393 protein-coding genes, 2 tRNA genes, 1 other RNA gene and 1 riboswitch (2 of these 397 running past the window's edge) are annotated in these 461,373 nt (G+C 35.9%); of the genes, 244 read left to right on the forward strand and 152 right to left on the reverse strand.

Annotated elements, in window-relative coordinates:
- The 10 genes from ACFQ13_RS07740 to ACFQ13_RS07785 form a co-directional block, all read left to right on the forward strand.
- Window positions 1-1,905, forward strand: the 3' portion of a protein-coding gene (locus tag ACFQ13_RS07740; protein WP_386115920.1) for an AsmA-like C-terminal region-containing protein. The gene continues 966 nt to the left of window position 1, outside the view; 1,905 of the gene's 2,871 nt are visible here — the last part of the coding sequence; its start codon lies beyond the left edge, outside the window; it ends in the stop codon at window positions 1,903-1,905.
- A 215-nt stretch (window positions 1,906-2,120) separates the two neighbouring features.
- Window positions 2,121-4,946, forward strand: a complete 2,826-nt coding sequence (gene uvrA, locus ACFQ13_RS07745) for an excinuclease ABC subunit UvrA (protein ID WP_386115923.1) — start codon at window positions 2,121-2,123, stop codon at window positions 4,944-4,946.
- Window positions 4,947-5,127: 181 nt separating this feature from the next.
- Complete coding sequence (locus ACFQ13_RS07750) at window positions 5,128-5,295, forward strand: lmo0937 family membrane protein (RefSeq protein WP_114309053.1); 168 nt, start codon at window positions 5,128-5,130, stop codon at window positions 5,293-5,295.
- Between the two features lie 169 nt (window positions 5,296-5,464).
- Window positions 5,465-6,151 (forward strand): LOG family protein, encoded by a 687-nt coding sequence (locus tag ACFQ13_RS07755; RefSeq protein WP_114309052.1) that lies wholly within the window; start codon window positions 5,465-5,467, stop codon window positions 6,149-6,151.
- A 27-nt stretch (window positions 6,152-6,178) separates the two neighbouring features.
- The gene (locus ACFQ13_RS07760; RefSeq protein WP_386115926.1) at window positions 6,179-7,450 is read left to right on the forward strand and encodes a T9SS type A sorting domain-containing protein; all 1,272 of its coding nucleotides are present in this window, start codon (window positions 6,179-6,181) and stop codon (window positions 7,448-7,450) included.
- Window positions 7,451-10,291: a metalloprotease gene (locus ACFQ13_RS07765; RefSeq protein WP_386115929.1), complete on the forward strand. Its 2,841-nt coding sequence runs from the start codon at window positions 7,451-7,453 to the stop codon at window positions 10,289-10,291.
- Window positions 10,292-10,591: 300 nt separating this feature from the next.
- Entirely contained in the window at window positions 10,592-13,003 is a 2,412-nt protein-coding gene (locus ACFQ13_RS07770) for an alpha-ketoacid dehydrogenase subunit alpha/beta (RefSeq protein ID WP_386115930.1), read from the forward strand.
- Between the two features lie 134 nt (window positions 13,004-13,137).
- Window positions 13,138-13,992, forward strand: coding sequence for a polyphosphate kinase 2 (gene ppk2 / locus ACFQ13_RS07775; RefSeq protein ID WP_114309048.1), 855 nt, complete (start codon window positions 13,138-13,140; stop codon window positions 13,990-13,992).
- A 16-nt stretch (window positions 13,993-14,008) separates the two neighbouring features.
- Window positions 14,009-14,818, forward strand: coding sequence for a polyphosphate kinase 2 (ppk2, locus tag ACFQ13_RS07780; RefSeq protein WP_386115933.1), 810 nt, complete (start codon window positions 14,009-14,011; stop codon window positions 14,816-14,818).
- Window positions 14,819-14,890: 72 nt separating this feature from the next.
- Window positions 14,891-15,367, forward strand: a complete 477-nt coding sequence (locus tag ACFQ13_RS07785) for a hypothetical protein (protein WP_386115935.1) — start codon at window positions 14,891-14,893, stop codon at window positions 15,365-15,367.
- Between the two features lie 314 nt (window positions 15,368-15,681).
- On the opposite strand, the gene ACFQ13_RS07790 is transcribed toward ACFQ13_RS07785, so the two are convergent.
- On the reverse strand, window positions 15,682-16,839 hold the full coding sequence (locus ACFQ13_RS07790) for a THUMP domain-containing class I SAM-dependent RNA methyltransferase (protein WP_386115937.1): 1,158 nt from the start codon (window positions 16,837-16,839) through the stop codon (window positions 15,682-15,684).
- Between the two features lie 363 nt (window positions 16,840-17,202).
- On the opposite strand from ACFQ13_RS07790, the gene ACFQ13_RS07795 reads away from it, so the two are divergent.
- From ACFQ13_RS07795 to ACFQ13_RS07840, 10 genes are all read left to right on the forward strand, one after another.
- Entirely contained in the window at window positions 17,203-17,934 is a 732-nt protein-coding gene (locus ACFQ13_RS07795; protein ID WP_386115939.1) for a class I SAM-dependent methyltransferase, read from the forward strand.
- Between the two features lie 5 nt (window positions 17,935-17,939).
- Window positions 17,940-18,614: a ZIP family metal transporter gene (locus ACFQ13_RS07800; protein WP_386115941.1), complete on the forward strand. Its 675-nt coding sequence runs from the start codon at window positions 17,940-17,942 to the stop codon at window positions 18,612-18,614.
- A complete protein-coding gene (locus ACFQ13_RS07805; protein WP_386115943.1) occupies window positions 18,615-19,043 on the forward strand; it encodes a DUF4268 domain-containing protein in 429 nt (142 codons plus the stop codon).
- Between the two features lie 179 nt (window positions 19,044-19,222).
- Entirely contained in the window at window positions 19,223-19,651 is a 429-nt protein-coding gene (locus ACFQ13_RS07810; protein ID WP_386115945.1) for a hypothetical protein, read from the forward strand.
- Window positions 19,652-19,799: 148 nt separating this feature from the next.
- Window positions 19,800-20,882, forward strand: coding sequence for an efflux RND transporter periplasmic adaptor subunit (locus ACFQ13_RS07815; protein WP_386119401.1), 1,083 nt, complete (start codon window positions 19,800-19,802; stop codon window positions 20,880-20,882).
- 23 nt (window positions 20,883-20,905) lie between these two features.
- Window positions 20,906-24,154, forward strand: a complete 3,249-nt coding sequence (locus ACFQ13_RS07820; RefSeq protein WP_386115947.1) for an efflux RND transporter permease subunit — start codon at window positions 20,906-20,908, stop codon at window positions 24,152-24,154.
- A complete protein-coding gene (locus ACFQ13_RS07825) occupies window positions 24,147-25,589 on the forward strand; it encodes a TolC family protein (RefSeq protein ID WP_386115949.1) in 1,443 nt (480 codons plus the stop codon). The genes ACFQ13_RS07820 and ACFQ13_RS07825 overlap by 8 nt, the downstream gene beginning before the upstream one ends.
- Before the next feature lie 203 nt (window positions 25,590-25,792).
- Window positions 25,793-27,436 carry a glycoside hydrolase family 30 protein gene (locus ACFQ13_RS07830; protein ID WP_386115952.1) on the forward strand — a complete coding sequence of 548 codons (1,644 nt, stop codon included), beginning with the start codon at window positions 25,793-25,795 and terminating at the stop codon, window positions 27,434-27,436.
- 312 nt (window positions 27,437-27,748) lie between these two features.
- Window positions 27,749-28,420 carry a phosphoglycolate phosphatase gene (locus tag ACFQ13_RS07835; protein ID WP_386115954.1) on the forward strand — a complete coding sequence of 224 codons (672 nt, stop codon included), beginning with the start codon at window positions 27,749-27,751 and terminating at the stop codon, window positions 28,418-28,420.
- A gap of 1 nt (window position 28,421) precedes the next feature.
- On the forward strand, window positions 28,422-29,855 hold the full coding sequence (locus ACFQ13_RS07840; protein ID WP_386115957.1) for a hypothetical protein: 1,434 nt from the start codon (window positions 28,422-28,424) through the stop codon (window positions 29,853-29,855).
- Between the two features lie 416 nt (window positions 29,856-30,271).
- Here the strand turns inward: ACFQ13_RS07840 and ACFQ13_RS07845 are convergent, their stop codons facing one another.
- On the reverse strand, window positions 30,272-31,780 hold the full coding sequence (locus tag ACFQ13_RS07845) for a succinate CoA transferase (RefSeq protein WP_386115959.1): 1,509 nt from the start codon (window positions 31,778-31,780) through the stop codon (window positions 30,272-30,274).
- A gap of 178 nt (window positions 31,781-31,958) precedes the next feature.
- Between ACFQ13_RS07845 and ACFQ13_RS07850 the strand changes: the two genes are divergently transcribed.
- Complete coding sequence (locus tag ACFQ13_RS07850) at window positions 31,959-32,765, forward strand: helix-turn-helix domain-containing protein (RefSeq protein WP_386115961.1); 807 nt, start codon at window positions 31,959-31,961, stop codon at window positions 32,763-32,765.
- An 18-nt stretch (window positions 32,766-32,783) separates the two neighbouring features.
- Here ACFQ13_RS07850 and ACFQ13_RS07855 read toward each other — a convergent pair whose 3' ends face one another.
- The gene (locus ACFQ13_RS07855) at window positions 32,784-33,059 is read right to left on the reverse strand and encodes a winged helix-turn-helix transcriptional regulator (protein ID WP_386119403.1); all 276 of its coding nucleotides are present in this window, start codon (window positions 33,057-33,059) and stop codon (window positions 32,784-32,786) included.
- A 163-nt stretch (window positions 33,060-33,222) separates the two neighbouring features.
- Here ACFQ13_RS07855 and ACFQ13_RS07860 point away from each other — a divergent pair, with 163 nt between their 5' ends.
- On the forward strand, window positions 33,223-33,735 hold the full coding sequence (locus ACFQ13_RS07860) for a VOC family protein (protein ID WP_386115963.1): 513 nt from the start codon (window positions 33,223-33,225) through the stop codon (window positions 33,733-33,735).
- Between the two features lie 106 nt (window positions 33,736-33,841).
- On the opposite strand, the gene ACFQ13_RS07865 is transcribed toward ACFQ13_RS07860, so the two are convergent.
- The 5 genes from ACFQ13_RS07865 to ACFQ13_RS07885 all read right to left on the reverse strand — a co-directional run bounded on the left by ACFQ13_RS07865 (window position 33,842) and on the right by ACFQ13_RS07885 (window position 40,547).
- Window positions 33,842-34,846, reverse strand: a complete 1,005-nt coding sequence (locus ACFQ13_RS07865; RefSeq protein ID WP_114309032.1) for a sugar kinase — start codon at window positions 34,844-34,846, stop codon at window positions 33,842-33,844.
- A 272-nt stretch (window positions 34,847-35,118) separates the two neighbouring features.
- A complete protein-coding gene (locus tag ACFQ13_RS07870; protein ID WP_386115965.1) occupies window positions 35,119-35,847 on the reverse strand; it encodes an energy transducer TonB in 729 nt (242 codons plus the stop codon).
- A 90-nt stretch (window positions 35,848-35,937) separates the two neighbouring features.
- On the reverse strand, window positions 35,938-38,088 hold the full coding sequence (locus ACFQ13_RS07875; protein ID WP_386115968.1) for a TonB-dependent receptor: 2,151 nt from the start codon (window positions 38,086-38,088) through the stop codon (window positions 35,938-35,940).
- 257 nt (window positions 38,089-38,345) lie between these two features.
- Window positions 38,346-39,080 carry an energy transducer TonB gene (locus ACFQ13_RS07880; protein WP_386115971.1) on the reverse strand — a complete coding sequence of 245 codons (735 nt, stop codon included), beginning with the start codon at window positions 39,078-39,080 and terminating at the stop codon, window positions 38,346-38,348.
- Window positions 39,081-39,275: 195 nt separating this feature from the next.
- The gene (locus tag ACFQ13_RS07885; protein ID WP_386115973.1) at window positions 39,276-40,547 is read right to left on the reverse strand and encodes an NAD(P)/FAD-dependent oxidoreductase; all 1,272 of its coding nucleotides are present in this window, start codon (window positions 40,545-40,547) and stop codon (window positions 39,276-39,278) included.
- A 313-nt stretch (window positions 40,548-40,860) separates the two neighbouring features.
- Between ACFQ13_RS07885 and ACFQ13_RS07890 the strand changes: the two genes are divergently transcribed.
- Together ACFQ13_RS07890 and ACFQ13_RS07895 are read left to right on the forward strand one after the other, a co-directional pair.
- Window positions 40,861-41,355 (forward strand): RNA polymerase sigma factor, encoded by a 495-nt coding sequence (locus ACFQ13_RS07890; RefSeq protein WP_114309028.1) that lies wholly within the window; start codon window positions 40,861-40,863, stop codon window positions 41,353-41,355.
- A 4-nt stretch (window positions 41,356-41,359) separates the two neighbouring features.
- Window positions 41,360-41,992, forward strand: a complete 633-nt coding sequence (locus ACFQ13_RS07895; protein WP_386115976.1) for a hypothetical protein — start codon at window positions 41,360-41,362, stop codon at window positions 41,990-41,992.
- A 987-nt stretch (window positions 41,993-42,979) separates the two neighbouring features.
- Here the strand turns inward: ACFQ13_RS07895 and ACFQ13_RS07900 are convergent.
- Window positions 42,980-43,780, reverse strand: coding sequence for a lysophospholipid acyltransferase family protein (locus ACFQ13_RS07900; protein WP_386115978.1), 801 nt, complete (start codon window positions 43,778-43,780; stop codon window positions 42,980-42,982).
- A 44-nt stretch (window positions 43,781-43,824) separates the two neighbouring features.
- On the reverse strand, window positions 43,825-44,469 hold the full coding sequence (locus tag ACFQ13_RS07905) for an NUDIX hydrolase (RefSeq protein ID WP_114309025.1): 645 nt from the start codon (window positions 44,467-44,469) through the stop codon (window positions 43,825-43,827).
- A gap of 2 nt (window positions 44,470-44,471) precedes the next feature.
- Here ACFQ13_RS07905 and ACFQ13_RS07910 point away from each other — a divergent pair, with 2 nt between their 5' ends.
- From ACFQ13_RS07910 to ACFQ13_RS07920, 3 genes are all read left to right on the forward strand, one after another.
- Window positions 44,472-45,188, forward strand: coding sequence for a peptidylprolyl isomerase (locus ACFQ13_RS07910; protein WP_386115979.1), 717 nt, complete (start codon window positions 44,472-44,474; stop codon window positions 45,186-45,188).
- 240 nt (window positions 45,189-45,428) lie between these two features.
- Window positions 45,429-47,582, forward strand: coding sequence for a M3 family metallopeptidase (locus ACFQ13_RS07915; RefSeq protein ID WP_386115981.1), 2,154 nt, complete (start codon window positions 45,429-45,431; stop codon window positions 47,580-47,582).
- 437 nt (window positions 47,583-48,019) lie between these two features.
- Window positions 48,020-48,688, forward strand: coding sequence for an inorganic diphosphatase (locus ACFQ13_RS07920; protein WP_386115983.1), 669 nt, complete (start codon window positions 48,020-48,022; stop codon window positions 48,686-48,688).
- Window positions 48,689-48,694: 6 nt separating this feature from the next.
- Here the strand turns inward: ACFQ13_RS07920 and ACFQ13_RS07925 are convergent, their stop codons facing one another.
- Both ACFQ13_RS07925 and ACFQ13_RS07930 read right to left on the reverse strand, forming a co-directional pair.
- Window positions 48,695-49,309 (reverse strand): trimeric intracellular cation channel family protein, encoded by a 615-nt coding sequence (locus tag ACFQ13_RS07925; RefSeq protein WP_114309021.1) that lies wholly within the window; start codon window positions 49,307-49,309, stop codon window positions 48,695-48,697.
- A 174-nt stretch (window positions 49,310-49,483) separates the two neighbouring features.
- Window positions 49,484-50,200, reverse strand: a complete 717-nt coding sequence (locus tag ACFQ13_RS07930) for an RDD family protein (protein ID WP_386115985.1) — start codon at window positions 50,198-50,200, stop codon at window positions 49,484-49,486.
- A gap of 35 nt (window positions 50,201-50,235) precedes the next feature.
- Here ACFQ13_RS07930 and ACFQ13_RS07935 point away from each other — a divergent pair, with 35 nt between their 5' ends.
- The 7 genes from ACFQ13_RS07935 to ACFQ13_RS07965 all read left to right on the forward strand — a co-directional run bounded on the left by ACFQ13_RS07935 (window position 50,236) and on the right by ACFQ13_RS07965 (window position 57,125).
- The gene (locus tag ACFQ13_RS07935) at window positions 50,236-51,258 is read left to right on the forward strand and encodes a stage II sporulation protein M (RefSeq protein WP_386115987.1); all 1,023 of its coding nucleotides are present in this window, start codon (window positions 50,236-50,238) and stop codon (window positions 51,256-51,258) included.
- A complete protein-coding gene (locus ACFQ13_RS07940; RefSeq protein WP_386115989.1) occupies window positions 51,251-52,129 on the forward strand; it encodes a hypothetical protein in 879 nt (292 codons plus the stop codon). Before ACFQ13_RS07935 ends, ACFQ13_RS07940 begins: the two co-directional genes overlap by 8 nt.
- The gene (locus ACFQ13_RS07945; protein ID WP_386115992.1) at window positions 52,130-52,864 is read left to right on the forward strand and encodes a DUF4129 domain-containing protein; all 735 of its coding nucleotides are present in this window, start codon (window positions 52,130-52,132) and stop codon (window positions 52,862-52,864) included.
- The gene (locus ACFQ13_RS07950; RefSeq protein ID WP_386115995.1) at window positions 52,861-54,087 is read left to right on the forward strand and encodes a DUF4350 domain-containing protein; all 1,227 of its coding nucleotides are present in this window, start codon (window positions 52,861-52,863) and stop codon (window positions 54,085-54,087) included. The genes ACFQ13_RS07945 and ACFQ13_RS07950 overlap by 4 nt, the downstream gene beginning before the upstream one ends.
- Window positions 54,066-55,067: an AAA family ATPase gene (locus ACFQ13_RS07955; protein WP_386115997.1), complete on the forward strand. Its 1,002-nt coding sequence runs from the start codon at window positions 54,066-54,068 to the stop codon at window positions 55,065-55,067. The genes ACFQ13_RS07950 and ACFQ13_RS07955 overlap by 22 nt, the downstream gene beginning before the upstream one ends.
- Before the next feature lie 31 nt (window positions 55,068-55,098).
- On the forward strand, window positions 55,099-56,430 hold the full coding sequence (locus ACFQ13_RS07960; RefSeq protein ID WP_386116000.1) for a DUF58 domain-containing protein: 1,332 nt from the start codon (window positions 55,099-55,101) through the stop codon (window positions 56,428-56,430).
- Window positions 56,431-56,708: 278 nt separating this feature from the next.
- On the forward strand, window positions 56,709-57,125 hold the full coding sequence (locus ACFQ13_RS07965; RefSeq protein ID WP_386116003.1) for a DUF2141 domain-containing protein: 417 nt from the start codon (window positions 56,709-56,711) through the stop codon (window positions 57,123-57,125).
- A gap of 83 nt (window positions 57,126-57,208) precedes the next feature.
- Here ACFQ13_RS07965 and ACFQ13_RS07970 read toward each other — a convergent pair whose 3' ends face one another.
- Window positions 57,209-57,688, reverse strand: a complete 480-nt coding sequence (locus tag ACFQ13_RS07970; RefSeq protein WP_386116006.1) for a Dps family protein — start codon at window positions 57,686-57,688, stop codon at window positions 57,209-57,211.
- Window positions 57,689-57,789: 101 nt separating this feature from the next.
- Between ACFQ13_RS07970 and ACFQ13_RS07975 the strand changes: the two genes are divergently transcribed.
- Entirely contained in the window at window positions 57,790-58,728 is a 939-nt protein-coding gene (locus ACFQ13_RS07975; protein ID WP_114309011.1) for a LysR family transcriptional regulator, read from the forward strand.
- Between the two features lie 63 nt (window positions 58,729-58,791).
- Here the strand turns inward: ACFQ13_RS07975 and ACFQ13_RS07980 are convergent, their stop codons facing one another.
- The 3 genes from ACFQ13_RS07980 to ACFQ13_RS07990 all read right to left on the reverse strand — a co-directional run bounded on the left by ACFQ13_RS07980 (window position 58,792) and on the right by ACFQ13_RS07990 (window position 60,637).
- On the reverse strand, window positions 58,792-58,989 hold the full coding sequence (locus ACFQ13_RS07980; RefSeq protein WP_114309010.1) for a hypothetical protein: 198 nt from the start codon (window positions 58,987-58,989) through the stop codon (window positions 58,792-58,794).
- Window positions 58,990-59,219: 230 nt separating this feature from the next.
- On the reverse strand, window positions 59,220-60,017 hold the full coding sequence (locus ACFQ13_RS07985; RefSeq protein ID WP_386116009.1) for a TIGR00266 family protein: 798 nt from the start codon (window positions 60,015-60,017) through the stop codon (window positions 59,220-59,222).
- A gap of 161 nt (window positions 60,018-60,178) precedes the next feature.
- Entirely contained in the window at window positions 60,179-60,637 is a 459-nt protein-coding gene (locus tag ACFQ13_RS07990) for a DUF4442 domain-containing protein (RefSeq protein WP_386116012.1), read from the reverse strand.
- A gap of 181 nt (window positions 60,638-60,818) precedes the next feature.
- Here ACFQ13_RS07990 and ACFQ13_RS07995 point away from each other — a divergent pair, with 181 nt between their 5' ends.
- From ACFQ13_RS07995 to ACFQ13_RS08010, 4 genes are all read left to right on the forward strand, one after another.
- Complete coding sequence (locus ACFQ13_RS07995) at window positions 60,819-61,265, forward strand: DUF4870 domain-containing protein (protein WP_114309007.1); 447 nt, start codon at window positions 60,819-60,821, stop codon at window positions 61,263-61,265.
- Between the two features lie 132 nt (window positions 61,266-61,397).
- A complete protein-coding gene (locus tag ACFQ13_RS08000; RefSeq protein ID WP_114309006.1) occupies window positions 61,398-61,742 on the forward strand; it encodes a PadR family transcriptional regulator in 345 nt (114 codons plus the stop codon).
- Window positions 61,735-63,531 carry a PspC domain-containing protein gene (locus ACFQ13_RS08005; protein ID WP_386116016.1) on the forward strand — a complete coding sequence of 599 codons (1,797 nt, stop codon included), beginning with the start codon at window positions 61,735-61,737 and terminating at the stop codon, window positions 63,529-63,531. The genes ACFQ13_RS08000 and ACFQ13_RS08005 overlap by 8 nt, the downstream gene beginning before the upstream one ends.
- A 103-nt stretch (window positions 63,532-63,634) precedes the next feature.
- Window positions 63,635-64,351 carry a head GIN domain-containing protein gene (locus ACFQ13_RS08010; RefSeq protein ID WP_386116019.1) on the forward strand — a complete coding sequence of 239 codons (717 nt, stop codon included), beginning with the start codon at window positions 63,635-63,637 and terminating at the stop codon, window positions 64,349-64,351.
- A gap of 86 nt (window positions 64,352-64,437) precedes the next feature.
- Here the strand turns inward: ACFQ13_RS08010 and ACFQ13_RS08015 are convergent, their stop codons facing one another.
- Entirely contained in the window at window positions 64,438-66,648 is a 2,211-nt protein-coding gene (locus tag ACFQ13_RS08015; RefSeq protein ID WP_386116022.1) for a tetratricopeptide repeat-containing hybrid sensor histidine kinase/response regulator, read from the reverse strand.
- 376 nt (window positions 66,649-67,024) lie between these two features.
- Here ACFQ13_RS08015 and ACFQ13_RS08020 point away from each other — a divergent pair, with 376 nt between their 5' ends.
- Entirely contained in the window at window positions 67,025-67,858 is an 834-nt protein-coding gene (locus tag ACFQ13_RS08020) for a GIN domain-containing protein (protein ID WP_386116025.1), read from the forward strand.
- A gap of 9 nt (window positions 67,859-67,867) precedes the next feature.
- Here ACFQ13_RS08020 and ACFQ13_RS08025 read toward each other — a convergent pair whose 3' ends face one another.
- From ACFQ13_RS08025 to trxB, 4 genes are all read right to left on the reverse strand, one after another.
- Window positions 67,868-68,464 (reverse strand): YceI family protein, encoded by a 597-nt coding sequence (locus tag ACFQ13_RS08025; RefSeq protein WP_386116027.1) that lies wholly within the window; start codon window positions 68,462-68,464, stop codon window positions 67,868-67,870.
- 64 nt (window positions 68,465-68,528) lie between these two features.
- Window positions 68,529-69,809 carry a hypothetical protein gene (locus ACFQ13_RS08030; protein ID WP_386116030.1) on the reverse strand — a complete coding sequence of 427 codons (1,281 nt, stop codon included), beginning with the start codon at window positions 69,807-69,809 and terminating at the stop codon, window positions 68,529-68,531.
- A gap of 39 nt (window positions 69,810-69,848) precedes the next feature.
- Window positions 69,849-70,439: a YceI family protein gene (locus tag ACFQ13_RS08035; RefSeq protein WP_386116032.1), complete on the reverse strand. Its 591-nt coding sequence runs from the start codon at window positions 70,437-70,439 to the stop codon at window positions 69,849-69,851.
- 172 nt (window positions 70,440-70,611) lie between these two features.
- Window positions 70,612-71,595 carry a thioredoxin-disulfide reductase gene (trxB, locus tag ACFQ13_RS08040; protein WP_114308998.1) on the reverse strand — a complete coding sequence of 328 codons (984 nt, stop codon included), beginning with the start codon at window positions 71,593-71,595 and terminating at the stop codon, window positions 70,612-70,614.
- A 214-nt stretch (window positions 71,596-71,809) separates the two neighbouring features.
- On the opposite strand from trxB, the gene ACFQ13_RS08045 reads away from it, so the two are divergent.
- Window positions 71,810-72,289 carry a hypothetical protein gene (locus ACFQ13_RS08045; RefSeq protein ID WP_114308997.1) on the forward strand — a complete coding sequence of 160 codons (480 nt, stop codon included), beginning with the start codon at window positions 71,810-71,812 and terminating at the stop codon, window positions 72,287-72,289.
- 79 nt (window positions 72,290-72,368) lie between these two features.
- Here ACFQ13_RS08045 and ACFQ13_RS08050 read toward each other — a convergent pair whose 3' ends face one another.
- The 8 genes from ACFQ13_RS08050 to ACFQ13_RS08085 form a co-directional block, all read right to left on the reverse strand.
- A complete protein-coding gene (locus ACFQ13_RS08050) occupies window positions 72,369-72,974 on the reverse strand; it encodes a hypothetical protein (protein WP_386116035.1) in 606 nt (201 codons plus the stop codon).
- 59 nt (window positions 72,975-73,033) lie between these two features.
- On the reverse strand, window positions 73,034-73,456 hold the full coding sequence (locus ACFQ13_RS08055) for a hypothetical protein (protein ID WP_386116037.1): 423 nt from the start codon (window positions 73,454-73,456) through the stop codon (window positions 73,034-73,036).
- A 171-nt stretch (window positions 73,457-73,627) separates the two neighbouring features.
- Window positions 73,628-74,275, reverse strand: a complete 648-nt coding sequence (locus ACFQ13_RS08060) for a response regulator (RefSeq protein ID WP_386116039.1) — start codon at window positions 74,273-74,275, stop codon at window positions 73,628-73,630.
- Window positions 74,276-74,278: 3 nt separating this feature from the next.
- Entirely contained in the window at window positions 74,279-76,174 is a 1,896-nt protein-coding gene (locus ACFQ13_RS08065) for a tetratricopeptide repeat-containing sensor histidine kinase (RefSeq protein ID WP_386116042.1), read from the reverse strand.
- Window positions 76,175-76,366: 192 nt separating this feature from the next.
- The gene (locus ACFQ13_RS08070; protein WP_114308992.1) at window positions 76,367-76,528 is read right to left on the reverse strand and encodes a DUF1328 family protein; all 162 of its coding nucleotides are present in this window, start codon (window positions 76,526-76,528) and stop codon (window positions 76,367-76,369) included.
- Window positions 76,529-76,724: 196 nt separating this feature from the next.
- Complete coding sequence (locus tag ACFQ13_RS08075) at window positions 76,725-77,432, reverse strand: SOS response-associated peptidase family protein (RefSeq protein WP_386116045.1); 708 nt, start codon at window positions 77,430-77,432, stop codon at window positions 76,725-76,727.
- A gap of 234 nt (window positions 77,433-77,666) precedes the next feature.
- Complete coding sequence (locus ACFQ13_RS08080; protein ID WP_386116048.1) at window positions 77,667-78,116, reverse strand: ferritin-like domain-containing protein; 450 nt, start codon at window positions 78,114-78,116, stop codon at window positions 77,667-77,669.
- Window positions 78,117-78,496: 380 nt separating this feature from the next.
- Window positions 78,497-78,931, reverse strand: coding sequence for a hemerythrin domain-containing protein (locus ACFQ13_RS08085; RefSeq protein WP_386116050.1), 435 nt, complete (start codon window positions 78,929-78,931; stop codon window positions 78,497-78,499).
- Window positions 78,932-79,342: 411 nt separating this feature from the next.
- On the opposite strand from ACFQ13_RS08085, the gene ACFQ13_RS08090 reads away from it, so the two are divergent.
- Complete coding sequence (locus ACFQ13_RS08090; protein ID WP_386116053.1) at window positions 79,343-80,371, forward strand: helix-turn-helix domain-containing protein; 1,029 nt, start codon at window positions 79,343-79,345, stop codon at window positions 80,369-80,371.
- A gap of 5 nt (window positions 80,372-80,376) precedes the next feature.
- Here the strand turns inward: ACFQ13_RS08090 and ACFQ13_RS08095 are convergent, their stop codons facing one another.
- The 3 genes from ACFQ13_RS08095 to ACFQ13_RS08105 are packed head-to-tail and all read right to left on the reverse strand — an operon-like array spanning window position 80,377 to window position 81,295.
- Window positions 80,377-80,580: a DUF6327 family protein gene (locus tag ACFQ13_RS08095; RefSeq protein WP_114308988.1), complete on the reverse strand. Its 204-nt coding sequence runs from the start codon at window positions 80,578-80,580 to the stop codon at window positions 80,377-80,379.
- 31 nt (window positions 80,581-80,611) lie between these two features.
- On the reverse strand, window positions 80,612-80,959 hold the full coding sequence (locus tag ACFQ13_RS08100; protein WP_386116055.1) for a hypothetical protein: 348 nt from the start codon (window positions 80,957-80,959) through the stop codon (window positions 80,612-80,614).
- 3 nt (window positions 80,960-80,962) lie between these two features.
- Window positions 80,963-81,295 carry a YtxH domain-containing protein gene (locus ACFQ13_RS08105; protein ID WP_114308986.1) on the reverse strand — a complete coding sequence of 111 codons (333 nt, stop codon included), beginning with the start codon at window positions 81,293-81,295 and terminating at the stop codon, window positions 80,963-80,965.
- Between the two features lie 203 nt (window positions 81,296-81,498).
- Between ACFQ13_RS08105 and ACFQ13_RS08110 the strand changes: the two genes are divergently transcribed.
- Both ACFQ13_RS08110 and ACFQ13_RS08115 read left to right on the forward strand, forming a co-directional pair.
- Window positions 81,499-82,863 (forward strand): NAD-dependent succinate-semialdehyde dehydrogenase, encoded by a 1,365-nt coding sequence (locus tag ACFQ13_RS08110; RefSeq protein ID WP_386116057.1) that lies wholly within the window; start codon window positions 81,499-81,501, stop codon window positions 82,861-82,863.
- A 13-nt stretch (window positions 82,864-82,876) separates the two neighbouring features.
- Window positions 82,877-83,029 (forward strand): hypothetical protein, encoded by a 153-nt coding sequence (locus ACFQ13_RS08115; RefSeq protein WP_181858370.1) that lies wholly within the window; start codon window positions 82,877-82,879, stop codon window positions 83,027-83,029.
- A gap of 20 nt (window positions 83,030-83,049) precedes the next feature.
- On the opposite strand, the gene ACFQ13_RS08120 is transcribed toward ACFQ13_RS08115, so the two are convergent.
- On the reverse strand, window positions 83,050-84,024 hold the full coding sequence (locus tag ACFQ13_RS08120; RefSeq protein WP_386116059.1) for a bile acid:sodium symporter family protein: 975 nt from the start codon (window positions 84,022-84,024) through the stop codon (window positions 83,050-83,052).
- A gap of 158 nt (window positions 84,025-84,182) precedes the next feature.
- Between ACFQ13_RS08120 and ACFQ13_RS08125 the strand changes: the two genes are divergently transcribed.
- The 11 genes from ACFQ13_RS08125 (at window position 84,183) to ACFQ13_RS08175 (ending at window position 95,030) form a co-directional block, all read left to right on the forward strand.
- A complete protein-coding gene (locus tag ACFQ13_RS08125; protein WP_386116061.1) occupies window positions 84,183-84,548 on the forward strand; it encodes a hypothetical protein in 366 nt (121 codons plus the stop codon).
- A 326-nt stretch (window positions 84,549-84,874) separates the two neighbouring features.
- Window positions 84,875-85,777, forward strand: coding sequence for a hypothetical protein (locus ACFQ13_RS08130; RefSeq protein WP_386116063.1), 903 nt, complete (start codon window positions 84,875-84,877; stop codon window positions 85,775-85,777).
- On the forward strand, window positions 85,777-87,768 hold the full coding sequence (locus tag ACFQ13_RS08135) for a TonB-dependent receptor plug domain-containing protein (protein ID WP_386116065.1): 1,992 nt from the start codon (window positions 85,777-85,779) through the stop codon (window positions 87,766-87,768). Before ACFQ13_RS08130 ends, ACFQ13_RS08135 begins: the two co-directional genes overlap by 1 nt.
- Before the next feature lie 4 nt (window positions 87,769-87,772).
- On the forward strand, window positions 87,773-88,135 hold the full coding sequence (locus ACFQ13_RS08140) for a hypothetical protein (RefSeq protein WP_386116067.1): 363 nt from the start codon (window positions 87,773-87,775) through the stop codon (window positions 88,133-88,135).
- A 68-nt stretch (window positions 88,136-88,203) separates the two neighbouring features.
- Window positions 88,204-89,073 carry an MbnP family protein gene (locus ACFQ13_RS08145; protein WP_386116069.1) on the forward strand — a complete coding sequence of 290 codons (870 nt, stop codon included), beginning with the start codon at window positions 88,204-88,206 and terminating at the stop codon, window positions 89,071-89,073.
- A 65-nt stretch (window positions 89,074-89,138) separates the two neighbouring features.
- The gene (locus ACFQ13_RS08150; RefSeq protein ID WP_386116072.1) at window positions 89,139-90,161 is read left to right on the forward strand and encodes a cytochrome-c peroxidase; all 1,023 of its coding nucleotides are present in this window, start codon (window positions 89,139-89,141) and stop codon (window positions 90,159-90,161) included.
- A 198-nt stretch (window positions 90,162-90,359) separates the two neighbouring features.
- Complete coding sequence (locus ACFQ13_RS08155; protein ID WP_386116073.1) at window positions 90,360-90,749, forward strand: MerC domain-containing protein; 390 nt, start codon at window positions 90,360-90,362, stop codon at window positions 90,747-90,749.
- A gap of 56 nt (window positions 90,750-90,805) precedes the next feature.
- A complete protein-coding gene (locus ACFQ13_RS08160) occupies window positions 90,806-91,099 on the forward strand; it encodes a hypothetical protein (protein ID WP_386116076.1) in 294 nt (97 codons plus the stop codon).
- 226 nt (window positions 91,100-91,325) lie between these two features.
- Window positions 91,326-93,647, forward strand: a complete 2,322-nt coding sequence (locus tag ACFQ13_RS08165) for a TonB-dependent receptor (protein WP_386116078.1) — start codon at window positions 91,326-91,328, stop codon at window positions 93,645-93,647.
- A gap of 61 nt (window positions 93,648-93,708) precedes the next feature.
- On the forward strand, window positions 93,709-94,491 hold the full coding sequence (locus tag ACFQ13_RS08170) for a DUF4625 domain-containing protein (protein WP_386116080.1): 783 nt from the start codon (window positions 93,709-93,711) through the stop codon (window positions 94,489-94,491).
- A 56-nt stretch (window positions 94,492-94,547) separates the two neighbouring features.
- Window positions 94,548-95,030 carry a DUF4625 domain-containing protein gene (locus ACFQ13_RS08175; protein WP_386116082.1) on the forward strand — a complete coding sequence of 161 codons (483 nt, stop codon included), beginning with the start codon at window positions 94,548-94,550 and terminating at the stop codon, window positions 95,028-95,030.
- Between the two features lie 228 nt (window positions 95,031-95,258).
- On the opposite strand, the gene ACFQ13_RS08180 is transcribed toward ACFQ13_RS08175, so the two are convergent.
- A tRNA-Pro gene (locus ACFQ13_RS08180) sits at window positions 95,259-95,333 on the reverse strand.
- A gap of 104 nt (window positions 95,334-95,437) precedes the next feature.
- Between ACFQ13_RS08180 and ACFQ13_RS08185 the strand changes: the two genes are divergently transcribed.
- The 14 genes from ACFQ13_RS08185 (at window position 95,438) to ACFQ13_RS08250 (ending at window position 110,512) form a co-directional block, all read left to right on the forward strand.
- Window positions 95,438-96,538: a PQQ-dependent sugar dehydrogenase gene (locus tag ACFQ13_RS08185; RefSeq protein WP_386116085.1), complete on the forward strand. Its 1,101-nt coding sequence runs from the start codon at window positions 95,438-95,440 to the stop codon at window positions 96,536-96,538.
- Entirely contained in the window at window positions 96,535-96,978 is a 444-nt protein-coding gene (locus ACFQ13_RS08190; RefSeq protein ID WP_386116087.1) for a c-type cytochrome, read from the forward strand. The genes ACFQ13_RS08185 and ACFQ13_RS08190 overlap by 4 nt, the downstream gene beginning before the upstream one ends.
- Window positions 96,979-97,033: 55 nt before the next feature.
- Complete coding sequence (gene udk / locus ACFQ13_RS08195; protein WP_114308963.1) at window positions 97,034-97,639, forward strand: uridine kinase; 606 nt, start codon at window positions 97,034-97,036, stop codon at window positions 97,637-97,639.
- The gene (locus tag ACFQ13_RS08200) at window positions 97,639-97,965 is read left to right on the forward strand and encodes an FtsB family cell division protein (RefSeq protein WP_114308962.1); all 327 of its coding nucleotides are present in this window, start codon (window positions 97,639-97,641) and stop codon (window positions 97,963-97,965) included. Before udk ends, ACFQ13_RS08200 begins: the two co-directional genes overlap by 1 nt.
- Entirely contained in the window at window positions 97,958-99,322 is a 1,365-nt protein-coding gene (locus ACFQ13_RS08205; protein ID WP_386116091.1) for a methylmalonyl-CoA mutase subunit beta, read from the forward strand. The genes ACFQ13_RS08200 and ACFQ13_RS08205 overlap by 8 nt, the downstream gene beginning before the upstream one ends.
- A gap of 54 nt (window positions 99,323-99,376) precedes the next feature.
- Complete coding sequence (gene scpA, locus ACFQ13_RS08210) at window positions 99,377-101,500, forward strand: methylmalonyl-CoA mutase (protein ID WP_386116094.1); 2,124 nt, start codon at window positions 99,377-99,379, stop codon at window positions 101,498-101,500.
- Between the two features lie 317 nt (window positions 101,501-101,817).
- Window positions 101,818-104,661, forward strand: a complete 2,844-nt coding sequence (locus ACFQ13_RS08215) for a M16 family metallopeptidase (RefSeq protein WP_386116096.1) — start codon at window positions 101,818-101,820, stop codon at window positions 104,659-104,661.
- Window positions 104,662-104,892: 231 nt separating this feature from the next.
- A complete protein-coding gene (locus ACFQ13_RS08220) occupies window positions 104,893-105,660 on the forward strand; it encodes a ParA family protein (RefSeq protein WP_114308958.1) in 768 nt (255 codons plus the stop codon).
- A gap of 3 nt (window positions 105,661-105,663) precedes the next feature.
- Window positions 105,664-106,566 (forward strand): ParB/RepB/Spo0J family partition protein, encoded by a 903-nt coding sequence (locus ACFQ13_RS08225; RefSeq protein ID WP_386116099.1) that lies wholly within the window; start codon window positions 105,664-105,666, stop codon window positions 106,564-106,566.
- Window positions 106,556-107,143 carry a DUF5683 domain-containing protein gene (locus ACFQ13_RS08230; RefSeq protein WP_386116102.1) on the forward strand — a complete coding sequence of 196 codons (588 nt, stop codon included), beginning with the start codon at window positions 106,556-106,558 and terminating at the stop codon, window positions 107,141-107,143. The genes ACFQ13_RS08225 and ACFQ13_RS08230 overlap by 11 nt, the downstream gene beginning before the upstream one ends.
- A 1-nt stretch (window position 107,144) precedes the next feature.
- Window positions 107,145-107,846 (forward strand): 4-hydroxy-tetrahydrodipicolinate reductase, encoded by a 702-nt coding sequence (dapB, locus tag ACFQ13_RS08235; protein WP_386116105.1) that lies wholly within the window; start codon window positions 107,145-107,147, stop codon window positions 107,844-107,846.
- Window positions 107,847-107,959: 113 nt separating this feature from the next.
- On the forward strand, window positions 107,960-109,567 hold the full coding sequence (lepB, locus tag ACFQ13_RS08240; RefSeq protein WP_386116107.1) for a signal peptidase I: 1,608 nt from the start codon (window positions 107,960-107,962) through the stop codon (window positions 109,565-109,567).
- A 3-nt stretch (window positions 109,568-109,570) separates the two neighbouring features.
- The gene (locus ACFQ13_RS08245; RefSeq protein ID WP_386116109.1) at window positions 109,571-110,191 is read left to right on the forward strand and encodes a WbqC family protein; all 621 of its coding nucleotides are present in this window, start codon (window positions 109,571-109,573) and stop codon (window positions 110,189-110,191) included.
- Window positions 110,192-110,197: 6 nt separating this feature from the next.
- Window positions 110,198-110,512, forward strand: a complete 315-nt coding sequence (locus ACFQ13_RS08250) for a DUF6122 family protein (RefSeq protein ID WP_386116111.1) — start codon at window positions 110,198-110,200, stop codon at window positions 110,510-110,512.
- Here the strand turns inward: ACFQ13_RS08250 and ACFQ13_RS08255 are convergent.
- From ACFQ13_RS08255 to ACFQ13_RS08285, 7 genes are all read right to left on the reverse strand, one after another.
- Window positions 110,498-111,520 (reverse strand): endonuclease/exonuclease/phosphatase family protein, encoded by a 1,023-nt coding sequence (locus ACFQ13_RS08255; RefSeq protein ID WP_386116114.1) that lies wholly within the window; start codon window positions 111,518-111,520, stop codon window positions 110,498-110,500. The two genes, ACFQ13_RS08250 and ACFQ13_RS08255, sit on opposite strands and share 15 nt — an antisense overlap.
- Window positions 111,521-111,524: 4 nt before the next feature.
- Complete coding sequence (locus tag ACFQ13_RS08260) at window positions 111,525-112,397, reverse strand: rhomboid family intramembrane serine protease (protein ID WP_386116117.1); 873 nt, start codon at window positions 112,395-112,397, stop codon at window positions 111,525-111,527.
- A gap of 2 nt (window positions 112,398-112,399) precedes the next feature.
- Entirely contained in the window at window positions 112,400-113,152 is a 753-nt protein-coding gene (locus ACFQ13_RS08265; protein WP_386116120.1) for a rhomboid family intramembrane serine protease, read from the reverse strand.
- A gap of 3 nt (window positions 113,153-113,155) precedes the next feature.
- Complete coding sequence (mutL, locus tag ACFQ13_RS08270) at window positions 113,156-115,045, reverse strand: DNA mismatch repair endonuclease MutL (protein ID WP_386116123.1); 1,890 nt, start codon at window positions 115,043-115,045, stop codon at window positions 113,156-113,158.
- Window positions 115,045-115,353 (reverse strand): hypothetical protein, encoded by a 309-nt coding sequence (locus ACFQ13_RS08275; RefSeq protein WP_114309685.1) that lies wholly within the window; start codon window positions 115,351-115,353, stop codon window positions 115,045-115,047. The genes mutL and ACFQ13_RS08275 overlap by 1 nt, the downstream gene beginning before the upstream one ends.
- Window positions 115,354-115,771: 418 nt before the next feature.
- Window positions 115,772-116,281, reverse strand: a complete 510-nt coding sequence (gene ribH / locus ACFQ13_RS08280) for a 6,7-dimethyl-8-ribityllumazine synthase (protein ID WP_386116126.1) — start codon at window positions 116,279-116,281, stop codon at window positions 115,772-115,774.
- 3 nt (window positions 116,282-116,284) lie between these two features.
- On the reverse strand, window positions 116,285-117,058 hold the full coding sequence (locus ACFQ13_RS08285) for a tetratricopeptide repeat protein (RefSeq protein WP_386116128.1): 774 nt from the start codon (window positions 117,056-117,058) through the stop codon (window positions 116,285-116,287).
- 139 nt (window positions 117,059-117,197) lie between these two features.
- On the opposite strand from ACFQ13_RS08285, the gene recF reads away from it, so the two are divergent.
- The 12 genes from recF to ACFQ13_RS08345 all read left to right on the forward strand — a co-directional run bounded on the left by recF (window position 117,198) and on the right by ACFQ13_RS08345 (window position 126,603).
- Entirely contained in the window at window positions 117,198-118,277 is a 1,080-nt protein-coding gene (gene recF, locus ACFQ13_RS08290; protein WP_114308944.1) for a DNA replication/repair protein RecF, read from the forward strand.
- Complete coding sequence (locus tag ACFQ13_RS08295; RefSeq protein ID WP_386116131.1) at window positions 118,274-118,720, forward strand: lipocalin-like domain-containing protein; 447 nt, start codon at window positions 118,274-118,276, stop codon at window positions 118,718-118,720. The genes recF and ACFQ13_RS08295 overlap by 4 nt, the downstream gene beginning before the upstream one ends.
- Window positions 118,721-118,743: 23 nt before the next feature.
- Window positions 118,744-119,040, forward strand: a complete 297-nt coding sequence (locus ACFQ13_RS08300; protein WP_114308942.1) for a DUF721 domain-containing protein — start codon at window positions 118,744-118,746, stop codon at window positions 119,038-119,040.
- A 359-nt stretch (window positions 119,041-119,399) separates the two neighbouring features.
- Entirely contained in the window at window positions 119,400-121,811 is a 2,412-nt protein-coding gene (locus tag ACFQ13_RS08305; protein ID WP_386116133.1) for a penicillin acylase family protein, read from the forward strand.
- Entirely contained in the window at window positions 121,811-122,164 is a 354-nt protein-coding gene (locus ACFQ13_RS08310; protein WP_386116135.1) for a hypothetical protein, read from the forward strand. Before ACFQ13_RS08305 ends, ACFQ13_RS08310 begins: the two co-directional genes overlap by 1 nt.
- Before the next feature lie 426 nt (window positions 122,165-122,590).
- The gene (locus ACFQ13_RS08315) at window positions 122,591-122,776 is read left to right on the forward strand and encodes a hypothetical protein (protein ID WP_386116137.1); all 186 of its coding nucleotides are present in this window, start codon (window positions 122,591-122,593) and stop codon (window positions 122,774-122,776) included.
- Window positions 122,773-123,396, forward strand: coding sequence for a hypothetical protein (locus ACFQ13_RS08320; protein WP_386116138.1), 624 nt, complete (start codon window positions 122,773-122,775; stop codon window positions 123,394-123,396). The genes ACFQ13_RS08315 and ACFQ13_RS08320 overlap by 4 nt, the downstream gene beginning before the upstream one ends.
- A 6-nt stretch (window positions 123,397-123,402) precedes the next feature.
- Window positions 123,403-124,755 carry a histidine kinase gene (locus ACFQ13_RS08325; protein WP_386116140.1) on the forward strand — a complete coding sequence of 451 codons (1,353 nt, stop codon included), beginning with the start codon at window positions 123,403-123,405 and terminating at the stop codon, window positions 124,753-124,755.
- A 7-nt stretch (window positions 124,756-124,762) separates the two neighbouring features.
- Window positions 124,763-125,083 (forward strand): 2TM domain-containing protein, encoded by a 321-nt coding sequence (locus tag ACFQ13_RS08330; RefSeq protein WP_386116142.1) that lies wholly within the window; start codon window positions 124,763-124,765, stop codon window positions 125,081-125,083.
- An 11-nt stretch (window positions 125,084-125,094) separates the two neighbouring features.
- Window positions 125,095-125,439, forward strand: coding sequence for a 2TM domain-containing protein (locus ACFQ13_RS08335; RefSeq protein WP_386116144.1), 345 nt, complete (start codon window positions 125,095-125,097; stop codon window positions 125,437-125,439).
- Window positions 125,440-125,478: 39 nt separating this feature from the next.
- Window positions 125,479-125,799, forward strand: coding sequence for a 2TM domain-containing protein (locus ACFQ13_RS08340; protein ID WP_386116146.1), 321 nt, complete (start codon window positions 125,479-125,481; stop codon window positions 125,797-125,799).
- Between the two features lie 48 nt (window positions 125,800-125,847).
- Window positions 125,848-126,603: a LytR/AlgR family response regulator transcription factor gene (locus tag ACFQ13_RS08345; RefSeq protein ID WP_114308934.1), complete on the forward strand. Its 756-nt coding sequence runs from the start codon at window positions 125,848-125,850 to the stop codon at window positions 126,601-126,603.
- Window position 126,604: 1 nt separating this feature from the next.
- Here ACFQ13_RS08345 and ACFQ13_RS08350 read toward each other — a convergent pair whose 3' ends face one another.
- Window positions 126,605-127,780, reverse strand: a complete 1,176-nt coding sequence (locus ACFQ13_RS08350) for an LETM1-related biofilm-associated protein (protein ID WP_386116148.1) — start codon at window positions 127,778-127,780, stop codon at window positions 126,605-126,607.
- Window positions 127,781-127,930: 150 nt separating this feature from the next.
- Between ACFQ13_RS08350 and ACFQ13_RS08355 the strand changes: the two genes are divergently transcribed.
- The 4 genes from ACFQ13_RS08355 (at window position 127,931) to ACFQ13_RS08370 (ending at window position 132,869) form a co-directional block, all read left to right on the forward strand.
- Entirely contained in the window at window positions 127,931-128,584 is a 654-nt protein-coding gene (locus tag ACFQ13_RS08355; RefSeq protein ID WP_386119405.1) for a DUF4331 family protein, read from the forward strand.
- A gap of 93 nt (window positions 128,585-128,677) precedes the next feature.
- On the forward strand, window positions 128,678-129,253 hold the full coding sequence (locus tag ACFQ13_RS08360) for a DUF4331 family protein (RefSeq protein WP_386116150.1): 576 nt from the start codon (window positions 128,678-128,680) through the stop codon (window positions 129,251-129,253).
- Window positions 129,254-129,351: 98 nt separating this feature from the next.
- A complete protein-coding gene (locus tag ACFQ13_RS08365) occupies window positions 129,352-130,629 on the forward strand; it encodes a tetratricopeptide repeat protein (protein WP_386116152.1) in 1,278 nt (425 codons plus the stop codon).
- Window positions 130,630-130,649: 20 nt separating this feature from the next.
- Window positions 130,650-132,869 (forward strand): TonB-dependent receptor, encoded by a 2,220-nt coding sequence (locus ACFQ13_RS08370; RefSeq protein WP_386116155.1) that lies wholly within the window; start codon window positions 130,650-130,652, stop codon window positions 132,867-132,869.
- A gap of 257 nt (window positions 132,870-133,126) precedes the next feature.
- On the opposite strand, the gene ACFQ13_RS08375 is transcribed toward ACFQ13_RS08370, so the two are convergent.
- Window positions 133,127-133,546: a nucleoside-diphosphate kinase gene (locus ACFQ13_RS08375; RefSeq protein WP_114308928.1), complete on the reverse strand. Its 420-nt coding sequence runs from the start codon at window positions 133,544-133,546 to the stop codon at window positions 133,127-133,129.
- 297 nt (window positions 133,547-133,843) lie between these two features.
- Here ACFQ13_RS08375 and ACFQ13_RS08380 point away from each other — a divergent pair, with 297 nt between their 5' ends.
- From ACFQ13_RS08380 to ACFQ13_RS08390, 3 genes are read left to right on the forward strand one after another with little or no spacing between them, the layout of a single operon-like run.
- Complete coding sequence (locus tag ACFQ13_RS08380; protein WP_386116157.1) at window positions 133,844-134,863, forward strand: DHH family phosphoesterase; 1,020 nt, start codon at window positions 133,844-133,846, stop codon at window positions 134,861-134,863.
- Between the two features lie 35 nt (window positions 134,864-134,898).
- Window positions 134,899-135,432: a gliding motility-associated peptidyl-prolyl isomerase GldI gene (gene gldI / locus ACFQ13_RS08385; RefSeq protein WP_386116159.1), complete on the forward strand. Its 534-nt coding sequence runs from the start codon at window positions 134,899-134,901 to the stop codon at window positions 135,430-135,432.
- The gene (locus ACFQ13_RS08390; protein WP_386116161.1) at window positions 135,425-136,645 is read left to right on the forward strand and encodes a peptidylprolyl isomerase; all 1,221 of its coding nucleotides are present in this window, start codon (window positions 135,425-135,427) and stop codon (window positions 136,643-136,645) included. Before gldI ends, ACFQ13_RS08390 begins: the two co-directional genes overlap by 8 nt.
- An 85-nt stretch (window positions 136,646-136,730) precedes the next feature.
- Here the strand turns inward: ACFQ13_RS08390 and ACFQ13_RS08395 are convergent, their stop codons facing one another.
- On the reverse strand, window positions 136,731-138,194 hold the full coding sequence (locus tag ACFQ13_RS08395) for an aminoacyl-histidine dipeptidase (RefSeq protein ID WP_386116163.1): 1,464 nt from the start codon (window positions 138,192-138,194) through the stop codon (window positions 136,731-136,733).
- A 117-nt stretch (window positions 138,195-138,311) separates the two neighbouring features.
- On the opposite strand from ACFQ13_RS08395, the gene ACFQ13_RS08400 reads away from it, so the two are divergent.
- From ACFQ13_RS08400 to ACFQ13_RS08410, 3 genes are all read left to right on the forward strand, one after another.
- A complete protein-coding gene (locus ACFQ13_RS08400; RefSeq protein WP_386116165.1) occupies window positions 138,312-139,382 on the forward strand; it encodes a DUF3810 domain-containing protein in 1,071 nt (356 codons plus the stop codon).
- 168 nt (window positions 139,383-139,550) lie between these two features.
- Entirely contained in the window at window positions 139,551-142,526 is a 2,976-nt protein-coding gene (locus ACFQ13_RS08405; RefSeq protein WP_386116168.1) for an amidohydrolase family protein, read from the forward strand.
- A 14-nt stretch (window positions 142,527-142,540) separates the two neighbouring features.
- A complete protein-coding gene (locus tag ACFQ13_RS08410; RefSeq protein WP_386116170.1) occupies window positions 142,541-143,851 on the forward strand; it encodes an amidohydrolase family protein in 1,311 nt (436 codons plus the stop codon).
- Between the two features lie 138 nt (window positions 143,852-143,989).
- On the opposite strand, the gene ACFQ13_RS08415 is transcribed toward ACFQ13_RS08410, so the two are convergent.
- Window positions 143,990-144,796, reverse strand: a complete 807-nt coding sequence (locus ACFQ13_RS08415; protein WP_386116173.1) for a DUF6503 family protein — start codon at window positions 144,794-144,796, stop codon at window positions 143,990-143,992.
- Between the two features lie 197 nt (window positions 144,797-144,993).
- Here ACFQ13_RS08415 and ACFQ13_RS08420 point away from each other — a divergent pair, with 197 nt between their 5' ends.
- The 18 genes from ACFQ13_RS08420 (at window position 144,994) to ACFQ13_RS08505 (ending at window position 169,465) form a co-directional block, all read left to right on the forward strand.
- Window positions 144,994-145,791, forward strand: coding sequence for a TrmH family RNA methyltransferase (locus tag ACFQ13_RS08420; protein ID WP_386116177.1), 798 nt, complete (start codon window positions 144,994-144,996; stop codon window positions 145,789-145,791).
- Between the two features lie 142 nt (window positions 145,792-145,933).
- Window positions 145,934-147,166 (forward strand): M48 family metallopeptidase, encoded by a 1,233-nt coding sequence (locus tag ACFQ13_RS08425; RefSeq protein ID WP_386116179.1) that lies wholly within the window; start codon window positions 145,934-145,936, stop codon window positions 147,164-147,166.
- 70 nt (window positions 147,167-147,236) lie between these two features.
- On the forward strand, window positions 147,237-147,956 hold the full coding sequence (locus ACFQ13_RS08430; RefSeq protein WP_386116180.1) for a 3-ketoacyl-ACP reductase: 720 nt from the start codon (window positions 147,237-147,239) through the stop codon (window positions 147,954-147,956).
- 442 nt (window positions 147,957-148,398) lie between these two features.
- Window positions 148,399-149,001 carry a TetR/AcrR family transcriptional regulator gene (locus ACFQ13_RS08435; RefSeq protein WP_386116183.1) on the forward strand — a complete coding sequence of 201 codons (603 nt, stop codon included), beginning with the start codon at window positions 148,399-148,401 and terminating at the stop codon, window positions 148,999-149,001.
- A gap of 6 nt (window positions 149,002-149,007) precedes the next feature.
- Window positions 149,008-150,054 (forward strand): efflux RND transporter periplasmic adaptor subunit, encoded by a 1,047-nt coding sequence (locus tag ACFQ13_RS08440; protein WP_386116185.1) that lies wholly within the window; start codon window positions 149,008-149,010, stop codon window positions 150,052-150,054.
- Between the two features lie 3 nt (window positions 150,055-150,057).
- A complete protein-coding gene (locus ACFQ13_RS08445; RefSeq protein WP_386116188.1) occupies window positions 150,058-153,162 on the forward strand; it encodes an efflux RND transporter permease subunit in 3,105 nt (1,034 codons plus the stop codon).
- A 4-nt stretch (window positions 153,163-153,166) separates the two neighbouring features.
- A complete protein-coding gene (locus ACFQ13_RS08450; RefSeq protein WP_386116189.1) occupies window positions 153,167-154,495 on the forward strand; it encodes a TolC family protein in 1,329 nt (442 codons plus the stop codon).
- Between the two features lie 304 nt (window positions 154,496-154,799).
- Complete coding sequence (locus ACFQ13_RS08455) at window positions 154,800-157,007, forward strand: RelA/SpoT family protein (protein ID WP_386116191.1); 2,208 nt, start codon at window positions 154,800-154,802, stop codon at window positions 157,005-157,007.
- Between the two features lie 102 nt (window positions 157,008-157,109).
- The gene (locus ACFQ13_RS08460; protein WP_386116194.1) at window positions 157,110-157,562 is read left to right on the forward strand and encodes a Fur family transcriptional regulator; all 453 of its coding nucleotides are present in this window, start codon (window positions 157,110-157,112) and stop codon (window positions 157,560-157,562) included.
- Window positions 157,563-157,573: 11 nt separating this feature from the next.
- Entirely contained in the window at window positions 157,574-158,854 is a 1,281-nt protein-coding gene (locus ACFQ13_RS08465) for an adenylosuccinate synthase (protein WP_114308910.1), read from the forward strand.
- Between the two features lie 201 nt (window positions 158,855-159,055).
- Window positions 159,056-160,852, forward strand: coding sequence for an OstA-like protein (locus tag ACFQ13_RS08470; RefSeq protein WP_386116196.1), 1,797 nt, complete (start codon window positions 159,056-159,058; stop codon window positions 160,850-160,852).
- Window positions 160,853-162,028: an aspartate aminotransferase family protein gene (locus tag ACFQ13_RS08475; protein ID WP_386116198.1), complete on the forward strand. Its 1,176-nt coding sequence runs from the start codon at window positions 160,853-160,855 to the stop codon at window positions 162,026-162,028. It abuts the gene before it with no gap.
- A gap of 160 nt (window positions 162,029-162,188) precedes the next feature.
- Window positions 162,189-163,595, forward strand: a complete 1,407-nt coding sequence (locus ACFQ13_RS08480) for a tetratricopeptide repeat protein (protein ID WP_386116201.1) — start codon at window positions 162,189-162,191, stop codon at window positions 163,593-163,595.
- A gap of 42 nt (window positions 163,596-163,637) precedes the next feature.
- Window positions 163,638-164,606 carry a DUF368 domain-containing protein gene (locus ACFQ13_RS08485; RefSeq protein ID WP_386116203.1) on the forward strand — a complete coding sequence of 323 codons (969 nt, stop codon included), beginning with the start codon at window positions 163,638-163,640 and terminating at the stop codon, window positions 164,604-164,606.
- Window positions 164,606-165,628, forward strand: a complete 1,023-nt coding sequence (locus ACFQ13_RS08490; RefSeq protein ID WP_386116206.1) for a DUF368 domain-containing protein — start codon at window positions 164,606-164,608, stop codon at window positions 165,626-165,628. Before ACFQ13_RS08485 ends, ACFQ13_RS08490 begins: the two co-directional genes overlap by 1 nt.
- Complete coding sequence (locus tag ACFQ13_RS08495) at window positions 165,594-166,358, forward strand: shikimate dehydrogenase family protein (protein WP_386116208.1); 765 nt, start codon at window positions 165,594-165,596, stop codon at window positions 166,356-166,358. Before ACFQ13_RS08490 ends, ACFQ13_RS08495 begins: the two co-directional genes overlap by 35 nt.
- Before the next feature lie 81 nt (window positions 166,359-166,439).
- On the forward strand, window positions 166,440-168,413 hold the full coding sequence (locus tag ACFQ13_RS08500; protein WP_386116210.1) for a DUF349 domain-containing protein: 1,974 nt from the start codon (window positions 166,440-166,442) through the stop codon (window positions 168,411-168,413).
- Between the two features lie 176 nt (window positions 168,414-168,589).
- Window positions 168,590-169,465 carry a T9SS type A sorting domain-containing protein gene (locus ACFQ13_RS08505; RefSeq protein ID WP_386116212.1) on the forward strand — a complete coding sequence of 292 codons (876 nt, stop codon included), beginning with the start codon at window positions 168,590-168,592 and terminating at the stop codon, window positions 169,463-169,465.
- 402 nt (window positions 169,466-169,867) lie between these two features.
- Here the strand turns inward: ACFQ13_RS08505 and mazG are convergent, their stop codons facing one another.
- From mazG to ruvX, 4 genes are all read right to left on the reverse strand, one after another.
- Complete coding sequence (mazG, locus tag ACFQ13_RS08510; RefSeq protein WP_386116214.1) at window positions 169,868-170,641, reverse strand: nucleoside triphosphate pyrophosphohydrolase; 774 nt, start codon at window positions 170,639-170,641, stop codon at window positions 169,868-169,870.
- 2 nt (window positions 170,642-170,643) lie between these two features.
- Window positions 170,644-171,072, reverse strand: a complete 429-nt coding sequence (locus ACFQ13_RS08515; protein ID WP_114308900.1) for a DUF5606 family protein — start codon at window positions 171,070-171,072, stop codon at window positions 170,644-170,646.
- A 10-nt stretch (window positions 171,073-171,082) separates the two neighbouring features.
- On the reverse strand, window positions 171,083-171,673 hold the full coding sequence (gene def, locus ACFQ13_RS08520; protein WP_386116217.1) for a peptide deformylase: 591 nt from the start codon (window positions 171,671-171,673) through the stop codon (window positions 171,083-171,085).
- Window positions 171,674-171,819: 146 nt separating this feature from the next.
- Entirely contained in the window at window positions 171,820-172,230 is a 411-nt protein-coding gene (gene ruvX, locus ACFQ13_RS08525; protein WP_386116219.1) for a Holliday junction resolvase RuvX, read from the reverse strand.
- Window positions 172,231-172,493: 263 nt separating this feature from the next.
- On the opposite strand from ruvX, the gene ACFQ13_RS08530 reads away from it, so the two are divergent.
- Both ACFQ13_RS08530 and ACFQ13_RS08535 read left to right on the forward strand, forming a co-directional pair.
- Entirely contained in the window at window positions 172,494-173,309 is an 816-nt protein-coding gene (locus ACFQ13_RS08530; RefSeq protein ID WP_386116221.1) for a 2,3,4,5-tetrahydropyridine-2,6-dicarboxylate N-succinyltransferase, read from the forward strand.
- An 83-nt stretch (window positions 173,310-173,392) separates the two neighbouring features.
- Window positions 173,393-174,460, forward strand: coding sequence for a glycosyltransferase family 9 protein (locus ACFQ13_RS08535; protein ID WP_386116224.1), 1,068 nt, complete (start codon window positions 173,393-173,395; stop codon window positions 174,458-174,460).
- Here ACFQ13_RS08535 and ACFQ13_RS08540 read toward each other — a convergent pair.
- Window positions 174,457-175,278: a glycosyltransferase family 2 protein gene (locus tag ACFQ13_RS08540; protein ID WP_386116226.1), complete on the reverse strand. Its 822-nt coding sequence runs from the start codon at window positions 175,276-175,278 to the stop codon at window positions 174,457-174,459. The two genes, ACFQ13_RS08535 and ACFQ13_RS08540, sit on opposite strands and share 4 nt — an antisense overlap.
- A gap of 4 nt (window positions 175,279-175,282) precedes the next feature.
- Window positions 175,283-176,104, reverse strand: coding sequence for a glycosyltransferase family 2 protein (locus tag ACFQ13_RS08545; protein ID WP_386116228.1), 822 nt, complete (start codon window positions 176,102-176,104; stop codon window positions 175,283-175,285).
- 40 nt (window positions 176,105-176,144) lie between these two features.
- Between ACFQ13_RS08545 and ACFQ13_RS08550 the strand changes: the two genes are divergently transcribed.
- On the forward strand, window positions 176,145-176,903 hold the full coding sequence (locus ACFQ13_RS08550; RefSeq protein ID WP_386116230.1) for a glycosyltransferase family 2 protein: 759 nt from the start codon (window positions 176,145-176,147) through the stop codon (window positions 176,901-176,903).
- Here the strand turns inward: ACFQ13_RS08550 and ACFQ13_RS08555 are convergent.
- Window positions 176,900-177,727, reverse strand: a complete 828-nt coding sequence (locus ACFQ13_RS08555; protein ID WP_386116232.1) for a Kdo domain containing protein — start codon at window positions 177,725-177,727, stop codon at window positions 176,900-176,902. The two genes, ACFQ13_RS08550 and ACFQ13_RS08555, sit on opposite strands and share 4 nt — an antisense overlap.
- 78 nt (window positions 177,728-177,805) lie before the next feature.
- On the opposite strand from ACFQ13_RS08555, the gene ACFQ13_RS08560 reads away from it, so the two are divergent.
- The 8 genes from ACFQ13_RS08560 (at window position 177,806) to ACFQ13_RS08595 (ending at window position 186,123) form a co-directional block, all read left to right on the forward strand.
- The gene (locus tag ACFQ13_RS08560) at window positions 177,806-178,657 is read left to right on the forward strand and encodes a glycosyltransferase (RefSeq protein ID WP_386116234.1); all 852 of its coding nucleotides are present in this window, start codon (window positions 177,806-177,808) and stop codon (window positions 178,655-178,657) included.
- Window positions 178,658-178,714: 57 nt separating this feature from the next.
- Window positions 178,715-179,824, forward strand: coding sequence for a glycosyltransferase family 4 protein (locus ACFQ13_RS08565; protein ID WP_386116236.1), 1,110 nt, complete (start codon window positions 178,715-178,717; stop codon window positions 179,822-179,824).
- A gap of 2 nt (window positions 179,825-179,826) precedes the next feature.
- On the forward strand, window positions 179,827-180,801 hold the full coding sequence (locus ACFQ13_RS08570; RefSeq protein ID WP_386116239.1) for a hypothetical protein: 975 nt from the start codon (window positions 179,827-179,829) through the stop codon (window positions 180,799-180,801).
- Window positions 180,802-180,882: 81 nt separating this feature from the next.
- A complete protein-coding gene (locus ACFQ13_RS08575) occupies window positions 180,883-182,097 on the forward strand; it encodes a UDP-N-acetylglucosamine 4,6-dehydratase (RefSeq protein ID WP_386116242.1) in 1,215 nt (404 codons plus the stop codon).
- A complete protein-coding gene (locus ACFQ13_RS08580) occupies window positions 182,098-182,805 on the forward strand; it encodes a sugar phosphate nucleotidyltransferase (protein WP_386116245.1) in 708 nt (235 codons plus the stop codon).
- Between the two features lie 171 nt (window positions 182,806-182,976).
- The gene (locus ACFQ13_RS08585) at window positions 182,977-184,392 is read left to right on the forward strand and encodes a CCA tRNA nucleotidyltransferase (protein WP_386116248.1); all 1,416 of its coding nucleotides are present in this window, start codon (window positions 182,977-182,979) and stop codon (window positions 184,390-184,392) included.
- Between the two features lie 31 nt (window positions 184,393-184,423).
- Window positions 184,424-185,449 carry a COX15/CtaA family protein gene (locus tag ACFQ13_RS08590; protein WP_386116251.1) on the forward strand — a complete coding sequence of 342 codons (1,026 nt, stop codon included), beginning with the start codon at window positions 184,424-184,426 and terminating at the stop codon, window positions 185,447-185,449.
- A 155-nt stretch (window positions 185,450-185,604) separates the two neighbouring features.
- Entirely contained in the window at window positions 185,605-186,123 is a 519-nt protein-coding gene (locus ACFQ13_RS08595; RefSeq protein ID WP_386116254.1) for an IS1096 element passenger TnpR family protein, read from the forward strand.
- Between the two features lie 104 nt (window positions 186,124-186,227).
- On the opposite strand, the gene ACFQ13_RS08600 is transcribed toward ACFQ13_RS08595, so the two are convergent.
- On the reverse strand, window positions 186,228-187,292 hold the full coding sequence (locus tag ACFQ13_RS08600; RefSeq protein ID WP_386116257.1) for a hypothetical protein: 1,065 nt from the start codon (window positions 187,290-187,292) through the stop codon (window positions 186,228-186,230).
- A gap of 179 nt (window positions 187,293-187,471) precedes the next feature.
- Between ACFQ13_RS08600 and ACFQ13_RS08605 the strand changes: the two genes are divergently transcribed.
- The 8 genes from ACFQ13_RS08605 to ACFQ13_RS08640 all read left to right on the forward strand — a co-directional run bounded on the left by ACFQ13_RS08605 (window position 187,472) and on the right by ACFQ13_RS08640 (window position 213,272).
- Window positions 187,472-188,368 (forward strand): ABC transporter ATP-binding protein, encoded by an 897-nt coding sequence (locus ACFQ13_RS08605; RefSeq protein WP_386116260.1) that lies wholly within the window; start codon window positions 187,472-187,474, stop codon window positions 188,366-188,368.
- Between the two features lie 62 nt (window positions 188,369-188,430).
- Window positions 188,431-189,255, forward strand: a complete 825-nt coding sequence (locus ACFQ13_RS08610) for an ABC transporter permease (RefSeq protein WP_114308882.1) — start codon at window positions 188,431-188,433, stop codon at window positions 189,253-189,255.
- A 107-nt stretch (window positions 189,256-189,362) separates the two neighbouring features.
- Window positions 189,363-192,800 carry a T9SS type B sorting domain-containing protein gene (locus tag ACFQ13_RS08615; protein ID WP_386116263.1) on the forward strand — a complete coding sequence of 1,146 codons (3,438 nt, stop codon included), beginning with the start codon at window positions 189,363-189,365 and terminating at the stop codon, window positions 192,798-192,800.
- Entirely contained in the window at window positions 192,797-195,259 is a 2,463-nt protein-coding gene (locus ACFQ13_RS08620; RefSeq protein ID WP_386116266.1) for a T9SS type B sorting domain-containing protein, read from the forward strand. Before ACFQ13_RS08615 ends, ACFQ13_RS08620 begins: the two co-directional genes overlap by 4 nt.
- A 36-nt stretch (window positions 195,260-195,295) precedes the next feature.
- Window positions 195,296-197,077 carry a T9SS type B sorting domain-containing protein gene (locus ACFQ13_RS08625; protein ID WP_386116269.1) on the forward strand — a complete coding sequence of 594 codons (1,782 nt, stop codon included), beginning with the start codon at window positions 195,296-195,298 and terminating at the stop codon, window positions 197,075-197,077.
- 452 nt (window positions 197,078-197,529) lie between these two features.
- Window positions 197,530-202,374 carry a T9SS type B sorting domain-containing protein gene (locus ACFQ13_RS08630; protein WP_386116271.1) on the forward strand — a complete coding sequence of 1,615 codons (4,845 nt, stop codon included), beginning with the start codon at window positions 197,530-197,532 and terminating at the stop codon, window positions 202,372-202,374.
- Window positions 202,375-202,600: 226 nt separating this feature from the next.
- Entirely contained in the window at window positions 202,601-207,445 is a 4,845-nt protein-coding gene (locus tag ACFQ13_RS08635) for a T9SS type B sorting domain-containing protein (RefSeq protein ID WP_386116274.1), read from the forward strand.
- Window positions 207,446-207,587: 142 nt separating this feature from the next.
- Window positions 207,588-213,272 (forward strand): T9SS type B sorting domain-containing protein, encoded by a 5,685-nt coding sequence (locus tag ACFQ13_RS08640; protein ID WP_386116276.1) that lies wholly within the window; start codon window positions 207,588-207,590, stop codon window positions 213,270-213,272.
- Window positions 213,273-213,282: 10 nt separating this feature from the next.
- Here ACFQ13_RS08640 and ACFQ13_RS08645 read toward each other — a convergent pair whose 3' ends face one another.
- Window positions 213,283-215,637, reverse strand: coding sequence for a T9SS type B sorting domain-containing protein (locus ACFQ13_RS08645; protein WP_386116278.1), 2,355 nt, complete (start codon window positions 215,635-215,637; stop codon window positions 213,283-213,285).
- 259 nt (window positions 215,638-215,896) lie between these two features.
- On the opposite strand from ACFQ13_RS08645, the gene ACFQ13_RS08650 reads away from it, so the two are divergent.
- The 3 genes from ACFQ13_RS08650 to uvrB all read left to right on the forward strand — a co-directional run bounded on the left by ACFQ13_RS08650 (window position 215,897) and on the right by uvrB (window position 222,818).
- Window positions 215,897-217,981, forward strand: a complete 2,085-nt coding sequence (locus tag ACFQ13_RS08650; protein WP_386116281.1) for a T9SS type B sorting domain-containing protein — start codon at window positions 215,897-215,899, stop codon at window positions 217,979-217,981.
- Between the two features lie 34 nt (window positions 217,982-218,015).
- A complete protein-coding gene (locus ACFQ13_RS08655) occupies window positions 218,016-220,727 on the forward strand; it encodes a T9SS type B sorting domain-containing protein (RefSeq protein WP_386116283.1) in 2,712 nt (903 codons plus the stop codon).
- Between the two features lie 90 nt (window positions 220,728-220,817).
- Complete coding sequence (uvrB, locus tag ACFQ13_RS08660) at window positions 220,818-222,818, forward strand: excinuclease ABC subunit UvrB (protein WP_386116286.1); 2,001 nt, start codon at window positions 220,818-220,820, stop codon at window positions 222,816-222,818.
- Between the two features lie 91 nt (window positions 222,819-222,909).
- Here the strand turns inward: uvrB and ACFQ13_RS08665 are convergent, their stop codons facing one another.
- Window positions 222,910-223,311 carry a TerB family tellurite resistance protein gene (locus ACFQ13_RS08665; RefSeq protein ID WP_114308871.1) on the reverse strand — a complete coding sequence of 134 codons (402 nt, stop codon included), beginning with the start codon at window positions 223,309-223,311 and terminating at the stop codon, window positions 222,910-222,912.
- A gap of 145 nt (window positions 223,312-223,456) precedes the next feature.
- Here ACFQ13_RS08665 and ACFQ13_RS08670 point away from each other — a divergent pair, with 145 nt between their 5' ends.
- Together ACFQ13_RS08670 and ACFQ13_RS08675 are read left to right on the forward strand one after the other, a co-directional pair.
- On the forward strand, window positions 223,457-224,254 hold the full coding sequence (locus tag ACFQ13_RS08670; RefSeq protein WP_386116289.1) for an alpha/beta hydrolase: 798 nt from the start codon (window positions 223,457-223,459) through the stop codon (window positions 224,252-224,254).
- A gap of 124 nt (window positions 224,255-224,378) precedes the next feature.
- Window positions 224,379-224,627, forward strand: coding sequence for a DUF1456 family protein (locus ACFQ13_RS08675; RefSeq protein ID WP_114309682.1), 249 nt, complete (start codon window positions 224,379-224,381; stop codon window positions 224,625-224,627).
- A gap of 76 nt (window positions 224,628-224,703) precedes the next feature.
- On the opposite strand, the gene sucC is transcribed toward ACFQ13_RS08675, so the two are convergent.
- Window positions 224,704-225,894 carry an ADP-forming succinate--CoA ligase subunit beta gene (gene sucC, locus ACFQ13_RS08680; RefSeq protein WP_114308869.1) on the reverse strand — a complete coding sequence of 397 codons (1,191 nt, stop codon included), beginning with the start codon at window positions 225,892-225,894 and terminating at the stop codon, window positions 224,704-224,706.
- A 139-nt stretch (window positions 225,895-226,033) separates the two neighbouring features.
- Window positions 226,034-226,690, reverse strand: coding sequence for a hypothetical protein (locus ACFQ13_RS08685; protein ID WP_386116292.1), 657 nt, complete (start codon window positions 226,688-226,690; stop codon window positions 226,034-226,036).
- A 122-nt stretch (window positions 226,691-226,812) separates the two neighbouring features.
- Here ACFQ13_RS08685 and lysA point away from each other — a divergent pair, with 122 nt between their 5' ends.
- Window positions 226,813-228,018, forward strand: a complete 1,206-nt coding sequence (gene lysA, locus ACFQ13_RS08690; protein ID WP_386116294.1) for a diaminopimelate decarboxylase — start codon at window positions 226,813-226,815, stop codon at window positions 228,016-228,018.
- Between the two features lie 91 nt (window positions 228,019-228,109).
- Complete coding sequence (locus ACFQ13_RS08695) at window positions 228,110-229,147, forward strand: AI-2E family transporter (protein WP_386116296.1); 1,038 nt, start codon at window positions 228,110-228,112, stop codon at window positions 229,145-229,147.
- 103 nt (window positions 229,148-229,250) lie between these two features.
- On the opposite strand, the gene ACFQ13_RS08700 is transcribed toward ACFQ13_RS08695, so the two are convergent.
- The 8 genes from ACFQ13_RS08700 to ACFQ13_RS08735 form a co-directional block, all read right to left on the reverse strand.
- The gene (locus ACFQ13_RS08700; protein ID WP_386116298.1) at window positions 229,251-230,129 is read right to left on the reverse strand and encodes a PPK2 family polyphosphate kinase; all 879 of its coding nucleotides are present in this window, start codon (window positions 230,127-230,129) and stop codon (window positions 229,251-229,253) included.
- A 232-nt stretch (window positions 230,130-230,361) separates the two neighbouring features.
- Complete coding sequence (locus ACFQ13_RS08705) at window positions 230,362-231,525, reverse strand: sigma-54-dependent transcriptional regulator (protein WP_386116300.1); 1,164 nt, start codon at window positions 231,523-231,525, stop codon at window positions 230,362-230,364.
- A 1-nt stretch (window position 231,526) separates the two neighbouring features.
- The gene (locus ACFQ13_RS08710) at window positions 231,527-232,405 is read right to left on the reverse strand and encodes a DUF6268 family outer membrane beta-barrel protein (protein ID WP_386116302.1); all 879 of its coding nucleotides are present in this window, start codon (window positions 232,403-232,405) and stop codon (window positions 231,527-231,529) included.
- 20 nt (window positions 232,406-232,425) lie between these two features.
- Complete coding sequence (locus ACFQ13_RS08715) at window positions 232,426-233,313, reverse strand: mechanosensitive ion channel family protein (RefSeq protein ID WP_386116304.1); 888 nt, start codon at window positions 233,311-233,313, stop codon at window positions 232,426-232,428.
- A gap of 4 nt (window positions 233,314-233,317) precedes the next feature.
- The gene (locus tag ACFQ13_RS08720; protein WP_386116306.1) at window positions 233,318-234,631 is read right to left on the reverse strand and encodes an ABC transporter permease; all 1,314 of its coding nucleotides are present in this window, start codon (window positions 234,629-234,631) and stop codon (window positions 233,318-233,320) included.
- A gap of 2 nt (window positions 234,632-234,633) precedes the next feature.
- Window positions 234,634-235,560, reverse strand: coding sequence for an ABC transporter ATP-binding protein (locus ACFQ13_RS08725; RefSeq protein ID WP_386116309.1), 927 nt, complete (start codon window positions 235,558-235,560; stop codon window positions 234,634-234,636).
- A 308-nt stretch (window positions 235,561-235,868) separates the two neighbouring features.
- Window positions 235,869-236,996 (reverse strand): molecular chaperone DnaJ, encoded by a 1,128-nt coding sequence (gene dnaJ / locus ACFQ13_RS08730; RefSeq protein ID WP_386116311.1) that lies wholly within the window; start codon window positions 236,994-236,996, stop codon window positions 235,869-235,871.
- 55 nt (window positions 236,997-237,051) lie between these two features.
- Window positions 237,052-237,606, reverse strand: a complete 555-nt coding sequence (locus ACFQ13_RS08735) for a nucleotide exchange factor GrpE (RefSeq protein WP_386116314.1) — start codon at window positions 237,604-237,606, stop codon at window positions 237,052-237,054.
- 150 nt (window positions 237,607-237,756) lie between these two features.
- Here ACFQ13_RS08735 and ACFQ13_RS08740 point away from each other — a divergent pair, with 150 nt between their 5' ends.
- Window positions 237,757-238,416 (forward strand): YceI family protein, encoded by a 660-nt coding sequence (locus tag ACFQ13_RS08740; protein WP_386116316.1) that lies wholly within the window; start codon window positions 237,757-237,759, stop codon window positions 238,414-238,416.
- 420 nt (window positions 238,417-238,836) lie between these two features.
- Here the strand turns inward: ACFQ13_RS08740 and ACFQ13_RS08745 are convergent, their stop codons facing one another.
- The 3 genes from ACFQ13_RS08745 to ACFQ13_RS08755 form a co-directional block, all read right to left on the reverse strand.
- Window positions 238,837-240,159, reverse strand: a complete 1,323-nt coding sequence (locus ACFQ13_RS08745; protein WP_386116319.1) for a DUF5723 family protein — start codon at window positions 240,157-240,159, stop codon at window positions 238,837-238,839.
- Between the two features lie 149 nt (window positions 240,160-240,308).
- Complete coding sequence (locus ACFQ13_RS08750; protein WP_386116322.1) at window positions 240,309-240,935, reverse strand: response regulator; 627 nt, start codon at window positions 240,933-240,935, stop codon at window positions 240,309-240,311.
- The gene (locus tag ACFQ13_RS08755) at window positions 240,932-242,836 is read right to left on the reverse strand and encodes a tetratricopeptide repeat-containing sensor histidine kinase (protein WP_386116324.1); all 1,905 of its coding nucleotides are present in this window, start codon (window positions 242,834-242,836) and stop codon (window positions 240,932-240,934) included. Before ACFQ13_RS08755 ends, ACFQ13_RS08750 begins: the two co-directional genes overlap by 4 nt.
- A 198-nt stretch (window positions 242,837-243,034) precedes the next feature.
- Here ACFQ13_RS08755 and ACFQ13_RS08760 point away from each other — a divergent pair, with 198 nt between their 5' ends.
- Both ACFQ13_RS08760 and ACFQ13_RS08765 read left to right on the forward strand, forming a co-directional pair.
- Window positions 243,035-243,202, forward strand: a complete 168-nt coding sequence (locus ACFQ13_RS08760) for a hypothetical protein (protein WP_386116326.1) — start codon at window positions 243,035-243,037, stop codon at window positions 243,200-243,202.
- 85 nt (window positions 243,203-243,287) lie between these two features.
- The gene (locus tag ACFQ13_RS08765; protein ID WP_114308852.1) at window positions 243,288-243,674 is read left to right on the forward strand and encodes a pyrophosphohydrolase domain-containing protein; all 387 of its coding nucleotides are present in this window, start codon (window positions 243,288-243,290) and stop codon (window positions 243,672-243,674) included.
- A gap of 52 nt (window positions 243,675-243,726) precedes the next feature.
- On the opposite strand, the gene ACFQ13_RS08770 is transcribed toward ACFQ13_RS08765, so the two are convergent.
- Entirely contained in the window at window positions 243,727-244,794 is a 1,068-nt protein-coding gene (locus ACFQ13_RS08770; protein WP_386116329.1) for a branched-chain amino acid aminotransferase, read from the reverse strand.
- 117 nt (window positions 244,795-244,911) lie between these two features.
- On the opposite strand from ACFQ13_RS08770, the gene ACFQ13_RS08775 reads away from it, so the two are divergent.
- From ACFQ13_RS08775 to ACFQ13_RS08790, 4 genes are all read left to right on the forward strand, one after another.
- The gene (locus ACFQ13_RS08775) at window positions 244,912-245,418 is read left to right on the forward strand and encodes a DUF4920 domain-containing protein (RefSeq protein ID WP_386116330.1); all 507 of its coding nucleotides are present in this window, start codon (window positions 244,912-244,914) and stop codon (window positions 245,416-245,418) included.
- Window positions 245,396-245,854 (forward strand): hypothetical protein, encoded by a 459-nt coding sequence (locus tag ACFQ13_RS08780; RefSeq protein ID WP_386116333.1) that lies wholly within the window; start codon window positions 245,396-245,398, stop codon window positions 245,852-245,854. Before ACFQ13_RS08775 ends, ACFQ13_RS08780 begins: the two co-directional genes overlap by 23 nt.
- Before the next feature lie 3 nt (window positions 245,855-245,857).
- Window positions 245,858-246,550, forward strand: coding sequence for a tRNA (5-methylaminomethyl-2-thiouridine)(34)-methyltransferase MnmD (gene mnmD, locus ACFQ13_RS08785; protein ID WP_386116336.1), 693 nt, complete (start codon window positions 245,858-245,860; stop codon window positions 246,548-246,550).
- A gap of 156 nt (window positions 246,551-246,706) precedes the next feature.
- Window positions 246,707-247,612 carry a TIGR01777 family oxidoreductase gene (locus tag ACFQ13_RS08790; protein WP_386116339.1) on the forward strand — a complete coding sequence of 302 codons (906 nt, stop codon included), beginning with the start codon at window positions 246,707-246,709 and terminating at the stop codon, window positions 247,610-247,612.
- Between the two features lie 46 nt (window positions 247,613-247,658).
- On the opposite strand, the gene ACFQ13_RS08795 is transcribed toward ACFQ13_RS08790, so the two are convergent.
- On the reverse strand, window positions 247,659-248,543 hold the full coding sequence (locus ACFQ13_RS08795; RefSeq protein ID WP_386116341.1) for a LysR substrate-binding domain-containing protein: 885 nt from the start codon (window positions 248,541-248,543) through the stop codon (window positions 247,659-247,661).
- A 105-nt stretch (window positions 248,544-248,648) separates the two neighbouring features.
- Between ACFQ13_RS08795 and ACFQ13_RS08800 the strand changes: the two genes are divergently transcribed.
- Window positions 248,649-249,272 (forward strand): LysE family translocator, encoded by a 624-nt coding sequence (locus ACFQ13_RS08800; RefSeq protein WP_386116343.1) that lies wholly within the window; start codon window positions 248,649-248,651, stop codon window positions 249,270-249,272.
- 120 nt (window positions 249,273-249,392) lie between these two features.
- Here ACFQ13_RS08800 and ACFQ13_RS08805 read toward each other — a convergent pair whose 3' ends face one another.
- Window positions 249,393-249,791 (reverse strand): DoxX family protein, encoded by a 399-nt coding sequence (locus tag ACFQ13_RS08805; protein WP_386116345.1) that lies wholly within the window; start codon window positions 249,789-249,791, stop codon window positions 249,393-249,395.
- Between the two features lie 370 nt (window positions 249,792-250,161).
- Window positions 250,162-252,207, reverse strand: a complete 2,046-nt coding sequence (locus ACFQ13_RS08810) for a dipeptidyl-peptidase 3 family protein (protein WP_386116348.1) — start codon at window positions 252,205-252,207, stop codon at window positions 250,162-250,164.
- Window positions 252,208-252,300: 93 nt separating this feature from the next.
- Here ACFQ13_RS08810 and ACFQ13_RS08815 point away from each other — a divergent pair, with 93 nt between their 5' ends.
- Together ACFQ13_RS08815 and crcB are read left to right on the forward strand one after the other, a co-directional pair.
- On the forward strand, window positions 252,301-253,320 hold the full coding sequence (locus ACFQ13_RS08815; protein ID WP_386116350.1) for an SRPBCC family protein: 1,020 nt from the start codon (window positions 252,301-252,303) through the stop codon (window positions 253,318-253,320).
- A gap of 42 nt (window positions 253,321-253,362) precedes the next feature.
- Window positions 253,363-253,728, forward strand: a complete 366-nt coding sequence (gene crcB, locus ACFQ13_RS08820) for a fluoride efflux transporter CrcB (RefSeq protein ID WP_386116353.1) — start codon at window positions 253,363-253,365, stop codon at window positions 253,726-253,728.
- Window positions 253,729-253,835: 107 nt separating this feature from the next.
- Here crcB and ACFQ13_RS08825 read toward each other — a convergent pair whose 3' ends face one another.
- From ACFQ13_RS08825 to ACFQ13_RS08835, 3 genes are all read right to left on the reverse strand, one after another.
- Window positions 253,836-254,204, reverse strand: coding sequence for a DUF1801 domain-containing protein (locus ACFQ13_RS08825; RefSeq protein WP_386116356.1), 369 nt, complete (start codon window positions 254,202-254,204; stop codon window positions 253,836-253,838).
- Between the two features lie 128 nt (window positions 254,205-254,332).
- Entirely contained in the window at window positions 254,333-256,882 is a 2,550-nt protein-coding gene (locus ACFQ13_RS08830) for an adenosylcobalamin-dependent ribonucleoside-diphosphate reductase (RefSeq protein ID WP_386116358.1), read from the reverse strand.
- Between the two features lie 113 nt (window positions 256,883-256,995).
- Window positions 256,996-257,349: a hypothetical protein gene (locus tag ACFQ13_RS08835; RefSeq protein ID WP_386116360.1), complete on the reverse strand. Its 354-nt coding sequence runs from the start codon at window positions 257,347-257,349 to the stop codon at window positions 256,996-256,998.
- A gap of 109 nt (window positions 257,350-257,458) precedes the next feature.
- On the opposite strand from ACFQ13_RS08835, the gene ACFQ13_RS08840 reads away from it, so the two are divergent.
- The 5 genes from ACFQ13_RS08840 to ACFQ13_RS08860 all read left to right on the forward strand — a co-directional run bounded on the left by ACFQ13_RS08840 (window position 257,459) and on the right by ACFQ13_RS08860 (window position 261,141).
- The gene (locus ACFQ13_RS08840; RefSeq protein WP_386116362.1) at window positions 257,459-258,067 is read left to right on the forward strand and encodes a hypothetical protein; all 609 of its coding nucleotides are present in this window, start codon (window positions 257,459-257,461) and stop codon (window positions 258,065-258,067) included.
- Window positions 258,068-258,221: 154 nt separating this feature from the next.
- Window positions 258,222-258,515 (forward strand): winged helix-turn-helix domain-containing protein, encoded by a 294-nt coding sequence (locus ACFQ13_RS08845; RefSeq protein ID WP_386116364.1) that lies wholly within the window; start codon window positions 258,222-258,224, stop codon window positions 258,513-258,515.
- An 80-nt stretch (window positions 258,516-258,595) separates the two neighbouring features.
- Window positions 258,596-259,987, forward strand: coding sequence for a cell envelope integrity protein CreD (gene creD, locus ACFQ13_RS08850; protein WP_386116366.1), 1,392 nt, complete (start codon window positions 258,596-258,598; stop codon window positions 259,985-259,987).
- 64 nt (window positions 259,988-260,051) lie between these two features.
- A complete protein-coding gene (locus tag ACFQ13_RS08855; RefSeq protein ID WP_386116369.1) occupies window positions 260,052-260,435 on the forward strand; it encodes a ribosomal maturation YjgA family protein in 384 nt (127 codons plus the stop codon).
- A gap of 13 nt (window positions 260,436-260,448) precedes the next feature.
- Window positions 260,449-261,141, forward strand: coding sequence for a DUF1361 domain-containing protein (locus ACFQ13_RS08860; protein ID WP_386116371.1), 693 nt, complete (start codon window positions 260,449-260,451; stop codon window positions 261,139-261,141).
- A 40-nt stretch (window positions 261,142-261,181) separates the two neighbouring features.
- On the opposite strand, the gene ACFQ13_RS08865 is transcribed toward ACFQ13_RS08860, so the two are convergent.
- Together ACFQ13_RS08865 and ACFQ13_RS08870 are read right to left on the reverse strand one after the other, a co-directional pair.
- The gene (locus ACFQ13_RS08865) at window positions 261,182-262,387 is read right to left on the reverse strand and encodes an NAD(P)-dependent oxidoreductase (protein WP_386116373.1); all 1,206 of its coding nucleotides are present in this window, start codon (window positions 262,385-262,387) and stop codon (window positions 261,182-261,184) included.
- 164 nt (window positions 262,388-262,551) lie between these two features.
- Complete coding sequence (locus ACFQ13_RS08870) at window positions 262,552-266,538, reverse strand: T9SS type A sorting domain-containing protein (RefSeq protein WP_386116375.1); 3,987 nt, start codon at window positions 266,536-266,538, stop codon at window positions 262,552-262,554.
- Window positions 266,539-267,069: 531 nt separating this feature from the next.
- On the opposite strand from ACFQ13_RS08870, the gene ssrA reads away from it, so the two are divergent.
- The 3 genes from ssrA to ACFQ13_RS08885 all read left to right on the forward strand — a co-directional run bounded on the left by ssrA (window position 267,070) and on the right by ACFQ13_RS08885 (window position 271,634).
- Window positions 267,070-267,466, forward strand: a transfer-messenger RNA (tmRNA) gene (ssrA, locus tag ACFQ13_RS08875).
- Between the two features lie 324 nt (window positions 267,467-267,790).
- Complete coding sequence (locus ACFQ13_RS08880; RefSeq protein WP_386116377.1) at window positions 267,791-270,334, forward strand: T9SS type A sorting domain-containing protein; 2,544 nt, start codon at window positions 267,791-267,793, stop codon at window positions 270,332-270,334.
- Between the two features lie 199 nt (window positions 270,335-270,533).
- Entirely contained in the window at window positions 270,534-271,634 is a 1,101-nt protein-coding gene (locus tag ACFQ13_RS08885; RefSeq protein ID WP_386116380.1) for a formylglycine-generating enzyme family protein, read from the forward strand.
- A 159-nt stretch (window positions 271,635-271,793) separates the two neighbouring features.
- Here the strand turns inward: ACFQ13_RS08885 and ACFQ13_RS08890 are convergent, their stop codons facing one another.
- From ACFQ13_RS08890 to ACFQ13_RS08915, 6 genes are all read right to left on the reverse strand, one after another.
- Window positions 271,794-273,632: an arylsulfatase gene (locus ACFQ13_RS08890; RefSeq protein ID WP_386116383.1), complete on the reverse strand. Its 1,839-nt coding sequence runs from the start codon at window positions 273,630-273,632 to the stop codon at window positions 271,794-271,796.
- Between the two features lie 59 nt (window positions 273,633-273,691).
- Window positions 273,692-275,098, reverse strand: a complete 1,407-nt coding sequence (locus ACFQ13_RS08895; protein ID WP_386116386.1) for a sulfatase family protein — start codon at window positions 275,096-275,098, stop codon at window positions 273,692-273,694.
- Between the two features lie 7 nt (window positions 275,099-275,105).
- A complete protein-coding gene (locus ACFQ13_RS08900; protein ID WP_386116388.1) occupies window positions 275,106-276,650 on the reverse strand; it encodes a sulfatase family protein in 1,545 nt (514 codons plus the stop codon).
- A gap of 5 nt (window positions 276,651-276,655) precedes the next feature.
- Window positions 276,656-277,774, reverse strand: a complete 1,119-nt coding sequence (locus tag ACFQ13_RS08905) for a putative glycoside hydrolase (protein WP_386116391.1) — start codon at window positions 277,772-277,774, stop codon at window positions 276,656-276,658.
- Between the two features lie 49 nt (window positions 277,775-277,823).
- Window positions 277,824-279,587: an alpha-L-fucosidase gene (locus ACFQ13_RS08910; RefSeq protein WP_386116392.1), complete on the reverse strand. Its 1,764-nt coding sequence runs from the start codon at window positions 279,585-279,587 to the stop codon at window positions 277,824-277,826.
- 141 nt (window positions 279,588-279,728) lie between these two features.
- Window positions 279,729-282,857: a TonB-dependent receptor gene (locus ACFQ13_RS08915; RefSeq protein WP_386116394.1), complete on the reverse strand. Its 3,129-nt coding sequence runs from the start codon at window positions 282,855-282,857 to the stop codon at window positions 279,729-279,731.
- Between the two features lie 215 nt (window positions 282,858-283,072).
- On the opposite strand from ACFQ13_RS08915, the gene ACFQ13_RS08920 reads away from it, so the two are divergent.
- The 10 genes from ACFQ13_RS08920 (at window position 283,073) to ACFQ13_RS08965 (ending at window position 297,931) form a co-directional block, all read left to right on the forward strand.
- Complete coding sequence (locus ACFQ13_RS08920; RefSeq protein WP_386116397.1) at window positions 283,073-284,596, forward strand: alpha-L-fucosidase; 1,524 nt, start codon at window positions 283,073-283,075, stop codon at window positions 284,594-284,596.
- Between the two features lie 21 nt (window positions 284,597-284,617).
- Window positions 284,618-285,808, forward strand: coding sequence for a putative glycoside hydrolase (locus tag ACFQ13_RS08925; RefSeq protein WP_386116400.1), 1,191 nt, complete (start codon window positions 284,618-284,620; stop codon window positions 285,806-285,808).
- 29 nt (window positions 285,809-285,837) lie between these two features.
- Entirely contained in the window at window positions 285,838-287,709 is a 1,872-nt protein-coding gene (locus tag ACFQ13_RS08930; protein ID WP_386116402.1) for a sulfatase, read from the forward strand.
- Window positions 287,710-287,725: 16 nt separating this feature from the next.
- Window positions 287,726-289,606 carry a sulfatase gene (locus ACFQ13_RS08935; protein ID WP_386116404.1) on the forward strand — a complete coding sequence of 627 codons (1,881 nt, stop codon included), beginning with the start codon at window positions 287,726-287,728 and terminating at the stop codon, window positions 289,604-289,606.
- A 190-nt stretch (window positions 289,607-289,796) separates the two neighbouring features.
- Window positions 289,797-290,975: a DUF6786 family protein gene (locus ACFQ13_RS08940; RefSeq protein ID WP_386116406.1), complete on the forward strand. Its 1,179-nt coding sequence runs from the start codon at window positions 289,797-289,799 to the stop codon at window positions 290,973-290,975.
- Window positions 290,972-292,582: a sulfatase family protein gene (locus tag ACFQ13_RS08945; protein ID WP_386116408.1), complete on the forward strand. Its 1,611-nt coding sequence runs from the start codon at window positions 290,972-290,974 to the stop codon at window positions 292,580-292,582. Before ACFQ13_RS08940 ends, ACFQ13_RS08945 begins: the two co-directional genes overlap by 4 nt.
- A 50-nt stretch (window positions 292,583-292,632) precedes the next feature.
- Window positions 292,633-293,778, forward strand: a complete 1,146-nt coding sequence (locus ACFQ13_RS08950; protein ID WP_386116410.1) for a carboxylesterase family protein — start codon at window positions 292,633-292,635, stop codon at window positions 293,776-293,778.
- Between the two features lie 150 nt (window positions 293,779-293,928).
- On the forward strand, window positions 293,929-295,173 hold the full coding sequence (locus ACFQ13_RS08955; RefSeq protein WP_386116412.1) for a hypothetical protein: 1,245 nt from the start codon (window positions 293,929-293,931) through the stop codon (window positions 295,171-295,173).
- A 99-nt stretch (window positions 295,174-295,272) separates the two neighbouring features.
- The gene (locus tag ACFQ13_RS08960; protein ID WP_386116413.1) at window positions 295,273-296,721 is read left to right on the forward strand and encodes a sulfatase family protein; all 1,449 of its coding nucleotides are present in this window, start codon (window positions 295,273-295,275) and stop codon (window positions 296,719-296,721) included.
- A gap of 13 nt (window positions 296,722-296,734) precedes the next feature.
- Window positions 296,735-297,931, forward strand: a complete 1,197-nt coding sequence (locus ACFQ13_RS08965) for a putative glycoside hydrolase (protein WP_386116416.1) — start codon at window positions 296,735-296,737, stop codon at window positions 297,929-297,931.
- 112 nt (window positions 297,932-298,043) lie between these two features.
- Here the strand turns inward: ACFQ13_RS08965 and ACFQ13_RS08970 are convergent, their stop codons facing one another.
- Window positions 298,044-300,845 carry a chitobiase/beta-hexosaminidase C-terminal domain-containing protein gene (locus ACFQ13_RS08970; RefSeq protein ID WP_386116419.1) on the reverse strand — a complete coding sequence of 934 codons (2,802 nt, stop codon included), beginning with the start codon at window positions 300,843-300,845 and terminating at the stop codon, window positions 298,044-298,046.
- 461 nt (window positions 300,846-301,306) lie between these two features.
- Between ACFQ13_RS08970 and ACFQ13_RS08975 the strand changes: the two genes are divergently transcribed.
- Window positions 301,307-302,173 carry an alpha/beta hydrolase gene (locus ACFQ13_RS08975; RefSeq protein ID WP_386116422.1) on the forward strand — a complete coding sequence of 289 codons (867 nt, stop codon included), beginning with the start codon at window positions 301,307-301,309 and terminating at the stop codon, window positions 302,171-302,173.
- Window positions 302,174-302,193: 20 nt separating this feature from the next.
- Here ACFQ13_RS08975 and ACFQ13_RS08980 read toward each other — a convergent pair whose 3' ends face one another.
- Window positions 302,194-303,345 (reverse strand): adenylyltransferase/cytidyltransferase family protein, encoded by a 1,152-nt coding sequence (locus ACFQ13_RS08980; RefSeq protein WP_386116425.1) that lies wholly within the window; start codon window positions 303,343-303,345, stop codon window positions 302,194-302,196.
- 312 nt (window positions 303,346-303,657) lie between these two features.
- Here ACFQ13_RS08980 and ACFQ13_RS08985 point away from each other — a divergent pair, with 312 nt between their 5' ends.
- The 7 genes from ACFQ13_RS08985 to ACFQ13_RS09015 all read left to right on the forward strand — a co-directional run bounded on the left by ACFQ13_RS08985 (window position 303,658) and on the right by ACFQ13_RS09015 (window position 318,246).
- Window positions 303,658-306,042, forward strand: a complete 2,385-nt coding sequence (locus ACFQ13_RS08985; protein WP_386116428.1) for a glycosyl hydrolase family 95 catalytic domain-containing protein — start codon at window positions 303,658-303,660, stop codon at window positions 306,040-306,042.
- A 39-nt stretch (window positions 306,043-306,081) separates the two neighbouring features.
- Entirely contained in the window at window positions 306,082-307,659 is a 1,578-nt protein-coding gene (locus tag ACFQ13_RS08990; protein WP_386116430.1) for a sulfatase-like hydrolase/transferase, read from the forward strand.
- 230 nt (window positions 307,660-307,889) lie between these two features.
- Window positions 307,890-309,545: a hypothetical protein gene (locus ACFQ13_RS08995; protein ID WP_386116433.1), complete on the forward strand. Its 1,656-nt coding sequence runs from the start codon at window positions 307,890-307,892 to the stop codon at window positions 309,543-309,545.
- 387 nt (window positions 309,546-309,932) lie between these two features.
- Window positions 309,933-311,897, forward strand: coding sequence for a T9SS type A sorting domain-containing protein (locus ACFQ13_RS09000; protein WP_386116435.1), 1,965 nt, complete (start codon window positions 309,933-309,935; stop codon window positions 311,895-311,897).
- A gap of 48 nt (window positions 311,898-311,945) precedes the next feature.
- Window positions 311,946-313,514 (forward strand): sulfatase family protein, encoded by a 1,569-nt coding sequence (locus tag ACFQ13_RS09005; RefSeq protein WP_386116437.1) that lies wholly within the window; start codon window positions 311,946-311,948, stop codon window positions 313,512-313,514.
- Between the two features lie 45 nt (window positions 313,515-313,559).
- Window positions 313,560-315,419 (forward strand): sulfatase, encoded by a 1,860-nt coding sequence (locus ACFQ13_RS09010; RefSeq protein WP_386116439.1) that lies wholly within the window; start codon window positions 313,560-313,562, stop codon window positions 315,417-315,419.
- A 250-nt stretch (window positions 315,420-315,669) separates the two neighbouring features.
- On the forward strand, window positions 315,670-318,246 hold the full coding sequence (locus ACFQ13_RS09015; protein WP_386116441.1) for a sulfatase-like hydrolase/transferase: 2,577 nt from the start codon (window positions 315,670-315,672) through the stop codon (window positions 318,244-318,246).
- Window positions 318,247-318,514: 268 nt separating this feature from the next.
- Here the strand turns inward: ACFQ13_RS09015 and ACFQ13_RS09020 are convergent, their stop codons facing one another.
- From ACFQ13_RS09020 to ACFQ13_RS09035, 4 genes are all read right to left on the reverse strand, one after another.
- Entirely contained in the window at window positions 318,515-321,229 is a 2,715-nt protein-coding gene (locus ACFQ13_RS09020) for an outer membrane beta-barrel protein (protein ID WP_386116442.1), read from the reverse strand.
- A 216-nt stretch (window positions 321,230-321,445) separates the two neighbouring features.
- Window positions 321,446-322,225, reverse strand: coding sequence for a T9SS type A sorting domain-containing protein (locus ACFQ13_RS09025; RefSeq protein WP_386116445.1), 780 nt, complete (start codon window positions 322,223-322,225; stop codon window positions 321,446-321,448).
- A gap of 309 nt (window positions 322,226-322,534) precedes the next feature.
- Window positions 322,535-323,344 carry a T9SS type A sorting domain-containing protein gene (locus tag ACFQ13_RS09030; protein ID WP_386116447.1) on the reverse strand — a complete coding sequence of 270 codons (810 nt, stop codon included), beginning with the start codon at window positions 323,342-323,344 and terminating at the stop codon, window positions 322,535-322,537.
- A gap of 175 nt (window positions 323,345-323,519) precedes the next feature.
- Window positions 323,520-325,433 (reverse strand): sulfatase, encoded by a 1,914-nt coding sequence (locus ACFQ13_RS09035; protein WP_386116449.1) that lies wholly within the window; start codon window positions 325,431-325,433, stop codon window positions 323,520-323,522.
- Window positions 325,434-325,904: 471 nt separating this feature from the next.
- Between ACFQ13_RS09035 and ACFQ13_RS09040 the strand changes: the two genes are divergently transcribed.
- The gene (locus tag ACFQ13_RS09040) at window positions 325,905-327,800 is read left to right on the forward strand and encodes a hypothetical protein (protein ID WP_386116452.1); all 1,896 of its coding nucleotides are present in this window, start codon (window positions 325,905-325,907) and stop codon (window positions 327,798-327,800) included.
- Window positions 327,801-327,912: 112 nt separating this feature from the next.
- On the opposite strand, the gene ACFQ13_RS09045 is transcribed toward ACFQ13_RS09040, so the two are convergent.
- From ACFQ13_RS09045 to rhaD, 6 genes are all read right to left on the reverse strand, one after another.
- On the reverse strand, window positions 327,913-329,103 hold the full coding sequence (locus ACFQ13_RS09045; RefSeq protein WP_386116454.1) for a carboxypeptidase-like regulatory domain-containing protein: 1,191 nt from the start codon (window positions 329,101-329,103) through the stop codon (window positions 327,913-327,915).
- 331 nt (window positions 329,104-329,434) lie between these two features.
- Entirely contained in the window at window positions 329,435-329,791 is a 357-nt protein-coding gene (locus ACFQ13_RS09050) for a hypothetical protein (RefSeq protein WP_386116457.1), read from the reverse strand.
- 105 nt (window positions 329,792-329,896) lie between these two features.
- Window positions 329,897-334,027: a hybrid sensor histidine kinase/response regulator transcription factor gene (locus ACFQ13_RS09055; protein WP_386116460.1), complete on the reverse strand. Its 4,131-nt coding sequence runs from the start codon at window positions 334,025-334,027 to the stop codon at window positions 329,897-329,899.
- Window positions 334,028-334,296: 269 nt separating this feature from the next.
- A complete protein-coding gene (locus ACFQ13_RS09060; RefSeq protein ID WP_386119408.1) occupies window positions 334,297-335,607 on the reverse strand; it encodes an FGGY family carbohydrate kinase in 1,311 nt (436 codons plus the stop codon).
- Window positions 335,608-335,675: 68 nt separating this feature from the next.
- Window positions 335,676-337,463 carry an L-fucose isomerase gene (locus ACFQ13_RS09065; protein WP_386116463.1) on the reverse strand — a complete coding sequence of 596 codons (1,788 nt, stop codon included), beginning with the start codon at window positions 337,461-337,463 and terminating at the stop codon, window positions 335,676-335,678.
- 19 nt (window positions 337,464-337,482) lie between these two features.
- Window positions 337,483-338,277, reverse strand: coding sequence for a rhamnulose-1-phosphate aldolase (gene rhaD, locus ACFQ13_RS09070; protein WP_114308801.1), 795 nt, complete (start codon window positions 338,275-338,277; stop codon window positions 337,483-337,485).
- 192 nt (window positions 338,278-338,469) lie between these two features.
- On the opposite strand from rhaD, the gene ACFQ13_RS09075 reads away from it, so the two are divergent.
- The 6 genes from ACFQ13_RS09075 to ACFQ13_RS09100 all read left to right on the forward strand — a co-directional run bounded on the left by ACFQ13_RS09075 (window position 338,470) and on the right by ACFQ13_RS09100 (window position 346,032).
- Window positions 338,470-339,369: an AraC family transcriptional regulator gene (locus ACFQ13_RS09075; protein ID WP_386116466.1), complete on the forward strand. Its 900-nt coding sequence runs from the start codon at window positions 338,470-338,472 to the stop codon at window positions 339,367-339,369.
- A 394-nt stretch (window positions 339,370-339,763) separates the two neighbouring features.
- Window positions 339,764-341,203 carry an aldehyde dehydrogenase gene (gene aldA / locus ACFQ13_RS09080; RefSeq protein ID WP_386116469.1) on the forward strand — a complete coding sequence of 480 codons (1,440 nt, stop codon included), beginning with the start codon at window positions 339,764-339,766 and terminating at the stop codon, window positions 341,201-341,203.
- Between the two features lie 91 nt (window positions 341,204-341,294).
- Window positions 341,295-342,593 carry an L-fucose:H+ symporter permease gene (gene fucP, locus ACFQ13_RS09085; RefSeq protein ID WP_386116471.1) on the forward strand — a complete coding sequence of 433 codons (1,299 nt, stop codon included), beginning with the start codon at window positions 341,295-341,297 and terminating at the stop codon, window positions 342,591-342,593.
- 32 nt (window positions 342,594-342,625) lie between these two features.
- Window positions 342,626-343,777: an alpha-hydroxy acid oxidase gene (locus ACFQ13_RS09090; RefSeq protein ID WP_386116474.1), complete on the forward strand. Its 1,152-nt coding sequence runs from the start codon at window positions 342,626-342,628 to the stop codon at window positions 343,775-343,777.
- Window positions 343,778-344,296: 519 nt separating this feature from the next.
- The gene (locus tag ACFQ13_RS09095) at window positions 344,297-345,127 is read left to right on the forward strand and encodes a universal stress protein (protein ID WP_386116476.1); all 831 of its coding nucleotides are present in this window, start codon (window positions 344,297-344,299) and stop codon (window positions 345,125-345,127) included.
- Window positions 345,128-345,192: 65 nt separating this feature from the next.
- Window positions 345,193-346,032 carry a universal stress protein gene (locus ACFQ13_RS09100; RefSeq protein WP_386116479.1) on the forward strand — a complete coding sequence of 280 codons (840 nt, stop codon included), beginning with the start codon at window positions 345,193-345,195 and terminating at the stop codon, window positions 346,030-346,032.
- A gap of 85 nt (window positions 346,033-346,117) precedes the next feature.
- Here ACFQ13_RS09100 and ACFQ13_RS09105 read toward each other — a convergent pair whose 3' ends face one another.
- Entirely contained in the window at window positions 346,118-346,546 is a 429-nt protein-coding gene (locus ACFQ13_RS09105; RefSeq protein ID WP_114309673.1) for an FKBP-type peptidyl-prolyl cis-trans isomerase, read from the reverse strand.
- Window positions 346,547-346,778: 232 nt separating this feature from the next.
- On the opposite strand from ACFQ13_RS09105, the gene msrB reads away from it, so the two are divergent.
- From msrB to ACFQ13_RS09120, 3 genes are read left to right on the forward strand one after another with little or no spacing between them, the layout of a single operon-like run.
- On the forward strand, window positions 346,779-347,234 hold the full coding sequence (msrB, locus tag ACFQ13_RS09110) for a peptide-methionine (R)-S-oxide reductase MsrB (protein ID WP_386116482.1): 456 nt from the start codon (window positions 346,779-346,781) through the stop codon (window positions 347,232-347,234).
- Complete coding sequence (msrA, locus tag ACFQ13_RS09115) at window positions 347,231-347,782, forward strand: peptide-methionine (S)-S-oxide reductase MsrA (protein WP_386116484.1); 552 nt, start codon at window positions 347,231-347,233, stop codon at window positions 347,780-347,782. The genes msrB and msrA overlap by 4 nt, the downstream gene beginning before the upstream one ends.
- A gap of 60 nt (window positions 347,783-347,842) precedes the next feature.
- Window positions 347,843-348,799: an aldo/keto reductase gene (locus ACFQ13_RS09120; protein ID WP_386116487.1), complete on the forward strand. Its 957-nt coding sequence runs from the start codon at window positions 347,843-347,845 to the stop codon at window positions 348,797-348,799.
- 3 nt (window positions 348,800-348,802) lie between these two features.
- Here the strand turns inward: ACFQ13_RS09120 and ACFQ13_RS09125 are convergent, their stop codons facing one another.
- The 3 genes from ACFQ13_RS09125 to ACFQ13_RS09135 form a co-directional block, all read right to left on the reverse strand.
- Complete coding sequence (locus tag ACFQ13_RS09125) at window positions 348,803-351,202, reverse strand: protein-disulfide reductase DsbD family protein (RefSeq protein ID WP_386116489.1); 2,400 nt, start codon at window positions 351,200-351,202, stop codon at window positions 348,803-348,805.
- Window positions 351,203-351,342: 140 nt separating this feature from the next.
- Window positions 351,343-351,753: a rhodanese-like domain-containing protein gene (locus ACFQ13_RS09130; RefSeq protein ID WP_114309672.1), complete on the reverse strand. Its 411-nt coding sequence runs from the start codon at window positions 351,751-351,753 to the stop codon at window positions 351,343-351,345.
- Between the two features lie 18 nt (window positions 351,754-351,771).
- Entirely contained in the window at window positions 351,772-352,089 is a 318-nt protein-coding gene (locus ACFQ13_RS09135) for a rhodanese-like domain-containing protein (protein ID WP_114308790.1), read from the reverse strand.
- A gap of 314 nt (window positions 352,090-352,403) precedes the next feature.
- Here ACFQ13_RS09135 and ACFQ13_RS09140 point away from each other — a divergent pair, with 314 nt between their 5' ends.
- The 11 genes from ACFQ13_RS09140 to ACFQ13_RS09190 all read left to right on the forward strand — a co-directional run bounded on the left by ACFQ13_RS09140 (window position 352,404) and on the right by ACFQ13_RS09190 (window position 363,105).
- The gene (locus ACFQ13_RS09140; protein ID WP_386116491.1) at window positions 352,404-352,868 is read left to right on the forward strand and encodes a MarR family winged helix-turn-helix transcriptional regulator; all 465 of its coding nucleotides are present in this window, start codon (window positions 352,404-352,406) and stop codon (window positions 352,866-352,868) included.
- A complete protein-coding gene (locus ACFQ13_RS09145) occupies window positions 352,865-353,434 on the forward strand; it encodes a YceI family protein (RefSeq protein WP_386116493.1) in 570 nt (189 codons plus the stop codon). Before ACFQ13_RS09140 ends, ACFQ13_RS09145 begins: the two co-directional genes overlap by 4 nt.
- Before the next feature lie 274 nt (window positions 353,435-353,708).
- Window positions 353,709-355,109, forward strand: a complete 1,401-nt coding sequence (locus ACFQ13_RS09150) for an anthranilate synthase component I family protein (protein ID WP_386116495.1) — start codon at window positions 353,709-353,711, stop codon at window positions 355,107-355,109.
- Window positions 355,110-355,161: 52 nt separating this feature from the next.
- Complete coding sequence (locus ACFQ13_RS09155) at window positions 355,162-355,728, forward strand: anthranilate synthase component II (RefSeq protein ID WP_386116498.1); 567 nt, start codon at window positions 355,162-355,164, stop codon at window positions 355,726-355,728.
- A 50-nt stretch (window positions 355,729-355,778) separates the two neighbouring features.
- The gene (gene trpD, locus ACFQ13_RS09160) at window positions 355,779-356,771 is read left to right on the forward strand and encodes an anthranilate phosphoribosyltransferase (protein WP_386116501.1); all 993 of its coding nucleotides are present in this window, start codon (window positions 355,779-355,781) and stop codon (window positions 356,769-356,771) included.
- Window positions 356,768-357,556 (forward strand): indole-3-glycerol phosphate synthase TrpC, encoded by a 789-nt coding sequence (gene trpC, locus ACFQ13_RS09165; protein WP_386116503.1) that lies wholly within the window; start codon window positions 356,768-356,770, stop codon window positions 357,554-357,556. The genes trpD and trpC overlap by 4 nt, the downstream gene beginning before the upstream one ends.
- A gap of 67 nt (window positions 357,557-357,623) precedes the next feature.
- Window positions 357,624-358,271 (forward strand): phosphoribosylanthranilate isomerase, encoded by a 648-nt coding sequence (locus tag ACFQ13_RS09170; protein WP_386116506.1) that lies wholly within the window; start codon window positions 357,624-357,626, stop codon window positions 358,269-358,271.
- 231 nt (window positions 358,272-358,502) lie between these two features.
- Window positions 358,503-359,684 (forward strand): tryptophan synthase subunit beta, encoded by a 1,182-nt coding sequence (gene trpB / locus ACFQ13_RS09175; RefSeq protein ID WP_386116509.1) that lies wholly within the window; start codon window positions 358,503-358,505, stop codon window positions 359,682-359,684.
- Between the two features lie 240 nt (window positions 359,685-359,924).
- The gene (locus tag ACFQ13_RS09180) at window positions 359,925-360,608 is read left to right on the forward strand and encodes a cell division ATP-binding protein FtsE (protein WP_114308782.1); all 684 of its coding nucleotides are present in this window, start codon (window positions 359,925-359,927) and stop codon (window positions 360,606-360,608) included.
- Between the two features lie 261 nt (window positions 360,609-360,869).
- Window positions 360,870-362,165 carry a capsular polysaccharide export protein, LipB/KpsS family gene (locus ACFQ13_RS09185; RefSeq protein ID WP_386116512.1) on the forward strand — a complete coding sequence of 432 codons (1,296 nt, stop codon included), beginning with the start codon at window positions 360,870-360,872 and terminating at the stop codon, window positions 362,163-362,165.
- 1 nt (window position 362,166) lies between these two features.
- Window positions 362,167-363,105 carry a glycosyltransferase family 2 protein gene (locus tag ACFQ13_RS09190; RefSeq protein WP_386116514.1) on the forward strand — a complete coding sequence of 313 codons (939 nt, stop codon included), beginning with the start codon at window positions 362,167-362,169 and terminating at the stop codon, window positions 363,103-363,105.
- Here the strand turns inward: ACFQ13_RS09190 and ACFQ13_RS09195 are convergent.
- Together ACFQ13_RS09195 and ACFQ13_RS09200 are read right to left on the reverse strand one after the other, a co-directional pair.
- Window positions 363,085-363,495: a sugar 3,4-ketoisomerase gene (locus ACFQ13_RS09195; protein WP_114308779.1), complete on the reverse strand. Its 411-nt coding sequence runs from the start codon at window positions 363,493-363,495 to the stop codon at window positions 363,085-363,087. The genes ACFQ13_RS09190 and ACFQ13_RS09195 overlap by 21 nt on opposite strands.
- Window positions 363,495-364,589 (reverse strand): glycosyltransferase, encoded by a 1,095-nt coding sequence (locus ACFQ13_RS09200; protein WP_386116516.1) that lies wholly within the window; start codon window positions 364,587-364,589, stop codon window positions 363,495-363,497. Before ACFQ13_RS09200 ends, ACFQ13_RS09195 begins: the two co-directional genes overlap by 1 nt.
- A 44-nt stretch (window positions 364,590-364,633) precedes the next feature.
- Between ACFQ13_RS09200 and ACFQ13_RS09205 the strand changes: the two genes are divergently transcribed.
- Complete coding sequence (locus ACFQ13_RS09205) at window positions 364,634-365,779, forward strand: glycosyltransferase (RefSeq protein ID WP_386116518.1); 1,146 nt, start codon at window positions 364,634-364,636, stop codon at window positions 365,777-365,779.
- Between the two features lie 4 nt (window positions 365,780-365,783).
- Here the strand turns inward: ACFQ13_RS09205 and ACFQ13_RS09210 are convergent, their stop codons facing one another.
- From ACFQ13_RS09210 to typA, 7 genes are all read right to left on the reverse strand, one after another.
- The gene (locus tag ACFQ13_RS09210) at window positions 365,784-367,067 is read right to left on the reverse strand and encodes an O-antigen translocase (RefSeq protein WP_386116520.1); all 1,284 of its coding nucleotides are present in this window, start codon (window positions 367,065-367,067) and stop codon (window positions 365,784-365,786) included.
- Window positions 367,068-367,077: 10 nt separating this feature from the next.
- Window positions 367,078-368,388 carry an O-antigen translocase gene (locus tag ACFQ13_RS09215; RefSeq protein ID WP_386116522.1) on the reverse strand — a complete coding sequence of 437 codons (1,311 nt, stop codon included), beginning with the start codon at window positions 368,386-368,388 and terminating at the stop codon, window positions 367,078-367,080.
- Window positions 368,389-369,489, reverse strand: coding sequence for a DegT/DnrJ/EryC1/StrS family aminotransferase (locus ACFQ13_RS09220; RefSeq protein WP_386116523.1), 1,101 nt, complete (start codon window positions 369,487-369,489; stop codon window positions 368,389-368,391).
- Window positions 369,486-370,463: a GNAT family N-acetyltransferase gene (locus ACFQ13_RS09225; protein ID WP_386116524.1), complete on the reverse strand. Its 978-nt coding sequence runs from the start codon at window positions 370,461-370,463 to the stop codon at window positions 369,486-369,488. The genes ACFQ13_RS09220 and ACFQ13_RS09225 overlap by 4 nt, the downstream gene beginning before the upstream one ends.
- Before the next feature lie 15 nt (window positions 370,464-370,478).
- Entirely contained in the window at window positions 370,479-371,387 is a 909-nt protein-coding gene (locus ACFQ13_RS09230; RefSeq protein ID WP_386116526.1) for a DUF1574 family protein, read from the reverse strand.
- A gap of 2 nt (window positions 371,388-371,389) precedes the next feature.
- On the reverse strand, window positions 371,390-372,835 hold the full coding sequence (locus tag ACFQ13_RS09235) for an MBOAT family O-acyltransferase (protein ID WP_386116528.1): 1,446 nt from the start codon (window positions 372,833-372,835) through the stop codon (window positions 371,390-371,392).
- A gap of 121 nt (window positions 372,836-372,956) precedes the next feature.
- Window positions 372,957-374,753 carry a translational GTPase TypA gene (gene typA / locus ACFQ13_RS09240; protein WP_386116530.1) on the reverse strand — a complete coding sequence of 599 codons (1,797 nt, stop codon included), beginning with the start codon at window positions 374,751-374,753 and terminating at the stop codon, window positions 372,957-372,959.
- A gap of 210 nt (window positions 374,754-374,963) precedes the next feature.
- On the opposite strand from typA, the gene ACFQ13_RS09245 reads away from it, so the two are divergent.
- The 3 genes from ACFQ13_RS09245 (at window position 374,964) to ACFQ13_RS09255 (ending at window position 376,810) form a co-directional block, all read left to right on the forward strand.
- Window positions 374,964-375,323, forward strand: coding sequence for a hypothetical protein (locus ACFQ13_RS09245; protein ID WP_386116532.1), 360 nt, complete (start codon window positions 374,964-374,966; stop codon window positions 375,321-375,323).
- Window positions 375,324-375,502: 179 nt separating this feature from the next.
- Complete coding sequence (kdsA, locus tag ACFQ13_RS09250) at window positions 375,503-376,321, forward strand: 3-deoxy-8-phosphooctulonate synthase (protein ID WP_386119410.1); 819 nt, start codon at window positions 375,503-375,505, stop codon at window positions 376,319-376,321.
- 15 nt (window positions 376,322-376,336) lie between these two features.
- Window positions 376,337-376,810, forward strand: a complete 474-nt coding sequence (locus tag ACFQ13_RS09255; RefSeq protein WP_386116534.1) for a GNAT family N-acetyltransferase — start codon at window positions 376,337-376,339, stop codon at window positions 376,808-376,810.
- A gap of 5 nt (window positions 376,811-376,815) precedes the next feature.
- On the opposite strand, the gene ACFQ13_RS09260 is transcribed toward ACFQ13_RS09255, so the two are convergent.
- Window positions 376,816-377,424, reverse strand: coding sequence for a DUF1684 domain-containing protein (locus ACFQ13_RS09260; protein WP_386116536.1), 609 nt, complete (start codon window positions 377,422-377,424; stop codon window positions 376,816-376,818).
- Window positions 377,425-377,537: 113 nt separating this feature from the next.
- Here ACFQ13_RS09260 and ACFQ13_RS09265 point away from each other — a divergent pair, with 113 nt between their 5' ends.
- Complete coding sequence (locus ACFQ13_RS09265; protein WP_386116538.1) at window positions 377,538-378,509, forward strand: YpdA family putative bacillithiol disulfide reductase; 972 nt, start codon at window positions 377,538-377,540, stop codon at window positions 378,507-378,509.
- Window positions 378,510-378,515: 6 nt separating this feature from the next.
- Here the strand turns inward: ACFQ13_RS09265 and ACFQ13_RS09270 are convergent, their stop codons facing one another.
- The gene (locus ACFQ13_RS09270; RefSeq protein ID WP_386116541.1) at window positions 378,516-378,962 is read right to left on the reverse strand and encodes an Lrp/AsnC family transcriptional regulator; all 447 of its coding nucleotides are present in this window, start codon (window positions 378,960-378,962) and stop codon (window positions 378,516-378,518) included.
- A gap of 118 nt (window positions 378,963-379,080) precedes the next feature.
- Between ACFQ13_RS09270 and ACFQ13_RS09275 the strand changes: the two genes are divergently transcribed.
- Window positions 379,081-379,476: a hypothetical protein gene (locus ACFQ13_RS09275; RefSeq protein WP_386116544.1), complete on the forward strand. Its 396-nt coding sequence runs from the start codon at window positions 379,081-379,083 to the stop codon at window positions 379,474-379,476.
- A gap of 4 nt (window positions 379,477-379,480) precedes the next feature.
- Here the strand turns inward: ACFQ13_RS09275 and ACFQ13_RS09280 are convergent, their stop codons facing one another.
- The 4 genes from ACFQ13_RS09280 to ACFQ13_RS09295 form a co-directional block, all read right to left on the reverse strand.
- A complete protein-coding gene (locus ACFQ13_RS09280; protein WP_386116546.1) occupies window positions 379,481-380,095 on the reverse strand; it encodes a DEAD/DEAH box helicase in 615 nt (204 codons plus the stop codon).
- A gap of 59 nt (window positions 380,096-380,154) precedes the next feature.
- Complete coding sequence (locus ACFQ13_RS09285) at window positions 380,155-380,694, reverse strand: sigma-70 family RNA polymerase sigma factor (protein WP_386116548.1); 540 nt, start codon at window positions 380,692-380,694, stop codon at window positions 380,155-380,157.
- Window positions 380,695-380,940: 246 nt separating this feature from the next.
- Window positions 380,941-381,408: an OsmC family protein gene (locus ACFQ13_RS09290; protein ID WP_386116551.1), complete on the reverse strand. Its 468-nt coding sequence runs from the start codon at window positions 381,406-381,408 to the stop codon at window positions 380,941-380,943.
- A gap of 123 nt (window positions 381,409-381,531) precedes the next feature.
- Window positions 381,532-384,948, reverse strand: a complete 3,417-nt coding sequence (locus ACFQ13_RS09295) for a methylmalonyl-CoA mutase family protein (protein WP_386116554.1) — start codon at window positions 384,946-384,948, stop codon at window positions 381,532-381,534.
- A 145-nt stretch (window positions 384,949-385,093) separates the two neighbouring features.
- Between ACFQ13_RS09295 and purU the strand changes: the two genes are divergently transcribed.
- From purU to ACFQ13_RS09310, 3 genes are all read left to right on the forward strand, one after another.
- On the forward strand, window positions 385,094-385,948 hold the full coding sequence (purU, locus tag ACFQ13_RS09300) for a formyltetrahydrofolate deformylase (protein WP_386116557.1): 855 nt from the start codon (window positions 385,094-385,096) through the stop codon (window positions 385,946-385,948).
- A gap of 125 nt (window positions 385,949-386,073) precedes the next feature.
- Window positions 386,074-386,784 (forward strand): DUF4197 domain-containing protein, encoded by a 711-nt coding sequence (locus ACFQ13_RS09305; RefSeq protein WP_386116559.1) that lies wholly within the window; start codon window positions 386,074-386,076, stop codon window positions 386,782-386,784.
- A gap of 98 nt (window positions 386,785-386,882) precedes the next feature.
- Window positions 386,883-387,080: a Lacal_2735 family protein gene (locus ACFQ13_RS09310; RefSeq protein ID WP_386116561.1), complete on the forward strand. Its 198-nt coding sequence runs from the start codon at window positions 386,883-386,885 to the stop codon at window positions 387,078-387,080.
- Window positions 387,081-387,250: 170 nt separating this feature from the next.
- Here the strand turns inward: ACFQ13_RS09310 and ACFQ13_RS09315 are convergent, their stop codons facing one another.
- The 3 genes from ACFQ13_RS09315 to prfA are packed head-to-tail and all read right to left on the reverse strand — an operon-like array spanning window position 387,251 to window position 389,991.
- The gene (locus ACFQ13_RS09315) at window positions 387,251-388,030 is read right to left on the reverse strand and encodes an ABC transporter substrate-binding protein (protein WP_386116562.1); all 780 of its coding nucleotides are present in this window, start codon (window positions 388,028-388,030) and stop codon (window positions 387,251-387,253) included.
- A 33-nt stretch (window positions 388,031-388,063) separates the two neighbouring features.
- Window positions 388,064-388,879, reverse strand: coding sequence for an orotidine-5'-phosphate decarboxylase (gene pyrF / locus ACFQ13_RS09320; protein WP_386116565.1), 816 nt, complete (start codon window positions 388,877-388,879; stop codon window positions 388,064-388,066).
- A 35-nt stretch (window positions 388,880-388,914) separates the two neighbouring features.
- The gene (gene prfA / locus ACFQ13_RS09325; protein WP_386116567.1) at window positions 388,915-389,991 is read right to left on the reverse strand and encodes a peptide chain release factor 1; all 1,077 of its coding nucleotides are present in this window, start codon (window positions 389,989-389,991) and stop codon (window positions 388,915-388,917) included.
- A gap of 118 nt (window positions 389,992-390,109) precedes the next feature.
- Here prfA and ACFQ13_RS09330 point away from each other — a divergent pair, with 118 nt between their 5' ends.
- Together ACFQ13_RS09330 and ACFQ13_RS09335 are read left to right on the forward strand one after the other, a co-directional pair.
- Window positions 390,110-390,397: a hypothetical protein gene (locus ACFQ13_RS09330; RefSeq protein ID WP_386116570.1), complete on the forward strand. Its 288-nt coding sequence runs from the start codon at window positions 390,110-390,112 to the stop codon at window positions 390,395-390,397.
- 14 nt (window positions 390,398-390,411) lie between these two features.
- A complete protein-coding gene (locus tag ACFQ13_RS09335) occupies window positions 390,412-391,056 on the forward strand; it encodes an ATP-binding cassette domain-containing protein (RefSeq protein ID WP_386116573.1) in 645 nt (214 codons plus the stop codon).
- On the opposite strand, the gene ACFQ13_RS09340 is transcribed toward ACFQ13_RS09335, so the two are convergent.
- The 3 genes from ACFQ13_RS09340 to ACFQ13_RS09350 all read right to left on the reverse strand — a co-directional run bounded on the left by ACFQ13_RS09340 (window position 391,051) and on the right by ACFQ13_RS09350 (window position 396,047).
- A complete protein-coding gene (locus ACFQ13_RS09340) occupies window positions 391,051-392,055 on the reverse strand; it encodes a DUF3078 domain-containing protein (RefSeq protein WP_386116576.1) in 1,005 nt (334 codons plus the stop codon). The genes ACFQ13_RS09335 and ACFQ13_RS09340 overlap by 6 nt on opposite strands.
- A 10-nt stretch (window positions 392,056-392,065) precedes the next feature.
- A complete protein-coding gene (locus ACFQ13_RS09345; protein ID WP_114308751.1) occupies window positions 392,066-393,244 on the reverse strand; it encodes an AIR synthase related protein in 1,179 nt (392 codons plus the stop codon).
- A 616-nt stretch (window positions 393,245-393,860) separates the two neighbouring features.
- The gene (locus tag ACFQ13_RS09350; protein WP_386116578.1) at window positions 393,861-396,047 is read right to left on the reverse strand and encodes a glutamine synthetase III family protein; all 2,187 of its coding nucleotides are present in this window, start codon (window positions 396,045-396,047) and stop codon (window positions 393,861-393,863) included.
- Window positions 396,048-396,221: 174 nt separating this feature from the next.
- Here ACFQ13_RS09350 and ACFQ13_RS09355 point away from each other — a divergent pair, with 174 nt between their 5' ends.
- The gene (locus ACFQ13_RS09355) at window positions 396,222-397,241 is read left to right on the forward strand and encodes a glutamine synthetase beta-grasp domain-containing protein (protein ID WP_114308749.1); all 1,020 of its coding nucleotides are present in this window, start codon (window positions 396,222-396,224) and stop codon (window positions 397,239-397,241) included.
- 570 nt (window positions 397,242-397,811) lie between these two features.
- Window positions 397,812-399,644 (forward strand): T9SS type A sorting domain-containing protein, encoded by a 1,833-nt coding sequence (locus ACFQ13_RS09360; RefSeq protein WP_386116579.1) that lies wholly within the window; start codon window positions 397,812-397,814, stop codon window positions 399,642-399,644.
- Window positions 399,645-399,796: 152 nt separating this feature from the next.
- Here the strand turns inward: ACFQ13_RS09360 and ACFQ13_RS09365 are convergent, their stop codons facing one another.
- A complete protein-coding gene (locus tag ACFQ13_RS09365) occupies window positions 399,797-400,747 on the reverse strand; it encodes a calcium/sodium antiporter (RefSeq protein WP_114308747.1) in 951 nt (316 codons plus the stop codon).
- 214 nt (window positions 400,748-400,961) lie between these two features.
- Entirely contained in the window at window positions 400,962-402,923 is a 1,962-nt protein-coding gene (locus ACFQ13_RS09370) for an endonuclease (RefSeq protein ID WP_386116582.1), read from the reverse strand.
- A 590-nt stretch (window positions 402,924-403,513) separates the two neighbouring features.
- Here ACFQ13_RS09370 and ACFQ13_RS09375 point away from each other — a divergent pair.
- Entirely contained in the window at window positions 403,514-403,666 is a 153-nt protein-coding gene (locus tag ACFQ13_RS09375; protein WP_114308745.1) for an SsrA-binding protein, read from the forward strand.
- 372 nt (window positions 403,667-404,038) lie between these two features.
- Here the strand turns inward: ACFQ13_RS09375 and ACFQ13_RS09380 are convergent.
- Window positions 404,039-404,112, reverse strand: a tRNA-Arg gene (locus ACFQ13_RS09380).
- A 69-nt stretch (window positions 404,113-404,181) separates the two neighbouring features.
- On the opposite strand from ACFQ13_RS09380, the gene ACFQ13_RS09385 reads away from it, so the two are divergent.
- The 5 genes from ACFQ13_RS09385 to ACFQ13_RS09405 all read left to right on the forward strand — a co-directional run bounded on the left by ACFQ13_RS09385 (window position 404,182) and on the right by ACFQ13_RS09405 (window position 408,134).
- Window positions 404,182-404,817 carry a Crp/Fnr family transcriptional regulator gene (locus ACFQ13_RS09385; RefSeq protein WP_386116586.1) on the forward strand — a complete coding sequence of 212 codons (636 nt, stop codon included), beginning with the start codon at window positions 404,182-404,184 and terminating at the stop codon, window positions 404,815-404,817.
- A 57-nt stretch (window positions 404,818-404,874) separates the two neighbouring features.
- A complete protein-coding gene (locus ACFQ13_RS09390; protein WP_114308743.1) occupies window positions 404,875-405,432 on the forward strand; it encodes a YeeE/YedE family protein in 558 nt (185 codons plus the stop codon).
- A 2-nt stretch (window positions 405,433-405,434) separates the two neighbouring features.
- Complete coding sequence (locus ACFQ13_RS09395) at window positions 405,435-405,851, forward strand: DUF6691 family protein (RefSeq protein ID WP_114308742.1); 417 nt, start codon at window positions 405,435-405,437, stop codon at window positions 405,849-405,851.
- A complete protein-coding gene (locus ACFQ13_RS09400) occupies window positions 405,852-406,655 on the forward strand; it encodes a sulfite exporter TauE/SafE family protein (RefSeq protein ID WP_386116589.1) in 804 nt (267 codons plus the stop codon). It abuts the gene before it with no gap.
- A 72-nt stretch (window positions 406,656-406,727) separates the two neighbouring features.
- Window positions 406,728-408,134 (forward strand): MBL fold metallo-hydrolase, encoded by a 1,407-nt coding sequence (locus ACFQ13_RS09405; protein ID WP_386116591.1) that lies wholly within the window; start codon window positions 406,728-406,730, stop codon window positions 408,132-408,134.
- Window positions 408,135-408,185: 51 nt separating this feature from the next.
- Here ACFQ13_RS09405 and ACFQ13_RS09410 read toward each other — a convergent pair whose 3' ends face one another.
- The 6 genes from ACFQ13_RS09410 to ACFQ13_RS09435 form a co-directional block, all read right to left on the reverse strand.
- The gene (locus ACFQ13_RS09410) at window positions 408,186-408,458 is read right to left on the reverse strand and encodes an ATP-dependent Clp protease adaptor ClpS (protein ID WP_114308739.1); all 273 of its coding nucleotides are present in this window, start codon (window positions 408,456-408,458) and stop codon (window positions 408,186-408,188) included.
- A gap of 75 nt (window positions 408,459-408,533) precedes the next feature.
- On the reverse strand, window positions 408,534-409,367 hold the full coding sequence (gene prmA, locus ACFQ13_RS09415; protein WP_386116594.1) for a 50S ribosomal protein L11 methyltransferase: 834 nt from the start codon (window positions 409,365-409,367) through the stop codon (window positions 408,534-408,536).
- A 303-nt stretch (window positions 409,368-409,670) separates the two neighbouring features.
- On the reverse strand, window positions 409,671-410,420 hold the full coding sequence (gene tpiA, locus ACFQ13_RS09420) for a triose-phosphate isomerase (RefSeq protein ID WP_386116597.1): 750 nt from the start codon (window positions 410,418-410,420) through the stop codon (window positions 409,671-409,673).
- An 86-nt stretch (window positions 410,421-410,506) separates the two neighbouring features.
- Window positions 410,507-411,583, reverse strand: a complete 1,077-nt coding sequence (locus ACFQ13_RS09425) for an ABC transporter permease (RefSeq protein WP_386116600.1) — start codon at window positions 411,581-411,583, stop codon at window positions 410,507-410,509.
- A gap of 59 nt (window positions 411,584-411,642) precedes the next feature.
- On the reverse strand, window positions 411,643-412,737 hold the full coding sequence (locus tag ACFQ13_RS09430) for a BT_3928 family protein (protein ID WP_386116603.1): 1,095 nt from the start codon (window positions 412,735-412,737) through the stop codon (window positions 411,643-411,645).
- Window positions 412,738-412,826: 89 nt separating this feature from the next.
- Window positions 412,827-413,369, reverse strand: coding sequence for a DUF1599 domain-containing protein (locus ACFQ13_RS09435; protein ID WP_386116606.1), 543 nt, complete (start codon window positions 413,367-413,369; stop codon window positions 412,827-412,829).
- Between the two features lie 185 nt (window positions 413,370-413,554).
- Between ACFQ13_RS09435 and folP the strand changes: the two genes are divergently transcribed.
- From folP to ACFQ13_RS09455, 4 genes are all read left to right on the forward strand, one after another.
- The gene (gene folP, locus ACFQ13_RS09440; RefSeq protein WP_386116609.1) at window positions 413,555-414,382 is read left to right on the forward strand and encodes a dihydropteroate synthase; all 828 of its coding nucleotides are present in this window, start codon (window positions 413,555-413,557) and stop codon (window positions 414,380-414,382) included.
- Between the two features lie 4 nt (window positions 414,383-414,386).
- The gene (locus ACFQ13_RS09445; RefSeq protein ID WP_386116612.1) at window positions 414,387-415,076 is read left to right on the forward strand and encodes a hypothetical protein; all 690 of its coding nucleotides are present in this window, start codon (window positions 414,387-414,389) and stop codon (window positions 415,074-415,076) included.
- Between the two features lie 201 nt (window positions 415,077-415,277).
- Window positions 415,278-416,060: a diadenylate cyclase CdaA gene (gene cdaA, locus ACFQ13_RS09450; RefSeq protein WP_114308731.1), complete on the forward strand. Its 783-nt coding sequence runs from the start codon at window positions 415,278-415,280 to the stop codon at window positions 416,058-416,060.
- A complete protein-coding gene (locus ACFQ13_RS09455; protein WP_386116614.1) occupies window positions 416,060-416,845 on the forward strand; it encodes a DUF3667 domain-containing protein in 786 nt (261 codons plus the stop codon). Before cdaA ends, ACFQ13_RS09455 begins: the two co-directional genes overlap by 1 nt.
- A gap of 99 nt (window positions 416,846-416,944) precedes the next feature.
- Here the strand turns inward: ACFQ13_RS09455 and ACFQ13_RS09460 are convergent, their stop codons facing one another.
- Window positions 416,945-418,714, reverse strand: a complete 1,770-nt coding sequence (locus ACFQ13_RS09460) for an ABC transporter ATP-binding protein (RefSeq protein ID WP_386116617.1) — start codon at window positions 418,712-418,714, stop codon at window positions 416,945-416,947.
- Window positions 418,715-418,773: 59 nt separating this feature from the next.
- Entirely contained in the window at window positions 418,774-419,523 is a 750-nt protein-coding gene (gene truA, locus ACFQ13_RS09465) for a tRNA pseudouridine(38-40) synthase TruA (RefSeq protein WP_386116619.1), read from the reverse strand.
- A 148-nt stretch (window positions 419,524-419,671) separates the two neighbouring features.
- On the opposite strand from truA, the gene ACFQ13_RS09470 reads away from it, so the two are divergent.
- Window positions 419,672-420,163 carry a metallophosphoesterase family protein gene (locus tag ACFQ13_RS09470; protein ID WP_386116621.1) on the forward strand — a complete coding sequence of 164 codons (492 nt, stop codon included), beginning with the start codon at window positions 419,672-419,674 and terminating at the stop codon, window positions 420,161-420,163.
- 18 nt (window positions 420,164-420,181) lie between these two features.
- On the opposite strand, the gene ACFQ13_RS09475 is transcribed toward ACFQ13_RS09470, so the two are convergent.
- Window positions 420,182-420,337, reverse strand: a complete 156-nt coding sequence (locus tag ACFQ13_RS09475) for a hypothetical protein (protein ID WP_386116624.1) — start codon at window positions 420,335-420,337, stop codon at window positions 420,182-420,184.
- A gap of 83 nt (window positions 420,338-420,420) precedes the next feature.
- Window positions 420,421-420,831, reverse strand: coding sequence for a DUF4293 domain-containing protein (locus ACFQ13_RS09480; RefSeq protein WP_114308726.1), 411 nt, complete (start codon window positions 420,829-420,831; stop codon window positions 420,421-420,423).
- Window positions 420,832-421,048: 217 nt separating this feature from the next.
- On the opposite strand from ACFQ13_RS09480, the gene rho reads away from it, so the two are divergent.
- Window positions 421,049-422,773, forward strand: a complete 1,725-nt coding sequence (gene rho, locus ACFQ13_RS09485) for a transcription termination factor Rho (protein ID WP_386116627.1) — start codon at window positions 421,049-421,051, stop codon at window positions 422,771-422,773.
- Window positions 422,774-422,883: 110 nt separating this feature from the next.
- Here the strand turns inward: rho and ACFQ13_RS09490 are convergent, their stop codons facing one another.
- The 19 genes from ACFQ13_RS09490 to ACFQ13_RS09580 all read right to left on the reverse strand — a co-directional run bounded on the left by ACFQ13_RS09490 (window position 422,884) and on the right by ACFQ13_RS09580 (window position 438,914).
- The gene (locus tag ACFQ13_RS09490) at window positions 422,884-423,342 is read right to left on the reverse strand and encodes an RNA methyltransferase (protein ID WP_386116629.1); all 459 of its coding nucleotides are present in this window, start codon (window positions 423,340-423,342) and stop codon (window positions 422,884-422,886) included.
- Window positions 423,343-423,456: 114 nt separating this feature from the next.
- Window positions 423,457-424,473 (reverse strand): helix-turn-helix domain-containing protein, encoded by a 1,017-nt coding sequence (locus ACFQ13_RS09495; protein WP_386116631.1) that lies wholly within the window; start codon window positions 424,471-424,473, stop codon window positions 423,457-423,459.
- A gap of 68 nt (window positions 424,474-424,541) precedes the next feature.
- Entirely contained in the window at window positions 424,542-424,676 is a 135-nt protein-coding gene (locus tag ACFQ13_RS09500; RefSeq protein ID WP_386116633.1) for a hypothetical protein, read from the reverse strand.
- A 239-nt stretch (window positions 424,677-424,915) separates the two neighbouring features.
- Window positions 424,916-425,068: a lmo0937 family membrane protein gene (locus ACFQ13_RS09505; protein ID WP_114308722.1), complete on the reverse strand. Its 153-nt coding sequence runs from the start codon at window positions 425,066-425,068 to the stop codon at window positions 424,916-424,918.
- 188 nt (window positions 425,069-425,256) lie between these two features.
- Window positions 425,257-427,035 carry a CHASE3 domain-containing protein gene (locus ACFQ13_RS09510; protein WP_386116636.1) on the reverse strand — a complete coding sequence of 593 codons (1,779 nt, stop codon included), beginning with the start codon at window positions 427,033-427,035 and terminating at the stop codon, window positions 425,257-425,259.
- A 3-nt stretch (window positions 427,036-427,038) separates the two neighbouring features.
- Entirely contained in the window at window positions 427,039-427,482 is a 444-nt protein-coding gene (locus tag ACFQ13_RS09515) for a response regulator (RefSeq protein ID WP_386116637.1), read from the reverse strand.
- 24 nt (window positions 427,483-427,506) lie between these two features.
- Window positions 427,507-428,064 carry a helix-turn-helix domain-containing protein gene (locus tag ACFQ13_RS09520; protein ID WP_386116639.1) on the reverse strand — a complete coding sequence of 186 codons (558 nt, stop codon included), beginning with the start codon at window positions 428,062-428,064 and terminating at the stop codon, window positions 427,507-427,509.
- A 321-nt stretch (window positions 428,065-428,385) separates the two neighbouring features.
- Window positions 428,386-428,916, reverse strand: a complete 531-nt coding sequence (locus tag ACFQ13_RS09525; protein ID WP_386116641.1) for a lipid-binding SYLF domain-containing protein — start codon at window positions 428,914-428,916, stop codon at window positions 428,386-428,388.
- 234 nt (window positions 428,917-429,150) lie between these two features.
- On the reverse strand, window positions 429,151-430,029 hold the full coding sequence (locus ACFQ13_RS09530) for an RsiV family protein (RefSeq protein ID WP_386116643.1): 879 nt from the start codon (window positions 430,027-430,029) through the stop codon (window positions 429,151-429,153).
- A 186-nt stretch (window positions 430,030-430,215) separates the two neighbouring features.
- Window positions 430,216-432,183 (reverse strand): heavy metal translocating P-type ATPase, encoded by a 1,968-nt coding sequence (locus ACFQ13_RS09535; RefSeq protein WP_386116645.1) that lies wholly within the window; start codon window positions 432,181-432,183, stop codon window positions 430,216-430,218.
- Window positions 432,184-432,447: 264 nt separating this feature from the next.
- Window positions 432,448-432,744: a chaperone modulator CbpM gene (locus ACFQ13_RS09540; protein ID WP_386116648.1), complete on the reverse strand. Its 297-nt coding sequence runs from the start codon at window positions 432,742-432,744 to the stop codon at window positions 432,448-432,450.
- Between the two features lie 2 nt (window positions 432,745-432,746).
- Window positions 432,747-433,637: a DnaJ C-terminal domain-containing protein gene (locus tag ACFQ13_RS09545; protein WP_386116650.1), complete on the reverse strand. Its 891-nt coding sequence runs from the start codon at window positions 433,635-433,637 to the stop codon at window positions 432,747-432,749.
- Window positions 433,637-433,849 carry a hypothetical protein gene (locus ACFQ13_RS09550; protein ID WP_386116653.1) on the reverse strand — a complete coding sequence of 71 codons (213 nt, stop codon included), beginning with the start codon at window positions 433,847-433,849 and terminating at the stop codon, window positions 433,637-433,639. The genes ACFQ13_RS09545 and ACFQ13_RS09550 overlap by 1 nt, the downstream gene beginning before the upstream one ends.
- A 9-nt stretch (window positions 433,850-433,858) precedes the next feature.
- On the reverse strand, window positions 433,859-434,311 hold the full coding sequence (locus tag ACFQ13_RS09555; protein ID WP_386116656.1) for a hypothetical protein: 453 nt from the start codon (window positions 434,309-434,311) through the stop codon (window positions 433,859-433,861).
- 81 nt (window positions 434,312-434,392) lie between these two features.
- Complete coding sequence (locus tag ACFQ13_RS09560) at window positions 434,393-435,067, reverse strand: ABC transporter ATP-binding protein (RefSeq protein WP_386116659.1); 675 nt, start codon at window positions 435,065-435,067, stop codon at window positions 434,393-434,395.
- 1 nt (window position 435,068) lies between these two features.
- Entirely contained in the window at window positions 435,069-436,331 is a 1,263-nt protein-coding gene (locus ACFQ13_RS09565) for an ABC transporter permease (protein WP_386116662.1), read from the reverse strand.
- Complete coding sequence (locus ACFQ13_RS09570) at window positions 436,328-437,410, reverse strand: efflux RND transporter periplasmic adaptor subunit (protein ID WP_386116664.1); 1,083 nt, start codon at window positions 437,408-437,410, stop codon at window positions 436,328-436,330. The genes ACFQ13_RS09565 and ACFQ13_RS09570 overlap by 4 nt, the downstream gene beginning before the upstream one ends.
- The gene (locus ACFQ13_RS09575) at window positions 437,407-438,498 is read right to left on the reverse strand and encodes a site-2 protease family protein (RefSeq protein ID WP_386116669.1); all 1,092 of its coding nucleotides are present in this window, start codon (window positions 438,496-438,498) and stop codon (window positions 437,407-437,409) included. The genes ACFQ13_RS09570 and ACFQ13_RS09575 overlap by 4 nt, the downstream gene beginning before the upstream one ends.
- An 11-nt stretch (window positions 438,499-438,509) precedes the next feature.
- On the reverse strand, window positions 438,510-438,914 hold the full coding sequence (locus tag ACFQ13_RS09580) for a hypothetical protein (protein ID WP_386116673.1): 405 nt from the start codon (window positions 438,912-438,914) through the stop codon (window positions 438,510-438,512).
- A 509-nt stretch (window positions 438,915-439,423) separates the two neighbouring features.
- Between ACFQ13_RS09580 and ACFQ13_RS09585 the strand changes: the two genes are divergently transcribed.
- The 27 genes from ACFQ13_RS09585 to ACFQ13_RS09715 all read left to right on the forward strand — a co-directional run.
- Window positions 439,424-440,272: a universal stress protein gene (locus ACFQ13_RS09585; RefSeq protein ID WP_386116676.1), complete on the forward strand. Its 849-nt coding sequence runs from the start codon at window positions 439,424-439,426 to the stop codon at window positions 440,270-440,272.
- Window positions 440,273-440,290: 18 nt separating this feature from the next.
- Entirely contained in the window at window positions 440,291-441,136 is an 846-nt protein-coding gene (locus tag ACFQ13_RS09590) for a universal stress protein (RefSeq protein WP_386116678.1), read from the forward strand.
- 35 nt (window positions 441,137-441,171) lie between these two features.
- A complete protein-coding gene (locus ACFQ13_RS09595; protein ID WP_386116681.1) occupies window positions 441,172-441,972 on the forward strand; it encodes a universal stress protein in 801 nt (266 codons plus the stop codon).
- Window positions 441,973-442,039: 67 nt separating this feature from the next.
- Window positions 442,040-442,894 carry a universal stress protein gene (locus ACFQ13_RS09600; protein ID WP_386116684.1) on the forward strand — a complete coding sequence of 285 codons (855 nt, stop codon included), beginning with the start codon at window positions 442,040-442,042 and terminating at the stop codon, window positions 442,892-442,894.
- Window positions 442,895-442,995: 101 nt separating this feature from the next.
- On the forward strand, window positions 442,996-443,835 hold the full coding sequence (locus ACFQ13_RS09605) for an ATPase (RefSeq protein ID WP_386116687.1): 840 nt from the start codon (window positions 442,996-442,998) through the stop codon (window positions 443,833-443,835).
- Between the two features lie 12 nt (window positions 443,836-443,847).
- Window positions 443,848-445,221 (forward strand): MBL fold metallo-hydrolase RNA specificity domain-containing protein, encoded by a 1,374-nt coding sequence (locus tag ACFQ13_RS09610; protein ID WP_386116690.1) that lies wholly within the window; start codon window positions 443,848-443,850, stop codon window positions 445,219-445,221.
- 333 nt (window positions 445,222-445,554) lie between these two features.
- The gene (locus ACFQ13_RS09615; protein ID WP_386116692.1) at window positions 445,555-446,007 is read left to right on the forward strand and encodes a hypothetical protein; all 453 of its coding nucleotides are present in this window, start codon (window positions 445,555-445,557) and stop codon (window positions 446,005-446,007) included.
- Window positions 446,008-446,507: 500 nt separating this feature from the next.
- Window positions 446,508-446,933 carry a hypothetical protein gene (locus ACFQ13_RS09620; protein WP_386116695.1) on the forward strand — a complete coding sequence of 142 codons (426 nt, stop codon included), beginning with the start codon at window positions 446,508-446,510 and terminating at the stop codon, window positions 446,931-446,933.
- 68 nt (window positions 446,934-447,001) lie between these two features.
- Window positions 447,002-447,409: a hypothetical protein gene (locus ACFQ13_RS09625; protein WP_386116697.1), complete on the forward strand. Its 408-nt coding sequence runs from the start codon at window positions 447,002-447,004 to the stop codon at window positions 447,407-447,409.
- Between the two features lie 196 nt (window positions 447,410-447,605).
- On the forward strand, window positions 447,606-448,037 hold the full coding sequence (locus ACFQ13_RS09630) for a hypothetical protein (RefSeq protein WP_386116700.1): 432 nt from the start codon (window positions 447,606-447,608) through the stop codon (window positions 448,035-448,037).
- A gap of 330 nt (window positions 448,038-448,367) precedes the next feature.
- A complete protein-coding gene (locus tag ACFQ13_RS09635) occupies window positions 448,368-448,691 on the forward strand; it encodes a hypothetical protein (protein ID WP_386116703.1) in 324 nt (107 codons plus the stop codon).
- A 36-nt stretch (window positions 448,692-448,727) separates the two neighbouring features.
- On the forward strand, window positions 448,728-449,348 hold the full coding sequence (locus ACFQ13_RS09640; RefSeq protein ID WP_386116705.1) for a hypothetical protein: 621 nt from the start codon (window positions 448,728-448,730) through the stop codon (window positions 449,346-449,348).
- A 227-nt stretch (window positions 449,349-449,575) separates the two neighbouring features.
- Window positions 449,576-450,106 carry a hypothetical protein gene (locus ACFQ13_RS09645; protein WP_386116707.1) on the forward strand — a complete coding sequence of 177 codons (531 nt, stop codon included), beginning with the start codon at window positions 449,576-449,578 and terminating at the stop codon, window positions 450,104-450,106.
- A 255-nt stretch (window positions 450,107-450,361) separates the two neighbouring features.
- Window positions 450,362-450,496 (forward strand): hypothetical protein, encoded by a 135-nt coding sequence (locus tag ACFQ13_RS09650; RefSeq protein WP_386116709.1) that lies wholly within the window; start codon window positions 450,362-450,364, stop codon window positions 450,494-450,496.
- A gap of 158 nt (window positions 450,497-450,654) precedes the next feature.
- Window positions 450,655-451,308, forward strand: coding sequence for a peroxiredoxin-like family protein (locus ACFQ13_RS09655; protein ID WP_386116710.1), 654 nt, complete (start codon window positions 450,655-450,657; stop codon window positions 451,306-451,308).
- Between the two features lie 276 nt (window positions 451,309-451,584).
- On the forward strand, window positions 451,585-452,076 hold the full coding sequence (locus ACFQ13_RS09660; RefSeq protein ID WP_386116713.1) for a DUF1648 domain-containing protein: 492 nt from the start codon (window positions 451,585-451,587) through the stop codon (window positions 452,074-452,076).
- 313 nt (window positions 452,077-452,389) lie between these two features.
- Window positions 452,390-452,677, forward strand: a complete 288-nt coding sequence (locus ACFQ13_RS09665) for a hypothetical protein (protein WP_386116715.1) — start codon at window positions 452,390-452,392, stop codon at window positions 452,675-452,677.
- A 147-nt stretch (window positions 452,678-452,824) separates the two neighbouring features.
- The gene (locus tag ACFQ13_RS09670; protein WP_386116717.1) at window positions 452,825-453,784 is read left to right on the forward strand and encodes a hypothetical protein; all 960 of its coding nucleotides are present in this window, start codon (window positions 452,825-452,827) and stop codon (window positions 453,782-453,784) included.
- A complete protein-coding gene (locus tag ACFQ13_RS09675) occupies window positions 453,781-454,152 on the forward strand; it encodes a hypothetical protein (protein ID WP_386116720.1) in 372 nt (123 codons plus the stop codon). Before ACFQ13_RS09670 ends, ACFQ13_RS09675 begins: the two co-directional genes overlap by 4 nt.
- 18 nt (window positions 454,153-454,170) lie before the next feature.
- On the forward strand, window positions 454,171-454,839 hold the full coding sequence (locus tag ACFQ13_RS09680) for a hypothetical protein (RefSeq protein WP_386116722.1): 669 nt from the start codon (window positions 454,171-454,173) through the stop codon (window positions 454,837-454,839).
- 214 nt (window positions 454,840-455,053) lie between these two features.
- Window positions 455,054-455,149: riboswitch (SAM-I-IV-variant riboswitch) on the forward strand.
- Window positions 455,150-455,183: 34 nt separating this feature from the next.
- Window positions 455,184-455,582: a hypothetical protein gene (locus ACFQ13_RS09685; RefSeq protein ID WP_386116725.1), complete on the forward strand. Its 399-nt coding sequence runs from the start codon at window positions 455,184-455,186 to the stop codon at window positions 455,580-455,582.
- 69 nt (window positions 455,583-455,651) lie between these two features.
- The gene (locus ACFQ13_RS09690) at window positions 455,652-456,053 is read left to right on the forward strand and encodes a hypothetical protein (protein ID WP_386116728.1); all 402 of its coding nucleotides are present in this window, start codon (window positions 455,652-455,654) and stop codon (window positions 456,051-456,053) included.
- 505 nt (window positions 456,054-456,558) lie between these two features.
- On the forward strand, window positions 456,559-457,053 hold the full coding sequence (locus tag ACFQ13_RS09695) for a zinc-ribbon domain-containing protein (protein ID WP_386116731.1): 495 nt from the start codon (window positions 456,559-456,561) through the stop codon (window positions 457,051-457,053).
- A 170-nt stretch (window positions 457,054-457,223) separates the two neighbouring features.
- Window positions 457,224-458,810 (forward strand): hypothetical protein, encoded by a 1,587-nt coding sequence (locus tag ACFQ13_RS09700; protein WP_386116734.1) that lies wholly within the window; start codon window positions 457,224-457,226, stop codon window positions 458,808-458,810.
- A gap of 166 nt (window positions 458,811-458,976) precedes the next feature.
- On the forward strand, window positions 458,977-459,810 hold the full coding sequence (locus ACFQ13_RS09705) for a glycosyltransferase (protein WP_386116737.1): 834 nt from the start codon (window positions 458,977-458,979) through the stop codon (window positions 459,808-459,810).
- A complete protein-coding gene (locus ACFQ13_RS09710) occupies window positions 459,810-460,562 on the forward strand; it encodes a glycosyltransferase family 2 protein (protein ID WP_386116740.1) in 753 nt (250 codons plus the stop codon). The genes ACFQ13_RS09705 and ACFQ13_RS09710 overlap by 1 nt, the downstream gene beginning before the upstream one ends.
- Window positions 460,559-461,373, forward strand: partial view of a glycosyltransferase gene (locus ACFQ13_RS09715; protein WP_386116743.1) — the 5' end (the start) only. The gene runs 2,485 nt beyond the window's last position; only the first 815 of its 3,300 coding nucleotides appear in the window; its start codon is at window positions 460,559-460,561; its stop codon lies off the right edge, out of view. The genes ACFQ13_RS09710 and ACFQ13_RS09715 overlap by 4 nt, the downstream gene beginning before the upstream one ends.

Raw genomic sequence — 461,373 nt, forward strand, 5'->3', positions numbered from 1 at the left:
GATAAAATGGAAGTAGATGTGACTGTTGCTAACGGTACCATAAAACACGATAATGCTCCTCAAGCCTTGGAAGATTTACAACTAAAATTTAATGGCGATATCACCAATGACAATATTAATTTTAAAGTGGACCACCTAGATTTTACGTTAAATAACGAACGTACTCAAGGAGATCTCATCATCAATGGAACATCGGACTCTCTGTATGTAAAATCGGCTATTCAATCGCATCTCAACCTCGATATCCTTAATGAAACTTTAAATTTACCAGACCTTAAATTTAATGGTATCTTAGTTACAGACATTACTACTGATGGGGTTTACAAGCCATTGAGCTCAAAACTCCCAAAGACCAAAGGAGCTTTTAAATTAACCTCGGGCTTATTACAGACCTCGGGACACCCTGAACCTATTAGAGATATTGAATTAGATGCTCTTATAGAAAATACAGGTGAAACCTATGAAGCGTCTACTTTAACTATCAATACCTTAAATTTTAGTTTCCTAGGAAACCAATTTACAAGCACGGCTTTCCTCAAAAATTTTGACCAACCCGAATACGACATTACAAGTAAAGGCGCTATTGATTTTACGGCCTTAAATGATGTTATTGACTTACCCTTAGTCATTACAAACGGCCAACTTACCGCAGACATGCATTTAAAAGGACAACTTAATAACGCACAAGCCGAAAATGCAAATAGCGGAACATTAAACTTAAAAAATCTTGCGTTTACCTCAGAGATGTTACCTTATCCTGTAGTAATCAGCGAAGGTCAATTTTTATTCTTAAATGATAAAATGGCCTTTACAAACCTTGCCGTTCAGCACCAATCATCTCATGTGCTTATGGACGGGTATTTTAGAAACTATATGGATTACGCCTTGTATTCAAAAGGCATACTTACAGGAGATTTACAATTAAAAGCGCCTAAAATTGACATCACAGAATTCTTTCCAAAAGAAGCACAATTAACAGCACAAACAGACAGTATATCAAACAGCAATACTGTTGAAAACGTTGTGAGTGGCGTTATGCAAATTCCAAAAAATGTAGATCTTGCCATCAAAGTTATTATCGACACTTTAGATTACAATAAGCTTAATATCACAAAGCTTTCAGGAGATTTAGGAATAAAGGACCAAGGGCTTTTCTTAAAAAATAGCACTTTAAATATGGTAGATGGTAGCGCTAAAATTGAAGGATTTTATCAGCCTACTTCAACTCAAGAGGCTCTGTTCGCATTAAATATTGACGCGAAACAATTAAATATTGAAAAAGGTTACAATAGCATGGCGCTCTTTAAAGAATTGGCACCGGCCGCCGCCCAAGCCTCTGGAATTGTTTCTGTAACCTATGAACTCACTGGGGTGTTAGACGACACTATGCTCCCCGTGATGCCTTCATTAAAAGGAGAAGGTATCCTTAAAGTACACGATGTAAAGTTTGACGGTTATAAACTTCTCGGGAAAGTTTCTGAAAAATCAGGATTTGACGCTTTAAATGACCCTAAAGTCTCTGAAATCACCATCAACTCTACCGTAAGTAATAATGTGTTAGCTATAGAACAGTTTAAATTTAAAGTGAGCCCATTCCGATTAAGAGCTGAAGGACAAACCTCTTTTGATGGCGACCTAAGTCTTAAAATGCGTATTGGCTTGCCCCCTTTAGGCCTTATAGGTATTCCTGTGGTTATTGAAGGGACCAGTGATGATTTTGAGGTAAAACTCGGTAAAAAATCTAAAGATTTAAGTTCAGAGGAACCAGATGACACGAGTGCCGTTGACGCCCAATTAGAAGACATTTCTAAACGTAAAGATTCCCTGAGAGATAGTCAATCGGTAAACAAAATAAATACCTTGCAGAACGACATCAACGAGATAAAATCAGATAGCATAAACTAAAAGCGCCTCTCATATCAATTGTAGCAATATGTCTTGAGTTTTGGCATTTAGCTTTTCAAAGTACTGTACGGAACAGTTAACCGATCTGTCTTCAATCCGACTTAAAACACGACAGTATCACAATCAAATCAAATGATTTTGGTCGGAAACTAAGTTAGATTGATAATTTGTACCTTTGCAACTTTCTTAAAAACAATAGGAGGATAAAACCATATATGAGCCAATTCAACGATTCAATTGAAGTAAAAGGAGCACGCGTTCACAACCTTAAAGACATTGATGTCACCATTCCACGAGAAAAACTAGTGGTGATAACAGGCTTGTCTGGAAGTGGTAAGTCGTCATTGGCTTTCGATACGATTTATGCGGAAGGACAACGGCGTTATATTGAAACCTTTTCAGCTTATGCGCGTCAATTTTTAGGAAATTTAGAACGACCAGATGTTGATAAAATTGACGGCCTATCTCCTGTTATTGCCATTGAGCAAAAAACCACGAGTAAATCGCCACGCTCTACTGTAGGAACTATTACGGAGATTTATGACTTTTTGCGTTTACTTTACGCACGAGCTTCTGATGCCTACAGCTACGAAACTGGAGAACAAATGGTAAGCTATAACGATGAGCAAATTAAAGACCTTATCTTAGACGCTTATAAAGGCAAACGCATTAATATCTTATCGCCAGTGATCCGCTCTCGTAAAGGGCATTATCGCGAATTATTTGAGCAAATAGCCAAACAAGGTTTCGTTAAAGTTAGAACTGATGGAGCTATTGTAGATATCAAAAAAGGAATGAAACTCGATCGCTACAAAACCCACGATATCGAAATTGTTATTGATCGTTTAAAGATTGATACCACCGAGAACGATGAAAAACGTCTTATGGAAAGTATCAATACCGCCATGTATCACGGTGAGGATGTATTGATGGTAATTGATCAAGACACTAACGAACCACGATTTTTTAGTCGTAATCTAATGTGCCCTTCCTCTGGAATTTCATATCCAAATCCAGAGCCTAATAATTTCTCTTTTAACTCGCCTAAAGGCGCATGTTCTAATTGTAATGGTATTGGAGAATTGTTTGTGGTTAATCCTAATAAACTCGTTCCTGACGAGTCGTTATCCATAAAAAATGGAGCGCTAGCCCCTCATGGCCCACAAAAGAAAAGTTGGATTTTTAAGCAATTTGAAACCATTGCACAACGTTTTGAGTTTTCGTTAAACGATGCTTGGAAGGATATTCCTGAAGCTGCCAAACAAATTATTCTCTATGGCGGAAAAGATAAATTTACCGTAGAAAGTAAACTTCTTGGAGTAACTCGCGATTATAAAATTGATTTTGAAGGGGTTGCCAATTTTATTGAAAGCCAATACAATTCGGACTCGACCTCCCTAACGCGTTGGGCTAAAGAATATATGGACAAAGTAGAATGTCCGATTTGTGAAGGGTCTCGCTTACGCAAGGAATCCTTATATTTTAAAGTAGACGGAAAAAGCATTGCAGAGTTAGCCCATATGGACGTGGTAGAACTCGGACTTTGGTTAGAAGGCTTATTAGAGCGCTTATCACCAAAACAACAACAAATTTCTGCTGAAATCATTAAGGAAATTAGAAATAGAGTTCAGTTTTTACTCGATGTCGGTCTTACCTATTTATCCTTAAACCGAAGTTCTAAATCCTTATCGGGTGGAGAAGCACAACGTATTCGATTGGCCACACAGATAGGTTCGCAATTGGTAGGTGTTCTTTATATTTTAGATGAACCTAGTATCGGACTTCACCAACGCGATAACGAGAAGCTTATTAATTCTTTAATTTCACTGCGCGATGTAGGAAATTCGGTCATTGTTGTAGAACACGATAAAGACATGATAGAGCGTGCTGATCACGTTATTGATATTGGGCCATTTGCTGGAAAATTTGGAGGTGAAATTATCAGCGAAGGCACCCCAAAAGAATTATTATCGCAAAATACACTCACGGCAGCCTATCTTAATGGCGAACGTGAAATCGAAATCCCGAAAGAACGCCGAAAAGGAAACGGTAAAAAATTAGTTTTAAAAGGCTGTACTGGGAACAACTTAAAAAATATTGATGTCGAGTTTCCGTTAGGAAAAATGATTGGTGTTACTGGCGTCTCAGGAAGTGGGAAATCGACCTTAATCAACGAAACCCTCTACCCGATTCTTAATGCCCATTACTTTAATGGTGTTAAAGTTCCTATGCCTTATAAAAGTATAAAGGGCTTAGAGCACTTAGATAAAGTCATAGACATTAACCAATCTCCAATTGGGCGTACCCCGAGAAGTAATCCTGCGACCTACACCAAAACGTTTGACGAAATACGAAGCCTGTTTGCCAAAATTCCAGAAGCGATGATTCGTGGGTATAAACCAGGACGCTTCAGTTTTAATGTGAAAGGCGGACGTTGCGAAACTTGTCAAGGCGCCGGTTTACGTGTTATTGAGATGAACTTTTTACCCGATGTCTATGTAGAATGTGAAACCTGCCAAGGGAAACGTTTCAATAGAGAAACCTTAGAGATTCGATATAAAGGGAAATCAATTAGTGATGTCTTAAATATGACTATTGAAGAAGCTGTTGGTTTCTTTGAGCATATCCCTAAAATCCATAGAAAACTTAAAACCATTAAAGACGTTGGTTTAGGCTACATTACCTTGGGCCAACAGAGTACAACACTTTCTGGAGGTGAAGCCCAACGTATTAAGCTGGCCACAGAACTAAGTAAACGCGACACAGGGAATACCTTCTATATCTTAGATGAACCCACTACCGGACTGCATTTTGAAGACATTAGGGTTTTAATGAAAGTCCTCAATAAACTCGCTGATAAAGGGAATACCGTTTTAATTATTGAACACAACCTCGATGTTATAAAAACCGTAGACTATATTATAGATATTGGTTACGAAGGCGGAAAAGGTGGCGGACAATTGGTCGCAAAAGGCACTCCAGAACAGATTATTAAAGACAAAAAGAGTTACACGGCTAAATTTTTGAAAAAAGAGATGTAAACCACATCCTAAAACACTAGAGGTTTTCGGAATAAAAACTGCAAAAAACTAACGTCTAACCATCTATAGAAGCCATTTGTAACTGAAAAGAGGCTAATCTTAACGCATTAGATGTTAACATTTTGTAGCGCAAGACTAATTTTATAATTTCAAGATATTAACAACAAAAATCTTAAAAATTATGAAAAGTATTCTTTGGTTAGTCGCCGTGATCTGTATAGTCGTTTGGTTACTTGGTTTATTAAACATTATACCTGGTATGAGTAGCAGTAGCCTTATTCATATCTTATTAGTTATTGCAGTCATCGTTATTTTATATAACATCATTTCGGGCAGAAAACCATTATAGGCCCAAAACTCATATAAATCTTAAGCGTATCCATAGCATTTGGTACGCTTATTTTTTTTTACATTACCTCCTTATTTAAATCAATTTAACTTAACTTTGAGCAACTATCGAAGTTAAAAGTGAGCCATATTAAGTTATGGCTTTTATATGTTATAATTAGAATAAACTTATGCGCAAAGAAAGTAATAGCAAACGCTGGAATGAAGTAAAAACAAATGACTCTTGGGCGATTTTTAAAATCATGGGAGAATTTGTTAACGGTTACGAAAAACTAAGTAAAATAGGACCTTGTGTCTCTATTTTTGGATCTGCTCGAACAAAACCCGATCATAAATATTATAAATTAGCTGAAGAAGTTGCCACACAAATCGTAGAACATGGTTATGGGGTAATCACCGGAGGTGGACCAGGAATTATGGAAGCCGGTAACAAAGGAGCTCATATTGCAGGAGGAACTTCTGTAGGTTTAAACATTGAACTTCCTTTTGAACAACACGATAATCCTTATATTGACTCTGATAAAAGTCTAGATTTTGATTACTTCTTCGTAAGAAAAGTAATGTTTGTAAAATACTCACAAGGTTTCGTAGTTATGCCAGGAGGTTTTGGAACTTTAGATGAATTATTTGAAGCCATCACCTTAATTCAAACTCATAAAATTGAAAGCTTCCCAATAATTCTTGTCGGTACAGATTTCTGGGGCGGACTCATGGATTGGGTAAAGAAAACACTTGTAGAAGCTAAAAATATTAGCGCTACAGATTTAGACTTAATTCACTTGGTAGACACCCCAGCAGAGGTGATTGCTATTTTAGATGATTTCTATAAAGAATACGATTTAAGTCCAAATTTCTAAATCCCTCTATTTTTTCCATTCAATGCTATGAAAAAGAAAATATTAGGGACACTCCTTATCTTTTTATGGAGCATCACTTTAGTTTCGGCTCAAGAGACGGTTAAAGTGATGTTCTATAATTTATTAAATTTTCCTTCGGAAGACGCGGTTTCTAATCGGATTACAGATTTAGAATATATCCTTTCAGATTACCAACCCGACCTCTTCTTAGTTTGTGAGCTCAATACTTTTGATGGTGCGACCGCAATTTTAGGGGCAACACAAACCAGTATTGACGCTAATTTTCAAATGGCCACCTTTGTCACTAACACTTCAGACGACAATAGCGGCGACCAAAATGATTTACAAAACCTTCTGTACTATAACAGTTCTAAATTCAGCATTGAAGAAGAAATTATAGTGCCTACAGATCTACGCGATTTTAATATTTACCGTCTACAATTAAATACCGTAAACCAAGAGAGTAACCCTATAGAGCTTTATGTTGTTATTGGTCACCTTAAGGCCTCAAGCGGAACTGAAAACTCTCAGCGACGGGCCACCATGGTTAACAATTTAGAAAACTACCTGGACAACTTACCTCCCGATGCTAACGTTATCCTAGGTGGGGATTTAAATATTTATACCGCAAACGAATCGGCTTTTCAAGATCTTATAAGCCCTAGTAACACAATTACTTTTATAGACCCAGCGAACCGCATTGGTAGCTGGCACAACAATACAGATTACGCCGATGTTTTTACCCAATCTACACGGACACAAACCGGTTTTGGTGGAGCTACCGGAGGTTTTGATGATCGTTTCGACTTCATTCTTACCTCTAAATACATGGCTTCTTCTGCCGCGATTACTTACGTTCCTAACTCTTATCAAGCTTATGGGAATAACGGTTTAGAATCTTGTTGGAATCACGATATTAACGCACCTGAATGCGAAACTGTTGGGTCACCTTTTTCGTATGAATTAAGAACCCACTTGTACAATTTTAGCGATCATCTTCCCGTTACATTAGCGCTAACAACGAACGAAACGTTTTTAAGTGTTGAAGATTTTACCGCATCATTGGGTTTAACACTAGAAAACACCATGACCCCTGATGAATTAAGGTTAAAGGTAAATAACACGGCCTTATATGAAAAAACTATTGTAATTTACAATCACTTAGGGCAACGTATAAAATCGATACAACTAAACAGCAATCCTTTGCAGTACCTTAATGTGTCTGACTTAAGGGACGGCTTATATTTTATAAAATCATCAACTAATGCATTTCAACCCTTAAAATTCATCCACATTTAATTGAATAAATTCTTTTTCATATCGGTCCTTTTTATGTTGTTCTGTAGTGGTTTAACCGCACAAAATAGTATTGAGATTAATGCAGAGGTAGACATTAACCATAAAACTATCATTGTAGATCAAACCTTGGTTTATCAAAATACTTCGGATGACACTTTAGAAACCATTTACCTCAGTGATTGGAACAACAGTTATTCAACCAAATCTACACCCTTAGCAAAACGTTTTGAAGAAGAATTTAGCACTAAATTTCACCTTGCTAAAAACGAGCAACGTGGTTTTACCGTAGTTACGGCCATTGAAAATCCAGAAGGTGTAGCTTTAACGCACCAACGTTTAGAAGCGCACCCAGACGTTATACAAGTCAATCTTGCACAACCTTTAGCGCCTCAAGCCTCGTATGCCTTAAGACTTCGCTATAAGCTTATCCTTCCAGATGCTACTTTCACCGATTATGGCATCACCAAAGATCAAAATTTAGACCTAAAATACTGGTACATGACTCCGGTGGTCTACGACGGAACCTGGCACTACTACAGCAATAAAAACCTTAACGATTTATATGTTCCTAAGGCCGATATAAACCTACGGATCACCTATCCTCGGAATTATAAAATCACCTCAGAGTTAGATTTTAACGCCACAACGATTAACAAAGACAAAGGCATACAAACCACCATTCTTAGTGGTAAAAACCGAGTAGACACCTATCTGTCCTTACATAAATTTCCGACCTTTAATTTTGTACAAACCGACAATTTCACCATCATCTCTAATATTGAAGAGAAAGGTTTAAGCGGCACCAAAAAAGCACTACTTACAGATAAAATTACCCGCTATTTAACGGACAACTTAGGCGAATACCCACACAACCAATTACTCGTGTCTTCTATAGATTACCGGAAAGACCCGCTTTACGGACTCAACCAATTGCCTTCTTTTTTCAGACCCTTTCCAAGTGATTTTCAGTACGAATTAAAACTGCTGAAAACTGCTTTAAAAAAATATTTAGACAACGTCTTATTACTAAACCCTAGAAAAGAACATTGGTTAAGTGAAGGGCTTCAGGTCTATTATTTAATGAAATATGTTGAAACCTATTACCCAGACGTCAAACTTTTAGGAACTTTAGCCGATGTTTGGGGCATTAGAGCGTTCCATGCTGCCGATGTCGATTTTAATTTTCAGTATTTCCTTTATTCTATGGAAATAGCTCGGAAAAACCGCGATCAGCCCATAACCACCTCTAAAGATTCGCTAACTAAATTTAACGCCAATATTGCTGGTAAATATAAAGCTGGGGTTGGCTTAAATTATTTAGATGAATTTACAGACGATGTTAGTTTGCCTGAACTCTTCACAGCGTTCTTAAAAACCTATCAACTTAAAACGGTTACGGCAAACGACTTTGACCAGTACATTAGTTCTAAAACCTCTAAGGATATTCGTTGGTTTTTTACAGACTATTTAAACACCCGTAAAAAAATAGATTTTAAAATTTCGTCTGTCGTTGAGTTAGAAGATTCTCTAGAAGTTACCATTAAAAATAAGCGCGATAATACGATGCCTATTTCGGTATTTAAGTTGAAAAACGATTCTGTGATAGGACGATTATGGGTCGAAAATATAAAAGGTACAAAAACCATTCATGTAGAAAAAGATAGCACGAATAAATTTGTTTTAGACTATGACAATGTCATTCCAGAATACAACCAACGCGATAATTACAAAGCTGTTAACGGTTCGTTCTTAAACAACAAACCTTTTCAATTCCGCTTGTTTAAAGACATTGAAGACCCTAATTACAATCAAATTTTCTTTATGCCCTTGGTAGAGTTCAACAATATCTACGATGGGCTTACTTTGGGAACCAAAATGTATAATAAAACCATTTTAAGAAAACGTCTTAATTACCGTTTTTCACCCCAATACGCCACAAAATCAAAGGCACTTACCGGGTCCACGTCTATCTTTTACACGCATAATTTTGAAGACCAAAATCTTTACGATATCACCTACGGACTATCTGCAGGCTACCAATCGTTTGCGAATGATGCCTTTTTTACACGTATTCGTCCTTCGGTATCATTTACCTTCAGAAATGACGCCTATATAAGATCTAATCAGACCGATCAAATTTCAGCGCGTTACGTCAGTATTGAAAGAGAAATAGGTCCCGATGCCACCGTAATTTTAGACGAACCCGATTATGGCGTTTTCAATCTAAGATACACCCATTCTAATCCTGGAGTTATTAATTATTCTAAGTTATTTACAGACATTCAAATAGCCGATAAGTTTAGTAAAATAGCCTTTAACTACGAATTTAGAAAACTCACCAAAAGCAACAGAAACATCAATTTTAGATTTTTTGCAGGCTTATTTTTAGAGAATAACTCAGACCCGAGCTCCAATTATTTTAGCTTTGCCTTAGACCGACCAACCGATTACTTATTCGATTTTAATTATTTAGGGCGTTCAGAAGCGGCCGGTATATTTAGTCAGCAAATTATCATTGCCGAGGGTGGTTTTAAATCGAAATTAGAAACACCCTTTGCCAACCAATGGATGACCACAGCGAATTTTAGCACTTCCATTTGGCGTTATATCCAAGCTTATGGCGATGTGGGCTTATTAAAAAATAAATATCAAAATCCTAAGTTTGTTTATGATTCTGGAATTCGCTTAAACCTGGTTGAAGATTATTTTGAAATTTACCTTCCGGTGTATTCCAATTTGGGTTGGGAAATTGCACAACCCAATTACGATCAGAGCATTCGATTTATGTTTACCGTTGACCCTCAAGTGCTTCTCGGTCTCTTCCGCAGAAAGTGGTATTAATAAATTCTTATTGAAGCGTTAAAATTTATCCTTTTATTGAATTATTTTCAGCAAAAACAACAATTAACTAAGAATTCTACAACACCTTTAGCTTTTTCAAGGTTGTATAAAATTTATAATTTTTGTAGTTTTGCAAGACCATCTAAATTCGTAATTAGAGAGTGCATCCTCAAAGGAAATTAGTTTATTACGAAATAAAAATAAGCTATAGCTTTTTGAGTTTTGCCAATCTTGAATTAGAAATGAGCAGTGTTGTCACTGAAGTTTTATTTGGTATCATCTAAAAAAACAGTTCCTATAATGAATACAAATTCTAACACCAAAACAGAGATTACTTTTGACGATTTTAAAACAGAAGTTTTAAACGACTACAAACTCGCTGTCACAAGCCGAGAATGTAGCTTACTAGGTCGTCGAGAGGTCCTCACTGGTAAGGCTAAATTCGGCATATTTGGTGATGGAAAGGAGATTCCGCAAATTGCTTGGGCTAAGGCCTTTAAAAATGGCGATTTTAGATCGGGATATTATAGAGATCAAACCTTTATGATGGCTATTGGTGAGCTTACCATAGAACAATTCTTTGCCGGCCTCTATGCAGATACAGATTTAAATAACGAGCCAATGTCTGCCGGACGTCAAATGGGAGGTCACTTTACAACGCACAGTTTAGATGAAAATGGACAGTGGAAAAATTTAACAGAACAAAAAAATTCTAGTGCCGATATCTCTCCTACTGCAGGGCAAATGCCACGATTATTAGGATTAGCACAAGCGTCTAAAATTTATAGAGAAGTTGATGGTATCGATACAACTAAATTCTCCAAAGAAGGTAATGAAATCGCTTGGGGTACCATTGGTAACGCCAGTACAAGTGAAGGTTTGTTTTTTGAAACCATAAACGCTGCCGGTGTATTACAAGTACCTATGGTTATTAGTATTTGGGACGACCAGTACGGTATTTCAGTACACGCCAGACACCAAACAACAAAAGAAAACATTTCTGAAATTTTAAAAGGATTTCAGCGCAATGAAAAAGATAAAGGTTACGAAATTTTTAGAGTCGATGGTTGGAACTATCCTGAATTGATTGACACTTACCAACGTGCTGCTAAAATTTCTAGAACCGAACATATTCCGGTGATGATTCACGTACAAGAATTAACCCAACCTCAGGGGCATTCTACCTCAGGATCTCATGAACGTTACAAGAATCAAGATCGTTTAAAATGGGAGGCAGAATACGATTGTAATGTACAAATGCGTCATTGGATTATTGAAAACAATATTTCTACCGACGAAGAACTAACCGCTTTAGAGCGTAGTATTAAAAAAACCGTTAGAGAAGGTAAAAAAGCGGCCTGGTCTGCCATCATCAATCCTATTATTGAAGAACGCAAAGAGGCCTTAGCACTATTAAGCAACTTAGCGAACTCTAGCCCAAACGCTGCCTTTATTACCAAATTAAAAAATGAATTAGCTGGTTTTGACGAGCCTTTAAGAAAGAATATTTTATCGGCAACGCGTAAAGCTTTACGTTATGTGGTTTCAGAGCAAACTCCTGAAAAAGTAGCGCTTCAGAATTGGGTGAATAATTATTTAAACAATGTTCAACCTAAATACAGTTCGCACTTACATAGCCAATCGGAACAAAGCCCTTTAAATCAAGCTGAAATTCTTCCGACGTATAACACTGAAGCTGAAGAAGTAGATGGACGTGTGGTACTTCGTGAAAATTTTGATGCCATCTTTACTAAATATCCTGAAGCCTTAATTTTTGGTGAGGATGCCGGTTATATTGGAGATGTGAACCAAGGTTTAGAAGGTCTTCAAGAAAAACACGGTGAACTTCGTGTTTCAGATACCGGAATTAGAGAAGCAACGATTATAGGACAAGGTATTGGTATGGCCATGCGAGGGCTTAGACCTATTGCAGAGATTCAGTATCTCGATTATATTATGTACGCGCTACAGATTATGAGTGATGATTTAGCGACTGTGCAATACCGAACTAAAGGCCGCCAAAAAGCACCTTTAATTGTACGAACGCGAGGACACCGTTTAGAAGGTATTTGGCATTCTGGTTCTCAAATGGGTGGAATTTTAAACCTTATTAGAGGTATTCATGTTTTAGTTCCTAGAAACATGACCAAAGCCGCAGGATTTTATAACACCTTACTAGAAAGTGACGATCCAGCTTTAGTCGTAGAATGTTTAAATGGTTACCGTTTAAAAGAAAAATTACCGAATAATATTGGCGAATTTAAAACCCCAATCGGTGTAGTAGAAACCATCCGAGAAGGGGAAGATATCACTTTAGTGTCTTACGGTTCTACCTTAAGACTTGTGGAGAAAGCAGCCAAAGAACTGGTGCAAGTTGGTATTGATGTAGAAATTATTGATGTACAATCTTTACTTCCTTTTGATATTAATCACGACATCGTTAAGAGTATTGCTAAAACCAATCGTGTTATGGTCATTGACGAAGATGTTTCTGGAGGTGCTTCAGCTTATATTTTAGATGAAATTTTAAATACTCAAAACGCATTTCAGTATTTAGATAGTGCTCCAAAAACTTTAGCCGCAAAACAACACCGTCCGGCTTACGGAACAGATGGAGATTATTTTTCTAAACCGTCTACCGAAGATATTTTTGAAGCTGTTTACGATGTGATGCATGAAGTAAATCCTACAGCACATCCAAAATTACGCTAATCACAATTTCATTATAAGTTTAAAGACCTTCTTTTTATACAAAGGAAGGTTTTTTTATGCAGAATGGTTTTGTAGTATGAAAATGTCAATAGAATTATTTAACTTTCAACACATCTATAACCAACACTGATTATATGCTTACAAAAGAAATTCTTAGTTCCTTCAAATCTAAAGCCGATCTGGTCAATTTTATTAAAGATCATCAAACCGATCATCCCACGTTCAAGGCGGCCTTAGAAAAATATTATTACGAACAAGAATTACTTCCTTTACAAGCCGAACTTGTAGACTTTCAGCATTGGGTACAGAAAGAGAATAAAAAAATTGCTATTATTTTTGAAGGGCGTGATGCTGCCGGAAAAGGTGGGGCAATAAAACGTTTTACTGAACATTTAAATCCGAGAGCGCGTCGTATTGTGGCACTTAACAAACCTACTGAAATTGAAAAAAATCAGTGGTACTTTAACCGCTACATCAAGGAACTTCCTAACGCTGGGGAGATTGTATTTTTTGACCGAAGTTGGTATAACCGTGCTGTTGTAGAACCCGTGATGGGCTTTTGCAGCCAAGCCCAATATAAGCGATTTATGATTCAGGTGCCTGAGTTTGAACACATGCTGTATGAATCTGATACCATTATTATTAAATTTTGGTTTTCGGTATCGAAGGACGAGCAACAACGCCGATTTGAAAAACGTTTAAAGAATCCGCTTAAAAAATGGAAGTTTAGCCCTGTAGATGAAAAAGGTCAAGAATTATGGGATGAATTTACCACCTACAAAAACCAAATGTTCTCCAGAACACACAACGCCTTTAGTCCTTGGGTGGTTATAAAATCTAACGATAAAAAACGAGCCCGCTTAGAAAGCATAAAATATGTATTAAGTCTGTTTGATTATGATAATAAAGGAAGCAATTGCGACTCCATATTACCCGATCCTAACATTGTACAGCGTTATTTTAGAAACACCGTTCAACTAGACCGTTAACCAATCCCGCTTTAAGATGACTGATAAAAACATACAACTTCTCAATACTAAGAAAGGCATTGAAGCTTTATTAAGACAAAAGCAATTTAATATTTCCAAAACTTTAAATACTATAAAGTACGAGAAACGCTTGGAAAAACTTCAGGAAGAAATGCTCATTTTACAACAATGGGTAGCCAAAAACAACAAGAAAGTTATTATCCTTTTTGAAGGTCGAGATGCCGCAGGAAAAGGTGGGGCCATAAGACGTGTTATACAACACTTACCCCCTAGAGCCATCCGTGTGGTAGCCTTGCCAAAACCTAATGAAACAGAAATGGGACAATGGTATTTTCAACGTTATATTAAGCGTTTACCTAATGAGGGAGAGATTGTTTTTTTTGACCGTAGTTGGTACAACCGTGCTGTGGTAGAACCTGTAAATGGATTTTGTACGCCAGCCGAGTATGAAACTTTTATGAATCAGGTTAACGACTTTGAAAAAATGATTCAGGACTCCGGAATTTATTTGCTCAAACTATATTTTTCAATTACAAAAAGCGAACAAGAACGCCGTTTTAAAGATATTGTTAGTACCCCAACTAAAAAATGGAAATATAGCGATGTAGACCGCCGTGCCATTTCGTTGTGGGATGAATACACCAAATACAAAGAAGTGATGTTTGAAAAAACACAGGTCGCCGCACCGTGGAAAATTATAAAGGCCAACAGAAAAACCAACGCTCGCATTAATGCTTTTGAGTACATCTTAAAAAGTATTCCTTACGAAACTAAAAACGTTAAGAACATAAAACATCAAACTATAAAAATAGTCTTAAAAGATTAAAAAGCCCTTCGCACTAAAATAAAGGTTTACCCACACGCCTTATGCCCTATTTTTAAGTTTGACTATTATATTATGAAGATTGAATCTATTGTTACCATAAAAAAAGAATTAAAACACCGCTCTCAAGACGAACTGCTAGAATTGTGTTTGCGCTTAGGAAAATTTAAAAAAGAAAATAAAGCCCTACTCACCTATTTATTGTTTGAATCGCATGATGAAGACGGTTATATTGCAAGTGTTAAGTTAAGTTTAGACGCCTTATTTGAAGGCATGAACACGGACAGTTATTTTTATATGAAGAAAACAATTCGAAAAATATTACGCGAAATCCGTGTGTACAGTCGGTATTCCTTAAAGAAAACGACCGAAGTAGAATTGCTCCTTTATTTTTGTGAACAAATGAATATGTTAAGACCATCCATTCATAAAAACACCACATTGAGTAATATTTACGAGCGCCAAATCCTTTCCATAAAAAAGAAAATTTCCGTGTTGCATGAAGACCTACAATACGATTATAATGTTCAATTAGATGCTTTATCTCATTAGGTGTACTCTCCACAAAGTATCCGTAAAAGCGTTGCGCTACTTCAACCTATAACCGCTCTATTAGATTGCCTTTTAAGGTAATTTAAAGGCTAAAATTTAAGCACAATCATATAACTGCAATAGAAACCCTGTATGTTAATTTTGATAACACAGTCTGGGAAGCTAACAAAAAAGCACTGCTTAACTTTATTGAAAAGAAGCATCCTGACTGGCATGGCGTAGGCTACGACCAAACACAATCAGGAGCTAAAAAACTTTTAAAAGCAATCACCTTAGTCCAAACAGAAGCTAAGACTAAAACCGAATAAACAGAATTATTGTTTATGCACTTTCTTGCTTCCTTTATACATTTCGTATTTTACTAATCGGGCTTCGAGTTTTGCATTAAAGACTTTAATTTTACGTGAAGGTCTTAGGCCTACAAATTTTAAAGCTTCAAGATTAGATGTAATTAACCAAGCATTGGTATTAGGATAACCATGTTTTAGTGTAGTACCGATATTACCATAAAACTCTTCAACATTTAAATTATCTAAACGCTCCCCATAAGGCGGGTTAAACACCATGTGTAACTTCTCTTCACCGGCTTTCTGAGTTTTAAAGAAATCTTCATGCTGAATTTGCACAAATTCATCTAAATGTGCATTTTTCATATTTTCTTTAGCCTTAGCCACTGCAGAAGGCGACTTATCATAACCGTAAATTTTATGATGAAAATCGCGGGTCTTTTTAAGTAACGATTCTTCAATTTTTTCAAATAAATCAACATCCCAGTCTTCCCAACGTTCAAAAGCAAATTCTTTTCGCATTAAGTTTGGCGGAATGTTACAGGCAATCATAGCGGCCTCTGCCAACATCGTTCCACTACCACACATCGGATCCATAAAATCGGTTTGACCATCCCAACCGCTCATCATTATTAATCCGGCAGCTAAAACTTCATTAATGGGAGCAATATTTGTTGCCGATTTATAACCACGTCTATGTAAGGATTCTCCAGAAGTATCTAAAGAAATCGTACAACGCTGACGGTCTATGTGAACATTAATCTTTAAATCTGGAAAGCGTAAATCAACATTAGGACGTGTCCCACCATTCTCTCTAAAACGGTCTACAATAGCATCTTTAGTTTTTAAAGCGGTATACTGAGAATGCGTAAATACACTATTATGAACGGTAGCATCTACAGCTAAAGTTCCGGTAGCTTTTAAATGGTTTTCCCACTTTATATTTTTTACATGCTTATAAAGATCCTCTTCTCGTGCCACCCTAAAGGAATGGATAGGTTTTAAAATCTTTATGGCCGTTCTAATTCCTAAATTAGCCTTATACATAAAGCCTTTATCCCCAACAAAACTAACATTACGCACGCCTTTCTGCACCTCCATAGCGCCCAGTTGCGTTAATTCCTTTGCTAATATATCTTCAAAGCCAAATAAAGTTTTGGCTAACATTTTGTAATTACTATCCATAAATTTCGTCAAATTGTTCGCACTCATTCTAAGCCTTTATAAGCTCTAAAATCTGTGCTTTTTTAAGTCGTGTTTTCTATGATTTTTAACTCTTATACCGCTATGGCACAAAAAAATCATGAACATTTCCTCTAAAAGCCAAACTTTTTGATCTAAAACTAAAAGTCCCTATGAGTTCGTTGCAAAAATACAGTATTTTTGCAGGATGGCATCCTAAATTTTAAACTAGGCTGCGAGGTTACCATATAGGGTTAAAGTATAGTTATTAATTTTACACTTACAACCTAAATGTTAGGGCTATAAAACAAGACTTAACAACCTAATTTTTAATAAAAAAACCTCTCTATTTAACGAGAGATGAATATGACAAAATCAACAGAACATTGGTATGCATCGTGGTTTGACACCCCTTACTACCATATTTTATATAAAGACAGAGATTATACGGAAGCGCAAACTTTTATGGATAACCTCACGGATTACCTTAACCTTCCCGAAGGCGCTAAAATTTTAGATTTAGCCTGTGGAAAAGGGCGGCATTCTGTGTATTTAAACTCTTTAGGTTACCAAGTTACTGGCGTAGATTTATCAGAACAAAGTATTACACATGCCAAACAGTTTGCTAACGAGACCTTAGACTTCAAAGTTCATGATATGAGCCAGCCCTATCCAGAGACTTTTGATGCTGTTTTTAATCTTTTTACCAGTTTTGGTTATTTTGATGATGAAAAGTGTAACCTTGAAACCATTAAAGCTATAAAATCAGAGTTAAATACGTATGGCTTTGGGGTTATCGATTTTATGAACACCAATTTTATTATCGAACAATTAATACCTGAAGACACCAAAACCGTAGATGGGATTACGTTCCACCAAAAACGCTCGGTGAAAGAGGGTTATATTATAAAAGATATTAGTTTTGAAGCTGATGGGCAACACTTTGAATTTCAAGAACGTGTTAAAGCCTTTACTCTAAAGGATTTTGAATTGTTATTTGAAAAAGCAGGCGTGCATTTGTTAGATGTATTTGGTGATTACAAATTAAACAAATACCACTCGCAAACATCAGAACGTATGATTATGATATTTAAATAGATGACATGAATAGTTATTTATTACCCTTATTTGCGGTTGGTATCGGTGTTGTGATTGCTTTACTTACTAAAAAGCAAAAATCAATCTACACCAAACTGCTCTTATCCTTTAGTGGGGCTTTTTTATTGGCTTTAACTTTTTTTGACTTACTTCCTGAAGTTTACGAAAACATAGACGCTAAACTTACAGGCCTCTATATTATGTGTGGTATTTTGCTTCAAATAATCTTAGAATTCTTTTCTAAGGGAGCAGAACATGGGCACGTGCATATTCATAAAAAAGATAAAACCTTTCCGTGGATGCTGTTTGTAAGCTTAAGTATTCATAGTTTTTTAGAAGGATTTCCTATCCATCAACATAACGATATGGTCTATGGGGTTTTAATTCATAAAATACCCATTGCAATATTAATTACCACCTTCTTACTACAGTCGCATTATAGCAAATTACAAATAACCTTATTTTTAGTTATTTTTTCAGCTATGACCCCAATAGGAACGTTAATTTCTAATACCTCTAGTTTTATGACAACTTATGTAGATATGATTAACGCTTTTGTTATTGGAATCTTTTTACACATCTCTACCACCATTTTATTTGAAACTGGTGAAGGTCATAAATTTAATTTATCTAAATTAATTGCCATTAGTTTAGGTATAGTAATCGCTTATTTTATTTAAATGTTTTCAAAAGAAGAATCAAGATTATTACGACAAGAATTCTGGATCAGTTTCGGGAAATCATTTCCGAGAAAATGGTTATTGTATGATACTAAAATAAAAGGATTTTCGTTTAAATTTCATTTCGATACCAAAAGCGCTCTTATTGCTTTAGATATAGAAGATGATTTAGAAAACCGTATTAACTATTGGGAAAAACTAACCGCTTTAAAAGGCATTTTAAAAAATGATTATCTCCCTGGAGCAATTTTTGAAGAAGCTTATATTTTAGAGAATGGTAAAGAAATCTCTCGGATCTATCTGCCTTTAGAACAGAAGGTCTCCATCCACAATAAAAATACTTGGCAAGAGGTAATGCTGTTCTTTAACGAAAACATGGACCTGTTTGAAAGCTTTTTTCACGAGTATAGCGAAATCATAAAAGGCTAAACACTTAGGACTTAAAGCATATTTCAACTTCTGAAATTATTTTCACATCACTTTGATAATAAGGCGTTTGACGCTCATTTTTACAAGCCGCATATAAAATAGAACGCTTTAGCTTTGTTAAATTTAAATTAAAAGATTTTGTTTATATGAGACCTATACCCTAGTTTTGCTCACTGAAAATGAAAAACGCGCTTAGAAAATATACAGCATTAATTGTTTTTTTATTACTCAGTGCGATAGCGAATTTAAACGCTACTCCCCATTTTAGTAATACATTAAACAAAGCGGCACTCCAAACCTTAGGAGTCGCTTCGCATACATCTTCGTGTGTTTATGAAGGGCGTTCAAATTCAGCAATAGTCACCCCTTATAATCAAGAAAAAGATCATAGCAAGGCTGTTGAAGTTGTAGAAAGCAACTCTGCTGAAGACGAAGAAACCTCTTCAAGAAAACCCGATTATAAAGCGTTTTTTGAAATTGCGCTTATCAACGCTATTTTACTTGAGCAATCAACGCATCAACGTAAAAAGAATGCCTACCGGCCACAAGGTGCTTTTACAGAGCACAGTCTCCCTCTACACGTACAATTCCAGGTTTTTATAATTTGATTAAGGACAGACAGATCACCACACTACCCTTGGTCTGTTGTCAATTTTTAGGTTTAGAGTTTTAAAAATCAAACTCTTAAAGCACAACCCTTTTCTGGGTTTGCCAACTTATTATATCATTTTATAAAAAAATTATCACGTGAATATCATAAAAAAAATCTCCATTTTCACAGGAGTCGCTATGCTTTTAGGATTAGCAAGCTGTGAAGAACACAAAACAGAACAACATGAAGTAGCCTCTTTCTTGGTTACTAATCCCATAAAAAAAGACACCTCCATTACTAAGGATTACGTCAGCCAAATTCATGCCATGAGGCATATTGAATTAAGAGCTTTAGAAAAAGGCTACCTTAAACAAATCTTTGTAGATGAAGGCCAGTCAGTAAAAAAAGGGCAGCCCATGTTTCAGATTATGCCCAACATCTATCAAGCCGAATTACAAAAGGCTAAAGCCGAATCTAATGTTGCTGAAATAGAACTCACTAACACGCAATTATTAGCCGATGGCGATGTCGTATCTCCAAATGAGCTTGCCATGGCAAAAGCCAATTTAGAAAAAGCAAAAGCCGATGTGGCTTTAGCCCAAACGCACTTAGGGTTTACAAGTATAAAAGCCCCTTTTAATGGGATAATGGACCATTTAGAAGCTAGAGAAGGAAGTCTTTTAGATGAAGGAGAATTATTGACGACACTATCAGACAACCATAAGATGTGGGTGTATTTCAATGTTCCTGAAGCCGAATATCTCGATTATATTATGAGCGACGCCAAAAAGAACAATACCAGTGTTGAACTTTTAATGGCGAATAATAAACGGTTCAATCAAAAAGGAATTGTTGAAACTATTGAAGGGGAATTTGATAGCGAAACCGGAAATATAGCCTTTAGAGCGACCTTCCCTAATCCGGATGGTATTTTAAGACATGGCGAAACCGGAAGTATTCTTATGCGTGTTCCTTACGAAGAGGTTATTATTATTCCACAAAAAGCCACGTTTGAAATCTTAGATAAAACTTATGTATTTGTCGTAGATAAGGACAACGTTGTACACCAAAGATCCATTACTATTGGTGCAGAATTACCACATTTATTTATTGTAGACAAAGGTCTTAGTGAAACCGATACCATACTTCTAGAAGGTATTAAAATGGTAAGAGACCAAGAAAAGATCCATACTGAAAACGTAGATCCAGAAACAGTACTATCTAACCTAGCGCTTTACGCTGAGTAAAACGCTATTAAGCTACAAAAATCATGTTTAAAAGATTTATAAAAAGACCCGTCTTGGCTATTGTCATTTCGGTGATCATCGTATTTATAGGGGCGCTTTCCATAAAGCAGCTACCTATATCGCAATTACCACAAATCGCACCAACCACAGTTAATATCTTTATCGCTTACCCGGGTTCTAGTGCCGATGTTTTAGTAAATTCTACCCTTATACCCCTAGAAACTGCTATAAACGGCGTGCAAGATATGCGCTATATCGCTTCAGATGCCACAAGTGCGGGTGAAGCCACTATTAGAGTTATTTTTGAACCGGGTACCGACCCTAATGAAGCTGTGGTTAGAGTTAAAACTCGTGTAGACCAAGTGATGCCCTTACTCCCAGAACTTGTACAGCGAGAAGGGGTTATTATCACTCCAATACAACCGAGTATGTTGATGTATGTCAACTTGTCCAGTACAGATAAAAATAACGACGAGAAGTTTCTATACAACTATGCTTACACTAAAATTATTCCTGAAATACAACGTATTAAAGGGATTGCCAGTGCCAAAATTTTAGGAAGTCGTAAATACGCCATGCGTGTATGGCTAAAACCCGACCGTATGCGGGCTTACAATATTTCTGCGGAAGAAGTATTAGAAGCCATGGAAGAGCAAAGTATCTTAGCAAGACCTGGACGACTAGGGCGAAGTTCTGGTATTACCTCCCAATCGTTAGAGTACGTTTTAACCTATCAAAACCGTTATAACGAGCCCGAACAATATGAAGACATTATTATTAAAGCCAATAAAGAAGGTGAAATAGTAATGTTAAAAGATATTGCCGATGTTAAATTAGGGAGTGAATTCTTCGATATTTACTCCAACTTAGATGGTAATCCTTCTGCATCTATCGTTTTAAAACAAACTTTTGGAAGTAATGGTAGTGATGTCATTGATGCTGTTAAAGAAAAACTTGATGAACTTGAGGTGGACTTACCTCCTAATGTTGATTTTCAAATTAGTTATGACGTCTCCAACTTCTTAGATGCCTCTATAGAACAAGTTATACATACTTTAAGAGATGCCTTTTTCTTAGTAGCCATTGTGGTCTTTATATTCTTAGGTGATCTCCGTTCTACGCTGATCCCTATTATTGCGGTTCCGGTATCCTTAATTGGTGCCTTTTTTATCATGCAAATGTTTGGTTTATCCATCAATTTAATCACCCTTTTTGCATTAGTACTTGCTATTGGTATTGTGGTCGATGATGCTATTGTGGTGGTAGAAGCCGTCCATGTTAAGATGGAAGAAGAGCACCTAAGTCCTTACCAAGCGTCTAAAGAAGTTTTAGGTGAAATTGGAGGTGCTATTATCGCCATTACTTTAGTGATGATTTCGGTGTTTATTCCTATTTCATTTATGACGGGTCCTGTTGGGGTATTCTACCGTCAATTCTCTATTACAATGGCAGGTTCAATTTTTATTTCCGCCCTTGTTGCTTTGACATTGACCCCTGTTTTATGTGCCATGTTACTAAAAAACAACCACGGAAAACGTAAAAAATCCTTGATGGATCGTTTTATCGATTGGTTTAATAATGGTTTTGAAAAATTAACTGGAAAATACGTGCTTATCCTCAATAAAATTGTGGCGCGACGCATTTTAACTTTTGGGGTGTTAGCCGCATTCTGCGCCGGAATTTATTTTACCAATCAGGTCTTACCTTCGGGCTTTATTCCTAATGAAGATCAAGGAATGATTTATGCCATTATTCAAACCCCTCCTGGCGCAACTTTAGAACGTACCAATGCTGTCGCTAAAAAACTTCAAGCAATTTGTGAGGAAACTGAAGGTGTAAAATCTGTAACCTCTTTAGCGGGTTACGAAATTATGACGGAAGGTCGTGGTTCTAATGCGGGAACTTGTTTAATTAATTTAGAGTCCTGGTCAGATCGTCATCATTCTGTTCATGAAATCATGGAAGAACTCGAAGAAAAAACCAAAGACTTAGGAGCCGTTATAGAATACTTTGAACCTCCTGCAGTACCTGGTTTTGGGTCTTCTGGTGGATTTGCCTTACGTCTTTTAGACAAAACCAACTCTACAGATTATCACCATTTTGAGAATATTAATAAAAAATTCATGGAGGCTTTATCAGAAAGAGAAGAGCTAAGTGGTTTGTTTACCTTTTACTCGGCAAACTACCCACAGTATGAATTGAAAATTAATAACAAAATTGCCATGCAAAAAGGGGTTACCATCGGTAAAGCTATGGAAAACCTCAACATTTTAATTGGTAGTACTTATGAGCAAGGATTTATCCGTTTTGGACGCTTCTTTAAAGTATATACCCAAGCCGCTCCAGAATATAGACGCTTGCCTACGGATCTCGACAAGCTTTTTGTTAAGAACGAAGAAGGAGAAATGGTCCCTTATTCGGCATTTATGAGTATTGAAAAGAAATTAGGTCCTAACGAGATTACCCGTTACAACCTCTACAATTCAGCCTCAATCCGTGGGTTACCTGCGAGTGGTTTTACCAGTGACGATGCTATTAATGCCATAAAAGAAGTAGCCGCTAAAGAATTACCTAGAGGCTATGATATTGCTTGGGAAGGCCTATCTTTTGATGAAGCCAGTAGAGGAAACGAATCCATTTACATCTTCATTGTGGTTTTAGTTTTTGTATACTTTGTCTTAGCGGCACAGTACGAAAGTTTCTTACTTCCTTTAGCCGTAATTCTATCGTTGCCAATCGGAGTCTTTGGATCTTTCATTTTATTAAAAACCATGGGACTTGCCAATGATGTCTACGCCCAAATTGGTGTGATTATGTTAGTGGGCTTACTCAGTAAAAACGCCGTATTAATTGTGGAGTTTGCCGTCCAGAAGCGACAGCAAGGCGCTAGTATTTTAGAAGCTGCTATTGAAGGTTCTAAGGCCAGATTTAGACCTATTTTAATGACCTCTTTTGCCTTTATCGCAGGTTTAATTCCTTTAATTATTGCTTCAGGTGCTGGAGCTATAGGAAATAGAACTATAGGGGGCTCTGCTTTAGGAGGAATGCTTATTGGTACCCTAGGTGGTGTATTAATCATTCCAGGACTTTACTACATTTTTGCGACAATGGCAGACGGAAAAAGCCTTATTAAAGATGAAGCTCAAGAGCCTATTTCAGAAGAAATGATGCGTGTTAGTGAAACGAAAAACCAAAGTGATGCCAATGCTGAAGAAATCAGTAAGCTCCGAAAACTATTGAAAAAACTTCGTAAAAATAAAAACGATGAATAATATATTAAACCTAAGAAAATCACAGCTTATTGGTGTGTTGGCCTTACTAGTCTTCTTTTCTTGCGTGCCTACACAAGAGGCCGTAAGACAAGAAAATAAGACCGTACCTCAACATTACCAAAACGACGCTAAGGATTCTGTTAATACCGCAGCCCTACCTTGGAAATCCTTTTTTAAGGACCCTAAATTAATCGCCTTAATTGATACGGCTCTGGCAAACAACCAAGAACTTCAAATTATGCTACAGCAGATTGCTATTGCTAATAATGAAGTTAGTGTAAGAAAAGGAGAATATTTACCTTTTGTTAATGCTTATGCAGGTGCCGAAGTTGAAAAAGTAGGCGAATACACTAGAGCTGGAGCTGTAGAGCAAAACCTAGACATTAGAGATGGAGAAGAATTCCCTGAGCCTTTAACCGATTTTTCGGTGGGCTTAGCGGTATCTTGGGAATTGGATGTTTGGAAAAAACTCCGAAACGGAAAAAAAGCTGCGGTCTTAGAATACCTAAGTACTATTGAAGGTAAGAATTTCATGATTACCAATATTGTTTCTGAAATTGCCAATTCTTATTACGAACTCTTGGCTTTAGATAATCAGCTGAGCATTATAGAGCAGAATTTAAAAATTCAGAATAATGCTTTAAAAATGGTGAAATTGCAAAAGCAAGCCGCTAGAGCCACCCAATTGGCCGTAAGACGTTTTGAAGCGGAAGTGTTCAAAAATCAAAGTAATAAATTTGAAATTCAACAGCACATCACAGAAGTTGAAAATAAAATTAATTTTCTCCTAGGACGCTATCCGCAGCCTATAGACAGAAATTCTAATGATTTTATAGAGCGCCCTATCGCTGCTATTGCAACGGGAATTCCTTCTCAACTTTTAGAAAATCGTCCTGATATTAAACAAGCGGAGTACGAATTAGAAGCTTCAAAACTCAATGTTAAAATCGCAAAAGCCAACTTCTACCCTTCTATAGGCATACAAGCTGGCGTGGGTTTACAGGCTTTTAAAACCAAATATCTAACTCATACTCCTGAGTCACTTTTATATTCTTTAGCGGGTGATATTGTAAGTCCCTTAATTAACAGAAATGCCATTAAGGCCGAATACCGAAACGCGAATAAAAAGCAGTTACAAGCCGTTTTTGAATATGAAAAAGCCATATTAAACGGGTATTTAGAAGTGTCTAACACCTTATCTAATATTCAGAATTTAAAAGCGAATTATGATTTAAAAGCGAAGCAGGTTGAAGCTATGACAGATGCCATAGACCTGTCTATTCAGCTGTTTAAATCGGCAAGAGCGGAATACACAGAAGTCCTTCTTACACAACGTGAAGCTTTAGATTCAAAATTAGAAATTATTGAAACTAAAAAAGATCAATTTTTAGCGCATATAAAAATGTATCAAGCTTTAGGTGGCGGTTGGAAATAAATTAAGTTTTCAGCCTTTAAAAAAGCCATTTTGCTCTATAGCAGAATGGCTTTTTTTTTGGATCAAAAGCAACATCAAAAATCCCTTAAGACATTGTATTATTCAACATAAAAATGCAACTTATTCTAAGTACAGCCCTAGATAAAGCGTATATTTATACCCACTAAATTTATAACTGAACTAAAAAATAATTTAAACAACCAATGGACGTATTTAGTATCAAAGCACTACGGCAAATTTCTCAAGGTCACGCTCGGCCTTTCGTTACAAATTCTAGAATAAAAGGAGTTCAACTTCTTATCATTTCGGCAGTTTTTGCAAGTTGCACACCAAAAAGTGCTTACCATGATTATGTTTCTGATGTTTACCAAACTTCACAACAGGGCGACAATCTTAAATTAATTTCGGAAAACGAAACCCCTACTGCGGCTTCAGATCTTAAAAAGGTAACAATAGAACTTCTTCCAAATGAAGAATTTCAAAAGTATTATGGCTTCGGAGCTTCGTTTACAGAATCTTCGGCTTGGAATTTAGCCACTATTCCTGTAGAAAAACGTAAAGATGTCCTCACCAAACTTTTCAGTCCAACGGAAGGTGCCGGATTTACGCTAACACGAACTCATATTAACAGTAGTGATTACTCTAACACGCACTACTCATATGTAGAAGCAGGAGATGAAGACCTTTCAACATTTAGCGTTCATGAAGACATGAAAGGCTTTAGTGGCGATGAAAACGACCAAGTACGCGGTATCGAATTAGTCGATGCGAGCTACGATTTAATTCCTATGATTTTAGAAGCTTCTAAAATTCCAGGTGCCGATTTTAATATTATAGCTTCACCGTGGAGTCCGCCATCATGGATGAAAACTGGAGAAACTGCTGAAATGACAAACGGAACTTTACGTCCTGAATATTATGGATTATGGGCTGAATACCTTTCTAAATATATTACGGCTTATAAAGAACAGGGTATCACCTTATGGGGTTTAACGCCACAAAATGAGCCCTTACATGCCATTGATGCGATGTGGGATAGTAATGGATTTACACCAGAACAAGGAAGAGATTTCTTAAGAGATCATCTTGGACCACAGCTAGTAAAAGACGGTCACCTGAAACTTGATGACTTAGAAGCTGGACTTCGCGTTTTAATTTATGACCATAACAAATCGACCATGAACGATTATGTCGCGCCAACCTACGAAGATCCTGAAGCGTCTAAATATGCTTGGGGAACAGCGTTTCATTGGTACACCAACTCGGAACTAAAAGCAAATAACTGGTATGCTGATGAGTTAGCTGAATTGCAAAAAAAATGGCCTAATAAAGCCATGATTCATTCTGAATCTAGTATTGATATTGATGCCAATGAACCTATCGGACAGTATTGGAGAGCGAGCACGGATTATGCCGGAACCTTTGTTCCTTTTGAAACCTATGCCTATGATATTATCACCGATTTAAATCACGGAACCCAAGGTTATGTAGAATGGTGTAGTATTTTAAGTCATAAAGGACAACCAAATCCTTATAATAATTATAATAGTGCTCCTGTTCTTATCAATCCTGAAACGGATGAAGTTATTTATACACCACTATACTATTTATTGAGTCACTTTAGTAAATTTATTCGTCCTGATGCTCATAGAATTGCCTTAAAAGGAGATTCGATTGATGGCCTAATTTATACGGCTGCTAAAAACACGGATGGCTCTATCGTTGTTGTCGCTTTTAACAGAAATGATGAAGCACATAAATTAGAGATTACTCTAGGGGATAAAACTTTTACAAGTCCAATTGCAGCTAGAGCAATGCAAACCATTCATTTAAAAGCAAACAAATAGCATAAGCTATTGGTTTTAAGCAGATTTAAAAGCTCCATCATTTAAAAAATGAATTAGCTTCTATAAGTCGCAAGGAAACACATACTACTTCTATACTTGAACTATTCGCGACGCACAAGTCGTGAATAGTTCTTTTTCTTTCTAAAAAGATGTCATCTTCATAAGCGCCACAACATTTAAGCCCTAAGCGGCTTTAAAACCACATCTTTATCCCGTAGTGCGGACTTATACTTCTTTTTAATCTTCCCAATATTACCATAAATACTTACGATTTTATTAAAACTTCCGCATCTTTGCCTTAAAAGAAGACTTGTGGATTTTACAGAAAAAAAACTTATCATATTCGATTTTGATGGCACCTTAATCAACAGCATTCCAGATCTTACAGCTGCCGTTAATATCATGTTATCTCATTTTAAAGCTGAACCGCTAAGCATTGCTCAGGTTACCCCATTTATTGGTAACGGGGCGCAACCTCTAGTAAGACGTGCGCTTGAAGCTTCCTTTCCTAAAGACGATCTCACGGAGTCGCTTTTTGAAGATGCTTTTACCCGATATTTAGAAGCGTACAAAAGTATTACCTGTAAAGATACTTTTGTGTATCCTGGGGTTTTAGATACCTTAAATTATTTAGACCAAAAGGGCTATTCGATGGTTATTTGCACCAATAAACCTTACGCATATATTGCTCCTATTTTAGAGGCGTTAGAAATTAAAAGTTTCTTTAAACTTTGGGTTGGTGAAGATTCCTTGCCAGAAAAAAAACCAAGTGCTATGCCACTTTTACATCTTACAGAAGCTATGGGAACAAGCATTGCCCATAGTGTGATGGTCGGAGACTCTAAAAATGATATTCTTGCGGCTCAAAATGCAGGCATACAAAGTATCGGTGTGAGCTATGGCTATAATTACAACGAAAACATTTCAGACTATAATCCTACGGTCGTGGCAGATCAGTTTACGGAGCTTCAAGACTTATTTTAAGATGAATAAAATTTATAATGTTGGCATCATTGGAGGTGGTGTTTCTGGTGTGGTAACGGCTTTAGAAATGGCAAAACACAATATTGATAGTATTTTGTTTGAACAAGCCAATAGCGTTGTTAACGGCCCTCCTTTTTGTCACTTACATGCAGGTGGAAATTTATACCCGGATATTTCGGATGAGCAATGCCGAATCTTGATGAAGCAATCTATTGCCATGGCCCGTTTATTTCCGGAATCTATAGACCAACGCCCAACCTTTATTAGTGTTCCTAAATCTGAAAAATACGATATTCATACTCTATTAAATCGCTTGGATATGCTAGTAGGGTATTACCAAAGTTTAATTGATGAAGATCCTTCAAATGAAATTTTAGGCGCTCCGCAGGATTATTACAACCTTTATACCGAAGCTGATTTAATCGCTTTAAGCGAGAAACCTGCTTATAAACGACCTTCGACTCCCGATCAGTGGATGGCCAATTCCGTAAAACTCATTGATTACAAAAAATTAAAAACACCGGTAATTTTAGTTCAAGAATATGGTTGGAATCTCTTTAGATTAGGCGCACAGGCACAATTAGCCTTAGAACAGTCTTCAAACTGTAGTCTTAAAACCAACACCAACGTAAACCACATTAAAGATGTTAGAGCTGAGAGTTTGGATTATAATTGGGAAATACAGACTAAAGACGAAGTTTATAAAGTAAAATATCTTGTAAACTCATCGGGTTATAAAACCGGACAAATTGAGGCATCCTTACAGTTAAAAACGGAACGTCTTATAGAATTCAAAGCGGCCTATGTTTCTAAATGGGAACCGCAACCCGGCTTACTTCCTGAACTTATTTTTCATGGAGAACGGGGTACACCCAATGGTATGGTGCAATTAACGCCTTACGCTGAAGATTTTTACCAAATACATGGTATGACGGAGGAGATCACCTTGTTTAAAGATGGTCTTATAAAGTCTAAAGCTAACGAGGCACAACCGCAGTTTAATGAAGACATTAACCTAAAGCTTTATAAAGGTTGGGCCACTAAAGATGTAGAAAGCAGAACTGAAAACGCTATTGCCTCGGTTGGTCAGTTTGTACCTTCTTTTAAAACCGCTACAGTTGGAGGTCCTCCCCTTTTTGGAGCACAGCAAATACGTGGTAACGACCCTAATTTAAGAGTCGGTGAAGTGAGTTTTCCAAGTCCGTTTTATGCCCGAAGCGAAATTATAAAAGCCTCTTCAGCATTAACCGTAGCCCATCAAATTATGGCTAAACTTCAGGACGAAAACATTATTCCTGCCTTAGCAAATACCTCCTTAGAAAATGAGATTTTAGAGGCTATTGATACGGAGGCAATTAACCGCTTTGCATCGCAACTTGCTAAAGAACGTGGATATCCCGAAGCCTTATCGCGATTAGTTATTGAACGTCAATAAAAAGCCTTTAGTAAAATTAATTATCCCCATCGCGCCACAAGGCGTCTTTGGGGATCTACCATCTGCGTCCAGGTCATGTTCTAATTATTAGATCAGATAGAATTCGAAAAAAATTCAAAAACTACGACCGAAAAAAATGTTTAACATACCTCATGAAATAAGTTGCAATTCTAGGACATTGAAAAGGATTAAGGCGTCTTTTCGGCCTTCATACAATAACCTATTTTCAACGTCATCATTCACATTTTGAATCTTGAATTACAAACCGCAATGTTATTGTTTTAAAAGACTTAAAAGGAAGTTTTAAATTAATAGCACATATAATACCAAAGCTTGATAACGCAAAAAACGCTATGATAAAGAAGTATTTCCTTTCTCATAGCGTTTAATTTTTTTAGACACTCAAAATAATGGTTTTACACCAATTCATCAACTAAGGCATTCACCTTCATTGTGCCTGCTGTTTTTAACTGCGTATGCCAATTGAATGCTTTTTCTAAAAGATGCGGAGTTTGTCCTCCTGCTTTATTAGCTTCTTCAAAATAAGCTAACATTTGCGCTTTATATTCAGGATGCACACAGTTTTCAATAATACGTTGAGCACGTTCTACAGGCGCTAATCCTCTTAAGTCTGCCAAACCTTGTTCCGTAACCAAAACATCCACATCGTGTTCCGTATGGTCTGTATGAGACACCATTGGGACCACATGAGAAATACGTCCTTCTTTAGACATTGACGGACAGGCAAAAATACTCAGGTAACCATTTCTTGCAAAATCACCAGAGCCTCCAATTCCATTCATCATTTTAGTCCCTCCAATATGGGTAGAGTTTACGTTACCATAAATATCAACTTCAATAGCTGTATTTATACCAATAACGCCAAGTCGGCTAATAACTTCAGCAGCATTACTAATATTTTGTGGTCTTAATAAGAGTTTATCCTTATACTGTTCAAAATTACTAAACACCTTATCAGAACAAGCTTCCGTGATGGTAATTGAGGATGCAGATGCAAAGGTCAGTTTTCCAGAATCAAACAATTCAAAAGTACTATCCTGAAGTACTTCAGAATACATTGTAAGATTTTTAAATTTAGAATCTTTAAACCCCGATAGAATAGCATTGGCCGTCTTTCCTATCCCGGCTTGTAAAGGCAACAAAGATTCCGTTAAGCGACCAGCTTCCACTTCTTTCTCTAAGAACTCAAGAATATGCTTAGAGATGGCTGATGTTTTTTCATCTGGATCTGCAATCACGGCAGGACTGTCTGGAACTTCGGTATAAACTATAGCCAAGACTTTACTTGGATCTATTTTAATAAACGGATCGCCAATTCTGGTGTCCGATTCGGTAACCGGTATAATCTCTCGATGCGGTTGTTTCTTTAAAACCTTAACATCATGGATTCCCGCTAGAGACTCTGGGAATGTGGTGTTAATTTCAATAATAATTTTATCTGCATTTTCTGCAAATACAGGCGAATTCCCTACAGAAGTCGTCGGTACAATATGGCCCTCTTCAGTAATAGAAACCGCTTCAATTATAGCGATATCAATTTTATAGGTATCAATTTTCTGAAGCATATCTGCCGTTTGCCCTAAATGCTGATCTACATAAAGCACTTCATGGCCATTAATACTTTTTCGTAATGTGGGATCGGCCTGAAAAGGTAATCTTTTATAAAGCGCTCCGTTTTTTGCTAGATCGGCATCCGTATCATAACCTAAAGAAGCACCACTTAATACAGTTACTTTAATATCTTCTACCAAAGCTCGTTTTGCAACTTGAGGTAAAACTGTTTTACTATCGCCTGCTTTTGTAAAACCACTAACCCCCAAGACATGACGGTTTTTTATATGTAAAGCAGCCTGTTCTGCCGTCTGTATTTTATCTAAATAAGCGGGGTATTTAATTCGTTGCATAATATTAAGTATTTAGTAATTTTTAGGCGTAATAATTACCTATTTGATTGTTATTTTTAGTTTAATTAAGTTTTTCTCAAAACTATACTGCAATTTATATAAGATATTTAATGTCTATTTATTCACATAAGACAATCTTTTATTAATTTCGTACAATCAACGTCCCATTTTCACTATTATGAATACAAAGTATTATTTAACCGAAGTTGACAAGAACCCTTTAAGCATTTATTGCTACCATAATCTTATGGGGGAAACCTTTATAGAATCGCACCACCATGATAAGGGGCAATTTTTATATACGGAAGGTGGTGTGGTCCATGTAAAAACCAAGAATAGAATTTACTTTTTACCAGCACGGCATTATATGTGGATCCCTCCAGGACTACAACATGCTATTTATCCGAGTTCGCCTAAAGTTATAATGAGAAATCTTTATTTTCCGGTTCCTACAAACGCGGGGCGCTTTTATTATAAAGAAGGAATTTACCCGATTAATAATTTATTAATGGAACTCTTATTGCACACCAAACAATGGAATGGCGATATTGTAAAATCGCAACGAAATAAATTTACAATAGCCCTTGCGTTTAAAGCCTTATTAGAGCAAACCGTATCGCGATCTTTACATATAGAACTCCCGCAAGCCACAGACCATCGCTTAATAAGCATTATAAAATATCTTACAGACCATATTCATCAAGAACACCTTTTACCAGAATTAGCGTCTCGTTTTAGCATGACGGACAAATCGCTCTACCGTTTATTTAAAAAGGATGTCGGGATGTCTTTTATTAAATACTATACGCAATTACGGATATTTAAATCCTTAGAATATTTAATGAATTCCGACTATACCATTTCTGAAATTGCGAACATGATTGGCTATACAAGTTTACCTACCTTTAGTAACACCTTTAGTAAAGTAATGGGAAAGCGCCCTTCTGAATACCGAAAATCCAATGAGATTTATTTAGAGGATTAAAGGTTTGCTCACTTCAATTTACGATTTACAATCCTCCAAACCCCATTGATCTAAAGCCCTAAGAATAGCTTCTAAAGATTGTCCGCGGGCACTTAATTGATATTCGACTTTAGGGGGCACCACCGGATAGACTTTTCTAGTAATCAGGCCATCGTCTTCTAATTGTCTTACGGTTTGGGTAAACATCTTATTGGAGATGCCTGGAATTTTCTTTTGAAGTACTCCAGAACGCAGCCCTCCTTCCAATAAATGAAATAATATTAATGGTTTCCACTTGGTCCCAATAAGGTTCATGGTATAATTTAAGGGACAATGATGTGCTTTATTCAAAATTAAAATCCTTTTAAAATCCTGATATTCTATAATTTACTCGTTTAGGTAACTATACTACTTTTTAGTAAGTTATTGCCCAAGAAGCAAATATAGACTAATTTTGTCATCTAAAAAACAAGTACTTATGAAAGACAAGAAGCATTATCCAAAATCATTTTCACATATAGGAATTACAGTTCCAGATCTGAAAGCTGCAGTAGAATTTTATTCTGAAGTTATGGGTTGGTATGTTATTATGGAACCTTCAACCATAAAGAAAGAAACCGATACGGCCATAGGCCAAATGTGTATTGATGTTTTTGGTGACGATTGGACCGAGTTTGAAATTGCGCATTTAGCAACTTCTGATGGTATTGGTGTAGAATTATTTTCTTTTCCACATGGCGTTAAGGAAGCTCCAGAATTCAACCCTTTTAACACAGGTCTTTTTCACTTTTGTGTGCAAGACCCCAATATTGAAGACCTAATTGAGAAAATTAAGGCGTATGGCGGAAAACAAAGAATGCCAATTAGATCATATTATCCGGAAGATAAACCTTTTAAAATGTGTTATGTAGAAGATCCTTTTGGGATTGTATTTGAAATCTACACTCATAGTTACGAGTTAACCTATTCTTCAGGTGCTTACACCAAATAAGCCTATATAAAACAACAACTTGCTTTTAGGTGACGCTAGAAAATTTCTCAGCAGATCACTCTAAAAACAAGTTGTTGTTATTTTTAATTCTGTAACTAAGGCCAGCTTAGCGGACAAAACGCCCTGAAACATTTCCTTCAATGATGGAAATAACTTCTTCTGCATTGGCGTAATTCACATCCCCTTCATAGGTATGCTTTAAGGCACAGGCTGCACTAGCAAATTGCATGGCTTTAAAATCGTCATATTTCTGCAACCCATGAATAAGTCCGGCAGCAAACGCATCTCCGGTCCCAATACGATCTACGACATGCGTAATATCTAAATCTTCAGATTCTCTAAATTCTACGCCATTCCACATACGCGCTCTAATTTTATGCCATGAGGAATTTAAGGAGGTTCTTATTTTATCGAAAACTTTTTCTATGGACGGAAACGTCTCCATTAGTTGCTGACTTGCTTTTAAGAAATCATCGTTAGAATAGCTGTAGTCCGTACCGAGCACTTCATTGATTTCGTTAATACCACCAATAAATATATTAGAGTATTGCAATAATTCTTTTAAAGCCTCTTTAGGATCCTTACCGTATTTCCATAAACCACTTCTATAAGTAGGATCGGCAGAGACAGTAATGCCTTTTTCTTTCGCTAAGACCAAACCTTCTTTTAAGGTATCAAAAGCACCTTGTGTTAAGGCTGGCGTAATCCCTGTCCAATGAAACCAACTTCCTTTTCTAAGCGCCTTATCCCAATCTACCATAGAAGGCTCTACATCTGAAAAAGACGAATGCGAACGATTATAAGATATTTTACTCGGACGCATCACCGCACCAACTTCTAAGAAATAAACCCCTAAAGGTCTTGAAGAAAATTCTATGGAAGACGTACTCACGCCAAATTTACGGATATAAGCTAAGGCGGTTTCCCCAATAAAATCATTAGAGACCACACTAATGTGCTTCACTTTACCTCCAAAATTTGCGATAGAGATGCCCACATTTAATTCTGTGCCTCCAAAATAAAACTCTGCAATATTAGATTGCATAAATTTCTTATTTCCGCGTGGTGAAATACGCATTAAAACTTCTCCGAATGTAATAATTTGCTCCATGTAACTGTTTTTAAATTCTCCAAAAAAATTATTTTGGGTACTATAAAGAATGGCACTTTTAACAATACGGTGTATTGAACATTAAAAGATAAGCCCTTCACTTTTACTGTTATAAATATATGAAATTATGACGCAATATGTTTCAAAATTAATTTTAATCATCACCATAATAGTTATAAAAAGTCCACTAAAAAATACTTAATCCTCTGATACAACAAAATCCCATTTCTGGGATTTTGTCTTGAAAAAAATTAAATAAAAATTAGGAATCATTATTGGTTCATCAACTTAAAATTAATAGGAACACTGTACGGCATACTTACAGCCATATCACGTTGTTGTCCTGGAATCATTTTAGGCAATAAACTAATAATACGTTCTGCTTCCGTTTCTAACAATTGATCAGGACCTCTAGACTTAATTTTAGTCACTCTACCGGTTTTATCAATAATAAAGAACACATAAACCTTACCTTGAATATCTAAGTCTGCCGCAGCATCAGGATATCTGAAGTTTTTCTGTAAATGGGCTTGCATTTTTCGTTCAAAACAAGCTTTTAGCTCGGCATTATTTCCTGTACAACCAGGGAATTGAGGGACTTTCTCAATTAAGGCAAAAGGGACTTCTATATCTTCTTCGACTTCTTCAACTACAACATCTTCGACAGCAACCTCAGCTTCTTCAATAATATCATCCTGACCAATCTCGGTACTTTCAATAACCGTTTCTTCAATTTCCTCAGTATCTTCCACTAAGGTAATAACTTCTGAAACCACTTGTTTTGGTGGTGGAGGTGGCGGTGGAATATTAATTGTAGTGATCGGTATATCTTCATCATATTGATCATCCAACATTAACAAATCAATCTTTATTTCTTCTTTCTCGTAAGTCTTGTGCTCAAGCCCTAAATAGGTTAAGAGCAACATTACATTTAAGCCAACAGCAAAGTATAAACTACTGTTTCGACCTACATTGGCATTGGGATTTTTTTTGAGTTCCATGACGTTTAATTTAATAGTGTAAAGTTACTTCTTAGCTTACGTTTAAATTATGACATTAGTCAGTTTTAAAATCCCATTTAAAATGAATCCTTAAAGACTATTTAACTGATTGTCATTAGGGTCTGAACTGAGCGTCCAAAAGAAGCCTACAAAAAAGAACTGATCTGAAGCTGGGGTTAATGCCCTACTTGTATACACCCCATTTTGGTTAGGAACATCGGCATACTGATACCCATAAACGTTCTTAAAATTTAATACATTATTTACGGAGCAATACAAGATTTTCTGTTGGTCTAATAAGTAAGACCAATTAAGACTTAAACTATGAAATCCTTTAGTTCTTTGGTCTAAGATCCCTGAGGTATTAGGATTGGTATAAGGGCGCCCTGACGCCATACTATAAGCTGCTCCTATTTGACTTTTCCACGATGCAATCCAATATTTCCCCACCACAGATAAATTGTGCGTAGTGGCAAAACTGGGCTGCACTTTAGTGTTGTAATTATTAAACTCGCGCTTGGTATCTAAATAGGAATAACTGAGCCAATAATCTAATCGAGGAACACTAGTATTATCTCTCCAAAACAGATCGAGTCCTTGGGCATAGCCCTCACCGCTGCTCTCAAAAGCACTAAAATACTCAGGACTCTCAGTATTGTATTTTACCAAGTGGTCATACGTTTTGTTGTAAACTTCAGCTCTAAAAATCCGTCCTTGGTTCGTGTATTGGTAGTTTAGAATATAATGAGAAGCTTTTTGTGCTTTTAAGTCCTGTTCAAACTTTAAGATGTTACGACTCGGATTCTGGTAGAAATGGCCATACGCTAATGAAACCTGACCGTTTTTAGAGGTTTTATAAGCAATAGCTGCTCTGGGCGCGACCTCTATCGTTTTAAAAATACCACTATAATCTGAACGCAAGCCTACCTTTAAAGCTAAGTCTTTAGAATAGATAAGATCGAATTCTGCAAAGCCAGCGGTAATAGGGTTACGATAGCCATAGTTGACAAGTGTAGATTCCGCCTGAAAACGTTCTTTAAAATCTGTAATAAAATGTTCCACACCAAAATTTAGCTTTACACGATTATTAAAACGTTTTTTCAGCTTCAATTTTAAATGCACGGCGTGTTCTGTGCCCTCTATATGTTGGGCATCTATCCAAATTTTATCTTTAGCATAGGTATAACTTAAACCTGTGGTTATCCCCCATTGCTTTCCTAATACTCCTTTATAAGAGGTATTCAGATAAACATTCTGATTATTTAATTTAAAATCGATCCCCTCCTCTGCATTGATATCGTCTTGTTGTAATTGAAACTTAGACGTATCAAATGCTGCATAGATCTTTAATAAACCCTGATCTAACTGTTGTCTAAACACTGTTTCGCCTTGAGCACTGACATAAGGCGTTTCCCAGTCATTTTTATCTTTAAAAACCTTTAAATATGGGGCTAAATTGACATAAGAGGTATTAAAACTTAAGGACGACTTTTCCCATTTTTCAGTATGCCCTATTCCAAAACCGATACTCATTAGACTGATGTCCGTTTTTTTGTAGGTAGGTTCATTAATGGTATTCAGCAGTAAGACGCTAGATAAGGCCTGACCATATTCAGAAGCATAACCACCCGTTGAAAACGTGATGCCATCAAATAAAAATGGTGAATATCGCCCACGTGTTGGCGTATTATTAGCACTTGGCGAATAGGGTGTAAATACACGAATGCCGTCAATAAAAACCTGAGTTTCATCTGCCGTACCGCCACGTACAAATAAACGTCCATCTTCCGCGACATTAGAGGTTCCTGGTAAGGTTTGTAAGGCTCCAACAAAGTCGCCCAACGCGCTTGCCGTAGTCACCACATCTAAAGGTTTTAATACCGATACCTTACTATTATCATTGGCCTCAAAGGTTCCTGCACTTACCACTACAGTATCTAATGACTGCACATCTTCTCTAAGTATTATTTTTAGATTTTGAAATTGGGAGGGTTTTAAAGTGATGTTTTTTGTTTCGTAGGACAAAAAAGAAATCACTAAAACTGGAGCTTTTTGAACTGAAGTTGTAAAGCTAAATTCGCCTTTAGCATTTGTGGTAGCTCCATCGTAGGTTCCTAAGATATAAACATTAGCCCCAACAATAGCTTGTTTTTTAACATCTATAACTTTTCCTGAAACGGTAGATTGAGCGTGAACTTGACCCACTAAAAAGCATATACAGTAAAATATAAATTTCCTCATAATCGTTTTATTTTAGGATGGAATTCTAAGTTTCCAAACTATTAACAAGGCAAATATGAGGATGACCTTAAGGCGGTCAAATAGATATAAACTGAACTGTTAAAAATGAATGATGAATTGAGAATCTATCAGTAAAACTATTTAAACCTGATAGGACAAGGGTATTATAATCTTAGTTTTTAAAACAAAAAAAATCCCTTAAATGGGATTTTATAAATTGCGTTAAGTCTATGAGCAGTAACAACGACTCATAGGTCCTACTCCTGAAGCTTAAAGGTTATAGGAATACTATAAGGTACTCTAACAGGCACGTTACGTTGTTTACCGGGTATCATTGTGGGTAGTAATTTAATAATCCGCTCAGCCTCCTCCTCTAAAATTCGGTCTGGGCCACGACTTTTAATTTTAGTCACCTCACCTTGTTCATCAATTAAGAAGGTTACAAACACTCGACCTTGCATGTTAAGCTCTGAGGCAATTTCTGGATATCTAAAATTCTTAAGAATATGGGCTTGCATTTTACTTTGAAAACAAGCCTTTAATGCTTCATTTGTACCGGTACACCCCGGAAACTGAGGTACTTTTTCAATGACAGCAAAAGGGACTTCAACCTCTTCTTCCACCTCTATAACTTCCACCTCTTCTACACTGACCTCTATGGGATCTCCTATTACATCATCTTGTCCTATTTCTGTACTTTCAATAAGCGTTTCTTCAACCTCAGCAGCATCTTCAACCAGCGTAATGACTTCAGAAATGGTCTGTTGTAGTGGCGGTGGCGGCGGAGGTGGTGGAATTTCAATCCGTGTAATAGGAATATCTTCTTCAATTTGCGCCTCTACCATTAAGGTCTCCACTTTAGTTGTGGTCTTATTATAGGTCTTATGCTCAAGCCCTAGGTAAGTTAGGGCGAGCATCACATTTAAACCCACCGCGAAATACAAGCTACTATTTCGCCCTACATTGGCCTTTATGTTTTTTTTGATTTGCATGATGATTCCATTTCAAATAGGAAACTGAAAGTGCTTATGTTATTTCCTTATCGTTATTCGTCCTAAAACACACTATAAGATACAACAAATACGCAACAATTCCTACTTAAAATTTATAATTCAGCAACAAAATCACATAAAAATAAAGGATTCGCAAAACGAATCCTTTATTTACTAGCCTTTAACGTAAATCAATTACTTTTTATACGGTCGTATAATTAAACGCGCTGCTTTATCAAAATTAATATAGTTATAACTCCAGTTAAAAAGAACAATAACCCTATTTCTAAATCCAACGAGAGACATTAAGTGAACAAACATCCATATAAACCAAGCGAAGAATCCGCCAAATTTATAGTGTTTTAAATCTACAACAGCCTTATTTCTTCCAATGGTTGCCATAGACCCCTTATCTCTATATTTAAAAGGTTTCATAGGCTTGTTCTCTAACAAACGTACCAAATTTTTACCTAATAATTTCCCTTGTTGAATAGCAGGCTGTGCCACCTGAGGGTGTCCTTTAGGATAGGCTTCTGTAGGCATTAAGGCAATATCACCCAAGGCAAAAATATTAGTATAGCCTTCCACCTGATTAAATCTATTCACATTATAACGGTTAATTCTATCCATTACAGCTTCGGCTTTTAAACCTTGCACAGGCGCACCCGTGACGCCAGCCGCCCAAATTAGGGTTTCGGATTTCATCACCACGCCAGAATCGGTAGTTACTGTTAAGCCATCGTAATGTTTTACAATGGTATTACACTGTACATTAACCCCTAAACGCTCTAAAAATTTCTGTGCTTTTTTAGAAGCATTTTCACTCATTGGTGGTAAAACTCGAGGCGAACCTTCTAGCAAATGAATGTGCATATCATCCGGATTTAAATCGTGATAATCCCGAGGTAAAATATTATTTTTAAGTTCGGCAATGGCACCCGCAAGTTCTACACCGGTAGGTCCGGCCCCTACAATCACAAAATTTAAATAAGCTTCGCGTTCTTCTTTAGAATCTGCAATAGCTGCTTTTTCAAAATTCTGTAAAATAAGACTTCTTATGTTTAAGGCTTGAGGTACGGTCTTCATTGGCATACTTGAAGACTCAATGGCCTTATTACCAAAATAATTTGTACGCGTTCCAGTAGCCACCACGAGGTAGTCATAAGACAGATTCCCTATAGAGGTAATAATTTCATTTTTTTCAGGTAAAATTTGCTCCACCTGAGCCAAACGAAAAAACATGGTATCGTACTTTTTTATAATCTTTCGTAAAGGATAAGCAATGGAATCGGGCTCTAAACCAGAACTGGACACTTGATATAATAACGGTTGAAATGTATGGTAGTTGCGTTTATCGATAAGCACAACCTGAACATTTTTCTTTGCGAGACTTTTTACTAAATTAATACCAGCAAAGCCACCACCTATGATGACAACTCTTGTTAGATTAGACTGAGGAATATTCATAAAATAGGACTTGTAATTAGGGATATAAAAGTACAAATTAACTCTGCGAAATCCGCGTAAAGCCTGAGCAAATGATAGAAATGAACAAAAAATAACAAAGACCTTTAAAATTAACGACGAATATTAAAAATTCAATAATTTTTATGATTTAAAATCACAATAGGACAATAAAAAATAAGGGGACGATGCTACAAATAAGCCTTGAAATGGAGTCCTACTTTCTAAAAAATAATTTTAAAAGAGAAAATTTTTATTTTTTTGTAACAAAGCTTGAACTTCTTCTACTAATGAGTTAACCAACCGACTATAACAATTGAACAAAGAACTAGAACATAGTTTTGTAGAACAATTGCAAAAACATCAAAACATTGTCCATAAAGTGTGCCGATTGTACACCAACAATGTTGATGCGCATAACGATTTGTTCCAAGAAATTACCATACAATTATGGCGTGCTTACCCTAAATTTAGAGGTGAGGCGAAATTTAGTACATGGATGTACCGTGTTGGCCTAAATACAGCCATTACATTATATAGAAAATCCAAACGTCGAATTAATACGCAAGAATTTGATAGTGTAGAATTTAAAATTAAGGCTGAAGAGTACGATGACACAGAAGAACAACAGTTAAAATTATTATATCAAGCTGTACATCAACTCAATGATATTGAAAAAGCCTTGGTCTTTTTGTATTTAGAAGACAAAGATTACAAGGAAATTAGCGCGACATTAGGTATTACGGAAGTCAATGCAAGAGTGAAAATGAATCGTGTGAAAAAGAAATTAAGAACCATACTAAATCCGTAAGATTATGGATGAATTAGAATTATTAAAAAAGGATTGGAAAAAATCCAACGACAACTATAAGACCTTCTCTGATCATGATATCTATGAAATGAGTCATAAGAAGTCCTCAAATATTGTAAAAACGCTTTTCTACATCAGTATGGCAGAATTGGTGTTTTGGATTTTAATTAATTTTCTACCTCTGGTCCTTTCCGATCAGATGAAGGCACAACTTGAAGAGATGAGTCATAGCTGGGTTTACATTGGCTTAAACATCTTAAGTTATGCGGTTATCATTTTATTTGTATACCTATTATGGAGCGCTCATAAAGCCATCTCGGTGACGGATAATGCGAAAAAGTTAATGGAAAGTATTTTGAAGACTCGGAAAATAATTAAATACTACGTGCTCTATAATCTTCTTATTGCCTTTATTAGTATTCCAGTGTCACTAGCCTTTTCTATTAGCAACCACCCAGAGCTTTACGAAAAACTTAGTGCGGCCTCTACATCTCAAATAGCAGTAATCCTTTTAATTACTTTAGGGATTACAGGTTTGTTTTTAGGATTTATATGGTTGTTCTATAAGTTAATCTACGGTATTCTTATTAAGCGTTTAAATAGAAATTACAACGAGTTAAAAAAGCTTGAAGTATAACCGCTTAGACATTTTATAACCGTTATATAACATGCGGTAAACTGAATGGCTTTAGGTTGAAGCTATAAGCTGTTTACGTATTACACCGTTGAGACTAGTGGTATATTATTCCATTCGCTAAATACGGTTGCGTCTTGAAATGCACCTAAGAATTCAAATACTTCGTTTTGGTTTTGGGTTTATGGCTCCCTATTTTGGATAACTGTGTTCTTACTTGCGCTTCTGTCATTATCTAGTACTGGCAACAGTTAGTGTAAATTAGTCTCGTAGTTAGGGAACTAACTTATCAAAAAAGAATCGAAGGAGAACAAATTCCGAAGAAATTTTCACACAAGCACAACACGAGTTATTTGTTGTGTATGTTACGGCAGGTAATAGTATTTATAATACTTGATTGGTAAGGGACTTGTTTTTTTTGAAATATAAAGATCAGCACACTTTCAATTGCAGAAATGACTGCTAGATTTAAGCATAGTGCTCCAAATCCATGTGTAGAATTCAAGATAAGTTCCGATAAATACAGAACTACACTTGTTAGCCACAGATAACCTAAAATTGTTTTAGTCACATAAAGTCTTCTATACCTAAAATAGGATAAAAGGAGAATCGAAATTTTAATAAGAAAAATAATAATTAATGGAGACCAAAACATGAGGCTTACGTGCCTTATGTAAATCACAAATCCTGAAATCAAAATCCAAGACAAGTAATAGATTAAAACAGATTTAGTGGTTCTAATGCGACTATATCTTAGGATATCGAATATCAATATCGTTAAAATAATAATCGTCGCCAGAACATCAGCAAGTATTAAATACTTAAAAACCAAAATGATCATTGCAAATAATAGACTTAACCCTATTCTGATGTTATCGTTCACGCTGTGTTTTTTTTATGAATTCACAAGACAACTCATTAGAGGCTTAGCCTTAAATTATCATCAAAAAACACAGGTTTCATTTCAGCCACACACCTTTAAGAGGTCTTTTACATATCTCTTAATTCGCGATTTAAACGCTCATTTTCTTCTAAAACATCTTGTGGAATCACCTTCAAGAAAGAAGGGTGTTGCTCAATAGCGTATTCTATTTTCTCTACAATACTGTCAATAGACTCGTTATCGTAATCGATTTCTAATGGTGCTTTAATTTCAAAAGTTTGAAAAATATTCTTTTTCTTCACACGTAATCCTTTTTTATCAAAAGAACGTCTAAAACCATCAATAACAATAGGGACTACTACAGGTTTGTAGCGTTTTATAATATGTGCCGTTCCTTTTCTAATCGGTTTAAAAGGGGTTGTTGTACCTTGAGGAAAGGTAATAACCCAACCGTCGTTAAGCGCTTTTCCAATACTAGAAATATCACTCATCTTTACTTGTCGGTTAACATCTTTACCTTGAGATCGCCATGTACGCTCTATACTAATAGACCCTACATAAGCCAAAATTTTAGGTAAAAGTCCAGACCTCATGGTTTCCTTAGCGGCCACATAATACACATTAAGCTTAGGGTTCCATAAATAGCCTATATTTTTAATAGAATCTTCACGGTTACTTAAACTCGCGTTAAATACATGAAACATCGCAATAACATCTGCGAAATAAGTCTGATGATTGGAAATAAATAGAACGTTAGTTTCAGGTAAATGTTTGATAATTTCAGAACCTTCAATCTGTAGTTCATTAAAACCTCTAAATCTACGATGCGTTAAAGCCCCTAAGACTCTAATTAACCATTTCTTTACCCACAATATATGTCCGAAAGGATTTCTTTTAAATAATCCCATAATATGATTTACATTTTAAACACAAATGTAAACATAATGTTAAATTATAGGACGGTTTTTAACAAGTCTTTAATCTCACCAAGCATCATCGCTGTGGCGCCCCACACAATATGCCCATTAAAATTAAATGCAGGCACATCAACCTCCACATTAAAAGACGTTGGTACTCTTGCGGTTAAGACACTATCATCGCTTAAAAAATCACTGAGCTTGACTTCAATTATGGCCTCGACCTCTTCGTCTTGTTTTGTAAAAATTAAATATTCCTTAGAAATTCCAACATAAGGATAAACCATAAAATTACTCGGCGGGATATAAATTGAAGACATCGCTTTTAAAACCTCAATATGAGTTCTAGAGACACCAATTTCTTCTTCGGTCTCTCGGATAGCGGTTTCTTGTAAATCCCCCTGATCAGCATCTTCATATTTCCCTCCCGGAAATCCTACTTGTGCAGAATGCACCCCTTTATAGGTTTTTCGTAAAATAAGAACCAAATACGTTTCATCATCTGGTTTAGGATAAAACAACGCCATAACTGCTGCTTTTCTAGCGGTCTTAGACTTTGATTTCATTTTTTCAGATAAATCTAAGCGGTATGGCGGAGACATTTTGGCGTGAGAGTCTTCGCCAAAAAGCTCAAGATGTTTTATTTTTACTACAGATTCTAAAAACCGACTAAATAACATTTATGAGAGTTAAATTATTATTTCCACTATGTGTTGGAATGGGATTATTACTTATGAATTGTGAAGATAAGCAAACTTCAAAACATACAAAAGAGGCTCCAATAGTAAACGATTCATCAGCTTCTAAACGTAAAACCATAACGAAAGAAGTTAAAGAACCCGAATTTCCTCTTTTAACCGATGCGAATGCAATGGAATTCTTCTTAGATTACGAGAAAGCGCATTCTGAAAACAAAGTTAAAATCACTACCGATTTTGGGGTTATTGAAATTCAACTCTACGATAAGACCAAATTTCACAGGGCCAATTTTGTCTACCTAACCAAACGCAACTATTTTGACGGCACACAATTTTACCGCGTGGTGAAAAACTTTGTGATTCAAGGCGGAAGTAGTGATGATTACAATATTGCAAAACGAAGACAAAAAATTGGACACTACCTTCTTCCTCCAGATACAAAACGCGGATATACCCACAAACGAGGCGCCGTTTCCATGCCAAGTAGCGAAATTGAAAATGCTTATAAACTAGCCTCTCCTTTTCAATTTTTTATTATCCAGCGTGAAGGTGGCGCTAAATATTTAGATGGCGACTATACCGTTTTTGGTGAAGTAACTTCCGGAATGGATGTTGTAGATGCCATTGCGAATGTAAAAACTGATGAAGGCGATTGGCCTCTAAGCAATGTATATATTAGAAAAGTAGAGCTGATAGATTAGCCCCTTAAATACCAATGCTTTTTAGGGCTGTAATTTTTAATTTAATTCACAGTTTGAAAAGCCCTTCTCCCCGCTTTGTTTCCGTTGTTAAATTTATAATGAGACTTCTTCAAGGTAGACTTTCTAGACGAAGGCATAGCCAAGAAATTATTATAATATATGATGAAAAAACACGGTAATTTCAGTATCTTGTTTGCTCATTTATATCCCTAACCCTATAAAAAAAATAAAACCATTTTTATGACCTCTAAATCCATAACCACAACGCTTTTTTGCAGTCTTATCCTTTTAGTAAGCTGTAAAGAAGATGGTGCTAAACCCTCAGAAAAAGCCATGAGCGATAATGTACTTACCCAAGAATGGACAGGCCCTTACAAGGGAGTTCCTGCATTTGACAAACTCTCTGTAGATGCCATAAAACCTGCTATGGAAACCGCTATGGCGGAACAACTTGAAGAGATTGAAGCGATTGCAAATAACGAAGCCGAACCGACTTTTGAAAATACAATCGTCGCTATGGAACGCGCTGGTAAAACCTTAGACCGAGTATCCACCTATTACGGCGTTATGGGAAGTAACGTATCATCGCCAGAGTTTAGAACCGTGCAAGCAGAATTAGCACCAAAACTTTCTGAATTCAGATCTAAAATTTCACAAAATAAAGCCTTATTTCAACGTATAAAAACCGTATATGAAGCGTCATTGAAATCACCTTTAGAGCCAGAAGCGCAACGTGTAGTAGAATTAACCTACAAGCAGTTTGAAATGAACGGCGCTAATCTTAATGCCGCAAAGAAAAAACGTTACGCAGCAATCAATAAAGAATTGGCCTCTTTATATACCGATTTTTCTAACCATGTATTGCATGATGAAGAACATTATATCACCTATTTAAACGACCAACAATTAGGTGGTTTATCGGAAGGGTTTATAAAATCAGCAGCAAAAATTGCTACCGACAAAGGTAAAGAAGGGCTTTATGCGATTACAAATACGCGTTCTTCTATGGATCCTTTTTTAACTTATTCTACTGAACGTGCCTTAAGAAAGCAAGTTTGGGAAAACTACTATTCGCGTGGAGATAATGGCGATGAAAATGATAATAACGCCATTATTGCTAAAATTTTAAAACTACGTAAAGAACGTGTCGGCCTTATGGGCTATGATAATTATGCCGAATGGCGTTTACAAGACCGTATGGCAAAAACGCCAGAAAATGCTATGGACTTAATGATGGCTGTTTGGCCTGCAGCAACAGCACGTGTTAAAGAAGAAGTTGCAGACATGCAAGCCGTTGCAGACGAACGTGGAGACGACATTACCATTGCGCCTTGGGATTACCGTTTTTATGCTGAAAAAGTACGTCAGAAAAAATACGATCTTGATAGTGATGAAGTGAAGCAGTACCTTCAATTAGACAAATTAACCGAAGCTATGTTTTTTGTTGCCGGCGAACTTTTTAATTACAACTTCACCCCTATTACGGATGGTTCTGTACCGGTATTTCATGAAGATGTAAAAGTTTGGGAGGTTACAGATAAGACAACCGAAAAATCTATAGGCTTATGGTATTTAGACCCTTATGCACGCCAAGGCAAACGTTCTGGTGCTTGGGCAACAACCTATAGAAGTGCCGCTTCTTTTGATGGCGAAATGAATGTTTTAGCCTCTAACAATTCAAACTTTGTAAAACCAGCGCCAGGAGAAGCAGTTTTAGTCTCTTGGGATGACGCAACTACCTTTTTTCACGAATTTGGTCATGCTCTACACTTCTTTTCTGCCGATGTAAAGTACCCAACCCTTAACGGTGGTGTAAGAGATTATACTGAATTTCAATCGCAATTATTAGAACGTTGGTTATCTACAGACAAGGTCATTAACAACTATTTAGTTCACTATAAGACAGGAGAACCAATTCCGCAGGCTTTAGTTGAAAAAATAAAAAAAGCAGCCACTTTTAATCAAGGCTTCGGAACCACGGAATATTTAGCCTCTGCTTTAATCGATATGAAACTGCACTTGGCAGACCCAACAAATATAGATATAGACAAATTTGAACGTGAAACTTTAGATGAATTAGGCATGCCAAAAGAATTACCAATGCGTCATAGAACGCCACATTTTGGTCATGTGTTTTCAGGCGAAGGCTATGCTACTGCGTATTACGGTTATATGTGGGCTGATGTTTTAACGAGTGATGCTTCTGAAGCTTTTAGAGAAGCTGAAGGTGGCTTTTACGATAAGGAAGTGGCAGAGAAACTTGTTAAATATTTATTTGCACCACGTAATGCTATGGATCCGGCAGAAGCTTACCGAAAATTTAGAGGACGCGATGCTAAAATTGAAGCCTTAATGAGAGATCGTGGCTTCCCTGTTCCAGAATCCGCATTATAGCATGCTATTATGTGAGCGTTAAAACCACGTTATCCCAACGCTTTAGCCGCTTACAAAAACAGATTATTTTATTAAAGAATCCTTAAGACATTTAAGACGGGGAGCTTTTATTCATTCAGAAATAAAGCAATCCCAACATTAAACCTTAAGGATTCTTTTTTATTCTAAAGAACTCGAAATTTTTCAGAATACAACCTCAGAGCAACAGAATTCTAAAAACTTCAAAAGGTATAAAAACATGCTCTACCCTATTGGTTTAAGACGACTCCACTTTGCTCTAATCCCAAATTCAGATTAGAATTCTTAATTTATTTGAATTTTAAAAAATACAAGACGCCAATTTTACGTTATATAGGATATTAGCTACAAATTGCTTAAATTAGACAAAGCCTTTTTGTACGAGGCCATGCTTAACACAATCCCCAAAACCTACGATTATGAACAAAGCCACACGCTATTCTATTATAATTTCTCTTATGGCCTTAGTCACGAGCTGTAATTTTTCTAATACGAATACAACCTCAGAACAAATTATTAAATCCTTTCACGAGACGGACCATCTTAATTTATTAACAGATATTAACCCGCAATTTGAAGACGCCCAAGTTAATGCCGTTATAGAAATTCCGGCAGGAACAATAGATAAATGGGAACTGAATAAAAATACAGGACAAATTGAATGGGAACGGATTGAAGACACCCCACGAAAAATTAATTATTTAGGCTATCCAGGAAATTATGGTATGATTCCGAAAACCCTAATACCAAAACATGGCGGTGGCGACGGAGACCCTTTAGATATTCTTGTTCTTGGTCCACCGGCGGAACGTGGCGACATCCTAAGATGTAAAATTATAGGCCTCTTATATTTAACCGACAGCGGGGAACAAGACCATAAACTCATCGCCGTATCTGACACCTCGGTGATGTACACTATGAATTCCATTTCAGAATTAGACAAAAATTACCAAGGCATTTCAGAAATCATAGCGCTATGGTTCACCAATTACAAGGCTTCAGGCCTCTTAAAATCTAAGGGCTATGGAAGTCAAAAAGAAGCGCTTCAAATCTTAGATAAAGCATTAAAAGATTATGCGGCCAATTAACCTTAGCTATTCATCTTCGCTTTTATACAAACTAGGGAGACTAATTTTAAAACGCACTGCTACTAAGCGAATAATAATCACCACAAGACCAGCGATTATAAATAGGTAATTGCGGTCTTCAAAAAATTGGAGAAGTAAAAAGTAAGTCATGCCCCCTAAAATACAGGCCGTCGCATAGATTTCCTCTCTAAAGATCACAGGAATTTCATTACATAGCGTATCTCTTACCACACCTCCAAAACAAGCTGTCATGGTACCCATAGCAATACAAATTACGGGGTGCAATCCTGCAACAAGTCCGGTTTCAATACCTACCACAGTATAAAGACCTATACCAATGGTATCAAATAAAAATAGTGATTTTAAAAGGTAACTTATGCGTTTTCTTATAATAACGGCAAAGGTTGCAGACCCTATAATAACGTAAACAAAAGTCATGTTTCGCATCCACGAAACCGGTTCAATTCCAATCATAACATCACGCAATGTACCACCACCAACAGCAGTAACAAACGATATAATTAAGACTCCGAAAGGGTCCATCCGCTTATTCATAGCAATTAATGCCCCCGAAATAGCAAAGGCGATGGTTCCTAGTAAATCTACGATCTGAATAAACATAAGCTTCTATTTAAAAATTTAAACCAGTCTTTCTGTTTGCAAAACTAGGATTATAATTGGATTGCGCCTGAAGAGAATGTTAAAGGTTTCTTAGGGTGAAAATCGAGCCCCCAAAAACCGATATAACACAAACAATCAAGCGCGTAAAAAAACAGGAGACAAATTCCTCTAGATTTACATATTTTGCGTGTAGTAGTTGTAATCTTTAATGACCTTAGCAACGAAATCTACCGGTTTTTCATCGGTTTCAATAGCCAAAACTTTTATTAAACGATGATGCAAGTTTAAAATAATATTATGTTGCCCCTTTCGTAGCGCCTCATTATATAAGAGTTTTATACTCTGCATATCCTTATCGCTAAACACAGTCACCTGACTATAGGTTGGCACATAGTTATCAGGAAGTTCTTTAATTAAAGTATCGTCAATAGTAAGGTTTTGTTTTTCACTAATTACGGTAGTTCCGGCGGCCATATCTCCTAAGCGCTGACCATTCCCTTTTATTAAGATTGTAAACGCTGCAATACCTCCAGAGGTTAAGGCCACATCAATAATACGTAATATCCATCGCACAAAATAATTCGCAAAGCTAGCCGGAGAGCCATCTATTTTAACCACTCTTGTTTTTAATAAGGATTTACCGACGGTTTGACCATTAAAAAATGTTTCGAGTAAAACATAATAAAGAAACGCTGGTAGAGAGACTAACAAATACAGCGGCCAAAGCTCTGCCATATCTAAATCTAAAATCATTAATAACCATATCACCCCAATGGTATAGATTAAAATAATCGCGCTATCAATAAGATAACCGAGCATTCTATCCCCGATACTTGCGACATTTTGATTGATCCCTACATTTTGGGCTGTTTCTATTTGAAATTCATCCATATTTTCTTTACTTTGAACGTCTAAATGGGAATATAATGCGCGAAGCGGCTTTTGTAAAGCAAAATAAAGATAAATGGTTAGAATTTGAAAACATTCTCAAAAATAAAAAGCATTTAGATCCTAATTTACTTTCCGACTTATATATTGAGGTGACCGATCATTTGAGTTATGCTAAAACCTTTTACGCCCAGAGCAATACGGAACGCTACCTTAACCAATTGGCGTCACAAGCGCATCAAATTATTTATAAAACTAAAAAGGAACCTAAAAACAGGATCATTTCCTTTTTTAAAACCGAATTTCCAACACTCTTTTATCAGCACCATCGCGAGCTTTTAATTACCTTTCTCACTTTTGCTTTTTTTGTTTTTATTGGCGCTTACTCCACGGCTACAGATGCCGATTTTGTAAGGTCCTTTGGTCTTAACGATGCCTACGTCAATACGACCTTAGAAAATATTGAAAAAGGAGACCCCATGGCCATTTATAAAGAACAAGGGGAATTCCATATGTTTTTAGGTATTACCTTAAATAATATAAAAGTCGCCCTTTTCGCTTTCGGCTATGGTATTTTATTAGGGATAGGCTCCCTCTATTTTATGATGCAAAACGGTATTATGTTAGGTGGTTTTCAATACTTTTTTTACGATCAAGGCCTGTTATGGGAATCGGCCCGAACAATCTGGATTCACGGGACAATTGAAATCTCTGTCATTATTATTGCAGGAGCCGCCGGATTGGTCATGGGAAATGGAATGTTATTCACTGGAACACTACCCCGACTTGAAGCTTTTAAACGCGGCGTAATTAATGGCTTAAAAATATTAATCAGCACCATTCCATTTTTTATAATTGCGGGGTTTTTAGAAGGATTTGTTACGCGACATACCGAAATGCCTGATTGGCTTGCCATTTTAATTATTACAAGTTCTTTAGGATTAATCCTATTTTACTACGTATTTTACCCTATTAAATTAAACCGAGAATTACAACAAAACGCATTACTCAAAACCAACATAGAACTCAACCTTAAACCAACTCTAAAAAACGATGAATAAAGCCTATATTGAATTTAGAAAACAACGCGATTTTAATGCTATTTTAAGTGACACCTTCGGATTCCTTAGAAATGAATTTAAGCCCTTTATAAAAACGCTGTTTAATATTGCAGGGCCTGCTATTCTTATTTTTATGATATCGCTTGCGGCTTATAACTATACGGTTGGCGATATTGTTAATTTAACTTCTGTTGGAAATGCTTCTAGTGGTATTTTTATTACCATTGCAGTGGCTTTAATTTATATTATTTCAGCCATAGCGGCCTATATCCTCACTGCAGCGACCACCCTATTCTATATAAAATCTTATGTAGATCATAAAGGTGCTGTAGATCCTGCTGAAGTAAAAACCAATGTTCACCAATCTTTTTGGTCGTTTTTTGGGCTTAGTTTCTTAAAAGGGGTCACGCTATTTTTTGCCACCATGCTTTGTGTTCTCCCGGTATTTTATGCCATGATTCCAATGGCTATTGTTTTTAGTATTTATGTTTTTGAACCACGTCGTTCTACTACAGAAGCCTTTAGTCAGAGTTTTACTTTAGCCCATGCTGATTTTTGGACGGCTTTCGGATCCTTCATCGTGATAGGTATTATTTATTATGTCCTTGGTTTAGTGTTTTCCGTACCCTCAATTATTTATGCTTTGGTAAGTACAGGTCTTTTTTCAGGTGAAATAGATCCGGCTAATCTTAATACGTTTTCCGCAGATCCCGTTCTTATAGTGCTTAATGTTCTCAACACCTTTTTTCAGTTTTTATTGAATACTATTCTTATGATTGCTGGGGCTGTTATCTATTTCCACCTCCATGAAAAAGTAAATTTCACAGGGACTTATGATCGTATCAGTGACATTGGTAAAATAGACGAATAAATGCGTTTTATTATCGGCTTCCTTATATGTTTTTGTTTTGGGCAATTTTCAGCGGCCCAACAAGCCATGCAATCCGTAAAATACGATGATGCGCCTATAGAAAAACAAACCATTAGTGAAGCCGATCTCGAGACTTACAAAGCTGATAAAGACTTTAACTACACCGAAGTTGAAGTGGAAGAAAACATTTTTAAAAAAGCTTACCGTTGGGCTCAAAATGCGTTGAGGAAATTTTGGGAATCTATATTTGGAGTGGGTACAGCTACAGGATTTCTGTATGTGGTATTCAGAATTCTTCCGTACCTTCTTTTAGCTTTCTTGGTATATTTACTGATTCGGTTTTTCTTAAAAGTAAATTCAAACAAACTCATTAATAAAGCCAAAGCACAGGCTTCTGTGGCCTTTACTGAAGAAGAACAAATTATAAAAAATGAAGATATTCCAACGTTAATACAAGAGGCGATAGGGCAAAATAATTACAGACTCGCCATTCGCTATTATTATTTATGGGTTTTAAAACAGCTTTCGGAAAACGAACATATTGCATGGCAACCTCAAAAAACCAATGAAGATTATATTCTTGAAATTGGTAAAGAACAGCTTAAATCTGAATTTAAAAATATCACGAGAATCTATGACTATGTTTGGTATGGCGAATTTTATATCGATGCTTTAAAATTTGAAAACTTAAAACGTCCTTTTGAACATCTTAATAACAGTATAGCCAAAAAATGAGCAAAAAAACGAAGCTCTATATCATCTTAATTACAGTCACTATTCTAGGGATTGTTGCGCTCGAAATGAGTAAACCCAAGGCTATAAATTGGTTTCCTTCGTATGCCTTACATCATAAAATTCCCTTAGGGTCTTATGTTTTTAATGAACAACTAAGTGAGATAAATAATAAGGTAGTACCCCTAGATCGTCCTCCTTTTGAATACCTAAAACAACATGATATCGAAGGGACTTACCTTTTTTATAATGGAGGAATTTCCTTTGGTAAAGACGAGTTAAACAGCTTACTCAGTTGGGTAGAGAAAGGCAATACGCTTATGGTAGCTGCTGAAGATTTTGAGGCTCCGTTATTAGATACGTTAAATTTAAAAACGGAACGCCTAAATCCTCTTGATAATTTCAATAATGAATATCAAGTACAACTCGTGCATCCCGATCTAAACCCTGAAAAAACTTATCGTTACGACCGCCCAAGCGAGTTTTATTATTTTAGTGAAATCGACACCCTAAAGACTACTGTTATCGGGCTAATTGACACCTATAGAGAAGACCAAAAGCCCCTTAAAGATGCGCTGATTAGCGGTATAAAACAACCTTTTGGTAAAGGTGAAATTATCTTAAGTACTTTTCCTCAAGGCTTTACTAATTATTTTATACTGCAATCTCCTAATGCAAGCTATACCGCTGGACTCTTATCGTATATTGACCAGAATCGGCCTGTTTATATAGACACTTATTATAAAAATGGGAAAACATTTTACACCTCACCGATGTATCTGTTTTTAAATACGCCTTCCTTAAAATGGGCCTATTACCTTGTTTTAATAGGAGCACTGATCTATATTATTTTTGAAGGAAAACGCAAGCAACGCGCCATCCCTATTATAACGCCCTTAAAAAATCAGACCCTAAGTTTTACCCGTACCATTGCTAATATGTATTATGAAAGTGAAAAGCATAAAACGCTATCTGAGCATCAAATTCAGCACTTTTTAGAATATATAAGAACCACACTTCATTTGCCAACTTCAGAAATAAATTCAACCTTCATAAAGCATTTAGCGGCACGAAGCAACAATAGTATAGAAGACACTAAAACCTTATTTGCGTGGATTGAAACCTTAACTCATAAACCACAAATTAGCGCTACCGAGTTAAAACGTTTACATACATTGATCGCACAATTTAAATCTCATAACCAATGGAAGAAGAAAAGAACATAGAACAAGACACCGCAAGTTTTGACAACAGAATACCTTTAGAAGACTTAAAAAATGCTGTAGAAGCGATTAAGGCCGAATTAAGAAAGGTGATTATTGGGCAAGATCAATTTGTAGAACTGCTCATTGTTGCCCTACTTGCAGATGGTCATGTTTTAATTGAAGGAGTACCTGGGATTGCTAAAACGGTAACCGCTAAACTTTTTGCTAAAGTGCTACAGACGGATTTTAGTCGTATTCAATTTACACCAGATTTAATGCCTAGTGATGTTTTAGGAACGTCTATTTTAAATATGAAATCATCTGAATTCGAATTTAAAAAAGGGCCAATTTTTTCTAATATTGTCCTCATTGATGAGATCAATAGAGCGCCTGCAAAAACCCAAGCGGCCTTATTTGAAACCATGGAAGAGCGCCAAGCGACTATTGATGGGCATACCTATAATTTTGCTGCGCCCTTTATGGTATTGGCCACACAAAATCCTATTGAGCAAGAAGGGACCTATGCCCTTCCCGAAGCGCAATTAGATCGTTTTATCTTTAAAATTAAGGTCGGCTATCCAAGCTTGGAAGACGAAATTAAAATTATAGCTTCGCATCACGAACGTAAAGGCGAAAAGCCACAAACACGCATCGATGCTATTTTAGATACCACAGCGCTTGAAGATTACAAACAAAAAACACAGGCCGTTTTAGTGGAAGAAAAAATTATAAGCTATATCGCCCAATTGGTCTCTAAAACAAGAAATCATCCTCATTTATATTTAGGCGGTTCCCCACGTGCATCAATTGCAATTTTAAATACGGCTAAAGCTTTTGCAGCGATAAATGGACGTGACTTTGTAATTCCTGAAGATGTAAAAAAAGCCCTTAATCCGGTATTAAACCACCGTATTATTTTAACGCCAGAACGCGAAATGGAAGGCATGACCACGGAGAATGTTATTGAAATGATTGTACAATCTGTAGAGGTTCCGAGATAATTGCCTTACGCCCATTAGTTCTAAGTAACCCATGACGTTTTTTAAGTCCTTATACATCCATAAACAATTCTATATTTATATAGCATTAGCTTCCGCTTGCTTTCTTTTGTCTTATTGGTTTCCGATTTTTTATCCGATTGCTTGGATCTTATGTTGTATTCTTTTGGTGTTGCTCTTTATTGATCTAGGCTTACTATACCAACCAAAGCAAGCCATTAAGGCTAGACGCCTTTTACCCGACAAGTTTTCTAATAGCGATCAAAATTTGGTTCCTATTACCATTCAAAACTCCTACGGATTTAAAACCTATATCACGGTTATCGATGAGCTTCCTGTGCAGTTTCAAAAACGTGATTTTTTATACCAAACTACATTATTGCCAAATGAAAATGATGATCTTGATTATCTTGTAAGACCTGTAGATCGTGGGGAATATTATTTTGGACATCTTAATATTTTCGCATCATCGCTACTGAAAATTGTAAAAAGACGTTATCAATTTCAAGATCAGCAAATGGTAATGGTCTACCCTTCTATCATTCAGATGCAGCAGTATGACTTTTTAGCCATCAGTAATGCTTTAACTGAATTTGGACTAAAAAAGATTAGGAGAATAGGCCACACTTCAGAATTTGAACAAATTAAAGACTATACCCAAGGGGATGATTTTAGAACCGTGAACTGGAAAGCAACAGCCAAACGCGGACAGTTAATGGTCAACCAATTTCAAGATGAAAAATCGCAACCCATCTATTCTATAATAGACACAGGTCGGGTGATGAAAATGCCTTTTAATGGACTGAAATTATTAGATTACGCTATAAATTCTAGCTTAGCCTTTAGTAATGTGGCGTTGAAAAAGCACGATAAAATTGGACTTATTTCATTTTCTAAAAAAATTGAAACGTTTTTACCTGCCGTACAAAAACTCACTCATCTTAATCTAATTTTAGACCGCTTATATAATATTAATACCCAGTATACAGATAGTGATTTTGGACTGCTTTATGCGCAATTAAAACGTAAAGTCACGCATCGTAGTTTGCTCTTATTGTATACTAATTTTGAACATATGAGTGCTTTAAAACGGCAACTCCCTTACCTACAAGCCATTTCTAAAAAACACATGTTGGTGGTGGTTTTGTTTGAAAACACCGAGCTCGATACGCTTATTAATACAAATCCTGAAGATTTACAGGGCATTTACCATAAAACCATTGCTGAAAAATTTGCAGTTGAAAAACGCCTAATGGTAAAAGAACTTCAAAAATATGGCATTCAAACTATTTTAACAGCGCCGGAGCAACTTACCATAAAAACCATCAACAAATATTTAGAAATTAAAGCGCGCGGTTTATTGTAAATTAAACCCACACCAACGAGTATCCCTTATAATTTGAAGAATACCCTTTTTAAAATAGAGGTTTGACCTTCGTTTGGTAATCTTTATCTGAGTAACTTCTTTGTCAAAATAAAGGCTTTTTATTTTATTCTTGAGGATCTAAATTTCTTTCCTATACACTTCATCCTGAAGATTCAACAGTTCAGAAAATGAAATAATGCTCCACCACAGCATTTTCATGATATTTGAAATAGAAATAACAACAGCATTTATCTTCTAACCTTTAAAACTGTATGATTATGAAAACCACACTCCTTACCTTCGCCTTTATTTTTATGTTTGCTACGGGTCACGCACAAGACCAAGGCATCACCATTACCGTCACTATAGACAATGTCCCAAACAATAATGGAAACGTCACCATGGCGTTACATACCGAAGACACTGTTATGAAAGCTAATGGTATTATGAACGCCAAAAGTGTGATTAGTGACAGAAAAGTTAGCCTCACCTTTAACAATGTTAAACCCGGAACCTATGCGATTATGGCACTTCATGATGAAAACTTAAATAATCGTATGGATTTTAGCGCCAACGGAATGCCCTTAGAAGCTTATGGAATGTCGAATAATGATATGTCTATGGGACCGCCACAATACGACAGCGCAAAATTTGAAGTTAAAGAAGACGACCTTAGTTTTAATATCCGTTTTTAGAAAAGACTTTACATCATAACCCCATAAAAAAAGACTGCCTTAGAGCAGTCTTTTTTTATTTTCGAATAATGATGAGAGCAAGCTTATACGGTTTCTCCTAACCAAGCTTTCATCATCCAAACTGTTTTTTCTTGTTCCGTGATAAAATCACTCATCATTGAGTTGGTTCCTTCATCATTAGCATCACCAGCCGTTTCTAATATAGAACGCTCCATTTTTAAAAGCTCACTTAAAGATTCTACAATAAGTTCTACCGCCTTTTCATCCTTAGAAATATCTTTTCCTACCGGAACTTTCGCTGCTTTTGTATAATCTTCAAAAGTGTGTAATGGTGTTGCCCCCAAAGTTAAAATACGCTCTGCAATTTCATCAACTTTAACGTTGGCATCCGTGTATAATTCTTCAAACTTAACATGTAAGTCAAAAAATCCACGTCCTTTAATATTCCAGTGGATTCCTCTTAAATTTTGGTAATACAACTGAAAGTTTGCTAGAAGTTGATTTAAATCGTCTGCTAATACTTTTGTTTTTTTGGTATCTAAACCTATGCTATTTAGTGTCATAATATCTGTTTTTTGTTACTTCAAATTTACAGATTTTTAGACGGAATTTATCATAGCTACAATGAATACTTTTTATACTTTTATAGTCTAAATTAATAGCCATGACCATTACGCAACTTAAATATGCTTTAGCCATAGCCGAACATAAAAATTTTACCAAAGCTGCAGAAAAATGCTTTGTAACACAACCTACGTTAAGTACTCAAATTCAGAAGTTAGAAGATGAACTTGACGTTATTATTTTTGATAGAGGAAAAAAACCTATTGAATTAACCGATGTAGGACGCAAAATAGTTTATCAAGCTAGAAATATTGTCAATGAAGCGGACCGCATACAAGATATTGTAGACCAACAAAAGGGATTTATTGGTGGCGAATTTAGATTAGGAATTATTCCTACAATTATGCCCACCCTACTCCCGATGTTTTTAAAGAGCTTTATAAAAAAATATCCCAAAGTAAAACTTAAAATAGAAGAGCTTACCACGGAAGAAATCTTAACGCGTATTAGCGATGGCCATTTAGATGCCGCTATTGCCGCAACGCCTTTAGAAAGTGATAACATTAAAGAACGTGTGCTTTACTACGAACCGTTTGTGGCGTATATCCCAGATAATCATCGCTTAGTAGAAAAGAAGACCATTGAAACTTCTGATCTGGATATTGATGACATGCTACTCTTAGAAGACGGCCATTGTTTTAGAGATGGGGTCATTAACCTATGTAAAACATTTAAGGACCAAATTGATGAGACCTTTCAATTAGAAAGTGGCAGTATTGAAACCCTAATAAAACTTTCTAACGAAGGAATGGGAATGACGCTTCTCCCTTATCTACACACCTTAGATATGCGCGAAACCTTAAGCACACATTTAAGACACTTTTCAGAACCTTCTCCTGCAAGAGAGGTAAGTATTATTTACCACAAAAGTGAATTAAAAATGCAGATTATTGATGCTATGCACAATATTATTTCTGGAATTATTCGTGGAGCTATTGCGTTCCAAAATGTAGAAATTATTAGCCCAAAGGCGAAGTAAGCTTTCTTGCTCAAATAGCAATAATACATATAAAAAAAAGCGACTCTTATAGAGCCGCTTTTTTTATGCTTTTAAATAAATCAAACACTGATTTAATTCCGGATTTTGGTTGATGAGTGAATCAATAAAGATTCGTAATTCCTCTAATTCATGTGGTAATAAGCGTCTTGCCGCCTTTTGCACTTCCCTGCAAAATAATCTCGCATCAAAACTTACTTTATTGAGTACAGTTTTAGTATACTCGAACATTGCTCGCGCCATAAGTAATTTAAGTTTTTAAGTTAATAAAAAAAGTAATTTTCGACTATAAGCTATTATTTCTCTTTTCTGATTTAAAGATAGCAATTTTTTCTAATTTCAATTTACCTACAAATAAGTTTAACAGCTTATTATGTTAAAGCTTTCAGTTTCTCCGCTGAACCCCTAAGAAAAATCAGACAATTCACACAATGTAAATAACTGATTCAAAGCTTTTTACAAAACAAACCTGTTTAAAACTGATTATCACCATCTAAGAGATTTCCTATCCCACCAAGGATGCTACCTTCTCCTTTAGATTTCCCACCATTAGGAATTGATGCCAACACACGTCCTGCAAGACGACTAAACGGCAAGGATTGAACGTAAACTTTTCCTGGGCCTTGTAATTTGGCAAAAAATAAACCTTCACCTCCAAAAATAGAATTCTTAATTCCTCCTATAAATTCAACATCGTAATCAATCCCTTGAGTAAACCCGATAATACACCCTGTATCTACGCGTAAGGTTTCCCCTGGCGCTAAGGTTTTTACAGCTGTAGTTCCGCCTGCATGGACAAAAGCCATACCGTCACCTTCTAGTTTTTGCATAATAAACCCTTCTCCTCCAAAGAGTCCTCGACCTAGTTTTTTAGAAAACTCTATCCCAACGCTTACGCCTTTAGCAGCGCATAGAAAAGCATCTTTCTGACAAATAAATTTCCCGCCATATTCGGTTAAATCTATAGGAATAATTTTACCAGGATACGGTGACGCAAAGGATACGTTTCGTTTTCCGGTAAGATTGTTATAAAAAGCGGTCATAAACAAACTTTCTCCGGTAAGAATGCGCTTTCCTGCGCCTAAAATTTTGCCTAAAAATCCTGAATCTTTCTGTGAGCCATCTCCAAAAATGGTGTCCATTTTAATACCGTCATCCATCATCATAAAACTTCCAGATTCGGCAATAACACCTTCTTGAGGGTCCAGTTCTATTTCAACATATTGCATTTCTTCTCCGTAAATTCGGTAATCTATTTCGTGTGAGGTCATGATTTAATTGTTTTAATGATTCCTTATATAGGTGAGTCAAATACTTAGATTGTTACAATTTAAGCCTAAAAAAATAAAATTGATCAAGGTGTTGGCTAAAGCTATAGTTTAGACGCTTTTTTCTAGAAGACTATGTAAATCGCTAAAATAATCGGTCTTAATTATTTTGTTTTCAGCTTAAGTGTCCATTCAAAATTAAAATCGGAAACCTCTACCCCTTCCTTATTAACCCCTTTTGCATTGAGCCATACGGTTTGTCCTTCGCCAGAAGCAATCGTCTTTTCTATAGCCGCATCAATAAGATGGCCTTCCTTGCAGGTAAAGGTGATGACCCCCGTGGCTTTTTTAGAAAATGTAGCATTATTACTTGCCACTAACATAGAGATTGGACGTCCGCTGGCTTTGATCTTAGTCATCACTAAAGCGCCAGTAGATAATTCTGCCGCCATCCCTTGAACCGCCCAAAACATAGACCGAAAAGGATTTTGGTTAACCCAACGATGTTTCACCTGAACCACACAAGAATTCTCATTTAAGGCTTTTGTACGCACCCCAGTAAAAAAGGCAGCAGGAAGCTTAAACATTAAATAGGTATTGAGTTTTGATGGAGAAATGACCATAAGTGTTAGTTTGCTTGTTTTGACAACAAGTTACTGACTTTTATACGGCTATCCCACTTATTTAAATGAAAAAATTCGCCTACACAAATGTTAATAAAATGTTAATATTAGGTACTATGCGTAACATACTACCTTTTTAAAGACATATATTTGTATAAGAAACTATTATATCCTTTTTAAAATGATTGAGAACCACCATAGAAACGTCGCCACGCTAATTCACCTTTCCACCTTTTCAAGGTTTTTTATTCCCTTCGGAAATTTTATTGGTCCCCTTGTTTTATGGGCAGCGAATAAGAACAAATCGGTATTTATAGACTTCCACGGGAAACAAGCCATCAATTTTCAGATGAGCGTTTTTCTATACGCCATTATCTTAGGTACCTTAAGTGTTCCCTTTTTTATTTTTGAAGTCTTTAGTGGTCTCGATGTGATCCATTATAATGGTTTAAACAATTTTAATATCGATTTAGGCGAACCTTCAGCCTTATTATATATAGGAGGTGGCTTAGGGGTTTTAGCCGTAATCGCTTTTATCATTGAATTGGCTTTAATTGTTAAGGCCAGTTTAACCGCAAGAGACGGCAAGTCTTTTCAATATCCCTTAACTATCAATTTTTTAAAATAATACAAGTTTAGAATTCAATAGAATTCATTTCATCAATAATCAAATCCATCAAAAAATGAACAGTTTAATCTCAAATAAGCCTTCTGCACGACTCGATGCTGCTGAGACGCTTAAAAAAATTAGAAGACAAGTATGAAAATAGAAAACACAAAAGCACAAATGCGAAAAGGTGTTTTAGAATATTGCATTTTATCTATTCTCGCGAATGAAGATGCTTATGTTGCCGAAATATTAGGCACTCTAAAAGACGCTAAAATGCTTGTGGTTGAAGGCACAATTTATCCGCTTTTAACCCGACTTAAAAATGCAGGATTACTTAATTATCGTTGGGAAGAATCGACCTCGGGGCCACCAAGAAAATATTATGGTCTCACCGAAACAGGGCAACTTTTTCTTACCGAATTAGACAGCACCTGGAATGAATTACAAAATGCTGTAAACCTAGTTACCAACACAAAAAAACAAAACAATGAATAAAACAGTCAATATAAATTTAGCAGGGATATTCTTCCACATTGATGAAGATGCATACCTCAAATTATCGCGCTATCTTGAGGCTATAAAACGTTCATTTACAGATTCTCAAGGGCGCTCAGAAATCATTGCCGATATTGAAGCTAGAATTGCCGAATTATTTTCAGAACGCATACAAAATGAAAAGCAAGTTGTAAGTCTTTCCCTAGTAGACGAGGTTATTGCCATAATGGGGCAACCTGAAGATTATTTGGTAGACGACGAAATTTTTGACGATGAACCTCAGCAACAGGACTACCGAAAATCACGAGCTGTACGTCGTTTATACAGAGATACTGACAACTCTTATATTGGTGGTGTTGCCGCAGGATTGGGTCATTATTTTGGCTTGGATGCCTTATGGATTAGACTCATTTGGGTTATTCTATTTTTTAGTGCAGGTACTGGGGTTTTACTCTATATTTTACTGTGGGCCCTTATTCCTGAAGCCAAAACGACCGCTGAAAAATTAACCATGACCGGCGATCCTGTAAATATCAGTAACATCGAAAAAAAAATTAAAGATGGGATTGATACGGTTTCTGAAAACTTAAAAAATGTCGATTTAAAAAAACATGGCGACAAATTAAAAGAAGGTTTTGATCATGTTTCAGACAACATTTCAGAATCGGTTAAAAATGTCGATTTTCAGAAGCAAAGCAGTAAATTAAAATCGAGCTCACAATCGTTTTTTGGCACTATTGGAACCCTTATTTTATTCGTGCTAAAAACCATTGCAAAATTTATCGGTATCCTTTTAATATTTATCGGAATAAGTACCATTATTGCATTAATCGTAGCCTTTTTCACTATAGGAATCACCAATGCTATTCATTTCCCCGGCTTAGATTTTATTAATGCCTCTAATGCGGCGAACCTCCCAATTTGGTTAATGTCTTTACTCTTGTTCTTGGCTATCGGAATTCCATTCTTCTTTATATTCTATATTGGGTTAAAGATTTTAGTCAACAATTTAAAATCTATAGGAAACATTGCCAAATTCACCTTATTAGGGTTATGGATTATGGCCATAATAGGCCTTATCATCACTGGTATAAGGCAAGCCACAGAACAAGCTTATGATGCCAACATTACTCAAATAGAAGAACCTTTAAATATTACCTCTGGTGATACGTTGAAGATAAAAATGATGAGTCATGACACTTATAACAAGCACCTGTATCAAAACTACTATGATTATAAAATTAGTCCAACCGACAACAACCAAAGTCTAATTTCAACAACAGATATTAGGGTAATAATCAAATCGACCACAGATTCTTTGGCCTCTATAAAAATTAATGCTTATGCTGAAGGGAGTAGTTATGATTTAGCAGCCACAAGAGCTAAAAACATCACTTATAATTACAAAGTCATAGGTAATGAATTGCGTTTAGATGCCTTTTTGGTAACGGATGCTGAAAATAAATTTAGCGACCAGCACATTGACCTATACATCTATCTACCTGAAGGCAGCGTATTTTCTTTAGATGATTATGTGTCTCGATTTTCTAGATATAACGTCTCCGTAAAAAACATTTTAAAACAAGATATGGAAGACAACTATTTTAAAGTTTTAGAAGACGAGGCGGAATGTTTGGATTGCGCAAAACCTTATAAAGCAGATGCCGATGAGGAGACTATAGAACAAGAAGCTGAAGAGGATAATGCGGTAAACACGACTTTGGAAGTGGAGCCGCCAGCAACACCAAATACGCCCAAAACCACTACAGAACCAACTGGCACACCCTAAAATCACAGTTGAGGCTTAAAATTCAACAATTCATCCGGTTCATTTTTAAGCTAACTCATTAATAATTAAATTTATAACATCAATCAAAAAACAAACAGAAATTATGACCACACTTACTAAAATTATCGCCATAGGCCTTATTAGTTGCTTATTTCTATCTTGCAATTTAGGAAAAGGAATAGATGGCGATGGGCACGTTGTTATATCTGAACGTACCATTAACGAACCCTTTGATGCCATTAAAATCAGCAATGGTTTAGATTTACAGTTGACACAATCAGAAGCGGTTTCTTTAACGGTAGAAGCCGACACCAACCTTCAAGACCTCATTGAAACGTCTGTTGAAAATGGCGTATTAAACATTTACACCACGGAAAATATAAGACGTTCTACATTAAAAAAAGTACGGTTGAGTTTCAATTCTCTTAAAACGATAAAAGCCACTAGCGGTAGTGATGTATGGGGAAAAAACCTGATTCAAACTTCACAATTAACCTTAGAAAGTACGAGTGGTGCCGATATTAAATTAGAAGTTAAGACCGATAGCCTTACCTGTACAACCACCAGTAGTAGTGATATTGAGCTAAGCGGAAGCACTAAACATTTTGCTGCTAAAGCTACGAGCGGAAGTGATATTGAAGCGGCTCAGTTAATTTCAGAAACAGCAGCAGTTAGCGTTACTAGTGGGGCTGATATTGAAGTGTACGCCTCCAAAACATTAACGGCTAATGCTACAAGCGGTGGAGACATCACCTATTACGGGAATCCAGAAACTGTAAGTGCCTCTGATAATTCTGCTGGAAGTATCAAAAAACACTAAATCAATTTTAGAACCATGGCGATACTCTTAACGGAACTTGTTAGAGTTTTTCCATGGTTTTTTAATATCAGTTCAGAAGAACAGCGTTAGGCATTTTCAAAATTAGATTTCTTGGCTAGGGCCACATAGAGTTTCTTTATCTCTAAAGGTTTCCATAAAATAGCATCAAATAAGGCTCTATTTTCTTCATGTTCGTTGGTTTGCACATCTGCAGTGACCGCAAAAATAGGCGTATTGGTATTTTTATTCATATGAGATTTAATAAGCTTTGTAGCCTCAATACCATTCATATTAGGCATATGAATATCCATTAATATAAAATCGTAAGCCTTTATATTTGCAGCTTCCACTGCCTCTTTCCCATCTTTTACCAAATCCGAACTGACCTTCCATTTTTTTAATACTTTCTTCATAAGTAAAGCATTAATTAAAGTATCATCTGCAATAAGAGCGGTTTTTCCTTCGAGTTGACTGTAATCGATATGTTCTTCTTCCACGACATTTTTAACCCTTTTCAGTTGTAGGGTAAAATGAAATTCTGACCCTTCATTAAGGGTACTTTCTACAACAATTTCTCCCTGATGAAGCTCTACTAATTTTTTAACAATGGCTAAACCCAGACCTGTTCCGCCTTGTTCTCGCGTGGTCACTGGTTTTATTTGAGAAAAACTATCAAAAATAACATCAATATTAGCTTTAGAAATGCCTTCTCCGGTATCTGAAACACTGAACTTAACCGTATCGTAAACTTTGTCTTCGGCGACTAATGTGGTGGCTAAAACAACTTTACCACGATGCGTGAATTTTATAGCATTACTAATTAAATTTCCTAAAATTTGACCAATCTTAGGCTGATCTAAAGAATAATAGCGATCCTCAGGAATACCACTTTCTAACACCAAATCTAAATCTTTAAGCTTGGCGTTATTATTATGCAAAGCAATAATATTAGAACATAAGGTCTTCAAATTTACGTTCTGAACTTCTAAAACCGACTTGTTAGAATCTAGTTTGGTAAAATCTAAAGTATCATTTACGGTATTAATTAAATTTCTAGAGGCAAACTGAAGACTCTTAAACAACTCTTTATCGGCATTAACAATATTGTCCTTTAAAATTGAAATTATGGTGGTAATGGCATTTAACGGCGTTCTAATTTCGTGACTCATAATAGAAAGAAACTCTTGTCTTAATCTTACAGCTTCTTTTTCTTCCTTATTAATGATATCTAAGGCTTTTTGTTTTTCCTTATGAATACGGGCCTCATTCTCTAGCTTATTCATCTGATTAATCAGATCATAATGCTCAATAACTTTTACGGTCTGTGTTTGGGTTATACGCTCCTTTTCATAGACATAAAGTTCTAAATATTTTAAAGCATCATGGTGATTGCGGTGAGCCTTATAGATATTAGAGAGTAACTGATACCCTTTAATTTTAACCATCGTAGAGTTAATACTTTCCGCAATTTCTATACTCGCCTTTAAAACGTATTCTGCTTTTTCAAAATCCTGTAAACAATTATACATTTTACCAAGTTTAGATAAACACATGGCCGAACCAAACTGTTCATTAACTTCCATATGGATATCTAAAGCATCAAAAAAATCTTGTTTGGCTTCTCTATAAGCTTCCGTTTTTAAATGGATTTTTCCACGGCCATAGATAGCAAAACCTAAACCACGATAATCCTTACTTTCCTTTTTTAAGGCAATGGAACGCTCAATTTTTTCTTTGGCTAATTTTATTTTATTCTTCTTTAGATAAAGCCCAGAAAGGTTATTGAGAATATTAGATTCTAATTTTTTATCGCCTAGTTTTATAGCGGTTTCTATAGCATTAGTATAAATTTTATGCGCATTGTCATTATCGCCAATATACTCGTATATAGTACCAACAGCCTTTTCCGTTTTACAAATTCCTGGCCAATGTTCTTCTTTTTTATAAATTTTAAGAGCCTCTAATAACTGTACTAATCCACTATAGAAATCATTGGTCTTATAAAATACACTCCCCAGATTGTAGCGCGCATTGGCAATCCCTAATTCATAATTAAGATCTTTATAAATTTGAAGTGCTTTTTTAGATAGCGCATTAGACTTTTCAAACTCTGCAATAATCATATAGAACAAGCCCAATTGCGTTAAGCATTCTCCTATTAACTGATCGTCGTTTATAGTTTCACTTAATTGAAGCGCTTTTTGAGTTAAAGTAATACTCTTAGAGACATCTTTAATTCGCGTTTCGTAAGCCTTTTCTAAAATTTGACTAATATTCTCAGTGTGGTTTGAAGTCATTTCTAAGCTACATTTCTTTTTTTAAATTATCACCATTAGCACAATAAACGGATTCTTCTTAATTACATTATTTTAATCGGCTTAAGCTTCCTTGCCTATTGGGCAGCCTTTCACCGCTAAAATCTTTGAACAATTTACTATTTTTTATGACAACGAAAGTGTTAAACTTATGAAACTCTATGAGATGCTTATAATTTTCATTCTTTATTAAGTTTGGGATGATTTTTGTATATTCTAGTTTAATCTCTGATATTAGACCAGAATTAAATAGAAATCACTATTATTGACCATCGGAACGTTATAAGCATGTCAAAACTGAAAATAAGTGACGTTACTATGGCGCTTTGTGTCTTATAAAGGACAGTAAAACAAGACTATGAAAAACGTATTACACTTTCTGTTTTTAATGGTTGTAGCAACAACCGTAACAGCGCAATCGGACGATAAAATTAAAGGCGACCGAAACGTTACCTTAAAGCAAACCTACGTGGATAACTTCCACTCTATTATTGTAAACGGTGACTTTTCAGTTGAAGTGGTTTATAATAGTAAACCTTCAGTAAACATTGAGGCTGATGATAACTTACACGAAGTTATAGATTTTAACGTTGTGGATGGCGTGCTTCAATTTACTGAAACGAAGCGCATTACTTCAAAGAAGAAATTAAACATTACGGTTAATTACGGCGATGGCTTAAAAACGATTGAAACTAAAGGGAATGGCGAAATTAGATCCTTAACGTCTATGGAATTGGGAGACGTAATCTTAATTACAGCAGACAACTCTAGAGCTTATTTAAATATTAATGCGAAAAATTTCACCTACCAGAGTTCAGGAAAATCTAAAACAAGATTAAACCTTACCGCCACTACCACTAAAATAGAATTAACGGATAACAGTAAACTCGATGCTTTAGTGAATAGCAAAGTGGCTGATTTTGATTTGTATTTAAGAGCAGATGCGGTTATTGAAGGCGCTGCCAACAGTTCTGTAATCCGTATGGATACCTCTACTAATTTTAACGGCTCTAAATTTGATGTTAATACGTCTGAAGTCACCTTAGAAGATAGTAGTGACTTAACCATTTCTGTATTAGACAACATAACTATTGCTGCCTCTGGAAATAGTGAAGTTTACCTATTTGGAACGGCGGCAATTGCCATTACAAAGTTTGAAGATACCGCTAAACTTCAGAAAAAAAAGCGCTAAAATCTACAATTAGGATTCTAACATTTTAAGCGAAAATTGAATTTCAATTTGAGGCGACACCTTAACCATCCCCAACATTTTTGTAGGCGCCTCTAAGTTAAAATCATTAATGTTTAAAGGAAGCACTCCGTTAACATGTAAGTCTTGATCTTGAGCTAAATTAATAGGCATTTTGTATTGTCTGGTGACATTACTTATTGTAATTTCAATGGTAGCCGTCAGGGTTTGACTGTGAGACTCTAGGTTAGAAATCTCTTTTAATTTTAAGGTAATTTTTGGGTGTTCTGCGGTGTTCAATAACTTATTAAAGTCTTTGTTTATGGCTTTCCCTCCACAATTGAACTCCACATTAGGAAGCACTAATTTTGTGTCTTCAAATTTAATTTTATTGTCGAGCGTTCTGTAATTAATTTTTATGACTTCTGAAATTGCCGACATATCAAACTGACACTCAAAAGAGCTCACATTGGTCTTACCTTTAATTCTCAGAAAACTTTCAGAAGATAAAACAACTACTGATTCCTTAGTTTCATTGCTATTATAGTTATAATCTAGAAACTGAGGTCCTGAGCATACTAAAATGAAAAATAAAAAGATCCGAATCATAGCTTAAAAATAAAAAATAAGGCCTCTATTTCAAAAAATAAAGGCCTTTAAATTAACTAACTCCCTAGAAACTAATCACAGCCTCAAGCATAACTCCATCAAATTGACCATCCTCAAGAATATCTCCTGCTGCAAAATCATTATATTGTTGGTTAACATATTCTGCTTTCATAAGTACGTTTTTAGTCATAAACCAACCTGCACCTAATTGAAATCTGTTAATGCTAACATCATCTCCACTTGCTAACTCTGAATTTACCATATTGTAACGTGTCCCTACAAATACTTTTTCTTGAGGCCCAAATCTGTAAATTACTTCACCTGCATATTGCTCTGTATTTCTTCTTTCAGTTTCTGTTGCAAGACGTCTTCCAGATGTTAATTCAACAGTACCAAAGAATTCTAAGCCACCATATTTTACAAAAGGGTTAATCATTACCGCTGTAATTTGGTTTCCGTAAGACGGATCAAAACGTCCCGCTCTAAAGTTATCACTTGTTGCTGATGCATCTTGCATTACACTGTAGTATCTCGCCCCTGCTCTATCTGCAGAATATAAGTATACATTTTGTGCATATCCTGTATTATATAAAGATCCTGTTAATCTAAATCTTAAGTCTTCAGAAATTTGTTTGTCGTAACCTACTTTCGCTAATAAGGCAGCACCTCCACTAGTTCCGTTAGATTCTTCTACACTTTGATTTAATTTTCCGTTAGTAAATCCTAACATTCCGAAGAATCCGTTACCAGCGTTATAGTACACCTCAGCACCAACTTCTGTAGTAAATGAATCCATGATAAGGTTACCGATAAATGGATTATAGATCGCTTGTGCGTTGTCACTTCTTCTAAAGTGAGCATCACCATAGTTATTTTCCATATGACCAATTTTAATGGTTACCTTTTTCATAAGATCTTCCATAAAACCTTTAGAAATGAAGTCTAATTTATCAACTTGAAAATAACCTCCTTTTACGTATGGTTCATGGTGGTGTCTAGAAGATAAATAGGTTCTTAAGTGCATGTTTACACCATCAAAAAGTGCAACATCTAAATCTAAGTTCGCTGTAGCTAAGTTAAAGTTACTTCCTATTTCTTGTAAGGCAACAGCTCCTGAATTTTCATTGCTTAGCGCTTGATATTGAAGTGCAAAAGACCCTCCAATTCTTACGTGTAAATTGTCAAAAGTGGTTAACGTATCTTTTTGAGGTTCAAAAACATTGACACCACGTTGATCGGGTTGCCTGTAGTTATCTAAATCTCTAGGATTAGTCGTTTGTGCTCCTATTGTAGATGCCATCATTATTGCAATGGCAAGCGTTGCTAATTTGAATACTGATTTCATAATTAATTGTTTTTAAGTTATCGTTGTTTGAATTGATTTTTATTGTTTGTTGAAAGTCGATTTAAAGACGATGGTAATATCATCTCCCGTTTTTATGGTTCCTAATAAGGCTTTAGGAGGATCGATACCGAAATCGGTCATTTTAAATGTTTTCTTTCCTTCTAAGATGACATTTGAACCTTGAAGATTTGCCGTCAGGTCTACACTTATTGTTTTGGTCACCCCTGCAATGGTCATTTTTCCTGAAACACTAACCTTATAAGACGTTGCTGATACTGTTTTGATTTCATTAACCGAAACTAAATTGAAAAGCATGGTTTTATGATCATCCGTTTTTAAAGCTTTATAAGTGTTTTTATCCATGGCAGACTTCCCACTTTTTAAACTTTCAGCAACTACAGTTAAGTTCAGTGTACTTATATTAAAAGCATCACCTTCAGCTAAAACAAGCTTCCCGGATTGGTCTTCAGTTTCTAAAGTCCAATCGTGTAAAGACGAGGTGCCTTGCACTTCTAAAGTAGAGCTACTATTATTTAAAATATAATTTTGAGAGGTTGCAACCTGAACAGAAAACAGACTGCTTACAGATACGAGTAGAATTAAAATTCTTGACTTCATTACATTATTCATAGTTATTTGTTTTTGTGTTGCTGCAAAGATTCAGAATTTAGTAAACCTAAATTATGACAAAAATCATGTCTAAAAAATTCCACAAAACATTAACAAAATCCCTAAGAATTTGGCAATAAAAAAGCCGAAGTGATTAACTTCGGCTATTATTAATTTAAAGGATTAAGACCTTTTAGTTATAACTAGAGGTTGCGACTTCAAAGTCGGCATCTTTAGCTGCTAAATAACGTTCCGCATCTAAGGCGGCCATACAACCTGTTCCTGCAGCGGTTATAGCTTGTCTATATACATGGTCTGCAGCATCACCACTAACAAATACCCCTTCAACGTTAGTTTTACTTGTTCCTGGTACCGCATTAACAATGTATCCCGTTTCATCTAAATCTAAAAAGTCTTTAAAGATATCAGTATTCGGTTTGTGACCAATAGCTACAAAAAAGCCTGTCGCTTCAATATCATGCTTTTCATTCGTCTTATTATTAAAGACTCTTACTCCGGTAACAACTTGTCCATCTCCAAGAACCTCTTCCGTTTCCGTGTTAAATAAGACCTCAATGTTTTCAGTATTCATAACACGTTTCGCCATAATTTTAGACGCTCTAAATTCATCACGTCTAACAAGCATGGTTACTTTTTTACAAAGTTTAGAGAGGTAATGCGCTTCCTCACATGCAGAATCTCCTGCACCTACGATCACCACCTCTTGGTTTCTGTAGAAAAATCCATCACACACGGCACAAGCAGAAACACCGCCTCCTAGTTTTAAGTATTTTTGTTCTGAAGGTAAGTTTAAATATTTTGCAGATGCTCCTGTTGAAATAATAATGGTATCAGCATGTATTTCCTTTTCACCATTAATCCAAGCTTTATGGATCTCACCAGAGAAATCGACTTTAGAAACCCAACCATGTCTTACATCAGTACCAAAACGTTCGGCTTGTTTTTGTAATTGCATCATCATTTCAGGTCCAGTAATACCTTCTGGATATCCCGGAAAATTCTCAACATCATTAGTCGTGGTTAATTGCCCGCCTGGTTGCTCTCCTTGATATAAAACAGGAGCCATATTGGCTCTAGATGCATAAACTGCAGCAGTATATCCTGCAGGTCCTGAACCTATAATTAAACATTTTACTCTTTCTATTGTATCTGACATATCTTGTAGTTTTAAAATTTTAAAGGGCTCTCAGAACATCTTATAATTACAAAAGATGAAACGAAAGCTCACAAAACAAAAGTAGTTTTTTTGATTAAATCCTTACGCATAAGTTATTAACAGTACTTATAGTGGTATAAATATATTAAATACCACTTATTTGTGCGTTTAATTTTGTAATTTATAGGGGTCTAATAGCAAAAACCTAGAAATTATGAGATATCTTATTTTAACTTTTAGTCTTGTTTTTGTGTTTATATCTTCTTGCAAAGATAAAACAGAATCACCTACAGCAATGATGGACACCGAAACGGTTGTGAAACCGAAGCCTTTAAAACTTAATGGAACTTGGGAATTAGTTGGATTTTACAACTACAAAGACAATAGGGTTGTCGATTCCTTTAAAACCAATTCAGAATCGCGACAATTAAAAATGTACACCGATACCAAGGTTATGTGGTGTAAGTATAAACCTGCAGATTCTTCGGAATGGTTTGGTTATGGCACTTACAAATATGAAGATAATATGCTTACGGAAGTCTTAGATTTTGGATCTGAAGTGATGGATGAAGTGATTGCAGAAAGAAAACAATTTGAATTTGAAATAAAAACGGGTCCTGACCAGTTTCAGCAAATTGAATTAGACGAAGACGGCAACCGCATCTATTCTGAAAACTACCAACGGGTAGAATAAGCACTGCTAAAATTAAACCTAAAAAAGCCTGCGAATCACTACACGTGTTCCGCAGACTTTAAAGTTGGTGTTTCCGCTTTTATTTTAGGGTATAGCTCACCGTCACTCTAATGTAATCTAAATCTGAAGATGGAGACATCCAATAGGTACTGCGATCGTAATTGGTAACTACTGTATGAATATCCTTAATTTTCACACCCATGGTGCTTGCTAAAAGATCTGCATTTTTCCTAGCATCTTCTAAAGCAAGAGTCATTAAGTGTTCTAATTGTGCCTCAAAAATTTCAGATTTAACCTGAACATAAGAAGGTAAAACTTGAATCATCCTTACACCGGTTACTTTTAAAATTTCAGCTTCATCTTTAGTTTCAAACCTAAGGACAATGCCCTCTTTTCTATACCCAGTGGCCGCATAGGCCAACGGATCTTCTACAAATTTAGAGGTATCAATTCCTAAATCTGTAAGGGTTTCATAATACTTGGTTTTTAATTCGGCTAAGGTGTTATAAGGGCCTTCTCCGTAATAATTATTGTCCATTGTTAAGGTTACATCGGTCTTATAAGTTAATGTTGGCGATTTACTTTCTGCAATACCATTAACGCTAATTAATCGTTGATGTGGCACCTGTTGTGCAAAGACTACTGCTGAAAAACTTAATAAGAATGCTAAAGCTAATTGTTTCATAATATGTTATTTTTTTTGTTTAAATCTGAAGGTTTTATATGAGTTAATTTATGTTGGTATTAAATGGAAAATAATAAGGAGGCTACAATCATCCAACTTCCTACAAGGAGTCCAAAAATTCCGAATTGCCCTAATATTGGTGCTAATTTTCCTCTTATGGCTACGGCTTTTTGTTGGGCTGCAGCATTATTACTGAGAATAAGTTTATTAATCATACTAAATCCGAGCATAAACCCGAGTGTGGCTTCTACGACACTTCCTGCTAATAAGGTAACCCACCAAATTGGCGCTGTAGATAACCATCCGATATTAAGTAATGTGGAAATAATTCCCCAAATTCCTACAATAAAAAACACAAGACCAATCCAGGCTTGATAAGGCGCTACTTTGTCTAAAAGCTCTTGCGCATTAGGTTTTTTGGATAAAATAAGGGAAGGCACCGCGATGATGCTTAAAAAGATTAAAGTAATTCCGTAAATCATGCGTTCTATGTTTTGGTTATTGTTCTGATGCAAAGGTCAGCAAATCAATAGCGCTACAATAGACGGAAAGCCGTAGAAACATCCCCCTGTTTTCAGGGATACCCTTTAAATGGTTTAGGAAGAACACAGCATATTAGCGGCAAACCACTACTATCGCTAAGCTCTTCATTGTTACGCTAACAATCCCTTTTCTACAGCATAACGTGTAAGTCCGGCGAGATTCCGAACTCCCAACTTAGAAATTAAATTTTTACGGTAACTTTCAATGGTATGTTTACTCAAAAACAATTGGTCTGCGATTTCTTGTGTAGAGAACTCCTGGGCGATTAGTTTTAGGACTTCGGTTTCGCGCTTCGTTAAAGCAATTTCCGGACTAGATTTTTCAGAGAACATCGCTTCCATCAACGCTTGTTTAATACGTGGAGAAAAATAATTTTCACCTTCTAAAATGTTGGTAATGGCTTTTAACAATTCTGTTTTCTCTGCATTTTTAGAGATATACCCGTTGGCATTGGCCTCTGTAAGTTGTTTGATTTTTTTAGCTTCCTCTAGCATACTCACCACTAGGGTTTTTATCTGAGGAAACTCGGACTTAATGGCCTGATTTAAAGCTACACCATCCATTTCTGGCATATTGATATCCGTAATTACCAAATCAATTTTTTCGTCTTTATTGATTCTGAGATACTTTAAAACCTGGGTTCCTGTTTTAGCTGTAAGTATAACTTTTATCGATTTTTCTTCCGATAAAATACTGGTCAGCCCATCTAAAAACATGGCATGATCATCAGCAATAATGATAGAATATGTTGCACTCATAAATTACGATTGTGGTAAGCTTATACTAATAACAGTACCTCTATTTGGAGTACTGTCTATGGACATGGTCCCCTTAAAAGTAGTGACTCTTTTTTCCATATTTTTTAATCCAATACCTTTTTTTAGAAGGTTTACATCAAACCCTACACCATCATCTTCATACAAAAGTTCAATGGTTTGATCCTCTTCAAAAGAGGTAATTTGCACATTTATAGCTTTCGCTTGCGCATGCTTTAAGGCATTGGTAACCAATTCTTTTATAATATTGTACAAAGATACTTGCAAGCCAATAGCCATGGCGTTAACCTCATCGCTTGGAAAAGCTTCAAAGCGCATGTTCACGGTAGAATCTTCGTTAATATTATAGATATAATTACTGACTAAATCTGTAAATGCCGATCCTTCAAACTCCTTAGGAATTAAACTGTGCGATATTTCTCGGACTTCATTGTAGGTGGTATCTAAGAGACTTAAGATTTGTTTAAATTCGGGTTGCTGATCAAACAAACTATTCATCTTTAATTTTATGCCGGCGAGATTACCACCAATACTATCGTGCAATTCTCGAGCTATTCTATCGCGTTCTTTAGATTGTACTGCAATGGTATTTTTAGCCAAATCGAGTTCTTGCGATTGCAATAAGGTTTTTACCTCTTGCTGATTTATAGCTTCTTGTTGCGCATTGAGTAAACTTTGCGTCTGTAATTTTTGATAATAAACAATAAGTAATAGGATGATAGGAATGAGAATAACTAAAAATCCAATTAAAAAGGCATACTGAATGGTTTTTTGTCGTTCAATTTCTGCTTCTTTTAATAACTGATCTTCTTGTAATTGACTGATCTCCTTTTCCTTTTTTAGCGTTTCATACTTTAACTCTAAATCTTTTACTAAACGTTCATTTTGATTATTGTCAATTTCCCGACTTACGCGTTGGTATTGCGTTATTAAATTATACGCATTTTTATAATCTTCTTGAGCATTATAGAGTTTTACCAAATCCCCGATAACCTTTTGCTGTAATTCTAATCGGTTCCATTGAATGGTATTTATATAAGCTGATGTTAAAACCACCTGAGCTACTTCAAATTCATTAAGCATGGCATTAGCATAACCAATATCTAAACAAGCTTGAATATAAAGGTCGTAAAACCCAAGCTCTAAAGCTTCTTTCTTTATTGCGTTTGTACTGTTAAGAACCTTAAGAAATTCGCCTTGTCTTAACTCTAATTCCGACCAATTAAGGTTTAATTCTAACCGAAGTTTTGGAAAGTCTTTAATAAAACTTTCTGTTAAAGCTTCGTTCATCATCTCAGAGGCTAAATCATAATCCCCATAATACATTAAATAACGGCTCTTAATCAAGATATTATTCAGGTAAAAATGATGTGGAGATTTCTCTTGAGGCAACTCTTCTAAAAGCGATTTTGCTTTCTCTAACTCCCCCTTACTCAAATACACCTCCGCGAGTCTTAATTTTAAATAATTGTGGAGGGATGGTCTAGATTCTGAGCTTTCTATTCCTTCAATAAAAGATTCTGTCGCCGCTTCTAATAAGCCCATTTTTTGAGCCGCAACACCTTCATAATACAGTCCTTTTAATTTATAGTACGTCTTACTTTCAGCTGTAGTCTCCCTGTAAAACGCATCGTTTTTTATACGCTTACCATAATGCATCAAAGAATCGGCATGCCCTGCTTTTAAGTAAATCTGTGCAATGGTATCTAAATATTGAAACCGCAGCTCTTGATTTTCAGCCGTATTTAGCTTAACATAGAGCTCATTCTCTACCACTTGAGGGATTTCACCAAACGCTGTAAAGGTATCGTAGACTTTTTGAGCAGATACTGATAAACAGACCATACTTAAAAGCAGAAAAACCGTTTTTTTTAGGGGCATCTCTTTAGTAAATTCTTAAGGTTAACATTCCATAGATCTCTTTAGCCTTAAAGATCCCTATACAATGCTTAGAAATTTAAGATGGCAATATACTCCTGAATTTTGGTTCTTTTATCACCGATTTCCGTGATATAAAAAAAAGCCTTGCGAACTACTGTTCTACAAGGCTTTGTAATGTTATATAATGAGGTCTTATTTCTTCAATACACCTTTTAATAAAGAGAGTACAAATAATACTATAAAGATAAAAAAGATAATCTTAGCAATTCCTGCTGCGGCTCCTGCAATTCCGCCAAAACCTAATATAGCAGCTATGATTGCAATTATAACGAATGTGATTGTCCAACGTAACATATTTTTTTGGTTTTAGTTAATGAGATTAGAATATCTAACCTTCCCTACAAAGATGGCATTTAATAAGGAGACCCTTTTGCTCATACGCTTTTGATATTAACCGAATTACAACTTCATACAATATAAAACTGATTAGATAACAAAAAGCGAACACGTTACCCTAAATCTTGAGCTTCAAACGGAAATTATATTCTTCTTATCCTATTGCTAAAATAGGAAGATCATTGTAGTAGGCTGGCTCTAAAATCTGCTGATTTGAAATTTGATGGTTGTAAAGCATCTTAGATATGGCATGCGCCTTTAAATCGATATTGCCAATTTTTCCCGAACCAAAAGTTGCTAAATCTACATTATAGTTTAACCAATCTTTATAACGGTTGGCTTCAATAACAATAGGCAGGTTAGCGCTTAGATTATGAATATCTTTTATATCGTGTTTTTTAGCTGGTGAGGTCACCAAACTAAAGGATAAAAACCCATCATTTAAAACCGAATAAATAGCTGCCAACGCAAAGGGTTTGTGATCTTTTTGATACACGTAAAAAGGATAAATTTCACCATTGTAGAGATATGATGTAAAAAAGCCAGAAACTAATACCACACAACGCTGGTTTTGAATGCTTGGCGTAATCCAATTTAAATGATTGAAATCGTGAATAGAAATATTTAGGGTATTACTTAGATTCTGAAAATGATTCCAGTTCTCTTTGTAATCGGCTGGTAAGAGTCCCCAAATGGCATAATCAATGCGATTGGGAGCTGCTTTGGTTATCACTGGTAAAGTGGCTTCTGTTAATCCATTGATCATGGGGGTTGGTTGGTACAAAAACGGATATTTAAATTTGGCCTGAAACGCAGTTTCTAGATCAGTTAAACGGGATGTATTTGATACCTTATAAAACATCTTCTTTTTCTTTCTCGCAAGTACGTTGTTTTCACTGGTATTAATTATCGGATACCCTAAAAAAACTACCTCATTAGCAAAGCCTTAGTTCAATTCATTTTTAAGCTAAACTCAAGCTTTTTAGATGGTTCTTTCAAGACTATTCATAAAGCTTTAGACTAAACAAGAAGAGCACCTATTCCGTTTTAGAATAGGTGCTCCGCTCAAATTAATTAACTAAATCTAAATTGTTCCTTATTTTAAACTTTCTAAGGACTTCACTTCAGATAAATCGGATTCAATATGATTTTTCTGAGCTAATAATACTGATTTTGTGCTTCCAGGTAAACTTGTTTCGTTTAAAACCTCATTATACTCATCTACAGAAGCTTTTTCACCTCTAATAGCCTCTTCTAACATAGACTCTTCATTATCTTGAGACAACCACGATTTTACATCCATCCAGGTGCGGTGTACAGCGCCAGTAGCACTACCGCCCTTATCTACATCTTGTCCAAAAGATTTAATCTCAGTTTTTAAATCGTGTCCAAAAGTGCGTCGTTGTTCTGCTTTTCTTGAAAAATAATTTTTAAGCCCTGAATGATTTACATTTTCAGCAGCGGTTTTATAGCCTTTTTCAGCATCATAATTTTTTTCTAGTAGGTTGTTTAATTTACTTCCAACTTCTTCTGTGTATGTTTCCATAATTTCTTGCTTTTAAAATTAGAGGTAATTTATTTTAAGATGTTTACCCGTTTGCATCTTCAACCTAAAGTTTGTGCTTTAGCTTGGTCAAATTTAAGGCCGATTTACACAACAAATTGATGCAATTAACGAGGAGATTAACGCGATTACAAACGCACCTAAATCTTAACATATTTTAAGAATAACCAGCTAAATTTCAAGTCAATACAACACTAAAAAAACTTCAAAATTAAGAACCTAAAATAGAACTCATCAACCGAAACCATATAAGTTATCACTGCTATAAAACAAACAAGCTACCCATTCAAAATTCAACAATCAGTATACACCAATCATCAATATTTTAAACAGGTAGCTCTTCAACCTAACCTAAAACTGATCTATCTATGGGCTTCCATATATTCTACATATTTTTTTGCTAATGTTTCTTTTTCTTTATCACTAAACACCTTTCCTGAGAGTTGAAAAAAACTGTGCTCTTCATCTTCTAAATGGTGTTCAACTTTATGCTTTAAATCTTTGGCTATTTTTAACCAAGCTGAAGAATCCATTTCGGTATCTTGTAATTTTTCAATGAGCTCATCAATTTCGTGGTGCTCTGCAATACCATGTCTGGCATGCTCTTGCATCATATCTACAGGAATTAATGGTTTGTAAAAGTGACGCTCTTCAGCATTAGCATGTATGGTTAATTCTTTATTTAATTCTTCAAATAACTGTTTTCTGGTTTCGGTATCTCCAGAGGTATCTACAAGTTTCTCTAGGAGATCGCGTTGTATATCGTGGTCGTGGCGGATGGCTTCGTAAATATTCATAAGTTTTAGTTTTAACGTTAGTTTCTATGACAAAAATAGAACTCATAAAGCGTTCTATTTGGCTCTATCCGAGTGAAGCTTAGCTGATATGAAAACAAGGCCTTAATTGCTGTATTTCAGTATTGTTTTTATAAAATTTATGTGAAAATTCGGCTTTTTAACCTATTTTTACTTTATACCCTATATAAACCTAGACGTTTATAATGTTAATTGAGAATTGAGGAATATGGTTCGCTTCTTTTTCAATTGACAATACAGCCCGTAAAAAAGAGCGGCAGCCTTACTATTGTGGGACTCAACCCTGTAATGTTTAGCTGAATGCTATTAAGTCCCCAAAGCATAGATTTTGAAAGTCCCTTTTATGAAAGAAGGCTAAAATCATCGTATAGAAATTGCATTAAATAAGAACATATGATTGAAATTGTAATACATCCTGAAAATACCAAAGATATCTTAACGCAGATTAGTACCCATTTAGAGGGTGAGATCGTTGAGGAATGGGGTGAATTTACCATGACCTTAGATAATATTAATGGCAAGGGCAAGATTACTTATATTCCTTTTGATTGGGGTGTTAATTTACTAGATTTTGATATCACCTTTTACAAAGAATTCATTTTAAAAATTGAAGCCGATGTTTATAATCCAATCCGGTTTATGTACAATTTAGAAGGCTATTTCTATCATCGTTTTGGCGAACAACTTACGGAACGCCGTACCGAGCAATTTCAATCGGTAATTTTCACTAATAAAATTGAAGGAATTAACTATTTACATTTTCCGAAGCACGAAAAATTAAAAGTCAATTGTATTCAAATTGTCCGTAAAGATTTTATGAATAAAAGCACCACAAACGTGGCCTCCTTAAATAAAAAGTTACACGAGTTATTCGTGGATCAGGACTATGAAAATAGATATATGCATTTTGGAGAATTGAATCTTAAAATGGCTGACGATGTTAGAAAAATCCATAAAGTAAAAGCCAAAGGCATGCTTCGCGTTTTAAAGATTGAAGCTAAGGTTTATGAAATTCTATCTTTACATATTCAGCAACATGAACGTCAAACCTCAGGAAAAGAACTCCCCGTCTCCTTATCAAAACAAGAATTAAGGACTATAAAAACAATATGTGATTGCATTCAGAAAGAACCTGCCCGACCATACGCTTTAGGGGACTTATCTGAAGCTTATGGCTTGTCTCAAGCTAAACTTCAAGATGGCTTTAAATTTCTGTATAAACGCACGGTTACCGAATTTATAAGGCATATTCGCCTAGAGAAAGCCCGGCATTTTATAAAAACAACCGATCTTAATATTTCACAGATTGTGTATTCAATAGGATTTACAAGCCGAAGTTATTTCTCTAAAATCTTTAAAGAAAAGTATGGGGTTTCGCCTAATGAATTTAAAAAGCAGATTACTGCTAAAGTAAATGTATAATGGGTTTATTTAAAAATCCATCTTTTAATAAGCGTCATAAACCCGTATTTTCCTGAGAATTTTAAAATGGAATTTAACCAGTTCATAGGGTTCAGTTCTTCTTTTAATTCTCCTTTTACGAGTTTTAATTCTTCCCACGCAATATCGCGCTCTAATTTGTGAAGCTTTAAATCGTTTTCAATCTCTTCAAATGATGTATAGGTTTTCATGTAAAATGCTCTAATGAATTAATAACGAAGTTTAATTAAAGAATTTAACTCCGATTTTTTTAATGATGTAATAGTTAAATTTAGACCGCAATAGGTAGGTTAACAGTCCCAAGGCAAAGTAAATCAGTCCGACTAATAAAAACCCTAAGCCAAAACTTCCTACGGATCTACTTAATTCTATGGCCGCGGCAATAGAAACAAATACCAATCCACCAAATACCATCGCACCAATAACCATTACTTTAGCCGCCATACTTAGCGACAAGGTTAATTGCTGAAATACTTTTAGTTTAAAATATTGGTGAGACGCCTTTGCATAGCGCTCACCAATCATGGATGCTTTGTCCGTTGTGCGGTTAATATTCTCAAATACGCTCATGGATTAGGCTTTTTTCTGTAAGTTTTTATTTTTTTCTTTCAACTCTTTTAATCGGGTTTCAAGGGTTTTAATAACATCTTCCGCTTTGTAACTTGCATTAGAGACAATAGCTTCTACTTGGTGATCTAAATTCTCTTTATGTGTAGAAATTGAATTTCCTAAAGAATCTCTTAACTCTGTAGCTTTCTCAGCCATTAAATCTCTTCGCGTTGCCGCTTCATCTGCAATTCTTTTTCTTGTTTCACTTCCTTTATCTGGGGCGAATAGAATTCCTAAAACAGCGCCTACTGCGGTTCCTGCTAAAATTCCTAATACTGTATTTCCGTTATTACTCATGGTGTTATTTATTTTGTTTTAATTAATAATATATTCAGCGCTTTGCTGTGATTCAAAGATACTTATCAAAGGCGGTAATAGTTAACTCTTTAGATATCAATATTAGCTGAAATGCAATTTTATTATTCGCGTTAAACATTTTAGTAATTCGGGCAAGTCTAAATTGGCATAACCTTTATCTTTGATGGACTTAAAAATACATCATGAGCACAACTATAGACACTAAAAATCCTTATAACGGAGACGCCTTAAAATCTTATCCCTTAGATTCTGAAAATGCCATCCAAAAAAAGTTAGATACAGCCGAAGCGACCTTTAAATCGTGGAAGACTTATGATATTGAAGATCGAATTGATTTGCTAAAAAATTTAGCCGATACGTTACATCAAAGTAAAAATCGTTTAAGCACACTGATGACTCAAGAAATGGGAAAACCGATTCTTGAAAGTAAAGCTGAAATTGAAAAGTGTATTTTCCTCATTGATTTCTATGTTAAAAATAGTGATCAATTTTTACAAGATGATCTTATTGAAACCGATGCTAAGGAAAGTTTTATTAGTTATGATCCTTTAGGATGTATTCTTGCAGTAATGCCTTGGAATTTTCCGTTTTGGCAGGTGATGCGATTTGCAATTCCAACGCTAACAGCGGGTAATGTGGCGTTATTAAAACACGCTTCTAACGTTACAGGATGTGCAGTAGCCATCGAAAAACTTTTTTTAGAAGCCGGATTTCCTGAAGGTTGTTTTCAAACCTTAATCACGGATCATCAAACTGTAGAATCCTTATTAGCCAACCCCATAACTAAAGCAGTTTCCTTAACCGGAAGTGAAAAAGCAGGACGTAAAATTGCAGAACTTGCCGGAAAAAACTTAAAACCCTCACTTTTAGAACTCGGCGGAAATAATGCTTGTATTGTTTTGGAGGATGCTGACTTAGATAAACATATAGAAACTATGGTTAAGGCCAGAATGCAAAATGCAGGTCAGAGTTGTATTGCTGCCAAACGCTTTATCGTTGTAGACCGTATCTATGATAAATTTTTAGAAAAATTTACCGCCCAGGTTAAAACCTTAACATCCGGTGATCCTATGGATGAAGACACGACCTTATCTTGCCTAGCACGCGAAGATTTAGCGGAAACCCTAAAAGAACAAATTGAAAAATCGGTGGCTTTAGGAGCACAAGTGGCTTACGGAAACCAAAACGATGGGGCATTCTATCAGCCTACAATTCTTACTGAAGTGACTCCAGAAATGCCGGTTTTTAAGGAAGAAACATTTGGCCCAGTAGCTGCTATTATAAAAGTAAAGACTGAAGATGAAGCTTATGAAATGGCATCAAACTCAGAATTTGGTTTAGGAACCATGGTGTTTACCGCAGACCACGAAGCAGCTATAGATCGTATTAGTGATATTGAAGATGGTGGATTTTTCATCAATGAAATGGTTAAATCAGATCCTAGATTACCATTCGGTGGCACTAAAATTTCAGGTTATGGTAGAGAGCTTTCTAAAGAAGGAATGCTCGCCTTTGTAAATACCAAAACCGTTTATATTAATCATTAAAATTTAAAACATTATGAAATTTGTAAAAGACGAAGACGAAGACAGAAAAGATTACATATTACAGAAAGATACCAAAACAAAATTTGGCGCTAAGTTTATCATTTTAGTGCTTATCATTTTAGTTGGCGCCGTAGTTGCATCAGCCATTCACTTTGAACTGTTTTAAATCCTCAGCTTGCTTCGTATTTAACCTTTAGAATCCATTTTTAAAGCTTTCTGAGAAGCCAAAACACTTATAACTAAAATTTGAGTGGCATGGAATAACATTAACGGCAATAATAGCATTCCTATAGTACTCATCTGACCAAACAAGATCTTAGAAAAAACGGTCCCATGCACTAAGGACTTTTTAGTCCCACAATATTGGGCCGTTATTTGGTCTTCCGCGCTAAATTTTAAGGCCTTAGACAACCATCCGGTAAGATAAAATATGAGTATAAAGAGGGCAACAACTCCTACAAATAAGAAGAGCAAATCGAGTAGCGCGATGCCGCTGAATATGTTGTTATAAAAGGATTCGGAAAAGCTCTTGTAGATGATGAGTAAAATAATAGACTTATCAAACAACGTGAGTTTTTTGATATGACGTCTGGCAAATTCCCCTAAAAATCGTTGTAAAAAGAGCCCGAGAATTACAGGAAGTATAATTTGGACGATCAATTTTATATAGATTTCAGTAAAATCGAAATCAGACTGGTTTTGGGTGATAAAAAGACCCATCCACAACGGCGTAATCACAATTCCTATAATTCCTGAAATACTTGCATTAAATATGGCAGCAGGAATATTGCCTTTAGCCATTGAAACCATAACTACAGAAGACGATACGGTTGAAGGTAAAGCGGCTAAGAAGAAAAAGGCCAACCACATGACTTCTTGTTCTTGATTCTGAATAAGGGGTCTAAACAGTAAAACCAACAACGGAAATAATAAAAACGTAGCACTTTGCACTAAGAGGTGTAACTTCCAATTTTTAAGTCCGGATCGTAGCTGCGCAGGACTTAATTTCAAACCATAAAAAAAGAATATAAACGAAATCCCAATGGTACTGATCGTATTAATTGGGATTTTGCTGCTTGCGATCCCCCATTGCGGAAAAAAATAGGCAATACTAATGACCGCTATAATACTCAATACAAATTTATCAATCTTTATTCTCATCGCGGATGCTCGTTTAAGTACTGCGAATTAAAGTATCTTTTAGTAAAGGTTCTAAACATATCAGAGAATTATTTCAAAATAAATAAAAATTAGTGCGTCATAAATTCATCTGAAGCAAAACATTAGGATGTTTTAAAAAAAAATAAGAACTTCGCATTGTGAAAACAGCAACTCTTTTCTTAGCGTGCTTTATGCTTCTAAAACCTACAATTCCTTTTGTAGAATACGCTGCGTTTTACGATTATATTAAGAATGAGCTTTGTGTTAATAAAGACCGTCCTCAACTGCAATGTAACGGAAAGTGTCACTTAAAGAAAGAATTAGCAAAAGCCTCCGATTCCGATAACAGTAAAGATAAAAGTCACACCTCATCTTCAGAGCATCAAGTGGTATTTTTCCAAGAGGTCTTTAATGCTCCTATTCATGATGCTGTATCCGACTACAGTCCGCAATTGATCACACCTTATAATAGAATTTACAAATTTCAATTCACAAATTCTATTTTCCATCCGCCTCTAGGGTAATGTTTACATAAAAACTCTTGCTGTAAAGCCATGCCTGTAGCGAAATGAATTCTCATTTGGCCTCACCATGCTATATACGTAATTCTCAACAGCGTATTTTAATCCGTTATTTAGGACTAAAATCCGTCTCTAAGAAAGGCGTATAAGTTTGCTCATTACGCAAAGAGTTTTCCTGTCAATTTTCCTTAATATGTTTGGTCTTGTCATTTTTACACAGACCTTAAACCCTACACCACTTCATTTTATGAGGGTTAACGCGGTGCGTATTAATTTTTCAAGCGTTTTAAATAAACACGTCCTTAGTTATGAAAAAGATAAGTTTTTTTATGACTGCAATACTCGTTGCAGTCACCTCATGTACCTTAGATAAAACGGATTACGAAGATGAAATAAGTACCGAAGTCACCGAACATTTCGACTACGAAACCGTTGTTTCTATTTCCGAAGCGCAGTATCAAATTGATATTGCAGCTTTAAACGGTACCTTTTATAAAGGGTATAATGAAATCCGTATACAAATTACAGATACTGACAATAATACTAGTGTCAACAACTCCGAAATTACCTTTTTGCCCCTATTAACCGATACGTTTGGAAACACGAGTTCCGGACCACATCAATACCAATTAGATTACCTCAGCGTTGAAGATTATTATTTAGGGTATACCGTCTTTCCAGAAGAAACAGATGCATCTCAATATTGGGAAGTCCACCTCTCTTTTACAAATGAAGATGTTACGCATAATGTAACTCAAATCGTTACGGTTGAAGAACAAACGAATATGAATTTAAACATGACCTCCTTCACAGGAAATGACGGTGAACTGTATTATATCGCCTTGGTGGCGCCACAAAAGCCCTCCATCTCTGAAAACGAATTGGTGGCAGGACTCTATAAATACATCACACCAACCCAAGAAGCAGGCAACTTCCCCGACCCGAGCCAATTTTCATTCGTTAAGGTAGAAGATTACACTATACGCCTAGATCCTAGAATGCCCGAGCCTTCTATGGGAAACCATTCTTCACCAAACAACGAGGACCTCACCCCACAAAGTGATGGCTTGTATTACGGGGTGGTAAATTACACCATGACGGGCAACTGGACGTTAAACCTTATACTCGAGAATGAATTCGGCGAAACCTTAAAAGGAACCGAAGTGTCTACAGAATTTACCCCAGGCATTGAAGGGACCAAAAGTGAACTCTTTATTGACATCTTATTTTAATGGGAAAACAAATATTTATAACATCGATCTTCTTGCTGTTTGGGCTCCTCATTACCGCACAAAATAAGACTAAAGCAAAAGACAGCATTGTAGCCTTAGACGAAGTGGAGCTTATTTCTGTAGTAAAGAAAAAGATTGAAACCGACATGAAAATGGCCGTTTCAGTGGATGAGTTTTTAGCCTCTTCAGATAAAATAAGTTTTATTAAACGTGGCGCCTATGCGTGGGAACCCTTACTAAATAATATGAGTTCTGAACGCGCAACCATTACCATAGATGGCATGCATGTTTTTGGAGCCTGTACAGACAAAATGGACCCCATATCGTCTTATGTAGAAAGTAATAATTTAACCGCTATAGACATTGCTTCTGGACAGGAAGGCAATATGCATGGTGCCACCGTTTCTGGAAGTATTGATCTAAAACGGAAAAGCACTCCATTTAGCATGAGCAAACAATGGAAAGGAGCTTACCAAACCGGTTTTGAATTTAACAATAAGCAATTTTTCAATTTAGGGAATCTCTCCTATGCTTCAGACAAATTTGTTGCTGATGCCAGCCTCGCCTACCGAAAGGCCGAGAATTATAGCGATGGAAATTCTGATGAAGTTGAGCATTCACAGTTTAAAAAGCTAAATGCATCTTTAGGTTTGGCCTATAAAACAAGTGATCTATCGTCTGTAAAAGTTGAAGCCATTTATGATGAAGCTAAAGATGTGGGCTACCCCGCACTACCTATGGATTTATGGTTATCTCGCGCTTTAATTACCTCTGCAACCTACAAGCAATTGTTTGAAGAAGGCCTGTTTCAAGCCCTAGATACTAAAGTTTACTTTAATGCCATTGAACACTATATGGATGATACCACCCGACCTGAAAACTTAGTGCATATGGATATGCCGGGTTGGAGCACCACCTATGGTTTATTATCTAACGCCCACCTGAAAAAGAAAAGTTTTAGTTCAGAAATTCAGCTTAACGCTTATAACAATTATTCTATTGCAGAAATGCGTATGTATCCACAAGACCGTAGTGAGCGTAGTATGTTTGCCTATAGCTGGCCTGGAGTAACCACAACATTTGCAGGCTTATCGATGAATAATACTTGGGAAATTTCAGACCGAAGTCTGCTGAGTTTTGGTGGTGCCTTAGGCGTGAATTACAACCATTCTAAATATGTTGAATTCAACTGGATTTTTCACCCTGGAACACCTCAAGAAAAAACAAGAATCCTCCCGAGTTTACACGCCGGATATCAGCTTAACCTTAAACGCTTTAATTTCAATATAGGTGGTGGTTATGGTCATAGAGCACCTTCTGTTTCTGAAGGTTATGGGTATTACATTTATAATAGTTTTGACCGTTATGATTATATCGGAAATCCAGACCTTGATAATGAAATTTCTTATGAAGTAAATGCTAGCGCAGGCTATACTGATGATCGTTTTAGCCTCAACGCTAATGTCAACTATTTCTATATTGATAATTATATTATTGGTCGTATTTTAAGTTTAGGCAGCCCCATGAATTACCAATCTATAGGTGTCAAAGGTTACACCTCATTAGATTACGCTACCCTATTCAATTTTTCTTTAAATGGAAGCTATTCCATTTTAGACAATCTTCATTGGTACGGGACTCTAACCTATGCTAGAGGCAAAGATAATAACGACAATAATTTACCTTTTATTAGACCCTTAAGCTACCAAACAGCCTTACATTTTCAATACAATAAACTCAGCTTACAAACCTCTTTAAACGGCGATTTAGAACAAATTAATTACAGTCCAGAATATGGTGAAGATCAAACACCATCTTATACCATCTGGAATGTATCTGCCGATTACAGTTTCAGAATTAAAAATTACAAAACAGTAATTCAGGTGGGTGCCGAGAATGTTTTGAATGAATATTATAGCACTTATGCGGATTGGGGAAACATTCCCCGAATGGGACGAAATATTTTCACGGCTTTAAAATTCAACTTCTAAACCAATGAAAAAAGTTTTTAGTCTTCTTATAACGTTTTTAATACTGCTTGTCATTTCGCAACGCGCAGTCGTTATAGTGCACTTTAAACTGAACCAAAAAGTCATCGCGAAACAATTTTGTATCAACCAAGACAAACCCGAACTGCAATGTAATGGCCAGTGTTTCCTGCATAAGGAATTAAAAGAAACAGAACATTCAGATTCTAAAAAAACGATTACTACTAAAAATTTCGATTGGGTGTTTACACCAAATGATGAGTACGCTATTGAACTCAAAACAATCAGTAAAAAACGAACCGTTGTTACCTACGAAAATCTAAAACACAAAGCCCCGTATTTAGAAATCGTAGTACCACCCCCCATATAGGTTTCATTTAAAAAAATAAACACACAAATAAATTAAATATACCTATCAAACATTACAATATTAAAAAAATGAAACATCTTAAAAATTATATTTTATTAACAGCAATCGTCCTTGGTTTTATGTCATGTAGTAGTGACGACAGTAATCCTGTAGCCAATAACGTAACTCTAGAATTTACCAATACCTTCGGAGATACACCAATTACACTTGGTGCTGCTAATGCTACGGAAGCAACGGTTAATACTTCAGACGCTGGACAAGTTCATCATTTTGAAGAATTAAAATATGTTATTAGTAACATTCGCTTAATTAAAGCTGATGGAACCGAAATTCCTTACAATGTTAATGACTTAGACAACGGCGCTACAGTAATTAATCAAGCTAATACAGAAACCTTAAGTTATGTTTTAAGCGATATTCCTTCAGGTGACTATACCGAAATAAAATTTGGATTGGGCGTTAGATCTGATTTAAACACCTTAGATCAAGTTAGCTTTCCTGCATTTTATGAAAACGCCGGAAGTAACGAAACCGCTATGCATTGGGAATGGGGAACGGGTTACCGATTTACTAAAATTGAAGGCTTTTACGATACCGATAACAAAGAATTATCATTCCATTCAGGAAGCACATTAGCAGAAGATGAAGATGGTAATTATATTCAAGGGGTTGATGCTTATAGAGACGTTAGCCTTAGCTTGCCTACAACAGCTGTAGTGGGTAGCAACGCACCTCGTATTGCTATTAAAGCCGATTTCGATTATTTATTAAGCGGAAACAGTTATACCATTACATTAGTAACTACAGATGATATTTCTAATAATGCCACCCCAAGTGCGCATACTGCAACGGAAATGATGAAATTTGTAGACAATATTGGTGGTAACGGCAGCGACGATACCTCAGGAATGTTTTCTATCCTAGCTGTAGAAAATTAAATCTTAATTTAAGTATTGGCTTTAGAACCTTACTAAAGCCAATACTTTTTATTCCTTTTATCACAATGAAATTATTTATAAAAACGCTAGTTCTGGTCCTTGTATTAACGGCATGTACGCAAGATGACGATACGATGTTAGTGGCCTATAACAATCCTGAAATCACTTTAGAAATTCCAACTGATTTTCCCGAGCTCAATGACGCAGTATACAATAATACCCCAACGGAATATGGGGTTGCACTCGGAGAGAAACTATTTTTTGATACACGTTTAAGTGCTGATAACAGCATTTCATGTTCAAGTTGTCACATTCAGGAAAGTGCTTTTGCAGATCATAATCCAAAGGCCATTGGAATTGAAGGGCGCATAGGATTACGGAATGCACCACCAATTCAAAATATGGCTTTTATGCAAGTGTATAATTGGGATGGCAATAAATTGCAACTTGAAGATCAACCTTTAGTGCCAATTATTACGCATGAAGAAATGGATTCGTCCATTTTAGAGGTGATGGAAAAACTTGAAGAAGATGAAGCCTATATAGAGTTATTTAACCTTGCTTTTGAAGGCGAAGGAATTACAGCTGATGGAATTTATAACAGTATCGCTCAATTTGAATACACCCTAATTTCGGCCAATAGCAAGTACGATAAGGTCAAACGAAATGAAGGGGCCACCTTTACAGCAAGTGAAGCTCAAGGATACGCTATTTTTCAAGATAAATGCAGCAGTTGCCACAGTACAGAATTATTTACCGATCAATCTTATAGAAACATCGGTTTTCCTATAAACCCAAACACAGAAGAAGCCGGACGAGCAAGAATCACAGGACTTGCTGAAGATTATATGCGTTTTAGAGTTCCAAGCTTAAGAAACATTCAACATACCGCACCTTACGGGAGTTTTGGACAATTTGCAACATTAGAAGCCTTATTAGATTATTTAGATAGCGGCGTATTAGATGCTGATAATCTAGACCCAATATTAAAAGCTAATGGTAATAGAATTCCATTGACTACGCAAGAAAAAGCAGACCTCATTGCCTTTATGAAGACCTTGAGCGACACTGATTTTTTAGGACTTTAAATTCAAAATCAATTTTACACCCGTCAATAACACATTAAAATCCCGCTTTTAAGACCATGTAATTCTAGTTTAAAGAAGAATTGGCTTTATTACGAACAACTTAACGCAACAACATTGCATTATTGTAAATAAATAATATATTTGCAAACTAATAATGCAACTTAGTTGCTTTTACAAATTCTTAAAAGAGATTTTAAATTGAATAAATTAAAAAATAGCACCATAGACCTCATCGCTTTATCAAGTGCTTTTGTTTGTGCCGTTCATTGTGCTGTTTTACCTATTCTAATTTCCTTTTCCTCTTTAGGTCTTTTATCATTTCTAAACCACCCGCTTATAGAGTGGACGTTTATTAGCTTAAGCGTTGTACTGGCTTATAGTTCACTTTGGCCGAGTTATAAACAGAAGCATAAAAACAGTCAACCGTTAAAAATGGCTTTATTAGGTTTTCTATTGATCGCTTTAGGCAGACTACATTTTACGCATTTGTGGGAAGTAAGTCATACCGTTATCGGTACCACTTTAGTGGCTTTAGCCCACTACTCCAATTGGAAAATCTTGCGATTAACAGCCAAAACTAATCTGTAACCCACAAAACAAGCGCGCACCTTTAGTGCAACTATTGTAACGCTCAGCATTACGACATGAAAAAGTACATCACATTTAGTCTTATACTTCTATTTCTTTCCATAAAAATGGTTGGGCTTCATGCGTTAGCGCATGATGAAGAAAATGAGCCAGCTCTGCATTGTGCTGTTTGTGATTACGCCATAACAATAAATACCACCCCGATCCTCACCCCAGAGGTTCAAGATTTTCCTATTGAAAATCTTGAGTTTAGTACCCCTAGACATCTTATTACCACTTATGGTTTTGTAAGCTCTAATACGCTTGCAATACCCTTACTATTTAGTAGACCCCCACCTTATTTCATCTAAAAGAATAAGGTCTTTTTTCAGGGATCTTAAGATTCTCTGTGGTCTATTTACAAGCAACTTTTACCTCAACTAAAAACGCGTGTCCTACACGAAAGGTATAAGAAGCGTTGGTTTCAATACCAATAGACCTCATATTCCCTACACCCGAATCATTTAAAAAATTATTTAGTATCTCAATATGTTATACAAAACACTGAGCTTTTGGTTATGTTTAAGTTTAAGCGCCATGGGTTTCACTCAAAATGCCTTACAGATAAAAGGTATTGTTGCAAACGCCAATACGCTAGAGCCTATTGAAGGCGCTACCATCATGGCAAACGGCCTATTTTCAACCTCATCCGAAACAGGAAGTTTCACCTTAAATAATGTAACAGAGGGCACCTATACTTTGACCATTTCACATGTAAGTTATGCAACAAAAACGCTTAGCATTGAATCCGGTAAACCTGAAGAAACGTATAAGATTTTTTTAGAAGAAGCCACCACAGCGCTTGATAAAATAGAGCTTAATGGAAAAACTAAAAAGCGTGAGTTAAAAGAATCTCCGGTCGTGGCTCAATTAGTCTCTGAGGGTTTTCTATCTAATAACCGGGAGAACAGTTTGATGCAAACCCTAAGTAAAATCCCTGGAGTAAGTACTATTAATATCGGATCTGGACAATCTAAACCTGTAATACGAGGCTTAGGTTTTAATAGGGTTTCGGTGATTCAGAATGGTGTAAAACACGAAGCCCAACAATGGGGAAATGATCACGGTTTAGAAATAGATCAATACGGCATTGAGACCATTAAAATTGTAAAAGGCCCAGCGTCTTTGGTTTATGGCTCAGACGCTATTGCGGGTGTGGTAGATATACAACCCAATAAAATACCCCTTAGAAATTCTTTTCAAGGGAATGTTAATTTACTCGGAGAAAGTAATAACGATTTATTAGGGGTTTCTGTAGGTCTCGAAGCGAGAAACGATAAATGGTTTTATCGTGGACGTCTGACTTACAGAGATTACGCGGATTACAAGGTTCCTACGGATAAAATTTCATATGAAAATTACATTTTTGAGTTACACGATAACAACCTAAGAAATACCGCAGGAAGAGAAGCCAATGCCAGTCTAAGTTTTGGTTATACCACTGATCGCATTACTTCTGAAACCACATTAAGCAACGTTAATGCTAAAAATGGATTTTTTGCCAATGCGCACGGTCTAGAGGTGAGAACTTCAACTATAGATTACGACAGTTCTAATAGAAACATAGACCTTCCTTACCACAAGGTTAATCATTTTAAGATCTTAAACAACACGGTTATCAATTTAGAAAAGCATAACCTTAATATCGATTTAGGCTTTCAAAATAATCAGCGCGAAGAACATTCCGAACCGATTCCACACGGCTATATGCCTACACCTCCCGATAGTAAGGAGCGCCGTTTTAATAAAAACACAGGGACTTTAAATGTAAAAGATGCGTTTCAGCCTATGGCCAATCACAATATGGTTGCTGGCATAAATTTAGAGTTTCAAGATAATAAAATTGGAGGTTGGGGATTTTTAATTCCTGAATACACCCGATTTACAATTGGCGCTTTTGCCTTTGATCAGTACGAAATCAATTCAGACCTACACCTTCTAGCCGGTATCCGTTATGATTATGGACGCGTAGATAGTAAAGCCTATTTTGATTGGTATCCGACAACCGTGAATAATACCGATGGCACTTCATCAGAAATTTATTTACAAAGAGCCCAAGACAAAACCCTTAATTTTGGTAACCTCAGTGCGTCTATTGGCCTCAGTTATCTCTTAAACAATACCATGTTTAAAATAAATGTTGGAAAAAGTTTTAGAATGCCCTTAGCCAATGAGCTCGCCTCAGATGGTGTTAATTACCATATGTACCGTTACGAAAAAGGCAATATTAACTTAGACCCTGAAGAATCGTATCAAATTGATGTAGATATAGATCACACTACTGAAATGTTCAGTATAGGCATTAGTCCTTTTGTCAATTTTTTCGAAAATTTTATTTATTTAAATCCTACATCTAATTATTACGAGACGTTACAGATTTATGAGTACACTCAGAATAAAGTTTTTAGAGCAGGTGGAGAATTAAGAGCACAGACAACAATTGGGAATAACCTACAACTAAATGCCGCTTCAGAATACGTTTACAGTAGGCAAACTAGCGGCCCAAAAGAAGGCTTCACTATTCCATTTTCGCCGCCTTTATCCACATTATTTTCAGCACAATACCAATTCAAAGACCTCTTATTTTTAAAGCAACCGCAACTCTCGGCAGATTATAGAATGACGGCCGCACAAAACAATATTGTTCCGCCAGAAGAAAAAACGGACGGTTATCAGGTGCTTAATCTAACCTTATTTACGCAAATCCAAGCTTTTAATCTAAAAACACCTTTAGACCTTAAATTCAAACTCAACAATGTTCTGAATACCGAATATTACAACCATACGAGTTTTTACCGCTTAATTGATGTTCCTGAAGCCGGAAGAAACATTTCCATTGCGCTAACACAACAGTTTTAAACAAAACTTTACCCATAGAAAATTAATTAAAACAAATACAATAACCATTAAATCAAATCTTATGAAATCAAATTTTAAAATTTTAAGCTTTATTGCGATTTTCGGAATCCTTCTCAACTCATGTAGTAGCGATGATGATGCGAGTTCTCCTAGCGTAAATGCACCAGAAATCACCAATTTTGAATATGGAGAAGGCAGTTCGCACTCCACAGATCAAGCCGCTTTCACAGGCTCTGACATCCATATTGAAGCCGATATTTATGCTGAAGGCGTAGTAAACAGTATCATCCTTTCTATTCATGCTCATGATTTAGAAGCTGATGAAAATGAAGAGGAATGGGAATTTGAACAAGTTTATGACGCGGCTAGTTACCAAGTCATTAACCCATCATTCCACGTTCATGTTGACGTCCCTCAATATGCCGCTGAAGGAGAATACCATATTGAATTACTAGTCATCGATGAGGCCGGAAACAGCACTGAAATTGAAGGTCATATAGACGTTATCAACTTAATAACTTTCAGTAATGCTGATATTGACGCCACAGTTGTAAGAGGTGAAGAATTTCATATGGATGTAGAAATTGGAGCCTTAAACGGGATTCATGAATTAAACGTAGATATCCATGCTCATGATCTTACTGTTGGAGACGGTGAAGTAGAATGGGATGGGGAGTTTGATTACTCAGCTGATTTTCATGATTTAACTGAAGCTGATTTCCACAAGCATATTCAAGTTCCAGCGACAGCTCCTGCAGGAGAATACCACATTACTATTACTGTTGAAGATGAAGATGGACACACAGAATCATACGAAACACATATCGATGTTACCGAATCTTAAAAATTAATAATACCGCATAGTATACTCAAATACTATGCGGTTTTAAACTTTTAAACATGAAATTTAAAACCTCTTATTTACACCTTTTAGTCGCATTTCTATTCCTTGCCTCCTCTTGTTCTAGTGACGATGGGATAACTATAGACGAAGAAAAACCAACCATCACCATAAATTACACCGATGGTTTTCCACAAGCTTGCCAAGAGCTCACCAAAGGAGAAACCTATACGTTTAAAGCTCAGGTTACAGACAATAGAGCTTTAGCTGCTTATAGTTTAGAAATTCATCATAACTTTGATCACCACACTCATGATGACCAAGGAGAAGTCTGCACCTTAGATCCTATAAAAGATGCTTTTAACCCTATGATGTTTTTAGAAAATTACACTCTAGAAGATGCCCCAACCTTTTATGAATTAAATATTAGTATCACTATCCCTAACGATGTAGATACCGGAGATTACCATTGTGCTTACTCCGTTACCGATGAAACCGGTTGGCAAAGTAGAACCTCTATAGACATTAAAATTGTAGATTAATTAATTTGAAGTCTTAACAGGGCACAAAAAACACCCTTTTCATATTAAAAGTGATGGTATTAGCAAATACGATCACTTTTTTTTTGCGTTTAATACAGCTCTTAGAAGGTTTTAGGCCGTGTTTACCTGTAGTTTGGTGGTATTTATGAAACCCTTCTAAGATTACATTAAATGCCTAAAAACAAAAAACTCTATACATCGTGAGATCTATAGAGTCTTAAAAAGTAGTCGGGGTGGCAGGATTCGAACCTGCGGCCTCCACGTCCCAAACGTGGCGCGATAACCGGGCTACGCTACACCCCGAATTTTGTATTATCAATTTCGGACTGCAAATATATAAATTTTCTTTAGAATCCAACAACATTTACCTAACTTTAAAAACTAATTTTTTTTAAGACCAAGATCTCATGAAAATAAAGAGCGTTATTATCGGGTTAATACTAACATCCACCTTGGCTTGTGCACAAGACAACACCCCTAAAAATGAAGAACATACACACCAAGTTATTATTTCTGACCTTTCAATTCCATGGGGATTTACATTTTTACCCGATGGTGAAATTTTAATTACAGAAAAATCTGGAGACCTCATTATTTTTAAAGATGGTCAAAAAATTAAGGTTTTAGGGGTTCCTGAAATTTATTTAAGAGGTCAAGGGGGGCTGTTGGACGTCATATTAGATCCTAATTTTAAAACCAACCATTGGATATATCTGTCATATGCCTCTTCTAATGGTGAAGGTGATGGCGGAAACACCACCATTGCTAGAGCACAACTCCAACAAAACAGCTTAACCAATTTAGAAGTGCTTTATAAAGCCAGCCCCAACAGTACCAAAGGGCAACATTTTGGATCACGACTCGCTTTTGATGCTCAAGGCCTCCTCTATTTTAGCGTTGGAGATCGTGGAAATAGAGATGAAAACCCACAAGACCTCAGTAGAGATGGTGGTAAAATCTATCGTATTCATCCTGATGGTAGCATCCCAAAAGACAATCCGTTTAGTAATACTTCAGGAGCAAAAACGGCCATTTACTCTTATGGACATCGCAATCCACAAGGCATGACCATTCATCCTAAAACCGGTAAAATTTGGACCCATGAACACGGTCCAAAAGGCGGCGATGAAATTAATATTATTGAAGCTGGTAAAAATTATGGTTGGCCTGTTATTAGTTATGGTGTTAACTATATTGGCACTAAATTTACGGATATCACTGAAAAAGAAGGCATGGAACAACCGCTGCATTACTGGGATCCCTCTATTGCACCAAGCGGGATGGCATTTATTAGTAGTGATCAGTATGGCGACTGGAAAGGAAACTTATTAATAGGCTCTTTAAAATTTCAGTATTTAGATATGTGTACGTTAAAAGATAATAAAGTTATTAAAGAAGAACGCCTTTTAGATGGTCTTGGCCGTGTAAGAACTGTAAAACAAGGACCAGATGGTTATATTTACGTGGGCATTGAAAATTTAGGTATTGTAAAATTAATTAAAAAATGAAATATATAGTCAGCTTAGCTTTGGTACTAACTACCCTAGCCTCGTGTAATTCAAACACAAAAACGTCAAAAGTTTTAGCGCAAAATAATAGCGTTACAGAACAAGACCTCCCACAACTTAAAGAAAGTATGGCTCGTGGTAAAATAGTCTACAACGATCTCTGCATCACCTGTCACTTAACAGAAGGACAAGGTGCGCCAAAGGTGTTTCCGCCACTCGCCAATTCCGATTTTTTAAAAAATAAGCAAACGGAAAGTATTAAGGCGGTTAAGTATGGTTTATCTGGAGAAATTAAAGTCAATGGTGTTACCTACAATAGCGTGATGTCTCCTTTAGGACTCTCAGATAAAGAAGTTGCAGATGTCATTAATTATATCAATAATAGTTGGGGAAACCAGATTGATAACTTCGTTACTCCGGAGAAAGTTTCAGAATTATAAAGAGCATACGACTTAAAAAATTAAATTTGCAGCATAAAACAAATTTGAATTAAATATGCTTATAATAGGAATTGCTGGTGGTACAGGATGTGGAAAAACAACGGTAGTTAACACCATTTTAAATGAACTCCCTGAAGGAGAAGTCGGCGTTATTTCGCAAGATTCTTACTACAAAGATACCTCGCATTTAAGTTTTGAAGAACGTGTGAAGATCAATTTTGATCACCCAAGATCTATAGATTTCGATTTATTAAAAGAACACCTCGAAGACTTAAAAAAAGGAAAAAGCATTGACCAACCTGTGTATTCCTTTGTAAAACATAACCGTACTGGAGACGTGATTGTTACCCGTCCTAGAAAGGTGATGATTGTTGAAGGGATCTTAATCTTATCTCATTCTGAAATCCGCGATCTTTTTGATATAAAAATCTATGTGCATGCCGATTCTGATGAACGCCTAATTAGACGATTAAGACGCGATATAACAGAACGCGGAAGAGATATTAATGAAGTATTGCAACGCTACCAATCAACATTAAAACCAATGCATCAGCAGTTTATAGAACCGATGAAAGAATATGCTGATATCATTATACCAAACAATAAATACAACACCGTTGCTGTAGACATAGTGAAAACGATTATTAACGAACGATTATAATGCGAAAATTCAATAATAAATATCTTAAACCTTTTAAGAACATCTATGTCATTGTTCTTATTGTATTCACGGTTTGGATGTTATTTTTTGATGCCCATTCATGGTTGTTTCACCATGAGCTTAATAGTGATATTGATGAGCTCGAATATCAAAAAGAGCATTACCGAAATGAAATGGCTAAAGACAACAAAGCCATTAAAGAATTAAGTACTGATGAAGGTATAGAACGTACCGCTCGTGAAACCTATTATATGAAAAAACCGAACGAGGATATTTTCATCATAGAGTACGAAGACAGTATAGCGAAACAAAAACAAGATGAGTAAATCCTTATTTCATACATTTGAGGCCGTCTCTTCAAAAGCCTGGAAACAAAAGATTCAAATGGATCTTAAAGGGGCTGACTATAATGATACCCTCATTTGGAAAACCAAAGAAGATATCAACGTCAAACCCTTTTACCATGCCGATGAGTTTTCAACCTTACCTCCTATTTCTAAGAGTAAAGCCACGCGTTGGAAAATTGGACAGGTCATCACGGTTAAAGCTGCCGAAGCCGCTAATACAAAAGCTTTAGAGGCTATTACAAGAGGAGCCAATCATATCTTGTTTCATATGACTTCTTCAGAGGTTGCCATTCAAGATCTTCTATTTGATATAGATTTCAATACGGTATCTGTAACTATTTCTTGTGAATCTTTAGACGCTGAAACGCTAATAAAACAATGCCCTAAATCTCCAAATGTAAATGTACGAACGGACATTATTGGGCATTTAGCAAAGACAGGAAATTGGTATCAAAATTTAAAAAAAGATCAGCAACAATTTGAAAGCCTGGTTAAAACCTTTGGGCAACTTAATATTGATCTTGAAACCTACCAAAATGCCGGTGCTACTATGGTACAACAATTGGCTTACGGGCTTGCCCATGCCAATGAATATCTAAACCATTTGGATACTGTACTTAACGCAGAAGAAAAACAGAAGCTCGATGTAAGATTTCATGTGGCTGTGGGCTCTAATTATTTCTTTGAAATGGCAAAAATTAGAGCGCTGCGTCAACTTTGGGAAAGTTTAGCCAAAGCCTATGACGTTAATACCAATTGCACCATCACGGCTATCCCTAGCCTTCGTAACAAAACGATTTATGATTATAACGTGAACATGTTACGTACCACTACAGAGTGTATGAGTGCTGTTTTGGGCGGTGCTGATGTGGTTTATAACACGGCTTATGATGCGCTTTTTCACCATTCCAATGAATTTGGCGAACGTATTGCGAGAAACCAACTGTTAATTTTAAAAAATGAAAGCTATTTAGATAAGGTGAATAACCCTGCTGATGGCGCTTATTATATAGAACGATTAACGACACAACTTGCTGAAAATGCCCTCGGAATATTTAAAACTTTAGAAGCCAATGGCGGATTTTTAAAGCAATTAAAAGAAGGCACCATCCAAAGAAAGATTAAAGAAAGTGCTGCAAAGGAACAGGCCGATTTTAATGCCGAAAACCTTGTATTATTGGGAACGAACAGACACCCTAATTGGGACGACAAGATGAAAGACAATCTTGAAAAACAGCCCTTTCTTAAGGTTGAAAAACGCAAGACCTTAATAGAACCTGTGATCCAGAAGCGACTTGCTGAAGCCTTAGAAATAAACCGTCTCCACAAAGAATAAGACTAAAGACCAAAACAGCTTTAGTTGCAATTGTATTAAAAAATAACTCCTCTTATGTCAAGAAAAAACCTTCAACATATTACGCTTAACACCGAAGCTCCATCTTTGACGCAAGATTCATCTCAAGATTTTAAAACGGCTGAGGATATTTACATCAAGCCAACGTATACCAAGGCGGATCTCAAGGATTTAGACCATCTTAATTTTGTAGCGGGTATCGCGCCAAATTTAAGAGGGCCATATTCCACCATGTATGTAAGACGACCTTGGACCATAAGACAATATGCTGGATTTTCAACCGCAGAAGAGAGTAATGCGTTTTACAGACGTAATCTTGCGGCCGGACAAAAAGGATTGTCTGTTGCTTTTGATTTGGCTACACATAGGGGTTACGACTCCGATCATGAGCGTGTGGTTGGTGATGTTGGTAAAGCCGGAGTAGCTATAGATTCTGTAGAGGATATGAAAATTCTTTTCGATCAAATTCCTCTCGATAAAATGTCGGTTTCCATGACCATGAACGGTGCTGTTCTTCCTATCATGGCCTTTTATATCGTGGCTGCAGAAGAACAAGGTGTTGACATGAAAGCCCTCTCCGGAACCATTCAGAATGATATTCTCAAGGAATTTATGGTACGAAACACCTATATCTATCCACCAACACCCTCCATGAAAATTATCTCTGACATTTTTGAATACACCAGTCAGAACATGCCTAAATTTAATAGCATTAGTATTTCGGGCTATCACATGCAAGAAGCGGGTGCCACCTGCGATATAGAATTGGCTTATACTTTGGCCGATGGAATAGAATATATTAGAAAAGGGTTAGATGCCGGTATGGATATAGATACCTTTGTGCCTCGCCTCTCTTTCTTTTGGGCTATTGGCATGAATCATTTTATGGAAATAGCAAAAATGAGAGCTGCTAGAATGCTTTGGGCCAAGTTGGTAAAACCCTTTCAACCCAAAAACCAAAAATCGCTAGCCTTAAGAACCCATTGCCAGACCTCTGGTTGGAGTTTAACTGAGCAAGACCCTTTTAATAATGTGGCTCGTACCTGTATTGAAGCCTCCGCAGCAGCCTTTGGAGGGACGCAAAGTTTACATACCAACGCCTTAGATGAGGCCATCGCCTTGCCTACAGATTTCTCTGCTCGAATTGCAAGAAACACGCAAATTTACCTTCAAGAAGAAACCCATATTACAAAAACGGTAGACCCCTGGGCAGGAAGTTATTATGTTGAAAAACTAACGGCTGATATTGCAGAAAAAGCCTGGGAATTAATTGAAGAAGTGGAAGCTTTAGGTGGTATGACCAAGGCTATTGAAGCGGGAATTCCAAAACTACGTATTGAAGAAGCGGCGGCAAGAAAGCAAGCCCGAATTGACTCTGCGCAAGATATTATTGTTGGCGTTAATAAGTACCGTCTTTCTGAAGAAGATCCTATTTCTACTTTAGAGGTCGATAACCAATCTGTTAGATTACAACAAATAGAACGTTTAAATACAATTAAAGCGGAACGCGAAACGGAAGCCGTTAATAAGGCCTTAGAAAAATTAACTCATGCTGCTAAAACAGGTCAGGAAAATTTATTAGCTTTAGCCATAGATGCCGCAAGAAAAAGAGCCACTTTAGGAGAAATAAGTGATGCTTTAGAAGCGGAATTCGGCAGGTATAAAGCACAAATTAAATCCTTTTCAGGCGTGTATAGTAAAGAAATTAAAGACGATAAAAGTTTCCAAAAAGCAAAAGACTTAGCCGATGAGTTTGCGGCTCAAGATGGCCGAAGACCTCGTATAATGATTGCCAAAATGGGACAAGATGGCCACGATAGAGGAGCTAAAGTAATTGCAACAAGTTATGCCGATGTTGGTTTTGATGTGGATATTGGACCGCTATTTCAAACGCCTAAAGAAGCCGCAAAACAAGCCATTGAAAACGATGTTCATATTTTAGGAATTTCTTCTTTAGCTGCCGGACATAAAACCCTTGTACCACAGGTCATCGCAGAACTTAAAACCTACGGTCGTGAGGATATCATGGTTATTGTGGGTGGCGTTATCCCTAAACAAGATTACCAATATCTTTATGATGCGGGCGCGGTAGCTGTTTATGGTCCTGGGACTAAAATTAGTGATGCTGCTATTGAGATTTTAGAAATTCTTATGGCCTAATCCCAATTCACGTTTAATAAAATTAAGCTTTAAATTTTACTCGTATTTTCCGAAGAGAATTTCCTAATGTGGTCATTCTCTTCAGAAATGCCCTACCCTTTAAAACCGCACAGTACCGTAGAGTTTCGCCGTAAAAAGGAACAACAACCCAAAAGAAATTACAGGGTTAGTTCACACTCATTTTATGTGACCGAAAAACAATTCCGAAGCCTTAAATTTTAAAAAAGCTTTCCGTTAAATTTACGTTAATCTTTTAATTAACAGTAAATTATCTATAATTTAGAACTTCATAAAGTATTCATTTAAACCATCAATCAATGAAAAAATTAGTTCTTAATTCCATTTTATCGTTCTGCTTTTTAATGACTCTTACTTTAAAAGCGCAAACCTCAAAAACGACCGTAGAACCTCCACTAGAATACAATCCCACTCAACCTATTCCTACAGATCCGAATGTCAAAACAGGAGTTTTAGACAACGGCCTTACCTATTACATTCAAAATAACCCGAAGCCTGAAAACAAAGTAGAATTAAGATTAGTTATTAATGCCGGTTCTATCTTGGAAACAGAAGATCAACTCGGGCTTGCCCATTTTATGGAGCATATGAATTTTAACGGTACAAAGAATTTTAAAAAAAATGAATTAGTAGATTACCTACAAAGTATTGGTGTTAAGTTTGGAGCCCACTTAAATGCTTACACGGGTTTTGATGAAACCGTATACATTTTACCGATACCTAGCGATGATCCTGAAAAATTAGAAAAAGGGTTTCAAATCATTGAAGACTGGGCACATAATGCCTTACTTACGGATGAAGAAATTGATAATGAACGTGGCGTTGTTTTAGAAGAATACCGTTTAGGAAAAGGTGCCGATGAGCGCATGATGCAAAAGTATTTACCTAAAATGATGCACGGCTCAATGTATGCAGAACGCCTTCCTATTGGCACTAAAGAAAACTTAGAAACCTTTGATTATGAAAGTTTAAAACGCTTTTACAAAGACTGGTACAGACCCGATTTAATGGCTATTATTGCCGTTGGCGATATTGATATTGCAACTCTAGAAGCAAAAATTAAATCCCATTTTAGTGCTATAAAAAATCCTGAAAATTCTAAGCCTCGACCTTCATTTGATCTCCCTAACCACAAGGAAACCTTTATTGCTATTGAATCGGATAAAGAAGCGCCATTTTCTAACGTTAGGTTATTGTTTAAAGATAAGGTGAATAAGACACCAGATCAAACTTATAAGGATTACAGAACGTCCATGGTCGAGAATTTATTTTCTCAAATGATTAATAACCGCTTAGACGAATTAAGAAACGGTGACAACCCACCTTTCGTTTACGGTTTCACTTATTACGGCGGCACCTATGCCCGAACCAAAAATGCTTTTCAGTCTACCGCAATGACCAGTCCTACAGGACAATTAGAAGCCTTAAAAACCTTATTAGTTGAAAATGAACGTGTACGTCAGCATGGATTTTTTCAAGAAGAATTTAAGCGTGCCAAAAAAGATTTAATTGCCAATATGGAACGTGCCTATAAGGACAGAGACAAAATGGAATCTAATCGTATTGTTGGGCGCTATGTCGATCATTATTTAGAACAAAATCCTATTCCTAGTATGGAGTGGCGCTATGCCTTTATGAATTCGCAACTTCCAACCATTACCTTAGAAGAAGTAAATACATTGATTAATAGCTATATTAAAGAAGACAACCGGGTTGTAATTATGACAGGGCCAGAGAAAGAAGGCCTTAAAAAGGTAACCGAAGCCGAAGTTCTAGAATTATTAGACAACGTAAAAACGATGGAACTAAAACCTTATGAAGACAAAACGGTAGCCACATCTTTACTCTCAGAAATGCCTAAAAAAGGCCAAATTACTGACTCTAAAACTGATACTGTTTTAGGAACTACCACCTTAACACTTAGCAATGGGGCAACCGTGACCTACAAAAAAACAGACTTTAAAAATGATGAAATTTTATTTGAAGCCTTCAGCTATGGCGGTAACTCTCTTTATAGTACTGAAGATTATAAAGCTACGGTCAATGCCAACGGTGGTCTTACGGAAGCTGGTGTAAACGGCTTTAATAAAGTGGAATTAGGTAAAATGATGTCGGGTAAAATTGCAAATGTAAGACCCTCAATTGCGACATACAGCGAAGGCTTTACTGGGAATACTACGCCTAAAGATTTAGAAACTCTGTTTCAGCTCACACACCTTTACTTTACGGCGCTTAACAAAGATGAAAAGGCTTTTAAAAGTTATATTGAAAAGCAAAAAGCATTTTTAGGAAATCTTTTATCGAGTCCACAGTTTTACTTTCAAAATCGACTTTCAGAATTCATCTATGGTAAAAATCCAAGATATACAGGATTCCCTACCGCAGAAGCTATGGATAAGGCCAATTACAGTCTAGCTTACGAAAAATACAAAGAACGCTTTGCCGATGCTAGTGACTTCCACTTCTATTTTGTAGGTAATATTGATGAAGAAAAATTAGCCACTTTAGCCGAAACCTATTTAGCTAGCTTACCCGCTATAAACAGAAATGAAACCTATAAAATAAGTGATTACAGACCACTTACAGGAAGCCATAAAAAGGTTATCGAAAAAGGGGAAGATCCTAAAAGTTCCGTACGTATTACCTATCACGGCCCTACAGATTACAATGAAAAGGAAGCCCATGCTTTAAAGAGTTTAGCTGAAGTGTTAACCATTAAATTAATTGAAAAACTACGTGAAGAAGAAGGCGGAGTTTATGGTGCAGGCGCTAGTGCAAGCATCAGCCATATGCCTTACGACTGGTTCAGGTTTAATATTAGTTTTCCGTGTGGACCAGAAAATGTAGATAAACTTATTACAGCCACCTTAAATGAGGTAGACCAATTAATAAAAGATGGCCCAACAGAAAAGGACTTAGAAAAAGTAAAAAAAGCCCAAATACTAGATTACAAAGAAGATTTAAAGACCAACCGTTTTTGGGTAAGACAATTAAAAGATGCCGATTACCGCAAAAAAGATGCTCAGAAAATTTTAAATTTTGAAGAGGCTGTCAACAATTTAACAGTTGCCGATTTGCACCAAGTGGCGAAAAAATATTTAACCCAAGGTCATATTACAGGAATCCATAACCCTGAAAAATAACAAACTAAGCCTTTAAAAGCACAGCCTTCCCCTAACTTTGGGAAGGCTGTTTTGTTTTCAATAAGTGTTAACAACTTCAATTTCTTAAAGTCGTAAATAATCGTATTTTTACCGTAAACTTATTATGGTATAACAGAAGACTAAGACGTAACGTTTTTGCTGCTTAGCGGAGACTTTCTTATAAGTTTCGTAAGTTCACATAACGAGATATAAATTGAATCCGAAGATAAAATGGGTAAAATCATTGCAATAGCAAATCAAAAGGGAGGCGTAGGTAAAACAACGACCTCAGTGAATTTAGCGGCTTCTTTAGGAGCGCTAGAGAAAAAGGTACTTCTTATAGATGCGGATCCTCAGGCCAATGCCAGTTCTGGTTTAGGTTTAGACGTAGAAGCTATAGAGATTGGTTCGTATCAAGTCTTAGAACATACGGCAACGGCAAAGGAGGCTATTGTTCCTTCTAATGCGCCCAATGTCGATGTCTTACCGGCTCACATTGACCTTGTTGCTATTGAAATAGAACTTGTAGATAAAGAAGCACGTGAATATATGCTGAAAAAAGCCATTCACGATCTGAAATCGGATTACGATTATATTTTAATTGACTGTGCCCCTTCTTTAGGCTTATTAACTTTAAATGCGCTAACCGCTGCAGATTCTGTTATTATTCCTATTCAATGTGAATATTTTGCACTCGAAGGCTTAGGAAAACTGTTAAATACTATTAAAAGTGTACAAAAGATACACAATGTTACGTTAGACATAGAAGGCTTATTGCTTACCATGTACGATTCGCGTTTACGCCTATCTAATCAAGTGGTAGAAGAAGTACAAAAACACTTTAGTGACATGGTTTTTGAAACCATTATACAACGAAATGTTCGTTTAGGCGAAGCACCAAGTTATGGTGAAAGCATTATTAATTATGATGTTGCCAGTAAAGGAGCAGTGAATTACTTAAGCTTAGCAAAAGAGCTTATCAATAAAAATGAATTATAATACATGGCGAAGGCAACTAAAAAACAAGCATTAGGTCGCGGGCTTTCAGCACTTCTGAAAGATCCTGAAAATGATATCAACTCTGCAGAAGACAACAACGCAGACAAAGTTGTGGGTAATATTGTAGAACTTGATATTGAAAGTATTGAAGTTAACCCTTTTCAACCAAGAACTAATTTTAATGAAGATTCGTTAAAGGAGCTTGCTTCATCTATTCGCGAGTTGGGTGTGATACAACCTATAACGGTTAGAAAACTTGCCTTTAATAAATTTCAACTGGTCTCTGGAGAGCGTCGTTTTAGAGCGTCTAAACTTATTGGTTTAGAAACCGTACCGGCTTATATTCGTATTGCTAACGACCAAGAGTCTTTAGAAATGGCCTTGGTAGAGAACATTCAACGTCAAGACTTAGATCCTATTGAAATTGCATTGTCTTACCAACGTTTAATAGACGAAATTCAACTCACACAAGAGCAAATGAGCGAACGTGTGGGTAAAAAACGTTCTACGATTGCCAATTACCTACGCTTGTTAAAGTTAGATCCTATTATTCAAACCGGAATGCGTGATGGTTTTATAAGTATGGGCCACGGAAGAGCTATGGTTAATATTGAAAGTGCTGTAGATCAACTTGAAGTGTATGAAAAAATCATCACCCATAAGTTATCCGTGAGAGCCACAGAGCAACTCATTAAAAACCTCAATTCAGATACGCCTGATAAACCCGAAACCAAAGCCTTTGAAATTCCGAAGCACATTAAAAAAGGAGTCAAAGATTTTTCTGAATATTTTGGTCATAAAATCGATGTTAAAGTCACTAAGAGTGGAAGTGGAAAAATTACCATCCCATTTCATTCTGAAGAAGATTTCAACCGCATTAAAAAATTAGTTCAGCGTGACAAATAAATGTTTTTATACGCTTGTTTTTTGCTTATTCTCAGTATGCCTATCCTTTTCTCAACAAGAAAAAGACAGCACCAGTATTGCTAAAGACAAAAGTCCTTTTATTATTAGCGATACTTTAATTAAAAAAGAAATTGATCCGCTACGTCCTTCAAAAGCAGCATTTTATTCTGCTATTCTCCCAGGGTTAGGACAGGCTTACAACAAGAGGTATTGGAAAATTCCGATTGTTTGGGGTGCCATAGGGACAGGGATTTATTTTTATACTAGAAACGACAAACAGTTTGACCGTTATAGAGATGCCTATAAAAGGCGTTTAGCGGGGTATACAGATGATGAATTCTATGGGTTAATCTCGGACGATGGTCTTATTAGAGCACAAGAACAATTTAGACGTAACAAAGAAATGTCAGCCTTAATTACCTTAGGCTTATATGCTTTAAATATCCTCGATGCTAATATTGATGCGCACTTGCTTCAATTTAATGTTGATGAAAACTTAAGCCTTAGTCCACATTATCAGTACAATGAATTGGAAAACTCGTCGGACTTAGGCCTTACACTTAATTTTAAATTTTAACATGAAAATAGCTTTACTCGGTTATGGTAGAATGGGAAAAAGTATTGAAACCATTGCTATTGCACGCCAACACGATATTATTTTAAAAGTAAAAGATACCGCTTCTATCACTAATCTTGAAGAAGCCGATGTGGCCATAGATTTTAGTATCCCATCTGCAGCCGTTGCCAATATTAAGTTAGCCATTGATGCGGGAGTTCCTGTTATTTCTGGAACTACAGGTTGGCTAGACCAATACGATACCATCACAGCATATTGTAAGGAACATCAAGGGACATTTCTTTACGCCTCTAACTTCAGTTTAGGGGTTAATCTCTTTTTTGAGCTTAACAAACGATTAAGTACCCTAATGTCTGGTTTTTCGGAGTACACGGCAGAAATGGTAGAAACCCACCACACCCAAAAATTAGATGCACCAAGTGGTACAGCCATTACTTTAGCAGAAGATATTATTGAAGAAACAAGGTATAACAATTGGACTTTAGAAGCTCCTAAAGCAGATGAAATTCATATTGAAGCTAAACGTATTGAAGGCGTTCCTGGAACGCATGAAATTACATACAAATCAGAGATTGATACCATTAGTATTTGCCATACCGCTCATAGTCGTCAAGGCTTTGCAATGGGTGCCGTTATTGCTGCCGAATGGATAAAGGACAAACATGGTATATTTACCATGAAAGATGTGTTAAACATTGGTTAATTGACCGCCCTTTAGAAACACAATACCCTATTTTTCAATCCCTAAAAATGAATTTTAAATATCTTATAACGATATATTCATTTAGTTTTTTACATTAGACAAAACAAAATATTATGAGCTGGACACAGTGGTTTATTTTTATACTCATATTACAAGTTATTCACGGTTTAGGAACCTGGAAATTATATATTAAAGCCGGTAGGCAAGCATGGGAAGCTTTTATCCCGGTCTATAACGCTGTAGTGTTAATGAAAATAATTTCGCGCCCTTGGTGGTGGGTAATTTTAATGTTCTTACCTATTGTTAACCTTGTTATGATTCCTGCGGCTTGGGTAGAAACCGCTCGTGCTTACGGAAAAGACAGTAAGTTAGATGCGCTATTATGTATTGTTACTTTAGGCTTCTACCTTTATTATCTTAATTATGTTGCCGATGTTCAATACATAGAAGATCGCGAACTTAAACCGAAGACCTCTACAGGAGAATGGATTACCTCTATTTTGTTTGCTATTGTAGCGGCTACGATTGTACATACCTATTTCTTTCAACCTTTTGTCATTCCATCGTCGTCCTTAGAAAAATCACTTCTTGTTGGTGATTTCCTTATCGTTAGTAAATTACATTACGGCCCAAGAGTCCCTATGACGACAGTTGGTGCCCCTATGGTTCATGATACCATTCCGGTGATCGGAAAAAAATCGTACTTATTTGATGATAATTTTGAAGAAAGAAACAGCTCTTGGATCAATAAACTTCAGTTGCCTTTTTTAAGATTACCAGGTTTTGAAAACGTAGAACGTAATGATATTGTGGTTTTTAATCAACCCGCCGATACATTACTGGATATGAATAATTTTAATCCAGACCGTAATTACTATAAGCCAATAGATAAAAAGACCAACTTAGTAAAACGTTGTGTTGGTGTCGCTGGTGATACCTTAGAAATTAGAGATGGTTATGTTTACATCAATGGGAAACAAAATGAATTACCACCTCGTGCCCACCTTCAATTTTCTTATGAAGTTACGTTTAAACGTCAGTTACAACCTGCACGCATCTACGAAATCTTTAAAAAATATGATATTACAGATTTCCCAAGATATGGTTCTGCCGAATTGGCTTATATCGTTCCTGCGGCGACCGACGAAGCGATCGCTCAATTAAAATTACATCCTGAAGTGGCCGCTGTAGCGCCTATAAAACAAGTTAAAGGCGAAAGAGACCTCATCTTCCCAAGAGATCCTAATTACAACTGGAATTCTGATTTCTTTGGTCCTATGTGGATTCCTAAAGCTGGTGGTACCGTACAATTAACTACTGAAAACATTTCAATTTATAAACGTGCTATTGCAGAATATGAAGGCCATAAGGTTGTTACCCGCGGTAATCAAATTCTTATTGACGACCAACCCGCAACCTCTTACACCTTTAAGCAAGATTATTATTGGATGATGGGAGATAACAGACACAACTCTATTGACAGTCGTTATTGGGGTTTTGTTCCTAACGATCACATTTTTGGTAAGCCCGTATTTATTTGGATGAGTATTGATGGAATTAATGATGGTTTAAAAAACTGGAAATTCCGTTGGGATCGTATATTCACTACCGTAAGTGGTGGACCAGAACGTACCTCTTACCTTATACCATTTCTAATCTTAGTCTTAGGATTAACAGGTTATAACAAATGGAGAAAAAAGAAAAAGTCTAAAGAAAGCTAGATTTTGAACACCTTATTATACCCCACTTGTTTTCCTAACATCGTACATTTTTGTGCGATGCTAAAGGCTGATGTTTTAAATTTTGAAGTGAGTGATAACTACCAAAAGCAATCCTACCGAAATCGAGTAGAAATTTATGGCGCCAATGGAAAGTTAGCATTAACGGTTCCGGTGAGTTACAGTCAAAAAAACAGACAGTACTATAAAGATGTAAAAATTGCCAATGAAGAACAATGGCAACAATTGCATTTAAAATCGCTATTATCGGCCTATAGAATGTCGCCTTTTTTTGAATTCTATATAGACGATTTAATGCCGCTCTTTGAAACTCAGTTTGACTATATTTTAGATTTTAATCTGAAATGCTTCGAGTTGATAGTAGACGCCATGGAGTTAGATTTAAACCCTAATCTTACAGAAACGTTTAGCAAATCGCCCGAAAACACCACAGATTACAGAGCCTTAGTAAAACGTAATACCAAGCTGAACACTTTAGAGCCGTATACCCAAGTTTTTACCGAAAAGCACGGGTTTATTTCTAATCTCAGTATATTAGATCTTTTATTTAACGAAGGTCCTAATACCGCCTTATATTTAAAACGACAAGATATCGTTCTTATTTAAATCTGCATGCTTCAACCGCTTATTCATTACGGTATACACTTCGGACTTCCTTTAGTGGTAGCTTTGTGTTTTTTTAAAACACATTGGCTAAAAGCTTATGGTATTATGTTGTTGGGGATGCTCATTGATTTAGATCATTTATTAGCAACTCCTATTTTTCACCCTGGACGTTGCAGTATTAATTTTCATCCGCTTCACTCCTACTACGCTATAGCCTTATATATTCTATTATTATTTCCGAAGGCCACACGACTTATAGGGCTTGGATTAACCATTCATATCCTCGCAGATACCGTAGATTGTTGGTTAATGCAGTTTTAAAGTTGTTTTAATTGGGTAATGATCCGATAGCTTTAGGTCGTAAGTTTTAAAGCCATTCACAGTAAAATCTTTATCGGCCAAAATAAAATCGATCCGCATAGGAAAATACTTAAAGTTATAGGTCTTTCCGAAACCATTTCCGGCTTCTTCAAACGTATCAATAAAATGATCTCCCTTAACAACTCTATAAATATATGAATACGGTGTATTATTAAAATCACCAGTCACAATGGTTTTATAATGCGACTTGGCTTTGTGGGCCAAGAATAATTCCACCTGCTCTTGCTGCGTCTTAAATGTTGACCTTACCTGCTTAAACAAATGTCCTGAAGTTTCTTCCTTTAATTTTTCAACGTCAGTCTGAATCCCTGAAGATTGCAAATGAAAGGTATAGAGCCTAATGGTATCTTTCTGTTTTACAACATCTACAAAGATGGCGTTATTATAAGTGTTCGGAAATTCTAAAGAACCAGAGTTAACAATAGGAAATTTAGAAAAAATAGCTTGTCCGGACTTTACCCCTTTAGTTTGCCTGGCATTAAAATTATAATACCCTTTTAAATCTATAGGATCTCCACTTCTATACTCTTGAAGACATAAAACATCGGGATTCTCCTCTTTAATAAATTGTAGAATATCTTGCTTTACCGTTTTTCTAGGCAACCAACCAAACCGATTAAAAAGACGTACGTTAAATGACATCACAGAGAAGTTAGCCTCGTCTTCAATGGCTTCAGAAGCTGAAAACTTATACATGGAATTGATATAATTCCACCCTAAAAGAAGCACAATTAAAGACAATAACATCTGCTTACGCACTCTGAGTAACCAGTAAACAAAGAAGATAATATTGAACATAATAAGTAAAGGAACGCCTAAACTTAATACGGATAATGAGGCAAAACTTTTTGGAGGAATATAGGGTAAAACGTAAGATATAAGCAGTAGAAATGCCACCAATGAATTGATGAGAAATACAATTTTACTCCATAGACTTAAACCCTTCACCTAATTAATCTTTTCCTACTTTAAACAAAAATGCTTTCTCTTCTGCAGTTAAACTTTCATAACCACTCTTACTAATTTTATCGAGGATAGCATCAATTTTCTTTTGCTTATCTAACGGATTTGCGGCCTTTTTAGTCTTAGGTTTAGCTTTATTTTTAGCTTTACTTTTATAAACCGTTTTTAAATTGGATTTCGGTTTAAAAAGCGTCATAAACCAATCCATGCTACGTTCAAATCCTACGCCAATATCCGTACCTTTTACCAGTTTTGTAGCATAGACATAGCCTAAGGCATATCCTCCTAAATGTGCTACATAGCCGCCTTGGTTGAGTCCTAAAATAATTCTAAACAAATCGAGCCCCACAATAACCATCGCAATATGTTTCCACTTTACATTAAACATATTAAACAATCGGATCTCACTATTAGGCATATAGGCCGCTACAAATAACAACAAAGCACTAACACCTGCAGAAGCGCCAACTAATACGCCTTGACCGCCTAGCAAAGAGGCAGGCATTAAATTGGTATAAGCCAAATAAGCCAATCCTCCGAAAATAATTCCTAAAAAATAAATATTAAGAACCATTTTAATACGAAACAAATTGCTCGTGACCTGCGATAGATAATAGAGAAATAACATATTAAAGGCAAGATGGAATAGGCCATTGTGTAAAAATCCATAGGTTATTAAAGACCAAGGTTGAAAGAGAAAATCCATGATCCCTGATGGCAATTCAAAATAAGCAAAAAGATGAAATCTTAATAAGGATTTAAACAGTAATGCAATGATAAATACCACCACATTGATGGCGATGATTTTACCAAAAACATCGAGATTATTATACTTATATTTTAAATCTTGAATAACGCTCATAATTAATTCCAGCGGTATTTATCGTTTTCATTTTTCTTCCAGAAATACATGAGTAAAAACCCTGTTAAAGCACCACCAACGTGCGCCATAAATGCGGTATTGCTTGGGCTAAATATAGAGTTTCCAGAAATTGCCGAAAATAGATCTAAGGCTATAATTCCAGGAATAAAATACTTTGCTTTAATAGGAACCGGTAAGAAAATGAGCATTAATTTAGACTCCGGAAACAACATCCCAAAGGCTACTAAAACGCCCATTATAGCTCCTGAAGCCCCAACCATGGTACCATTAAAAGCACCTATAAAGCTATCAAACTGATCGCCTAAAAGCGGTAACCAAGCTGTACTATATTTTCCTTCACTTAAAATACTTACAATTTCAGTCTGTGAAGCACCAGACTCTATTAAGGTTGTTAGACCTGAATTATACTGAAAATATAAAAAAGCAAGTTGAATTAACGCCGCCCCAAAACCAGAAAGCAAATAGAAAATCACAAATTTCTTAGCGCCAAATATTTGTTCTACAGCCGTACCAAACATCCACAAAGCAAACATATTAAACGCAATATGCATAAAACCACCATGCATAAACATGTGGGTTAAAAGCTGCCAAGGTTGGAAATTTGGATTTTGTGGAAAATAAAGCGCAAACCATTGATAGAAGGCTTCTCCATTTCCTATGGCTAATGTTCCTATGAACATAACCACGTTTATAATTAATAAATGCTTCACAGCATCTGTGATTCCTTGTCTCATAAATTACATGAATTTTTTTTCAATCTCGTCTACTGCCATAGTAATAAAGGTTGGCCTATTAGCAGGAGACACATTAGGTTCTTTACAGGCAAATAAACTATTTACCATATGTTCTTGTTCTGCACTATTTAAAGACTGGCCGTTTTTTATCGCTAAACTCTTCGCCATAGACTTGGCCAAAAGATCCGTAGTACTAAAATTGGTGTCTGGCACATCATTCTCTACATCACTAATAAGTTGCTCTAAAATCATAGAGACTTCGCTCTCTGGAACACCAACCGGCACCCCTGTAATGGTTATGGTTTTGTCTTGCATTTCAGAAAACACAAAACCTGTATGTTCTAATTCCGATTGTAAGCCTTCAATAATACCAATTTCATTCGGTGTGAAATGCAATTCTAAAGGAAACAATAATTGTTGACTTGTTGCTTCTTTTATGGTAATATGCCTTAAGAAGTTTTCATATAAAATACGTTGATGCGCTCTATTCTGATCTATAATAAGCATCCCCGATTTTAAAGTACTCACCACATATTTCTGTTGCAGCTGAAAAGTAGACTTTCGGGTTTCTATAGCGGCCTCATCAAAAATAGAACTGTCTTTGGCTTCACTTTCAAAAGTCATTTGGCTAAATTCAGAATCCGAGTTATTACTCTTAGATTCTAAACCAACATACAAACTCTCCCAAGAATTTCCTGAACCTGAAGATTTAAATCCGGTTTGCGAATGCTTTGTTGTCACTACCGATTTCCCAGAAAAAGGTGATACCGGTATTTTTTCTTGTGCAAAAGGATTAAAAGTTCGATCTACTTCAATAGCAGGCGTTTCTACAGGTTTGTCCTTATAATCGTATGGTGTATTAAAATGATTTGCCTGATCGTCAAAATCTAAAATTGGCGCAATATTAAATTGCCCTAAACTGTGCTTTACAGCCGATCTTAAGATGGCATAAAGCGTATGTTCATCATCAAATTTTATTTCAGTCTTAGTCGGGTGAATATTAATATCAATACTTTTCGGATCTACCGTAAGATTAAGAAAATAAATAGGGTGATAACTATCTTTTAACAAACCATCATAGGCCGAATTGATCGCATGATTTAAATACGGACTTTTAATAAAACGTTGGTTGACAAAAAAGAACTGTTCTGACTTGGTCTTCTTAGAAAATTCGGGTTTCCCAACAAAGCCTGATATTTTTAATACTTCGGTTTCTTCTTCAACAGGAACCAATTTCTCATTGGTTCTGGTTCCAAAAATATGCACGACACGTTGCCTATAATTTTCTTGTGGCACATTAAAAATGTCACTGCCATTATGGTAAAATGAAAATGCAATATTAGGATGTGCCAAAGCGACACGATGAAATTCGTCTGTGATATGACGTAATTCTACAGAATCTGATTTTAAGAAATTACGACGAGCAGGAATATTAAAAAACAAATGTTTTACGGACACCGAAGTTCCTGTTGGTGTTACGGTAACCTCTTGGCTTTTTACTACACTGCCTTCAATCTCAATTGCGGTCCCTAAATCGTCTTCCACTTGTTTGGTTTTCAATTCTACATGAGCAATCGCTGCAATACTTGCTAAAGCCTCGCCTCTGAACCCTTTGGTATTCAGCAAAAATAAATCTTCAGCAGATTTAATTTTAGACGTCGCATGGCGCTCAAAACTTAATCGGGCATCTGTAACACTCATTCCTTTGCCATTATCAATGACCTGAACAAGCGTTTTACCCGCATCTTTAATAATGAGTTTTATTTCGGTAGCATTAGCATCAATAGCATTTTCTAGTAGTTCCTTAACTACTGAAGCTGGACGTTGTACCACCTCACCTGCTGCAATTTGGTTAGCAACATGGTCTGGTAAAAGCTGAATAATATCTGACATTAGCGATTGGTGAAGAATATGGATAAGTCAAAATCAATGATAAACAAAAAGATTAAGACAAAAACGGCAATTAAAATTAAGATTGTTCTATTAAACCCGGTAGTGTTATTACGATTCCTTAGCTTAATTCTATTATCATGCCACTGCCCTGAAAAGTCGTTTTTATTGTACGTTTCGGCATAGGCATCAAACTTAGAAGCATATTGGGTCCCTTCTACACCATCTTTACCTTCGTAATATCGCGGTGTATAATTGAACCTTTTATTTCTAGGCAGTCTTTTTATTAAAGTGAATTTTATTGGTCCCATAATATCTTTATTTAATATATCCGTCAAGGACATAAATTAAAACAAGAATTAAAACTAATATAATAATTAAGGCGGGTAACGACGTTAAAACACTTCCACGATGTTTGTTACTACCATTAGCTTCATTCCATAAGGTTTCGAAGTCGTCTTTCGACTTGCTTTTATCGGAATCCTGAAGTTGAGATTTGTATGTAAAACGTTTATTTTTTCTCTGCTTAAACAACTACCTCTTAATTTAACTTGATGAATCTCAAAAGTACTGAAAATACAAGGAAAAATTCCTTAAGGATACCTTAAAATTATCAACAAAAAGGATGCCACGCCTGTCTTGGCAGTTGACTAAAACCAAATAATCCACATCATATGTCGTAGGATGTGGATTATTTTAAAGTTTTAAAGCCTATAAATAGCGCTAATTCTATAAGGCTGAATCTTTTCGGAGGGCTGCCATTTTTATTGCTGCAATGCCCGCTTCCGTACCTTTGTTTCCGTGAATACCTCCAGAGCGATCTAAAGATTGCTGTTTGTTATTGTCAGTAAGCACACAAAAGATAACAGGAATGTCACCTTGTACATTAAGATCTTTGATCCCTTGTGTAACGCCTTCGCATACAAAATCGAAATGTTTGGTTTCACCTTGAATTACACAACCAATAACAATAATAGCATCTAGCATTCCAGATTCAGGATAGATACTTTTACTCATACGTGCTGCACCATAAGTTAGCTCAAAAGCTCCTGGCACATTCCAACGTACTATATTTTCTTTTACCGCACCACAGTCTATTAAGGCATCAAATGCGCCTTGCCATAAACCTTCGGTGATTTCATCGTTCCATTCTGAAACAACAATCCCAAACCGAAAATCTTTCGCGTTTGGGATTGTTGCTTTATCGTATGCCGATAAATTATGATTTGCCGTTGCCATATCTTACAAGCTTGCTTCTACTTTTCCTATTAAAACATCTACATTCTTCGCTTCAGTAGACGTAGAATAATCCGTTTTAATACGCTCTAAATATGTTAAAGCCTTATCATTTTCACCTAAAGTGATAGCCACTTTAGCAGCTTTCATTAAATACATAGGTGTCGTAAAATTGTTATCGTTAGCTTTAAATGCATCTTCATAATACCCTAAAGCATCTGAAGGTTGCTCTAATTGCATAAAAGCGTCTCCAATACCACCTTTAGCAATAGGACTTAACATTTTATCATCGCTAGAGAAATCACTTAAATACGTAATCGCATTTTGGTAATCTTTTAAGTTTAAGTAAGCCATACCAGCATAGTAGTTTGCTAAGTTCGCCGCAGGACTTCCGCTATACTCACTTGCAATATCTAACATTCCGTATTTACCTTCGCCACCTTCTAAAGCCATTCTGTAAAGTGAATCTGAAGACACACCAGAAACAGCATCGTCAAAATACTTTTTAGCGGTGTACATTTCATTCATAGCTTCACGCTCTTGTGGTTCTACCACAAGATTATTATACCCTAAGTATCCTAAAACAACTACAGCAATAGCCCCTACAATACCTAAAATATATTTTTGGTTTGCTACGGCCCACTCTTCAGTTCTAGAAGCGCCTTCATCTAAAGTATTAAATACTTCAGCAGTTGTAGAGTTACTATCATCGATAATCTCTTCCTGCTCTTTCTCTTTTTTCGTTTTCGGTTTGTAGCCTCTTTTCTTATACGTTGCCATAATGTGTCATTTTGTGCGTGCGCAAAAATAAAATTTTTATTGGGATTTAAAAGCCTATTTATTTGTTATTTTTGAATAATTAATAACTCGCTCAAATGTGCCTTTACAGCTGTAAATACAGGCCTAACGTTACCTTTTCATGAATCTAAACTCGCTATCTTTAGTTAATTACAAAAATTTTGAAAGTCAGGTTTTCGATTTCGACGCCAAAATAAATTGCTTCGTTGGTGCTAATGGCATCGGAAAAACAAACGCATTAGATGCTATTTATCATTTAGCCTTCGGAAAAAGTTACTTTAATCCTATTGCGGTTCAAAATATCAACCACAATGCTGAGTTTTTTGTTGTCGATGGAAATTTCACTAAAAATGATCGTCCCGAAAAAATTATCGTCTCTTTAAAACGCGGTCAAAAAAAGGTCATTAAACGAAACGCTAAAGCTTATGACAAATTTAGCGAGCATATTGGTTTTATTCCTTTAGTTATTATATCGCCAGCCGATCGCGACCTTATAATAGAAGGAAGTGACACCCGACGAAAATTTATTGATAGTGTCATCTCTCAGAGTGATAAATATTATTTATTAGAACTTATTAATTATAATAAGGTCTTAAGTCAACGAAATGCTTTACTAAAATATTTCGCCCTTAATAACACCTTTAATGCCGATACCTTAGCCGTGTATAACGAACAACTTCATAGCTATGGTACAGAAATATTTAAAAAACGAGATGCTTTTTTAAAGACCTTCATCCCTATCTTTAAAGCGCGCTACGAAGCCATTAGTCAAAGTAAAGAAGCCATTGACCTTAAATATAAAAGTGATTTGTTTGATAGTGAATTAATCGATTTACTGCATAAAAACATTAACAAAGATAAGGCCCTTCAATACACTAGCGTGGGGACGCATAAAGACGATATGGTATTTTTAATTGACGATTTTCCTATTAAGAAATTTGGAAGTCAAGGGCAGCAAAAATCCTTTTTAATCGCTTTAAAATTAGCGCAATTCGATTTTATAAAACAACAAAGTGGTGTATCGCCCATCTTACTCTTAGATGACATCTTTGATAAACTCGATGAAAACAGAGTCGCACAGATTATTAACCTGGTTGATGATGATCACTTTGGGCAAATTTTTATCAGTGACACCCATGCTGAACGTACCGAAAATGTAATAAAACAAACCCACCAATCGTATAAAATGTTTAAATTATGAAAACCTATTTTTGGCTCCTATGCCTCATTCTATGCAGTTGTTCTAAACACCCTGAAGCTCATATAGCGCATTTACAAGGCTATTGGGAAATTGAAGAAGTTACCTTAGCAGACGGAAGCAAAAAGACCTATCCTTATAATGAAACCATAGATTTTATTAGTGTTAATGACAGTTTAAAAGGGTTTAGAAAAAAACTTAAACCCGGTTTAAATGATACGTATTACACTTCTGCAGATGCGGAACGTATTGAGTTACGTATTGAAAATGATGAATTAAACATCTACTACACCACCCCTTATGCACAATGGAAAGAAACCATTTTAGAGGCCAGCCCGGAGCGGCTAAAAATTATTAATGAAGATGAAAATGTATATTTGTATAAACGTTATACTCCTATTCGTTTAGATTTGGAAGAAGACAACGCTGACGCATTACAAAATTGACCCTAACGCAATAGTAAAATACCATGGCAAAACGCAATAACGACAACCAATCCATACAAGATATTTTAAAGGAATTTGTTGAAACCAATAATTTACAATCGGGATTAGATAAGGTGGATGTCCGAGAAGCTTGGACAAAACTTATGGGAAATGGTGTTAACAATTACACTACAGCCATTGAACTTAAAAATGGAACGCTATACGTGCAACTTAGTTCTAGTGTGCTACGTGAAGAACTTAGCTACGGAAGGGAGAAAATTGTAAAAATGCTTAATGAATCCCTCCGTAAAGACGTGGTTAAAAAATTGGTTTTACGCTAAATTATGGCCTAAACGCGGACCAATATATTCCTTTCTAAAACTTTAAGTCCTTATTTCGTGCAAATCATAACTTATTGTACGGCTCATTCCTTCTATTACAATTCTTTTTAGCGCTTAGCGTACATCTTTAAGCTTAAAATACTTAGAACTTTATAACTCTGAAAATTTTCATTTCCTTTTATACACAGGTTCGTTTTATCCTGTATTTAAGGGAGCTCAGCGTAGATCAATTTGAACTTTTAGCTTGATTTTTGAAGTCCATAAACCCCACTCAAAGTTTTATAAATTTTGAGTCTTCACTTAGGGCGTCATTAAATTGCCTATAATTCCTTATTTTTAAGTTCTCTATATTTTTATTTATGAACGCTATTAAACTAATTGCTTCCTTTCTACTAATGCTTTCTGTGGGCTATGGATTAAACGTTAAATTTGGATCTGTACCTCCAATCGGAAAATTTCTCAATCCTTACACCGGTATTTGGCAAAATGAAACGGATGAAACCATCACAGGCACCCTTAGTATTCCAAATCTTAAAGACAAGGTCACCGTGCACTATGATGCTCAACTTATTCCTCATGTTTTTGCTCAAAATGAAAACGATTTATACCGTGCTCAAGGTTATCTTACCGCCAAGCACCGCTTATGGCAGATGGAGTTTCAAACCTTTGCCGCTTCTGGGCGTCTATCCGAAATTATAGGAGAAGCTGCTTTAAATTACGACCGACAAGAACGAAGACGCGGTATGGTTTATGGCGCAGAACAAACCCTCAAAAAAATGAGCGAAGACCCAACAACTTTAGCTCAGGTTCAAGCTTATGCCGATGGCGTAAACAGCTATATAGCACACTTAAAACCTGAAGATTATCCGGTAGAATACAAGTTATTGGATTACCAACCCGAAGCTTGGACTCCTAAAAAAACGGCCTTATTATTAATGTATATGACTAAAATGTTGGCTGGTGGTGATAATGATATGGAAAACACAAATGCCTTACGTTTGTTTGGCAAAGCCCGTTTTGATTTATTATTTCCTGATTTTTATAACCATACAGAACCTATTATTCCTAAAGATCACGACTGGAGTTTTATAAACGTCCCGCAGACACCACATCCTAATATGGAACCTGTTTTAGAAGCCGTTGCTGAAACCATTACCAAGCCCGACCCCAATTACGGGAGTAATAACTGGGCGGTGTCTAAAGAAAAATCAGCTATAGGACATGCCATCTTAGCCAATGATCCTCACCTCGGTTTAAACTTACCCAATATTTGGTTTGTGATGCAATTAAGCACACCAAGTCATAATGTTTTTGGTGCTACGCTTCCTGGAGCTTTAGGTGTAATTTCTGGTTTTAACGAACATATTTCTTGGGGAGAAACCAACGCCACACGCGATGTTATTGATTGGTATAAAATTGAATTTAATACCAATCGCACGCATTACAAATACAACAAAGAATGGGTGCCTCTAAAAAAACGTGTAGAACACATTAAAATTAGAGGCCAAGAAACCTACCGCGATACCGTGTTGTATACGCATCATGGTCCTGTGGTTTATGATAAAAATTTTAAATCGGACAATAATTTATCGGGCTACGCCATGCAGTGGACAGGTTTTATTCCTGGAAATGGACAAAAAACATTTACCGAAATGAATAAAGCCAAAAATTATGAGGACTATAAAAAGGCGCTAAAACATTGGGTGGCCCCGGCACAGAATTTTGTTTTTGCCTCTACTGAAGGGGATATTGCTCTATGGGTTCAAGGTCAATTCCCTAACAAATGGGAAGGTCAAGGTAAATTTGTAATGGACGGAAGCCAACCCGAAAACGATTGGCAAAGTTTTATCCCTCAAGAATTCAATGCCCACGTTAAAAATCCGAAGCGAGGATTTGTAAGTTCTGCTAACCAAACCCCAGTAGATGAAGCTTATCCGTTCTACGTTTTTAATGATGGCTATGAAACCTACCGCAATCGGGTGATCAACAATTATTTTAACTCTAAAGCGCAATTTAGTGTTGACGATTTTAAGGATCTACACAACAATAATTATAACTTAAAAGCATCAGAATTGATGCCTTACATGCTGTCTCGCATGGACACTACCCATTTTAATTCTGACGAAAAAGAGATTTACCAATTGGCTAAAGACTGGGATTATAATAATGCTATGGATGAATTTGGCCCTAGTATTTGGAAAGCTTGGTGGGATGTGCTTTACGACATGGTTTGGGATGAATTTGAGGTTGAAAACACTGCCCTTACCACACCATTTACTTATCAAACCATTGCGCTTTTAAAAAACAATGGGGATGATGATTTTATGGATCTTATAAATACACCTGAAAAAGAAACGGCTAAAGATTTGTTCCGTTTAAGTTTTAGTGAAGCCGTTAAAAACCTTAATGCCTGGAAGACAAAACACGGCAGCCTTAAATGGGTAAATTACAAGGGCACTTTTGCCGGACACCTATTACAAGCACTTCCGGCATTTTCTAGATTTAATATTCCTATTGGTGGCGGAAAAAACATTGTCAATGCGACCGCTGAAAACTGGGGACCGTCTTGGCGGATGATTGTAGAAATGACCTCGCCTCCTACCGCCTTAGGCATTTATCCTGGTGGGCAATCGGGTAATCCGGGTAGTCAGTTTTACGATAATTTTATTGACAAATGGGCCGCCGGAGACTATTACCAACTTCATTTTTTACCCAACGATACGGCTACGGAAGTCATTATTGGAACTCAAACTTTAACACCTCTTAAATAATGCGTCATAACCTACTCCACTTTAGTATTACAATTGTATTAGCTTTTTTATTCGCGTTATTTTTACCTTGGTGGTCTGTAATGCTTGCGGCTATTGGAGCTGCCTTCCTCGTTCCGCTAAAAAAAGCAACTGTATTCTTTATCCCTTTCTTAGGCATCTTTTTATTATGGTTGCTTTGGAGTTATTATTTAAGCGCTGCCAACAACTTTATCATGGCAAAACGTATTGCCGTCTTACTTCCTTTAGAGGGAAATCCTTATCTGCTTATGGTGGTTACAGGAATAATAGGCGGATTAGCAGCGGGAATTGCTGGTATTTTTGGAACACAATTGCGAAGACTGATTAAAAAATAAGTATGACCCCGTTAGCGATACATCAATCTTTTATATGCTAAGGGAACTCACTTTCAGTATTAAATCATTTTCAACAAAAGGACAACTTTAAGACTTCTTGAGGTGTGTAAGACTTTATTATCTATTTGCATTCAAGGAGTTCAGTTTCTTATCTAACTTCTAGCGAACCAATGAAGTCTACCGATTCCGATTCAACTATTATACAACTCATAAACAGAAGCCTTCTTAGGCTGACGCCTTCAATGGCACTTCAAAAAGCAGATCAAATCTAAAGGCCGTTTAGAGATTTTCTTCAGACTAAAACTCGCTTTTTTTTATTCGCTTATAGCAAGATTACAATTCATCATTAAAAATTGACACTTCGGTATATCGCTTTATTTAATTCCGAAGTATCTCTAGATATTTGCTTTATACAAAATCGCATATATGATGATTACACTTTCAAAACTTATAATTCTTATAGCCATTAGTATTGCAGACCACACCTTAAAACCGGTAAATACTGTAGCTGAAGAGCCTCTCAAGCATTATCAAAATACATCTACAAATAATAATAAACAGATGTATCATTTTGAAAACAATTTAGAACCCTTAAAACCCAACACAGCATGAAAAATTTAATCCTTCTTTTAGTCGTCGCCATAAGCACCGTGACGCATGCACAATCTAATTTTGAAACCGGTATGACTAAAGCCTTTGAACTTTGGAAAATAGGAAAAACAGATGAGGCCGAAAATAGATTTGAACGAATTGCACAAGCTGAACCCCAAGAATGGCTACCACATTATTACATTGCCCAAATAAACAGTCTTAAAAGCTGGACTGAAAAAGACGCTGCGGTATTAAAAGCGCAATTAAATAAAGCTCAAAAGCACTTAGATCTAGCACAGGCCATTAGCGAGAACAACCCAGAACTTCTTATTATGCAAGCTCAGGTTTTAACCAATTGGGTGGTTTATGACGGTATGACTTATGGTATGAAATACAGCGCTCAAATTAACAGCCTATACCATGACGCTTATACGCTGGACCCTACAAACCCAAGAGCGGCCTTTTGCAAAGCCGATTGGGCTATGGGAAGCGCTACATATTTTGGAAAAGATACCGCTCCATATTGTGAAGACATTGAAGCCGCATTAAATCTTTTTGATACCTTTAAGCCAAAGAGTGCTATACATCCTAACTGGGGTAAAGAACGCGCACTTAGGGTTGCTAAACAATGTAAATCTTAATACACCATGATAAAGTCTTTAAAAAAAATTATACTCACGTTTCTAATAGGTACAGCCGTTTATCTTATAGGCAATCTATTATCTAATGGGTTTGACTATAAAAAGGTCAGTGATTTTTTTACCGACTTTGGGTTCTACCAATTATATGCCTTTGCTTTAGGCTATACGAACATGGGGTTTTTCGATTATATGGAAAAACAAAAGTGGGAGAATAACGACATATTAAAACGTATTATCTACGGCATTATAGGATCTACCGTCCTTACCTTAATCGTGCTATTTACCCTTCGCTTATTTATTTCTACGGTGATTTACAACATTGACATAACCACGTTTTTTGAAAGAGAGACATGGCAAGGTTACTCATTTGGCTTATGGATTACTTTAACCATCGTTACCATATTTCATGTTATTTATTTTTATAATCGCTACCAGAAAAATAAAATTAAAGAGCAAAAGGTTATTGCCGGAACCGCTAGTGCAAAATTTGACGCTTTAAAAAATCAGTTAGATCCTCATTTTTTGTTCAACAGTTTAAATGTTCTTACGAGCCTAATTGAAGAAAACCCTGTAAATGCGCAAAAATTCACCACCTCTTTATCTAAAGTTTACCGCTATGTCTTAGAGCAAAAAAACAAAGAATTGGTTACCGTAGATGAGGAGCTAAATTTTGCAAGAACTTATATGTCACTCTTAAAAATGCGCTTTGAAGATAGCATCATTTTTGAGATCCCGGATAAAGCCACGAACCCAGAAAGCAAGGTGGTACCGCTTGCCTTACAGTTACTTTTAGAAAATGCTGTAAAACATAATATGGTCACATCGACCAAGCCATTACATATAATTATATATGAAGACAACAACCACTTAGTGGTGATGAACAACTTACAACCCAAGCAGATTGTTAAAAAAAGTAGCGGGGTTGGCTTAGAAAACATAAAACAACGGTATGCTTTGCTTACCAACAGAAAAATACAAATTAACCAAAGAGAGAACGACTTTTTAGTTGCGCTCCCTATGCTAACAAAACAAGTTTCAATGATTAGAACGATAGAAAAATCAGAAGCCCGACTTAATAACGATTACGTAAAAGCCAGAAAGCGTGTAGAAGAACTTAAAGCCTTTTATTACAGCCTAATTTCTTACTGTGTGGTCATTCCTTTTTTAATTTTTATTTGGTACCGTTACTCCTATTTTACCATACAATGGTTTTGGTTTCCCTTGCTAGGTTGGGGCTTAGCCCTAAGCATACAAGCCTATAAAGTCTTTGTCAATCATAAAGCCTTTGGATCGGATTGGGAAGCCCGAAAAATTGAAGAATACATGCGAAAAGAAGAAGACACGAAACGCTATAATTAATAAAACTATGAAACCACATTATTCTAACAACGCGTATCAAAGAGCAAAATCTAAGGTGGAAAAATTAAAAGGTTTCTACACCCACCTCTGTGTTTTTGTTGTAATAAACACCGTTATTTCTGCCGTAAAAATCATGAATAACCTAAACAACGGTGAAACTTTTTGGGAAGCTTTAATAGATTTTTCAACACTCATTACTTGGATAGTTTGGGGTGTTGCTCTTGTACTCCATGCCCTATCTGCGTTTGAAATCCTGGTGTTCTTTGGTGACGAATGGAGAGCTAAAAAAATTGAAGAATTCATGAAAGATGAATTACAAAACCCTTAAATTCTAGTCTTATGAAAAAATATTCTATAGAACCTTATGACAACCCGAAAACGAATACCGACTTCAAAAAAGAGGAAGCCTATTTAAGGGCGAAGAAAAAAGTAGATGCTATCGTTGGTTTTTACTGGCACGCCGTAAGCTATGTTGTTGTGAACATCTTTTTAATTGTACTGATTGGCATCAATTCTAATCAAGGATTTAGCAGTTTTGGTACCTATGCCACCGCATTTTTTTGGGGAATTGGTCTTCTTTTTCATTTCTTGGGTGTTTTTGGTCCCGATTTCTTATTCGGAAAAAATTGGGAAAAACGTAAAATCGAAAAGTATATGAACGACGAAGAGCAACATTGGGAATAATCTCACCAATTAACAGTGAACACTTTAAATTAAAACAGCATGTCACCTCAGGATCAAGATAAGCTTGAAAAAGCAAAAGCACAGCTACGTAAAGTTAAAATATTCTATATTCACCTCATCGGATATTGCATTGTAATAGGGCTACTTTTATACAATTTATACATTGTAGCAGGTCCTTATAAAAATAATATTACCAGCCTTAACCTCAGCGTTATGGTGGCGTGGACCGTTTTTATTATTGTTCACGGCTTAACTGTTTTTAAAAACCGTTCTATTTTTAAAAAAAATTGGGAAGATCGCAAAAGAGAACAATATTTGGAGCAAGAAAAAGATAAGGAAGAACACAACTTTTGGGAATAAAACGAACCTCTTAATGAAGTACATTGTTTAAAACTACAGCACAATCTTATGAATGTAATTATTATTGAAGACGAAAAACCATCAGCTAGACGTTTACAACGTCAATTAAACAGCTTAGAAATTCATGCAGAAACGCTATTGCATTCTGTTGAAGAAGCTATAGATTGGTTTAACAATAACCCGCATCCCGACTTGATATTTTTAGATATACAGCTCAGTGACGGTTTATCTTTTGAAATCTTTGAGGCCGTAGAAATTAAATCGGCAGTCATTTTTACCACGGCTTATGATGAGTATGCTTTAAAAGCCTTCAAACTGAATAGTATTGACTATTTACTAAAACCTATAGATGATGATGATTTAGCCCAAGCGGTTGAAAAATACAGCGTAAGATTACCTAAAAAACAGGCCGTAACCCTAGATTTTAACGATATTAAAAACCTATTGGTCAACCCCATTGAGCGCGATTATAAAAAACGATTCTCGGTTAAAGTAGGGCAACATTTAAAACTTATTAATATTGAAGATATAGAATGTATCTATAGCGAAAATAAAGGAACCTACGCTTACACCAATACAGGCAGAAATTACCTCTTAGATACAACCTTAGATCAATTAGAAAACGACTTAGAACCCGATATTTTCTTTAGAACCAGTCGTAAATTCTACATTAATATCAATGCGATAAAAGATATTATAAGCTACACCAACTCTAGACTACAAATTAAATTGCAGCACTATAAAGACCAAGAGATCATTGTAGCCCGAGAACGTGTTAAGGATTTTAAAAATTGGTTAGAATAAATTAAGGCTTATCCTCAATACGATTGTCATCAAAGGCCGAAGGCAATAATTTAGGAATAAATTTTATAAATAAAGGCAGCAATAACATCCCTCCGGGCAACATAAAAATAGCCAAACTCGGTATGGACTTAAAGATATCCATAAGTTGGGTTTGTATTTTTTTTTGCTCTTCGTCTGTGAGATTGCGTTGGGTAGACTGCGTCAGTAAATACAGGGCTTCTTTACTCTCAGACAACTCCTTAATTAAGCGTTTACTATTGCGATGTATTAGTTTAGCCACCACCTTAGTACTGTTATCATAAAAACTTTGAGCTAAATTTTTAGAACTTAAAAAGGCTACTTCATGCTTATGTTCATCATAAAACAGATTGATATCTGTAATAGATTTTAAAATAATGCTAGCGTCTATATTTAAATCGGCTTTTAGTTGTTTTAAAAAGGCCTGTTCTTCATCATCAATAACTTTGTCCGTCCATGAAGCCATACAGACCAAGTCTACAACATATAACTTTTCTAAAGGCGTATAAATACTCGCAATAGCATCCTTATAATTTAAAACTTCAGCATTTTTATGCCTTATAGAACTTTCAAATAAGCGAATAAGGTTATTATCATATTCCGATTTTTCAGACTTATTTTCAATAACCGAAAACACAATCGTTTCTAGGGCAAATTCTAAACGCGTCACATAAGATCTAATCGCATGCGGTTCTTTTAAAAAACGTTGATAACCTAACACATCAACAAACAAAAGGGCATTAATTAAGAAATAATTAAAACTTTTTGAAATAAAATTATCATCAATATGAATGCGTTTATGAATGATTTTTTCAAGCAAACTATCGGGCGATTTGTCACTAAATAAATCTTCAAAAAACGACCGTTTCTGATCACTAATGGTTTTGTAATACCGAATAAGACTGTCGGTAAAACCTTCATCTGTTTGCGCCTTACTGTAGACAAAATAAAAGGTTAATAACAGATTAATTTTACAACGCTCCTCCTCACTGAGATCAAAGGGTTTCACAATATTTAATACAATTTTAATATTGCTTCCGTAAATAAATCCTGCTTGTTTTAAGTCCCCATAGAACACCTTATCCTCGGTCTCAGAATACATGGTTTCAGACACCTCATTAAGTAATTTCTTTATCCAGCCATTTGCTGATGGGTTCATAACATCCAGTTTATAGAATTCAAAGTTAATTCATTATAACGAAATAGCCCATGTTTTTTTCATTAACAAAATTTTAACAAAACCGGCATTTACATTTTTACGTAGGTAGTGCAGAGACAAAAATAAATAATTAACTAAATCTCAAAAATGATGAAAAAAACAAAAATTTTAATCGCCACAGCGGTATTGAGTATCGCCACATTTGTAGCCATCGCAGCAGACCATATAGATGCTCCTGCCGTTCAAGGTGGAACAAGTGACATTACCGACTTTTATGCCTTCAGAGGTGAAGAAACTTCCAATTTGGTTTTAGTAGCTAATGTACAAGGTTTACTAACACCTAGCGCCACAAGCAGTGCCACTTTTGATGAAAACGTTTTATTGGAATTTAATATTGATACCGATGATGACAATGTTGAAGATTTAGTAATCCAAGCCACACCAAGAGATGGTAAAATGTATTTCTTTGGTCCTACAGCACCAGCGCAAACCGGACTTAACAGTACTATTGTTTCAACCTCATCAAATGCTGCTGTTGTAGATATTACCAGCTATGGAGCGTCAGCAATTGTTGAAGAATTTGGGGGTATGAAGTTTTTCGCAGGTCCTAGAGATGATCCTTTCTTTTTCGATTTTAACACCTATACAGAAATTATCGCCGGAAATGCTTCAGGCTTTAACAATCCTGGAGATGATACTTTTGCCGGAACCAACGTATTGTCTGTTGTAGTAGAAGTTCCAAAATCTATGATTGGTGGTTCAGGTACCATTAAAACTTGGGTAGAATCTAAAAGAAAACAATAAACCCCATTGGCTTTCCACTAAGAAATCACTTTAACAAGTGAATCTTATCCTTAGACGATAAAGCACTATAAACACATTTAAAAATATACAATTATGAAATTCAATACGATAAAATTATTCAGCCTTGCCATTGCAGTCTCATTAGTAGCCGTAAACTGTAGCGACGATGACGACAATACAACCGCACCAACAGAAATTAATTTCTCTGGCACTTACATGCAAGAAGATCAAATGGGTAGACCAGCGATTAATACGGTCTTTGTAAACGACGGTATGAAAGATACGTTTAACACGACCGTTCCTTCTGAAATGGGAGCTGCGTTTCAAGCTGCATTTCAAGCTAAATTAGAAGCTTTAAGTCCTGCTTACGATCCGGCCTCACCAGAAGATGCCAATGCTTTAGGATTTACAGCCGAACAATTTACAGGCGTTTTAGCCACCGATGTTCTCACGGTATCCTTAGATGCTCCAACCACCTTTTTTGATGGTACTAATATCCTAACTGGTAGAAACCTTACCGACGATGTTATTGACGTAGAGTTAATCTTAATTTTTGGTGGTGAAGATGGCTTAACCAACCCAGAATATCCAGGGTTAACAAGCGATAATGTGGCCGCTAACGACAAAACGTTTTTAACGTCTTTCCCTTACCTCGCTTCGCCTTGGTAAATCTTTAAATACAAAAGCTAAAATGAGATTTCACCATCTCATTTTAGCTTATTTCTAACTAAAAACCACATCATAACAGCAACTCAAAAACAACTATTATGCAACTTAAACATATCCTTCCCCTATTCATTATTGCTTCTTTATGGAGCTGTGATTCAAAAACGGTCGCCAAATCCTCAGATTATAACACCTACCTCAACACGGCAATAACTGCTGAAGACCTTCAAGACGATATTGATTTTTGGACCCTAAAAATTAAAAATAGCAGTAGCCCTTATGCCTATTTTATCAGTAGAGCCCAAGCCAAAACAAAAGTGTTTAATAGCACCGGAAACATAAACTATCTAATCGATGCTGAAAATGACCTGCTTAAAGCTAAGGCTATAGTTAAAGATTCAGACGCCGGACTTTTAAGACAAATTGCCAGTAATTATATTTCGCAACATCGTTTTAAGGAAGCCTTAGTCTTATTAAAACAAGCCGAATCAAATGGCGAAAAATTAAACAGCACTAAGAAAATGCTTTTTGATGTGCATTTAGAATTAGGAAATTACATCTACGCCGAAGCCTACCTTAATGACATAAAAAACGAGGCAAGCTTTGATTACCTTCTCCGTTTGTCTAAACTAGAAGATCACAAGGGCAACCTTGACACCGCCATAGAACATATGGAAGAAGCAACCGCTATTGCCGAAGCTTCAAATTTAAAAAACCTTAAACTCTGGTCGTATACTAATAGCGCGGACTTTTACGGACATGCCGGAAATATTAACAAATCTTACACCTATTATTTAAAAGCTTTGGCCTTAGACCCCAATAATGCCTATGCAAAAAAAGGTATTGCATGGATCGCTTATGCTAATGACAATAATCCTGATGAGGCCTTAAGAATTCTCAACCATATTACCACCTACTATAATGCTCCAGATTACGATCTTTTTAAAGCTGAAATCGCCGAATACAAGCATAACGATTCACTAAAAACCAAATACTTAAACCACTACCTCGCTGCTATTGACAATAAGTTGTACGGCGAAATGTATAATAAATATAATGTACTCTTATTTTCTGAAGATTTAGAGAATCCTGATCGGGCTTTAGAATTAGCCAAACGCGAAATAGAAAACAGAGCCACTCCCCAATCTTACGACTTACTCGCTTGGAGTTATTTTAAACAAGGACAGATTGCTAAAGCGGAAGCTATTATGGATGAATTTGTTGTTGGAAAAACCTTTGAACCTGCCGTATTATATCACATTGCAGAAATCCACAAAGCTTCCGGAAACACAGATAAAGTCCTACCTTTGAAGACTGAATTATTAGCAAGTCTCTATGAATTAGGACCGCTAATGGAACAAAAAATCAATCAATTATAGTAACCACCTTAAAATCAAGCATGAAACATTATTTTATTCTTTTTGCACTCTGTTGTTTTTCATTTGTCACGCAGGCCCAAAATCAGAAAGGCCTTATTGTCAATGAACTTAACCAACCTTTAGAAGCCGCTTATATTTATAACGAAAGCTCAGAAAGCCATGCGCATTCCTCAGAAAATGGCGTATTTGTAATTAACCATACTAAACCAGGGGATTCTTTAAGAATTGGGTTGCTCGGTTACAAAACAAAATTTATAACATTAGAAGCGGTAGCAACACTTAAAATCGTTTTAGAAGAAAAAGCGTTTCAGTTAGATGAGATGCTCATTTCTGAAGAGTTAAATACTGTAAGCACGATTTCCCGATTAGATTTAGACATCACCCCGGTGAATTCTTCACAAGAAGTCTTACGGAAAGTTCCTGGCTTATTTATAGGTCAGCACGCCGGTGGCGGAAAAGCCGAACAGTTATTTTTACGAGGCTTCGATATAGATCACGGTACCGATGTCTCTATTTCGGTAGACGGGATGCCCGTAAATATGGTGTCTCACGCCCATGGGCAAGGTTACAGTGACCTGCATTTTGTAATCCCAGAAACTGTCAATAAAATTGACTTCGGAAAAGGGGCTTATTATGCTAAAGAAGGTGATTTTAACACCGCAGGTTATGTAAATTTTAGCACTAAAGATTACCTAAAAACGAGTGAAATTTCATTCTCTGTCGGACAGTTTAATAGCTTAAGAACCGTAGGTTTATTCGATTTACTAGAAGACACAAAGAACCAAAACGCTTATGTTGCCTTAGAGTACATTAGTACCGATGGTCCTTTTGAATCGCCTCAAAATTTTAACCGTCTTAACCTCTTTGGAAAATACGTTCACTTTTCTCCAGAAAATGATAAGCTCACCTTAACCGCTTCGCATTTTACAAGCCGTTGGGACGCTTCAGGGCAAATTCCACAACGTGAAGTCGATAATGGTAATATTTCTAGATTCGGAGCGATTGACGATACCGAAGGCGGTGAAACCCAACGTACCAATCTTAATGTTAGCTTTGATAAGTACATTTCTGACCATACCTCTATAAGTACAAATGCATTCTATTCGCATTACGCTTTTGAACTCTATTCAAACTTCACCTTTTTCTTAGAAGATCCTGTTAATGGCGATCAAATCTTTCAAAAAGAAGATCGAAATATCTTTGGTGTCAATACCGCTATAACTCATAACACCAATCTTGGTGACACCGAATTAATTGTAACCTCTGGCTTAGGCTTAAGACATGATATTTCTGACGATGTAGAACTTTCAAGAACATTAAACAGAAGTACCACCTTAGAGCGTATTCAATTTGGTGACATTAACCAAACTAATATTGATGCTTTTGTGGATGCGACTTTTGATTTTGGAAAATTTAAAATTGCCCCAGCCTTACGTTTCGATTATTTTAAATTTATGTATAACGATGCTTTACAAACAAATTATGAAACCCTATCGGAAACAAAAACCTTATTAAGTCCTAAATTAAATTTCTACTATACCGCACAAGATAATTTACAATTATACCTTAAGTCTGGCTTAGGATTCCACTCCAACGACACTAGAGTTGTAGTGGCTAATGGCGGAGAAGATATTTTACCACGCTCTTATGGTGCAGATTTAGGAACCATCTGGAAACCCTTTCCAAAATTAGTGGTTAATTCAGCATTATGGTATCTCTTTTTAGAACAAGAATTTGTGTACGTGGGCGATGCCGGAATTGTAGAGCCTAGCGGAAAAACACGTCGTTTAGGTGTGGATTTAGGCTTACGCTATCAACTTAACGATTGGTTATTCTTAGATACGGATGCAACCTACACCCATGCCCGAAGTATTGAGGAAGCAGACGGTGAAGATTACATTCCTCTAGCGCCAGATTTCACGTTAGTAGGAGGTCTTGCTGTGGATGATTACAAAGGCTTTTCAGGAGGTTTACGTTTTAGATATTTAGATGATAGAGCGGCTAATGAAGACAATTCTATTGTTGCTGAAGGCTATATGGTGACCGATTTTAACGCGAATTACACCATTAATAATGTCACCTTCGGAATTGCCATAGAAAACCTATTTGATGTGGAGTGGAATGAAACTCAGTTTGCCACCGAATCTCGTTTGCAAAACGAAGCACAATCTGTTGAAGAAATTCATTTTACACCAGGAACTCCGTTCTTTCTTAAAGGGACAGTAAGTTACCGTTTTTAAAACCTTTCAACCTTAGTGTGTGGGGAAGCAGACTAAGTTATGTTGAAAGAAAACTGACAGAGAAGATTAATTTTTGTTTAAGATTAATCAGGTCATGAAATCTTCATGATGTTTTTGAGTTTTTTTGTTGGTGAAGCACCTGTTTGAAAAAGCAGGTGTTTTTTTATATCGTATTTCAAAAAAAGCCTATGCTTAAATTTGGGACAAAAAAAAGACCATCTCTAAAAGACGGTCTTTTTTTATGGTATGTATAATGCTTAAAACATATCTCTACCTGCAAAATGAAAAGCGCTTTCAATAGCTGCATTCTCATCGCTATCACTTCCGTGAACAGCGTTTTCACCGATAGAAGCGGCATATAACTTACGGATTGTTCCTTCGGCTGCATCTGCAGGGTTAGTTGCTCCGATTAAAGTTCTAAAGTCTTCAACAGCATTTTCTTTTTCTAAAACAGCTGCAACGATAGGGCCACGAGTCATATATTCTACTAATTCACCAAAAAATGGTCTTTCGTTATGAATTGCGTAAAATTCCTCAGCGTCAGCCTTAGTCATTTGCGTTAATTTCATTGCTACGATTCTAAATCCTGAAGCTGAAATTTTTTCTAATATTGCGCCAATGTGTCCTTTTTCAACAGCATCAGGCTTTAGCATTGTAAATGTTCTGTTAGTTGCCATGTATCTTTTTTAAATTTGCTGCAAAAGTAATGTATTTCTCTAACAAATCAAGGCCTGTTTTTATTAAATTATTGTTACTAAAATAGGCTCTAAACCCTTTCGGTCTAGAATCCTTTCCTTTAATCTATAGATGGCCTTTCCCCTATTCTACGGCCTTTCACAGAAGAATTCAAACAGAAAACACCATTTTATAAAAATAATGAATAGGTTAGACCTTTCAATTCATTTCAAAACAATGTCTTAATTTCGTTATAAAACCCTCAATCAAAATATCTAAAAAACGTATCTTCGCCTACTATGACAAAAACCGAAATTTCAGATTTAAAAGACCTACTCAGTAGTCCTAAGGCTATTGTAATTGTACCACATAGAAATCCCGATGGCGATGCTATGGGATCTACACTAGCACTTTACCATTATTTAAAACAACACCACCATAAGGTGACCGTTATTGCTCCTAATGACTATCCTGATTTTATAAAATGGTTACCCGGAGATGATACCGTTTTAAAACACGAAACACAACCGCAAGTTTGTAACGCGCTGTTACAAGACGCTCAGCTTATATTTACTTTAGACTTTAATGCCTTTCACCGTACAGGACCATTGATGGCTGAAGCTTTAGAAAAAGCGACCGCTACCATGATAATGATAGATCATCACCAACAACCTGACGACTATGCTACCTATATGTATTCTGATGTAAGCATGTCTTCTACCTGTGAGATGGTTTACAATTTTATAGAAATGTTAGATGATTTGGCATGTATCACCGCAGATATTGCCACCTGTTTATATTTAGGTATTATGACCGATACGGGATCTTTCCGTTTTCCGGCAACAACCCATAGAACGCATGAAGTAATAGGGCAACTTATTGCTAAAGGCGCCAACAATTCTCAAATTCATAATAATACCTTCGATACCAACAGCTATAGCCGCTTACAACTCTTAGGAAGAGCTTTACAAAATTTAAAGGTGATTCCAGAATTAAGAACGGCCTATATAACCTTAACCCAAGCGGAACTCGATGCCTTTAATTATAAAAAAGGTGATACTGAAGGTTTTGTAAACTACGCCCTATCGCTTAAAGGAATTATTTTTGCGGCTATCTTTATTGAAAGTCAACAAGATAAGATTATAAAGATCTCTTTACGTAGCAAAGGCGATTTTTCTGTGAATACCTTTTCACGAAACCATTTTAACGGTGGTGGACATACAAATGCCGCTGGCGGACGTAGCGAAACGGATATGGAAACTACGGTAAATAATTTTATTAGTATATTACCACAGTATAAAGATGAATTGTCCCAATAAACCCATCTTCACTCGTGAAAATAAAAACGTATAACATGAAAACCCTGCCTCTTTTAGCCTTAGTGCTGCTTGCATGTTTAAGCTGTAAAGGCCCTGAGCCCCGCTTACCAGAATCCGTTCAATCGGGCTCCTTTTTAAAGGCCTCTGTAGAACGCAGTAAAAAACTGAATGCCTTAGAGCACAAGAAAATTTCAAAAATTATAAAAAATAATCCCGATAAAGATTATATCGCTTCTGAAAGCGGTTTTTGGTACCACTACAATCATAAGATTGAAAGCGATACCATTCAACCTACTTTTGGTGATGTAGTTACCTTTAATTTTGATGTGTCTAATTTAGAAGGTGAAGAAATTTACGCGAATACTTCTAAAACCTATACGATGGACAAGGAAGAATTATTCACCGGATTACGAGAAGGTTTAAAACTTTTAAAACCCTCAGAAACAGCCACCTTTATATTTCCATCGCAAAAAGCGTTCGGATATTATGGAGATGACTATAAAATAGGAACTAATATTCCGTTAATTTGCAAAGTAACTTTAAACACTATAACCCAAAAAAATGATTAAAAAAGCACTTACTGTATTTGTTGTATTATTAGTATTGGTCAATATTTCTTGCCAAGAGCGTTATGCCGACCTAGGAGATGGTATTTATGCCGAGTTTATAACCAATAAAGACACCATGGTGGCAAAATTGTTTTACGATCAAGCCCCAGTAACGGTGGCTAATTTTGTAGCCTTAGCAGAAGGAAATCATCCTTTAGTAAAAGAAGAATTCCAAGGAAAACCGTATTACGACGGATTAACCTTTCACCGTGTTATGAATGACTTTATGATTCAAGGTGGAGACCCAACAGGAACAGGTTCTGGAGATCCAGGATACAAATTTGAAGATGAATTAGTAAAAGATCTTAAACACAACAAACCAGGAATATTATCTATGGCTAACCCGGGCGTTAATGCTAACGGGAGTCAATTTTTTATTACTGAAAAAGCAACACCTTGGTTAGACGGCTACGATGCTAACGGTAATTTAAAAGACTGTTCTAACCCTAGAGTTTATTGTCATGCGGTCTTCGGAGAATTGGTAAAAGGACTTAATGTTTTAGATACCATTTCTAATGTAAAAGTTCAACGTGGAACTAACAAACCTTTAGAAGATGTTGTTATTGAAAAATTAAACATCATCAGAATAGGAACAGCGGCGAAAAAGTTTGATGCTCCTAAAGTTTTTACAGAAGAATTACCAAAAATTAAGGAACGTGCTGAAGCAGCAAAATTAGAAGCTGAAAAGAAAGCCGAAGAAGCTAAAATAGCTGCTAAAGCTAAAGCTGATGCTGCTAAAGTTGAATTCTTAAAAAAGAATGAAGAATTAGACGGTAGAAAAATAGAATCGCCAACAGGGATGGCTATGATCTTTTTAGATGAAGGTAATGGCGTAAAACCAAACCCAACACAACGTGTTAACATTGATTGTGCTGGTTATTTAGAAAATGGCGAATTATTCTGGACCACTTGGAAAGAAGTCGCTGAGAAAAACGGTAAATATGACGAAAGACAAGATAAAGCCGGTCGTTACAAACCTTTTGATATGCCTTATAACGAAACCGCTACCTTAATTGCAGGTTTTAGAGAAGCTATGTTAAATATGAAAATCGGTGATAAAGCCAGAGTTTTTATTCCTTATTATTTAGGTTACGGAGAGCGTGGAAATCCTCCTGTAATTCCTGGAAGTGCCAACTTAATTTTTGATATTGAATTGGTAAGCATTAAGAAGTAATCTTAAGACCTCAACTCATAAAAAAAAGCAGCTGTTTAATTACAGCTGCTTTTTTATTTTATCATCGCTTTGTCTTTTAGACGTCTTAAGCTTTAGGAATATGTTGTAAAATTTCTAAAACAAAATTCCAATACTTCTGTGCTGAAGAAATTTTAGCACGTTCATCTGGTGAGTGTGCCCCTTTAATATTAGGACCAAAACTAATCATATCCATCTCTGGGTAATTGGTACCTAAAATCCCACATTCTAATCCGGCGTGGCAAGCAGCAACATGAGGTTTTTCACCATTATTTAAACGCTCATAGATAGGTACCATAACTTTTAAAATGGCAGAATCCATATTAGGCGCCCAACCTGGGTAATCACCAGAAAATTCAACTTCACATCCGGTTAATTCAAAGGTAGCACGTAACATATTGGCTAAATCCTCTTTTGTACTGTCTACAGAACTACGCGTTAAACAACCAATTTTAACAGCGCCATCTTTTATAATAACACGAGCAATATTATTAGAAGTTTCAACTAATCCTTCAATATCTGGACTCATTCTATAAACACCGTTATGCGCAGCATACAACGCTCTCGTTAAGCCTTCTTGCACGCCTAAATCCATAATTTTTTCAGGAGTTTCGGTTTTAGAAACAAGTACTTCTAAATCTGGCTCCATGGTTTTAAACTCAAACTTTAAAGCCTCTGCTTTAGCCGCCATTTCAGTTTCAAATAACGCTTCATGTATAGCATCAATTGCCACAATAGCATTACTTTCTCTAGGAATCGCGTTTCTTAAACTTCCTCCGTCAATTTCAGAAATACGCAAACCGTAATTTTCAAAACCATCAAATAATATACGGTTCATGAGTTTATTTGCATTTCCTAATCCTTCATGAATTTGCATCCCAGAGTGTCCACCTTGTAAACCTTTAACGGTAATGGTATACCCAATCTTAAATTCCGGAGTTTCTTCTTCCTCATAAGTACGAGTAGCCGTAACATCAACACCACCAGCACAACCTACACCAATCTCATCATCTTCTTCTGTGTCTAAATTTAAAAGAATTTCACCTTGAAGTAATCCTCCTTTTAAACCTTGAGCACCAGTCATTCCCGTTTCTTCATCAATAGTAAACAGAGCTTCTAATGCCGGATGCGCAATGCTATCACTTTCTAAAATAGCCATAATTGTTGCTACTCCTAAACCATTATCTGCACCAAGGGTTGTCCCTTTGGCTTTTACCCAATCCCCTTCTACAAACATTTCAATTCCCTGCTCATCAAAATTGAAAACGGTATCGTTATTTTTTTGATGCACCATATCTAAGTGCGATTGCATTACAATGGCTTTACGATCTTCCATTCCTTTGGTGGCTGGCTTACGGATAATTACATTACCAACTGCATCTTCAATCGTTTCTAAACCTAAACCTTCTCCAAAGTCCTTCATAAATTTAATAACGCGCTCTTCCTTTTTTGAAGGTCTCGGTACCGCATTTAAATCAGCAAACTTATTCCACAATGCTTTTGGCTCTAAGGCTCTTATTTCTGAACTCATAAATCTTATTTTTAGATGCACAAAGGTACAAAATACGTTTGGCTCTTCTAAGGCGAATTCCAACTTGTTTCTCTACCTAAAAACAAGAAGAAAATACAATGTTTTTTCTATTTTTGAATGATGCAAAAACACCTAAAACTCATTCTCGTTCTATTTTTTGGACTTCAGTTGCTTTTTTTATCGCAGTTGAAACATTTTCCCGAATTTGTAGAACAATTTTACAGTAACGGTATCTATGTATATTGTGCCAAAGCCATGCGCTATGCTTTTGGTTGGGCTCCTTTTTCTATTGGAGATCTCTTTTACACCCTAGCAAGTATCGCCATTATAAGATGGCTCATTAAAAACCGTAAAAAACCTTTTACAGCCACAAAAACATGGCTTTTAGATATTGGTGCCACCCTCTCACTGATGTATTTTGCTTTTCATTGTTTTTGGGGGTTTAACTATTACCGTCAACCTTTATACAAATCTCTAGACCTTAACCCTACATATAGTACGGAACAATTACTAGCATTTACGGAACGCTTAATCCAGAAATCAAATGCTATTCATACTCAATTGGTTAACAATGATACTTTAAAAATTGAGATGCCTTATACCAAACCTGAAATTTTAAGTAAGGTTAAAGACGGGTATCAGAATTTATCTGAAGACTATCCACAACTTAACTATGAGCCCGTTAGCATTAAAAAATCAATTTACAGCTTAGCTTTAACCTACATGGGGTTTTCGGGCTACTTAAATCCTTTTACTAATGAAGCTCAAGTGAATGGTTTAATTCCGACTTACAAATACCCCACTACTTCATGCCATGAAGCCGCACATCAATTAGGTTTTGCCGCTGAGAATGAAGCCAACTTTATTGGCAGTTTAGCCGCGATACATAACGACGACCTCTATTTTAAATATTCGGGCTACACCTTTGCGCTTCGGTATTGTTTAGCTGAAATTTTTAAAAGGAATCCAGACCGTTACAATAGCCTACTCCCTACTTTACATCCAGGAATACTTAAAAACTATCAAGAAACACAAACATTCTGGAGATCTTACGAAAACCCCATTGAACCCATTTTTGAATCGACTTTTGATAATTTTTTAAAGGCGAATAACCAATCTGCTGGTATGAAAAGCTATAGTTACGTTGTAGCCTTATTGGTTAACTATTACGAGAATAGAACTTTATAAGTTTTTATCTGTCACGTTTTATTAAAGAGTTCTCTAAGAACCTAAAGTTTAAACCACAAGCTTCTCATGACGTTCTAGGCCATGCTAAAAACGTTAAAAAATTCAAATTTAAAGCCCTAAAGCGGTTTAATTCCTATATTTAAAATTCTAACTAAACCAATTCAGTATATGATTAAAGTACATTTACGGCTGCTCATTTTTATGTGCAGTTTTTCATTATTTGCACAAGATTACTTTCCAAGTAATGCAGGTGTTATTGCACATAACACCAATTACACGGCTTTTACAAATGCCACAATTCACGTCTCACCAACTGAAGTTTTAGACCAGGCCACGCTTTTAATAAAAGACGGAAAAGTGGTAAAAGTTGGAACCTCAGTAAAGCTTCCCAACAACACCACTAAGGTTGATCTTTCTGGCAAAACCATCTATCCTTCATTTATAGACCTGTACACAACATTTGGTATTCAAAAGCCTAAACGCGGTGGTGATGGTCCACAATATGGCCCGAGCAGAAGTGGCTTTTATTGGAATGACCATATTATGCCAGAGCAAGATGTTATGAGTCAATTTAAATACGATGAAAAATCGGCTTCAGAACTGCACCAATTAGGATTTGGCGTCGTTAATACGCATATTCCGGATGGTGTAGTCCGCGGAACAGGTGCTTTAATTGCCTTAAATAATAATGCCGATAATGCCATGCGTATTGTAGACGGAAAAATTTCTCAGCACTTATCCTTTTCAAAAAGTGTAAAATCGAGACAACGTTACCCGTCTTCCATCATGGGAAGTATGGCCTTACTGCGCCAGATGTACCTTGATGCTAAATGGTATGCTGATGGCCATATAGAAACTAAAGATCTATCCTTAGAAGCTTTAAATAAAAACAAAAACTTACTACAAATTTTTGACGCCGGCAGCCGAGCGAATCTTATGCGTGCCGATAAAGTAGGCGATGCTTTTAACGTACAATATACCATTCTTGGTGGTGGTGATGAATATGAACGTATTGACGAGGTAAAACAAACCAATGCGACTATCATTTTACCCATAGATTTTCAATTGGCCTATGATGTTGAAGATCCTTTTTACGCCAACACCCTATCTTTAAGCGCTATGCGTTCTTGGAATCAAGAGCCACACAACCCAAGGTTATTAGCCGAAAACGGTATAAACTTCACCTTAACAACTCACGGTTTAAAATCAAAGAAAACCTTTAAGTCTAACCTACAAAAAGCAATTGAAAACGGACTTTCTAAACAAAAAGCCTTAGAAGCTTTAACCACTATTCCTGCAGCCCTTATGGGAAAATCTGACGTATTAGGAAGCTTAAAAACCGGAAGCTACGCCAACTTTCTAATTACAGATGGTGATATTTTTGACAAGAAGACTGTGCTTTACGAAAATTGGGTTCAAGGCACTCCACACGTTATTAATAACAAACATATTACCAATATTGACGGGCAATACACCTTTAATCTATCCGGAGAAACCTATCAACTAACGCTTTCGGAAAGCACTAAAAAGCCCAAAGCTAAAGTGGAACTTAAGGATAAAAGCCTAGGCGCTAAAATAAGTTATAAAGCCGATTGGCTTAACCTAACCTTTAAATCAACGGACACTACAGCTAATACCTTTATTAGAGTGGTAGCTAATACCGCTGATCCTAAAACCTTAAATGGTAAAGCTATCTTGGCAAATGGTACTACCCTACCTTTTGTTGCAGCACAAACTCCGAAAGAAGAAACCGCTAATACCGAGGCAGAAAGGGACGATGAGCCTGCTACAAAGGCAGCGTTTATGAGCCCTATCACCTACCCTAATTTGGCCTATGGTTTTACTGAAAAACCAAAATCCGAAACGCTATTATTTAAAAATGCTACAGTTTGGACCAATGAAAAAGATGGTATTTTAGAACATACAGATGTTTTAATTAAAGACGGAAAAATTTCTAAAATCGGGAAAAATTTAAGTCACAATAAGGCACGTGTTATCGATGCTACAGGCAAACACCTTACCGCTGGTATTATTGATGAACATTCACATATTGCAGCCGCTTCTATTAATGAAGGAGGTCAAAATTCTTCTGCTGAAGTAACTATTGAAGATGTTATTGATGATGAAGCCATAGACATTTATAGAAATTTAGCCGGTGGTGTGACTTCTATTCAAATTTTACATGGTTCGGCTAACCCAATTGGGGGACGCTCTGCAATTATTAAATTAAAATGGGGTGAAGCTGCTGAAGATCTTATTTATGACGATGCTCCTAAATTCATCAAATTTGCTTTAGGTGAAAATGTAAAGCAATCTCGAAGCAGAACAAATACGCGCTTTCCACAATCTAGAATGGGTGTAGAACAAGTTTTTGTCGATTATTTTACGAGAGCTAAAGCGTACGACGCTCTAAAGAAAAGTGGTCAACCTTACCGAAAAGATATTGAAATGGAAACGCTTGCCGAAATTTTAAACGGGGAACGTTTTATCTCTTGTCATTCTTATGTACAAAGTGAAATTAACATGTTAATGAAAGTCGCTGAGCAATTCGACTTTACAATTAATACGTTTACCCATATTCTTGAAGGTTATAAAGTTGCTGATAAAATGAAAGCACACGGTGTTGGTGGTTCTACATTTAGCGATTGGTGGGCTTACAAATATGAAGTGAATGACGCCATTCCGTATAACGCCGCTATTATGCACAATGCTGGTGTTACTGTTGCTATAAATAGTGATGATGCAGAAATGTCTCGTCGTTTAAACCAAGAAGCTGCTAAATCGGTAAAGTATGGCGGAATTAGTGAAGAAGAGGCTTGGAAATTTGTAACCTTAAATCCTGCTAAACTTTTACATTTAGATGATAAAGTAGGAAGTCTTAAAGTGGGTAAAGATGCCGATGTAGTTTTATGGACCGATCACCCTCTTTCTATTTACGCTAAAGCCGAAAAAACAATTATTGAAGGGGTTACTTATTTTGATTTAGCCCGCGATAAACAATTACAAGAGGCTATAAAAACAGAAAAGAGTGAACTTATTAATTTAATGCTTCAAGATAAAAACAAAGGCTTAAAAACACAGCCGGTAAAAAAGAAAGAAGATAAATTAATGCATTGTGACACTATGGATAATCACGTTCACTAAAAACACGAAATAACATGAAAAATAAATATAACATCAACCTGCTTCTGTTTTTGCTGTGTATCACTTTAGGTTTTGCACAACAAACACCTGCACCGAAGCAAACCAAAGATTTTGCTATTGTAGGCGCTACAGCTCATATAGGAAATGGAAACATCATAGAAAACAGCGTCATCGTTGTGAGCAATGGCAAGATTACCACAATCGGACCCGAAGCCTCAACACCACTTACCAAACAAGCTATGGACATCATAGAGGCCAAAGGCAAACATGTATATCCTGGTTTTATTGTAGCCAATGGTACATTAGGCTTGGTAGAAGTTGATGCCGTAAAGGCCTCTGACGACCTATCTGAATTAGGGACTTACAACCCTCATATTAGAAGTATTATTGCTTATAATACCGAATCTAAAGTCATTGAATCTATGCGCCCTAATGGAGTGCTTCTGGGTCAAGTCGTTCCACGTGGAGGACGTATTTCAGGAACCTCATCGGTAGTACAATACGACGCTTGGAATTGGGAGGATGCCGTGATAAAAATGGATGATGGTATTCATGTAAATTGGCCGAGTAGTTTTAGACGTGGCCGCTGGTGGCTAGGTGAAGACCCGGGTTTAAAACCGAATAAAGAGTACAACAAACAAGTGAAAGAACTCTCGGATTATTTTAACGAATCTAAAAGTTACAACAACGGAGATTCCAAAGAACTACACTTACCTTTTGAAGCCTTAGCAGGATTATTTGACGGATCTAAACACCTTTATATTAATGCCGATGATGAAAAAGGGATTACTGATGCTGTAAATTTCGCCAAAGCACAAGGGGTTATAAAACTAACCATTGTAGGCGGTTATGAAGCTGGAAAAGTGGCAAACTTTTTAAAACAGAATGATGTTTCTGTGTTCTTAAGACGCATCCACTCAAGACCCGAACTAGAAGATGATGATTACGACCAATCCTATAAATTGGCGAAACAACTTGTAGACGCCGGCGTTTTAGTAGCCTTAGAACCTAGTGGACAAATGGAACGTATGAATTCTCGAAACCTACCGTTTTATGCAGGTACAACAGTGGCTCATGGCTTAACCAAAGCTCAAGCTTTACAGCTTATTACGTTAAATCCGGCTAAAATATTAGGTATTGACAAAGCTTACGGAAGTCTTGAGGTTGGCAAAAGTGCAACCCTTTTTATTAGTGAAGGCGATGCCTTAGATATGCGAACGAATATCTTAACACATGCCTTTATTGACGGTAGAAGCTTAAGTTTAGAAACGCACCAAACTACACTTTGGAGACGTTACTCTAAGAAACTTAATCAAGCCGATTAATTACACCCCTAAAATTCCCTCGAAGGGACAATCTACAGAGATTGACATGAAACTAAAATAAAAAAAGCGAGCCCAATGGCTCGCTTTTTTTATGTCATTCAGAATGAAGTAAAGCACCTCATCTGTGATTTATAGCGATTACTCTATCACTCTTGCACCTTCAGGTTGTGTAAATAATGTAGCCTCCGAAGCTTTTTCAGAAATAACAACATCTGTAAAAGGAACGGTATTTCGTTTTTCGGTTGGCGTATTATCTTCATATTTATACCAATCAATACTTTGAGGCACCAACAAACCATTCACCGTTTGCCAATTATTATATCTTATAAAATGAAAATCTGGACTTCCTGTTCCTTTTCCAAAAGTTACCGTATAAGCCAACCATTCCATTTGTCCGGTTTCAGCATCATAAAAAATCTTGTATTGATCGTCTGAAGAGGCACCAACACCATTTTCGTAAGAAATTAAAATCCCAGGATATGTTTTACCTTCAAACTCTAAAGCCTCAGTTTCGCTATAATGAATACCATTATCACCTAAAACAAATGGCATGGCGTAGAAATAAAACATCAAACCTTTATAAAATTTTGGCTTCCCTTTAAATTCTTTACCATCTTTTTCATTAACCCATAATGTTTCACCATCAAAACCTTGCGTATAACTTGGTGTCTCTATACGTTCTGCTCTTGTGATAAGATTTTCTGTGATCACTTCTTTTCCTGTAGGTTTTTCAATAGAAAAAGAAAGGGTTTGCATTTTATTCCAAGCGTCAATACTTCCGTGCGCATTAAACACTTTAGTAATCGATTCTGGATAAATACTGGTGGTCACTGTTTCAGTAGCGAGCTCTTCAACTTCTACAACCGTCGTTGTTTCAGGTTTTGTTTCATTTTTACAAGCTACACTAACGACAGCTAAAAGGAATACGTAAATTATTTTTTTCATAATATGGTTTTAAGTTAGCGTCTTGGACGAAGGCTACATAAAGACATTACAAAAAAGCTTTAGAAATAATCTGAAACTTCTTTTTCTATGTACCGTATTTGCTGCACTAATTGTTAAGAATAGAAATAGGTTAAGTCGTTTTTGTTTTATAATACGTTAAATTTGTAGCTCTCAAATACAGATTAAATAATATAATAATGTCTAAATCAATATCTAGCGTTCAAAACCCACTTATAAAACAACTCGTTTTACTCAAAGAAAAGTCAAGACAACGCAAAAAATCTGGACAATTTTTAATTGAAGGGAAACGGGAATTATCGCTGGCGATTAAAGGTGGCTATAAGGTGGATACCTTATTATTTTATCCGGATTTATTTTCTGAGAGTGAAGCTAAAGCCATGAGTGCTTATGATATTAACACCATAGAGATTTCGAAAGAGGTGTTTCAAAAATTAGCCCATCGCGATACCACAGAAGGTGTAATTGCTGTTGTAAATTCAAAAACACATACGCTAGACCATTTAAAACTCACCTCAAAAAACCCATTAATTTTAGTGGCAGAAGCCCCTGAAAAGCCTGGAAATATTGGTGCTATTCTACGTACTGCCGATGCGGCTAAAGTTGACGCGGTAATTATTGCGAATCCGAAATCTGATTTATACAACCCTAATATCATTCGTTCTAGCGTTGGCTGTGTATTTACGACTGAAATTGCTATGGCCAGTTCTGAGGAGGCAATTGCTTTTCTTCAAAGGTACAATTTCAATATCTATTCTGCCATTTTACAAGAGTCAGAACCTTACCATACACAAGATTACACCTTACCAACCGCTGTTGTTGTAGGCACAGAAGCGACAGGCTTAACCCAAGAATGGCGAGACGCAGCGACACAAAACATTAGCATCCCAATGCAAGGCGTTATTGACTCTATGAATGTTTCTGTAGCAGCGGGAATTCTTATTTTTGAAGCCAAGCGACAACGCGATTTTAAATAACTAAATGTCGTCAGTTCGAGTGATTTTCGAGGCACGAAAAAATAGTATCGAGAATACGCTTTACAACGAAACTTCTCGATACAAAATTTTAAAAAAAAGAAATTTTCACTCGAAGTAACAAAAACAAACATAAAACATCATAATGACAGCAAATACGCTCTTCTATATCATCATCGCTATTATCGTTATCAATTTTATCATTGACAAAGTCCTCGATGCCATAAATGCGAAGCATTACAACGATCCCATTCCAGCGGTCTTAAGTGATGTATATGATGAAACCGCATATAAAAAATCGCAAGCGTATAAAACTGTCAATTATAAATTCGGGATTGGGACCTCGCTCTTTTCCTTCGTACTCACTTTAGGCTTTTTATTTTTAGATGGCTTTGAGTATGTCGATAACATAGCCCGAAGCTTTTCTGACCAGCCTATTGTCATCGCCTTAATTTTCTTCGGAATTATTATGATAGCGAGCGATATTATAACCACTCCTTTTAGTTATTACAAAACCTTTGTTATTGAAGAAAAATTCGGGTTTAATAAGACTTCTAGAAAAACCTTTGTCCTGGATAAGCTAAAAGGATTACTCATGATGGCACTTCTTGGCGGTGGAATTATAGCCCTTATCGTTTGGTTTTACCAAATTACAGGACATCAATTTTGGCTCTATGCCTGGGGACTTGTTACAATCTTTACCGTATTTATGAATATGTTTTACTCCAAACTTATTGTCCCATTATTCAATAAGCAAACGCCTTTGGAGGATGGCGATTTGCGGACTAAGATTTCAGCCTACGCCAACTCTGTAGGTTTTAATCTCGATAAAATTTTTATCATCGATGGCTCTAAACGCAGCACCAAGGCCAATGCTTATTTTTCGGGATTTGGCAGTGAAAAACGTGTCACTCTTTACGATACTTTAGTTAACGATTTAGACGACGAAGAAATCGTGGTGGTTTTAGCTCACGAAGTGGGCCACTACAAAAAGAAACATATCATTTTCAACTTAACAACCTCTATCCTACTCACAGGATTAACACTCTTTATCCTTTCCGTATTTGTTTCAAATCCACTATTATCTCATGCTATTGGTGTAGAAACACCAAGTTTTCATGTTGGCCTTATCGCTTTTGGATTGTTATACGCTCCTATTTCAGAACTTACCGGACTAATTATGAATTACACATCAAGAGTTTTTGAATACCAAGCAGATGATTATGCTAAAAACACTTATAAAGCAGCTCCATTAATTAGCGCCTTAAAGAAATTGTCTAAAAATAGTCTTAGTAATTTAACCCCGCATAAAGCCTATGTATTTATGCATTATTCACATCCTACACTCTTAGAACGTGTTAATAATTTAAGGTCGTAAATTCACAAAACTATAACAGCATTCCGTAACATTTTTTCCTAATTTTGAATAACCAAAAAGAATTACAACTATGACCGATTTAAAAAATAGAAAAGCATTAATTACAGGAGGCGGAAGAGGTCTTGGAAAAGCAACCGCAATTGCCTTTGCCAAAGAAGGTATTGATATCGCTATTACCGGTAGAAATGAAGCCGTTTTAAAAACTACTGTTGAAGAACTTAAAGCATTTGGTGTAAATGCCACTTATGCTGTATTTGATGTAAGCAACTACGAGGAAGTTAAAACAAGTATTAAAACTGTTGTGGAAACTTTAGGAACCATTGATATCTTAGTTAACAATGCTGGGATTGCAGCCTTTGGAACCTTAAACGATATGGAAGTTGAACAATGGAACCAAATTATACAAACCAATGTTATGGGGATGTATTATGTAACCAAAGAAGTTTTACCACATTTAATTGCTAAAAATGAAGGTGATATCATTAACGTTTCTTCTACGGCAGGATTAAACGGTAATGCAACCACTTCTGCTTACTCTGCGTCTAAGTTTGCCGTTATTGGGATGTCTCAATCCTTAATGAAGGAAGTTAGAAAAAACAATATCAGAGTTTGTACTTTAACGCCTAGTACTATCGCTTCAGATATGTCTATAGAATTAGGTATTGCAAATAAAGATTCTGAAGATCGTGTATTACAGCCTGAAGATTTTGCTGAATTAATTGTATCAGGATTAAAATTACCACGTCGTGCTATGATGGCCAATGCCTCTTTATGGTCTACGAACCCGTAAAACTATTTTTACATAACAACTTCACAAAACCTGCATCTATTGCGGGTTTTGTTGTTTTACTAGGTGTTATACTCCTCATAACTCCTCTAAAAAAGGAATCGTCTTTAGGATTTCATTTATAAATCCGAATTCGCCATTAAAACAGGTCTTCCTTGAAAACATAAACGATCATTACTTCTCATTTTCATATTAAATTCCATTCAATTTATAAAAAGGATGCCTTCACCAAAACCTTTAGCATAGATAACCCGCACCTTACAAAGTTTGACATTTAGAGCCCTTGGACTAAAGTTCGTCATAAAGCTAACGAGAGGCTCAACAAGCTTTTAACCCCACTGATATTAGCCGACTAATCGTTTAAGTTTATGTTAAAAAAAAATTTCCTGCTTTATTTTTAGACATCTTTTGTAATTTTGTCGAAAAACAAACAAATAACAAAAAAATGTCGAATCCTAGCAAAGACGAATTTGTAAAAAACCAAATCATTGAAGCGGCTAAAACTGTCTTTAAGACCTACGGTTATAATAAAGCGAATATGGGACTTATAGCAGAAGCTAGCGGAAAAGGAAGAAGCACCCTTTATTATTATTACAAAAACAAAGAGGATGTTTTTAAAGCTTTTATGTTCGACTTTCACAAACCACTTATCACTAATTGCGAATTAAAGCTCTCAGACAAAAACACCATAGATAAAAATCTGTCTATTTACGCCAAGGAGAATATAATTCATTTAGAAAACGCCTTAGAAACCTACAAAATCATTCTTAATGATTTAAAACAAGGTGAAGATTTTATTTCTTCCATAGCGGTTAAACTACGTGAGCAAGACATAGACATAATAAAAGACTGTCTAACATGGGCTATTCAAAACAAAGAAATAGAAACCCTCGATAAGGAACATATCAATTTTTTAGCCACTGTTATTGTCAATACTATTGATAACACGAAAAAAGAATTTTTCATCTATGAAACCTTTAAAGGCGACATACTTACTAAAATAAACTGGATTAATAATCTTCTCATCAAATCCTTAAAAACCAAATAAATAAAAATGATGAATAAACATTTTTTATACAGCATTCTCTTAGGGCTGATTATAGTTTCTTGTGGAGAAAAGAAAACAGAAAAATTAATTAACCCTATTGCCGTAAAGGTTTTAAATATCACCCAAAATAATGGTGTTGATGGTCAGTCAGAAAAATTCCCAGGGATTATTAAACCTATTAAAACTACAACTATTAGTTTTCAAGTGGCCGGAGATATTACAGAATTACCGGTTAGTTTGGGCGATTATGTAAAAAAAGGACAGCTTATCGCAGCTATAGATCCTTCTCTATACCAAGCACAGTTTAACGCTAACAAAGCACAGGCCAATCTTGCTAAAGAAAATTTTGAAAGAATAAATAATGTGTTTCAAAAAGGGAGTATTGCCGAAATAAGAATGATTGAAGCAAAATCGAATTACGAACAAGCCCAATCGGCCTTAAATGCGGCGAGCAAAAATTTAAACCACACCAATTTAACAGCACCTTTTAGCGGGTACATTAGCCATAAATTTATGGAATCTGGCCATGTGGCTTCTCCAGGAATGCCGGTTGTAGAATTGATAGATTTAAGTAAAGTACAAGCCATCATTTCATTATCTGACCAAGAAGTCAATCACTATAAAACAGGTAGCGAAGCTAGTATTTACGTGCCCACTTTAGACCAAACATTTTCTGGAAGCTTAACCGAAATCGCCGTACAATCTGAAAGTCGAACTCCTGTTTATACCGCTAAAATAACTGTTAATAATCCTGACTTCCTTTTAAAACCAGGAATGACCTGTACTAATGTTATAGAAAATACAGCAAACAAAGCCACAACACAGAATTTTAAACTTCCTGTTGATGTGGTGTCTTTAAGCAACGAAGGGCAAAACTTTGTATATGTTGTAAATACTGAAAACAATACAGCACAACGCAAAATCGTAGAAATTGGTAAACTTTATAACGATGGTATTGAAATAAAAAACGGCCTTACTAAGGGCGATAAAGTCATTATTTCTGGTTATCACAAATTAACCAACAATACACCCATTAAAATTTTAATGCAATAAAACATGAAACAGAAAGGTTCACTTATTGAATGGGGAATGAAAAACACCGCCTTCCCTGTAGCGCTCGCTGTGGTGTTTTTTTGTATTGGTATTTTAGGCCTCGTTAACATGTCTAGAAACGAGTTTCCAGATTTCACCATACGCACTGGTCTTGTAGTAGGTGTTTATCCTGGTGCAAGTGCTGAAGAAGTTGAAGCGCAACTTACCTCAAAATTAGAAGAATATTTATTTAGCTTTAATGAAATAGACAAAGCAAAAACGTACTCGTATTCGCAAGAAGGGATGAGCTATGTTTATGTTGAAATTGCAAGTCGAATTGATAAAGATGAAACGCAACAATTTTGGAACAGATTAAAAAACGATTTATTTGTTTTTCAACAAACCTCCTTACCCCCCGAAGTTAGAGGTGTTATAGTCAACAGCGATTTTGGAAATACTGCGGCCATGATTCTATCGGTAGAATCTAAAGACAGACCGTATAAAGATCTACAACTGCATGCCGAAGAAATTATAGACGTTTTACGAGGCATAGAAGAAATGGCTAAAATCAGCTATTCAGGGAGTATCAAAGAACAAATTGCAGTATATGTAGACCAAAATAAACTCGCTGAATATGCCATAAGTCCGGGGATATTAATGCAAAGTTTAAATGCTCAAGGCGCTATTAATGCTGCTGGAGATTTAGAATCGGAATCCATAGATTACCCTATTCATATTAATCCTTCATTTAATAATATCGCAGATATTTCGCAACACATTATTACTTCAGATCACAACGGAAATGTGGTTAGAGTAAGCGATATTGCCGAAGTAAAACGCGAATACAACGATCCGGATTCTTATATTCAAAGTAATGGCACAAGAAGTATTATTATTACTTTAGAAATGGCCAAAGGCAACAATATTGTACAATTTGGTGATGAAATTGAAGAGCATTTAGCCCAATTAAAAGAAGACTTACCGCAAGACATTAATATTAATGTTATTGCCGACCAACCCGAAGCTGTAAACCATTCTATAGCGCATTTTATGAAAGAGTTTGGTTACGCTCTTATGGGCGTTATATTAGTATGTATGTTGCTACTCCCCTTTCGTGTAGCTTCATTAGCCGCCGCAACCATACCCATTACTATTGCCTCAACATTGGCCGTCATGTATTTGTTAAATATGGAGCTCAACACGGTTACGTTAGCTGCTCTAATTGTGGTTTTAGGTATTGTGGTAGACGACCCCATTGTGGTTATTGATAATTATATTGAAAAATTAGACGAAGGAAAATCACGTTGGAACGCCGCCTTAGAAAGTGCTACCGAATTATTTCCATCTGTATTCACCGCTACCTTAGCGATTTCGGCAACCTTTTTCCCACTTATGTTTTTTATGAGCGGAACGGCAAAAGACTTTTTAAGCACATTTCCTTGGACCATATCTATAGCGTTATTCCTCTCGCTAACAATTTCAGTTTTATTGGTACCGCATTTAAATACCGTTTTTATAAAAAAAGGACTTCAATCTGGTAAAAAAGAAGGGGAAGAACATAAAAAATCGATGCTAGATCGTATTCAAAACTTCTTTAACAACAGCGTAAACAGCGCTATGAAACATTACCGTATTACAGTTATAGCCGGTGTGATTTCTATTGTTTTAGGTTTGTTTCTATTTTCAAATGTTAGTCAGGAGTTATTCCCAATAGTAGAAAGAAATCAATTTGCAGTTGAAGTCAACCTCAATAAATCCAGTAATCTAGAGGAAACCGCTGAGGTTGTAAATGAATTTGAAAAGATCTTAGCAAATGACGAACGCGTGGTCAACTACACCAGTTTTATAGGGGAAAGTTCACCGCGATTCCATATGGTTTATGCCCCTAATTTACCAGCAAAAAACTATGCGCAAATTCTTGTAACAACAACGTCTAATGACGCAACTGAAGAGGTTTTAAGGGAGTACGACCAAAAATACGCCAACCTATTTCCGAATGCGTATTTACGAATGAAGCAATTAAACATGGTAGGGAAACCTGCACCTATAGAAATTAAATTATATGGTGATGATATTGCTGAAATTAAAGCCTATGGCGATTCTATTATAAACTTAGCCCGACAAACTCCACAAACCATTTGGTCTAGAACAGATTTTGGCGAGGTTTATAACAAAGTTGGTATTAAATTAAAAGAACAACAACTGGCCCAAGCGGGTTTAACTAAGCAAGATGTTGCCAACACCATTGCAATGCATACTGAAGGCTTATTGGCCACACAAATTTATGATGCCAATTATGCCATAAACGTAAAAGTAAAGTCTAATACGGATAAAGCCGAAACCATATCGGCACTCAACCAACTTTCCATAATTGTACCGTCTACAGGCAAAAACATTCCTTTAAATCAAGTGGCAGAAATTAAAGCCAATTGGGGCCAAGAGCGTATTGTTAGGCAAAACGGTATGCGTTGTTTAACCGTAAGAGTCGATATTGAAAAAGGAGCAGTTGCCAATGTGGTTTTGGAAAAAATTAAACCAAAATTAGAAGAGCTCCATATACCCGAACACATTAAGGTAGATTATGGCGGTGAATTTGAAATGGCTCAGGAAAACCTTTTACCTATGGGGATTTCCTTATTAGTTAGTGTTGTTTTAATTGTGTTGATTCTTATTTGGCATTTTAAATCGTTTAAACATGCACTTTTAAGTTTTATAACCATGCCCTTAAGTATTTTAGGCGCTGCACTTGGGTTACTTTTAATGCAATATCCGTTTGGTTTCACGTCATTCTTGGGAATTCTAGCCTTATGTGGAATTGTGGTACGAAACGGGATCATTTTAATTGACTATGCCGATGAGCTTCATCTGCATCACGGTAAAACATTTAAAGAAGCCGCTATTTTATCTGCAGAACGCAGAATGCGACCTATCTTTTTAACTTCTGCAGCTGCAGCGGTTGGGGTAACCCCAATGATTATTAGTCGTTCCAGCCTTTGGGGACCACTAGGGACAGTCATCGCCTTTGGATTACTCGTTTCAATGGTGCTCACACTATACGTTTTACCAATTTTATACTGGTTATTTTTTAGAGCAGATGAAGATAAAACAGAACAAGATCAAAATATTTAAAATCATGATGAACACTTATAAATCAGCATATTTTACAGCCAGCTTTTTTATTCTTTTCCTGTTAGGCATCACAAGCGCAAATGCACAAGAGAAAACATTACAACTCGAGGATTTAAAAAAGAAAGCGCTTCAATATAGTAGAAGCATAAAAAACGATTCCCTTTTAATAAAAAGAGCCGAATTTGTAAAGCAAGAAGCGTTTCATAATTATTTTCCTGAGGTATCAGCAAGTGCCTTTGCCGTTCAGGCATTTGATTATTTAGTTCCTGAAATCCCGGTCTACCTGCCAAATGGGATAGAAAACTTATATACCGTAAGTGCTGCAGCAACACAAGCGGTTTATGCGGGTGGTAAAATAAGAATTGGCAATAAACTTGCTCAATTACAACTTGAAACCAGAAAAATAGGGCATGAAACGGCAGTGGATTCGGTAATGTTAAATACAGAATTAAAATTTTGGCAATTAATACAATTACAAGAGCAACAAAACGTATTAGCCGCCGGAAAAACTTATGTCAACGAGCTTTTAAAACAGCAACAAGACTTATTAGACGCCGGACTCATTTCAAAAAGTCAAATGCTACAGGTTAAGGTTGAAAAAAGTAATATTTTGACTAATGAATTAGAACTCTCTAACCTAAGAAAAATTGCCCTTTTAGATTTAGCCCTTTATGTAGGTATGCCCTTCGATACCACAATGGTCGCTACAAGTACAGTGACCAAAGACAATTTTTCAGCTTCCATTTTAAATGCTAATTTAAATATCGATTTGGCCAACAACAATCTTTATCAGTTATCACAAAAGCAAGTGAACGCAGCACAATTACAGGTTAAAAACGAAAAATCTAATTTGCTTCCAAAAGTTGCGGTGGGAATTAATGTCGCCAAAGCAGGGACCTTTAATGACGCTTTTAATATGGATATTCAACCCATTGCTTTTGGTACGCTAACCTTACCTATTTCTGCATTTTGGGGCAAAGAAAAAAAGCGAATTCAACAAAGAGAAATAGACTTAAAAATAGCAGAAAATAAGTTATTGGATGTTGAAGATCAACTAACAAAATACATCACTAAAAATTGGTACGATTTACAAACAACCAATAAACGCATACAATTTGCTAAGGATAAACTCAATTTTGCTACCGAAAATTTAGAAGCCCAACGTGACAATTACAACAACGGCTTAAATAATTTATCAGATTTATTAGACGCCAGACGAACTAAAGAAGAAGCTGACGCTGGTTTAGTAAATGCCATTGCCAACTATAAACAAAAAGAAGCCACCTATTTATACAGTATTAATCAAATAGATATTCCGGCTTTAGATAAATAGCACCGTTAAAACCAAGACAAAGGCTATAACACCGTATGACTTTCACGGTTTTATAGCCTTTTTTATTTTTTAAAATCTTCATAAAAAACTGTGATAGTTCTAATCTATCCGTAAGACCTATATAAATGCTAAAACGGCACATCAACATATTAGACAATAAGATCATTATGAATAAATTAGGTTCTATATTAAATAATGAATTTATAAAATCTAAATTCTGAAAACCGTCACCTTTTATAAAACTTCGCTAATTCTCTAAAAAAACACATTGTTTATATCATAGACTTTGTTTATTTTAGTTCTTATGACAGATGAAGCTATAGAAAAAGAGAATAAAGCCATCGCGAAAGCGTACAAAGACTTACTTAAAGTCAGTTATCAGACCTTAACCGATGACGACAAAAAGTTAATACGCCACGCCTTTGATGTGGCCGTCGATGCCCATAAAGACCAACGTCGTAAATCTGGGGAAGCTTATATTTTCCACCCTATTGCCGTAGCACGTATTGTGGCTAAGGAAATTGGGATGGATGCCACTTCTATTGCCGCTGCTTTGCTTCATGATGTTGTAGAAGACAACCCTGAATACACCATTGATGATATGGAGCAACTCTTTGGAGAAACAGTTGCTAGAATTGTTGATGGACTTACTAAAATATCATCGCTAAAAAAAGACATGGACGTGTCACTACAAGCGGAGAATTTTAGAAAAATGCTCTTAACGCTGAATGATGATGTTAGGGTTATTATTATAAAAATCGCAGACCGTTTGCACAATATGCAGACCATGGATTCTATGCGATCTGATAAACAAGTTAAAATTGCTTCTGAAACCCTTTATATCTACGCCCCATTGGCGCATAGAATTGGGCTTTACAATATTAAAACAGAACTCGAAGATTTAGGTTTAAAATATACCGAACCTGAAGTTTATAACGACATCCTCGGAAAAATTGAAGATAGTAAGGAAGATCAAGATGCCTATATCAAAGCCTTTTCTAAGGTTATTGAAGACTCCTTAAATACAGAAGGGCTTAACTATGAAATTAAGGGACGCCCAAAGTCAATTTTCAGTATTAGACGTAAAATGCTTAAACAAGGTGTTTCTTTTGATGAAGTCTATGATAAATTTGCCGTTCGAATTATTTATAAATCGGATCTGGCCAATGAAAAATTCTTGGCATGGAAAATCTATTCCATCGTTACCGACCACTTTACCCCCAACCCTATTCGATTACGAGATTGGATTTCCTCTCCTAAATCTACAGGATACGAAGCCTTACACATTACTGTTGTAGGTCCTAAAAGCCGTTGGGTAGAAGTACAAATCCGTAGCGAGCGGATGAATGAAATTGCAGAAAAAGGTTATGCCGCTCACTATAAATATAAAAATGCTGATGCTAAGGAAGACAACTTAGACATTTGGATTAATAGATTGCAAGAGGCTTTAGAGAACAATGAAGGCGATGCTGTAGACTTTGTAGAACAATTTAAGCTCAACCTTTATTCTAAGGAGATATTTGTATTCTCCCCTAAGGGCGATTTAAAATCCTTACCTAAAGGTGCAACACCACTCGATTTTGCTTTTGGTATTCACACCGAAGTCGGACTAAGAACACGTGGCGCTAAGGTTAATGGTAAATTAGTGCCCTTAAGTCATGAATTGCAAAGTGGCGACCGGGTAGAAATAATGACCTCTGATAATGCTAAACCTAATGTTAACTGGTTAGATTACGCCACAACGGCCCGTGCAAGAACCAAAATTAAATCGGCATTAAAAGAAGATACCAAACTCATTGCAGAAGAAGGAAAAGAAATTTTAAGACGAAAATTAAAACAACTTAAAATTAACCTTAACGAAAACTCGGTTAATGAATTGGTAAGCTACTTTAAACTCAACACCTCTTTAGATTTATTTTACCGTGTAGGAATTGGTACCATAGACAACCCTAAACTAAAGGCTTTTGCTGCCTCTAGAAGCAGTTCTTTTGTTAGTTATTTTAAAAATAAAATATACAAACCTAACGTCCCTAAGGATATTCATAAGGAGGAAATTACCTCTAAATACGACATGCTTGTATTTGGTAAAGAGGAAGAGAAATTGAATTACACCTTAGCCAATTGTTGTAATCCTATTCCTGGAGATAAAGTTTTTGGGTTCCTTACCATTAATGATGGTTTAAAGGTTCATAAAACCAATTGTCCTAATGCCCTAAGTTTACAATCTAATTACGCCTACAGAATTATGCAGGCCAAATGGATTGATTCTTCTCAGCAAGTGTACACCTCACAAATCATTTTATCGGGTATTGATAACATGGGACTGGTGAATGAAATTACAAGGCTTATTTCAGAAAATATGCATGTTAATATGAAGAGTATAAGCTTTTCTAGTGATGACGGAATCTTTACAGGAAAGATCACGGTACAGGTTAAAAATCAGACCATGCTCAAAAAATTAATTCATAATCTTAAAAAAATAAACGGAATTGACAAAGTCACCCGCGTTTAAATTATTATCAACTTTTAATTAAAACTTGTTCATTTCTTTCATTTTTATCCTAGAATTTATAATTCATTTCCTATAAAATTTGTGTAAATTTGCCCCTTAATTATGAATGCAACCACAGAAGAAAGTAACCAGGAAATTGTAAAACGTGTATTTACACAATTCCTTGAAGATAAAGGTCATAGAAAAACACCTGAGCGTTATGCTATACTTCAGGAAATTTACGATAACAAAGAACATTTTGATATTGAATCTTTATATATCAAAATGAAGAACAAAAACTATCGTGTTAGTAGAGCAACCCTCTACAATACTATAGAATTACTTTTAGAGTGTGCCTTAGTCAGAAAACACCAATTCGGAAAAAGTCAGGCACATTATGAAAAATCGTATTTTGATAAAAATCACGATCACGTAATTCTTACCGATACTGGCGAAGTCATAGAATTCTGTGACCCTCGCATTCAATCCATTAAGAAAACCATCGAAGAGGTTTTTGATATTCAGATAACAAATCATTCATTATATTTTTACGGAAATCGTAAAAAAGAAGACTAACTCAATTTAAAATGGCAGTAGATTTACTACTTGGATTACAGTGGGGAGATGAAGGCAAAGGAAAGATTGTCGATGTATTTACCTCTAATTACGACATAATTGCACGCTTTCAAGGTGGGCCAAACGCAGGACACACTTTAGTGTTTAATGGCAAAAAACATGTTTTACATACTATTCCATCTGGTATTTTTCATGAAGATAAAGTCAACCTCGTTGGTAATGGTGTTGTTATAGACCCCGTAATTTTCAAGAAAGAACTTGATAAACTTAACGAGCAAAACGTAGATTATAAAAAATCACTTTGTATTTCTCGTAAAGCGCATATCATTTTACCAACTCACCGTTTATTAGATGCGGCAAGTGAAGCCTCTAAAGGAAAAGCTAAAATTGGATCAACATTGAAAGGTATTGGCCCAACATACATGGATAAAACCGGAAGAAACGGAATTCGTGTTGGTGATATTGAATTAGCAGATTGGAAAGACAAATATAGAGCCCTAGCAGATAAGCACGAGGCAATGATTGCGTTTTACAATGCCGATATAGAATACGATCTTAAAGAATTAGAAGCTGATTTCTTTGAAGCTATAGAGACTTTAAAATCTTTAACTTTTATTGATTCCGAAGAATACATCCACCAAGCACAACAATCTAATAAAACGATTTTAGCTGAAGGTGCTCAAGGATCTTTATTAGATATTGACTTCGGAACCTATCCGTTTGTAACCTCTTCTAATACTACAGCCGCAGGTGCTTGTACAGGTTTAGGTGTGGCTCCAAATCAAATTGGTGAAGTTTTTGGAATCTTCAAAGCGTATACAACACGTGTAGGATCAGGACCTTTCCCAACAGAATTATTTGATGAAGTTGGAGAAACAATGGGCCGTGTTGGTGCAGAATTTGGTGCAACTACCGGACGTTCTAGACGTTGTGGATGGTTAGACCTTGTAGCATTACGTTACGCTTGTCAGATTAATGGCGTTACCCAACTTATTATGATGAAAGGTGATGTACTTTCTGGTTTTGAAACTTTAAAAGTATGTACCGCATACAATTATAAAGGTGAAACCATCACGCATTTACCATATAATATAGAAGCAGAAAATGTATCTCCTGTCTATACTGAATTAAAAGGATGGGAAGCTGATTTAACAGGAATGACTGAAGCTTCAGAATTACCTGAAAACTTAAATAAGTATATTGAATTTCTAGAAGAAGAACTTCAACTTCCTATTACAATTGTTTCTGTAGGACCAGACCGTAAGCAAACTATTATACGCAAAACGGTTTAATACAGTCACTTTTTAAGTATTGGTTTTTTTGTAAAATAGCCACTAAGCGCTACAACGTTTAGTAGAAACTATTTTATAGGAAAACCAATATTTTTATCTAGCTAACAAGCTGCTAGACACTCACCTCTGTTTATAAAAAAACGTTAACACGTATAGAAGCCATTCTAATAAGTGTTATTTTGTCGAAAAAAAAATAGGCCTTTGAAACGTTTTAAAAATTTATTAGTTCTCATTTGTTTTGCCATTACCTTCTTGGGATTTGCTCAAGAAAAAAATCATATCACCATTAAATATGCCGGTCAATTATTTACCGACCCTGATATAGAAGCTGGTGCTAAGGTGTTTTTAAGAGACAAATCAAAACAGGTACACTTTATCCACGAAGGCATTAATATGTGGTGTGATAAAGCCATATACTATGAAGATCAAGATTTTATCGAAGCCTATAGTAATGTGGTAATGAAACAAGGCGACACCATAAATATGGTGGCCAAATATGTGGAGTATAGCGGCATATCACAACTGGCCTTTGCTAGTGGTGACGTGATATTAACCGAACCTCAGTCTACCTTAAAAACAGATACGCTTCATTTTGATAGAATAAAACAACAAGCCTATTACAATACCGGAGGTACGGTAGTCAGAGATACTTCAGGAACCATTACCAGTCAAATTGGGCGTTATTATATGAACGCCAGCAAGTATCAATTTGTAAAAGATGTGGTTCTTGTAAACCCGGAATACACTTTAAATACAGAGCGTCTAGATTTCTTTACCGAAAATGGACATGCTTACCTCTTTGGCCCTTCAACCATTGAAGGCGAAACAAGCACCGTGTACTGCGAACGTGGGTTTTACGACACCAATAATGATGTCGGGCATTTTCAACGTCGTGCTAAAATAGACTATGACCAAAGAACTGTAGAAGGCGATAGCCTCTATTTTGATCGGAATAAAAATTTTGCCTCCGCAAGTAATAATATTACCGTTACAGACACCATTAATAACAGTATTGTAAAAGGGCATTATGCCGAAGTTTGGCGTGCTCAAGATTCCATGTATATCACAAAACGTGCTTTGGCTATTACGGTACAAGAAAAGGATTCCATCTATATGCATGCGGATACCTTAATGGTCACCGGGAAGCCGGAACACCGCATTACACGCGCTTATAATAATGCTCGAATCTATAAGAGTGATTTAGCCGGAAAATCCGATTCTATTCATGTTGATCATAAATTAGGATTAACCCAAATGATTAACCTCAGTCGTTTTAACTCTGATGATACTTTTGCCATGCAACGTAAACCTGTGCTTTGGAACATTGGAAACCAAATGACAGGAGACACTATTCATCTTATTTCCAATCCTAAAACCGAGCAATTAGACTCTCTTAAGGTTTTTGAAAACGCCTTTTTAATTAATAAAGACACCATTAGCCCTGATGCTTTTAACCAAATAAAAGGGCAACGCTTAATTGGCTTATTTAAAAATAACGAGCTCTATAATGTAGATGTTATTAAAAATGCGGAAACTATTCGGTATTTAAGAAATGACGATACCGAATTAATAGGTATTCAAAAATCAAAATCAGGAAGTATCAATGTTAAGATCATGGATCAAGCCATAGAAGAGGTCCGATTTTTAAATCAGATTGATGGTAATATTTTTCCAGATTCTGAATTTCCTAAAAGTGGAAGAAAATTTAGAGGTTTCGATTGGCGTGGTGAAGAACAACCGCTATCGGTTGAAGATCTATTTAAAGACGATCCTCCTTTAGAACTTCCTATTATTAAAGGACTTGAAGACTATGTGCCACCTGAAGAATTTATAGATGATGCGGTGACTGAACGGGTTGAAGAGGCTGGGAAAGAAACCCCACAAAAAGCCAATAAAGCCGCACGAAATTTACCAAAGTCAACAAACGTAACCCCTTTAAAATCGCCGTCTAAAACTCCAACACCACTAAAAAGTACAACAACAAAAGCGGAGAAGTAATTGAAAGAAGCATTTTTTAAATATCAAGCACAAACCACACCCCATCCTCTAGCGATGGAGATTAGCCATGCCCAAGGGTCATATATCTATGACACCAACAACAAGGCTTATCTCGATTTTGTTGCGGGTGTATCGGCCTGCAGTTTAGGACATTCGCACCCTAAAGTAGTTGCCGCCATAAAAAATCAAGTGGACCAATATTTACATGTTATGGTGTATGGGGAATACATCCAAACGCCTGCTGTAGCTTTATCGCAATATCTAGCAGCGCACTTACCTGCTCCGCTAGAGGTTACGTATTTGGTTAATTCTGGAACGGAAGCTATAGAAGGAAGCATTAAGTTAGCACGCCGATTTACCGGACGTTCAGAAATTATTTCGGCTCACCAAGCCTATCATGGGAATACCATGGGGTCGCTTAGTCTTATGGATTATGAAGAACGCAAAACACCCTTTTTGCCCTTAATTCCAGATATTAAACATATTCATTATAACCTTGAGGACGATTTAAACAAAATAACTACAGCAACAGCCGCAGTTATTTTAGAAACTATACAAGGTGGTGCAGGTTTTATAGAACCCACGGACAATTATCTCGCTAAAGTTCAACAGCGCTGTAATGCTGTTGGCGCCCTTTTAATTCTCGATGAAATTCAACCCGGAATTGGACGAACAGGTAAACTCTTCGGTTTTGAACATTACAATTGCCAACCCGATATTGTGGTTACCGGTAAAGGTTTAGGCGGAGGCTTACCCATAGGTGCTTTTACCGCTTCTAAAACCATGATGGACAGCTTAAGCGACAATCCAAAATTAGGTCATATTACCACCTTTGGAGGCAACCCCGTAATTGCCGCTGCCGCATTAGCGACCTTAAAAGAAATTACCGAATCTAATTTAATGGCAGAAGCCTTAGAAAAAGAAAAACTTATAAGACAACACCTTCAACATAAACATATTAAAGAGATCCGAGGACGTGGATTAATGTTGGCTGCAATCACCGAAAATGCAGACATTACCAACACGGTTATTCTTCAAGCGCAAGAGCAAGGATTAATCCTATTTTGGTTACTTTTTGAACCAAGAGCCATAAGAATTACCCCTCCATTAACCATTTCTAATGCCGAAATCATTAAAGGATGCCTTTTAATAACCTCAATTTTAGATCAAATTTAAAGCTTAAAAACAGGCCTTAACCCACTAATTACAAAGCCTTAAAGCACAATACACGCCACACTATTAGAATGTTAATTAATTTGTTAAGAACATTCATCACAAAATGAAGCCGGCGTAAACTATAGCTGTATTTTTATTTCAGTGATTTATTAAACCATATATGCAATATAGTCAAGAAGACGAAAATTTCCCTCTTACTCGATTTGAATCGATGTTAAAGACAAATAATATTTTGTTCTTTGACTCTAACGAGTTCGAGAATATCATACACCATTACTTAGAAAATGGTAAGATTTCACTAGCTAAACGCGCCATTAAATTAGGTTTAGAGCAGCATCCTAGCTCGGTAAACCTAAAATTATTTCAAGTAGAACTTTTCATTTTAGAAAATAAATTTGACGAGGCTGATGAACTTTTAGATCACCTTCATAATTTAGAACCTACAAACGAAGAAATCTTTATACAAAAGGCTAATGTGCTCTCTAAACAAGATCAACATCAAAAAGCCATTAACACCTTGCTTATTGCCATAGATCTGTCTAAAACACCTGAGGACGATGCCGATTTGTACGCCCTCGTTGGGATGGAATATCTGTTTTTAGACCAGTTTGAAAATGCCATAATCTTTTTTAAAAAATGTTTAGAAAACGATTCTACAGACTATTCTGCCTTACATAATATTGTGTATTGCTATGATTTTTTAGATCAGCATGTAGAAGCCATAGAATACCTTAACGAATATCTTAATACCAACCCGTATTGCGAAGTAGCTTGGCATCAACTTGGCCGACAGTATTACACCATAAAAGACTATGTAAAGGCTGGGGCTGCATTTGATTTTGCTATTATTTCTGATGATACTTTTGTTGGCGCCTATATTGAAAAAGGAAAGGTTTTAGAGAAACTTAAGGAGTACGAAGAGGCCATTGAAAATTACCGAATAACACTTGCTTTAGAAGACCCAACGTCTTTTGCATTACTTCGTATAGGCGAATGTTACGCTAAATTAAATCAAGATGATTTAGCCATCCAATTTTTCAAACAAACCATTAATGAAGATCCTTTATTAGACAAAGGTTGGATTGCGATTTCTAAATTCTATATGAAAAGGCTTAACTACCAAAAAGCCTTACATTACATTGATAAAGCCATTGTTATAGATGGTAATAATGTAGCCTTTTGGAAATTATACGCTACAGTAAACAAACGTTTAAATCATCTTGAAGAAGCTGAACGCGGCTACAAAAGAGCTTTAGATTTAGGCAATTTTGAGTTGGATACTTGGCTTAATAGAGCCGATGTTCTCACCACTTTAGGCGACTATAAAGCGGCGATATTAAATCTTCTTCAGGGTTCAGAGTTTTATCCAGAAAATGCTGAAGTCGAATACCGATTGGCGGGATTATATTTTACGGTACATCAATTTGAAGAAGGGCGTTTTCATTTAAAAAACGCTACAGAACTCAATATTGATTATCATTTTATTATCTCAGAATTATTTCCAAAACTTATAGAGCGCCCAATGATACAATCTATAATTTCAGACGCTAAAAAGACTTCTAACTAAAAGAAAATAATCATACCTTAGCAGTTCATATTTAATAGTGGAATGCAGAGAAGATTTTTAGATTATTTAGTCATTACTTTTAAAGGTATTGCTATGGGAGCGGCAGATGTCGTTCCTGGCGTATCCGGAGGAACCATAGCGTTTATATCAGGTATTTATGAAGAACTCATAGAAAGTATTGACAAAGTAAATCTCGGACTCTTTAAAACTTGGAAACAAGAAGGCTTTAAAGCCGCATGGAATTCCTTTAATGGTCCGTTTTTAATGGCGCTTTTCTCAGGAATTGCCATTAGTATTTTATCCTTAGCCAAAATCATCAAATGGCTATTACACAACGAACCTGTTTTACTTTGGTCCTTCTTTTTTGGTCTTGTGCTTGCCAGTATTCTTTACATCGCAAAACAAATAAAAGGTTGGTCTGTAAAATTAGTGATTGCCATTATTATCACCTCTGTTTTATCGTATTACATCACTTTAGCAGAACCTTTTGCTTCACCAGATAGTCCTTTTTACCTTTTATTTTGTGGTTTTATTGCCATCATAGCCATGATATTACCGGGCGTTTCAGGAGCGTTTATTCTTCTTATTTTAGGTGCTTATCAAACGGCTATAGACACCATTAATAATCTAAGAGACGGACTTCTTACAGGAAATATGGAACTTTTTAAAGATGCCTTTATCAACTTTATCCTCTTAGCTGTTGGCGCTGTCGTTGGACTTAAAGTATTTTCAAAAGCATTAAATTGGATGTTTAAACATCATAAAAATCTTACCCTAGCCATCTTAACAGGGTTTATGATTGGGTCTTTAAATAAACTTTGGCCTTGGAAACAAGTCTTAAAAACACGTGTTAATTCGGAAGGCGAGATCGTAACACTATTAGATAAAAGTATTCTTCCTAACGCCTATGAAGGCGATAGTCAACTCTTAATGGCCACCCTATTTATTATCTTTGGTTTTGCCCTCATCCTTATTTTAGAAGGTTTAGGCAAACAAAAAAATAAGGTATAATGCAAAGTACCAGAACCCTTACAGATCGCGTTTTTTTGGTCATTAAAGGTTTGGCCATGGGTGCGGCAAATAAAGTCCCTGGTGTTTCTGGTGGCGTCGTTGCCTTTGTCGCTGGGTTTTACGAAGAGTTTATTTATTCCCTACAACGGGTTAATAAAAAGGCTTTTAAACTCCTTATTAACTTTAGATTTAAAAGCTTCTATCAATACATCAATGGTAAATTTTTAAGCTTACTGTTCTTAGGAATGATTGTAAGTTACTTCAGTGTTTCTAAATTATTAGATTACCTCATTGTCCATTATGAACTTTATGTGTGGAGTACTTTCTTCGGAATGATTTTAGGTTCCATTTATTACCTCAGTAAAGATTTTAAAAAATGGAACAAAACCACCATAACCGCCCTTATCCTTGGGGTCATTGCCGGGGTTAGCATCAGTTTTTTAGACCCCGCACGAGAGAACGATAACCTTTGGTTTGTTTTTTTCTGTGGCATTATCAGTGTCTCAGGGATGACCTTACCTGGCTTTTCAGGTTCATTTATACTTATTCTTTTGGGCAATTACGTCTTACTCTTGGTAGATTCCGTTAATGCCCTATACGATACCATCATAGAAATGGTTCAAGGTAATTTTGAGTTTATAAACAATCCGCTTCGTATTAAAATGTTACAAGTATTAAGTATTTTTACTTTAGGATCTGTTACGGGCTTAGTGACCTTTTCGCACATTCTTAACTACATTTTAAAACATTATAAGTTTATAACTTTAGCCACCATAATGGGCTTTATTATTGGATCTCTAGGTGTTGTTTGGCCATGGAAAGCCACCATTTACAAAACGGCAGCTGACGGCTCGGTACGTTTAGATTCCGCTGGAAGACAAATTATTAGTAATTACCGTCGTTATTTCCCGGAACTGAACAGTGAAACTTATATTGCAATTGCTTATATTGCTCTAGGAATCCTTATAGTTTTAGGATTAGAATGGTATGGAAAACACACAAGACAACATCACAGCGCATAAATTTGGACTTTTAGGTAGAGATATCTCCTACTCCTTTTCGAGAGGGTATTTTGCTGAAAAATTTAAGAACGAAAATTTACCGCACAGCTATGTCAATTTTGATTTACCCAATATTGACGCCTTTAAGGGCGTAATTGCCAATACTCCAAATATCAAAGGCATAAATGTTACAATACCTTATAAGGAAGAAGTGATGCCTTTATTAGACGAGCTAAACGAAACTGCAAAAAAAATAGGCGCTGTTAATACCATTAAGATTACAAAAGAAAATAAACTTGTGGGATATAACACCGATTATTACGGCTTTAAAAATTCATTAGAACCACATTTAAAACCACATCACACCCAAGCGATTATCTTAGGGACTGGAGGAGCTTCTAAAGCCATCGCCTATGCTTTAGAACAATTAAATATCGCCTATAGTTATGTTTCTAGAACTCAAAAAGAAGGGGTTCGTTACACCTATAACGATCTTACGGAAGCCATACTTGATCAACATAAAATTATAATTAACTGTACGCCTATTGGCACATTTCCTAAGGTAGAGCAATGTCCTAAGCTACCTTATGACGGACTTACAGCAGAGCATATCTTATACGATTTAATTTACAATCCTATGCAAACCAAATTCTTAGACTTCGGAAAACAGAAAGGGGCCACCACAATTAATGGCTCTAAAATGCTAAGGTTACAAGCCGAGAAATCATGGGAAATCTGGAATATGGAATAATACATAACCTACACAGCATTTCCTTTGTAATTAGGCTGTGAGTTAGTATCTTTAACATCTTATTTTTAAATAAATTGACACATGTCTGAGAATGATAACCTGCAAGAAGCAGATGGAAAAAACGAAGTAGAATCAATTGAAACTGCTCCAACAACACCAACGGAAACTAAAACAGAAGCACAGGCTCCAGTAGAAAATACCGCTACGGTAACTGAGACTGAAACTTCGAATACCACGTCTGAAGCTGCGGCTCCTAAAGACGATTTAGTAGACGAAATAGAAGCTTCTAATGCAGAAGACGCCGAAGACGAATCTAATGCAGAGCGTCATGAGGTTGAAGAAAAAGACTACCACGCCATGTCTATGGACGAGTTGGTTGCTGAAACAAGTCGACTTCTAGAAAATCATAAAGTTCAGACGATATCCAAGCATATCAATGAAATTAAAGCTGAATTTAATGCAAAGTTTAGCGAACTTCTTGAAGAGAAAAAAGAAGAGTTCATTGAAGATGGTGGTAACGAAATAGACTTTTATTACACCAACGATACCAAAAAGAAATTTAGCGAACTTTATAAAACTTACAAGCAGAACATCAATGCTTATTATAAAGAACGCGAGCAAAATCTTCAGCATAACCTTGAAAACCGCTTGCAAATCATTGAGGACATCAAAGGTTTACTTAGTGTTGAAGAGAATATGGGAAGCACCTATAAGACCTTTAAAGATCTTCAAGAAAAATGGAGAAATGCAGGTCCAATACCAAGAGATAAATACAATAATGCTTGGAACAGCTACCACCACCATGTAGAGCGTTTTTACGATTTCTTACATCTCAACAATGATTTAAGAGACATGGACTTTAAGCATAACTATGATCAGAAATTAAAGATCATTGAGCGTGCTGAAGAATTAGCTGAAGACGATAATACCAACCGTTCATTTAGAGAATTACAGGCGTTACATAAGCTATGGAAAGAAGAATTGGGTCCTGTAGGCAAAGAACACCGTGAAGAAATTTGGGAACGCTTTAGTAAGGCGACCAAAGCTATTCATGACAAGCGCCAGGCTTACTTTGCAGATATGGATAAAGCTCATGAAAAAAACCTTGAGCGTAAAGAAGAAATCATTGCACAGATTGTTGCCATTTCAGAAAAGAAAAGTACCTCTCATAGTGCTTGGCAAAATAACATTAAGGAAATTGAAGCCTTACGAGATGCCTTCTTTAAAGCCGGAAAAGTACCTCTAAAGGTAAACGAAAGTACTTGGGCTAAATTTAAAAGTGCCGTTAGAACTTTTAACAGAGGAAAAAACAGCTTTTATAAAGCCTTAAAGAAAGATCAGTACGATAATCTTCAGAAGAAAAAAGATTTAATTGAAATTGCAGAAACGCATAAAGACAGTGACGATTTTGCAAAGGTGACGCCATTGATGAAGAAAATTCAGAATGAATGGAAAACCATTGGTCATGTGCCAAGACGTGATAGCGATAAAGTATGGAAACAGTTTAAAAAAGCATGTAACCATTACTTTGATAGAATGCACGCCGAACGTAAAGCTAAAGACCAACACCTATTTGAAGCTTTTGATAAAAAGGTAAAACTTTTAGAAGCGCTAAAAACCTTAGAACTTACTGAGGATCCTAAGGCTGATATAAAAACCTTACAAGACAAAATTGCCGAATGGAAAACCATTGGGTATGTGCCACAAAACAAACGTTATATTGATGGTAAATTCTATAAAGCCATTGATGATGCCTTTGATAAAGTGAAGATGGATAAATCTAAAGTTGAAATGATTAAGTTTGAAAGTAAACTTGAAAATTTAGCAGATCCTGAGGACACAAGATTATTAGATAACGAACAAAATTTTATCAGAAAAAGAATTGATGAAATTAAATCTGAAATCAATCAATTGGAAAACAACTTACAGTTTTTCTCTAATGTAAAATCAGATAATCCACTTGTAAAAGAAGTACATAAAAATATCGCTAAGCATAAAGCAGATTTAGAGACTTGGAAAACAAAATTAACCAAGGTTCGAGAAATGTATAGCTAAATAATTTATATAACCCTTCAACTATGGGCTTATGACCAATGTTTAATTGACTCATAAGCCTATTTTTTTTGTAATAACAGCATAAGTCCAATTTCAATCTAAGCCCTAATAGAAAAATTAGTCTTTTGCGACACCTATCAATATCAATCCACAATCACTTTAAACACTCTATTATTATGAGAAAACTTTTACCTTTTTTACTTTTATGCTTACCTACTATTCTTGTATCGCAAGTTGTATTAAATCAAGTTGATGACTTTGAAGATTATACAATGCGCAATTGGACCAAATCTAACACCATCCCAAATGAAAACATTTATGATGGTGGCCCTTTAGGCGATGACGATAATTTTTTACGTGTCACCTCTACCGGTTCTGGATCAGGACTTGAATTAATGACAAAAAATAATGCACAATGGAGAGGAAATTACTATCAAGGGAATCTCTCTAGCCGTGTAAAATATATTTCTATGGATGTTAGAAATTCAGGGAGCAATGTTATTTTTCTAAGGCTATCTTTCCAAACCGACTACGGACTAATTTACCAATGTAGCACCACCAATGCCATTGCTGTATTACCTAACGAAGGGTGGAAACGTATTTCCTTTTCTATACTCGATGAAAATATCACAGCGCTTTCAGACCCTTTTAATTATGCCGTTACTTTTGGTAGTGGAAGTCAAGGTGTAGAAGAAATGCGAATTTTACATAGTAGTGTTCCGTCTTGGGAATCTGAGCCTATAGAAGCCATCTTGGATATCGATAACATTATGGCTGAAAGTCAAACCTTAAGTACAGAAACTATTGCTGTAACACCGGAATTAAAAGTATTTCCTAATCCAAGCAGCAAAACCATTACCGTTATTAGTAATGAAAATGTTACGGAAGCTATTAGCTATAACATTATAGATACTTTAGGACGAATTGTAAAGGAAGGCCAGTCTAAATTAAATCAGGAGATCAATATTCAAGATCTTACAGCGGGTAATTATATTGTTGAAATTAAAAATGCGGATGGAGGAATCTTAAGAAAAAAAATAATTAAAAATTAAGTCCTAACATTTACATTTTTTTCCAATAGACTCTAGCCTAAACATATCAAAACCCATCTGTCTCCACAGATGGGTTTTGCCCTAACTAAACTAAATTAACCTTAATTATAACCGCTTAAAATAATAATTAAGATCTCCTACTAAGAGTATAAAAACGTATTAGGTTTTTATATAAAGTATTTACGTACAATATTTAGTTTTGGATGTTTCGTATTGAAAAAAAAATTATTTTTTTTATCCTTCCGATCTACAAAGGGGGTAGAACATAAAATACGAAGGAAAGACTCAACCATAAAACCCATAAAAAAAGGTTTAGGAAGTCCTATTTGATAAAAAAAATATAAGATTTTGGATTGTTATTTATAGACGCGAAAAGCCTAAAGCAAAAATTAGATCTAAACTTTAGAGCGATTTTGCCTCTTCCCAAAAGACGTCCATCTCTGATAGCGTCATATCTTTTAGCGATTTATTTAAAGATTTCGCTTTGCTTTCTAGATACTTAAAGCGTTTAATAAACTTTTTGTTGGTGCGCTCTAGGGCATTTTCAGGACTGATATTAAGAAAACGTGCGTAATTAATCATTGAAAACATGACGTCACCAAATTCGCTTTCAATAGCATCTTGGTCACCTTTTTCAACTTCAACGCGCAATTCTTCTAGCTCCTCCTCTACTTTCTCATAAACTTGTTCCGGAGTTTCCCAATCAAAACCAACACCTGCTACTTTTTCTTGTATACGGCTCGCTTTTACCATGGCTGGCAAACTTCTTGGTACGCCTTCTAAAACACTTGTTTTCCCCTCTTTTAACTTGAGTTGTTCCCAATTCCGCTTTACTTCAGCTTCATCTTTAACAACAACATCACCGTAGATATGAGGATGGCGATCTATAAGTTTATCGCAGATGCTATGACACACATCTGCGATATTAAAGGTTTTTGTTTCACTCGCAATTTTAGAGTAAAATACGATATGAAGTAACACATCACCCAATTCCTTTTTAACCTCTTCAAGATCTTGATCTAGAATGGCATCGCCTAACTCATAAACTTCTTCAATCGTTAAATGACGTAAGGTCTCCATAGTCTGTTTTTTATCCCAAGGACATTGCTCACGCAACTCGTCCATGATAATTAACAAACGCTCAAAGGCTTTTAATTGGGCTGTTTTATCAGACATCTTTATTCTTCTTCAGAAACGTCTTCAGTTTCTTTTACCGCTTCTAAATCTCCTAAAAGATCATTTTTTTGAAGTAAATTATACCACTGTATCACTTTTTTAATATCTGAAGGATACACACGGTCTTCATCATAATCAGGTAACACTTCAAAGAAAAACTCTTCTAAAGCATCTTTACCGTCTTTATGACTAATTTTTGTTGGTTCACCGTTTTCTTTCTCTTTAATTTTTCTAAGCACCTCTCTTAAAGGCACTTCTTCAGCTAAAGTATAAATAGCGATTTCACTAAGAATACTAATATTACTGTGTGCTCCCACAGTAATACGCTTGTTATCTACTAAAGATTCTACAACAGCACCAGTTCTTGTCTGTGCTACAATTTGGTATAAACCAGGTTTCCCTGATATGGATAAAATTTTGTCTAAACTCATATATATGTTATTAGCGTTTTTTGCTCATCGCAGGAAAACGCATTCTATAATCTATTTTTATCTTTCCTTTTGAAATGTTAGTCAGCTTTCCTTTAATCAATCGTTTTTTAAACGACGATAATTTATCTGTAAATAAAATTCCATCAATATGATCGTATTCATGCTGAATAACTCTAGCAATTAAGCCATCATATTCTTCCACATGGGTATCAAAATTTTCATCTTGATATTGAATTTTAATCTTTGGCTTTCTAAAAACGTCTTCTCTTACTTCTGGAATACTTAAACAACCTTCATTAAACGCCCATTCATCACCTTCTTCCTCTAAAATTTGAGCATTGATAAAGGTTTTCTTAAACGTCTTCATTTGTTCGCTTTCTGCTTCAGAAAGATCTTCATCATCTGCAAAAGGGCTTGTATCTACAAGAAATAAACGAATAGGCAAACCTATTTGAGGTGCCGCTAAACCAACACCGTACGCTCCATACATGGTTTCGTACATATTGTCTATAAGCTCATTTAATTTCGGATAATCTTTGTCAATTTCCTTAGCCTTCTTCTTTAAAACAGCATCGCCGTAGGCTACGATAGGTAAAATCATAATTCATTTATTTTCGGGTGCAAAAGTACCAAATTCTATGCTAATATTTCAAAATTCAAAACACTAAATTCTAAGGCCCTTCTTGTGTTCCTCTAAAGCTTAGCGCTATACCCTTTAATTTGTTCAGGTAGGGTTTCCTCCTATTCTTACAAACTAGAGAGGTAACTTTGAAGAATTAGTGTCGCACTAATTTCATCAACTAGAGCCTTGTTTTTGCGTTGCTTTTTCTTTAAACCACTATCTATCATGGTCTGAAAAGCCATTTTTGAGGTAAAACGTTCATCGACTCTAACGATAGGCATTTCCGGAGCAAGTTTCACCAATTCCTTTAAAAATTTCTGAATATACACTTCACTTTCAGAAGCTGTATTATCCATTTGCTTAGGAAGACCTACTACAATGGTTTCAACATTTTCTGACGCTAAATAAGTTTTAATATACGCTAAAAGCGCTTTAGTCTCTACTGTTGTAAGTCCAGATGCTATAATTTGCATTTCATCTGTAACGGCTAATCCCGTTCGTTTTGTACCGTAATCGATGGCTAAAATTCGTCCCATAAGACAAAGATAAGGCAAACACACAGCTTAACATTAATTTGATTTCAATAAAAAACGCTTTCTGGTGAGAAAGCGTTTTTAAACAATCAATATAACTAATTCGGTAATGTAGTAATCCCCTCAAAAAACTCATTACTGTACTAACTACTCTTAAGACCCCACTTAATTTGAAGGGTCACATATTATTTCATATTTTTTTCATAAAGTATTTTAGCTTCAACCGAGATAGAATTATCTTTGAGCCCTTAAAGACTTTTTATACGATGAAAGAACTACAAACAATAATTGAAAATGCTTGGAATGATCGTTCTCTTTTAACAGAAGACGCTACCATAGATGCGATAAGAAATGTAATAGACCTTATTGACGCCGGAACCTTACGTGTTGCAGAACCAACTGCAGATGGATGGCAAGTTAATGAATGGGTAAAAAAAGCCGTGGTTTTATACTTCCCAATTCAGAAAATGGAAACTTTTGAAGTGGGTGTATTTGAATATCACGATAAAATTCCACTAAAACGTGGTTATGCTGAAAAAGGAATTAGAGTTGTCCCTCATGCGGTTGCAAGACACGGTGCTTATATTTCTTCTGGTACCATATTAATGCCAAGTTATGTGAATATTGGTGCTTATGTAGATGAAGGAACGATGGTCGATACTTGGGCCACTGTTGGAAGCTGCGCACAGATTGGAAAAAATGTTCACTTGTCTGGTGGTGTTGGAATTGGTGGGGTTTTAGAACCTTTACAAGCGGCTCCTGTAATTATTGAAGACGGTGCCTTTATTGGTTCTAGATGTATTGTTGTTGAAGGGGTACGTGTAGAAAAAGAAGCTGTTTTAGGGGCTAATGTTGTATTAACAATGAGTACCAAAATTATTGATGTTACTGGTGATGAGCCTGTTGAAACTAAAGGTGTTGTTCCTGCACGTTCTGTAGTTATTCCTGGTAGTTATACTAAGAAATTTGCGGCTGGTGAATACCAAGTTCCATGTGCTTTAATTATAGGAAAGCGTAAAGAGAGTACGAATAAGAAGACCTCTTTAAATGATGCGTTACGTGAGTATGATGTAGCGGTATAAGCCCTTCCTATTAAAAACGAATTCTAATCCAACTGCAACGTCATCTTATGAGATTTGCAGTTGGATTTTTTTTAACTTAGCGTATGAAAATATTAATTGTTCAGCAAAAAATGATTGGTGATGTGTTGGCTACAAGCATTTTATTTGAAGCCTTAAAACAACGCTACCCGGAATCAGAATTACACTATGTTATTAATACACATACGTTTCCGGTGGTTGAAAACAATCCTTTTATTGATCATTTTCATTTTTTTACGCCAGAGCACGAACAAAGTAAAATTCAGCTTTTAAAATTTGTAAAAGCTTTAAGAACTGAACAATTTGACGTGGTTATCGATGTTTATATTAAATTATCGAGTAAACTGATCACCTTATTCTCTCAGGCTAAAACTAAAATCTCTATCGATAAAGGAAAAAAATCTTTTATCTACACCCATACTTTTAAGAATAAAGATCAGGCCGCTACAAATGCCGGATTAGCCATTGAAAACCGTTTACAGCTTTTAAAACCATTAGACAATGATCCGCTAAAAATTGTAAAACCTAAAATCTATCTTACCGAGGAAGAGAAACTTAAAGCGAAACAATTTTTAGAAACGCATCAGATTACTTTAGATAAGCCTTTATATATGATTGGTGTTTTAGGCAGCGGACCAACTAAAACCTACCCTTTTGAGTATATGGCAAAAGTGATTGATCATCTTGTTGTAGAACAGCCGGAGAGTCAAATTTTATTTAACTACATCCCCAAACAAGAGGCAGAGGCCAAAGCTATTTTAGACTTATGCTCCGCAGAAACTAAAAAACGCATTTATTTTAAGGTCTTTGGAAAAAGCTTAAGAGATTTCCTCGCTATTACGGCTCATTGCGATGCCTTAATTGGCAATGAAGGAGGCGCTATTAATATGGCAAAAGCTTTAAATATCCCCACCTTCACCATCTTTTCTCCATGGATAAAAAAAGAAGCTTGGAATATGTTTGACGACGGAAAAAACCATGTTTCCGTACACCTTAAAGACTATAACGAAGCTCCGTATTCAGAAATTAAACACCCTAAAGTCTTAAAATCTAAAGCGGCTGAGTTGTATTTAGAATTTAAACCTGCTTATTTTGAAGCGGCGTTAAAAACATTTTTAAAACGCTATGATTAGGCTTTTTTAATCCCGTAGTCCGTCCACTTTAGGTTTTCACTTTTTGTCGTGGCTCTTATGGCTAAATTTTTATCGATAGAATCTTGTGTTTTATAACCTCTAGGATGATCTAGATGTAAGCAAACCGCACTATACCTAATTTGCTTAGACTTAATGCCATAATTAAACAAACGCTCTCCTAATTCGCGGTCTTGTCCGCCATATTGCATACGTTCATCAAAACCATTAATCGCTAAGATATCTGCTTTCCAACCTGAGGCATTATGCCCATTCCAACTGGCATTTGTAGGTGTTACTGCATTTAAAATTTGTTCCTTTAAACCAGAAGCCGTGAGTTTATTATTTTTAAAAGAGGCCTTTAATCCCTTAGATTTTAACCAAGCCAATTGAAAACAATCCTGACTTAAAATATCAGCTTTAGTGATGCTTTCTGAAATAGCCATAGGTAGCATAAAATAACCTCCTGATAAAAAATAGCCCTTTTCGCGTTTTGCCATATGCACGGCAACATAATCTGCTCTAGCCATACAATCACCATCACTCATTAAGATATAATCAGCGTTACAAGCTAATATTGCTTTATTCAGAATTTGAGATTTCTGAAAACCATTATCCTCATGCCATACATGATGAATAGGATAACTCACTAAACTTTTCATTTTTTCAATTAAATCGAAAGTAGGCTGTTTAGAGCCATCATCTGCAATCACCATTTCAAAATTCTTGAAGGTTTGCGCTTCATAACTCCACATCACTTTTTCTAGCCATGCTTCGGAATTATAGGTACTTATGATAATTGAAATTTCTGGATTTTGCATGCTTTTATTGTTTAATCCCGTAAGGCGACCATTTCTTTTTTTTACGTTTTGTTTCTGTCCTTATAGCTTCATTTAAAGCTCTTGCTTTATCCGTTTTATAAGGTCTTTCGTGATGCAAATGTACGCAAATAGTACTGTAACGGACTTGTATAAATTTAATCCCGTTATTCATCATGCGCTCGCCCACTTCCCGATCTAAGCCGCCATATTGCATCCGTTCATCAAAACCATTAACGTCTACGATGGCCATTTTATAGCACGAGACATTCATACCATCAAACGTTGCTTTAGTCGGCGTAATCCAATTTAAAATTTGAGATTTTGTTTTAGATCTCGTTAATTTATTCAACTTAAAACTTGAAGGTTGCCCCATTTCGATGAGCCAATCTTTTTCAAAACATTTCTGTTCGGAAATCACAGTGGTATTAATATGACTTGTAATAGAATCTGCCATTTTAAAATAACCGCCAGAAAGGGCACAATGCTTCTGCCTTAAGCGTAAATGGGTTTCCACAAAATCTTTTCGCGCTAAACAATCGCCATCTGTAAAAATGAGATATTCTGAATTTGAAGCAACGATCGCTTTATTCAGAATCCTTGTTTTCTGAAAGCCTTGATCTTCTTGCCAAACGTGACTAATTTTAAGGTTTGAGGTTGAAGCAAACTGCTCTATAACGGCTTTGGTACGTGCATCAGATCCATCATCGGCAATAATAATCTCAAAATTTTGCTCGGTTTGAAGCGTGTAACTATGCAGTACCCAACCCAACCATAAGGGTTTGTTGTAGGTACTAATGATTACCGAGGCTTTTGGATTAGATTGCATAGCACAAAAATACTATTTTTACAGTTGTAAAATCACTACTATGCTTAAACTATCGGGAGTAATAATAACTTTTAATGAGGAAAAGAACATTGAAAAATGTTTAAGCTCCTTGAGCAAAGTTGTGGATGAAATTGTGGTTGTAGATTCGTTTTCAACCGATAACACTAAAGCCATTTGTCAGAAATTCAACGTGCATTTTATAGAGCAAGAATTCCTTGGTTATATTGAGCAGAAAAATTTTGCATTGGCTCAAGCTAAATATGATCACATAGTAGCTTTAGATGGTGATGAAGCTTTATCTGAACCTCTTCAAAAATCAATTTTAGCACTGAAATCTAACTGGGTTTATGAAGGTTATTACGCCAATCGATTAAACAAATTAGGCGAACAATGGATTAAACACACCACCTGGTATCCCGATAAAAAATTACGCATATTTGACAGAAGAAAGTCAAAATGGACCGGGACGAATCCGCACGATAGAATTCGTTTACTCGACGAAACAAAGAAAACCGGATTTTTAAAAGGAGATATTCTGCACACCAATTATCAAACGTATTCTGAGCATAACCAGCAAATTGAAAAATTTACCACTATTGCTGCTGAGGCTTATTTTAAAAAAGGTAAAAAGGCCTCGTTATTCAAAATTATCGTCAACCCTACTTGGGCCTTTTTTCAATCTTATATTCTAAAATTGGGCTTTTTAGACGGTTTTAATGGCTTTTATATTTCTGTACAAACCGCCAATATCCGTTTTTTAAAGTATGCTAAACTGAGAGAACTGCAAAAAAAGGCTTAGCGTTTTTTCTTTCTCCAGAAAAAATATTTTTTCTTAAAAGCTTCTTTCTTCTTAAAACTCGATGAAAACTTTTGTGAAAAGAAATACATTCTTTCTTTCACTTCCGCATGTGGTTTTCCAATAAGCTTCGCATATTCATCACTGATAATGTCTAGCATATAGTCTTTAGGAGACAAACGGGCAAAATTAGCCAAACGCTCATCGTAACTCAAGGTTTTAAAATCCATACGGTTAAGATCCACCAAATAGAATTTGTAGCCCTCCCCTGATTTTGTAATCAAGGTGTTACCTGGAGAATGATCTAAAAAGTGAATTCCACTCTCATGTAAATGGTAGGTAAATTGTGTAAACTGCCTTAAAATGTTATCATAATCCTCGCATTCCGGCTCGTCAATTAATTTCCTAATGGTAAAATCGTAGGCCAATTGTTTACTAATATAGTAGCTACTTCCAAAGGTAAATGCCGATTTAAATTCTACAAAAGCTTCTGGTGTTGGCGTTAAAACTCCGGAATTCAGTAAACGTTGGGCATATAAAAATGACCGCTCTGCTTTACTTTTTCTAAAAAAACGGTACACTATTTTATTCACCAAGTTTGGGACTTTAAACTCCTTAATGTTATAGCGTTCCCCATTAATCGTTACTATTTTTATAACATTTCGGTAGCCATTACCAATCATTTCACCTTGCTGATCAAAGTTATTAATGGTGTGCATTAACTGTTCTTTAGTTAATGATGAATTGTTATGGATTTCCACGGTTACAGACATATCTACAAATAGTAATATTAGACTGCAAAAGTAGGTATTTAATTCTTTGGACAAAAGGTTAAAACGACGGACAATAATTGACAAAAGACTTCCATTTATTTCTGTAAATTTGTCAACAACTAATACCGATCAATGTTTAAACATTACCTCATAACGCGTTTTAATCTCAAGAATAAAAATTGGGACGTTACTAAGAACAACGAATCTTTACTAACTAGAGACTGGATGACGCACAGAATACAGCTTTTTAGCAATTTCTGCTTGCCTTCTGTCGCTAGTCAAACAAACACAAATTTTCAGTGGTTGTTATATTTTGATGCCACTACAGATGCTGATTTTAAAACGGAATTAGAAGCGCTTTTAAAGCCTTACCCGCATTTTAAGGCTTTCTATATTGACGGTATGGAGGCTTTTCACCCTGCTATAAAATCTTATATTTCTGAAGATAGTAAAGACAGTTCGCATATTATAACCTCGCGTATAGATAATGACGACTGTATCCATAAAGACTACATCGCTACAATACAAAAGCAGTTTAAGTCGCAAGATTTTATGGCCATTGATATTCTAAAAGGCTATTCTTTACAAGTGTCACCAGAAATTATGTTAGGAAAAAAGGAACATATCTTTAATCCTTTTATCAGTCTTATTGAAAAAAATGAGACGCCTAAAACGGTTTGGTTTAGCGACCACAATATGTGGAAAAAAGAATCGCGACGCATTGAAATTGCCAATCAACGCTTATGGATGTCTATCATTCATGAAAAAAATAAAGTTAATGAGTTTGACGGCTATGATAAGGTGTCTTGGGATACTATAAAAACAGACTTTATAGTTTCTGACACTATAGACGAAAAAGTATCTAAACACATTATTCCGCATAAGGCTTGGCGATCATTAAGTTTAAAAAACAAACTTTATGTAAACTACGTTTTAATGAGTAAGAAATTAAAAAAAGCCATTGGTCTCTATAAAATTAAATAAGGTTTTAAGCCTTACATTTACATCAATCTAAACAATCACAATCAAATTACCTTTTACATGCGACTAATACAATTCACAGCCTCAAATGGTTGGCGCGGACACGAGCAAAAAATCATTTATTTATACGAAGCTTTTAAAGCAGAGGGTTATGTTGAAGACCAGTGGATTGTATGTCCTATAGATTCTGAATTATACCGTATTGCCACGGATAAAGGCATGCAAGTTATTCCGTTTGAATACAAATCGGAATACAGTTTATCTTACGCCAAAGCGTTTAAAAAACTAGCCAAAGAAAAGAAAGCCAGTGTTGTTTTTATTCATAGTAGTAAAGCCCACACTTTAGCGGTTTTATCGCATTTTATTTATCGGATGAAAGTACCGTTAGTGCTTTGCAGAACGCTTATAAAACGTGTAGACACTAACTTTTTTAGAAAGTGGAAATACAACTACAAAGGCATTAAAAAAATTATATGTGTATCGCAACCTGTTGTAGAATCTTTAAAATTTGCCGTAAAAGACCACAGTAGATTTACCGTTATAGGCAGTGTTACGGATATTAATAAATTTAAGAAACAAGAAGCTACAGGTCTACTGCATAAGGAATTTAATATTCCTGAAGACTATAAATTAATAGGAAATATTGCTGAATTTACAGGCTTTAAAGACCATTATACTTGGGTAGATACGGTTGCTATTTTAGTAAAAGAAAATAAGTTTAAAGCCAAATATATTCTTGTTGGTAAGGGCAGTATGGAACAAGACATTCGCAATTATGTGGAAGAAAAAGGCCTTACAGAACACATTATCTTTACCGGTTTTAGACGTGATGTTCCTGAACTCTTACCCGAATTAGATTTATTTCTTTTTACCTCTAATAACGAACCCACAGGTGGTGTACTCTTAGAATCTTACGCTTGTAAAGTTCCTATTGTCGCTGCTGATGCTGGTGGTATTTCTGAAGTTGTGGTTAATGGAGAAACCGGACTTTTAGCAGAAGTTGGAAATGCTTCAGATTTTGCTAAAAAGGTAAACTTGTTGATGAGCGATGAAGAGCTTCAAGAAAAATTTACCCGCAATGGCTACCAATACCTTTTAGATCATTTTACAAAATCGGTTATAGCTAAAAAGATGTTTGATGAACTCGCTAAGCATGAACTTAAACATTAATTATGACTAAAAAAAAATCTAAAAAAATTCTATTCATAACTTTTGACTTAAGTGGTTATTACGATTGTATTTTAGACGAATTAAAAATGCAATATACCGACGTTGATTTTTATAATTTAGCAGATTACAAAAACGTCCCCTATGTTAATTTGAATCAAAGATTGAAATCTTTTTATTACAAAAAGGTCAAAAAATTAAAACTTAAAAACTTTTACAAATACAACCCTATAATTCAGGAAATTGCTAATAAAAAATATGATCTTACGCTAATTGTTAGACCTGATTTATTTTTTGATAGTCAATTAAAAGTTTTAAGAAAAAATAGCACTATTCTATTAGCATATTACCACGATTCTATTAATAATATCTCTCGAAAAAAAGATGTTATTCATTTTTTTGACAAAGTGTATTCTTATGAAAAGATAGACGTTAAAAATTACGACTTAAATTTCATTCCTAACTTCATTTACATAAAGAAAACCGATAAAAAAAAGAACATTACAAAGCCTTCTTTTTTCACTATTATATCAAAAGATTATAGATTTAACAGCTTACTGAAAGTAGCTTCCTATTTAAAAAACAAAAATTACGATTATAAATTTTTAGTACATTCTAATAAAAAGCAACCCGCTAATGACATTATCGATTTTATTCAGGAACGGAAAAATAATGATCAAGTATTAGAATATATTAATCAACATAGTATCATTGTAGATATTCATAAATTTAACATTCAAGACGGACTTACTTTTAGAGTATTTGAAAGTATTTTTCTTGAAAAAAAATTGATCACTTCCAATTCTGATATTAAAAATTACGATTTCTATAATCCTAATAATATATTTATTATTGAAGATTTTGACGCAATAGATATTCCGGAAACCTTTATTTCGTCACCTTATGAAAAAATACCAAATAAAATTTATCATAAATATCATTATTCCTATTGGCTTAAAACCATTCTAGGAACATTTTAAAACAATACAGACATATCTTATCTTTACACTGCTATAAATTCCATTGTTCTATTTTAACAAAACCGAGGCTTCAACAACTTTATGAATTATAATCAAGCCAACAAAAGCAATATCTTAAACCTCATCGGAAGAGATAAGGCGTTGTTTAAAACGGACCTGGCCACTTACCAAGAAGAATTACACCGTATAATTTCTAAGTCTAGATTCCTTGTCCTTGGCGGTGCAGGAACCATAGGACAAGCCGTGGTAAAAGCGCTTTTTGAAGGACAAGCCCAAAAACTTCACGTTGTAGATCTTAGTGAAAATAATTTGGTAGAATTGGTTAGAGATCTAAGAAGTTCTTTTGGATATATAGATGGTGATTTTAAAACCTATGCTTTAGATATTGGCTCTATAGCTTATGATGCTTTTATTGCTTCAGATGGTAATTACGACTATGTTCTTAACCTAGCAGCCTTAAAACATGTGCGTAGTGAGGAAGATCCGTTTACCTTAATGCGCATGCTCGAGGTGAATATTGTAAACACTGTAAAAACCATTGACCAATCCATTGCACATGGCGTAAAAAAATATTTTTCGGTTTCCACGGATAAGGCTACAGCCCCTATTAATATGATGGGAGCCTCAAAACGTATTATGGAACTGTTTTTAGTTGAAAAAAGTAAAGCCATTAACATTTCTACCGCACGTTTTGCTAATGTTGCCTTTTCTGATGGCTCTTTACTCCACGGTTTTGAACAACGTATAAAGAAACAGCAACCTCTAGTGGCACCCAACGATGTACAACGCTATTTTATTAGCCCGGAAGAATCGGGGCAACTCTGTTTAATGTCTTGTCTTCTCGGCGACCAGAATGAGTTGTTCCTTCCGCAATTACACCAGCATTTAAAGCTTACGCGCTTCTCTGATATTGCCGTTAACTACATAAAGCATTTAGGATATATACCTTATTTATGTCATAACGAAGACGAAGCGAGAACCTTAGCCAAAACCTTACCAGCATCAGGCCAATGGCCGTATTTGCTAACAAAAAGCAATACCACAGGCGAAAAAGCCGAAGAAGCCTTTTTTACAGCTCAAGAAACTCTAGACTTAGAACGCTTTACCTCCATTGGCGTTATCAAACAAAAATCGGAAGACAACTTGTCAAGTCAGCTACAAGATTTCACAGAAAGCCTACAACAACTTAAAGCCACTAAATCGTGGACAAAGCCCGATTTAATCGCTTTAGTCCATAAAATTTTACCGAACTTTAACCACGAGGAAAAAGGAACCTATTTAGATCATAAAATGTAAATGACAAATCCTAAAGTGAATGCGGTAATCATGGCTGGTGGAAAAGGAGAACGCTTGTTACCCCTTACAAAACAGACACCCAAACCCTTATTACAAGTCGGTAACAAAGCCATCATTGAATACAATATAGAACTGCTTGCCGCTTTAGGCATTAAGCAAATTCATATCTCCATCAATTATTTAGGCGAAAAAATTATGGAGCATCTTAAAGCTTATCCCCAAAAGGACCTTGATTTTAAATATATTAAAGAATCTAAGGCTTTAGGCACCATTGGAGCGTTACAGTTAAAAAATAGTTTTCAACACGACTATATCGTAGTCATGAATGCTGATCTTCTTACCAACGTAGACCTCAACACTATTATTAAGGGGTTTAGTCAAAGTAATGACGACGCGCTTATTGTTACAATTCCTTACGAAGTAAAAGTACCTCATGGCGTGGTTGAAACTAAGGGCAAGTATGTGGCCACTCTTAAAGAAAAACCCTCTTACACTCACTATTCCAACGCCGGCATCTATATCTTTAAAAAGGACTGCTTAAATTATATTCCAGAAAATCAATTTTTCAATGCCACGGACCTTATCAATACGCTATTAGATAAGGGCAAAAAAATTATCAATTATCCGGTGTCCTCATTTTGGTTAGATATTGGTACACCTCAAGATTACCAAAAGGCTCAAGAGGCAATTACGGAGCTTAATCTCTAAAAGTTTCAAATTTGAAATCTCACGTCTTCTACTTCAAAATAGATTTAATAAAGAAACATTAAAAAGGGACTTATTCATTTTAAAAGAATGCCTTGGTGTCGTATCTTTGCACAGCTAAAATTACAGTAACTTTTCATTATATTTTAAAGGGGCTGGATGTTCAATTACCTTATGAATCATAAACAAGCATTAAAACACCCTATATTTCAATATATCACTCAATCTTCTAAAGAATTACAGATAGACAGCTACGTTATTGGTGGCTTTGTACGCGACTATCTTTTAGAACGTGGTGATGCTAAAGACATTGATGTTGTTGCCGTTGGAAGTGGCATTGAACTTGCAAAACAAGTGGCCAAAAACCTACCAACACAACCTAAAATTCAGGTTTTTAAAACCTACGGAACAGCGATGTTACGTTACGACGATATTGAAATTGAATTTGTTGGTGCCCGTAAAGAAAGTTACACAGAAGACAGTAGAAATCCTATTGTTGAAAATGGGACACTTGAAGACGATCAAAATCGACGCGACTTTACCATAAACGCCTTAGCCCTAAGCTTGACTGAAGATAGCTTTGGAGAACTTTTAGATCCGTTTAATGGATTAGACGATTTAGATAAGGGGATTATTAGAACACCTTTAAATCCTGATATCACATATAGCGACGATCCGTTGCGTATGATGCGTGCTATCCGTTTTGCCACCCAACTCAACTTTAAAATTGAAGCGACTTCTCTTAAAGCCATTACGGAAAACAAAGACCGTATAAAAATCATTACTAAAGAACGTATTGTTGTAGAACTTCATAAAATCCTAGAAAGCAAAATGCCTTCTATTGGTTTTATACATTTAGAACAAACCGGACTTTTACAATACATCTTACCTGAGTTAACCGCGCTAAAAGGTATTGACGAAATTGAAGGTCAACGCCATAAAGATAATTTTTACCACACCTTAGAGGTCGTCGATAATATTGCGAGAACCACCGATAACCTTTGGTTACGTTGGGCCGCTTTATTACACGACATAGGAAAAGCCCCAACGAAAAAATTTCATAAAAAAATAGGCTGGACTTTTCACGCTCATGAATTTGTAGGCTCTAAAATGGTGTATAAACTTTTTAAGCGTTTAAAAATGCCACTGAATGATAAGATGAAATTTGTTCAGAAAATGGTCTTTATGAGTTCTAGACCTATTGTGTTGGCCTCTGAAGTTACGGACTCTGCCGTACGACGTTTGGTTTTTGATGCCGGTGACCATGTGGAAGATTTGATGACCCTTTGTGAAGCAGACATTACCACCAAGAACCCAAAGAAATTTAAAAAGTACCATAATAATTTTCAAAAAGTACGAGATAAAATTGTTGAAGTTGAAGCGCGTGATCACGTTAGAAATTTCCAACCTCCTGTATCTGGCGAAGAAATTATGGCCACCTTCAACCTAAAACCTTCTCGAGAAATTGGTATGATTAAAGAAGCCATAAAAGAAGCGATTTTAGAAGGTGAAATTCCTAATGAATATGAGGCCGCCTTTACCTTAATGCTAAAAAAAGGAAAAGATTTAGGGCTTGAAGCAATAAAGTAGTTCGTAGTTAAAAAAAATAAGTTTTGTAGTTATGGTACATCAAACAAAAGAAAATAAGGCCGTTATTTATTGGTTACTCACCGGTTGTGCTCTCATTTTTATTATGGTTATTGTTGGGGGGATTACCAGACTCACGCATTCGGGCTTATCCATTTCTAATTATAAATTAATTTCTGGGACCATTCCACCGATGAACGAAACAGAATGGCATGAAGCTTTTGAACTTTATAAACAATATCCCGAATATCAAAAACTGCACAATCACTTTGGTTTAGAGGAATTTAAAGACATCTATTTTTGGGAGTGGATCCATAGAGTTATTGGGCGTTTTATCGGTTTGGTCTTTATTGTCCCGTTCCTTTATTTCCTTGTTAGAAAAAGGCTTTCAACAGCAACGATAAAAAAATCAATCATTCTGCTTTTACTCGGTGGATTTCAAGGTTTTTTAGGATGGTATATGGTAAAATCGGGATTAGTTGATGAACCTAATGTCAGTCATTTTAGATTAGCCGCGCATTTAACCACGGCGTTTCTAACCTTTGCCTATACGTTTTGGGTGGCTTTAGATCTTATGTTTCCAAAGAAAAAACATGTAAATAAGCCTTTAAGAAATTTTATTAGAATAGGCCTTGTTGTGCTTATTCTTCAAATTATATATGGCGCCTTTGTCGCAGGTTTAGACGCGGGATGGATCCATAATCATTGGCCGATGATGAGCGATGGAAAATGGATACATGAAACCGTTTTTATAGAACAAAATCCCGTATATCTTAATTTTTTAGAAGGTAAAAGTGGTGTACAATTTGTACACAGAACCCTCGCTTATGTGGTGGTCATTTTTATCCTAGCCATTTATTATAAAGCTAAAAAAACAGATCTTACACCTTACCAAAATAAAGGGGTCAACCTTCTTTTAACGATGGTCGGTGTGCAATTTGCATTAGGCGTAGCCACCTTACTTTTAGCCGTACCTGTTTGGTTAGGCGTTTTACACCAAGTAGGCGCTTTTATCTTATTAAGTGCAATGACGTTTACACTGCACCGTTTCAGCAAATAAGCCCTTTTTTATAACGCTCTAGAAACTTATACAAGCAACTTAAAATCCAGCATTTATTCTGCAAAAAAAAGACGCGTTAAGCTTTTATATATTTGAAATTAAGTTCTTGGAAATTGGACATTAGAAACCTTACCTTTGCAGCATAATTTTTCAATATGATTTACAGATTTAGAATTATACTAGATAACGATACCGAAGATGATGTTTTCCGTGACATAGAAATCCGCGAAAACAATACGATGGAAGACTTACACAATGTCATCACACAATCTTTTGGGTTTGACGGTATGGAAATGGCCTCTTTTTACATTAGCGATGAGCAATGGAATCAAGGTGAAGAAATCGCTATGATGGACATGAGCGAAAACGGAAATACGGTGAGAATGATGAATGAGACTGTTATAAACACAGTAGCGCATGAAGCCTCTACCCGATTAATTTACGTTTACGATTTTATGAATATGTGGACGTTCTACGTAGAATTAGGTGAAATTGTAGAAGAAGCAGAAGGTACGGATTATCCTAACCTAATGTTTGTACATGGTCAGATCCCTGATGAAGCGCCAGAGAAAACCTTTGAAGCAGAGCAAGAGGAAGATCTTTTTAACGAGTTTGAAGACGATTTAGATATCGATGATTATAGCGACTTAGATTTCGACGAAAATTGGAATTAAGCCTTGCACGTTAAGAATCAGATGTCTTTCTCAAGAAAAGACAAAAAAAGAAGCATCTCACCGATGCTTCTTTTTTTTATTCAAAATATATTAAGTTTCTACACTTATTGGAATCGTTTTAAACTGACATCTTCATAATTACGCTTCACAAAATCAAGAGCATTCTTAAGAATTTCGCCCATGTTTTTACTCTTTCTAAAGTTTAAATCCATGGTATAATTGTAAATATCTTCCTTTAGGCGTTCAATATGAGCTGGCGTAGAGATAACATCAGCCTCCATACAGTCTAATAATTTATTTAAACGTGAGTGGTAACTAATCATTCGTTTGGCCACAATAGAACGTTCTTCAATTTTATACTGATCTATAGATTCGTTCTGTATTTTCTCGCGTACCAGCGCCACCATTTTATTATTCTCCTTAAAAAATTGAGGTCTATAAATTTTTAGATTGCCTTCAAAAGATTGCTGATCAAAATCAATAGCTCTAATCTTAAAATTAACGTGATCAAAATCGTGCGTAGGCACAAACACATAATTATAAGAACGCATATCACCAAGCAAGCGGATTAAGCACCTTTCATTAAATTTCACAAACTCTTTTGCGATTTGTGATTTTTCAGCAGAACTACATTCAGGCAGCATGGTTTTAATAAATTCATCGCCCGGAATTCCCGTAATATGCTCTTCAATTAAGGTATCCTTACAAACTAAAAAGTTAATCTGATAAGGCGATAACATTTGCTCCAATTCTAAACCATATACCCTTGACGCATCCGCCGATTTTACATAAAAATGGGTAAAGTTATCATTAAGAATATTTCTAACTTTTATTCTGAAAGGCTTTGAGTTACCAAACGTACAGAAATCAATAGCATCCACACTGAGGTATTTTAAAATACTGGTTCCACCATCAGAAATTAAGCTAGAATACACCTGTTTTAAACTTCGGTCAATTTCTTCACGTTCAAAATCATTATAGTAAACACGCACCCAAAGCGTATCCTCATCATTTTTATCATACACCACTACAGAGCCTTGAAAGCGCAACAAATCAGAATAAAAAATGGGTAAATCTATATTACGGTTATAATTAGACAAATACGCATCCAATTTTTCAGAAATACTGTATGTGGGTTTCTTTTTAGAGATTTTTAAATCCTGACTCATTCGTTACATTTAAAATTTTTAATCACTGAGACCTTCATAGTATAAAGCCTTTCTTCGCGCTATGTTGCATTAGAATTTAGGGTCTCAGTTGATTTTAAATCATTTCTTCTAAAAATAATTTAATTGTAACAAAAATAAGAATCAATCGTCTTATTTTTAACTAATCAATCCTTATACTTTTGGAAGCAATCCTTACTATCAATAATCTGACTAAAAAATTTGGCTATCTCACCGCCGTAAAAAACCTCAGTTTTACTATTAACAAAGGCAACGTCTATGGCATATTAGGCCCTAACGGAAGTGGAAAATCAACAACCTTAGGTATTGTTTTAAACGTTGTTAACAAAACGCAAGGTGATTTTCATTGGTTTGACGGAACCATTTCTACCCACGATGCCCTTAAAAAAGTAGGTGCTATTATAGAGCGTCCTAATTTTTACCCGTACATGACGGCGGAACAAAATTTAAAACTGGTTTGCCGTATTAAAGGTGTAGATTATGCCAAGATAGACGAGAAATTAGAGATTGTAGGGTTATTAGATCGTAAAACCCATAAGTTTAGAACGTATTCTCTAGGAATGAAACAGCGCTTAGCCATTGCTTCTGCTCTATTAAATGATCCTGAAATTTTAATTTTAGATGAACCTACCAACGGATTAGACCCGCAAGGGATTCATCAAATACGTCAAATAATAAAAAACATTGCTGCTAACGGAACCACAATCTTGTTGGCCTCGCACCTCTTAGATGAAGTTGAAAAAGTCTGTACCCATGTGGTGGTTTTACGGAAGGGTGAAAAACTATATTCGGGCCGTGTTGATGAAATGATTAACAGTCATGGATTCTTTGAATTAAAAGCCGATAAACATGAAGAACTTCTACGTGTTTTAGAAGCGCATAACACCATTGATAAGGTTAAAGTTGAAGGCGAATTAATTACAGCATTCTTAAATGCTCCGATGTCGGCTTCAGAATTTAACCAATTTATGTTCAACCAAAACATTTTACTTTCACACCTTGTAAAACGTAAAGAAAGTTTAGAAGAACAGTTCCTTCAATTGACCGATCACCAATAAATTCATCACAAAAAAAACGAATCGCTTTCCTCTTCCCGAGGGACATGTAAAACGCCTCCTTTATGTTACGACTTATTCAACTTGAATTACAAAAACTTTGGCTCAATAAAGCCAGTAGAGTTTTAATCATTATATCTTTTATACTTCCGTTTACCGTTTTAATTTTATCGTCTATAAAGATCAACTTTTTTGGATTCTTTACCTTAGAACTGGGCGAACTTGGTATTTTTAATTTCCCTATCATTTGGCATATAACTACATTTTTTGCCGCACAATTTAAATTTTTCTTTGCCATAGTTGTGGTTAGTATGATTGGAAATGAATACAGTAACAAGACCTTAAAACAAAATCTTATTGATGGCTTAAGTAAAAAAGAGTTTATTCTCTCTAAATTTTACACCATCGTTTTCTTTTCATTATGTGCCACCATATTAATCGGATTGGCCACATTTTTTATAGGAATGTATTATTCAAGCTATACCGAAGCAGCCATCATTTTTAGAGAAGTTGATTTCCTTTTAGCCTATTTTGTAAAACTTGTTGGGTTCTTTAGTTTGTGTCTTTTCCTTGGTATGTTAGTAAAACGTTCAGCCTTTGCCTTAGGCTTCCTTTTTATATTATTTATTTCAGAATCTATTATTTACGGTTTAATGAAGTGGAGAATTGACGGAGAGATCGCAGATAAAATTCATAATTTCTTTCCGCTGCAGTCCATGTGGAATTTGATAAACCAGCCCATACAACGTATTGTAATGACAAAATTCCCTGACAAAGTGGATATGGCTTATGACTATGCCCTGCACGGTTATGAAGTGGCTATTGTTTTAGGTTGGACGGCAATTTTTGTCTTATTATCTTATCAATTATTGAAAAAGAGAGATTTATAAGCCTAGTAAAACCACGGTGTTTTATGTATTATTTAAAATTTTAAGACTTTTTTTAAATTCTAGTTTTTATATTGTGGCTTACTGTGTATTTTACACATAGCGCTCTAATGAAAAAGATCTATTTAGTATTACTTTTACTCGTTTGTAACACGCCTTTCTATGCCCAAAATGAAGCTTCGTTTTGGTATTTTGGAAACAAGGCAGGACTGCGTTTTGATGCCCAATCGGGGAATGTAAATGCTATTACCAATGGGCAAATTAATACCTTAGAAGGATGTACGTCTATTTCTGACGCTAACGGGAGCTTACTCTTTTATTCTGATGGACGTACCGTTTGGAATAGAAATCACCAAATAATGCCTAATGCCGATTACTTTGGAGGCACCGGCTTGTTAGGAGATCCTTCTAGTACCTCATCAGGACTGATTGTCCCTAAACCCGAGGATCCTGATAAATATTATATTTTCACGGTAGATGAACCGCATCAAAATAATGCCAGCGCCTACCCAAATCAGTTCACAGGAACTTATGTGGAAGGCGGCAGTATTCCGCAAGATGATGACGGCTATAATAATGGTTTTAACTATACCTTAATAGACATGAGTCTCAATGGAGGATTGGGAGGAGTTGATGTTTCAGAAAAAAACAGACCTTTAGTAACCTACGATCCTGACGTTCCTTTAGAAATTCAGTTTAAATGTTCTGAGAAAATTACCGCGGTTCGTGCAGAAGACTGTACTTCCTTTTGGGTACTTACCCATTTTGGGGCCAAGTTTTACGCCTTTAAAATTGATGCCAATGGCGTTCAAACCACACCCGTAATCTCAGAGGTAGGCCCTTATATTCCTATTGAAGGTTACCGTCGTAACTCGCTAGGCTATATTAAAACATCACCCGATGCCTCAAAACTTGTAGCTGCAAATTTTGGTATGGCTACGCTTACAGGAGGCAATGCAAGTGGTAATGTGTTCTTGTATGATTTTAATAACGAAACCGGAACCGTTTCTAACCCCTTAGAACTCTATAGCGCCACAAACGGGAACAGTCCTTACGGTGTGGAATTCTCTGCTGAAACTAAAAAAGTTTATGCCACGATCAGTGAAGGTATTTCTGGATCTGGCACAAGCCATGTGATACAATGGGACTTAGAAAGTTTAGACATTCCAGGCTCGCAACAAATTATTCATTCTTCAAACGATGTTTCGGCAGGCGCTTTACAACTTGGTATTGATCGCCGAATTTATAGAGCTCAGTTAAGTTATAACGGTAACCCTACAATTTCAAAATACTTAGGAATTATAGAAAATCCTGAAGCTAATGGTTTAGCCGCTACTTATAACGAACAAGGTATCTTTTTAGATCTTAATGGTGCCAACCAAAATACGAGTCGTATTGGATTGCCACCGTTTATTCAATCTTTATTTAATTCTCAAACAGACATCATTAGAAATGGATTGAGTACGACCGAATTAAAATTATGCACTAACGACAGCTACACTCTACAAGCCGATGAGTTTGTAGGTGCCGATTATGTGTGGTCTTTAGACGGCGTACCTCTAGCAGAAACCTCGTCGCAATTAGTTGCAGACACTCCTGGTTTTTATGAGGTTTATATAGAACCTAATAATGGAGAGTGTCCTATTGAAGGGAGTGCCGTTGTGGGTGTTTTTGACATTCCTGTCGCACATCCGCTTTCTGATGTGGTGATTTGCCAAACGGATGAAACATCTACTTATAGTAGTTTCGATTTTAGCGATCAAAATTCAGAAGTCTTATTAACCCAAGCGCCAGAAAACCATAACGTCAATTATTTTGAAACCTTAGACGACGCCAATGCTAATACCAACCCGATTAGTTTTCCTTTTACCAACTTAAGTAGTCCACAAACTATTTATGTACGCGTAGATAATATCGAAAACCCTAATTGTTTCGCCATCAATACCTTTGACATCGAAGTGTTTAAAACAGCACAAATTATGAGCTTAAATGATATTGCTTTTTGTGATGACGAAGGAGATGTTAGAGATGGTATTGCTACTGTAAATCTAGAGACTCTTATTCCTGAAATTATAGGAACGCAAACAGAAAACGAAGTGGCAGTCAGCTTTCATCTCACCCAAAATGAGGCCGACCAAAACACCAATAGTTTACCGTTAAATTATACCAATAGCACCGCTTTTAATGAAACGCTCTTTGTAAGAATTGAAAATAGCAACAATACAGCATGTTATACAACGGACAGTTTTAATCTCGAGATAGCACCCATTCCCGTAGCTAATGCCATTACCATTTTACAATGCGATGAAGATGGTATTCCTGAAGGCTTCACCTTATTCAACTTAACCAATTACTATGATGCTATTAGTGATAGCCCCTTAGAGCACGAAATCACCTTTTACACGTCACAGAATGATGCCGAACTTGAAATTAATGCTGTTGAAGGGAGCGCGTTTGAAAATTACGCCAACCCACAAACGCTTCACACAAGAGTAAATCATCTCGATTCGGGATGTTATAATTTGAGTACCCTAACTTTAGAAGTGAGTATAACAGATTCCAATAATGCTAGTTTGCTGTTATGTGATACGGATGGTTCAGAAGATGGAATGACCACGTTTAATTTAACAGAAGCTAATCCTCTTATTTTGGCGAATTCACCGTCTGATTTAGAGATCACTTATTACGAAACCTATACAGACGCTTTACTTGAAACCTCCCCTTTAGTCTCAGATTACACAAATTCCATTCCCTATGCGCAAACTATTTTTGGTCGTGTAGAAAATGCAAATGCTTGTTTTGGAATCAGCGAAATAGCACTTACCGTTGTCGCCTTACCCCAACTTGAAACAGAGACTGAAGCTTATTATTGTACAAACAACAACGCTGACGTATTAACCATTAATGGTGGGATCACTGAAGAGGATTCAAGCAATTATTACTACGAATGGTCTACTGGGGCAACAACTTCAGAAATTGAGATTGATAGTCCAGGGACTTATAGCGTTCGCGTAAGCAACACACAAGGCTGTTTTAAAGACCGAACCATTACCGTTTTACCTTCAAACCCGGCAACGATAACCCATTTTGAGGTTACAGACGCCACAGAAAATAATGCTATTACCGTTTTTGTTACGGGCATGGGTAATTATGAATATGCCTTAGGTTCTAGTAGTGGCCCTTATCAAGACGACGCAACGTTTCAAGACCTGCTGCCAGGCTTATACACGGTATTTATCCGCGATAAAAATAACTGTGGTATTACTGAAGCGGAGGTTTCGGTTATTGGATTTCCAAAGTTTTTTACCCCCAATAATGACGATGTCAATGATTATTGGCAAGTTTCTGGCATCAGCCCTAATACTCAAGCAAATTCATCTGTATTTATTTTTGATAAATATGGAAAACTTATAACAGAACTAAACCCATTAAGCCCAGGCTGGGATGGTACTTTTAACGGAAAAAATATGCCCACTAGTGACTACTGGTTTAAAGTCACTTTAGAAGACGGCCGAACTTACACCAATCATTTCACATTAAAACGATGACAAACACCACTGCGATTAACAAAAAAATTACCCTTTTTCTTTTTTATCTTTTAGGTCTTACTACTGTATTTGCTCAAGAACCTAACGATTGCCAAAATGCAGTTACCGTATGTGGAAACTCTAATTTTAGTCTTAATGTTAATGGTGTTGGCGTACAAGAACTCAACGGATCTAACACCTGCTCTAGCCAAGAAAACAACAGTATTTGGTTAGAAGTAAATATTGCCGAAGCCGGAACACTAGCTTTTACTTTAACCCCGAGCAGCTCTAGCATTAATGAAGATTATGATTTTTTTATTTTCGGCCCTAATGTCAGTTGTGGTAATATTGGTCAGGCCATTAGATGTTCTACCACAAACCCATCCGCCGCTAACCAAGGTAATAATCTTACAGGCTTAAACAGTACATCTAACGAAACTTTTGAAGGGCCTGGTGCCTCAGGTGATAGTTTTGTAAGCGCTATTGATGCTGCTGCCGGAGATAGTTATTTTATTGTTATTGATAGACCTATTGGGAATAGTCCGTTTTCTTTACAATGGACGGGGACAGCAACCTTTCCTGAAGAACCTTCGAACCCCTTAACCACTAGTGAAATCTCTTCAAGTCTTCCGGTAATGGATGTTTGTGACGATTTAGCGCCTTATGATGATAACATAAGAACTTTTGATTTTACAACACTGACTCAAGATATCATTAATGGAGAATCTGATGTTGTTGTTTCGTATCACGCTTCAGAAAGTGATGCCAATATTAACATCAATCCTTTAGGTGAAATTTATAACAACAGCACTAGTATTGAAACCATTTATATTAGAGTTGAAAATACGACAACCAACTGTTTTATCATTAACGATTTAGTTATTCGTGTTACTGCACTAACCGATTTTAATCAGCCTTCTGATTATGAAATTTGTGATGACGATTCCGATGGCGATAACCAAAACGGCCAAGCAACCTTTGACTTCAACACAAAAACTCAAGAAATTACCCAAGATTATACGGATAACAACTATGAAGTCAGTTATTATCTCAGTCAAGCAGATGCCGAAGCCACCACGAATCCTTTACCTTTAAGCTATACCAATACAGCCCCAACACCTACCGAAATCTTTGTCCGTATTGAAGATCAAGACCAAGGATGTATTGGCTTTACGTCTTTTAATATTAATGTGGCTCCATTACCGCTTGCTAATAATGTTACGCTTATTCAATGTGATGAGGATGGAATTCCTGAAGGTTTCACGCGCTTTAATCTTACAGAAGCAGAGGACGACATTACAGGAGCAGATCCTGATACCGAAATCAGCTATTACCTCTCAAGGGAAGATTCTGAAAACCAAAACAATGCTATTGACGGAAATGACTTTCAGAATTTTTTAAATCCACAAATTATCTATACCAGAATCACTAATAACATTACCACTTGCGTTAATTATAGTGAAGTACGCCTAGAAGTTAGTACCACCTCTGCCAATGATGCAATTATGCAACAATGTGATACCGACGGTACTGAAGATGGCTTTATGGCTTTTGATCTTACCGAAGTAGAAGACACTATTTTAGTGGGTCCTGCAACAGGCCTTAGCCTCAATTATTACGAAACGTACGAAGACGCCTTGTTAGAAGTGAATCCCTTAGCCACTACGTTTACCAACACGGTGCCTTACCTTCAAACCATTTATGGGCGCGTTGAAAATGCCAATGCCTGCTACGGAATAAGTGAAATTACGCTTGAAGTTTTTCAACTTCCTCAGCTCGAAACAGAATTTGAAACACAATATTGTTTAAATCTTTTTCCTGAAACGATGACCTTAGATGGCGGCATCATTAATGATCTTCCTAATAATTATTATTACTTATGGTCTACAGGAGAAACCACCTCTACCATAGAAATAGATGCAGCAGGGACCTATACCGTAAGAGTTACCAATACCAATGGGTGTTATAAAGATCGTACCATAACTGTAGTGCCGTCTAATATTGCAACGGTTACAAATATTGAAGTTGTAGATGCAACACAAAACAACAGCATTTCAATTTTAGTCAGTGGTGAAGGTGATTACGAATACGCTCTTGATGATGAAAATGGTCCTTATCAAGATTCTAATACTTTTGTTGATGTAGCACCAGGGCTTTACACGGTTTATATCAGAGATAAAAATGAATGTGGTATTACTGAAGAATTGGTCTCTGTAATCGGGTTCCCTAAGTTTTTTACACCCAATAGCGATGATCAAAATGATTTTTGGCAAGTTGATGGCATCTCGGCCTTGTTTCAGGCGGAATCGTCTATTTTAATTTTTGATCGCTATGGAAAATTATTAAAAGAACTCGATCCTTTGAGCGTGGGTTGGGACGGGACGTTCCATGGTAAAGCACTTCCTAATAGCGATTATTGGTTTAAAGTAAAATTACAAGATGGACGAACTTTTACTGGACATTTTGGATTAAAACGCTAACTTAACAATCTATAAACAAAATAATTAATAGCCCGTTTGAAACCAACACCATACATATTTACCTTACTGTTATGGGGAATGTCTTTAGCAATTTCCGCTCAGACCGTTACCTTATACGAGCAGTTTAATGGTCGCTACGATTATACAGCCATAGGAAATACGATGAATACGGTTGAAAATGGCGTCTATGGAATCTGTACGATGTTAAATACATCCTCTGCAAACTTAAGTCTTGATAACAACCAAAATATTGTTGCCGCCTATTTATATTGGGCGGGTTCTGATACAGGAGATTTTGAGGTTAGCCTTAACGGAATTCCCGTTAGTGCAGACCGCAGTTTTAGTGATGCCTTAGATACCAGTCGGGTCTTCTTTGCAGCATTTGCTGATGTAACGGCTATCGTTTTAGCACAAGGAAATACAGACTATACCCTTTCAGATTTTGATCTTAACAGCGTTATTGCTCCCTACTGCCCTACCGGAACCAATTTTGGAGGCTGGGCGCTCACTGTGATTTATGAAGATAGTAATCTTCCGCTTAACCAAGTTAATGTTTATGACGGCTTGCAAAGTGTGCCCGATAACTTAACGATTACCTTAGATAACTTAAATGTTTTAGATAACGAAAATGCAAAAATTGGGTTTATTGCTTGGGAAGGTGACAGCTCTATTGCGGTTAACGAACAGCTCACCATAAACGGCAGTGTTATTAGCAATCCGCCATTAAATCCTGCAAACAACGCCTTTAACGGGACTAATTCTTTTACAGGCGCTTCAAACCTATATAACATGGATATTGATGTGTATAGCATTCAAAACCATATTAATATCGGAGATAATTCTGCCACTATTGCCTTAACCTCTGGTCAAGATTTTGTGATGATCAACAATATTATCACTGTTCTAAACAGTCAGTTACCCGATGCGACTATAACCTTAGACAGCAATACCGTATTTTGTGGAGACCAAACTATAGAAGTGTTTTTTACCGTGCATAATACTAACAGTACGGGCATTTTACCGGCACTTACGCCTATTACCTTTTATGTTAATAATGTGCCATTGGCTACAACAAGCACCCTCAATGCTATTGCTATAGATGGAAGTGAAAGTCAATCGATTCTTATTGAAATTCCTGAAGACATTGGCGCCGTGGTAAATTTAGTTGCGTTTGTTGATGACGATGGTACCCAGCAAGGCAGCGTTACAGAATCTAATGAAGAAAATAACAGTGCCTCGGCCGCAATTGAGCTTTTATTAATTTCAGACCTTATCCAGCTGCCCAATCTGAATGCCTGCAATGAAGGCTTTGAAACAGCGACCTACAATTTGTATGAAGCTTTAACTACGATAGACTATACGATTGAAGACCTTCAGTTTTACCGCTCTTTAGAAGATTTAGAATCTGAAACTTTCCCGATAAGCATGCCGTCTTCATACGTAAATATTGACCCTGATGAAACCATTTACGTAAGGATGGAAACAAGCTTGTGTTATGACATTTATGAATTCAAGCTCACTACAGAGAACTGTCCACCTTATGTTCCTGAAGGGTTTTCGCCGAATAACGATACTAAAAACGACTGGTTTAACATCCAAGGGTTATACGATATTTTTACGGCCCATGAATTGCAAGTTTATAACCGTTATGGCGAACTTATTTTTGTAGGCGATAACGATACTCCATGGCAAGGCAGAACCAACAGAGGACTAAACCATAACGGAAATAAAGTTCCGGTTGGGACCTATTACTATATTTTATATCTGAACGATTCCGATTATAAACCGATGGTGGGTTGGGTCTATGTAAATTATTAAGAATGTTAAAATTTTAGCCCATTCATCTTATTTTTTTGGAAGTCCATTTCACTTCCCATAACTTTAAAATCCGTAACAATAGTTCTTGTTATTTCCCTCACTAAAATTTTAAAAAATCCCTCACTAATTTTTACGGTTTTAAGACCAAATTAAGACGGTAATAAGCCCTGTAATTTATATTTTACTGTGGTAAAAATCGCTATTCAGGCTAGGCTTTTTCCTACAAATCAAAGGATTAAGGCCTTATCCTTAGTAGCCAAAATTGACTCTTTTTTTAAGCATTTATCGACCAAATGCCCTTTTTACACGTTTAAACGTTAACTTTTCATGCGTTTCGTCGTATTTTTTTGTATTTCATCTTAATATCATCTACTTTTCCGCTCTATTACAGAACGTGTTTGAGTTGACTCCAAATCTCCCCTTCACTAAACTAAATTACTTAACCGCTATTAATGACTTATTTCAAACACTCCCTCAGCTTATTTATTGGCTTGATTTGCAGCATAACATTTGCTCAGCAAATCACCGTAGATAATTCAGTTTCCCCTCAAGATTTGATTCAAAATACCCTTATTCAAGGATGTGTTGAAGTCACCAATATTTCTTCGCCATTAAATGGTGCTTCTATCGGTATCGGTAGTTTTGGTTATTTTGAAAGTGGGACTTCAGATTTCCCTTTTGAACATGGAATTGTACTTACAACCGGTAATGCCAACTCAGCAGGAAACGGTCAGAACAATGACATCTTAAATGAAGGTTCTGAAACTTGGTTAACCGATAGCGACTTAGAATCGGCCTTAGATATTTCGGGTACGGTAAATGCGACCGCTATTGAATTTGATTTTATTTCAATTTCTAACCAAATTCAGTTCAACTATATTTTAGCCTCTGAAGAATATTATGGTAATTATCCTTGTGAGAATTCAGATGGATTTGCCTTTTTAATTCGTGAAGCAGGAAGTAACGCCCCGTATAGCAATATTGCTTTAATTCCTGGCACCGATATTCCTGTGAATACCAGTACCATTCATGATGAGATCGCAGGCTTTTGTCCCGCTTCAAACGGAAACTATTTTGAAGGTTACAATTTAGGCGACACCAATTATAATGGGAGAACAACCGTATTAACGGCTACTGCAACCATTCAACCTAATGTGCAATATCAAATTAAGTTGGTTATTGCAGATCAAAATGATCAAAACTATGATTCAGCAGTATTTATTGAAGGTAATAGCTTTGATGCTTCTGTAGATTTAGGAGAAGATTATGCTACTTGTGCCAATAGTGCAGATTTAAACGCTAGTATTGATAATCCTAATGCCACCTATAGATGGTATTTTAACGATAGCTTAATGCCAAGCGCAACCCAAGCAAACCTTACAGCTTTTGAATCTGGAAACTACCATGTTGAAATTTCCCTGCCTCTAGCGGACAACTCTTGTCTTATTGAAGATGATATAAACATTACCTTAAATACCACCCAAACCTCTGACCCTATTTCAGATTATTTATTGTGTGATGATATCAGTAACGATGGTACCGAAACCTTTGATTTGTCGCTTAAAGACGATGAGGTTTTAGCCTCTGTCCCAGACTCGACTTACAGTATTTCTTATCATTATAGTGCTGCCGATGCTGTTGATAACAACAATCCGATTACGACAGCCATTCAGAACACAGAAAACAACCAAACGATTCATGTTCGTATTGAAGATACCGTTAATGGTTGTTTAGCCTATTCAACATTTAACCTTGTGGTAAACGAGTTACCGGTCATCGCTAATCCTACAGCCCTAAACCTTTGTGATGCTGATAATTTAGCAGATAACCTTACCGCGATGGACTTAAATTTCTTAAAAGATGAAGAAATCACCTTATCGCAACCCAATCTTGTGGTGAGCTATCACAGTTCTTTGGAAGATGCTACTGCCGGAATCAATGCTTTTACGATGCCTTACACCAACACATCGCCTTCAGAACAGCTTTTTGTGAGTGTAAAAAATATAGAGACGGGTTGTATTTCTACCACAACGTTAGATCTTTCAGTTTCTGAAACCCCAGTAATTAATAGAGAATCTCATTATATTGACGCATGTGACACAGACCATGACGGTTATGCTGAGTTTGATTTAACGTCTATGACTCCGGTTGTTTTAGAAGGCTTAACAGGTGTAACTGTAACATTCCATGTTTCTGCTGAAGATGCTGATTTGGGCTTAAACCCTATTGAAGATCCTTCAAATTACACCAATGTAAATTTTGAAGAGCAAGTGGTTTATATTCGAGTAGAAAACGATGCTACAGGTTGTGCATCTACTACACCGATAGAAATTCATACTAACTTACTCTTAACTGCAACCAATATTAGAGATATCTATGCCTGTGATATTGATGATGACAACACCGAAGATTTTGATTTTGAAACCATTGCTTTAGGTATTATCAATGATTTAATTGATATTGAAATCACGTTTTATGAAACCGAAACCGACCAAATTAACGGTACCAACCCTATAGATGCTACCACGGCTTACACGTCTCTTTCTAATCCCCAAACCATTTACATTACCTTAGAGAGTCCGACGTGTATGGAATTTGCAAACTTCGATTTAATCTTAAATCCGATAACACAATTTGAATCGGTAGTAAGCTTAACGGTTTGTGATGAAGATCAAGATGGTTTTACCACCACGGATCTCTCGCTATTAAGTGGCGCTGTAACCAACGGGGAAACTGGATATTCTGTAACCTATTTTTTAACGGAGCAAGATGCCATTGACAATACCAATCCGTTACCTAACAATTACACCAATACAAGCAATCCGTTTACGCTTTTTCCTAGAATCACATTTTCTCAGACCGGATGTTACGACTACAATTCTTTTGAAGTTACCGTATTACCAGCGCCTGAAAATGAAAAACCTACAGACATCATTATTTGTGATGCTGATAGAGATGGCTTTTCTATAATCAACTTAAACCAGAGCATTCCTAACGCTATTCTTGCGACACCTAACAGAGCGGTTAGCTTTCATAACAGTTTAGAAGAAGCCCATTCTGGTGCCAATGAAATTACGAATACCACGAGTTATAACGCTCAAACCGAAACGGTTTATATGCGTGTGACCAATAGTAATACAGGATGTCATTCAGTAGAAGAGCTCGATGTCATCGTGAATACGCTTCCTTATGTGGGCGATTTAACAAACTATGTGGGAGAGTTTACTTATTGTGAAGATGAATCGGATGGTATCGGAGAATTTATTTTCGAAAATAAAGATACTGAAGCCTTAGACGGACAAACAGGAAAAGTGGTCTCTTATTACCTGACCCCTACTGATGCAGAAAATGGCACCAATGCTTTAGATAAAACAAGCATTTACGAAAACATCAGTAATCCGCAAGAGATCTACATCCGTGTTGAAAATATTACCGATGCGTCTTGTTATACCACCTCATCATTCAGTATTGAAGTGGGTACCAACCCGACTTACAATCAACCGTCAAGTTGGTTTGTTTGTGATGATGTTTCTAATGATGGTGCTGAAGAATTTGATTTTACAAGTGTTATTGAAGAAGTCTCAGCAGGGATACCGGATATCCAATCTGTAAAATTATTCACCTCAGCTGAAGACGCTAGAAACGGCACTAACGAAATTCCGCTTCAGTTTACCAACACAGTAAATCCACAAGAAATTTATGTTCAGATTGATAATGGGTCATTTTGTAAATCCGTAACCTCTTTTGTTGTTAACGTTATTGCGGTACCAGAAGTCGCTGCGATAGCCCCTTTAGTGGAATGTGACGATGATAACGATGGCCACTTGGTTTTCGATTTAACCGTTGCAGAGGCTAATATTTTAGACGTAAGACAAAATGATATCTCTATTAGCTATTATGCCAATTTTGAAGACTCAGAAAGCAATACCAACCCTATAACTAATCCAGAGGCGTATACCAACTTAACAAATCCACAAACGGTGTATATGAAAGTCACTAACAGTGTCTCTAATTGTTATGCAGCGCTTCCTATAGAATTAATTGTAAATCAAGCGCCTACCATTAATGACTTTGTAAGTTATACCACCTGTGCAAACGCAACAAATACGGTAGATCTTACAGCGGTTAACCTTGTAGCTGCAGATGTGCACTACAATGTATTATTCAGTTATTTCTCAAACGAGGCAGACGCCATAGCAAATACAAACGCTTTAGATACCAATTACGCGTACCAATCGCTGAATGAAACGCTATTTGTGAGAACAGAATACAGCACCACACATTGTTCTAGTTATTATGAGTTTAACTTAATTGTAAATCCGTTACCAGTTGCGCATCAACCAGAGGATTTAATGGCTTGTGATGATGATTATGATGGACTTTTGGATTTTGATTTAACCCAACAAAACGCAAGTATTCTAGGCAATCAGAATCCTAATTTATATACTGTAAGCTACCATAATACGGAAATCCAAGCGCAGGAAAACAATTCGGCATTAGAGATCTATTATATGGCTTATGATGGTGAAGTCATTTTTGCACGAGTAGAAAATAAGGCCACGGGGTGTTACAGCCTCACCTCATTTTCAGCCATTATTAACCCTATTCCGTTTATAGACTTAGGCGATCAGGTGATCTGTATTAACAACCTTCCTTTATTAGTCTCAGCAAACACTAATTATAGTAACGACACTTATTTATGGTCTACAGGAGAAACAACTCCAGAAATAGATATTACTGAAGTGGGTAATTATTGGGTAACCGTAACTTCTGAAGCGGGTTGTGAAACCACCAAATATTTTGGCGTTACAGAATCTGAAACGGCAACAATAGAAACTACGGAAATTATCGATTTTTCAGACCCTAATAATATTACGGTGACCATTAGTGGTATTGGTGATTACTTATACCAATTAGATGATTTTGAACCTCAAGAATCTAATCATTTTGAAAATGTAGCGATGGGTTACCATACCGTAAACATTATAGATTTAAACGGTTGTGCCAATGTCACTAAAGAGGTCTTAGTGGTGGATATCCCTAAATTCTTTACGCCTAATGGCGATGGCGATTTTGATACCTGGCATATTGTAGGTATTGAAACCTTACCAGGTACAGTGATTAATGTTTTTGATCGCTACGGAAAACACATCACCCAATTAACTGATACGTCTGCAGGATGGGACGGAATTTATAACGGTAAAGGCATGCCAACTAGCGAGTTTTGGTTTGTTGCAGATATCCAACGTGGAGGAATTGCTTTTCAAGTTAAAGGCCACTTTACTTTAAAACGCTAAACCACTTTCTAACTTTTATATTAAAACCTCTTACACCCCGTAAGAGGTTTTCTTTTTTTATACCAAATTAGCACCAGAAAACTGCTGCCCTACCTTAGAAAGACAGGGGCTTTAACACTTTGATTGACAAGGGCATTTTGAAGGTTTTTCCTATAAATCATTTTTTTTTCATAGATTTAGAAAAAAAAAGAAGCTTTTCTTTTAAACGCACTATGTACCCCATTCCATGAAAAAGAAAAGTACCCTCTTATTTCTTGCTCTATTTCTTTATCTATTTAGCTATGCCCAGCAAATAACAACCGACAACACACAACAACCTAACATACTCATTCAGAACCTTGTAGGAAGCGACTGTATTACCGTAGACAATATCGCGTCACCCGTTAATGGGCAATCCAATGCCATAGTGAGTTATGGTACATTTTATAAAGACAATTCAAATTTTCCGTTACAAAGCGGATTAATATTATCAACAGGACGTGTTAACTCTGCTGGTAACACTGTAATTTCTGAAGATTTAAATGAAGGCCAAATCGATTGGGGCACGGATCCAGATCTGCTAGACGTCGTGGGGATAGATCAAACCCTAAATGCCACGACAATTGAATTTGATTTTTCATCGCCAAATAACTTTATCGCCTTTAACTACCTCTTTGCTTCAGATGAATATCAGCAAGAATACCCTTGTAATTTTAAAGATGTCTTTGCTATTTTAATTAAAGAAGTTGGCTCGGCTGATCCTTATGTAAATATCGCGGTAGTTCCTGAAACGGCAACGGAAGTAAGTACCAATTCCATTCACCCCAATATCACCGGATTTTGCGAAGCGGAAAATGAGACTTATTTTGAAGGGTATAATGTTGGGGACACTAATTTTAATGGACGCACAGCAGTTTTAACAGCAAGAGCAGATATCATTGCTAATACCAGCTACCATATAAAATTTATTATTGCAGATCATATAGATCAACGTTTTGATTCCGCTGTATTTATTGAAGCTGAAGGCTTTGGAAACTCTATCGATTTAGGGCCAGACCAAAGTATTTGTGGTAGCGACCTAACCTTAGAGGCAGATATTAACAATCCGGCAGCAACCTATACTTGGTTTTTAAACGGAAATCCTATTGCTGGTGAAACTAACAGTAGCTTAGACGTTAATGTTTCTGGAACTTATGATTTAGAAATTTCCTTACCAACATCTAGCGGAACCTGTACCTTGAGCGATTCCGTAGAAATAGAGATTATTCCGTTTCAAGATGCAGCACCTATAGACACTTGGCTGGTTTGTAACCCCTTTGAAAGTGATGGGACCTTTACTTTTGATTTTACTGAAAAAAATGATGAAATCTACGCCAATCTGCCTTCCACAAATTACAACATCAGTTATCATCTTAGTTTAGAAGATGCTGAAAACAATAGCAATGCCATTGTTGGTCCTTATGTAAACACTGAACGCTTAGAAACGATTTATGTTAGAATTGAAAGTTTAAGTGGCGACTGTCTTCAAATTGGTTTGTTTGATCTGATTGTTAGCGACTCGCCTGATTCGTTAGAATACACTATTGATGTTTGTAACGGCGAACTGGTAGAACAAATATTTACTAGTTTAAATAACCTGAGTAATGTGGTTTCAAATTTTGACCTGAACACTACAGTTTATTTTTACCTTACAGAAGCCGATGCTTTGAATTCTGAAAATGAGCTTTCAGAATTTCCTAATTTAGAAAGTGAACCGGACCTCTTTTATGCTAAAATAGAAAGTGAGGCTTACATCTGCCCTTCTATAGTCCCTATTCATTTAGATTATATCCCACAGACTGATCTTGGTATAGACCGCTATGTTTTTGATTTATGTATAGATCCTAATTATAGCGAAGAAGAAAATGGTCAGAACTATGATTATGACAGTCTCGTGGTAGACCATAATTTAGATTTTGTTTTAGAAACCTTTGAAAACGATTACCCTGGCGCTTATGCTATAATTGAACAACTGATCGGTTCTGGTAATCCTAGAATGCATGCTACAAGTAGTAATCAATTTTCAATTCCTATCGCTGTAAGATATATTGATGAAAATTGTCCTGCACGAATTCCGATGGAAATTCATAAAAATCTACTCTTTAATATTTTTGGTCGTGGTGTTATCATTGAAGAATGTGACGATCCTTCAAATGACGGTCTTATAGATGTTTTACTTTCAGAATTAATTGAAGAGCTTAAAAGCGGTTACCATCAAATTGATCTTGTTTTATACGAAACTGAAAGTGATCGCGATAATCAAATCAATCCTTTAAACCCAAATACCGGCCTTACTTTAGCTCATGAAGCCGTATTGTACGCTCATAGCTCTCATAATGGTTGTACTTATGATTTTACGGTAACTCATTTTATAAATTCTGTCATTGACATTCCTCCAACAACGCTAGATTTTTGCGGTAACCTAGACCCTGTTACCAACTTGACCAGTATTGCCACTCCGGCTTTAAAAACAACATATCTGAATAATGCGAATATCGTTGGTTCAGTAAATTTCTATTTAAGTTATGAGGATGCTGTAAATGCAACCAATGAAATAACAGATACTTTTGAAGTCAGTGGCAACCAGCAGACTTTTTATTTACGTGTAGTGAATCAGTTTGCTGAAAACAATTGCCCTAGCATCACCACCTTAGAGCTCAATATAACAAGTGCCACAGAAGCAAGCGATCCGCAGCCGCTTATTATTTGCGACGATGATCAAGACGGATTCAGCACAATAAACTTAGAGGCGGTTATTCCTGAATTAGCCAATGGTGCTACTGATCTTGATTTTTCATTTTACGAAAACTACGATGATGCTGTAGCCAATAGCAACCCTATTAGTAATCTTAATCAATACAACACAGCAAGTATTGCTATTTTCATTAGAGCACAAGTTCAAGGTACCGATTGTTTCAGTATTTTCAACTACAACATTCAGGTGTATGCCAATCCGCAACTTCAATCTATAGCCGATTATATTTACTGTACGCCAGATGTAAATGCCGATCCTGATATACTTTTAGAAACCCAAGATTTCAGCATTATAAATGGGCAAACAGATATGCAAGTGCTCTATTTTGAAACCGAAAATAACGCTATAGACCGCATAAATGCTATTGATAAAGATGTTGCTTATCTCCCTATAACCAATCCACAAACAATTTTTGTTAGGCTCGAAAATGCCTTAGGAAATAGTTGTTACAAAATAGCACCAATGCAAATAGAAGTGCGTCAGGCCCCTATTTATACCGTCCCGACAGATGTTTTTGAATGTGATGTAAATAGTACCGGTTTTGTGACGACTGATTTAAGTGAAAAAATATTAGAAATTCACGAGGGAAGTCCGACGGAACTCAACATCACCTTTCATCTTACACCATTAAATGCTGAAATGGGTTCTAATGCCCTTCCGCTCAATTATACCTCGACGGCTAATCCGCAATTGATTTACGCTCGGATTTTAAATATCAACTCAGGTTGTTACGCTATTGAAACCTTTAGTATAAATACCTTAGCGCTTCCGGACGTCCAATATGGAAAAACATTAACCGCCTGTGCGAACAACAATGATTTTGCTTTAGAATGGAATTTAAAGCAGATAGAGCTCGAAGTTTTAGAAGGACGCCAATACAATATAGGCTTCACCTATTTCGAATCTGAAAACGATCTTCTGAGCAACAGCAACCCGATTTCAAATCCAGAAGCTTATACCAATATTACAGCTCCCCAAACCGTATACGCTAGAATTAATAATGCCACCACAGGGTGTTTTGATTATGTACCTTTTGAATTGATCATCAACAGTCCACCTGAAATCAATCCAATTTCAACCTATGCCATCTGTGCTAATCCTGAAAACAGTGTAGACCTCAACGAGATGACGTCCTTATTAGTAGACAATACCTATAATTTAGAGCTTCAGTATTTTTCTAATGAAAATGACGCACAGTCCAATACCAATCCTCTAAGTCTTAATCACATTTATACTAACACTGTTGAAATGCTCTATATTAGGTTAGAATATACCACCACACATTGTTACGCGATTCACCCAATTCAGCTTGAAATTTATCCGCTTCCTATAGCGCATACACCAAATGCTTTAGAGACTTGTGATGACGATACGGACGGCTATGCTTTATTTCAACTGGACCAACAGAATCCTGATATTTTAGGCAATCAGAATCCAGACGACTATACGCTGTATTATTACACCACAGCAGAAGATGCCATTGCACATACCAATGCTATAAACACCTCGTATAACGCTTATAATGGGCAAATTATATATGTAAGATTGGAACACAACAGTACAGGTTGTTTTGCGACAACGCAATTCGCTGTGACGGTCAACCCTATACCCTTCGCTGCCATTACAGATCAAGTGCTCTGTTTAAATGACGGGCCTTTAGTGGTCTCAGCTGATACTAATATTGCAACGGATACGTATTTATGGTCTACAGGGTCTAGCGCTTCTGAAATTGAAATCACTGAGGTAGGTACTTATACAGTAACAATCACCAATGCTTTAGGGTGCCAAAATAGTTCTACTTTTAATGTTACAGTTTCGGAAACTGCTGAAATTGATGTGGTAGAAACCGTAGATTTTTCAGACCCAAACAACATCACCCTTAGTGTTAATGGTATAGGTAACTACCTTTATCAGCTTAACGATGGCCCTTTCCAAAGTGCTTCCGTTTTTTACAATGTTCCTATAGGTCTCAATACTTTAACCGTTAGAGACCTCAATGGATGTGGAAACCTTAGTTATGAGGTTGTTGTGATTGACACCCCAAAACACATGACTCCTAATAATGATGGGGATTTTGATACTTGGCACATTACAGGTGTTGAAACCCTTCCGGGGACGGTAATTTCTATTTATGATAGAACCGGAAAACTGTTAACACAACTTCGTCACGATTCTCCAGGTTGGGATGGGCGCTACAATAACAGCAATATGCCGGCTGGAGATTATTGGTTTGTGGCCGATGTTATTCAAAACGGAGAACAATTTCAAGTTAAAGGCCACTTTGCATTACGACGATAAGCATTAAAACCTTGTTGTTCAACCTTTAAAAAGACAATTCATCATATAATATCCCCACTATTGGGGATTTTTTTATACTTTTTTACGACTTAAATTGCCTTGACTATTAGGCAACTCATTTCTTTAAAGGTACTTATTGTGTATGGTGAAAATAAATTACATATTCAGTTTAATCATTTGTTTTAGTGTTTGTGTTTACACCTATGGCCAACAAATTACAACTGACGATTCACTTCCTCTAGAGCAACTTATTCAAGACAACTTAGGTCAAAATTGTGTAGAAATTTCAAATATTGCTTCCACAGTAAACGGTTCTATTAACGGCTTTAATAGCTATGGCTTTTTTGAACGGGGCAACTCGGACTTTCCTTTTCTTAACGGTATTGTACTTACCACTGGTAATGTAAATTCTGCCGGAAACACCTTAAATGCAAGTCCGCTAAATGAAGGTGATGATGCTTGGCTGACGGATACCGATTTAGAAAATGCATTGGACATTTCTAATACCTTAAATGCAACCTCCATACAGTTTAACTTTATTTCTGTTGCCAATCAAATTCAATTTAATTATTTGTTAGCTTCAGAGGAATACCAACAAGAATATCCCTGTTTTTATTCTGATGGTTTCGCCTTTTTAATACGCGAAGCAGGGACCTCATACCCGTTTAATAATATTGCATTAATTCCCGGAACATCTACACCTGTAAATACCAATACCGTTCATGACGAAATTGAAACTTGGTGTTCTGCCGCCAACGAAGCCTATTTTGAAGGCTATAATGTAGGAGACACCAATTATAATGGAAGAACGGTAGTGCTTACCGCTACTGCTGCCATTATGCCCAATGTAGAATATGAAATAAAATTGGTAATTGCAGATCAAAGCGATCAAAACTTTGATTCTGCCGTATTTATTGAAGGGAATAGTTTTAATGCGAATGTAGACCTAGGCCCTGACATTTCCACCTGTGGGGATTCGGTGATGCTTAATGGTGATATTCAAAACCCTCAAGCCTCCTATCAATGGTATAAAGACGATACCTTAATTGATGGCGCAAATGCTAGTAATTTTGAAGCAACAGCTACCGGTTCCTACAAGGTTGAGGTAACCATACAACTTGGCAGCACGTCTTGTGTTATTGAAGATGTGGTGGACATTATCTTAAATTCAGAACAAGCCTCCACACAAATTTCAGATTTTATTTATTGTGATGATCCTTCTAATGATGGCGTTGAAACTTTTGATCTTACCGCTAAAAACAATGAGGTCCTGGCCTCTGTTCCGCCTTCAAATTACCTCATTAGTTATCACTACTCTAATGAGGATGCCCTAAATAATAACAATCCTATAACCACACCGATTGAAAATACCAGCTCACCACAACCCATATTTGTAAGAATTGAAGATGCTATTAACGGTTGTTTAGCTTATTCTACGTTTAATTTAGTGGTCAATCAGAAACCCGATTATGTAGATCCCGATCCCATCATTGCCTGTGAAGACCCAACTTTAGACGGTTATACGCTTGTGGATTTAAACCTTGCAAATGATCAGATCATCAACGGCAATAATAACCTCTATATCACGTATCATTACTCGCTTCCGGAGGCCGATTTAGGAAGTAATCCTATTTTTTCGCCTTACGCCAATTTCAACACTTCCGAAACGCTATATGTAAGGATATACGATAGTACAACAGGCTGTTATTCCACTACTACGATCGACGTTCAATTTCAAGATACGCCACCGATTAACCTCAACGATCAATGGGTTGGAGCCTGTGCGCCCGAAAGTGAAAATGGCTTAGAGACTTTCGATTTAACAAGTATTATTGACAGCGTTTTACAAGGTGCCACAGGTTTAGACGTCAGTTTTCATATCACCTTATATGATGGGCATAATAATATCAATCCCATTGAGGATCCTGAAAATTATCAAAATACATCGCCCTATTATCAGCTCCTTTATATCCGTGTACAAGATCCTGAAACAGGCTGTTATGCGGTAGTTAATTTGGAATTGTTTAGCAGTATTATTCAATCCGGATTTTCCCAAGATGCCGTTATCGTTTGCGATGATGTTTCAGACGATGGTATTGCCGATTTTAATCTTGTTGAGGTGCAATGGGATATTTCTAACGGGTATCCAGGATTTGATTTCTCCTTTTACTTGACGCCCGAGGATCGAGATAATTTAACCAATCCTATAGATAAAACCATTCCTTTTACGGTTTCTAATTACGGCACTACAATTTATGCCATTGCGAGTTCAGGGGTTTGTGAAGACTATATTGATATTGCTTTAGAAATTTCTCCCGCTATTGTGTTAAGTCCGCAAACGTATGACTATTGTGACGAAGATGATGATGGCTTCACCACCTTAATTATGGATACGTTTAATAGTACAGCAAGTCAAGGTGTGCAAGCGGCCAACGTAAAATATTACCTTACGGAAGAAGACGCTATTAATAATGAAAATATTCTACCCGATTATGTTTATAACAGTAGCAATCCGCAATTGTTTTATATCCGAGTAACCAACTCCCAAACGGAATGTTACGATATTTCTACACTCCAAGTTAATATTGTAGGGGCTCCAACCATTTTTTACCCTGAGGCCATTATTGTTTGTGATGATGATAATGACGGAAGCTCCACGGTAGATTTGACCTCTAAAATTCCAGAAATGGTTAGCGATACTAACGGGTTAAACTTTTCCTTTTATGAGGATTATAACTTAGCTTTAGAAGGTGCGCCCGAAGACGCCATTAGCAATGCAGATAACTTTACCACTGAAACGACGTATATCTATGCACGCGTAGCAAACGAGTCTAGTGGCTGCGCTAATCTTTCTGGCTTTTACGTTTATGTAAATACCATTCCTGAATTTATTCCGATTTCAAATTTTCAAAATTGTGAAGCTGATATTAGTGGGGTAGCCGACTTTTATTTCTATTTGAAGGATGAAGAAATTCTCAATGGACAAACAGGGAAACAGGTCTTGTATTTCGAAACCGAAGCCGATGCTATTGCGGGTACCAACTATATTGACAAATACACGGCTTATAACAATACTTCAGGTCCACAAACTATTTATGTCCGTGTAGAAAACCTCACCGACTCCAACTGTTTTGGGACCTCTTCCTTTGAATTAGAAGTTGGTTCCCTACCTATTTTCACACCTCCAACGGCATTTTTAGTCTGTGATGATATCAGTAATGACGGTGTTGCTAACGTAGATTTAAATGTAAAAATTGATGAAATTGTTACGGGAAGTCCAGAAATTTTAGAGGTCAGTTTTCATCTGTCTCAGTTTGATGCCGAATCTAATAGCAATCCTGTACCTTTTGAATTTACCAATACTACCAATCCTCAAGAGCTATATGCACGGATTTCTAACGGCACCTACTGTCAAGGAATTTCCGCTTTTGAAATCACCGTAATTTCAGCACCTGTTGTAAATCCATCAATACCTTTAGAACAATGCGACACCGATTATGATGGTATAGTCACTTGGGATTTAACCATTTCTGAAATTGATATTTTAGATGTGAGACAAGACAATATTGAGGTTTCCTATTTTGAAACTGTTGACGATTTAGAGGCGGATACAAACCCAATTATCACTCCACACAATTATCAAAATAGCACCACACCACAAACGGTTTATATTAAAGTTAATAATACCGTTAGCGATTGTTTTGTGATTGTTCCTTTAGATTTAATCGTCAACCTACCGCCTTTGCTTAATGATTTTGAAACGGTAGAAATTTGTGATCATCCTGCCGCCGAATTTAATTTTTCTAACGTAGACAGCTACCTTACAGATCTTACTACGGATCTCATTTTTACTTATCATAATAATCAGGGCGATGCAGAAACCAATAGCAACCCCTTACCGCCTATCTATAACTACACGGAAACATCGCATGCTTTTGTGGCCCGAGTTACAAATGCGCTTACCGGATGTTATAGCACCTATCCGTTTGATCTTATAATTAACCCTTTGCCGGTTGCAAATTTACCAGACCCATTAGAAGCCTGTGACGATGTGACCAACGACGGGTCGGCCTATTTTAATTTAGAATCTCAGACTTCAACAGTTTTAGGGACACAAAACGCCAATGATTTTGATGTAAGTTACTTTGAAACGCTCAACAATGCAGAAATCAATGAAAATCCTATTATTGAAACTAATGCCTATTTAGGAACAAACACACAAGTTATTTGGGTTAGAATTGAAAATAATACGACGGGTTGCTATAACCTTACGGAATTTATACTAAGAGTAAATCCACATCCTAACACGCCACAACCATTAGTGTATTGTGATACGGATTATGATGGCGAAACTCCTTTTGATTTAACCACAGCGCAAAGCGAACTCTTTGAAACAAGCAACCCTAACCATATTATTAGTTATTTTGAAACTGTAACCGATTTAGAAAACGATCTCAATGCCATTTCAAATCCTGAAAACTATAGCAATACGAGCAATCCTCAAACGGTTTATATCAAAGTTTTAGATACGGTTGCAAACTGCTATACTAGTGTCACGTTGGAATTATATGTCAACCTTCCACCACCAATAAATACCTTTCAAAGTATTGAACTCTGTGATAACGACACGCAAACCTTCGATTTAAACACAATAAATACTAGAATCGTGGATAGCAATTTTAACGTGCTTATTAGTTATTACGCCTCAGAAACAGATGCCATAACCCAGACCAACGCTTTAGAATCACCTTACACTTACACGGATTCCACCACCCAATTATTTGCACGTGTCGCCTATAGCACCACACATTGTTATGTAATTTATCCGTTTGAACTCCGAATCAATCCTGTTCCCTTGGCCCTTACTCCTGAAGACCTTGAGGTTTGTGATGACGATTACGACGGAGCGTTCAATTTTACATTACATACGCAAACTGCAAGTATTTTAGGATTTCAAAATCCCCTAAATTACAGTGTAACATATTTTAATTCGCTCTTAGACGCCCATGAAAACAGCAACCCCTTAGATGCCAATTCTTATATAGGCTATAACAACGAAATAATAACCGCACGTGTAGAAGACAATCTCACCCATTGTTATAGTTTGGTCAATTTTTCATTGGTGGTACACCGAAAACCTTATGTGTTTATACCAACACAAGTGGTTTGCATTGATAACCTCCCTTTAATCGTTTCCGCAGAAACCTTTTTCGATACAGATCAATATTTATGGTCTAACAATAGCAGCAATTCTAGTCTAGAAATTACAGAAATCGGAACATATGCTGTTACTGTTACTTCGGAATTTGGATGTACCACCACAAGTACTTTTGAAGTTATAGAATCGGCATCGGCCACAATAGAACTAACAGAAACTGTAGATTTTTCAGACCCTAACAACATCACGATAACCATTAGTGGTATTGGCAATTACCAATATATATTGGATGATGGAGAACCACAAGACTCCAATACTTTTGAAAATGTAACCTTAGGCTACCACACCATTACGGTAATAGATTTGAATGGCTGTGCTGAAGTGACTAAAGAAGTGGTTGTGGTGGATGCCCCGCCTTTTTTCACACCGAATGGCGATACCCATCACGATACGTGGCATATTGTAGGAATTGAAACCTTACCAGGAAGTAAAGTCTATATTTTTGACCGTTACGGCAAGCTCATCTATCAATTAAATTCGGAATCTTCCGGCTGGGATGGCACTTATAACAACCGTAATATGCCGGCTAATGATTATTGGTTCTTAGCCGAAATAAGACAAGGCAACACCTCTTTTGATGTGCGTGGTAATTTTGCTTTACGACGGTAAAGGGCTCAACTTAGCGTTTTAACCCTAAATGTCCGGTGTATTTTTTACCATTTTCCAACAAGGCGACATACCAATAATCATCACTTGGAAGTGCTTTACCATTAAACGTACCATCCCAAGTTTGCTGATTCGCATCTAAAACACTAACTAATTTTCCGTAGCGGTTAAATATATGTACCGATTCTAAAGAACGCCTAACAAACGAATCTCCTACCACGCCCCAATAATCTGAATCGCCATCAGCATTAGGGGTAAAGAATTTAGGAAATCCTAATACGGATAGTTCTTGTGAAATGGTTGCACAACCATTTAAATCTCTCACATAAAGAGTATAAAATCCTTCAGCAAGATTAGTAAAAACTGGATCCTCTTGGTAAGGTCCAAATTCTGAATCTAAAGAAAACTCATAATCACCATCGCCTGAAACATTAATGGTAACGCTGTTATTTGGCGCTACACCGGTAATTGATACACTTTCAATAACCACCGTATTTGAGGTCGTCACCGTAATAGTTCTGCTTGAAGAGCATCCGTTTGGATCTGTAACCACAACGGTATAAACACCCGGTTCATTAATAGCATTAAAGGTTGTGTTCACTTCCGTTAGCGCACCGTTAAACCACCATTGGTAATAATAATTATTAGGTAAGTCATTGCTTACTCCACCGTAAAGTGTAAGCGTTTCAGGATATAAATTGGTACAATACACAAGGGTTTCATCAGGAATTAACTGTGGTGTGTAAACCACCTGCAATGCGACTTCAGAAATACTATAACATTGACTCCCATTATTAACCTTTACGTAAATCGTTTGATTATAAGCCGTAGTATTTTCGTAACTTATAGGTAAGGCATTCGTTTCACTAAACGCATCGGCTTCTGTTTCGTAATACGACAGACTTGCTCCCGCAGGAATTTGATTTTCAACCGACGTTGCAATAGCACTAAGATCAAAATTAGCAAAACCATCAACCTCATCACCATCACAGCCATTTAAATCGGGAATATTCAAAGTGTTCTGAGAGGTCTGTAACTCTAATTCTACAACATTATAACAATTCGCATTGTTTACAATATAGCCGTAAACAATCTGAGAAGGTACCGTATTTTGAAAATTTTGAGCATCCTGAATCGGATTTGTATAGCTATGCGCATCGGCTTCAGACATGAAAAAATCAATAAGATTTACGCCATTATCAAAATTGGTAAGCTCATTAGAAGCTTCAAATAAATTATAGGTAGATAAGCCATCGTCATTACTATCGCAGGCGACTAAAACGGCATTCGCTCCAACAGGCAAGGCACTGTATTCTACAACAATCTCTCCGTAAGAAATACAGCCATTGGCCAAACCAACTTCAACGGTATAAGTCCCCGCTTCTGTAACGGTATAAGATCCACAGTTTACACAATTACTTGCTTCTGAAGCTACAAGAACTCCATCCTTATACCAATCGTAAGATGGTGACCCGACTTCGTTGACCGTAAGCTCTAAAGTTTCGCCTTCACAAAGCGCATTTTGAGTCGCTAATAAACGATTAGGTCCTAAATCTGTAGACAGTTGAAAACTTCCTGCTTCTAAAAACACCACCGAATCGTAACGGTAGTTTTGTTCATCAGCAATTACGAGTTTTACATGATAGGTTTCATTAGGAATAACATTTGCTGTTGCCGTTAACACAGCCGTCTGACCATTAAAATTGATCACCGCATTTCCGTCGTTATAATTTCCGAAGTAGGTTTCATTTTGAGGAGGACAAGCGCCATTAACACCCGGAGTTACAGTGGTAACTTTTACAGGCGTATTCGTATCAGGCACTAATGCGATATTTTCATATTGTTGCTGAACCGAAGTGGGACGGATTAAAAACCCAAATAAATCGGAATAAACACAACTATTGGCATTGCCTTCTTGATATTCTTCCGAAGCAAAAATATATCTAAAACTTATTTCTGAGGCTACCGAAGTAAAATCGAACTCTAAAATAGTAGCATTGGTCGTATTGGTTTCATTAAGTGCAAACTCTAGATCTAAGTCTCCTTCCCAATTGGAGGCATCGTCATCACTAAGACTAAGGTTAGGTCCTGGCACATTTTGAAGTCTTCCTGTACTTAAGACCACGCCACTTTGAAAAGGAAAGTTTGTTCCGGTGGCATCAAAATAGCCATAACTCTCATCAGAACCATTAAAATTTCCACCTGAAACGTTAGTCACAATAACATTGGAAATACAATTACTATCAATAAGGACATCTTCTATAAGTTGTTGAGCAGTGTAAGTGGCACTATCAACTGAAATACTTTGGGCATAAGTACACAAGGTAAAGAAGAGTGCAAGTATAAGGGCTTGATTCTTAAGTGTCATTTTAATTTTTAAGGGATGGCAAAGATACATATCTCTAAGTGACCATAAATACCAAAAGATGTTAAAAAATAGCCTATCCTCTATAGTTAGGGATTCTTCCCGACTTTTAACATCACAAAACTACCCATAAAACCCGTAATCAACTAACTAACAGAAACATACAAACCAAACTAAAACCCAAGAAGATTAACGTAACCGTTAGTTAACAAATAAACGAATTTTATTACATATTTTTGCCGACTATTTTTACCCAAATAAAATGAAAAAATCAATCGTATTACTCGTTCAACTTGTCTTATTGTCTCATAGTGCTTTATTTAGCTATGCGTCTAATGTATCGCTTAAAGAAGTTGAAAACCTTAACTGTCCGGCACCAATCATTTCAAGCTTTAGTCCAGAAACAGGTCCTGTAAACACAAAGATCACCTTAAACGGAAGTTTACTTAATACGCTTTCAACCGTAGATTTCAACGGTATCACTGCTAGTTTTACCATTATAAACGATTCAGAAATAAACATTACCATTCCCGAAGGTATTTCAGACTTTTCTGCCATTACATTAACGACTGATGGAGGTTGTTCAACCACCACAACTAATAATTTCACCTTAATAAATGATACCTGTGGTACAACGGGTGATATTTATATCTCTGAAGTTTATGACTCTAATGGCGGAAGTTATGGCGTTATAGAATTGTATAATCCAACGAGTACTGCTGTGGATGTAGACGGCGTTTATGAAATACAACGTTTTGGTGATATCGGAAATGCGACTCCGAGTGCCACAATCCCGTTAACAGGAAGCATCCCAGCTTTGAGTACTTATAGTATTGAAATGGGAAGTACAGGTAATGTTTGTAGTGGTATTTCTGCAGATGTTACTGTTAGTGCAGGGATTAATGAAGATGACGAAATTAGACTTGTAAAAACCGGAAGCGTTATCGATGTGATGTATACCGCAGATAATATTGGTTATACATTTATTAGAAATGCTGATGCTGCTGCGCCGAGTGCCACCTTTAACATCAGTGAGTGGTTATATTTAGATAACGAAACTTGTTCCGATTTAGGAACGCATACTGCTAATAATAATGCCGCTTCTCCAACACTAAGCCAATCCGACTCAGTAAGCCTCTGCGAAAATGAAACCGCAACTTTCTCGGTTTCTGTTGACACCGGAAGTTATACCTACCAATGGAAAGTTTTAAATAGTGCTGGCGATTGGACAAACCTTAGTAACGATAGTAATTATTCTGGCGTGAGCACCAATACATTAAGCATCGCTAATACGCCTTTTAGTTTTAATGGTTTACAATATTATTGCGAAATCACCTCTACAAATTGTAGCCTCGTTTCTCATGCCGCTTTATTAGAAGTTTTAAATCCGGAAGTGGATAACCTAGTTGACCAAACGGCTTGTTTAACTTATTCTTTACCATCTTTAACTCATGGTAATTATTATACAGGCATCAACGGTACGGGGACCCCACTTTTTGCAGGTGACATCATTTCAAGTTCTCAAACTATTTATATTTATACTGAAGTAGGAACGGCACCTAACTTCTGTTCTAACCAATCGAGTTTTACCGTTACTATAAATGAAGCACCTGCCGTGAGTACGCTTGAAGACCAAGTTGTATGTGGACAATTTGAGCTTCCTAGTATTTCCGATGGTAGCTACTATACTGGGCCTAATGGTACAGGCACAGCATTAACTGCGGGAGACCTCCTTTTCACCTCTCAGGTCGTTTATATTTTTAATTCGGACAGTACGTCTTCAAACGATTGTTCATCGGAAAGTGATTTTGAAGTTACGGTATATCCAGCAACCGATTTCACCTTAGATACCTCAAACATTTCTATTAACGGCGACACGCTAACCGTGACCATGACAGACAGTTCAATATCGTATTTATATGCGATTGATAATGCTGATTTTCAAACCGACGCTGTAATAACTTCTATAGCGGATGGGTTACATACCTTATATGTTCAAGATGCTAATGGCTGTGTTATAAAATCTATTGATTTTGAAATTTCAACACTAACGGAAGCGCTCTTTATCCCTCAAGGGTTCTCTCCTAATAACGATGGTAAAAATGATTGGTTCAACATACAAGGTTTATATGATGTGTTCCCTAATCATAACCTAAAAATTTATAACCGTTATGGCAGTTTAATTTTTGAAGGTAATAATAACAATAAGTGGTATGGAAGCGCTAATAGAGGGCTGTTAAAAACCAATAAAACGCTTCCTGTAGGCACTTATTTTTATGTACTACAATTAAATGAAACTGGAGCAAACTCAAGATCTTTTACAGGTTGGGTTTATCTCAATAAATAATATAGCATTCTATTTTTCACCTTAATTTAAAGTAATGAAACGTATTAATTTATTAACGCTGTGTCTTTTTATATTGTGTTTATGCGGCACAAATATTATTTCAGCAGTAACGGACTTAGATCACAACACGAAACTTGACCTCTGTCCTGCTCCTATAATTAATAACTTCATGCCCTTAAGTGGTCCTGAGAATACCCTAATCACCATTACCGGAAGCAATTTTAATAGTGCTGCTACAGTATCTATAGATGGCATCGATATGGCGTTCACCGTGCTTAACGATGCAGAAATAACAGCATTTATCCCTTCAGGACTTACGAGCAATGCTAATATTTTAATAGAAAGCAACGGCGGTTGTGTAGGGACATCATCCGACACCTTTACATTGGTTCAATCGGATTGTAGCACAGCTGATATTTATATTTCTGAAATTTATGATGCTTATTCCGGAGATTACGCGGTAATAGAACTCTACAATCCAAGTGCTTCACCAGTAGTCATTGATAACAATTATGTCATTGTGAGATATGGAGATGTGGGGAATGCGACACCAAACAACACGTTTGACCAAATTACAGGAACAATTCCACCGATGGACACCTTTGTAATACAAATGGGAAGTGGTAATAACTGTAGCCCATTAGATGTCGATTTCAATATTTCTACCGGAATTAATGATAATGATGAATTTAAACTTTACAATAACGGTGTTCTTATTGATGTGGTTAATTCTCCTGACGAAAGAGGTTATACGGTCATTAGAAATGCCAATGCCCCGATCCCTCAAACCACTTACGATATAAGTGATTGGTTTATTGATTCTAATGAAAATTGTGCCAATTTAGGTTCTCATACAGCCAATCCTATTCCAGATAATACACCAAACCTAACTCAACCAAGCTCAGTCAGTATTTGCGAAAACGGAACAGCAACCTTCACCGCTAACGAAGATTCAGGGAGTGCGACCTACCAATGGAACTACCTCAATGCTTCTGGCAATTGGGTTAACCTTACGGATAACGCTACCTATCAAGGAAGTCAGACGAGTACGCTTACAGTTTTAAATGCGACACTAGCTTTACATGCTACACAGTATTATTGCGAAATGACCACATCGAGTTGTACTTTAGTATCCAATGCGGCTCAACTCTTTGTAGAAAATCCAAACGTCGATACCTTAGCGGACCAAACGGTTTGTACGTCTTACACTTTACCAACCTTAACGGATGGAAATTATTATACGGGTACTAACGGTACAGGAACAGCACTTTTTGCTGGCGATATCATTACAACTTCTCAAACGCTTTATATTTATAATGAAGTAGGAACAGCACCAAACAATTGCTCAAACGAATCTAGTTTTGAAGTTAGTGTCAACGGTACTCCAAACGTTGATACCTTAGCGGACCAAAACGTTTGTACGTCTTACACTCTTCCAAACTTAACAGAAGGAAATTATTACACGGGTACTAACGGGTCAGGAACAGCTCTTTTTGCTGGGGATATTATTACAAGTTCTCAAACCCTTTATATTTATAATGAAGTAGGAACAGCGCCAAACAATTGCTCAAACGAATCTAGTTTTGAAGTTATTGTCAACGGTACTCCAAACGTTGATACCTTAGCGGACCAAAACGTTTGTACGTCTTACACTCTACCAAACTTAACAGACGGAAATTATTACACGGGTACTAACGGTTCAGGAACAGCTCTTTTTGCCGGCGATGTCATTACAAGTTCTCAAACCCTTTATATTTATAATGAAGTAGGAACGGCACCTAACAATTGCTCAAACGAATCTAGTTTTGAGGTCATTGTCAACGGTACTCCAAACGTCGATACCTTAGCAGACCAAACCGTTTGTGCGTCTTACACCTTACCGAGCTTAACAGACGGAAATTATTACACCGGTACCAACGGTTCAGGAACAGCTCTTTTTGCTGGGGATAGTATTACAAGTTCTCAAACGCTTTATATTTACAATGAAGTAGGAACGGCACCGGACAATTGTACCAACGAATCTAGTTTTGAGGTCATTGTCAACGGTACTGTAAACGTTGATACCTTAGCGGACCAAACGGTTTGTGCGTCTTACACCTTACCGAGCTTAACGGATGGGAATTATTACACCGGCACCAACGGTTCAGGAACAGCTCTTTTTTCTGGTGATGTCATTACAAGTTCTCAAATCCTTTATATTTATAATGAAGTAGGAACGGCGCCAGACAATTGTACGAACGAATCCAACTTTACAATTGAGATTCTTCCTTCTACTGATTTTACCCTAGAGGCATCAAACATTGCACTAAGCAATAACACCCTTACGGTAAACATGACGGATCTTACGCTAGATTATAGTTATGCTGTAGATAATTCAAGTTTTCAGACTTCAAACGTATTTACCAACTTAGCCGAAGGCGCTCATACCCTTTATGTCACTGATGCCAATGGTTGTATCACTAAATCTTTAGCGTTTAATATCACCTTTGACCTTATCATTCCGCCATTTTTCACACCAAATGGCGATACGGTAAATGATTATTGGAGAGTTATTGATCGTAATCAAGTGGTAAAAGAAATCTTAATTTTTAACCGTTACGGTAAACTTATCACCCAACTTATTCCTACAACATCATCGTGGGACGGTTTTTACAAGGGGCATTTATTAGAAGCCAATGATTTTTGGTACCTGATTACCTTAAAAACTGGAGAACAACTAAGAGGGCATTTTGCATTGAAACATTAAAAAAAGACAGCCTTAGGCCTATTCTACTTTTAACAGCATTGTAACGTCTTTCTACTTAATATTATAAGCGCATTATTGTAACTTTGCATTATGCGATTTAAAATTGAGTCTGAATTCAAACCTACAGGAGATCAACCCCAAGCCATAAAAAAATTGGCTAAGGGAATTATAGACAATGAAAAATACCAAACCCTTTTGGGGGTGACGGGTTCCGGAAAAACGTTTACAGTAGCCAATGTTATTGAAGAAGTGCAACGACCAACTTTGGTCTTAGCTCATAACAAAACATTAGCGGCACAACTTTATTCTGAATTTAAACAATTTTTCCCAGATAATGCGGTAGAATATTTCGTGTCTTACTACGATTATTACCAGCCTGAAGCCTACATTCCGGTATCTGGAGTTTATATCGAAAAAGATTTATCTATTAATGAGGAAATAGAGAAGATGCGTTTAAGTACCACTTCCTCTCTACTTTCAGGTCGTCGCGACGTTATAGTTATCGCTTCTGTATCTTGTCTTTATGGTATTGGTAATCCGGTGGAATTTCAGAAAAATGTCATTTCTATTGAACGCGATCAGGTTATTTCTAGAACCAAACTCTTACACCAACTCGTTCAAAGTTTATACTCGAGAACCGAATCAGATTTTAAAAATGGAAATTTCAGAATTAAAGGAGATACTGTAGATGTGTTTCCTGGTTATGCCGACCATGCCTTCCGCATTCACTTTTTTGGTGATGAGATTGAAGAAATTGAAGCTTTTGATGCGCGATCCAATGAAATTATAGAACGCTACGACCGTTTAAATATCTACCCTGCCAACATGTTTGTAACATCACCCGATGTCCTAAATGGGGCGATAAAAGATATACAAGACGATTTAGTAAAGCAGTACGATTATTTTAAAGATATAGGAAAACACCTCGAAGCAAAACGTTTAAAGGAGCGTACGGAATTTGATCTGGAAATGATTAGAGAATTGGGGTATTGCTCCGGAATTGAAAATTATTCGCGTTATTTAGATGGTCGTCGCCCAGGGACACGCCCTTTCTGTTTATTAGATTATTTCCCCGATGATTTTTTAATGGTGGTTGATGAAAGTCACGTAACCATTTCTCAAGTCCATGCCATGTATGGAGGTGACCGAAGTCGGAAAGTCAACCTTGTGGATTACGGATTCCGTCTGCCTGCTGCTATGGATAACAGACCTTTAAAATTTGAAGAGTTTGAAGCTTTACAAAATCAAGTGATCTACGTATCTGCCACGCCTGCGGATTACGAGATGCAAAAAACCGATGGCGTTTATGTAGAGCAAGTTATCCGTCCTACGGGTTTGCTCGATCCTATCATTGAAGTCCGACCAAGCTTAAACCAAATTGACGATTTAATCGAAGAAATCCAAATGCGTGTCGAGAAAGATGAACGGACTTTAGTCACCACCTTAACGAAACGTATGGCTGAGGAGTTAACCAAATATCTCACGCGAATATCAGTGAGAACACGCTATATTCATAGTGATGTAGACACCTTAGAACGTGTAGAAATCATGCAAGATTTAAGAAAAGGGGTCTTTGATGTTTTGGTTGGAGTTAACTTACTCCGTGAAGGCTTAGATTTACCAGAAGTCTCTTTAGTTGCTATACTTGATGCTGATAAAGAAGGTTTCTTACGTTCAGCAAGATCCTTAACTCAAACTGTGGGTAGAGCCGCTAGAAACTTGGAAGGTAAAGCGATTATGTACGCGGATAAAATCACGAAAAGTATGGAAAAAACCATCAGTGAAACCAACTACCGACGTGAAAAACAAATTGCCTATAACACCAAACACAAGCTTGTTCCTAAGGCATTAAATAAGAGTTTAAACAGTACATTGAGTCAAAATTCGGTGAGTACCTACAAAACCGAACTGGACGCTAAAATTGCAGCAGAACCTGAAAGTGAATACTTAACAAAAGGGGAACTCGAAAAGAAAATTAGAGAAACGAGAAAGCTTATGGAGCAGGCCGCGAAAGCCTTAGACTTTTTAGAAGCGGCACGTTTTAGAGATGAAATTACAGCCTACCAAAGTAAATTAGAGAACGTAAAATAAGAGATAGAGAAAGCGGCGTTGTAATGTTCAATAGGTAAAAGATTGTTGTTTATATCAATTTAAAACCTATTTATCAAGAACTTCAACCCGATTAATTATAGTGCACTTTAAAAATATCGATTAGAAAATCTGCGGGCACCATGTTATTGGGAAAACTTTCCATAAGATCTAAGACGCGGTTTATAGACTCATGACTTAAACCCATACGAAGTCCAAAATTGTGAATTTTAACCCACTGCTTAGAACTGATGTGCTCGCCGAAATCCATAAGAAGCACTAATCTATGAAACTGCACAATGCGCTCACTATGGGATTTTAAATGTACGTTGGTTACAGGATGATCTAACAAGTATTGAAAATCAGCTTTAGAAATATCTAACTGTTTGGCAATACTATATAAGAAATGATATTCAAAAGTCTCAATACGATCTTCAGTTTGAGCAAAGGCTATCATTTCAGAAAGTAAGTTTAGTTTTTCAATACGATTTGTCATGATTCAAAGCTTTTATTTTATTGTAAAGTTAAATAGATGGTAGATTTTATTGTCGTTGATATAATGTATCTTGTCGAAAAATTGAACGTACTTAATCGGTGATATTAAACGTTTATCAAAATAAATTGATGCTTAAAGCATGATAATGAAGCCTTTACTCTTATTTATATGTATTTTCTTTTCGCTACAGCTAACGAGTCAAACTACTGATAATAAGAACATTACAACGTTTACTATTGAAGTTCCTCAATTAGAAACCACGAAAAAAATTTGGTTGTATTTACCTACAAATTATTCAAAATCGGAAAAAGCGTATCCTGTGATTTATATGCACGATGCTCAAAATTTATTTGATGCTGAAACTTCTTATGCGGGTGAATGGAAAATTGACGAATATCTAAACGGTTTAAATGAACATGAGAGTATTATTGTTGGCATAGAACACGGCAACGAAAAACGCATTGAAGAATTAACCCCCTACAAGAATGCAACTTATGGCGGTGGCCAAGGTAAAGCCTATGTAGAATTTATAAAAAACAACTTAAAACCTAAGATTGATTCGACCTACAACACCCTTTCCGATGCTGAACATACAACCATTTTTGGTTCGTCTCTAGGTGGTTTAGTTTCCTTCTATGCAGCTATGAAATACCCTGAGACCTTCGGTAAAGCCGGTGTATTTTCGCCTGCGTTCTGGATCAATCCTGAAATTTTTACCTTTGTAAGGTCTATTGAACTCCCAAAAACCACAAAATTATACTTTTTAGCGGGTACGGATGAAGGAGAGACCATGCTTCCTAAAATGGAGGCTATGATTCACCTACTAAAATCTAAAGGTTTAAAGGACGAACAGCTAGAACAGCGGATTATTGAAGGCGGACAACATAATGAGCAATTATGGGCTTCAAATTTTGGAACTGCTTACCAATGGCTTTACGATTAAAACGTACCTTTGCCCTACCTCTGTATAATGAGGCATTTTGAAATCTTAACATAACCAACTGCGCGAAACCGTATAACTATCTTTTAAACGTTTCTGTATGGCTACAGAACGAAATTTACAGCTTATGACTAACAACGACATTTTTAAAAAATTAAGAGTAGCCCACAAGCTACGTGACGATGATATCGTAAAAATTCTAGAACTCGTAGATTTTAGAATCTCTAAGAGTGAATTAAATGCGCTCTTTAGAAATGAAGATCATCCGAAGTATATGGAGTGTGGCGATCAAATTTTAAGAAATTTCCTCAACGGATTAATTATTCATTTAAGAGGTCCGCTACCAAAGAAAAAGCCTGCAAAACCTTCTAAATAAAAAAAAAGAGCAACATTACTGTTGCTCTTTTTATTTATATAACCTTTTAAGTTTTTCAACTTATAAGTCTATTAGCTTATGCTAATACTTCTTGAACTTTATCTGCCGCTTCTTGGAATTCAGTTGCACTCATAACATCTAAACCAGAATTGTCAATTAATTCTTTAGCGATGTCTGCATTTGTTCCTTGTAAACGTACAATGATAGGAACATTAATATTCCCCATGTTTTTATAAGCATCAATAACTCCTTGTGCCACACGGTCACAACGTACAATACCACCAAAGATGTTAATTAAGATGGCTTTTACAGCAGGGTCTTTTAAAATAATTTTAAAAGCCGCCTCTACTCTAGCCGCATCAGCAGTACCTCCTACATCTAAGAAGTTTGCAGGTTCACCACCAGCTTGCTTAATTAAATCCATAGTTGCCATAGCTAAACCAGCACCATTTACCATACACCCAACGTTTCCGTCTAAGTCTACATAGTTTAAACCTAAAGCACCGGCTTCAACTTCAATCTGGTTTTCTTCACGTAAGTCACGTAATTCAGCTAAATCTTTATGTCTATATAAGGCGTTAGCATCTAAAGTTACTTTAGCATCAACAGCCATTATTTTGCTATCACTTGTTTTTAAAACAGGATTAATTTCAAATAAAGACGCATCAGACTTGTCGTAAGCTGTATATAAAGCTGTAACAAATTTTGTCATTTCTTTAAAAGCAACACCAGATAAACCTAAATTAAAGGCTACGCGACGTGCTTGAAATGGTAAAATACCTGTTGCAGGATCGATTTCTTCAGTAAAAATTAAATGTGGTGTTTCTTCAGCAACAGTTTCAATATCCATTCCACCTTCTGTAGAATACATAATCATGTTTCTTCCGTTACCACGGTTTAATAATACAGACATATAGTATTCTTCTGGCTCAGAATCACCAGGATAATAAACATCTTCAGCAACTAAAACTTGGTGCACACGTTTACCTTCCGCAGAAGTTTGAGGTGTTACCAAATCCATTCCTATGATTTGTCCTGCAATGTCTTCAACTTCCTGAAGGTTTTTGGCCAATTTTACTCCACCACCTTTTCCACGACCACCTGCATGAACTTGTGCTTTAATCACATGCCATCCTGTAGCTGTTTCAGCTGTTAATTGCTTAGCTGCTTCTACAGCTTCTTTAGCACTTTGGGCTACAATACCACGTTGAATACGTACGCCAAAACTGCTTAATAATTCTTTTCCTTGATATTCGTGTAAATTCATTTTTTATCAGAAATTTATTGGTCGGACAAAAATAAGCATACTAATAGTTTTTAGCAATAAATTTTCTTAGAGATTTAAACTCTAGTGGTTTTGCTAAAAAGCAGGACTTCTCCTTAATATTAATAGCGCCGTTTTAATCTTAAATTTTTAAATCTTTAATCACCGAAAAAGCCTTGTCAACTAAGTAATCTTCAACCACTACGGTAAACTCGTTTGTGGTAGAAACCACTTCATACAAGGTTATATTTTCCCAAGCTAAACGCTTAAATATTTGATAATATAAGCCGACCACTTTAGAGTTTCCATTGGGTAAATAGATACTAATGGCCGATAATTTATCTTGAGATCCTATTTGCGTTTCGTTTTTAAACGTTTTTAGAATATGCTCTTTTTCTGAAGTTGAAATAATAATATTACTCTCAAACATACCTCGCGTAAAGGCATAAAAAATCTGATGATTGGCACTGATGCGTTCTAAAATTTTAGAATGACTGTTGATTAACGTTTTAGAATTCTGAAACGTAAAATCACTTAAATTAGAACGTACAGTAATATCTCCTAGTTGATGGAAAGCCCGTTTTAATCGGTCTTTATTTTCAAGGTTTATCGGTTGCTGAAAGCGCCTCAAGGCCATCATAATAGCCCCATCTTTAACAGGTTTACGCAACATTTTTGAAATGGGCTCGTTTAAGTCTTTCGCTAAAGCCGAAAAATTAATGATCTGACGCGATAAGCCTTCTTCTAAAAAAGGACTTGAGACAATAATCTCTTGAACACAGGATGCAATTGTTTTCATATTGTTATATATATAACATTTTGTGCAAAAATAACAATTTTTTCACATTTCTATGTTTTACATAAGGATTAGAATTATTTTTGCCTAAAAAAGTCCAAGAACCCTAATATAACATTTTAAAGATGGAACAAAACACCTTATTACAAATTGCGAAGGATTTCGGGAGTCCTGTATATGTCTATGACGCCGAAAAAATCGAATTTCAGTACAAACGATTAACCAAAGCATTTAGTAAGGTAAAGTCTTTAAAACTGAATTATGCCGTTAAAGCGCTCTCTAATATTTCGATATTAAAATTATTTAATTCTTTTGGTTCTGGTATTGACACCGTGTCTATCCAAGAAGTTCACTTAGGATTAAAAGCCGGATTTAAACCTGAAAACATCATTTTTACGCCCAACGGCGTCTCTTTAGAAGAGATTGAAACCGTGGCTAAATTAGGGGTTCAAATTAATATTGACAACCTATCTATATTGGAGCAATTTGGAACGAAGCATCCAAAAATTCCAGTATGTATTCGTATTAACCCTCATGTTATGGCTGGTGGGAACACTAACATTTCTGTTGGACACATAGACAGTAAATTTGGAATCTCTATTCATCAAATACCACTTCTACTCCGTATTGTAGAAAATACCAAGATGAATATTAACGGGATTCACATGCATACCGGGAGTGATATCCTTGATATTGATGTCTTCTTATATGCGAGTGAAATTTTATTTGAAACGGCTAAAAATTTCAAAACCTTAGAGTTTATAGATTTCGGATCAGGCTTTAAAGTGCCTTATAAAACAGGAGATATTGAAACCAATATTGAAGAATTAGGCGAAAAATTATCAAAACGTTTTAACCAATTCTGTAAAGAATACGGTAGACCATTAACCTTAGCCTTTGAGCCTGGAAAATTCTTAGTGAGTGAAGCAGGTGTCTTTTTAGCGAAAGTGAATGTGGTGAAACAAACCACTTCTACGGTTTTTGCACAGATAGATTCTGGTTTTAATCACCTTATCCGCCCAATGTTATATGGGTCTCAACATGATATTGAAAACATTAGTAACCCTAAGGGTCGAGAACGTTTTTACTCGGTTGTAGGTTACATCTGTGAGACGGATACTTTTGCCAATAACAGACGTATTTCTGAAATTAATGAAGGTGATATTCTCTGCTTTAAAAATGCGGGAGCCTACTGTTATTCTATGGCTAGCAACTATAATTCGCGTTACAGACCTGCTGAAGTTTTACTTTATAAAGGGAATGCGCATCTCATTAGAAAACGCGAAACCTTTGATGATATCTTAAATAATCAGGTTGAGATTGCCTTATAATCGCTTTGAATTGCGTTAAAGTTTTGTGTAATTAGAGCACAGCGTATTAAGGTTTTAAAACTATCTTTGAGTGGTTTTAAACCTTAACTCTATGAATCAAATTGCGCCTAAAATCATCCGTCAAGTATTTGTTTTACTTTTAATCGTCCTCTGTGGAAGTTTAATTTTTAGTAAAATGTTACCGTATTTGAGTGGGGTTTTAGGCGCAATTACTTTTTATATCCTTCTACGAAAAATTATGAAGCGCTTGGTGACCAAATACAAATGGAAACCGCCATTAGCCGCTTTAAGCTTAATGTTGGGCTCCTTTATATTAGTGATGATTCCCTTATCGGGCTTTGGGATTATGTTGGTGAATAAGATTTCTGATCTTGCCAGTAATAGTGAGCGCGTTATAGAAGCTTTTAAAACCCAAATTGGACGTGTTAAGTTTAAAACGGGTATAGATATTAATTCTCAAATTGATACCGAAGCCGTTACCTCATGGCTTTCTAACAATGTACAAACCATGGTTGGAGACACCTTTAATCTCTTTATCGCCATTGGTTTAATGTACTTTATGTTATACTTTATGCTCACCAACCGTACAAAACTAAGAGAGTCCTTACGTTCTTATATCCCCATGAACACGGAGAACCTTAGTGAAATAGGTCGTGAAATACAGGCTATGGTAAAATCTAATGCCATAGGTATTCCTTTGGTGGCTATAGCTCAGGGAATTATTGCTTTAATTGGATTTTTAATTTTTGGCATTGAAGAGCCCTTCTTTTGGTTTGTCATTGTCACTATAGGCTCTATGATTCCTTTTATAGGGACTTTTGTAGGGATCATCCCGGTTTTTATTCTAAGCTTATCGTCTGGCGATAGCTTTCAAGCTTGGGGTATACTAATCTACGGTATTGTGGTGGTAGGAAGTACCGATAATATTATTCGTTTGTATGTGCTTCAAAAACTCGATGATGTACATCCTTTAATTACCCTTATTGGGGTTATTGTTGGGGTTCCTTTATTCGGATTTATTGGTTTAATTTTCGGGCCACTTTTAGTGAGTATTTTTATGGCTTTAGTGCGCATTTATACAAAAGAGTACGGAAAATCTCTGCCCTCAGAGTCTGAAGAACGTTTATAACACCGACTCCTTAACGCTTGATAAAAACACAACCGATAATTTGCATTACCGGTTGTGTTCACTTCTTAGTATTACTATTTTCTACATAATTTGAAATACGGCTTTACTCATTTTCGAGCTGCGCCTTATAGTCATCAATTTTTGCTTTTTGGCTATCTGGCAACTCTGGTTCTTTAATATCCGTATAGGTTTTAAGCGTATCATATAAAATTTTAGCCACGATATAGCGTGCCGTAGGCTTATCGTCGGCAGGAAGATTATACCAAGGCGCATGGGGTTTAGAGGTTTTATTAATTGCCGCTTCATAACAGGCTTGATATTTATCCCAACATTCGCGCTCATCTAAATCGTCTGGCGAGAACTTCCAATTTTTACTCGGTTTATTCAAACGTCGTAACAATCTATTTTTTTGTTCGTCTTTAGAGATATTTAAAAAGAATTTAAAAATGATCGTTCCGTTATCCGCAATATGTTTTTCAAAATTATTGATTTGCTCAAAGCGTTTCTCCCAAAAATCTTCATCAACATCATCTACGGAATTTATATCCGGAAGATTTTCATACATCAGGTATTCTGGATGCACTCTTGTTACGAGTACATTTTCATAATGAGTTCTATTGAAAATACCAAACTTTCCTCTTGCGGGTAAGGCCTTGATATGCCTCCAAAGATAATCGTGTTTGAGTTCTAAATCGGTAGGCTTTTTAAAGCTATGTGCCACAATTCCTCTGACGTTAAACTCTTTGAACACTTCACGAATTAAGCTGTCTTTTCCTGCGGTATCCATTCCTTGAATACAAAATAACACCGCATATTTACCGTGAGCATACATTTTATTCTGAATCTCTGCCAGATCTTCACTGACCTTTCGGAGTTTCTTTTCGATCTTCTTTTCACTTTCATCTAAATCAAAAGAAGTTGGCAATTCATTTATTTTTATAGGAGATGAGATTTTAAAATCATCTATTTTAATCGCTTTCATATGGTGCTTAAGATTTATTTAAATATAAAAAGATTTTACAACTTTAAGAAGCTCGATGGGCTTAGATTCTTTTAAAAACTGAAGGGTTTCGCTAAACTAAAAAAAAGCTGACACGAGGTCAGCCTTTTAACTAGTTATAATATTTATTGGTCGTTATACGCTTTAGAATTCAACCTAAACATTTTAATATCTAAAACAGAATAGGTACAAAACCCTAGTCATTTTAAAACTACTATTTAGAAGCAAAGGCCTTAACATCGGCTTCGCTAACCTCAGTTCCTCCTAAAATGATAAGACGCTCTATAACGTTTCTTAACTCTCGGATGTTTCCTGTCCAATCGTAATTTTGTAGTAGTTTAATCGCCTTATCAGCGAATGTTTTTTTCGCTGTTCCGTGTTCTTTAGATATTTTTTCAGCAAAATAATTAATCAGTAACGGAATATCCTCACGCCTTTCATTTAAGGCTGGAACTTCAATTAAAATCACGGCTAAACGGTGGTATAGATCTTCTCTAAAATTCCCGGCTTCAATTTCTTTTTTAAGGTTTTTGTTGGTCGCCGCCACCACTCGGACGTTGACTTTAATATCCTTATCACTTCCTACACGTTGAATACGGTTTTCTTGTAAGGCTCTCAATACCTTAGCCTGAGCTGGAAGACTCATATCGCCAATTTCATCTAAGAAAATAGTACCGCCGTTAGCGGCTTCAAACTTCCCCGCTCTATCTTTTGCTGCAGAGGTAAAAGCGCCTTTAACATGACCAAATAATTCACTCTCAATAAGCTCACTAGGGATTGCCGCACAATTTACTTCAATCATAGCCCCTTTAGAACGCTCACTTTTTTGATGTAACCAATGCGCCACAAGTTCTTTTCCGGTACCATTAGGTCCAGTTATTAACACCCTTGCATCGGTTGGGGCCACTTTATCAATCATGTTTTTAATACGATCAATACTGTCACTCTCCCCTATCATCTCATAATTTTTACTGACTTTCTTTTTCAGCATTTTATTTTCAACGACAAGTTCTTTTCGGTCTAATGCGATACGTACCGTATTTAATAACCTATTAAGATCGGGTGGTTTTGATATATAATCGAAAGCACCAAGACGCATGGTATTCACAGCTGTATCTAAATCGCCGTGACCAGAAATCATAACCATTGGGATTTCAGGTTTTATCTTTTTAGCAGCTTCTAAGACTTCAACCCCATCCATTTTTGGCATTTTAATATCACATAGCACCAAATCGTAATCGTTATTCTTTATTTTTTCAATTCCGACTAATCCATTTTCAGCTTCTTCAACTTGATAGGTATCGTTCTCTTCAGAAAGAATTTTCACCAATACCCTACGGATTGCCGCTTCGTCTTCTATGATCAATATTTTTGGCATCTTATATTTTAAATTTTAATCCGGTTCTTAAATAATAGGAATTCAAATTGTCTAATTCATAGACTTCATCCCTATCCTCATTACGTAACACATTTTTAAAGCGGACGGTATAACCACTGTATACATACAACACAATATGATCTGTAATACGGTGCTCATAGCCCAAACCTCCAACGGCTACAGACATGGTAATATTATCAACTTCCTTTCCGTTGACATCTAAAGGACGCTGTAAATTAGCCATATACCCATCTAAACCTATAAAAAACTGTGCCATGTTTTTATCGTTGAAATAATATTTCACATTAGACTTTGGCACTCCGGCATTAAAAGACCATTGTTCATTAACACGTCTATAGTAACTAATAAATGGTAAGGGATAAGGAACTCCAGCGGTAGAGTTATAGGTAATTCCTAAAATTAAACGATAAGGTTTCTCTGCAGATTCATCATCAGTTCTGTCATTAATCGTATACACTCCTCCGTTCAGAAAAATATCATCCTTAGTAATTTGCTCCGTTAAGGTAGACGCAATTCGTGGATTAAACTTTATACCATACCTCCAAAATTCGCTCGCTTTAAAAGTATAAGCGATGTTTAAATCTATGATATTTAAACTTTCAAATAACTCACGATTAAAGGGATAATTATCTTCTAGATTTAGGAGGACCCGGTTATACTCTGCGCCGATGACTAAATAATTGTCTTTTTTAAATTCAATAGGATAGTTAACCAAAGCCCTAAGTCTTGTGTACTGGTCTCCAGATTTGGTTTTAGGAATAAAGGAATACTCTAACCGTGCCAAATCTGTTAACTGCCCTGATGCCCATTGCGAAAAACAAAAGGTAAATAGAATTATTAAAATCTTCGGTAGCTTCATAGACATGTGGTGTATATTAATTATTTTGAATTGTTATCATTTATAATATGAATGTCACGTTGTGGAAATGGAATGGCAATATTATTAGCTCTAAAAAGCCGATCGATTTCAAAACGAATATCACTCTTAGGGTGCTGTGCTGTAAAACTATCGCCTAAGGTAAAAACCACTTTAAAATCTAAAGCACTATCCCCAAAGTTAGTAAACAGCACCTTAGGTTCTGGGTGTGGTAAAACTTGGCTATGCGATTTGGCAGCTTTTAAAAGCAAACTTTTTACCAATTGCACATCACTTCCGTAGGCCACACCGACTTCCACACTTTCTCGTGTGGTAACCCCGTTTTGTGTCCAGTTATAAAGGGAATTGGTTAAATACAGGTGGTTGGGAATGATTAAAACTTTATTATCAATAGTTACTGCTCTTGTGGTTCTTAACTTAATTTCTACCACACGACCGACCTTACCTTCTAGCTCAATGATATCATCTACGTGTACCGATTGATCAATTAAAATAAATACGCCAGAGATAATATCTTGAAACAAAGTTTGAAGCGCTAAACCAACGCCTATTAAAAGTGCAGCAGAAGCAGCAAATACGGCGGTTACATTTACCCCAACACTATGCAGAGTAATAAATAAAATAACCACATAAATGAGCCAGCGGAAATACCCATAAACCACATTAAATTTCCCCTTATTTTCATCAGGAAGATTTCTGGTAATCAGTTTTAGAACGACACGTAAAATAATCGTGGTGAGAAAAATGACTGTAACCACCACAATAACATCGAGTATTGAAATACTAATGTTTTCGCCAAACACGATATTTTGTTGCAGAAATGCTTTAGTCGCCTCCCAAACGCCACTATTACTTATGGTTTCTTCGATATGTTCTAGGTCTTGTGCCATTACCTTAATATTTCAGCCATTTAAAAATTTCTTTATAGCTCGGCTTCTTTCCATACATTAAAATTCCAACCCTATAAATTTTAGCCGCAAACCAAACTGCTAAAACAAAGGTTCCTATTAATAAGACTAAGGATAATATTTGTTGCCAAACTGGCACTCCAAAAGGAATACGCATAAGCATCACTACTGGAGACGTTAATGGTATAAATGAAAATACGGTAGAAACCGTTCCGTGAGGATCTTCAATCACCGTAAACACGCCAACATATACAGCTAATATTAGCGGCATTAAAATTGGTAACATAAATTGCTGTGTATCGGTTTCATTATCTACAGCGGCTCCAATAGCGGCATACAAAGAACTGTATAACAAATAGCCGCCAATAAAGAAAAACAAAAAGGCCACAATTAAATTAGCGAGTGGTAAATTGCTAATTGCCGTGATTAAATTTTCGGCCATAACCTGAGGACCTCCCGCTTGCATAGCTTGGTTTACCATTTCTTGTTGAGGCGATTGTACTTGACCAAGGTCGATACCAAATATGGCCGACACCACAAAGAGTAACACACCTCCTAAAATAACCCAAATAATAAATTGAGTAATTCCTGCTAATGAGGTTCCGATAATTTTCCCCATCATTAACTGAATAGGTTTTACAGACGAAATAATAACCTCAATAATCCGGCTTGTTTTTTCTTCAATAACGCTACGCATAATCATGTTTCCGTAAATGATAATAAACATGAAAAGCAGATAACCCGCTGCCCCCCCAAAGGCCAACTTAACAATGTTATCGATTTTAGAACTTTTCTGACCATCAAAGCTCTCTTGTGCAATTTCAATATTAGTTTGAGAAGCTTCAATTTGAGCCATAGTAACGCCATCTAATTCTAACTTCTTTTCTTTAAGACGTTTTTCAATTTGGCGTTCTAAACCTGAAATGATACTCAAGGAAGGTGAATCTTCAGAATAAAACTTAACATGGCCTTCTACATCATCAAGTGAATTGGCTTTAGATATATACAGTAAACCATAGTCCTCCTTCTCTTTTACTAAAGTGGTGGCATCTTCTAAACTGAGGCCATTGAGATAGGTGTAATTGGTATGCTCGGTATCTTGAAACACTTCACTGAGATAACCGGTTTCATCTAAAATTGAAATACTTCGCTGTTTTTCGTTATTTAATTGCGATAAATAAGCAACAACAGCAATAAGCGCTATCATAATTAGCGGACTTAGAAAAGTCATGATTATAAACGACTTGTTTCTTACCTTGGTAATATATTCCCGTTTTACTATTAATGGTAAATGGTTCATTATTAGTTATTTTTTATTGTTTGAATAAAAATATCACTGGCCGATGGAATTACTTCCATAAAATGATGGACCTCAGCTTTGCTGGTTAAAAATGATAGCAAATCATTAGGTGAGGTTTGTTGATCTATCTTTATATTCAACTTAATATCGTCATTCAAATTTTTAAATGTTGCCGGAAGCACTTCAAATTTCTCTCTTATTTCTGAACAAACTTTTTCGGGTTGCAATGAGGCCATACCAACTTCAAACGTATTGGTTTTATATTGGCGTTTAATATCGTTTAAGCGTCCGTCTAAAATTTTATTAGACTTATGAATTAGAGCAATATGATCGCATAATTCCTCTACAGACTCCATACGGTGTGTTGAGAAAATTACCGTAGCCCCTTCATCTCTTAATTGTAAAATTTCGTCTTTAATTAAATTGGCATTAATAGGATCGAAACCCGAGAACGGCTCATCAAAAATTAATAGTTTAGGTTGATGCAGAACCGTCACAATAAATTGTATTTTTTGCGCTTGACCCTTACTAAGTTCTTGTATTTTTTTATTCCACCAATCGCCAATATCCAATTTATCAAACCAATATTTTAAACGGGTTTTGGCTTCTGTTTTGGTTAGCCCTTTTAACTGCGCCAAATACAAGCACTGCTCCCCTACTTTCATGGATTTATATAAGCCACGCTCTTCGGGCAGGTAGCCAATATCGCGTATATGTTCTGTTTTTAAAGGTTGTCCGTCCAATAAAACAGACCCCGTGTCTGGCATTGTAATTTGATTGATAATACGTATTAATGTGGTTTTACCAGCACCGTTTGGTCCAAGTAAACCAAAAATACTACCTTTTGGCACTGCAATAGATACTTCATTTAGTGCTTTAAAATTTCCGAAGTTTTTAGAGACGGAATTAGCAACTAATAAGTCATTCATAGAGATCTAAGTTTTTAGGTATGGTTAGTCTGTAAAGATATTAAATGTTAGAGATTCTTTTATAGCCAAACCCCACAATTTATGTTCTTTATCCATTTTTCTTTAACTCTTTTGGTTATTAAAGTGAGGTCCGATAGAGATGTAAAGCCCCTACAAGAGGCATTTAGAGAATCTCATAGGGTCTAAAAAACAAAACCCACCCTCATGGTTAGATAAGGATGGGAAAAAATTGCTATGAAAAAGAAAAATTACCGCTAATAAGATTAGCGATAATTCAAATATACTAATTTTTATTCAATAGAGACCTTTTATGAAAACATATCTTTTACCTTTTCAAAAAAAGATTTATCAGAGCTTTCTGGTTTAGGTTCAAAATGCTCATCGTCTTTCATACTTTCAAAAAAGGCTTTTTGTTTTTTATTCAAAGTCTTTGGTGTCCAAACATTTACATGCACTAGTAAATCACCGCCGCCGTAACCATTGATACTTGGAATTCCTTTACCACGAAGTCTTAAAATTTTACCAGATTGTACACCTGGCTCAATCTTAATACGCACTTTTCCGGTTACGGTATCAATCTCTTTAGAGTTCCCTAAAACCGCATCTGGCAAGCTCACATACATATCGTAATGCAAGTTATCACCTTCACGTTTTAATGTAGGGTGTTCTTCTTCTTGAATGGCTACTAATAAGTCACCAGCAATACCGTTACCTGGGGCATCGTTACCTTTACCGGTTACTTTAAGCTGCATTCCATCAACAACTCCTGCAGGAATTTTAACGGTTACCGTTTCATCAGAAACTTTTAAACCGTGAGCATCTGCATCAGCAGGCTTTTTATCTATAGTTTGCCCTGAACCTCCACAAGTCTGACAAGGTGAGGCCGTTTGCATTCTACCTAAGATGGTATTTGTAACACGGGTTACTTGACCAGACCCACCACAAGTTCCACATGTTTTGTACGTGGTTCCTGTCGCTTTAATTTTTCGCTTAACTTTTATTTTCTTTTCAACACCTTTAGCGATGTCTTCTAAAGACAATGTAACACGAATTCTAAGGTTAGATCCTTTAACGACACGTTGTCTACCACCGCCGCCAAAGCCGCTAAAACCACCGCCGCCGCCGAAGCCACCGCCACCAAAGATATCACCAAATTGACTGAAGATGTCATCCATATTCATGCCACCGCCGCCAAAGCCACCTCCGGCACCGCCTTCAAAGGCTTGGTGACCAAATTGGTCGTAACGTGCTTTTTTGTCTGCATCACTTAAAATCTCATAAGCTTCTGCTGCTTTTTTAAACTTTTCTTCGGCTTCAGTATTATCAGGATTTTTATCCGGATGATACTTTAATGCCATTTTACGATAAGCTTTTTTTATTTCAGCATCAGAGGCTCCTTTACTGATTCCTAATATGTCGTAATAATCTTCTTTCATCAACTAATTTATTCTTGGTATTTTTCTAGAAACGCGTCTTCTTTTGGGCTATCATTTATTGACCAATGACTACTTTAGGGTAACGAATTATTTTTTCTCCCAATTTATAACCATGCTCAACCACATCTATAATTTTCCCTTTTAAATCATCACTAGGGGCTGGAATTTGTGTTATCGCTTCATGGATATCGGCATCAAAGGCATCGCCTTGGTTTACCTCAATTTTAGATAAGCCTTTTTGACCTAAGGTACTAACTAATTTATTGTAAATTAATAAAACCCCTTTTCTTAATTCTTCTGCTTCTTTATCCTCTTCAATATGTGATAAGGCACGCTCAAAATCATCTAAAACCGGTAGCATTGCAACAACGACATCTTGACTGGCCGTTTTAAACAACTCTATACGCTCCTTAGTTGTTCGCTTTTTATAATTTTCAAATTCAGCAAACAAACGCATAAATTTATCTTTTTCAGCGACTAACTGATCTTGCAACTGCTCTTCCGGAGACTTTACATTTTTTTCTTCTGCTACGTCTGCCTCGGCATTACTCGTAGTTTGATCCTCAACATTAGGATCTTCAACATTTATATTTTTATCTTCTTTACTCATTTTGAGTTCTTTTTTTAACTTTCATTAGTATTGGCAAAATTACTGCCATTATCATAATAATGTCAAAATGTCACCAACATTTTTTTCAACCTAACAAAGTCCTATTTTTTATCTTTGTATTTTTAAATTTTAAAATCGAAAAACAAAACTATGAAAACTATCTTTTTAAATTTCTTTACGCTAATAACTTTTGTGACGCTTACGAGCTGTGGTGACAAAGCTAAAGAAGCAGACACCAATAAAGCTGAAGCTGCTGCCGTAGCAAAATCTGACGCTGTTACTTACGAAGTAAATCCTACATTATCTACAATTCAATGGAAAGGGTTTAAACCTACGGGAGAACACCATGGAACTATTGCTTTGGCTGCAGGAAAACTGAATATGAATTCTGGCGCTATAGAGGCAGGGAAATTTGTGATTAACATGGATGGTATCGAAGTTTTAGATCTCCCTAAGGAAGACGACAATCATGCAAAATTAACAACGCACTTAAAAAGTGATGATTTTTTTGATGTACAAGCCTATCCAAATGCAAAATTTATTGTGACTGGTGCAACGACAACTGATGGTCAAACACAGCTTTCTGGAAACTTAACTTTAAAAGAAACTACAAACAACATTAGCTTTCCTGTAAAATTGACGTTTAATGACAAGGAAGACATAATGACTTTAACAAGTGAAACGTTTACGATTGACCGTTCTAAGTGGAATGTAAAATACGGGTCTAAATCGTTTTTTGATAATTTAGGCGACAAATTTATAAACGACGATATTGAAATTACTATTTCTTTAGTCGCTGAAAAGCTTTAAAACACATCACACAAACTTAAAAAGCAGCCTACCTAGGCTGCTTTTTTTTATGAATATTAGCCATTAAAAAAGCACCTTTAAAAGGTGCTTTTTCTACTTACTGATATCTCTAAATACCCCTACAATTAATAGCAACTCAGTAAGACTAACATCTCTAGTTTAGTATCTTAAAGTATCTCTTTTTAACTTTTAAATTTTATATCCCACTACCGCTATCCTTCAATTTAATGGTCTGCTTAATCCATATTATTTAAGATTGAGGTAAGTTTTAATTCATTGCGTAACATGCCCAAACCCTGTAACAAACCGCTGGCTTATGGCTTTCTTACCGGATAAAAATACAACAGGCTATAAAACAAAAAAATACCCATTACTAGGTATTTTTTTGTTTTATAGAATTATCTCCTTCTTAATTTGAGACTACCGGTAAATAGGAATTTTAAGACCTACATACACATCTGTTGTTTTAGAACTCTCTGACAAAAGGTTCGTAAATACAGAGCCTGAACCTACCGTTAAAGGTCCAAATCTAAAACCACCACCAAAAGAGACATCTCCATATTGTCTAAAACTTAATGGTGCATAAAAGCTAAACCATTTAGTTTCTAATCGTGGTGCTACGGTTGCCGTATTGATAACAGAACTACTCAACTCTGAATCCTTTTTTGTCATGGACAAATCGGCTTGCGCACTTACAAACCATTTTTTAGACAATCTATAATCTACTAAAAGATGTAAGGCCGTTGGCAATTGTAAAGTGGCTGTTTCATTAATATCAATATTATCGTAATTATCTTCTAAAAACGATTCAACATCTTCTTCATAATTTGCAGTACTTACGGAGGCATTAAGATCGTAACGGCTAATTTTAGCATCATCGTAACTAATAGAACCAATATCGGTCACAGAAACCCCAACTTTAAGTTTATAAGGTTGCTTATATTTTGGTAAACTGTCTACACTAGTATTGTCATACCATTGGTAGGTAAACCCAAGATCCAATCCTACACCAGAGGTAATATTGGAAAAATTAACATCATCATTGTCAAAACCTTCACTTGTTCCGTAGTTTAATTGCCCTTGGGTGACTAAAGTTTCTGAACTGGCCGTATATTCCCCTTGTAATCCTGGACTACTTAGAAAGAGGCTTCCAGCTCCCATAAGGTATTTTAAGGTTACCCCACCCTTTAGGAAGTGTTGGGGTTTATCGACTAGAATTCTTCCGTAGGCAACACCAATTTCTCCCCAAGCATGAATTGTTCCGTTAAGGTGTTCTGAATTAAAGCTAAAGTCCTCGTCAACATCAAAATCATCTACAACAGCTTCATACAGTTCTCCATTGATATCATTAATATTAAGGTTTCCTCGTAATCGGCTAATCACTCCAATACTACTTTTCTTTGTTAAGTTGAACATAAACGACGGCCCCACAACATCGATATTAAAGAAAAAATTATTTGTATTGCTTGGGAATTTTTCTGCGTCTTCTTCAAAATCAAATCCCCCATCAGAACTTATAATATCACTGAGGTTAATGCCAAAATAATCGCTCCCACCAAAGACACTTGCTGACGTTAAATTAATATCAGTTCGCAAGGGCATTCCTACCACATTTGCGGGATTATAGACCACACCGTGAATTCCCGAATAGTTATCTACAGCATGACCAATATAACTTTGACCAAAGGATAAATTGATTGCGACCATCCCCATTAAAACAAGGCATTGTTTTATTAATTTCATAATATATAAAGGTTGATTAATAACGATTTTAAGATAATATTTTTATCATATTAACTTTTAAAAATTTGACTAAACACCAATTTATCAGACCAATAACCAAACATAAATCTTTTAAAACACATCGATTTAAAAAACACAAGACGACGTTTTTAAGGTGAAAATTTATATTTAGCTTCTATAGCAAAGCGCATTAACTCCCCTTTACCATGGAGCCCTAAAATCTTAATCATATTTTTACGGTGGGTGTCCACCGTATGAATTCCTATAAACAATTCGTTAGCGATTTCTCTCGAGGTTTTTCCTTGCGCCACTAATCTCAAAATTTCCACTTGCCGCTTGGTAAGCACCCCCTTAGATTTTGTATTGCTATTATCTTCAGCTTCTACATTAATATTGGCATCGTAATACCGATCTCCTTTATACACGGCTCGCACCGCTTTTACCACCTCATCTAAAGGAGAGTTTTTCAATAAATATCCAGATACGCCGGCTTCTAACATCTGTTTCACGGCGGCTTTCTGGTCGTACATGGTAAAGGCTAAAACCTGGGTATGCGGTAAAGTCGCTTTAATACATTTTGTTGCTTCAATGCCGTCTAACTTTGGCATCCTAATATCTGTAATCACCACATTAGGCTGCTTCAATTTTACTAATTTAAGGAGGGCCTCTCCGTCATTAGCAGTTCCTACAACCTCAATATCGTGCTCTTGTTCTAAAAATAATTTTATGCCATCAATCAACGACTGATGATCTTCTGCTATAGCGACCCTAATCATACCGGTATATCTATTATTATGGTGGTTCCATTTCCTAATTCAGATTCAATAGTTAAGTTTCCTTCCCAATGTTCTACACGTCGATCAATACTCATTAGCCCCATCCCTTTGGTAGCTTTGGGTAACTGTTTGGGATCAAAACCAACACCATTATCTTCAATCATTATATTAAGTTTATTATCATGATTAGTAAGGTGTACAATAGCGTGGGTTGCTTTGGCGTGCTTTATTATATTGGTCACCAACTCTTGAATAATTCTAAATATTGCAATTTCTAAAGCATTTTCTAAACGCTGATCTAAACCAAAACTCTGCACTTCGACCTTTAAATTGTTAATTCCGGAGGCATTTTTAGACAAACGTTCAACGGCAGGCAATAATCCATCTTTAGCCATAACCCCTGCATTTTTTACATGGGCCAAAACACGGGTTTCATTATAGGCGGTATCTAATAGCGCACTGATTTTTTGGGTTAAATGTTCTGAATCTTGAGACATCACTTGTTGTTTCACAAAATATTCAAACTGTAATTTTGCGGCGGCTAAGGTTGCTCCAACACTATCGTGCAAATCAGAAGCCAAGCGTTGCCGCTCCTTTTCTTGGCCTTTAATCATGGCATTGATGGCAGACAACTCTAATTCTTTAAGCAACTTTTCTTTTTCTGCAATTTGCTGTTCGCGTTCTTGCTGTGCTTTACGTTGTTTGCGTTTAGAATTCCGAAACACCACAAATGTTAAGATAGAAAGTGCCGACAAACTGCCTCCCCAAGCCAATACCAAGTTAGTTTTTTCATTTTCATGCTTAAGGCCTAATTTTAGAGTCTTATTAATATTCACCAAACTATCTTTTGTACGGTGATTGTCTATTTTTATTTTCTCTAAAGCTTGAACCGCATGAATATCATCTATAGTCGTTCTTCGATCTAATCTTAAGTCTTGATATTTTATGGTGAGATCAAAATCGCGCTTCGCCTTATACGCTTGAAACAAGAAAAAATAAGCCCCGTCAATCATTTCATGATTGGATATCTTTTCAGCATAAAAAAGACATTGATTAGCCGCCTCAATCAATTCGTCATAGCGTTTTTGTTTGTAATACATCATAGCAAGCACACTATAAGCATGGGTTAAGGTATTGTAGTTCCCCTCAGATTCCCCAATAGAAATAGCTTCATTAATGTAACGATTAGCCAACGGAAACTCCTTTTTTTGGATGTAAGCATTACTAACATTAATTAAGCCTAAGGCTATTTTCTGTTTGTGATTTATAGCACGAGACAGTTTTAAACTTTTTTCATAATAACTAATCGCATCATCAGATTTATAGCGCCACCCATAGATATTTCCGATATTGACTAAAACTTGAGCCATTAAAACCGTGTCCTTAATGGTCTCTGCAAGGGCCAAAGAATGTTCGTAATACTTTTTTGCTTCATCTAAATTATACACCTTACGGTATGACACTCCTAAATTATTTATAGCATTGGCTTGACCTCTAACATTTTTTAAATCTTTATAAATTTTTAAACTTGTTCCGAAGTGATTTGAAGCTTTGCTATTTTCACCAAACACATGTTCTATACGTCCTAAAAGCAGCAACACATCGGCTTTTTGCTCCCTAAGCGCCTTGGCATTTGTAAAATCTAACAAATCTAAAGTCATGGCGTAGGCGCTATCGGTTTTACTTTCAAAATAATATTTAGAAATATAGTTATGATAGGCCGTTGCTCTTGCTGTATCGGGCAACTTGTTATTGTGCCAAATCCCTAATAAGGACGCTTTAGATTGGCTTTGACTGAAGCTTAATAAGGGGAGCAATAAAAAGCAAACAATACGACTATAGTAAGTGTTACAACTAGGCATGACATCTTTAGGGTTTTTATAAAAGCGCTTCAATCTCAATGAGGGTTTATTTTAAACAGATAATGGTTCATTATAATAAACCACATACTGAGCAATCGGTAATGCTATGCGTATTCAGAATAAAAAGCTTTATACACAAAAGTGCACTTTATAAACCCATTATACCATACCCAATACACGGTATTTTTACCCAACTAAAGTTATAAAAAAAAGATTGACACTGAAAAAACTAAAGTTATGACTTTAAATTCATTACATAAAAATGAATTTTATGGCAGCAATCATACCTATAAAGCCAATAAAAGCAAGAAGAACCCAGAATGTTCCTTTATAGAATATTTTGTGAAGTTGAAGATCTTTACGGTACTGAAAAGCGATCACAATGACGAAAGCAATAAAAAATAATATTCCAAAAATCAATTGACCAGTACTAAACATCTTCTTATTTTTATGCAAAAATACGGATTAGTACACAAATAAACCAAGAACTATGCAAGACAAAATTGATGCGGTAAAAGCTTTTCATACGGCCTTTAAAATAGGACATCGCGAAACTCCTAAAGCCGACTTAGGCATGGAAAAAAATATGCTTCGTTATAAATTAATGCGCGAAGAAAATGAGGAGTATTTAGAAGCCGCAAATGCGAATGACCTTGTAGAGGTTGCTGATGCTTTGGGCGATATGCTTTATATTTTATGTGGTACTATTATAGAACACGGCATGCAACATAAAATTGAAGAAGTCTTTGCTGAAATACAACGTAGTAATATGAGTAAACTTGGCGCTGATGGCGAACCTATTTATCGTGAAGACGGTAAGGTTTTAAAGGGGCCAAATTATTTTAAACCTCATATTAAAGCCATATTAGAATCCTAAATAAAAAAGCAGCCTAAATAGGCTGCTTTTTTTATGGACTTAAAGTCTAAATTTATTTTATTTCGTATCTCCAGTTGTGCTTGTCTTCAGAGATATTGTGTTGTATTTCTAACAAGGTTTTCTTGAAAAGTTTTGCGTAAGAATCTTCAATTTCTGGAATCTCAAATAATTCGCCTTTATGCTCAAAAGCAGAAATAACACTAATTACGGCTGCAGTTCCTGTACCGAAGATTTCTTTTAACTCTCCTTCTTTAGCGGCTGTTTTAATTTCCTCAACAGTAACACGTCTAACTTCGCAAGTAATTCCTAAGTCTTCTGCCAATTGCAACATACTTTTACGAGTCACCCCATCTAAAATACGGTCGCTTGTTGGGGCGGTAATCAACTTATCACCCACTCTAAAAAACACATTCATTGTTCCTGCTTCTTCAAGAAAGCTATGGGTGCTAGCATCGGTCCATATGATTTGCTGAAATCCTTTTTCTTGGGCTAAACTTGTTGGGTAAAACTGTGCCGCGTAATTTCCGGCTGCTTTAGCAAACCCAACACCACCATCGGCAGAACGACTATATTCTTCAGCAATTAAAACACGAACTGGGGCGTTGTAATACGATTTTGCTGGCGAACAAATAATCATAAATCTGTAATTATTAGCTGGTGAAGCCGAAATTGCCGGTTCTGTTGCAATAATAAACGGACGTAAGTATAAAGAGTTTCCCACTCCTGGTTGAATCCAGTCGCTATCTAATTTAAGTAAAGCTTCTAAACCTTCAAAGAAATAATTCTCCGGAAAAGCTGGCATTGCTAATCGTTCTGATGATTTATTAATACGGTCAAAGTTAGCCTTAGGTCTAAACAAAAAGACTTTTCCTTCATCGTCTTTATAAGCTTTCATCCCTTCAAAAACGGCCTGACCATAATGAAATACACGTGCAGAAGGTTCAAATGTCATCGCTTGATAAGGCATAACTTTAGGAGTTTGCCATTTTCCATCTTCATAATCACAGACAAACATGTGGTCTGTAAACAAACGACCAAAGTCTAAATTGTTAAAATCTACGGTATCTATTTTAGAAGTTTTAGAAGTTTCAATGCTGATTTTATCGGTGTAATGCGTCATGATTATGTATGATTTTCCAACAAAAGTACATAATCAGCAGCTTTAATAAAAGGTTATATTCCCTTAAATTGTCTAAATTTGTGAAACAATAACAAATCAATTCAAAAAATTTTCCAAATGAAAAAAACAATTTTACTTTTCGCAATTACTGCTAGTCTGTTTTCTTGTAAAAACGAAACTAAAACAGCCGAAACAGCTCCTATTGAAACGACTACACCTGAAATTGCTTACGCTTCCTTTGGAAAAGACATAAATGATACCGATGCGCTTTCTGCAGAACGTATGATGGTACATTATAAAAACTTAAAAGTTGGAGATACGGTAAATGCCAAGATGAAAGGTAAAATTCTTGAAGTGTGTTCTAGCAAAGGGTGTTGGATGACTTTAGATCTTGAAGGTGATGCCCCTGTTATGGTAAAGTTTAAAGATTACGGTTTCTTTATGCCGTTAAATGCTGAAGGAGATGTTGTGGTTAACGGAAAAGCCTTTGTTACCGAAACACCTGTAGACGAATTAAGACATTATGCTGAAGACGCTGGAAAGTCTGAAGAAGAAATTGCAGCGATCACTGAACCTAAATTTGAATACCGTTTTGAAGCTGATGGCGTTTTACTTAAAGAATAAAACCATAACCCTTTCTGGACTTTTATTGTTTACGCTTTTTAGCTGCACCAATAAAGTAGAAAGCAAGGAGGCCCCAGCGCCAAAAAAAGTGCGCTACGAGATGTACCAAGCCTCGGAAATGGCTAATTTTATGAATGCCATGTACGCCTACAATATGCAATTGAAAAATGAAATTGTAGCCGGAGAAACCCCAAGTTTATTACCATTAGATTTGCTGACTTTACACTCGGCAGAAATGACTAAAGGGAAACAACGCCATGAAAATTGGGAGCATTTTGCAACGACTTTTATCACCTCTCAAGAGGCGGTGGCAGACACCGTTTTACAAACCAATTTAAAAGAACGTTACAATACAGCCATTACAAACTGTATTAGTTGCCATAAAACGGTTTGTACCGGACCTATTCCGAAGATTAAAAAATTACTGATTCCATAGAGTTTGAAAAGAAATATTATTACAACGTCAGATGGTTCTAAAACCATACAAATTGAAGAATGGAACGAGCAATACCACTCCATTCATGGCGCCATACAAGAGGCAAATCATGTTTTTATAAAACATGGTTTGCATTTCTTTTCGGAATCTAGACTTCAACATAAAACTTCAAAAGATTTAAGCATTTTAGAGATTGGTTTTGGTACCGCTCTTAATGCTTTTTTAACTGTTATTGAAGCTGAAAATTTAGAATTAAACATCGATTATGTAGGCGTTGAAGCCTACCCTGTAGAACTTGAAGAAGTCAACCAACTTAATTATAGCGACTTAATTTCTAAAGCGCATACCGCGATTTTTAACGAACTACATCAAACCCCATGGGAAACACCTTGCGAGATTACTCCAAGGTTTCAGTTAGAGAAACAACAGAAATTCTTTAAAGATATTACGGCAAAATCACAGTTTGACCTCATTTATTTTGATGCTTTTGGCGCTCGGGTTCAGCCTGATTTATGGACGGAAACCATATTTTCTATTATGTTTTCGGCCTTAAAAGCTAATGGTGTTTTGGTCACTTACTCAGCTAAAGGTAGCGTAAGACGTGCCATGCAAGCTGTTGGCTTTATTGTAGAGCGTCTCCCTGGACCTCCAGGCAAACGTGAAATGCTAAGAGCCACAAAACCATCTGAAGCCTAAACACCTTTAAAGCGCATAAAATACGAACACTTAAGTTCTCTTTTTTGCTTAAAATAAGAGAAAACAAACGCATTCCTTTCACTATCAAAACGTTAAATAGAATGTAAACTTTATCGCACTCCAAACATCATTTTGTACCTTTACCTAAAAAGGAACATGACCGTTTTAATTACAGGAGCTACAGGGTTAATTGGACAAGAAATTGTAAAACAATGTCATGATAAAGGCATCAAGGTTCATTACTTAACCACTTCAAAATCTAAACTAAGCACAGAGGAACATTATAAAGGTTTTTATTGGAATCCTAGAGCCAATGAAATTGATCATTTTTGCTTTGAAGGCGTGGATGCTATCATTAATTTAGTAGGGGCCTCAATCTCTAAACGTTGGACGGAAGATTATAAAAAAGTTATTCTTAACAGTCGGACTGAAACCGCAGCGTTATTATTAAAAACTGCAAAATTATACAATTACAACATTAAGCAAATTGTTTCTGCGAGTGCCATTGGTATTTACACAAGTAGTTTAGTTCATTATTACGAAGAAACGAACACGGAAGTTTCAGAAAGCTTTTTAGGAAAAGTTGTACACCAATGGGAAGCTGCTGTAGATGAATTTAAATCTATAGATTGTAAAGTTGCTAAAATTAGAATCGGATTAGTTTTAGCTAAAGACGGAGGTGCCTTACCCCAAATGGTAAAACCTATTTCTTATGGTGTAGGAGCTGCATTTGGTAGTGGGAAACAGTGGCAAAGCTGGATTCATCTTAAAGATTTAGCGGCCTTATTTATTTTTGCTGTGGAAGAACAGTTTGAAGGCGTCTATAATGGCGTTGCTCCCAATCCCGTAAGTAACGAAGAACTCACTAAGATTGCGGCAGGGATTTTAAATCGTCCGTTATTACTCCCTAACATTCCTGAATTCGCTATGAAAATCATCTTAGGAGAGATGCATATTTTACTTTTTGAAAGTCAACGTGTCAGTTCTCAAAAAATAGAAGCTGAAGGTTACGTGTTTAAATATGCCAATATACAACCCGCTTTAGAAGCTCTACTTCATTAACTCAACCTTTTCTTGCTATAAAAATTCTTAATCCAATTGGTTTCAATTAGGATATGTATTCCTTACCGAGGGCTTCAGAACAAGTTACAATACGTTTTATGATGCTATTAGGGTCGTGCCGTCGCCAATTGATATACAAATCAACAGTGTGAGGTAATTCTATAAACCGTACTGCTTTATTATTAGCCGACTTAAAGGCATAAGGCAAAATGGAAACCCCTAAAGATTGGGCGACCAAATTAAGAATCACACTTCCAAAATCAGACTCAATTGTGGTTTTAGGCTCCACGTTATGTTGCTTAAAAACATCACGCAAAAGACTTGAAAAATAGGTGGTATTATGTAAGGCTGAAATTATAAAGTTTTCATTTTCAACCATTTTTAAATCCGTAAAATTAATTGCATTTACCCAGTGATCCTTTGGCACAACCAAGCAAATAGGTTCAGCATACAACTTTTTGGATTGTATGGTAGGATTTAAAATCTCATCACGGCTAATGGCGATATCAATATGATAATCTAGAATTAATTTTTCATGATTTAAATCAGTAGGTTCCGTCAATTCAATTTTTAACTCTGGCATTTCTTGTGTAAGCACACGCATGAGTTGAGGTAAAAAACCAGAAGAAATAGATCCCGGATAGGCCAAAGAAATAACTCCAGACGTCCCTACATCAATTTTTTTTGCTTGAAGATGCAGCCGATCTAACTCATTAATAGTGATGGTCCAATGCTCCTTTAAAAATTGCCCTGCCGCCGTTAATTTTACATTGCGTTTATCGCGTTCTAAAAGTTTTAAATCTAACTCCTCTTCTAAAGCTTGTATTTGTCGACTTAATGTAGATTGAGAAATGGACAGCTTCTCTGCTGTATTCCAGAAATGTAGAAGGTTCGCTAATTCTAAAAAATACTTAATTTGTTGTGTCGTCATAATTAATGCATTTTTAGCATTAGTCAATCAAAAATATGTATTTTTTAAACGCTAACAAAGCATTTCCTTTGTCCGGAATAATCACATCATTTAAATGGATTCGTTATGGGTATCGAGAATTTTATCACCTTTTTAGTTACGGCCTTTATATTTACCATTACTCCAGGTATAGACACCATATTTGTTTTAAACAAATCTATCAGTCAGGGAAAGAAATCTGGAATACATGCCACCTTAGGCATCAACTCAGGAATCCTAGTCCATACTTTATTTGCCGCTTTAGGATTTACGGTTTTAATGGCAAAATCGGCATACGCCTTTATGATTATTAAATATTTAGGCGCACTTTATCTTTTATATATGGGTATTGTTAGTCTAAAAACACAACAATCTCTCATCGCTGTAGAGTCGGAACTTAAACCCGTAAAAAAACAGAAAAATGATTTTTGGTCCGGATTTATCACCAACCTCTTAAATCCGAAAGTTGCATTATTCTTTTTAGCGCTATTTCCGCAATTTATCAATCCTAATGCCTTAGAAAATCCGATTCCGTTTATGTTATTAGGGCTTAGTTTCGCCGCTATCGGTGTGGTTTGGTATCTGTCTTTAACCTTCTTTGCGGGCCAATTTTCCGAACAATTTAAAAGGCACCCTAAAGCAGGGGTGCGTCTAAATCAAATTTCAGGTTTTATATTTATCCTTATGGCTTTACTAATAGCATTCAACTAAAACCTCAACGTAAGTTTTAAGGGATCTTTTTTCAACAAAAAAACAAGGCAGTCACAAGTCATGACAACGACCAAAGGCTTTGTCTAGTTTTTGAAGCTTTAAAAGTGAGGCCGGTTTCGTCTAGTTCTTATAGATGAAGCGGTCTAAAGCACAAGAATTGTCTTTTATATGATGACTTAAGTAAGCTACAAAAGCCACATGAACTAATTGCGCTGTAATGGCGCCCCAGTTTTCAACCAAAGTAGACCCAAAAATTAAAGCGAGTAAAATAGCCGCAATACCAAGAACGGCAACTCTTGTAAAGAGTCCGATAACAAGCAAGGCTCCAAAAATAAGTTCCCCAAAGGGTAAGATGTAACTGAATGGTAAGGTAAGAACCTCAGGCATCATGGAGTTTTCAAAAGATTTTACAAGACCTTGACTAAAGGCTTCTAACTTAGGTAAGCGAACTAATCCATGACCGAACATGCTCAATCCTAGAGCCAATCTTACTATTAAATACGATGTTTTGCTGTGCATTATTTTTACAGTTTTATGAGATAAATGTATTCTTAAACTAATGTTGAAGCCTTAGGAAAAAGCTGTACTACGCGTTTAAAAGGCTACACCTAATAAACATTAGTACTTGTCCCTATTTGGTCTCCTTCTTTCGCATTTAATTTCACTTCACTTAAAAAAAATTAAAAGCTTAACATTTTTTTCCATGTCTAGTAACCAAGGCTAACCTCAAGTTTAAAGTTTTAAAGATACCCAATATTTTGAAAAACATCTGATATCCACTTATGAGCACCTAAAATACTGCACTTTACAAAACAGCATCATTTTAGTGCATAAAAAAAGCACTTACAGAATTGTAAGTGCTTTTTAAAATTTTAGAGCTAGACGCGTTCTAGTTCTCTACAGGAAGAAAACTATAGTCCTTACTGTAATTTAACATCTGTCCCGCAAAAGTTTCAGGTTGTGTAACTTTTATCGCTGTAATTTCACCTTCATTATTCGTTTCAGGAACTAACACCGGATTTACAAATCCGCTATAAGGAGGCGAAGGAAATTGTTTATTACGCTCTAGAACTTCAGCGTGAATCTCCTGATCAACCTTAACCCCATAACCTTCAACTAAAGCTTGTACAGCTTCGTAATCACCTTCAGATTTAATACGTTGCGTTTCTCTTAACAAGTCACCAAAAAGCTCATGTAACTTTTCGTAATCATTGATATTAAAATAGGTTTTTCCATCTTTAGTTACTTTTTCAATAACATTATCGTCTTTACCTTTTTCAAAGGCCCAAGCTGAAACCCATTGTCTGTTTCTCATATGTGCTTCTTCCACATCATCCCCTAAATCTAAACGAATTAATTGTGTCATCAAGCCATTTCTAATGTAACCGTCATAAGCCGCTTTACCAACTTTTTTCCAGTCTTCAACCAAACCTAATTCTTGTAATTTAGGATTGTAAAGAAAATACAAACCAACTAAATCAGCACGTCCTTCTTCTAAGGTTGAAGCATAGGTTTTAAGAGTTTCTTTAGTTTCACCAACACCAGGATTTAATTGTCCGGATGCATGACCAATAACTTCGTGCAATGCCGTGTGTAATTTATCGGCTAATTGCCCGTACTCTTCTTCTAACTGAACTTCTTCTTCATCATGAGCAAATTCTTTTAAACGTCCTGTACCACCTGCATTATTATACGCATTAATGATATTTCCTAAGGACACCGATTTACTTCCAACGGCAGCTCTAATCCAATTGGCATTTGGTAAATTAACACCAATAGGCGTACTTGGTGAGGCATCTCCAGCTTCTCCAGCCACATTAACCACCTTATAGGTTACCCCAACAACACTATCTTTTTTGTGAGCTTCCATTAATGGCGAATGGTCCTCAAACCATTGTGCGTTTTTAGAAAGTACCGCCATTTTTTCAGACATATCAAAATCATTAATTTGAATAATACTTTCATAAGATCCTCTGTATCCTAAAGGATCGTTATACACCTCAATAAAACTATTAATGTAGTCTATATTTCCTTCTGTTGCCGCAGTCCAAGCCACGTTATAATCATCCCAAGTTTGTAAATCACCTGTTTTATAGTAGGCAATTAATAAGCCTAAAGCCTCAGCCTGAGCCTCATTTTCAGCAACACCCTGAGCTTTTTCTAACCATTTTATAATTTCATCAATAGCAGAACCATATAAACCTCCTGATTTATAAACGCGTTCTTTTACTACACCATTTTCTTTTACCAACTTAGAATTTAAGCCGTAAGACAATGGCTTTTCTGGATTTGGAGAAACCTTAGTTTTATAAAAATCCGCAACATCTTTATTGGTAATATCTGGAGCGTAAAAGTTTACCGCAGATTCTAAAACATTATCCACACCTTTAGCTTGGTTCACCTTTTTGCTATCTTCAGTATTAAACAACACATCAAAAGATTCACCTTCTAAAGTGGTATCGGTTGTCGCTAATAATTCTTTTAAATAGGCTGCCGTAAAATCGGGCTTCATTTTAGCATTAGAATAATGATGATGAATACCATTACTAAACCAAACACGTTTTAAGTAGGTTTCAAAATTAGCCCAGTCGTCTGTAGACTTATCCCCGTCATAGCTATTGTAAACATTTTCTAAAGCGGTTCTGATTTTTAGATTATGACGGTAATTTTGATCCCACATAATATCGCGCCCCGCTAAACCTGCTTGCGTTAAATAATAAACGAGCTTTTGTTCCTTTAAGCTTAAGTTATCCCAACCTGGGATTTGATATCTTAATATTTTGATATCCGAAAATTCCTCAACCGTATAATCAAAGTCTACTTTTTCAACTTCAACAACCTGAGTAATTTCTTCTTTTGAATCTTTGACTTCATTTTTACATGCGACTATAAATAAAGCCAAAAGACAAATTTTCAATAATGATTTTAAATTCATTTGATACATTTTTGGTTATTCACAAATGTAATACTAATATCACATATCATAAAATGACTATATTTGATAAACCACTTAAAACCATCCCTAGAAATGAAAGCATTGAAATACATCTTATTGTTAGTGTTAATCTTAGTTATTGGCCTCTCTATCTATGTTGCTGTACAGCCCAATTCTTTTGAAGTAAGTAGGACGAGAACAATAAATGCCCCGCATGAGGTGGTGTATGATAATGTTATCGATTTTAAAAACTGGTCTGCGTGGAGTGCTTGGATTGAAGAAAATCCGGATATTAATATTGTTTTAGGCGAACAAACTCAAGGTGTTGGTGGTTCTTATAAATGGAATGCCGATGGCGAGCAAGGACGGATGGAAACTACAGCCGCTAACCCAAAGCAGTCGATAACCCAAGAACTACAATTTGGAACCTACCCAACGTCTGATGTGCATTGGGAATTTAAGCCTAATGATGATGGAACTACAGACGTCACTTGGCGGATTTCAGGAAAGGATTTACCTTTTGGATTTAAAATGTATATGGCCTTCTCTGGCGGAATGGACAAACAAATTGGTCCGGATTATGAAAGAGGACTTGAAAAGTTAGATAGTGTTGTGCAAGCGGAGATGAAAGTTTACAGTATTGAGGTTGAAGGCCTCACCCAACATAGTGGCGGGTATTACCTTTATAATACCACCTCTTGTAAATTAAGTGATTTTGAAGCAAACATGAAAACCACCTTAGGGCAGGTTGGGTCTTATGCGTTAACCCATAACATTAGTAGAGCAGGACAACCTTTTATATATTACCACAAATGGGACGAAGACAATAACGCTGTCATTTTCTCGGCATGTATTCCTACAAACTCACGTGTTATTTCTGAAGCGCCACATATTTTAACGGGCCAATTGGAATCTTTTAAAACCGTAAAAACTGTTTTAACTGGTGATTATAGTCATTTGAAAGCCGCTTGGGAGGCGACCATGACCTATATAAAAGAACAAAATTTAGAACTTGATGAAAGTGGACCAATGCTTGAAACGTATCTTACAAGTCCAGACACCCACCCTAACCCTGCTCATTGGAAAACAGAAATTTACGTTGCTGTAAAATAAATCTCCTATCATTAGGTTTGAAACTCCATAATTCATAAAACATTGAAACAATTTATCCTTGTATTTCTAGGTGGTGGTTTAGGCAGTGTATTGCGCTTTATCATCGGAAAATGGCTTAATAGTCCTGAAACCGGAATTCCCTATGGCACTTTTGCGGCTAATATTTTAGGAAGTTTACTTATAGGTATCTTCTTGGGCTTGGCGGCTAAAAATGAAACTTTATCTCAAAGTCAAACCCTACTCTTAGCAACCGGATTTTGCGGTGGATTTACCACCTTTTCTACCTTTGCTTATGAGAACCATATGTTCTTAAAAACTGGAGATTTTATGACCTTTGCCCTCTACACTATTGCTAGTTTTGTAGTTGGCTTTTTAGCGGTGTTTTTGGGGGTGTTTTTGGTGAAATAACTTTACACAGCGCCACTCAAAGATTGGGTGATGATCGGCAGAGGATTTAACCAAAACTTTTAAAACCTTATTTTAATTTAACTGTGAATTATGGATGGTGAAGACAACTAATTTTTCTTATAAAACCCCTTCACCTGCACTTTTTCTAGTGCTTTTAATATTGAAATAAAAACCACATCATCAAGAGCGTTAAGTGTTTTATAACGTAAGGACTTTACAACTTTACGTTTTTCGCTAATTAAATAAGGATCCCACTGTTTAGGTAAGTGTGCAGCATGCCAAAAACCAACATCCACAAAATCTTTACTTTTATGAAGATAACAAATGGGCTTTTTTTCAATATAATAACAAAGCATGCCCCATTTGTACAGCAACTTAGCTTCAGGCAGTGTGTGTTCTATTAAGATCTGCAATTGCAGCATAATAGATTTATACGGCTCTTCTTGTTTTAAGATATGGGCTTCTGCGAGATTCAAATCCTTGTCATTTAGAGATCGGTCTTTCAAATTTAAGACGAATTCTTAGCATAAAAAAACCTCATCTCGTATTATAAGATGAGGCCTTTTTTAGTTTCCATTATAAGCTTGATATTAACTATAATCGCCTAGCCACATTTAGAGTAGCCGCAGCTTTTACATTTTAAACAACCTTCTTCATAAATTAAGCCTTCAGGATCCTCGCAACTCGGACATTTTTTATCCACAGCTTCTGCCCCTTCGGGCACAAATCGTTTTAAAGCTCTTGCCACACCATTTTTCCAAGTATTAATATGGCTGTCGTATAAATTTAAATTATGAATTAAATCCACCACATACGGTATTGGCATACCATGACGCAAGACTCCTGAAATGAGTTTGGCGTAATTCCAAAACTCTTTATTAAACGATCGAGACAAGCCTTCAATAGTAATTTTATACCCTTCTTGATCTATATATTGAAAATCGTATCGCGATGTTCCGTCCTCATTACGTTGTTTTATCACCCAACCATGCTCTACCCATTGTGGCAAATTAAACGCATCTTTCATTTGTCCCGTAAAAATTTCATACGGTCGGCCATCAACTAAACCAATGACCGCTAACCATTGTTCGGTCTCGTTATTAAACCGAACTATTTCAGCTTCAATTTTAGTTGGTCGTTTGGCAATTAAGGTTGCTGTAGACTCCGATGATTTTTTTTCAGCCTTATCATCAGTCGTTGCAACTAAAATACCACTACGAGAGCCATCTCTATAAACGGTAATCCCTTTTAAACCTTTTCGCCAAGATTCTATATATATCGCTCCCACCAAATCTACACTCACATCTGCCGCCAAATTAATGGTTGAACTTATAGAATGTGTGGTATATTTCTGTACCAAAGCCTGTAATTCAACGCGTTTTTTCCAGTCAATCTCTGTAGCTGTAGCCCCCGCATAAGGGCTTTCAGAAATCGCTGTTTTGCCAGTAGTCTGCATCCAAGTTTCAAACTTTTTATGATAGACGGTAAACTCTTCAAAAGCATCACCTAAATCGTCCACAAAATCAACTTTAGCCTTTTCATTTTGGGTATTTACTTTACGTCGTCTTACATAAGACAGTAAAAATACAGGTTCAATACCAGAAGACACTTGAGCCAACATACTTAACGACCCTGTAGGGGCCACGGTACTTAAGGAAATGTTTCGGCGACCGTGGTCCATCATTCTCGTATAGATTTCAGGAAAGTCGCTAGCCAACATTTGCACAAACTCTGAAGTATCTTCAATATTCCTATTAAAGACGTCAAATGCGCCTCTGGTAATGGCCATATCAATACTACTCTCAAACTCCGCCGTCATTTTAGTTTTCATAATTTCTTCAACAACTTCTAAGGCAGCATCAGTGTCAAATTTAAGACCTAAAGCAGCAATAGCATCTGCTAAAGCGGTAAACCCTAAACCTGTTCTTCGGCCTTTCTTTCCGGTTTCAGCAAGAAGATTCCACAGGTCTTTCTCATTTCGTTTTATGGCATCTGGCTCCGGATCGGCATTAATTTTATCTAAAATTCGTTTTACAGCCTTCAGCTCTAAATCCACCAAATCATCCATAAGGCGTTGCGATTCATAAGTAATTTCGTAGAATTTCTTAAAATCGAATTTCGCCTTTTCCGTAAATGGATCCTCAACAAAACTGAATAAATTAAGGGCAATTAGACGGCAACTATCACCACCTTGCATGGCTATTTCTGAACAAGGATTGGTGGAGCTATTTTTAAATTCAGGATATACGGAAGATGTAGAATAATGGTGTTGGCGGTCCCAAAAAATCAATCCCGGTTCTGCGGTATTATGGGCACAGGTAATAATCTTTTGCCATAAGGTTTTGGCCTCAATCACTTTGGTGTATTCTGGTGTTTTACTAGCAATAGGCCATTGCAGTGTAAAGCTTGTGTTGTCAATAACGGCTTGCATAAACTCATCAGACAGCCGTATGGAGATGTTAGCGCCTGTAATCTTTGATAAATCTTGCTTTACGGTAATAAAATCTTCAATATCGGGATGTTTTACATCCATAGTAAGCATTAACGCTCCTCGCCTACCGTTTTGAGCTACCTCTCTTGTGGTGTTAGAAAAGCGTTCCATAAACGAGACTGCTCCGGTGGTAGTCCCAGCAGCATTAGAAACCAAAGCATCTTTGGGTCTTAACTCGGACAAATCGACACCAACACCACAACGGCGTTTAAACAATTGCGCCAACTGCTCATCGGTATGACATACGCCACCATAGGAATCTAAAACAGAAGGCACCACAATACAATTGGATAGGGAAGCAATTACCTCCTGATTCCCCAAACCAAACATAACGCTGCCTTGTGGTATAACGTATTTAAAATCTTTAAAAAGCTGGTAAATTTTAGACTCATCTAAAGGTGCTCTACGTTTTCCGTAGGCCGATAAATTTTCTAAACTAGTTTCTTTCTGCCTGTAGTGCTCTTCAATTTTACCAAATTCTTTAGCCATACGCTTATGCATATCGTCTGGCGATTTTTCCAAATAATGGCCCTGCCTATCCTTTAAGCAATACTTGTTAATCCATGTCGTTGCAGCAAGTTCATCTTGATTAAAATACGCTAAAGTAGAATTTAAAACATCTTGATAAGAAATTGATTTTGAGATTAAAGCAGCATCATGCATAATCGAATATATTTTGAGTTTTTTAATAGGATATATACAAAGCTAGGGATCCTAAAACCTCAAAACATGACAAAAATCATACTTGTTAATAAGTCAAATAGAATGTTGAAGACTTAAAAAATCTGGAGTATTCCGATGATTAAAAGGGCTATTCCGATGATAGCCTTAAAAGGCATAAGTTTATCTGAAATTTTATAAAGTGTCGCTTCTAACGCCGGCACTTTACTAAAAACATGGGTAAGTAATAAGATTCCCCCTAAGATACTCACCACATTAAAAATTAAGCCATCCCAAAACTCTAAGAACGCTAAAATGATCAGCCCAAGTCCGATAACGGTATCAAAAGGCGCTAAAAATCCGGCAATTTTATTAAAAAAATCACTGGCACCATCCCATTTATCTAAAGTGGTTAATCCTAATAATATTCCTCCTGTGATATTGGCAATAGCTAAAAGTAGTTCAATCATAATATGCGTTTTTTGTGATTTCTTCAGGTATAAATTTAATGAAATCTAAAAAATATATTTGTTGAATTGGATTTATTTAATTTACTTTGCTTTTCAAAGTACTTTAAAAATGAGCCAACAAGATTACTTAAACGACATTAGCGAGATTAAAAATTTGATGCATAAATCTTCCCGGTTTATTTCATTAAGTGGTTTATCTGGCATCATGGCCGGCATCTATGCGCTTATTGGAGCAGCCCTAACATACTACCTTGTAGACACCTATAGCTACGGCACCTTATTATTAGATGGATGGATTTTTAGAAGTGTAATGCTCGTGTTATTCTTTGTGGCCAGCTTTAGTATTGTAACGGGAATCATTTTAACCACAAGAAAAGCTAAAAAGAACGGCGAGAAAATATGGAACCAATCGTCGCGACGCTTAATTTTTAATTTCCTTATCCCATTAGTCGCAGGTGGCTTATATATTTTAATCATACTTTCTCAAGGGCGCTACGGACAAACCGGAGGGCTCATGCTTATTTTTTATGGTTTGGCCTTAGTCAATGCCTCTAAATATAGCCTTGGCGATATAAAATATTTAGGATTTATTGAGATGACTTTAGGCCTTATTGCTACGGCCTTCCCTGGATATGGATTTTGGCTTTGGGTTATTGGTTTCGGATTTATGCATATTATTTATGGCACCTGGATGCATTTTAAATACGATACCAACTAAAGCGGAAACGCTAGCCGTATAACCCTACGCCATCTTGTTCTTATGATTATCTTTGTCCCGGTATTCGTTTTAAGACCTCCCATTAAACAAGATCAATCTAATGCCACTATTATAAACCGTAAACAAAAACTACATCATTATTAATTTTTGAAATTTGAGCATCATAAACAACATAAATAAGCTTTTTGACCATAGAATTAGACTCGGTATCATGTCTATTTTAATGGTTAACGAGTATGCCGATTTTAAAATGCTAAAAGAGTTATTAGGCGCCACAGATGGTAATTTGGCAAGCCATACCAAAGCTTTAGAAAAGGCCGATTATATTTTAGTTGAAAAACAGTTTATTGGTCGAAAACCCAATACCCGCTACAGCGTTACCCCACTTGGTAAATCAGCATTTAAAACACATATTGAAGCCCTAGAAAAACTTATTCATAAAACCTAAGCTCCACGAGAACACTCTCTTTTTTTTGCCTTTTTACTTTGAAAAACAAAGTACTTTAAATAACTAAAAACAAAATTATCATGAACCACACAGACGACCAAAACAACATTCCACAAGCACCACATCCGCAGCCTAACAAATTTTCACAATGGTTAAAAACCTCCATTACAGCACGCATGATTATGGTGGGCTGCTTAGTCCTTATCCTTCTTATACCTTTAAGCTATGTCAACAGTTTAATTAGTGAGCGTTCGTACCGGCAGGACGACGTCGTTAATACGATTAATAAAAAATGGGGCGAAGACGTTTTGCTATACGGTCCAATACTTAAACTTCCGTATAAAACCTATACGGAAACCTCGACCTTTAATGAAAACACAAAGACCTATCTGAAAGAAACAAAAACGGAAATTAATTACGCTTATATTTTTCCTGAAAAGCTACACGTCAATGCCGACGTTAAATCTAAAACCATGTATTTGGGCAATTTTGAATCCGCTGTATTTACTTCAGACATGACCCTTTCCGGAAATTACAAGCCTACAGACCTTAAATCTAAAGGCATTAAAAATGAAGATATTATATGGAATAAATCTAGTATAATACTTAAAACGAGTAATCTAAAAGGGATTAAAAATGAAATGGCTATTGAGATTAACGGAACTGCTTATCCGTTTGAAACCAACTTTAATAACAACCGTTCTCAAGGCCATTTAGATGAACTCGAAACACCTTTTTTAAACGCCATATTTCTTGAAGCACCTTTTAAATTTAATATGAAGGTTAGCTATGATGGCAGTGAACAAATACAAGTGATCCCCGTAGGAAAAACAACTACGATGGACATGGCTTCTAATTGGGCCGACCCGGGATTTATAGGAAACTATGCTCCCGACGACGAAACTAGAAGCCTCAGTGCCTCTGGATTTAAAGTGAACTGGAAAGTTTTATCTATAAACAGAGCGTTTTCACAACAATACCTCAACAACATTCCTAATTTAAATGCCTTTGCTTTCGGAACCAAATTTGTGGTATTAGTAGATGAATATCAAAAAAGTGAGCGTGCGGCTAAATACGGCTTCCTAGTTATTGGGCTGACGTTTTTAATCTTCTTTTTAATACAAACCATGAGCAATATACCGATTCATGCGTTTCAGTATTTAATGATTGGCCTAGGCTTGGTGATGTTTTATACTTTGTTGGTGTCTATTTCAGAGCATAGTAATTTCTTAAAAGCATATGTCATTGCCGGTATATCTGTGATAGTACTGATCAGTTTATACTCTAGATCCATACTAAGAAACTCAAAATTCTCGGTTTTAATAGGCATCTCGCTCACTGCGTTATACACATTTATCTACGTCATTATTCAGCTCGAAAACTATGCCTTGTTAGTAGGAAGTGTAGGTCTATTTATCATCTTAGCTGCTGTAATGTTTGTCTCTCGAAAAATTGATTGGCACAACCACTAATAATCAACTCTTAAGCTCGCTATGTTAGGAACATGCATAGTGGGCTTTACTTTAATTCTTTATTATGAAATTACAATTGAACAGCACTTACCTTCTTATGGCCTTCATTTTATTATTAATAGAATTGACTATCGCTGTTATTGGCGGTTCCGGATTTATCCGTCATACCTTTGGCGATTATCTCGTGGTCATCTTGCTCTATGCCCTACTCCGAGGTTGTACAACTCTTGGGATTTGGTCTTCAAGCCTAATCGTGTTATTGTTTGCCTATACTGTAGAATTCCTTCAACTCACTCCTTTTTTAAGTTACTTAAATTTAGAACAACATACGCTTGCGAAGCTGATTTTTGGAAGCACTTTTGAAGTCCTCGATATAGTTGCCTATACCCTTGGCATTCTTAGCATCTTAATTTTAGAAACAAAGTTATTTAACCCAAGAACATCATAAAAAAAACAATATTATGGACGCTGTAAAACACTTACTCCTCACCCGATTTAAAACCTTAACTCTAATCCTTGTGGCCATCAGTTTTAGCCTTGTGTTACTGATGCTCCGCATGAAACTTCATCAATCCTTTTTCTTTCTTTTCTTAATTTGGAATTTATTTCTAGCCGTTATTCCCTACCTGATTACCTTATACCTCAGCGCTAAACCCCATTTAAGTCTATGGACTTTTATACTCGGGTTTATGGTATGGGTTTTATTTTTACCCAACGCCCCTTATATTGTTACGGATCTTATTCATCTTAGAAGGGCTAATGTCACTTATTTGTGGCTAGATATTTTGGTTGTCCTCTCTTTTGCCTTAAGTGCTTTATTTCTATTTTATCTTACGTTAATAGACATGCAACACCTTATAAAAGCCAACTTTAAGACAAAGCTTCCTATGGTAACACTGACCAACGGACTCCTATTTTTGTGTAGTTTTGGGGTGTATTTAGGGCGATTTCTACGCTATAATTCTTGGGATATTATCAGTGCGCCAAAGTCCCTTTTCACAACCATTTTTAACATGCTAAAAGCCCCTTACCAGCATCAAGCCATATGGTTATTTACCCTAGGCTTCGGTTGCTTTTTAAGCCTTGGATTTTGGATGTTTAAACATATAAGGTCACCCCAACAAGAGCAGACCAATAAGAGCGCTATTGTTTAAGGTGACCTTATAAATTATAGGTAAAATAAAGTACTAAATCTTAAGCCTTACCAGCAACAAAATCTTGTAAATACTGAAAACCAGGTGTTAAATCTCCGTTTTCAGTCATTTTGGCCCGTTTTAAAATACCATTTGCATCATCATTAAAAAATGCAGGAATCACATGGTTTAAAAAAGCCTCTCCAAACCCTTCACTGGCGTCCTTTGGTAATTCGCATGGTAAATTATCTACCGCCATAACAGTTATAGCTCCTTTAGCGTCATAAGCCACTTCTTGTTCCGTGATAGGATCGTAACCATAAAACGGATCTGCTATAGTTGAAGGTCTAATGGTACTTGCCACAGGACCATCGATATCGCAAGATATATCTGCTATAAGGTTAATTCTAAAATCGGGATGTTTGGCATCTTCTCTGGTAAAAAAGAAAGGCGCATTATTACCATAGAAATGGCCTGCAATAAAAAAGTCCGTCGTTTTAGCATAAGGCATAAAATTGCTTTCATAACCCGATGGATCTTTATAAAATTTAAAACGATCTCCTACCTTACCATCTTTTCGTTTGGCGTATTCCATAACATCTGCCATCACGTAAACCGGTTCTGTAAATTCTGAAGTGAGATACAAGGCATCACTAATTTCTTTTATACCTAAGTGGTCTAATATCTCTTTAGCGCCATATGCCACTTTTCCTGTTCCGGTGAGTAAGATTTTTAGATTAGGAATAGTGATTTTATCCAATTCGGCTTTAACCTCATTTAAATCGGCTAAGGTTTCTACTTTAGGCAGATTGAACAATCCTTCTCTTAGACCAAGAGCTCTAAAACCGTTGTAAGCCCCTACTAAGCCTGCATAACGTCCAAAACCAATAAGTCTGGCACCGTTTTCTTTAACTATAGTTTCATGATCGTACATTTCTATGTTCTTCTCTAACATGGCCACTAATAACTTTCTATTGTAAGGCTGTTTTTTAATGGTATGTGAGAAATAGAAATATTTTTTATTCGGAATTAAATCTTCAACAGGCACTTCTTTCACGCCAATCATCACATCGGCATGCGAGACATCGTCTAACACGTCAAACCCTAATTTTGCATAAGCCTCATCCGGGAAAATGCGAATATCTGAGGATTCTACAATAAATGTAGCCTCTGGAAATTGCGCTCTAGCCTCAGCTAAATGTTCTGGTGAAAATACCACACGCCTATCGGGTGGATTTTTGCGTTCTTTTATAATGGCGAATGTCATAGGAAATTGAAATTTTAGTTTCCCTAATAATAAGGAAATCTCGTATTTTTCACGAAAATAATGTGATTTTAATGATTTCTCAATTTTAAGCCTAATTATTTAAAAAACTCACGAAGAATAACCTTCAAGCTTTTTGTACCACCAACCGATTGCCTCTATTAGCATTAGTTAATTATTATTTTTTGAGATTTCTGTTCGGTCTTATTTTTTAAATTTACGACATACACACCTGCATTACATGCTGTTAAAGGGATGTGATTTTCGAGAAGCGACGCCTTAAGCGCACTAGAAAGCACCTTTCTCCCTTGCATATCGTAAATATCAATATAGGTGTTTTCTTGAAGCTGTCCCGCAACTATTAAAGACTTATTAGGCTTTGAGTAATACATGTTAATGGCCTCAAAATTTCTATCGTCACTAGATAAGGCATCTTCCGAAATTCTTAAAAAGAACCGACCAGTTCCCAAAAGGTTTGCAGATGGCGTTATGATATAATCACTTTCGGTAAGCAAGGTTGATGTGTTTGCTACAACATCGTCCAAGTAGATATTGGCTGAAAGTGGTAAGGTTGTGTCTTCAATCTTAAAAGTGATTTGCTCGCCTTGGTTAGCGTTAACCCCTAAAGGAATAGACAGCTCCGCGAGATCCATACTATTTAAAGACTGTAAGGCTATGGGTTTACCCACGTTATCTTCTACCAAATGCGAATACAAACTAAATGCTGGTGCAGCGGTTCCCCAAAGTGTGGCATCATAACCTTTGTCTAAACCAAGCGTCGCATTGGCATTGAAGTAAAATTCGGTATGGGCGTTATTGCTGTTTGAATTTAAACCTAACTTAAGATATTGTAATGTTTCAGTGCGGCCTGCAATAAAATCATCCGCTGATCCTGTAGTCTGCATCGCTTTAGTGAATTCTAAATTATAATTAGGCACTTGAGATGCCTCTGCCGCCACATAAAAGCCTTGTCCAGGGGCAATTACTGTAGAAGCAGTGGTGTTAGATAAGTTATAGATGGTCCAACTCCCTGAAGCATTACCATTGTAACCATAAATAGCTGCCGTTTCGTCTAACAACAAATCTAAATTTGAGACCCCTACACCAACCTCATGACTTAAAAACGCTTGAACATTAATATATGATGGATACGGATTACCCACAAGGTTCCATTTGGCATAATCTGGACCACTATCTGTAATATCTACTGTAACGGTTTCTGGAATCGTCCCTGTAAAAGTTAAGGTTTCACCGTTATTTGTTGCCGCTCTATAACCTACACCGCTCGTTAAATCTGCAATACTATTTGCATCGAAGTTTTCATAAGCCCCCGTTGTTTTATCAAAAGGTGCAAAGGCATAAGCCGTTGGATTCCCTGGGTTGCTTAATAAAGCGGAAGCATTGGCGGCATCTAAAAAGTTTTCCCAGGTTTGACCAGATAATGGTGCTGAAATAAGATCATTACCCAATAAATTGGAGTTGACGAATCTGTGGTATTGGATATCTCCTGCTATTGCACCAGCACCAACCACACTAGAATAGCTTGTAGCATTAGAGGCTAAACTTACACCGTTAGTAACGCTCAGAGTTACACCTGTATCTAGCAAAAGTCCAGCACCAGGATTTACAGTTACCGTATTTGCTGAAGTATTAGAGTTAATTGTAGCATTTCCTTCTGCTATAATAATTACATCTGAAGCCGTTGCTACACCGTCAGGATTACTTGATAACCAACCGTTGTTATAGGTATAAGTTAATACGATTTCTCTTTCAAAAAAGTAAGCAGAACCTGATCTAGACCCTTCGTCGTCATTTCCAGAAGCACCAACAATGGCAGAATCACCATCTATGGCTACGGAAATGCCAAAAACGTCACTTGCCGCCCCATCGGATGCCGACAGTTTGGTTTGTTCTGTCCAACTGTTTCCTGAGCGCTTAAAAATATAAGCAGAACCGGAACTAGACCCTGCATCGTCATTTCCATAAGCACCAACAATAGCATAATCGCTAGCTATAGCAACGGAACTACCAAATAGGTCATCTCCAGCCGCATCGGATGCCGTTAATTTGACTTGTTCCGTCCAACTGTTTCCTGAGCGTTTAAATATATAGGCAGAACCTGAATAATAATAAATATCGGTATCTCTATAAGCACCAACAATGGCATAATCGCCAGCTATGGCAACTGACCATCCAAAAAAGTCTAATGCAGCCCCATCGGATGCCGTCAGTTTAGATTGTTCTGCCCAACTGTTTCCTGAGCGCATAAAAATATAGGCAGAACCGGAACTAGACCCTGCATCATCATTTCCCCTAGCACCAACAATGGCATAATCACCAGCTATAGCCACGGAATAGCCAAATTCGTCATATGTAGCCCCATCGGATGCTGTCAGTTTGGTTTGTTCTATCCAACTGTTTCCTGAGCGTATAAAGATATAGGCGGAACCTGATTCACCCCCTGCATCGTCATTTTCATAAGCTCCAACAATGGCATAATCACCAGCGATGGCAACGGATTGGCCAAAAAGGTCCTCTGCAGCAGCATCGGATGCCGTTAATTTGACTTGTTCCGTCCAACTGTTTCCTGAGCGTGTAAATATATACGCAGAACCTGAACTTGAACCTGCATCGTCATTTTGATAAGCACCAACAATGGCATAATCGCCAGCTATGGCAACTGACCATCCAAAAAAGTCTAATGCAGCCCCATCGGAGGCTGTAAGTTTGGTTTGTTCTGTCCAACTGTTTCCTGAGCGTGTAAATATATACGCAGAACCGGAAGCTGGACCTGCATCGTCATTAAATCTAGCTCCAACAATGGCATAATCGCCATCTATAGCCACGGAAAAGCCAAATTCGTCATTTGCAACCCCATCGGAGGCTGTGGTATTGATGATTTCGTTCCAATTGATGTCTGCTGGTGGCTCGGGCGTTTCTAATTCAAAAAAGTAAGCAGAACCTGAATCAGTACCTGCATCACTATTTCTTAAAGCTCCAATAATGGCAGAATCACCAGCTATGGCAACTGACCATCCAAAATAGTCAAAAACATCAGCATCGGATGCCGTCAGTTTAGATTGTTCTGTCCAACTATTTCCTAAGCGCTTAAAAATATAAGCAGAACCGGAAGATGAACCTGCATCGTTATTACCATAAGCACCAACAATGGCTGAATCGCCAGTTATGGCAACGGAATAGCCAAATTGGTCTGCTCCATCAGCATCAGATGCCGTTAGTTTGGCTTGCTCTGTCCAGATGTTTCCTGAGCGCATAAAAATATAAGCCGAACCTGAAGAAGAACCTGCATCGTCATCTAAATAAGCACCAACAATGGCAGAATCGCCAGCTATGGCAACGGAACAGCCAAAATAGTCACTAGTAACCCCATCAGAGGCCGTCAGTTTGGCTTGTTCTGCCCAACTGTTTCCTGACCGCACAAAAATATAAGCAGAACCGGAACGATACCCTGCATGGGCATTATTATAAGCACCAACAATGGCATAATCACCATCTATAGCCACGGAATAGCCAAAATAGTCAGTTGCAGCCGCATCGGAGGCCGTCAGTTTGGTTTGTTCTGTCCAACTGTTTCCTGAACGATTAAAAATATAAGCAGAACCGGAAGCAGAAGCTCCATCATCATCATATGAAGCACCAATAATGGCATAATCACCATCTATGGCAACGGAATAGCCAAAATAGTCACTAACAGCCCCATCGGAAGCCGTTAATTTGGCTTGTTCTGTCCAACTGTTTCCTGAGCGCTTAAAAATATAAGCAGAACCGGAAGCGGAAGCGCCATCATCATCAAATGGAGCTCCAACAATGGCATAATCGCCAGCTATGGCAACGGAACGGCCAAAAGCATCCCCTGAAGCCCCATCTGACGCCGTGAGTTTGGTTTGTTCCACCCAACTGTTTCCTGAGCGTACTAAAATATAAGCGGAACCCGAATCTGAACCTGCATCGTCATTTCCTCTAGCACCAACAATGGCGTAATCACCATCTATAGCCACGCGAAAGCCAAAATTGTCAGTTGCAGCCCCATCTGAGGCTGTAGCCTTGATGATTTCGTTCCAGTTTTGAGCCTTAAGGCTGAGAGTGGCTATAGAAAAGATTAAGGCCAGTGAAAGCAGTACTTGTTTTTTCATGATATTTTGGTTCAGGTTGGTCAAAAATGATACCTGCGATATTATCATATCTGCACATACCAAACAATACCCGTCAATAGGTATATTAAACGCAAGTAAAACTAAATCAGAATTTTATAAATTAAAATACTCAATTTGAGTATATTTTTTTAAGTCATCGCATGCTATAAAACATTGTTTTTAATTGTACCAAAACCCGTCGCTATAGTTTAATTTCACTTTTTAAACCTTGGGATTTTTTATGATACTGCCATTATTTCTTAAAATAGTTTTAAAACCGATTTGGTATGACCTTTGCATTAGTATTTTTTGTAAATTTGCAGCCCTAGAAATTTTACAATAGGTTTCTTGGTTTGTTGCGTTAGGGATAGAAGCGGCATCCTTTTGCTTTTTTTAGCAAAAGATATAGCGGATAGCCCGACCTGATAAGGGAACGCCCAAATAAAAATAGCATTTATGGATTGATGAGTTCCTGAAGCAAGTTCAGGATTAATTCAATGACGTAAATTAAAAATTTACTATTTCATTAATGGGGTCGACTGGTTTTGACAGCGAGATTAAGTGAATGGTAAGCACGTCGTGTAATGGCATTGAAACACGTAAAAGGCTAGACCAAATTTTAAACGGCGAGAATAACTACGCTTTAGCTGCATAATCTGAATCACAGTAAGATTTCGTGCTCATTCCTACAAGGTAGGAAGGCTAAATGTCTCCGAAAAGCCCTAGTCAGTGGCGTTTCTGCATGAGGCATCGTAAAAATTGACTAAGATTGGGTAGTGCTTTGATGCCCTTTCGAGATTAAAAAGCTAAGCGTAAAGTGGGTTGTCTTTAACCAGCTTTACGTCTAAAACCTAAGAAAAGACTAAACGTGTAGAAAGCCCTTTGGTTACTTGTTTGGACGAGAGTTCGATTCTCTCCGACTCCACAACTTTAAAACACAACATCTTACTAATTAAGTTGTTGTGTTTTCTTTTACTTCTCCTTGTATAATTTATGTACGATAAGAAATTTACGCTTTGTGCGCCCATCAGTTTTAGACTTTCAGTGTAAGTATCTCACTACAAAAATAAACGCTTTAAGCTCTAAGATTGTAGTAAAAACAGCCTTAACACTGCTATTTTAGAGCTATTTTTTTGTTTTAGACCAACATTTATAGGCTTTTACACGATATGAGACTGTTTTTGATTGAATAAAGCAAAGTAAATTTGCACGAATGGTTTAAATTTGCAGATCACCTAAAGTCCTAAAAATCATGATGAAAAAATTACCACTACTATTTTTAATAACTTTTTTAAGTTTAAACTGCTTGCTCTTACAGGCGCAGAATGGAACATTTACCAATAATAATGGAGCTGGAGATGGCTTATGGTCTACACCAAGTAACTGGACAGACAATATAATAGTAAGTTCAGATAGTATAGCGACTTTAAACACAAGTGTAGACCTAGGTAATGGTCCTATATCTGTTGGTGAAATCATAATTGACGGTACAACAGTAACCATTTCTAATGGTACTTTAAGACTACAAGGTACGAGTAGCTCTAATATTAATCCTAATGCTATTGGGACCGCTAACAATGCAAACGCCACTTTTAATTGTGATGTAATTTTCGAATCAGGTAAGCGAATTAGAAATTCTGGCTCAGGTACAATTACTTTTGCTACTGGATATACAGTAGACTTCGGAGCTAACAATATAAATTTAAATAATACATCCAGTACAAATCCTATAGAATTCAATGGAACGCTATTAGGTAGTGGTAATATTGGATTAAAATCAAAAATAGTTTTAGGAAGTAGTTCTGATTTTACTGGCTTTACAGGAACTCTTAATTTTACTAGTAGTAACGATGCATTGTTAATTGTAGATGGCCCAAATACTATTGAAGGCAACATTGCAAGTGACACCAATGGTGCAGCTGAAGTTTTATTCAACGCTAATCAAGACAGTATGAATAATCTTTCAGTTGAAACATCATTAGCTTTAGATTTTGACCCAACAGTAACGCTAGTGAAGTTTTCTGGCATCGGTACAATGACTGGTGTTATTAATTTAAAAAACTATACCTCAGGCGTGCTAAAGATAGGAAGTACAGTGACTCAAAATCAATTAAACACATGGCTTATTGACGGTGTAGAACCTGCTAATGGCACAATTGTACAAGACACCGATGGTTCTATTATAATTCCCGAATTTACGTCAGTAACAGGTACAGGGATTAACTGGGAGGATGGTACCTCTTGGGAAGGAGGCGTTGCCCCAATTACAGCTACGGATAATGTTTATATACAAGGTAGTTTAATTATAAATTCAGAGGTTACTGTAAACAATTTTACCATTTTAACGGGTGGTGCAGTAACTGTTAATCCTACAAAGTCTCTTACTGTAAATGGAAATGCTACTACAAATGATAACCTTTTTGCTGAGTCTAATGCTACTAGTTTTAGTAGTTTAATTTTTAATGGCACGGTAACTGGTGAAGTGGGCTATAATAGATGGGTACATGCAACTCCAAATAACGACCTCATTTCTGCTCCTGTTCCTGAAACTTTTGGAGATATTGAAGATATCCTTCTTGCTAATAATACACAAAGAGCATTTGGACCTTTTAATAATGACACTGGCGTGTATGAAATTTGGGATGCTACGGCTAATAATGACACGAATATAGAACTAGGAAAAGGGTATAGAGCAGCGAGAATAAATGAAGCTGGTACTATCTTATTTCAAGGCGAACCGGTTTCACCTGTAGTGGATGTATTAGCTACGCTTAGCAATGGTGGTGACGCCACTTATGGTTTATGGAACTTAATAGGTAACCCTTATCCTTCTTATTTAGATTTTGATGAATTTTGGAGTGTAAACTCAGGTCAATTAAACGGAGGCAGCGGAGCATACCAAGCTGTTTATGGTTATGCGGGTTACGCAGATTCTTCTGATAATTGGACAGTATGGAATAATTTAACTGGTGCTGGTAATAAAATAGCCCCAGGGCAAGGATTCTTTGTAAAAACAACAGCTAGTGAAGGCACCGTAACGTTTACACCAGCGATGCGAACAACAGGTAATTCGGATGATTTTATAGCAGGAAGAACAGCTACACCAAATTTTGTTCTCTCTGAATTATTTTTATCGAGAGAATCATCGCAGTATTCCACAAAAATATACTTTGTAGACAACCAAACTAGAGGTTTAGATCCGGGGTATGATGCTGCGGCTTTTACGGGTTCTTCAAGCCCTATCTATACGCATCTTGTTGAAAATAATGAAAACATTAAATTTGCTATTCAGGCTTTACCTTATAACGATTTTAATGAGATTATTGTACCTCTTGGGGTTAATGCTGAGGCAGGTACACAATTAACAATTGGTATGAATCCTGAAACGGTTTCAATTCCTGAAACGGTAACCGTATATCTTGAAGATAATCTAACTAACACTTGGACACTTTTAAATAATAGTGATTACATCTTTACACCATCTGATGCCTTAAATGGTACCGGGCGTTTCTATGTACATTTCTCAGCGACCACTTTATCTACTGATGATGCCTTAGTTAATGGTTTACACATCTATTCTAATCAAGCTTCAAAAACAGTAGTAGTTAAAGGGCAATTACTTGCAGATACTACAGCCGTATTATACGATATGCAAGGTCGATCAGTGTTTCAACAGGTTTTAACGAGTTCAAACACAACGCAAACCCTTAATGTTAGTTCGTTAAAAGCGGGTGTTTATATTGTAGCGTTAAAAAACCCTACACAAAACAAAACTCAAAAAATTATCATTAAATAAAACTAGAATCAATTTCTAATTTTAACGATTTAATCGCTTATAAAAAAACCGTAATATCTAAGTCATATTACGGTTTTTTTATTGGTGGTATTTAATAAGCCTATGATGGATATTGCTATTTATAATACCTGCTTTATTCTGATAAAAATACGATGCAAAAACATTATATTTAACCAAAATAAAAATGTATCTAAAATCCATGAATAAACCTTTTACACCTATTCTGGCCTTGCTCTTAATGCTTACAACGGTTTCGAGTTGTAAAGATGAAGCCAAACCGACCGCTACTGAAACTAAAACGGTTAATCCTGTAGCTCCCCCTATAATCCCTGAAGCTCCTGAAGGTATGGTTTGGGTAGCAAAAAAAACATTTCTACAAGGCGCCAAAGACACCGACCAATATGCGATGCCAAGAGAAAAACCTGCGCATATGGTAACTGTAGATGGCTTTTTTATAGATGCTACAGAAGTTACCAACAAGCAATTTAAAGCCTTTGTAGAGGCAACCAACTATGTTACTATTGCCGAACGCGAGATTGATTGGGAAGAGATGAAGAAAGAATTGCCGCCTAACACCCCAAAACCTCATGATTCTATACTGCAACCGGGAAGTCTTATTTTTAATAAAGATGTAAATGCTGTTGCAAATATGGAAAACTACGGACAATGGTGGACCTGGAAAACGGGAGCGAATTGGAGACATCCAGAGGGTCCGGAATCTACTATTGAAGGTAAAGACAACTTTCCTGTAGTGCATGTCGCTTACCAAGATGCTATAGCGTATTGCGAATGGGCTAACCGACGTTTACCAACGGAAGCCGAATGGGAGTCTGCTGCACAAGGCACAAATGCAAACAGTATTTTTACTTGGGGAGATAATCCTGAAGTTTTAGATGCTAACGCCAATACGTGGCAAGGTGTTTTTCCGACTAAAAACGACTCTAAAGATGGTTTTGAATTTATTTCGCCTGTTAAGTCTTACCCAGCAAATAGTATTGGATTATATGATATGACCGGAAATGTATGGGAAATTACGAATGACTTTTTTAATGTAAACTATTATAAGGAATTAGATCGCTCTCATGCTCTTGTAAATCCTAAAGGAGCTGAAAAACATTTTAACCCGAACAATCCTTATCAAATAGAACACGTGATGAAAGGAGGTTCTTTTTTATGCCATGCGTCGTACTGTGCTAGCTTTAGAATATCGGCTAAAATGGGGGTTTCTATGGATTCTGGATCGGATCATATGGGCTTTAGAACCGTTGCTACGCCAGAGATGTTAAAGTCTGAAGAATAAAAAACTTGAATATCTATGACAAAACCTTGAACTACCAATCCGTATTAAAGCTTATGTATTTACCGTATAACACTAAAAAAAGGGAAAGTAAACTTTCCCTTTTTTTTATGCCATAAAGTGATGTGTAACACCACCTATATTTTAATAACTAATACGCGACTAGTCTATTAAAGAAAAGTCTTTAGAGACTCTAGTGACTCTCATATAAAAAGCGCCCCAATCTTCATCTTTATCGGTTGTAAACCATGCGCTCATATCGGTTTCTCCTTTGGTAAAGTTTCCTGTAAAACTAATCACTTTAGCGTCTTTAGTTATAGCTTTTGTTTGCTCCCAAGCGCCGATTTTTACACCACCAGATTTAAAATTCATGGTTCTTCCTGCTGCAATAGCTTCGGTAGAAATAGTACCTTCCTTACCTTCAACAGCGGCATTAATGGCTAAATCAGCTTCAAAAGGCCATCTGCTCAATTCAATCGTATAGGTTCCAGATTGCTCAAAGGCTACGGTAAACTCACCTCCTATTGGGTTCTTTTGCGCTTCTCTGATATAATTTTGATTCCATGGAATTTTAGAATCATGCACATGGGTATCATGACAGGTTAATTCAATAGGATTCTGCTGATCTGACCCTAAAACGATAATTGGAAACTGATTAAATTCTGTTGAAACAGAACTCCACCATTCGTTATAATATCCACGCATTTGCTCCACCTTCTCTGGGAATTGTGCGGCTAAGTCATGCTCTTGCCCTGGATCTTTAGACACATCATACAATTCTTTCCCATTAACCAATCGCATTTTGTCTGACATGACGGCACTTTTTCGCCATTTAATAGGACTCTGTACACGTTGCGAATCTGTAATAAGGTAATCTCTTCCAATGCTGTCTTTTTCTCCTAAAAGAAGTGCTGAAATATCTGAACCATCAATTTCTTTTTGGCGTTCTGGCAATTCTAAATCACATAAAGTCGCTAAGGTTGGTAAAATATCTAAATGTGCCGTAAGTGCCTTAACATCTCTTCCGCCTTCAATATTTTTTTCAGGATACTTAATAAAGAATGGTACGCGGTGTCCACCTTCATATTCACTATTTTTTGTGCCTTTCATTCCTGCATTATAACCGTAAAGCTGCCCTTTAACTTTCTTATACCCTGAAGCGGTTCCGTTATCGGTCATAAAAATAACAATGGTATTATCTGCGATGTTTAAGTCTTCTAATTTCTTTTGAAGTTTCGCAAAATTATCATCCACGTTAGTAATCATTCCGTAGAAGATTTTTTGAAACTCAGGAATATCTAAATCTTTGTATTGGTTATAATAGTCCTCAGGAACATTATAAGGTAAGTGTGGTGCATTTGTAGAGATGTAGGTAAAAAACGGTTGGTCTTTATGCGTTTCAATATAATCTATCGCCTCATCAAACCACACATCAGTACAGTAACCTTCATACTTTGTAGGCACACCATTTTTAAAATAGGTATCATCAAAATAATCATTATCCCAATAATCTGGTGTTTGGCCAACACCACCTCCACCATGTGTTATGGTGTATTCAAAGCCTTTATCTTGCGGTCTAGAAGGATAAGTGTCTCCTAAATGCCATTTTCCAAACATGGCAGTTTCATAGCCATTTTCTTGAAATACCTCAGCCATGGTCACCTCATCTTCTCTTAAAATAGATACGCCACCAATGGTATGCCAAACGCCTACTCTATTGGCATATCTTCCGGTCATTAAACCTGATCTAGAAGGCGCACAAGTAGGCCCCACATGAAAATCGGTTAACCTAACGGATTCGTCATGAAACTCATCTAATGCTGGTGTTTTTACCAAGGTATTACCATGAGCACCAAGATCGCCGTAACCTTGATCATCGGTTATAATTACAATGACGTTAGGTTGTTTTGATTTTTTCTTAGTCACTGTTTTTGTCGATTGAGAGGTACATGAAAATGCAAATCCCATCAGTGCCATTAATACTATTATTTTTTTGTTCATTTCAATACTATTTTTTGAAAGTCTATGGTGTTATTAAATTATTTTTAAGCGTTATTTAGCTATTCCGGAAGTTCTTTTTTCCAATCGTACCAAAGTTGTTTAAGTGTATCAACACGTTGTTGATTCGCTTTAGCAATATTATTGTTTTCCTTTGGATCTTCTGAAATATGATAGAGTTCTTCTCTTTTAATCTTGTCGTTAAACAACAGTTTCCAATCGCCTTTTCTAACGGCACCTTGTGCCCAATGATTGGTGTTTTCTCTTGGAAAACGCCATTCCCAAAATAAGGGTTTTGTTCTTGTAAAACTATTATTTTCTAAAATTGAACTTATATTTTCTCCATCAATAGCATAATCGTTTGGTAATTCGGTTTGCGCTAAACTGGCAAAGGTTGGTAATAAATCTACAGTGGAAAGCACACTGGTAGAATCTACCTTATTTTCTTCAACATGATTTTTCCATTTTACAATAAAAGGCACCACCACACCACCTTGAAAGATATCTACTTTTCGTCCTTTTAAACCTGCTGTAGAACCTGCTTCTTTAGAAGGTCCCCATCCTGCAGGACCATTATCGCTTGAAAAGATAATTAGTGTATTCTCATCTAATCCAAGCTCTGAAATAGAGTCTAATAAGCGTCCTATATGATAATCGGCATCCTTTAAAACCGCATAATAGGTTTCTTTGCTTGGCGATAAGTCTTTAAACGGTTCACGCTGTGCGTCGGAAGGCCATAACGGTGTGTGCGGATCTTTTAACCAAAGGTTGACAAACATCGGTTGCTGTCCTTTATTCTCCTTTATAAAATCTATTGTTTCGTCTACAGCTATTCTGCTTGAACTTTGTACCCAAAGGGTATCTTTATCCATAAATCGAGTGGTTTCCCTTTTCTGATCGCCTTTCCATGTGGGTCCGTTGCCGTTCCAAACTCTTGTTTCATCATAACCATAGCCTTTTGGTTCTGGTGCTGAAGGATCGCCATGAGGTTTACCGCCACCGCCTAAATGCCATTTCCCAAAGTGCGCGGTTTTATAACCTGCTTTTTGTAGGGTTCGTGGTAAATAAACCGGAAGGGAATCGTTTAAATAATTAGGCATGTTGCGTTTGGCATTGACTTCGTTTCCTGCAAAATGTGCATGAACACGGTGTCTTGCCGGAAAATGACCGGTTAAAACCGACGCTCGACTTGGGGAACACACACCACTTGTCACATGAAACTGAGTGTATCGTGTACCTTCTGCCGCCATTTTATCTAGATTGGGCGTTGAAACTTCTGTATTTCCGTACACGCCTAAATCACCATAACCCCAATCATCTGCAAAAATAAAAATGATGTTAGGTCTTGTTTCTTCGTGTTGGCTTACAACCTCTTTTTCAGCTACAGGTTCTTTTTTTGTGCCATTGCAAGAACAGATCGCTAATGCAACACCTAAAAGAATACTAAGTTTTAACCCACTAATTCTCATTTCTGTTTTAATTTTTAAACGTTTCTGTTTGCTGTTCTTCGCGTAATGCTGCTGCCAATTCTTTAACTTTTTCAGGGAATTGACTTGCTAAATTGTTGTTTTGCCCCTTATCATTTTTAAGATTGAAGAGTTGCACCGTATCCTTAGCAGTTTTAAAACGTTGCCCTTCTTTAAACCATTTAGGGGTTCTGGTATGGTAACCATCTTTGTTATTGATGTACAACCAATCCCCTTTTCTGATCGCGTATTTAGTTGTCCAAGTATTATGTACCAATTGTTCTCTTACTGGAGAAGAGTTTTTGGCTAACCAAACATCAGAAAAATTATAGCTATCATGCTGAAAGTCTTTTGGCAAGTCACTATTAGTCAGTGACGCTAAAGTATTTAGAAGATCTATCTGACTAAACAACTGGGTGCTTTTAAAACCCGGTTTAATCTTGTTGGGCCATTTTACAATAAACGGCACATGGTGTCCGCCTTCATAAATATCTCTTTTTACGCCTCTAAACGGATGTGAGCTATCATGATCGTAATTTTTAATACGTTCGTAGGCATATTTTTCAGAGCCATTATCGGAAGTAAAAATTACAATAGTATTCTCATCGGCATTAATGCCCTTTAAAGCCTCTAAAATTTGTCCGACCGCGTCATCGGTTTGATATACAAAATCGCCATATGGTCCAGCTTCGCTTTTTCCTCTAAATTCTTCATTCGGAATTATTGGCGCGTGTGGCGAAGGAAAGGCCATATACAAAAAGAAAGGCTTTTCGGCTTGTTCTTGATCTTTTATAAAAGTCACTGCCTTACGTGTCACGGTTGGTAAAACCTTGTAAAAATCCCAATCTTTTACAGCTGGTCCGGGACGTAACTCCCAATTCCCTTCTAAAGCAAAATCCTCTTCAGGATGCTGTAAGGTTAGTGTTGGTGCTACTGTAACTTTGTTGTTTTCTATCCAAGTATACGGTGGAAAATTAATAGTCCCATCACCAAAATAAGAATCGAAACCTATTGATAAGGGACCTCCTGGAATGGTTTTATTCCAGTCGTAAGCTTGTGCTGGCCAAATATCAATATTCTTATTTCTTAAAACGGCTTGTTCTTTTTGGGTAAACTCTTTTTTTCGGATGGCTTCCCAGTCCCAACCCAAATGCCATTTCCCAATAGCTGCGGTATGGTAGCCGTTTTGGCTAAGAATATGAGGTAAAGTCACCTGATTTTCTTTAAACACTGAAGATCCCATGGAATGGACAATGTCATTAAAATCTCTCCAGTGATAGCGTCCCGATAACAAGGCGTATCGACTTGGTGAACACACCCCAGAAGAACTATGCGCGTCTGTCATTAACAAGCCCTCTTTGGCTAATTGATCGAGATGAGGCGTAGGGATTTTAGATTGTGGATTTTGAATGGCTAAATCGCCAAAACCCATATCATCAGCATAAAATATGATGATGTTGGGTTTGCTATTTTCCGTTACTCGCTTTGTTTCTGGGGGTTTACAAGAGGTGAGCCCTACAAGTATAAAAACAAATAAGTAAACACTGATTTTCATGGTTTTTAGCTTTGTTTTTTCCAGTCTATGGTTGCTTTTTTGTTTTCTAAATCCACCCAAATACTGGCATGTTCGTATTCTCTAGTTAAAATCCAATCGTTGACTTGCATCTCGTTTAAGGGTTTCCCTAATGGTTTCTCAAATTCTGGATACCAAGATAATGATCCCATTTTTAAGCGATATCCCCAATTATAAATAATATAAGAATGTTCTTGAGCTCCTGCTAAAAAAGAAGCGAGTGCAAAGGTTATGTGCGCTTTAGAAATACGTTCTTTCTCTTGGTCTGACTTCGCCATAAAGGCTTTGTTTAACCATGCATTTTCAGGCCAAGTTTTAAACACGACTATTTTACCGCTTTTACCCGCTTGTTCCATTTCTTGAATATCTTGTAGCATACTTTCTTTTGTTCTGCTATTAAAATATCCGAAATGCTCAATCATGATGGCATCGGTATGATCCGGAAAATTATTCCCTATATTTCTAACGGGTGTAGAACGAATACCATTATAAACGATTAATTTTTCGTCTCCAATTTTAGCTCTCGTTTCTTTAATAAGATCTTTTAAGCCTTGTTGAATGGCATCAAATTTTTCCGTTCCCCATAATTGTTTATTTCCGGGATTGGTCACTTGAACTAAACCGTCAAAGAATACACCATCGATGTTTTCGTTCTCTAAATTGTCTTTAGCAACATCAGACCACCAATCTCTAACCGCTGAATTAGATAGGTCATAGCGCTTAATTCTTTCACGCTTTAAATCTAAATCGCCTGATTTCGTTTTAAGCCACCACTCTGATTTTTTTTTATATGCTTTATGCGCTCTATACATATCGTAATCTAAAAAAGCATTCCAATAGAATACGACTTTTAGATTTGGATTTAAGTCTTTTAAAACCTTAGCATCCTCAGCAATGGCATCTTCAGAATATTTGTATTTAGGAAAGCCATGGGCTTTTTCTAAAACTACAAAATTAGAACGCTCTGCAATAAACTGGGCCTCAGAAGCTGTTAACAAATCCCCCTTCTTTCCAAAGTGAAAAGCCACAGGAACTTTATCCCAACTGAAAGCAGGATAATGCTTATCCGTTTGAGAAAAGGCCAACTGGACTAAAAATATAGCCATTAAGCTTAAACAATATGGTAGAGAAGGGCGCTTCATAAAGATGAGATAATTATTTAATAGGTAAAATTTTAATCGACTTTAAACTAGAGGTATTAGCATCACCTTCAACCAATGAGGTTTTTATAATATGATTTCCTGCTGTTTTAAACTCTAAAATCCCCATTCTGCGGTAGGCATACTTATCCGTAGCCGCTTGTTGGTTTTGAACTTTTATACCTTCATCTGTAGTGGTTTTCCAAACTAAACGTCCTTCACCTTTATATTCTAAATCTAGATAATAATAACCTGGTTGTTGCACATTCACTTCCCAAGTTACCGTACCATTTTCTTCCCAATTACTGACTTGGTTAGCGTGTTTCCATTCGCCAAATTTTTCCATCCAGCGTACATTTTTTTGTTCAGCACCTTCAGCAACTCCAAACTCCGTTAATAATCGTGTTGGTACATTAGGATAAATTCCTAAATGCGTTTCTACAATTGGTGTTTTAGCTTTTAGATTAACTTCAATAACTGAAATCAATTCTTCAGGGGCTTTATAAGGTACATCAATCACCAACCAATCGTTTTCCATCTTATAGGTTAAAGGACTGCTTTGGTCTCCATTTAAAAGTGCGATGTTTTTTACCTTAGATTTTAAACCCGGTAAGTATAATTTACCATCTGTTGGCCACTGCCCTACAGATAAGTAAAGCGACTTATTGTTTGTTGTAACATCACCCCATGGTAAGGCGTAACCCCAAGGTGAACTACCTGCATCATATACGACTTGTGGATATTTTTTAATCCAACGACCTGATTCTTGTAAAAATTCAATTCCTATATTTGGAATTGCCCCATTACTATCTGGCCCTACATTAAATAAATAAGATCCACCACGAGCGACTGTTTCAATAACACGACCTAAAATTTTCTTAGGGCTTTTAAAGTTGTTATCATACCAAGCGTATGACCAAGAATCATTATTAGTATCACAAGTTTCCCAAAGTCCTTCAACATTACGTGTTGGTACTTCCATATCTCCGATACTTGCATAGTCTCCCATACCATACCCAACACGACTACACATCATCGCATTTGGTTGTAATTCTCTTACCATATCGGCTAATTCTACCACATATTCTTTTGGCATATCACCAGGAGTATCAAACCACACGAAATCTATGTCACCATAATTAGTACATATTTCTTTAACTTGAGGCTTACATTTATTGTAGAAATAGTCTTTGAAGTCTACTTTATTTCCATTTTCATCAACTTCTGGACCTCTTGTTCCTCCTGGAGCCGTCCAATCTTGGTTATGCGAATAATAAAATCCAAACCCAAGACCTAATTCTTTACACGCCGCAGATAACTCGTGCATAGGATCTCTACCAAATGGTGTTGCATCTACAATATTGAAGTCACTTGCTTCTGAATCGAACATTGCAAACCCTTCATGATGCTTACTGGTAATGATGATATATTTCATCCCTGCATCTTTAGCCAATTGGGCTATTTGCTTGGCATCAAATTCGGTTGGGTTAAACGTTTTAGCGGTTTCCATATATTTTTCTGGTGCAATATTAGCCACACGCTTGCTCATTAACCATTCGCCAATACCATAATAGGTTTTATCTTCCCATACGCCACCAAGGTTTGAAAATAACCCCCAATGAATAAACATCCCGTAGTTGCCTTCATCAAACAACTTTGCTTTTCCACTTTTTAAGGCGTCACCCGTAACCGTAGTTTCACCCCACATTTCTTCCATTCCCTTTTTATCTTGAGAATGACCATTGGCAACACCTAAAAGTGTTACTAAAACGAATATCATTAAACATCTATTCCTAAACATATGCGTACTTTATTTTTTTAATTTTTCTTTTTTTCTCTTTTCCTGAAAAGCCATTTTCAAAACGCTTTTAACATCTAAGCGTGAAGCGATGGGCTTTTAACATCTTAATTTTTATGGTGCTTACAAACGGTATCTTAAACCAATTTTCCACGTTGGAGTTCTGGTATAATACGATGTAAAGTTTTGAGGATCGTCACCAATATATCTTCGGGTATCTTCTCCTGTAAGGTTACTTACCCCAGCACTGGCTTGAAGTCCTTTGATGATATTGTATTTTAAATTGATTCCTAGAAGTGTTGTCCCTTCAGTATAATGCGCTTCATCGGCACGCGTAGATCCGATACCACCTAAATTACTTAAGTAGTTACTTCTATGCGCCACGGTGAATCTAAAGGTGAATCCGTATTTTTCGTAATAGGCCACTGTATTAAAGTTGTGCTTTGAAGTTCCTGGAAATCCATTTGTAGCATCACCAACGGCACCATCAAAATTACTTTCAACAAAAGAATAGTTAGCTCTTAATCCAAACCCACTAAAGAAACCTGGTAAGAAGGTAAAGTGGTGGTTAAATCCGATTTCAAAACCGTACAATTGCGCATTGGTAATATTAATAGGTGTTGAGATATCAAATAATAAATCTTCTTGTCCGGCAGGAATAGAAACTCCTAAGGCTTCAATTCCAGGATACGCTTGGTCATTTAAAGTTTGTGTTCCGATATAGTTTTTAATGTCTTTATAAAAAACACTTCCTACAAAAGCCCCACCATTTCTACTGTACAATTCAAAAGTAGCATCATACATCCATGCTGAATACGGTTTTAATTCTGGATTTCCAGATTTAATGGTCCCTCGGTATAAGCTTGTTCCTAAATTTGGTTCGTAGTCTGGCGAATTAGGATCGAAAATTGCTGATTCCGGATCTAAATACGTTACCTCATTAATAGGCATCATATCCTTATATTTTGGACGAGATGTGGCATTTGAAGCACTAAGCCTCACATTGAAATTTCTTTTCACTTTAAAATTAGCATTAAAGCTAGGCAACACATCCCATCTTGAGTTATCTACTTCATGGTATATAGCGTCACTGACAATATTGCTGGTCTCAGCAATAGGATCAATGGCCTCTACTCCTGTAAATCCTTTAGACTCATTGACGGTATTTATGGCACGTACACCAAAATTTAAAATCACAGGAATATCAAACACTTTCGTTTTGGTATCCACTTGGGCATAGGTAGAATAACTCTTTTCAATAGCCCCATATGACTTTGCCGGATTAAATTGTAAATCATTAGGATCAGATACAATTTCATTCATAGGCGTATTAAAATCGAAAACGCCACCACCATTTAAATTATCAAACCCTGGTGTTAAATCTAAAACCGCATTTCCAGGAATATTAATCCATTGATCTAAGCCTGTTCCGCCACCTAAAAAATTACCTGGAACATAATAATTATTAATAGAAGTAAGCTCTGTAAATTGCTGTTGTTGTTCGTCTGTAAAATCGCCGTAGATATCGTCTGCATTAGCCTGTGCTTCACGTGCTTCAAAATCTGTTACTGCAGCACGCGCTCCTACGGTTAAAGTGGTCTTTTTATCAAAATTATATTCAAAATCTAATCGCGAAGCATAATTATCACCCTTAGTTCTAATATGACGTTTTGTAGTAGATCTTAAAGAAAATTGAGTAGGGTCTAGAATTTCATCTGGCACACCATATTGCGGAAGGTTTCCTCTTAAATCTAAAAAGAAAGCACTATTATCATAGTCTTGACCATTTAATCGTGATGTGATTTGCGTTAAGTTTTGGAAATAATCTAAATTAGAATACGACAAATCGAAACTAAGATTCCACTTCTTTGAATGTTTATACTTTGTATTTAAACCTAAAATGTTATTAGTGGTGTTATTGTTATAAAATTGATTTTTATTCTGAATATTAACGCGAGACTGGTTGGCTCCAGCCGCATTAATATAAGCTAAATTATTACCGTTGAAAACAAGACTTCCTGGCGAAAAGAAGTTTTCAGCCCCTAACAAACCATTAGCATCACCACCTGAAGCCATTGACATTTGAAACTGTTGCCTATCAGATGCGGCAAGTAAGCGTGTTAAGGTATAATCTAATAAGAACTCTAATTTCTTGCTTGGCTTATACTGAATTGCCGCAGATACAGCCACTTGCTCTCTACTATCGTTTCTTAAAACATTATTAAGCGTTGCAGGCACTAACGTATTTTCGTAAACCGTTTCACCGTCTTCAAAAGCCCCATTGTTATCGGTATCTTCAAAAAAGGTGACATTTCTATACCCACGCATCCCAGCTTCTTCACGTTGTCTAAAATCATCGGCATACACTATAGAAACGGCAGCTCCTAGGGTTTCATGTATTTTCCCTCCAAAAACCGCTGAGTATCTCTGATCGAAATCAATATTTTCAAAATCCGCTTCACTATCTCCTCTTAGGTTAACACTCGCAAAATAATTCTTACCTCTTTTATAACGTTTATCTAAAGGCCTTAAGGTTTGAAAATCTACAGTTCCACCGATATCAGTTGCCAATTCTTTAGCCTGTGTGGTTTTGTGAATCCTAGCACCTTTAATAATTTCAGTGGGAATAACATTTAAATTAAATTTTCTAAAATCGGACTTCCCTTCGTTTCCTGCTGAAATAGGTAAACGTCCATTCATACTAATTTTTACGAATTGTGGACCAATACCTCTAATAGACACACGGTCTCCAGACACCCCATCATCATTTCGTTCTACTTGAACACCAGCAACCCTTTGTAAGGCATCAGTAACATTACTATCTGAAAAACTTCCTATATCCTCTGAGGTAATTGACTCTATTACGGTAGCCGCCTCACGCTTATCTCTTACAGATTTTAATTGCGAACTTCTAATCCCTACGTTAATTACTACCTCATCTAAAGCTTCAGAATCGACCTCCAACTGTACATTGATAACTGTTTTACCAACCGTAGAAATTTCTACCGTTTTATAGCCCATATAATGAAACTCAAGAATACCATCAGGATTTTTTAAGTGAATCGTATACTCCCCATCCATTGAAGACATCGCGCCATTCTGAGTTCCTTTCTCTATAACACTTGCTCCAGGTAAAGGCGAATTTTGTTTATCTGTAATCTTACCTGTGATCACTTTTTCCTGAGCGAATGCAAATACACTTTGCATAAGCAGAAGTATAAAAAGTAAACCCGTATAATTATTTTTTTTCATGACATGATGAGTTGGTTTGTATGACTACAAATATGAATTAATTAAGCCTAATCAACTTGCTCTGTTCCTTTTTAAATTTTCTCAAATCAACCAAAACCCTTTAGAATCAACACCTCTCAGCATTTTTGAAATTTTACAGCAACAAAATGACAGAATAGAGAAGTCTTATTAAATTACTAAATGGTTAATTTGTATAGTATCCTATTAGAAACTATATGGCTTTCAAATCCCACATTATTATCCCTTTATTAACCTTAAGCAGCAGTCTAGCTTTTGGTCAAATTAACACGGCTTCGAAAACGATTGAGGCGAATTGGGAATCTATGGCCGCCAACTATCACGTCCCAGAATGGTTTCAAGATGGTAAAATTGGCGTATGGATGCATTGGGGAATTCCGTCATCAATCGATGAAAATAGACCTGAAGATGGATCGCATTATGGAAGACGCATGTATGGGGATGAAGATTATGATGCCAGAAATGAACCCGACAGATTGCGCACTGTAAGATTATCGGAATGGCATGAAAAACGTTATGGAAATCCTTCAGAATTTGGTTACGAAAAATTTATCGCAGATTTTAAAGCTGAAAATTTTGACGCTAATGCTATTGTGAAATTCGTTAAAGATTGTGGCGCACGCTTTATCATGCCTGTCGCTACACATCACGATAATTTTGACATGTATGATTCCTTCTTTCCTTGGAATGCCGTAAACATGGGGCCAAAAAGAGATATTCTTAGAGAATGGAAAGATGCGGCCTATAAGCATGATTTAAAATTCGGTGTATCTACACATTTATATTGGTCGCCACGCTTTTTTAGAACCGCGAGAAAATTTCAAAAAGAAGGCTCAGCAGCTTGGGACTTTTTCAATATGGATTATGATACCTATAAGTTTGCTAGCCAAGATAGCTGGAACCAACATTGGTACAAACGCTCTTGGGACTTAATTGAAAAGTATGATCCGGATATGTTTAACAACGATTCGCCATATCCTAAAATAGGTTCAGGAAAAGGCTTAGGCGTAAAACTATTCTCAGCGTATTTAAATAGAGATTTAAAAGAAAACAAGGGCAAACAAACGACTGTTTTATCCTTTAAGAACACCAAAGAAAACAAAGCCGCATTCACCTATAATTTAGAGCGTGGTATGTTTGGTGAGCTACAAGAACACCCTTGGATTTGGGCTACCGATTTATCAGGAAGTTGGTTTTACCGCAAGAACTCGTTTACCAGAATGTCCTTGCCTGTTTTAATAGGTAATGCTATTGATGCGATTAGTAAAAATGGCGCCGTTATGATTAATATTGCCTTAAAAGGCGATGGTACTATTCCTGAAAACCAAAAACAAATGCTTAGCGCTTTTGGCGCTTTTGTGAAGCATAACCAAGAAGGCATTTACAATACCAGACCTTGGAAAACCTTTGGTGAAGGTCCTTTAGAGATTGTTACCAAACGTGCAGGAGAAAACCTAAAGCCCTTCTCTGAAAAAGACATTCGTTTTACCACAAAAGACGATACTATTTATGCCTTTGTCTTGGCTCCACCAACCGAAGATATCTTAATTGAAACACTGAAAAAAGACGGCCTTTTAGAAAAAAACATCAAAAAGATACAATTATTAGGGAGCGATCAAACCATTAGCTGGAAACGCAGTAAAGAAGGCTTATTAATTACACATAACTTTACAACGCTACCAAACCAATCAGCGCTATGCTTTAAAATAATCACGGAATAGTTAAAATTTAGAATAAGATTAATGCATTACAAATCGTCCATTTTATTGCTTTTTCTAGCCGTTTTTTTAACGGCCTGTGCTGCGCATAAACAAGAAACGGTTGTGGTAAAACAGAAATTACCCGACTTTTCTTGGGATACAATGCCTTTGTATATGCATTTGCGTAAATCTTCAGCCTTCAACAGAAAGGAACTGAAATACCTTTCCAAATTTCCTTTAATTACTTTTGAAAAAACAACAGGAAGTAAAACTTACGGATCTGCAGAAAAAGGAACGCTTAAAGCTGCGAAAGCCGTAAAAAAAATAAATCCGGAAGCCACCATATTATACTATAAAAACGTAGTCGTTAATTGGGGCGGTTACAAGAAAGACAAAGCTTTTTTAAAACAACATCCTGAAGCGTTATTGGTTAACAAAAACGGTAAAAAAGCTTTAATGCCTAATAAGAGAACGGGCTTTTTTGATATCTCTAAAGATTATGTTCGTGCGTATTGGTTAAATCATGTAAAAAATAGCACTGAAAACCCATATATTGATGGGGTGTTTTTAGATGCTAATATTAAAGTTTTAGTCCCTACTTTCTTTAGTAATCGTGTTGGTGAAGCCAAACAACAAGCTATTCAATCGGGTTACTTAACTATGATGTCCGATTTAAATACCCAATTAGGAAAAAACAACTTACTGCTTGCGAATATGCTTCGTGTACGTCCCGAGTTTAAAGATTCAGGAAGAGATTATATGAAATTCTTTGATGGCTCTTATATTGAAGGCTTTGAGCATGAGAGTTTTGGCATGACTTATGAAGATTATCTTGCTAAAGGCATTGAAGCGGTTCAGAAATCAGCTCGAGAAGGTAAAGTTATTGCCATGTCTCTTGGCATAGGGAAAGCTTTAGAGAATGAAAATGTAGGTATGGATGATGTTAGAGCACGCTTAACCAAAGATGATAATGATGACCTTACCAAACGTATTGATTATCTATTGGCCATTTTTCTAGTTTGTGCCGAAAAATACAGTTACGTTTACCCTCATGATGGTTATGATGTTAACAGGTCTGCTGTCTGGTTAAAAACCTTTCCGCAGTACAACAAAAAATTAGGAGCCCCAAAAGGCTTTGCGCAACGCGACGGCTATATTTACACACGCGCTTTTGAACACCTAGATGTTTGGCTCGATATTAAAAACCAAACCGCTCAATTACACTGGAAATAAACTAAAAACTAAATATTTATACATAAAAAATGAAATCACTTTTAACAACGCTTACCATTTTATTGTGTTTTACTAATCATGCTATTAGTCAAAACAAAAGCAGTATAGACAAACCTAATATTGTTATCTTTTATGTAGATGATTTAGGTTGGCAAGATTCAGAACTGAATGATTTAGATGAACCCACACCTTGGGAAACACCAAATATGGTAGCACTCGCAAAAGAAGGTATTAATTTTACCAATGCCTATTCGCCTGCTCCTACTTGTGCACCATCAAGAGCAGCAATGCTTTCGGGATTACACCCTACTAAAACTGGCGTAACACATGTAAGTGGCGGAACTGCACCTAAAAGCACTAAACGCTCTAAGTATTTAACGCCATTTTACCCTATTGGTTTAATGCCTGAAAATTTCACCATTGCAGAAGCCTTAAAAATGAATGGCTACACCACAGGTCATGTTGGAAAATGGCACGTTGGAGCACTTGACATTCAGAAATCAACTAAACAAGGTTTCGATTTTGCATACGAATCTAGAGGTGCACACCAAGGCCCTAAGAGAGAAAAGAACCGTGTAAATAATTTTGCAACCCACGATGAAGGTGACCGTTACCGTTTAAGTGATGAAAAATATCCTCCGTTTACAAAGGAATCTCCTAACGGAATTTCTTATCCAAAGGATATGGTGACCGAAAAAGCTCTTGAATTTATTTCAACAAGTAAAGACGAACCGTTCTTTTTATACCTAGCACATTGGTTGGTACATGCGCCAATTCACACGAAGAACAAGGAATTATTACAATATTATAGTGATAAATTAGGGATTGAAATGCCTACAAAAGATATCCCAATTAAAACAGGAGGTCAAACCAACCCATTTTACGGTTCTATGGTAACCACTTTAGATTGGAGTTTAGGACGCATAGTAGATTTATTAAAAACCACAGACGATCCAAGACATCCTGGTAAAAAGTTAATTGAAACCACTTATATCATTTTCTCTTCAGATAACGGCGGTGTTGAAAAAGCCAATGGTGATATCGTTACAGATAACTTCCCGTTAGATCAAGGAAAAAAGTACGCCCAAGAAGGTGGTATTAGAGTGCCTATGGTAATTGCTGGTCCTCAAATTCCTAAAGGAGAAACTAAAGATGTATTGATTAATCAATTAGACTTTTTTCCAACAGTATTAAACCTTACCAACAGTACAGTACCTGAAAAGTACAGTTCAGAGTTTGATGGTTTAGATATTTCTGGGGTTTTATTAGATAATGACAAAGAAGTAGCGGACAAAAACGGAAACGCAAGAGAAGATTTATGGTGGCACTTTCCACATAACACGGATTCTCAAATGCAATCTGCGATAAGACATGGTGATTATAAGTTATACAAAAACTTAATTCCAGGAACCTATGAATTATACCGTTTATACAAAAATGGTAAAAGAGAAGATTTAGAAGAGAAATTTGATATTGCTAAAGACAACCCAAAAGTGGTTAAAGATTTAGCGGCAAGATTAGAAAAATATCTAGAGGAATATAATGCACAATTCCCTTATAAGAACCCTTCAAAATTCAAGGCTGAAGAAACTGCGTCTATTCCAGTAATTGTTAACGATACTTATGATGCTGAATCGCGTAAAGCAACCATCACATTAGAAAAAGGAAAATCTGATGTTGTAGAACCTTATGTTTTAATTCGAATTGCGAATAAATCGGCATTAAAAAAGAAAGGAAAACTAAAAAAGCATTCTACAACCTTTATAAAAGTACCTTTAGAAGCGAGCAAAAACAATTTAGAATACACCTACACTGTACCTGAAAACATTATGGAATATGGATTTGTTTTAATTGATGAAAATCAATTTATGGTTCAAAGTGAATTCCGTAGAATCAACTAAAAAATTAAGCTTTAAAATGAAACACAATAAATTAGTCGCAGCCCTAGTTTTTCTAGCGTTCTTTTCCTCAAACTATAGTCACAGTCAGGAAAACGATTTAATAAAACCGAACATCATCATTTTTTATGCTGATGATTTAGGTTGGCAAGATGTAGAATTAAATGATTTAGATGAGCCTTGTGCATGGGATACTCCAAACATCAAAGAGTTAGCAAAAGACGCCATTAATTTTACCAATGGCTACTCGCCTGCTCCAACTTGTGCACCTTCACGATGTGCTATTTTAACGGGATTACATCCTGCAAAAACAGGCATAACAAATGTGAGCGGTGGGAAAATTCCAAAAGCACATAGATCATCTCAATATATTAGTCCTTATTTCCCTGAAGGTTTAATGCCAGAACATTTCACTATTGCGGAAGCTTTAAAAATGAACGGTTATAAAACAGGACACGTGGGAAAATGGCATGCAGGACATTTAAAAATTCAAAGTTCTACCAATCAAGGTTTCGATTTTGCACACGAATCTCGTGGTGCACACCAAGGTCCAAAAGGTAAAAACAACAGAACCAATTTTTTTGCCACGCATGATGAAGATGATAAATACCAATTGAGTGAAGAAAAGTACTTTCCTTTTACTAAAGAATCACCTAATGGTATTTCGTATCCTAAAGATGCAGTTACTGAAAACGCCCTTCAATTTATTAAAGACAATAAAGAAGAACCGTTCTTTTTATACCTCGCACACTGGATGGTGCATTACCCTATTCACACTAAAAACCGTGAGTTATTACAATACTATTGCGATAAATTAGGCGTAGATTTCCCAACCGAAGATGTTCCAATGACCTCAGGAGGCCAAACCAATCCTTATTTTGGTGCTATGGTAACCACCTTAGACTGGAGTTTAGGACGTGTGGTAGATTTACTAAAAACCACAGACGACCCAAGAAATCCTGGTAAGAAATTATACGAAACCACTTATATCTTTTTCTCATCCGATAACGGAGGAGCCGAGCAGCGTAAAACAGAAATCATGTCTGATAACGCGCCTTTAGATAAAGGTAAAAAATACACCGAAGAAGGTGGTATTAGAGTGCCAATGCTTATTTCAGGCCCAAACATTTCCAAAGGACAAACACAGGATATGTTAATCAATCAGTTAGATTATTTTCCAACGATATTAAATCTTACCAACAGCCAAATTCCTTCAGAATACAGTGCTGATTTTGATGGTTTAGATATTTCAGAGGTTTTATTAGAAGGAAAAAGCGAAGTCAAAGATAACAACGGAAACGTTAGAGAAGATTTATGGTGGCACTATCCTTATGGTCTTGAGCATCAAAATCAATCGGCTATCCGATCTGGCGATTATAAATTGTATAAGAAATTTATGACTGGTGAATATCTGTTATATCGTTTATATAAAAATGGTAAACGTCACGATTTAGAAGAGCAACACAATATTGCTAAAGAAGAGCCAACAATCGTAAAAGCTTTATCTGAAAAATTAGAACAATACATCAAAGATTACGATGCTAAGTTGCCGTATAAGGAACCTTCAAAATTTAAAAGTGATAAGAATGTTGCTGCTATTCCTGTGATTGCAACAAATACCTTTAACGCAGCATCTCGCACAGCAACAGTACAATTAGAACAAGGAAAATCTAAGGTGATTGAAAGCTATGCGCTTGTAAAAATTTCAGATCCTGTTAAGAGAACAAACAAAGGCAAGAAGAAAAAAGTAAGGTCTACCTACTTAAAAGTCCCTGTAAACATAAGCAATAATGGTTTAGAATTCAGCTATTCCGTTCCGGAAGAGGCTATAGAACATGGACTTATTTTAATTGATGAAAACCGTTTTATGGTAAAAAGTGAGTTTAAAAAAGTTAAATAAATAAGTGTTGAAGAGGACAACGGGAATCATGAAAAATAGTGTTAAGCTGTGGCTTGTGCTTCCTGTTTTCTTTTATAATCAATGCCTATAACAAGAGACAAACATCTCATTTATAAAGTATCAACGAAAAGCAGCCCAATAATTAAAACGTTTTTAATCCTACCAACCCATTCTAGCGACTACTAACACTATGAATAAAGCAAACCATTTTTCTAAAGATCTTAACTTTCTAAAAACGCATACCGACATCATTGTGTTGCAAGAAGGCGAAAGTGCATTAGCTATAGCACCACAATTTCAAGGACGTGTAATGACCAGTACAACCAATGTATCGGAAGGTGCTAGTTTTGGTTGGATTAACAAAAAAGTTATTGAAGCCGGTTTTTTACCCGAAGAAGAACGTAAAGGTCGTTTAGAAAATCAGATTTATGTATTTGGTGGCGAAGAGCGCTTTTGGTTAGGTCCTGAAGGTGGACAGTTTTCACTCTTTTTTAAACCGGAAGACAATTTCGATTTTTCAAACTGGAAAACACCTGCCGTTATAGATACCGAAGCATTTACTTTGGTGTCGAAAACGAATAATACAGCAACATTTGAACACCAATGCGAATTAGTAAACAAAAGTGGCACCGTTTTTAAAATGGGCATTGGGCGTTCCATTTCTATTTTGAATAAAGCGTCAATACAACAAATCCTGAACAAAACATTTTCAGACAACATTGCATTTGTTGGCTATCAAACCAAAAACCAAATTACCAATATTGGAGAAAAACCATGGCTTCCAGAAACAGGATTACCTTCTATCTGGCTTTTAGGTATGTATAAGCCTTCACCAGAAACCACTATGGTCATTCCTTTTAAAGCTGGTGAAGATGATGATTTAGGACCAAAGGTAAACGACACCTATTTTGGTAAAGTTCCTGAAGCTTATTTAGAAGTCAACAATGACGTGTTATACTTTAAAGGTGATGGAACCAAACGCAGTAAAATTGGTATCAACTCAAAACGTTCAAAAGGTATTGCCGGAAGTTATGATGCTGTAGGGAAAGTTTTAACCTTATTAACCTATAATGCGCAAGATGCCTCTAACGGTTATGTAAATTCGGCTTGGGAATATCAAGAAGAACCCTATGCAGGTGATGTTATAAATGCTTATAACGATGGCGCACCAGAACCAGGCGTTGCACCTATGGGACCTTTCTATGAATTGGAAAGCTCATCCCCTGCTGCTGCCTTAAAACCGAATGAAACAATGGTTCATATTCAAACTACCATCCATTTACAAGGTGATGAAGACGAACTCAGTACTATCGCTGAAGCCACTTTAGGTGTCAGTGTAGATGCTATTTTAAAATCGCTAGAAGGATGAAAAACAACAAACTATTTAAAGTTTTTTCGCTAAGTCTATCGCTTTTAGGCTTACTCGTTCTGTTTTCTAGTTTTATTGCAAAGAACATAACAGAAAAACCTAAGACTAAAAAGCCTAACATCATCTACATTCTAGCTGATGATTTAGGCATTGGCGATCTTAGTATTTACAATGAAAACAGTAAAATACAAACACCGCATTTAGACCAAATGGCTAAAGAAGGGATGCGATTTACCGATGCGCATACCTCATCTGCGGTATGTACACCAACACGTTACGGTATTTTAACCGGACGCTATAATTGGCGAACCCCTTTAAAGGAATTTGTGACTTGGGGGAACTCACCGAGTTTAATTCAGAACAACAGATTAACCGTTGCGCAACTACTCAAAGATCAAGGTTATAAAACGGCTAATATTGGAAAATGGCATTTGGGCTTAAACTGGAGTATGAAAAATAATAGTCCTGAATTTGATCATTATTCAGAGCGTTCGGACCGTTTAAATTTTAAGGCTATTGATTATAGCCAACCTTTAAAATTTGGGCCTTTAGATATGGGATTTGATTATTCGTTTATGATTGCAGCATCTTTAAATATGCCACCTTATGTATATTTAGAAAATGATAAGGCTACGATGCTTCCAACAGATAAAACCGAAAGAAATAGAAAAATACATCCGTTTAGTAGCTGGATAAAAGGAGACGTTGCAGACGATTTTAAACACGAAGAGGTTTTACCTAAAATAGTGGATAAATCCATTTCATTCATAAAGGAAAATGCCAACAAAGACCAACCGTTTTTTATGTACATCCCTTTGCCTTCGCCTCATAATCCTGTGCTTCCCATTGCACCATGGAAAGGTCAAAGTGAGATTGGTAGTCCTTATGCCGATTTTGTAATGATGATTGATGATTTAATGGGCACTATTTTTGAAACCTTAAAAGCACAAGGCATTGACGATAATACCTTAGTCGTTTTTACTAGTGATAATGGCTTTGCCACTACCAACGATTTAAAAACCTTAAGACAGAAAAAACACAGCCCAAGTTATGTGTATAGTGGTTATAAAGGCAGTTATTTAGAAGGTGGTCACAGAGTTCCATTTCTAGTAAAATGGCCAGGAAAAATTAAACCCAATTCCATTTCTGATGCTACCATATGTACTACCGACTTCATGGCAACCTGTGCCGATATCGTGGATTATGAGTTTAAAGACAATGAAGCCGAAGATAGTTTTAGCATGTTGCCTTTACTGACCAATGAAGGCACTTATTTAAGAGACGCTACGATTCATCATGATAAATATGGTGTTTTTGCTATTCGGAAAGGCGACTGGAAACTTGTTATGGCGCCTAATTCTGGTATTATGGCTTCCGGAAAAACTAAGATTCATAAAGGTGTTCATTCAGAAGCACTACTTTATAACTTAAAAGAAGACATCAAAGAAAAAAACAATGTTGCTGATCAGTATCCTGAAAAAGTGAAGGAACTAAAAACCATACTTATTAAGCAAATTAGAGATGGCAGAAGTACCCCTGGAAAAATTCAAGAAAACGATGCTATATCTGGCGAATGGCCGCAAGCCGCATTTGCCTTTGAAAACTAAATTGAACTATAAAAATCAAGGCTTCAGTAACAAATAAAAACTTCAGCAACATGACCACATTTATGGGACTTCAAATAAATAGACTTTTGATGATTGCGTTCACCATAGCATCGGTGTGGCATGGTTTTTCACAATCTGATGATGTATCCAATGGGGCTTACAAAGCTTTCTTACTTCAGAAAACGTGGCAGAAATTAGACCCAGATCATAATCAGAAGTTTACGGAAGCTGAAGATAAAAGACAATGGAGACGTTACAAACACTATGATGTCAATAAAGATAGCATACTCACTCAAGAAGAATTTACCAATAATTTCCGCATTCCTTATTTAAAAACCGAAGGCAAAAGGAAATTAAATGTCTTATACAAAACCACAAAAGAAGAGGATTTATACTTAGACATTTACTATCCTAAGCACAATAAGAAGGATGAAAAATTACCTGTTGTTTTCTACACCCACGGCGGAGGTTGGGCTGCAGGAAGTAGACATGGCGCTGCCAATGCGTCTTTTAAAACCGTACACATGGCACTATTAGAACAAGGGTTTTGTGTGGTGTCTGTGAGTTATAGATTAGTAGAAAAAAATGGCACAACGGCAATGCGCGACTGTATTATAGACAGCAAAGACGCCCTTCGTTATATCTCCAAACACAGTGAAGCGCTAGGGATTGATAAAAACAGATTTTATGCTTTTGGGGATTCCGCAGGAGGCCAAATTGCTCAAATGTTAGTATTGAGTTCGCCCGACAGTCTCATTGGAGATAAAGATTTAGCCAAATACACGTATACCATGGCTGCAGGTGTATCCTGGTATGGTCCTGTTGATTTTGAAAATACAAGTCTGTTTAATCCGGATGATAGACCAAATTTCAAAGATCGATTTAGCCCAAGAATTTTAAAGTCCGGTACTAAAAAAGAAGAGGCTTTGTCCTTGTATAGAGAAATGAGTCCTGTAAATTATTTAACTCAAGACAGTCCACCTTTGTTATTACTGCAAGGCGATAGTGACAACACCATTCCTGTAAAACATGCGTATTATATGGAAGAAAAGAATAAAGCTATTAATGCGCCAGTCACTATTCAAATTGTTAAAAACTCTGGACATAACTGGCGAAAAGTAGGGAAACCTATTCAACCAACACGAGATGAGATTGTGCAAACCACCATTGACTTTTTTGTAGCACATTTAAAATGATTTAGAACCTGTTTAATAGTAAATTATAAAGAGTATTGCTTCTTTTTATTTAAAAAAAATAAGGTGGATTAAAGCAAACAAAAGGGGTTTTAAGGCAATTCTTTGGAAGCGTTTTCTTTTATTTTTACTAAAAAAAATAAGCAGACAATTATGAAACCCATACAAATTATATTACTCGCCCTATTATTCCTTTCATCTTGTTCTAAGCAGGATGATCAGCCAATAGATGATCAGTCAATAACTGAAGAACCGGATCCAACACCAGAATCAAGTGCAGAATGGTTAAGTGGTTCTTGGGGAGTTACCTTTCCTATTTATGGAGGTGAGCGATTAGATTCTGAAGTCGCTGGAGGTTATGATTACAGAGCTGGCGCGCAACAAATTATTGATGAATTACCTGCAACAGGCCACATCATAACTAATCTTTCTAATTTTGCAAAATCATATTATTTTACTTTAAGAGGGAATGAAAATGTAGATATCGCTACAGAAATAGACGAACTCTTAGTTCCAAGTCTAGAAAATGAACAAATAATCTTTGATGTTCTTCAAAATTTCAAAGATGCAGGAAAGAAAAATATTCTATATATCTCTACCAATTATTTTGATAGATTAGGACCAAGTGAATCAGATGATGAAGACTTTAATGCAGCACATACGGCATGGATAACATATTATACAAATGAATTTGAAGGAAATGAATATGCTGCATACAGAGACCTTGTACAAGGATTTATTTTACGCATTAAAGATTATGCTGATGGCTATTGGCTAGACACTACCGCAGAATTAGACGATGATGGTCATATGGAAGATTTTGTTCAAATGATTAGAGATGCAGATCCTGATGCTGCTATTTCAGCATCTCCCAACGGAGCCTATTTCACGGATGAAAACAATGAGTTTATAAAAGTAGATTCTGACGGTGTTGATGATACAGATGATAGAGATTATAAAATTGTAAGCTTCGAAGGTGTAAATAACTATCAAGATTTTACAAGTGGCCATGTAACACCTTTAGGACAAGGAGCTCCTCCTAATTCATGGGCTTATGAAGAGTTTACAATGCCAGCAATGGTTGCCAATCCTTGGGGTGAATATGATGGAAAAACAATATTAAAACATGCATGGTTTCCGGTGAGAGACAAATGGCACGTATCATCAGCAAATTTAATATTTGGTACCGAAGATGCTTATAGATTTACAAGAACACTTAGGGATGCAAATGCTGGAGTGACATTTGCAACTACTACTGATGATGTAAATAACAAAGGATATATGATGGCAGAAGAAATGACAATTATGAAAACCATTAACGATAGATTGCTTTCTAATCCTATGCCTGACTTTGAACCTTATGTAAGGCCTGAAGGTGCGTATTTAGTGGGTGAGTAAAGTTGTGATAAAATATTTTAATAAGTAGCAAAAAGTTAAATAATGATGAATAGAATGCGTTTTTTTTATGTGAAATTTGTTTTTGCAATTTGTATGTCTATGACTTGGTCAGGATATGCACAAGACAAATCAAAACAACCCAATATTGTTTTTATTGTTTGTGATGATTTAGGTTATGGAGAAGTACAAGCACTTGCTCCAGAAACAAGTAAGATTAAAACACCAAGTATAGACCAATTAACCCGAGAAGGTATGGTTTTTACCGATGCGCATTCTGGTTCTGCCGTTTGTACACCAACGCGTTATGGAATTATGACAGGACGTTACAGCTGGCGTACTAAACTACAAAGAGGCGTAGTACAGGGTTTTGCGCCTAACCTTATTAAAGAAGACCGTCCGACCATTGCCAACTTCCTTAAAGATCAAGGATATCATACGGCTTTAATTGGGAAATGGCACTTAAATTTTCAATACATAGATCCGGTTACAAAAACAGCCATTGAGAAAAAATCTAAAAAACATTTACCACCTGTAGGTGCCACGATTCCTGATGGCCCTATTAATCGTGGTTTTGATTATTACCACGGTTTTCATCATGCTAAAGACATGAAAGCAGTTATTGAAAATGACAAAGTCATTCTCTATGATGATGAAATTAACATGTTACCTCGTTTAACAACAAAATCGGTAGATTATATTAATCAGCAGGCCAAAAATAAAGATGGAAAACCGTTCTTCTTATATGTGCCTTTAGGCTCACCTCATACACCGATTTTACCTTCAAAAGAATGGCAAGGCAAAAGTGGTATGGGCGATTATGCCGATTTTGTCATGCAAACCGATGCGACCGTTGGTGCTATAACAGATGCGATTGAAGCTAACGGCTTAACCGAAAATACCTTAGTGATTTTCACGAGCGATAATGGAACCTCTAAAGCTGCAGATATTGAAGGACTTGCGGCACAAGGCCATATTGTAAGTGCTGGTTATCGTGGTTCAAAATCCGATTTATGGGATGGTGGTCATCGTGTGCCTTTTATTGTAAAATGGCCAAGTAAAGTAAAACCAAACAGTACGAATGACGATTTAATTTGTTTAACCGACATCTTCGCTACTTTTTCTGAAATCACCGATGTTCCTGTACCAAGTAAAGCAGGAGAAGACAGTGTGAGTTTTTTACCCGCTTTACAAGGTGAAGCTATTAATAGTACACGAGCAGGTGTCATCCACCACTCTATCACAGGCCACTTTGCTTATCGCTTAGGCAAATGGAAATTACTACTAGCTAAAGGTTCTGGTGGTTGGTCGTCACCACGAGAAAGAGAATCTGCAGACATGCCTAAAGCACAATTGTATGACATGGAAAATGATCCTGCTGAAACCGAAAATTTATATACAAAACGTCCTGAAATTGCAGAACAACTTTTAAAGCAATTAGAATTAGACATCAAAACAGGACGAAGTACCAAAGGGGAGTTTTCTGAAAATGATGTGGACAAAATTGTGCTTTGGAAAACAAAACCAAAACGTAAAAAATCTAAAAATTAATCATCCTACTTTCATGAAATTTAGTCTTTATAGCATTAGTCTATTCTCAATTGTTTTATTGTTTTGCTCATGTACAACGGCCCAAATCCCTTATAAAATAAGTGATGGTAGTACTTTTGAAACAAAATCGTTTTATCCGAAATTTAGCTGGGACACAACACCGATGTATTATATGTTTGGGGATCCAAAACGCGTTTTACATCCAGAAGAAGTCGAATTTATTGCAGAACGAACAGACTTTATTTGTATTGAAAAATCACATGGTCATGGGGATTTAGGCGCTGCAGAATTAGGCGCAAAACATGATATAGCAGCGTTTAAAAAGGCAAAACCAGATATGAAAGTGCTTTTTTATTTTAATTCGGCTTATGCTTGGCCTTTCACTTCTTACAATGAGAATTTTACGAAAGAAAACATTAATAATTACCCAGAACTAAAGGCCTTCTTAATAGAAAACCCTGAAACCAAAGCCTTAGAAGAACGAAAAAACGTTTTCTATTTTGATGTTTTAAATCCAGATTTTCGGGAATGGTGGGTAAATACAGTCGCAGAAGCGGTTGAATTTTCTGGTGCTGATGGTGCGTTTATAGATCAAATGCATGGTTTTGCGTGGTTACGCCAAGATAAAGCACAAGACGTTCAAAAAGCCATGGGTGCTATGATGAAAGCCCTAAAAGATAAACTAGGGCCTGATAAAATACTATTAGGGAACAATGCAAATGCTAAATTGGCACGATATGTATTTCCGTCTATAGATGCCAATATGTTTGAACATTATGGTGATAAAATGTTAACCAAAGAAAAACTGCTTACGGATTGGGAGGACATGCTTAAAATTTCTAAAGCTGGAAAAATGTCAATATTTAGAATTGGTGTTGAGTATGATAGTGTAGCGATCGCCAATCCTTCATATTATAAAGGCAAAAAGAGAAATGAACGTTATGCAAAACTCTCTAAAGAAAAATTAGAATATTATCACGCTTGTTATTTAATAGGCGCGCAGCCCTACTCTTATTTTCAATATGGTTGGGGTTGGCAGTTGGCGCATGGCTCTTTAATGGAATATCCAGAATTACAAAAGCCATTAGGTGCTCCTAAAGGCGCATATCATAGAACCTCAACAACAGGTTGGGAGTTTACGCGCGAATATCAACAAGCTTCCGTTTGGGTGAATACCGAAACTAAAGAAGCTAAGATCACTTGGCATTAAAAAGTCCTTAGATACCGCAATATTATAGTTAAAAAAAAGCTCAGCATGGTTAATCCATACTGAGCTTTTAAGTTTAGGTCGTTTTACCGACGATATAAAATGAAGTAATTCCTTATTTTACTTGAACATGAAAGACTTTACTCTCGTAGTTTTTAACAGCTGTTACGTTTAATGTTTTTCCTTTGCTCGTATTTACAATTTTATATAATTCTCTAACGCCCGGAACATCTACACCATTCACTTTCTGAATAACCCAACCTTTGCTTAGGCCAGCATTTGTCCACATTCGACCTCTTTTCTTAATTAATTTAATATAACAACCATAATTATAACCTCCATTGGCATCAATCAAATCCGGGTCTTCTCCAATGTTTATCATCGTGGCTCCATAGACGTCTTTTTGCAACGCACCTCTTTCTTGTTCAATTTCCCCTTCAAATTTACCTGCAAGTAAAGTACTTAACCAGCTTGGGTAGGTTACTTGGTCTACTTTTGTAAACGTAGCTTCCGCTGTAAATCCAGAGGCAAGTCCTTCATCAGTAAACGTTATCGCTTTTACAGTAGTGGTTTTAGTTACTGTAAAAGGTGCTGTATATGGTATCGATTTTAAAGTAGGTTCAGAACCGTCTGTAGTATAAAATATTTCCGCTTTATGTCCGGCTTCAACATCCCCTTTTAAAGTGACAGTTTTCGATGCTTCAAAATCTGCTCCAAATGGCAAAATACGTGTCATTTCATGACCAAATTTATCCATAGGAAAGTTTTTAAATCCTTGTTTTAATACTGGTGAATCTTCTTTAACCTGATAATTTCCATTTAAAGGGTCTACAAAATGAGGGTTTCCGATATAAGAATCTACATCGTATCCTTGCGCTTTCCATAATGTGATGTCAAACGTTTCTGCTAAATCGAAATTAACCGGGTAGTTGACATTCCAATAAGAATTGTGATTATAATTTTTACTCCATTCTTGATCATCAGGTAACTTTACAGTACGTATAAAATTTCTTGTAGGTGCTTTTTTTCCAGGTACTGTTCCTGCAATCACAAAAATATTTTTATAGATTTCATCTTCGGAATCTTTTGGCCACGCATGCCAACCAGATGGTACGGCACTTACAGTGATATTATTAAAGACTTTACGTGCCATACCATCTCTTAATTTAATAGAAGAACCTAAACTAAGATTGTTGTAAATTTCAAAATAACTAGAACCATCATCAAGGTCAATCGTCCAGTTACCTGCACTTATAGATTTACGATAATTAGCAATACGATTGTTTCTTATAATAGTATTATCAATGGCATCTAATCGGGTTAGTTTAGTATCAAAATTCCCTATTTTTCCTGGCCTTGTTTTCCATTGTCTTTCACGACCCCAAGAATTAAAAGGCCCGTGCTCACCAGTTTCCCTTACAGTTTCCCAAATATCGTTATGTTCAATAATATGTCCTCCCCAAGTGCCATCGTTAATACAAATTCCGGCACGCGGACAATTGTAAATGGTATTGTGCGCTGCTGTTATTTTATGGCTCATAGCTATAAAAACACCTGCGGTTTGCTTTCCAATAGTACCAATATCATGTATGATGTTATTTTCTGCAACACAATTCTTAGGGTAGTCAGGTGTTTTAGGACCAGGTTTTAAGTCCATATTCTCACTCATTTCTATCCAATTTTTACCGTCTAAATCAACATCATCCCATGTTAGATAGTTTCTTACTGCTGAGGGTGATCCAACAAAACAAATAGCACTTTCTCCTGTGTGCACAAATCTAGATCTTACAACTTTGTTATCACGATTATAAGCACTCATAAAAACAGCGTTTCCACCTAAATATTCAAAATTACAATCTGTTATGATACAGTTTTCGGTACCTTCTAAATAGATAGCACCTCCTCTGTGAATGGCCCAATCTCCACGAGCAACGGGCTCATATTTATTCATAAAAGTGTACCTAGATTGTGTAAAAGTGAATCCTTTTATATGGATGTTTTTCACTGGCGCATCCTTATTTCCTTTAATTTGGATTAAATCTTTTAGAATAGGAATTTCGATACGGGCTGATGCTAAATCTTCACCTTTAAAAGGATAGTAATAAAGCGTATTGGTGTTGTTATTAAAAAACCATTCTCCAGCCACATCTAACTCTTCAAATATGTTTTCTACAAAATAAGCCGAGGAATGCTTGCCTGTACCACCAATGCCGTAATCTCTCTGCATTTGAAAACCGCCTTCACCAAGGTGTATCTTTTGTGCTTTCCTATCAATACTTTTAACTCTATACTGCATATTTCCCCAATTATGACTTTGGAAGGCATGTACAATACCGGTTTCTGGGTTTGCCCATTCTTTATTTGAGAAAGCATTAGCATCATAACCCAACCATGTGTCTAATCGTAAATTTGAACCTCCTTTTACATGAGCGTAGCCTTTTCCATCACGCAAAGGATTGTCATAATCGTAATTAGGAAAACGTGCTCTAATCTGTCTTTTATTATTGATGAATAATTGATCTACAGATAGGCCTTGAGGTAATTGGGTTTGGTAAATACCATTTTTATAGGCGGACCATTTTAAACCTTCTATTTTTTTAGACCCTTTGATACTTACTTTAGCATTAGGTAAGGCAGAAAATACAACCGGATGTTTAGCTGTTCCGCTATAAGCACTACTTAACTGAATCGTTTGGCTAAGATAATAGACACCAGTTTCAAACCATACTGTTACAGCTTCTTTACCTGCGTATTTTTTAACGTCTTTTAGTGCTTTTTCAAAACTTAGATAAGGACTAGCCTTTGTCCCTTTATTTTTATCATCACCATGAGTAGAAACATAAATTTCTTTAGCCATAGAAAAACTCTGAAATAACAGAACGGTTATGAGAGTTATTACGCTGTTCTTTTTATTCATAATTTTACTATTTAAGTCTATTGAAATAATGACATACTCAAATATAAATGCTGCTTTAAATTTACACTTGCTTTAATAGGTCTTGTTTTTGCTTTAATCTATAAAAACATAGGATGCATATTTACAGACATAATATGAGTGATATAAGCATAAATAGTAAGGAGCTATAAAATAGATTTGTTTTATTGAATCTATGTTATGCCTAATAAGCACTAAAATGAAAACTTTAAACAATAGATCGTAAATTGCCAACAAGTTATTTGCTAGTAAATGATTCTAAGAAATGTATTCCCGAGGAAGCTAACGTAATAAGAAAAGTCCGTCGAATTAAATTCCGAGACATTATCAAAACCAAATACATTCGTTATACTTTTACTAAAAAAACAGAAGTGAATTTAATTAATGACATAGTCTTCTCTGCATTCTCGATTAAAACCGATACTTTCAAGCCTTAACTTTTTATGACGTCTATTAAAATACTTCTTACGACATTCTTAATCGCTTTTTCTTTTATAGTAAAAGGACAAGTTAATTTTGTTCCAGACAGTACTTTAATCTACAAGACCACAGCACAAGGCAACTTAAGCATGCATGTTTTTAAACCTTCAAATTATAAAGCTTCAGACCAACGGCCGGTAATAGTTTTCTTTTTTGGAGGTGGTTGGGTTGGCGGTCACCCAAAGCAATTTTACCAACAAGCACGGTATTTTGCAGATCATGGCTTTCTAGCTATTTCTGCGGCATACAGGGTTCGTGGGAAACACAAAACCACGCCTTTTGAATCGGTTACAGACGCAAAATCTGCTATACGCTTTTTAAGAGCGCAGGCTGATACACTCGGAATTGACCCTAGTAAAATTATAGCCTCAGGTGCCTCTGCAGGTGGCCATATCACAGCCTGCACAGGTGTTATTAAAGGTTTTGATGAAACAGATGAAAATTTAGATATTAGTTCTGTTCCTAATGCGATGCTACTTTTTAATCCAGTCATTGACACCACAGAAAAAGGCTATGGTATAGAAAACGTAGGTGAAGATAGAAAAACAGAGCTATCACCAAACGATCATGTTGAACAAGGCATTCCTCCTACTTTAATTTTCCATGGCACCGCAGACCAAACTGTTCCTTTTGAAAATGTTGAACGCTTTACTAAATTAATGACTGAAGCTGGAAATACTTGTAAATTAATTCCTTTTGAAGGGAAAGGTCATGGCTTTTTTAATGGCTCCTATTTTCGGAAACATAAAACGGATACTATTTTTAATAAAACGATGGATTTATCTATGGAATTTCTTCAAGAGCATAATCTCAAATTAGACACTAAATAGTCAATAGTTTCAGCTGTTAACTACAAAACTTCTTTTCTACGTATATTAATTCGCATCGTCCCTTCAATAGGCTTATCAGATACCAATATCAAATAACCTCCACCTCCTGCGCCTGCTAATTTCCAGGCCAAAGCTTGGTCTTTGTATTTTTCAATCTCCGCATTTATTTTGGAATCAACCATTGCAGGAAACATCTTCGTTTGTGAATTGAATGATTTTAGAAAACCTTCAGCAAATTTTTGTAAATCTCTATTTTTAATAGCTTCCCAAACTAAATCAGCTGAATCAGAAAGTGCTTTAACATCTTCTTCATTTATATTGGTTTCTTTTAAAAGATCCAACTCATTGTCTCTTGGCCAAAGTAATACCATATAAAGATGCTCTTCTAACCATGAAAGGGTCGCTTCGGAATGAATAGACTCAAATTTTGTAGGCCAATATGCGTTATCGTAATAATGTCTCACAAGTCCTGGCATACATATTCCAATGGCATCTTGCGCTCCTGAAATTAATGTTGAACCAGGCGTGTTTTCATATTTAAAAAGGATTTCAGCTAATTTTTCCGGCCTATCAAAAGGCAAATAATGTGGCCATATTTTTTTAGCAGCATTTCTGGTTGAGGTTGACATACCACAACGTTCGTTATACTCAATGATAGGTTCTAAAGATAATGTTATTGCCCATCCAGGGTGATATTTCGACACATAGGGTTGGTCTATCCATGTCCCTGCTAAATCTATTCTATAAGGCAAAGAGCAATTTCCAGTAGTTCTAATTGCAGTCGTTGATCGCGGTGGAAGATCCGCATCTGGCACACGTTTTAGTACTTTTAATTCAATACCTAAAGCGTTACAAAACTCTTCTTTCATGGCAGAATAACCATCTTCATTAACCACAAAAAGGTCAGGGTTTAATTTTTCTAGTTCTTCTTTGAAGTCTAAAATTCCTGAACCTGAATTGACAAAAACTTCTTTGACATACTTAATAGAGTCAATCATATAGACTCTTTCTTGTTCTGATGTGATAGTTTTTCGGCCTTTAAGTTTTTCTATTGTTGCATCAGAACCAATTCCAACATATAAATCACCGTAAGTAGCAGCTTCTTTAAAAAATGCCACATGTCCACTATGTAACATATCAAAACAACCTGAAACAAATACTTTTTTATTCATCTTTAAAATCTATTATGTTAGAAAATACTAGGTTAAAAACACCTAACTTTATGGCGGTCCAAATTTCATATATTTTTCTCTGAAAAAAGATTATTAAATTAAAAAAATGGTGATCTCATTTCGAAAAACCGTTCGACATAAGTTATACTGAGCTAAATTACTAAATATCAACACATAAGTAGGTAACATATTCTAGCACAATGCAGAATTACAGATAATAATTGAAGGATTAGAGAATCACTTTCATGTGTTTATAAAATATATTTGTTATTCAACTTTATAACGGTAATTTAATAGACCCAATTCGTAACTATGTTTAGATTAAAACTTAAAACACATGCCCTTTGTTTGTTAATTCTTGTGTCGAGCACCTTATTTTCACAGAATAATCAAGTAGATTTCAAAGTCGATTACCAGTCCTTTTTATCCAAACACGATATGCTTTGGGATATTATGCCAGACAAATGGCAAACCGCACCTTATTCTGGAAATGGGAATGTTGGATTTTTATTATACCAAAGTCCAGAGGAAAATGACAATGTGATCTCGCTTCATATTGGAAGACATGACTATTACGATCACAGAGAAGCGGAAACAAAAGCCGAAGAAATGCTTTGGATCAAACGCAGCCGATTACCACTGGGTCATTTTAAATTAACATCTAAAGGAAAAATTACAGGTGTAGATATGCGCTTAGATTTATGGAATGCCGAACTTACAGGAACCATAACAACCACAGAAGGCTCGTATAACATTAAAGGCTTTACACACAGTACTAACGATATTATTTATTTTGAAACGGATGCTAAAAACGAAGCTGTAGACATCACATGGCATGCTGAAGCCCCTATTCCACCCGTTTACGAAGTTTTAAAAAGCGGTGGCGGTCCAAAAGGTGGCACTTGGGATAAAATGAGAGCCGTGACTTTAGAAATGGCACCAAAACCAGAATTCAGTCAAAAAAATGGTTATAATTTCTGCTATCAAGCCTTATTTGATAATAGAGGAGAAACTACGACGGGATGGAAAACAACTGGTCGTGAATCAGGAAAACAACAGTTAATTGCAAGTGTGCATCATACCTTCCCAGAACATAATTCCTTAGACATTGTTACTAAAAACTTAGAAACTGCTGATGCAATTATTAAAGATGGCAACTTTATAGCAACGCACCAAGAGTGGTGGCACAAGTATTATCCGTTGAGTTTTATAACGATCAACGATGCTGAAAAGGAATCGTTTTACTGGATACAAATGTATAAATTAGGCTCTGCTTCTCGTGGTAACGGACCAATTTTAGATTTAATGGGCCCTTGGTACAACAGAACCTTTTGGCCAATGGTTTGGGGCGATTTAAACGTGCAACTCATCTATTGGACGCATTTAACCGCCAACAGAATGGCTATTGGTGAATCTTTACCCAACAACATTGATAAGTACACCGAAAACTTAGAAAACAATGTGCCTAAACATTGGAAAAACAGTGCGGCCGTTGCGGCTTTAATGCCTCAAGATTTAATTGCTTTCAATGGTGGAAAAGTGCCTGATATGTTGGCATGGATTCTAAATGATTATTGGTTGCATTGTCAATTTGCGGGTGATGATGAGCGTATGCGCGATAAGTTATTTCCGATTTTGAAAAAAACCGTAAATAGTTATTTAAACTATATTAAAGATAATCCTGTAAAGGCCGAAGACGGTAAAATTCATATTAAATACAGTTGGTCACCAGAATACAAACCAGGACGTGGTCAGGATATTAACTTCACCTTGGCTTTAATTCGTTGGAGTTGTCAAACCCTTATTGACATTGACAATGAACATCACATAAACGATCCGCTTAAAAAAGAATGGCAACATCTATTAGATAATTTGGTAGAGTTTCAAATTGATGAGAATGGCCTTATGGTTGGAAAAGATCGACCTTTTGCTAATCCACATCGTCATTATTCGCATTTACTAGCTTTTTATCCTTTAATGGTGATTACACCAGAAAAAGAAGAAGATAAACAATTATTACGCACCTCTTTAGACCATTGGTTAGATGTTACATTCAACAGTGGTAAAAAGATTAAAGCCATGCCAGTAACCGGTTATACGGCAACAGGAGCATCTTCTATGTATGCTAATTTAGGCGATGCTGAAAAAGCCTATTATTACCTCGATTTCTTAATTAAGCACAAAAACATTTCCTCAACCACCATGTATTCTGAAGGCAAAATAAATCCGGTAATTGAAAGTCCGCTGTCCTTTGCCACAAGTTTACACGATATGATGCTACAAAGTTGGGGAGGAAAAATTCGTGTATTTCCAGCCAGTCCTAAAAAATGGAAAGATGTAGCGTTTCACGATTTTAGAACACAAGGTGCCTTTTTAGTGAGTGCGAAAAAAGTAGAAGGCGAAACGGAATTTGTGTCGGTTAAAAGCTTAAAAGGCAACGTATGTACTGTTCAAGTAGATTTCGAGAATCCAAAATTTTATAAAAACGGAAAATCAATTTCAGTAGAGGAATCTTCAGACGGCTTTTATACGATCGATTTAAAAACCAATGAAACCGTTATTATTACTTCAAAATCATTAAATCAAACAGATTTAAACATTGAAGAATTACCAAAATCAGAAAATGAACAAAACCTTTTCGGTTATGGTGAAAAAACAAAACGTCTACCAGGTCATAACTATTACAGTTCTTATTAATTTATTATGAAACGAGCGTGCTAAACAGAAATATCATCCATGGGAATAATTAATAGCGAACAGCATGTGACCACTAAAAACAATAAATACAAACACATGAAAACCTTTTTATACAGCCTCTTTATACTCACGTCGTTCTTCTCCTGCACAGCACAAGAACAACCGAAGAAACCAAATATTATTTTTGTGTTTTCAGATGATCAACGCTTTAATTCGTTAAGCATGACAGGCGATCCGGTAACGGAAACCCCACATATAGATCAGCTAGCAAAAGAAGGTGTCTTTTTTAATAACGCTTATATTACAAGTCCTATTTGCGGCCCAAGTAGAGCCAATATTTTCACGGGTCAATGGGAACGCAAAAATAAAATAGGCTTTAATTACATCTCTAAAAATATCATTACGGAAGAAACCTATAAAAAAAGCTGGCAAGTACTTTTAAGGGAAGCAGGTTATTCTACGGCGTTTATTGGTAAGAGTCACACTAAAATTGGAGACAAACACAATACTCCTTTAAATCAAAACACAGACTTTGCTTATTATGGCAATGGGCATTTAGGATTTTATCCTGCAAAACGTCATAAGCAATTTTCCAACCTTAAAAACAAAACCCAAATTGAAGGGATGTTAGAAGCTACAAAAGCGTTTTTAACTCAAGATGATAGCTATGATTATTTTTATGAAAATGCGCAGCCTTCCATCAAAAAACAACTCAACAAAAGAGATCCTAATAAACCTTTTTCGGCTTGGATTAATTTAAATCTACCGCATGCGTCTAGTATTGGAGGAATGGGCACGCAGCCAGAAGATCCGGAATATTACAAAACAAAATACGAGGACGTTAAAGATCAGATTGAATTACCTGAAGACTATCCGCAAGACATTAGTTTACCAGACAATGTCTATGCCACTAAAGATTTAATGAAATACTACGTGACCTCTAATAAAGGGAAATTGCTAAACGAAAAACTAAAAATGGATCGTGCCGTTTATGCCATTGACCTAATGCTTGGGGAACTACGCGAATTTTTAAAAGAAATCGGTGAAGCTGAAAACACCATTATTGTTTTTTGTTCAGACAACGGTTTATTTTTAGGCGAACACGGCCTAGGCGGAAAAACCATTTTATATGATGAATCTGTACATGTACCTATGATTGTGTATTCACCATTTTTTAAGGATAAAACCAAAGGAAAAGTCATTGATGACTTGGTGGTTGGTCAAGATATTCCTGCCACTATTTTAGAACTATGTGGCATGGAAACACCAGAATCCTATCAAGGGCAAAGTGTCCTGCCTTTAATACACGATAAACAAATTGATTGGCGAGAAGATGTCTTTTTAGAAAACCTATTCACCGATCAAGGCTACCCAAGACAAGAAGGCGTAAGAAGTAAACAATTTAAATACATTCGTTCCTTTAGTAAAGACAATGACCGCTCAAAATATGTTCCTAATCAAACCATAGAAAATGATGAACAACCAATTTACGAGGAACTATATGATATTATTAACGATCCTAAAGAGCAAAATAACTTAGTGGGAAACAAAGATTATCTTGAAGTTTTAAATCAATATAGAGAACGATGCAAAACATTGGTATCGGAACTCAACTAATTTAACTTCGCATTTAAATAACAGTTCAAAATACATTTTGCTTTTAAAAAGAACATCAATTTCATTTATATAATTTGGAATAAACTAAAGATCAAAACGCTATCGTAATGCACTATTTAAGGACTAAAATTACTTATGCATAAAAAGAGCAAGCATTTGATAGAATAAAGAATCGTTTTTTCAGATAAGTATGAGATATTTGAAGACATATTAATACTAATTTAAACTTTATGAAAACTCTCAAGTATATTTCAGCTATTCTCTTATTGTTTAGCATAGCCTGTTCAAATGATCCGGACTACGACCCTGTAATCGTACCAGAACCAAGTTCATTTGGTGTAAATGAATATGGCACCGTAGATTTCAAAACCGTAGAAGGTATAGAAATAGGCGTAGATACTTCAGTAGAGTTAGAAGCCTTACACGGTACGCCTGAAGAAATAACGCAAGCCGTAGATGGAATAGTAAGATGGCAGTATTTATCTGAAGGCATAGGGTTTGGTGTAAACACTACAACAAATATTATTGATAAAATATATTTATACTCTGACTTATACGAAGGTTATACCACTAATTATCCGCGTCCGCTTGAGGAAGAATTGCAATATGCATTTGGAACTTTAAAAGCGAAACATCCAACACTTAGAATTGATGATGCCGATGGTAATAACTGGCCATATGTTACGGAAACACTAATAGAAGCGACTAATGGCGAAGCAAACGGTGTGTATTCTTTCAATTTTGAAAACCTTGGTAGATTTATCTTTATTTCTGATAGTATTGATAATAAGGAAGGGTTTGTAGTACAAATCATCTTAGAATCAAATGTTGATTACGGTGATGGTGAAGGCGGTGGAGACGAACCTACTAGCCCAGAAATTTTATTTGATGAAGCCGGAGCGAATAGTCAAACATTCAATGTAGGACAAGAAGAGGACGATGATCTTAACCAAGATATTATTACCGTAGGTGGAACAGGAACACTTGTTGAAAACAATGGTTTTATCGGGGTTTCTACTAACGATCCTAGTGATGATGGCGCTACCGCTGTTTTTACTTTTGACGTAACGACTAATGCAACGACTGCATTTGATGCTGCTTTAAATTTAGAGTTAGCAAAACGAGCAAAAGGAAGCGTTTCCGGAACCGTTTCTGTAACGGGTTATCCAGATACCCCTTTTTCTTATGAGGCTACTTCAACAGTAAATGGAGGAAGTGCTCCGGCTATCGATTTTGAATTTGCATCAATGATTTCACTAGTTTCAGGCACACCGCTTACGGTGACGATTACACTAGATGAGATGTTAACCGAAGGCAATACCACAAACCCTATTTTTAGATTATCTAAAGTAACTTTAGACCGTGACATTAGTAATCCAATCAACCCTAATAATATTTCATTTGATATTGCGGGAGATAATACGCAAACCTTTAATGTTGGAAAGGAAGATGACGATGATCTTAATCAGAGTATAATTACCGTGGGCGGTACAGGTATACTTGTAGAAAACAATAATTTTATAGGTGTTGCTACTGCAGATGCTAGTGATGATGGTGCCACTGCAGTTTTCACTTTTGACGTAACGACCAATGCAACAACAGCATTTGATGCGACATTAAATTTAGAGTTAGCAAAACGAGCAAAAGGTAGCGTTAGCGGAACCGTTTCTGTCACAGGTTATCCAGATACACCTTTTTCTTACGAAGCTACTTCAACGGAGAATGGTGGTAGTGCTCCAGCGATCGATTTTGAATTTGCATCAACCATCTCATTGATTTCAGGAACACCACTTACGGTTACGATTACTTTGGATGAGATGTTAACTGAAGGGAATACAACAACCCCTATTTTTAGGTTAGCAAAAGTCATTATAGATAAAAATTAATGTTAGGGAGTTAATGGTCCTCTTCAAACTTTAATTAGTTTTAAAACCATAAGAATTTAAAAAAACAACTTGTAAAAAAAGTCCTTTGTTAATTTTTAACTCAGGACTTTTTTATATTTCAAAATGAATATTCGTACAGTTTACAATGACAAATGCTATAGACGTATTACTAAAAGGCAGGCTTTAAAATGAAATGATTTCAGGGATCAACCGAAAGCATTCTTAAGAAAACGTAGCTCCCCCTAGCTTCTATTTAACAGAAACATGAGTTTTTGTTTTCGATTATTACAAATGATGTTTTAGAGCAAGTATTTGACTATTTTAAGAAACGAGATTCCCTATTCAGCATATATCTTTGGTTAACTAATGTAAGCTAACTCTTTAAAAATGAAAAAATCTCTACACGTTTTCTTTATTTTACTTTTTTTCCTTCAATTCTCTAATGCACAATTTGTATGGTACGAAAATGAAACATCGACCTTTAAAATTGAACAAGAAAGTACCAGTTCAGGAACATTTATTAGAGAGGTTTCTAATCCAGACGTTAGCGGAATCAATACCAATGCAACCGTTTCTAATTTTAATAGAGCTCAAGGTCAAGACGCATTTTTACAATTCGATTTATATAATGCGGTTAACGATTTCTCAGGATATACTGTAACCTTTAAGGCTTATATTGATATTCCTACAGCGTCATTAAACGCCAATAATTCAAAAATAAGTGTGCATTTATCGCATACTTCAATAGATTCTGAAAGTGCCCAAGAACTCAACTTTACCGTTGGGCAACAATGGGAAACCTTTACCTTTAATTTTAACGGGACTGCTATCCCTAACGCTATTATCGATGCTGGTGGCTATCAGCAAATTGCTATAGGTTTTGCCAATGGCACAAGCTCAGTACCGGCTACCACTTATTATATAGACGCTATTAGTGGCGCTACAGACCAAGTTGTAGATGTTGCTTCTCACCCAGCCTCATGGTTATCCGGTTCATGGGGAATTACATTTCCTGTGTATGGCGGCGAACGTTTAGATTCTGAAGTCGCTGGCGGTTACGATCTTCCTGCTGGTGCTCAAGAAGTGGTCGATGAATTGCCTGCGGTAGGGCACGTGATTACCAACTTATCGTATTTTGCGCATTCGCATTATTTCTCACTTAGACAAAATAGCAACGTCGATGTGGCGAATGAAATCCACGAAGCCTTAGTACCTAGTGTAGCCAATCAGAACATCCTTTTTGAAGTCATGCAAAAATTCAAAAGCAATGGCAAAAAGGTTATTTTATACATCTCTACCAATTATTTAGATAGAGCTATTGATGACGGCGCAGATATTGAAGCCGCTTGGATCAATTACTACACTAACAATTTTGCAGGCGACGAATATGCAGCCTACAAGGATTTAATTGAAGGTTTTGTATTAGAAGTTAAAGATTATGCCGATGGGTATTGGTTAGATACCACTTCTGAACTTCTCAATGATGGGCACTTAGAAGATTTTGCGCTAATGATAAAAAATACCGATCCAACTGCCATTATAGGCGCACAACCTACAGGACTTTATTTTCAAGATGAAAATGGCAATAATCTTTTAGTCGATTCTGATGGTCTTGATGATGACGATGAGACGGATTATAAAATTATAAAGTTTGAAGCCAATAGCACCTATCAAGATTTCACCAAAGGACACGTTACCGCTCTTGGACAAGGCGCACCACCAAATTCTTGGGCCTATGAAGAGTTTACAATTCCTGCTATGATAGAAAATCCATGGTCTATGTACCAAGGGAATACGGTATTAAAACACGCTTGGTTTCCTATTAGAGAAAAATGGCATGTATCTTCACATCCTATAGTTTTTGGTATTGAAGATGCGTATCGATTTACAAAACGTTTGGTACAAGGGAACTCAGCATTAACTTTTGCCACTACTATAGACGACACTGGTAATGACAAAGGGTATATGATGGATGATGAAATGCTTATTATGAAAGCTATTAACGATAGACTTACCGCTACTCCTATTCCTGAATGTATACCTTACGTTAGACCTGAAGGCGCTTATTTAGTCGGTGAAGATCTATTATCGGTTGCCAGTTTTAATTCCTCAGAGATTAAATTCTACCCCAACCCAGTCACAGATATTTTAACTATTAATCGTCTTACCACAGAGGTCAATTACATCTCTATTTTTAGTACTATAGGAGCTAAAGTGATGGAAACCGTATGGAACAATGGTACGACCACCACACAAATAGACATGAGATCCTTAAATAAAGGCATTTATTTTGTAAAACTTAGCGATGGTAATAACCTCAGCATCACAAAAAAAATAATCGTATCTAATTAACACTTATATTTTCAACATTAATAAATAATAAAAAGCAACAAAAGGTATATGAAGCATATCATTTTATCATGCATTTTCAGCATTATTACGGCAAGCAGTTTTGCGCAAGACAGACCAAACATCATCTTCTTGTTATCGGATGATCAAACCAGTATTGCAACAGGTTGTTATGGTAACGACCAAGTGGTAACCCCAAATATGGATGCCTTAGCGGAAGAAGGGGTATTATTTGAAAACCATTATAATACCACAGCCATTTGTATGGCCAGTAGAGCGGTTATTCTTACCGGAATGTATGAATATAAAGCGGGTTGTAATTTTGAACATGGTCCACTTAGAAAAGATAAATTTGCAAAATCTTATCCTGTGCTTTTAAGAGAACAAGGGTATTATACCGGATTTGCAGGTAAATTTGGTTTAGCCGTTTCTGATGATGGCAATGGCACAAGTCATAATAAATGGGAAGACCTTCCTATTGATGATTTTGACAATTGGGCAGGTGGCTTAGGGCAAACAAGTTACCGAACAGCCAAAAACAAATACATGGCTAAATATGCCGAAAAATATCCGCATAGTACTAGAGCATATGCGGCTTGGGCAGAAGATTTTATTATAGAAGCTAAAGCTACGGGTAAACCGTTTTCTATGTCCATTAGCTTTAAGGCACCACACATGCCTTTTTCACCAGATCAATATTTCGACTATGTTTACGAAGGAAAAACATACAAGAAACCCGATAATTACGGAGCAGAAAACGCAGAACATTTAGCGCCTCAAGCAAAAACAGGACGACAGTACAACAGCTACGACTTTTGGAGAGACTCTGAAGAGAGCTACCAAAAAACGATTAAGAAATACAACCAATTAATCCATGGTGTCGATTATGCCTTGGGTATGATTAGAAAAACTTTAGAAGAACAAGGCATTGCCGATAATACCATTATTATTTTCACGAGTGACAATGGTTACAGCTGTGGGGCGCACAGTTTTGGCGGTAAAGTTTTACCTTATGAAGAAGCCTCTAAATCTCCACTTATCATTTACGATCCTAGAGTACCAAGTAAAAAAAGAGGGGTACGTCGTGAAGCCATTACCGCAAATATTGATTTGGCACCAACCATTTTAAAGTATGCAGGTTTAGAAGCTCCAGAAAACATGGATGGTGAAGATTTAAACCTATTGATTGAGAAACCTAGAAAATTTAAACGCGAAACTGTTGCATTGACTAATATGTGGGGAAATGACGAGATACAAGCTATGGGTGTTGTTTCTCAAGATTGGAAATACGTGTTTTGGCAGTATGAAGATGATCGCATGAATCCTACTGAAGAACTTTTTCATATTGGAGAAGACACATTAGAAATGACCAATAAAGTCAGTGATCCTTCTGCCCAAAAACAGCTCGAAAAAATGCGTGCGATCTATGATGAACAGCTCGAAAAGTTGCGAAAAGAAGCGACTGCAGATAATCATTATCAAAAATATGGTGTGTTATTTGATAGAAATGCCACAGCTGAAGAGAAAAAACCTTATTTAATTGGTACCTATGAGGAAATTTTAAAAAGAGCAAGCAACAAGAAGAAAAAGAAAAGAAAGAAAAAAAAGAAGAAAAACTAATCTTATTTTAAATCAATAGATCTTATAAATTATTACTGAAATACAATGTATAAAATATTCCTACTTTCATTTTTTGTACTGTCTAGCATCCCAACAACATGCAGCAGTCAAAATCGTGCAGACAACGAAAGACCAAGCAAACCTAATGTATTACTAATTGTAACTGACGATTTAGGTTGGCAAGACGTAAAATGTTATGATGTCGATGAACCGTCTCCATTTGAAACCCCAAACATTGATCAACTCGCTAAAGAAGGTGTTATGTTTTGGCAAGCCTATTCGCCAGCACCAACCTGTTCGCCTTCAAGAGGGGCCATATTATCGGGTAAACATCCTGTACGTTTAGAGCGTACCAATGTTAGAGGTGGTCATCCGCCTTTACCTTTCAATCATGGTTCTACTTTAATTAGCCCTTGGATGCGTGGCGCTTTAGATGCTTCTGAAGTTACTATTGCAGAATCACTTCAGACTAATGGTTATAAAACAGGACATTCAGGTAAATGGCACGTCGGTGCTGCACGCTCGGATGAACCTTTACCTAAACAGCAAGGTTTTGATTTTTCTAAGCATGGCTTCGGATCACATCAAAAAATGAAGGATAGAACAACTGGATTTGCCACTACAGATCCTTCAGATCCTTTTTATTTAGACGAAGAAGGATTCCCTTTTGATGACATTACACAAGACGGTATCGACTTTATGGATGCCTCTAAAGCCGATCCCTTTTTTCTTTACTATTGTTCACGTTTAGTACACACCCCTATTCATACAAGAAGTGAGGCATTATTAAAGAAATACTATGAAAAATTAGGTATAGACTACCCAAGAGAAAGTGATGTTTGGGACGAAGCCGGTCAAAGAAATGCCTATTATGCTGCTATGGTTGAAACCATAGATCATTACACAGGATTATTACTTAAATACCTGAAAGAAACAGAAGATCCGAGATGGCCTGGACATATGTTAATTGAAAACACTTATGTTATTTTCACATCAGATAATGGTGGTATGGAACGCCATACACGTGAAATTATAACAGACAACTACCCGTTAGATAAAGGAAAAATAAACGCCAAAGAAGGTGGTGTTAGAGTACCGCTTATTATAACAGGACCTAATATCGCTTCAAACGTAGAATCTAATGTTATTGTCAATGGTATTGACTTCTACCCTACTATTTTAAGCTGGACGGGTACTAAAAAACAAAAAGATCAAATTCTTGATGGTGCTGATTTATCGCCTTTATTAGACAAAGACCCGACCGACTCTAAATTGGTCATTGACCCTTGGACCGGAGCATCTAGAAACTCTATGATGTGGCACTTTCCTAACAGTTCTATGCAATCAACTTTACGAATTGGAGATTATAAATTGGTACGTAACTATACCGACACTGAGGAAAGAACGACGTTAGACTTATACCGACTTTATGACAACGGATCGAAACGTGTAGATATTGAGGAATCAAAAAACCTGGCCTTAGAAATGCCTGAGAAAGCCAAAGCCATGAATGCATTGTTGCAAGAGCGCTTAGACCAACTTAACGCAAGGTATCCTTACTTCAATCCAACCAGTAAAAAAGCATTACCAAACCAATCTAAAGTACCGACTATAGCAGATCATGGATCTGATGATAATACCGTTTGGGTAAGCTTTAAAAATAATGGTGCTAAGGTGACGAAAGCCGAACTTATTTACACGACCAATGGTGGTATAAAAGGCGAAATTTGGTTTCCTGTCCCTATGACCTTAAAAGGCAATAAAGCGTCTGTGACTTTACCTGAAGGTACAACACACTACGTCTTTAATTTAGTTGATGAAAACAATTACTTAATCAGCTATCCAGATGCTGGGTATCAAAAATTAACCAAAGTATTTGCAACCAAAGCTATTCCTGTGGACTAGTAAGGTATACTTCCATTAAAAAAAAGCACTAAACCATCTTATGATTTAGTGCTTTTTTTATGGACAAATACCAAGCAAAACTACCTTCCCTAAAATTATACCCTTTACACCTTCAGAATACGGTCTACAGAATTAGACTACTCGTTTTTAAAGAAATAGCATCAAAACGATGGAAATGAGAAAGGACATGATGGAAATTAGAAACACAAACCTTGCTATTACTAGTAATTTTACATCAAATCAATTCCATATGAAAAATACAACATTACTCTTTTTATTCAGTTTACTTTTAATTCCCCAATTATATGGTCAAACTATAGACCGACCTAATATCCTAATTTTCTATGTTGACGATTTGGGTTGGCAAGACACCAATCTAAATAATGTAGGAAACCCAGTACCATGGGAAACTCCTAAGATGGAAGCTTTGGCTGCAGATGGCGCTAAATTTTCACAAGCCTATTCTCCTGCACCAACCTGTGCACCTTCTAGAGCAGCAATGCTAAGTGGAAGACACCCTATAAAAACTAAACTTACGCAAGTATCTGGTGGTAAACTACCTAGTCTAAATAACGCGCAAGCGGCTAATAAATTAATAGGCCCTTATTATCCAAAGCGATTAGATGTTGACGAATACACCATCGCAGAAGCCTTAAGTGCTAATGGATACCATACAGGTCATGTTGGTAAATGGCATATTGATGGCGCTAATGGTTTTCCTGTAGCTGTAGATCAAGGTTTTGATACTGAATTTACAAGTAGAGGTGTTCAACAAGGTATGAGTGACCGTTATGATATTGCAAATTTTGGAGGGAATCATCCTAATTTCCCTTTAGATGAGGATGGCATCCCCTATGATTCGGTTACAGATGAAGCTGTAGCTTATTTAGAAGATCGCGTCGCTGCTAATGGCGGAGCGGGAGAACCTTTTTTCCTTTATATGGCGACTTGGTTAGTGCATACACCAATACAAACTAGAGATCTACCAATGTTACAAGACATAACACAAACCTTAGTAGATGCCGGTGAAATAGATCCAGCTGATGTTGGCCCCAATGGTATACCAACAGAAACAACACCGTTAACTGCGGCTGGAGAACATAATCCATTTTATGGCGCTATGGTTCAAACTCTAGATTGGAGTTTAGGGAAGCTCGTTGATTATTTAAAAGCCACAGATGACCCAAGGCATCCTGGAATGAAATTATTTGATACAACTTATGTTATTTTTTCTTCAGATAATGGCGCTTCAGAGCAAAATAATGCCTCTAACGGTTTTGAAGTTGTAGCGGACAACTTTCCTTTAGATGAAGGAAAAACAAGTTCTAGAGAAGGGGGTATTCGTGTTCCTTTAGTGATTACAGGACCAGGTATTGGCGTTAACGAATTTGACAATGTGGTTAATGGTTTAGATTTCTTTCCAACAATTTTGTCTCTAACAGATACCACAATAGATAGCGAACTTAATGCTGATTTAGATGGTGCAGATTTAAGCGATTTACTAAAAGGTAATTCTACCATAGTAGAACAAACAACAAATGGTACAACAGCTGAAAGAACAGATCTTTTTTGGCACTATCCTAGTGTTGGTAGTGATCACAAAGCAAAATCATCTATAAGACGAGGTAATTATAAATTATATAAAAAATATATTGACAATACTTACGAAGCGTACCAATTGTATGATGGTGGAGATACATTTGTTGACATCAATGAACAAATAGATGTCATAGACACTATGGATCAGACGTTGAAACAAGATATGATTAATACCTTAGAAGCTTATTTAGCCAATAATGATGCAAGATATCCATCATGGAATCCTGATTATTCAGAACCAGATGGGCCTTTACCTAATCAACTTCTAGTCCCTGCAATTAACTTAGTGACTTATGATGAAAACTCAGGAGTAGCAACGGCTATTATTGCAAATGATTCTGGTGAAGCAGAAATTAGTTATGGGCATTTATTATACAGAAAAAATGAATCAAATGTAGAGTGGTATGAAGCTGGAGCGGTGACCATTAATGATAATATTATAACAGCAAACGTCCCTGATGATGCTACTGGAATTGTTTTTAATTTAAGAGATGAAAATAATTTCTTAGTCTTATCTGAAGAACTTGAGATTATTAATATCACTAAAATCACATTAAACACGGTTGATGAAATACAGTTATTTGAACCTGAAAGTTCTGATGTGTATGCAGAATTAGTAGGAAACACTACAGCAAACTCGGCATTTGTTCAAATGCGAACTGTTGGTGGTGGTGATGGTTTTAACATCAATGTAAAAGCTGAACAAACCGTGGTTTGCGAAAAAATAGTCTTTCACATAAGATCTCGTGAAGGCGATACGGTTAATTTTGATGTTACCATTGGTGATGAAACTCAAAGTTTTAACTATACAAGTACTAGTGATACCGATGATTTATATTACGAATTTGACACGCCGATTACTTTTACAGAATCTGCTCAGGCCATGGAAGTTTTAGTAACAGATTTAGTTAATGCTGATAGCTCACTACCACCAAGATTTAGAGTTTACGATATTGCTTTTCACTTAGATTTAGAAAGTTTAGGCATTGAAGAGGTAGAAGATCCAGTTCAAAACCTTTTAGTATTTCCTAATCCAGCCAAAGGTGTTTTCAGCTTAAATAAACCTATACAATCAGGGGTTTTATATAACATCCATGGTGCAAAAACATTAGAGTTTAAAAATCAGCATAAAAATATAGACATCTCCCATATAAAATCTGGAGTGTACTTTTTACAAGCTATTGAGGCTAACGGAAATAAAACAACCCTAAAACTCATCAAGAAATAAATTTATAAGAATCAATCCTATAGGATTAGCTTCTATTCAAGAATAATTTGTCATTCCAAACAACGCATTAACAAAGGAATCTTCATAAAAAGACAACTTTATTATACAGCGTTTAGCTTAAGCGCGACTTGCGCGATATAAAGCAGGAATGGCAAATTATTTTTTTATACCCCTTAGAGACTTCGTTTCGTTAACAAAAAGTCGAAATTACAGGGTTCCTACTCAATCTAAAGCTACAGGAAAGTCCCTTCTGTAAACCCCTAGCCTCTTATCTTTCTCTCTTATTACCTTGCCCTAATCTGTAGGTATAACTTAAAATAATATAGCGTCCTAAACTCTCTGAGGTCGTTTCTTCAAAATAATTAGTGGTACTTCTCCGTTCAAAATCTACATTTTTATCGAGAAGATCAATTAAAACTAATTTTACAATATTAGAACTGTTTTTAACGGTATAGGAAATCGCCATATTCCATAAAGGGAGATGCAGATTGGTAGCAAATTGATTGTCTGAAAACACAAAATAATCAAACTGGGTATTAAAGTTCAGTTGCTTAGTAAAATCATAATCTACAGACGAAAAATAATGTTGCTTGGTATAGGTTCTATCCAGGTCTTGTTCTATAGAAAACGAGGTGTTATTCACACTGTATTGCGTTCCTAGCTTTAAGTCCATAACGTTTTTATTGCTATTTTCTAAAGTCAGCCCCATTAAATGCTCTTTAGCAACAACATCATTGAGTTGTAAATTAACCAATGCGGTATAGGCATCATAAAAACTACTTGTCTTAAGAGCATAGCGTACCCCTAACCCCTTAATTTTTTTACTAAAATTAAAAGCCGTCGTTAGTCGCTTTCTATTGCCACTATTAATGTAACTTCTTGTTTTAACAAATTCATCATCAATAGCAATATTGGAAATAATAGCATCTTGAGAATATTTGTATTTAACCGAACCCGTAAAATTGAGCGACGATTTATAATTATAAATATTAGCCAATAGCGAAAAATCGTCATTTTTTTCGGTTTTTAAATCCGGATTACCACGCCTAATAAAGAAAGGATTGAGGTCATTAATAACCGTTGAGCTTTCATGAGTTCTAGGACTGCGTATAATTCTTTTATACACAAATCGGTATTTTACGCCTTGTTTGGGTTTGTATTGCAAGGTTGAAAATGGGTTGACATAAAACTGACGACTTCTGAAGTTGTCTTGGTCTACCACACCAAAAACGCGGTCGAGTTCTTGAAGTTCAACACCCGTAAACACATTCAATTTTTTCGCACTGTAACTGTAAGCCATTCGGTTTTGATAACTCCCTTCTCTGTTATTGTATTTATACACTAGAAGCTCTTCAGCATTAGCATCCGTTATTATAGTTTTAAGTTGATAGATGTCTTCCTTTTGATTTAACACCTTTAAGGACGATTGAAATTTAAAATAATGATACCCGCCAAGTGGCTCTGTATATTTAAAATTGAATTTATATTGGCCGTTATTAAAAACTTCGTCCCTAAGGGAAAGAATCTCACTATTAGAGAGGTTATCGCTACTTATGTTTCTAGTGATAAACGTGTGTTGCGTATTATCTTTTTCTTTTTGACTTATATTAGTATTAAACCCCACACTAAAGCTACGCCCTGCTTTTTTTAGTTTCTGATAGAAGTTTAGGTTAAAAAACAATGTCTTTTTAGTGTTCTTATTTCGGTAGTCTTGAACGTTTGTTGTTTGTAAAGCCTCATCTTCATCATAATAAAAACCCGATTTAGAGGTATTTTGAAGAACATCATCGGCATTTAGACGTCCTCTAATAATAAGGCTATTTCTTTTGTTGGATCTGTTTTTATAATTGAAATTAAAATTGTGATTTTCAGAAACTTTGTTAAACGTATTTTCGGCGTCGTAATCAAAGTTATTGGTATTAGAAAACGATATTCGTTTAGAAAAAGACGTCCCTCTGTTATCGGAAAGGTTGTAGAAATAATCGGCATTGAACACTTCTTTTTTCTTAAACTCATGACCAAAATTTACACCAGCAACTCCTGTTTTTAAATAACCACTTAAGCTTTTTGAAGATTTTATTTGACTATCATCGTCATCAGATTCGTCTGCAATACCATCCGTATTTTCTAAAAAGCCTTGAATGTTAGAGCCCGTAATATTGATATTATTGAGTTTACCAATCACGGAAAACTGCGTTTTAGGGGAAAACTTATTGAAATTAAAATTACTAAAATAGCGACGATCTAAGCCAATTCCTGCGGAAGCCTTACCGAAACCTTGATTTTTTTTTGAGGCTTTAAGCGTAAAATTAATCACCACTTGCTTATTCCCATCGGCTACACCTGTAAGTTCTGCTTCATCACTTTTTTTATCAATAACTTCAATTTTTGCAATAGCATCTGCCGATAAATTTTTTAATACAATGGCCGGATCTCCTCCAAAAAAGGCTTTCCCATCCACATAAATCTTAGTAACTTCATTGCCTTGCGCTACAACTTTACCCTTAGAATCGATCTCTAAACCGGGTAATTTTTTTAATAGGGTTTCTAAATTATCACTCGCGTTAACTTTAAAAGAATTGGCATTAAAAGCAATCGTATCTTCTTTTATTTGAATAGGAAGCTCTGCAGATATTGTTACCGCTTCTAATTGATACGTATCTTCTTTAAGGCCGATTTCACCAAGTTCTATAGGTTTATTATTATAAGCAACAGACTTAAAATAGGATTCATAACCTAAATAAGAAAATTGAAGTAATAAGGAATCTTTAGGAGCTTCTTGAAAGGCAAATGCTCCGGTTGCATCGGTAAGTGTATAATTAATATATGTAGAATCCTTCTGCTTTAAAAGCGCTACAGAAACTTGTTCTAAAGGCGTCTTGTTCTCATTAACAACACGACCTTTAATTGGTGGTGCGGCCTGACTAAATACAAGCTTAGACAAGAGCAGCATTCCTATTATCACATATGTATTGCTATTCATAACCTCATGATACTTTGATGGCTTAACCTAACATTTAAACTTCGGTAAACACGTTCACCCTTTTCCCCGTCTTTATAGTTATACCTCCTTAAAAAGGAAATTTGCGAAACGATATTCAGTATTAAACAAAAAAAAGGTAGCAATTTTACTTACTACCTTAACTAAACAAACAATAATCTAAGCAACCATGGTTACTAAAGAAATGAAGGTATAGGATTATTTCTTGATAATTCTAAGTGTTTTAGAACCTAATGCTGTTTTAATATTTACAAGGTAAATCCCTGAAGCTAAATCGCTAATATTGTAATTTGCTTCTTCTCCATAAGTTCTAATTAATTGACCTGTAATATTGTATAAAGCCACTTGTTCTATACTATCGTTAGAATCAATTTGGAAACTGTTCTGAACCGTATTAGGATAAAGTTTAACGTTTAATTCTGTACGGTTAAAATCTTGTGTAGATAGCGTCCCGTTTACGATTACATCATAAATTCTTAAACGTACATTATTAACTCCATTCTGAGCTAATTCATCTACTGTAAATGTAATGTTTGTTGCTACCGGCGATAAATTAAGTACATGTGGATAATCTAAAGTACGCTCTACTAAAGCGTTGTTAGATCCATCTTCTGCAGAAGTATCTTCTAAATTATAGATAACGTCATCCTGTCCAGGTACAGAAACTCTTAAGACTCCAGTCATAGCAGCTCTTTTTCTATACGTAAACGTAAGCGTTCTTTCTGTACTACCACTATCGGTATCAATACCAAAACTTTCGCTTACAGAGCTTCCGCTTTCAACTTCAGAATTATAACTGATAAAACTTGCACCTTGACTGAAGTCCGTTCCTGAAAGCGCATAGATTCCAGCGGTAGAACCAAAAGAAAATGTGGTGCTTTCAGAACTTGAACCTGTAAAGGTAAAGGTGTTAGATTGTGCCGAAGCTACAAAGATAGAAGCGACGAATGCTAATGTAAAAAGTAGTTGTTTTTTCATAATATAAGTTGTTTAATAATTAGTACTTCAAAGCTAGTTAAGCAATGCGAAAAGCGGTTGCTGAATTCACCCAAAAGCAGTCTCTTATCTTGCAAAAACAGCTGTAGACCAACACACAAGCCATATTTCAATTTTTTTAAGGTTTTTATATGAGACTTGAACATTTTGTTGAACATTCTGTTACGCCTTAATTATTGTCAGGCTTAATTCTGAAATAATTACTGTTTACAACTCTATAAACGAAAAAGAGTTCCTTAGTTTAATAAACTAAGAAACTCTTTTGCAATAAATTTTATAAAAGTGTGGTCTTTACTCTTTAATCACTTTTAAAGTTTGAGTTCCTAAAGGCATTTTTACCTGAGCAAGGTAAATTCCTGATGGTAAATCACTGATGTCATAATTAGCTTCACCTTCAAATGTTTTTACCAAACGTCCCGTAATGTTATATAATTCTACGCGCTCAACGTTTTCATTGGCTTGAATTTGAAAACTATTTTTTGCTGGATTAGGAAAAACATTCGCTCTGATCTCTTGTGTTGAAACATCTTCAAGACCTAAAACGCCATCTCTTTCAAGAACTACATTTTCTAATCTAAAAATAGAAGTCGCTACGTTATCCACGTTTAACATCTCATCTAAAGAAATGGTCACGGTAAGCGGCGCACCATTAACAAGAGATAAAATTGATTCAAATTGAATCGGTGTATCCATTACTGCAGAAACATCAGTTCCGTCAGTAGCAAAAGCGTAAGACATGCTTGTAGCTCCTGAAACAGAAACCGTTCCACTTACACTACACCCTGGACGTTTCGCCATATCTAAAAACAAAGTTGTATTTATTGGTGTAGTAGATGCTGTAGTGATTGTAAAAGTCCATGTCCCTGTGGCACCATCATCAGTAGGGGTATCAGATCTTATCCCCATAAAATTATTGTTAGGCACTGCTACTCCTGTTCCGGTGACAGCAAGAATACCTTCATCAAGATCATCTCCACCTTGTTGTCCTACCGTAAAAGTTTGGACATCTGTTCCTGTTTCATCAAATGAAATCTCGGTTTGCGCTGAAGCGAAAGTAAGCGCTCCACAAAAGGCTAAAGTAAAAAGTAATTGTTTTTTCATAGTTTATCGTTTAAAATTTAGTTTACCCAAAGTTAAAGCTATCCTATTAAAATCCTTTGCTCAAATCCATCAAAAACATACTAATTTCTTGTAAAACACCTCTAAAACCGCTTTTAAACAAGGTTTAACGCTTTAATTTAGACCCATTAAAAATTTAATTTCAATAAAGCATCGGCTATTTCAGCCCACTCAAAGCATAGTTCGAATATTTCTTTTTTGCGGCTTTAATGGATCTTGTCGGTGGTATTTCTGGGTAACTCACTAAGAAATTATGCTCGTCAATGAGATTGAGAATATAGTGCGTTGTTCCGTTTGGCAATTGCGCTGTTACGGTTCCATCTGCATTTAATTGCGCATCGGTTTTAAACCACTCTTCGTAACGATGTCCTCCGTTGGTTGTATAAATTAAATTGGCCTTAATTACCTTAGCGCCATTTTCTTTATAAGTAAATGTTACCTGTTGATCGGCTTTGTTAACCCCTAATACGGTGGGTACATTTTCTTTAAATTCCATCTTACCTTTATAAAAAGGATTATAAGACGGGTAGCTGGCATTCATTTCTGTTAAAATGTTGGTCAACTGCGTGTTCATCTTTTGAACTTTATGAGGTTCTGATTGGGCAAGATTATGAGCTTCTTCTATATCGATACGTTGAGCAGTACCGTTCTGAGTATCGTATAATTGATACAACTCAAATTCTGGGGTTGCGGCATTGTTCTTAAAATCGTAATTTCTAATCAGTTTAAAATCACCAACGCGCAGTGTACTTTGCGACGCGGCATGTGGAAAATGCCACATCATGCTTGTGCGCTCCTCCCCTTTTTCATTTAAGACTAATTTAGAATCGGTAGGATCATTTAATAACAATGTAGACAAATCAGCACCATCTAAATGCTTCTCCTTAGGCCTATCGATGTCTAGTAAGGATAGAATTGTTGGGTAAAAATCCAAACCATTAACAACCACATCAGATGTAATGCCTTTTTTAATTCCTGGTCCTGAAATAAATAACGGTACGCGCACACCACCTTCTTTGGCGTTTATTTTTCCTTTATCTAAAGGATAATTATCGGTCACAATATCACCATGGGCTTTTTCCATACCTCCATTATCTGAAGTGAAAATAATATAGGTGTTTTCAACTAACTTATGCCCTGGCCAACGGGGATCGTCTGTGGTTTCTAAATAGTCAAAAACCTCCCCTACATAATGATCTAACATTTCTACCATAGCGGCGTAATACGGGTTGTTTTGTCCTTCTACGTCCCAATGCTCTGGATCTGTTGGATAAGGAAGTCCTAACTTTTCGCAGTATTTTTCTAAGAGTGCTTTACTTCGTGTATGAATTGGTGCATGCACTAAAAATGTGGCATAATACAAAAAGAAAGGCTCCGCTTTGTGTGTTTTTAAAAAGTTTAAAGCGTCTTCGTTATTTTGATGAAACGGAAAGCCTTCCGCATCTAATCGATAAGGGTCATTGGCATCTGTAGTGGCAAAATCGGTAAGACGGTGAGGAACTTGCGGACTTGTTGCCCCACGGTTAGCTGTAGTAACATCGAAGCCTTGATCTTCAGGTTGTGGATAGGCGAAGTGATTGATAGCCATATGCCATTTTCCGGCATGTCCGGTGGTATAACCATTTTGTTGTAAGACGCGAGCCAAAGTCATTTCATTAGCAGGCATACGGCCGCTATACCAAGGATCCATTATGCGCTGTGAATTTTTGTTTGAATGTACTGTAGGAGGTGCACCACCAACAACATGAGTTTTCTGCGCTCTTGCAGGATGGGTACCACTCATAATAGCACAACGGCTAGGTGCACAGGTTGGTGCTGGAGAATAGGCTTGCCAAAACTGAACACCCTTTTTTGCTAAAGCATCAATATTTGGAGTTTCGTAAGGCGAAGGCGCATCAATATCATAAGCTTTTACATCTTGCCATCCCAAATCATCCGTAAGTAGTAACAACACATTAGGTGTTGGGCGCTCTGTTGCTGTTGCTAAATTAGACACTTTAGGATGCTGTGTATGACAACTCAGACACAACATTCCGATGAGAAAATAAACTATAGAATTAGAATACGTCATTGCTAGGATATTAATTTATTTTAAGCCGTTTTAAAACCTGATTAAGTTGGTAGCGAAATAACAAAACTAAAGCATTTTCCTCTGTCTCAAATGGCTTCAAATTTTGCTTTAATCTATCAATTCTATTTAAATCCGTCTTAAAACCTATTTAAATCCACAACGACCGCTACGAAACGTCTTGCTTTCAAAAAAAACATAAAAATCTGAATACCATAAGCTTTACAACCATATTTTTTGACAGATTACAGTAAAAACCTGGTGGATTAGAGAATGAATTAGTATCTTAAATAACCTACCTTTATAACCCCATCTCCTTGAACCATAAAACATAAGCGGTTCTAACCTACAACAACAAACCTGAAGATTTAGCTTTACAGTAATCCCTAAAAATGATTGTTTATAGCTCACAAATCCAATTGGCCCTAAATAGGGTAAATGTGTAAAATTTGAAAATAAAAATCCCTCTAAAGTATGAAAACTGATGTCCATCTAGAAAGCTCATTAAATCTTAAAACGGTTATTTTATTCCTTTCTCTATTTGTAAGTTCATTCACATTTGCACAGGTTGCCATAGGCAATACAGATCCTAAAGCGTCCTTAGATATTAGTGCTTCTAACCAAGCTTCTCCTTCTTTTGATGACGGCCTTTTAATCCCAAGAATTGATACGTTTCCGACTACTAACCCAACCTCAGATCAAGATGGAATGCTAGTTTACCTTACCACCACGGTAGGTACCTCCACTAGAGGATTTTATTATTGGAATAACGGGATTACAGAATGGGTTCGGTTTTCTAATATTGAAAAATTAAATGATCTCTCTGATGCTAAATCAGATGACGATGGTTCTGACAATGGGTCTTCTATCTTTATTGGCGAAAACGCAGGCGCGAATGATGATGCCACTGATAATAACAATATTGGTATTGGCTATAATGCTTTACAATTAAATACTGATGGGAATCATAATACCGCTTTAGGCTATGCCACCTTAAAATTTAGTACGGGAAGTAATAACTCTGCTTTTGGTTACGTGGCTTTAGAAAATAACACTACAGGAGCAGGAAATTCGGCATTTGGAAAACGGGCCTTAGAAGCGAATACGAGCTCTAATCACAATACCGCTATGGGTTCTGATGCTTTACGTAACAATACCGGAGCTACAAATACAGCCCTTGGAAATGGTGCCTTGTTTACCAATACTACTGGTGACGGTAGCGTTGCTATTGGGCACTTGGCCTTACGCTTTAATACTACTGGAGCTTATAGTACAGCGATTGGTACAGAAGCTTTAACAAACAATACCGTTAGCGAAAACACGGCTGTTGGGTATCGTGCTTCATTTCTAAATAACGATGGTGAACAAAATACAAGTGTTGGCTATGAAGCCCTATATTCTAATATTTCTGGAAACAGCAATACGGCTTTTGGGCATGGAGCTCTCAGATCTAACACGGCAAATAATAATGTAGCGTTTGGAAACAACAGCTTATTTAGCAGCACCTCCGGAACTTCTAATGTAGCCATAGGGACAAACGCAGGAAGCGGTAACACTACGGGGGCAGACAATGTCCTTATTGGTTTTAATTCTGGTTCTTCTTTAACAGGAGGTTCAAAAAATGTGTTTATCGGTAAAAACACTGGGCGTTATGCTACAGGAAGTAATAATGTCTTTATTGGTGATAATGCAGGTTTACATACCAATTTCTATACGGTTAATCATTCCCTAGTCATTTCAAATAACAATGGACCTACACCTCTAATTTATGGAGAGTTTGATAACGATATACTAAGAGTAAACGGAGAGTTACAAGTAGCAGAACCTGGAGCTAATAACGGTTACGCTTTTCCAACAGTAGATGGCACCGCAGATCAAATATTAGTAACTGATGGTGCAGGACAATTAACTTTTGAAGATCAAACCCCAGATATTTCTACCTTTCCAATTATAAGAGCCACAATGAGTGCGAATCAAACTCTCGCAACTGGTGGTTGGGAAAAAATTAATTTTAATACAGTATCACTTAATGCTACTAGTTCTTCGGAATTTGATACCGCAAACAACCAATTTGTAGCCGCAAATACTGGTATTTATAGAATTAATGCTAGTTTTCATACTACCGCATCACAAGCAAACACCCAATATTATGGTATTGCGGTGTATATCAATGGTACAATTTATCAAGAATACACGCAGAATCATTATTATAATGGAACGACCGCAAGTCCTGTGGCGCGACAAATTTCTTGCGTCGCTGAAGTTAATGCCGGAGAAACCATAGCGGTTTTTGTTCAGAACTACCAAACTGGAGTAGTTCTAGATGCTTATGGAGGTAAAACACACTTTACTATTGAGCGCATTAGATAGGTTTATTTATAAATCTTCCAGAATAATTAAACATAAAAAAATCTCAGATTACATTTTAATCTGAGATTTTTTTTTGTCTCCACAATTTAAAAGTTACGACCATAACAACGGATCAATTATCTTTGTTAGCATACTCAAACTGCGTTTGGATATCAATACCATAACTAGCTTCTAATTCTTTAATACTTTTTTTATAATATTCCGTTGGCGGTGGCAGATTAAAGTTTTCCCAGAACTCGGCATTATATTTAACCTTAATTTCTTCCATCTTCATTCTATACACATCGGTAAAGCCCACATCTATCTTTTTCTTATCTGTTTCTATACCTAACACTATCACCTCATTCCGTTTAGACAATTTAATTTGTTGCTTTGTCGTTTTAAGAATTTTTTGATGTTCTTCCGTTAGATCCATAAAGCGTCTGGTATAATGATTATGATAACTTAAATACAGTTTTCCATCGTCATTTTTTTTATAAATATACACCACTGTATTAGACGCATTAGTGGTTTTATATACCTTATAACTATCAATGCCAATAAATAAAATAGGATCTAAATAAGGTTGCCTTTTTCTCTTGTTTATTTTACCTCGAATAATTACAATGGCTTCTCCATCATAAGAAGTATCGCCTATTTTAGACCATTTGTAATCATTTACGTTTATCCCTCTTCGAAGCGGATCTATTTTAGTCATAAAATTTATGGGATAAATTCTGCCAATATTGGCATTTTTATAACTTCTAAAATCTACGGATTGCCGACCTTCTTCAATACCTAATTTCCGGACTTTTATGCCACCTCGAGGACCTACGTCTTTAACTTTTACATAATGTTCTACATAAAACTTAGCAATGTCATCTTCTACAGCAAAAAACCGATTCAGAATTTTTAACTCGTGTACAGTACTTACGGTATTATCCTTTAAATTTTTAAAAGCGAGATTAACATATTGCTTAGGATTCATGATATTAACTTCATCAAGAGACACCACATCCTCATTTAGTATAATCACTTTTTCCTTTAAGGCCATAAAATCTTTGACTACTATTTTAGACGTCACAAAACCGATACTAGAAACTTCTAGCGTATCTAAGCGGTTGTTCTTAGATAATTCTAGGTAAAAATGACCATCTTCATTAGTTGAGGTTCCAAGGTATTTGGACGTAATACTCACAGCAGCATACGGAATACTTAAATTGTTATTATCTAAAACAAGGCCTTCAATTTTTAATGATTTTTCTTGCGCTTGCAGAGCGAAACTTAAAACAATTAGAATTAAATAGGGTTTAAATGTAAACATGTTATGCTATTGAGGTGATTAAATTTTTATGCTTAGTAATGATTTATATTCTTGTTCTTCTTCTTTATTGCTTTATCCGTACTTAAGAAGGCCTATTGCAGTTATAGAGAGGACACATTCTATTTAATTCTTATTAAAACATGATTTAAGCGCATAAAGCAACCTGCACTAAAAGGCTTAAATTAATACAAAGATAAAGTCCATTAAAAGTATCATAAAACACCTTTAATGGACTTTTTTATTTAAAGACCTTAACCTAAAACAAACTGTTATAAGACGTCCTAAAATAATAGACGTATAGAGGTCTATTGTTTAGATTTAAAAAAAACGCTTAGTTTTTCTTTTTCTTCTTTTTACCTTTTTTATTCTTTTTAGCGGCCATTTTTATTTCCTTAGCACGCTCTTTTCCAAAGGCCTCTTTTAACGCTTTTCCATAGCGCTTATTGTTCTCTTTTCGCTTTGCTTTAAGCTCTTCAGAACCTTTTTCATACGTATCATTAATTTCTAAGCCTGCTTTAGCATGTTCCGTATTTAAAGTTATTAACGTTGCTTTTTCTTCACTCGTAAGCGTTATTTTACTTTCAACTCTTGTAATATAAGCTTCTACTTTTTTATCTACATCTTGTTGCGCAAATAAAGAACTTGAAAGTGCAATGCTAAATACGAGTAATAATATTGTTTTTTTCATCTTGATAAATTAGTTTAATATTAATTAATAATTTGTTCAGAACAAACTTAAATAACTTGGTGGTATTCGCTTTTCTATAATTCACCATTTCCTTGCTAAAACCTATCATTTTTGGCGTTTAGAGTACTCTGAAGGCGAGACACCATGTAATTTCTTAAATGAGGTAGAAAAGTAAGAGTTAGATTCAATACCGATTTGATACATCACTTCTGCCACATTAAATCCACTGTTACTATCTAATAATTCTGCCGCTCTTTGCAATCTAAAGTTACGCAAGTAAGCATTTGGAACTTGGCCGGTAAGTTGTTTTAATTTTCTGTAGAAATGAGACGAACTTAAGCCCGCTTCTTTAGAAAGTTCTTCAACCCCAAAATTAGAATTCGATAAGTTTTGTTCTATAATTTCCGTTATATTTTCTAAAAACTCAATATCACGTTTAGAGAACCCCAACTCCTTCTTATTCTTTGGCGGTAAACTATTTTTAGAAAAATGTGCTTTAATTTTAACATTGTTTTCAATGAGCTTTTGTAATCGCAGCTCTAAATGTTTTAATGAAAAAGGTTTACTGATATATTCATCGGCCCCAAACTCTAAACCTCTAATAAGGTCTACATTATCACCTAATGCTGTTAGCAGCAAGACTGGCAGCTGACAGGTTTCAGGATTAGCCTTGATACGTTTACACAATTCAAAACCATCCATTTCTGGCATCATCACATCACTAATAACCGTACTAAACTCTTTGTTCTTAATTGCTTCTAAAGCTTCTAAGCCATTATTAGCAATAGTAACATTATAGGTGTCTGACAAGGCGCTATTAAGAAAATCTTGAATATCTATTTCATTTTCAACCACTAAAACGTTATGTTGTTTTTTCTCAGTGATACTCTTATTTTTTTCTTCAACATTATTAGACTGTAACGGCACCCAATTCTTTATAAAGGATTTTTTAGTGCCTTGTTCTTCCATATGAATATCTTCTATCGTAGACGATGGTATAACTACTGTAAATCGGGTCTCCTTATTCGGTTTACTTTTCACCGAAATACGTCCATTAAACAGTTCTACTAAAGATTTACAGAACGACAATCCAATACCACCACCACTGACATTGCCATCTTGATTTCCTAATTGGTAGAAACGTTCAAAAATAGTATTTAGACTTTCTTTAGGGATTCCTTTCCCTGTATCAATAACATCTATCTTAATGTTTTTCACGCCTTCTTCAAACACAATAGACGCATCGATGCTAATGGTTCCTTGCACCGGTGTGTTCTTAAAGGCATTAGAGAGTAAATTAAAAATTATACGTTCTAACTTTTCTACATCAATAACAATCTCTTCATTAGGCGAACTGATCTTGTAATAGAAGTTGATGTTTTTTTCTAAAGCATAATTTTCAAAAGCCTCTGTGGTAGGATATAAAAAATCACCTAAAGTCGATTTGGTATAGTTAAGATTAAGATAACCTTGTTCGGCCTGTCTAAATGTGATTAACTGATCTATTAAACTTAAAAGTCGGTGAGTATTACGCTTAATAATGGCTAAATAGCGTTCACTTTCTGGAGACACATTATTTTCTATAACACGATCTAAGGGTCCAGAAATTAAAGTAAGCGGTGTTCTAAACTCATGAGATAAGTTCGTAAAATACTTAAACTTACCTTGGTTAATCACCTCTACCCGATCCTTATCTAATTGTTCATAGATTAATTTTTGTTTTAATTTTTCATGCTGAACAAAATAGAACACAATACCAACACCAATGCCTAAAAAGATAATAATCAACAACGTGTAACTCCACCAGGTTTGATACCAAAGCGGTAATACCACTAAGGTTAGTGTTTTGGTTGAATCGCTCCAAATGCCATCGCCATTGGCCGATTTCACCTTTAAGGTATAAGTCCCGTTCTCAAGATTGGTATACGTAACGGTAGATTTTCCTTCATCCGTTTCTACCCAATCCTTATTAAACCCTTCTAGTTTATAGGCTATTTTATTTTTCGCTGGTGCTGAAGTATGTTCGGCAACCAAATTAAACGAAATAATGCGTTGACTTTTAGAAACGGTAATGGTATCCGTTTCTGAAATGGCTTTTTCTAGAACCGTAATATCGTTGAATGTCTCACCGATTTCAACGGGTTTATTATTGATCAGTAAGGAGGTAATTAAGACCCTTGGCAACTGTTTATTTAATGCAATTTTCTCGGGATTAAAAATCGTTAAACCGTTTAAGCCTCCAAAATACATATAGCCCGAATCCCCTAAATTGTAAGCCGATTGCCTAAAGTTATTCTGAACTAAACCATCACTCACATCAAAAACATTAACCTTATTGGTGTCCGTATTAAAGCGCACCAAGCCCATATCGGTACTAATCCACAAGTTATCACTATCCTTTTGGGGTAAAATTCCATAAATAACATCATCTGGTAAGAGATCGTTTTTCCTGAAATAGACTAGCTCTGAAGGTTCTCTATTAGCATCTAAGGTTAATTTGTTTAAACCGCCCCCAAACGTTCCAATCCACATGTTGTGTTCTTGATCTTCATAAAGCGAAAACACACTGTTATTACTTAGTTGGCTACTGCCGGTTTTACCATTGTGGTAGGTGTGCAAAATTTTAAGCTCGCCATCGGTATAAGTACATTGCAATAAGCCGTTATCGCTACCAAACCACAATTGCCCTTTGTGATCTTGAAGGAAACTCTGAATTCTATTGGCTTCTATTTTTAACTTGATTTTATACCTAATTTTTGGCTGAGCAGCGTTATCTATCGTCTCCCAAGGGTTTTCGATGACAAGAATTCTATTTCCGGCTAAAATAAAATCCGTATCATTTATTTGGGCTATTTCTCTAAAAAGAAATACAGACGACTTTCCGCCGGAAGATACTAGCTGCAAGGTTTTAAATGCCTTTTTTTGAGGGTTATAAACAATAACCTTTTTATCCGTACCAAACCAAATATAATTTCTTTGGTCTTGATAAATACAACGGATAAAATCGTTAGCATCAATAGGTAATTCTGCCTCTAAAGATTCAAACTTAATTTTATCAACACTATTTTCATTGATAACCTCGGTACTCCTAAACAACTTCTTATTATAACCAGAAACCCAAACCTTACCAGTATTATCTTCTAATATTGAAGTGATTAAGTTATCGCCTATAGAAAAAGGATCATAAGGATTATTAGAATAGGAATGGAATGGCTTTTGGTACAAATCTAATTTGTTAATCCCCCCTTGCGCGGTACCGACCCATAGGACATTAAAACTATCTTGGTAAACCGCATTTACCTGATGACTACTAATACTATTTTTGTTTTTAGCGTTGTGATTATAATGTTTAAAGGAGTTTAGAATAGGATTAAATTTGAACAGCCCTTGCGTTGTGGTACCTATCCAAATAACGTTATTATGATCTTTAAACAGACTGTTTACAAAAATGGTAGAACCATTATGAGGCACCTTTATTTTCTTAATTAAATAATCTGTATTCGCATCTAGATTAGAACTGAATAAGCCTTCTGTGGTACCGACCCAAAAGATATTATCTGTCTTTATAATTTCAGTAATTTCTTTGGTTTTGAAAAATTCAAACTCATCTAAAGTCTGAATTAACAACTTTACGGATGCCCCTTCAGCTTGATATTTTACTTTTTTCAAACCTTGATTGGTCCCTAAAATAATAGCGGCATTAGAACCAAAAGCAAACGTATTTATTGAAGTGGACTGGCCTTTTAAATCTAAAATGTTTTCAACCACTTCAAAGGTACCGTTATTCACATCTTTTAATTGACAACGGATTAATCTATTTGGTGAAGTTACCCAGACATAGCCATCGCCTCTCGAAGCTATTTTATTAACATCAATATTAGCCTTTAAAGGCACGGTAAAAAAACGTTCTAACCACGGCACATAGACGTGCAGTCCAATTTTAGTCCCAATCCAAAGCACCCCATTTTTATCATTAAATAAATAGGTAATGTAATTGCTGGCAAGGGCATGTTCATCTTCAGGATTTGCACTAAAGGTTTTGAACTCATAACCGTCATAACGAATTAATCCGTTAGGCGTTGCATACCATAAAAACCCATATTTATCTTGTTCTATGGCATTAACGGTATTTTGGTTAAACCCTTCTTTGTTAGAGATTCTTTCGAAGTTTTGAGAATAAGCTTGTTGAATGCAAAGTGTTACAAGAACACCAAGAAAGCATATAATTCTACGCATGTTTATTTAGTTTGGCACAAGAATATAAGTATTTTAATTTATTGTCTAATAAATTCTCGTAATTTTTTCACCTTAGTCCAACTTTATTTATTACAAGATTGGTCGTATTCGGGGTTTAAAATGATTATAAATCTTAAATTCCGGAAGTATCCCTGACTATAAAATACAGTAGATTGCACTGAAGTTAAGCCCAAATATGGGCTCAATTTCCAGTGTGATGTCTACCTTAATAATTCTTATTCAAAGGCTTTGAAACCTCTTCAATAGTCTTAAAGATAAGACTTCATCATTAATGCGGCACCTAAAGCACTTTCGTTTTTACAATCGGAAATATGGATTTCAATACCTGTTTTCAATGATTTTAAAAAGCTTATAAAAATCAGATTTTTATTGAAACCACCCGAAATATAAATGTCTTTAATCGCTGAATTTTCATCTAAAATTAAATCTATCCCTTGAATTACTTTTTTACTTATTTCAAAAACCAATTGGTAATAAGCGGCTTCGTAAGTCTTGTAATTGGTTAAGAGATAAGGATGGGCTTCAAAATCACTATCAATCCCTTCAGATAAAAACACACGAGCGTTAGAATTAACTAATTCTTGACATAGTGTTTCATTTAATTCTAAGTCTAAATGGGTATCGATATCCACTTTAAAGTAGCTACTTAAAGCTTTTAAATACACTTCATGGATGTTCCCTAAAAACTGCATCGAAGATTTGATTTGCTGTTTTTGAGGGGTCATAAAACACAAGCAGTTATTTTTTAACTGGTGCTGTGTTAAGGTCTCTTTACTAAAAGGATTCATGGCAATAATCCAGGTCCCCGTTGATAAGAGAATAAATTCTTTTTCTTTTTCGGTTTCTAATATAGGAAGAATAGAAGACGAACTATCGTGTAACCCTGTCCCTACTGCTATATCTTGACCGTTAAAATGAGTAACTATAGCGTCTTTACCGTTTTGTGGTGTAGGTAAATTTAACTTATAATCTGAAACCCACTGATGGTACTGCATGGTATCAAAATCCCAAGTCGCTGTATGAGCTCCAACAGAGGTAAAATCTGCTGTTACCTTTTTAGTAAACAGGTAACTTAGGTATTGTGGGTAATGTAGAATTGTATGGACTTGATTCCAAAATTCTGGTTTTTCCTTTTGTAATTTTAAGATTTGAAGTCCGGTGTTTAGCATTCCATAGGCTGGAGACGCTGTTTTCCTTGCAAATTCTTCTTGACCTCCATAACCATCATAAAACTCATGATAGTCATCTAAATCTAAAGGTTTTAAGTAATTGTATAAAGGTGTAATTCTGTCGCCGTTTTCATCAAGATAAACCAGGCTAGCACCATGTGTAGAAAAGTTAATAGCCTTTATCCTATACGTGCCTTCTGCTTGAATTCGTTTTATTTCATTTTGAATCCAGTTTTCAATTGACGCGATGTCATCACAAGGATCGCCATCTTCATCTTCAACCTCATCAAAACGTGTTGCGTTTCTATAGACCACTTCAAACGTTTCATTAAACAAGAGTATTTTCTTATTTGTTTTTCCTATATCAATTACAGCAATTACATTCACCATCACAGTTCAAAAATTAAAAAAAGGGTGAATTGCCTTAAAAGCCAATCACCCTTTTATGGTTATTCTAATTAGTTTTTAAATCCGTATAACGGACCATAATTTTCACAAGCTCTATAATCTGCTCCTTCTAAGCCTTCGCCAAAAGCAGACCATGCACTTGGTCTAAATACGTCATCTTCGCTAACGTTATGCATATTCACAGGAATACGTAACATCGCTGCTAAAGAAATTAAATCGGCACCAATATGTCCGTGAGAAATGGCACCATGATTTGCACCCCATTTAGCCATCACCGTGTACACATCTTTAAAGCAACCTGTTCCTGTAACTCTAGGTACAAACCAAGTTGTTGGCCAGGTTGGGTTGGTTCTTTCGTCTAAGACTTCATGTACATCTTCAGGTAACTCTACACTCCATCCTTCAACAATTTGAAGTACAGGTCCAATACCTTTCACCAAGTTTAATCTACACATGGTCATTGGTAACTCTCCTCTAGTCTTAAACTGTGAAGAGAATCCACCACCTCTAAAGTATTCAGCAATTGCAGCTGGCCATTTGGTGTTATCTAAACATCTCTGAACTTCTTCTTCTGTAATATCCCAGAATGGTTTCATCGTTGGGTTACCATCAGCATCCGTTTGTTGTGCTGTAGCATCCAAGGTTGTAGATCCCGAATTGATAAGGTGAATAATTCCGTCTTTAGCAATTCCTGTTAATTTCTTACCCGTTACACGCTCTACAGATTCTGGACTCCAGTACGTACGTACATCTGAGAATAATTGTGCTTTATTGGTTAATAAATGTCCAAACAACATAGAAATAGCGTTTAAACAATCGTTTTCAGTCGCAAACGTGTAAGCTTGACGAATACCATTCCAGTCAAAAGACGAGTTTAAAATAGACTCTGTAAAATCGGCATTTGGTTGGTAATCGGTCCACTGACGTTGTCCTTGGAAACCACCCATAATGGCATTTCTACCTTTAGATTCTTCACCGAAGCCCATCTCTTTTAACTTAGGGTTTCCGTTCATTAAATCTTTACAGATTAAAGTCATTTTCACGACTTTTTCCCATTCAGCATCTTTTTGTTCTGCTGATTTTTGAGCTTCAGGACTGTTATAATCTTTTCCTTCAGTACAGTTTTCTTTGGTCCAAGCTAATGCTTTTTCAAATTCATCATGGTCGTAAATACCTTCGTCCATACGTCTCAATAACTCTACAGACTCTACAAACTCCGCTCTTACACCTAAGTAATCTTGTAAAAAGTTAACATCTACCATAGACCCGGCAATCCCCATCGAACTGTATCCTATAGATAAATACGACTTGCCTTTCATTTGTGCTACGGCTAAACCACCTTTTACAAAACGTAATATTTTTTCTGAAACATCTTGAGGAATAGTTTGGTCACCTTCATCTTGTACTTCTTTACCATAAATTCCAAAAGCCGGTAAACCTTTTTGAGAATATCCCGCCAATGCTGCTGCTAAATACACAGCTCCTGGGCGTTCTGTTCCGTTAAAACCCCATACCGCTTTAGGCGTTAAAGGATTGGTATCCATAACTTCAGTTCCATAACACCAACATGGCGTTACTGTTAAAGAGACTTCAACACCTTCTCTTTGAAATTTATCGGCACATGCTGCTGCATCTGCAACACCACCAATAGTGGTATCTGCAATAACAACCTCAACGTTTTCACCACTTGGAAAACGCAAATTATCTTGTATTAATTTAGCGGCAGCTTTAGCCATGTCCATGGTTTGAACTTCTAAAGACTCTCTTACCCCTAATTCACGTCCGTCAATTACAGGGCGAATGCCTACTTTTGGTAATCTACCTATTAATCTACTCATGATTATTTTATTTTTTCTATTATGTAAATTGCTCTAATTCTGTTAACTGATCATTTGAAAGTCCTGCTGGCTTAAACCCTGCAGCCCAACACATCATTAACATTTTAGCACCTTTATTAGCAACATCTAAAAAGTCCCACGCCTGCATTACATCTGGAGCTGTGGCGGTTGCCCCATGCTTTTCCCACAAGGAAACATTTCTTGTTTTAAAAGCTTCCATCGTAACTTCTGCTAAAGCCGCAGTACTCGATAAAGCGTATGGCGTACAGTGAATTCCTTTAGGAACAAATACTTTAACCTCAGGACACATCATCCAGATTTGTCTGTTTAATTCCTCTTCATTATCAAATAACTCGTGATGGCTCATACAGATTAATTCAAGTGGATGTGTATGTACAACCGCTAAATTTTCTGGATGATGAATTGAGTTAAATAAATGGATACTTGCATGAGAAATTAACTCACAGGTTGGTCCGAAGTTTTCACGCTTACCTCCCCAAATAATAGAATAAGCTGTAGCATCTTCATTGATGTATAAAATACATGAAGCTTCCTCAAGCTTATCAACTAAATCTCTTAAATAACAACCTGTTCCTGTAATGTAGATTACAAACCCAGCAGCACCTTTTGGAAATTCAAATGGCACCTCTGTTCCAATACCTTGCACTTCTTCTTTTTTAAAGTAAGAGGTTAAGTTCATTGAAATATTACCTGCATTACGTTCTGCCCATTCACGTTGCCATAAATAACCAGCCACTTCAGATACTTTGTTTAATTCTGCTTCTACCTGTACGGGGAGTTTTATCGTTTTCATTTGTTTGTGTTTATTATTTATTAGTACTCAAATGGGGCACCTCTATAGATCTTAACTTTTGTATTAAATTTATAGTTAGAGATGCGTCCTATTGCTTTAAATAAAATTGTTGAAACAAAATTAGCGACAGAACCTAGCTTATTAGATATTCAAAATCTGTATTTTTGTATCTAATTCAAACATTAGTAGTTTATGAAGTTTGTAAAACAAATAGAATTAGGAGACCCTTCTGCAAATCATCAGAATTTTATTGACCTCAAACTAAAGATGTTATGTTGCCGATATTGGTTACTCGATTTATGGGATTGCCATGAAATGGTTTTTCCGTTTTGGAGGTTGTATTGGAATAAAAACACCGGCGGACAATTAATACATCAAGATTCGGTGATAGACATGGATCCTGATTACATCTATATTATCCCGCCTTTTACATCGTTTTCTTCTCGTTACACAAAAAACCACATTTATAATGAAGGGATTCATGTTTCTGGAAAACAAGTTAATACCCAACATAACGAAGCCGATTTAGAGAATATGTTTCTCATTCATTTCTTTGCGCACTTTAATTTAGGGGTTCCTTTTGATAGTGTTTTCCCTGGAATCTTAAAAATAGAATTAACCGATTACCTAAAAGATCGATTACATTATTTAACCAACCGCTTAAAGGTAGAAAACAAAGATTTTAAACTCACTTTCAATTTAAAACTACAGGCTTTTATTAAAGAAGCCCTTACTAATATAGGTCCTGAATTATGGAAGACTATTAATATAGACGAACGTGTTTTAAAAGTGATTCGTTATATTGAAGTCAATCTCGATAAAAAATTAAGCAATACTAAAATGTCCTCGCTTGTAAATATGGCCCCAAATTCATTTGCACGCTTATTTAAAGAGGAAATGAATGTCACCTTACATCAGTTTGTTCAAAATAGAAAAATTGCAAAGTCTTGTGAGTTATTTGAACACACCAATAAGTCCATAGAAAATGTTGCTTTTAGTTTAGGCTTCTCTGACCGCTATCACTTTTCTCGCGTTTTTAAATCGGTGACCGGTTTAACACCGGCCTCCTACAAATCGGGGAAATACACCTAAGCCTTTTTTTCTTCTTCACCTGCCCTGAGACACTCTATACACCGTATTTTGGGGCTTATGCAGATTTTGAGCAAGCAATTGACGGATTTGAGAAACGTACTCTATCCTAATATATGATTCTTTGTAGTGACCAAGATTTCTTGGTTGTGCGTCAAAAAATATTTACAACAATGTACCGTTTTTTATGAGCTAAAAACAGCTTAAAACTTAAACACAGAATTCTTCTATGTTTAAATTATACATATTATTGATTAATATGGATAAATACAAAATCCACATTGACGTATATGTTTGTTGACCATATTTATAAATAAAAATTCAACACTTTGTTTAATTACAACAAAAACCTTGAATTTATTAGATATATCACAATATAAACTAAACGTAAACACTCATGAAAGAATTTAATCAATTTATAAACGGAAAGTTTGTAAAGTCTACTTCTTCCGAAGTAACAAAAGTACTTAACCCATGTACAGAAGAAGTATTATCTGAGATCCCACAAGGTTCAATTGAAGATGCTAATAATGCATTAGATGCCGCAAAAGAATCACAACATGCTTGGAAATCTCTAACAGCTATTGAACGTGCTAATTATTTACACAAAATGGCGACTGTTATTCGTGAAAACCGTGTGTTTTTAGCCGAAACCTTAGCAGCAGAACAAGCTAAAGTCATTGGACTTGCACAAGTAGAAATTGATGTTACCGCTGATTATTTTGATTATTATGCAGGTTTTGCAAGACGTATAGAAGGTGAAATTATACAAAGTGACCGTAAAAAAGAACACATCTTTTTACACAAAGCACCTATTGGCGTTGCTGTAGGGATCTTACCTTGGAACTTCCCATTTTTTGTAATGGCTAGAAAAGTTGCTGGTTCTTTAATTACAGGAAACACTTGTGTTATTAAACCAAGTTGTATTGCACCGAACACTATTATGGAGTGGGTAGATTTAATACAGAAAATTGAATTACCTGCGGGAGTCCTAAACGTTGTTTGTGGTACTGGACCCGTTGTTGGAAACGCTTTATCTAAAAGCCCAATTACAGGTATTATCAGTTTAACAGGTAGTGTTTTTGCTGGTCAGAAAGTTATGGAAGCTGCTTCAGAAAACATCACTAAAGTATCTTTAGAATTAGGTGGTAAAGCCCCAGCTATTGTATGTGCTGATGCTAACTTAGAATTAGCGGTGAATGCCGTAGTAGGTTCTAGAATTATTTATAGCGGTCAAGTTTGTAACTGTGCAGAACGTGTGTATGTTGAAGAGTCTATTCACGATCAATTCTTAGACATGGTAACAGCTAAAATGAAGGCTTTAAAAGTAGAAGATGCTTTTTCTGATAACAATCCAGATATGAGTGCATTGGTTTCTAAACCTCAATTAGATAAAGTAGCCGAAATGGTTGAATTTGCTAAAAAAGAAGGTGCAGAAGTTTTAGTTGGAGGAAATAAATCTAGCCAGTTTGACAAAGGGTATTTTTACCAACCTACATTATTAACTAATGTAAGACAAGACATGCAAATTATTCAAGATGAAGTTTTCGGTCCTGTTTTACCAGTAATGAAATTTAGCACCTTAGACGAAGCAATTGCCTTAGCAAATGATTCTGAATATGGTTTAACGTCTTCAATTTTCTCAGAGAACTTTAATAAAGTTATGCATGCTGCTGAAGAATTAGAATACGGAGAAACCTACATCAATAGAGAACATTTTGAAGCGATTCAAGGATTCCACGCCGGATGGAAAAAATCTGGAATTGGTGGTGCCGATGGAAAACATGGTATGGAAGAATATCTACAAACTAAAGTGATCTATGCACAATACCGCTAGATATTGACCTTAAATAACTAAAGCACTATTCCATTTTAGCTATTAATTTGGATGGTGCTTTTTTTCTTCGCAACTAAAAAACTAAGACTAAATGAACAATTCAACTAAAGTACCTGTAGTCTCTAAAGAGGTCTTACTACCTTTTATACTCATTACCTCGTTATTCGCACTTTGGGGCTTTGCTAATGATATTACCAATCCTATGGTCGCTGCCTTTGCAACGGTTATGGAGATTTCAACTGCAAAAGCAGCTTTGGTACAATTAGCCTTTTATGGTGGTTATGCCACTATGGCCATACCTGCAGCGCTTTTTGTTAGAAAGTACAGTTATAAAAAAGGAATTCTTTTAGGGCTAACCCTTTATGCCATTGGGGCCTTATTATTTTATCCGGCTGCAAAATTTGAAGTCTTCGGATTCTTTTTAGGATCGCTTTATATTTTAACATTCGGATTGGCATTTTTAGAAACTACTGCAAATCCTTTTATCCTCTCTATGGGTGATGAGCGTACCGCAACACGTCGCTTAAACCTTGCACAAGCCTTTAATCCTATTGGCTCATTATTTGGCATGTTTGTAGCTTCAAAATTTATACTTGTTGCTCTTGATTCTGATAAACGAAATGCCGCAGGTGAACTCATTTTCAACACCTTAAATGAAGCGCAAAAGGCAATTATCAGAACGCACGATTTAGAAATTATCAGAAACCCTTATGTGATTCTTGGCTTTGTAGTTATCGCCATGTTAGTTATCATAGCGGTTACTAAAATGCCTAAAAGAACCGTTAGCGCTAACCCAACAAGTGCTGCATCATCGTTTAAAAGATTATTTAAAAACGGTAAATATAAAGAAGGGGTTTTAGCCCAACTTTTCTATGTGGCAGCTCAGATTATGTGTTGGACTTTCATTATTCAATACGCCGGAAACCTTGGTATATCTAAAGCCGACGCCCAGAACTACAACATCATTGCTATGGGGATATTTCTATGTAGCAGATTCATTAGTACCTTTTTAATGAAATATGTAAATTCTAGAAAACTCCTTATGATTTTTGCACTTTGTGCTATGGCAACCATGGCTGGTGTTATCTTAATTGAAGGGATTTTAGGACTGTATTTATTGGTAGCAACTTCAGCATTTATGTCTTTAATGTTTCCAACAATTTATGGTATTGCCTTAGATGGATTAAGAGCAGATGATACGGCTATTGGTGCTGCAGGTTTAGTTATGGCTATCGTTGGTGGGGCTTTAATGCCAATATTACAAGGCCTAATGATAGATACTGAGAAAATTGGCCCTTTTTCTGGAGTTAATTTCTCTTTTATATTGCCATTTATATGTTTTTGCTTTATCGCAATTTATGGATATCGAACTTTAAAGATTTATAAATAAGAAAGCGTAATTAAAACTTTAGAAATTTTAATATGGAAATAAAAATAAATCCCAAATATCCATCCGTAACAGATTTAAGAAAAAGAGCGATGGTTAAAATGCCAAAATTCGCTTTTGAATACTTAGATGGTGGATGTAATGAAGATATCAATTTAGATAAAAATCGTACTGATCTTCAGAAAATTGAATTGATGCCACAATATTTATCAAAATTTGATAAATCTAATTTAAAAACAGAATTGTTTGGGCATACTTACGATGCGCCTTTTGGAATTGCTCCAGTTGGTTTACAGGGATTAATGTGGCCAAATTCGCCAGAGATTTTGGCAAAAGCAGCTTTTAATCATAACATTCCTTTTATATTAAGTACAGTAACCACTTCTAGTATTGAACGTGTTGCAGAATTAACAGAAGGAAAATCTTGGTTTCAACTCTATCATCCTGCTGAAGAAAAAGTAAAAAGAGATTTATTAGATAGAGCGGCACATGCAGGCACTGATGTTTTAGTGATTTTAGCAGATGTACCAACATTTGGATACAGACCTAGAGATGTTAGAAATGGTTTGGCCATGCCACCATCTATGAGTATAAAAAACATTTTAGAAGTTTTTAAAAAGCCAGACTGGGCTATTCAAACTTTAATACATGGGCAACCAGCTTTTAAAACCATGGAGAAATATATGCCTAAAGGATTAAATTTGAAAAAATTAGGCGAATTTATGGATGCTACGTTTTCTGGAAGACTTAATGAAGACAGAATCGCTTCTATAAGAGATCAATGGAAAGGGAAATTAGTTATAAAAGGCGTTGTAAATGAAATAGATGCTCAAAAAGCGATTAATTTGGGTGTTGATGGATTAATTGTTTCTAATCATGGTGGAAGACAATTAGATGCTGGTCAGTCTTCAATCGTACCTATGACGCATTTGGCAAAAAAGTATAAGAATGATATAAAAATCATGGTAGACTCTGGTTTACGTGGTGGTCCAGATATTGCAAGAGCCATGGCAAATGGAGCAGAATTCACATTTATGGGACGTAGTTTTATGTATGGTGTTGGAGCCTTAGGAAAAGAAGGCGGAAACCACACCATTTCTTTAATGAAACGCGAATTTCAACAAGTAATGGAACAATTATGTTGTGAAAATGTAACGGATCTACCAAAGCATTTAATTGTAAACTAAAAATTTAACCCTACTGAATCTCCCCACTAAAACTAGTCCTTATTAGTATAAGGTTGATTCTTAAAATCAGAAAGCCGCTGTTATCAGTGGCTTTTTGTATTTGTACTAAATCACTTCTATTAAAATTCGCCCCAAGACACTTATTTCAAAAATAAAACTAGGAGATTCTGTTCAGCAAACACGCTTAAATCCTACCAAACATCAAGATCTTGTTTAAAACCTAAACTGTAAAATCTACTTTTCAAAAAGATTTTTTAACTCTATTTAAAGACTTGTTATTCGGCATAAGCTTCACCTAAAATCGGCCTTTAAAAGCCCTCTAAAAGCCTTATGATTTTTTACTGACATATATCATGGATTAAAATATATAGGATTTGTAATTTTACAATTGCAACAAAATCGCTTTTAGTATAGCGTAATTAAAGAATTCAACATATATTAAGCGAAATATGCAGTTATTTTTTGCAATTAAATAAACATTTTAACCTTTTATCACGTTTTAAATAGTACTAAACAACCATGTCCAAAAACATACTTTTACCAACTGATTTTTCTGATAACGCCTGGAGTGCTGCCGTCTACGCTATGAAGCTTTACAAGAATGAAGTCTGTACTTTTCATTTTCTGTATTCCTCAAAAATGAAAGTATCGTCTATGACGAGTATATCAAACAAGTTGGTTGAGGCGATTGCTGAAAATGCTAAAGCTGATTTGGCCGAATTAAAGGCTAAAGTTGAAAAAGAATATCCTAATCCCAATCATAAATTTGAAGTTATCTTAAGCACAAATATCTTGCAAAATGCCATTGATGTGCTTGTTGAAAAGGAGGCCATAAATTTAATTGTGATGGGAACACAAGGTGCCACATTAGCCAAAGAGCTTATGTTTGGTAGCAACACCGTAAATGCCATAAAACATAGTAACGCTTGTCCCCTTTTGGTGATCCCAAATCAGTTTAGCTATGTAGAGCCTAAAGAAATTGCTTTTCCAACGGATTACAACCGTAATTACGGAGAAGAGTTAGACGCCTTAAAAGACTTAGCCGATTTATACAATTCTGTAATTAGAATTGTTCATATAGATACAGAAGACCATCTTAACGCTACACAGAAGCAGCATTTAGCACTGTTAAAATTAAGCTTAGAGGCTTATGAATGTAGCTTCCACTGGCAACCCCAAGAAGGTAAAAAAGCTAAAGCTATTCAAGAGTTTACCGAAGCCCTTGAAATTAATATGCTAGTTATGATTCGTTACCAACACAGCTTTATAGAAAACCTTATTAAAGAACCTATTATTAATTCCATAGGATTTCACCCTAACATCCCATTTTTAGTAATTCCTCAAAACTGATATTAATCATTTCAAAATTGAACATCACCTTATAATTTTGTTGTTATAAGGCATTATTAAAAATTATGAGACACCACATATTATTACCAACGGATTTTTCAGACAATTCATGGAGCGCCATAAGCTATGCATTAAAATTGTATGCCGATGAAGCGTGTACCTTTTACTTTTTACATGCTTGGACCTTTTCTAATCCTAGTTCTAGAACCTACATCACCTCTAGTTTTGTAAACATACAGCAAGAAGAGGCTAAAGAAAAGTTAGCGGCCTTAAAGGACAAAGCTCAAGGAGAACGTTCTAATCCTGAGCATGAGTTTGAAACGATATTCAGTACGCAGCCTTTAATTAGAACGATAGAAAAAGCCTTAAACGACTTTCCTATTAGTCTTGCCATAATGGGAACAAAAGGGGCTACTGGTGCTAAAGAATTTATTTTTGGTAGCAATACCGTTAACGTTATCAATAAAATAAGAGTTTGCCCTGTTTTAGTGGTTCCTGATGCATACACCTATGTAAAACCAAAGCAAATTGCATTTCCAACAGATTTCAATCACTTTTATGGCGACGAATTATTGCCTTTAATGCATCTTACCAAATTGCACGATGCTAAGATAAGAGTGGTTCATATTACTGAAAAAGATCATCTCTCGGAAAAACAAAACTATAATTTATCCATGCTTAAAGCCAACTTGGAAGACTATCCATCGTCTTTAGAATGGCGACCAAACTTTGGAACAAAAGAGCTTATTATTAAAGAGTTCATCCAAGAATTTGATATTAATATTGTAGCCATGGTGAACTATAAGCACAGCCTTATAGAAAGTATTTTAAACGAACCTGTTATACAGAAAATAGGCTACCATCCGGTCATTCCATTTTTAGTGATGCCTGAGTTGAACGCTTAAAATGCGAGTCTTACGCCATTTTTTTCAAATAAAAAGCCCTGTGAAATAAACTTCACAGGGCTTTTTGGTTTCTAAATCGCTAGACTTATTTGATCTCAACTAATTCTAAATCAAATACCAATTCTTGTCCTGCTAATGGGTGGTTACCATCAACAATAACGTGATCTTCATTCACCTCAACGATTCTAAATTGGTGCTCATTACCTTGCTCATCTCTAGACGCTAAACCTAAACCAACTTCAGGAGTAATCTCTGCTGGTAACTGAGCTTTATCAACTCTATGGAATAATTCTTTTCTTACATCACCGTAAGCTTCTGCTACAGGAATATCAACAGTTTTTTTATCATTCACTTTCATATCGATAACAGCGTTTTCAAAACCAGGAATAAGCATCCCTTGTCCTAAAGTAAACTCTAAAGGCTCACGCTCTAAAGAACTATCAAAGACTTGTCCGCTTTTTAATTTCCCTGTATAATGTACTTTTACCGTATCATTTTCTTTTACTTGACTCATAAATTTCTTGTTTTCATTATAATGAGCCGCAAAATTATCGTTTAATAGACACAATAAAGAATGAATTGCCATGTTTTCCTGTCGATTTAAGAAAAACTTAACGTCAGGTTGTAGTTACAATTCGTATTTTATCCCTCTTAAATTGTACAATCCCTCTCATAAAGCCAAATTGTAAGCGATTGATAAACTTTTCGACTACCTTTATGAATCATAAAAAAGAAAGCCCCTTACCATGTTAACTTGGAAAGACATCATTAATTTTACTGTAAATGGAAACCCTAGCCCAGACCGTCGCGTAGAGAAATCTGAATCGGAATGGAAGGCGCTATTAACAGACGAACAATACAGAATTACAAGACTTAAAGGTACGGAACGCGCCCATACTGGCGAACATTGCACCACCTATGTAGAAGGCAAATACAATTGTGTTTGTTGCCAAAGTCCATTATTCGATTCTACCATAAAATTTAGTTCGGGAACGGGTTGGCCAAGCTTTACACAACCCATTACAACAAACGCAATTAAATACGAAAAAGATACCGCTTACGGAATGGTCCGTGTAGAAGTGATGTGCAGCACTTGCGATGCGCATTTAGGTCATGTATTTCCTGATGGTCCTGAACCTAGCGGATTACGTTATTGTGTGAATTCTGAATCTATGATTTTAGATCCTAAAAGTACCTCATGAAAACAAACAATATACAAACGGCCACTGTAGGCGGCGGTTGTTTTTGGTGTACCGAAGCTGTTTTTGAAGCTGTAAAAGGTGTACATAATGTACGTTCTGGTTATGCCGGAGGCAACGTTCCTGGACATCCCACTTATAGAGAAATATGTTCAGGTCTTACCGGTCATGCTGAAGTGGTCCAAATTACCTTTGATGCAAATCTTATCAGCTTTAAAGATCTCCTCATTATTTTTATGACCACTCATGATCCGACGACCCTGAATAGACAAGGTGCAGATCGGGGAACGCAATACCGTTCAGTGATTTATTACCATGATGAGACGCAAAAAGAAATTTCAGAACTCGTTCTTAAAGAGCTAGAGCACTATTACGATGCGCCAATTGTAACCGAACTCTCACCCTTACCGCCATTTTATGAAGCGGAACGCGAGCATCAAGATTTTTATAAAAACAATCCTGATTATGGCTACTGCGGATTTGTTATTGATCCGAAATTAGCGAAACTCAGAGCCTTACATTCCGATAAGTTAAAAAGCCCTAGTTTTTAAAACTATTCTTAATCTGCGACCGCTAAAAAGTCTTAAATTTACAGCAGAATTAAGATAAAAATGAGCAGCACTAAAATAGGATTAGGGTTAGCCGCTTTAGGCAGACCCGATTATATCAACATCAGACCAGAGCAACCTATAGATAAATCTGTAGAAACATTTAGAGATACCGCCTTAACCGTTTTAGACCAAGCCTATCAACTTGGTATTCGCGATTTTGATGTGGCACCTTCTTATGGTTTAGGAGAATCCTTTTTAGACTTTTGGAACCGCTCTAGAGCGCATAACCACGTTACCTTATCAACCAAATTCGGCTATACCTATGTGGCCAATTGGGAACTAGGCTTCTCAGGAAAACACGAGATTAAAGAACACTCTTTAGAGAAATTAAATGCCCAATGGGAAGTGTCTAAATCCTTACTTCCTAATTTAAAAATTTATCAAATTCATTCCGCAACGTTAGACAGTGGTGTCCTTACCAATACCGCCGTTTTATCACGTTTATTTGAATTAAAACAAAAGCATCAATTGCAAATTGGGCTTTCTTCTAGTGGTACTGAACAAGTTAAAATTATTGAAGAAGCCCTAAAGATTAAATTTGAAGGGCAAGCCTTATTTGACAGTTACCAAGTCACGTTTAATATCTTTGAACAATCTACTTTTAATATCTTAAAAACATTAATTTCAGAAGGCAAAACCATTATCATAAAAGAAGGTTTAGCAAACGGACGCGTATTTCAAAACGAAACGTTTGAAGCCTATACGGAAGCTTACCATTATATAGCGGAACTTTCCAATAAATATAAGGTTGGGAATGATGCTATTGCCCTACGTTTTATAATGGATGCTCTAGAACCTAAAGTTGTTTTAAGTGGCGCTTCTAACCCACTCCAACTCACCGAAAATTTAAAGGCCTTAGATTTTGAATTAACAGCAGCCGAAATAACCCGCTTAAAATCGTTTGCCGTTTCTAAAACCCATTATTGGGAGGAACGCAGTGGATTAGCTTGGAACTAAAACTTACTTTTCAAAATTAGAAATCCCCGCTTTTAACCAAGCGTTATAAGCATCGATATCTGGCGTATAAGCCACAGGCTCTATAAGATTTTCTTCGTTATGATCCATTAAGACATAATAAGGCTGTGTATTGGTTTTATACCTAATGGTTTGAAACTCGCTCCACAGTTGTCCTTTATTTCTAAGCTTTTTTCCTGGTCTTAGTTTAGACTCTGGTGCCTTTCCTTTTGGGAATTTAATCTGCTCGTCCACGTAAAGTGAAATAAGGACCACATCATTTTTTAATTTAGACAACACCTTTGGTGCCACCCACACATTCTGTTCCATCTTACGGCAGTTTACACAAGCCCAACCTGTAAAATCTAACATCACGGGCTTCCCCACTTTTTTAGCATAGGCCAACCCTGTCTCGTAGTCGTTAAACGCTAAAATATCATGTGGCGCTAATAAATGAGCCCCTTCTGGAATGTCGCTTACTGTTTTTGCTCCACCACCTCGAGAGTTTCCTACACCATAAGGAGACTCGCTATAATCTAAAGGCGGAGGAAAAGCACTTATAATTTTTAAAGGAGCTCCCCATAGGCCTGGAATCATATAAATGGTAAAGGTCAGGGTTAATAGTCCTAATAATAATCTTCCTACTGAAATATGCGGTAAAGGCGAATCGTGTGGCAACTGAATTTTACCAAAAAGATATAAAGCTAAAGTTCCAAAAATAGCAATCCAGATGGCTAAAAATACTTCACGCTCTAAGAAGTGAAGTTGCAAGACCAAATCGGCTTGCGATAAAAATTTGAAGGCCAACGCTAACTCTAAGAACCCAAGCACCACTTTAACAGTATTTAACCAACCTCCTGATTTTGGTAACGAATTTAACCAGCCTGGGAAGGCTGCAAATAATGCAAAAGGTAAGGCTATCGCAGAAGAAAAACCTAACATCCCAATGACCGGAGCAATACCTCCTTTAGAAGCAGCTTCCACTAAAATAGTACCTACAATAGGTCCGGTACAAGAAAAGGATACAATTGCTAAGGCTAATGCCATAAAAAAGATACCTACAAGTCCTCCTCTATCGGCTTGTCTATCGGCTTTATTTGCCCAAGAATTTGGCAATACAATTTCAAAAGCGCCTAAAAAAGAGATCGCAAAAACAACTAAAAGGATAAAGAATATAAGGTTAAACCATACGTTTGTTGCTAAAGCATTGAGCGCATCTGCACCAAAAATCGCCGTAATGATGGTTCCTAAAAGGACATATATAATAATAATTGATAAGCCGTAAATAATAGCGTTGCGGATTCCTCGTGCTTTAGACTGACTTTGCTTTATAAAAAAGCTTACCGTCATAGGAATCATTGGAAACACACATGGGGTTAATAAGGCTACAAAACCTGAAAAGAAGGCGATAATAAAAATAGACCATAAGCCTTTGTTTTCCGCTTCATCTTTAGGCTCAGAATGTTCAGAAACATCAGAAGTTGCTTTTACAGACTTGGATAAATCAAATTCTAAATCTACATAAGTTGGTGCTGTACATTGCGTATCATTACAAGTCATAAAACTAACTTCTGCTTGTACTGTAGCAACGGATGGGTCTGTAACTTTAATCTTCTGTCTAAACTGGGCCTTATGTTTAAAGTATTTAATCTTCATATCGAAGACTTTGTCTAGACTTTCTTTCCCTTTTTCTTCATGCGTTTTACCAATAAGCTCAATCCCTTTATCTACGGTATAATTGAAACTTGTTGGAATTGGTCCTCCGTCTTCAATATTTTGCGCGTATAACTTCCAACCTTTTTCAATAGCGGCAGAAGACACTAAAATATAATCAGTAGCATTTAATTTTTCAACCGAAGTTTCCCATTTTACAGTTTCCACAAGGTTTGGCGTCGTGGCTGTAGGATTAAAACTGAACCCTTGCCCTTGTGGTGCTTTAAGTTTTTTTTCAGCTTGATTCAGATTAAATTCAAGATCAACATAACTTGGCGGTAAACAGCGTTCATCATCACAAACCATAAACTCCACTTCACCTTTAACTAAATCTAATTCTTGATTTAAGACTTTAATACGTTGTGTAAATCGAGCCTTATCACCAAAGAACTTAATCCTCATGTCAAACACCGGATCGTCAATGGTTTTCCCTTCGCCTTCTTGGGTATCTCCTAAGGTTTTAAAGTCGTCTGAATCTCCATAAGCAAAGGTGGTCGGTATTGGTCCACCGTCCGGAACTTGTTGTGAATACAAGTGCCAACCTGGTTCTATAGTCGCAATAGAAATAAGCTTATATTCGGTCTTAGAGATTTTTTCAACTTTGGTTTCCCAGGTTACAGGATCTACAACTTGAGCGGATAGATTTAGAGATAATGCCAGCAGGCAAAAAAGAAATATATTTTTAAAATTCATAGAGGACAAGTTCATTTTTGCAAAGGTAACAGTTGTGTTTCTGTTTCGCGTTAACAGTCGTCTAAATTATAAAAATCTTAAGACATAAAAGAAGAGAATTTGGGGTATAAAAAAACCGAACTTGACGTTCGGCTTTGTGTTTATGATTTTACTTGGATTTGAATATCGTCGGAATGTTCCCATTTGGAGATCCCTCCTTTTAAATCGTATATTTTTTTGAAGCCAGCAGCCTTCATTTTTTGAGCACACTTTGCGCTACGTCCACCAGACTTACAATATAATATTACCGGCTTATTTTTATCTAACTTGGTAATATCATCATCAAAGGTAGGCGACATAAAATCAATATTCTGGGCATTAGCAATGTAACCGCCATCATATTCTTTTGGTGTTCGCACATCTATTAATTGTACTTCTTCAAGCTCTAAAATAGATTTCATTTCTTTAGCGGTAATCAACTTTACTTCACCGTCTTCTAAAGTGCTATTAAAACAACTCGTAAAAAAAGAAAAGCTCAGTAAAAAACAACCTAATGCAATAACTCTATTCATACCCATGCCATTTAAAAATTAATCGTTGTGAACAACATCACCCTGCCATTCATTAAAACCACCTTCAAGGTTATAGGCGTTTTCAAAATCTAATTGGTTCATAATATTACAGGCTTGACCACTACGATTACCCGATCTGCAATAGACGTAATAATTCTTTGTTTTATCAAGTTCCTCAATTTCATCTACAAAACCTTGTCCTTTGTAAATGTCAATATGTATCGCGTTTGGAATCATGCCTTCATCGACTTCTGCCTGTGTTCTAACATCTAAAACTACAGCATTATCATCAGCTTTTAATTGTTCCGTCCATTCTTGTTGTGATAAATCAGCCATCTTATAAGTTTAATTTTTTAGTAAAATTAATATTTCATGATGAAATAGACGCAAAAATTCTCAAAGTGTTACAAAAGGACTCGTTTTTTTAACATATATCACTTCAAACTTAAGCAAAAACGTCATTATTCGCTTACCTGAAGAAGAATTCACCACAAGCTAAAGATATCCTTTACCAAAATGATTCACAACTACTTACCCTATAAATCACACCTTCTCCATACCCGATTATAAATTTGACACCATTATTTTTAACAAAATATTAAAGCTTCACCTCAAAATTAGTACTACATTTGTACATACAACAATTGTATATGAAAGAGTTGAATAAAATTTTAAAAACAGACGCAGAAATGCCTTTATCAAGAGCTTCTGTGATAAATATTTTTCAGACTGCATCTTGGATGAAGGACGACATATCCTTAACCCTTAAACCCTTTGATATCTCTATAGAACAATTTAACGTCTTGAGAATATTACGTGGGCAGAACGGTAAGGCTATTAATTTGCAAGACATTCAAGAACGTATGGTGAGTAAAATGAGTAACACCACCCGTTTGGTTGATAAACTCATCAAGAAAAATTTTGTAGAGCGTAAAATATGCCCAACAAATCGCCGTAAAGTTGAAATAAGCATCACGAATTTAGGCTTGTCTACACTAAAAACCTTAGACCCTATTATAGATGACACCGAACACGTTATGATAAAAAATTTAACTCACGAAGAGTTAATACAATTGAATAGCCTTTTATTAAAATTAAAAAACAAAACCCTATGAAAAACAGAAAATCACAACTTGGAATGCTAATTATTTTAGCCCTATCATTTATGTCTTACAGCACTTTAAAAGACAAAACCGTAAACCTTAAAGAAAGTACCGTGATATGGAAAGGGTATAAAGTTGGTGGAGAGCACACAGGAACGGTCAATTTAAAAAGTGGCGTTTTAAGCTTTGACGGATCTACCTTAACGGGTGGAAATTTTACTATAGATATGACCAGCATCAACGCTACAGACTTAACAGGTGACTATAAAGGAAAATTAGATAACCACTTAAAATCTGATGATTTCTTTGGCGTAGAAGAATTTCCTACCGCAATGTTAGCCATCACCACTGTAAACGGAACAAATGGTAATTATACTGTTGAAGCCGATATTACCATTAAAGGACAAACAGAATCAATTTCTTTTCCTTTAACCTTAAAAGATAATACGGCAACAGCGACTTTAAAAATCGATAGAACGAAGCACAATATCACTTACAAATCCCCTACGCTTCTTGAAACTTTAAAAGACAAAGCCATTTATGACGACTTTGATTTAAATGTTACTTTAAAGTTTTAAATTTAGAGACTCATGTTTTCAAGAACAGCACAACGTTTTAAAAATTTTTCGGAAACAGAAACATTTTTTTCTTAAAGTGTTTGAAATCTGAATTTTGATTTCTATCTTTGATGCACAAATGAAAACAAATACAACTCATACTTGGTGGTGGAATTTCTCAAACTTACGTTCGTGAAGCACCCTTGTTATGTATAATTTATATAGAAAAAAAGGCTTGTCAATCACGACAAGCCTTTTTTTATTTTAACCCAACACTGAAATACATTCAGCAACAATGAAAACATTTAGTTTACACACCCATTATAAAAAGATCCTAGCAGACACCATTACACCTGTTAGTATTTATCTTAAAATTCGCGATAAGTTTCCCAACAGTATTTTACTAGAGAGTAGTGACTACCACGCCAACGACAACAATTTTTCTTACATCTGTTGTAATCCTATAGCGTCTATTAAAGTGGAAGGCACAACCATTACCCAAACGTTTCCTGATGGAAGTGGTAAGAGTAATTCTATTGAAAGTGTAGGCGTCATTGAAGAAATCCATAAATTCACGCAACGCTTTAAAGTTGACGGAAAAAAAGATTTCAAATTCATTAATAACGGTATTTTTGGTTACACGGCTTACGATGCTGTAAAGTATTTTGAAGATGTCAATATCTCTAAAAAAGACAATTCTGTTAGCATCCCTGAAATTTATTATGCGGTTTACCAAAACATTATTGCCATAGACCATCAAAAAAACGAGGCCTATATTTTTGCACATTGTTTTCATAGCGATAATAATATCGATGAACTCTTACAGCTGATTCAAACCCGCCAATATGCGTCTTACGATTTTAAAACAAAAGGTGAGATTACTTCAAATTTAACCGACGACGATTACAAAGCGCATGTAGAATTAGCTAAAAAACATTGTGCGCGAGGTGATGTCTTTCAACTGGTATTATCGAAACAATTTTCACAAGAATTCAGTGGCGATGAATTTAATGTTTATAGAGCCTTAAGAAGTATAAACCCTTCCCCTTACCTGTTCTATTTTGACTATGGTAATTTTAAAATTTTTGGAAGTTCGCCAGAAGCACAACTTGTGGTTAGTGACGGCAAAGCCGAAATACACCCAATCGCCGGAACTTTTAAGCGTACCGGAAATGATTTAAAAGATGCACAGTTAGCTGAAGAACTCATCAAAGACGACAAAGAAAACAGTGAACATGTGATGTTAGTTGATTTGGCACGTAACGACTTAAGTAGAAACGGAAGTGCGGTTACGGTTGAAAACTATAGAGAAGTGCAATTTTTCTCTCACGTTATCCATTTGGTAAGTAAGGTTACAGGCACCATTCATAATGCTACAGACACCATGCAAGTTGTTGCCGATACTTTCCCTGCCGGGACCTTAAGCGGCGCTCCAAAACATAAGGCCATGCAGCTTATTGAAAAATATGAAAAAACAAGTAGAGGCTATTACGGTGGTGCTATTGGGTTTATGGATTTTAACGGCAACTTTAATCACGCCATTATGATTAGAACCTTCTTAAGTCAAAACCATAAATTATTTTGGCAAGCTGGAGCCGGATTGGTGGCCAAATCTAATCCCGAGAGTGAACTACAAGAAGTCTACAATAAACTTGGCGCATTAACCAAAGCTATTGAACAAGCTGTTGAAATTTAAGTAGAGAAAAAAAGTTGAATTAAATAAGATACCTGCTGAGCCAGGCCTTGCGATGAAAAAAATATTAGTTATAGATAATTACGATAGTTTCACTTATAATCTTGTGCATTACCTAGAAGATTTAAACTGTGAGGTGACTGTAAAACGAAATGATAAACTGACCCTTGAAGACGTTGATGCCTTTGATAAAATTGTCTTATCTCCTGGTCCAGGAATTCCCGATGAAGCCGGATTATTGAAAGAGATTATAAAGACCTATGCGCCTACAAAAAGCATTTTAGGGGTTTGTCTAGGACAACAAGCCATCGGTGAAGTTTTTGGTGGTACGCTAGAAAATTTAAATAACGTCTACCACGGTGTAGCCACAACAATTACACTTAGTGTTACGGATGAGGCGCTTTTTAAAGGATTAAACACTTCCTTCGAGGTTGGCCGCTATCATTCTTGGGTGGTTAACCCCAATTTACCAGACTGTTTAGAAGCCACATCTTTTGATAGTAATGGGCAAATTATGTCTTTACGCCATAAAGTATACGATGTAAAAGGCGTACAATACCATCCGGAATCGGTTTTAACACCAGATGGAAAACAAATATTAGAAAATTGGGTAAATCAATAATATACCTCTAAATACAAATTAAACGCCACCCCGATTGAGGGCTTATTATAATGAAACAACTATTAAACAGACTTATTAATCAAGAAAGCATCACGAGCAAAGAAGCCAAGCATGTTTTAGTTAATATTTCCGAAGGAAAATACAACCAAAGCCAGATTGCTTCCTTTTTAACCGTGTATATGATGCGAAGCATTACAACGGAAGAACTTCGCGGTTTTAGAGACGCCCTTTTAGCTTTATGCATTCCGGTAAAATTAGACCAAGAGAATACCATCGATTTGTGTGGTACAGGTGGTGATGGCAAGGATACCTTCAATATTTCTACCTTATCATCCTTTGTTACTGCAGGTGCTGGCGTTCCTGTTACTAAACACGGTAATTACGGTGTGTCTTCAGCTTGCGGATCGTCTAACGTTATGGAATATCTTGGGATAAAATTCACTAATGATACCGATTTTTTACAGCGCTGTATTGATAAAGCAGGAATTTGTGTGCTTCACGCTCCCTTATTTCACCCTGCTATGAAAAATGTAGCGCCTATAAGACAAGAACTCGGTGTAAAAACCTTCTTTAACATGTTAGGACCTATGGTTAATCCGGCTTTTCCAAAAAGTCAAATGGTTGGGGTTTTTAATCTTGAATTGTTACGATTATATAGCTATTTGTATCAAGATTCAGATAAAAATTATGCTATTGTCCATGCCTTAGATGGTTATGATGAAATATCTTTAACCGGAAAAACAAAAGTGGTTTCAAATACTTCGGAAGTCTTATTTGATACTTGCTACTTGGGATTACCACAAATTCAACCTTCTGAAATTTTCGGTGGAAACAGCGTAAAAATGGCGGCTGAAATCTTTAAAAGCGTCATCAGAAACGAAGGTACGGAAGCCCAAACTAATGTGGTCTGTGCAAACGCCGGATTGGCCATTGCCACAGCAAAACAAATTTCGCATCAAGAAGGCTATGAACTCGCCAAAGCATCTTTAGCCAGTGGTAAAGCACAACAAAGTTTAGAGACCTTAATTGCCTTAAGTAAATGAATATCTTAGATAAAATTATACACGACAAGCGTAAGGAAGTAGAATTACGTAAATCCTTAATTCCTACCCAACAGTTAGAACACTCTATCTTGTTTGAGCGCGCTACCATTTCCTTAGCGACACAGTTACGCCAGAGTACGTCTGGTATTATTGCAGAACATAAGAGACGCTCGCCTTCTAAAGCCACCATTAATCAGAACTTAAATGTTCAGGATGTTGCTATAGGATATGAAAATGCCGGAGTTTGCGGCATGTCAGTTTTAACAGATGCTAAATATTTTGGCGGGTCTTTAGATGATCTACTACTTGCTAGAGCAAGTTCTAATTTACCTTTACTTAGAAAAGAGTTTATTATTGATGAATATCAAATCCTAGAAGCTAAAGCGTATGGTGCCGATGTGATTTTACTCATCGCTGCTGTGCTCTCAAGCGAGGAGATTAAACGTTTTTCTGAATTTGCCAAAAGCTTAAATTTAGATGTTTTATTAGAAGTCCATAATGAAGAAGAATTGCAAAAATCATTAAGACCTTCTATAGATATGCTCGGTGTAAACAATAGAAACCTTAAAACTTTTGAGGTGAGTTTAGACATTTCAAAAATCTTAAGCTCATACATCCCTGACGATTTTGTAAAAGTTTCAGAGTCTGGAATCAGTTCCATTGAAGCCATTAAAGAATTGCAGCCTTATGGATATAAAGGCTTTTTAATTGGTGAAAACTTTATGAAAACAGATGCCCCTGGTGAACATGCTGCTAAATTTATTAAAGACCTTACCGCTTTATAAATCCTAGTAGGTTGAAAATAATTAATGAAATAAATAGATTCCTGCCTTAGCAAGAATAACAAAACTTATGAAATTAAAAGTCTGCGGAATGAAATATAAAGAGAACCTAGAGGCTGTTGCACAACTGCAACCCGATTATCTAGGCTTTATATTTTATAAACCTTCTAAACGTAATTTTGAAGGTACGATTCCTCATGTGCCCGCTACGATAAAAAAAGTGGGGGTATTTGTAAATGAAAGCATAAAGACGGTTTCAGAAACGGTAAAAAGGTATGATCTACAAGCCGTACAATTGCATGGTAATGAATCTCCAGAATTTTGTACCGCTCTAAAAACCGAACTGCAACCAAGCTTGGGCAATACCTCTATTGAAATCATTAAAGTTTTTAGTATTAAGGACAATTTTAATTTTGAAGTTTTAGCACCGTTTGAAACCGTGTGTGATTATTTTTTATTTGACACCAAAGGACAACTTCCTGGAGGAAACGGATATACCTTTAATTGGGATGTTTTAAACGATTACAACTCGAGCAAACCTTATTTTTTAAGTGGCGGAATAGGAATCAATGAAGTTGAAAAAATAAAAGAATTTAAAGACAGTTCAGCTTCAAAATATTGTTATGCATTAGATGTAAACAGTAAATTTGAAACAGAACCAGGATTGAAGAATATAGATGAATTGAAAATGTTTAAAAACAAGACCATTGGCGCTTAGTTAAACATTAAGTCACATGGACAAAAGCAGGACGTTTTAATAACACATATCCTATTAGCGATTTCCTTATTTTGATTGTGAGTTTTGAATCCTTTATTCGCGGATATAAATTTTACGGAGCTTATAATAGGCTTCGCTGTTTGCATCATGACGAATGAAAAAATAAAAAAAGAAACAGATTGCTACATCACGATAGAAGGTGGAATTAGCAATGACGAATAACATAAAACAATGAGTTACAACATCAACGAAAAAGGCTATTACGGCGAATTTGGTGGCGCATACATTCCAGAAATGCTCTATCCTAATGTAGAAGAATTACGTCAAAATTATCTCAAAATAATGGCTGAACCTTCATTCCAAGAGGAGTTCAATCAACTTTTAAAAGATTATGTTGGTCGTCCTTCTCCCCTCTATTTTGCCAAGCGCCTTTCAGAAAAATACAACACTAAAGTTTATTTAAAACGTGAGGACCTCAACCATACGGGAGCTCATAAAATAAATAATACCATTGGACAAATTCTAATGGCAAAACGCTTAGGCAAAAAACGAATTATTGCTGAAACTGGCGCAGGACAACACGGTGTTGCCACGGCAACGGTATGTGCTTTAACCGGGATTGAATGTGTCGTATACATGGGAGAAATTGACATCGCTCGTCAAGCTCCAAACGTGGCACGCATGAAAATGCTTGGCGCTAAAGTGGTCCCTGCTGTTTCAGGGAGCCGTACCCTAAAGGATGCCACCAATGAAGCGATTAGAGATTGGATTAATAATCCTGTAGACACCCATTATATTATTGGTTCTGCTATTGGTCCTCACCCCTACCCGGATATGGTGACCCAATTTCAATCTATAATTTCTAAAGAAATAAAATGGCAACTGAAAGAAAAAGAAGGAAGAGAAAACCCTGATTATGTGGTGGCTTGTATTGGAGGTGGAAGTAATGCCGCTGGAACCTATCATCATTTTCTGGATCAAGAAGAGGTGGGTATTATTGCTGTAGAAGCTGCCGGAAAAGGTATTGATTCTGGTGAAAGTGCTGCAACTTCGGTTTTAGGAAAAGAAGGGATTATTCATGGTTGTAAAACCCTATTAATGCAAACTAAAGATGGTCAAATTACAGAACCTTATTCTATTTCTGCAGGCTTAGATTATCCTGGTGTAGGCCCCTTACATTCGCATTTGTACAAATCTGGTCGTGGTGAATTTTATTCGGCAACAGATGATGAAGCTATGGTTTCTGGTTTAGAACTCACAAAATTAGAAGGTATCATTCCGGCTATTGAAAGCTCTCATGCTTTAGCCATTTTTAAGCATAAAACCTTTAAAACCAACGATATTGTGGTGATAAGTTTATCAGGGCGTGGTGATAAAGACTTACAGAATTATATCGATTACTTCAACCTATAACAATCTGAAACGTCTTGCCTTTATCCTTTGTTCTAAGGGAAGAAGGCAAGACTTTATTTTTTTCGGAACAGTTTTATACAGTGGTAGCGGACCATACATTTAATGTCCCGAAACGTTTTTCAGTGCATTTCCAAAAACGCAGAGCAACAACAATCCTTTTAAAGGAATTAAGAATTTTAGTTTTGCATTTGAAATTTTAAGCAATACATTTACACTTAGCAATATTTATATCTCTATTATATGTCTGATACGGTTTTAGAACTAAAAGATGCCACCATTTATCAAGGTGACAGCATGGTGCTTTCTAAGGTGAACTTTGAAATGAAAAAAGGTGACTTTGTTTATCTTATAGGTAAAACAGGAAGTGGTAAAAGTAGTTTTATGAAAACCCTTTATGGCGATTTACAACTTACCGAAGGCGAAGGATCTATTGTAGATTTCAACTTAAAAACCATGAAAGAGAAAGATATTCCCTTTCTAAGACGTAAGCTAGGTATTGTATTTCAGGATTTTAAATTGTTACCCGACCGTACTATTCTAGGGAATTTAGAATTTGTCCTTAAAGCGACAGGTTGGAAAGATAAAGACCGTATAAAAGAACGTATTGAAAAGGTTTTAGATAAGGTTGCCATGAAAACGAAAGGTTTTAAGTACCCACACGAATTATCTGGTGGAGAACAACAACGTATTGCCATTGCCCGTGCCCTACTCAACGATCCGGAATTAATTTTGGCCGATGAGCCTACAGGGAACTTAGATCCACAAACTAGTGTTGAAGTTATGGAAGTGCTTCAAGATATTAACAGAAATGGAAACACCATCTTAATGGCCACTCATGATTACGCTTTGCTATTAAAATACCCTAGCAAAACCTTAAAGTGTGATGAAAATAAAGTATTTGAAGTCGTACAACGTAAAAGCTAAACCTAGTTTTTATGAATAAGTATATTCCTCTGGACGACCACAATATTTGTTGATCTATAAAGGATGGAATGGCTCTAATTAATTTCAGCATGCATTCATACTAAAAAACATCAATCCACCTTCCGCATAAAAGGTAATACTTGTTCATCCGTATAACGACATCAGTGTAGGCTCTTATACTTTTAAACATTGTATTTCAGAGTCATTTATAATTTAATTACTTTGTACATCATTAAAATACCCTATTAACTTTGAGCATTCATGAAAGTCATTAGCTTCAGTACATTTGACAAATATTCTAGATTCTATTTAGATATTGAAAAGCAGCTTAAAGCTAATCGTCCTTCAGAAACGGTAAATTTTAAAATGTACAGCATCTATTTTAGTGGATTTCTGTATGCACTATTACGCTTAAAACATAGCAATTGGATTCCTGTTACATCTTGGTTTAATGCCTTAAAACACAGACAAAAATACCTAAACCTCTTGTCTTCAACCGAAACCTACAAGGGTTTAAAATTTAAAGACTTTTGTAAATTTCACGTGGCTCTAAATAAAAGCACGTCGCAACAAGACTTACAGCTTCAAGCTTTAGCCTATATCGATCTTATTGATAATATTTTTAAGACTGAACAACCCGATTATCTCATATGCCTCGGAGATTCTAGAATGTCTATTGAAATCGCTATTGCTTTAGCGCAATTAAAGCAGATTAAAGTTTTTTATATTGAACAAGGCCCCTTTAATACCACGTTTTTTGATTATAAGGGTGTTAATGCAAATATTAGTTTCCGTGAACTAGCCTTAAATTCAGAAAATACAAAAACTCCTAAAAAGACAGAAGTACAACAAGCATCTAAAAAATACCGTCGCTCTCCAATATATCGCGCTTTAGATATGGCGCTTATGTACAGCCTACAAAAGACCAAAATTTATCCGCCCGATGTAAAGTATACCGACTTAAACAGCTATAGAGCAAAACGAAAAAATCCGGATACCACACTGCATACAGAAAAACCGATGGTCTTGTTAATTCTACAGGTTCCCCTAGATGTGAACATGATTTATCACAGTCCACATTTTAAATCTCATACAGAAATTGTTTCTAGTGTCTATGCTGCCTTACCCAAGAATACGGATTTGGTTATTAGAGAACATCCGCTTTTTGTGGGTAAATATGAAGCATCACTCTATCAATTGGTGAAAGATCATCACATTCGTATCGATAATATAAGCCCGTTGAAAAGCAGTATTGAAAGTTCTAAATTTGTAGTGGTTAATAATTCTACCGTAGGTCTTGAAGCCATTTTATATGATAAAACCGTCGTAGTCTTAGGCAATGCCTTCTATGATAATTCTGAAGTTTGCCTAAAACTAAAGGAAAAAACAGCTTTAGTAGAACTTTTAGAAAAGGCCATGAATCACAAACCTGATCCCCTAAAAATTGATACTTTTAAAACGGCGTTGTATAATAGTGTATTATTGCAAGGCGGAATTACAGACCAACACCTAAAGTCTACAAAAACGATAGCACAACACCTTTTAAACGATAAGTAATATGCCCTTTTTTTCTGTTATTATTCCGCTATATAACAAAGCAAAATATATAGCAGCATGTTTAGAAAGTGTCTTAAATCAGGATTATAAAGACTTTGAAATTATCATTGTAAATGATGGCTCAACCGATGCTAGTGTAGCAGTGGTTGAAGGTTTTTCTTCAGATAAAATAAAACTCTACCATCAGGAAAATTCCGGAGTGAGTAGCGCTCGAAATCATGCTGTGGATAAGGCTGAAGGGAACTACCTCGCTTTTTTAGATGCTGATGATTTATGGAAACCTCAGCATTTACAATGTCTTAGGGAAAGCATAGAGGCATTTCCTAATGCTGGACTTTATGGTAATAAATACGAAATTAATTACAATAATAATGTGGTACAACCTGCACAATTCAACTTTAATTACGCCACACAGCCTTGTATTGTTACCGATTTTTTTAAGGCGAGCATGAAGGACACAATCATTTGGACTTCAGCAGCGGCACTCTCTAAAACGACATTTATAGATTTTGGCGGGTTTAACACTGCTTACACTACAGGGCAAGATTTAGATTTATGGATTCGCATAGCCTTAGAACAAGCCATTGTATTTCATCCGCAAATAACCATGTGCTATAACAGGTCTATAAGCGATAGTTTATCTAAAGGCGAATTAAATGGGGTACGTTTTCAATTTTTAAATGCTTACCAAACGGTTGAAGCCACCAATAAAAGTCTAAAACGCTATTTAGATTTAAAGCGTTATGGTTTGGCCTTAAGAACAAAAATAAACGGAGAAAGCACCTTGTCTAAGCAAACTCAAAACACCATAGATTTCAGTAATTTAACCCAGAAACAAAAGCTGTTATTACAGATGCCCACGGGCCTATTAAGACTCCTCAATACGGTTAGACCTTACGTGGTAAATAATTCGATTTACTTAAGACTTTTTAAAGCTTAAAAAAGCATTGAATTCTCTGATATAATCTAACTCATCGTATTCTTTAGAGGCTAAGACTAAGCAGACGCATCCTGAAGAAAAATTATCAATCTCTCTCCAAATTCCTGGAACGAGCAACAAGCCCTTATGTGGTTTATTAAGGTTGATGGTTTTACTGCGCTCCCCATCCTTAATTAAAACATCAAAGCTTCCGGAAAGTGGAATAATTAATTGGTACAATTCTTTATGCGCATGGCCACCCCTAAACGCATCCGATGGCACATCGTACAAGTAATAGACGCGTTCGATTTTAAAAGGAATTGTGTCTTTTTCTATAACCGCTAATAATCCGCGTTCATCATGAACTCTTGGAACTTCAAGAATAGCTACATCGTTAATTGTGGTACCCATTAATTATCAATTAAATTTTGCCATTGTTTAGAGATGCTCTCTACCGAAAAAGAGGCGACACTCTTTTTAGTATTGGCCTTGCAGCGAAGATATAATTTTTCGTCATCAATAAAACGATTAAATGCATTTCCTAAAGCCTCCGCATTATAATTTTCTACCAACAAGCCGTTAAATTCATGTTTAATAACGCCATCTTCATAATTTTTATACTTAACACTGACCACGGGAATTTCACAGGCTAGAGATTCTAAAACCGTCATAGGAAACCCCTCATAATGACTGGTTAATGCGGTAAATTTAGATTGATATATATAGGGAAAAGGATTTTTTGAAAACGGTAAAACCTCAATATGATCCTGAACCCCTAAAGTACGAATAAGCGTTTCTATTTTTTGCTTGTCCTTCCCTTGTCCCATCAGTAGAAGTTTAATTCCTTTTTCTGAAAGTTGAGATTTACTGTAAGCTTCAACTAAAAGACTCACATTTTTTTGCTTCTCTTCAAAACGACCGTACCAAAAAATAAACGAATCTGGAGCGGTAATAGCTTGTTTTTTTAACTGGTTTAAATATTCAAAATCTACGGGATTATAAATGGTTTGTACCTGCTTAAAATTATAGTACGCTTCAACCTTATTTTTAATATGATCAGAGACCGCAACTATTTTTTTACTTCTGCCATAACTCAGTTTTGTTAACCATTTAAACGGTGGAAAATAGCGGTTAATGGTATAATTATGCACCATATAAATTGTGGCTTTCGGGTATATCAATCCAGAAATAATATATTCTGAAAAGGCTTTGCATCTCACACGATGGTCAATAACAAGGTCTATCGCATTGTCGTTTAAAAACTTTTTTAAAATGAGCAAGCGTTTAAAACGGCCCAAACGCGTATCCTCTTGTTCCTTTATAGCGCCTAAATTCAGGAGTTTTCCGCGGTACGGATATTTTATACTATTCAGTATGCTTACCACGAAAACCTCATACCCTAAATCAGACAAAAAAATAGATTGCATTGCTGCCACTCTATCGGCACCACCTTCACTAAGTGAGCGCGAGACAATACAAATTCTTTTTTTATGATTACTTTGCATACCCATTATTTAAGTGGTAAAGATATTAAATGAAACCTCAATAAATGAAAGTTTTACTATTTGGTGAATTCAATAGAGCGCAATGGAATATAAAGCAAGGGCTTGAAGCTCTTGGGCACGAAGCCATACTTGTAAGCACTAGAGATGGCTTTAAAAAAGTCGATGTTGATGTTGAAATTGTTAATCCTTACACCTCTTTTTACAGAAAGAAATTTAGAAACTTAATTAATCGATTGTTCCATATAGATCTTACTGCGGTTTCTATTAAGCGCCAAATTAAATCGAAGAAAGACCTTCTATCTGGTTACGACCTTGTTCAGTTTATCAACGAAGCGCCTTTTGACTTTAAACGAAGCGACCAATTAGACATTTTTAATTGGCTAAAAGCTTGGAATAAAAATGTGTTTTTACTTTCTGCAGGTTTAGACTACCCGAGTGTTCGTTATGCATATGACAAGAAATTTAGATACTCTATTTTGACTCCTTATTTTGAAAATAAAGGTTCTAAAAAAGACTTCTCGCCTGCTTTAAGTTACTTAACTGAAAGCCATATCACTTTGCATCATGAGATTTTTAAGTCGATTAAAGGTGTTATTTCTAACGATTTGGATTATCATATTCCGCTAATCGGTCACACAAAATATTTAGGAATGATTCCGCATGCTATTAATTTGAGTCTGCTGCAGTACCAACCCCCTAAAATTAAAGATAAGATTGTCATCTTTCACGGGATAAACACCTTTAACTATTATAAAAAAGGCAATGATATTTTTGATGCGGCTTTAAAAATTATCACTGAAAAATATCCTGATAAAGTTGAAGTCATAGTGGCTAAAAACCTTCCTTATAAAAATTATATACAAAGCTTTGATAAAGCCCATATTTTACTCGATCAAGTATATGCTTACGATCAAGGTTTTAATGCCTTAGAAGCCATGGCTAAAGGTAAAGTTGTACTTACGGGTGCCGAGCAAGAGTGGTTAGATTATTTTAATATTGAAGAAGATACTGTGGCTATAAACGCCCTACCAGATGCCGAAGCCATCGCCCAAAAATTAGAATGGCTTATTCAACATCCAGAAAAAATTACTGAGATCTCTGAACAATCTAGAGCGTTTGTTGCTCGACATCATGACCATATTTCTTGCGCCAAAGCTTACCTTAAAACGTGGCAGGAACAGATTAAGTAATCTATTAGGCCTTATTTTTAGTACTATAATAGTTTCGGACGACAAATACCACTAATAGCAAGTAGATGATGTAGCGTACAAAATGAGCTAACACCACACCTTCCGTTCCATAAAAAGGAATAAACAGCTTAGACAGGCCATAAAACAAGCCTAAAGAAATCACTTCAGTTAGCACAAAACTTTTAACCATACGCTTTGCTAAAAATTGATGCGATAAGACCAATGAGGCCAATCTAAAGAAATCCCCTAACAATTGCCATTTAAACAAGGGCTCCATACCGGTAAATTCAGGATAAATTACTTGGATAATCAGTCCTCTAAAGAGATACACCAAAACCATCCCTAAACCAAAAATAGGCAGAATAGTTTTATAGATATTAAGCACCTCATCTTTAAAGTCCTGCTTGGTATGGATACTCGCAAATTTTGGTAATACATATAAGGTAAAAAGACCGGTGGCGAATACCATATAGTTTTTAGAAATAAACGTAACGGCCGTCCAATACCCGGCTTCATTAACATTGATTTCATCAGCGACTAAGGTTCTTATATTGAGTTCTACATAATTCAGAAAAAAAGTAGAAATAAAAGACATCAGTGTAAAGGCCAATAATTTATTTTTATAAACTAGACTCAATGAAATGGACTTGAATTTCAGATAAGTAGTAAGGGTTTTACCGAAAACAAAAACCAAGACCATTAACTGTATAATTGGAGCAATAGCAATAGCAATTAATACCCCATTTAAGTCTGATTTATATAATCCAATCACCAAGGCAAGCGTCCCTAAGAGGTAGCTTAACAACTCTATTTTTGCATACCTTTTATAATCCGATAAACCACTTACCACAGCATGAACCAAACGGCCCATAGCTATAAATGGTACAATGACTCCGAGTAAATAAAACAGATAAACCTGATCTAAAGTCCCAAATAGATAGTCTGACAAATACGGTGCGCAAAAAAATAATATTGCTGAAGAGCCCAAGGTTCCTATCAGCCCAAAAACAATAACGGTAGAAAATATTTTATGTAGTTCTGATGACTCGTCTCTAAATTCTGAAACATACTTTACCACGCCATTAAATACCCCTAAGGTTGAGGTGCTCGTTAACATGGCAATTAGATTTCTTAACTGACCTATGCTGGCAATACCGGCTTCTCCTACCATAACGGCCAGTAAGCGTTGTATAAATGCGGAGACCACTAATCTAATCCCGATGACCACTGCATTTAGCGAGGTAATTTTAAGTACGGTATTACTGCTAATGAATTTTGGAAGTTTCACGGAGCTTAATTTAAAAATCGTCTACACCTTCTTCACCAATAACTCCAAATAACGAGCTACTAAAGAGCAGTAAAATGATACCGAAATACATAATATAACTAAGACAATGCCCCATAACGGCTCCCTTGACACCAAAGGAATCGATAAGATAAATACTAGAAACATACTTGATAACAAATAAGAAAATCTCTAGAATTAAAAAATGGGTAAACATGCGTTTGGCTAAAAATTGATAGGCAATTACTAAAGAGAGTACGCGTGCAATATCTCCTAATATTTGGTATCCAAAAAGCTCTTCTACAGGTCTAAAATCTTCCGTAAACAAAATGGTAATTAATAACGATCGGCTTAAATAAATGATTAAAAGGAGCACCAAAAAGGCCGGCATTATGCTCTTATAAAAACTAAAAATCTCTCTTCTAAATTCCTTTTTAGTGTTGATTTCTGAAAAACGAGGAAGAATATAAAGTGCCATTAAGGAGTTAAAAAACATAAGATAGTAGTCCGATACCCGTGTCATCGCCGTCCAATAGCCTGCTGATTTAACACCTACCTCAGTAATTAAATAATTTCTAATGGTAATCATTACAATTGGTAAAGCTATAGAGCCCACTAAAGCCATAAACATATAAGGGCTTAATTTTTTTATTACTGAAATGCTAACTTGGGTAATTTTAACAAAGGCCATAAGACTACGCCTAAACGCAATCCCTACAATGGTAATAAGGAGGTTTAGAGCCGGAGTAATAACAATGGCTAATAAAGCACCATCAATGTTTTCTTGACGTATTAAAAGTAAGGTTACTAATAATCCCAGTACCTGGCCTAGAATATTAATGAGCAACAGGTATTTGTGCTTAGAGAACCCATTCATAATAGAAAAAGTAAACATGTTTAGCGCATAAAAAGGTAAAACTATGGCTAAAGTCTCTATGATATAGGTATAATTATATTGCTCTGAAAAAATGAGATTATTAATAGACTCTGCGTTATAATAACAAAGAAGTGCTAAAATTGAAGACGAAAAGAATCCAATATAAAAAACGGTAGAAAGTACTTTGGTGAGCTCTACAGCATCATTTTTAACTTGGCTTACATATTTAACCACCCCTTTATAAAGTCCGGAAATGGATAAAGATTGTAAAGCACTAAAGAAATTACGTAAGTTTCCAATTAACGCCATTCCGGGTGCACCGATATAGATCGCGATAAATTTAGAAATTAAAATTCCAGCAACAATTTTAAGGCTAATATTAGCCATATTTAAATTCGCTGCTTTAATTAAAACCTCAGTATTTATATAATTAAAAAACTTTTTCAATTAGTAGGTATTTAAAACGTCTATAACCTTTTTAATCTCTTTATCACTTATCACGGGGCTGATAGGCAAACTTATAACTCTTTTATGAATCTTTTCAGTTAATGGTAAAATATAATCTGAAAAAGTCGCTAATGCCTCCTGTTTATGAGGTGGAATTGGGTAATGAATTAACCATTCTATATGATGAGCACTTAAATAATTTGAAAAATCAGCTCTATCTTCAACTTCCACCACAAAGGCATAAAACACATGATTTTCCGAACCATCGTAAAATGGCAGTTTAATTTTAGGGTTCTTTATCTGCTGTAAATAGGTTTTTGCAAGGGCTCTTCGTCTTGTGTTATCGGCATCTAATGCCTTTAACTTAATCCTTAAAAAAGCGGCTTGCATATCATCTAAGCGACTATTACATCCTATAATTTGATGCGTATATTTTACAAGGCTTCCATAATTACGCAATAATCTCAGCGCTTTAACCAATTCGGCATTGTTAGTCGTTATCGCTCCTCCATCTCCTAAAGCTCCTAAATTTTTACTTGGATAAAAACTAAAAGCTGCTGCATCTGAAAGATTACCAGCTTTACGCCCATTACTTGTCGCTATGGCGCCATGAGCTTGAGCTGCATCTTCAATTAATAACAAATTATAAGTTTTTGCTATTGCTTGTAGTTTTTCAACATCGGCTAGCTGTCCGTATAAATGCACCATCACAATGGCCTTGACCTCTTTGTAAACCGATTGGTCTTTAGCAACAGGAATCGTGTAGGTTTCAGCATCAGGTTCTACGAGAACAGGCACTAATTCTGCATGTAACACCGATAAAATAGTTGCTATAAAGGTATTGGCTGGCACCATCACTTTATCGCCTTTTTTCAGCTTCCCAATTTCAATATAACCTTTTAAAATAAGGGTTAGGGCATCTAAACCATTCCCGGTACCTACACAGTATGTGGTACCACAATAAGCGGCAAATTCATTTTCAAAATTACTAACGTTAGTGCCAAGCACAAAGTGAGCTTGCTCTAATGATTTGCTAAATGACGCCTGAAATTCAGCTTTAAAGCGGTTATTAATTTTATGAATGTCTAAAAATTTTATCATACAAAAACGGCCTCCAAGTGCTTATAATTTTTAGTTGCTATTTTATAAAATCCTTGTGGTATGGATTGTGCTGAAAAGCCTTCTTTCCAATACAATAAGCCTTCATTAATATGAGCTCCTGCATCAATATTAGAAGTTCCGAAATCAAAGTACTTTTTATCGGAATACACCTGCTCTAACAGATATTGGTGTAAAACATCTAAACTTCCTAATTCATTCTTATCGGTATTCCCAGAAATGTATTGGCTATGCGCTACATTTTCAGTTTCAAAAATGGTTGTTCCGGCTACAAGCTTATCATCTAAATAAACGTTAAACTGCCTAATATTATTAGGGAATCTAGATTTTAATAATGTAATTTCTTCTAATGAGTGTACCGGTTTCACGCCATGTTTATGGCCTAAATTAGGAATTAAAATTTCATTCCAAAAGGCCTCAAAAGTCGGGGATTCTTCCACCCTTAAATTCGCTTTCTGTCCTCTTTTTATACCTTTCTTTCTACTCTTTGAATAGGCTTTGTAACGCATATCTATAACCGAATGTAAATCTACACGACACAAATCCGCTTCAGACTTAAACAACACATAATGTAAAGGATTATTACTACTATTATGTAGATAAATACTAAGAAGTTCCTTTAATGTTAAACTCGCAATATTTTGATTATATAAAAATTCCAAAAGGACTTTAAAGATAGCAATATATTCAGAGGTTTTTAGAGTTTTAGCATGAATAAGTCCACCATAAGTCAGTCCAAAATGCGTATAAACAGCATCCTTTTCCCGATGTGCAGGTAAGAGTGCCACCAAGGTCTCATTCTGATAAACCATCAATGAGAAGTCCTGAAAACGATCTTTATGGTAATCCATAAAATCGCGCTGAAATAAAAAGCTATCTTGATTGCTATGAAGCGCAAAATGATTCCAAAGCTCCTTCTTAGAAGTATGATATAAGAAAACGTTGTAGTGAGACATTAATCAAAAATAATTTTAATTTTCTATTAAGCTATTAATCAATTGGGAAAATTTCTTAGCACCGGAAGCATTTAGGTGATCGGCATCATAAAAATCCGTTGCGCCAAACGTTTTGTCTGCCATAAAATTATAATACCTGCAATTTTTATACGTTTCTTCCATTTTAGTTCCTGCCTTAATAATCGTTTCTAATTGGGTCGAATTTAAATGATCTCTATAGCTTTTATGGGCTGGTAAGGTCACCAAAAGCACTTCAACACCCCTATCTTCACATAACTCCACTAACTGTTCTAAAAAAAGGGTATTCGCTTTTACTAAAGCCGAAGACCTTAGGGTATGCTTTTTTGCCGCATATACGCCTAAATCTTCTAGGGCTCCATTGGCGTGTTCGTTTTCAAAATAGCCCCAACCCGATTTAGTCACGCTGATCATATCTTCATCATTCACATAATAGGCTTTAAGACGTGATAGATTATTTTTTAGCTTCACACTTAAAACTTCACTCTTATATTTTAATTTATCAGACACCTTTAGCTGATGGTAAAGCTGGTAATCTTTTAATCGCCATGCTTCCGCGCCTTCACCCAATTGCTCGTGTAAGGTGGTGTAAGACAGCCTCACCACCACCGTTTTTAATTCGGGGAGTCTATCGATATAGGCTTTAAGCATTAAATAATCGAGATCTATAGTTTCTGAAACATGACCTAAATTAAAAGTTTTTTGAGTGAAGTATTCCGGATTCATCCCATACATACTGTGCGAACTTCCTAATATTAACGTTTGAATAGCGTCTTTTTGCAAGGTGATTTCAGAATGTTTAAACCTATACTCATTAGGAATATGCCTCAAAGCAATTTCTAGTATTGCAATAAGAATTAAGACAGGAACGACGAAGGCTAAAACTTGTTTTATAAATTTTTTCATCTCTAGAATTGAAAGTAGATAAACTGTTGCTCTTCTCCATTAAAGTAAAATATTAAGAAGACAATTGCGTAATAAAACATGACTCTATAGGTCCGTTTTGAGGTCTTAAAGATATTTTCAAGGGCATGGGCTTTATCACGACCGAACCATTCTACCCCAAACGAAAACAAAATTAAAACAAACAAGATTAAGGCTTGCTTATTGCTTGAAAACTGAGGCCATTGAAACAAGGATTGCGAAAACAAATGTTTTAAATAGCCAATAGCATGGGTTAACGAGTCCGCTCTAAAAAAGATACGCGCAAAAATTAAAAACAAGAATGTATGGAACATCCCGAAAAGTTCTTTTCTATTGGGAAAGAGCCGATTCTCAGCTACAACAGAGGTATATTTTGTGTTTTTCCCTCTAATAATATAGGGCACAAAATGTAAAGCATTTATTAATCCGTAAACCACAAATTTCCAATGGGCGCCATGCCATAAGCCAATAACCATAAAAATGGCAAAGGTGTTTCTTAATTGCATCCATTTGCTACCGCGACTTCCGCCAATAGGAATGTAAAAATAATCTTTAAACCATGTGGTTAAGGAGATATGCCAGCGTCTCCAAAATTCGGCGATGTTCCGTGCAAAATAAGGATAGGCAAAATTCTTTTTCAAATTAAAACCAAACAATCTAGAGACCCCAATGGCAATATCTGAATACCCTGAAAAATCGCAATAAATCTGTATAGAAAACAAGAAAGCGCCGAAAAACAAGGTGCTTCCGGAGTAATTGCTGTAATCTTCAAAAATAGCATTGACAAAAAATGCACAATTATCAGCAATGACCATTTTTTTAAACAGTCCCCAAAGAATTTGTTTTAAACCATCGGTTGCTTTGGTATACTCAAAAATTCTTCGTTTTTGTATTTGAGGTAAAAAGTTTGAGGCGCGCTCAATAGGACCAGCGACTAATTGTGGAAAAAAGCATATAAATGACGCAAAGGCAATTATATCCTTGGTTGGTTTTATCTTCTCCTTATAGATATCTATGGAATAGCTCATAGTTTGGAAGGTGTAAAAACTAATTCCAATAGGTAAGATAATATACAGATAATTAAGGTCTATAGCTTTGCCAAAAAGCATGAAGGCATCATTAAAATTTTCAATAAAGAAATTGTAATATTTAAAGAAGCCCAAGATGCCTAAATTGAGTAAAACACTCAAAAGCATCAGGTATTTTTTATGTTGTTTTAATGAGGCTTTTTCAATCGCTAAGCCAATACAAAAATCAATACATGTACTTAAGATTATTAACCCTAAAAAACGCCAATCCCACCATGCATAAAAGACATAACTCGCAATGAGTAATAATACATTCTGACTTTTTAAGGATTTAAAAACAAACCAGTATAATATAAATACAATTGGAAGAAAAATTGCAAAATCTATGGAGTTGAATAGCATTAATTTGTTTTAATAGAATAAATCGGTGTAAGATAAAATAGATTGCGTTATTATACTAATAAATAAAAAAAGAGAGACACTTTTCAGTATCTCTCTTTTCAATATTATAAAGCTTATAGATCTAAAACTTGTTACGCTTACGATCTGTTTCTTTTAAGTAGATTTTACGTAATCTTAAGTGATTAGGTGTAACTTCTACGTACTCATCTTTTTGGATGTATTCTAAAGCTTCTTCTAAAGAGAATTTAATTGCTGGTACAATCTTAGCTTTATCATCTGCTCCAGAACTACGTACATTACTCTGCTTTTTAGCTTTTGTAATGTTTACAGCCATATCATCTTGACGAGAGTTCTCACCAATTACTTGACCTTCATAGATATTTTCACCTGGCTCTACAAAGAACTTACCTCTATCTTGTAATTTATCAATAGAATAAGGAATTGCAGTACCATTCTCCATAGAGATTAATGATCCTGAAATACGTCCAGGAATATCACCTTTCAATGGTTGGTATTCTTTAAAACGGTGTGCCATAATAGCCTCACCTGCAGTAGCCGTTAATAATTGGTTACGTAAACCAATGATACCACGAGAAGGAATCATAAACTCACATACCATACGGTCACCTTTAGTCGTCATACTTAATAACTCTCCTTTACGCATGGTTACAAACTCTACAGCTTTACCAGATACGTTTTCAGGAAGGTCAATAGTTAACTCTTCAATTGGTTCACATTTAACACCATCAATTTCTTTAATGATTACCTGTGGTTGTCCAATTTGTAATTCGTAACCTTCACGACGCATTGTTTCGATTAATACCGATAAGTGTAATACACCACGACCAAAAACCATAAACTTATCTGCCGTTTCAGTTTCGCTTAAACGTAAGGCTAAGTTTTTCTCTAATTCCTTTTCTAAACGATCTTTAATATGACGCGATGTTACATACTTTCCGTCTTTTCCGAAGAAAGGCGAATCGTTAATTGTAAATAACATACTCATTGTAGGCTCATCTATAGCAATAGATTTTAAACCTTCAGGGTTTTCAATATCAGCGATAGTATCTCCAATTTCAAAACCTTCAACACCTACAAGCGCACAGATATCACCTGTTTCAACACGTTCTACTTTTTTACGACCTAAACCTTCAAAAACAAAAACTTCTTTTACTTTCGTTTTTGTAATAGTTCCATCTCTTTTTACCAAAGAAATTTGTTGTCCCTCTACAATGTTTCCTCTTTGTACTCTACCAATAGCAATACGCCCAGTAAAGTTAGAGAAATCTAAAGAGGTAATTAACATTTGTGTTGATCCTTCTGGAAATTCAGGTTGAGGAACATGCTCTATAACCATATCTAGTAATGGCTCAATGTTCTCAGTTTCATTTTTCCAATCATCACTCATCCAGTTGTTCTTTGCAGAACCATAAACGGTTGGGAAATCTAATTGCCATTCTTCAGCACCTAGCTCAAACATTAGATCGAAAACTTTTTCGTGTACCTCATCTGGTGTACAGTTTTCTTTATCCACTTTGTTTACAACGACACAAGGTTTTAAACCTAAGTCAATCGCTTTTTGTAAAACGAAACGCGTTTGTGGCATAGGCCCCTCAAAAGCATCGACTAATAACACAACACCATCGGCCATGTTTAAAACACGCTCTACTTCACCACCGAAATCGGCGTGACCAGGAGTATCAATAATATTAATCTTAGTGTCTTTATAAATAACGGAAACGTTTTTAGAAGTAATAGTAATCCCTCTTTCACGTTCTAAATCATTATTATCTAGAATTAAGTCGCCAGTATTTTCGTTTTCACGAAACAGTTGACAATGGTACATGATCTTATCAACCAATGTTGTTTTTCCGTGGTCGACGTGGGCAATAATTGCGATATTTTTAATCTTAGTCATAACTAGTGCTGATTTTAAGCGTGCAAATGTACATCATAATTTGCTCTTATCGTTAATAATATGTTATATTTTCGTTTTCAAGCGCTTCGAAGTCGTATCTTTCGTTAAATAACTGATTAACAGTCAGGGGCCTTTATCTTTCATTACCCCTTTTAAAGGCTCACATTGCGTCCTTTTTTAAACTGTTGTTAACCCCTAAAACAAAAACAGATGCACACTTTAAATAAATACACCAAATACATCCCCTATCTTTATTTTTTATCCGTTATAATCTATTGGTTTACAAAAACAAATCAAAACAACGGACTTTCTGCTTATCCTATTTTACTATTTGCTATTCCTTTTTTATGGCAATTACTAAAACCTAGCCGACAATTAAATTTTTCTTTAGGCATTACCTTTGTTTGTCTATCTTCTTATTTAATCGTGGCCTACTTAGTCGATGCGTTTCATATTATTAATTGGGCAGAATCCTCCCAAAAGCTACTGCTCTATGGTGGACTTTTTGTGTTGATTAATTTTGTGATGTCTCTATGGATGATTCGTAATAGTCTTAGAAAAAAGTTTTAAACCCTTTTCATGGTATTGCTCTATTTTAAACTTGTTAGGCTTTAAGCTTATAAGCCCTGCAAAACAAGGTGTTAAAACCTAAAGATTCATATAGACGTTTAGCGCTACAATATCCTTAATAGATTGTTTCAACTAAACATTCAAAAACGTATCTTTGTGCCCTAATAATTTTTAAGTCTATAGCTTTGATCACCATTCCGAAATTAAAACATACCGATTCTAATAACTTCTTTTTACTTTGTGGACCTTGTGCCATTGAAGGCGAAGATATGGCGCTACGTATTGCTGAAAAAGTTGTTAGTATTACCGATAAACTTGAAATTCCTTACGTTTTTAAAGGAAGCTTTAAAAAAGCGAACCGAAGTAGAATTGACAGTTTTACAGGCATTGGCGATGAAAAAGCCTTAAAGATTCTTAGAAAGGTTTCTGAAACTTTTGATGTTCCTACCGTAACCGATATTCATGAAGTTAGTGATGCGGCTAAGGCTGCAGAATATGTAGATGTCCTTCAGATTCCTGCATTTTTAGTGCGTCAAACGGATTTAGTGGTTGCTGCTGCACAAACAGGGAAAGTGGTCAACTTAAAGAAAGGGCAGTTTATGAGTCCTGAAGCTATGAAGCATGCGGTACAAAAAGTAAAAGATGCCGGAAACGAGCAAGCTTGGATTACAGATCGCGGGACAATGTTTGGTTACCAGGATATGATTGTAGATTTTAGAGGCATCCCAACCATGCGCGAATTTGCCCCTACGGTTTTAGATGTTACACACTCTTTACAACAACCTAATCAAAGTATCGGAGTTACCGGTGGACGTCCAGATATGATAGAAACTATTGCTCGTGCGGGTGTGGTTAATAATGTAGATGGCTTATTTATTGAAACTCATTTTGACCCTGCTAACGCGAAAAGTGATGGTGCAAACATGTTACATTTAGATAATTTAGAAGGCTTATTATCTAATTTAGTCGCCATTAGAAAAACGATTACTCAGCTTTAATATTTAGATTTCATCTTGAAAACTTCTATAGACATAAGACCGGCAACCGCTAATGATGTTCCTGAAATCACCGCGATTTTTAGAGACACCATTACCCATATTAATGCTGCAGATTATTCTGAAAAACAGATTATAGCATGGGCATCGGGTGCCGATAAAATTTCGGAATGGGAAAAACGTATTAAGAAATTTTATTTTATCGTGGCTGAACTTGAAGGCCATATCGTTGGATTTGCCTACTTAAAAAATGGCAACTACTTAGATGGCTTGTTTGTTCATAAAGATTACCAACGTCAAGGTATAGGTTCTAAATTATTACGAATTATGGAATCTCATGTTATTATGAACGATTTTGAAGTTTTAAAATCTGACATTAGTAAAACCGCACTTCCTTTCTTTGACAATAAATATTTTGATGTTATTAAAAAGCAAAAGAAGAGTTTAAAAGGAGTTGTCTTAGAAAACTACCTTGTAGAAAAACAACTGTAACTTGACTATTTATAGTCTTTAACAAAGGCTTTTACTCCAGCTTCCACATCTAAATCTAGGTAATTCACCATAGGAACAATTGGGCATGAATATTTTTCATCATATGCACAATAGGGATTATAGGCGGAATTAAAATCGATTTCCATCGTATCACCTTCCGGTATATTTAAGTCTATATAACGTCCGCCAGGATACGTAGACTCGCCATTAGTATTATCTACAAACGGTAGAAACAAATACTGTTCAAACCCTTCGGTTTGCATTAACTCTTCTCCTTGATACACGTTAAGTTGAAATGACTTGCCTTGTAATTCAAAGTTTATAACCCCAAAAACGCGTTCTTTAGATAAACGGTCTGTAGTAGTTTTCATTTGAAACCATTCTGTATTTGGGGTACGCTTTAAAGTGGCTTGCACTAAAAACGTAGAATCGTAAGGAAAGAAATCTAAGCCTTCAAAGTTTTTTAGGTCCTTAGCTTTTAAGGGCGATTTAGACGCGTCTTTAAATTCAGCATTCTTTTTTCTCTGAAAAGGTGTTAAATCTGTTGCTATTATTTTTTTCTCATTACAGCCTACAAAACATACTATTGTAAGTAAAACAATTAAAAATCGCATATCTTTCAAGTTTAAAATTCAAAAATACAATATAAAAATGGCCTAATTATTTTAAGAGATATTTAATAACATACACTTTACATATCCCTCTAAAAAAAGTAATTTTAGACTCTATGAAAAATTCAGAATTAGATGTACTCATCATTGGTGCCGGCCCCATAGGAATTGCTTGTGCCTTAGAATGTAAAAAACAAAAGCTTAATTACGCGGTTTTAGAAAAAGGAGCCTTAACCAACTCTTTATTCCACTACCCTTTAAATATGACGTTTTTTTCGACCTCAGAAAAATTAGAAATAGACGCCATTCCATTTATAAGTAATAACCCTAAACCCACGCGTAACGAAGCGTTAGAATATTATAGACGCGTAGCCACCTCTAACGCTTTAGAGATTCATCTCTACGAAAAAGTTGAGGCCATCAAACAAACAGCATCAGGCTTTAACGTTAAGTCTACAAAAGCGCTATATACCGCCAAAAAAGTTATTATTGCCACTGGATTCTATGATCTTCCAAACCTTTTAAATGTCCCTGGCGAAGACCTCCCTAAAGTTGTTCATTATTATAAGGAAGCTCATCCGTTTACGCTACAAGATGTGGTGGTGGTTGGCGCTAGTAACTCTTCAGTAGATGCCGCCTTAGAAATTTACAGAAAAGGAGGCCATGTTACGATGGTTGTTAGAGGAGAAGCCATTGGAGAACGTGTAAAATATTGGGTAAAACCAGATATTGTAAATCGTATTGAAGAAGGAAGTATTAAGGCATATTTTAATTCTGAAATTAAAGAAATAACACCGTCTCATCTTGTGATACAAACTCCTGAAGGTGAAAAAACCATAGCCAATGATTATGTGGTGGCCTTAACTGGTTATCATCCTGATTTTAGCTTTTTAAAAACTGCAGGTATCGAACTCTCTAAGGACGGTAAAAGCATCCCAAAATATCACCCTGAAACCATGGAAACAAACGTTAAAGGGCTTTATTTAGCAGGCGTGATCTGTGGCGGAAAAGAAACCCACAAATGGTTTATTGAAAATTCTAGAATACATGCCAAGATTATTGTAGAGCACCTTAAAAAACAGGTTTAAAAGGCTTTATTTTAGAGGTGGTTTTACCTCACTATATTTTATGACGTGAGACAAGACTATTTGGGTTTTGGTTTCGCCGTAAGTGATCAGTTGATCAATAAATGCCTCGAGGTGTTTTTGATTTTTTAAAACCACCTCCATCACAATATTTTCATTTCCGGTAATGCGATAACAATTTACCACCTCATCATAGGTTTTCACCTTTTCTAAAAATGGTTTAAGCATTCCCATAAAAGCTCTTAAGGTAATTAGAGCTTTAAGTTGATACCCGGCTTCAAAAGGAGACACAAATGTGGTATACCCTTGAATAACGCCCGAATCTTCCATTTTTTTAATCCGTTCTGAGACCGCCGGAGACGTAATACCCACACGCCTTCCGATTTCAGCATTAGACATACGCGCATTCTGCTGCAGACATTTTAAAATCTTCCAATTCAAGGTATCGATGCTCATTTTAATAAACTTTAACTATTTCAACATCATTATTAAAGCAAAAATACAATTTCACTTTAATATTTAAAGCGCTGTTTCAGTATTAGTTCTTAAATTCGTAGTAATTGCTATTGAAGTTATGAGTTATAATTTACCTTCACCACTATCTCATTTGCCTATTTACGAAAAGGCCATGGATATTCTTGCGCTTTCTAGACGGATTTCTAATTATCTCAATCATGATTTAGCAGCTTTAAATTCCGATGGTACGGAAGACGCCAATATTTATTTTTCTGGTGATATTGTACAACAATCTACCCATCTTGCTCCGGAAATTATAAATGTAGAACGCGAAGCATGTTCTTATAAGAAAAACAAACATTTAGAGCGTTTAGATCGGCTCACCACACGCTTGTACCGCAACTGCAGAAGATTAGAAAATGCCAATAGTAACGGCAAGGATTACTTACCGATTCTTCGTGGTGAATTAAAAAAATTTAAAACTATGCAACGGCATTGGATGATGACCTTTTAAGGTCTTAACGCCCTTTTATGAGCTGTGCATTACTCATAAAGGCATTCTGATAATTCTTAATTTTTGAATTCATTTCTTCAGCCATAATCACAAACTGACATTTAGTTAAGCTTTCCGATAAACGCAAAATGTGATTATAAGCATTATGACGCCCTAAATAATCGGCATCTTCAATAGCAAATATCTGAATTTCACCTAAATGAATACCATTTAAAAAATAAAGTTTACTTAAACGTCCCGGGGTTGCAATAACAATATCCTGACCGTAGTATACCTCCTCTTTTTGTTTCTCGATGTCGTACTCATCATAAAGCGCATAAACTCTTAAGTCTGTCGTTTGCGTAAAGCCTTCAAAAACCGCTTTTAAGGCTAAGGCTTCTTTCTTGTCTTTTACAATAACTAAAGCTCTCGGAGAGTCTTCAAAAGCTGCTGCTTTTAATTTATGAATTATTGCAATTATTAATGCTGTTGTTTTTCCGCTGTCTTTTGGTGCGATAACATAAGCGTCTGCCCCACCTTTTAATACAGGTAATGCTTTTTTCTGAAAGGCATTAGAGGTTTCAAATCCTAAATTCTCTAAGGATTCTTTTAATAAAGGGTGTAGTTTTTTGAAAGACATCTGCGTATGTAATAATAAGGCTCTATTTTAGTATAGAACTGTAGAGGCCAAAGGTACAATTATTGACAAACTTTACAGTCTGCTTTGTCTTGAATTTCTCCTACAAGATGGCCATCGGCATTCATTTTAAATCCACAACAGTCCATAAAACCTTGAGCGATTTGTTTTCTAGCACGTTGAATCTGAGATTTAACCGTAGGCAAAGCCAAATGTAATTGTTGGGCCACCTCTTGCTGTTTAAGCCCTTTAATATCCGATAAAAATAAAGGGTCTCTATATTTCTTGGGTAAGTTGAGTAAAATACCTCGTAAGCAATCGTGCTCGGTATGGCCTTTAGGTCCGGGCTCTGAGGCTATTTCTAAATCGTCGGTGGGCGACGTTAATTTGTGGACTTTGTAATAATCTAAAATGGTATAGCGTGCAATTGAAAACAACCAAGCCTTCAACTTATCGTCATCCTTTAGGGTGTGTAGTTTGGTGTGGACTTTAATAAAAGTATCTTGTAAAATATCATCCGCAGCTACAACGTCTTTTACTTTGCTTAAAATAAAACGTCGGATATCTTCTGAATAGTTTTCCCAAACACTTTTTGTCGTCATATTCTAAATGTAACAAAAATCAGTCCGAATACAAAATGTAAGCATTCGGACCAATTTATATTTAACAATTGCAATTTGTACATGTACAGTTTTCACAAGTACAGTTTGAACAATTTCCTTTTGAACAACCTTCACAGTTGCAGTTACAATCTATAGTTTTCATCATTTTACGTTTTAAGGTTCACTTAATAGACGATACAGAAGCAAAAAAGATGCAAAAGCAACAGATTATTTTTTCAAAAGATCTTAGGCAACCACTATAGTAGCGTTATGAACAATTTCGAAATTGCAAGAATTCGCTATAAAACAAAGGGCGTTTGCTTTTTCATGAAGTTGAAGTGCGACTTCTTTTTGGTCTGCATTTTTAATGGTCACCACGGGTTGTAATCGTACCGTTTTAAAGCTTCCACTTCCATCTGAAGCCACTTCCAAATCGCCTTCAGCCGTATCTGAATAGTCTAACACTTCTATCTGATACTGAGCACAAACATACAAGTAAGACATCATATGGCACGAGGTTAAGGCCGATAGTAGTAAGTCTTCAGGATTATACAAGGCCTCATCTCCTCTAAAGGGTTTTGCTGCAGACACTTGTAACGCCTGTGTTTTATGAGCGATAGTCACCTCATGGTTACGGCTAAATGATCTAGGATTCTTGGTACTTTCTCCGGCCCCTGCTGTCCATTGTACTGCGGCTTTAAACGTATGCTTCATAGCTGTTCTTCATTATGAATTAAAAAAAGCGTTCCATAAAGGAACGCTTTTACAATTATGTGTATTGGTTTTTATAATCGCTGATGTATAGCGTTGTTATACAAACCGTATTCCATCTCATGGCTACATATTTCTTCGGTATTGTCCACCAACCTCAAATAAAGCTGAAGTAATTTGACCTAATGAACACACTTTACAAACTTCCATTAAGGCTTCAAAAATATTTTCATTATTAATGGCCTTACGTTGTAATTCGCTTAACAAAGCGTCGGTTTGATGTGCGCTATGCAAGTTCTCTAAGGTTTTAATTTGAAACTGCTTTTCTTCCTCAGTTGCTCTAATCACCTCAGCGGGTTGCACCGTTGGAGACCCTTTACTGCTTAAGAACGTATTCACACCAATAATTGGAAACTGTCCGTTGTGTTTTAAGGTTTCATAATAAAGACTTTCTTCTTGAATCTTACTGCGCTGGTACATGGTTTCCATAGCACCTAACACACCACCACGTTCTGTAATACGATCAAATTCTAGAAGTACAGCCTCTTCAACAAGATCCGTAAGCTCTTCAATAATAAAAGAACCTTGAATTGGATTTTCATTTTTAGCTAAACCTAATTCCTTATTAATGATTAACTGAATAGCCATAGCTCTACGCACCGACTCTTCCGTTGGAGTTGTAATCGCCTCATCGTAAGCATTAGTATGCAATGAGTTACAGTTATCATAAATAGCATACAACGCTTGAAGCGACGTACGAATATCATTAAAATCAATTTCTTGGGCATGCAAACTACGTCCTGAAGTCTGAATATGATATTTTAGCATTTGCGCTCTGGCATTAGCCCCATACTTATGCTTCATAGCCTTAGCCCAAATTTTACGAGCGACACGACCAATAACGGCGTATTCCGGATCAATACCGTTAGAAAAGAAAAAGGATAAGTTAGGTCCGAATTTATTAATATCCATCCCTCGACTTAAATAGTACTCTACATAGGTAAATCCATTAGATAAAGTTAAGGCCAATTGCGTTATAGGATTTGCCCCTGCTTCTGCAATATGATATCCTGAAATAGATACCGAATAGAAATTACGAACATTATTTTCAATAAAGTATTCCTGTACATCACCCATTAAACGCAATGCAAATTCCGTAGAAAAGATACAGGTATTTTGCGCCTGATCTTCTTTTAAAATATCGGCTTGAACGGTACCTCTAACTTGAGCAATGGTGGTCTTTTTAATTTCGGCATACACCTCAGCTGGGAGCACTTGATCTCCAGTAACCCCTAAAAGCATTAAGCCTAAGCCATTATTACCTTCTGGTAAAGCACCATTATATTTTGGACGTTCTTTATTCTTATAAATTTCTGCGATTTTAGCTTCAATTTCACGTTCTAGACCTTGTTCTTTTATGTATTTTTCACATTGCTGATCAATAGCTGCATTCATAAAAAAGCCTAATAACATAGGCGCAGGACCATTAATGGTCATACTAACCGAGGTCATTACGTGGGCCAAATCAAAACCAGAGTATAATTTTTTAGCATCGTCTAAACAACAAATAGACACCCCAGCATTTCCTATTTTACCATAAATATCAGGTCGTAAATCGGGATCATTACCGTAAAGCGTTACACTATCAAAGGCTGTAGACAAACGTTTAGCGGGTAAGCCCATACTTACATAGTGAAAACGTTTATTGGTACGTTCTGGTCCACCTTCTCCAGCAAACATTCTAGCCGGATCTTCTCCGGTTCTTTTAAATGGATATAATCCTGAGGTATATGGAAATTCTCCTGGTACATTTTCTTGTAAACACCATCTTAAAATATCACCCCAAGCCTGGTACTTTGGCAAAGCCACTTTTGGTATTTGACTGTGTGATAAAGAAGTGGTGTGCGTTTCAATCTCGATCGTTTTTTCACGAACTTTAAAACTATAAATTGGCGCTTTATAACGATTTACTTTTTCTTCCCAACCGGTAATAACTTCCCAGTTATAAGGATCAAGGTTAAGCTTTACGCGATCAAATTCAGCAATAAGCATTTTTACAAAACCCTCATTATCTGACGCGCTAGAATTTAAAGATTCTGCGGCGATACCCGATTTATCTAATTCTGGTGTTAACTCGCAAACCGAGGCAATCGTTTTATAAATACCGTATAATTTCTGAGCCACTTCTACTTGGGCTACTGCTGTTTTATCGTAAGCACGGTTGCTTTCTGCAATTTCAGATAAATAACGGGTACGAGAAGGAGGAATTACAAAAATCTTCTCGCTCATTTCTTGTGAAATTTCGAACGTAGATTTTAATTCTGAATTGGCCTTTTCTACTAAGGTATCCATGATTGCTTTATAAAGCGTATTCATTCCCGGATCGTTAAACTGAGAGGCAATGGTACCGTAAACGGGCAGGTCTTCTTGCGGGATATCCCAAAGATTATTATTACGCATATATTGTTTTTTAACATCGCGTAAGGCATCTAAAGATCCACGTTTATCAAATTTATTGATAGCTACCAAATCGGCAAAATCGAGCATATCAATTTTTTCAAGTTGTGTTGCAGCCCCAAATTCTGGCGTCATAACATATAAGGCCACATCCGAATGTTCAATAATCTCGGTATCTGACTGTCCAATCCCTGAGGTTTCTAAGATAATTAAATCGTACTCGGCAGCTTTAAGCACCTCTACCGCTTCATTCACATATTTAGACAAGGCTAAGTTAGATTGACGTGTTGCCAAACTACGCATGTATACACGCGGTGAATTAATAGCATTCATTCGGATTCGGTCGCCTAAAAGCGCGCCTCCTGTTTTTCGTTTTGACGGATCTACAGAAACTAAACCAACGGTTTTATCCGGAAAATCGATTAAGAAACGACGAACAAGTTCATCCACTAAAGACGATTTACCTGCACCACCAGTTCCTGTAATTCCTAATACCGGCGTTTTTGAATTTTTATTTTTCTCATGAATGGTTTCAAGGGCTGTTTTAGCCACGTCAGGAAAGTTCTCAGCCGAAGAAATTAATCGTGCAATAGCTTTAGGATCTTTTTGAGTTAAGGTATTCACTTCATCATGAAGCTCCTCCCCAATGGCGTAATCCGATAACTGCACCAAATCATTAATCATCCCTTGTAAGCCCAAACTGCGCCCGTCATCTGGAGAATAGATTCTTGTGATTCCATAATCCATAAGTTCTTTAATTTCTTCTGGAAGGATAACACCACCTCCACCACCGAAGATTTTAATATGTCCGGCTCCTTTTTCCTTAAGCAAGTCGTACATATACTTAAAATATTCAGTATGCCCGCCTTGATAAGAGGTTAAGGCAATAGCATTGGCATCTTCTTGTATGGCCGTATTTACCACTTCTTCAACACTGCGATCGTGACCCAAATGAATCACTTCTACGCCTGTAGATTGAATTATACGACGCATAATATTTATAGCAGCATCATGCCCATCAAAGAGGGATGCAGCGGTGACTATGCGGACTTTATATTTTGGTTTGTAAGGTGCAACTTGTTCCATTCGTAAAATTATAGCTTATATGAGCAACAAATTTAAGGAATATTCAAAAAAATTTAGCATCAATTAATAAATATCTAAAACTTATCAAAAAACGCTAAAGCATTCAATTTTAACTACTTTTATCTCTTCAACCAATATTAATTTTATGCAGAAAATTACCTTACTCATAAATTGTGAAGATCAGCCCAATATCATTGCAGGCATCACCACCTTTATGGCTTCTAATGGCGGAAACATTGTTTATATTGACCAATATGTTGATAGAGAGCAAAATATATTCTTTATGCGTCTAGAAAGTGAATTTACGTCTCGTGATTTTTCCGTAGAGGCCTTTAAAACTGTATTTAAGGATGCCCTTGTTGATAAATTTAGTTTGAAATGGCGGATGTATGCGGCTGAAAAAAAGCCCAAAATGGCCCTCTTTGTTTCTAAATACGACCACTGTCTTTACGATATTTTAGGACGCTATAATTCCGGAGAACTCTTCTTGGAAATTCCTTTTATTCTAAGTAATCATTTGGACTTAAAGCCAATTGCCGACAGTTTTAATATTCCTTTTTATCATGTTCCTGTTACCAAAAGCACTAAACAAGAAGCCGAGAAAAAGCAATTAGAACTTTTAAGCCAACATCAAATTGACTTTATTGTTTTAGCCCGTTATATGCAAATTGTATCTAAAACGCTTATTGATAAGTATCCGAATAAAATTATAAACATTCACCATTCATTCTTACCCGCCTTTGTTGGCGCCAAACCTTATCATTCTGCTTATAAGCGCGGGGTAAAAATTATTGGTTCTACAAGTCACTACATTACAGAAGAGTTAGATGCAGGCCCTATTATAGAACAAAACGTGGCCCAGATAAGCCATAATAATTCTATAAAAGATTTAATTGCGAAGGGACGTGATTTAGAGAAAATTGTACTTTCTAACGCCATAAAACTACATACCATGAGAAAAGTGATGGTGTATAACAATAAAACGATTATTTTCTCTTAAAAAAAGTGACCCTTACCAAATATTAGGGTCTATACTATTATGTTAAACTCCTATTAAGGTTTATTTTTCCACTAGGAATGTTAAAACCTTATAAATTATATTTGACCACTTAAAAAACAAACATTATGATCAAAAAGATTTTAGCCTTATTAATTGCCTTCAATTTCATGGCTTGCGCAGAATTACAACAAGTTGTAGATTCTTTACCACAAGGAACAAGTGATGTTCTTGGAAATGCAGATATCGCTGCAGGATTAAGAGAAGCTTTAGACTTAGGTATTGAAAAACAAGTTTCTAAACTGACTGCAGAAGATGGTTTCTTTAAAAATGAATTGGTAAAAATTGTATTGCCAGAAGAATTACAAAAAGTAGACAGTGCGTTAAGAAAAGTAGGCTTAAGTAGCTTAGCGGATGAAGGTTTAAAGGTCTTAAACAGAGCTGCTGAAGATGCAGTATCTGAAGCGACTCCTATTTTCGTTAATGCGGTTAAGGATATTACTTTTGATGATGCTAAAGATATTTTATTAGGCGATGATAATGCGGCAACGACCTATTTAACCACTAAAACGCAAACAGAGCTTTACGCTAAATTTAAGCCTGTAATCAACAACTCGTTTAGTAAAGTTGGTGCAGATCAAATATGGTCTAACCTTATTACAAAATACAACAACCTTCCGCTTACAAATAATGTGAATCCTGATTTAACGGATTACGTAACTACAGAAGCTCTTGAAGGTGTTTATACCATGATTGCTGTTGAGGAATTAGAAATTAGAAATTCAGTAGCATCTCGTTCTACAGATTTATTAAAGAAGGTATTTGCCTTACAAGACTAATTACTGATTAGTTAAAAATTTTGTATTTTTTCCATATAAAATTCAAAAGTTCTAGCTAAATTTTAGTAATTTAATATCCTAATTATTAAAATTTAGCCGTGAACTATTCAAACCGACTTCTAAAAAAAAGATCCAAGCTTAAAAAAAAGTACCGGCAACTTATTGAGGACGCATACAATTTTAGGCAAAGCGATCATGCTTTGAGTGACTTTTCAGAATACAAAGCCACAAAAGTACTTCACAAAATTAATAAGTTAGAATTTGTGGTTAGAGACCGCAGATCCCTTATGTCATGACACCTTAGGTATTAAGCTACATTTAATCATTAGCTAACGTTATCGTAACCTCTACAAGGTATAAAGTTAGCATCTTTGCAAAGCAAAAGTTTGAGATTAGTTAAGTCTTGATACAGTTAGTTTAGAGTAAAGTCGGTATTATAGTTAGGTATCGACTTTTTTTATGCCTTTTAATGAAGACTTTTAAAATAAGTATAGGCTTTTATAAGGCGACTTCCATACCAAGAAAACATTTCGCCATCAACAATTTTTACGGATTTCTCCGGGAATTTTAATTGAAACTCGTCTACATCACTCGTTTTAAAAGGAAAGGGCTCACTAGAGAGGAATATCACATCTGCTGCCTGTAAAGCTGGGTGCTCCAAGTCAATCTCCGGATAACGTTCTTCATGATGAAACGCGTTAGTAAAACCAGCCTCATTGAGCATAACATCAATAAAATTATCTGAAGCTGCCATCATCCAAGGTTTTTTCCAAATAAAATAAGCGGCTTTTAGTTGATCTTCAGTTTTATATTGCAGCTGAAAAGCCTCACGCTCCACTTGAATATCTGCTATTAAATCTTCAGCAGAAGCTGCTACCGAAAAAAGCTCGCCATACATGGTAATTAGCGAAAAGGTATCCTCTAAATTATATATATCACTGATATGAACCGGCGCAATAGCCTCGAGCTCTGCAATCATCTCCTTGGTATTTTCTTCCTTATTACAAAGAATAATATCAGGATTGAGCGCTTTTATTTTATCGAAATGCACCCGTTTAGTACCGCCAACCACAGGTTTTGAGATACAAAGGTGCTTAGGATGCACACAAAATTTAGTCACCCCTACAAGGCGCGCTTCTAAACCTAAGTCTACTAATAATTCCGTTTGAGACGGCACCAAAGAAACAATCCGTCTAGGTGTAGACTCTAGTTGAATTGTTCTTTGTAGCTGATCTTTAAAGGTCATAAACTTAGGTTTAACGCAACACTTAAGGCTGAATTAACGTGTCAATTCGGCTTGCATTTGCTTTTGAAGCTCCTCTGCCTTTTGAGCAGCAGCACTTGCAAAATTAACATCTTGTGACGCATAAATAATCCCTCTTGAAGAATTAATAAGTAAACCTACCGTATCTGTAATTCCGTATTTACACACCTCTTGAAGGTTACCACCTTGAGCACCTACTCCAGGCACTAATAAAAAGGCTTTAGGAATAATCTTTCTGATATCGGCTAAATACTCGGCTTTAGTAGCCCCAACAACGTACATTAAATTTTCAGAATTCTCCCATGATTTAGAGGTCTCTAGAACTTGCTTATACAATTCTACGCCATCAACATACTTGGTCTGAAAATCAAAAGCCCCTTGGTTAGAGGTTAAGGCTAATAAAATGGTATGCTTATCTTTAAAAGCTAAAAAGGGCTCTACAGAATCTTTACCCATATAAGGCGCAATGGTGACACTATCAAAGCCTAAATCTTCGAAAAAAGCTTTAGCATACATGGTACTAGTGTTCCCTATATCGCCACGTTTGGCATCTGCAATGGTATAGATCTCCGGATGCTTTTCATTAAGGTAATTAATCGTTTTTTCTAAAGCTTTCCACCCCTTTATTCCATAAGCTTCATAAAAAGCCGTGTTAGGTTTATAGGCCACACATAAATGGTGTGTAGCATCAATGATGGCTTTATTAAAGGCGAAAATAGGATCTTCTTCCTCTAATAAATGTTTTGGGATTTTATTTAAATCGACATCGAGTCCAATACAAAGAAAAGACTGTTTTTTATGGATTTGCTCTACTAGTTGTTGTGTTGTCATAGTATAAAAAAAGCCTCTAAAAAAGAGGCTTCAATTTAAATGGTATCATCGTTAGCCTTTAATAACTCTGTATTTTCAGCTAACATTAATTCGTCTATTATTTTTTGAATATCACCGTTAATGATATTTGATAAATCGTAAAGGGTTAAACCAATTCTATGGTCTGTAACTCGGCCTTGCGGATAATTATAGGTTCTAATTTTTGCAGATCTATCACCAGAACTCACCATACTCTTACGTTTCTCTGAATCGGCAGCTTGTTGTTTTGCTAATTCTAAATCGTATAAACGCGAACGTAATACTTTGATAGCTTTTTCTAAGTTTTTATGTGATGATTTCTGATCCTGACAACTTACAATCATTCCCGTAGGTTCGTGGTGTAATTTAATGGCAGAATACGTGGTATTTACGGATTGCCCTCCAGGACCTGTAGATGTAGTACGTTCTATACGCACTTCTGTCATGTCTAATTCATAGTCAAACTCCTCGGCTTCTGGCAATACCATTACGGTTGCTGCACTGGTATGCACACGCCCTTGAGTTTCTGTTTGTGGCACACGTTGTACACGGTGTACACCGGCTTCAAACTTTAAGCTTCCGTAAACATCTTCTCCTGAGACTTCAAAAATAATTTCTTTAAATCCACCAGACGTTCCATCACTCTGACTTACAACATCAACTTTCCAGCCTTTGTCGCTACAGTATTTGGTATACATACGGTATAAATCACCCGCAAAAATACTAGCTTCGTCTCCACCGGTACCGGCTCTCACCTCTACTACAACATTCTTAGCATCGTCTGGATCTTTAGGAATAAGCATAAAACGAATCTCTTCTTCTAGCTTTTCAATAGTTTCCTTAGACTCTTCAAGTTGCATTTTTGCCATTTCAACCATTTCGGCATCAGAACCATCAGCAATAATTTCTTCGGCTTCAGATACATTTTCTAAGGCTTCACTGTAAATGGCACCTTTGTCTACGATAAGCTTAAGGTCTTTGTATTCTTTCATCAGCTTGGTATAACGCTGCTGATCTGATATAATATCGGGTTGGATAATAAGGTCATTCACCTCATCAAACCGTTGTTTTATAATCTGGATTTTCTCTAACATCTCTCTTCAAAAATTATCGTTCAAAAATACGATAAATTATGGATTTTGAAACCTTGGTTTTCAGTACATTTTAACTTTAAAAGAATAAATCACTAAAAAATTACGTTTAAGAAATGTTATGTATAAATTTTTAGCCATACTCAGCTTTTATAAATCTTTTGCCACGTGGTCTTTTATCGTGACTATTTTCATTGCCCTTTTTACACCTCAACTTATACCGGCTACCTGCATAAAATTCTTCTTAACCTTGTTTGCTTGGTATTACACTAGTGAAACTTCAGAAAAACGAAAATTAACACTGTATAAAAATCTAGGAATCTCCTCGCTAACCCTCTTCTCTACCCTCTTTATTGTAGACCTAATTCTTACATTTTTATTCTTGACTTTATTCACCGAATTTGTTTAAACCCCACCGCTATTTTGATATTTGAACTAGATAACGTAGAACTTTATTTTAAAAGCCATCGTGTCTTAAATGGGATTTACTTAAAAGGTGAAACAGGAAAAGTCACTGGTTTATTAGGCAGAAATGGAAGTGGAAAAAGTAGTCTTATGGATATTGCTTTTGGGATCTTAAAACCTAAATACATGCTTATCCGTTTAAATAACAAACCCCTACAACAACCACTCTATAAGTTGAAAATTGCCAAATATATGCCTCAGTACAACTTTATTCCAAGTTCTATGAAGGTGGCATTTGCATTTCAACTTTATCAGGTAGACTGGCAAGCATTCGTCACCTTATTTAATAATTTTGAAGCCTACAAAAATTTAAGATTTAAGGGATTATCAGGTGGAGAAAGGCGACTTATTGAAGTTTACTTAAGCTTAAAAACAGAAAGTAAAATTACACTACTCGACGAGCCCTTTTCACATTTGGCCCCACTTTATATTGAAAAAATTAAAGCTTTAATTTTAGAAGAGAAAAAGCATAAAATAATTATAATTTCAGATCACTTATACCCACACATTTTGGACATTTCTGACACCCTATATCTTCTAAAAAATGGAACTACAAAACTAATCAACCAGCTCACAGAACTTGAAGACTACGGGTATTTATGATGAAGCTTCGCTTTTAATAAGGTTGTCTAAATCTACAACAACTCCAACACCTAATATTTGTTTCCACTGTAATTTTGGTCCTACAATAACCTGCTCTTCGTTTGTAATTTCATTAGTTTCTACTTCAACCTTAATATCGTCATCATATCTTAGATGTGAGCCCAATGTCGCTTTTACATACCTATTCACCTTCATATCAAAGTTAACCTCCCATTCAATATCAACGTTACCAAAACTATTGATATAATCGGTATAAAGCTTTAAAAGACTTGTAACATTAATGTTTTCAAAAAGATCTTGCTCATATTGGCTGGTCAGTAAAATCCCTAATTCTTGACGAAACTGTTTGCCTTCTCTTAAAATATTTCCTTCTAAATCGTAAATAGCAGGATCTACCCCAAAGGCTCCTTTATTAGCTAAATCGTCATCAAGAACAAAGGTTGTTTTTAAAGTAAAAGGTGAAGCGTAGAATGACAAGCGATCTATAAAACGACCATATTCCATACCAACACCAAAAAACATATAGCCTGGTGCTAAAAATTTAGAAATAGCCTCATCTCTATCTGGGTAATTAAACCCTTTTGCTAACTGGGTATTAAAACTAAACTTAGACGAATAAAACCAGTTGCTTTGCGGATCTTTCTCTAATCCAATATTAGAAATCACCTCAATAACATCTTCAGTTTTTCTTACATTATAGTCTTCTTGTTTATTTAATCCGTAGCGGATATTAAAATTAGAATTCCAATACCATTTTTCTTGTTTATACTTTGCTTCTGCCTTTGCCGTTACAATTCCGGAAATAGAATTGGATCCCCCAGCATTCCAATTGGTAAAGGATACTTGGTTTAAACTTAGACCTATTTCTTTCTTTGTTTTCCACCCTAACGCAATAGGCTCTTCCTTTTTCTTTTGAAAGAATAAGGAATTAGGTTGTGCTGAAAGCAACGCAGAACATAATACAAATACACTAAATAAGAACCACGAATAATTTTTCATGTAAACAACATTAATAAGTAAAGGTCCCGTAAGTACTCTCTATTGTTAACTTCTTTTCGCTAGAAGCTTCAACTCTACCTATAATTTTTGCATCAACATTAAAAGATTTAGAAATCTCAATAATCGCATCTGCAACATCAGGCTTAACGTACAGTTCCATACGATGACCACAGTTAAAGACTTGGTACATTTCTTTCCAATCGGTTTTCGATTGTTCTTGAATGAGTTTAAATAACGGCGGAACTTCGAACATATTATCTTTTATGATATGAAGTTCATCAATAAAATGAAGAATCTTGGTCTGGGCACCACCGCTACAGTGTACCATACCATGAACAGATGTGCTATCGTAGGTATTTAAAATGGCTTTTATAATAGGCGCGTAAGTTCGTGTTGGTGATAATACTAATTTTCCGGCGTCAATAGGCGCATCTTCAACAGCATCGGTAAGTTGAGTACCTCCAGAATACACTAAATCTTCTGGTACAGCAGCATCAAAACTTTCTGGATATTTTTCAGCTAAATATTTAGAGAAAACATCGTGTCTTGCAGAGGTCAATCCATTACTTCCCATTCCACCATTATATTCGGTTTCGTAAGAGGCTTGTCCAAACGACTCTAAACCAACAATAACATCACCTGCAGCGATATTAGCATTATCAATAACATCGGATCGCTTAAGACGTGCTGTTACTGTAGAATCTACAATAATAGTTCTTACTAAATCTCCGACATCTGCCGTTTCACCACCTGTAGAATGAATAGTCACTCCAAAAGATTTTAAATCTTCTATTAACTCTTCAGTTCCATTAATAATTGCAGAAATTACTTCTCCTGGAATAAGGTTTTTATTTCTACCAATTGTTGAAGACAACATAATATGATCTGTGGCTCCGACACAAAGTAAATCGTCAATATTCATTATTAACGCATCTTGAGCAATACCTTTCCATACTGAAAGATCACCTGTTTCTTTCCAATACATGTAGGCTAAAGACGATTTTGTCCCCGCGCCATCAGCATGCATGATAAGGCAGTAATCTGAATCATTAGTTAAATAATCTGGAACTATTTTACAAAACGCTTTAGGAAATAAGCCTTTATCAATATTCTTTATCGCATTATGAACGTCCTCTTTAGATGCAGAGACTCCTCTTTGCGCATATCTTTTACTCACCGAATTACTCATTGTTGGTTTATTTGTGTTGGTGTTGCAAAAATAAGGATTGCGTTTAATTATAAGGAAAGATTCGGTTGGAATTATCTCAAACTGCTTTTTTCGTCTTAAACGTTGTTTTAAAATTCTAAAAGCAAGCCTATAAATCGCTTAGAAGAAAAGCATTTAAAACAGACACAAAAAAAAAGATAAAATTCAATATTGAATTTTATCTTTTTTTATCTACGGTAAAGGTTTACCGCAACACTTTAACGTCGCTTAGTGCCTAAGATCTAATGGTAAGTTCAATTGAACGCTTACCACTTCATCTGCACCAATTTTGTCTAAGTCATTTGAATCATCCTGTGATAGCACTAGGGTCGCGCCAGCAAGAATCACCAAACTTAGTAATAACTTTTTCATTGTACGGGGTATTGATTAATAGCCCTACAAATATACAAAACAAAATCATCGACAAAGTACAGAAGCACAACAATTTAGCATCATTCAAGCGTCTTTTCGACAACTAGATTAAACTTATCGACAAACGGTAAAATCGACTCCATTGCAATTACCTTACATATGGAAAAACGCGTATTTCATCGTTTCCATTTTCTCTAAATACGGTTATCTGCTTTTTTAAAGGCGCTTATTTCGTAAACAAAAGCTCTCTATACTTGGTTAGCGGCCAAACTTCATCATCTACTAAAATCTCTAATTTATCGCAATGGTATCTAATAACATCAAAATACGGTTTTACAGTTTCGCAATAATCCTCTGCTTTTTCCTCTAGATCGTCATGTTTATTAGCTGTTTTACGTGCTTCAGTCATATCTGTTACCGCTGTATTTATGGCTTCAATATGTTCTGAAATCAACTCTATAAGTCCTAACTGTGCTTTAGCGTAGGTTTTAAATTGATCGCCGTAAATACCTTTTAAACCTTGTACATTTTCAATTAAAGTATTTTGATACCTAATAGCCGTTGGAACAATATGATTTCTTGCGAGATCTCCTACCACACGACTTTCAATTTGAATATGATAGATATAGTCTTCCAATTCAATTTCATAACGCGCCATAGACTCTACGTCATTCATCACCCCAAGACTATCAAAAAGTGCGATGGTGGACTTTGCCTTCTTAATCTTAAGGGCTTGCGGTGTTGTCTTATTATTACTTAACCCACGTTTTTTAGCTTCCTTCTCCCAATCTTCACTATACCCATTACCTTCAAAAAGAATCGCCTTCGATGTTTTAATATATTCCCGAAGCACATTAAAAATGGCATCATCTTTCTTCATACCCTTGTCTTCAATAAGCGCATCGACCTCTTCTTTAAAATCCATAAGTTGTTTTGCCACTACGGTGTTTAAAACCGTCATTGGCTTAGCACAATTGGCCGTTGACCCCACAGCTCTAAATTCAAATTTATTTCCTGTAAAGGCGAAAGAAGAGGTTCTATTTCGGTCTGTATTATCCAATAAAATTTCAGGAATCTTACCAACAACATTCAGTTTTAAATCAGTTTTCTCCTTAGGCGATAATTTACCTTTGGTAACGGTTTCTAATTCGTTTAAAACCTTAGTTAACTGCGCCCCAATAAATACCGAAATAATGGCTGGTGGCGCCTCATTTGCTCCTAAACGATGGTCATTACTTGCCGAGGCAATCGCAGCTCTAATTAATTCTTCATGAGTCTGAACTGCTTTTATGGTATTCACAAAAAAGGTTAAGAACTGAAGATTACTCATTGGTGTTTTACCTGGCGACAATAAGTTAACACCGGTATTGGTACTAAGACTCCAATTGTTGTGTTTCCCGGATCCGTTAACCCCAGCAAATGGTTTTTCGTGCATGAGCACTGTAAAATTATGACGCTTGGCTATTTTTTGCATAATATCCATTAAAAGGGAATTATGATCTACTGCCAAATTAGCTTCTTCAAAAATAGGTGCGAGCTCAAATTGATTAGGCGCAACCTCATTATGACGAGTTTTCACAGGAATTCCTAACAACATACTCTCATGCTCTAAATCGCGCATATAAGCCATTGCTCGTGCGGGAATCGATCCAAAATAATGATCATCTAACTGCTGTCCTTTTGCTGGTGAGTGTCCAAAAACCGTACGGCCTGTAAGCTGAATATCGGGACGCGAAAGCGCCAAAGCAGAATCGATTAAAAAATACTCTTGCTCCCAGCCCAAAGAGGCATTTACTTTTTTTACATTTTTATCAAAATATTTACAAACTGCAACAGCGGCATTATCCACGGCTTGCAAGGCTCTTAATAAAGGCGTTTTAAAATCTAAAGCTTCACCGGTATAGGAAACAAAGACTGTTGGTATACACAAGGTTTTATCGTAAATAAAGGCCGGCGAAGTTGGGTCCCAAGCTGTATATCCTCTGGCTTCAAACGTATTTCTTATCCCACCATTAGGAAAACTAGATGCATCAGGCTCTTGCTGTACCAATTGGTTACCTCCAAACTTTTCAATTGCTAAACCATCGCCAATGGTTTCAAAAAAAGCATCGTGTTTTTCGGCCGTTGCCCCTGTTAAAGGCTGAAACCAGTGCGTATAGTGCGTAGCCCCTTTAGATATGGCCCATTCCTTCATTCCTGTAGAAATATGATCTGCTACTATTCGATCTATTTTAGTTCCTTTTTCAATGGCTTCAAGCACACTGTTTAAGGCTGTTTTTGTTAAATATTGGCGCATAGACGCCTCATTAAACACATTCTCTCCAAAAATTTCTGAACGTCGTTTTTCCTCATTTATCTTTATAGGCTCTCGCTTTAGAGAGGCTTTTACTGCATGAAATCTAAGTGTTGACATATTATTATTATTTTGAGTTAAAAATACAAATTATTTAAAAATACCCAGCAAAAAATAGGGGTATTGACATTAATTAATACCCTAGAATCTTTAACCCCCTATTTTTTTTGATGCTAACAAAAAAATAGTCATATTTGTAACATTACATAAACAATAACACAACACATATTAATTATGAGTAAATCCAAATTAGAGTATATATGGCTTGATGGTTATAAGCCAACTCAAAACATGAGAAGTAAAACCAAAGTTGAAGATGACTTCAGTGGTAAATTAGAAGATTGTCCAGTTTGGTCTTTTGATGGTTCATCAACACGCCAAGCTTCTGGTGGTGCTTCAGATTGTTTATTAAAACCTGTTGCAATATATCCAGATCCAGCCCGTAAAAATGGGTATTTGGTTATGACAGAAGTTTTAAATGCCGATGGTACGCCTCACGAATCTAATGGTAGAGCGACTATTGAAGATGAAGACAATGATTTCTGGTTTGGTTTCGAGCAAGAATACTTTATAATGGATACCCAAACACAATTACCTTTAGGTTTCCCTATTGGTGGTTATCCTGCGCCACAAGGAATGTATTACTGTTCTGTAGGTGGAAAACATACTCACGGTAGAGATTTAGTTGAAGAGCATGCTGATCTTTGTATTGCTGCTGGTTTAAACTTTGAAGGCATTAACCAAGAGGTTGCTTCTGGTCAGTGGGAATTCCAATTATTTGCTAAAGGTGCTAAGAAAGCTGGTGACGAAATTTGGGTTGCCCGTTACTTATTAGACCGTTTAACTGAGCAATATGGTTACTATATTGAATACCACCCAAAACCATTAGGTAAGGACATGGACTGGAATGGTTCTGGTATGCACGCGAACTTCTCTAACTCTGTTTTAAGAACTTGTGGAAGCCAAGAGACTTACGAAAAAATATGTGAAGCATTTAGACCTGTTGTTAAAGAACACATCGCCGTTTACGGTGAGTTTAACGACCAACGTTTAACTGGTGAGCATGAAACAGCATCTATTGACGATTTCAGTTATGGTGTTTCTGATAGAGGTGCATCAATCCGTATTCCTATTATTACTGTTGAAAAAGGATGGAAAGGTTGGTTAGAAGACAGAAGACCTGCTTCTAATGGTGATCCATATAAAATTGCTGGTAGAATTATTAAAACTGTAAAAAGTGCTAATATTTCTTAAGCCAAGCGCATAAGAATTTTAAAAGGTCGTTTAGATAATTTTCTAAACGACCTTTTTTTGTATTTAAACACCTCCTATATACTAAAGTAGAATACGCCCCCTAATCGTAGTCCTCCACCTTCAACTTAAGCCCTCTGTAAAATGTTGTAAAAATCCCACATACCGTTCATCGAACAGCCGCAAACCAAAAACAACACGCGCTATACTACTTCCTCTCTAAAACGAACGGACTACCAAATCAAGAACCAGAACACTACACCATTCAACTCAAAAACATACAATCTTGATTAACAATTAATTAAAACCATAAAGACAGCACAACAGAAGTAACAAAAACAAGATTAATCTAACAACCGTAAAACGTCGCCTTTACAAAACCATTAAGTATTAAAAATTGCACCTTAAGAAGTATACAGCTCTACCTCAAAGTATTACCTTACGTCGATGAAATTTGTTTTTGGAGGGGAATTCTGTCATTTTATCGAGTATAAAGGACTGTCTTCGCTTTTTTTGGGGGATGATTAAGGACCTCACTAATATTGTAGTGTTATTAATCAAATCTTAATACTTATGAAAAATTTTACGAAGCACCTGCTTCCTATTCTATGTGGAGCTGCTACTTTTATGTCAACCCAAGTATATGCTTTTCAAGAGAGCTGTAATGCGGTTGAAGTTATTGAAACTACACAAGGGTTAAGCTCAAATGGTTCTGCAGTAGCAGCTAGCCGTTCTGATGTTAATGCGGCTTTAGGGATGCCAGACATGTCTAACGCAGCAGGTGGATTTTATTCTTTAGGAATTAACGGAAGCATCACGCTTGCTTTAGGAGGCGCTGTTTACGATAATGCCGGTACTGATATTATTATTTACGAAACTTCATTTTCTGGAGACACATGTGGACGTTCTGATGACGAGCATGCTTTTATTGAATTATCTGAATACGGAGATACTTGGGTATCTTACGGAAACGTTTGTCGTGATGGCCATATTGACATCCATGGTTTAGGCTTAGACTTTGTAACTCAAATAAGAATTACAGACATGAGCACAACGTCAGGAGACGGTTATGATTTAGATGGTATTAACCCTGTAAATGGATGTAAGGAAATACCAGCACGTTATTGCTACGGTGCTACCGTTTCTGACTATACACCAGGACCTAACAGTTCAGGAACAGCATTAGATGTTACAGAACGTATGGATCCAAACCAAGCTTTAGGAACACCAGAAGATGACGATACTATAAACTTCGTTTCTTTAGGTTACGGTGGTGAAATAACCATTGGTTTTGATGGTGTAATCTACAATGAAGCTGGTCCAGATATCGAAGTTATTGAAACTTCATTTGACAATGCGTCTTTCGCAAGTTACCCAGAGTCAGCAGATATTTATGTCACTCAAAACGGAATTGATTTTTACTTAATCGGTTCAGTACTTACTGACGATGGTGGAAACTTAGATATTAGCAACGCACCTGTTGCCTTATCTTACATTACACAAGTAAAAGTTGTAGATACAACACCAAGTGATTCTATCTCTGAAGATGGTTTTGACTTAGACGGAATCATTGCTTTAACAGGATGTAACGAAGCTATCGCTCCAATTCCTGCAGGATGTTACCCAGTAGATTACATGAACTATGTAGAAGGTACAAGACTTAATGGTGGTGTTATTGATGCTATTAGAACTGAAACTCCAGAAAACGTATTAGGAGCTCCTGAAGGAACAGACGAATATGTATTTACAACACTTGGTTACGGTGGTGAAATCACTTTAACCTTTGGTGGAGCAGTTTACAATCAACCAGGTCCTGACTTAGTTGTTGTTGAAACAACATTCCAAAACACATGGGGTTGCGAAACTTACGGAGAGTATGCTGACGTATATGTTTCTGCAGACGACATTAACTACCACTACGCTGGTACAGTATGTAAATCTGACAACGCTATTGACATTTCAGATGCTGGTAATTTTGATTTCATCTACTATGTTAAAATTGTAAACAACAACGAATTATCAACAACTGATGACGCTTACGATCTTGATGGTGTTATTGCAATAGGAACTTGTGTACAGTTTAGCTACCAAGAATATGCAGAGCAATTATACGCTACATTAAGTACAGAAACTTTTACAGCTGATGAATTAGGAATTAGAACTTACCCTAACCCAACAAACACAGTTTCTTACCTTGAGTTTACACCAAAAACTACAGGAAACGTATTAGTAGAAGTATTTGATATTAACGGACGTCGTATGGGCGAAGTTTTCAACGGTGAAGCTTACCCTGGACAAGTATACAAAGCTGAATTTAACGCTAAGAACTTAGCTTCTGGTCTTTACATCTATAAAGTAACAACTGGAAACACAAGCGTTACTAAGAAGTTTGTAGTCAACAAATAATTAAACCGACTTACAACCTAGCTTAAGCTAAAAAAAAGCCTCCTGAACATTGTTCATGAGGCTTTTTACTTTATAAGCGATAGTTATCTTCTACATACTCAAAATCAACAACTAAACCACATCCATTAAAGGCTTATAACGCCCTAATAGATTTAACGTAGTGCAACATATATAAATACCAAATACGCACCAAATAACAGCATCCCTTTAAGGCGTCCCATTTCAAAACGCTTAGGAATTAACATTAGCGGAATTAAAATAGCCGCAAAGCCAATCATCCAAAAGATATTGGTTGATAAAATCTCTGGCGTATTAGGATTTACCTCTATAGGTTTAATCATAGCCGTTAATCCTAAAACAGAAGCAATATTAAAAATATTAGAGCCTATTAAATTTCCTAAAGAAATGGCTTTCTCTTTTTTAAGTGCTGAAATTACCGAGGCCGCTAACTCAGGCACACTCGTTCCTATAGCAATTACAGTCACTGAAATTGCATAATCACTAATCCCGATAGAAAGCGCTAATTGCTCTGCTCCTTCTACTAACCACAACGATCCATAATACAAGCCTAATGCTCCGATAAGCAACCAGATTATAATTTTAAAATTAGAAACCACAGAAAGGGTTTCATCCACCTCCTCTAGGTTTGCTTTAGAAGATTTTCTTGAAGCTCTAATTAAAACCACTAAGAAAATAATTAAAACAAGCATCAAACTAAAACCTTCCCATCCAGAAAGCACTTGGTCATTCTTTAAAAAATAATATAGCGCGAATGATAGCAACATCATCATTGGCCAATTCAACTTATAGAAATCCTTATCCACCGTTAAGGGCGAAATTATTGCGGTTATCCCCAATACCAGACCAATGTTTGCAATATTAGAACCAATAACATTACCTAAAGCAATGTCTGAAACGCCTTCTAAAGCCGCCTGTAAACTCACTAATAACTCTGGAGCCGAAGTCGCAAAAGACACTACCGTCATCCCAATAACTAGCTTTGAAATTTTCAATTTAAAAGATAAGCCTACAGACGCTCTCACTAAAAACTCCCCACCAATTACTAATAACGCTAAACCAGCCAACACCAAAACTATACTCATCCTATATTATTTTATATCATTATCAATGCACGAAGATAATACTTCATTTTCACACTATGCAAAAACTAACCCTTCCTTAAATTAGTCTTCTATTTATTTTTACAGCATCAAAATAGCGCCGCACAAAAAAGCCCTTCAAACTAAACCATGACACAGAAAAGCCAAACTGAGCGAAATCAGTTTGGCTTTTATTCAATTAAAATCTTAAACGTCCTTAATCAATAATTATCTTTTGAATAAAAGAACGATTTTCACTTGTTAACTTTAAAACATAGACACCCGATGCAACTTTTAAATCCACATTATCAGACTTAAGCTCTAATGTTTTTAGAAGCCTACCATCTAAAGCATAAAGCTCAATTTGCGCGGCTGCATCTAAACCTGAAACATAAATTTTCCCTGAACTTGGGTTTGGATAGACGCTCACTCCTAACAATTCATTATCCTCAACACTCAAAGCTTGTTCCCAAGCCTCTCCGACATTGGTTCCCCAGATATATTCAATTAAATCAGGTTGATCTATAAATGGATTTCTATTGAATTGCCAATTGTACACAACATTGTTTCTATTCATTTCAAAATCATCTGGCGGATCATTTCTATGCCAATCTAACAAGGTTGCTAAATCACCAAAATCCCCAACACTTCCTTCAGGAAATCCGTTTACAATTTCTAACCCGTTATAACGGACAGCCATATAAAACACACTTCGTGCAACATCACCTTTAAATTTACCAGCTGTTCCTGTTGGACCATTATACTCCCCATAAAACTGATTGTTTCTCGTACTATTTTCTGGACCATCTGCAGCTCTTAAAGCATGTGCATCCGAGTTACCATGACGTAGAGAATCTGCCGTTGTTGTCCAATAGATATCAATACCGTCTGCAATTTCATCATCCTCTATACTATCAAACCCACCACGAGACCTTGGAAAAGTATGCTCCCTATTCCATTTACCGGTGCTTAAAGAACTTGTTTGGTAATCTAATTTTGCACGGCCTTGTTCTAAATACACCAACCAAACTTCATTACTGTTTAAAGGATTCTGATCAGCTTCTTTTAAGATATCAATCACATCCGTATAAGTTTGTGCCCTTACCACAGATGGATCTGCAATGATATCTTGCAAGGCTTGTCTTAATTCTGAAGCTGACAAACCATCTAAACTATCATAATATCCTTCTGGCTGCGTACTTTCTACAACACCATAAGTTGGTTCTAGAGGTGTTCCCCAAGGCGCTACGGTAAAATCATTATCAACGACTCTAATTTCTATATCACCATTATTAGCGATAATAGGTTCAACTAAATCTAGAAATCTAATTTTTAAAACCTCATCACCTTCATCGGCTGCATCATCTACAATGCTAATGTTTGTCGTCGCTGTATTTTCACCACTTAAAATAGTGATCGCTGTATTTCCGGTATAATCAGCAGTATTAAAACCGTCGTTACTTAAGCTTATATTAAAATTCAAATCCGAACTTACATTGGTATCTGCCGTAAAGGTAATTTCAAAAACAGCTCCTTCATCAAGCTGTGTTTCTTCAACAGAAATTGCAATAGCATTGACATCAATTCCAGAGCCGTCATTCTCTCTTCTTGGTGTTGGTGTTACAGATTGAAAAGTGACATTCCCTAAATCATCTACAAAACGTTGAATTGATTTAGGATTCGCATTGGTACCACTATCATTATGCTGCGTGGTCTCCCCTAATTTATTTAACAAACCTGTAGCATCAGAATCGTTAGTACCATAAACCATAGCATCGATTAAATTCACCTGTGTTGCAATGGTCTCCTCAGGAAAATCCGAAAGTGGAGCTTGATAAATTCCAACGGCATCCGCGCCATTCTGAATTACATTTTCAGACATCAAGGCTTGTGGAAAAGGTGTAATATTTGAACTCCCTATCACCAAAAGTCCATTTATATCCGTAGTAAGTCCATTTAAATCATAAGTAAAATAACTACGATCTCCACCGCTACTAGACCCGTTAAAAAAGACTAAAATATAACCATCTGTTGAAAAGTTTGGAGTTTCAGATTTTAACTCAATAAACTCATGCGTATCTATACTTGGAGAATCCGGATCGAGTTCATTAATTAATAAAACCTGAGACCAACTGAAACCCGATATAAGCATCAGCGCTAAAAACGTAATTTTTTTCATTTCTTAATTTTTGCACAAAGATAAGGTTATTATCATGCCGGAAGTTAACTCAGAATTAATTACAAAAAATCCCTGAAATAAAACATGAATTTTATCATGCTCATCGGAAAAGAAAAGATGAAAACAGCCAATTTCCGCCTTTTTGAGACAAAATTCCTCTTGAATTTTCATTTTACTGACAAAAAATCCCTACAAATATATCAAATTATAACCTTATTAAGACTTTTTAGTATCAATATTAAAGTAAGTTGTAGAGCGGTCACAAAATATTAAAATAAGATACGTCTATACAGCTACAAATACAAAGTTAATTTCGCCGATTTTTGTCAAATCACTTGGAACATAGTATGTTGAAAATATATATTGAGAATTCAATCGAAAAAAAATAATACTAACCCTCTAAAACCAAACCATTATGATCACATTAATCTCATTCGTTGTTGAAATTATAATTTCAACCTTTTAAAATTGAAACGTCTTAATTTCTCAATCAAAACAACAGTAAAACTTAGTTCTAGAATAAGTTTTACTATTTTTACAATTAAAGCCAAAACCTTAAAACCTAATCGTCTTTGTTATCCCGATAACTTATGAAAACAGCATTCTTTAAATTCATAGCAAAAGTTAACAAAGCCCTTTTACCGAGCTACTCTAAACAGCAGTTAGACCTTAGCAAAGCCAACAAACTACAGATGGCTATTATTGCTTGGCGCGTTTACGTGACCAAAAATGCTATTGAATAGCAGCCTTGCATAAAGTTATGCAACATACCCTTTTTTTCTTAAGACCCTAGATTCCAAATCTCATAACAGCCCCTTACTTACCATAGCTCTAAGGACATTTTACTATAATTACACCACTTACTAGTACAAGCTCACCGTTCTAAACCCACCTTTAAGATTTAAAATTAAAGAAAAGCTCTATTTAGTGCGCATAAGCTACTTACACTGTAACAATATTGCGCAACTCCTTTTTATAATTTGTATAAATTGTAATGCTTTAACACCTAAGATTGGTATTAATCTAGAGCTTTTAGAAGCGTTTTACCTTATAAAGATCTCTAAATTTTTAGCATAAAAAAAAGCTTCCAATTTCTTGAAAGCTTTTTAGTGTTGTGACCTCGACAGGATTCAAACCTGTAACCTCTTGAGCCGTAATCAAGTGCGCTATTCAGTTGCGCCACGAGGCCATTTTTTGTGGGTGCAAATATAACACTTTTATTTAATTACAACCAAATTTTTTTATTTATTTTTGAAATATGATTTCTAAAGATTTATTACAGCCCTTTCAATACCTCTTCGATACTGAATTAATTGAGAGTATTGCTCATGTTGCACTTTTAAAAAATTATCAAAAACTAGATATCATTATAGACATTGGTCAAGAATTAAATTTCATTCCTTTATTAATAAAAGGAAATATCAAAGTCTTAAGAGAAGATGATAATGGCGATGAATTGCTTTTATACGTCTTAGAATCTGGAGACACCTGCGCTATGTCTTTAACCTGTTGTATGGTTAAATCTGTAAGCAAAATAAGAGCTATCGCAGATGACGAGGTCACGGTTATTATGATTCCTATAGCCCAAATGAAATTATGGTTTAATACCAATGAGAGCTGGCGTCAGTTTATTCTTCAGAGTTACCAAATTCGTTTTGACGAGATGCTAGAGACTATAGATACCATTGCATTTATGAAAATGGATGAGCGTCTATTTAAATACCTCAAAGATCACGTAAAACTAACGGCCTCTACCACTCTAGAAATGACGCATCAAGAAATCTCGGAAGACCTTAATACCTCTAGAGTTGTCATTTCGCGTTTATTAAAACAACTAGAGCGCGAAGAAAAAATAGAACTTGGACGTAATAAAATACGTGTTTTAGAATTTTAGTAACATTTATTGCACAGTCTAAAAAACTGTCCTTTATTTTTGCATCAAATTAAATTTATGGAATATATTTCTCAACCTTGGCCATGGTATATCTCTGGCCCTAGTATTGCAATTATCATGTTTTTGCTTCTTTATTTTGGAAGAACCTTTGGGATGTCTTCAAACCTTAGAACAATGTGTGCCATCGGTGGCGCAGGGAAACGTGTTGAATTTTTTAAGTTCGATTGGAGAAATCAACTTTGGAATCTTGTTGTTGTTCTAGGCGCAGTTGTTGGTGGGTTTATAGCACAATACGGCTTAACAAGTCCTGAACCGATAGATCTTAGCGCGAGTACCATTAGCGATTTAGAGGCATTAGGATTTAATAATGCCGGAGCTAATCTTTTACCGCCTGAACTTTTTAGTTGGGATGCGGTATTAAGCTTTAAAGGTTTAGCAATTCTTCTTATCGGTGGATTTCTTGTAGGCTTTGGAACACGCTATGCTGGAGGATGTACCTCAGGCCACGCTATTACAGGCTTAAGTAGCTTACAACTACCTTCTTTAATTGCTGTTATTGGCTTTTTTGTTGGCGGTTTAATTATGATTCACTTAATTTTTCCAATCTTATTTTAGTTATGACCAAGTATATAAAATTCTTTATTGTCGGTATTTTTTTCGGTATTGTTTTAGTGAAATCAGAAGCTGTATCTTGGTACCGTATTTATGAAATGTTTAAATTTCAATCTTTCCACATGTACGGAATTATTGGAACTGCGGTAGCTACCGGGATACTATTATTAGCCTTCTCTAAACGTAAAAATATACAAACCTTAGAAGGAAGCACTTTAAAAGTTCCTTTGAAAAATCGAGGTTTAAAACGCTATATCTTTGGCGGTACTATTTTTGGATTGGGATGGGCCTTAAGTGGCGCTTGCCCTGGTCCAATGTATATCTTAGTTGGTACAGGCGCTTTTTCTATTTTAATTGTGATTTTCGGGGCTTTATTAGGCACCTACGTTTACGGATTACTCATGAAAAAATTACCTCACTAAATGGAACTTATTGAAATTTTAGGATATACAGGTGCACTTATTGTAGGTTTAGTATTAGGGCTCATTGGAGGTGGAGGATCAATTTTAACGGTTCCTATCTTAGTGTATTTCTTAAATTTTAGTCCTATTGCAGCGACTGGCTATTCATTATTTGTAGTAGGAAGCACCTCTTTAGTAGGAACTTTACGAAATCTTAGAAAGCGAAATATTGATTTTAAAACGGCTCTTATCTTTGCGGTACCGTCTATAATTACGGTATTTATGGTAAGAAGTTTGGTGATCCCTAATTTACCAGAAGTCTTATTTTCTATCGGCGGATTTTCACTGACCAATTCACTTTTTATCATGTTGCTGTTTGCTTTTATTATGCTATTAGCCGGTTGGTCTATGATAAAATCGAAGCAAGTTAATGACGATTTTGTTATTAAAACTTTTGATAACACTCATTATTTTGCTATTAGTACACAGGCCATTGGTATTGGAGCTTTAGTAGGACTTGTGGGTGCTGGTGGTGGATTTTTAATTGTACCAGCCTTAGTATTATTGGTGAAATTACCGATTAAAAAAGCGATTAGCACCTCGTTATTTATTATTTCAATTCAATCGCTAGTTGGGTTTTTAGGCGATTTAAAGACCTTAAGTATCGACTGGAAGTTTCTTATTACTTTTACGACTATTTCTATAGTAGGAATTTTTATAGGACTTGCCCTATCGAAAAAAATAAGTGCTAAAAAATTAAAAAGAGGCTTTGGCTATTTTACCATATTTATGGCCACTTATATTGTATACAAAGAGCTCTTTTAAGGCCAATCGTATCATTTATTACGGTTCAAAAATTTGAACTTTATTACCTTTACATTAAATACCTTATTATTTATGAAAATAGAACAATTATATACCGGCTGTTTAGCACAAGGGGCTTACTATATAGAATCTGAAGGCGAAGTTGCCATTATAGATCCTCTTAGAGAAATACAGCAATACATTGATAAAGCGGATAGCAACAAGGCTAAAATTAAATATATTTTAGAAACGCATTTCCATGCTGATTTTGTTTCAGGACACGTAGATTTAGCACAAAAAACAGGCGCTACTATCGTTTTTGGCCCTGGCGCTACTACGGAATACGATATGCACTCCGCTAAGGATGGCGAGGTATTAAAATTAGGAAAAGTAAGCCTAAAAGTATTGCATACTCCTGGACATACTTTAGAGTCTGCTACCTATTTATTAATTGATGAAAACGGAAAAGATCATGCTATTTTCTCTGGAGACACCTTATTTCTAGGCGATGTAGGACGCCCTGATCTGGCTATTAAATCGGACTTAACGAAGGAAGATTTAGCAGGCATGCTTTTCGATTCGCTACGTGAAAAAATTATGCCATTAGCCGATGATGTTATTGTATACCCTGCACATGGTGCTGGTTCGGCTTGTGGAAAAAACTTAAGCAAAGAAACTGTTGGTGTTTTAGGCGATCAAAAGAAAACCAACTACGCTTTACGTGCAGACATGACTAAAGCTGAATTTATAAAAGAGGTTCTTGATGGTATTGCCCCGCCTCCACAGTATTTTGCACAAAATGCGATGATGAACAAAATGGGTTATGATGCTTTTGAGTCTGTGTTAAAAACAGGAAACGTACCGCTTCAACCTGAAGAATTTGAACGTATTGCCAATACTGAATCGGCCTTAGTCTTAGATGTAAGAACACAAGCTGATTTTATAGCCGGACATATTCCAAATTCAATATTCATAGGACTTAACGGACAATTTGCCCCGTGGGTTGGTGCTTTAATAAAAGACCTTAAACAACCTATTGTTTTAATTGTTCCTGAAGGAAAGTCTGAAGAAGCCGTGACGCGCTTATCTCGTGTGGGCTATGATAATACCTTAGGTTATTTAGAAGGTGGATTAGACGCTTGGAAAGATGCCGGTAAAGACGTGTCTAGTTTAGAATCTATTTCTGCTGAAGACTTTGCTCAACGTGCTAAAGCTGATTCTCTTCATATCTTAGATGTGCGTAAAGATGGCGAATACCAATCCACGCATTTAGAGGACGCTACTCATTTTCCATTAGACCTTATTAACGATAATATGGATGCCATAAACAAGGACGATACCTACTACGTGCATTGTGCTGGAGGTTACCGCTCTGTTATAGCCGCTTCAATTTTAAAAGCGCGAGGTTATAATAATTTGATTGATATTGCCGGTGGTTTTGGAGCCATTAAAAAGACCGACCTTAAAACAACTGATTTTGTTTGTCCGTCTACCTTATAAAATGATCCATTTTAAGCTATAAAAAAATCCCACTTTGAGTGGGATTTTTATTTATACTATTTCTGCACTAAGTCCAGCTTGTAATAGCTTAGAACACCTTGGTTTTAAATCTTCGTACGATCCTGTCTTTACCGTACATTTTCCTTTATAATGCACTAAAAGCGCACATTGTTCGGCTTGTTCAGGGACATGGTCGCAAGCGTAAATAAGTGTATCTATAACATGATCAAAAGTATTGACCTCGTCATTAAATAATACAATTTCATTCTGCTTTAATTCTACCTCTTCTAACAAGAGCTCTTCTGCGTATTTTTCTTTTGTCATAGCGTAAATGGATTTTAGCATTTACTCGGGTAATCACATCACAATCAACCCAATAAACTCAATTATTAACTTCTACTAATTTATAAATTTTAGGGAAACCCAAGGGCCTTTTTGAAGAGTTTCGCTTAATTTTAACATGTTTTTATTGCATTCTGCCTCAATTAAAGGAATATCTTCTTCATAAAAACCACTTAGAAATAAGGTCCCATTAGGGTTTAAAGCTTTAGCATAGGCCGCGATATCCGCTAGTAATATGTTTCTGTTGATATTCGCAATAATGCTATCATAGTGCTTACCGTCTAAAAGTTTTACATCCCCCTCGTATACCGAAATATTTTCACATTGGTTACGTTCAACATTTTCAATACTATTTAAATAACACCAGTTATCAATATCGATAGCATCTAATTTGGCAGCTCCTACTTTTTCAGCTAAAATGGCTAAAACACCCGTACCACAACCCATATCTAAAACTGATTTCCCTTTAAAATCATTTTTTAAAATATGCTGAATCATCATATGAGTCGTTTCATGATGTCCGGTTCCAAAACTCATTTTAGGTTCAATAACCAAATCGAATTTCGTATCTGGTTTTTCATGAAACGGTGCACGTACTGATACCAAATCATCAACAATAATAGGATTAAAGTTCTTCTCCCATTCTTCATTCCAGTTGGTTTGGGCAATCTCTTCAAACGTATAACTTATTTCAAACTCATCGGAATTAAGGATAAAAATATTATCCATAATATTTGCCTCCCATTCTTCCTTTTGAATATAAGCAATAACGCCTTCTTCATTCTCTACAAAACTTTCAAAACCAGCATAGCCTAATTCTGCAATTAAAATTTCTACCGCAGGTTGTAAAGGACTTACCTTAAATGTATAACCTATATATATTTCAGACATTATTCTCTTTTTTTTTGCAAATTTACTAATCCTTGGTGGAGTAACGTCTATTTTTAGGCTAAATTAAAATGTAACCCTAAGGCTAAACTCAGCACCACAACCATCCCAATGCATCATATTTTAGTTTTATAAGCCTAAATAACGGATAATATAAGAACCCAAACGAAAGCCCAAGTGGCGTCATAAGGATGAAATCATGACGCTTTAAGAACGTAGACTATAAAACGCTAAAAAGTCCTTAACACTCAGGAACAAACCAAAGCACTAAGGACTTTTTAATAAGAATTATTGTGATTCTGCTATTTAAAACGCATTAACAATTGCAAAGAAATCTTCAGCATTTAACGCTGCTCCTCCAATAAGACCACCATCTACATCTGGCTTACCAAAAATCTCTTTAGCATTAGCAGGCTTTACACTTCCTCCGTATAAAATAGAAACAGAATCTGCAACAGCACTACCATACTTATCTGCTAAGGTTTTTCTGATAAAAGCATGCATATCTTGTGCTTGCTCTGGGCTTGCCGTTTCACCTGTACCAATGGCCCAAACAGGCTCATACGCTAAAACGATATTTTTAAAAGCATCAGCTTCTAAATGAAATAAGGCATTTTTAATTTGCCCTTCTACAACCGCTTCATGGTTATCAGACTTTCGGTCTTGAAGCTCTTCACCAAAACAAAAGATTGTTCTCATGTCGTTTGCTAAAGCCGCATCAACTTTTTTAGCTAAGGTAGCATCTGTTTCATTGAAATAAGCACGACGCTCACTATGTCCTAAAATAACGGTTTTAACACCAACACTTTTCAACATTGCTGCACTAATCTCTCCTGTATATGCTCCATTTTCAGCAAAGTGCATGTTCTGAGCAATAACTTCAATAGTATTATCTTTTAAAGACTCAAAAGCTTGTTTTAAATTTGTAAAGGTCGGCGCAATCATAACTTCAGCATCTGAGGTTTTATTTTGCCTTAATAAATTAGTTATTAAGAGTTCCGATTGTGCTAAATCGTTATTCATTTTCCAGTTTCCGGCTACGATATGCTTTCTCATAATATATGTATATTGATTTTAAAAAAATTCTCTAACAAAAGTAACACTTTAAAGGGGAAGTTTTATTGACATTTCTCAGTAATTCTTTAGGATAATTTAACCCGCGGATCTAACCAAGCATAAATAATATCTACAAAAATATTAATCGTTATAAATAGGATTGCTATCACTAAGACGGCTCCCATAATTACCGGTAAATCTAGCGTATTTAAAGCGTTTACAATTTCTTTACCTAAGCCATTCCATCCAAAAATATACTCCACAAAAACGGCCCCAGCGAGCATTGAGGCAAACCAACCCGAAATAGCGGTTACTACGGGATTTAAAGCATTTTTAACAGCGTGATTTTTTATCACCTGAAATGCTGTTAATCCTTTAGCTCTCGCGGTTCTGATATAATCTTGATTTAAAACATCGAGTAAGGAATTCCGCATCAACTGAATGACCACAGCCAAAGGTCGTATGCCCAATACCACAGCAGGAAGTATAAGATTTTTCCACTGTATTGTCATTTCTTCTCCAAAATCATCGAGCTCATACAAACTCCCAGTCATCTCTAAGCCTGTATATTTATGCCATACAAACCCAAACAACCAAGCAAATAAAATGGCACTAAAAAAGGAAGGCACACTCATCCCCAAAGTACTTAAGACCTGTATGCTTTTATCTATCCAAGTGTCTTTATACAAGGCTGAAATAATGCCGAAGATAATCCCTAAACATATCGCTATCATAATTGCTGAAACGGCTAAAACAAAGGTATTAGGAAGGGTTTCTCCTATAACTTGAGTGACTTTTTTCCCTTGTTTTGTAAAGGACTCACGTAAATAAGGCGCTTTTAATACCGTGATGGTTTGTCCAATTTGAAACAATTCCGTAGCCGTATATTTATTGGGCGCCAAATAGGTATAATCCTCTGGGTTCGTTGCATGAAACGACAGCGGAGATAAATCGTTTAAATAATATAAAAATTGAGTCCCTATTGGTTGATCAAATCCGTATTTCTGTTTCACCGCTTGCACTTGAGCTTCAGTTTGATTTTGCCCGAGCATCATCTTGGCGGGATCACCCGGCAAAATGTTAAACAAAAAGAATATTACCGTAATCACCCCCAACAAAGTGATGCATGCATAGCCTATTTTATGGAAGAGATAATTAATCAATAGAAAGTAATTATTTAGATATCATTTTGAAGTATTCATTTTAAAACCTACGTAAACCCTTATAGCTCTACATCGTCTAGATCATTCCAATGCGCTTTATTAACCACGGTTCCTTGGTGTAATACAATAACACCTGGATTAGCACGTACAATGGTTTTCACGACTTTTTCATCACAGAGGTAAGTTTCAAAATTATAACCATATTCTGCTTTTGCTTGCGCTTTATCTACAGCTCCAGACGAAGAGAGTCCGATAACCGTATAACCTTTCTTACTCGCTTTTTCTGTAAAGGCTTTCAACTTCATCATCCCTTCAGCTTCTCCTTTCTTCACGTTATACATAGTCACCATGATGAGTTTGTCTTTTCCTAAAAAATAATCGGTTAGATCTTCATCATCAGATTCAATAGAAAAATCTTGAATAGCAGGAACGTAACCTTCATCAATAGTTTCGGTTTCTACCCCTACAAATTCACCATCAACACTAGGATAACTCCCATTGGTAACAAACTCTTCCTCGTCCCCATTCACCTTAAAAGTCCAGGTGTATTCTAACACCGGTTTAGGCGCATTTTCTGGGGTTGCCATTTCTTCAGGTAAATTGTTTCCTATAGCATAAGCTCTAAAATCTATAGCCGGTAAGTGCATGAGCACATGGTAACCAAACCATAATGAGGTTATAAAACTCAATAGAGCGATCACCGTTGTTGGAAGCTTAGCAAATAGAGGTTGAATGTATTTAACTCCGAAAAATAAGATCAGTACCAATACTAATAACACAAGGTCTTTAGTAAAGCTTTCCCATGGCGTTAATTTTAATGCATCTCCGAAACAGCCACAATCTTTTACTTTATCGAAATAAGCCGAATAAAACGTTAGGAAGGTGAAAAACACAATCATTAACAGTAAACTCCACACGGTAAATTTAGGTTTGTAGCCAATGAGCAAAAATACCCCCAACACCACTTCGAAAACCACAACAATAACGGATATTCCTAAAGCATATGGGATTAAAAATTCTAAATTTAAGACATCGGCACCAAAGTACTCTACCAACTTGTACGAAAACCCTAGCGGATCATTGAGTTTAATGAATCCGGAAATGATAAATAATATTCCCGTGAATAGGCGACTAAGGTGGACTAAGTATTTCATAGTGTGATGTGTTATTCTTGACAATTCAAGAATTTCTTTTTAATAATATTAGTATTGTACAGGGATTCTGTTTCAGAAAAATTAAGCTATTAATTAGCTTCATTTAAATGAATTAAAGCGAAAATAGAGTAGTTAATCATGTCTTGATAATTTGCATCAATACCTTCACTTACCAGAGTTTTCCCGGCATTATCCTCTATTTGCTTAACCCGTAAAAGTTTTTGCAAAATTAAATCTGTTAAAGAGCTAACACGCATATCTCTCCAAGCTTCACCATAATCGTGATTTTTATCGAGCATTAATTGCTTTGTTAGTGCTATTTTCTCATCGTAAAGCTCAGTAGCTTCTTCGGTATTTAAATCGGGCTGCTCTACAACACCTTTTTCCAATTGAATAAGAGCCATAAGGCAGTAATTAATAATCCCAATAAATTCACTCACCTCACCTTCATCTACTTTTCTTACGTCATTTTCTTGTAAGCCTCGTATACGTTGCGCTTTAATAAAAATTTGATCGGTTAACGACGGTAACCTTAGAATGCGCCATGCACTTCCGTAATCGGACATTTTATTAACAAAAAGGGCGCGGCACTTAGCGATAACGGCATCGTATTGTTTTGAAGTATCTTGCATTTATTACATTAAAATTTCCGTAAATTTCGGACAAATAAATTAGAAGTTCAAGGTTTGCTCTTATTTTGTTTCTCGTAAAGGAATTCCGCCTTCAGACGGGATTTCTCATTGTCATCAGATTACAAAACAACGCGAGCAAAAACACCTTTAATCTCTAGATTTTAAACTTAGCATTTTTTAACCATATGACAATAAATTGTAAAGGTCAACTCATAGATTTAACAACACCAAAAGTGATGGGGATTCTTAACGTCACCCCAGATTCTTTTTTTGATGGTGGAAAATACAAAGCTCCCGATCAGCTATTAGCGCAGGTTGAACAGATGCTAAACGCTGGTGCCACTTTTATTGATCTTGGTGGTTATAGCTCGAGGCCTAATGCGGATTCTGTTTCTGAAGCCGAAGAATTAGCTCGTGTTATTCCGGTGATTAAATTGATTTTAGACCATTTCCCTAAAACCTTAATCTCTATTGACACCTTTAGAAGTACGGTTGCTAAAGAGAGTATTAGTGCGGGCGCGGCTTTAGTCAATGATATTTCAGCTGGAAAACTAGATAGCGCCATGCTGGCTACTGTAGGCGCCTTAGGCGTGCCTTATGTGATGATGCATATGAAAGGAGATCCTAAAACCATGCAACAACAAACGGAATATAACGATTTAGTCAAGGATCTATTAAGCTATTTTGCCGAACGCATCGCTGCCGCACGCCAAGAAAACATCGTAGATCTTATTATTGATCCAGGCTTTGGTTTCGCAAAAACAAGAGCACAAAATTTTGAATTGCTTAATAAATTAGAATTGCTTCAACTCACCAACTTACCCGTTTTAGCAGGTCTTTCTAGAAAATCAATGATTTACAAAACGTTAAACAACACTCCCGATACGGCCTTAAACGGCACCACGGCTTTACATATGGTCGCTTTACAAAAAGGGGCTAAAATTTTACGCGCACACGATGTCAAAGAAGCGATGGAATGTGTGACTTTATACCATAATCTTATATCTCAATAACGCTATGCGCCCTCTTATAATTCTTGTTTTACTCTGCTGCTTTAGCTGTAATAACGAACGCACTTTACTATTACCTGAAATTAAAAACGCCGAGGTCACCGAAGTTCTAGACGTCTCCCCTGCTTATATTTTTTATGACGAAACCCTACCCGATTCCACGCTTTTAAATCGTAAGAATCTAATTAGCACAACCAATTGGTTAATCAATGTTGATAAGCGCTTAACACTAAACCAAGCCATTCCCAAGATTGTTTTAATGCAAAATAAAAAGCGCAATGCTAAAATGCATAAAAACGAAGCTGCTAAAAATTATTTTACCTGTAACGATACAAGTATTGGGAATTTAGGGTTTTTGGAGTTTACGGATGTGTATTATGAATTCACAGAAGCCACTGATCAACCTATAATTGCTCTTATACCGCAAGAAACAAATAAAGACAGCATCGTCTCAGATTACCATCTGCAACTTCCCATACAAATTAATAACTTTAATAAATTTAACATTGTAGACGAAGTAACTGAAATGATCAATGGAAAACATTCTTATTCTGAAGAGAAAAGAGTCACTGAATTTTCAATACAGCTCTATTTTGATAAAAATCTAAGCTTTCAGGATTATATTTCCGTCAAATCTCAAATACAAGCTGTTGAATTAAATCAGTTTAATATAAGTTCTACCGAATACGTGTATTAAATAAAATCGTTCCCCCTATTTGTTAGGTAATCCTTAAAATCCACGAAAAAAATACTACAATAAAAATCAGTTTACAGAGTATCACCCTAAAGCAATTTTGAAGATATCTGTTTTTTATAATCACTCTGAATGCCTATAACAATCCAAGATTTTTCTTCGTGACTAAACATAAATTGTTAAATTAGCAAAAAGACGACACTTTTGGAAAACTTACAACTTTGGGATTTTAGATTTATTGACTTTGTAGATGTCTTCCTTGTGGCCATATTACTTTACTACATCTACAAACTCGTAAAAGGCACGGTTGCTATTAATATTTTTATAGGAATTCTTGTTATTTATTTAGCTTGGCGTTTAACCGACTATCTAAATATGTACATGCTTTACAGCATATTTGATGGTTTTATGAAAGTGGGGATTATTGCCCTTATCGTGGTGTTTCAACCAGAAATAAGAAAATTTCTTTTAATGGTAGGCTCTACAAATTTAGGTGGAAAACGCAATTTATTTAAGAACTTTAAATTTCTTAAAAACGACGATTCTACATCTACCGACATTGATGCCATTATTAATGCCTGTACCAAAATGGGCGCTTCTAACACCGGTGCATTAATTGTTTTAGAACGCAATAATAATTTAGATTTTTTAACCAACACCGGAGACGAAATGAACATTTTAGTCTCGCAACCTATTATTGAAAGTATCTTTTTTAAAAATAGCCCCTTGCATGATGGTGCTATTATTATTGATAATAATGTGGTAAAAGCCACCCGTGTGATTCTTCCTGTTAATAACGAAAAAAATATCCCGGAACGTTTTGGATTACGTCATAGAGCAGCGATTGGTATCACCGAAAAAACAGATGCGGTTGCGCTTTGCGTTAGTGAAGAAACCGGACAAATTTCTTATATAAAAAATGGGGAGTTTGAGATGTTTAAAAACACCGATGAGCTTAGAGAAAAAATTAAAAATGATTTAGGCTAGTGAGGTGTAAAAACTGCCAATCCGAACTCCGCCCGGCCCAAAAATATTGTGGGGAATGTGGCGCAAAAGTTATTTATAACCGCCTACAACCGAAGGCGCTTGTTCAACAAGTTAATGCCCAATATCTTTCTATTGATAATAGGTTACTACTCACTTTTGTAAACTTATTCAAACAACCTGAAGATGTTATTTTAGGCTATATTAATGGCACCCGAAAGAAATATATTGATGTTCTTCAATATTTTACCGTAGCCTTAACCCTTGCTGGAATTCAAGTTTTTTTAATGAATACTTTCTTTAAAGACTCCTTAGGATTTAGTACAGATTTAGCCAATGAATGGTCGCTAACAGCAGCTGATTTTAAGAATAACCAAAACCTGTTTACACCAGATTACTACACAAAATACCAAGGTCTGTTTTATATTATTACAGTTCCTTTCTATGCTTTAGGCACTTGGCTCACTTACTATATTATTAATGAGCGCCATTATAATTTTACAGAGCATATGGTAATCAGCTTATACTACTCGGCCCAAACCATCATTATCACAGCCCTTACCGGAATAATTTTAATGCTCTTTGGAGTTGATTACATTATCGTTACAAGCTGCTTATCCATTCCTTTTTACGTTTATCTATTTTACATTTTAAAACGACTTTTCAAATCTACTTTTTGGGAAACTTTTGCACGGTTTATGCTTGTTATGACCCTCTTTATAATTAGCCTATTGGCACTTGTAGTGGTTGTAGCCCTTGCTGTAGCTGTAATTAAGTTAATAGCTTAAACGGATTACGCAAGTACACCGCAAATATTCCGTTATGACGAGACTCATACTCTAAGTGTCGTAATGTTGAAGTGCTACAGTTTTTTCTTGAAATAAAATTTAAACGGCTTCAGCTTTTAAAAACTGTACTTCATAAAGATTTTTATAGTAGCCTTGCTCTTTCTCTAATAAGGATTTGTGCGTCCCAATCTCCACAATTTCACCAGCATCCATAACAATAATTTTATCGGCTTGCTGTATTGTAGCCAAACGATGCGCAATAACAATTGAGGTTCTTCCTTCAGTAATTTTATCCGTCGCGTCTTGTATTAACTGTTCAGAATAAGAATCTACAGAAGAGGTGGCTTCATCTAAAATTAAAATACTTGGATTGGTTACGTAGGCTCTTAAAAATGAAATTAATTGGCGTTGTCCAGAAGATAACATAACCCCACGTTCTTTTACATTATAATGATATCCGTTAGGTAAACTGGCAATAAAATCATGAATTCCTATGGCTTTAGCCGCATTCACCACGTCTTCCTCGGTAATATTCTCGTTATTTAAGGTGATATTATTTAGTATCGTATCAGCAAATAAGAACACATCTTGCAAGACCACGGCAATCTGACTTCGTAATGACGTTAAGGTCATCGCTTTAATATCGGTATCATCAATTTTAATAGTCCCCGAATTGATATCATAAAAACGATTCAACAAATTGATAATGGTAGATTTCCCCGCCCCTGTAGCACCAACAATAGCAACAGTTTCACCGGCATTGACTTCAAAAGAAATCCCTTTAAGCACTTCTTCATCTTTTACATAAGCAAAACGCACATCGTTAAAAGAAATCGTTCCACTAAAATGTGTGGCTTCAATAGTTCCTGAATCATCAATATTAGAAGTTGTATCTAATACTTTAAAAACACGATCTGCAGCCACCATTCCCATTTGAAGGGTATTAAATTTATTTGCAATTTGGTTTAAAGGCCTAAACAACATAGGGATAAACATCGTAAACGAAATTAAATCTCCTAAGCTGGTTTCTGGCAGCGCTGAAATGGCATCAAAACCACCAACCAAAATGACCATAGCCATTGTTAAAGACGCTAAAAATTCTGCTATTGGAAAAAAGATAGAGTTATACCATACTGTTTTTAACCAACCTTTTTTATGACGCTCGTTAATAGCTTTAAAGCGTTTGTACTCGGTATCTTCACGCGTAAATAACTGTAAGATTTTCATGCCAGTTACACGTTCTTGCACAAAGGAATTTAAGTTAGAAACCTCAGTACGCACATCTTCAAAAGCAATTTTCATATACTTCTGAAAAATTTTAGTCGCAACCAATACGATAGGCATAGTGACAAAAACGATAAGACTCAACTTTAAATTTATAAAAGCCATAAAACCTGCCACAACAAGCATCTTTAAAATATCGCTAAAAATCATGAAAAGCCCTTGTCCAAAGATATCGGCAATACGCTCCATATCTGTAACAGCTCTTGTTATTAACACCCCCACGGACGACTTATCAAAATAGGTCATTTTAAATTTAAGCATATGCCTAAATAATTTCACCCGGATATCTTTTACCACAGACTGGCCTAACCAACTGGCATAATAGATAAATAAGAGTTGTGAGACCACTTCTAAAATGAGCAAGCCTAACATAATGCCCATATATAGCATAAAACCGTCATAGGCTTTATTGGCAATCTTAACATCAATGGCTTCTTTAAGAATATACGGACGTAAAGCTCCAAATAAAGCCAAGCCCACAACGCAAAATAAAGAAATTACAAATACAGCACGGTACGGCTTAATGTACTGTAGTAACCTTGCGAACAATGAAGTATCAAATATTTTTTTTCCTTTTTCTGCCATTTTTATGTGGAACTTAATGCTATGTATTCCCTTTGCTATTTAGGGAAAATATAATGTCTTTATTTATCTATTTTAATCGTTTCAGGATACACAATTTTCACCAAATATAGGCCGTGTGCCGGTACCGAAAACCCAGCTTCACTTCTATTTTTAGAGGCAATAATACGATGTAAATCCTCAAGGTTTAATTTTCCTAAGCCAATATTTACCATCGTGCCTACAATAGCTCTAACCATATTTCTTAAAAAGCGATCTGCCGTTATGGTAAACACCAATTGTCCGTTGTGCTGTGTCCAGAACGCCTCTTTAATATCACAATGATACGTTTTTACATCTGTTTTTGTTTTAGAAAAACATTGAAAATCTTTATACTCAAATAAGATTTTACAAGCGGCATTCATCGCATCAACATCTAAAGGATGGTGAACCAAATACGAATAATCGTAATCGAACACATTCTTTCTCGTTGAAATTTTATAGTGATACGTTCGGCTGGTCGCATAGAACCTAGCGTGCATTTCGGGCTTAACTTCAAAAATGGAAGCTACAGCAATATCCTTAGGTAAGAAAGAATTTAACTTATAGACCAAATCCTTAGGTTCAAAATGCGCCTCATAATCAAAATGGGCAAACATTTGTGAGGCATGTACACCGGCATCGGTTCTCCCCGCCCCCATGATTACTATTTTAGTTTTCAAAATAGTGGATAAGGCGTTTTCTAAAACCTCTTGTACAGAAATAGCATTAGGTTGATTCTGCCACCCATGATAAGCCCTACCATTATATGAAAGTTCAATGAAAAATCGCAATAGAAATCTTACTTTTGTTGAAGTGCAAAGTTACTGTTTTAGTTGCTAATGAAAACTTAAAATATAAAGTTATCCCTTTTGGCAATTTTCAGGACATTATACGCGTAAAACCGCACTACTTAATTAATTCTCAGCTTAGATTTTCAACATGAAAAAAATACTCTTATTATCCGATACCCACAGTTATATTGACGATGCCATACTAAAACATGTTAAAGCTGCAGATGAAGTTTGGCACGCCGGTGATATTGGAGACTTAGAGGTTACGGATAAAATTAAGGCCTTAAAACCCTTACGTGCCGTTTATGGTAATATTGATGGTACGGAAGCACGCGCGGAATTCCCGCTTCATAATAGGTTTATGTGTGAAGGCATGGATATATGGATCACTCATATTGGGGGTTACCCTCCTAAATATAACGCCACCGTTAGAGAGGCTTTAACTCAAAATCCACCCGATATTTTTATTGTGGGCCATTCGCATATTTTAAAGGTTATGCCTGATAAAAAGTTAAACCTTCTTCATATGAACCCTGGCGCTGCTGGCAAACATGGGTTTCATAAAGTAAGAACAATGCTAAGGTTTAAAATTGAAGGTAAGACTATAAAAGACTTAGAAGTGATTGAATTTGACGCTTAATGTTGAGGCAAAAGACCGCTACTTTTTAGACCTTTTTATGGCATATAAACCACTTAAAAAGGCGGTACCAAAGCCAATACTGACAGCATTCGCTATGGAAAAAGAAGCCGATTTATAAAGTAAAATACTTAATAACACCGCTCCTCCAAGGTGTATTAAAACTTGTTTTTTCATTCAGAAGTATAAAAAAAAGAACAAAAAAAAACCCAAACGGCAGCGTTTGGGTTTTTCACACTAATACTACTAAGATTTTAGGTTCATCGTAATCTATCTACAGATTTTACAAGATCTTCATCCTTTTTAATAGCCTTGTTAGCCAAGACTAAACACACAATAGAAAAAATAGGAAGAAGCACCCCAATACCTTTCTCAGAAACGTTAATTTCTCCAGATAAGCTTAGAGACTGATATACAAAGACTCCTAGTAAAATAAAGTTTAATATGATATTCAGTCGTCCCAAAACAAATTGAGACTTCCTGTGTTTAAATCTAAATATTGAAATCAAAGATAATAAAGCTGAGGCTAAAAACAAGCCTAAGGTCCAATAATTATCTAAAGCATATACTTTTTCACCCTCGCTATTGGTCCACAGATGAAACACGAATATTAAGGCCGAAGAAATTACAGCAGCTAAAAATAAATATAAGGTTTGAATGCGTTGAATCATATCTTTTACTCTAAAACGAATGCAAAATTAGGAGTTTATTTTTTAAAAAGATAGAAATTGTTTTAAAATAAAATTGTATTATTGCAATAGAAAGAACTAACACACTGACGTGCATCTTTCTAATCTTCCAAATTAATCTCACTTTTTTTCTTTTTATTTCATTTAGAAAATATTGAATTAATAATATCATAATTATAATACATTATACAACATACGAATGTTTGAAATTTCACAGTTAAAAGCTAAAAAACTTCCTGAATTACAGGAGATAGCGAAAAAACTTAACGTACCAAAATACCGTACACAAAAAAAATTAGACTTGGTATATCAAATTTTAGATTTCCAAGCGGCCAACCCTAATGATGTAAAAGCAAAGGTGGCCACAGAAGCTCCAGAAAAAAAAGAAGAGCCTCAAACAAAACCTCCTCAAAAACGTACACGAATTTCTCAGAAATCTAAAGCCGCACCAGCCGCTAAAGATACTAACGAACAGAAATCATTAGATTTAGAGGATAAAAAAGAAGAGCCTAAAGCAGCACCACAAGAACGCAAGCCTAGAACTCGAAAGCCTGTAGAGCGCAAGCCTCAAGCTCAAAAAACGCAAAGCGATAAAGCGACTACTACAGAAGCTTCTACAAAAGACAGCAAGCCTGCTCCAAAGTCTCAAGACCAAAAGAAACCAAATCCACGTAAAGACGATAAACGACGTTCTCAGAACAACGATAACCGATCGTCTCGCGGTAAGGATGGTAATACACACAATAGCAATTCTAAAAATAATGGTAACAAGGATAGCAGAAACCGCTACCGTGAGCCAGATTATGAATTTGACGCGATCATTGAAAGTGAAGGTGTTTTAGACATCATGCAAGATGGTTATGGATTTTTAAGATCTTCAGATTACAATTACCTTTCTTCTCCTGATGATATTTATGTTTCACAATCTCAAATTAGATTGTTTGGATTAAAAACTGGAGATACGGTTCTTGGCCATGTGAGACCTCCTAAAGAAGGCGAAAAATATTTCCCATTAATAAAAGTGAGCAAAATTAACGGTCAAAACCCTAATGTGGTAAGAGATCGTGTCGCTTTTGAACACTTAACCCCATTATTCCCAGAGGAAAAATTTAATCTTGCCGATAAGCAAGCTACAATTTCTACGCGAATTATGGATTTGTTCTCTCCTATAGGAAAAGGACAACGTGGTATGATTGTATCGCAACCAAAAACAGGTAAAACCATGCTTCTTAAAGATGTGGCCAATGCTATTGCAGCTAACCATCCTGAAGTTTACCAAATGATTTTATTAATTGATGAGCGTCCTGAAGAGGTCACAGACATGCAACGTAATGTACGTGGTGAAGTTATCGCTTCTACCTTTGATAAAGAGGCTCATGAGCATGTAAAAATTGCAAATATTGTTTTAGAAAAAGCAAAGCGTTTGGTCGAATGTGGCCATGATGTGGTTATTCTTTTAGATTCTATTACACGTTTAGCAAGAGCTTACAACACCGTACAACCCGCTTCTGGAAAGATTCTTTCGGGTGGTGTGGATGCCAATGCTTTACACAAACCAAAACGTTTCTTTGGTGCAGCCCGTAATATTGAAAACGGAGGCTCGTTAACCATTATTGCAACAGCATTAACGGAGACAGGATCTAAAATGGATGAAGTTATCTTTGAAGAATTTAAAGGTACCGGTAACATGGAATTACAGTTAGACCGTAAGATTTCTAACCGTCGTATTTTCCCTGCTATTGATTTAACGTCATCAAGTACACGACGTGATGATATCTTATTAGACGATAGCACCATTCAAAGAATGTGGGTAATGCGTAAGTACTTAGCCGATATGAACCCTGTTGAAGCTATGGAGTTTATCAACGATCGTTTTAAACAAACTAGAAATAATGAGGAATTTTTAATTTCTATGAACGGCTAAACCCCGTCCAAACCGTATTGTATAATGTAAAAAAACCTTGAATACTTTTATTCAAGGTTTTTTTTATGGGCTTATATTAAGGAATTCTATGATGCTTTTTAAGCATAACCTTATACACGCGGCTTAGGAAGCCCTCTATCGTATAAAACAATGCTTCCGGCCACAGCGACATTTAGACTAAATTCTGAAGTGAATTTCACTAAAAAATGGCTTTTTTCAATGGCTTGACTCGATAAACCATGATCTTCTGCCCCTAACAAATAAACGCAGCGTCTAGGATGCTCAAAGGTCTCTAAAGGAACCGCCTCATCCGTTAATTCTACACCGACTAATCGTGCGCCCTTAGGAAGGTTATTAAAAAAATCTTCAAATGTATCGTAATGAAAATACGGCATTGACTTTACGGCGTTATGGGTATCACAGGCTTGCTTGGCATACCGATTACCAATGGTAAAAATAAAACTAGCGCCTAGATTTTGAGCCGATCGCCAAAGTACCCCTAAGTTTTCGGGTGTTTTTCCATTTTGAATTCCAATACCAAAGAATTCATTTGTAAAATTATCATTCATAAATCAAAAGTATAAATTTCATTTTATCTTTTGTTTATAATCAGAAAGAGGTTGTGTAAATGACCACTTATAGTGATGCATTACACAACCTCCAAACTTAGAATTTAGTATATATTATGCTGTTGCAGCTAACTTAATGTTTTGTTTGTATTCTATTGGCGAACAGTTATACTGTGCTTTAAAAATCTTAGAGAAATAACTTCTACTAGAAAACCCTAAAGAATACACAATTTCTGAAATGTTTAAATCTGTGTTTTTAATTAATTCTTCAGATTTCTTAACTCTTACATATCTAATGTAGTTGTTTAAAGTTTTACCGTGCATTAACTTAAAGCCTTCTTGTACTTTAGCTGGACTAATAGAAATTTTAGCCGCAAGCTCAGTAACACTTAAGTTGGTTTCCGGGAAATTGTTAATGTAATCTGATAATTCTTTGACCTGCTTTAACTCAAAGCTCGTTAAAGATCCTGTTGGGTTTTCAGCACTCTTTAAATCGATAGAATGCTGCTCTATTTCCATAGCTAAAATAACATTCACTAACCCTTGTATTAATAAGGTTCTTACAACCCCACTTTGCTTAATAGCTTTTAATTGGTTAATGCTATCTGCAATTTTTAAATTATAAGATCCGGTATAACTGTAATCTTCGGTTTTGTTTTTAATGAAAATCTCTGACACCATTTGGTTAATAGGGTGTTCTCTAGAGCTCGTTTTAGAGGTGTTTACAGATATGATGGTAGAATTTACGTAAACGTCTTTATAAAAGCTTATATGGTTTTCATTGGTGGTAATATTAGCCGAAATCCCAGTCTGAAATGTTTCAACCGTTTTTGTTTTGTTTGAATTTATAAAAGAGTGCGATAACTTCCCTTCTTTACAGTACAAGAAATTGGCTACAGCTCTTTGTGGACTTTTTATGGCAAATTTTACATCTTCTTTAAATTTAATATCAAATTCTACAAAGATGGTATCTCTTTCTAGCTCTATACCTCTAATGAATCCTTTGCCTAATCCATTATCAATATATAATTCTCCTTCATTAAGCTGAGATTTAAATGTTCCTCCTATGGCACCTTTTAAAGTTTGAAACATTGCTTGCAAATTTGTGGCTTTAATATCTATAGTTTTCATGAGTATTGGTTTTTGGTTAGACTGTTAATTAAATGATGTAAAGTAATTTTTAGTATAAGTAAGGGAGCTTATACCAATTGCTTCTTTAATTCTGGGTTCTTAGGACTAGCCTCTAAAGAAGAAACCCCTTGCAATGTTGGCTTCGGAAATATTTTTCCGACTCTAGCAAATTGCTTTTGGATAAGTTGTGATGGAAATTTCATAGGTAATTCGTTTTAAGTTCGATTTTGTTTTGACAAAGTAACGAACAGAAGCGGCTTAACCTGTTATACAATTCCTCAGTTTTGTTACATGATTACGATTTATTGTTAAACAAAACTTAATACTGAAAGATTTACGCTTCTTATAAAAACAAAAAAAACCTTATATAAACACATCGTTTACAAAAGGTTAACCCTAATTACAACATTTAAAAATGTCTGAAGCTTAAATTTGGAGCGTATTAAAAATTGGGAATTTTTTTACTGATAGCAATTAAAATTACAACGGCAAAAACAAGGAGCAAATGGATTTTAGAATTTAGAGAAAACACAAAATATCCGAACGCCCATGTAATGACAAGCAATACTAGAAATATGTAAAGTAGGGTCTTCATAGCGGATAAAACATTTTTTATTAAAGTTATTAGCTTTAACAAAATATATAAATCTAAAAAGGGAGGGTGCGATAAACTTAATATGATGAGAGAGCAAAATAACTACTCACAAAGTTCTTATAAGAAGAGATAAAAAGTGTTATACAATTTTCATTTTTTCTTATATGATTTCACGAAAACCAGCAATTTTACTTTATAAAGGGCAGATAAATAGTAAACGTAGCTCCTACATTTGGTTCGCCACTAGCCACAATGACACCGTGATGATTTTCAACAATCTTTTTACAGATGGCCAGGCCAATCCCTGTACCAGAATATTCAGATTTACCGTGTAACCTATTAAACAATTCAAAGATCTTAGAAGCATAAGCTTGCTCAAAGCCAATGCCGTTATCTTTAAACACTATTTTATGATGGTATTTAAATAAGGACTTCTTAAGTAGCTTAACATCGTTAGTGAGCACTTCTGAGTGTTGAATTACAATCACTGGCGTTACTCCTTCCCTAGAATATTTAAGCGAATTACTAATTAAGTTAATAAACAGTTGTTGTATTTGAAAGGCTACCACATCTAACATGGGTAGGGTATCACTAATAATTTTAGCGTTTTTGTCTTCTATACTATCCGAAAGTTCTTGTTGAGCATGGTCTAAGAGCTCATTCATATCAGCAGTCTTAAAATCACTTTCAGAATTATTGGTACGCGAATATTGCAGTAAATCTTCGATAAGCATTCGCATTCTTGATGAAGACGACTTTATTTTATCGATATAAAACTGTCCTTTTTCAGATAAATTCTCTCGTTCTTTAGCTTCTATACGCGAGATAAAGGTTTGAATTTTCCGAAGAGGTTCTTGTAAATCATGACTGGCTACATAGTTAAAAGCCGATAATTCCTTATTGTTACGTTCCAGTTCTAAATTACGCTCTTCAATAAGCTTGAAGTTATTAAACTCATCTGTAACATCTAAGGTTACCCCTAGTAATTGCTTGCCTTCAAATCCATTTTCTATCAGCTTCGCATGGGCTTTTAAGTGCCTAATTTCTCCATTAGGTTGCACCACTCTATAACTTACAAAGGGTAAGGCTTCGTACTTAATCATACGGTTAACCTGCTGTCCTAAAATGTTACGGTCTTCTTCATGAACGTATTCAAAAAGATTTTCTAGATTAGGTTCAAAACTATTAGGCTCTGCCCCCAGAAGTTTATACAAGTTATCTGAAAAATGATAGGTGTTTTCATCAATATTCCAGATCCACGTACCACTTTTACTTACCACCTCAGCTTGTTCTGTAAGCTTCTTAAAGACGTTTAGATCTTCATTAGTTTCTCTTAACACCGTTAAATCTCTATTAATTTTGGCATAAGCCACGAGGAGAAGCACTAGGGTTAAAATTAAAATACCGTATAAAAATAACGGTGTAAGTCCTAAGGCCTGTTCACTCTTCTTTTGGTTTTTGAGAAGCAATTTATTCTCATAGACCAGCATCACAGAAATATCATTCCTAATGCGATCCATTTTTATTTTACCATCATGCAATAAAACCAGTAGGCCTTTACTTAAGATGAGCTTATCTTCTGCAATATCAAAAGACTTATCAAAAATTAAAAAGCGTTTAACAATGTCTTTCTTAAGTTGCTCAAAGTTTTTACGCTGAATTTTATTCTTAACAATTAAGGAATCTAATGTTAAGAGACTGCGCTCCACTTTCTTTTCACTTTGAAAGTAAGGTTCTAAAAAAATAGAATCGTGCGTTAATAAATAGCCTCTATGCCCTAGCTCAGCGTCTTTTAGATTAGAGATTATTTTCTCTAACTCCACTCTTAATTTGTACGTTTTTTTAACGATTTCTGTAGACTCTGACAAAGCATCAATGTGTTGGTAGGTAAAACCACCAATACATAAAATAACAAAGAGTCCTACACCAAATACAATTTTTAAAAGACTACTAGGAGTTATGAACATAGATTATAAACGTAATAAAAAGTTTTCTTTATTTAAACCACTGGTATGATACTGCCAATTGGTGGTCACCACCTCTGAGAGTACTTTCTTTAATTTCTCAAAGTCATTAGGTTTTTTAATATAAATATTAGCCCCTAGAACAAAGGTTTTTTCAACATCTTCTTCTGAAGACGAGGTGGAATAAATAGCAATGACAATATCGTTAAATTTGGCATTGGCTTTAATGTCTTTTAAGCATTCTATCCCAGATTTCTTAGGCATATTTAAATCTAAAAACAGCAAATCGGGGAGTAAATCTGTGGCTTCTAAATGCGCCATTAATTCTATCCCATCCTTATAGGTAGATACTCTATTTTTTATTTTTAATTCTTCAAAAGCTTCCGTAAAAAAGAACCTATCATCTTCATCATCGTCGGCTAAGGCTATATTGATGTATTCCTTATTCATAATTTCAAACGTATTTCTTCTTAATTAGTCTATTCTGCTTTCTTTCCGCTTGGCTATAATACGTTGAAAGGCTGAAGGGGTAATTCCCGTAGTGTTTTTAAATTGCTTACTTAAGTGTGCGACACTTGAATAATTTAATTTATAAGCAATTTCTGTTAGTGACAGTTCCTCATTGATCAATAAGGTTTTGGTATATTCTATTTTCTGTAAAATGACATAATTCTCAATGGACGTATAGGTCACCTCTGAAAATAGATTAGACAGATAACTGTAACTTTGATCTAGTTTCTCGGCGAGAAACACAGAAGTTTTAACGTTTATATCGTTCTCTTCATTAAAGACCATATCCGTAATGGCATCTTTAATTTTCTGAACCATAATTTTCTTGGCATCCTCAATGACATATATACCATAATCTTGAATACTTTTATTAAAAGCTTCAAGCTGCTGCTCAGAGATTTGTTCTAAGATCTCCACTTCTCCAAAAGCAGTTTGTTGGTATTTAAAATTGCAAGCGTTTAACTTTTCCTCTAAAAGCACGTTGCAAATCTTAGTAAAATCAAATTTTAAAAATAATTTCATTCTTTAATTTATAACATTGCGTCACTAAATGCTTTAACGCTCATAATTCAAATTTAATATTAAATTTCGCATTAATCACTATGTTATTTTAATCTATTCATAAAATGAACTTATATTTTTAGCAATATGGTCTACTGCATCGTTGTAATATTCGAAGACCTGCTAAATTTAAATTAACTTTTGTAAGCTATTTAGCACTTATAAAAAGTAAAAACGGTCTTTAGTTTATGACTAAAAACCTTAAAAAGCTCCTGTTACGGCATACAAAAAGCCGATTGAAACAATCGGCCTTTATCATTATTATTGGTAAGCGGTTATGTCTTAAAATTCTGAATAACTAAATTTTTGTCCACCTACAGAAGCATCTGCCATAGCACCTGCTTTAGACTTCGCAAAGATTACAACACCATCATCATAGTTTGCTTTTTTACTTGCACCTTTATCTACAATGACTGCTTTAGCTTCGGCTGAAAATTCGAAATTTTCATTTTTAAATTCATCTAAAGCGGCTTCATTTTCAAAAAAGATAACTTGGGTATACGCTTCTCCTCCGGCTTGCATTCCGACATCTAATTTTTTCATTGATGCCATTCCGGTTGCTACTCCATTTTCATATAATACACCGTTACCCGATGCTGCTCCGACGATTAAGGCTCCTTCCCCTACATTAGGAAAAATAACATATCCCGAAGATTCTTTAAAGAATTTTTCTAATCCTTTATCGGCACTCTTTAAAGTCATCTTTGCTTTTTTTGCGTCTTTCATTACACGCATATCATCTTTATTCTGAGCGAATGTAAATACCGTGGTACAAGCTAACATCATCGTCACTATTGTCTTTCTAATTTTCATAATTTTCATTTTATAGATTATACATTGATTAAGTGAACTTTTAGAGTTCAACCGTTGTGCGGTTACTCCGTTTTCACAATGTAAAATTATGACTACAAACACATTAGACTTGATGCATTTCATTCAATCTTTGATGCGAATACTGATAAGAAAATGTTAATACTGTGGCCTTAAGAAGTATAAACATCTGAAAATCAAAATTTAAAAAACTTCTTCTAAAACCCTATTGATGCTCTAAAACACAAGTGGATTCGCTTCAAACTTTTTTAATACAGCAAGCAGATCCGTTAATGGAAGCGCTATAGAATAGGTGCCGGTATAGGAAGGACAGATAACACAATCATCAAAATAAAACTCCACATAGGTGTCATTGAGCACAAAATTATCTTTACTGAGTAAAAAATCATCCAAAGAAATTTCCCAACAATCATAATACATATTACTGGCTAGAATTTCCTTTCTAATGGTTTTATTAATAAGACGTACGAGTTCTTCTTCAGAATCTTGTAAAAAGAAATCTTTAAAGGTCATAAAGACCCCACGTTCAAAATCAAAATTAAAAGCCTCAAAAGCATAGGTAGGATGCACACTTCCGGAGTAAAAATTCTCCTTGTAAAACAACACACTTACCAACTGATCATTTACATCATAAATTTTATAATCTATAAAGCGTTCTTCTCTAAATTTTGAAGCTTCAATACTATCGCATAATGCTTTATGTTGTAAAATATCTGTTTCTGTTTGTGCGATATTCGCGTAATAGGTTTGAATAAATTGATTAAAATTTTGACTCCTCGGATACAATTGTTCACTCAACACGGGATAAGTAAAATTAATCGTATAATCCTTTTGCTTTATGTATTCCGTTTTACTGGTAATAAAAGTTTCAAGATCATGACTTTCATCCTCTTTTTCAATAAGTTCTTTTTGCTTAAGTTCAATAGTGAAAGCTTTATCTAAAACTTTCATATCCTTATCCTCAAATGCTGTGGTATCCACTTTTAAGCTGTCCGATATTTGCGGAAGCGCTTCGTGAATAGCCGGTTTAGAAGTAGGGTCATTTTTACAGGAAAATAACATTATGGCGACAATAAGAATATAAAAGTATTTCATGATTTTACGGTATTAACTCTAAGAATACAACAGGTAGTCTATTACAACTACTGTTCTCACACACCACCTAACAAATTCATATTAAAACAAATACAACAGACAGCATACCCTAAATTTAGAGCTTTATTAGGATTTTAATTATGAGGAATATCAGTAATCTTAGACTCCAGAAAAGCGGTGTTAAACTTAATCGTTCTTAAACCCTAACAAACGTAAAGCATTTAGCACCACCACTATGGTAGAGCCCTCATGTAAAGCCACGGCAACACCAATGCTGGTCCACCCAAAAATCGTTACTGGTACCAACAAAATAACCACACCAAGACTGATAAATATATTCTGATTGATAATTTTCTTAGAAGCCCGACTTAACCCAATTACAAAGGGTAAATTTTCAATTTTATCGGACATTAGAGCAACATCTGCGGTTTCTAAAGCCACATCACTTCCTGCAGCTCCCATAGCAATACTTACGGTACTTAACGCCATAGCCGGTGCATCATTAACACCATCGCCAACCATGGCAATTTTTTTATCGCGCTCTAACAAGGTTTTAATGGAAGCCACTTTATCTTCGGGTAGTAAATTCCCTTTGGCTTCGGTAAGTCCTATTTGCTTAGCAATGGTATCACCCACATTTTGATGGTCTCCGGTAAGCATTATCATGTGCTTAATACCGATTGCTTTTAAACGTTTTAAGGTTGAAGCCGCCGTTTTCCGTGGCACATCCATAACACTAATTAAACCGATTATTTGATTTTGAAGTGCCACCAACATAACGGTGTGCCCACTATGAAGCAATCCCTCCATTTCAGCTTTTACAGCATCTCTCACGGCAATTCCTGAGGTTTCCATCAGTTTTAAATTACCAATATAAACGTCTTGACTTTCAAAAATTGCAGAAACCCCTTTTCCTTGGATCGCTTTCATTTGCGAAGCTTTATCGGTAATTTCTAAATTAAACTTCGCCTTTAAATCTACAGCAATGGCTTTCGCCAAGGGATGATTACTAAGACTTTCTACCTCTAATACCACCTGCGCTAAAGTTTCTAGACTATAATTTTGAAAAGGAATGAGGTGGGTTAACTTGGGTTTTCCTACGGTTAAGGTTCCGGTTTTATCAAAAGCGATAGTTGAAATCACCCCTAAATCTTCAAGAGCCTTTCCGCCTTTAATCAGAACGCCTTTTTGCGCCGCTCTCGCAATACCGCTTAAAACCGCACTAGGTGTAGAAATGGCAAGCGCACAAGGACTTGCTGCCACTAAAACAGTAATGGCTCTGTAAAGACTCTCATTAAAACTTTCTGGTAGAATTAAAAACGCAAAGCACAATAAAAACACCACGGTTATAACCACGGGGACGTACCATTTTTCAAATTTCTTAGTTCGGCGTTGGGTTGGCGATTTCTGAGTTTCCACCTCACTAACCATTTTTACCAAACGCGATACGGTAGAATCTGCACATAATTTAAGGACTAAAACCTCAAGACTCTCATCACCATTAATGGTTCCGGCAAACACCACATGTTTACGATCTAAATCTTCAAAAGCGGGTAAAACCTCAACATTTGTGAAACTGGTCTTATCTATAGGCATACTTTCTCCCGTAATCGGAGCCTGATTAACACTACTCGCCCCCTTGATCACCACACCATCTGCCGCAATTTTGGTATGAGGCTTTACCACAATAACATCTTTTAAATTTAAAGTCTCAATAGGCCGTTCTTCTAAATGGCCGTTCTCTTTAACAATTGCTGTTTTTGGGGTCAGATTCCCTAAAGCTTGAATGGATTTTTTGGCCTTATTCATAGCATAATGCTCTAAAGCATGTCCTAAACTAAAAAGAAAAAGTAATAAAGCGCCTTCTGCCCAGCTCCCAATATAAGCCGCTCCAACAGCCGCCGCAATCATTAAAAAATCAATATCAAATTCGCCTTTAGGAAGTTTTTTTGTGGCCTCTACACTGATAAAGAAACCACCAAAAATATAGGCTAGAATATAAGCCAGCCCAAATACCACAAAATCTAACGTCGTCCATTTTTCTAAAATAAAACCGATGATTAAAAACACGCCGCCTAGGATTGCAAAATACAATTCTGTTTTTTTTCCGAAAATTTGAAGCGCTGCAGGTGTTTTATGTGTTTTGGTGCTCATGGATAATAAAGCGTTTAGGTTTCAGCGTCATAACGACCCCGTTTTAAGCTATCTATTGATCTTATTAGCTCTTATAAAAATAAACTTTTATACGTAGAATCTACTGTTTCTCATAAGCTAATCTTCTGAAGTTATAGCGCTTTAAAAGTTGAAACGGGTTATAACCTTGGGCTTGTAGATCCTGGCTATTCCTTTTACACCGCATTGCTATATTCAAAAGAAAAAAGAATCACTTCTCAATTTTAATACAACCATGAAAGTGCCTTAGCTGTTTTGATGAGCTTCTAGTTTGTTTTTTAAAGTGCGAACCTCATCTTGTAATTGCTCAACTTGTTTTAGGAGATTGTGTATGGCATCGATGCCTTCTAAATTAATATCTAAATCGTAATGCAAGCGCATCATTTTTTCGATGGTATGGAGTTGGTTGGTATGTAAGTAATGCTCTTCTTCGGTAATGGTAAATTCTATTAAGCCATACTCATTTAAGGCCGTTATAAACTTTAAAGGCACATCGTAATAGATACAAAATTGGCGAATTGAAATTAACTTGGTGCTGTCCATAATTATCGCATTTTTGAAAGTTCTGTAAATAATTCTTTTTCTTTAGCGCTCAGGTTCTCGGGGAGTTTCAGCTTATAGGTCACAAATAAATCACCAAATTGGTCTTCCTTTTTATATTTAGGAAAGCCTTTACCTTTTAGTTTTACTTTGGTTCCACTTTGGGTTTCGGGCTTCACCTTTAACTTCACTTTTCCATCAAAAGTAGGCACGGTAATTTCACCGCCAAGCAAGGCTGTATACAAATCTAGATCTACGGTAAGATATAAATGTGCCCCATCTCTTCGGAATTGCGAATTGTTAAGCACAGAAAATTCTATATACAAATCGCCATTAGGCCCGCCATTAACACCCGGCCCGCCGTGACCTTTAATTTTTATAACCTGACCGTTCTCTACCCCAGCGGGAATGGTAATTCTTATGTTTTTATTATTTACCGTTAATGTTCGCTTATGGGTTTTATACACATCTTGAAGGTTCAGTTGAAGCTGGGCATTAAAATCTTGTCCTCTAAAACGCACTTGCCGACCTCCACTTTGTGAGCCCGCACCTCCAAACATATTGCCAAAGAAGTCTGAAAAATCTTCTTCAGTATAATTTCCATAAGTCTGTGAGCCTTGTGCACTTCGCTGTTGCCTTTGCTGCTGTTTGGCCGCTTCGTAAGCTTCAGCATTTTGCCAATGTTCCCCGTATTCGTCATATTTTTTACGATTAGCAGGATCACTCAACACTTCATTAGCTTCATTAATCGCTTTAAATTTTTGCTCAGCCTCCTTATCGTTGGGATTTAAATCAGGATGAAATTTTCGCGCAAGTTTACGGTAGGCTTTTTTAATAGCACTTTCTGAAGCATCTTTTGCTACGCCTAAGACCTTATAATAATCTATATATGCCATTATTTTGAGTTATGATTTTTTAGATACTGTTTTAAAACTTGCTTTAATCCATTGAGATAGTCTTGCATAATAGCCCTCGTAATACTAGGGTGTGGGTTAGAAACCAAGGTGCTTGGGGATTCCTCTAGAGACCTGTAGAGCTCCGGATAATTGACTTCAATATTTGTGGTTAATTGAACAATTTGGGTCTGTATGTCTTGTAAGGTTTTCATAACTGTGGTTTAATTATATTTCCATAAAAACTTCGGCTTATCTTTATCTAAAACACTTTTGGTGAGTTTAAATGCCGAAAAGCGTAATTGTTTTACCACATCTACAAAATCTGAAGTGTGGTCCTCTAACACGGCATGTTGTGTTCTAAAAGCTTCCGCATCTAGAGCCAACGAACTATCTAAAAGATCAATAATATGCGTCATGTGTATCTGCGTGCGCTCTAATAAGCGTTTTGCCTGGGTATGCGCAGTCGCTAGATCGCGCTGAAGCATAATTAAATCGTCTAAATTTTCTTGCAGTAATAATTTTATAAAATAAGCTTCAATTAGACGCTCTAGAAATTCAATTTCCTGCACCTGAAACTCAATGGCGTGTTCCCATTTCTCCGTTAAAATATACAAATCTTGCCATGAGGCTTGCTGTATATACTTTCCTTTAGGTCGTGTTCTAAAACTAATCAAAACGTTATGATTTAAAATTTACAATCTAAAGATAACACTTAACTCCAATATTATCAATGACATATATCACCTTCTTGAGATTCAAGACCGTATAATACCATCTTCCATTTCAATAATACGGTCGGTTTTCTTAGCAAAATCCTCATCATGGGTTACAATTAACAACGACAAGCCTTGCTCTGTACATAAGGTTTTAAAAATATTGAATACATTTTGGGCATTATGACTATCTAAATTTCCTGTCGGTTCATCTCCTAGAATAAGCGTCGGATTATTAATTAAGGCTCGGGCAATGGCAACACGCTGTTTTTCGCCACCTGAAACTTGAGAGGCTTTTTTATACGCCAAATGTTCAATATTGAGCATTTTTAATTTTTCTAAAGCATTTATTTTTATCTGTGGAAGGGGGAATTCGCCGAGTTTTTTAGCCGGAAGCATCACATTTTCTAAGACTGTACATTCTGAGAGTAAATAATGAAACTGAAAAACAAACCCAATGTGTTTATTTCTCAAATAGGCCAAGTGCTCCTGATTTTGTTTGGGGACTAATTGGCCGTTGAGATACAATTGGCCTTCATAATCTGTATCCATGGTAGAAAGAATATAGAGTAAGGTCGATTTTCCACATCCCGATTTCCCCATAATAGATACAAATTCGCCTTTTTTAATTTGAAAACTAATAGCCTTTAACACATGAAAGTCTACAGGTTTTCTAAAATATTTGTCGATATGTTTAGCTTCTAAAACAATGTCCATACTACTGCCCTCTTATAATTTTTACCGGATCTATATGTTTAGCTTTTAATGCTGGTAAATATCCCGCGAGAAAGGTTGAAAACATAGCAAACAAAAAACCAATCACAAAGTACAACGGATCCTGATTTATAGGATAAGTGCTTATGGTTGGTAAGGCTTCGGTATTAAAAGGCACATGATCTATAAGGGTTGTAAGTCCCCAACCAATTAACAAGCCTAAAACTCCGCCCACTAAACCTATAATCATAGCTTGACTTATAAAGATAAGCTGTACATCTCTACCCGAAAATCCGGTTGCTTTTAAGATGGCGATATCATTCATTTTCTCATAAATAAGCATATTAAGAATATTATAAATCCCAAAACCCGCAACAATCAATAGCGTAATGGAAACGGCGTAAGTAATTAGATTCCGGATGGTGGTCCCCGTTTCAAACTGTGCATTTGCCGTTTTAATATCGAGTGCTGTAAGTTGAAACTCTTTTTCTATATGCTGCGCTAAGGGAATAGCGTTTTCAATATCGTATAATTTCACATTAATATCCGTAATATAATTGTTGGGTTCGCCTAAAACACGTTGCACCGTTTTTAAGGTTGTAAAACTTTGTACCGCATCTAAATCGGCAATACCACTTTGGTACAGCCCAACAATTTTTAGAGAAAACACACTACCATTTACAGGACTCACCTGCACGCGGTCGCCCACCTTTAAAGCCATTTTTTCAGCAATTCCGATGCCGAGTAAAACGCCATTTTCTGTTTGATTTAAGGCGGCGGCAGATCCTGCAACGATATAGTCGGCCATATTAAAAAATTCAGCTTCTTCAAGCGGATTGACGCCAATAAGGATGCCTCCAATATCTATAGATCCGGCCATATAAAATATTTGCGATTTCACCTGAGGAAGCGCTCTTCTCACCTGCTCATGATGGTTTAAATATTTTATAATAGGAAAAGCGTTGTGGATTTTTTTCTGAGTTAATTTGGGTCTAATGGACCGCACCACATTAAGACTTTGGCTAAACTCTTCGTATAATGCTATAGGCTGTACTTTTGAAGGCTCTATTTCATTATAAATATGGATATGTGGGGTTTGGTTCAGCATTAAATTATCGAGCATGGTATTTAAACCCGTCATAAAACAGACTAAAGTAATATAGGAGCCAATACCAAAAGTGACGCCTAAAGCCGCAATAAAGGTTTGCTTCGCTTTGGTTAACAAATGGGTTTTAGCGATGTTTAATATGATGTTCCAATTGTTCATGGCTCGGGTTTATAGATCGTGGTCCCTTTTGTAAGTCCGGATAGAATTTCAACCGCTTCTAAATTCTGCATTCCCGTTTCCACCTCTACAATCCCCGCATCGGTTTCTACTGTATTGTCTGCTCGTAAATAAGCTTTGGGTATGGTAAGCACGTTCTTTTTCTGGCTTATAATAATATTGGCCTCTCCTGAAAGACCTGGATATAGAATTTTTGGAGCTTGGTCAAAAACAGCTTCTACAATAAAGGTTTGATTACGTTCATCTTTTTTAGGGTAAATTTTAGACACCTTCCCCTTAAATACTCTATCCGCATAAGCTTCTAAGGTCATCAGTACGTTTTGTTGTGGGGCAATCTGAACAATATCAACCTCATCCACTAACAATTGAATGACAAATTGATTCACACTCCCAATAGCGGCAATCGGCGCTGCGGTAGTCACAATTTCTCCAGGTTCTTTAAATAGGGCATACACTTTGCCATTCATCTTGCTCTTCACCAAAAAATCATTCGTCGTAACCACTGTTGCATTATAATGGATCTGCGCTTGCTTAAGGGCCACCTGCAAGGCATTCTTTTTACTATTATAATTATTTTCCATGCGTTTCAAACTGCTTAAAGCAAGTTCATAGCGCAACTTTTTAGTATCGTAATCTTGTTGGGAGCCAATGTGTTTTTCCCAAAGATTTTTTTGTCTAAAAAAACTTATAGAGTCATTTTTATATTGCAATTGCGCCATAGCAATATCTTCTTCAAGACTGGTAAGCACCGCCGCATTTCCGCTGTAATTGTCCTTAGCCAATTCAAGCGCATATTGCGCATTATCGTTATTTAATTTTGAAGTTTTATTGGTGATCTGAATTAAGGGCTGGTCCTTCACCACCACATCCCCTTCTTCTACAAAAACCTGATCTAAAATTCCGGAGACCACCGCATAAACTTGATACATGCTATCGGGCTGAACCATTGCCGAGGCATACACAGACGCTGTTAATGTTTGTATTTTGGGTTGAATATTATCGCGCTGATTTGTACAGGCTACGATTAAAAACAGACTACAACTGTAGAGAAATACCTTCATAGTTTATAAGTTAATTTAGTTTGGAGGGCAATGTATTCGTTCAAGTTTATAGCATCTATAGCGCCAAGCAATCGCCCTTGATGTATTACAGGAAATAAAGCTTGTTTATGGGCGTATATCAGTGGATAAACCACGCTAAGATCATCTGAAGCATTGACGGTTTGAAACTCAGGATCCATCACCGCTTCAACCAATACATTTTTTGCGGAATGCGCTATAATTTTTCCGTGGTTTAATAGCCCTTTAATCTGCCCAGATTCAACAACAATAAAATTAATTTCCGTGCCCGAAATAATCGTATTAACCACTAGATCTATAGAATCCTTGGGCTTGAACGTGGTTATATTAAGGAGCATAGCTTCCTCTACGGTATGCCCTTTAAGTAAGGTGGTATGTTGAACATTTAGGTTTTCGGTATAAGCGCCAAAAATTATAAATAGCGCTATAAAAATCAATACCGGATGATACAATAAGCCTAATAATAAAAACGCAATTGCAATGACCTGACCAAGACTCGTGGCCATCTGTGTTGCCCTAGCGGGTTTTAATCTTAAGCCTAATAAGGCTCGTAACAATCGCCCTCCATCTAATGGAAACGCTGGTAACATATTAACAAGCACTAAACCTGCATTAATGAGGAATATAAAAAATAGAAAATTTTGAAATGAAAAACTTGCAAACACCTCGTAAGCATCTGTAAAACTCTGACGGTATAAGCTGTGTATTGGAATGGTAAAATACAAAAGGAGCGCCAAAACCAAATTAACGAACGGGCCTGCTAGTACAATTAAAATTTCATGTTTAGGAGGGATTTCACGTGGGTTCCAATGGGCAATACCACCAATAGGAAGCAAGGTGATTTTTGTTGTTCTCACCCCAAAGCGTTTGGCCATAAACGCGTGCCCCAATTCATGTAAAATAACACCGATAAAAATAGCAAAAACAAGGGCGATATTAAAAAGCACACTTGATGCATGACCTCCGCGTTGAAGCTCATGGACCACAATCCAGATAATGAGGAGAAAAAAAGTCCAATGCACCTTGAGTTGCGCTCCTAAAACACGACCGATATTTAAGTTTACATTCATGCTTAGCAGATTTATATTTTCTTCAGCTCCATATCTAATTTAGCCAGAAGACTTAATTCCGATTTATTAACCCCCGAAAAGGCATAGGCAATAGCCGTTGCTGTTTCCATAATGAGTTTTCTTACGGGTTCTGTAAACAAATGGCCTTGCGCTCTTTTGTAGCTTACAAAGTCTTCAAAACAGGTTTGGGCCTCAAAATTTTCAACTTCATTAAGCCAATCAAATACAATTTCTATTTGATAAGCGGCATCCGTACCAAAGGTATCTTCAATCTCATCGACTTCTAACCAGTGGGATTTAACAGCCGTTTTTAATTTTGTAAATTCTTTCGGGTTCACCTCACCATCAACAGCAGCAATGGCATAAAAGAGCTTTCCTAAATTGCGATAAAACGATATAGTCATTTTCTTTGTCATAGCTTCTCTAGTTTAATAACACTAAATGTAACAGAACCAACTGATATAAAGAATGATATAAGTCAGTTCCCTTAAGATTTAAATGTCATCCCCAAAAACCTCTTAAAACCTCAGCTTTAGATTTTACCTTATCGTAATAAGGACATTAAATGCCTTTTAATCATCACTTAAGCATAAAGATCAATTAATTTAAAATTTCCTTCTATTTGTGCTAACACTGATATTTATCATACTTTATTTACCGCCTTTGCGCTACCTTCATAATGTTATTTAAGTATAACGTTGATTGTTGGATTGTTATCATCCAATTGCTATTAATCAGGAAAACATCCAACATATCTTGTTGGGTGTTTTTTTTATGCGCCTTTCTGGCTTGTCTTCCGATACGGACAATTTAGCGCTTTGGCGTTTTGCTGAAGATTTTGAAAATACCCCGACTGACATATATCATATATTTATGATAATCAATTCGTTATATTTATACAGCTACTAATTTAAAACCTTGTGTGATGTTATCAATCTTACTTCCTACCGATTTTTCAGACAATTCAATGAATGCTATTTCATATGCTTTAGAATATTTTAAATATCAAAAAGCGGTATTCTATTTTATGCATGCCTATCAGAATGAATTTTATGATCATGATGATCTAACGTCTCGCGAGGTTTTTGATGACGTTCTACAACGCGTCAAAACGCAGTCTGAAGCCGATTTAGCGCAACTCCTAAAAAAAGTGAATGCGATGTCTCCAAATCCTCGTTTTACTTACCATACCATTTCTGCCAATAATACGCTTGTAGAAGAAGCTAATCGTATTGCAGATTCTAAAAATATCGATCTCATTGTTATGGGCACCAAAGGTAAATCGGATGAACGCCATATCTTATTTGGAAGTCAGACATTTCAGGTTTTAAAATATGTGCAATGTCCGGTGTTAGCCATCCCATCCAACTACAACAATACACAGCCCAAACGTATTTTATTCCCTACAAATTATATGATGCCTTATAAGCGACGAGAGCTTAAATTACTCTCTGTATTTGCCAAATCTTACCGCAGCAGTATAGACGTTTTATATGTCTCTAAACATCAAAAACTATCCTTACGCCAAGAAGACAATAAGGCCTTTATCGCAGATACCTTGGCCGATAATGCTGTTAATTTTATTATTGAAGACGGTAAAAGCATTGCCGAGACCATTACCACCTATATCAAAACCCATAACATTGATATTATCACTATGGTGAATACCCAGCATTCATTTTTAGAAGACATGTTATTTCCTTCTCAAATAGACAAGGTGAGTTTAGGCTTAGATATTCCGCTTTTAGCCATGCAAAATACAGCACGTTGTTAACCCTTAAAACATAAGATCATGAGACAGATTCTTTTACCCACCGATTTTTCAAAAAATGCTTGGAACGCGATTACTTACGCCGTACAATTATTTAAAGATGAAGCCTGTACGTTTCACATTTTGAATGTGTACACGCCAATTATTTACCATTTAGAATATGTTGTTGGTTATCCTGAACAATTTGGTTTAGTTGATGCCGTAAGAGATACCTCTAAACGTCACTTGGAAGAAACCTTAACTAAAATAAAAACGACATTAAACCTTCATGAAGGACATGAATTTAAAACCTATTCTAAGTTTGATACCGTACACGCTGGCATAAAAACTGCTGTTGAAGATTTAAATATTGATCTCATTATTATGGGAACCAAAGGCGCCACAGGGGCTAAAGAAGTCCTTTTTGGCTCTAATACCGTTCATCTGTTTAATGCGATTAATTGTCCTATTTTGGCCATTCCTTCTCAGTTTACGTTTGAAGCGCCTCACGAGTTATTATTTCCAACGGATTTAGAGCTTAATTATGAAGCTGTACCCCTTCAAGTCTTAAAACATATCGTTACAAAAAACCATGCCCGATTAAATGTAATGCATGTCTCTACGGGGTATGAGCTTACCGAGAAACAAGAACAGAACAAAGCCACTTTAGCCGCGCAATTTAAAAATCAGGCGTATTTATATCACGATATACAACATAATGAAATTCCGAAAGCTATTAACGAATTTCAGGTTAAACATAAAATCGATCTCCTTGTAATGATTAATAACAAGCACTCGTTTTTTGAAAATTTATTTTTCAAAAAGACCCTACATCAAATTGGATTCCATTTAAACGTTCCCTTTTTAGTATTGCCATCTGCGTTATAAGTTGGCCTGATCAACCCTTTTAATTCCTAGAAATCATGACTACAAATATTATTTTCCCAACAGATTTTTCGGATAATGCATGGAATGCCGTTGTCTATGCTTTAAAATTATTTACAGAAGTGCATTGTAAGTTTTATTTTTTACACAGCACGGCTCAAAATTCATCTAGAACCTCGAAATCCTGTTTAGCAGAACTTACAGATTTAAAAGATATGGCTGAAAATTCTGACGCGAATGCCAACCATAACTTCGAGATTATTTTAAGTAAAGCGCCTTTAGAAGAGGCCCTGAATAGGGCCATTGAAAATTATTGTGCCGATTTTATCATTATGGGCACCAAAGGCGCCAACACCACCACGAGAAAACTCTTTGGGAGTCTCACTCAAAAAATGATTAACGCCATTGACCAGTGCCCAATATTAATTATCCCTGAAAATTTTGAGTTTGAGTCGCCTTTACAAATCGCCTTTCCTACCGATTTTAATAGGGTTTATGGGGCGGAACTAAAGCCTTTAATACAACTTGCCGAGATCCATAATTCTAAAATACGTATTGTTCATATCAACACGGAAGAACAGTTAAGTCCGCAGCAAGAACATCACCTCAGCCTTTTAGAGCATCAATTGCTTAATTATCCCTGCAGTTTTCATTGGATGCCCGATTATGCGAGTAAAACGGAAGAAATAAACAGCTTTATTGAAACTTTAGGCATTCAAATTTTAGTGCTCTTTAAAAACGAACATTCTATGCTTTCAAAGTTAACTCGAGAACCTGTGGTGACAAAAATTGGAGATCGACCGGTGGTTCCTGTTTTAATTATTAAGCACTTAAAATGACATATATCAGCAAGTTATAGATAATAATTCATTATTTTTATAGAAAACAAGTTCAACTCCCTCACCAATGCGACATAAAATTCTAGTGCCGACAGATTTTTCTCAAAATGCTATAAAAGCATTTCGCTACGCTATTGAGTTGTTTAAACATGAACGCACGGACTTTTACCTCCTTAATGTTTTTTCTATTCAAGGAAATATTATAGAAGGACTTATAAACTCAGAACTTGGAGGAGAATGGTACGAAACCCGAAAATTAGAATCGTCCAATGGTTTAGCCGAATTTTACGGCAGAATTGTACTAACCGAAGACAAGAACCCGAAACACAATTTTAAAACCATATCGGTATTTAATAACACCCTAGACGCCATTAAAGACGTTGTAGAGCAGAAAGATATTGAAATGATTGTCATGGGCACTCGTGGTGAAAATTATTCGGACACCAATGTATTTGGAAGTACAGCCACCTACGTGATGGAGAAAATAAGAAGCTGCCCCGTCATTGTTGTGCCGCTGCATGCTAAAACGGTGATGCCCAAAGAAATTGTTTTTCCTACCGATTTTAAAACCTTTTTTAAAAGTCGAGAATTACGTGTACTTATTCAAATTGCAAAAAAATCATTAGCAACTATTGCGGTATTACACCTTTCTAAATCGGCAACACTAGATAAAAACCAGAGTGAAAATAAAGCCTTATTAGAAGACATTTTAGAAGACACATCTTACACTTTTCATTTTTTAGAAAACCATAAGTTAGAAACGGCTTTAAATGTTTTTGTTGAAAGTAGAACCAGTGATATGGTGGCTTTTATTAATAAAAAACACAGTTTTTTTGGAAGCATTTTAACACGACCTTTAGTCAAAACCATTTCATTTCATTCTAAAGTACCGATTCTCGTGATACACGATTACAGGTATTAAACCAAGTTAACTTAGGCTTTAAACCGCCTTAAAAGCTTTTGCATACCACGCTTAAAAAGTGTAAAACCATTTTTTAAGTCTAACCCTATATTCCTTGAACCATGAGTACTTCAGAGCTTCATATTATTAAATCTTCAGGTGAAAAAGCGCTATTTTCAGTCGACAAACTACGAAACTCTTTGGCCCATACCGGTGCGGACACGGCCCTCATAGAAACTATTATTGCTCAGGTTAATGAAGAACTCTACCCCAATATTTCAACTCGAGAAATCTATAACAGAGCCTTTGCCCTTCTTAAAAAGAACAAAAGTCATTTGGCTTCAAAATACAAATTAAAGAAAGCCATTTACGAACTTGGGCCCACCGGTTTTCCGTTTGAACGTTTTGTAAGTGCCATTTTAGATTTTTCTGGCTACAGGACTAAAATTGGTCAGATTTTAAAAGGAAAATGCGTCTCGCACGAGGTGGATATTACGGCGACTAAAAGTGATGAAACTACGGTGATTGAGTGTAAATTTCACAGTGAACAAGGCCCTAAATGCAATGTGAAAATTCCGCTTTACATCCATTCTAGATTTCAAGATATAAAAGCCAATTGGCCTAAAATAGCACCTCAGAAAAGTCGGTTAATGAAAGGTTGGGTGGTTACTAATACGCGGTTTACTAAAGATGCTTTGCAATACGGCAAATGCTGCGGCTTGTATTTATTAAGTTGGGATTACCCAAAAAATAACGGCTTAAAAGATAGAATTGATCGCTTAGGCTTATACCCTATTACGGTTTCTACCCTATTGAGCCAAAGAGAAAAACAGTTTTTACTTAGCCGGACTATTGTGCTTTGTAAAGATTTGATTAACGATAAATTTTACCTGGATCATTTAGGAATCTCAGAGCCACGTAAAACCAAAATTTTAAACGAAATAACACACTTATGCCTTTAACACTTTATCAGCATGGAGAATTATGTAGACATCCATTTTTTAGGCGCAGCCAGAGTTGTAACAGGCTCTAAATTCCTCATTGAAACCTCCGAGCAGAATATCCTGATTGATTGCGGGATGTTTCAAGGCTTAAAAGCCCTCCGCGAACGCAATTGGAAACCCCTTCCTATTGATGTGGCTGCCATTGATGTGGTGATTTTAACCCACGGGCATTTAGACCACGTTGGGTATTTACCGCGATTGGTGCAACAAGGATTTAAAGGAAAGATTAAAGGGACGGCGCCTACCTTAGCCATTGCAGAAATCATTTTAAAAGACAGTGCTAAAATCCATGAAGAAGAGGCTAAAAAAGCGAATAAAGAGCAGTACAGCAAGCATCAGCCGGCCATTCCGTTTTATACGGTAAAACAAGCCGAGCAAACCATTAGGCAATTTGAGGTTGAAATTGAAGCCACCTGGCTTCGGCTTACCGATCTTATTTCATACCGGTTTCAGTACAACGGTCATATTATTGGGTCTACATTTGTGGAAATAGACATCAATGCTAAACGCTTTGTTTTTTCTGGTGATGTTGGAAGAAGAGACGATTATTTACTCAACGATCCTAAACATCCTGAATGGGCCGATTTCCTCTTTATGGAAAGCACTTACGGCAACAAACTACACCCTAAAGATAATGTCGAAGCACTGTTAACAGAAATTATTTCAGAAACCTTAGAAAAGAAGGGCAACCTCATCATTCCCAGTTTTGCCGTAGAACGTTTACAAACGCTGATGTATATTCTATGGAAACTCTATAAAGCGCGTAAAATTACTAACATTCCTATTTTTATAGATAGCCCAATGGGGAATAATGTATTAGACGTTTTTAAACGCTTTCCGAAATGGCATAAACTCGCCATGACGGACTATGAAGCTATGTGCAACCATATGCACATTATTCAATCGTATAAGGAAACTTGGGAAACCATTGACAACCCACGCTCTAAAATTATCATTGCCGGTAGCGGGATGGTTACCGGTGGTAGAGTGCTTACCTATTTACAGCAACTTATAGACCAAGAGCGCACCACGGTGTTGTTAGTGGGCTACCAAGCTGAAGGCACCAGAGGACGACAACTTTTAGAAGGCGCGCATGAAATTCGTTTTTTTGGGAAGTATTACCCCGTAAAAGCGACTATAAAATCTATCGATAGCCTTTCGGCCCATGCAGACCAAGACGATTTACTACAATGGGTTAAAGGGATTAAAAATATTCCTGAAGAGGTGTTTCTAATTCATGGTGAACCCACAGCATTAGATGCGCTTAGGGTAAAACTTAAGGCCGAATATAACTGGAAGGTTAGCATCCCAAAACTTGAAGAAAGCCTCCGTATAAGAATTTAAAAAAGCCTTTAAAACTGATAATTATCATTCTATTTCAAGGGGTTAAAGACTATCTTAGAAGTGTTAGATAAGGACCTTTAATAAAAAAAGGACAGTGTTATTCTATTTCAGCAAAGCGCTTGCTACTATGACTTTGGGCTATAGAAACAGATTAAGAATACAACCTGACTAAGGAATTATAATGGAAACATCTTAATCGGATTTAAACCGCTTTCCGCATAGACCTAACACCACCTTAGATAACCTATTTATATTGAGTTGGTTTTATACAAACCTGGATAACAGGATGTTTTTTGAGGGGATTACATCCTGTATATCCAATTAAAACACAAGATGATGAAAGAGACAGCAAAAGACTTACAGTATGTAAAATGGCTCAGTGCAGAAGATATGCATTTGGCCTCAAAAGGATGGTTATCCGAATTAAATTTTATAAAAGACGAACATCGTTTTTTTGAAGATGTGATTACCACATTTACTTCGGAATTAGTGGCTTATGGCGATTTTTCAGATAGTTTAGAAATTATTGACGCTATTAATCAATCTGAAAAGCAAAGTCAGACTTTATTACACGCCATTAAAACCCACGAAAGTAAACTCAGCATTATGGTTGATGGAATTGACCAAATTGAAGAAGAAAAGGCTTATGCCCAAGAGCATCGTAACCTTATTGTGGCCATGACAGCTTATTTAAGCGACTATAAATCCCTGAAGTTGCAATTATTTGAAATTATAAAATGTATAAAAAAAGACAACAAAAACGAGCATTTGTTAGATAGACCTTAAGAGGAATTCCTATAGAGTTAGCCTTCAGGTTTCTTTTAGTCCGTTACAGAAATTGCGCACTAACAAGTGCTCTTTTAGGGCCGCGTTTTAATTCTAGGGATTACGCTCAGCCTTATTGCCTTTTTCATTATAAAACCGTGTATAACCACTTATACACGGTTTTTGTAGTTGTTATTTGGAGGTTAATTTTTATTCAAACTTCAATCTTAGAATACCTGAATCTTGCCTTGTAATTATAGCCTTAGGCGTTCAGGTAGATTTCGGAAGTCTAAAATCCCGAAGTGTATTCAAATTATTCTATTATCTTTATTTTCTATGCTGAAAAAGATTTGGCTGAATTGCTATCGCTAGGCTTAAATAGGTTTGTCGTTCATTCGCATTTAAGGAAAGTTAGGCAGGCCTAATGTTAGCGTAAAGAATAGGCTTAGATAACTTAAAATGCAAGTTAAATTTTCATCTTTAGGCTTTTAAAACGCATGGTAGTAAGACTATAAAATAGTATGACAATAAAACCTACAACCCCTTACTATTATGCCAGTATCATACTCTATGGCATGGCCTTAACCCAAAATGCCTTCCTATTAAATAACGAAGACGGACAATACGGCTATTTAACCTTAATCTTTGGCTTTTATGCGGTTTTTGATACCGGTATCTCTTGGTTAGCCAACCTATTCATCTTACTGTCATGGGCTTATAGCGATAGAAAAGCCGCTTTATATTTTAGTGTAATCGCTTTAGGTTTAGGGATTTCATTTTTAGCTGTGGATAACATAGTGATGGGCACGCATAACCAGTACGGAAAAATAACAGGCTATGATACGGGGTATTACCTTTGGGTTTTGAGCTTCTTGGTGATGACTATCGGACAGATTATAAATTATAAAAAACAATTGACCAACACTGTTAATCCTAAACCGTCTTAGGCCTTGCTACATCTCAAGAAATTAACCCATCAAATCCATACCTACAATCCATTATAACCATTGAAACTATGAAATATACAGCCCTCTTAACGCTACTCATTTTAGTCTTGTCTTGTAAAACAGAAAAGGATCAGGATTTTTTCGAAATAACCCTTAGTGATAATGCGGTTGTGGGCATTGCACCCGATTCTATTCAAATTGAAGAACTTAAACAAGCCTATGGAGAAGATGATTTTTATACTGTTATGGACGACATCTTGTGGTATAATGGACAATCGCTTGAAGTGATTGACCGTTTAAACATCAATTATATTCACACGAACAAAAGGCGGGTTAAGATTATAACTCCTATTGCCAGCATTAAAATTGATAACGACACCTCTCAAGTAAAATGGCGCTATATCTATTTTAACGGAAAAGAAATTCTTGAAAAGGATGTCTTTGAAATAATCGACCTTCAAAAATTTTATGACTAATACTCAAGGTAAGATCTCCTAGGGTTGAATTTGACAATTTAGATCTTGTCTACTTGGCAATTCCTCTTAAATCGGCCATTTATTATTTATTCTATAAATTCAGCATTATACCCCTCCACAACCTGTAACCAAAAAGTTAATTCTCTTTTTAACGCAACCAAAATCAAATTTCGACATCTAAGTAATAAATGAAACGATGAAAAACCTTATTTGTATCTTGGTATTAACTTTTGCGCTGAGTTCTTGTAGTACTACTGATGATGAAACCGCTATTAACAATTCAGATTTGGTAGGATCATGGCAATGGACACAAACTGCTGGAGGCCTCTTTTACTTTGAAGCAACTCCTGAAACCACCGGAAAAGCATTAGAGCTCACCTTAACCGATACTTATAATTTTTCAATCGCTGAAAATGGAACTGAAATCGCTAATGGCAGCTACGCCTTAAGCCTTGAAACCTCTATTTATAGTGGAGAGACTGCACGTTTTATAACTTTGGAAACCATAGAACAACAAGATGTAGGATTTGTAAAAAACGGAATTATAAAAATAAGCAATAGTAATCAACTTAAAATAGCTGACAATAACCATGATGGCATTTCAAGTTCATTTATAAAAATAGAGTAGAAAAAGCCCACGCTCCTCTTTAAAATCATCTTCGTTTTAGTTCAAAGCAATACGAAAGTCTGAGGCTAATACCTAAAGTCAAGCTTTATCCTATCTTATCACGCCATAAGACCAAACCCTGTAAAACTAGGTCGTAACACAGCGCAACCAATTGTTTTAACTAAAAACGAGGTTCTAGGGCCATCACAAATAAAGGCCTGCACAAAAAATTCTTCAGAATTTTCTATTTGTATTATAATCGCTAAATTACCTGCTGAATTAAAATTATAACGCATAGGCCCTGCTTGTCATTTACGAAATACAAGTGCCAAAGCGCGAAAACTATAGAGGATGGAAAACCAATATGACGGCGTCATTGCTTTTGCTATTGTGGTCTTAGTACTAATCATCTTATGGGTTATTCCCATTTGGTTTGGTTTAAAATGGGCAAAAATTAAAGGTGTTTCTAAACTCTGGATGCTTTTTGGCATTCACCCTATGACCGGATGGATTGCTTATTTAGTGTTGAGGTTTGGTATAGACCCTAAAAAACAATGCGAAAAGTGCAAAGAATCTATTAAACTGCAAGCCCAAATTTGTCGTTATTGTGGTAACCAAATGAGCCAAGAAGCCATTAATCGCGCTATAGAACATTACAATACCCGTAAAAAATAACACACTTTGTTTTCTCCTTTTAAGCCTACCTCTACTATGAAGTCTTTAACTTTTGTATTCCGTATCGTATTAGTGCTTTTCTTGGCCCAATCTTGCAAGTCTAGCGCCCTTAAAACCAAAAATCTAAGACCTCGTGAAACGGACATTATGGTTTATCAAAACGGAGTTGAAACGGTGGTACGGGAGGTTTCAGAAACTGTAAAAATTGATCGTAAACCCTTTTCTATACGCTTCTTTAATAAGCTTTCCGATTCACCCAACGGCATATTCCATGCTGCACGAATTGCAGCCTTTTCTCATGATTCTTTGGTAACTACCGTAACATTTGGAATGTCTGAACAAGACTTTTCATTTTTAACTCCAGGTTCTGGAATTGCCTCTAGTAGAAGTGGACGCTATGATTACCTATTTTTGGACCTAAAAGGGCATCACTATTTGTTTAAAGATGCCACAAGCCAAAGATTAAATCGTATTGCAGATTCTAGCCGTACCCCAAAACTAGAATTTGAAATAAGTGGCTTACACTACAAAGACCAGAAAATAAATATAGAAGCGACCCAATTAGACCAACTGTACTTGGTTTGCTTTATAGACCGCAACCTCAACGGCATCATTGAAGAAAGCGAATTGCACAAACTCACCCTTGATCTAAGATAAAGTTAGGCTCTTGCCGTAAATTTTCAAAACATCTTAGTTTGGCACTCTAAATAAGCCGTTAACTTGTTATTTTTAAAAGGAATCCTTGATTTTTTTCTCTAAAATAAAAATCCTAGAGATTTTTTAAATTAAAAGTCTATTTTTATGGAAAATATGGGATAGGATATAGCCTGTTGTTGGCAAACATTAAAGAGAAACTACATGTACTAATTATAAATTTAATTAAAATGAAAAAAACGATTTACATTCTATTCTTAATTATCATTACGTTATATAGTTGTTCTAGTGACGACAGCGGGAACAATAAATTTGATGGAAGAGGCGGAGTAAGATGCCAAGTTAATGGAATAATACTCAGATCTACAGTAACTTATGGTGGAATTATAACTTTAGCAGATGTTAAATTTACGTCTGAGAACAACGAAGAATATTTAACTGTGGAACTTACCGATAGTGGCCCTGATTTTATTCGTCATTCAGTTAGTATGACAATTATTGATGTGGTTCCTGAATCTGTGCAAGAGGGAGACATTTATATTCTTGATAATGAACAAAATTCAAATTACGGAAAATACGTAAAATTATCAGGAGGAATATTCTATAACTACTCTACAAATCATGAAAAAGTTGGAAGGTTAGAAATTCTTTTTCACGATTTAGAAAACAGAATACTAGCAGGAACTTTTGAATATGACGTAGTTGATGAAAACGGTGAAGTTGTAGAAATAAGAAATGGAGAATTTGATATGGAATATTGAAAAACGATTTGCCAACACCGTATATAATCTATTGCTGGCTTCTCGCCTACTTACAAAAATCCTCGCGGATTTTCTATTCGGTTTTTATTTATTAACTTAGTTGCTTAACCACGCAACAAACCATATACAAACACGTTATCAAATTTAAAATCAACGAAAACTGATAGAAAAATATAATGAGTAATGGTTAATTTATCCTTACTCATTTTCTTCAATTTTACCAGAAATAGCATTTACAATTTTGTAATCAATGTAATGAAAAACCAAATATTAATTGATGCTATTACCTCTAAATTTCCATTGAGTAACACAAGGGAGCAATTGTTAATAGAAGATGAAATTGGGTTTAATGCAGATGGCTTGCGATTAATTTTTAATAAAATTGAATAAAAAACTAATGCCAACGCCATATCCTATTTACTACTCGTCCTAGCCTTCCCACAAAAAATGAGATCAGATTTTCTCATCGGTTTTTATTCGCTAACTTTAGTGCTTAAATCAAACAACCCAACCCAGAAATACCCTAACCCTCTATACCCTTAAAAAAAATGCAAAAATTAAAAGACCAGACCGATGCTAAAATAGCCTTAGGCCAAAAAAACAATCCTGAATTTATGAAAGGTGTTGATGCCCTTATCCAAGAGGCAAAGACCTTTCAATTAGGAAAACACGCTCTTAAAATCGGTGAAAAAGCAGCTAATTTTGAACTTCCTAATCCTTTAGGAGCTGCTATAAAACTCACAGATTTATTAAGTCAAGGACCTGTTGTGCTTACCTTTTATCGAGGCAGTTGGTGTCCGTATTGCAATCTGCAATTGCGTGCCTTACAAGCCAAATTAGATGAGATTCACGAACTTGGTGCCACTTTAGTGGCCATAAGTCCTGAAGTTCCAGATGACTCCATGACCCCAAATGACATCAGCGCTATGGACTTTACTGTATTATCAGACCAAGATGCTAAAGTCGCGTCTCAATATGGCGTAGCTTGGGAGGTTCCTGAATTTTTATTGAAGCATATGGAAGTGGACCGTAATCTCGATTTAAAACAAATTAATAACGGTAATAACAAGGTCCTTCCTATTCCGGCCACTTTTATATTAGACCGTGACGGTAGCGTTACGTGGCGTTATGTGAATGTAGATTATAGAACCCGTTCAGAACCTGAAGAGATCATCGCAGCCTTAAAAACCATGTCTAAATAAACAGGGCGCGCTTTGTAAATCATTCTAATCTTATGAAATGCTTTATTGGGTTTGTATTTTTAAATGCAATCTATAAAGCATTTTTTATTGACTTTTATAGTGACTACTTTTAAGACTAACATTTTTATATTTACATCGCTATACCACCTATGGGCAGTATTCTTAATGAAATCTGCAATTCATAGAAGTTTGAAATCACACCAAAGAATTTAAAAAAAACCATACACTAAATAGCTTTCACCTCTAAAAAATCGATAGTCTCAAAAAGAACAAGCTTTGAATAAAAAACCTAAAATAAAATTACAATTAAGTACCACCGATAAAATACTAGAATTAATCAGTTGGGTTTTACTTTTTGGTTTGTGGGTGTTGGCCCTCACCCAGTATTCAGAACTACCTGAAACCATCGTAACGCATTATAACCTCAAAGGAGAAGCAGATGCTTATGGTAGCAAAAAGACCCTATTTTTCCTTCCCGTTTTAGCCACGTTAATAGGTGTTGGTTTAACGCTTTTAACAAAATATCCGCACACTTATAATAATTATCCGGTAGACATAACACCAAGTAATGCTGAGTTTCAATATAAAAATGCAACTCGGATGCTGCGCTATTTAAAACTATCCGTGCTCCTTATTTTTGGCGCATTAACCTACCAAACCCTAAAAAATGACCCTATAGACGATCTGGGTCTTTGGTTTATACCCTTTACTTTAATTCTAATTTTTATACCGATTATCAATTTTATCGTAAAGGCAAAGAAGCCATAAATCGCGGGCTATATCCCAGGGTTTTGATTTGTCATAGTTTGCCCTTCCTTGTATGGACATGATAAAGGAAACAAATGCAAAACAGAATACGCCAGGAGCCAAATTTTAAAAAGTAATTAATGGATGAGAAGCCAGTGCAGAACATCATGCATTGATAGGTTCCATCTTAGCGACTTAACGAGAAAGTCTTAAAGGATTTTCATAACAAGTCATTATTCACTAAATTAGTTGTTTACCACGTATTTCCCCTTCACCAAACGTTGTAAACGATAAGCGATTAGCCCCTAAAAAACCTTTAAAACATAAAACAAGGATGAGTGAAGCTGAAATAAAAAAAGCATTAAAAAAATTAGATGAAGAGTTTCCGATCAACCCGAATGGTGTTGGTGCGTTAGTGACAACAATTAGAAGAATGAAGGCGGAAAAAGAAGTGGGTTTACCTTTAATATGGCGAAAAGGCTCTGCCATATCCGTAAAAACAGGAAAACGGGCTAATAGAATGACTGAACCTGAATGGAACAAGTTTTATTCCGATTTATGTGAAAATCTAAAACGAGATTATCCCTCATTACACGATAGCCTCTTTCCTTCAAATCAATAACAGTTGTAACAGTCTAGCTATGGCATTGCTTAAATATTGCCTCCAATAAAATTCTAGCGGCATTCCCACTCCAAAGGTCCTTTTTTCGCTACCTTGGCTTTCTAATCGTGCAACATACCTTTTACCAAACACGGCAATAATTACGCAATGAAGCACCCCCTAAGACTCCTCGCTCTACTCTTTATTTTTTTGTTTAATTCTTGTGGATACCAACAAACAGAGGAGGATAAATACCCTGAAATTCCAGTTTTTCCTGAGCATACCAATAGCAAAATCTCCATAACGGAATTTCCGTATACCTTAACCAATATTAAATACAACCAAAACCATGTTTTTGCAAATGATGAAAATGGGAATTGGATCATTTTAGATCGAAAATTCAATGTCATAAAACAACTCCATAAACCTTCAGGCTATACGCCTAGTTATATGAGTAACGACGGAACGCTTTACACCATAAAGCCTCACGACCAACCCGAATTAAATGAAGTCTACCAGAGGTCTATGCAAAACGATTTCAAAAAAGAACTTGTAAAACCCTTAATCCTAAAAATTAGAGGACGGGCTAACATAAAAGACTCATTACAATCCGTTTATACACATAAAACGAAAGCACATATAGATAGTTTAACGGCTGTTATTTATAAAAAAGAAGAAAAAAACCTAACCGAAAGCCTTAAAGCATTACACACAAATTTGGTTTCAATTTTTCCATTAACCCCTGAAGTCAGTGTTTTAAAATACAAAAACAAAACAGTGGCGCTCTGCACGTCATACGATCACAGTGATGCATTTAAAGCATTTTTAGAACAAACACAGCTTAAGGCACTAAAACCGATATGGCATTTAGAGAAAAGTCCAAAATCCTTTGGTAAGGTTGTTTTAGGGAATTCATTTTCTGGTAATCACTACGTAGGCGGTTATACACCTTATGGCTATAATTACGTTGAACTTTCATTACATGATAAGACCACAAGGTTTAAAGCAAAAAATGCAAACAACGGTAATGGCGTTCATATTTTGTATGAAAGTAAAGACACGATTATTGTAAAAGAGGTTCAAAAATTATATCACATCACCTTAAATCCTAACTCTAAATCGTTATGACTGATAGCCTCCTAAGTCTCCTGTTGATTATCGTTTTATGTGGCCATTTCGTAGGCCTTATCCTAGGGTACAAAAGGCGAAAAACAACTCTGACACTAGCCTATGTAAATGCTATTTTTGTAGTCCTTAGCTTTGTTTTTTGGGCCATTACGAGTTGGAATAACAACCTTTATAATATTGCCATTTACGAAGGATTGTTAATCTGTTTTGAAGCTTGTATTTTAAGCTTTGCGCTGTACTCCATTAAAGGTTTTGAGGATAAAACCTATGTAAAAATCATAAATAGCATAGGCTTTGGAATTCATGTATTGGCCATCATGGCTATGCTGTATTATATAAGGCTATTTAAATTTGATCAACTTTTTTAACACGAAAACAAATTTCTCATGATGCTTTTTAATAGGAATTTATGGATTGTCTTATGCTTATGCCTTCAAATTAATAGCTATGCACAATCTGAAAAAGACATGAGAATTATCCCCTTAAAAACCGGAAAGAATCCTAGGACATCATTTAAAGATTTAACTCTAGACCCCGCCCATCTCTTTATACAATCCGAACCCATAGATCAGAATTCGCCACAGATCCAACTTCAATTAAATATTGTAAAAAACGACAACACGTACACGACGTTTCTATGGTATTATGAGACGTCTGCAGATGCTATAAAAACGAACTACCCAAAAGCCTATCTCAACTATTCGTTTTCTTTGAAAGTGGACAAGCAGGACGTGCAGTTGGTTGTTGAAACATTAGACTTTGAAAACAGCATGTTTATAGATTTAGGGCAAACCGCAGTTATAGAAAACCTTAAAATGACCTACGAGACCTGTGTGGGTGAAAGCTCAATTGCTATTAATGGTCAAGAGGAAGGGTCGTTTAACACCTATACGCTGTCACTCGCTGACAAGGATTCCCAGAAAACCTTTTCTTTTACCTCCATACCCATACAGAACGGAAAGACAACATGTATGACATGGAAGACTTACAAGATCTTTATTTTGGCGGCTTCTGAAGACGCCTTAAAGTTAAAAGTCTCTAAAACCTATTTGTAAACCCTACGGACAAGTAAGCTTGTTTAAGATAAATAGCAGCTTAATAGACTTGTAAAATGCTATTTGTTGAATGAACCCGCTATGGTCTACTATAGATCAGCTCATTTTAGAACGCCGGAAAATGAAAGACAGCTCACAAGGATTTCATTTTTTTTTCAAAAACCCAAGACTAATTCATTAAAAATTAAAGATTTTACTACCTTTACATAAATAATTCAAACATCAAGAATCTTATTTATAAGATACCAACCGAGACGAGAGTCCACGGTGGTCAAAAGATGAGGACACAGCGTCAAACTAAAGTGCAACTTCCATTTTTTACTTGATGTCATTAAAATACAACTATGATGTTAAAAAAATTATGTCAATTTCTAAAATTGAGACAGGGTAAAAAAGCGAAAAGATTAGAAGCATTAAAATCCCAAAAACTGATTATCACCAAAACGGTTGTTCTAACAAAAGAATCGGACTTTAAAACGGTAGTATCTTATTTAAATAATCTAGGCATTCAAACCACCAATAAATCTATTCCAGAGATTGAAAGGGAAATAGATAAAAAAATAACGGAGAGTATCACTATAGAACTCGCAAAGCATAGCGATAGTACTAAAGTGAAACATATAGGCGAGCGCTATGCTGCAGTGACCGAAAATCGTAATTTAATGATGCTTAAATTTCATATTAGTGCCTTAAAAAGTTGGACCAAAGACCAATCTACGGAACAACCAGTAGTTAAATTTTAATTACATCAACACCTTTTGTCTTTAAGGCTTTGAGAGCCTTAGAGACACACAACCTAAAAACCCCATAACATGGAAATAAATCAAGTTACTGTTCCCAGTTTTACTGCAGAAATTACAATTGGTCTAAATAAAGGCTATTCTAATGATGCTTGGACATTAAATGACCTTAAGCATAAATTGGTACGCGCTCAGCAAAAGTTAAGAGATACAGAGCGAATTTTATTAAGTGTTAAGCTCACTTTATGTGATATCGTCTTTCTAGGGCAAGACGAACCGTCGGTAACGTTGAGCTTTATTAATTACCCTAAATTCCAAATAGAACATCAACTATTAAAAAAAGGGGTTCTTTTTATTGCTGAACAACTGATGAAGGAACTCAATCAAAATAGAATTGTAATTGTATTTAAAGATCAAACGGTTATGTTAGAGGCTAGCCATGACATCGATAATAACATCCAATTAGGACTATAAGACCCATTGTAAAGCTTCATTTTCTAGACTATTTTATCACCATCAATTAGAGATGCTTTGATTCATTATACGGACGCTTTTCATCCTTGAAAAATCTATAAATTACAGCCCTAACGATACGTCCTAAAGCAACGTTTTGTACTGAGGAAATTCCTCCAATACCACTACGGTTCCGGGGGTACTCCATGATGTCTACAAAGTAAATAGTGTTTTTTTATCCCATAGCATCTCATGTATTTCGTTAGAACAACAAAGGTGAGTCATTGGTTAAGTCTTTAAATAGAATGAACCAACATTTGGAAGCAGCTCGTTATTTCACTAACAAATTAAGGTGTAGAACCGTCCAAAAATGACACGACTTCTTTTACGCATTTTGTAAAACAAAAATCCAGAGGATTATTCAACTAAAAGCATTACATTTAAAAATAAATTAGAAGCAATAGGTTATGTGTTATTGTTATACACTATTTAAGAAACGATTTCAAACCAATAATAAAAATAAAAAATGATAATAGTAGGATTCAAAAATACACCTAGAATATTAGGTACAGTTGACAAATTTGAGTGCCCAAAATGTTTGAATAATACCAACTGGGAATTATTAAGTGTGGAAAAATATCTTACTCTATTTTTTATTCCAATTATACCTACTGGAAATGAGTATAATATAATCTGTGCTATTTGTAAGCATCAAGAAATTCTATCCAAACAAAATTTTAAGAACTATAACCTAAAATTAGATATTGAATCAACATTTTCTGAAAATAAAATTTCAGAAAATAAAAGAAACTTGAAACTTAATGAAATAAACAGAATAATTGAGGAAGACAAAAAAAATCAAAAAAATATCGCATTACAAGGTAGTAAAGAATGGTCTGATTTAGCATCAAAAAAATCAAATGAAGAATTATTATCGATTTATTTTAAAGAAAGACATAAATATAATCCTTCAATGATTATTGCTGTTAAAAATGAAATAGAAAAAAGAAAATTTAATTAATAAAACACATCGTACAAGATCGTGTATAATTCATGGCTAGTTCGGGTTTACTTGCGAAAGTCCTAGCAGACTTTCTATCTGTGATTTATTAGCTTAATTTAGCACTTAAATCTCGCAACGAAGTCATACACAAACACGTTAGCACTTAGCACCAATATAAACAAACAAGAATGGCAGTATTAATAGAAGCTTTTAATGTAGTTGTTAACGATGAAGCGTTTATAACAAAACCTGAAAAGCGAAAGTTGTTTTTAGAAACAATTACTACTAACGCGTTTTGTAGTGATGGCTTGATTTATAGAATTGGCTTTATGGATTCTCAAAATGCTTATCAATACATTAGCTTTTTAGAAAATGAAGTTGGACTTACTTATCAAGACAAATTAGGCTTTGCCCAGGATATCATCTTGGTAAATATGTTAACAGGACCAACAACAAAATGTAACTGGTTTGAATTTGAGAGAAAAAAACATTTTATAAATTTCAAAGAATTTACAAAATCTAACGAGAATTTTTCTATTGGTTGGAAGAAATATTTTTTTGCAGGCAATCCAGATAATTATTTAGTCTTCAGACAAAACAACAACCAAGAAAACTCATTTTTTAATTTTGAAGGTTTGTGTGTCCCATTCGGTTGGACTCCTGATACAGCTATTTACGAATCAAATTATATACAAAATCCAGAAGATGAACTTGAGAAAATTACAGAAGAAAACGGTGTTGCAACATTTATCCATAATAAGACAGGTGAGAAGATCTATGTAGGCTCACCTCCCAATTCAACATTTGATATACTAAAAAAATCTGAAGAATTTCAAAACTCAATCGGAGGGAAAATCATTCGTGATGAATTTGGAAGATGCAAATTATTCGGTTACCGAGGCAACGGTCTTTTCAATGGTGAATTGTTTAGTTTAGAAGAACTCACAAAATTTGCAATAAACATAATAGGAAATGAATATTTAGAAACTAATACCTATTTATCGGATTTAAATTATCACATTAATAACAATCCAAATTTTATAATTAAATCACATAAGAATATTGCTGTTTATGTAAGAGTTGACAATAGTGATGAAATAGATTTTGAAAAGTTAAAAAGAGTTGCTAAATGTTACACAAATAATAATTATTACAGTAGACTAGCAGTCATTACTTTCTGGGAGTTTAATAAAGGGGGTTGGAAAAAAGTTAAAATAGGTGAAAATGGCTCAAAAGATGGAGTTAATCCATATATCGTAAATTTAAAATTCAAATCCTTAGATGTAGAAAACACAAATAGAGTTTACGATAAAAACCTAACTCACAACGACTTATTACTATTGTTCAAAAAAGCTTGGAAGTCACGAGATGCAAGTATTATTGAGCCTTACATAGACGAAAACTTTAATTATTTTTCAGATTGGGTATTTGACACCTTATCCTCAAGAGAGGAATACATTGAGTATTTTTCTGGAAAGTTAAGAACTCTTAAAAATAATAAAATTCAAGTCGAATATGATTTGGTTACTGATAATAATAGTAATCAATACGCAATGTTATTTAATCAAAAAGGAGAAAAGGCAATATTTACAATACGAGCTGAAAAAGGAAAAATAATTAGTGCTAAGATGGCTAAATTAGAAACTCATAGTGAGATAACAGATAATAACAATGTTAATTTCGTTCCTCACACATTACAAACACAAGATAAAAAAACAGAAGAACCTACCAGAAATAAGGTTCTTTGGTGGAAGAGACTATTGAAAATTAAATAATCCTGGTGCTAACAATGCATATAAAAAAAACAAGTATAATAATATTAAACTCAATCGTTTTGGCCCGTGTCAAAATTTATACTTAACCGAAAGTTTAATGCTTCGAAATTAACTACTTGTTTAATATATATATTAAAGATAGACTTGAAATGTAACAACTATTGAGATGCCACAAACTACAATTCTGATTGCAACATCAATGAAACGCACTAATTGGCTTATAAAAAGAAGCTTATATTCTGTTTATAAACAGGAAAACGTAAATCCTGAATTAATTAATATACTTATTGTAGATGATAATGAAAACGAAGAAGAATTTTTTATTATAAAAACTAAAATTAATAATTTAAGAAGAAAACTTAATCTTTCTACCCATTATTTTTCTACAGATATAATAAGAAATAAAGGTGTTAAATTTAACTCTGGAACTGGAGCATGGAATACAGGAATTAAGCATACTTATACTTTAAATAAAGATGGTTTTATCTCCATTTTAGATGATGATGATGAATACTTACCAAATCATTTGTCTGCATGTTTATCAGAAATTAAAGATGACACGTTAGCCGTTTTTCAGAGCTTAGAATGGCGTAATCAAGATAACACCATTATTAGTTTTCCTTTAAGTCTCAAAAAACTTACGCCTCTAAATTTCTTTCTTGGTAATCCTGGAGTACAAGGAAGTAATATGTTTTTTAAAACAAAATGCTTAATAGTTATTAATGGTTTTGATGAATCACTACCGAATACCACTGACAGGGATTTAATGATACGATTCTTAGAAAATATAAAATCCTTAGACACTATTTCTGTTATTAAAGAAGTTGGTGTTTTACATTACAATCACAACAAGAAAAAAGTAAACAACAACCTTCCTTTAAAACAAAAAGGGCTGGATTTGTTTTATGCCAAATACAAGAATCAATTTTCAGAATTCGATTTTCAGAACTCTTTAATAAGAGCTAATAAATATTTTAATTATGAATATTCTAAAGCCTAATGAAAGAACAGATAATTATAAATATGCCACTTAAAAATGGTGAAAAAACACTTGAAAGAGCTATTGAATCTGTACTCATTCAGACTCATGTTAAACGTGAAGTAGTTCTATTAATAGCAAATGACAACTCTACAGACAGCTCCTCTACAATTTTAGAAAACTACTCAAAACACAGTAACATCAAAGTCTTAAATGTAGACTTTGGATTATCTTATCTAACAAGAAATCATCTGTTAAATTACACTAGAGACCATTTTCCTAATTGTGTTTTAATTGGTCGTTTAGATTGTGATGATTATTTGTATAACGACTTGGTTTTATCTACAATAGAGAAAGAGTTTGATAGCTCAAATTTTGATGCTTTACTAGCCGGTAATAAGCAAGAAAAAAACAATATTATTCTTGAAAACGCCAATGTTGCAAATAAAGAATTACTTGATAACAACTATTTAAAGTCTAGACTATATAACATGAGCATTGGTATCTCTAAAGCAGAGCTTCCATCATGTAACACGTTTTTTAAACCTACTGTTTCTATAAAATATCCTTCAAAAAAAAGTGCAGAAGACCATTGGCTTACTACAATGCTACTTCTAAAAAAGAAAGACCTTAACATTAAAGTTGCTGAAGATTTTATTTATTGTGTCTATTCATTAGAAGGTAATGTAACGGAAGACAACCTAACAAATAATAGTTATTATAAAAGTAGAGAAGATTTATATCAATATTTTATAAATCAGATAAAAGAATGACATCAAGACAAATTACAGCTCATAACATATTAAAAAATCATTCTGAACAAGAGTATCATCTTCTTGGAGAGGGCATGACTTCAGTTGTTTTTCACAATAACCAATTGGTGTACAAAGTCTTTTTATTAGATAACATTGAAGGTTTGAGTTATAAAAGACACATGCTCAATGCTTTTAAATCTAAATTACATTTATTTGATAATTCTAGCTTCTTCTACCCTATTTTAAACTTCATAGAGTTAGATGAAAACACATTAATATTGGTTTACCCTTACGAGAAAAGTGAACCGTGTAAAGCTTTTGAATATGATGAAATTCAAGACTTTTTAGTAGAATGTTGGCAAAGAAGACTAATATTTCAAGATATAAAACCAGATAACTTCATAAGAGTAAATGGGCATTTAAAATGGATTGACTATGAACCAGATAAGTTTACAGACAACTTGTTTTTAAATATGGCAACAAGAGCATTTATTTACTGTAAATACAATACAGTGAGCTCAATTTTTATAAATAAACTCTGTAGGAGTGCTATCAATAATTTTGACCTTATTGAATTAAATGGTTTGCAGACTTTTATAAATAAGTTGTTTTCAAAAATAGTTTTTAAAGAAAGTAATGAGGTTCTCAAATCAAATCGAGTTTTACTAAAAGACGTTCCACATTTTAACAACTTAAATAATGCTTTACAACAATTAGATTTTGATAAAAACATTAGGTTTTCAATACCATATTCTAACGACCTAGACATTGACTCTTTATTTTATAATTTAGTGAACCAAAATTTTCACTTAGACCACATAGACTTTGA

It is taken from the genome of Winogradskyella rapida (genome assembly GCF_042675845.1).
In the GTDB taxonomy this organism is placed as follows: domain Bacteria; phylum Bacteroidota; class Bacteroidia; order Flavobacteriales; family Flavobacteriaceae; genus Winogradskyella; species Winogradskyella rapida.

What these genes read in the sequence shown, in the direction of transcription:
- ACFQ13_RS09675 (WP_386116720.1), top strand. Translation starts at nt 453,781, where the DNA reads ATGACTGATAGCCTCCTAAGTCTCCTGTTGATTATCGTTTTATGTGGC.
- ACFQ13_RS08790 (WP_386116339.1), top strand. Translation starts at nt 246,707, where the DNA reads ATGACCGTTTTAATTACAGGAGCTACAGGGTTAATTGGACAAGAAATT.
- ACFQ13_RS09035 (WP_386116449.1), bottom strand. Translation starts at nt 325,433, where the DNA reads ATGACGTATTCTAATTCTATAGTTTATTTTCTCATCGGAATGTTGTGT.
- creD (WP_386116366.1), top strand. Translation starts at nt 258,596, where the DNA reads ATGAACCACACAGACGACCAAAACAACATTCCACAAGCACCACATCCG.
- ACFQ13_RS07755 (WP_114309052.1), top strand. Translation starts at nt 5,465, where the DNA reads ATGCGCAAAGAAAGTAATAGCAAACGCTGGAATGAAGTAAAAACAAAT.
- lysA (WP_386116294.1), top strand. Translation starts at nt 226,813, where the DNA reads ATGGAACAAAACACCTTATTACAAATTGCGAAGGATTTCGGGAGTCCT.
- ACFQ13_RS07790 (WP_386115937.1), bottom strand. Translation starts at nt 16,839, where the DNA reads ATGGATAGTAATTACAAAATGTTAGCCAAAACTTTATTTGGCTTTGAA.
- ACFQ13_RS08835 (WP_386116360.1), bottom strand. Translation starts at nt 257,349, where the DNA reads ATGATTGAACTACTTTTAGCTATTGCCAATATCACAGGAGGAATATTA.
- ACFQ13_RS07760 (WP_386115926.1), top strand. Translation starts at nt 6,179, where the DNA reads ATGAAAAAGAAAATATTAGGGACACTCCTTATCTTTTTATGGAGCATC.
- uvrB (WP_386116286.1), top strand. Translation starts at nt 220,818, where the DNA reads ATGCGATTTAAAATTGAGTCTGAATTCAAACCTACAGGAGATCAACCC.
- ACFQ13_RS09295 (WP_386116554.1), bottom strand. Translation starts at nt 384,948, where the DNA reads ATGGAACAAGTTGCACCTTACAAACCAAAATATAAAGTCCGCATAGTC.
- ACFQ13_RS08375 (WP_114308928.1), bottom strand. Translation starts at nt 133,546, where the DNA reads ATGGCAACTAACAGAACATTTACAATGCTAAAGCCTGATGCTGTTGAA.
- ACFQ13_RS08170 (WP_386116080.1), top strand. Translation starts at nt 93,709, where the DNA reads ATGAAATCAAATTTTAAAATTTTAAGCTTTATTGCGATTTTCGGAATC.
- ACFQ13_RS09225 (WP_386116524.1), bottom strand. Translation starts at nt 370,463, where the DNA reads ATGTCTCACTACAACGTTTTCTTATATCATACTTCTAAGAAGGAGCTT.
- mazG (WP_386116214.1), bottom strand. Translation starts at nt 170,641, where the DNA reads ATGTCTGATAAAACAGCCCAATTAAAAGCCTTTGAGCGTTTGTTAATT.
- ACFQ13_RS09260 (WP_386116536.1), bottom strand. Translation starts at nt 377,424, where the DNA reads ATGCGATTTTTAATTGTTTTACTTACAATAGTATGTTTTGTAGGCTGT.
- ACFQ13_RS08200 (WP_114308962.1), top strand. Translation starts at nt 97,639, where the DNA reads ATGCGAAAATTCAATAATAAATATCTTAAACCTTTTAAGAACATCTAT.
- ACFQ13_RS09030 (WP_386116447.1), bottom strand. Translation starts at nt 323,344, where the DNA reads ATGAAAAAACAATTACTTTTTACTTTAGCCTTTTGTGGAGCGCTTACT.
- ACFQ13_RS08535 (WP_386116224.1), top strand. Translation starts at nt 173,393, where the DNA reads ATGAAAATATTAATTGTTCAGCAAAAAATGATTGGTGATGTGTTGGCT.
- ACFQ13_RS07800 (WP_386115941.1), top strand. Translation starts at nt 17,940, where the DNA reads ATGAATAGTTATTTATTACCCTTATTTGCGGTTGGTATCGGTGTTGTG.
- ACFQ13_RS09645 (WP_386116707.1), top strand. Translation starts at nt 449,576, where the DNA reads ATGAAAAAAACGATTTACATTCTATTCTTAATTATCATTACGTTATAT.
- ACFQ13_RS09460 (WP_386116617.1), bottom strand. Translation starts at nt 418,714, where the DNA reads ATGGCAGAAAAAGGAAAAAAAATATTTGATACTTCATTGTTCGCAAGG.
- ACFQ13_RS09235 (WP_386116528.1), bottom strand. Translation starts at nt 372,835, where the DNA reads ATGCTATTCAACTCCATAGATTTTGCAATTTTTCTTCCAATTGTATTT.
- ACFQ13_RS08390 (WP_386116161.1), top strand. Translation starts at nt 135,425, where the DNA reads ATGATTAAAAAAGCACTTACTGTATTTGTTGTATTATTAGTATTGGTC.
- ACFQ13_RS07995 (WP_114309007.1), top strand. Translation starts at nt 60,819, where the DNA reads ATGATTGAGAACCACCATAGAAACGTCGCCACGCTAATTCACCTTTCC.
- aldA (WP_386116469.1), top strand. Translation starts at nt 339,764, where the DNA reads ATGAAAGAATTTAATCAATTTATAAACGGAAAGTTTGTAAAGTCTACT.
- ACFQ13_RS09180 (WP_114308782.1), top strand. Translation starts at nt 359,925, where the DNA reads ATGTCTGATACGGTTTTAGAACTAAAAGATGCCACCATTTATCAAGGT.
- ACFQ13_RS07850 (WP_386115961.1), top strand. Translation starts at nt 31,959, where the DNA reads ATGAATACAAAGTATTATTTAACCGAAGTTGACAAGAACCCTTTAAGC.
- def (WP_386116217.1), bottom strand. Translation starts at nt 171,673, where the DNA reads ATGATTTTACCTATCGTAGCCTACGGCGATGCTGTTTTAAAGAAGAAG.
- ACFQ13_RS08570 (WP_386116239.1), top strand. Translation starts at nt 179,827, where the DNA reads ATGACTAAAAAAAAATCTAAAAAAATTCTATTCATAACTTTTGACTTA.
- ACFQ13_RS09655 (WP_386116710.1), top strand. Translation starts at nt 450,655, where the DNA reads ATGCAAAAATTAAAAGACCAGACCGATGCTAAAATAGCCTTAGGCCAA.
- ACFQ13_RS08645 (WP_386116278.1), bottom strand. Translation starts at nt 215,637, where the DNA reads ATGACACTTAAGAATCAAGCCCTTATACTTGCACTCTTCTTTACCTTG.
- ribH (WP_386116126.1), bottom strand. Translation starts at nt 116,281, where the DNA reads ATGGCAACGGCAAATCATAATTTATCGGCATACGATAAAGCAACAATC.
- ACFQ13_RS08090 (WP_386116053.1), top strand. Translation starts at nt 79,343, where the DNA reads ATGATTGAAATTGTAATACATCCTGAAAATACCAAAGATATCTTAACG.
- ACFQ13_RS08760 (WP_386116326.1), top strand. Translation starts at nt 243,035, where the DNA reads ATGACTTTAAATTCATTACATAAAAATGAATTTTATGGCAGCAATCAT.
- ACFQ13_RS08710 (WP_386116302.1), bottom strand. Translation starts at nt 232,405, where the DNA reads ATGAAGCTACCGAAGATTTTAATAATTCTATTTACCTTTTGTTTTTCG.
- ACFQ13_RS08430 (WP_386116180.1), top strand. Translation starts at nt 147,237, where the DNA reads ATGACCGATTTAAAAAATAGAAAAGCATTAATTACAGGAGGCGGAAGA.
- ACFQ13_RS08150 (WP_386116072.1), top strand. Translation starts at nt 89,139, where the DNA reads ATGAAATTATTTATAAAAACGCTAGTTCTGGTCCTTGTATTAACGGCA.
- ACFQ13_RS07855 (WP_386119403.1), bottom strand. Translation starts at nt 33,059, where the DNA reads ATGAACCTTATTGGGACCAAGTGGAAACCATTAATATTATTTCATTTA.
- ACFQ13_RS08400 (WP_386116165.1), top strand. Translation starts at nt 138,312, where the DNA reads ATGATGCAAAAACACCTAAAACTCATTCTCGTTCTATTTTTTGGACTT.
- ACFQ13_RS08615 (WP_386116263.1), top strand. Translation starts at nt 189,363, where the DNA reads ATGAAAAAGATCTATTTAGTATTACTTTTACTCGTTTGTAACACGCCT.
- ACFQ13_RS08060 (WP_386116039.1), bottom strand. Translation starts at nt 74,275, where the DNA reads ATGAGTGCAACATATTCTATCATTATTGCTGATGATCATGCCATGTTT.
- ACFQ13_RS09575 (WP_386116669.1), bottom strand. Translation starts at nt 438,498, where the DNA reads ATGAATGTAAACTTAAATATCGGTCGTGTTTTAGGAGCGCAACTCAAG.
- ACFQ13_RS08575 (WP_386116242.1), top strand. Translation starts at nt 180,883, where the DNA reads ATGAATTATAATCAAGCCAACAAAAGCAATATCTTAAACCTCATCGGA.
- ACFQ13_RS07905 (WP_114309025.1), bottom strand. Translation starts at nt 44,469, where the DNA reads ATGTTATTTAGTCGGTTTTTAGAATCTGTAGTAAAAATAAAACATCTT.
- ACFQ13_RS08800 (WP_386116343.1), top strand. Translation starts at nt 248,649, where the DNA reads ATGGGTATCGAGAATTTTATCACCTTTTTAGTTACGGCCTTTATATTT.
- ACFQ13_RS08925 (WP_386116400.1), top strand. Translation starts at nt 284,618, where the DNA reads ATGCATTACAAATCGTCCATTTTATTGCTTTTTCTAGCCGTTTTTTTA.
- ACFQ13_RS08495 (WP_386116208.1), top strand. Translation starts at nt 165,594, where the DNA reads ATGGAAAACACACAAGACAACATCACAGCGCATAAATTTGGACTTTTA.
- ACFQ13_RS09490 (WP_386116629.1), bottom strand. Translation starts at nt 423,342, where the DNA reads ATGAATGATAATTTTACAAATGAATTCTTTGGTATTGGAATTCAAAAT.
- ACFQ13_RS09365 (WP_114308747.1), bottom strand. Translation starts at nt 400,747, where the DNA reads ATGAGTATAGTTTTGGTGTTGGCTGGTTTAGCGTTATTAGTAATTGGT.
- ACFQ13_RS09040 (WP_386116452.1), top strand. Translation starts at nt 325,905, where the DNA reads ATGAAAACTGATGTCCATCTAGAAAGCTCATTAAATCTTAAAACGGTT.
- ACFQ13_RS09700 (WP_386116734.1), top strand. Translation starts at nt 457,224, where the DNA reads ATGGCAGTATTAATAGAAGCTTTTAATGTAGTTGTTAACGATGAAGCG.
- ACFQ13_RS08045 (WP_114308997.1), top strand. Translation starts at nt 71,810, where the DNA reads ATGAGATATCTTATTTTAACTTTTAGTCTTGTTTTTGTGTTTATATCT.
- ACFQ13_RS08935 (WP_386116404.1), top strand. Translation starts at nt 287,726, where the DNA reads ATGAAACACAATAAATTAGTCGCAGCCCTAGTTTTTCTAGCGTTCTTT.
- ACFQ13_RS07970 (WP_386116006.1), bottom strand. Translation starts at nt 57,688, where the DNA reads ATGACACTAAATAGCATAGGTTTAGATACCAAAAAAACAAAAGTATTA.
- ACFQ13_RS08110 (WP_386116057.1), top strand. Translation starts at nt 81,499, where the DNA reads ATGAGCACAACTATAGACACTAAAAATCCTTATAACGGAGACGCCTTA.
- ACFQ13_RS08915 (WP_386116394.1), bottom strand. Translation starts at nt 282,857, where the DNA reads ATGAAAAAAAATAATTATACGGGTTTACTTTTTATACTTCTGCTTATG.
- ACFQ13_RS08810 (WP_386116348.1), bottom strand. Translation starts at nt 252,207, where the DNA reads ATGAATTTAAAATCATTATTGAAAATTTGTCTTTTGGCTTTATTTATA.
- ACFQ13_RS08140 (WP_386116067.1), top strand. Translation starts at nt 87,773, where the DNA reads ATGAAAAAAGTTTTTAGTCTTCTTATAACGTTTTTAATACTGCTTGTC.
- ACFQ13_RS09650 (WP_386116709.1), top strand. Translation starts at nt 450,362, where the DNA reads ATGAAAAACCAAATATTAATTGATGCTATTACCTCTAAATTTCCATTG.
- ACFQ13_RS08115 (WP_181858370.1), top strand. Translation starts at nt 82,877, where the DNA reads ATGAAATTTGTAAAAGACGAAGACGAAGACAGAAAAGATTACATATTA.
- ACFQ13_RS08120 (WP_386116059.1), bottom strand. Translation starts at nt 84,024, where the DNA reads ATGAGAATAAAGATTGATAAATTTGTATTGAGTATTATAGCGGTCATT.
- ACFQ13_RS08985 (WP_386116428.1), top strand. Translation starts at nt 303,658, where the DNA reads ATGTTTAGATTAAAACTTAAAACACATGCCCTTTGTTTGTTAATTCTT.
- ACFQ13_RS09075 (WP_386116466.1), top strand. Translation starts at nt 338,470, where the DNA reads ATGAAGTTTGTAAAACAAATAGAATTAGGAGACCCTTCTGCAAATCAT.
- ACFQ13_RS08360 (WP_386116150.1), top strand. Translation starts at nt 128,678, where the DNA reads ATGAAATTCAATACGATAAAATTATTCAGCCTTGCCATTGCAGTCTCA.
- ACFQ13_RS07925 (WP_114309021.1), bottom strand. Translation starts at nt 49,309, where the DNA reads ATGTTTATTCAGATCGTAGATTTACTAGGAACCATCGCCTTTGCTATT.
- prmA (WP_386116594.1), bottom strand. Translation starts at nt 409,367, where the DNA reads ATGTCTGAAATATATATAGGTTATACATTTAAGGTAAGTCCTTTACAA.
- ACFQ13_RS09525 (WP_386116641.1), bottom strand. Translation starts at nt 428,916, where the DNA reads ATGAAAATTAGAAAGACAATAGTGACGATGATGTTAGCTTGTACCACG.
- ACFQ13_RS09155 (WP_386116498.1), top strand. Translation starts at nt 355,162, where the DNA reads ATGAAAAAAATATTAGTTATAGATAATTACGATAGTTTCACTTATAAT.
- ACFQ13_RS07820 (WP_386115947.1), top strand. Translation starts at nt 20,906, where the DNA reads ATGTTTAAAAGATTTATAAAAAGACCCGTCTTGGCTATTGTCATTTCG.
- typA (WP_386116530.1), bottom strand. Translation starts at nt 374,753, where the DNA reads ATGACTAAGATTAAAAATATCGCAATTATTGCCCACGTCGACCACGGA.
- ACFQ13_RS08505 (WP_386116212.1), top strand. Translation starts at nt 168,590, where the DNA reads ATGAGAAAACTTTTACCTTTTTTACTTTTATGCTTACCTACTATTCTT.
- ACFQ13_RS09305 (WP_386116559.1), top strand. Translation starts at nt 386,074, where the DNA reads ATGATCAAAAAGATTTTAGCCTTATTAATTGCCTTCAATTTCATGGCT.
- ACFQ13_RS08635 (WP_386116274.1), top strand. Translation starts at nt 202,601, where the DNA reads ATGAAAAAGAAAAGTACCCTCTTATTTCTTGCTCTATTTCTTTATCTA.
- ACFQ13_RS07895 (WP_386115976.1), top strand. Translation starts at nt 41,360, where the DNA reads ATGGATGAATTAGAATTATTAAAAAAGGATTGGAAAAAATCCAACGAC.
- ACFQ13_RS08910 (WP_386116392.1), bottom strand. Translation starts at nt 279,587, where the DNA reads ATGATATTCGTTTTAGTAACACTTTTAGGTGTTGCCAATGGTCATTCT.
- ACFQ13_RS09145 (WP_386116493.1), top strand. Translation starts at nt 352,865, where the DNA reads ATGAAAAACAGAAAATCACAACTTGGAATGCTAATTATTTTAGCCCTA.
- ACFQ13_RS09385 (WP_386116586.1), top strand. Translation starts at nt 404,182, where the DNA reads ATGATTTCTAAAGATTTATTACAGCCCTTTCAATACCTCTTCGATACT.
- ACFQ13_RS07810 (WP_386115945.1), top strand. Translation starts at nt 19,223, where the DNA reads ATGAAAAACGCGCTTAGAAAATATACAGCATTAATTGTTTTTTTATTA.
- ACFQ13_RS09005 (WP_386116437.1), top strand. Translation starts at nt 311,946, where the DNA reads ATGAAGCATATCATTTTATCATGCATTTTCAGCATTATTACGGCAAGC.
- mutL (WP_386116123.1), bottom strand. Translation starts at nt 115,045, where the DNA reads ATGTCAGATATTATTCAGCTTTTACCAGACCATGTTGCTAACCAAATT.
- dapB (WP_386116105.1), top strand. Translation starts at nt 107,145, where the DNA reads ATGAAAATAGCTTTACTCGGTTATGGTAGAATGGGAAAAAGTATTGAA.
- ACFQ13_RS07750 (WP_114309053.1), top strand. Translation starts at nt 5,128, where the DNA reads ATGAAAAGTATTCTTTGGTTAGTCGCCGTGATCTGTATAGTCGTTTGG.
- ACFQ13_RS09055 (WP_386116460.1), bottom strand. Translation starts at nt 334,027, where the DNA reads ATGCGTAGAATTATATGCTTTCTTGGTGTTCTTGTAACACTTTGCATT.
- ACFQ13_RS08900 (WP_386116388.1), bottom strand. Translation starts at nt 276,650, where the DNA reads ATGAAAATCAGTGTTTACTTATTTGTTTTTATACTTGTAGGGCTCACC.
- ACFQ13_RS08515 (WP_114308900.1), bottom strand. Translation starts at nt 171,072, where the DNA reads ATGAGTTTAGACAAAATTTTATCCATATCAGGGAAACCTGGTTTATAC.
- ACFQ13_RS08455 (WP_386116191.1), top strand. Translation starts at nt 154,800, where the DNA reads ATGACAGATGAAGCTATAGAAAAAGAGAATAAAGCCATCGCGAAAGCG.
- ACFQ13_RS07770 (WP_386115930.1), top strand. Translation starts at nt 10,592, where the DNA reads ATGAATACAAATTCTAACACCAAAACAGAGATTACTTTTGACGATTTT.
- ACFQ13_RS08945 (WP_386116408.1), top strand. Translation starts at nt 290,972, where the DNA reads ATGAAAAACAACAAACTATTTAAAGTTTTTTCGCTAAGTCTATCGCTT.
- lepB (WP_386116107.1), top strand. Translation starts at nt 107,960, where the DNA reads ATGAGCTGGACACAGTGGTTTATTTTTATACTCATATTACAAGTTATT.
- ACFQ13_RS07955 (WP_386115997.1), top strand. Translation starts at nt 54,066, where the DNA reads ATGGAAGAAGAAAAGAACATAGAACAAGACACCGCAAGTTTTGACAAC.
- ACFQ13_RS09565 (WP_386116662.1), bottom strand. Translation starts at nt 436,331, where the DNA reads ATGAACAATTGGAACATCATATTAAACATCGCTAAAACCCATTTGTTA.
- ACFQ13_RS09095 (WP_386116476.1), top strand. Translation starts at nt 344,297, where the DNA reads ATGTCCAAAAACATACTTTTACCAACTGATTTTTCTGATAACGCCTGG.
- ACFQ13_RS08250 (WP_386116111.1), top strand. Translation starts at nt 110,198, where the DNA reads ATGCTTCAACCGCTTATTCATTACGGTATACACTTCGGACTTCCTTTA.
- ACFQ13_RS09495 (WP_386116631.1), bottom strand. Translation starts at nt 424,473, where the DNA reads ATGAAAACTATAGATATTAAAGCCACAAATTTGCAAGCAATGTTTCAA.
- ACFQ13_RS08315 (WP_386116137.1), top strand. Translation starts at nt 122,591, where the DNA reads ATGATGATTACACTTTCAAAACTTATAATTCTTATAGCCATTAGTATT.
- ACFQ13_RS07940 (WP_386115989.1), top strand. Translation starts at nt 51,251, where the DNA reads ATGAATAAAGCCTATATTGAATTTAGAAAACAACGCGATTTTAATGCT.
- ACFQ13_RS08640 (WP_386116276.1), top strand. Translation starts at nt 207,588, where the DNA reads ATGGTGAAAATAAATTACATATTCAGTTTAATCATTTGTTTTAGTGTT.
- ACFQ13_RS08540 (WP_386116226.1), bottom strand. Translation starts at nt 175,278, where the DNA reads ATGCAAAATCCAGAAATTTCAATTATCATAAGTACCTATAATTCCGAA.
- ppk2 (WP_386115933.1), top strand. Translation starts at nt 14,009, where the DNA reads ATGACTGATAAAAACATACAACTTCTCAATACTAAGAAAGGCATTGAA.
- msrB (WP_386116482.1), top strand. Translation starts at nt 346,779, where the DNA reads ATGTTAACTTGGAAAGACATCATTAATTTTACTGTAAATGGAAACCCT.
- ACFQ13_RS09245 (WP_386116532.1), top strand. Translation starts at nt 374,964, where the DNA reads ATGCACACTTTAAATAAATACACCAAATACATCCCCTATCTTTATTTT.
- ACFQ13_RS08085 (WP_386116050.1), bottom strand. Translation starts at nt 78,931, where the DNA reads ATGAATATTTACGAAGCCATCCGCCACGACCACGATATACAACGCGAT.
- ACFQ13_RS09015 (WP_386116441.1), top strand. Translation starts at nt 315,670, where the DNA reads ATGAAAAATACAACATTACTCTTTTTATTCAGTTTACTTTTAATTCCC.
- ACFQ13_RS09560 (WP_386116659.1), bottom strand. Translation starts at nt 435,067, where the DNA reads ATGGACATTGTTTTAGAAGCTAAACATATCGACAAATATTTTAGAAAA.
- ACFQ13_RS09010 (WP_386116439.1), top strand. Translation starts at nt 313,560, where the DNA reads ATGTATAAAATATTCCTACTTTCATTTTTTGTACTGTCTAGCATCCCA.
- ACFQ13_RS09510 (WP_386116636.1), bottom strand. Translation starts at nt 427,035, where the DNA reads ATGTTCATAACTCCTAGTAGTCTTTTAAAAATTGTATTTGGTGTAGGA.
- ACFQ13_RS08275 (WP_114309685.1), bottom strand. Translation starts at nt 115,353, where the DNA reads ATGGGACCAATAAAATTCACTTTAATAAAAAGACTGCCTAGAAATAAA.
- ACFQ13_RS07880 (WP_386115971.1), bottom strand. Translation starts at nt 39,080, where the DNA reads ATGCAAATCAAAAAAAACATAAAGGCCAATGTAGGGCGAAATAGTAGC.
- ACFQ13_RS09000 (WP_386116435.1), top strand. Translation starts at nt 309,933, where the DNA reads ATGAAAAAATCTCTACACGTTTTCTTTATTTTACTTTTTTTCCTTCAA.
- ACFQ13_RS09390 (WP_114308743.1), top strand. Translation starts at nt 404,875, where the DNA reads ATGGAATATATTTCTCAACCTTGGCCATGGTATATCTCTGGCCCTAGT.
- ACFQ13_RS09195 (WP_114308779.1), bottom strand. Translation starts at nt 363,495, where the DNA reads ATGGGTACCACAATTAACGATGTAGCTATTCTTGAAGTTCCAAGAGTT.
- ACFQ13_RS09355 (WP_114308749.1), top strand. Translation starts at nt 396,222, where the DNA reads ATGAGTAAATCCAAATTAGAGTATATATGGCTTGATGGTTATAAGCCA.
- purU (WP_386116557.1), top strand. Translation starts at nt 385,094, where the DNA reads ATGCAGAAAATTACCTTACTCATAAATTGTGAAGATCAGCCCAATATC.
- ACFQ13_RS09665 (WP_386116715.1), top strand. Translation starts at nt 452,390, where the DNA reads ATGAGTGAAGCTGAAATAAAAAAAGCATTAAAAAAATTAGATGAAGAG.
- ACFQ13_RS08355 (WP_386119405.1), top strand. Translation starts at nt 127,931, where the DNA reads ATGAAAAAAACAAAAATTTTAATCGCCACAGCGGTATTGAGTATCGCC.
- ACFQ13_RS07985 (WP_386116009.1), bottom strand. Translation starts at nt 60,017, where the DNA reads ATGACCTCACACGAAATAGATTACCGAATTTACGGAGAAGAAATGCAA.
- ACFQ13_RS07795 (WP_386115939.1), top strand. Translation starts at nt 17,203, where the DNA reads ATGACAAAATCAACAGAACATTGGTATGCATCGTGGTTTGACACCCCT.
- ACFQ13_RS09515 (WP_386116637.1), bottom strand. Translation starts at nt 427,482, where the DNA reads ATGAATAAGGAATACATCAATATAGCCTTAGCCGACGATGATGAAGAT.
- ACFQ13_RS09045 (WP_386116454.1), bottom strand. Translation starts at nt 329,103, where the DNA reads ATGTTTACATTTAAACCCTATTTAATTCTAATTGTTTTAAGTTTCGCT.
- ACFQ13_RS09610 (WP_386116690.1), top strand. Translation starts at nt 443,848, where the DNA reads ATGGAGAATTATGTAGACATCCATTTTTTAGGCGCAGCCAGAGTTGTA.
- trpC (WP_386116503.1), top strand. Translation starts at nt 356,768, where the DNA reads ATGAATATCTTAGATAAAATTATACACGACAAGCGTAAGGAAGTAGAA.
- ACFQ13_RS09475 (WP_386116624.1), bottom strand. Translation starts at nt 420,337, where the DNA reads ATGAAAAAACAAGTTTTAATACACCTTGGAGGAGCGGTGTTATTAAGT.
- ACFQ13_RS08865 (WP_386116373.1), bottom strand. Translation starts at nt 262,387, where the DNA reads ATGACATTCGCCATTATAAAAGAACGCAAAAATCCACCCGATAGGCGT.
- ACFQ13_RS07885 (WP_386115973.1), bottom strand. Translation starts at nt 40,547, where the DNA reads ATGAATATTCCTCAGTCTAATCTAACAAGAGTTGTCATCATAGGTGGT.
- ACFQ13_RS08840 (WP_386116362.1), top strand. Translation starts at nt 257,459, where the DNA reads ATGAGCCAACAAGATTACTTAAACGACATTAGCGAGATTAAAAATTTG.
- ACFQ13_RS08955 (WP_386116412.1), top strand. Translation starts at nt 293,929, where the DNA reads ATGAAACCCATACAAATTATATTACTCGCCCTATTATTCCTTTCATCT.
- ACFQ13_RS08050 (WP_386116035.1), bottom strand. Translation starts at nt 72,974, where the DNA reads ATGAAACAATTAGCTTTAGCATTCTTATTAAGTTTTTCAGCAGTAGTC.
- ACFQ13_RS09270 (WP_386116541.1), bottom strand. Translation starts at nt 378,962, where the DNA reads ATGAGCATCGATACCTTGAATTGGAAGATTTTAAAATGTCTGCAGCAG.
- ACFQ13_RS08370 (WP_386116155.1), top strand. Translation starts at nt 130,650, where the DNA reads ATGAAACATTATTTTATTCTTTTTGCACTCTGTTGTTTTTCATTTGTC.
- ACFQ13_RS07865 (WP_114309032.1), bottom strand. Translation starts at nt 34,846, where the DNA reads ATGGAGCAAATTATTACATTCGGAGAAGTTTTAATGCGTATTTCACCA.
- ACFQ13_RS09445 (WP_386116612.1), top strand. Translation starts at nt 414,387, where the DNA reads ATGCGCCCTCTTATAATTCTTGTTTTACTCTGCTGCTTTAGCTGTAAT.
- ACFQ13_RS09580 (WP_386116673.1), bottom strand. Translation starts at nt 438,914, where the DNA reads ATGACAAAGAAAATGACTATATCGTTTTATCGCAATTTAGGAAAGCTC.
- ACFQ13_RS09630 (WP_386116700.1), top strand. Translation starts at nt 447,606, where the DNA reads ATGAAAAACCTTATTTGTATCTTGGTATTAACTTTTGCGCTGAGTTCT.
- ACFQ13_RS08670 (WP_386116289.1), top strand. Translation starts at nt 223,457, where the DNA reads ATGAAGCCTTTACTCTTATTTATATGTATTTTCTTTTCGCTACAGCTA.
- ACFQ13_RS09375 (WP_114308745.1), top strand. Translation starts at nt 403,514, where the DNA reads ATGAAAACAGCATTCTTTAAATTCATAGCAAAAGTTAACAAAGCCCTT.
- ACFQ13_RS08780 (WP_386116333.1), top strand. Translation starts at nt 245,396, where the DNA reads ATGGCGTTTTACTTAAAGAATAAAACCATAACCCTTTCTGGACTTTTA.
- ACFQ13_RS08225 (WP_386116099.1), top strand. Translation starts at nt 105,664, where the DNA reads ATGGCGAAGGCAACTAAAAAACAAGCATTAGGTCGCGGGCTTTCAGCA.
- ACFQ13_RS09120 (WP_386116487.1), top strand. Translation starts at nt 347,843, where the DNA reads ATGAGCAGCACTAAAATAGGATTAGGGTTAGCCGCTTTAGGCAGACCC.
- ACFQ13_RS09590 (WP_386116678.1), top strand. Translation starts at nt 440,291, where the DNA reads ATGAGACAGATTCTTTTACCCACCGATTTTTCAAAAAATGCTTGGAAC.
- ACFQ13_RS08940 (WP_386116406.1), top strand. Translation starts at nt 289,797, where the DNA reads ATGAATAAAGCAAACCATTTTTCTAAAGATCTTAACTTTCTAAAAACG.
- msrA (WP_386116484.1), top strand. Translation starts at nt 347,231, where the DNA reads ATGAAAACAAACAATATACAAACGGCCACTGTAGGCGGCGGTTGTTTT.
- ACFQ13_RS08565 (WP_386116236.1), top strand. Translation starts at nt 178,715, where the DNA reads ATGCGACTAATACAATTCACAGCCTCAAATGGTTGGCGCGGACACGAG.
- trpD (WP_386116501.1), top strand. Translation starts at nt 355,779, where the DNA reads ATGAAACAACTATTAAACAGACTTATTAATCAAGAAAGCATCACGAGC.
- ACFQ13_RS08310 (WP_386116135.1), top strand. Translation starts at nt 121,811, where the DNA reads ATGCGTCATAACCTACTCCACTTTAGTATTACAATTGTATTAGCTTTT.
- ACFQ13_RS07945 (WP_386115992.1), top strand. Translation starts at nt 52,130, where the DNA reads ATGCGTTTTATTATCGGCTTCCTTATATGTTTTTGTTTTGGGCAATTT.
- ACFQ13_RS09290 (WP_386116551.1), bottom strand. Translation starts at nt 381,408, where the DNA reads ATGAAGCATACGTTTAAAGCCGCAGTACAATGGACAGCAGGGGCCGGA.
- ACFQ13_RS09105 (WP_114309673.1), bottom strand. Translation starts at nt 346,546, where the DNA reads ATGAGTCAAGTAAAAGAAAATGATACGGTAAAAGTACATTATACAGGG.
- ppk2 (WP_114309048.1), top strand. Translation starts at nt 13,138, where the DNA reads ATGCTTACAAAAGAAATTCTTAGTTCCTTCAAATCTAAAGCCGATCTG.
- ACFQ13_RS08100 (WP_386116055.1), bottom strand. Translation starts at nt 80,959, where the DNA reads ATGAGCGTATTTGAGAATATTAACCGCACAACGGACAAAGCATCCATG.
- ACFQ13_RS09315 (WP_386116562.1), bottom strand. Translation starts at nt 388,030, where the DNA reads ATGACCTTTAAAGATCAGCTACAAAGAACAATTCAACTAGAGTCTACA.
- ACFQ13_RS09360 (WP_386116579.1), top strand. Translation starts at nt 397,812, where the DNA reads ATGAAAAATTTTACGAAGCACCTGCTTCCTATTCTATGTGGAGCTGCT.
- ACFQ13_RS07860 (WP_386115963.1), top strand. Translation starts at nt 33,223, where the DNA reads ATGAAAGACAAGAAGCATTATCCAAAATCATTTTCACATATAGGAATT.
- ACFQ13_RS09520 (WP_386116639.1), bottom strand. Translation starts at nt 428,064, where the DNA reads ATGAAATTATTTTTAAAATTTGATTTTACTAAGATTTGCAACGTGCTT.
- ACFQ13_RS09625 (WP_386116697.1), top strand. Translation starts at nt 447,002, where the DNA reads ATGAAATATACAGCCCTCTTAACGCTACTCATTTTAGTCTTGTCTTGT.
- ACFQ13_RS08420 (WP_386116177.1), top strand. Translation starts at nt 144,994, where the DNA reads ATGTCTAAATCAATATCTAGCGTTCAAAACCCACTTATAAAACAACTC.
- dnaJ (WP_386116311.1), bottom strand. Translation starts at nt 236,996, where the DNA reads ATGAAAGAAGATTATTACGACATATTAGGAATCAGTAAAGGAGCCTCT.
- ACFQ13_RS08740 (WP_386116316.1), top strand. Translation starts at nt 237,757, where the DNA reads ATGAAAACTATCTTTTTAAATTTCTTTACGCTAATAACTTTTGTGACG.
- ACFQ13_RS09585 (WP_386116676.1), top strand. Translation starts at nt 439,424, where the DNA reads ATGTTATCAATCTTACTTCCTACCGATTTTTCAGACAATTCAATGAAT.
- ACFQ13_RS08805 (WP_386116345.1), bottom strand. Translation starts at nt 249,791, where the DNA reads ATGCACAGCAAAACATCGTATTTAATAGTAAGATTGGCTCTAGGATTG.
- ACFQ13_RS07875 (WP_386115968.1), bottom strand. Translation starts at nt 38,088, where the DNA reads ATGAGGAAATTTATATTTTACTGTATATGCTTTTTAGTGGGTCAAGTT.
- ruvX (WP_386116219.1), bottom strand. Translation starts at nt 172,230, where the DNA reads ATGGGACGAATTTTAGCCATCGATTACGGTACAAAACGAACGGGATTA.
- ACFQ13_RS08220 (WP_114308958.1), top strand. Translation starts at nt 104,893, where the DNA reads ATGGGTAAAATCATTGCAATAGCAAATCAAAAGGGAGGCGTAGGTAAA.
- ACFQ13_RS09635 (WP_386116703.1), top strand. Translation starts at nt 448,368, where the DNA reads ATGGAAAACCAATATGACGGCGTCATTGCTTTTGCTATTGTGGTCTTA.
- ACFQ13_RS08130 (WP_386116063.1), top strand. Translation starts at nt 84,875, where the DNA reads ATGACTGCAATACTCGTTGCAGTCACCTCATGTACCTTAGATAAAACG.
- ACFQ13_RS09170 (WP_386116506.1), top strand. Translation starts at nt 357,624, where the DNA reads ATGAAATTAAAAGTCTGCGGAATGAAATATAAAGAGAACCTAGAGGCT.
- folP (WP_386116609.1), top strand. Translation starts at nt 413,555, where the DNA reads ATGACAATAAATTGTAAAGGTCAACTCATAGATTTAACAACACCAAAA.
- ACFQ13_RS08990 (WP_386116430.1), top strand. Translation starts at nt 306,082, where the DNA reads ATGGGAATAATTAATAGCGAACAGCATGTGACCACTAAAAACAATAAA.
- ACFQ13_RS08965 (WP_386116416.1), top strand. Translation starts at nt 296,735, where the DNA reads ATGAAATTTAGTCTTTATAGCATTAGTCTATTCTCAATTGTTTTATTG.
- pyrF (WP_386116565.1), bottom strand. Translation starts at nt 388,879, where the DNA reads ATGACAACACAACAACTAGTAGAGCAAATCCATAAAAAACAGTCTTTT.
- ACFQ13_RS08055 (WP_386116037.1), bottom strand. Translation starts at nt 73,456, where the DNA reads ATGATTTACGGAATTACTTTAATCTTTTTAAGCATCATCGCGGTGCCT.
- ACFQ13_RS09330 (WP_386116570.1), top strand. Translation starts at nt 390,110, where the DNA reads ATGTATAAATTTTTAGCCATACTCAGCTTTTATAAATCTTTTGCCACG.
- ACFQ13_RS08950 (WP_386116410.1), top strand. Translation starts at nt 292,633, where the DNA reads ATGACCACATTTATGGGACTTCAAATAAATAGACTTTTGATGATTGCG.
- ACFQ13_RS07830 (WP_386115952.1), top strand. Translation starts at nt 25,793, where the DNA reads ATGGACGTATTTAGTATCAAAGCACTACGGCAAATTTCTCAAGGTCAC.
- ACFQ13_RS09140 (WP_386116491.1), top strand. Translation starts at nt 352,404, where the DNA reads ATGAAAGAGTTGAATAAAATTTTAAAAACAGACGCAGAAATGCCTTTA.
- ACFQ13_RS08335 (WP_386116144.1), top strand. Translation starts at nt 125,095, where the DNA reads ATGAAAAAATATTCTATAGAACCTTATGACAACCCGAAAACGAATACC.
- ACFQ13_RS08775 (WP_386116330.1), top strand. Translation starts at nt 244,912, where the DNA reads ATGAAAAAAACAATTTTACTTTTCGCAATTACTGCTAGTCTGTTTTCT.
- ACFQ13_RS08285 (WP_386116128.1), bottom strand. Translation starts at nt 117,058, where the DNA reads ATGGCAACGTATAAGAAAAGAGGCTACAAACCGAAAACGAAAAAAGAG.
- ACFQ13_RS09220 (WP_386116523.1), bottom strand. Translation starts at nt 369,489, where the DNA reads ATGATAAAATTTTTAGACATTCATAAAATTAATAACCGCTTTAAAGCT.
- uvrA (WP_386115923.1), top strand. Translation starts at nt 2,121, where the DNA reads ATGAGCCAATTCAACGATTCAATTGAAGTAAAAGGAGCACGCGTTCAC.
- ACFQ13_RS09595 (WP_386116681.1), top strand. Translation starts at nt 441,172, where the DNA reads ATGACTACAAATATTATTTTCCCAACAGATTTTTCGGATAATGCATGG.
- ACFQ13_RS09370 (WP_386116582.1), bottom strand. Translation starts at nt 402,923, where the DNA reads ATGAAAAAAATTACGTTTTTAGCGCTGATGCTTATATCGGGTTTCAGT.
- ACFQ13_RS09130 (WP_114309672.1), bottom strand. Translation starts at nt 351,753, where the DNA reads ATGAATAGAGTTATTGCATTAGGTTGTTTTTTACTGAGCTTTTCTTTT.
- ACFQ13_RS09640 (WP_386116705.1), top strand. Translation starts at nt 448,728, where the DNA reads ATGAAGTCTTTAACTTTTGTATTCCGTATCGTATTAGTGCTTTTCTTG.
- ACFQ13_RS08550 (WP_386116230.1), top strand. Translation starts at nt 176,145, where the DNA reads ATGCTTAAACTATCGGGAGTAATAATAACTTTTAATGAGGAAAAGAAC.
- ACFQ13_RS08890 (WP_386116383.1), bottom strand. Translation starts at nt 273,632, where the DNA reads ATGAACAAAAAAATAATAGTATTAATGGCACTGATGGGATTTGCATTT.
- scpA (WP_386116094.1), top strand. Translation starts at nt 99,377, where the DNA reads ATGTCAAGAAAAAACCTTCAACATATTACGCTTAACACCGAAGCTCCA.
- ACFQ13_RS08560 (WP_386116234.1), top strand. Translation starts at nt 177,806, where the DNA reads ATGTTTAAACATTACCTCATAACGCGTTTTAATCTCAAGAATAAAAAT.
- ACFQ13_RS08860 (WP_386116371.1), top strand. Translation starts at nt 260,449, where the DNA reads ATGGACGCTGTAAAACACTTACTCCTCACCCGATTTAAAACCTTAACT.
- ACFQ13_RS08880 (WP_386116377.1), top strand. Translation starts at nt 267,791, where the DNA reads ATGATGAAAAAATTACCACTACTATTTTTAATAACTTTTTTAAGTTTA.
- ACFQ13_RS08340 (WP_386116146.1), top strand. Translation starts at nt 125,479, where the DNA reads ATGTCACCTCAGGATCAAGATAAGCTTGAAAAAGCAAAAGCACAGCTA.
- ACFQ13_RS07825 (WP_386115949.1), top strand. Translation starts at nt 24,147, where the DNA reads ATGAATAATATATTAAACCTAAGAAAATCACAGCTTATTGGTGTGTTG.
- ACFQ13_RS08165 (WP_386116078.1), top strand. Translation starts at nt 91,326, where the DNA reads ATGGGTTTCACTCAAAATGCCTTACAGATAAAAGGTATTGTTGCAAAC.
- ACFQ13_RS08695 (WP_386116296.1), top strand. Translation starts at nt 228,110, where the DNA reads ATGAATCAAATTGCGCCTAAAATCATCCGTCAAGTATTTGTTTTACTT.
- ACFQ13_RS09695 (WP_386116731.1), top strand. Translation starts at nt 456,559, where the DNA reads ATGATAATAGTAGGATTCAAAAATACACCTAGAATATTAGGTACAGTT.
- ACFQ13_RS08175 (WP_386116082.1), top strand. Translation starts at nt 94,548, where the DNA reads ATGAAATTTAAAACCTCTTATTTACACCTTTTAGTCGCATTTCTATTC.
- ACFQ13_RS09600 (WP_386116684.1), top strand. Translation starts at nt 442,040, where the DNA reads ATGCGACATAAAATTCTAGTGCCGACAGATTTTTCTCAAAATGCTATA.
- ACFQ13_RS09340 (WP_386116576.1), bottom strand. Translation starts at nt 392,055, where the DNA reads ATGAAAAATTATTCGTGGTTCTTATTTAGTGTATTTGTATTATGTTCT.
- ACFQ13_RS08895 (WP_386116386.1), bottom strand. Translation starts at nt 275,098, where the DNA reads ATGAGAATTAGTGGGTTAAAACTTAGTATTCTTTTAGGTGTTGCATTA.
- ACFQ13_RS09190 (WP_386116514.1), top strand. Translation starts at nt 362,167, where the DNA reads ATGCCCTTTTTTTCTGTTATTATTCCGCTATATAACAAAGCAAAATAT.
- ACFQ13_RS08980 (WP_386116425.1), bottom strand. Translation starts at nt 303,345, where the DNA reads ATGAATAAAAAAGTATTTGTTTCAGGTTGTTTTGATATGTTACATAGT.
- ACFQ13_RS08795 (WP_386116341.1), bottom strand. Translation starts at nt 248,543, where the DNA reads ATGACGACACAACAAATTAAGTATTTTTTAGAATTAGCGAACCTTCTA.
- ACFQ13_RS07960 (WP_386116000.1), top strand. Translation starts at nt 55,099, where the DNA reads ATGACGTTTTTTAAGTCCTTATACATCCATAAACAATTCTATATTTAT.
- sucC (WP_114308869.1), bottom strand. Translation starts at nt 225,894, where the DNA reads ATGAATTTACACGAATATCAAGGAAAAGAATTATTAAGCAGTTTTGGC.
- ACFQ13_RS07785 (WP_386115935.1), top strand. Translation starts at nt 14,891, where the DNA reads ATGAAGATTGAATCTATTGTTACCATAAAAAAAGAATTAAAACACCGC.
- ACFQ13_RS09570 (WP_386116664.1), bottom strand. Translation starts at nt 437,410, where the DNA reads ATGAAGGTATTTCTCTACAGTTGTAGTCTGTTTTTAATCGTAGCCTGT.
- ACFQ13_RS08830 (WP_386116358.1), bottom strand. Translation starts at nt 256,882, where the DNA reads ATGCATGATGCTGCTTTAATCTCAAAATCAATTTCTTATCAAGATGTT.
- fucP (WP_386116471.1), top strand. Translation starts at nt 341,295, where the DNA reads ATGAACAATTCAACTAAAGTACCTGTAGTCTCTAAAGAGGTCTTACTA.
- ACFQ13_RS07930 (WP_386115985.1), bottom strand. Translation starts at nt 50,200, where the DNA reads ATGGATGAATTTCAAATAGAAACAGCCCAAAATGTAGGGATCAATCAA.
- ACFQ13_RS08345 (WP_114308934.1), top strand. Translation starts at nt 125,848, where the DNA reads ATGAATGTAATTATTATTGAAGACGAAAAACCATCAGCTAGACGTTTA.
- ACFQ13_RS07935 (WP_386115987.1), top strand. Translation starts at nt 50,236, where the DNA reads ATGCGCGAAGCGGCTTTTGTAAAGCAAAATAAAGATAAATGGTTAGAA.
- ACFQ13_RS09060 (WP_386119408.1), bottom strand. Translation starts at nt 335,607, where the DNA reads ATGGTGAATGTAATTGCTGTAATTGATATAGGAAAAACAAATAAGAAA.
- ACFQ13_RS09680 (WP_386116722.1), top strand. Translation starts at nt 454,171, where the DNA reads ATGATGCTTTTTAATAGGAATTTATGGATTGTCTTATGCTTATGCCTT.
- ACFQ13_RS08960 (WP_386116413.1), top strand. Translation starts at nt 295,273, where the DNA reads ATGACTTGGTCAGGATATGCACAAGACAAATCAAAACAACCCAATATT.
- ACFQ13_RS09280 (WP_386116546.1), bottom strand. Translation starts at nt 380,095, where the DNA reads ATGTCTTTCAAAAAACTACACCCTTTATTAAAAGAATCCTTAGAGAAT.
- ACFQ13_RS08260 (WP_386116117.1), bottom strand. Translation starts at nt 112,397, where the DNA reads ATGAGCGTTATTCAAGATTTAAAATATAAGTATAATAATCTCGATGTT.
- ACFQ13_RS09620 (WP_386116695.1), top strand. Translation starts at nt 446,508, where the DNA reads ATGACAATAAAACCTACAACCCCTTACTATTATGCCAGTATCATACTC.
- ACFQ13_RS08030 (WP_386116030.1), bottom strand. Translation starts at nt 69,809, where the DNA reads ATGAAATCAGTATTCAAATTAGCAACGCTTGCCATTGCAATAATGATG.
- ACFQ13_RS09530 (WP_386116643.1), bottom strand. Translation starts at nt 430,029, where the DNA reads ATGAAATACTTTTATATTCTTATTGTCGCCATAATGTTATTTTCCTGT.
- ACFQ13_RS09470 (WP_386116621.1), top strand. Translation starts at nt 419,672, where the DNA reads ATGAAAAAAATACTCTTATTATCCGATACCCACAGTTATATTGACGAT.
- ACFQ13_RS08885 (WP_386116380.1), top strand. Translation starts at nt 270,534, where the DNA reads ATGAATAAACCTTTTACACCTATTCTGGCCTTGCTCTTAATGCTTACA.
- ACFQ13_RS08445 (WP_386116188.1), top strand. Translation starts at nt 150,058, where the DNA reads ATGAAACAGAAAGGTTCACTTATTGAATGGGGAATGAAAAACACCGCC.
- ACFQ13_RS08765 (WP_114308852.1), top strand. Translation starts at nt 243,288, where the DNA reads ATGCAAGACAAAATTGATGCGGTAAAAGCTTTTCATACGGCCTTTAAA.
- ACFQ13_RS08410 (WP_386116170.1), top strand. Translation starts at nt 142,541, where the DNA reads ATGAAAAATAAATATAACATCAACCTGCTTCTGTTTTTGCTGTGTATC.
- ACFQ13_RS07910 (WP_386115979.1), top strand. Translation starts at nt 44,472, where the DNA reads ATGAGAGTTAAATTATTATTTCCACTATGTGTTGGAATGGGATTATTA.
- ACFQ13_RS09135 (WP_114308790.1), bottom strand. Translation starts at nt 352,089, where the DNA reads ATGGCTGATTTATCACAACAAGAATGGACGGAACAATTAAAAGCTGAT.
- ACFQ13_RS08600 (WP_386116257.1), bottom strand. Translation starts at nt 187,292, where the DNA reads ATGAGTCAGGATTTAAAAATCTCTAAAAAGAAACCCACATACAGTATT.
- ACFQ13_RS08995 (WP_386116433.1), top strand. Translation starts at nt 307,890, where the DNA reads ATGAAAACTCTCAAGTATATTTCAGCTATTCTCTTATTGTTTAGCATA.
- ACFQ13_RS08025 (WP_386116027.1), bottom strand. Translation starts at nt 68,464, where the DNA reads ATGATTCGGATCTTTTTATTTTTCATTTTAGTATGCTCAGGACCTCAG.
- ACFQ13_RS09285 (WP_386116548.1), bottom strand. Translation starts at nt 380,694, where the DNA reads ATGACGACAAAAAGTGTTTGGGAAAACTATTCAGAAGATATCCGACGT.
- ACFQ13_RS07840 (WP_386115957.1), top strand. Translation starts at nt 28,422, where the DNA reads ATGAATAAAATTTATAATGTTGGCATCATTGGAGGTGGTGTTTCTGGT.
- ACFQ13_RS08070 (WP_114308992.1), bottom strand. Translation starts at nt 76,528, where the DNA reads ATGTTACGTTGGACAATCACATTCGTTATAATTGCAATCATAGCTGCT.
- ACFQ13_RS08815 (WP_386116350.1), top strand. Translation starts at nt 252,301, where the DNA reads ATGAAAGCATTGAAATACATCTTATTGTTAGTGTTAATCTTAGTTATT.
- ACFQ13_RS08135 (WP_386116065.1), top strand. Translation starts at nt 85,777, where the DNA reads ATGGGAAAACAAATATTTATAACATCGATCTTCTTGCTGTTTGGGCTC.
- ACFQ13_RS08770 (WP_386116329.1), bottom strand. Translation starts at nt 244,794, where the DNA reads ATGACGCATTACACCGATAAAATCAGCATTGAAACTTCTAAAACTTCT.
- ACFQ13_RS08415 (WP_386116173.1), bottom strand. Translation starts at nt 144,796, where the DNA reads ATGAAAAAAATAATTTACGTATTCCTTTTAGCTGTCGTTAGTGTAGCT.
- ACFQ13_RS07900 (WP_386115978.1), bottom strand. Translation starts at nt 43,780, where the DNA reads ATGGGATTATTTAAAAGAAATCCTTTCGGACATATATTGTGGGTAAAG.
- ACFQ13_RS08705 (WP_386116300.1), bottom strand. Translation starts at nt 231,525, where the DNA reads ATGCCAAAAATATTGATCATAGAAGACGAAGCGGCAATCCGTAGGGTA.
- ACFQ13_RS08920 (WP_386116397.1), top strand. Translation starts at nt 283,073, where the DNA reads ATGGCTTTCAAATCCCACATTATTATCCCTTTATTAACCTTAAGCAGC.
- ACFQ13_RS08725 (WP_386116309.1), bottom strand. Translation starts at nt 235,560, where the DNA reads ATGAATGACTTATTAGTTGCTAATTCCGTCTCTAAAAACTTCGGAAAT.
- ACFQ13_RS09430 (WP_386116603.1), bottom strand. Translation starts at nt 412,737, where the DNA reads ATGAAATACTTAGTCCACCTTAGTCGCCTATTCACGGGAATATTATTT.
- ACFQ13_RS08970 (WP_386116419.1), bottom strand. Translation starts at nt 300,845, where the DNA reads ATGAATAAAAAGAACAGCGTAATAACTCTCATAACCGTTCTGTTATTT.
- ACFQ13_RS08585 (WP_386116248.1), top strand. Translation starts at nt 182,977, where the DNA reads ATGAATCATAAACAAGCATTAAAACACCCTATATTTCAATATATCACT.
- ACFQ13_RS08365 (WP_386116152.1), top strand. Translation starts at nt 129,352, where the DNA reads ATGCAACTTAAACATATCCTTCCCCTATTCATTATTGCTTCTTTATGG.
- ACFQ13_RS08265 (WP_386116120.1), bottom strand. Translation starts at nt 113,152, where the DNA reads ATGAGACAAGGAATCACAGATGCTGTGAAGCATTTATTAATTATAAAC.
- ACFQ13_RS08490 (WP_386116206.1), top strand. Translation starts at nt 164,606, where the DNA reads ATGCAAAGTACCAGAACCCTTACAGATCGCGTTTTTTTGGTCATTAAA.
- ACFQ13_RS08395 (WP_386116163.1), bottom strand. Translation starts at nt 138,194, where the DNA reads ATGAGTTCAGAAATAAGAGCCTTAGAGCCAAAAGCATTGTGGAATAAG.
- udk (WP_114308963.1), top strand. Translation starts at nt 97,034, where the DNA reads ATGCTTATAATAGGAATTGCTGGTGGTACAGGATGTGGAAAAACAACG.
- ACFQ13_RS09150 (WP_386116495.1), top strand. Translation starts at nt 353,709, where the DNA reads ATGAAAACATTTAGTTTACACACCCATTATAAAAAGATCCTAGCAGAC.
- ACFQ13_RS09100 (WP_386116479.1), top strand. Translation starts at nt 345,193, where the DNA reads ATGAGACACCACATATTATTACCAACGGATTTTTCAGACAATTCATGG.
- ACFQ13_RS09535 (WP_386116645.1), bottom strand. Translation starts at nt 432,183, where the DNA reads ATGAGCACCAAAACACATAAAACACCTGCAGCGCTTCAAATTTTCGGA.
- ACFQ13_RS08300 (WP_114308942.1), top strand. Translation starts at nt 118,744, where the DNA reads ATGGCAAAACGCAATAACGACAACCAATCCATACAAGATATTTTAAAG.
- gldI (WP_386116159.1), top strand. Translation starts at nt 134,899, where the DNA reads ATGAAAACCCTGCCTCTTTTAGCCTTAGTGCTGCTTGCATGTTTAAGC.
- ACFQ13_RS09400 (WP_386116589.1), top strand. Translation starts at nt 405,852, where the DNA reads ATGGAACTTATTGAAATTTTAGGATATACAGGTGCACTTATTGTAGGT.
- ACFQ13_RS08185 (WP_386116085.1), top strand. Translation starts at nt 95,438, where the DNA reads ATGAAAATAAAGAGCGTTATTATCGGGTTAATACTAACATCCACCTTG.
- ACFQ13_RS09065 (WP_386116463.1), bottom strand. Translation starts at nt 337,463, where the DNA reads ATGAGTAGATTAATAGGTAGATTACCAAAAGTAGGCATTCGCCCTGTA.
- ACFQ13_RS07870 (WP_386115965.1), bottom strand. Translation starts at nt 35,847, where the DNA reads ATGGAACTCAAAAAAAATCCCAATGCCAATGTAGGTCGAAACAGTAGT.
- ACFQ13_RS09705 (WP_386116737.1), top strand. Translation starts at nt 458,977, where the DNA reads ATGCCACAAACTACAATTCTGATTGCAACATCAATGAAACGCACTAAT.
- rhaD (WP_114308801.1), bottom strand. Translation starts at nt 338,277, where the DNA reads ATGAAAACGATAAAACTCCCCGTACAGGTAGAAGCAGAATTAAACAAA.
- ACFQ13_RS09435 (WP_386116606.1), bottom strand. Translation starts at nt 413,369, where the DNA reads ATGCAAGATACTTCAAAACAATACGATGCCGTTATCGCTAAGTGCCGC.
- ACFQ13_RS08715 (WP_386116304.1), bottom strand. Translation starts at nt 233,313, where the DNA reads ATGGCACAAGACCTAGAACATATCGAAGAAACCATAAGTAATAGTGGC.
- ACFQ13_RS08485 (WP_386116203.1), top strand. Translation starts at nt 163,638, where the DNA reads ATGCAGAGAAGATTTTTAGATTATTTAGTCATTACTTTTAAAGGTATT.
- ACFQ13_RS09690 (WP_386116728.1), top strand. Translation starts at nt 455,652, where the DNA reads ATGGAAATAAATCAAGTTACTGTTCCCAGTTTTACTGCAGAAATTACA.
- ACFQ13_RS08745 (WP_386116319.1), bottom strand. Translation starts at nt 240,159, where the DNA reads ATGAAATTAATAAAACAATGCCTTGTTTTAATGGGGATGGTCGCAATC.
- ACFQ13_RS08675 (WP_114309682.1), top strand. Translation starts at nt 224,379, where the DNA reads ATGACTAACAACGACATTTTTAAAAAATTAAGAGTAGCCCACAAGCTA.
- ACFQ13_RS08080 (WP_386116048.1), bottom strand. Translation starts at nt 78,116, where the DNA reads ATGGAAACATACACAGAAGAAGTTGGAAGTAAATTAAACAACCTACTA.
- ACFQ13_RS09090 (WP_386116474.1), top strand. Translation starts at nt 342,626, where the DNA reads ATGGAAATAAAAATAAATCCCAAATATCCATCCGTAACAGATTTAAGA.
- ACFQ13_RS09205 (WP_386116518.1), top strand. Translation starts at nt 364,634, where the DNA reads ATGAAAGTTTTACTATTTGGTGAATTCAATAGAGCGCAATGGAATATA.
- ACFQ13_RS09395 (WP_114308742.1), top strand. Translation starts at nt 405,435, where the DNA reads ATGACCAAGTATATAAAATTCTTTATTGTCGGTATTTTTTTCGGTATT.
- trxB (WP_114308998.1), bottom strand. Translation starts at nt 71,595, where the DNA reads ATGTCAGATACAATAGAAAGAGTAAAATGTTTAATTATAGGTTCAGGA.
- ACFQ13_RS09405 (WP_386116591.1), top strand. Translation starts at nt 406,728, where the DNA reads ATGAAAATAGAACAATTATATACCGGCTGTTTAGCACAAGGGGCTTAC.
- ACFQ13_RS09550 (WP_386116653.1), bottom strand. Translation starts at nt 433,849, where the DNA reads ATGAAAACCTTACAAGACATACAGACCCAAATTGTTCAATTAACCACA.
- prfA (WP_386116567.1), bottom strand. Translation starts at nt 389,991, where the DNA reads ATGTTAGAGAAAATCCAGATTATAAAACAACGGTTTGATGAGGTGAAT.
- ACFQ13_RS08435 (WP_386116183.1), top strand. Translation starts at nt 148,399, where the DNA reads ATGTCGAATCCTAGCAAAGACGAATTTGTAAAAAACCAAATCATTGAA.
- ACFQ13_RS09685 (WP_386116725.1), top strand. Translation starts at nt 455,184, where the DNA reads ATGATGTTAAAAAAATTATGTCAATTTCTAAAATTGAGACAGGGTAAA.
- ACFQ13_RS08450 (WP_386116189.1), top strand. Translation starts at nt 153,167, where the DNA reads ATGATGAACACTTATAAATCAGCATATTTTACAGCCAGCTTTTTTATT.
- recF (WP_114308944.1), top strand. Translation starts at nt 117,198, where the DNA reads ATGAATCTAAACTCGCTATCTTTAGTTAATTACAAAAATTTTGAAAGT.
- ACFQ13_RS08440 (WP_386116185.1), top strand. Translation starts at nt 149,008, where the DNA reads ATGATGAATAAACATTTTTTATACAGCATTCTCTTAGGGCTGATTATA.
- ACFQ13_RS09670 (WP_386116717.1), top strand. Translation starts at nt 452,825, where the DNA reads ATGAAGCACCCCCTAAGACTCCTCGCTCTACTCTTTATTTTTTTGTTT.
- ACFQ13_RS08095 (WP_114308988.1), bottom strand. Translation starts at nt 80,580, where the DNA reads ATGAAAACCTATACATCATTTGAAGAGATTGAAAACGATTTAAAGCTT.
- ACFQ13_RS08735 (WP_386116314.1), bottom strand. Translation starts at nt 237,606, where the DNA reads ATGAGTAAAGAAGATAAAAATATAAATGTTGAAGATCCTAATGTTGAG.
- ACFQ13_RS08320 (WP_386116138.1), top strand. Translation starts at nt 122,773, where the DNA reads ATGAAAAATTTAATCCTTCTTTTAGTCGTCGCCATAAGCACCGTGACG.
- ACFQ13_RS08350 (WP_386116148.1), bottom strand. Translation starts at nt 127,780, where the DNA reads ATGAACCCATCAGCAAATGGCTGGATAAAGAAATTACTTAATGAGGTG.
- ACFQ13_RS08405 (WP_386116168.1), top strand. Translation starts at nt 139,551, where the DNA reads ATGATTAAAGTACATTTACGGCTGCTCATTTTTATGTGCAGTTTTTCA.
- trpB (WP_386116509.1), top strand. Translation starts at nt 358,503, where the DNA reads ATGAGTTACAACATCAACGAAAAAGGCTATTACGGCGAATTTGGTGGC.
- ACFQ13_RS08855 (WP_386116369.1), top strand. Translation starts at nt 260,052, where the DNA reads ATGAAATTACAATTGAACAGCACTTACCTTCTTATGGCCTTCATTTTA.
- rho (WP_386116627.1), top strand. Translation starts at nt 421,049, where the DNA reads ATGTTTGAAATTTCACAGTTAAAAGCTAAAAAACTTCCTGAATTACAG.
- ACFQ13_RS07920 (WP_386115983.1), top strand. Translation starts at nt 48,020, where the DNA reads ATGAACAAAGCCACACGCTATTCTATTATAATTTCTCTTATGGCCTTA.
- ACFQ13_RS08000 (WP_114309006.1), top strand. Translation starts at nt 61,398, where the DNA reads ATGAAAATAGAAAACACAAAAGCACAAATGCGAAAAGGTGTTTTAGAA.
- ACFQ13_RS08460 (WP_386116194.1), top strand. Translation starts at nt 157,110, where the DNA reads ATGAATGCAACCACAGAAGAAAGTAACCAGGAAATTGTAAAACGTGTA.
- ACFQ13_RS08205 (WP_386116091.1), top strand. Translation starts at nt 97,958, where the DNA reads ATGAGTAAATCCTTATTTCATACATTTGAGGCCGTCTCTTCAAAAGCC.
- ACFQ13_RS08930 (WP_386116402.1), top strand. Translation starts at nt 285,838, where the DNA reads ATGAAATCACTTTTAACAACGCTTACCATTTTATTGTGTTTTACTAAT.
- ACFQ13_RS09410 (WP_114308739.1), bottom strand. Translation starts at nt 408,458, where the DNA reads ATGACAAAAGAAAAATACGCAGAAGAGCTCTTGTTAGAAGAGGTAGAA.
- ACFQ13_RS09505 (WP_114308722.1), bottom strand. Translation starts at nt 425,068, where the DNA reads ATGAAGACCCTACTTTACATATTTCTAGTATTGCTTGTCATTACATGG.
- ACFQ13_RS09265 (WP_386116538.1), top strand. Translation starts at nt 377,538, where the DNA reads ATGAAAAATTCAGAATTAGATGTACTCATCATTGGTGCCGGCCCCATA.
- ACFQ13_RS07950 (WP_386115995.1), top strand. Translation starts at nt 52,861, where the DNA reads ATGAGCAAAAAAACGAAGCTCTATATCATCTTAATTACAGTCACTATT.
- ACFQ13_RS08655 (WP_386116283.1), top strand. Translation starts at nt 218,016, where the DNA reads ATGAAACGTATTAATTTATTAACGCTGTGTCTTTTTATATTGTGTTTA.
- ACFQ13_RS09605 (WP_386116687.1), top strand. Translation starts at nt 442,996, where the DNA reads ATGAGTACTTCAGAGCTTCATATTATTAAATCTTCAGGTGAAAAAGCG.
- ACFQ13_RS08075 (WP_386116045.1), bottom strand. Translation starts at nt 77,432, where the DNA reads ATGTTTTATAAGGTATCAAATACATCCCGTTTAACTGATCTAGAAACT.
- ACFQ13_RS08905 (WP_386116391.1), bottom strand. Translation starts at nt 277,774, where the DNA reads ATGGCTATATTTTTAGTCCAGTTGGCCTTTTCTCAAACGGATAAGCAT.
- ACFQ13_RS08630 (WP_386116271.1), top strand. Translation starts at nt 197,530, where the DNA reads ATGACTTATTTCAAACACTCCCTCAGCTTATTTATTGGCTTGATTTGC.
- ACFQ13_RS09230 (WP_386116526.1), bottom strand. Translation starts at nt 371,387, where the DNA reads ATGAAAAAATTTATAAAACAAGTTTTAGCCTTCGTCGTTCCTGTCTTA.
- ACFQ13_RS08480 (WP_386116201.1), top strand. Translation starts at nt 162,189, where the DNA reads ATGCAATATAGTCAAGAAGACGAAAATTTCCCTCTTACTCGATTTGAA.
- ACFQ13_RS08975 (WP_386116422.1), top strand. Translation starts at nt 301,307, where the DNA reads ATGACGTCTATTAAAATACTTCTTACGACATTCTTAATCGCTTTTTCT.
- ACFQ13_RS08610 (WP_114308882.1), top strand. Translation starts at nt 188,431, where the DNA reads ATGTTACGACTTATTCAACTTGAATTACAAAAACTTTGGCTCAATAAA.
- ACFQ13_RS08035 (WP_386116032.1), bottom strand. Translation starts at nt 70,439, where the DNA reads ATGAATAATGTAATGAAGTCAAGAATTTTAATTCTACTCGTATCTGTA.
- ACFQ13_RS07990 (WP_386116012.1), bottom strand. Translation starts at nt 60,637, where the DNA reads ATGGTCATTTCTCCATCAAAACTCAATACCTATTTAATGTTTAAGCTT.
- ACFQ13_RS09025 (WP_386116445.1), bottom strand. Translation starts at nt 322,225, where the DNA reads ATGAAAAAACAACTACTTTTTACATTAGCATTCGTCGCTTCTATCTTT.
- ACFQ13_RS08020 (WP_386116025.1), top strand. Translation starts at nt 67,025, where the DNA reads ATGAAAAACGTATTACACTTTCTGTTTTTAATGGTTGTAGCAACAACC.
- ACFQ13_RS09050 (WP_386116457.1), bottom strand. Translation starts at nt 329,791, where the DNA reads ATGAAAAAAACAATATTATTACTCGTATTTAGCATTGCACTTTCAAGT.
- ACFQ13_RS08160 (WP_386116076.1), top strand. Translation starts at nt 90,806, where the DNA reads ATGAAAAAGTACATCACATTTAGTCTTATACTTCTATTTCTTTCCATA.
- ACFQ13_RS09345 (WP_114308751.1), bottom strand. Translation starts at nt 393,244, where the DNA reads ATGAGTAATTCGGTGAGTAAAAGATATGCGCAAAGAGGAGTCTCTGCA.
- ACFQ13_RS08595 (WP_386116254.1), top strand. Translation starts at nt 185,605, where the DNA reads ATGATTTACAGATTTAGAATTATACTAGATAACGATACCGAAGATGAT.
- ACFQ13_RS08325 (WP_386116140.1), top strand. Translation starts at nt 123,403, where the DNA reads ATGATAAAGTCTTTAAAAAAAATTATACTCACGTTTCTAATAGGTACA.
- ACFQ13_RS08720 (WP_386116306.1), bottom strand. Translation starts at nt 234,631, where the DNA reads ATGAACCATTTACCATTAATAGTAAAACGGGAATATATTACCAAGGTA.
- ACFQ13_RS09350 (WP_386116578.1), bottom strand. Translation starts at nt 396,047, where the DNA reads ATGTCAACACTTAGATTTCATGCAGTAAAAGCCTCTCTAAAGCGAGAG.
- ACFQ13_RS08620 (WP_386116266.1), top strand. Translation starts at nt 192,797, where the DNA reads ATGACAAACACCACTGCGATTAACAAAAAAATTACCCTTTTTCTTTTT.
- ACFQ13_RS08015 (WP_386116022.1), bottom strand. Translation starts at nt 66,648, where the DNA reads ATGACTTCAAACCACACTGAGAATATTAGTCAAATTTTAGAAAAGGCT.
- ACFQ13_RS08105 (WP_114308986.1), bottom strand. Translation starts at nt 81,295, where the DNA reads ATGAGTAATAACGGAAATACAGTATTAGGAATTTTAGCAGGAACCGCA.
- ACFQ13_RS08330 (WP_386116142.1), top strand. Translation starts at nt 124,763, where the DNA reads ATGAAACCACATTATTCTAACAACGCGTATCAAAGAGCAAAATCTAAG.
- ACFQ13_RS08465 (WP_114308910.1), top strand. Translation starts at nt 157,574, where the DNA reads ATGGCAGTAGATTTACTACTTGGATTACAGTGGGGAGATGAAGGCAAA.
- ACFQ13_RS08590 (WP_386116251.1), top strand. Translation starts at nt 184,424, where the DNA reads ATGGTACATCAAACAAAAGAAAATAAGGCCGTTATTTATTGGTTACTC.
- ACFQ13_RS08145 (WP_386116069.1), top strand. Translation starts at nt 88,204, where the DNA reads ATGAAACATCTTAAAAATTATATTTTATTAACAGCAATCGTCCTTGGT.
- ACFQ13_RS08425 (WP_386116179.1), top strand. Translation starts at nt 145,934, where the DNA reads ATGACAGCAAATACGCTCTTCTATATCATCATCGCTATTATCGTTATC.
- ACFQ13_RS09615 (WP_386116692.1), top strand. Translation starts at nt 445,555, where the DNA reads ATGATGAAAGAGACAGCAAAAGACTTACAGTATGTAAAATGGCTCAGT.
- ACFQ13_RS07965 (WP_386116003.1), top strand. Translation starts at nt 56,709, where the DNA reads ATGAAAACCACACTCCTTACCTTCGCCTTTATTTTTATGTTTGCTACG.
- ACFQ13_RS09480 (WP_114308726.1), bottom strand. Translation starts at nt 420,831, where the DNA reads ATGATTCAACGCATTCAAACCTTATATTTATTTTTAGCTGCTGTAATT.
- ACFQ13_RS07915 (WP_386115981.1), top strand. Translation starts at nt 45,429, where the DNA reads ATGACCTCTAAATCCATAACCACAACGCTTTTTTGCAGTCTTATCCTT.
- ACFQ13_RS08305 (WP_386116133.1), top strand. Translation starts at nt 119,400, where the DNA reads ATGAACGCTATTAAACTAATTGCTTCCTTTCTACTAATGCTTTCTGTG.
- ACFQ13_RS09020 (WP_386116442.1), bottom strand. Translation starts at nt 321,229, where the DNA reads ATGAATAGCAATACATATGTGATAATAGGAATGCTGCTCTTGTCTAAG.
- ACFQ13_RS08870 (WP_386116375.1), bottom strand. Translation starts at nt 266,538, where the DNA reads ATGAAAAAACAAGTACTGCTTTCACTGGCCTTAATCTTTTCTATAGCC.
- ACFQ13_RS08190 (WP_386116087.1), top strand. Translation starts at nt 96,535, where the DNA reads ATGAAATATATAGTCAGCTTAGCTTTGGTACTAACTACCCTAGCCTCG.
- ACFQ13_RS08530 (WP_386116221.1), top strand. Translation starts at nt 172,494, where the DNA reads ATGAAAGAACTACAAACAATAATTGAAAATGCTTGGAATGATCGTTCT.
- ACFQ13_RS08065 (WP_386116042.1), bottom strand. Translation starts at nt 76,174, where the DNA reads ATGCCCCTAAAAAAAACGGTTTTTCTGCTTTTAAGTATGGTCTGTTTA.
- ACFQ13_RS08500 (WP_386116210.1), top strand. Translation starts at nt 166,440, where the DNA reads ATGTCTGAGAATGATAACCTGCAAGAAGCAGATGGAAAAAACGAAGTA.
- ACFQ13_RS07805 (WP_386115943.1), top strand. Translation starts at nt 18,615, where the DNA reads ATGTTTTCAAAAGAAGAATCAAGATTATTACGACAAGAATTCTGGATC.
- ACFQ13_RS08650 (WP_386116281.1), top strand. Translation starts at nt 215,897, where the DNA reads ATGAAAAAATCAATCGTATTACTCGTTCAACTTGTCTTATTGTCTCAT.
- ACFQ13_RS09185 (WP_386116512.1), top strand. Translation starts at nt 360,870, where the DNA reads ATGAAAGTCATTAGCTTCAGTACATTTGACAAATATTCTAGATTCTAT.
- tpiA (WP_386116597.1), bottom strand. Translation starts at nt 410,420, where the DNA reads ATGAGAAAGCATATCGTAGCCGGAAACTGGAAAATGAATAACGATTTA.
- ACFQ13_RS09540 (WP_386116648.1), bottom strand. Translation starts at nt 432,744, where the DNA reads ATGGACAGCACCAAGTTAATTTCAATTCGCCAATTTTGTATCTATTAC.
- ACFQ13_RS08580 (WP_386116245.1), top strand. Translation starts at nt 182,098, where the DNA reads ATGACAAATCCTAAAGTGAATGCGGTAATCATGGCTGGTGGAAAAGGA.
- ACFQ13_RS08750 (WP_386116322.1), bottom strand. Translation starts at nt 240,935, where the DNA reads ATGATTAGGGTCGCTATAGCAGAAGATCATCAGTCGTTGATTGATGGC.
- ACFQ13_RS09500 (WP_386116633.1), bottom strand. Translation starts at nt 424,676, where the DNA reads ATGAAATTTCCATCACAACTTATCCAAAAGCAATTTGCTAGAGTCGGA.
- ACFQ13_RS08215 (WP_386116096.1), top strand. Translation starts at nt 101,818, where the DNA reads ATGAAAAAATTAGTTCTTAATTCCATTTTATCGTTCTGCTTTTTAATG.
- ACFQ13_RS09275 (WP_386116544.1), top strand. Translation starts at nt 379,081, where the DNA reads ATGAGTTATAATTTACCTTCACCACTATCTCATTTGCCTATTTACGAA.
- ACFQ13_RS08380 (WP_386116157.1), top strand. Translation starts at nt 133,844, where the DNA reads ATGACAAAAACCGAAATTTCAGATTTAAAAGACCTACTCAGTAGTCCT.
- ACFQ13_RS08545 (WP_386116228.1), bottom strand. Translation starts at nt 176,104, where the DNA reads ATGCAATCTAATCCAAAAGCCTCGGTAATCATTAGTACCTACAACAAA.
- ACFQ13_RS08005 (WP_386116016.1), top strand. Translation starts at nt 61,735, where the DNA reads ATGAATAAAACAGTCAATATAAATTTAGCAGGGATATTCTTCCACATT.
- ACFQ13_RS07980 (WP_114309010.1), bottom strand. Translation starts at nt 58,989, where the DNA reads ATGGCGCGAGCAATGTTCGAGTATACTAAAACTGTACTCAATAAAGTA.
- ACFQ13_RS07975 (WP_114309011.1), top strand. Translation starts at nt 57,790, where the DNA reads ATGACCATTACGCAACTTAAATATGCTTTAGCCATAGCCGAACATAAA.
- ACFQ13_RS08685 (WP_386116292.1), bottom strand. Translation starts at nt 226,690, where the DNA reads ATGAAAACAATTGCATCCTGTGTTCAAGAGATTATTGTCTCAAGTCCT.
- ACFQ13_RS09710 (WP_386116740.1), top strand. Translation starts at nt 459,810, where the DNA reads ATGAAAGAACAGATAATTATAAATATGCCACTTAAAAATGGTGAAAAA.
- ACFQ13_RS07845 (WP_386115959.1), bottom strand. Translation starts at nt 31,780, where the DNA reads ATGCAACGAATTAAATACCCCGCTTATTTAGATAAAATACAGACGGCA.
- ACFQ13_RS08665 (WP_114308871.1), bottom strand. Translation starts at nt 223,311, where the DNA reads ATGACAAATCGTATTGAAAAACTAAACTTACTTTCTGAAATGATAGCC.
- ACFQ13_RS08010 (WP_386116019.1), top strand. Translation starts at nt 63,635, where the DNA reads ATGACCACACTTACTAAAATTATCGCCATAGGCCTTATTAGTTGCTTA.
- ACFQ13_RS08295 (WP_386116131.1), top strand. Translation starts at nt 118,274, where the DNA reads ATGAAAACCTATTTTTGGCTCCTATGCCTCATTCTATGCAGTTGTTCT.
- ACFQ13_RS09200 (WP_386116516.1), bottom strand. Translation starts at nt 364,589, where the DNA reads ATGCAAAGTAATCATAAAAAAAGAATTTGTATTGTCTCGCGCTCACTT.
- ACFQ13_RS09545 (WP_386116650.1), bottom strand. Translation starts at nt 433,637, where the DNA reads ATGGCATATATAGATTATTATAAGGTCTTAGGCGTAGCAAAAGATGCT.
- ACFQ13_RS08700 (WP_386116298.1), bottom strand. Translation starts at nt 230,129, where the DNA reads ATGAAAGCGATTAAAATAGATGATTTTAAAATCTCATCTCCTATAAAA.
- ACFQ13_RS09125 (WP_386116489.1), bottom strand. Translation starts at nt 351,202, where the DNA reads ATGAATTTTAAAAATATATTTCTTTTTTGCCTGCTGGCATTATCTCTA.